This is a genomic window from Streptococcus sanguinis (assembly GCF_050220005.1).
GTDB lineage: Bacteria > Bacillota > Bacilli > Lactobacillales > Streptococcaceae > Streptococcus > Streptococcus sanguinis_Z.
This window is the reverse complement of sequence record NZ_CP071413.1, coordinates 1,669,976-2,131,348: the sequence shown is the minus strand read 5'-3', so window position 1 is coordinate 2,131,348 and position 461,373 is coordinate 1,669,976. Positions and strand designations below refer to the sequence as shown.

Below are 461,373 nucleotides of genomic sequence, written 5' to 3'. Positions count from 1 at the left end.
CCTTCGGACCGAGCCGCGACTGGCTCAATATTGTCAAGACCAGCAAGGCCAGAAATAAAATCCGCCAGTTCTTTAAAAATCAAGACAAGGAGCTGTCTATCTCCAAAGGGCGGGAGCTCTTGCAGGCTCAATTCCAGGAGCATGGCTATGTAGCCAATAAGTACATGGACAAGAAGCACATGGAAGAAGTGCTGCAGAAGACCAGTTATAAGACTGAAGAGGCGCTTTTTGCGGCGATTGGCTTCGGTGAGATTGGTGCCATTAGTATTTTCAATCGTCTGACAGAAAAAGAGCGCCGTGAGGAAGAGCGGGCCAAGGCCAGAGCAGAAGCGGAGGAATTGGTCAAGGGCGGCGAAGTCAAGGTCGAAAACAAAAAAGACACCCTCAAGGTTAAGCACGAAGGCGGTGTGGTTATTCAGGGGGCGTCTGGTCTCCTCATCCGGATTGCCAAATGCTGTAATCCTGTACCAGGTGATGATATTGTCGGCTATATTACCAAAGGACGCGGTGTAGCCATTCACCGGCAGGACTGCATGAATCTCAAGGCCCAGGAAAATTACGAGCAGCGGCTGATTGATGTGGAATGGGAAGACAACAATACGACCAAAGAGTACACGGCACACATTGATATTTACGGTCTCAACCGCTCTGGTCTCCTCAACGATGTGTTGCAGGTTCTGTCTAATACCACCAAAAACATTTCAACAGTTAATGCTCAGCCGACCAAGGATATGAAATTTGCCAATATCCACGTTTCTTTTGGTATTGCTAATCTGTCCATGCTGACGACGGTGGTAGATAAGATAAAGAGCGTGCCGGAGGTCTACTCGGTCAAGCGGACCAATGGTTGATCCATTTCGGAAATCATTATCTAGCTGTAAGTTACCCTTGGTGATTTGCTTAAATCAAAGGAAAAGATATGAAAATAGTGATTCAGCGCGTGAAACGTGCTCAGGTCAGCATTGACCAGCAGCTGCACAACAGTATTGGACAAGGTCTCCTGCTCCTAGTAGGCGTAGGGCCTGACGATAGTCAAGAGGATATGGATTATGCAGTCAGGAAGATTGTCAATATGCGGATTTTTTCTGATGCTGAGGGCAAGATGAACCTATCTATCAAGGACATTGCTGGAGAGATTTTGTCAATTTCCCAGTTCACCCTGCATGCAGATACCAAAAAGGGTAATCGGCCAGCCTTTGTCAAGGCTGCTCCGCCAGAGATGGCTAGCAATTTTTATGATGCCTTCAATTTTGCCTTGCAGCAGGAAGTGCCGACTCAGACGGGGATTTTTGGAGCAGACATGCGGGTAGAGCTAATCAATGATGGTCCAGTGACCATTATCTTGGATACGAAGAATCGCTGATAAGAAGCATGAAAAGGAGTTTGAACACTAGTGTTCAAACTCCTAATTTTTTTGCTTCTGTAGCAATGAATAGATAGTTTCCGACAACATTACTAAAAATCGCCAATAATTTCTTGAGGAATGATTTCTTTGATGGTCGTCACTAGCTGATTGATAAGCTTTATGGCTTCAGCGGGCTCAGTGTAGAGTTTTTGAAAATAGGTCTGTATATTTTCTTCGAAATGCTGAGGCAATAGCGAGCAGTTTGTTTTTGCAAACTCCAGCATTCTCTTTTCTCCAGGGTGCGTCTGTTCGTTTAGAGCGAAGAGCAAGTCAAAATAGGAAGCAAAAAATTCACTGCTGCGGTGATTGATGCTGAGCAAGTCCTGACGCTTGAGCGCTTTTTCTATTTGTTTGGAGAAAGCTGGCATGGCTTGATCGAGTAAGAGGAGCTGCTTCTTAATAATATTCTTTTTCAGCTCAGCTGGATAAGGTAGTCTGTACTTGTTCTGAAGTGTCTCGTAGCGACCATTTCGGTCGTAGATGATTTTGCTGTGAAGCAGATTGTGCCACATACAGGTAGTATAGGCATTCTGAGCTTGGTGATCTAGGACGACAGTCTGCAGATCTTTATCAAAGCTATCCAGTGTACGGTAAATGAGCTCAATTTCGATCTTGTTCTTTAACACACAGTCATCCTCTAGTTCCCAAAACTGATTGCCAATTTCCATGTAGGAGCAGTACTTGCTGAGGATATCGCGTCGAGTCGTGGGAGCAATGGAACCTGTCAAGTAGATATAAACATCATAGTCTGAGTCTTTGTCAAAATGCTGTCCAGTACGAGAGCCACCGAGAACAATAGCTTCCACTTGATCTAGCTGGGCAAATTCTTTAAAAAGTTCTTGTGGCATAATTTTTCCTTACTGATTTTTGACATCATTTTAGCAAAATGTAAGCGTGTTGGCAAGAAGGGAAAAACAGCTTTTGGCATGGTACTGAGCTTGAAAAATTGAGACTCCGAGGGGGATGAAGTGGATAAGCAGGAGCTGGGAGTATTTGACTAAAAAGAAAATCATCTAGGATAGATAGGCTGAAAATTTGACTTTGTGTGATAAAATTTTAGGACTTTTTTCTTTCTTTAATGCATTGTCAGTTTTCTATTTTTTAAACTCAACGCCTTATTTTTATCTGCAACTTTTCTTAGATTTTTGAGATAGATCTTTAAAGAGTTTTTGAGCATCATTTAGTCCAAAAATGATGAGCATAGCAAACAAGTGGAAGTGGCGATAATCCTTGATTGTTTATGTTTATGATTTCTTTCATTCTTTAGAAATATTTTAGAATTACTTTATAAATTCTTGAAGTTTGTCTTGTATAATCATATTAAAGAAAAGAAAGGAGTCTCTTATCATGGAAAATCTAGTTCAACAGATGCTGAATGCTCTGATTCAAATTGCTTTGTTTGCTTTTCTTCCTTTTGTTTGGTGGTTGATAAGTGCTAGAAGAAAAAGTCCATTTTTAGAATGGCTTGGCTTAAAACCACTAAAAGATGCTGGCAGCCGAAAGATCTGGCTGTGGATTTTGTTGGGTTCGCTATCTTTCTTGCTTCTTTCGTTTTTGCTAGTATATCCTGCTGTAAAAAATCTAGATACAGCGACTTCGAATTTCTCAGGCCTCGGCTTCCAAGCCTTGCCAGCTGTTCTGATTTATGGTATTTTTCAAACTTCTCTGTCGGAAGAACTGTTATTCAGAGGTTTTCTTTTAAAGAGATTGGCTAGCCGCTTATCCTTTGTAGTGGCCAACACCATACAAGCTGCTCTTTTTGGTCTGCTCCATGGCTTGATGTTTATAACAGTGCTCTCTTGGCAGCAAACCCTGCTCATCATTTTGTGTACGGGTGGTATCGCGGCCTATATGGGCTTTGTCAATGAAAAGAAATCTGATGGCTCCATTTTAGCCAGCTGGATCATACATGCTTTAGTAAATGTGATTACGGGTAGTTTATCAGCTTTTATGCTGATTTAATAAATCGATAATTTCACTTAAAATCAAAAAGTTCCGATTTTCCTTGAGAATCGGAACTTTAGATTTAATGACAGGTGAGCAAGGTTTAGGTGTAAGTCAAACGAAGCTGCTTTTACTGATTTGCAGGGCTGTCCAGTTTCATTTGCTCAAAAACATAAAGGAAGAAGTCTTTCGAAACTTCGAAATGTCCATATCTTATCTGAGAAGCATATTGGCGCCACTGAGGATGTTGTCGGACTTGGTCAATGGGGCAGTCTTTGACAGGCTGGTAGTAGCTGACATCTCGCCGAAATGGGACGAAGCCTTCAAACATCTTTACTTGGTAAGCTGTGTCATCTAGAATCTTGCCAACTGCTGTAAAGGCCTGCAGTTTTTCCTGACTATTCAGCTGATACTTGGGGCTGTAGTACAGAAGATAGTCCCCCTTTTTCATTCGGTTCAGCGGTGCTTTCTTACCATGGCAGACTTGGCAAAATCCACCTTCTACACCTCTTAGTACATGTTCTTTTGATACGACACCAATCCAAAATCTAGTCATTTTCTGCCTCCAGTTTGATTAAGAGTTGGTTTAATGTTTCTGTATTATTTCCTAATTTTCCAAAGAACGCCTGATCAATACCTTCTACCAGAGGAAGGGCTTGGTTAACCTTTTGCAGCCCCGTATCCGTTAGGAGTATGATGTTGGCACGGCTGTCCTTGGGATGGACTTCCCGCATGATCAAACCTTTCTTGACCAAGAGGCGGATGATTTGGGATACGGTCATAACATCCATGTCAGAAAATTGGGCAATATCGGTCTGACTAACCCATTCTTGCTGACACAGGAGTGCAGCAAGAGTGGTCAGAACGACAAACTGGGGATGGGTCAAATCAATCGTTCTCAGTTTGTTTTTTATCAGCCCATGCCACTTATGGTAGGCGCGGATAAAGAGCAGACCGGTTGATTTTTTGTATTCATCCTTGTAGATGGAGTTAAACTGCGATTTTTCCATTAGCTTTCCCTCTAGATTTTTATAAGTATACTTATTATATTCCGACATCTTATTTTTGTCAATAAAAACCCAGTTTAGACTAAAAAGTCCGAACTGGGTTCTGTTTATAGTTTTTCCACATAAATCTGCTGGGCAATCATAGGATTGATTTGGATTTCTTGAGTTTCTGTCTTAAGAAGATAGGCCTGAGCGAAAGAATCGTATTGGATGAAAGTGATGGTTTGGCCGATTTGCAGGTTGTATTTTTCCAAGTATTTGAGCAAGTCAAAGTCGTCATGCACCCGTTTGATGATATAGTCGCCAGGGGCAGAGGCCTCTTCCAGAGTCAGTTGGTTTTCTTCGTCCAGAAGCTCACCCTTGGCTGGGATAGTGCCTCCGTGAGGACAGGTCTTGGGGTACTGGAGCATGGCATCTAGACGCTCAACGAAGCGCTCAGAAACAGTATGCTCTAGGACTTCGGCTTCCTCATGGATTTCATCAGTCGAGTAGCCGAGATGGTTGACCAGAAAGACTTCAATCAGCCGGTGCTTGCGGTAGAGGTCAGAAACTAGCCTTAGCCCCAAATCAGTCAGCAGGTAGCCGGCTTTTTTATCCTTGACCAGAAGTTCTTCCGCCAGCATTTTTTTCATCATTTCCGTCACAGCTGGAGGTGAAACCTGCATGAGCTGGGCGATTTCTTTATTGGTGATTTTTTTGTGGCGGCTGCCAATCTCATAGATACACTTGAGATAGTCTTCTTTATTTGGGGTCATCTTGCATCCTCGCTGAACTTTCTATCATTAGTATAACAAAAATCGCTGCAAGAATACAGTGTCTAAGCCTTTCTTTGATGTTTAGATTTTCTTCATTGTGATGGTCGCTGGGGTGGCAGGAAGTATGGTCCTTACAGCGTGGATGCGACAGGATGCGTGCCGACAACGCTAGCCATGGTTATTTCTGGGATTACTGGGACAGAAGTGCTTCCGACAACTGTTGCGGATTACCTATATAACCATACCAATGAATTTAATAAAGGTGGATTTGGTACTAGCAGCCGTGGTATTGTCCGAGCTGCCCAGCACTGGGATTTGACGACTGAGACCCTGTTTACAGCTTCCGCAGTCAAAGAAGTGCTTTCGCAGGGGCATCATGTCCTAGGTGCCGTTGGTACTAGCATCTTTGCCCATTATCCAGTAACTCATGAGCTGGTTCTTAAAGGCTATGACAATGGAAAAACCTATGTCCGTGACCCTTATAATGCAGCTAATAATGGCTGGTATCCAGTAGACTATCTCTTTGGAGTCAAGAGCGTAGATCCGACGGATAATACAGAAGGATCCCCCTTTATTGCCATCGAAGGATAAGAAATTCGAGAATAAGAAGACCGCTCGTTGCTTGACGGGCGGTTTTCTGCATTCTATGACTAATATGTTTGTAATCTGTTAAGACTTTATCCTTGGCAAGGTCAGTAAGCGTAAAATTCATTATACAATTATAGCTAGACACACAGTTTTTTTGGAAGCGATTGAGACGAGATTCTATTTTTGGACATATTTGCGATAAAAGTTCTCAAAAAAACATGTAAATAGTTTGACAAACAAAGCTTTTCTCATTATACTATTAACATATCAGGAGGAAAACCATGAAAAAAATCCCAAAACATGTCATTCTAGGTGCAGCAGTTCTTGCTAGTACTGGCATTGCTCACACTGTAGCTGCAGATACAACTCCAGTGGATGCAAATGCCCCTGCAAACCAAGATAAGGCTCTATCTGCAAGCCCAGAAGCTCTTAAACAGCAAACTGAGCAGGTTAATCAAGCCCAAGCGGCTGTTGACCAAGCCAAAGAACAGGTTGCGGCAGCTGAGACTAAGGTTGAAACAGCTAAGAAAGATAATGCTGATACAAGTGCACAAAAAATTGCCGAAGCTCAAGCAGCTGTGACAGAAGCTGAGAAGAAAGTTGCTCCAGCAGAAAACGCGGCCAAGCAAGCCCAAGCAGCTCTTGATACAGCTAAAAAAGTAGAAAACACACAGGCAGCTGTAGCTCAGGATGCTCAAGCTCAAGCAGCTAAGGCACAAAACGAGACTCAAGCTGCTCAGGATGCTGTGAATGCAGCCCAAAAAGCTGTGGATAGCAAACTGGTGAGTGAAAAGGTAACGAAGGCAAAGGATGAGCTTGACAAGGCTAAAAACCACTTAGCTTCTTACGAAGATCAGTTGAAGACAGCTGAAGCTGAAGATGCGAAACGCCAAGCAGTGATTGATCAAGCCCAGGCAGATATCAAAGCAGCTCAAGCAGAAATCAAGGAAAAAGAAGCGAAACTTTCTTCCCAGGACCAAGTACACAATACCTTTACCCTATCGCAAGATTACATCAGGGCAGCAAGAACTATTGATAAAAAAGGATCGGGCCAGTTAACTCCTGAAGCGAAAGAAATGCTTGCAAAAGAAGCAGCGATTCTAAAATCAAGTAATAACTTCATTAGCAGTCAAAAGGATGCTCAACGTATAGTAGATATTAATGATATTCCTAAAGAGATCCTTTTGGAAATTAACTACTATGCTCAAGATTTAATCAACCAAATCCGTAAGCAAGTAGGCAATGCTCCTGTAACATTAACGCAAAATAGTATGGATTATGCGGCGGCCCTAAGCCAAGCAGCCCGTGAGCAAAAATATAGAGCCCAAGCAAAAGATCCTATAACTTCACAAGTGAATGTTCCAAAAGATGTGGTTGCTAAATTTGGGCTTGATCAGTTTGGATATAGAGTTACTGGTTTAAATGAGCTTGGTTTTTATCCTACGTTGGCCAGTCAAGAAAAAGTGTCCGTTGATTATTTGAAGAAGACTATCTATGACAATATTAAATTCCAATTATTTGACCTTGGAGATAGCTTTAGAGACCCCATTAGAACAACAATCTATGCTCAAAAAATAGTTGGCAGCCTAGATAGGCAGAAAAAGGGAGATTATGTAGCTGTTAACTTTAGCAACAACGGCATTATTAACCGAATTAACTTCCTTCTCTTCGCGAATAATGACGGTGATATTCAGGACCCTTCCAAAATAACACCAGCCTTAATCAATCCAAATGCCAATAATCAAGAGGCAGACGCTGCTCGTAAAGATTTGGCGGCTTCGCAAGCTAAGTTGGACGCTGCTCAACGTACGCTAACAAATGCTCAGAACAAGCAGGAGAAAGCCCCATTACTGCGTGAGGTTGTGAAAACTGCTAAGGACAAGTTGGCCAAGGCGGAACGTACTTACCAAGCTGAACTCGAAAATAGCAAGAATTCGGCTTCTGAAGAAACCAAGGCTAAACTTGCGGTTTTAGATAAAGCTCAAGCAAGCTTGAAAGAAAAAGAAGCAGCCCAAGCAAGTGCGCAAAAAACAGCTGAGGGAGCTAATGCCAAGCTTGCCGAATTGAAAGCAGCTACAGCGACCGCTCAAGAAAAGGCAACTGCTGCGGCTACAGCTCTGGAAGAGGCTCAACGTGCTGTTCAAGCTGCTAAAGACTATGTTACTCGCTTGCAAAACGCCCCTGCTCTTCTAAAAGAAGCAGAAGCGTCTCTCAATGATGCTAAAGCAAACTTGGCAAGTAAGGAAGAAACCTATAGAGTCGAAAATGCCAAACTTGAAGCTTTGAAAGCAGCTCTTGCAGCCCTTGAGACAGACGACCCAACCAACCTCGTTTCTAAGAATGAGCGAAAGGTTCTGAAAGTCACTACAACAGGAGTGAAGAACGGAAAGAAACCAGTTCAGACCTATCAGGCTCCAGCAGCTCTTCCAAAAACAGGATCTGCTGAATCTTCTCTAGCGCTTGCAGGATTGGGATTGCTCTCTATGCTGGGACTGGCTTTTGCAAAACGTCGTAAAGCTTAAGAGCATTTATTGATAAAATCGAATTCTAGATGAATTGTAGCAAAATCAAAGTTGGAACAGCTCATTTAAACAAAACTCATACTGAGAGAGGACCAGTTTGGTCTTCTCTTTATTTATTGAGTGATTTGTTAAGAACATCTTTATTGTTAATAGTCCAAGGATTCATATTTTGTTCTTTGCTATCATGTGAGTTTGTGATAAAATCTAATTGTTCTATGTGGATTAGATTTTTTATTATAACCTCTACAGTTTTGAACTACTAGAGCTAAAAGAAAGGAGGGGAGTCATGTATCCGAAAGAAGAAAAAGAGCAGCTTTTTCAGCAATTGCAATCAATCGGTTGGTCTCAGTCAGCGTTGGAACGAGTTTTTGCAGGGTTAAATAACGAGCAAGGAAAAACAGTGTCAGAAGAAGGAGATTACCTGCAGGAGGCTCAGCTTTTTGGCAGTCCCTTCTTTCAAGAGCTCTGGCAGGCTGAGGCGGCTCAGAACAGCAGGTTAGTAGCTCAGGAGCTGCTGGTTCTGGCTATGAGTCTTGTTAATATGCCTGAGGAGTTGAGCGGAGATAAGAGAGAGACAAATCTTCTACTAGCTCGAATTGCTCCTGACCTTGCCCCTCATGACCGCTTTTGGAAGATTTTTTCAAGCACCTTACGACAGGCTTTTCCGGCAGATGATTTCAGCCAAAAGGATGGTAATCAAAAGCTCAAAAGGCAGCTGCATCAGTTTCGCTATGTCATTTCTTGTCAGCAGGCTCAGTGGGTTCGGGACCATTTCAGAGAGGTGGGGATGACGGATGCGGAGGCCTTGGCAGCTTATTTCAAGGCCGACCCCGGACTTCCCTACAGTTTCAAGGAATCCTCTCGCTTGCATAATAAAGCCTATATTGATAAGAGGTCAGAGCAAGCTATCTATCCGGATGGTCAAGTTAGTCAGGCCAATATAAAAATCCTGATTGATTTTCATACAGAGTTTATTCTGGATCAGAGAGGTCGCTTTCTCAATATTATCGATCCAGAGGGTGCTAGTCAAAATGGTATTGTGAATAGCGCCAGCTTTAACTACGGTGAACGCAATCGTCCGGTCAATCAGGCTTCTCATACCCGCTATGACGTCAAAACACCTGCAGTCTGGGATCCTCGCTTTCGCAGGCTTGCCATTGAAAATAGCGACCGCAAGTTCAAGTCACCTCAGAATAATCGTGGTCCGCTGGGCTATCGTTCGGCTAAGAGCCCTTATGCTCGAAAGGGGCGGAGTGCTTATAAACAGGCAAAGGCAGAGATTGCTCAATTCAAGAAATTGCTGAATCGACCATCCTTTCTCTTGCGTTCCTGGGCTTGCTTCCGTCAGTTTTGGCAGAAGTTTTTCGCACAAAAAAATACGGACTAGCAAATCCGTATTTTTATCTTTTACAAACTCTTAACTGCAGCAATCGCTGCTTCAAAGTCTGGCTCGGTATTGATATTGTCTACATACTCAGCGTAGGTCACAGTGTTGTTTTCGTCCAAAACTAGAACTGCGCGAGCCAAAAGGTGCCATTCATTGATAAGGACAGCATAGTCGCGACCGAAAGAATGATCGAAGTAGTCAGAGAGCATGACAGCATTCTCAATGCCTTCAGCAGCACACCACTTGCCTTGAGCAAAAGGCAAATCAACTGAAACCGTGATAACAACGGTATTGTCCAAGTCAGAGAGCTCTTGGTTGAAACGGCGAGTCTGAGTCGAGCAGACACCAGTATCGATAGATGGGATGATGCTCAGGACTTTCTTTTTGCCAGCAAAGTCAGCCAGAGTTTTCTTTGAAAGATCAGTAGCTGTCAGGCTAAAATCGTGGGCGGTGTCGCCGACTTGCAGTTGTTTTCCAGTAAAGGTTACAGGATTTCCGAGAAAAGTTGTCATAGGAAGTCTCCATTCATGTTTGATAGCTTCATTGTACAGCGAATAGTGATTTTTTTCGAATAATTTGACCGGAAATTTGAGATCGACTCCATGTGAAGTTCGTTCTCCATAAATAAAGAGGTTAGGATTTTGTCTTCCTAACCTTTTATCGTTATTTTGCCAATCCTTCAGAAATTTTATCCAGATTGTATTTCATCATGCTGTAGTAGCTGTCACCCTCTTCCCCTTCATCAGCGATTGAGTCAGTGAAGATTTTAGCGTGGATTGGGATGTTTGTGTCTTTAGAAACAGTCTTCATCGGACGGTCGTCCACACTTGATTCGACAAAGAGAGATGGCACTTTGGTCTCGCGTAGTTTTTCAACTAAGCTCTTGATTTGGTCTGGAGTTCCTTCTTCTTCGGTGTTGATTTCCCAGATGTAGGCTGATGGCACATTGTAGGCCTTAGAGAAGTACTTGAAGCAGCCTTCACTGGTCACAATCATTTTCTTTTCCTCTGGAATATTGTTGAATTTCTCCTTGGCTTCCTTGTCCAAAGCAGTCAATTTTTCCACATAAGCTTTGAGATTTTTCTCGTAAGTGGCCTTATTGTCAGGGTCTTTTTCGATCAAACGCTTGGCAATATTTTGCGCATAGATGATACCGTTTTCCAAATTGAGCCAAGCATGAGGGTCTTCCTTACCCTTTTCACTTTGACCTTCAAGGTAAATGACGTCAACGCCATCGCTTACAGCATAGTAGTCCTTGTTTTCTTCCTTATTGGCATTTTTGACCAACTTGGTAAACCAAGCATTACCGCCAGTTTCCAGATTGATACCGTTGTAGAAGATGAGATCCGCTTGAGAAGTCTTTTTGACATCTTCAGGCAGGGGCTCATATTCATGGGGATCTTTGCCGACTGGTACAATGCTGTGCAGATCAATCTTATCGCCAGCTATATTTTTGGTAATATCAGCGATAATTGAGTTGGTCGCAACAACCTTGAGCTTGGACGAGTCACTGGACGCGTTCTTCTGATCGGAGCAGGCAAAGAGAGTGCAGACTGCTAGCAAAAGCAGGGATAAAAAACCTAATTTTTTCATGGGATTCCTCCATTAAATTTTATTTTAGTTTAGGTTGGTTTTTAAGTTTTAAATAGCGTTGCTTAGGGGCAATAAAGAAAGAGATGAGAAAGATGAGGGCCGAGGTCAGGACAATGCTGGATCCTGCAGCGACATTAAAGCTATAGCCGATAAAGAGTCCCAGCACAGAAGCCAGAGCTCCCAAACCCGAGGACAGCAGAATCATAGTTTTCAGACTGTTGGCATAGAGGTAGGCTGTTGCTGCTGGCGTTATCAAGAGAGCTACAATCAGAATGGTTCCCACGCTCTGCATAGCTGTCACAGAGACCAAGGTCAAGAGAATCATCAGCAGATAGTGGTAGAAGCTAACCGGCATGCCCATGGCTTGAGCTAGCAAGGGGTCAAAGGAAGTAATCAATAGCTGTTTGAAAAAGAGGGTGATGATTAAGAGCACAGCTATTCCGACTCCAATACTAATCCACATATCAATATCCTGAACAGCCAAAATATTCCCAAAGAGAATATGAAAGAGATCAGTGGAGCTATTGGCTACGCCAATCAGGATCACACCCAGAGCCAGGAAGGAAGAAAAGGTAATCCCAATGGCCGTATCGCTTTTGATAATGGAATTGCCCTTGATGTAGGTGATAATAATCGAGGCCAAAAGTCCGAAGGTGATTGCTCCGATAAAGAAATTAACCCCTAAAATATAGGAGAGAGCCACACCGGGCAGAACCGCATGAGAGATAGCGTCCCCCATGAGCGACATGCCGCGCAGAATGATAAAGCAGCCGACAGCCCCAGCAACAATCCCAATGACGATTGCTGTGATGAGGGCATTTTGCAGGAAGTGAAAGTTCCGCAGCCCTTGGAAAAATTCTAAAATCATTCTAGTCACCTCCATTCATAAAGAGCTGGGAGCCGTAAGTCTTTTTCATATTGTCCTTGTTAAAGCTGGTCTCGGTAGGACCAAAGGCAATCAGCTTACGATTGAGCAGGATAACTTGGTCGAAATAATCAACAACCTTGCTCAAGTCATGATGGACAATCAGGATAATCTTGCCTGCGGCTTTGAGACTGCGCAGGGTAGACATAATAATCTCTTCGCTGACAGAGTCAATCCCGACGAAGGGCTCGTCCAAAAAGATACAATCCGCTTCTTGAACCAAGCAGCGAGCAATCAAGACTCGCTGGAATTGACCGCCAGATAGCTGGCTAATCTGGCGCTCAGCCAAGTCTTCTAAACCGACAATTTTCAATGCCTCAGCTACCTTGTCCCAATGGGAATTCTTCAGCCCTTGAAAGAGCTTGAGCTGCGGGTAAAGTCCCAAAGAGACACACTCTTTGACTTTGATAGGAAAATGATAATCAATATTAATCTTTTGCTCTACATAGGCGACGCGCTGGAGAGAGTTCTGCAGCGGTTTTTGATCCAGCAGAGTCTGGCCTTGGTGGTCAATAATCCCTAGCATGCCCTTGAGCAGGGTGGATTTTCCGGCTCCGTTAGGACCGATAATCCCAGTAATGGTTGGCTCCTTAATGGTTAATGAAAGGGGCTCAAGAGCCAGCGTATCCTGATAGCTGACAGTCAAATCTTTAATCGTAATCATCTCATACACCTCCATGAGATTAATATACATTAAAATAAAAATTAAGTCAAGTTAATTTTTAATAAATCTCTAAAATTAATATAAGAAACGTTTGAAAAAATAAGTAGATTTTGATAAGGTTATATCAAAAGCATGAAAGAGAGAAGAAGATGACACGACTACAAGATGATTTCTACGATGCGATTAATGGTGAGTGGGCCAAGACGGCGGTCATTCCTGATGATAAGCCAGTGACGGGCGGCTTCATGGATTTGGCAGATGAGATTGAAGATCTTATGCTCGCCACGACTGACAAATGGTTGGCTGGCGATGGAGTGCCAGAAAATGCAATTCTGCAGAACTTTATTGCTTACCATCGCCTAGCAGCGGATTATGACAAGCGGGAAGCGGCAGGGATTGAGCCTGCGCGTGCTTACATTGATGAGATTCGCAACCTAGCGTCTTTTGAAGAATATGCTTCTAAGATTGCTGATTTTGAACTGGCTGGCAAGCCGACTTATTTCCCCTTTGGTGTGGCACCTGACTTTATGGACGCTCGTATCAATGTCCTCTGGGCAGACGGACCGGGAACAATTTTGCCAGATACGACCTACTATGCGGAGGACCATCCGCAGAAGGCGGATCTTCTTGCAAAATGGCGCAAGGCTCAGGAAGATTTGCTAGCAAAATTTGACTTTGCTGAAGAGGAAATCAAGGATCTTTTGGATAAGGTATTGGAGCTGGATTCTGTTTTTGCTCAGTATGTTCTGTCTAGTGAAGAAAGCTCTGAGTATGCTAAGCTCTATCATCCTTATAAGTGGGACGATTTCAAAGCCTTGGTACCAGAGTTGCCTCTGGCGGATATTTTCACCAAGTTAATCGGTCAAGAACCCGACCAAGTCATTGTGCCGGAAGAGCGTTTTTGGCAGGCAGCTAAGGATATCTATACAGCCGCTAACTGGGATAAACTCCATGCTCTGCTGATTCTCTCTGCAGTTCGTAATACAACCCCTTATCTAACAGATGACATCCGTGTCTTAGCAGGTGCTTATCATCGTGCTCTATCGGGAACTCCTCAGGCTCAGGATAAGAAAAAAGCAGCCTTTTATCTGGCCCAAGGTCCCTTTAATCAAGCTGTTGGTCTCTGGTATGCCGGTCAGAAGTTCTCACCAGAAGCCAAGGCTGATGTGGAGCAGAAAGTGGCAACGATGATTGAAGTTTACAAAAACCGCCTGGCCCAGAATGACTGGCTGACACCAGAAACTCGGGACAAGGCTATTGTCAAACTCAATGTCATCAAGCCTTATATTGGCTATCCTGACGAGCTGCCTGAGCGTTATTCTCGAAAGGTCGTCGATGAAAAGCTGACTCTCTTTGAAAATGCTCAGAAGCTGAGCCAGATTGATATTGCTTACAGCTGGAGCAAGTGGAATCAACCAGTAGATTACAAGGAATGGGGAATGCCAGCCCACATGGTCAATGCCTACTATAATCCGCAGAAAAACCTGATTGTCTTTCCAGCGGCTATCCTGCAGGCTCCTTTCTATGACTTGCACCAGTCCTCGTCAGCTAATTACGGTGGTATCGGAGCGGTCATTGCCCATGAGATTTCTCATGCTTTTGATACCAATGGCGCTTCCTTTGATGAAAATGGCAGCCTCAACAATTGGTGGACGGAGCACGACTATCAAGCCTTTACCGAGCGGACTCAAAAGGTCATTGACCAGTTCGAAGGACAGGATTCCTATGGTGCTAAGGTCAATGGCAAGCTGACCGTTTCAGAAAACGTGGCTGATCTTGGCGGCATTGCAGCAGCCCTAGAAGCAGCCAAGAAAGAAGCGGATTTCTCTGCTGAGGAATTCTTTACTAACTTTGCCCGCATCTGGCGGATGAAGGGACGCGAAGAGTATATGAAGCTTCTGGCAAGCGTTGATGTCCATGCGCCAGCCAAACTTCGGACCAATGTGCAGTTGCCTAACTTTGACGACTTCTTTACAACCTTTGATGTGAAAGAGGGAGATGGCATGTGGCGGAGCCCAGAAGAGCGGGTGGTCATCTGGTGATGCGGAGATAAGAGTACTTATCGAATCCTGCTCAAATCAAAAATAATCGAGTTCGTTTCAATAGTCTGCTTTTGTTTGTGAAAGCAGGCTATTTTGTCAAAGAAAATATAAAGCGTTTACATTTATCTAACCTTGTGCTATACTGTAGTTGATAACAAAAAACAAACAAAATATCCAAATAGAATAGATTTCAAAGTGTTTATTAATGAATAATAAAGAAAAGAGATGTTCTTATGGTAAAACGATTCATTAGTTCAAATGCTTCAGAAATTTTAAATATGACTGCGCCGGAGCTGAAACAGAGCATCAAGGCCAGTGAGGGCCGCGTTATCCTGTCTGAAAACGTAGCTTTTAAAGAATCTTATATCGGTGATGTGACCAATGCAGAGATTGCTCGGTCTTTTGGTGCTGACTTGATTCTGTTGAATGGGATTGATATATTCCAGCCTTTTGTAGCTGGTCTGGATGCCAAGGAAGATTTTGTTGAGGAGCTGCACCGCTTGGTGGGCCGTCCTATCGGTATCAATCTAGAGCCGGTGGACAGTCAGGCCCAGATGGCAGGAGAACGCCTAATCATCAATGAGGGGCGTCAGGCTAGTCTAGCGACCATTCAGCGAGCAGAAGAGTTGGGCGTTGACTTTATCTGCCTGACGGGTAATCCGGGAACTGGTGTCACCAATCAAGCCATTATTGACACCATTCGAGTGGTCAAGGAGAATTTTTCAGGCCTGTTGATTGCAGGTAAAATGCATGCTTCGGGTGTGGATGAGCCGGTAGCAGACCTAGAAGCAATCGCTCAATTTATCGAAGCTGGTGTTGATATTGTCCTAGCACCGGCAGTCGGCAGTGTGCCTGGCTTTGATGAGCAGGACTTGAAGCAGATTGTCCGCCTGGCCCATCAAAAGGGGGCTCTGGTTATGAGTGCGATTGGTACCAGTCAGGAGAGTGCTGATGAGGATATTGTCAAGCAAATGGCCATCCGCAACAAAATCTGCGGTGTAGATATCCAGCATATCGGAGATTCAGGCTACGGCTGTCTGGCTCCGGTTGAAAATATCTTTGCCATGAGTAAGGCTCTCAGAGGACAGCGCCACACCATTTCCATGATTTCACGTTCGATTAATAGATAGTAAAATGAGACAGACTTTTAGGGGTAAGCTCCTAGAAAGCCTGTCTCTATTTTTTATAAAAAAGACCGAGATTCTTGTCTCGGCTTTTATAGGTTTCCTTTTTTATCTAAAAATTCATGATAGACACAGAGGCTGACTGCAGAGCGGGCAATACTGTATTTAGAGTAGGGGATAATAACAATCTCCGCTTGTTTTTGCTTTGGAAAGAGAGGTACTTCCTGCTCTAACTGAGCCAGGACCTGCTCGGCAATCACCGGATAGGAAAAGAGCTGGCCGTCCAGATAAATCCTTTCGCTATCAATAAGCTGGCAGAGGTTGGAAATGGAAATGGCCAGGTAGCGACAGGCAGTATGAATCAACTCAATGCTGCCTAAGTCTCCTAAGCGATAGGCAGTCATCAAACTTGTCAAATCAATGTCATTCACGTCCTCTACAAGGGTCTTTAAGAGCGAGGTCTGGGAAGCCCGATACAGGATAGCTGCTTTATCAATCAGAGCACTCTCGCTGGCATAAACCTGCAGGCAGCCGTGCTTGCCGCAAGGACAGCGCTCGCCTTCAGGATTGATGACGGTATGCCCCACCTCCCCGATAAGATAATTCTCCTGACTGTAAATACTGCCCTTGTACATGTAGGAGCAATGAATACCTCTAGCGACATGATAGACGATAAAATTACTGTCTGTAGGATGATAGCTAAAGAGGCGTTCAGCCATTGTCAAACAGTGGGACTTATTGGCAAAGTAGACAGGAAGGTCAAAGGCTTCTTGAATAGTCTGCAGGTTAATCTGTCCCCAGTGGGGATTTTTAGAAATGATAAAATCACTTTCAGAGAGATTCACATGTCCCGGCAGCCCGAGGGCAATCGCTGAGATGGAGTGTTTGCTATTCTTTTTCAGAAAATCTTGAATCAGCCGGATAATTTCCTGGTCAGACGGGCCACCTGTCACCTCGACCTGATAAGTCCGAATATTGCTTTCTACAATCTCACCGGTATTATCAGCGATGACCATAGCCAGCTGTTTTTCAGAAATCTCAAAGCCCAGATAGTAGCGGCTATGAGGCGCAATATCCAGTAGAGTTTTTTTGCGGCCTACACTCTCATCATTGAGCTCGCCCAGCTCCAGTACCAAGCCTTCCTTGATCAGTTCATTGATGATACTGCCAGTCGTGGCTGGTGTAATCTGAGTTTCTTTTGAAATATCAATCCGAGAAATCGGTCGTTTGGCATAGAGCTGATCCAGGACAGTTGCCCTTAGCTCGTTTTGTTTTCTAGTTCGTGTCATCTTGTTTCCTCTGCTGCTATACTATCAAAAAAAGCTATAAATCTCAAATGTAAGCGTTGACATAGTACAAAAAAATAGTTATAATGTTTATAGAATATTAATAACATAGTGAAAAATATTCTGTTTTCGGATTTTTGTTTATATATTGAAAATAAATAGCAAGCGTCGTTGCAGGCTAGGTCAGATTCATAAAGGAGGATGCTGATGGAAACAAAACAAATTATGTTAGTCTGTGCGGCTGGGATGAGCACCAGTCTCATGGTCAATAAAATGCAGAAAGCTGCAGAGGAGCGCGGCTTGGCTGCGACGATATTTGCGGTGCCAGTATCAGAAGCAGAAGACTATCTAAACGAGAAAAAGGTTGATGTCCTTTTGCTGGGGCCTCAGGTCCGCTATCTGTTGGAGGATTTGCAGGAAAAATTAGCTTCAAAAGGTATTCCGGTCGATGTTATCCCTATGACGGACTACGGAATGATGAAGGGGGATAAGGTCCTGGATCTGGCAGAGTCGCTCATGAAGTAGGTACTTTTATGGAAAATAAAGATTCCTTAGAGGTCGCTATGACCCTCATTATGTATGGCGGAGAGGCCAAGTCTTGTGCTATTGAAGCCATTGCAGCAGCTAAAAAGCAGGACTTTGACCGGGCTCAGGAGAGGCTGAGTCAGGCTCAGAAGGCCCTGCTGCAAGCCCATCACGCTCAGGCTGAAATGCTGACCAAGGAGGCACAAGGAGAGAAGACAGAACTTAGTTTATTTATGGTGCATGGGCAGGATCATCTCATGACCAGTATCGCCTTTGTTGATTTGGCAAAGGAGATTGTTGATTTGCATAAAAAATTTGATGAATAGGAGAAATGCAGATGAGTAGTTTGGTTGATAAATGGCAAGCGCGTCTCATGCCTATTGCCAATAAAATCGGCAACCAAAAATTTCTGGTTGCCCTGCGGGATTCCTTTATTGGAACCATGCCTGTGATTATGACGGGCTCTTTCGCCCTCATGGTAAATGCCTTTCTATCTGACTTGCCAGGACAGTTCGGCTGGACCTGGATTTCATCTACCTTCCAGTGGCTGATTGATATTAACTGGCTGGTATTTAAGGGCAGTATTCCTATCGTTACCCTCTTGTTCCTTTTTACCTTCGGGGTCAATATCGCTAAGATTTACAATACTGATAAGGTGTCTGCTGGTCTGGTAGCTGTGGCTTCCTATATCATTACCATTGGTGGATCAGTTACTAAAACCTTTGAGTTGGCTGGCAAAACACCAGGGCTGAGCAAGGCGATTTCAAAACTCCCAGAGCTAAAACTTGACGGCAGTAATCTGTCTGTGACGATTAACAGTGTTATTCCAGGTGACCAGATTAGTGCGCGTGGCTACTTTACTGCTATTCTGATTGGTTTTGTATCTGTTATCATCTTTTGTAAGGTCATGAATCGTAACTGGACTATCAAACTTCCAGATTCTGTTCCGCCAGCTATCATGAAGCCATTCCTGTCTATCATTCCGGCTGCGATTGCTATGTATGTCGTGGGAATTGCGACCTATCTCTTTAATCTGGTGACAGGCGAGCTGTTGATTGACTGGATTTACAAGATTTTGCAGGCACCGCTTCTCAGCTTGTCTCAAAGCTTCTGGGCTGTGCTACTCATTGTCTTTCTCAATAAGATTTTCTGGTTCTTCGGACTGCACGGTGGTAATGTGCTGGCGCCGGTTATGGCCAGTCTCTTTGGTGTGACCATGCTGGCTAATCTGGAAGCTTATCAGGCTGGGCATGCGATTCCTTACATGTGGACGGATAATTCTTTCGGTGCTTTTGTCTGGTTTGATGCGATTGGAGTTGCCATTGCCATTCTCTGGCAATCTCGGAACAAGCACTATCGCGAAGTGGCTAAGTTGGGAATTTTCCCAATGGTCTTCAACATCGGTGAGCCGGTCATGTACGGTCTGCCAATCGTTTTGAATCCAATTATGTTTATTCCATACGTCCTGACGCCAATGGTCATGGTAACAGTAGCCTACTTTGCAACCTCTATGGGCTTGGTTGCGCCGGTTACTCAAAACGTCACCTGGGTCATGCCGCCGATTCTCTACGGTTTCTTTGCGACAGCCTTCGACTGGCGGGCAATTATTCTTTCGCTGGTTAATATCGCTATTTCAACCGCTATATATCTGCCCTTTGTCAAGATGGCAGATAAACAGGAGGAGCTTGGATAAATGGCAAAATTTGAAATTAAAGAAGAATTTTACTTGGATGGCAAGCCTTTTAAGATTTTATCGGGAGCTATTCAGTATTTCCGGCTTCATCCAGACCAGTGGCGAGATACCCTATACAATCTCAAAGCTCTGGGCTTTAATACGGTAGAAACTTATATTCCTTGGGCATTGCATGAGCCTCAGGAAGGACAGTTTCAGGCAGAGGGCATGCTGGATTTTGAAGCATACTTCAAGTTGGTTGAGGAGATGGGGCTTTATCTCATTGTCCGTCCGACGCCTTATATCTGTGCAGAGTTTGACTTTGGCGGTCTGCCGGCCTGGCTCTTGAGATATCCTTCGATGCGCCTGCGGGTCAATCATCCGCTGTTTCTGGAAAAGGTCAGTCATTTTTATGACTGGCTCTTTCCCAAGCTTCTGCCCTATCAAAGTGATCAGGGCGGCCCTATCCTCATGATGCAGGTGGAAAATGAATACGGTTCTTACGCCGAGGACAAGGCCTACATGCGCAGCATTGCGCAGATGATGAAGGTACGTGGCGTTACGGTTCCCCTCTTTACCTCTGACGGGACATGGATAGAGGCTTTGGAGTCTGGAACCTTGATTGAGGATGATATTTTTGTGACGGGGAATTTTGGTTCCCAACCTAAGGAAAATACAGATAATCTGCGAGCTTTCATGGAGCGCTATGGCAAGAAATGGCCACTTATGTGTACCGAGTTTTGGGATGGTTGGTTCAGCCGCTGGAGCGAGGAAATCGTTCGGCGAGAAGCCGAAGATTTGGCCCAGGATGTCAAAAAAATGCTGCAGCTGGGCAGTATGAACCTCTTTCTACTGAGAGGTGGGACCAATTTTGGTTTTATCAGCGGCTGTTCAGCCCGCAAGACAAAGGATTTGCCGCAGATTACCTCCTATGATTTTGACGCACCTATTACTGAGTGGGGGCAGCCGACTGAGAAATACTACGCTGTTCAGCGGGTGACCCATGAGGTCTTTACAGAGCTTGAGCAGATGGAGCCTATTAGCCGACAGGCCAAGGCCTATGGCAGTTTTCCGCTGCTTGGGACTGCAAATCTGCTGGATGTTGCAGCGGACATCACAGAGGAAATTCTGCTGGATTATCCGCAGCCTATGGAGCAGATTGGGCAGAATCATGGCTATATCCTCTACCGTTCCGATATCAAAAATCAATACCATGAGGAAAGGCTCAAGGCATTGGAGACTCATGACCGCTGCCATTTCTATGTCAATCAGGAGCACCTAGCTACCCAGTATCGGGAAGAAATCGGTGATGAGATGCTCTTCTCAGCTGATACTGAGCGGATTCAGATTGATGTGCTGGTGGAAAATATGGGGCGGGTCAACTATGGTTACAAGTTGGGCGCACCTAGTCAATCCAAGGGAATCAAGGGTGGTATCATGATTAACCACCAGTTCCGAAAGGGCTGGAAGCATTATGCGCTCAAGTTTGACAAGGAAATGTTGGCCAAGTTAGACTGCTACTCAGCTCCACCGGAAAGAGTCAAAGCACCGACCTTCTATCGCTTTGAAGCGGAGTTGGATGATATCGCTGATACCTTCATCGATTGCTCTAAGTATGGGAAGGGCTGTATTTCGGTTAACGGCTTCAACCTAGGCCGCTACTGGAATGAAGGGCCGATTCACTATCTCTATGTGCCATCTGGCTTGCTCAAGGATAAGAATGAGTTTATCGTCTTTGAAACAGAAAATGTCAAGATTGAAGAGTTGACCTTGCTTGACCATCCAGTCTATAAGAAATGAGGTGTTGCGATGAAATATATGACAGTCGGAAATGAACTGGAAGGAGCTAGTCAGCTGGTTTTGGGCTGCATGCGTCTGGCAGAGCATGCTCCTGAAGAGGTCGTTTCCGTTCTTGAAACGGCATTAGAAGTGGGAATTAATTTCTTTGACCACTCAGATGTTTATGCTGGTGGCCAGTCTGAAGCCAAGTTTGCGCAGGCTCTTCGCTCGGCTAAGATTCCCCGGGACCGAGTTCTCATCCAGTCCAAGTGCGGACTGCGGGATGTTCACACCAACTACCATTTTGACTTTGCTAAGGATTATATCATCAGCTCGGTTGAAGGCAGCTTGGAGCGTTTGCAGACAGACTATCTGGATGTGCTCCTCCTGCACCGGCCAGATGCTCTTGTAGAGCCGGAAGAGGTGGCTGAAGCTTTCTCACAGCTGCACCAAGCCGGGAAGGTTCGCTATTTCGGAGTCAGCAATCAAAACCCTTATCAAATGGAGCTGCTGCAAAAGAGTGTGGAGCAGCCCTTGATTGCCAACCAACTACAGTTTGGTCCAGCCCATACTCCGATGCTGGACGCTGGGCTCAATGCCAATATGCTCAATCCTTTGGCAATCGTTCGGGATGGTAGTGTACTGGACTATTGTCGATTGCATCATATCACGATTCAGCCTTGGTCACCATTTCAGGTCGACTTGAACCAGGGACTTTTTATGGAGCATCCTAAATATGCTCAGCTTACAGAAACTCTGCATGCCTTTGCATCAGACTATCAAGTTTCTTTTGAAGCCTTAGTTCTCGCTTGGATTTTGCGTCATCCGGCACAAATGCAGCCGATTGTTGGCTCCATGAATCCGCAGCGAATTCGCTCAATGGTGGCTGCTTTTGATATTGAGCTCTCTCGGGCTGACTGGTATAAGATATACAAGAGCGCGGGGAATCCTCTGCCCTAAACTTGTTTTTGCAGGGAGATTATTTGTTATTCAGAATCAATGAAGCCTAAGAGCAGCGAATCGGTCTGCATATTTCATTGATTAAGCTCGACTCTGCACCTTATGAAAGGAGAATGATATGAATAATAAGTTTTCTTGGCAAGGCCTAGCAAAATCTGCTTCTGCTGCCAAGTATGGAAGTGGCTTGCTGCTATGTGTTTCCCTCTTGTCCTTAGCAGCTTTGACAGCTGTATCAAGAGTTGAAGCAGAAGATGTTGTGCCTGCCCCTGCCGCAGTAGCTGAAATGTCGGCTTCTCCAGCAGCGCAAGCAAGTCCCGAGGCTGAAAATCCAGCTGTAGCTGAACCCCAAGCAGCTCCTGCAAATCAGGCTGAATCAGCTGCAGCCGCTAGCGAGCTGCCAGCCAGTCAGGTCATGTCCGATGAGCAGAAGCAGCGCGCCATTGCTCAGATGGGAGCCAATCAAGGGGATGTCTGGGTTTGGTCGGAGGAAAATGTCGTTGAAGAAAATGGGGAGCGTCAAAAACGCGGTCCTAATGGCGGCCCTGGCCAATTTAATGGCGGAGCTGTCGTGTTAGGCGGCCGTCCGACATATGACCCAGCGGCGGATTGGTACTACCTTGCTTATAAAGGCGAAGGGATGACCGACGAAGAAGCGAAGGCTGTCTTTGACAAGGAACGCGGAAAATGGATGAATGAATTTGATCCTTGGGGCGTTGTGATGGAAATGACGGACAATAAGGCCAACAATGCTTGGGCGGATATTCGTAACATGCAGGCTTTCGTGCTCCGGAAGGACTCCAATGTCTGGGAGAAAATTGTGGATCACCCTCAAGGGGTTCAATGGGTTGCTCAATTCAAGGGCAATATGTCCAGCTACGTAGGAGATGCACGGCAGGAAGCCTTGGCTGGTGGGGGAACAGCTATTGAGGTATTACCTAAGCAGGATCGGGTTGCCCACTGGGGTTCTGATCAGGCCCGTGATATTCCAAATCCTCAAACCATTCGGGCTGTTTTAGTTTCCGTAGAAGCTCGTATTTCTGAAAAATCTGACCCGGATGCCAAGCTTGGTATTCAAGTTGGCGGTGACTGGAAGTTTGCTGAAGAAGTGAGTAAGCCGCTCTGGTATCCAGGAGCTGGTCTAGCTGGTATTCAGCGACTGACCAAGGATTGGGCTCGTTACTATTTTGTCAGCCTCACTGGTATTCAAGATGCAGTTGAAGAAAGGGCCATTTCACAAGATGAGTTTATGAAGAGCGTCGTGCCGTTGGCCGATATGGAGCAAGCCTCTCAAAATCAAGCCCAGCAGGCAACCCCTGCAAGGCCTGCTCCAATGGGTAGCCAGGTAGAAAATCTGACCTACAAAGCAAGCGGCCAGACGGATCCTCAAGCAGCGTCTCAAGAGCCAACTCTTCAACAAGCTTCTTCCAAACAACTACCTAAGACCGGCAGCCAAAGCAGTCTATTGACCAATCTGCTGGGATTCGGGCTCTTAGGACTGGCAGCTGGTTTCCTTGGCTTGAAGAAAAAATCTTAGTTTTGCAAGCTAGAGGAAAAATAATCTACAAAAAAGCAACAGCAGGTTCTAGCTGTTGCTTTGTGTTTGATTTAGGTTTTGTATGATAGGCTGTCCGAGATTAGATGCTTGCGTAGCGGGCGGACTGCAGACAGGCTCTTGGTATTTTTGAGTAAAGCGGCATCTGGGGAAATTGGAGCAGCCCCAAAATTTCTGACCGGCATTAGATCCTTTGGCTGCTGTACGGAGCACCAATCCATGCTGGCAGCGAGGGCAGATCTTTTCTGCTTCTCTACGCTGCTTATTCTGAGCAATGTGGTTAATATGGCGCTCTTTGACGACCTGCTTTCGCTTGGTCAAGGGCAGCAGCATACGATAGAGGTCGTCAATCTGCTCGGGCGACAGGTAGGCTTGACTTTGGCAGGCCTGCCTGTCAATTGCCCCTATCACTTGCCAGGTCTGAATAACTTTATGCCTATCACTGTTTAGATGGATTTTCTTAAGCTGACAGTCATTGCCAAAGACGATATAGGAATATAGATTTGGCGTGTATTGGTTGAGATAGTAGCTGAGCCATTTGAGATGGACTTTATTTTGAATAATGGGATTGAAAAAAGAATGCTTGTAAGATTTTCCGCGGCCTCCGGAAAGAACCTGAGTCCAGTATTGCTGATTTTCTGAGCCGAAGATCCAGCCCTTGTAGTTTTTGGACTCAAAAATGTAAATTCCAGATGGATGAATCAGCAAGGCATCAATCTCAGTGGTAGTGCTATCTTCTTTGAAGATATAGAGATTGTACAAGATCTTTTTATAGCCATAGAGCTGGTTCAAGACCTGACCAAGCTGGTACTCTCCCTGTTTTCCCTTGTTATATTTGAGTTCCCAAGAGGCAGTCTGGGTTTGCTGGAAATAGTCAGGCTCTGGGCTTTGGCTGGACGACCAATCCGAGTCCCTATCTTCCCTGTCTTCAAGTAGCTTATAACTGATAAAAAAGACGATGCCAAAGACAGCCACAAATGCAACGAAAAAGAATCCAAACATTTCCTAATCTCCCTTAAAATCCCTAATTCGAGTATAGCACAAAATAAAGGACGGAAGATTTTTATAAGTGTAAAAACAAGATAATTAAACAATGGTTATAAATGTGTCTAAAAAACGGAAACTACCCTTTAAAAACTTATTTTCCAAAAACACCTCACAAACCTAAAAAATCATGTATAATAAAAAGACAGGAAAAGAATAGGAGTTATCATGTCTCAGGAATTAATCAGTGTTATCATCCCTGTTTACAATGTTGAGCAGTATTTAGCAGAATGTGTGAACAGCGTCTGTCGTCAGACCTATAAAAATCTGGAAATTATTCTAGTCAATGATGGTTCAACAGATGCTTCTGGTCAGATTTGCCAAGAGCTAGCTGATCAGGATGCGAGGATTCGTCTCATTTATCAGGACAATCAAGGTTTGTCCGGTGCCCGCAACACAGGGATTGAGCACTCTAGTGCAGACTATTTGATTTTTGTGGATTCGGATGACTGGCTGCCTGAGCAGCATGTTGCCCGCCTCTATGAAAAGCTCAAGGAGTATGATGCGGACATTGCCATTGGTCACCACTGTAGTTTCCGTGCTGAGGATTCAGCCTTCCTCTACTATTCGACAGAGCATTTTGAAACCCTCTATACGCGAGAAGAGATAATCGAGGAGTACCCTAGACGGCGCATGCTAGACGGTGTCTTTCTCTGTGCCTGGGCCAAGCTCTATAAACGTAAGCTCTTTGATACAGTGCGCTATCCAGTCGGCCGAGTGGCTGAAGATGCCTTCACGACTTATAAGCTTTACCTTCAGTCAGAGAAGATTATCTACCTCAATGAACCGCTCTATTACTATCGCTTGCGTCCAAATAGCATCTCCATGACTTGGAATGAGCAGTGGTTCCGAGACCTGATTGTAGGTTTTGAGGAGCAGCTAGCTATTCTAGGTAAGCTAGGCTATGACCTGAGCTTCTACTACAAATACTACACCTTCCTGCTCCAGTATTGTCGCGACAGCGCTGCAGCAGTCGGTATGCAGTCTAGTCTGGTCTATCAGGAAATTGAAAGTAAACTCAAACTATTTGGAGAATAAATAAAACAAGCCACCTTTCAACAATAGGGCTGAAAGCGTAGCTTGTTTTTTAGTGTTTGAAAATTAAAGACTAAAAATAACAATTAATGTCATGCTTCAAAAAGACATCTTGGTATTCAAATAAGTCTTCAGGGTGCAAGGCCTTGACATCTTCCATGGCATACTTTCGGCCAAGTAATTTGTATTTATTTTCGCCAAATTGATGGAAAGGCAACAGCTGGACTTGATTGATGGATAGTTCATTAAACAAAGTCGCAAACCGCTCTGCATCTTCTAAGGAGTCGTTAAAATCTGGAATGACTGGAATGCGCAGAACAATCGTCTTTTGATGAGTAAAGGCGTAGTGGATATTCTGAACAATTAATTCGTTTTTTACTCCAGTCACCTTGCGGTGGTTGACAGAGTTATAATGTTTCAGATCGGTATAGATGAAATCAACGTACTGGATGAGATCCACGAATTTTTCATGTTCTACAAAGGCAGTTGTTTCAATAGCGGTATGAATCCCTTTTTCCTTAGCCGCTTTGAGAATGGCCTTGGCAAATTCAAACTGGGCGAAAATCTCTCCGCCAGATAAGGTTAGGCCACCGCCAGATTCTTCATAAAAATCTCTGTCTTTTAGGACTTCGTTGATAATCTCCTCGACACTTCTTTCCTCCCCCATAGTGATGCTTTTTTTGGTAGTAGCATCCAGCATAGGCTCGGGTCTGAATTGCTGTGATTCTGGATTGGAGCACCAAGGGCAGCGTAGAGGACAGCCCTTGAGGAAAACCGTTGTACGAATCCCTGGTCCATCATGAATACTGAAATGTTGGATGTTGAAAATAATTCCTTTTGTTGTTTCCATACTCAGGCCTCCTTTGGATACAATCATTATAACTTATTTTAGAAAGAAAAACAATTACGAATGAAAGTTATTTTTATTTTATTTTTAAGACGTCTTTTGTTACAATAATAGCAGAGGTGATAGAATGGAACGTTTAGATGAAATTGTTAAATTAGTATCTGAATTTGAACGAATCGATGTCAATACTTTGTCTGACCGCTTAAAAGTGTCCAAAGTAACGATTCGCAAGGACTTGGATAAGCTGGAAACCAAAGGTCTACTGCGCAGAGAGCATGGCTATGCTGTTTTAAATAGCGGCGATGATCTGAATGTCAGACTTTCCTTTCATTATGATACCAAGCGCCGAATTGCCCAGGAAGCAGCAAAAATCGTTCAGGATAATGAAACCATTATGATCGAATCAGGTTCGACCTGTGCCTTGCTAGCTGAGGAAATCTGCCGGACGAAGAAGAATGTCAAGATTATTACCAATTCTTATTTTATTGCGGATTATATAAAACAAACTGATTCTTGTAAAATTATCTTACTGGGCGGAGAATTTCAGAAAGATTCTCAAGTGACAGTAGGGCCTCTTCTCAAGGAAATGATCCGCTTTTTCCACGTAGAACATGCTTTTGTCGGAACAGATGGCTATGATGAAAATCTAGGCTTTACAGGCAAGGATCTGATGCGGAGTGAGGTTGTGCAGTATATGTCAGAGGCATCTGACCGGATGATTGTTTTGACGGACTCAAGCAAGTTTACCAGAAAAGGTACGGTTAAGAGATTTGGCTTCAAGCAGATTGCTCAAGTGGTGACTGACAAGGCGATTCCGAAAGAGGCTGTTGAGCGCTTGAAAGCTGCCGATATCAAGCTGACTCTGATCTAGCAGAGAAGGAGATAAGATGAAAAATGAAAGAAAAAAACTATTGGCAAAAATTGCTTATCTCTACTATATCGAAGAAAGAAGCCAGTCTGACATTGCGGCTGAGACAGGGATTTATCGCACCACCATTAGCCGAATGCTGGCAGAAGCTAAAAAAGAGGGCATTGTAAAGATTGAGATTGAAGACTTTGATACCCGCTTGTTCCATTTGGAAAACTATGTAAAAGAAAAATATGGGCTCAAGGGAATCGAAATTGTCAGTAATTTAGTGGATGAATCTCCAGCAGACCTGGAAGAGAGGTTGGCTCAAGCTGCTGCAGGTATGCTGCGCAGCCTGATTAAAGACAATGATAAAGTAGGATTTTCTTGGGGCAAGAGCTTGAGCCTTTTAGTAGAGCACTCCAGCAACAAGCATTTGACAAATGTTCATTTCTTTCCTTTGGCAGGTGGTCCCAGTCATATCCATGCTCGCTATCATGTGAATACCCTCATCTATAGCATGGCTGGAAAATACCATGGGGACTGCCGTTTTATGAATTCCACGATTATTCAGGAGAATGAGCAACTGACAAATGGAATATTGGCTTCTAAATATTTTGAAGATCTAAAAAGCAGCTGGCAGGAGCTGGATGTGGCTGTGGTTGGTATTGGCGGGCAGGTTGACACGGGAAATCGTCAATGGCTGGACATGCTGACCCCAGAGGATTTTCTTGCTCTAGAGAGTCAGGATGCTGTCGGAGAAATCTGCTGTCGCTTCTTTAATAAAAAAGGGGAGATGGTCTACCAGCATTTGCAAAATCGAACGATTGCCATCTCTTTGGAAAATTTGAAAAAGGTGCCGCTTAGTCTAGCCTTTGCTTATGGCAGTCAAAAATCTGCTGCTATCTTAGCGGTGTTGCGAGCTGGCTATGTCAATCACTTGGTCACAGATGAAGCGACGATTTTAAAAATGCTAGAACTAGATGGAGATAGGAGTTTCCTCACTTCTTGATGGCAGTAGAATCTCAGGTGAAATAAGATTTCCAAAACTAAATTCAGGAATCCTATTTTTTAATAGTGGATTAGCGGCTATGTATGGAGGTGGATTGTTGATTTGAAAAAGCCGATGAAACAAAAATTGACTAGTTTAGCCACAGGGGAGCTAGTCGCTGTGCTAGTATTTTGGATAAATTTTTTCCTGCTAAAAAAATGGTTTTTTACTACTGGAGCTTTGATTTCTATTTCTTTCTCCTTGTTTGTACTGAGTTTTATTCTGATACAGGGCTCTGTTTTCTGGTGGATTTTGATAAAAAGGATTTCCAATCCAAGATTTGCTGAAATATATGCAGGCAAAATTTACAGGATACTAAAGAGCTTAGACCTTATTTTACTGGGTGTGGGAGCACCGATAATTATGTTAAATTACAGTGAATTTCCCACATTCATAATCTCTTTTGCAATTTGGTTTTTTGCTGTCATCGAGTGGATGAATTATTTTAAATTGCAATTATCCTACAGTCTGAATCCTGTTGTTTTATTGAAGTATATCCTCCAGAGGAAATTGCGGAAAAGTAAAATAGCAAAGGAAATTGAGAAAGCCGCATAAAAAAATAAGTTCCGGTTTCTTAACATAACACAATATGAGGAAGAAGAAGCGAATAGCTGCTGCTTCTTTTTTTGTGCCGAATCTGCTTATCGTTCTTATCTAATAGAGTGCCTTTGATTCGCAGTTGCATAAAGCTGTACAGAATTGTCCTTTATGGGGGAGTTTTTATTTTTTGCACAAATGTGCGAAAAAATTTAAATAAGCTAATTTGTTCTATAATATATTGACGGACTGAGATAAAGGTGATACATTCTAGTTACAAACAAAAATAAATCACTTTCAAACAAAAGAACAGGTTTTTGTTAATTATAAAGATAGGAGCGGTTGTAACATATGGAAATGATTGTAGCAGATCAAATTATCATGGGCCTTATCCTAGATGCCGGTGATGCCAAGCAGCATATTTATCAAGCTTTATCACTAGCTAAAGATGGTAAGTTTTCAGAATGCGATGAGCAGATTGAGCTTGCAGATAAGGCGCTGTTAGAGGCCCATAACTTGCAGACCAAGTTCCTAGCTCAGGAAGCTGGAGGAACGAAAACAGAGATTACAGCGCTGTTTGTCCATTCTCAAGATCATTTGATGACCAGCATTACAGAGATTAATCTCATCAAGGAAATCATCGACTTGAGAAGAGAATTACAAGGGAAAAAATGAATCATAAGGAGGGTGAAAAGATGCTTAAAATTGGTTTGTTTTGCGCGGCAGGTTTTTCAACAGGAATGTTGGTCAACAATATGAAGATAGCTGCAGCTGAAAAAGGGCTGGAAGCTGAGATCGAAGCCTACTCTCAGGCTAAGCTGGCTGATTATGCAGCGGATCTGGATGTCGCTTTATTGGGTCCGCAGGTAGCCTATACACTAGACAAATCTACAGCTATTTGCGACAGCTGCCATACTCCGATTGCAGTTATTCCGATGGCTGATTACGGTATGCTAGATGGTAAAAAAGTGCTAAACCTCGCTTTGAGTTTGTTGGATAAACATTAAAATCAAGGAGCTTCGTCATGTCTAAAGTGGATACTCAAAAAATCATTGCGCCGATTATGAAGTTTGTCAATATGCGCGGGATTATCGCCTTAAAAGATGGTATGTTGGCAATTTTGCCTCTTACAGTTGTGGGAAGTCTATTCTTGATTGTAGGGCAATTACCGTTTGAAGGTCTAAATCAAGCCATTGCTGGTGTGTTTGGGGCTGACTGGACAGAACCGTTTATGCAGGTTTATTCAGGGACCTTTGCCATTATGGGGCTGATTTCTTGTTTTTCAATTGGTTATTCTTATGCCAAGAACAGCGGTGTAGAGCCTCTGCCGGCAGGAGTGCTGTCTCTTTCTTCCTTCTTTATCCTTTTGAAATCCTCCTACATACCAGAAAAGGGTGAGGCGATTGCAGATGCGATTGCCAAGGTCTGGTTTGGCGGACAAGGAATCATTGGGGCCATTCTCATTGGTCTGGCAGTTGGCAGTATCTATACGATTTTCATTCAAAAGCATATTGTCATCAAAATGCCAGAGCAGGTTCCGCAAGCGATTGCCAAGCAGTTTGAAGCCATGATTCCGGCTTTCGTTATTTTCTTGCTGTCGATGCTTGTTTACATTATTGCCAAGATAGCGACTGGTGGTGGTACATTTATTGAGATGATTTACGATGTCATTCAGGTGCCTTTGCAAGGTCTGACGGGCTCTCTGTATGGAGCTATCGGTATTGCTTTCTTCATTTCTTTCTTATGGTGGTTTGGCGTTCATGGGCAGTCCGTTGTCAATGGTGTCGTAACAGCCTTGCTGTTATCAAATCTGGATGCTAATAAGGCCCTGCTTGCTGCAGATAAGCTGTCTGTCAGTCAAGGCGCTCATATTGTGACCCAACAGTTCTTGGATAGTTTTCTTATCTTATCGGGATCCGGTATCACTTTTGGAGTGGTCGTGGCCATGCTCTTTGCTGCCAAGTCCAAACAGTATAAGGCTCTGGGGAAAGTTGCTGCTTTCCCGGCAATCTTCAATGTCAATGAACCAGTTGTCTTCGGTTTTCCGATTGTGATGAATCCAGTCATGTTCCTGCCCTTCGTTTTGGTTCCGGTTCTGGCTGCTTTGATTGTCTACATGGCGATTGCGGTTGGCTTTATGCAGCCATTCGCAGGTGTGACTTTGCCTTGGAGTACACCGGCTATCATTTCTGGCTTTATGGTCGCTGGCTGGCAAGGGGCAGTCATTCAAATTGTCATCCTAGCTATGTCCGCCTTTGTCTATTTCCCATTTGTGAAGTTTCAGGATAAGATTGCCTATAATAACGAATTGGAAAATGAAGAATAATCTGACTTTGATGAATAAAAACACAAAAGTTTCTTGGCTCAGATGGCACAAATGTGCAAAAAATCTTTAATTCAGTAATCGCCTATAAATGATTGAATTCTAGAATTTTGCATGTTACAATAGTTACGAAAGAAATAAATTAAATTTCATAAGAAAGGTTGTGGCCAAATGATCCAAGTAAAAGAAGTAGAAAAAACAACAATAAAAACAGACTATTTTGGCAGCTTAACAGAGCGGATGAATAAATATCGGGAAGATGTGTTAAATAAAAAACCCTATATTGACGCAGAGCGTGCTGTCCTAGCTACCAAGGCTTATGATAAGCATAAGGAAAAGCCAAATGTGTTGAAGCGTGCTTACATGCTCAAAGAGATTTTGGAAAATATGACGCTTTATATCGAAGATGAAACGATGATCGTCGGTAATCAGGCTTCATCTAATAAAGACGCGCCTATTTTCCCAGAGTATACTTTAGAGTTTGTACTCAATGAACTAGATCTTTTTGAGAAGCGGGACGGAGACGTCTTCTACATCACAGAGGAAACCAAAGAGCAGCTCCGCAGTATTGCTCCTTTCTGGGAAAACAATAACCTCCGTGCGAGAGCTGGAGCTTTACTTCCAGAAGAAGTTCAGGTTTATATGGAAACAGGTTTCTTTGGCATGGAAGGAAAGATGAACTCTGGGGATGCCCACTTGGCGGTCAACTATCAAAAACTCTTGGCCTATGGACTGAAAGGTTTTGAAGAAAAAGCTCGCGCAGCTAAGGAAGCCTTGGATTTGACCGATCCGGCTAGTATTGACAAATACCACTTCTATGATTCCATTTTCATCGTAGTAGATGCTGTGAAAGCTTATGCGGAGCGTTTTGTGGCCTTGGCCAATCAGCTTGCTGAAAAAGCAGAGCCTAAGCGCCGTCAAGAGCTCTTAGAAATCGCTAGAATCTGTTCTAAAGTGCCGTACGAGCCAGCATCAACCTTTGCTGAAGCTGTTCAGTCTGTTTGGTTTATCCAGTGTATCCTTCAGATTGAGTCCAACGGACATTCACTCTCTTATGGACGCTTTGACCAGTACATGTATCCTTATGTCAAGGCAGATTTGGAAGCTGGACGTGAGACAGAGGCTAGTATTGTGGAACGCTTAACCAATCTTTGGATTAAGACGATTACCATTAATAAAGTGCGCAGCCAGGCCCACACATTCTCATCTGCGGGCAGTCCCCTTTATCAAAATGTGACAATCGGTGGCCAAACGAGAGATAAGAGAGATGCAGTCAACCAACTTTCCTACCTTGTGTTGAAATCTGTAGCTCAAACTCATCTTCCTCAGCCGAATCTGACCGTTCGTTATCATACAGGCTTGGATGCTCGCTTTATGAATGAGTGTATCGAAGTCATGAAGCTTGGCTTCGGTATGCCGGCCTTCAATAATGATGAAATCATCATTCCGTCCTTTATTGCTAAAGGAGTTTTGGAAGAAGACGCATACGACTACAGTGCTATCGGCTGTGTGGAAACTGCTGTGCCTGGTAAATGGGGCTACCGTTGTACAGGTATGAGCTACATGAACTTCCCTAAGGTACTCCTGATTACTATGAACGATGGGATAGATCCAGCATCTGGCAAGCGCTTTGCACCAAGCTTCGGTCACTTTAAAGATATGAAGAGCTTTGCTGAGCTGCAAACGGCTTGGGACAAGACCTTGCGTCATTTGACCCGCATGAGTGTCATCGTGGAAAATTCTATCGACCTGTCTCTTGAAAGAGAAGTGCCGGATATCCTCTGCTCAGCTTTGACAGATGACTGTATCGGACGCGGCAAGCATTTGAAAGAGGGTGGAGCTGTCTATGACTATATTTCCGGTCTTCAAGTCGGTATTGCCAATCTATCAGACTCACTGGCGGCTATCAAAAAGCTGGTCTTTGAGGAAGGCAGGCTGACTCCGGCTGAACTCTGGCATGCACTTAAAACGGATTATGCAGGTGAGCGTGGTAAAGAAATTCAAGAGATGCTGATTCATGATGCACCAAAATATGGTAATGACGATGATTACGCAGATAAGCTAGTGACAGATGCTTATGATATTTATGTGGATGAAATCGCTAAATATCCAAATACCCGTTATGGCCGCGGTCCAATTGGCGGTATCCGCTACTCAGGAACCTCTTCTATTTCAGCCAATGTAGGTCAAGGTCGCGGTACCTTGGCGACACCAGATGGCCGCAATGCCGGGACACCACTCGCTGAAGGATGCTCTCCATCCCACAATATGGACAAGAACGGTCCGACCTCCGTATTGAAATCTGTTTCTAAATTGCCGACAGATGAAATCGTAGGAGGCGTTCTGCTCAATCAAAAAGTCAATCCTCAGACCCTGTCTAAGGAAGAAGATAAAGTGAAACTTATTGCCTTGCTTCGTACATTCTTTAACCGTCTGCATGGCTATCATATCCAATACAATGTCGTTTCTCGGGAAACCTTGATTGATGCTCAGAAGCATCCTGAAAAACACCGCGATTTGATTGTTCGCGTTGCAGGCTACTCTGCTTTCTTCAATGTGCTTTCCAAGGCGACACAAGATGATATTATCGGGCGTACGGAGCACACATTGTAAAAGAGGTCCAATTTATGGAATTCATGCTTGATACCTTAAATTTAGAGGAGATAAAAAAATGGTCGGAAGTCCTCCCCTTGGCGGGAGTGACTTCTAATCCGACCATCGCAAAAAAAGAAGGGAAAATAGATTTCTTCGAACGGATTCGCGCTGTTCGGGAAATCATAGGAGAAGGTCCATCTATCCATGTGCAGGTTGTTGCCAAGGATTATGAGGGAATCTTGAAAGATGCTGCTGAAATTCGAAAAAAATGCGACGATGCTGTCTACATTAAAGTTCCGGTCACACCGGCTGGGCTGGCAGCTATCAAAACTCTCAAAGCAGAGGGCTACAAGATTACAGCGACAGCCATTTATACAACCTTTCAAGGGCTATTAGCCATTGAAGCGGGGGCTGACTATCTTGCTCCTTACTATAACCGCATGGAAAATCTCAATATTGATTCAGATGCTGTAATTAGCCAGCTGGCTCAAGCGATTGAGCGGGAACATTCCGCCAGCAAAATATTGGCAGCGTCCTTTAAGAATGTTAGCCAAATTAATCGTGCTTTTGCTGATGGGGCCCAAGCCATTACAGCAGGACCAGATATCTTTGCAGCAGCCTTTGCCATGCCGTCTATCTCTAAGGCAGTGGATGACTTTGCTGCTGACTGGTCAGCAATTCACAATCAGGAATACATTTAAACATATATAATGCTCTATCTATAAAAAAGAAAGAGGTGTTCTATGAGAATTTTTGCAAGCCCGTCTCGTTATATTCAGGGAGAAAATGCCCTGTTTGAAAATGCAAAACAGATTCTTCAATTAGGAAGCCATCCAGTCTTGCTTTGTGATGATGTAGTTTACCAGATTGTTGGGGAAAAATTCAATGACTACCTTACTCGTTATGGTTTTCATGTGCTGCATGTCGCTTTTAACGGAGAAGCTTCAGATGCTGAAATTGATCGGGTCGTTGCTCTGGCTGAAAAAGACGGAGCAGACTTGGTTATTGGTCTAGGCGGTGGGAAAACGATTGACAGTGCGAAGGCGATTGCAGACATACTAGGTCGTCCTGTGGTCATTGCGCCAACCATTGCCTCTACGGATGCCCCAACTTCAGCACTTTCTGTTATCTATACAGAAGATGGAGCCTTTGAAAAGTATATTTTCTATAGTAAAAACCCTGAACTCGTCTTGGTGGATACGAAAGTGATTGCTGGGGCGCCAAAACGGCTTTTGGCTTCTGGGATTGCAGATGGTTTAGCGACTTGGGTAGAAGCTCGTGCTGTCCAGCAGAAAAATGGCACTACCATGTTGGGACAAAGACAGAGTCTAGCTGGTGTGGCAATTGCGAAGAAGTGTGAAGAAACACTGTTTTCAGATGGCCTGCAGGCTATTGCAGCCTGTGAAGCGAAAGTCGTGACTCCAGCTCTGGAAAATATCATTGAAGCCAATACCCTTCTCAGCGGCGTCGGCTTTGAGAGCGGAGGTTTAGCAGCAGCCCATGCTATCCACAACGGCTTTACAGCTCTCACAGGCGATATTCACCACCTGACCCACGGCGAAAAAGTTGCCTATGGGACCTTGACCCAGCTCTTCTTAGAAAACAGACCTAAAGAAGAATTGGAAAAATATATTCGCTTCTATCAAAAGATTGGTATGCCGACAACTCTGAAAGAAATGCATTTAGAAAATGCTAGCTATGAAGATTTGCTCAAAGTTGGTCAACAAGCGACGATTGAGGGTGAAACCATCCATCAGATGCCATTTGAGATTTCAGCTTCTGACATTGCAGGTGCCATTCTAGCAGTCGACCAATATGTCAAGGATTTGGATAAATAAAAGCAAAATACAAAACAAGCCACCTTTCAACCGCAGGGTTGATAGCGTGGCTTATTTTTTGGTGGAGAGCTCCCTTGTCTGATGTGTCTGGCAGTCATGAAATTCCGTCTTTCAAAATCCCTTGAAAATGGTATAATAGAAACAGTACAAAAAATGGAGAAAAGAATGGCTTATTATAATCACAAAGAAATCGAGCCCAAGTGGCAGAAATATTGGGCAGAGCACCATACATTTAAGACAGGTACGGACAAGGACAAGCCTAACTTTTATGCGCTGGACATGTTTCCTTACCCATCAGGAGCAGGGCTCCATGTAGGGCATCCGGAGGGCTACACGGCGACAGATATCCTCAGCCGCTACAAGCGCGCGCAAGGCTACAATGTCCTCCACCCTATGGGCTGGGACGCCTTTGGTCTTCCGGCTGAGCAATACGCCATGGATACAGGCAATGACCCAGCTGACTTTACAGCGGAAAACATTGCCAACTTTAAGCGTCAAATCAACGCTCTTGGCTTCTCCTATGACTGGGACCGAGAAATCAATACAACTGACCCCAACTACTACAAATGGACCCAGTGGATTTTCACCAAGCTTTACGAAAAAGGCCTGGCTTATGAAGCTGAAGTGCCAGTAAACTGGGTTGAAGAGCTGGGAACGGCTATCGCCAATGAGGAAGTTCTTCCAGACGGAACATCTGAGCGTGGTGGTTATCCAGTTGTCCGAAAACCCATGCGTCAGTGGATGCTGAAAATCACAGCCTATGCAGAACGTTTGCTTAATGACTTGGAGGAACTGGACTGGCCAGAGTCTATCAAGGATATGCAGCGCAACTGGATCGGTAAATCAACCGGTGCTAATGTAACCTTCAAGATTAAGGACACAGACAAGGACTTCACCGTCTTTACGACTCGTCCGGACACCCTTTTTGGTGCGACCTATGCTGTTTTGGCTCCAGAGCATGCTCTCGTTGATGCCATTACAAGTGCAGAACAAGCTCAAGCAGTAGCAGACTACAAACATGCAGCTAGCCTCAAATCCGACCTAGCTCGGACTGATTTAGCTAAGGAGAAGACTGGTGTCTGGACAGGAGCTTATGCCATCAATCCTGTCAATGGCAAGGAAATCCCAATCTGGATTGCCGACTATGTGCTTGCAAGCTACGGAACAGGAGCTATCATGGCTGTTCCTGCGCATGACGAGCGCGACTGGGAGTTTGCTAAGCAGTTCGATTTAGAGATTATTCCGGTTCTAGAGGGTGGCAATGTTGCTGAAGCTGCTTACACAGAAGACGGTCCGCATATTAACTCTGGCTTCCTAGATGGCTTAGACAAGGCTGCCGCGATTGACAAGATGGTTTCTTGGCTGGAAGCAGAAGGTGTCGGAAACGAAAAAGTCACCTATCGCCTGCGCGACTGGCTCTTTAGCCGTCAGCGCTACTGGGGTGAGCCAATTCCAATTATTCATTGGGAAGATGGCACCTCAACGGCTGTTCCTGAAAATGAACTTCCGCTTGTCTTGCCTGTAACCAAGGATATCCGTCCGTCAGGTACCGGTGAAAGTCCATTGGCTAATCTGACTGACTGGCTGGAAGTGACTCGGGAAGATGGTGTCAAAGGACGCCGCGAAACCAACACCATGCCTCAATGGGCTGGTTCTAGCTGGTATTACCTGCGTTACATTGACCCACACAACAATGAGAAATTAGCAGACGAAGAGCTGCTCAAGACTTGGCTGCCAGTTGACATTTATATCGGTGGCGCAGAGCACGCTGTGCTCCATCTCCTCTATGCTCGCTTCTGGCACAAATTCCTCTATGATATCGGAGTGGTTCCGACCAAAGAGCCTTTCCAAAAACTCTTTAACCAAGGAATGATTCTGGGGACTAGCTACCGTGACAGCCGTGGTGCTCTTGTGGCGACAGATAAAGTAGAGAAACGCGACGGTTCTTTCTTCAACATCGAAACGGGAGAAGAACTGGAGCAAGCACCAGCCAAGATGTCTAAATCTCTGAAGAATGTGGTCAACCCTGACGATGTAGTAGAGCAGTATGGTGCCGAGACGCTTCGTGTCTATGAAATGTTTATGGGACCGCTGGATGCTTCCATCGCATGGAGCGAGGAAGGTCTGGAAGGTAGCCGTAAGTTCCTGGATCGGGTCTATCGTCTCCTTAACTCTAAGGAGCTGGTCTCTGAAAATAGCGGAGCTTTGGACAAGGTCTACCATGAAACAGTCAAGTCTGTCACAGAGCAGATTGAGGAGCTCAAGTTTAATACAGCCATTGCCCAGCTCATGATTTTTGTCAATGCAGCCAACAAGGAAGAAAAACTCTATGTCGAATATGCTAAAGGTTTCATTCAATTGCTTGCGCCTTTTGCACCGCACTTGGCTGAAGAACTCTGGCAGGCAGTAGCTCAAACTGGTAAGAGCATTTCCTACGTAGCTTGGCCAACTTATGACGAAAGCAAGCTGGTTGAGGCAGAGGTCGAAATCGTAGTGCAAATCAAGGGTAAAGTCCGTGCTAAGCTAGTTGTAGCTAAGGACTTGAGCCGTGAGGAATTGCAGGAAATCGCTCTGGCAGATGAGAAAATCAAGTCAGAAATTGCCGGCAAAGAAGTTGTTAAAGTGATTAGCGTTCCAAATAAACTAGTTAATATTGTGGTGAAATAATTAGTTTGTTACAGCATTATAGTGATTATAAAGAAAGGAGTCGTTTAAAACGGCTCTTTTTTCAATGCCTTTCTTCTCTTAAATAGTAGAACTTTTCTCATTTTTCGGTTTTCTCTTGTATTAGCTCTGGATTTTATTTATAATCATTATAAATAAAAAGAAAGAGAAAATTTAAATAGTGGAAGAACATAAAATTGATACGAACTTTAGTGGTCGGCTGAATATATTGAGGGCAGGGGTTTTAGGAGCTAATGACGGCATTATTTCCATAGCAGGTGTGGTTATTGGGGTGGCTAGTGCGACGGACGATGTCTGGATTATCTTTCTGTCTGGTTTAGCGGCAGTCTTTGCAGGTGCCTTTTCTATGGCTGGTGGAGAGTATGTTTCTGTTTCTACTCAAAAGGATACAGAAGAAGCTGCTGTTGCCAGAGAGCGGGAGCTTTTAGAGAAAAATCCAGATATTGCTAGGCAGTCTCTCTATGCTGCCTATGTTCAAAATGGCGAGTGTGAGACTTCTGCCCAGCTCATGACCAATCGGGCTTTTCTCCAAGATCCGTTGGAGGCTTTGGTGCAGGAAAAATATGGAATCGAGATTGAGGAGTTCACTAATCCCTGGCATGCTGCCGTATCAAGCTTTTTAGCCTTTGCTGTTGGTGCGCTTTTTCCTATGATTACCATTATCCTGCTTCCAGCCACTATCCGTATCTGGGCAACCGTTCTGATTGTGGCCTTGGCTCTTTTGGGAACGGGCTACACCAGCGCTAGATTAGGCAAAGCACCGCTCAAAAATGCCATGATTCGGAACCTCGTTATCGGTCTTTTAACCATGGCGGTCACCTATGCAGTAGGACAGGTATTTGCAATTTAACAATGGGAAGCATTGAAGTCAGTAATTTTACTGGCTTTTTGAGTTGTCAAATCTAGAGAAAAATCCAGCTTTAACTATTGTCTGAATGAGTTCAGAGCCCTTCTTCCCATTCTCTAATTTCAAAGTTCGGGAGAAAGAAGTGCGTGGCCTTTCTTTTTTGTGAAAATTTTCTTTATATCAAGAAAACTTTTGGAAAATATGATATAATAGTTGCGTATAAAATATGAAAAGGAGTTTTTGTAACATGGCAAAACTTACTGTTAAAGACGTTGATTTGAAAGGTAAAAAAGTCCTCGTTCGTGTAGACTTTAACGTACCATTGAAAGACGGAGTGATTACGAATGACAACCGTATCACTGCTGCTCTTCCAACTATTAAATACATCATCGAGCAAGGCGGTCGCGCAATTCTCTTCTCTCACCTTGGACGTGTAAAAGAAGAAGCAGACAAAGAAGGTAAATCACTTGCACCAGTAGCTGCAGACTTGGCTGCTAAATTGGATCAAGACGTTGTTTTCCCAGGTGTCACTCGTGGTGCTGAATTGGAAGCAGCTATCAATGCTCTTGAAGATGGGCAAGTTCTTTTGGTCGAAAACACTCGTTTTGAAGATGTTGACGGCAAGAAAGAATCTAAAAACGATCCTGAACTTGGTAAATACTGGGCATCTCTTGGAGATGGTATCTTCGTAAACGATGCATTTGGTACAGCTCACCGTGCACACGCATCAAACGTTGGTATCTCTGCAAACGTTGAAAAAGCTGTTGCTGGCTTCCTTCTTGAAAATGAAATTGCCTACATCCAAGAAGCAGTTGAAACTCCAGAACGTCCATTCGTAGCTATTCTTGGTGGTTCAAAAGTATCTGACAAGATTGGTGTTATCGAAAACTTGCTTGAAAAAGCTGATAAAGTTCTTATCGGTGGTGGTATGACTTACACATTCTACAAAGCGCAAGGTATCGAAATCGGTAACTCACTTGTAGAAGAAGATAAATTGGATGTTGCGAAAGCTCTTCTTGAAAAAGCAAACGGCAAATTGATCTTGCCAGTTGACTCTAAAGAAGCAAACGCATTTGCGGACTACACTGAAGTGAAAGATACTGAAGGTGAAGCAGTGGATCCAGGCTTCCTTGGTTTGGATATCGGTCCTAAATCTATCGCTAAATTTGATGAAGCGTTGACTGGTGCGAAAACTGTTGTCTGGAATGGCCCTATGGGTGTATTTGAAAACCCAGACTTCCAAGCTGGTACAATCGGTGTTATGGACGCTATCGTGAAACAACCAGGTGTGAAATCAATCATCGGTGGTGGTGACTCAGCTGCTGCAGCCATCAACCTTGGCCGTGCAGACAAGTTCTCATGGATTTCTACTGGTGGTGGAGCATCAATGGAACTCCTTGAAGGTAAAGTATTGCCAGGACTTGCAGCACTGACTGAGAAATAAGCAGTAAGCTTAGAAACTTTGATTTTGTAGATAACAAGTACAAAACTGTAATAAGGAAAGACTAGTGAAAGCTGGTCTTTTTCTTGTATTCTTATTGTTCATTTAAAGAAAGATAGAGCAAAAAAAGATAAAAATAGGCAATATATGGGTAAATGTCCAAATTTATTCTAAGGTAAATAAAAGGAGCAAAAAATGCTTGCAAAACGAGGGAAAACTTGATAGCATTAAGATACATATTTATTCTGATGTTTAAAGAGAGTCAAAATGAGAAAGAAACTTCCTATTGGTGGTTCCCATTACTTTTTGATTTTCTGAAGGCATGGGAAAACTGCTGACTGTAGAAGTTAGCAGAGGGAGGAGAAAAATGAAGAAAAAAGAAGTTTTTGGTTTTCGGAAAAATAAGGCTGTTAAAACTTTATGCGGTGCTGTTCTGGGTGCGGCTTTTTTAACGTCAACGATGCAAGCAAGAGCAGATGAAGTAGTATCGGATACCAATAGTCCTATCAATACTGAAATAGCGAGCCCTGGAAATGCAGCGACCAATCTGCCTCAAGCCCAAGGACTAGCTAGTCAGGTATCTAAAGAGAGTCAGGCGCGAGCAAGTCAGGCAGATGGCGGTGTGACAGTGACTATTTCAACAGCTGATTTAGATGAAAGCGTCAAAAAAGCTCAAGAAGCTGGGCTGACAGTGGTCAAAGACCCAACTGTTGACAAAGGAGTAGCTCAGACTGCTCAAGAAACAGCAGACAAAAAAGCGGAGATTGCAGTAGATTATCAAGCGCAGGTAACCGAGATTGATACCAAGGTCAAGGAGTACAAAGAAAAAGTATCAGCCTACGAGGCGGAAGTAGCTCGGATTACAGCAGAAAACAAGGCGATAGCGGAGCAATATGCTAAAGATTTGTCTGCTCATCAAGCAGAAGTAGCTCGGATCACAGCAGAAAATGCTCAGCTGAAAGCAGATTATGAAGCTGCCCTTAGTAAATACAAAACAGATTTAGCAGCGGTTCAAAAGACCAATGCTGATAATGCGGCGGCTTACCAAGCGGCAAAAGCGGCCTATGATGCAGAATTAGCTCGTGTTCAAAAACTGAATGCGGAAACAAAGGCTAATTATGATGCGGCCCTGGCGGCTTATGCAAGTGAGCTTGATCGTGTTCAAAAAGCGAATGCGGCAGCTAAGGCCCGGTATGAAAAAGCTTTGGCTGACACTCAAGCTGCCAATGCTAAGATTGCTACTGATAATGAAGCTATTAAACAGAGGAATGCGGCTGCAAAAGCGGCCTACGAGGCAGCACTTGCCCAATATCAAACAGATTTAGCTACTGTCCGAAAGACCAATGCTGATAATGAAGCGGCATATCAAGCGGCTCAGGCGAATTATCAGGCAGAATTGGCCCGTATCCAAAAGGAAAATCAAGATAAAAAAGCTCAATATGAAGCAGATTTAGCAGCTTATGAAGCTAAAAAGGCTCAAGTTGAAGCTGAAAATGCGGCAGCTAAAAAAGAATATGAGCAAAAGCTAGCAGAGAATCAAGCTAAGAATGCCACTATAGCAGCTGAAAATGAAGAAATCAAGAAGCGTAATGCTCAATCCCAAGCAAATTATCAAGCTCAGTTGGCCCAGTATAATGCAGATTTGGCTGTCTATAACACAAAATTAGCCAAGTATCAGCAAGATAAGGCTAAATATGATGCTGAACAGGCCAAGATTAAGGCTGGACTGGCTATCGCAGAAACAAAGAAGACTGAAGACGGTCATTTGAGCCGTCCAATTGCGCAAAGCCTGGTTTTCAAATCAGAACCTAATGCTGATCTGTCACTGACTACAACTGGCGAGTTCGTCAGCTATGCTGGCATGGAAGCCGCTGTGAAGAATACTGCAGAGTTTTCTAAGAAACTCTTCCAGTTGGACAACTTCAAAGTAACGGATATTCAAAATGCTAACTATCAGACCAACCAGCAGGAAAGTTTTGGTACAGTTGGTAAGTATGCAGACTATAGTTCTAACGTAACAAGTGGTAAAGGGCCGACTGAATGGTCTTCTGTTTTGCTCAGCCGTGGTCAGTCTGCAACTGCAACCTATACAAATCTTCAGGGAACTTATTATCGAGGGAAAAAAGTTTCTAAAATCGTTTATACTTATACCCTTGATCCAAGCTCTCAATTCCGCAATGATAAGGCCTGGTTAGGTATTTTTAAAGACCCGACAATGGGAGTTTTTGCTTCAGCTTATACAGGAAATTTTGAAGATGCAACCTCTCTCTTTGTGAAGACGGAATTTGTCTTTTATGATGATAAAGGCCAACCGATTAATTTTGATCAGGCCTTGATGTCCGTGGCTTCCCTCAACCGTGAAGCTAATTCTATCGAAATGGCCAAAGATTATACCGGAACTTTCAACAAGATTTCAGGTTCATCTATTGGTGAAAAGAACGGCCAAATTTATGCGACTGAGTCTGAAAACTTCAAAAAAGGAGTTGGCGGATCTCGCTTTACCATGTATAAGAATGCTCAGCCGGACTCAGGCTGGGACACTACAGATGCTCCTAACTCATGGTATGGAGCAGGAGCGGTAGAAATTTCTGGCACAACCAACAGTATGACGATTGGAACAATTTCCTCTTCTGAAGTGTTAGGCCAGCCAGAGGCTACTGATCCACGTAGGGCTGACAAACTAGCTCCTAAGAAGCCAAATATTTGGTTTGCGATTAATGGTGATGTTCGAGCGAATGATCTGCCAATCATCACAGTAGAAGAACCGGAAGCGCCAGTAGCTCCTACAGCTCCTGCAGTGCCAAGCGAAGAAGCGCTTAAGCCTTTGGATCCAGCTCCAACTACACCAACACCGAAGGCTCTTCCAACACCTCCGGCAGCACCGACTTATGAAAAAGATCCGACGCCACCGACGCGTACACCGGAAACACCAGAGCCTAGTAAGCCATCTGAGCCAAGCTATGAAGTAGAAAAAGCTGTCCGGCCAGCAGTGGTAGAACCGACCTATGAAAAGGAGCCAACACCTCCGGCAGCACCGACTTATGAGAAGGAGCCGGCAGCGCCAACTCCTACACAAGATACACCGGAGCCTAATAAGCCGGTAGAACCAACTTATAGCCCGCTGCCAACCTTACCAGCAGAGCCTGTTTATCAAAAAGAGCCAGCAGCGCCCGTAGCTCCGACTGTGCATTATCATTATCATCTCTTGCAATCTCAACCGCAGATTAACAAAGAGATTCACAATGAGCAAGGCATCAATATTGATAAGACCTTGGTGGCTAAGCAGTCCGTCGTTCAGTTTGCCTTAAAGACAGAAGCTCTTCCAGCTGGACGCAGTGAGACGACTTCTTTTGTCATTGCTGATCCGTTGCCAAGTGGTTATGAAGTTGACTTAGAAGCAACAAAAGCTGTTAGCGGAGGTTTTGACGTCAGCTATGACAAGGCTAGTCACACAGTGACATTCAAGGCAACTGCAGCAACGCTAGCTACTTATAACGCTGATAGGACCAAAGAAGCTGCTACGCTCTTTCCAACGGTAGTCGGCCGAGTTCTCAATGATGGTGCAACCTATACTAATAATTTCACCCTGACAGTCAATGATGCCTATGGTGTCCGCTCAAACGTAGTACGCGTGACCACGCCAGGCAAGCCTAATGATTCAGACAATCCTAGCAATAATTACATCAAGCCAACCAAGGTCAATAAAAACAAGGCAGGATTGGTGATTGATGGCAAGGAAATCTTGGCTGGTTCGACCAATTACTACGAGCTGACTTGGGATTTGGATCAGTATAAGGGTGACAAGTCATCTAAGAGCACGATTCAAAAAGGTTTCTACTATGTAGATGACTATCCGGAAGAAGCACTTGAACTTCGTCCGGAATTAGTCAAGCTAGTAGATGCAGATGGCAAGGCTGTGGCAGGTGTGACAGTGACCCACTACGAGAGCCTTGAAACAGCCCCTGCAGCAGTTCGAGAGCTCCTTCAAAAGGCGAATATCACTGTCAAAGGTTCTTTCCAACTCTTTGCAGCAGACGATGCCCAAGCCTTTTATGACCAATATGTCATGGCAGGTAAGTCTTTGACGATAACAAGCCCTATGGCAGTCAAAGAAGGAATGGGCCGCACAGGTGGTAAATTCGAGAACCGGGCTTATCAAATTGACTTTGGAAATGGTTATGCGACAGACGTAGTCGTCAACAATGTTCCTAAAATCAGTCCTGAAAAAGATATTACTCTGAGCCTTGATCCAGCAAGTGCAGAGAACTTGGATGGCAAGGAACTGACTTTGGGACGGCACTTTAGCTACCGTCTCATCGGCGGCTTAATCCCTGCTAACCACTCTGAAGAGTTGACAGACTATAGCTTTGTGGATGATTATGATCAACGAGGTGATGAGTACACGGGTGCTTACAAAACCTTTGCCAAAGTAGACATCACGCTCAAAGATGGTAAGGTGATAAAGGCTGGTACAGACTTGACTGAGTATACAGCCGCGAATCTTGATCTTGAGAAAGGCTTGATTTCTATTCGTTTCAAGGAAGAATTCTTAGAGACTATTTCTCTGGATTCAGCTTTTCAGGCTGAAACCTATCTACAGATGAAGCGGATTGCTGCGGGTACTTTTGAAAATACCTACATCAATACGGTCAACCATGTAGTCTATGCTTCAAATACAGTTACAACAGTCACTCCTAAGGCACAGCATCTGCTTGTTTCAGATATAAACGATCCAAGAAGAGCTAATCCAACTGCAGTGGCTAAAAAGATTCCTGTTTCTCTTCTTCCAGAAACGGGAGCCAAAGATACAGTCTATCTGCCATATCTAGGTTTAGCAGCCATTATTGGTGCTTTAGGTCTAGGAAAATTGAAAGGTAAAGAAGACTGATAATAGATGAGGCTAGGAAATCCCTAGCCTTTTTATCTTTAAAAATACTGCAAAATCTCATGTAGCAAAAGTCTAAATTATTTGTAACAGGACAAAAACATAACTCTAAAAAAACTGACATGTAAATATTGTATGATTTTTTTATCATCAAATTATACGGAGAAAAACATTTATGAAAAAAGCATTTGCTAAAGCAACTCTTGGTTTAACTTCTACAGCTTTTCTGGCGACAATCGGCGCTCAAGCTGTTCATGCAGATTCTTATGTTGTCCAGCAAGGGGACTCTTTTTTTGCCATTGCTAGCGCCAATGGAATGAATCCTTACGAACTTGCTGCCAATAATGGAAAGACAATTTTTGATACGATTAACCCAGGAGATGTGTTGCAAGTAAATGGCACTGCTGTGGCTCAGACATACAATCCTTACAGCGCTCCAGCTTATGAAGCGACAAGTGATGCTGCTTTGGTATCTGATACTGAAGATGTTGTCTTAAATACGCCAACTGACTATGGCAATTCTTACCCAATCGGCCAATGTACATGGGGTGTGAAAGAAATGGCGCCTTGGGCAAGTAACTGGTGGGGCAATGCTAATACTTGGGCAATTAATGCTGGTGCTCAGGGTTATGCAACAGGAAATGTTCCAGTACCAGGTGCTATTGCAGTTTGGGATGGCGGTGAATATGGACATGTTGCTTATGTGACAGATGTTCAAAGTGATAGCTCTATCCAAGTCTTGGAAGCGAACTACAATCGCCAAAAGCAAATTAACAACTATCGTGGCTACTTTAACCCGAATGAATTTATGGGTGGAGTTACCTACATTTATCCAAACTAAAGATAATAAAAACGTGGCTGGGACAGATAATGTTTCAGCTTTTAAATAGTCGATAGCTCTTGATGCGCTAGCTGATAGAGCTTTTTCTTTGTGCGAGAAAAGTCCTGAGCAGAAAGAGTTTTTTTGAGACGAAATATGTTAAAATGAAGAGAGGGAGGATTTTCTGGAAGGAGACTAATGAGTTATTTCAATAAATACAAGTTTGATAAATCGAAATTTCGTCTGGGCATGCGTACCTTTAAAACCGGTCTGGCTGTTTTCATCATTCTACTGCTCTTTGGCCTTTTTGGTTGGAAAGGCCTGCAAATCGGTGCTTTGACGGCAGTCTTTAGTCTTCGTGAGGATTTTGATAAGAGTGTCCACTTCGGGACATCGCGAATCTTAGGAAACAGCATCGGTGGTTTTTACGCTCTGCTCTTTTTCATTGCCAATAGTGTCTTTAAGGAGCAGTATTGGGTCACCCTCCTTTTGGTACCGGTCTGTACTATGCTGACAATCATGACCAATGTCGCTATGAACAACAAGGCGGGAGTCATTGGCGGAGTATCTGCCATGCTGATTATTACCCTGTCCATTCGGCCGGAAGATACCATCTTGTATGTCTTTGCCAGAATCTTTGAAACCTTTATGGGAGTCTTTGTTGCAATTCTGGTAAATTCTGATATAGAGCGGCTGCGAACCATCTTTGAAAAGAAAAAATAAAATCTGTGTAAGAAAATCTAACATTATTTCTTGACATAAGATTTATTTCGTCCTATAATAGTGCGTAGAGAGGAATTTGAATGAAGGAAAAAGAGTTTCGCCGAAACATGGCAGTCTTTCCCATCGGCAGTGTTATGAAACTGACGGACCTATCTGCCCGTCAGATCCGTTATTATGAAGACCAGAATCTGATTACCCCTGCTCGGAATGAGGGCAATCGTCGGATGTATTCTTTGAATGATATGGACCGTCTTTTAGAAATTAAGGATTATATTTCGGAAGGTTATAATATCGCTGCAATTAAGAGGAAATATGCTGAGCGTGAAGCCAAGTCCCACAAGACCATTAGTGAAAAAGATGTCCGCCGTGCTCTGCATCATGACATCTTGCAGCAAGGCCGTTTTGCTTCTTCTCTACCAACTTTTGGTCAGATGCGTCGACCATAGCTATTTTGTTTGAATTACAAGGAGAAATTTAATGTCTATTACAGCAGCTGATATCCGTCGCGAAGTAAAAGAGAAAAATGTTACCTTTATTCGTCTTATGTTTTCTGATATTTTAGGGACTATGAAGAATGTGGAAATTCCTGCCACGGATGAACAGCTTGACAAGGTCTTATCCAATAAAGCCATGTTTGATGGTTCTTCCATTGAAGGTTTTGTCCGTATCAATGAATCAGATATGTATCTTTATCCTGATTTGGATACTTGGACAGTCTTTCCTTGGGGAGATGAAAACGGCAGTGTAGCGGGCCTGATTTGTGATGTTTATACGACGGATCATGTACCGTTTCTAGGGGATCCTCGCAGCAACCTCAAACGCGCTCTCAAGCATATGGAAGAACTGGGATTCAAGTCCTTTAACCTCGGACCAGAGCCAGAATTTTTCCTCTTTAAGCTAGATGAAAATGGCGATCCGACGCTGGAAGTAAATGATAAGGGTGGCTATTTTGACTTAGCGCCGACAGATTTGGCAGACAATACTCGCCGGGAAATCGTCAATGTCTTGACTAAGATGGGCTTTGAAGTAGAAGCTAGCCACCATGAGGTCGCAGTCGGCCAGCACGAGATTGACTTTAAGTATGACGAAGTGCTCCGTGCTTGTGATAAAATTCAGATTTTTAAGCTGGTTGTGAAAACTATTGCTCGTAAGCACGGCCTTTATGCGACCTTTATGGCTAAGCCGAAGTTTGGTATTGCGGGATCTGGTATGCACTGTAACATGTCCCTCTTTGATCAAGACGGAAATAATGCCTTCTTCGATCCAGAAGATCCAAAAGGTATGCAGCTGTCAGAAACAGCCTACCATTTCTTGGGTGGTTTGATTAACCATGCCTATAACTACACAGCTATCATGAATCCAACGGTTAACTCATACAAACGTCTGGTTCCTGGCTATGAAGCGCCAGTTTATATCGCTTGGGCAGGACGCAATCGTTCACCGTTGGTGCGCGTGCCGGCTTCTCGTGGTATGGGTACTCGCTTGGAGTTGCGCTCCGTTGATCCGATGGCCAATCCATATATTGCTATGGCTGTTCTCTTGGAAGTTGGACTGCACGGTGTCGAAAATAAAATCGAAGCTCCAGCACCAATCGAAGAGAATATCTACATCATGACTCCAGAGGAGCGAAAAGAAGCTGGAATTACAGACTTGCCATCAACTCTTCACAATGCCTTGAAGGCCTTGACAGAAGACGAAGTTGTGAAAGCAGCACTTGGCGAGCATATCTATACTAGCTTCTTAGAAGCTAAGCGTATCGAGTGGGCTAGCTATGCAACCTTTGTCTCCCAATGGGAAGTGGATAATTATTTAGATTTATACTAAACTTAGAGCAGGAGGATTGGCATATCCCCTGCTTTTTCATGGAGGAGGAGAAAGATGGAAGAATTTCATGATTTTATTAAGCGGGTTTTTGATGAGCAATATGAGGCTTGTTTTGGTTCAGGTATGCTTGAAAAACTTGAACCTCAAGATTATTATCTAAGGCAGGAGGAAGATGGCCAGTTAATTGCCTTGCTCCATGCCCAACAGGTGTTGGCAAACATTCATATCAAGGCTTTGGTGGTGGATAAAGAACATCAGAAAAAAGGTTTGGGAGCCAGTCTGCTGGCAGAATTAGAAGAAAAGGCTGCAGAAGTTGGAGCTACTAGTATAACCTTGTCCACTAAATCTTATCAGGCCAAGGATTTTTACATCAAGCAAGGCTATGAAATCTACGCCAGTCTATCAGATGTCCCACAAAAGGGCATTACCAAGTATCATTTTATCAAGCGATTGAGCTGAGCTAGTCTCAATAGATGGAAGTCAATTTGGCTTCTGTTTTTTAATATTCATTTGCATACATTCAGTATGTATGTTAAAATAAAGTTTAAGAAAAGGAGAACAAATGATTACCAGTTTATACCCCGTTTTAATGAGCGAAGATGTCCATCAAGCTGCACAATTTTTCATTGACTATTTCCAATTTCAGGAAACCTTCCGTTCAGATTGGTATATTAGTTTAAAGAATATCGAGAGTGGTTTTGAGCTTGCTTTTATTGATAGCAAGCATGGGACAGTGCCACAAGCCTACCAGTCTAAGGCGAGTGGTCTAATCATCAATATCGAAGTTGACAATGTGGATTTTCTTTATGAAGAATTGCGTCAGCAAGAAGAAATGGAGTTCCTTCTTCCTATTAAGAGTGAAGATTTTGGTCAGCGCCATTTCATTGTGGAAGCGCCGGGTTCTGTTTTGGTTGATGTGATTCAAGTAATTCCACCTAGCGCTGAGTTTGCGGCAAATTATTTGGAGAGTGAAGATGAATAAAAAACAGCAGGCTTCTCTAGAGACAAGCAAGAAAATATTAGCTATCGCCCGGAAACATTTTTCTTTAAAGGGTTATGCAGAAACTTCCTTGGAAGAAATTGTAGATGAATTGGGAATGACAAGAGGCGCACTTTATCATCATTTCGGGAATAAGAAAACTTTATTTACCGCCGTACTGGCACAAATTCAGTCCGAACTGGGATTTTATGTAGAAAAAAATGCCCTGGAAGCACACGATTCTTGGGAGCAGTTGGTGGAAGGCTGTGTTGCTTTTGTTCGTTTTGCGACCTTGACCGAAAATAGACGTATTCTCCTGCTCGATGGTCCCAATGTCGTTGAGTGGAAAGAGTGGCGTCGTCAGGACGAGGCTAATTCTTTCTTTCATTTGAGAGAACAATTAGACATTTTATCTAAAGAAAGAAGACTTATCTCTATTGATTTGGATATGGCAGCTCATATGATTTCAGGCGCCTTGAACGAGTTGTCTCTTTTTCTGGCTGAGAAAGAGGAAGAAGCAGAAGTCAGAGGAGCAGTGAGAAGTCTGTTAAGGGGATTTAGAAATTATGGCGAAAAAGGTTAAAGATTATTATGATTTGGTTTATGCGGAGGATTTGAGCCGTCGCTTGCAAGAAGTTACAGATAAGTTTGATGCTCAGTATTTTATGTCTCTAGTTGAAAGCGACTTAGAGGCTTTGGAATTTACTCAGCGTCAAGAGCTGCTTGCAAAGAGTATCAAAGAATGCTTGCCGCTTTCTTATGCTGATTCTCTGAAGATTTTTGAGCAGATACTTGGGCCAGAGTTAGAGGGTGGCCTAGGGATGTTCTCAGAAGGATACTGGTTGTGGCCGATTGGCAAATACGTAGAACTTTACGGAAGTCAGGAATTTGAGCTGAGTGCAGCCTTCAGCAAGGAATTAACCAAGCGATTTACTGGAGAATTTTCCATGCGGCCCTTGCTGGCTAATTATCCTAAAGCTACCATGGATTTACTGCTAGAGTGGAGCCAAGATGAGAATATGCGCGTCCGCAGATTAGCCAGTGAGTGTATGCGTATCCGACTGCCTTGGGCTAAGAAGCAGACTGTGGTCTTAGATTATTTTGATAAGTTTACTGCTATTTTAAGGAATCTAAAGGATGATGCGGATAAATCAATCCAAAAAAGTGTCGCTAATAATCTGAATGATTTATATAAAGAAGATCCTGAAAAATTTGAGAGTGTGATTGGAGCTTGGCAAGAGGAAGAATTGAGTCCGAGTTGCGCTTGGATTATTAAGCATGCTTCGCGAACAAAAAATAAAGCAGAAAAACAAGCTTTGCTGATCTAGCAAAGCTTGTTTTTAGTTATCTTCGTCTGGTGTAAGCACCATCGGAATAATAATAGGTTCGCGCTCGGTGCTTTCGTAGAGGAAAGGACGCAAGGCGTTGACGATAGCGCCGCTGACAGATTGGACGCTGGCGTCTTTATTCTTGAGTGCAATGCGAATGGCATTGAAGAGGATGCGCTGGCTTTGGCGAATGAGGTCACCTGATTCGCGCATGTAGATAAAGCCACGGCTGAGAATATCTGGACCAGCTAAAATCATCTTGGACTCAAAGTCAACCGTTGCGACAGCCAGGACAACGCCGTCCTCTGATAGGTCTTTACGGTCGCGCAGGACAGCAGCTCCGATTTCACCAATGCGGTTCCCATCAACATAAATATCCTGAGCGTTGAAGCTGCCGGCAATACGAGCTGAGTCAGCTGTCAGAGCCAACACATCACCATTACTCATGATGAAGATATTGTCTTTTGGTACTCCAGTATCAACTGCTAGACCTGCATGGACTTTCTGCATACGGTATTCACCATGGACTGGCATGAAATATTTAGGCTTGATCAAGCGGAGCATGAGTTTCTGCTCTTGTTGGCCACCGTGTCCAGAGGTGTGGATGTTGTTAATCTTGCCGTGAATCACTTCTACACCGGCTTCGGAAATAATGTTAATCAGCTTGTTAACGCTGGTCGTATTACCAGGGATAGGGCTGGATGAGAAGATGACTGTATCTCCTGGTTGCAGTTGAACCTGACGGTGGGTACCATTGGCAATCCGAGACAGGGCTGCCATCGGCTCACCCTGACTTCCGGTACACATAATCAGCACTTCGCCAGCTGGGTAGTCCTTGAGTTCATTTGGCTCGATGAAGGTATCTTTAGGAACCTTGATATAGCCCAACTCAATCCCGTTGACAATAGCCTTTTCCATGGAGCGGCCAAAGACTGCAATCTTACGGCCGGTCTTGACAGCAGCATCTGCTGCCTGCTGGAGCCGGAAGATGTTTGAGGCAAAGGAGGCGAAAATAATCCGTCCATGTATGCCTTCGATAATCTTCATGATAGATTGCCCGACCACTTTTTCGGAATTGGTAAAGGTCGGAACTTCAGCATTGGTCGAGTCAGATAGGAGGCAGAGAACGCCTTCCTCGCCCAGAGCAGCCATGCGGTGCAGGTCGGCCGGCTCACCGACTGGTGTAAAGTCAAACTTGAAGTCACCGGTACAGACAATCTTACCCTGCGGCGTATGGATGACAATTCCCAAAGGCTCTGGAATAGAGTGGGTTGTCCGGAAGAAAGTAGCTTTCAGATGCTTGAACTGCAGTTCTGTGTTTTGATTGATTTCATAGAGCTTGGCATCACGCAAAAGTCCATGCTCTTCTAACTTGCCGCGAATGAGGGCCAGGGCCAAAGGACCAGCATAGATAGGAACATTGGCTTGCTTGAGCAGGAAAGGAATACCGCCGATATGGTCCTCGTGCCCGTGGGTGATGAGGACAGCTTTTACGCGGTCAATATTTTCCACGATATAAGAGTAGTCGGGAATGACATAGTCAATTCCTAGTAGGTCGTCTTCTGGGAACTTGATACCGGCATCCACGATGATGATTTCATTTTGGTATTCAATCCCGTAGGTGTTTTTACCGATTTCGCCTAACCCACCAATCGCAAAAACGCCAACTTCTTTGGGTTTTAAGGTATATGCCATGGGTTAGAACTCCGTCAATTCAAAAGTGCCTGACTCTTTTTCGTATTCGAGGTGTTTGTCAGACAAGAGCTCGATAAATTCAATATTGTAAGGGGTATTTTCTTCGACTAACTTACGAGCCTGAATACGGCCTTCCAATTGATTAGCTGCTTCAATCTCTAAATAAAGGGCACGTGTCTTTTCACGGCGCGGACTGCGCTCTTTTGTTTCCTGATAAAAAACTTTGTAAATCATAAGATTCCTTTCTGTGATAAGGTCTAAAAAATAAAAGAAGGCAGGCGTTAGCGCATTTCTTCACATGATAAATTAAAAATGATAAATGGAAAGTGAGCGATTGCTGTGACTTCTGATAGGGCTTACTCAAATGAAGAGGCTAAAATGCTGTTTTAGCCTTGTATCTTATGGAAAAGTAAGAGTAATGAAATTGACCTGATGTTTAATTATTATTGTAATTATACCATAGAATGAGCTTAGGAAGCAAGTCGGGACGGTGAATTTCAGAGACGGTTTTTCAGCCAAAGCGGCTTGACAAAAAGAAAAATCAAGCGATGAACATTTGGTCACTTGATTTTGAGGGCTGCTTATTTGGCGAAATAGCCGTGCTTGCGGTACCAATCTACCACGTCAGCTAAGCTTTCTTCGAGAGGGCGATGCTGTCCGCCTAGCTCGCTCTCGGTTTTGGCAAAGCTAAAATTACTTTTGAGATATTCTTCGGCCATGAGATGAGCGAGCTCATTGGTAACCAAAATTGGTCTTTTGGTGAGCCGGTGGTAGAGCTCACTTGCTTGGGCATAGATTTTTACGAAAAGAGGGGAGATCTTGCGCTTGGGGGCGGGAACGCCAGTGATTTTTTCCAGTATTTGGTACAATTCTGTCATGGTCACTTGCCGTCCAACTGCCAGATAGCGCTCCTTTGAGCGTCCGTATTTCATGGCGCGGAGATGAATATCTGCTACATCTCTAGCATCCACCATATTATAGCTAGCCTTTAAGATACCTGGAAGTTTTTGCTCTACAAAATTGATAATCAGCTGCCCACTGGAGGTCGGACCAAGGTCTCTAGGACCCAACATTACACTCGGCAAGATAAAGCAACCGAAAACATCTGAATGCTTGTCCAAGAAATCACGAACGGCCTCTTCACTCAAAATCTTGCTGCGATAGTAATCAAAAGGAGTATCTTTTGAGCGAGACATGCTTTCATCGATTAGCTGATTGGCCTCACCTTCCAGTACGACACAGGAGGAAGTATGGACAAATTGGCGGATACCAGCCTCGTAAGCAGCTTCTAGGAGGTTATTTGTGCCTATAATATTAGTGTCGTAGAGCTCCTGCCAGTGCTTGCCGCCTTTATAATTATCGCGGAAAAAAGCAGCGGTATGAAAGAGGCTGTCGCAGCCTGCTAGATAGTCACGATAGCTTTCGGGCTCTAAAATATCCCCCTTGACAATCTGGATAGGCAGGTCGGCAAATTGTTTGCGCGCTTTTTCCTCGGAGCGAACGAGAGCGGTCACTTGAATGTTTTCTTTTAGCAGAGCACGCACGAGATTATTTCCTAAAAGACCGGTCGCACCAGTCACAAAAGCGTGGGTCATTGTTCTAGCTGGTTTTTGATTTGTAGGGTTTGGGGTCATCCGTTTTTCCTCCTTTTGCAAATAGATGATATATCATCTATTTAAGATTTTATATTTTTTAACTAAAATTGTCAACAATTTACCTAATCTAGTGTAAAATAGTATAGAAGTGATTTTTGAAAGGAGAGCAGCGTGGTAGCAGAAGGAATTCGATTTGGCTATTTGTTTAGAAGTGCAGAGAGCTTAGCGACGAGAGAATATGGGAAGTTGCTAGAGCCTTTGGGAATTACGCCCAATCAAAGCGAGGTCTTGCTCGTTTTGGGCGAACATGCTCCGCTGTCTCTCAAGGGCTTGGGGGAATCCCTGATTTGTGAGGAAAAAAGCCCTAGTCGCTTGGTGCAGGCTTTGATTAAAAAAGGCTTGGTCAAGAAGGAAATTTCTAGCAAGGACAAGCGCAGTTCTCGCTTGAGCTTGACTGCTGCTGGAGCGGATTTGCTGCCCAAGATTGCTGAGCAAGAAGCGATTTTTGGAAAACACTTGGCGCAGCAAGTGCCTAATTTGGAGGCTTTTAGCCAGATTTTAGAGGAATTTTTGGTAGATAGTTTCTACGAAGACAAATTAAAACGCCGCTCACTTTGGCGGCAAGAGGAAAAATAGAGGATAAGCATGAAGATTGCAGCTTTTGATACGTCAAGTAAGGCGCTGACGCTCGCGATTTTAGAGGACGAGACCTTGCTGGCGCAGATGACTTTAAATATAAAGAAAAACCACAGCATTACCCTGATGCCGGCTATTGATTTTCTGATGAATAGTCTGGACATGAAGCCGACGGATTTGGATCGTATCGTAGTTGCTCAGGGTCCGGGCAGCTACACAGGTCTGCGAATGGCGGTGGCGACAGCCAAGACTCTGGCTCATACCCTCAAGATTGAGCTGGTCGGTGTGTCTAGTTTGCTGGCTTTAGTCCCAGAGCAGGTGGAAGGTTTGGTCATTCCTGTCATGGATGCCCGCCGCAATAATGTCTATGCTGGCTTTTACCAGTCTGGTCAGGCTGTACGGCCGGAAGCCCATCTACCTTTGGAAGAGGTTTTGGAAATAGCTAGCGCTGCTAACCAATCAGTCACCTTTGTCGGAGAAACGACAGCTTTTACGGAGCAGATTGAAGCGGCTCTTCCTCAGGCTGCCATTCAGCCGACTTTACCTGAGGCAGCAACTATTGGTCGTCTTGGTTTAGAACTGCCAGCTCAGTCTATTCATGATTTTGTTCCTAATTATCTCAAGAGGGTAGAGGCCGAGGAAAATTGGCTCAAGACCCACCAGGAATCCAGTAATTCTTACATTCAGCGCCTATGATTAAGTTGAGAAAATGGAGCGACAGCTCGGATGTGGACGTGGCAGTTCTAGCAGAAGAGCTGGAACAGCTCTTACTTGCAGTCTATGAGGTCAGCCCTTGGACTGTGGGTCAATTGGAAGAGGTCCTGCTCTCGAATGTGAATAGATGTGCGCTAGCAGAAGATGGGAGTCAGCTTGTCGGCTTTTTAGTCTGGCAGGATACAGACTTTGAAGCAGAAGTTCTGCAGATTGCTGTATTGCCTAACTATCAGGGACAGAAAATCGCGACAGCCTTGTTTGACTTTTTGCCAGCAGACAAAGAAATTTTCCTCGAAGTGAGGGAGTCCAACAAGCCAGCTCTGCTATTTTACAAAAAAGAAAAATTTGAAGAAATCGCGCGGCGGAAGGCCTACTACCATGCGCCGGTGGAAGATGCGATTGTCATGAAAAGAGAGATCCATGAAAGATAGATATATTTTAGCTTTTGAGACTTCCTGTGATGAGACCAGTGTGGCGGTTCTGAAGAATGAGACTGAGCTTTTGAGCAATGTCATTGCCAGCCAGATTGAGAGTCACAAGCGTTTTGGCGGAGTGGTACCGGAAGTGGCCAGCCGTCACCATGTGGAGGTCATTACGGTTTGCATTGAGGAGGCCTTGGCAGAAGCAGGGATTAGCGAGGAGCAAGTCACAGCGGTGGCCGTTACCTACGGTCCTGGTCTGGTTGGGGCGCTTCTGGTCGGCTTGGCGGCGGCCAAGTCTTTTGCTTGGGCTCATGATATTCCCTTGATTCCGGTCAATCACATGGCTGGACACCTGATGGCAGCTCAGAGCGTGGAGCCCTTGGAATTTCCCTTGCTGGCTCTCTTGGTCAGTGGCGGCCATACTGAGCTGGTCTATGTTAGTCAGGCTGGTGACTATAAGATTGTGGGGGAAACTCGCGATGATGCGGTCGGTGAAGCCTATGATAAGGTCGGTCGAGTCATGGGGCTGACCTATCCAGCAGGCCGGGAGATTGATCAGCTGGCTCATGAGGGACAGGATATTTATGATTTTCCGCGGGCCATGATTAAGGAAGACAATCTGGAATTTTCTTTTTCCGGCCTCAAGTCAGCCTTTATCAACCTGCACCACAATGCCCAGCAAAAAGGAGAGACTTTGTCTAATCAAGACTTGTCAGCAAGCTTTCAGGCAGCGGTCATGGATATTCTCATGGCCAAGACTAAGAAAGCACTGGAAAAATATCCAGTTAAGACTCTGGTCGTGGCGGGCGGTGTTGCGGCCAATCAAGCCCTGAGAGAACGCTTGGCAGCTGAGATTAAGGATGTTAAGGTGATTATTCCGCCTCTTCGCCTCTGCGGTGACAATGCTGGTATGATTGCTTATGCTAGTGTCAGTGAGTGGAATAAGAAGAGTTTTGCCAGTTTGGATCTGAATGCTAAGCCGAGTTTGGCTTTTGAAACGATGGAGTAAAGGAGAAGAATGCGTGGACAGACATTTAAACAAGGGGCACAAGCGGCAGTGCCAACGGCTCTGGGCTATATTGGGATTGGTCTAGCCTGCGGCATCATGGCGGCGCCTCATATGAATCCCTTGGAGATGGGGCTGATGAGTATTCTGGTTTATGCTGGCAGTGCCCAGTTTGCCATGATTGGTTTATTTGCCCGGCAGGCGCCGGTTTTGGCCATCGCACTGACTGTTTTTCTCATCAATATCCGGCATCTTCTGCTCTGTCTGCATGCATCGACCCTTTTTCGTAAGGCTAGCTTGATGCAGAATATTGTCATTGGATCTTTTTTGACGGACGAATCTTATGGGGTCTTGATGGGAGAGCAGGTGCATACAGAAGAGATTGCGGCTAGCTGGATGATGGGTAACAATTTCATGAGTTATACTTCTTGGATTTTGGGTACTATTTTAGGAACTGCCCTCGGCGCCCTTCTGCCCAATCCTGAGAGCTTTGGCCTAGACTTTGCCCTAGTTGCCATGTTTATTGGCATTTTCTCTTCTCAGTTTACAATCATGCTGCGACGGGTCAAGATAAAGAAGCTCTTTTTCGTCTTGGGCGTGGTGGGAATTGCCTACTTGGTCCTAACTATGCTGCTTCAAAATTCGCTGGCGGTGCTTTTTGCAACCTTGCTAGGCTGTACAGTGGGGGTGCTTTTGGATGATAAGTAAATATATTTTGCTGGCTATTCTTTTGTCAGCCCTGGTCACTTGGATTCCGCGGATTTTGCCCTTTATCCTAGTCAAGTACAAGGGTCTTCCGCCTATGGCAGAGCGTTTCCTCAAATATTTGCCAGTTTCCATTATCTTTGCCCTTATCCTGTCCAGTGTCACCAATGCTAAAACAGGTCAGCTGCCGAGTTTTAAATGGCTGGATTTAATAGTCGTTTTTCCGACTAGCTATGTAGCTTTTAAGTATAAAAACTTGATTGCAACTGTTGTGTTTGGTGTAGTCTTAGTAGCCTTGCTGCGCTATCTGACTGGATTTCTTGGGCTGTAAAGAGATACAAGACAGATTGAATCGGTCGATTCGGTCTGTTTTTTTTGTTAAATTCTAAGAATTATCTGAAAATATAATATTTTATGCTATAATGGAAGCAATCAAAATTATGGAGGTTCGGAAATGGCAGAAGCAGGTCATAAATTTTTAGCAAAATTAGGAAAGAAACGTCTTCGTCCTGGCGGTAAGCTGGCAACGGACTGGCTGATTGAGCAGGGGCAGTTTTCCAGTGAAAAGAAGGTTCTAGAAGTTGCCTGCAATATGGGGACCACAACAATCGAGCTTGCTAAAACATATGGCTGCCAGATTACTTCTGTTGATTTGGATAAGGCTGCGCTGGCTCAGGCTAAGCTTAATGGAGACAAAGCTGGTGTTAGTGAACTCGTCACATTTGAGCAGGCTAATGCCATGAAGCTGCCTTATGATGACAATTCTTTTGATATCGTTATTAATGAAGCCATGCTGACCATGCAAACGGATAAGGGGAAGGCCAAATGTATGGATGAGTACTACCGGGTGCTGAAGCCAGACGGAGTGCTCCTCACCCACGACGTCATGCTCAAACAAAGAGATGAGAATGTCCGAGAAGAGCTGTCACGTGCGATTAATGTCAATGTGGGGCCTCTAACCGAGGGATCTTGGATTCAGCTAGCACGTTCTCACGCTTTTGACCGTGTGGACACCTTTGTTGGCGAAATGACCTTGATGAGTCTTCGAGGTATGATTTATGACGAAGGACTGGGTGGCACACTGAAAATCTGCTTCAATGCCCTCAAGAAAGAAAACTATAGTCAATTTATGAAGATGTTTAAGATGTTCCAAAAAAATCAAGAAAAACTGGGCTTCATAGCCATGGTTTCTCGTAAATAAATGCTAGCTACTTTAGAAAATTTAAAGTGACTTTAAAAATTTCATAAAAGGCTTGACTCTACCCTTAGGTCAGGGTTTATACTATAGTGGTAAGGAGGTCTATCATGTACCATATCAAAGAAGCGGCGCAGCTGTCAGGTGTCTCTGTAAAAACCCTGCATCATTATGATAAAATCGGACTGTTAGTCCCAGCCAAATCAGAAAATGGCTATCGGACATACAGTCAAGCTGATTTAGAGCGGTTGCAGGTCATCCTTTACTATAAGTATCTGGGTTTTTCTTTGGAGAAAATAGCAGAGCTGCTGAGTCAGGATGAACAGGCTTTATTGCCGCATCTGGTTAGGCAGTTAGAGTATTTGCAGCAGGAAAGAGACCGCTTGGATACCTTGATTTCCACCTTACAAAAAACCATCCAAGACGAAAAGGGAGAAAGAAAGATGACAATGAAAGAAAAATTTGCAGGCTTTGCCTACGAAGACAATCACAAATATCATCAAGAAGCTGTCGAAGAATACGGTCAAGAAGTCATGGCAGAAGCATTGGCTCGTCAAAATGGACGGGAAGAAGAATCTGCCGCAGCCTTCAATCAAGTTTTTCAAAGTCTAGCAGAGAATATGCAGCAAGGCTTGTCGGTTGACGCAGCAGAAAATCAAGAGCAGGCAGCGTGTCTCTTACAAGCCATTCGCACTTATGGTTTTGACTGCTCTATTGAAGTATTCGGTCATATCGGTAAAGGCTATGTCTATAACCCAGAGTTTAAAGAAAACATCGATAAATTTGGAGTTGGCACAGCTCAGTACACAGCAGATGTGATTACAGCTTATGTTCGGACAAATGCGAAATAAATAGGCTAGGAATTTCCTAGCCTATTTATTTCTACTTCAAGTCATAAAGCCAGTCGTCACCGTCTTTATAGTAAAAGAATTCACTTAAATCGTCTTCTAAAAAAACACGCAGCATATCAGACATGTCACTTGTTGCTAGCTTTAAATGGGACAAATTTTTAAAATCTTCCCACCAGACCTTTCCTTCATCTGAGGATTGCAGCACACCGGAATAGTGCTTTGTCTTGTAGAGCAGGACGACATAACGAAAATCTTTATCATCATACCAATTCTTTATGCCACAAAGTTGAGGATTGAATATGGTTAATCCAGTTTCTTCTTTGATTTCTCTGATAACTGCATCGGTAAAAGATTCTCCGCGCTCTACATGCCCGCCAGGAAAAGTGATGCCGGGCCAGTCAGACTTGACTCGTTCTTGTACGAGAACTTTTTCTCCGTCATAAATCATGCACATGTTGACGAATTCTACATTTTCTAGTCGATTCATTTGCTTATTCCTTTTGTTTGACCTGAATGGATAAATATGAGCCATCACTCATAATGCAAGCTTCCTGCCACCCAGCCGGTACAGAGGGCAGATGTGATGTTGAAGCCACCTGTGTGGGCATTGATGTCTAGGACCTCTCCAGCAAAGTGGAGACCGGGAACGAGCTTGCTTTCCAGAGTTTTGGGATTAATTTCTTTGAGGCTGACTCCGCCCTTGGTTACAAAGGACTTGGCCAGGGACATTTTGCCAGTGACAGGGATGGGCAGTTCTTTGATTTGTTTGATGAGAGCCTCTTTTTCACTGAGATTGAGTTGTTTGACTTTCTCGGGAAAGGGTTGGGCAAAAAAGTCTGCCATTCGCTCGGGCAGGAGAATTTTCAGGCAGTTCTTCAGGGATTTTTCCCGATGTTCTTCTAAAAAATCCGTCAGAGCCTGCTGACTCATCTGTGGCAAAAGGTCCAGATAGATGGTTTCACCGCCCTTGACAAAGCTAGACAAGCGCAGAGCTGCCGGACCTGATAGGCCAAAGTGGGTAAAGAGCAAGTCGTGGGTGATGACATGCTTGCCATAGCTGAGGGTCACATCGTCCAGCGAAATCCCCTGAAGCGCTTTGTGAGGAAAGTCAGTCAGAAGAGGACTTTCAGCAGCTTCTAGGTCAGTCACTGTGTGCTTGAAGTGTCGGGCAATATCATGACCGAAGCCTGTCGAGCCTGTTGAAGGGTAGGACTTGCCGCCAGTCGTCACAATCAATTTCTGGCAGGTCCAAGTCTGGTCGCTGGATCTGACAGTGAAAAGCTCATCAGATTTTTTGACGGAGACAATTTCGGTATTGGTGATGACAGTACCGCCCAGCTCTGCAATTTTCTTTTCCAAAGCTTCGATAATGGTGCGGGACTTGTCTGTCGCTGGGAAAACACGGCCGTGGTCTTCAACCTTGAGTTTGACACCGTTCTCTGTAAAGAAGTTGATGATATCATGGTTGTCAAACTGGGAAAAAACGCTGTAAAGAAAGCGTCCGTTGCCCGGAATACCAGCCATGAGGTCATCTAGGTTTCCGTTATTGGTCACATTGCAGCGGCCACCACCCGTTCCGGCTAGTTTTTTGCCCAATCGTTTATTTTTCTCGATAAGCAGGGTCTTCTGTCCGTAGAAAGAACTGGAAATGGCAGCCATCATGCCAGCCGGTCCTCCTCCGATGATGATTGTGTCGAAATACTTCATTGGAATTTCCTTTCGTGGAGAGTGGTTTTTATCTGTTGGTTAGAAGTCTGGTATATCCTTACGGATGCCTTTTTGCTGTCTTGTGGTTCCTCTTGGAGGACTATACCTAGGAATATCTAGGCTTCTAAATTCATTAGATTTTTTCATTTCTTTTATTAGACTAATCTGTCTCATTGTATCACAAAAAGGGGTTGAAAAGATAGGAGTCAGGCTCAAAAAATATTGTGAAATTTGACAGTTAAGGCTTGATATGATAAGATTTAGGTATCTATAAACTAGAAAAAGTTTTTGAGGAAATTATGGCAATTGAAAAGACAGTCAGCGAGTTAGCCGAGATTCTTGGAGTTAGCCGCCAGGCGATTAACAATCGTGTCAAGGCACTGCCGCCAGAAGATACGGAAAAGAATGAAAAAGGAGTCACAGTGGTGACTCGTAGCGGCTTGATTAAGCTGGAAGAGATTTATAAGAAAACTATTTTTGAAGATGAACCTGTTAGCGAAGATGTGAAGCAACGCGAGCTGATGGAAATCTTGGTGGACGAAAAAAATGCTGAGATTGTGCGTCTCTATGAGCAGCTTAAGGCCAAGGACAGCCAGTTGGCTAAGAAAGATGAGCAGTTGCGCATCAAGGATGTCCAGATTGCTGAAAAGGACAAGCAGCTGGATCAGCAGCAGCAGCTAACAGCTAAGGCTATGAATGAGCGTGAGACCTTGCTGTTGGAGTTGGATGAAGCCAAGGAAAAGGTGCAGGAGCAGGAAAGCAAGGGCTTCTGGGCACGTTTATTTGGAAAATAAAAATAAGGTTGGGACATCTGTCTCAACCTTGTTTTAAATAAGAATCGCTTTTTAGCAAGTTTTGTATTATTCACAACATAAAGGAAGAAAATGAAATCACAAAGACTGGGACTTTTACGTCTCTATCGTAATCTTGATAAAATTCTGTTGCTCTTTTTCACAGTCTTTATGCTCATGGAGCTGGCCTGGGTGCCTTTCAACTCCTTTGCAGCAGAGACTCTGCTCAAGCAGACAGGCTACCTCTTCTTATCTTATACGAATGCCCTGAAGGTTCTGACTTCAAATGTCTGGGTTGGCTTAGCCTTTCTAGCGCTTTTTGCGGCCAATCTCTTTGTCGCTTATTTTCAGATTGGACTGATATTTATGGGGCTCCGCAATCTTCTGGACGAGGAAGAACGAAGCGCCTTTCAGTTCATTAAGAAAAGTTTCAAAGACAGCGGCTCGCTAATTCGCTACGCCCGGCCCAGTAAGATCCTCTTTATTGCACTGTATATGGGCTTTATCTTTCCCTTTCTGAGGCAAATTCTCAAAATCTACTATTTGAATAAAATTTTGATTCCAGAATTTATCGTGACCTATCTCAAGACAGCCTTATGGATGAAATTATCAATCTATGCTTTAGGTTTTCTGCTTTTTTTGATAGCTGTCCGTCTGATGTTTGCCCTGCCCAAGCTCTTTTTTGAGCATTTCCGCCTACGAGACGCGATTAGGTATAGTTTGGAGAAGACCAAGGGGCACTTGATTCGCTATACTTGGCAGCTCTTTTGGATACTGGCCAAGAGCTTTCTCTTCTTTCTTTTAAGCAGCATTCCGATTTTAGTGTTGCAGCAGTATGCGGATGGCCAGTCCAATCAGATAGCCTTGACAGCAGCGGTTGTCAATTACTGCCTCATAAAGCTGGCTTATTACTTCATGGTAGCCTATTTTCTGATTAAGTTCGTGGCTTTTCTGACAGACAGCAAGCTGTCTGAGTACCGATACAGGAAAGGCCTGCCACTCATGCGCTGGTTTATCCTTTTGGTCACTAGCTCTGTCTTTGCCCTTGAAGGCTTTGCCTATCTCAATCTACCCTTGGAAAACGTCCCTCTGACTATCTCGCATCGTGGAGTTTCACAGGGAAATGGTGTCCAGAATACAGTTGAGTCGCTAGAGAAAACTGCCCTGCTCAAGCCGGATTATATCGAAATGGATGTTCAGGAGACCAAGGATGGCCAGTTTGTCATGATGCACGATGCCAATCTAAAAGCCTTGGCCGGCGTCGATTCCAGACCGCAAGAGCTGACTCTGCAAGAGCTGACGGCTTTAGATATTTCAGAAAATGGACACACTGCCAAAATTTCCAGCTTTGATGCTTATCTCAAACGAGCCAATCAGATGGGGCAGCGACTCTTGATAGAAATCAAGACCAGCAGCTTGGACTCAGATGATATGATGGACCGTTTCCTGAGCCAATATGGAGCCAATATCAAGGTTTATGGCCATCAGATTCAGTCTTTGGACTATCAGGTTATTGACAAGACAGTCCAGTATGATGAGAGCATACCGACCTTCTTTATCCTGCCCTACAATACTATTTTCCCACGGACACAGGCTTCCGGCTATACGATGGAGTATTCGACCCTCGATGAAAACTTTGTTGATAAGCTATGGATGACGGATAAGCAGCTTTATGACTGGACCATTAATGATGCAGACAGTATCGGTAAATCCTTCCGCTTGGGCGTTGATGGCATGATTACCGACGATTTGGAGCTGGTGCAGAGCTCTATCAAGGAGCTGCAAAACAAACCTGACTATGCCCTGCTTTTGATGAGTAAGGCAGCGGATTTGCTTAATTTTGTGTAGTGGACTGGTGAGGGAACGACTATAAATCAAAAAAGACTGAGATTCTTCAGTCTTTTTTGCTGGTTCGAGTATTGCTTGACTTATGTTTAGTCAAGTTGGAAGGTTATTTATCTTGCTTAAAATGGCAATTTGCCTGCGAAAGCGCCCATTTTCTTCTGAGTAGCATCATCAATCTGAGCCAGCGCGTGATTGAGGGCCTGCGCAGTCATCTCTGACAGAGTTTCCAAATCTTCAGGATCCACAACTGCTGGATTGAAGTCAATGCTGACTACCTTTTTATCGCCAGTCAGTTTAGCAACGACTAAGTCTTGAGCTGATTTGCCGGTAAATTCTGTTGCAGCTAGTTCTGCCTGTCCTTTTTCCATTTGTTTTTGAAGCTTTTGTGCTTGCTTCATCATGCTTTGCATGTTCATCATAAGATTTTCTTTCCTTTCTCTCACAAGGGCTAAGCCCTTGGTAATCTTCACTCTTCAAATTATATCATTTTTTGGAAAAGTGGCAAGAAGAAGATTTCTAAGAGGTTTGACAAAAATTTAGCCTTTATAGTAGAATGGTCATGAATCTATATACCAAGGAGAAGACAACTTGAAAAACAAGAAGATAAAAGCTTTGCTGTTGGTAGTGCTCTCATCCCTTTTTATCCTAATTGGCTGCAGTGGCAGTCCCAAAATTCAGGGAAAATGGAATGTACAGGATGCTAGCGGTGAACAAAAGACCATTGAAATAAAAGACAAGACCATTATTGTCAACGAAGAAGAGTATGAGTATACTCAAAATGCAGTTGGTTTTAAGAATGGAGTGAGTTATTACGGCCTGACTCGGAAAGATAATGGCGGAACATTTTCTATCATCTTTCCTGAGAAAGATAAAAACATTGCTATTATGCTAATTCCTGACTCAGACGATGACTATCTCACAGGCAGTATGCTCTTTGCTATGAACCGCAAGGAAAAGCCAGATTATAAAAAATATGCAGAGGAATATCTCAATCTACAATAAAAGAAAAGCCCTTAGAAACTTCTGTTCTTAGGACTTTGTCTTCAATCTGAAGCGCTGAATTTCAGCGTCTTTTTCTTTTATTAATGTGATGTCATTGTTGGCAAATCCAAACTAGATTGCTCCAAATCTACCGTCAGCTCATAGTCAGTCTTATCACGAACGGTATGCTCAAAGTCTGTAGTGTAGAGGACGAGGCGCAGTTGGTCGCCTTTTTTCATCTTATAGATGGTTGGTTGCAGTTCAAAGGAAAATTCTAGCCATTGGTCAGGAGTGACTTCTTCGACAGTCAGTAGATTTGTCCGGTTTTGCAGGTTGATGAAGCCTTTGGTGATGACGCGATGAGGCGTTTCAGTATGGGGGAGTTCAACCAGATTGTCCAGCATATAGTAGCGGCCGTTGTCCATGACTCTAAGCTCAATAGGCGTAGGAATCGGTGTGAGGCGTTTAGCTGGTCCGAAGTCCAGCAATTGAGCAGAAATCAATCCCTTATCGGTGCTGGATTTGAGGTGAAGAGTGAGCTGGCTCGCTCCGTTGAGAAAGAGGTCCTTTTCCAAGGTCCAGTCCAGAGTAATCTGGTTGACCTTACCGTCAAAGAGCTCAGTCTTGAAGCTTTGGTAATTTTTAGCAAAACGATTATAGTCTTCTTCTGGATATTGATTTTGGATAGATTGGCAGTCTTGGCCTAGTTGGAGCTGAAGTTTCTGCTCTTGTCCGCCGAAGTCTTCCAAGGTCAGCCAACTTTGAGCTTGACTGTTATCCTGCCAAATGATTGCTGGCAGTTCGAAGTCTGATTCACATCCCAGCAGTTTTTTGCTCAGCAGAGCATTGATAGACTCACGGAAGTCAATGGACTGCCAGTTGTTCATGTAAACATGGGCACCGTTATGGAAGAAGAGATGCTTTTTTATGCGGGATGGTAAGGCTCGAAACATATTATAGACATGGAGAGGCTTAACGTTCCAGTCTTGAGAGCCATGGGTGAAGACGACTTCGGCCTTGACCTTATCTGCATGGAGCAAGTAGTTGCGATCATGCCAAAATTGACTGTAATCTCCGGTTTTCCGATCTAGGTCTTTGCGCTGTTGCTCTAAGCTTTGTTGATAAGCGTCGTTGTTGCGCAGGTAGTCACCAGCCCTCAGGTTGCGGGAGTAGGTCAGTTCGGTCAGGGATTCAAAATCCTCTCCTGGATAGCCGCCAGGACTTGTGACAAGGCCGTTTTCGCGGTAGTAGTTGTACCAAGAAGAAATCCCAGCTTCGGCGATGATGACCTCCAGTCCATCTACGCCAGTCGTTGCCAGACCGTTGGACATGGTGCCCAGATAGGAGATACCGGTCGTAGCCACTTTTCCGTTGGACCAAGTGGCCTTGATTTCCCGTTGGCGAGTGTGGTCGGTGAAGGCTCGGCAGCGGCCGTTGAGCCAATCAATAACGTTCTTATAGGCTTCGATCTGCTGATAGTCGCCGCTGGTCATCAGTCCTTCAGAGTCTTTAGTTCCCACGCCAGACACATAGAGATTGGCAAAGCCGCGGGACAGCAAGTAGTCATTGAGTGTGTAGGTGCCGATATGGCCTAATTTTTCCTCGGCTTCAGAGACTTCTTGGACAGGAGCTGGCGAATCCAGCTGGAGCAATTTGAGCTTAGGATCTTCTACTGTGATTTGATGAGGCTCTTTTTTTACTAAGTCCACATTCATATCATGGAGAGCCTTGTCGCTTGCGGGGTCATTGGTTCCTTGATGATAAGGAGAAGCAGTCATGACGGCCGGAATTTTCCCTTGGTAACGAGGACGGATAATGCTGACCTTGATGAGGTCCGGACGACCATCTTGATCAGTATCCACGCGTGATTCTACGTAAACCACCTCTCGGATGGCGTCGTGGCTGGAAAAGGTTGCCAGACTCTTGCCGTTGAAGTAGTGGTGGGTATTGTCCTCAGGAATTAACCCCTCGCTGACTAGCTTATCAACTAAGAGGTTACCATTTTTTGTCCGAGTGTTGAGCAGCTGGTAGAGATTTTCTAACAAGTCTCCAAATGTAATGGGAAAGCCCGTTTCTTTGCGAAAGGCCTCAACATCTGTAAAATCAATAAAGGGCGAGAACTCAAGCAGCTGAAAGGCCACAGTATAAAAGACAGACGCCGTCAGTTCTCTGTCAGACTGGAAAAAGCTCAGCAGGTCTGTTTGGCTGTCAGCAGCCCAGGATTTCAATGGATGATCTGTATTTTTATAAGTGAAAAAGCTGGTGCGGAGAAAATCTTCAAGATTTTCCTTATCAGAGCGATTGCTGTCATAAAAAAAGCCTAGTTCAGCTAATTCTGTCAACATATTTTCCCTTTTCGTTCTTGCATAACTATACTGATTAAAACGCATATTCTTCCCTCTTTTTCTTATTTTTATTAAAAATGACCTTTACATTATCCATTATACTTGATAAAATAGACTTTGTCTAAAAAATATTTAAGGAGTATCACTAAATGGATTTCGAATGGGTCGTTAAATACGCCACAGAATTTTTAGGAACAGCTATCCTCATTGTCTTGGGGAACGGAGCTGTTGCCAACGTTGAATTAAAAGGAACTAAGGGACATCAGAGCGGTTGGTTGGTCATCGCTGTCGGATACGGTATGGGGGTTATGATTCCAGCTTTGATGTTTGGTAATGTGTCCGGTAACCATATCAACCCTGCCTTTACTTTGGGACTTGCTGTCAGCGGGTATTTCCCTTGGGCACAGGTTGCGCCATACATTGCAGCACAGATTTTGGGAGCTATCTTCGGACAGGCCTTGGTCGTTGCGACCCACCGTCCTTACTATCTGAAAACAGAAAATCCTAACAATATCTTAGGTACTTTCTCTACTATCTCTAGCCTAGATCATGGCACACCTGAATCACGTAAAGCTGCCTTGTTCAATGGTTTTATCAATGAATTTGTTGGTTCTTTTGTTCTTTTCTTTGCTGCTCTAGGCTTGACTAAGAACTTCTTTGGGGCAGAAGCGTTACAATATTTGAAACCATTTATTGAGCAATCTGGTCAGCAGTTGACTGATGCAGCAGTGAAAGCACAAGTGGCTCCGCATACTGCTGCTGGTCTTTCAGTCGCTCACTTGGCACTTGGTTTCTTAGTAATGGCTTTGGTAACCTCTCTGGGAGGCCCTACTGGACCTGGGCTGAACCCAGCTCGTGACCTTGGACCTCGTATCCTCCACTTCATCCTGCCAGAATCTGTTTTGGGCAAACACAAGGGTGATTCAAAATGGTGGTATTCTTGGGTTCCAGTTGTGGCACCGATTCTTGCAGGTATCACAGCAGTCCTCTTGTTTAAAACAATCTACGGATAAGCACATAAGATCAGAGTTGGGGGATTTCCTCAACTCTTTTTTCGAACGAAAGAGAAGGTAAAGATGGAGATGCAAGTATCAAAATATCATAAGATCAGTGGCCGCAGAACCTTACTCTTTGGTTTTTTAGCCCTTGTTTTTGGCCTGATTATCATTGTCAATGGCTTCAGATTTACCCAGCTGGCCTTCGATTTTATTTCGCTTTATCTGACAGTTGTTGGCTTGGTAAATATTGTTCTTCATGTTTTTACGCGCAAGAAAGAAGGGGCTGTCTGGCATAGTCTGCTTCAGATTGCAGTCGCTATGGGTATCAGCTGGCTTAACCGAATCAGTGATGTGCCTGTCAATATTGTGATTATCAGTTTGGGTAGCTACCAGATTTTGACGGCCGGTATTTACGGAGTGACCTATCTGCTTTATCGGCAAAATCATGTCAAGGGCGGCTTGCGCTATCTATTTGATACCGTTCTCTATGGTGGGATTGGACTGACCAGTATTCTTTCGCCTGCGACTGACGGACACTTGCAGTTTTTGATTTTGGGAATCTATTTGATGATGCTGGGAATGTCCAATATCCGGGATGGCCTCTTTTTCGACAATGACCGTGAAAAACATCGGCTGCGTAGGCAAATTCGTATTAACCTACCTATTATTTTTGCAGCCTTTATTCCGGTAGAAAATCTGGAACGCTTTAATCGACTGATTCAGGGAGATGCAGCTTCTGATCGTAAAAATGTTTATAGTCTTGTTAAGAATAGAGAAAAAAAGGCGGACTTGGAGGTCTTGGTCCATACTTCAAAGACAAGTTTATTAGGGGGCATTGGTCATGTAGATATTTGTTATCAGGGACAAGTGATTTCTTATGGCAGCTATGATGTTTTTTCTGAGCGATGCAAGGGCATGATTGGAGACGGTGTTCTCTTCAAGGTTCCTAAAGACGCCTATATTGAGCTTTGCAAAAAAGAAAGCAAGAAAACGCTCTTTGGTTATTCTCTGGCTTTGACAGATAAGGAGAAGGAAGCGGTTGAGAAGCGCCTGGCTGAAATTGATCAGCTGTTAGTAGAATGGGAGCCGCCAGCAGAACTGAAAAATGGCCAGCCAACATACTCCTACAAGTTGAAGCATGAACTAGGAGCGCAGCTGTATAAGTTTAAAACCAGTCGTTTCAAGACGTATTTTGTCCTGTCGACCAACTGTTGCCTGCTAGCAGATTCGATTATTGGGCAGACTGGGACAGATATTCTGGATATTCGTGGTATTATCGCGCCCGGTACCTAGCAGTCCTATCTGCAGTACGAGTTTGAGTCCGCTAGGGGTTTGGTCATTGCTCAGACCGTTTACCAATAAATCCAAGGTCTTCTTGTTTTAAAAATTGTTTATTTGCGCATAATTTCTTGTCAAAAAGATGAAAATCCATTACAATAAAATGGTTTGGAGGAATTATGAGCGCGAATCATATTATTAGAATTATCCCTGTATTAAAGATCAATAATCGTCATTTAAATCAAGAATTTTTTGTCAATCAGCTGGGCATGAAGGCCCTTTTAGAGGAAGCTGCTTTTCTGTCTTTAGGAGATCAGACTAAGACTGAGAAACTGCAGTTGGAAGAATCACCCAGTATGCGGTCGCGGCGAGTAAAAGGTCCTAAAAAATTAGCCAGAATCGTTGTCAAGGTTGCAGATGCTAAAGAAATCGAGTCTCTATTGGCCCAAAAGCCTGCTTGGACTAAGCTGTATCAAGGAGAGAAAGGCTATGCTTTTGAAGCTCTGTCACCAGAGGGTGACCTAGTTCTCCTGCATGCTGAAGATAATAGAGCAAATCTGCAAGAGGTCACGGCGGCGCCTGAATTTGAAAAGCAAGAGGACTTCATCGGCCTTAGCCAATTTGAGATAGAAACAGTAGAAATTCGTGTACCTAATGCCAATGAAGCTCAAGAATTTTATAGCAAGATTGAAAATGCGCTGGATTTCCTGACCTTTACAGAAGCAGAGGGACAAGACTTGCAGGCAGACAATGCCCTAACTTGGGACTTGACTATGCTCAAAGCTCAGGTCAATCGTTTAGAAACCGCTGCGCTGCGTCCTATCTTTGAAGGACACGAGGTTTTTGTACCCAAGTCAGATAAGTTCCTGTTGAGTCAGGATTCTAGCAAGATTGAATTGTGGTTTGAAGCATGACTCTAGAAAACATCATCAGTAAAATCAAAGAACAGCTAAAAGATGGTATCTATCCCGGTGCTAGTCTGGCCTTGTACCAAGCTGGCCGGTGGCAGGAATTCTACTTTGGTCTAGCTGATCCGCAAGAAGGAAAGGCTACTCAAGCGGGGTTGGTCTATGACTTGGCTAGCGTCAGCAAGGTGGTCGGAGTTGGTACTCTGGCAGCCTTTTTGTATGAGCAGGGCAAGCTGGAGCTGGATTTGCCCTTGCAGCACTATTATCCGGCCTTTCATCAAGAAGATGTGACCTTGCGTCAGCTCTTGACCCACACATCAGGACTGGATCCCTTTATTCCTAATCGTGATCAGCTGACAGCTCCCGAGTTGAAAGCAGCACTCAATCATTTGACAGTGCTTGAAGATAAGACCTTTCGCTATACGGATGTGAATTTTCTGCTCTTGGGCTTTATGTTGGAAGAAATCTACGGTCAGGCCTTGGATCAGATTTTTCAAAGTCAGATTTTCCAGCCTTGGAGTTTGGCTGAGACTAGTTTTGGACCAGTTCTAGGAGCTGTGCCGACCGTTCGCGGTGTCCAGGATGGTCAGGTTCATGATCCCAAGGCGCGTGTGCTGGGTGTCCATGCTGGCAGTGCTGGCTTATTTTCAACTATCAAGGATTTGGAAATATTTCTGGAACATTATCTGCAGGATGATTTTGCGGCCAATCTGACCCAGAATTTTTCCAAGGAGCCAGGCAAAAGACGCAGTCTAGCCTGGAATCTAGAGGGGCGCTGGCTGGATCACACTGGCTACACGGGAACCTTTATCATGTATAATCGCAAGGAGCAAAAGGCGGCTATTTTCCTGTCCAACCGGACCTATGAAAAAGACGAGCGGGCTCAATGGATCTTAGATCGTAACCAGCTGATGGACCTGATAAGAAGAGAACTTTAAAAGACTCCGGCTGCAAGCCCCGGAGTTTTATCGTGTCTGCCTATATAAATATCGGTCTCTAGCCCCAGTGATTTTCTCTTAATAAAAATCGCTTTTTTTGCCAAAGTATATTAAAATAAGATAGAGAGAATCTACAGACAAGAGAAGAATATGACAAAAGAAATTGGTGTCGGCAAGGCACATAGTAAAATTATTTTAATGGGAGAGCATTCGGTGGTCTACGGCTATCCGGCCATTTCCCTGCCCCTTAATCGTATTGAAGTGACCTGTCAGGTCTTTCCGTCTGAGCGGGCCTGGACCCTCTACGCCGAGGATACGCTGTCTATGGCTGTTTTTGCCTGTCTAGAACATCTCGGTCGGCAAGGGGCTAAGATTCGCTGTCAGGTGGAGTCCATGGTCCCTGAGAAGAGGGGAATGGGGTCTTCAGCCGCGGTTAGTATTGCAGCTATTCGGGCGGTCTTTGACTACTTTGAGGAAGAACTGGATGACCAAACACTGGAGATTCTAGCCAATCGGGCAGAGATGATTGCCCATATGAATCCCAGTGGCCTTGATGCCAAGACCTGCCTTAGCGATGTGGCTATCAAATTCATCCGCAATTTTGGTTTCAGTGAAATAGAGCTGGATCTGGATGCCTTTTTAGTGATTGCAGATACGGGCATTCACGGTCATACCCGCGAAGCTATTCGAGCTGTAGAAAGTCAGGGTCAAAAGGCTCTGCCCTTGCTTCAGGAATTGGGGAATTTAACAAAAATCCTTGAGAAAGCCATTTCTATCAAGGACCTGATGACAATGGGACAAGCTATGACCAAGGCTCATGAGAAGTTAGCCAAGCTAGGAGTGTCTTGCCAGAAAGCAGATGAGCTAGTAGCGGCAGCTCTTGAAAACGGAGCTTTGGGAGCTAAAATGAGCGGCGGTGGTCTGGGTGGCTGTGTCATTGCTCTTGTAGGAGAAAGAAATCAGGCGGAGGCCTTAGCCGCATTATTGAGAGAGAAAGGGGCCATTAACACATGGATCGAAAGCCTGTAAGTGTCAAATCCTATGCCAATATTGCAATTGTCAAATATTGGGGGAAGAAAGATGCAGAAAAGATGATTCCGTCTACCAGCAGTATCTCGCTGACACTGGAAAATATGTATACCGAGACGCAGCTGAGTCCTTTGCCGGATTCAGCGACTGGAGATGAGTTTTATATTGACGGTCAGCTGCAAAGCCCGGCAGAACATGCCAAAATCAGTAAGATTATTGACCGTTTCCGCTCTCCAGAAGATGGTTTTGTCCGCGTTGATACCAGCAATAATATGCCAACTGCAGCAGGGCTGTCTTCCAGCTCCAGCGGTCTATCAGCCCTAGTCAAGGCCTGCAATGCTTATTTTCAGACGGGCTATCAGACGCAAGAGCTGGCCCAGCTGGCTAAGTTTGCTTCAGGATCATCTGCTCGGTCTTTCTTTGGTCCGCTAGCGGCCTGGGATAAGGACAGTGGGGCCATTTATCCAGTCAAGACGGATTTGAAACTAGCCATGATTATGCTGGTTCTGCACGATGAGAAAAAGCCCATTTCCAGCCGTGACGGTATGGAGCTCTGTGCTAAAACTTCCACCATTTTCCCAGATTGGATTGACCAGTCTGCTTTGGATTATCAGGCTATGCTAGGCTATTTGCAGGACAATGATTTTGCTAAGGTAGGTCAGCTGACAGAAGAAAATGCTCTTCGAATGCATGCCACGACAGAAAAAGCTTATCCGCCGTTTTCTTATCTGACAGAGGAGTCTTACCAGGCTATGGATGCTGTCAGAAAGCTGCGGGACCAGGGCGAGCGTTGCTACTTTACCATGGACGCAGGGCCAAATGTCAAGGTCCTCTGCTTGGAGGAAGACCTAGACCATCTGGTTGCTATATTTGAGAAGGATTATCGGCTTATCGTCTCCAAAACAAAGGACTTGTCAGATGAAGACTAGTGCAAGAGTCCAAACATGCGGCAAGCTTTATCTGGCAGGTGAATATGCAGTGCTGACGGCCGGTCAGCCAGCCATTATCAAGGCCATTCCTATCTATATGACGGCGGAAATCCAGACAGCGCCTGACTATCACTTGACATCAGATATGTTTGAACACAGCTCTAACCTAGAGCCAGACCTTGATTATGTCTTGATTCAGGAGACGGTAGGGGCTATGAACACTTATCTGCTAGCCTTAGGCTACCAACTTCAGCCCTTTTCTCTAAAGATTAGTGGCAAAATGGAAAGGGACGGTAAGAAGTTCGGGATTGGCTCCAGCGGTAGTGTGGTTATTCTGACTCTCAAGGCCATGGCAGGACTTTATGAGCTGGACTTAGAGCCAGAGCTGCTCTTCAAACTGGCTTCCTACGTCCTCCTAAAGCGAGGGGACAATGGCTCTATGGGAGATCTAGCCTGCATTGCTTATGAAGACCTGATTTACTACCGATCTTTTGATAGAGAGCTGGTCCGCAAGTGTATGGACAAAGTTGATTTACAGCAATTACTAGCAGAGGATTGGGGTTTTGAAATTCGCAGTATTAAGCCTTGCTTAGCCATGGATTTTCTAGTTGGCTGGACCAAGCAGCCGGCGATTTCTAAGGACTTGGTCAATCAGGTCAAGTCAGCTATTTCAGACTCCTTTTTGACAGGAAGCAGGACGCAGGTTGATGCTTTGGAGAGAGCTTTATTAGTAGGAGAGAAGTTCGCTATTCAGTCCAGTTTGGAAAAGGCTAGTCAGCTCTTAGAAACACTCAGCCCAGCTATTTATACAGACAGGCTGAAAGTCTTAAAAGAAGCGGCAGAGGGACTGAACTGTGTGGCTAAGAGCAGTGGTGCCGGCGGTGGCGACTGTGGGATTGCTCTCAGCTTTGATGCCGCATCTAGCAACCAATTGATTCAAGCTTGGCAAGAAGCTGGCATTGAGTTATTATACAGAGAAAGGATGGACCATGATGAGCCAGAATCGTAAGGATGACCATATCAAATACGCTTTAGAGCAGAGTCTGGGTTACAACAGTTTTGATGAAATGGAACTGGTTCACCGTTCTTTGCCCAAGTACGATTTGGCAGAGATTGACCTATCTACTCACTTTGCTGGTCGTGATTGGGCGTTTCCTTTTTACATCAATGCCATGACTGGCGGCAGCAAAAAAGGCGGTCAAGTCAATGAAAAGCTGGCTCAAGTAGCTGAAAGTTGCGGCCTTCTTTTTGTAACTGGCTCTTACAGCGCAGCCTTGAAAAATCCTTCTGATTCTTCCTATCGGGTGGCGACTGGTCGGCCTAATTTATTGCTGGCTACCAATATCGGCTTGGACAAGCCTTTTCAAGCCGCCCAGCAGGCAGTAGCTGATTTGCATCCCCTCTTTTTGCAGGTCCATGTCAATCTCATGCAGGAATTGCTGATGCCAGAGGGCGAGCGGGAATTTCGCTCTTGGCGCCAGCACTTGACTGATTATGGTCAGTGGCTGGATCTTCCTCTAATTCTTAAAGAAGTTGGCTTTGGCATGGATCGCTCTACTGTCGAAGAAGCGCGCTCCTTGGGGATTCAGACTTTTGATATTTCCGGCCGGGGTGGCACTAGCTTTGCCTATATTGAGAATCAGCGTGGTGGCAATCGTGATTACCTTAATGATTGGGGGCAATCTACTCTGCAGAGCCTGCTAGCTCTTCAGCCACTTTGCGATGAGGTCGAACTCTTGGCTAGTGGAGGTGTCCGTCATCCTTTGGATATGATCAAAGCCCTTGTCTTAGGAGCCAAGTCGGTTGGCCTTTCTCGCGCCATATTGGACTTGGTGGAAAATCACTCAGTGGAAGAGGTTATTGATATTGTAGAAGGCTGGAAATCGGATTTGCGCCTCATCATGTGTGCCCTGTCCTGCCGAAACTTGCAAGAATTAAAGAGTGTACCTTATCTACTCTACGGTCGGCTAAAAGAAGCTCATGAACAGATTCAATAAATAGCATAAAGTCATACAAAAAAGGCCATCAATGGCCTTTTTACTTGTCCTGTTTTCGTAAGTCAGCTAGGATTTCTTGAGCAGTAGCGAGGTTGAAAGTCTTCTTGGCTGTTAAGCGATTGGCTACAGCAGCAATTTCTTCGCCTTGGGCTCCAGCTTGTAATGCTAAAGATTTGGCTTGCAATTTCATGTGTCCGGCTTGGATGCCAGTACTGACCAGGGCTTTGAGGGCAGCGAAGTTTTGTGCCAATCCGACCGATACGATGAGGGAAGCCAAGTCCTTGGCCTGAGGCTGCCCTAGCAAGTCAAAGCTGGCTGCCACTGCGGGATTGAGGCCGATGGAGCCTCCCTTAGTTGCAATGGGCATGGGCAGTGTCATCTGACCATGAAGCTGTCGGTTGTCTGAATCCGCATTCCAAGTAGAGAGTCCGCTGTAGCTTCCTTCTCGGCTGGCATAGGCATGAGCGCCAGCTTCTATAGCCCTCCAGTCATTTCCAGTAGCCAGCACCAAAGCATCAATACCATTAAAGATACCTTTATTGTGGGTAGCTGCTCGGTAAGGGTCGACCTTTGCTAATTTACTGGCTAGTTGCATTTTATTCGCAAGAAGTTCCGCCTCGGCCTTATCCCGACTGAGAAAACGATAGTCGATGACACAGCGAGCTGTTACTAGGCTATCTGTTGCATAGTTTGATAGGATAGCCATCAGACTTTTACCGCCAGTCAGCTCTTCCAGAGAAAGGGTGAGGGCCTCCAGCATGGTGTTGAGCATATTGGCACCCATGGCTTCCTGTGTATCCACAGAAAGATAAAAAATGAGGAAGTCATCCTTTGGCTCCAGCCAGAGATCTCTAGCACCTCCACCACGAGCAACAATCGATGGATAGGCTTGGTTGGCCTGTTCCAGCAACTCTTTCTTTTTCCTGAGAACATCTTTGATGGCTTGGTCTGCCTTATCAACCTGATAGAGGGCAATTTGCCCAATCATCTGGCGTTTGTGAACCTCGGTTTCAAATCCGCCTGAACGTTTGATAATTTTAGCCGCAAAGCTAGCCGCTGCTACCACAGATGGCTCTTCTGTCACAAATGGAACTTGATAGCTTTTGCCATCCACCAGAAAGTCTGGCACCAGAGAGTAGGGCAGGGCTAGAGTGGCCAGCACATTTTCACTCATCTGGTTGGCCGTTTCCAGAGGCAAAGTCTGCTGACTGTCTAGCAGCTGCCAATGTTCATCTTGTAAAAGTCCCTTTTCTTTCAGCATCTGCAGCCGTTCAGCAGGAGTTTTTTTGGAAAATCCAGTCCAGTTTACTTTCATGATGATTTCTCAACTTTGATGTACTTGCGCTGGTGCTCTGCAATTTCTGCCAGAGCAAAGCTTTGGTTTTCATAGTCAGAGAAGCGGGCATTGCCTTCCGCATCCAGCTCAGCTTCTTCGAAAAAGATGCGCTCGTAGTCTGCGATGGAAAGAGCTTGACGCTGGTTTAATTCCTCTAGGCGTGTTTGAGATAGATGCTTTTCATAGCCCTCTACCAAATTGGCACTGAAGATTTCAGAGACAGCCCCGCTGCCATAGCCGAAAAGAGCAATCCGATCGCCGGCCTTGAGGTTGTCAGAGTTTTCTAAAAGAGACAGGAGGCCTAGGAAGAGGGAGCCTGTATAGATATTTCCAACTTTTTGGCTGTAGAGAATAGAGGCTTCAAAGTTCTTTCTGAGCTGGTCTTGCTGCTCTTGGGGCAGGCTTTTATCCATGATTTTATTGAGGCCTTTAAGGGCCAATTTTGGATAGGGCAAGTGGAAGCAGTAGGCCGCAAAATCTTTGAGAGCTAGCTTGTGGCGCTTCTGGTACTCCATCCAAGTTGTCTTTAAGCTATCCAGATACTGCTGGGTTGAATAGAGACCGTTGACATAAGGGGTTGTCGAGTAATTTGGGCGCCAAAAATCCATGACATCACGTGTCTGAGCTACATTGTCATCATTGAAAGCGAGGATACGGGGATTGCTGCTAATCAGCATAGAAATAGCACCTGCTCCCTGCGTTGGCTCGCCAGGTGTATGAATGCCATACTTGGCAATGTCGCTAGCTAACACCAAAACTTTGCTGTCTGGATGTTTTTCGATATGGAGCTTGGCATAGTCCAGTGCAGCAGTAGCTCCATAGCAGGCTTCCTTAATTTCAAAGCTGCGGGCAAAAGGCTGGATACCCAAAAGGCCATGGACAAAAACGGCTGCCGCTTTGCTTTGGTCAATCCCTGACTCAGTAGCCACGATGACCATATCAATCTTTTCTTTGTCTTCTGTTGTCAGGATGGGCTCTGCTGCCGCCGCACCCAAGGTAACAATATCCTCAGTCAGAGGAGCAATGCTAAGTTCCTTGAGTAAGAGCCCCTTGCTAAGCTTGTCTGGGTCAGTCCCACGGGCTGCAGCTAAATCATTTAATTTTAAAACATAATTACTGGTCGCAAAACCGATTTTGTCGATTCCGATTGTCATTATAAGACCTCTTTAAATCCTTTTATTCTAGTATATTCCGAAAACTATTTTACCATACTTAGGAATAAAACTCTTACAAAAAACATCTAATCTCAGCTAAATCAGGCTTAAGATGTATTTTCCAAAATAAAAACAGCAGATGGCTCTACTGTTTATTTGCTGTGAGTTTGGTTTGGCGCTTTTTTAAATAGTGATAGAGCTTGAGTACGACAGTGCCACTGGCCATGCCAATCGAGATGACCAAGGCTAGAATGACCACCAGAGTGGCGTGAATCATGGCCTGGCTATAGTCACCAGTGACAAAGAAGGCAGTCGTCCGATAGGAAATGTAGCCTGGGACCAAGGGGGCTAGAATAGCCAAAATAAAAACAACAGCGGGCGTTTTGTAGATGATGCTGAGAATTTGGCTGACGCAGGAACCAATGATAGCAGCCACAAAGGTTGCTATAATGACATTGGTCGGTCCTTTGAGCAGGAGATAGAGTAGCCAAATAGCCATGCCCAGCACTCCGCCGGGAATCAGCATACTACGCTGGACGTTTAGAACGATTAAAAAGGTAATGATGGCCAGCAGGCTGGCAACGGCTTGCAGTAAGAAAGTCAAGATTGTCATAGGCTTATTTCATAATAAGGAGGGCGACAGAAGTACCTGCACCAAGAGCAAGGGTAATGAGGAGCGATTCAAAGAGCTTGCTCATCCCAGAGTTGATATGGTTGGTCATGATGTCACGCACAGAGTTGGTCAGAGCAATGCCGGGCACAAAAGGCATGACAGAACCTGCAATAATTAAATCATCTGTGGAGTTAAAACCGGAATAACGTGTCCAGATATGAGCCAGCAGTCCGAAGACAAAGGCTCCAGCAAAAGCAGTCACAAAAGGAATGCGGATATACTTGTCCACATACAAAGAGAAGGCAAAGCCAAAGAAGGTAGCAATGGCCGCGCCTAAAGCATCGTAGAAGTTTCCGCCAAACATGATGGAGAAGAAGGGAGCGCTGAGCGTTGCGGCAGCGATCAGCTGCTTCTTGTTATAGGGCAGCTCCTTCACTTTGAGACGATTCAGCTCATCAAAAGCTTCCTGAAGACTGATTTCTCCTGTTACCAACTGACGGGAGACCTGATTCACGTCACAGACCTTCTCGATATTGTAGTTTGTCTTGAGATTACGCTTCATCCGTGAGACATTTGTATTTTCAATCGAAAAGAAAATAGCCACTGGCATTGCTAAGGCATTGCAATCGATGATCCCTTGCGAATGAGCGATACGAATCATGGTGTCTTCCACCCGATAAGTCTCGGATCCGCTCTGTAGCAGCAGTGTCCCAGCCAGCATGATGACATCTACCGCCAGATTGAAATCTTTAGCTTCTTCCCTGATACCTTTCTCTGTCATTTCCCCAGTCCTTTTCCTAGTATAGCAATAGAACCATTATACCATAAAGCCTCTGAAAAATATCATCAAGTTGGCAGTCACTCGAAGTCTGAAATACAAAAAAGAAGATTGGAGATTTCCAATCTTCTTTCAAATGGTTTGTAAGTCCTTAGTCGTTTATTAGCTCAAAGCATCGTCCATAGAGAGTACTTCGTGGAAGACACGTTGAGTCAATTCAGTCTTTTGCTCTGGAGTCAAGTACTTAGTATTTACACAGTAACCTGAGATACGAACGATAACATCTTCACCAGACATAATCTTGTCGTAAACATCCTTCAAGTCCATAACGTTCAAGTTAACGTGCTGACCACCGTTTTCGAAGTAGCCATCCAGGATAGTAACCAAGTTGTCTACTTGTTCGTCGTGTGTCTTACCAAGCGCACGAGGTGAAACTTGAGTTGTCAATGAGATACCGTCAGCTGCGTAACTGAAGTCCAAGCTAGCAAGTGAGTTAAGGTTTTGCAACCAGCCACCTTTTGCCTTGTTAGATGGGTTAGCACCTGGTGAGAAGAATTCCAATTTAGACAAGTTCACGCTACCATCTTCGTTGAGGTAAACTCCTTTGTGGACTGGTGAGTTACCAGTTTGTTTAGAGTAAGCAACGTTAGATGTGATAGTCAAGAGTGATACTGTTGCTTCAGCGTTCTTGTAAAGTTTGTGGCTGCGCAGACGAGTTGTGTAAGCTTCAACCAACCATTCAGCCAGTTCGTTTGAGCGAGGATCATCTTCACCCCAACGTGGGTATTCTCCGATTGTTTCATAGTCGTAGATATAGCCGTTTTCGTCGCGGATTGGCTTAACAGTAGCGTACTTGATAGCAGACAAGGTATCAACAGTGTTGGCAAATCCACAGATACCGAATCCCATGTTAGCGCGTTGGTAAGTTGGCAAGAAGGCCATTTGAACAGCTTCGTAGTTGTACTTGTCAGTCATGTAGTGGATGATGTTCAAGGCATCTACGTAAGTGTCAGTCAACCAGTCGAGTGATTTTTCAAAGTTCGCTTTAACTGATTCGAATTCAAGAACTTCGTCACGGATAGGCTCGATGTCAAATACCTTGTAGTCTTTATGAACGTCGTCGTAACCGCCATTGAGACCTGTCAGAAGGGCTTTCAGCACGTTTACACGAGCACCAAAGTATTGGATATTGTGGCGTTGTTCTTCATTTTCAGGGTCAAGTGGAGACACACAGCAAGAGATACAGCTCATTTCACCGTAACCATCTTTAGCCATAGTTGTCACACCTTCATATTGGATAGAAGAGTGCTTGTGGCTCATGTGCATACAGTAGCGACGGAATGAGTATGGAAGTTTGTCAGTCCAGAGAACGGTCAAGTTTGGCTCTGGAGAGTTACCAATGTTGTCAAGTGTGTTAAGGAAACGGTAGTCCATCTTTGTAACACGGTGACGGCCGTCGTTTCCCATACCTGCCATAGAAGTAGTGATGAAGGTTGGGTCACCAGAGTAAAGTTGGTCGTAAGCTTTCGTACGAGCAAACTTCACTGTACGAAGTTTCATAACGAAATCATCAACAAATTCTTGGATTTCTGATTCAGTGTAAGTACCGCGAGCCAAGTCACGTTCTGCGTAGATGTCAAGAACGATAGGCACACGTCCGAGAGAAGTAGCAGCACCGTTGATGACACGGCAGACAGCCATGAAGGCGATGTTAGTCCATTGGATAGCTTCTTTAACGTCGAAAGCAGGACGGCGAACGTCAACTCCGTAAAGGTCACCAAGTTTTACAACTTCACCAAGTGCTTGGTATTGCAGGTTGATTTCTTCGCGCAGACGGATTGTTTCTTCGTCAATATCAGTCAAACCATTCCAGTCGCGAACTTTTTCAGCCATGAGGTAGTCAGCTCCATAAAGAGCAAGACGTGCGTAAACCCCGATGATACGTCCGCGTGAGTAAGCATCTGGAAGACCAGTTACAGTGTGGGCGTGACGAGCACGGCGGATGTTAGAAGTGTAAGCACGGAAGATACCGTCATTTACTGTAGTAACATATTTAGTAAAGATTTCATGAACAGCAGGGTCTGGTTCGTATCCATTTTCTTTCAAAGTAGTTTCAGCCATGCGGATACCGCCTTTTGGCATGAAGTTCAATTTGAAGAGTTCGTCGTTTTGGATACCGTAAATCAGTTCGTTGTCCTTGTCAATGTAACCAGCGTCAATATCAGCGATAGATGCTGGACGAGTGTCCATTGGGAAACGAGTTTCTTCGTAGTGAGCTTTTGTTTCTTCTACGATTTTCTTGATGTGGAGTGAGCGCTCAGTAGGACCTGCCAAGAAACTTTCATCTCCATCATAAGGTGTGTAGTTAGCTTGAACGAAGCGAGAAACACTTGCTTTCTCTTTCCAGTCTTCACCTTTGAAGCCTTCCCAAGCTTTGTCAAAAATATCTTGAGCTTCAACAACTGTTTTTACAACCATTTGATTTTCCTCTTTATTCTAGCAACATAAACTGTTACATTTATAAGTAAAGTATATCATACGGTAATCGGTTTCACAAACCATTTTCGGCAGAAAGAAAGACTTTCTTTTATAATACAGAAAGTAAAAAGTCGCGGATGTGTACTATAGATTTGAAAAACATAACTCTTTTCAAATATTTTGGAAAAATGGGTAAAAAAGTTATAATAAAAGTAATTAAAATGTCATACAAAAATTACTGACGAAGAATCTTACGTTTAAAATACTTTTTACAAGAACGAAAAACTGTTTCAGATTTATTTGAGCAAAAAAGGGCCGACTTTGTGAAAGCCTGTAAGCTGAGATTGATTGTAGGAGAAAGGAGGAGGGCATGCTGATTTTTCCACTGATTAACGATACATCTCGGAAGATTATCCACATTGATATGGACGCTTTTTTCGCTTCGGTGGAAGAGAGGGATAATCCTAAGTTAAAGGGGCATCCGGTCATTATCGGCAGCGACCCACGCTTGACTGGCGGTCGTGGTGTCGTCTCCACCTGCAATTATGAGGCCAGAAAGTTCGGAGTTCATTCGGCTATGAGCTCCAAGGAAGCCTATGAGCGTTGTCCTCAGGGGATTTTTATCTCGGGGAATTACGAAAAATATCAGGCGGTCGGATTGCAGATCCGAGAAATTTTCAAACGTTATACGGACTTGATTGAGCCAATGAGCATCGACGAGGCTTATCTGGATGTAACGGAAAACAAGCTTGGGATTAAATCCGCAGTCAAAATAGCCAAGCTGATTCAGCACGATATCTGGAATGAACTCCATCTGACGGCTTCAGCGGGCGTTTCTTATAATAAGTTTCTAGCCAAGATTGCCAGTGACTATGAGAAGCCTCATGGTCTGACTGTTATTTTACCCGAAGAGGCTGAGGCCTTTCTGGCGCCTATGGATATTGCCAAGTTTCATGGAGTTGGTAAGAAGAGTGTTGAAAAACTGCATGAAATGGGAGTTTATACTGGTGCAGATCTGCTCAAGATACCGGAAATGACTTTAATTGATAAGTTTGGTCGCTTTGGTTTTGATCTCTATCGTAAAGCGCGTGGCATCAGTAATAGTCCAGTCAAATCCAATCGTATTCGTAAGTCGATCGGGAAGGAGCGGACCTATGCCAAACTACTCTATAGTGAGGAGGATATCAAGAAAGAGCTGACCCTGCTGGCACAGAAGGTAGAAAATAGCCTGACTAAGCATGATAAGAAAGGACGAACCATCGTTCTGAAAATTCGTTATGCCGATTTCTCCACCTTGACTAAAAGGAAAAGTTTGAATCTAGCCACTCAAGACAAGGAGCAAATCGAGCGAACGGCTCATGAGATTTACGATAGCTTGGAAGAGCAACCACGAGGTATCCGGTTGCTAGGACTGACAGTGACGGGGTTTGAATAAAGATAAAGGCTTGGTTCATTACCAGGCTTTTTTAGATATAGTTTTTAGAATGAGAGAGTTGCTTGTGACGAGTTTCTAAGTTGGCTGATAATTTTCATTAACTAAAAATAATCTTTTTTGAAAAAATACTGGACAAAGTTTTCTGTGTCTGTTATACTGAGTTTATAAAATAAAAAACCGTCTGGTCGGTTTTTAAAAAGAAAGGAACAGAAATGAAGAAATCTGTAGTAGAAAAAACAAGCGAGCACATCCTCAAGTTCAATCAGGAGCTAGATCGGCAGCGGGAAGGTCAGAAAGAGTTTTTGCAGCAGCAGGCAGAAAAACGTAAGGTGTGGCTAGAAAAGATAACACAGGGTGAGAATGGCATACGCTATTCTAAGTGGGGAGTCAAAGCTGGATATGCTGTCCTTGCTGGTGGCTTGCTGACTTCTGTCTTTAGCCCTTGGCGAGGACTGGGTATTATGGCAGTAGGGGGTCTGAGCCTTGCCTCCAATCTCTGGCATATCCGGCGATCGCAAAATCAAGAAAGGAGCAAGTAGCAGAGAAATGGCCTGTCTTAAGCATCAGAGTCAGGACAACTTAGAAACTAAAAGCAGCAGGCAGTATCTAGACGATGCTGACGTATATTTTAGCACCAATTAGTCCATCTTTGCTTTTTAGTTTAGGCAAGGACTAAAAGACTACGTTTTCTATTTGGCGCAGGTCTTTATTTTTTATAATAAAACAAACCGAATGGTCGGATTTTAAAAATCTGCTTTTCAAAACAGGCAATCATCTGAAAGACTGAAAGTAAAGGATGCCTTTGTCCAGTTTTCGGATGACTTTTCACTATTCTACATTCGATAAGGAGTTATCGTATGAACACACAAACACATGTAGAGCCAGAGGCAAGGCATATCCTGCCCTTTCTGGCCTGGACTTTTGGCATTACCTGGGGAGCCTGGCTGCTTCAGTATATTTTAACCGCCCTGAAGCTGACCAACGGGGCTGAGCCTTTGGGCTTTGCTCTCAATTTCATCGGGGGCTTCGGACCGACTTTGGGAACTTTTATCAGCCTCAAAATTTCTCATCCCAAGAAGATGCTGGACTTTATCTTTTCTCATGCTAAGGGCTGGTGGATTTATATGCTAGCCTTCTGTCTGGTTCGGATTTTGACCCTTTTTATCGCCAATCCAGCCCTGCCGCCTCTGAATGCCGTTCTGATGTTTCCTCTGGGCTGGACCTTTATCACCTTTGCTGGCGGCGGCAATGAAGAGTTGGGCTGGCGGGGAGTGCTGCAGCCGGCTCTGGAGAAAAAATTCTCCTTCCCTCTGGCAACTGTCATCACGGCTCTGGTCTGGGTGGTCTGGCATCTGCCCCTCTGGCTGATTCCGGGAACGAGTCAAAGTCAGGTTTCTTTGCCTTTCTATATTTTCTTTTGTATCCTGCTCAGTTTCTGTCTGGCGGTTCTCTACAAGCAGACGGCCTCTGTCTTTGCCTGCATGGTCTTTCACGGCTGCATTAACTTTGCTCAGGCGACGATTGTCGGCAGTGCTACAAATGGCGGAAGGTATCTCAGCTTCCAGGCTGCTAATCTGATCATGACCGCTCTGCTGGTCGGCTGGTGGTACTGGAAGGGCAATCGGAAAGGAGCTGAGAAAGATGCAGGCTAAAAATCTTGGCAATCGCTCTTCTGTCAAAGAAAAAGGAGTAATCATATGAACACACAAACACATGTAGGGCCAGAACCCAAGCATATTTGGCCTTTCTTAGCTTGGACCTTTGGTATCAGCTGGGGATCCTGGCTGATTCTCTATATTTTATCTGCGCTGCAGATCACCAATGGCGCAGAAACTCTGGGAACTGTCTTTATCTTGATAGGGGCTTTTGGCCCAGCTCTAGGGAGCTTTATCAGCCTTAACATTTCTAAACCGAAGCAGATGCTGTCCTTTATCTTTTCTCATGCTAAGGGCTGGTGGCTGTATATGCTAGTCTTCTGCCTGATTCGGATTTTGACTCTCTTTATTGCCAATCCTGTATTACCGCCGCTCAATGCCATACTCATGTTTCCTTTGGGCTGGACCTTTATCACCTTTGCTGGTGGCGGGAATGAAGAGCTGGGCTGGCGGGGAGTGCTGCAGCCAGCTTTGGAGAAGAAGTTTTCTTTTCCGATTGCTACGGTCATCACAGGTCTCATCTGGGTTGCCTGGCATCTGCCACTCTGGCTGATTCCGGGAACAGGTCAAAGCCAGCTTTCCCTGCCTTTTTATATTCTATTTTGTGTCATGGCTAGCTTTTGTCTGGCTGTTCTATATAAGCAGACAGCGTCTGTTTTTGCCTGCATGGTCTTTCATGGCTGCATTAACTTTGCCCAGACAGTTATCGTAGGAGCAGCTACCAAGGGCGGAACGTCTCTTAGTTTTCATGCTGCGAATGCCGTGATGACAATTTTGCTGCTGGGCTGGTGGTACTGGAAGGGCAATCGGAAAGGAGCTGAGAAAGATGCAAGCTAGAAACTATAAAGATTCCTCATCTGTCAAGCAAATTCTAATTTTTCTGCTTTGGACTTTTGGTATCACTTGGTCTGCGTGGATTCTCTCGGCTGTGCTGAAAGGGCGAGTGCCGTTGCTTCCTCCGCTGCTCACGATAGTGGGAACATTTGGTCCTGCTATAAGTGCCAAGCTTGTCTTAGGTAAGTCTTTGAAAGAAATGCTGACTTTTATCAAGTTTGCCAGGAAAGGAAGCTGGCCTTATCTGTTGATTTTTGTGGGTCTCTTCACGATTTCCATTGTCTTTGTGACCAAGCCGCTGCCAAATTTGAATCTTTTGAATGTCTTGGTTCTGGCTCTGGTAACCACTCTCTTGACAGGTGGTAATGAAGAAATTGGCTGGCAGGGCTTCCTGCAGCCAAGTCTGGAGAAGATCCTGCCCTTCCCTTTGGCAACTGTAGCAACTGGGTTAATCTGGGCTGTCTGGCATCTGCCCCTCTTCTTTACCCCCGGCAGCAGTCAGGCAGGGACCTCTCTTCTGGTCTTTACAGCATTTTGCCTGCTCGGCCGTTTCTGGCTGGCAGCCCTTTACAAGACCAGTCAGTCTGTCCTCTATTGTGTCCTCTTTCATGGGCTCATTAATACAATTGGCGAAGGCATCTTTGTAGGCAAGGGGACGGAAAATCCGCTCTTTTTCCTAGGCTATATCTTGATGGCGGCTTACAGTATCTATCTTTGGTATCAAAGGGAACAGCAAGACAAGGCTTAAAGATATTTTTATGATTTTGTATTTCTCCGGCTTTTTTGGTAGAATAAAGCTACATTAGAAACAAAGGGGAACAGAATGGCGCAGCGAAAAGACAAATCCCAGGCCATGAGAGAAAAAATTTTAAATACAGCAACCCAGCTCTTTATCCAAAAGGGGTCCGAAAAGACCAGTATGCAGGATATTGCTCAGACGGCGGGCATCTCCAAGGGGGCTATCTACCATCATTTCAAGTCAAAAGATGAGATTGTCCTTGCGGTGTTGAGGAGCCGGCAGGAGCTGATGGAAGAAGAGATGAAGCAGTGGCTCAAGGCTACGGAAAATCTGACTGGCAGGGAGCAGCTGCAGACCATCCTCAAGTCTAATCTGGGAAGTCAGACAGCCCGGGCTACGGACGGCATTGTAGGTGAGTATGAGAAGGACGCGGGCTTTATTTTGACCATGATGCGGGACAATCTGCGGATAGGCGCCCCTGTGGTCAGTGACATTATCAAAAAAGGGATGGCAGATGGCTCCCTTCAGACCGAGTATCCGGAAGAGGCTGCAGAAGTTTTTCTGCTGCTGGTGAACTTCTGGATGCATGGGACCGCTTTTGAAAGTGAGCCCGAAAAACTGCCAGAACGTTTCCATTTTCTGCAGTTTATGATGACCTCGGTCGGTCTGGATATCTTTACTGACGAGCTCCTGCAGCTCTTTAGCCAGAAAAATAAGGCATAAAAAAAGGCGATAGGACAGAACTAAAAAATTTAATTCTGTTCCAGCCTTTTTATTTATGTGCTGAATATACTGTGGATATCTTCCTCGGTCAGGCCGATTAGGGGGTCGATTTTCAGGAAATTTTCCTCAGTCAGGACATAGTTTTCCACAGGTGGTTTCATTTTATCCACAGTATTGTGGATATTACTCTCAGCTTGCGGAAAGTCGCCAAAGCGCTCGATGAGATAGGTTTTGCGGGCAGTGCCAGTGTTTTTTGCAGCATAGTCAAAGGCTGCTTTTTCCCCAAGTAAGATCAACTTGCTCTTGGCGCGGGTGATAGCAGTGTAGATGAGGTTGCGCTGCAGCATCCGGTGACTGCTCTTGGTGATGGGCAAGATGACCACGGGAAATTCACTGCCCTGAGACTTGTGGATGCTCATAGCGTAGGCCAGGCGAATCTTATACCACTCGCTACGCTGATAAACAAGTTCATTGCCATCAAAGGCAATGGTCAGCTCGTCCTGCTTGGAGTCGCTGTACTTAGCAGGCAGAAGGTCACTGATATAGCCTAAGTCACCGTTGAAGACATTGCTTTCGGCATCATTGACCAAGTGGATAACCCTGTCTCCTTGGCGATACTGACAGTCGGGAGCTTCAAAGGTCAGTTCCTCTTTCTCTATAGGATTGATGAGATTTTGCATAAGATTGTTAATCTGGTCAATGCCGGCTGGCCCCCGATACATAGGTGCCAATACCTGAACATCTTGAGCTGGGATACCGCTGCGAATGGCTGCGCTAGCGATTTTCTCAATCATAGGCGGGATATGCTCATTTCTAGCTTCAAAATAAGAGCGATCCGCTTTTTTCTCTGTGAAGTCTGCTGGTAAAATGCCCTTCTGAATCTGGCTAGCCAGTGTGACAATTGTAGACTCCTCGCTCTGCCGATAGATGGTTTCCAGCTTAGTCTGTGGAATAGTTGGTATCTGCAGCAAGTCCGCCAGTACCTGACCTGGACTGACAGAGGGCAGCTGGTCCGCATCTCCGACAATCAAGAGCTTGGTCTGAGATGAGATATTGCTGAGCAGCTGATTAGCCAGCCAAGTGTCCACCATGGAAAATTCATCCACAATGATAAAATCAGCATCCAGATAATCATCCAAATGACTGGTATCGTCATCTCCGGTCATCCCCAAATGGCGGTGGATAGTAGCGCTAGGAAGACCGGTCAATTCGTTCATGCGCCGAGCAGCACGACCGGTAGGAGCTGCAAGCAGAATCGGCAGATCATTGACCTTTCGCAGATCCAAACCGCGAAGCTGGGCGTAGACTGCGATGATACAGTTGATAACGGTAGTTTTTCCAGTACCCGGTCCGCCGGTTAGGATAAAGACCTTTTGATTGATAGCCTGACGGATGGCTTCTTTTTGGATACTGTCATAGGAGATGCCGGAGCTTTCCTCCACTTGCTGGATAGCTGTAGTAATCTTATCTGGATCGAAAGAATCTTGCTCTCCTTTTTCCAGCAGACGGACCAGATTACTTTTTATTCCTTCTTCAGCAAAAAATAGGCTGTTTTCAAAAATCTTGGTTTCTACATTCTGGATCTTATCTTCCTCAATCAGATGAGCCAGCTCATCAGCGACTAGACTAGGGTCCAGCTCCACTTGGCGTGAGCTTTCTAAGAGCTCGATGGTATGTTCTAGTAAATCACGAGCTTCGACATAGGTATCTCCCCGCTCCATGGACTGGGTCAGCAAGGTGTGGACAAGACCAGCCCGAAAACGCTCAGGGGCATCACTTTGGATACCCAGCTCTTCTGCCAGATGGTCAGCGATTTTAAAGCCAATCCCCTGAATATCCTCTACCAGCTGATAGGGATATTTTTCGACAATATCCAGCGTTTCTTCCTTGTAGGTATCCTGGATTTGAAAAGCCAGCTTATTGGGAATGCCGTAGGCTGCCAGCTTGGCTAGTACCATCTCAGTTCCGTAGTTGAGTCTGAGCTTGGCAACAAAGGCCTCGCGGTTCTTAGCTGCTAAGCCGTTTATCTGGATCAGCTTTTCCGGCTCCGCTAAAATCTTGTCAATGGTGTCCTCGGTATCTTCTCCGTAGAGTTGGACGATTTTTTGAGCAGTCTTGACCCCGATTCCCTTGAAATGGTCACTGGAGAAGTATTTTACTAGGCCTTTACTGCTGGGTTTTGCTCGCTCATAGCGGGAAATTTTCAGCTGCTGGCCATATTTGGGGTGCTGGACAAGACTGCCCCAGAAGCTGTAGTCTTCGCCTTCCATGACATCTGCCATGGAGCCGGTGACAATGATTTCAAAATCTTCAAAATCCTCGGCATCTGTATCCTCAATATCTAAAAGCAGGATGCGGAAAAAGTTGCTGGGATTTTCAAAAATAATCCGTTCAATCGTTCCTGAAAAGTAAAATTCCATAGTTTATAGGTTCTTCTTTTAAAACGAACCCAGTTGACGTTCAACTGAGTTCGATATGCTTAATAGGTCTTAAAAGGCAGCAGCGGCCAGAAGCGAAACTTGGCTTCGCCCTGGATTTGTTCTGCTTTGAAGGCACCAACCTGTCGGCTGTCCTTGGAAACAATCCGGTCGTCACCCAGAAGCAGGTATTCATCATCCAGAAGCTTGATGGTGAAGACAGGACTACCATCTTTGTCAACAGTGAAGGCTTGAGCCTGAGCAGCGAGTTTTCTGAAAAACTCGCCATTATCATCATAATCGTCCCCAGTATAAGTGGATTGGAGCTTGTCTTCTTTGAATTTCTTGATGTAGTCCGTCAGGTAAGGCTCGTCTGTTTTTTTGCCGTTGATGTAAAGGGTATCATTTTCATACTGAATAGTGTCGCCCGGCATACCGATGACCCGCTTGACAATCTCCTTGGTTGTACCGTTATCATCTGTCTCAGTGGCGACAACGATATCAAATCGGTCAATAGACTGATGTTTGAGGACAAGCAGGTATTCCCCATTAGCCAGCGTAGGGTCCATAGAGTGGCCATCTACCTTTACAGGGGACCAGAGAAAGAGCCGTGACAGGATAATGACAGAGATGAAGAAGAGAAAGAGGCCCCATTCTTTGAGAAATGAGAGGACAGGATTTGATTTTTTCATAGGTTACCTTTCTAAAAGTTTTTGTGCTTTTTCAGTATTTTTAAAGTGGAGTTTAGCAGAATGCTGCAGACCGGCCATTCCATAGGCTAGAAGAATCTGGCTGGCAACATGATCGCTCTTGCTTCCGGCTCCGCTAGGCAGGGTATAGCCTAACTCTTGGCTGAGGTTTTCTAGATTTTCCAGAAAGAGGTCACGAGCGATAATAGAGCTGACCGCAACAGCTAGGAACTTTCCTTCAGCCTTTTCAATCAGACTTATCGGATTTGGAAAATGATTTTTTTCCTGCTTTAGGTATTTGTTGTAGTTTTGCTGGTTGGTAAAGGCATCGATGACGATTTTTTCGGGATTGATGCCTTTCTGCAGCAGTAGGTAGATAGCTTGATTGTGCAGAGCTACCTTGACAGAGACAGCGTTGTAGCCAGAAGCGATGATTTCATTGTACTTCTCTGGCGATAAGAGCAGAGCTTGATGGGCAATCTTTTCTTTCAAGACAGGAGCTAGTTGGCGAATCTTGCTATCGTTCAAGGTTTTAGAATCACCAACGCCCAGTTTTCTCAGAAAGTCGTGCTGGTCTGGAGTGACGAAAGAAGCTACGACGGCTAGACCTCCAAAGTAGGAGCCGTTTCCGACCTCATCTGTCCCAATGAGGGCAAAATTCTGAGAAGCAGGACTAGAACTGGATTTGCCTGCTTGATGGCCAAAAAAGCCAGCGTAGTGAGCAGCTTTTGCTCCTTGAAAAAGAACTTTTCCGGAGCTAAAGACACTGACCGTCGCCTGATCCAGCCGGAAGAAATGTTGAATATGTGAGTTCTTGTTAGGAGCCAGCTGGCTTTGATATTTCTCAACAAAAGCCTGAATTTCTTGCTGTTTAGGACTGAGGGTGATAGTTTCCATACCCCCTATTGTACCATAAAATGGAAAAGTCTAAAGTCATAAGATTGAAAATCCTACAAAAATTTTGTAGGAGCGCATCGCTGTTTGCTATGTCAAAAAAGATGAAAAAGAAAGTCCCAGTCTTGTTCCAAGTGTTTTAATAACTGACAAAGGGCTTCTTTTTTGATATAATACAATGAGGTGATTTTATGGCAAATTTGAATCGATATAAATTTACATTTGGAAACAAGACCTTAACTCTAACAACAGAACACGATAATCTCTTTATGGAAGAAGTAGAACGGGTAGCAAAGGAAAAATACAAGGCTATCAAAGAGCAGATGCCTGCGGCAGATGATGAAGTCCTGGCGATTTTGCTGGCGGTCAATAGTCTATCTACTCAGCTTAGCCGCGAGATTGAGTTTGACGACAAGGAAAAAGAACTAGAAGATTTTCGTCACAAAATGCTCAGTGATTTGAGAGAAAAGTCGGGTAAATAGAGGAGAAATAATGTTTTCTATTATTATTTTACTAATATTGGCCTGGAGCTTTTATATCGGCTACTCGCGTGGTATTGTGCTGCAGGGCTATTATGCTGCTGCAACCATGATTTCTATGCTGGTGGCTGGAGCTTTTTATAAGAGCTTGGCTAAATTTATCAGCCTTTGGGTGCCTTATGCCAGTGCGACTCAGGGCTCTTCGACCTACTTTTTCCCTAGCTCCCAACTTTTTCATTTAGATCAGGTTTTTTATGCTGGTTTGGCCTATCTTATTATTTTTACAGCTGTCTACATCCTTGGGCGCTTTTTCGGGATTTTTGCGAACCTGATTCCCTACCCCAATAAGCTAGACACCAAATGGTACAATGTGACCAGCGGAGCCATCGCTGTTTGCATCTCTATTTTTGTTTTGGGAATGTGCCTGACTATTTTAGCGACGGTGCCGATGGAGATGGTTCAGGAGCGACTCAACAGCAGCTTCATGATTCGCTTTATTGTCAAGTATACCCCTATCACATCCAATATCCTCAAAGATCTCTGGGTGAATCAAGTTATCGGATAAAAGACGACTCAGTTGGCCTGCTAGCTGGGTTCTTTTTTACTAGAAAAGAAAATTATGAACACAAAAATTTTAGAAACCTTAGAATTTAAAAAGATTAAAGAACTTTTTGCTCCCTATCTTTTGACCGAGCAGGGGCAGCTGGAGCTGGGCCTGCTTTTGCCGACCAGTAAGAAGGAGACGGTGGCCTCGGCTTTTCTGGAAATGACAGATATGCAGCAGATTTTTGTGCAGCATCCGCACTTTAGTCTGGCCGCTACTCAGGATATTACTGCCTTGACCAAGCGCTTGGAGCTGGAAAGCGACTTGAATATTGAGGAGTTTTTGGCTCTCAAGCGCGTCTTAGCTGTGACTCAGGAACTCAAGTCCTTTTATGATGACTTGGAAAATGTGCACTTGGAAAAGCTGGACCGTCTGTTTGAGAATCTAGCTGTGTTCCCTAAGCTGCAAGGAAGTCTGCAGGCTGTGAATGATGGTGGCTTTATCGAAAGCTTTGCCAGCGAAAGTTTGAGCCGTATCCGCCGAAAAATTCAAGAAAATGAAAACCAGGTGCGGGAAATTTTGCAAGAGATTCTCAAAAACAAGGGCGAGATGCTGGCGGATCAGGTAGTGGCCAGCCGGAATGGACGCAATGTGCTGCCCGTGAAAAATACCTACCGCAACCGCATTTCTGGTGTGGTTCACGATATTTCTGCCAGCGGCAATACCGTCTATATCGAGCCTAGAGCAGTTGTCAATCTCAACGAAGAAATTGCCAGCAGTCGGGCGGACGAACGATATGAAATTCAGCGAATTTTGCAGGAATTATCTGACCTCTTCCGTCCCCATGCAGCTGAAATTGCCAACAATGCTTGGATTATCGGACATTTGGACCTAGTGCGTGCCAAGATCCGCTTCATGCAGGAGACGGGATCGGTGGTGCCTGACCTGTCGGAAGAGCAGGATATCCAACTGCTTAGTGTCCGCCATCCCCTGATTGAAAATGCGGTATCTAATGACCTACATTTCGGGCCAGATTTGACAGAGATTGTCATTACAGGGCCTAATACGGGTGGTAAGACCATTATGTTGAAGACCTTGGGCTTAGCTCAGATCATGGCTCAGTCAGGTCTGCCGATTCTGGCGGACAAGGGGAGCCGCGTCGGGATTTTCAGTCAGATTTTTGCAGACATTGGTGATGAGCAGTCCATTGAGCAGAGTTTGTCGACTTTCTCCAGTCACATGACTAATATCGTCTCTATTTTAGAGCAGGTTGATAGCGAGAGTCTGGTTCTGCTGGATGAGCTGGGAGCTGGAACTGACCCGCAGGAGGGAGCAGCTCTGGCTATTGCTATCTTGGAAGACTTGCGGCTAAGACAGATTAAAACCATGGCGACGACCCATTATCCTGAGCTCAAAGCCTATGGGATTGAGACGGATTGGGTGGAAAATGCCAGCATGGAGTTTGATACAGATAGTTTAAGGCCGACCTATCGCTTTATGCAGGGAGTGCCTGGCCGCTCCAATGCTTTTGAAATCGCTCGGCGTTTGGGCTTGTCGGAAGTTATCGTTGGTCATGCCCAAGAGCAGACCAACACAGACAGCGATGTTAATCGAATCATTGAGCGCCTTGAGGAGCAGACGCTGGAAAGCCGCAAGCGCTTGGATAATATCCGCGAGGTGGAGCAGGAAAATCTCAAATTTAACCGAGCCCTCAAAAAACTTTATAATGAGTTTAACAGAGAAAAGGAAACCGAGCTCAATAAGGCACGCTTGGAAGCCCAGGAAATCGTTGATTTGGCTTTGTCAGAGAGTGAGAGCATTCTCAAAAATCTCCATGATAAGTCCAGTCTCAAACCGCATGAGATTATTGAAGCCAAGGCTCAGCTTAAAAAGTTGGCACCAGAAACGGTTGATTTATCAAAGAATAAGGTGCTCAAGCAGGCTAAGAAAAATCGGGCGCCCAAGGTGGGAGATGATATCCTAGTCACCAGCTATGGTCAGCGGGGAACCTTGGTCAAGCAGCTCAAGGACGGCCGTTGGGAAGCTCAGGTTGGTCTTATCAAGATGACTCTAGAAGAGCAGGAGTTTAACTTACTCAAGGCTGAAAAGGAGCAGCAACCTAAGCGCAAGCAGGTCAATGTGGTCAAGCGGGCCAATACTGCTGGACCGAAAGCCAGACTAGATCTGCGCGGCAAACGCTATGAAGAGGCCATGGAAGAGCTGGATGCCTTTATCGATCAGGCCCTCCTCAATAATATGGCCCAGGTGGATATTATCCACGGTATTGGGACCGGGGTCATCCGTGAAGGGGTGACTAAATACCTCCGCCGCAACAAGCACGTCAAGTCCTTCGGCTATGCTCCGCAAAATGCCGGTGGCAGTGGCGCAACGATTGTGATCTTTAAGTAAGAGGCCAGAAATGAAAATACAAATCTATGATTCGACTTATGAGAAAAGTTGGATTTATACAAAGGCTTTGAGTTATCTCTTTTCGCCTTTCTTTGATGATATGAGCTGCAGCAAGGATGAGTTTACCGAAGAACCTTACCAAGATTCGATTGAGCTCATAGCAGTGGAAGATGATCAGGTTGTGGGGCTTCTAGATATTGGGATTTACACCGAAGAAGCAAGTCATTCTTATGCATATTATCCGGGAGAAAAGATAGCTTACTTCGCTAATCTGGCTGTCCATCCTGATTTTCAGAATCAAGGGATAGCCAGTCAACTCTTTCAAGCTGCTTGGGAGCAGCTGCATGAAAAGAAAGTTGAGGCCTTGATCATCTTCACCAGAGACGGAGAACAAGCAAATCATCTCTATCAGAAGTGGGGCGGCAAGCTGATTTGTCAAGATTATTTAGTTGTCGGGCGACCCAAAGGTCAAATACCGTTTTCTTTCAGCGTTGATACTAAGCAGCAGACAATCTGTCTGACAGATAAGTCAGGAAATTCCTTAGGCTATTATCAAAGAGAAGGGCATTATATTGTCTCAAGGAAAGAAGATTTAGAGCATTTTGATATTGATGAGCTTTACAAAGAGCATACCTATGTCTTGAAAATTGAATAGGGCATTGGAAGTTTCAGCGAAGAGATAGCAGCAGGTTCTTTTATGAGAGCCTGCTTTTTGCTATAATGTAAGCAGCATAAAGAGTACCGGAGGGAAAATAATGAGATTAAAACACGCATCAGATTCCTGCACGACTATTTTGGTGGGCAAGAAGGCCAGTTACGACGGTTCAACCATTGTGGCTCGTACAGAGGATTCACAAAATGGGGTTTTTACGCCCAAGAAATTTGTTGTAGTGGAGCCACAAGACCAGCCCCGCCATTATCAGTCAGTTTTGACATCCTTTGAGATGGATCTGCCGGACAATCCAGTCCGCTATACGGCAGTGCCAGATGCGGTTCCCAAGGATGGTATTTGGGGAGCTGCTGGGATTAACAGCTATAATGTTGCTGTTAGCGCGACGGAAACGATTACGACCAACAGCCGCGTGCTGGGGGCTGACCCTCTAGTAGAATCAGGTATCAGTGAGGAAGATATCCTCACACTGGTCCTGCCCTATATCAAGACAGCTCGCGAAGGGGTTCTACGCTTAGGAAAAATCCTGGAGGAGTACGGCACTTATGAGTCCAATGGGATTGCTATTTCAGATATTAATGAAATCTGGTGGCTGGAAACCATTGGCGGCCACCATTGGATGGCGCGACGCGTACCAGACGATGCCTATGTGACCAATCCCAATCAGCTGGGCAGCGATTATTTTGAATTTGACAATCCAGAGCATTTCCTCTGTCATCCAAATCTCAAAAACTTTATCGAGGAAAACTATCTCAATCTGAATTACTCGGACGAGGGCTTCAATCCACGCTATGCTTTTGGCAGCCAGAAGGATAAGGACCGTCATTACAATACACCGCGTGCTTGGGACATCCAGCGTTTTCTCAATCCAGAAGTAGAGCAAGATCCAAGGAGTTTCTTCATTCCATGGTGCCGCAAGCCATACCGCAAGATCACGATCGAAGATGTCAAGTATGTCCTGAGCAGTCACTATCAGGATTCGCCTTATGATCCTTATGGAGCAGAGGGAGACCACCATAGCAGACGGGCCTTTAGGACTATCGGGATCAATCGGACCAGTCAGACAGCCATCTTGCAGCTGCGCCCTAATCAACCGCAGGAAACAACGGGCATCCAGTGGCTATCCTACGGCTCCATGCCTTACAATACAGCAGTTCCTTTCTTTACTCAAGTCTCGACAACGCCAGATTACTTTGCCAACACGACAGACAAGGTTTCGACGGATTCTTTCTACTGGGCTAATCGACTCATTGCTGGGTTGGCTGATGCTCATTTTAGCAGTCATGTTGGAGACTTGGATGATTATCAGGAAAAGACTATGGCCTGGGGTCATGAAATGATCGGTCGGGTGGACCGAGCTTTGGCCAAGGGCGAGGCTATTAACTTTGAAGCTGAAAATCAAGCTATGAGCGACAAGGTGCAAGAAGCGACAGACCAGCTCTTGGAGAAAGTTCTCTTGGATGCCAGCAATCTCATGATTAACCATTTCTCACTGAGCGACTAAGGTCTACCCGTAGCAAATATTTTTCTTTCTCTAGCTTTTGGTGTAAAATGTTATCAAAAGTAAGCTATTTAAAGGAGAAGATTTATGGTAGCAGCAGTTACAGATGCAACATTCGCAGAAGAAACAAAAGAGGGATTGGTTCTGATTGACTTTTGGGCAACTTGGTGCGGTCCGTGCCGTATGCAGGCACCTATCTTGGAGCAGTTGGCAGGGGAAGTCCATGAGGACGAATTGAAAATCCTCAAAATGGATGTGGATGAAAATCCAAATACTGCCCGTGAATTTGGAATTATGTCCATTCCGACTCTTCTGTTCAAGAAAGACGGTCAAGTCGTGAAGCAAGTCGCAGGTGTTCACACCAAAGACCAGCTCAAGGCTATTATCGCTGAATTGAGCTAAGCAAGAAGCCTGAGGGCTTCTTTTTTGTATCAAAAAACGTTTACATACTCAAAAATTTTCATAAAATATTGACAAAAGGCGAATGTTCTTTTAGAATAATAGAAAATTAATAATCAACACCGAACGAAGTTTTTCAGAAAGAGGCAGGCACCTCTGACTGTGAAATGGACGGAACTCTGGAGAGACCATGAATGGCACCGAAGGGGCAAGGCGGTTTAGAACCGCTCAAACTCTCAGGTAAAAGGACAGAGCGAAGAGGCAGGGATTTCCCTACTCCAGCACATCCAGAGTACATGTTATGCATGTGCTCTTTCTTTTTCTCGGTGTGAAAAGGAGCTTATATCATGTTGGAAATTTTGAATCGTCTAGATTCTTTGGTTTGGGGTCCGCCTCTGCTCATTTTGCTGGTTGGTACCGGTATCTATCTCAGTCTGCGTCTGGGCCTGCTGCAGATTTTTCGTCTTCCGCGTGCCTTTCGGCTAATCTTTGTATCAGACGAGGAGCATCAGGGCGATGTATCCAGCTTTGCGGCTCTTTGTACGGCTCTAGCCGCGACGGTGGGAACGGGCAATATCATCGGAGTGGCAACAGCCATTAAAACTGGTGGACCGGGTGCCCTCTTCTGGATGTGGGTAGCTGCTTTCTTTGGGATGGCGACCAAGTATGCTGAGGGTCTCTTGGCTATCAAGTACCGGCGCAAGGATGCTCATGGAGCCATGGCAGGCGGTCCTATGCACTATATCTTACTAGGGATGGGCGAGAAGTGGCGCCCGCTGGCCATCTTTTTCGCGATAGCTGGTATCTTGGTGGCTCTCTTGGGGATTGGTACCTTTACGCAGGTTAATTCCATCACAGAGGCCATGCAGAATACCATTCAGCTGCCTCCAGCTGTGACAGCTTCTATCTTGGCTATTTTAGTAGCTTTGGTTATTTTCAGCGGCATCCAGTCTATTGCTCGAGTATCGACCAAGGTTGTTCCCTTTATGGCAGCTATTTATATCTTGGGCACTGTGACTGTCTTAGTGGTCAATCTAGATCGATTACTGCCGACTCTCCATCTGGTCTTTAGTTCAGCTTTTAGCCAGACGGCTGCTGTCGGTGGCTTTGCCGGTGCGACCATCCAGATGGCCATTCAAAACGGGGTCGCGCGTGGAGTTTTCTCCAATGAATCTGGTTTGGGATCAGCCCCCATTGCAGCGGCGGCAGCCCGGACCAAGGAACCGGTAGAACAGGGCTTGATTTCTATGACCGGAACCTTCATCGACACCTTGATTATCTGTAGTCTGACAGGCTTGACGATTTTAATCACAGGAGTCTGGGATGGCAACCTCAACGGTGTGTCCCTGACTCAGGCAGCCTTTGCGAGTGTTTTTGCTAATTTTGGTCCGGTCCTGCTTTCGGTCTTTCTAGTTCTCTTTGCCTTTACGACTATCTTGGGCTGGAACTACTATGGTGAGCGCTGTTTTGAATTTCTCTTTGGGGTGCGCTATATCCGCGTTTATCGTCTGCTCTTTGTCCTTATGATTGTTCTCGGTGGCTTTGTGGGTCTGGAGGCGGTCTGGATTCTTGCAGATATTGTCAACGCCCTCATGGCCTTGCCAAACTTAATCGCTCTTCTAGCACTTTCTCCTATTATCATCAGTGAGACAAAGAAATACTTTGACAGGCGTCGAAAGAACTAATTTTCGCACGTAAAAAAGCCTCTAGCTTTCCGTAATGATGGAAGTCTAGAGGTTTTTTGTCGAAATTAATAGCGTTTTTCTTTTGGCCAGCTGCTCATCTCGGCCGCAGCTGTAAAGAGAACGTCTGTAGAAGAGTTGAGGGCTGTCTCGCAGGAGTCCTGAATGACACCAATAACGAAACCGACGCTGACTACCTGCATGGCCAAATCATTGGAAATCCCAAAGAGGCTGCAGGCGACTGGAATGAGTAGAAGAGAACCGCCAGCTACGCCGGAAGCCCCGCAGGCAGAAATTGCCGCTACAATACTGAGAACTAGAGCCGTGCCAAAGTCAACTCTGATACCCAGCGTGTTGACAGCAGCTAAGGTCAGGGTATTGATAGTAATAGCAGCCCCTGCCATGTTGATAGTGGCTCCCAGAGGAATAGAGACAGAGTAGGTCTCTGGATTGAGCCCCAGATCTCAACAGAGTTTCATGTTAACGGGGATGTTTGCCGCAGAGCTGCGCGTGAAAAAGGCAGTCACGCCACTGACCCGCAAACAGTGCCAGACCAAGGGATAGGGATTTTTCCGCAGCATAATAAAGGTAATCAAAGGATTGATAATCAGAGCGACAATCAGCATGCTGGCTATCAAGGCCAGCAGCAGGATACCATAGCTTTTTAGAGCCTGGAAACCTTTGCCGGAAATGGTCGTGTAGACCAGACCTAAAATACCCAGAGGGGCTAGATTGATAATCCACTCGACAATCTTAGAAGTGATATCTGCCAAGGTCTGCAACAGTTCCTTGCTGTGGTGGCTGGCTTCCCGCATGGCAATTCCAAAGATGACAGCCCAGGACAGGATACCAATGTAGTTAGCGGTGATGAGGGCGTTGACGGGATTGTCCACCAGCTGAAGCAGAAGATTGCTGAGAACTTGTCCGATTCCATCTGGCGGAGAAACCTTTTGGGAGGACGAAGCCAACTCTATACTAATGGGAAAGAAGAAGTTGACTAGGACTGCGACCAGGGCCGCCGCAAAGGTTCCCAGAAGGTAGAGCAAGATGACTGTCTTCATATTGCTCTTTTGTCCTTTTTGCTGTTGAGATAAGGCATTTGCCACCAGAGCGAAGACTAGGAGCGGAGCGATGGCCTTGAGGCCGCCAACGAAGATTTGGCCCAGAAGTCCGATGGCTTGTGCTTGGGGGAAGATGACAACCAGTAGGACACCAATGCCAATACCGATGGAAATCCGCTTGATTAGATTGGTTTTATTCTAAATTGTGATGAAGCGATGGAGCATGTCAGTTCCTTTCTTGTCTTAGATACTTATTTTATTATACGATAGAAAGGGAGTGAAAACAATGCTAGGTCGGACTAACCATTCTATGTCCGCGTTGATTGGTCTTTGTGGTATAATGGTAGTAATCTTTTTGGAGGTAGCCTATGTCTAAGACCGGAAATGTCTTTTCCCGCTATATCCAGCAGTTTGACTGGAGCAAGATTGCAGATGACCTTTTTTCCAAGCTGGTCTCTTTACTTCTGCTTTTTATCTTATTTTACATCGTTAAGAAAATCCTGCATTTGTCAGTGACCAAAATCATTGCCCCTTCTCTCAAACTATCCAAGCAGGATGTAGCCAGACAGAAAACCATTACTCGTTTGATTGAAAATCTGCTTAATTATGTCTTGTATTTTCTCTTGATTTACTGGGTTTTATCTATCTTGGGACTGCCGGTTTCCAGCCTTTTAGCTGGTGCCGGAATTGCCGGGGTGGCCATCGGAATGGGAGCCCAGGGCTTCCTGTCGGATCTGGTCAATGGCTTCTTTATCCTTCTCGAGAGACAGTTAGATGTCGGTGACAATGTCCGCCTGACTAACGGTCCTATCAACATCGCTGGAACAGTAATCAGTGTCGGGATTCGGACGACGCAGGTACGGGACGCGGACGGAACGCTTCATTTTGTGCCCAACCGCAATATTATGGTTGTCAGCAATCTTTCCCGTGGAGATATGCGTGTTCTAATTGACATTCCCATTTATGCCCAGACGGATTTGGACGAGATTTACCGCATCATTTCTAAGGTCAATGAAGAAGCTGTGCCAGAACATCCAGAGATTCTTAAAGAGCCGAATATCTTGGGGCCGCAGATGGCTTCAAATGGCCAGTTTAACTTCCGTATCAGCATGATAGTGCAGGGAGGCATGCAGATTTCTATTTACCATATTTTCTACCGTCTTTACCATGAGGCGCTTTTGCGAGAGGGGATTGAGCTTCCGACGCTTGGACCTCTTTCAAAAGGAAAGTAATTATTGATTAGAAAGGTCAATATGAATCAGCGAATTCAGCAGGAGATTGTCAGTGAGGACAATCTTGTTTACCGTTTAAAACGTCCTCTCCACAAGCAGGGTCTCTTTTGGGCAGCTCTGGTGTCTGGTATTATCATTTTTCTTCTGGCCTTGCTCAGCATTCTCCTCGTCATCACCACGATTGGCCTTATGGAGGAAAATAACCATCTCAAGTCTCTCACGGGCTACCATAACTCACCTCTTGATTCCTATTCCAGTCATGCTTTTGAGAAAACAGTTGAATTTTCCAGTGGACTCAAGGTGACAGTTCATTCGGCAGTGGAAGACAGCAAGAGAGTCATGAGCGATGAGTCAACAGGAGTAGCTGTCGTTGCGACTATCACGGTTGAAAACACTTCTAAAAAGCCCATTCTGGTCAGTCCTTATGACTTTGGACTCTATGACAAGAAGGAAAATGTCTATATTTTGGATGGCTCAACCTTTGACAATACACAAATCGGCACCAATTTGGCGCCAGGCAAGTCCATCCGCTTTGACCTAATCTTTGATGGGGAAGGCGGCGATGAGGATACCTATACCGTGACCTACGAAAATGCTAAGTGGCAAAAGGAGAAAAACAAGACAAAGCAAGAGAAAAAGAAGGAGCAATAGGGAATATTATCCCATCACTTTAACGCCTTTGCTATTTTCCGCACTAGATTTGAAAGTGGAGGCAGCAAACTGTATAGATAAAAGAAGATTTGAGACGAAAATTTCAAATCTTTTTCTTGACTCTGACCTTAGAGGAGGGTGTATACTGGTGGAAATTAGAAAAGGAGATTACCATGAAAATCAATATGATTCGTTCAGATAAAGTTTATCAAGAGATGCTCGAGCTGCCTTTAGAAAAGAGAGAAGGTTATTTTCGAGCTAAGATTTTAGCACCTTTTGCAACAAAATATCAAACACAACACATTCCTCTGAAAGCGAAGTATCCCGGAGGATTTGATGCCTTGTTCCTACTTGGCTTTATGAATCAGCTACCCGGAACTCTATCAGAAAAGGATAGACCGTCTATTGATGCTCTGAGCTCTGATCAACTCTGGCAAAATTGTCAAGATACCATCAAGAGGAGTATCGGTCTTTTTGAGCAAGCTGGCTATGATTTAGAGGTTGAGGATTACTATTTTACTATTTTGTTAGGCAATCCAGAAAAACCTATGCTACAGCTCAATAAGGGTTACAGCGGAGATGGAGGAATTCCAGGCTACCTCATGCTTAGTCTACTACCAAATGACTATACTTTGCCACGTGTGCAGGCGGCGCTGGCCCATGAGTGCAACCATAATGTCCGCTTCCAATTTATCAAATGGAACCAGCAGACGACCTTAGCAGACTGGGTAGTCAGTGAGGGGTTGGCAGAGTCTTTTGCTGCTGAACTCTATGGCAAAGATCTCATTGGGCCTTGGGTTACTTCAACCAGTCCAGAGCAGTTAGAGGAGATTAAGCCCATCATCTCAAGTCAGCTTCAGCTAACTGGGATGGCGGAAATGGCTCCTTATCTCTACGGTGATGAAATTGCAGAAATACAAGGTCAAATACCGGTTGGTATGCCTTATGCTGCGGGCTATGCTTATGGCTATCATCTGATACAAGCTTATCTGAAAAAGACTGGCAAGAGCATTACTGAGGCTACGGTGTCACCGACAGAAGAAATTTTAGAGGCGACTAAAGACTTTTGGAAATGACACTTTTGCTTGAAAATCTGTCAAAACTTGATATAATGTAGGTGATTTCTGGAGGTATCAGTATGCATTATAAAAGAATTGAATTAAAAGTCACAAATCAAGGTATCCATGAGCGTAAGATTTTTCAAGGTGTCAAGATTTTCAATCGTAGCAAGCTGTCCAAAGATCAGAAAAGCATTCTGACGCAGAAGCTTTACCTGACACCGAAGCAAAACATCGTTTACTATCAGCGAACAGATGTCAATTATGACCAGAACTGGCATCATAAGAAGGATTATTACGAACTAGCTTATGACCAGTTGGACAGAGAAACTGTCTTTAAGGTTTGTCAAGATTTTGACGAACTAAGTCCTTTTCTGGAGAATGAGCTGCTGGAGAAGCTAAAAGAAAAGCAGTCATCAGGCAAGTTTTTTGAAAAATTAGATATATAAAAATCCGACCGCTTTTATAAGCAGTCGGATTTCTTTGAGTTCTAGTTAAATAGTACTTAAACAGGACCTTGGGCAATCATAGCGTTGGCTACGTTTTAGAAAGCAGCAATGTTAGCGCCAGCCAGATAGTCTTTGCCAAGTCCGTAAGTTTCAGCGGTAGTTTTAGCTGTGTTGAGGATATTTGTCATGATGTTCTTGAGACAGCCAGAGTATACCGACATCTATTCATCTGATAAGAGGGATTTTATCATCCAGATATTCATAGCTGGGTGGCCGGCAGCGTTAGAAAGTGGTTGTTGCAGTGATGTAAAACCATAGTGTTGATAGACGGCCACGGCCGTAGCCAGTTCAGTAGTGGTTTCTAGATAAAGCTGTTCATAACCTGCTAGGCGGGCTTCTTGGAATATCTGCTTTATCAGCCGACTGGAATAACCTTTGCCACGACTGTTTTTAGTGACATACAGTTTTTGTAATTCAGCAATTTTATCAGACACAGGTGCAAAGCCACCGCAGCCAACGAGATGACCTTCGTCTTCCAGAACAAAGTAAGCTGCCCTCTCTTGATGTTGATAATAGTCGGCCAAATGATCTAGATGAGAATCAAAGTAGACAGTTCCTGGTTTGTCAAGCCCGAATTCTTCTAGGCTGGCTCGAATGAGCTGCGCTACAGCTGGATTGTCTCTCACTTCCATTGGCCGTAAGTTCATGATTTGTCCTCCGATAGGATGTATCGACTAGTTAAACAATACCTTGGGCAATCATAGCGTTGGCTACGTTTTCGAAAGCAGCAATGTTAGCACCAGCTAGGTAGTCTTTGCCAAGTCCGTAAGTTTCAGCGGTAGTCTTAGCTGTGTTGAAGATGTTTGTCATGATGTCCTTGAGGCGGCCGTCAACTTCTTCGCGAGTCCATGACAGACGAAGGCTGTTTTGGCTCATTTCCAATGCGGATACAGCTACACCACCAGCGTTGGCAGCTTTGGCAGGTCCGTAGAAGATACCATTTTCTTTGTAAACAGCGATAGCATCCAGGTCGCTAGGCATGTTGGCACCTTCAGATACACAGATAACACCTTGAGCAACCAAGCGTTTAGCGGCTTCGCCATTGATTTCATTTTGAGTCGCACATGGCAGAGCAATATCATAGTTACCAGCGTAAGACCATACAGAACCTTCATGGTATGTAGCAGTTGGTTTCTCAGCTGCATATTCAGTCAAACGAGCACGGCGTTTTTCTTTAACATCAACCAAAAGATCAAAGTCAATACCATTTTCATCGATGACATAACCGTTTGAGTCAGAAACAGAGATAACAGTTGCTCCCAGCTCAGTTGCTTTTTGAAGAGCGTATTGGGCTACGTTACCAGAACCGGAAATAACCACCTTCTTGCCAGCAAAGCTTTGGCCGTTAGCCTTGAGCATTTCTTCTGTGTAGTAAACCAAGCCATAGCCTGTTGCTTCTGGACGGATCAAGCTGCCGCCAAATCCAAGAGGTTTACCAGTCAAGACACCAGCGTCGAATTGGTTAAGACGTTTGTATTGGCCATAGAGGTAGCCGATTTCACGTCCGCCGACACCGATATCACCAGCTGGAACGTCAAGAGATGGGCCGATGTGTTTTTGCAATTCTGTCATAAAGCTTTGGCAGAAGCGCATCACTTCAGCATCAGTCTTACCTTTGGGATCAAAGTCGGAACCACCCTTACCGCCGCCGATTGGCAGGCCGGTCAAGACATTTTTGAAGATTTGCTCAAAGCCGAGGAATTTCAAGATGCCTTGGTTTACAGTTGGGTGGAAACGAAGGCCGCCTTTATAAGGACCAACTGCTGAGTTAAATTGTACGCGGTAACCACGGTTGACTTGTACGTTACCTTCGCGGTCAACCCAAGGAACACGGAAGCTGATTACACGCTCAGGCTCAGTAATACGCGCTAGGATGTTTTCTTCGATGTATTCTGGATGTTTTTCAAAAACGGGCTCCAGAGTATTGAGAAACTCTTCAACAGCTTGGAGGAATTCTGCCTCGTGTCCGTTGCGGGCTTTTACGGTCTCGAAAGTGCTTTGGATATATTCTTTAGCAGTTGTCATCTGTCATTCTCCTTTAAATAAAATAGTAAACCATCCTGTCAAAAGCTACTTGTAGCTTGTGTGACGAGGATGTGTTTAAATTTTTAAAACAGGCATCTTTTAGATGTCATATTTTATTACATGGAACATTATAGCAGACTTTTTTTCTCTTGTAAAGAAAAAAGTTGAATTTTCTAAAAATTTCCACAATTTATTTTCTGAAATATTCCAGAAAATAGCTGAGCGAACTGGATGTTTTCCGAACGTTAGTCAGGAATTGCTGGTTTAAAAAACGAAAAAGCGGGTTTTGGTGATATAATAGAGGAAATGAGCTAAAGGCACTCGCCTTCAGAAAAAAGGAGCGTTTAATATGGTTTCGATATCTACACAGATTGCTGGTTTTGCATTTGACAACTGCCTAATGAATGCAGCTGGGGTTGCCTGCATGACAAAAGAGGAACTGGCAGAAGTCAAAGATTCTGCTGCGGGAACATTTGTGACCAAGACAGCGACGCTGGAATTTCGTCAGGGAAACCCAGAACCGCGCTATCAGGATGTTCCGCTGGGGTCTATCAACTCCATGGGCCTGCCCAACAATGGTTTGGACTACTATCTTGACTACCTGCTGGAACTCCAGAAAAGCGAACCAAATCGAACTTTCTTCCTCTCTTTGGTCGGTATGTCACCAGAAGAAACCCACACCATTCTTCAGAAAGTGCAGGCAAGTGACTTTAAAGGCATTACTGAGCTCAATCTCTCCTGCCCCAATGTCCCTGGCAAGCCGCAGATTGCCTATGACTTTGAAACGACGGAAAAGATTTTGTCAGAGGTTTTTGCTTATTTTACCAAGCCGTTGGGTATTAAGCTGCCTCCTTATTTTGATATCGTGCATTTTGATCAGGCTGCTGCGATTTTTAACAAATATCCGCTCAAGTTTGTCAATTGTGTAAACTCTATCGGAAACGGCCTTTATATAGAAGATGAGTCAGTGGTCATTCGTCCGAAAAATGGTTTTGGAGGTATCGGAGGTCAGTACATCAAGCCGACCGCTCTGGCCAATGTCCATGCTTTTTACCAACGCCTGAAACCAGAAATCCAAATCATCGGAACTGGAGGTGTCCTGACTGGCCGCGATGCCTTTGAGCATATCCTCTGTGGAGCTAGTATGGTGCAGGTAGGAACAACCCTTCATAAAGAAGGAGTGGCAGCCTTCAAGCGCATCGCTGCAGAACTCAAGGCTATTATGGAAGAAAAAGGCTATGAGAGCTTAGAAGATTTTCGAGGAAAATTGAAGTATATTGAGGAGTAATCTTCTATAAAAAGATTTAATGTAAGTGTTGTTGTGATTTGAAATGAAGAACATGGCTGGGTTGATTGTCATTAAGACCCAGCTTTTTCATATCAATTTGAAGAAAGTTCTAATCAAATTGCTATAATTTCAACTTCTTTTATGAGAAAATAGACGCAAAGAAATGAGGTGATTTTATGGCAGAAATTTATTTAGCAGGCGGATGCTTCTGGGGCTTGGAAGAGTACTTCTCCCGCATTGAGGGTGTAGAGGAAACGACAGTGGGATACGCTAATGGACAGGTGGAATCAACTAACTACCAGCTGATTCACCAGACGGACCATGCAGAAACGGTTCATCTAATCTATGACGAAAAGCGAGTCAGCCTGCGGGAAATCCTGCTCTATTATTTCCGAGTTATTGATCCTCTGTCGGTCAATAAGCAGGGAAATGATGTGGGTCGTCAGTATCGGACGGGCGTTTACTATACCAATCAAGCCGATAAGAACGTCATTGAGCAGGTCTTTGCTGAACAGGAAAAGCAGCTGGGACAAAAGATTGCTGTTGAGCTAGAGCATTTGCGCCACTATGTCCTAGCTGAAGACTATCATCAGGATTATCTCAAGAAAAATCCTGGTGGCTACTGCCACATCAATGTCAATGACGCCTATCAGCCCTTGGTCGATCCTGGTCAGTACGAGAAGCCTACTGATGAGGAACTGAAAGAGCAGCTGACGGAAGAGCAGTACCAGGTGACACAGCTTAGTGCAACAGAGCGTCCTTTCCATAATGCCTACAATGCCACTTTTGAAGAAGGAATTTATGTAGATGTGACGACTGGTGAGCCCCTCTTTTTTGCTGGTGACAAGTTTGAGTCTGGCTGCGGCTGGCCTAGCTTTAGCCGGCCTATTGCCAGAGAAGTTCTGCGATATTATGAAGACAAGAGTCATGGCATGGAGCGGATCGAAGTGCGCAGTCGTTCTGGAAATGCTCATCTAGGCCATGTCTTCACAGACGGTCCAGAAGCAGCAGGCGGCTTGCGCTACTGCATCAACTCAGCGGCTCTGCGATTTATTCCAAAAGAAAAAATGGAAGCAGAAGGATACGGCTATCTGCTAACCTTCATGCAATAAAAGGGCATAAAATCAACGCAAATGCTTCAATCCGTTATATAAATTTTTTATCACGGCGATAAATTATTTATATAAGCCAAGTCTTCTTTAACATGGTAAAATGAGAAGTAATCTTATAAAATAGAAGATTTAGAATTTTATCCATCAAAGGAGAATAAATGATGAATTTGAAAAAAATCTTTTCAGTAGGCTTAGTCGGCCTTGTAGCCTTGGGTTTGGCAGCTTGCGGAGGTTCTTCTAGTAAGGAGAGCAAATCAGCAGGCGGACCTGTAACCATCAAGGTTGGGGTAATGAGCCTGAGTGATACAGAAGAAGCGCGCTGGAACAAGGTTCAAGAGATTCTTGACAAAGAAAATGCAGGCGTTAAATTAGAGTATACGCAGTTTACCGACTACTCTCAGCCTAACCAAGCTCTGCTTGACGGTGATGTGGATATCAACGCTTTCCAACATTACAACTTCCTTGAAAACTGGAATAAAGAGAAGGGAGCAGACCTTGTGTCTGTTGCGGATACTTATATCGCACCTATTCGTCTCTACTCTGGTACAAAGGACGGCAAAAATAAATATACAGATGTGAAAGACATCCCAGAAAATGGTACAATTGCCGTTCCAAATGATGCGACAAATGAGAGCCGTGCTCTTTATCTTCTTGAATCAGCTGGCTTGATCAAGCTTGATGTTAAAGGTAAGGAACTTGCGACTGTTGCCAACATCAAAGAAAACAAGAAGAATCTGACAATTTCTGAGTTGGATGCTTCTCAAACACCAGCTTCTCTGACTTCAGCAGATGCTGCAGTTGTCAATAATACTTTCGTCCGCGAAGCAGGTATTGACTACAAGAAGGCCCTCTTCAAAGAAGAAGCCAATGAAAACTCAAAACAATGGTATAATCTGATCGCAGCGAAAGCAGATTGGAAGAAATCAGACAAGGCTGACGCAATTGAAAAAATTATCAAGGCTTACCACACTGATGAAGTAAAAAAAGTTATCGAAGAATCATCAGATGGTATGGATCAGCCAGTGTGGTAATTTTTAACTTGCAGAAGGTCATTGTATTGAATAAATGAAATGATTAAGAAGGGCGGAGATTAGCTTCTCCAGCCCTTTATCTGCTATTATGGTCATTTAGTTTGATCATTATCTAGCTTTGAGCTAGGTTGGTACAGATTGCAGCACGCAACTTATCACTGTCTTTGGTCAAGTGACAGGCGGAAATCAAACTAAAAGGCTACAGAGGATAAATCACATATTGGACAAATCAAGGAGTGAATCGGAAATTATGGGCAAAGAAATTATCAAATTAGATCACATTGATGTCGTTTTTAATCAAAAAAAGCAAGACATTAAGGCCGTAGAAGATGTGACCATTCATATTAATCAGGGAGATATATATGGAATTGTAGGCTATTCTGGTGCCGGGAAATCTACTCTGGTTCGTGTCATTAACTTGCTGCAGGTGCCGTCTGCCGGTAAGATTACGGTGGATGATACGGTTTTCTATGATCATCATCAGGTTCAGCTTACTGCGGCTCAGCTACGTCAAAAGCGTAAGGATATTGGGATGATTTTCCAGCATTTTAACCTCATGGCACAGATGACAGCCAAGGAAAATGTTGCCTTTGCGCTCAAGCATTCTCCTTTATCAGCTGCTGAAAAAGAGAAAAAAGTTCATACTCTTTTGGATTTGGTAGGCTTAGCGGATCGTGCAGATAATTATCCTGCTCAGTTGTCTGGCGGTCAGAAGCAGCGGGTGGCCATTGCACGGGCCTTGGCCAATGATCCCAAAATCCTAATCTCGGATGAGTCTACATCTGCTCTGGATCCTAAGACCACCAAGCAGATTTTGGCTCTATTGCAGGATTTGAATCAAAAATTGGGTCTGACTATTGTCCTCATTACCCACGAAATGCAGATTGTCAAGGACATTGCTAACCGGGTAGCAGTCATGCAGAATGGTCAGCTGATTGAGGAAGGATCAGTTCTGAATATTTTCTCTAATCCCAAGAATGAGCTGACTCAAGACTTCATTACGACCGCAACGGGTATCAATGAGGCCATGATCAAAATCAACCAGCAAAAGATTGTGCAAAACCTGCCGGAAAATTCCATTCTGGCCCACCTGAAATACTCAGGTGTGGTAACGGACACAGCCATTATAAACGACATTTACAAGCAGTATCACATATCTGCCAATATTCTTCACGCCAATATTGAGATTTTAGATCATGTACCGGTCGGAGAAATGGTCGTTATCTTATCTGGAGAGACCAAGCAACTGGCGGCGGTGCAGGAAAGTCTGCGCGAAGCAGGAGTAGAGCTGCATGTTCTGAAAGAAGGGAGTAACTAATGCTACAGCTGATTCAACAATTTATGCCCAATGTTTATAGAATGGGCTGGTCTGGGCAGGCTGGCTGGGGAACAGCTATTTACCTGACTCTGTATATGACTATCATTCCTTTCTTTATCGGAGGGATTCTAGGCTTTATCGCAGGTCTCTTGCTTGTCTTGACAGGGCCGAGAGGTATTTTGGAAAATAGACTTGTCTTTTTCGTCTTGGACAAAGTTACCTCTATCTTCCGGGCGATTCCTTTCATCATTCTCCTAGCCCTCATCAATCCTTTTACTCGGATTATTGTGGGAACTGGGATTGGACCGACTGCGGCCTTGGTGCCTCTTTCTCTGGCTGTTTTTCCTTTCTTTGCCCGTCAGGTTCAGGTGGTCCTATCCGAACTAGACCGAGGAGTCATTGAGGCGGCGCAGGCTAGTGGAGCAACTTTCTGGGACATTGTCGGTGTTTACCTGCGGGAAGGTCTGCCGGACTTGATTCGGGTGACGACTGTTACGCTGATCTCTCTGGTTGGTGAGACCGCTATGGCAGGGGCGATTGGTGCCGGTGGACTGGGAAATGTTGCCCTGACTTATGGTTATCAGCGTTTCAACCATGATGTGACCATTCTTGCGACCATTCTTATTTTGCTGCTCATCTTCTTTATTCAGTTTGTTGGGGATTTCCTGACACGGAAGATTAGTCATAGATAATGATTGACAACTAGGGCCTCAGCTGGGGCTCTTTTTAATGCCATAATTTTATAAAAAAACTTGCGCAATTAGATTAGGCTTGTTATAATAGCTAAAATCTCTTGAAGCCAAGTATTGGGAAAGTGAGGATATGGCGGATGAAAGCTTATACAAATGTCAATCTGGTGACCTGTGACAGCCAATTTCATGTTTACCGGGAAGGGCTATTGGTGGTTGAGGACGACCGCATTGCCTACTGTGGTCCCTATGATGAAAGCTGGCTAGGGAAATGTAGTGAAACAGTGGATTATGAAGGTACTTGGATCATGCCAGGGCTGGTCAACTGTCATACTCACTCGGCCATGACCTTGCTGCGCGGGATTCGTGATGACAGCAATCTTCATGAATGGCTGGAGGACTATATCTGGCCAGCAGAAAGTCGATTCACAGCAGATTTAACGACCCAGGCTGTCCAGCTGGCTCTGGCTGAAATGCTGCTGTCAGGAACAACAACTTTTAACGACATGTATAATCCTCAGGGAGTGGATATTGACCGGATTTATCAGGCTGTGCGGCAGTCCAGTATGCGATGCTATTTCTCACCGACACTCTTTAGCTCAGAGGTAGAAACGGCAGAAGAGACTCTGGCTCGTACTCGGGCCATTATTGAGAAAATCCTTTCCTATAATGATGAAGATTTTCAGGTCATGGTGGCGCCTCATTCGCCTTATGCCTGTGACGAAGAACTGCTCAAGGGCAGTCTTGAGCTAGCGCGTGAACTGGATTTGAAGCTTCATATCCATGTAGCGGAGACACAGGATGAAAATAAAATCATACTGGAGCGCTATGGCAAACGGCCTCTGGCTTTCTTGAAAGGCCTAGGCTACTTGGAGCAGTCAGGTATTTTTGCTCATGGGGTTGAGCTGAATACGTCAGAGATTGCGGATTTGGCGGCTTCACCAGTCAGCATCGCCCACAATCCTATCAGCAACCTCAAGCTGGCTTCCGGGGTAGCTCCGGTGACGGATTTATTAGCCGCTGGGGTGACCGTTGGCTTAGCGACAGACTCTGTCGCTTCCAATAATAATCTGGATATGTTTGAAGAAGGTCGGACAGCTGCTCTCCTTCAGAAGATGCGGGCAGGAGATGCGACCCAGTTTACGATTGATCAGTCCTTGAAAGCTTTGACTATTGAAGGAGCCAAGGCGTTGGGATTGGATAACAAAATCGGTAGTCTGGAAGCGGGCAAGCAAGCCGATTTCATTGTCATTCAACCTAAGGGAAGACTTCATCTCTATCCTTTTGGAAATATGCTGTCGCACCTAGTGTACGCAGTCAAAGGCAGTGATGTTCAGGATGTCTACATTGCTGGGCAGCAGGTCGTCCGAGACGGCCAAGTGCTGACCGTTGATGTAGGGAGTTTTGTGTAAGAATGAAAGCTGAGTTTCAGCTCGGCAATCAGCTATTAGAATTGAAAAAATAGATAATGAAGCAGGAGAATGGTGGAAGCATGCCGCAATTTGGAGATTGTAGCACGCTTCTCCCCGCTCCTGTTTTTTGCTTTTCTTTTCTTTTGGCGGTAAAAATAGTACAATATAGTAAATGTTGATGCACTATTATCAAGTAAGAAAAAGCGGAGAGATGTGATGGATAAAAAATTTCTTTGGGAGAAGATTCAGACTTTTTTTCAGAAACTTTGGAAAAAGATATCTGATTTTGCTGCGGAGCATACTCTCCTGACAGATGCTTACCATGCTTGGCGGGATTGGTTTAAGGAACTTCCATTTCCTCGTCCCAAAATCTTTCAAAAACAGCTTAGTAATCGCCAGTTTGTCGGAGTGCTTTTGACCGTAGTAGGGCTGTCAGCCAGCTTAATCCTCTTGTCAGAACATTTGCAGGATTTTACCTTACTGTCTCCTAGTAAGAAAGAGCAGCAGTCAGGTTCTTCTCAGAATCAGACGGTTCGTATCATGGCGACTGGGGATTTGCTTTATCACGATGGCCTTTATCTGAGTGCTCAGAAAGAAGATGGAACTTATGATTTTTCTGAGAATTTCCAATATGCTAAGGAATGGCTTCGGCAGGGAGATTTGGTCTTAGGGGACTTTGAGGGCACGATTCGGCCAGACTATCCCTTGAATGGCTATCCGCTTTTTAATGCTCCAGAAGCCGTAGTTCCAGCAATCAAGGATGCTGGCTATCAGGTGATGGACCTGGCCCATAACCATATTTTAGACTCTGGCTTGGAGGGAGTTTTCACTACAGCTCAGGCTTTTGAAAAAGAGGGAATCACTCCCATTGGTGTTTATCCGCATGAAAGCCGCAGTCAGGCACCGCTCTTGATAAAGGAAGTCAAAGGCATTAAGATTGCACTGCTGGCTTACTCCTATGGTTATAATGGCATGGAAGGGCTGCTCAGTCAGGAAGACTATGACAATCGTCTGTCCGATCTGGATGAAGAAAAGATGCGAGCCGAGATTGAGCGGGCAGAAAAGGAAGCGGACATCACGGTTGTTATGCCTCAGATGGGGGTAGAGTACCAGCTGGAGCCGACAGAAGAGCAGATGACCCTCTACCATAAAATGGTTGACTGGGGAGCAGATATCGTCTTTGGAGGGCATCCGCATGTGGTTCAGCCGGCGGAGATTGTAGAGAAAGATGGTCAGAAGAAGCTGATTATGTATTCTATGGGGAATTTCATTTCCAATCAGCGCATCGAAACCATGGAGGAGATTGAAAATGCTCATTGGACCGAGCGCGGAGTGCTGATGGATGTTACCATTGAAAAGACAACAAAGGGCACACAGATAAAAAGTGCCCAGGCTCATCCGAGCTGGGTCAGCCGAGTGGAAAAAGGCACTACTTCGGCAGACGGTCTACCTTTATACACTTACCAGACCTGGATTTTGGACGACTTTGTCGAAGGTGGCAAGTATCGAGACAAACTGGATCAAGAAACCAGAGCACGGATTGATACCGCCTATCAGGAAATGAATTCTCATGTTGGACTGAATTGGCCGGGGCAATAAATTGCTTGAATATGATTTTAGCCAGATTGGATTTACCAATCTGGTTTTTGCTGTTTTGAAATTTAAGATTTTGTTATAATTAAAAAGGATTATAGAACTGTTAATGAATGGAACTGACCGTTTTCGAGCTTGTCTATTATTTTGACTTATTTGATTGGAAAGAAAATGAAATGCATTTTGGTTTGTGGCTACTTTTGTATCTTATACCTATGTTTATCTTGTTTTTGTTGCTGGTGTGCTCCTTGGTCTTGTTGATTTTCTGCCTGTTTCTGAGAAGAAATCTCTTCAAGGAAAAGCAGGGGCGCAATTTGCTGCTAGCTATCTTTTGGCTGGGGCTCTTCAATCTTCTGCTGAACTTGCTAGTATAGAAATGATGAGTTCGTAAGGAGAACGATTGAAACACTGACGTCTTAGCTGACTTATATGTAAAAACATACTATTATTTCTGTCTTTCTTGTGAAATTAGCATAAAAAAACGAATACCCTCCAGCTTATTTTGATTAACAGGTATTCGTTTTTTATTTTCTATTTAGAGCTTCATTTCTTCCGATACTGGCTTGGTGTCATTTGGTAGTATTTTTTAAACTGGCGGTTAAAGTTGGACAGGTTATTAAAGCCTGCTTGGCTGGAGATTTCCAGTACAGAAAGGTTGGAGTGTTGCAGTAGTTCGGCTGCTTTGCGTAGGCGGAATTGGATCAAGTACTCAATGCAGGAAACGCCCAGATGCTTCTTGAAGAAGTTCATGAAATGGGTGGAACTGTAGCCGCAAATGCCGGCCAATTGGTCAATATTCAGGTCTTCTTGGTAATGGGCATTGATGTAGTCAATGATGGAGCGAATCTTTTCTTCCTTGCGATAGCCTTCTGGTGACAGGTCTTTGGAAATGACATAGCCGTTCTCAAAGAGCAGGTAGAAGAGCTGGTTGAGCTGGGCTTTGAGCTGAAATTCGTAGTGAGATTTGCGGAAATAGCCTGTTTCCATAGCTGCTAAGAGGCACTGGCGAATCTCGGCATAGGCTGTATCCGTAGGCTTGATAACATGAGTCAAGTCCAACTGGCCATTGTAGAGGGGCTGCAGATAGTTGATGCTGGCCTGATCCATGGCAGAATAGCCCATCAGATCCAGATGGAAATTAATAGCGTCCATATAATGGCGCTCGTCGTTGATGGGGTGGATGGAGTGCAGGGCATTGGGGCGAATCAGGATAATATCACCTTTTTCGCTGTTAAAGTAGTCGTCGTCAATATGAAATTGTGCTTTTCCTTCGTGGACATAAATCATTTCAACATCGGTATGCCAGTGGAAAAGAATATCTGGATGACCATTCTCAGTGATGGTGCGGGTCAGAGAATAAGGGGTTCCTTGGTTTTTAAAAACGGTATTTTTATGTAGTTGGCCTAAATCAATCATGGGGACACTCTTTCATAGAATAGTACAATTTATTAAGATAATTGTGTTAGAAAATATGTTTGACAACTATTATAATATAAATACAAAAAAAACGAAAGTGAGAAAATGCAAATGGGTAAATTTCCGCAGAATTTCCTCTGGGGCGGTGCAACTGCAGCCAACCAGTATGAAGGTGCCTATAATCTAGATGGAAAAGGCCTGTCTGTTCAGGATGTGACTCCAAAAGGCGGAGTGCCAGCCAAGCCAGGTGACCGCAATCCTTTGATTACCGAGGGACCGACAGCAGATAATCTCAAGCTGGAAGGGATTGATTTCTACCATCGTTACAAGGAGGACATCGCCCTCTTTGCAGAGATGGGCTTCAAGGTCTACCGAACTTCCATTGCCTGGTCTCGGATTTTCCCAAATGGAGACGAGCAGGAGCCCAATGAAGCTGGTCTGCAATTCTATGACAATCTTTTTGATGAACTGGCCAAATATGGCATTGAGCCGCTGATTACCCTGTCTCACTATGAAACGCCCCTTCATTTAGCGCGTCAGTACAATGGCTGGGCCAACCGCAATTTGATTGGCTTCTACGAGCGCTATGTTCGCACGGTTTTTATCCGCTATAAGGACAAGGTCAAGTATTGGCTGACCTTTAATGAAATCAACTCTGTTCTCCATGCGCCCTTTATGAGTGGGGGCATTGCCACGCCAGCTGAAGAGTTGTCCAAACAAGACCTCTATCAAGCGGTCCATCATGAGCTGGTAGCTTCTGCTTTGGCAACGAAGATTGGTCATGAGATTAATCCTGATTTTAAGATTGGCTGTATGGTTCTCACCATGCCGGCCTATCCCATGACACCTAAACCTGAAGATGTGCTGGCAGCACGAGAATTTGAAAATCAAAACTATCTCTTCTCTGATATCCATGCGCGTGGAAAATATCCAGCCTATATCAATCGTTTCTTCAAGGAGAATGGGATTGAGATTCAGTTTGCGCCGGGAGACAAAGAGCTTTTGGCTGAAAATACTGTAGACTTTATTTCCTTCTCCTACTATATGAGTGTAGTTGCGGCCCATGATCCGGAAAATTATTCTTCCGGCCGAGGCAATCTTTTAGGTGGTATTATGAATCCTCATCTGGCTAGTTCAGAATGGGGCTGGCAGATTGACCCAGTTGGCCTGCGTTTGGTATTGAATAGCTTTTATGACCGCTATCAGCTGCCTCTCTTCATCGTGGAAAATGGTCTCGGTGCCAAGGATGTCTTGGTGGATGGTCCAAATGGCCCAACGGTTGAAGATGACTACCGCATTGATTATCTCAAACAGCATTTGCAGCAGGTAGGAGAAGCGCTGGAAGATGGCGTAGAATTGCTAGGTTACACGACTTGGGGCTGTATTGATCTAGTCTCAGCCAGCACGGCAGAACTTAGCAAACGTTATGGCTTTATCTACGTTGACCGCAACGATGACGGTAGCGGAACTCTAGCCCGCTACAAGAAAAAATCTTTTGATTGGTACAAAGAAGTCATTGCGACGAATGGAGACAGTCTCTATCAGGATTGAATGACTTAAACAAAATGGCTCCTTATAAAAAAAGGATGAATCAAAAGATTCATCCTTTTTTATATACTTTTATTTCTTCCAGCTTTCGACTTCTTTCTGGTGGTTTTTGATCCACTCTTTGGCTGCAGCTTCTGGTGAGCTGCCTTCGTTAATCTTAAGCATGACTTCTTCCATGTCCTTTTGAGTCCAGTTGAAGTTGTCTAGGACCTTATTGACTTCTGGTAAGTCCTTTTCTAGATTTTTCCGAGTCATAGTGTGGATAGCTTCCTTACCGCCCATGGTTCCCTTAGGATCCTTGAGGTATTTGAGGTCGTATTTGGAGAACATCCAGTGTGGTGACCAGCCGGTTACGATAATATCTTCTTTATTCTTAATAGCCTGATCCAGAGCAGTGGTCATGGCTCCAGTTGAGGAAGAAGAAAGATTCCAGCCACTGAGATTGCTGTATTCTTGCATAGTCTTCTCAGTCGCGGTCATGATACCAGCACCGGGCTCAATACCTGTGATGGTTTTCTTGGCTTGGTCTGACAGGTCTTCGATAGAGTCGGCATCCATATAACTTGGTACGACTAGCCCTGTCTTAACGCCCTCAAGGTTTGGCCCCAAGTCCACTAGCTTATCCTTGTACTCCTCATAGAGAGCAGCGTGGGTGGTCGGCAACCAGGCAGAAACCATGGCATCGGCTTCGCCATTAGAAACGGACTTCCACATAACGGCATTGTCCAGCGGTGTGATGGTGACATCGTAGCCCATTTCCTTGAGAGCTTCCGCTACGACATTGGTTGAGGCAACTTCGGAGTCCCATTCAACATAGGCAAGGTTGACCTTTTCTTTTTTGTTTTGCTGGAGCTTGGTTACTTGATTTCCGACAAAGGCTGTCAGGATAACAGCAGCCAGAGCAGACCAGAGCATAATCTTGTTGCGTTTTTCCTTAGTAGTGACCGGTGATTTTTTAGCCAGAGGTTGGTTGAGCTTCTGGGTCAGGCGGTCAATGATAATGGCCAGGATAACCAGAGACACCCCATTGACAAATCCGGAACCGATGTCGGCATGCTGCAAGGCAGAGAGAACGCCGCGGCCCAGTCCTGGCGCCCCAATCATAGAGGCAGTAACGACCATAGACAGAGCTAACATGATGGTCTGATTGACCCCAGCTAGGATGGTATTTTTAGCCAGAGGCAGCTCAACTTTGAAGAGCTTCTGCTTGCCAGTGCCCCCGAAGGAGTCTGACGCTTCAATCAGCTCGGTCGGAATCTGACGAATGGCTAGATTGGTAAAGCGGACAGTCGGTGGCAGGGCAAAGATGACAGAGGCAAAGACCCCAGGCACCATACCGATACCGAAGAAGGCCACGGCCGGTATCAGGTAGACAAAGGCCGGCATGGTCTGCATAAAGTCTAGCAAGGGCTTGATAACGGCTTCGACACGGTTGCTCTTAGCCATCCAAATCCCCAGTGGAATACCGATGATAATGGAAATGGCACTGGAGACGATGACCAAGGTCACAGTGTTCATGAGATTTTCCCAGAGGCCTTGGTTGTAAACAAAGAGCAGGCCTAGGAAGGTGAGCAGGGGCAGCCCCAGCTTACGCTTGGAAATCAAATAGGTAAAGATAGTGATGACTGCGATAAAGAGCAGGGGCGGAATGAAGAGCAGGGTGTCTGTCATCCCATTCATGATGGCATTTCCGATAGCCTGAAGGACCGAGAAAAGCCCGGAGAAGGTATCAGTTACCCAGTTAGTAAAGGCCTCAACCCATTGAGAAACGGGGATTGGCTGTTGTAAAATATTCAAAATGCGAACCTCCCTTATTCTTCAGATTCAGTAGTATTGGCCAAGGCTTCGATGACTCGACCTTTAATAATAACGCCGACTAACTTGTCCTTATCATCTACAACGGCCAGAGGCGCTGGTGAATCGTAAATCAGCGGGAAAATATCAGTAATCAGGGTTTCCTGAGTGACCTTGCGGACGTTCTTATCAATCACTTCAGCCAGTGCTTGATGTTGCTTACGGGCATCTCGGGCGGCTTCGGCAGTTAGACTACCCTTGAGATGCCGCTTCCTATCCACAGCCAGCAGCATACTGACCTCTTCTTTTTTCATCCGATTAAGAGCCACGGTTGGTCCGTCAATATCAATGTTAGTAGTCAGTGGCGTTGTCATGATATTCTGGGCAGTCAAGACCTTGGAGCGGTCCACATCTTCAACGAACTCTCGAACGAAGTCGTTGGCTGGATTGGTCAGGATTTCCTCACCGGTGCCAATCTGCATAATCTGACCGTCAGCCATAATAGCAATACGGTCACCGATACGCAGGGCCTCATTGAGATCGTGGGTGATAAAGATAATGGTACGCTCATGCTCTGCCTGCAGATCCAGCAGCTCATCCTGCATTTCGCGGCGGATAAGGGGATCTAGAGCTGAGAAGGCCTCGTCCATGAGCAGAATATCAGGATTATTGGCCAAAGCTCGAGCTAGGCCGACCCGCTGCTGCATCCCACCGGAGAGCTGATCGGGGTATTGGTCCTTGAAGGACAGGAGACCGGCATTGTCCAGAGCTTGTTCAGCTAGGCGCGTGCGCTCTTCCTTATCAACACCTCGAACTTCCAGACCGAACTCAGTATTTTCCAAAATGGTCCGATGCGGGAAGAGTCCAAAGTTTTGGAAGACCATATTGAGCTTGTGGCGGCGAACGTCACGCAGCTCCTCTTCGTTCATCTTGGCCACATCTTGGCCGTCGATGTAAATGTCGCCTGATGTTGGGTCAATCAATCGGTTGAGCAGGCGGATAAGGGTAGACTTCCCACTACCGGACAGTCCCATGATGACAAAAATTTCTCCGATCTGAACCTCAAAGTTTACATCGTAAACTCCGACAGTAGCACCAGTTTTTTCTAAAATTTCCGTTTTGCTTTTGGCTTGCTGCACCATTTCCAGTGCCTGCTTTTGCCTTTTGCCGAAAATTTTAGTCAAATGTTTTACTTCTAGTTTATTCAACGTATTTCTCCTTTTGCACAAGTGACTACATGTTTATTTTGATAAGTTGTCACTTAAAAGACCATCACAGTATAACATCGTGTGGTCACTTTGTCAAACCCAAAAGACCGTCAGACCGGTATTTTTCGGATATTATAAAAAAGGGGAGTGATTTTTTGAAATATTTTTGAAAGTCGTAAAAAGCTTGTCAGACAGCGGATTTGCCTGTCTATTCTGTTTTTTTGACAAAGAAAAAACAAGTGCTGTTTCACTTGTTTGTTTCAATTTCATTAAAAAATAAATTATGCATCAAACCGACTGATAATTCGTTGCCAACAAAGTAGATGGTATTGCCGGCTTCCAGCTTGGTATAAGGACCAGGCGAGATTAGGAGTTGGTCTCCCTGCTGGACTGCGACAATGGTAGCGCCAGTCGAGTGCCAGATATTGAGCTCATTGATAGATTTTCCTAGGTTGATGGCGTCTGTTGAGAGCTGGAGCTCGTAGGGATTGAAAGGGAAGCGCTGCTGAACATCTTTGGTCCGACTGAGAAGCTGGTTAAGCAGCTGGGAAAAGTTGGCAAATTCTTCCTCTTGGCGCTGGATGCTCTGGTGGAGCTTGCTTTTGAGGTCCTGCAGAGAGTTGACATCTTTATAGGTCTCGAGAAACTGCTGAGCTTTTTCCTTGGAGGAAATGAATGCCCCGCTGCCATGGCGGACTTCCATGATTTCCAGATCTACCAGCACATTGATAGCCTTGCGGGCTGTCTCAGGAGAGACATTGAAGTTGCTGGCTAGGGTAGAGCGGGCATAGATTTTGCTGCCGATGGGATATTTGCCGTCAACGATTCGCTCAGCAATAGCGACGGCAATCTGCTGGTAGCGTGGGAATGCGACTTCTTTTTTGCTCATGAGGACCTCCAATTTACAACAGAAATATAGCTATGATTATAATATAAAACTGGAAGATTGAAAAGTGCTCTTTGTAAAATCGACCGTCTTATCCGCCTCTTCTTGCCTTTCTTTTTACTTTTTTAAGTAGTATAATATGTCTAAAAGTTAGAGCTTTTCTGGAAAAGGAACAGTAAAAACCAGATGATAGAGATAAGAATGGATAAAAAGATGACTGTAAAGATGATAGCGGCAGACATGGATGGAACCTTGCTGGACGGACAGGGACAGCTGGATTTGCCGCGTCTGGCTACTATTTTAGATGAGCTGGAGAAGAGAGACATTCGCTTTGTGGTGGCTACTGGTAATGAAATTCCACGGATGCGTCTGCTATTGGGAGATTTGGTAGAACGAATGACTTTGGTAGTCGCCAACGGAGCTAGGATTTTTGAAAAGAATCAGCTAAGCATGAGCAGTTTCTGGGAACCTGGATTGATTAGGGATGCGTTGGCTTATTTTTCCGGTCATGAAAGGGAACTTCAGCTGGTTGTGACCTCCGAAAGAGGCGGCTTTGTCCAGGAAGGGACAAAGTTTCCCTTGATTGAAAAGGTTATGACTAAGGAAATGGCCCAGCTTTTCCACAAACGGATGAATTTTGTGCCTAGCCTTCAGGATTATCCTTTTGACAAGGTCTTGAAAATGAGTATGATGGTCGAAGAGTCTGCAGCAGCAGAGCATGCTCGTCTGCTCAATCAGCATTTTGCAGGCCGATTAAGCGCTGTTGCCAGTGGTTACGGAGCCATTGACATCCTCCAAGATGGAATGCACAAGGCTTGGGGCTTGCAGCAGCTGATGGCTAAGTGGCAGATTCAAAGCTCGGAAATCATGGCTTTTGGCGATAGTGAAAATGATGTAGAAATGCTTGAATTAGCTGGTATTTCTTACGCTATGGAAAATGGCGATGAGCGGGTCAAAGGGGTGGCAGATTACCTAGCACCAGCCAATACAGAATCCGGTGTTCTACAGGTGATTGAGCAATACTTAGAAGAGGAAAAAGGATAATGGCAGTACAATTATTAGAAGAATGGCTTCTCAAGGAGCAGGCAAAATTGCAGCAAAACTACAGAGAGCTCAATCGACTCTCCGTCAAGGAGCCAGACATCATCTTTATCGGAGATTCCATTGTAGAATACTATCCGCTCCAGGAGCTCCTGCAGACGGATAAAAGACTGGTCAACCGCGGCATTCGGGGCTATAAGACTGATTTGCTTTTAGAAAACCTAGATGCCCATCTCTTTGGGCAGGCTTTGGATAAGGTCTTTATCCTGATAGGTACCAATGATATTGGCAAGGAGATGCCTCAGACAGAAACGCTGGCTAATTTGGAAGCCGTTATTCAGGAGATTTCTCGCGACTATCCGCTGGCTCAGATCCAGTTGCTGTCGGTCCTGCCGGTCAATGAAGCTCCAGCCTACAAGAGTACGGTCTATGTCCGTAGCAATGAAAAGATTCAGGCCCTCAATCAGGCCTATCGCCAGCTGGCCAGCGCCTACATGAATGTCCAGTTTATTGATCTATACGATGCTTTTCTGAACGAGGAAGGCCAGCTGCGCCCAGACTACACAAGGGACGGCCTCCATCTGACCATTGCTGGCTATGCAGCCCTGTCCAAGGCTTTGCAGGAGACGTTATAGAGATAAAAATAGGGAGCGAAAAAAGCCCAACCAGACAAATCTTCAAAGGAAGATTTTTTTTAAAAACTTTTGGTTGACAAATGTAAATCTTAGAGGTAAAATAGGATTATAAGATTTACAAATGTAGATTTAGAAAGGAGAGGTCATGCAAATTTCCAATGCGGAATGGCGCATCATGAAGATTATCTGGATGGAAGGCAAGCAGACCAGCACGGATTTGATCGCCGTCTTGTCCGAGCGCTTTGACTGGTCGAAGTCGACGGTCAAGACTCTCTTGACCCGCTTGATGGAGAAAGGATGTTTGACTAGAGAAAAATCAGGCAAAGCCTTTGTTTACTCGGCTTTGTTGAAGCAGGACCAGAGTTTAGACTTGGTCGTTGAGGATGTGAAAGACAAGGTTTGCTCCAAAAGGATTGTCCAGGTGCTTGAAAACTTGATTCAGGCGAGTGACTTTACGCTTGCAGATCTTAATCAGCTGCAGCAGGTCCTGGAAGAAAAGAAAGCAGAGGCTGTCGAAACAGTCCCTTGCAATTGTATGTAATAGAAAGAAGGAAATTCCATGTTTGGATTGTTGATTAGTATTGTTTGTTTACTTGTGGTTGCTTTTATTGCTTGGTGGTTCTTTGCAGAGCATGAAAAGGTAAGCGACCACGCTCGTCAGAAATCAGGTTATCAAGAAATTGAAGTCGAAGTCATGGGGGGCTATTCGCCTGAAACCATTGTCCTGAAAAAGAATGTTCCAGCCCGGATCATCTTTAATCGCAAGGATCCATCTTCATGTCTGGCTCAAGTGATCTTTCCAGATTTTGGCGTTCATGAAGATTTGCCTTTAGGTGAAAAACATGTCATTGAAATTACGCCAGAAAAAGCGGGCGAATATGGGTATTCATGTGGAATGAACATGATGCATGGTCACATGATTGTGGAATAAAGGAGTAGGTATGGTAGAAAAACAAAAAGCAGTTGTGGAAAACGGAGTGCAAAAGATCCGTATTACAGCAGAAAAAGGCTATAGTCCAAAGGAATTTCAACTTCAAAAAGGGATCCCTGCTGAAATCACCTTCCATCGGGTCAATCCTTCCGGCTGTTACAAGGAAATTTGGTTTGAAGATCAGGGGATTTTAGAGCCTTTGGAAGTCGGTGTGGATAAGGTGATATCCTTTACTCCGACAGAAACAGGGGACTTCGAGTTTTCATGTGGAATGAAGATGCAAAAGGGTTCCTACACGGTTGTGGAAAAACGCCGTCGTCTCTTAAGTTTACGGGGTCGCTTTTGGATTACTAGTATCTTTACTCTTCCCTTATTGATCTTGATGATCGGGATGATGGCAGGATTTGTATCCCATCCAGTCAGTCGCTGGGGGACTTTTCTAGCGACAACGCCGATCATGTTGGTAGCAGGAGTTCCTTTTATTAAGAGTGCCTGGGCCTCATTTAAGAAGCATCATTCCAATATGGATACCTTGGTAGCTCTTGGAACCCTGGTAGCCTATGTCTATAGTGTATTTGCCCTTTTTACTGGTCAGCCAGTATACTTTGAGGCTGCGGGTTTTATCATCTTCTTTGTCCTCTTAGGGCAAATCTTTGAAGAACGGATGCGTAACAATGCCTCCGAGGCTGTGGAAAAGTTGTTGGATTTGCAGGCAAAAACGGCTCAAGTTCTCCGTGATGGGAACTATGTCGAGGTTGCGGCAGAAGATATCCAAATTGATGACTTGATTCGGGTCCGTCCTGGGGAAAAGATCGCGGTTGATGGGACGATTGTAGAAGGAAGTACGACCATTGATGAGTCGATGGTGACAGGTGAAAGCTTGCCTGTGGAAAAATCAGTTGGTGATGCAGTTATCGGCTCCACTATCAACAGCAATGGGACCATTCTCTTTAAGGCTGAAAAAGTCGGTAGTGAGACCCTCCTATCTCAAATTGTGGACTTTGTCAAAATGGCCCAATCCAGTCGTGCTCCTATTCAAGATTTGACGGATAAGATTTCAGGTATCTTTGTTCCAGTGGTGACGATTTTGGCCATTGCGACTTTCTGGGTTTGGTCCGTGCTTTTGGGCGCGTCGCTTCAAGAGGCCATGCTCTATGCAGTCTCTGTCCTCATTATTGCCTGTCCTTGTGCCCTTGGTTTAGCAACCCCAACAGCCCTGATGGTCGGAACCGGCCGTAGTGCCAAGATGGGCGTTCTGATTAAAAATGGAACAGTTCTTCAAGAAGTGCAAAAGATTCAAACCGTTGTGTTTGATAAGACAGGGACTATTACCATTGGCCAACCACTTGTAACCGATGTTGTAGGAGATAAAGCGCGTGTCTTGACACTGGCTGCTAGTCTTGAAACTTTTTCAGAACATCCACTAGCCCAAGCGGTGTTATCCCAAGCAGAAGAAAAAGGTTTGGTGTTATCCCCTGTGGAAAACTTCCAAGCGATTGAAGGAAAAGGGGTCCAAGGTCAGATCGACCAGCAGTTGGTGACCTTGGGAAATGGCAAACTTCATGACGGGACAGCGATGGATCCGGAGCTTGAAAAACGGATGGTAGAGTTGCAAGAGCAGGCCAAAACAGTGATCAGTTTGTCTGTGGATGGGCAAGTGATTGGCTTGATTGCCATTCAAGATGCTCCGAAGGCCAGCTCAAAAGAAGCGATCAAAAAGCTCAAAGAACGGGGCTTGAAAACGGTCATGTTAACGGGGGATAATGAACGGGTGGCCCAAGCTATTGCTAAGCAAGTGGGAATTGACACCGTCATTGCTGATGTCCTTCCTCAAGAAAAAGCTAGCGCCATCCAAAAACTGCAAGAAGCTAGCAAGGTCGCCTTTGTTGGAGATGGGATCAATGATGCTCCAGCTCTCTCGATCGCGGATGTGGGGATCGCTATGGGATCTGGAACGGATATTGCGATCGAGTCCGGTGGCATCGTGCTCACGCAAAATGATTTACTTGGCGTTGTGCGCGCCTTTGACATGAGTCAAAAGACCTTCCGCAGGATCTTACTCAATCTCTTCTGGGCCTCTATCTACAATATCCTTGGGATTCCAATTGCTGCTGGAGTCTTTGCAGGACTGGGATTGACCCTCAATCCAGAACTAGCAGGTCTTGCCATGGCCTTAAGTTCTGTGTCTGTTTTGACTAGCTCGCTGCTTCTCAATGTTGCGAAAATTGATTAAATGAAATAAAAAGAGAGTGGGGCAGAAATCGGTAATTCGTTAGAATTCGATTTCGTCGTCTCACCTCCGCACAGTTGAGTAGGGCTGTAAAAGCTAATGAAATCAATGTAGTAGAGCCCACTCAACCACTGCGTCTTGCTCGACAATCCAAAAACAATTAAGAGGCTAGGACTTTTGTCCCAGTCTCTTTTTGTTCGATTTCCTACAGCTACAAGTCTTAGAGGTGCATGCAAATTATAATAAAATATCCTATTCTACTATAAGTTTGTGAAATTTTCTCAAAAAGAACATCTGTCATGTAATAGGGATTGAGCATCTCTGAGCATATTCTTATACAAGTAAGAAAAAACATGGTAAATTGATATAGTAAAGTTTCTTGAAGCGTTTTCATTCACAAATGGAAATGTTTTCAATAACTGAAAATTTATTTTATTGAAGGAGAGTTATTCTTATGACTCAAGGAAAAATTACTGCATCTGCAGCAATGCTCAACGTATTGAAAACATGGGGCGTAGATACCATCTACGGTATCCCATCAGGAACACTCAGCTCACTTATGGATGCTTTGGCTGAAGACAAAGATATCCGTTTCTTGCAAGTTCGCCACGAAGAAACTGGTGCTCTTGCAGCGGTCATGCAAGCTAAATTTGGCGGCTCAATCGGGGTTGCAGTTGGTTCAGGTGGTCCAGGTGCGACTCACTTGATTAACGGTGTTTACGATGCAGCTATGGATAATACTCCATTCCTTGCTATTCTTGGATCACGTCCAGTCAACGAACTCAACATGGATGCCTTCCAAGAATTGAACCAAAACCCAATGTATAACGGTATTGCTGTTTACAACAAACGTGTCGCTTACGCTGAGCAATTGCCAAAAGTGATTGACGAAGCTTGCCGTGCTGCCGTTTCTAAAAAAGGTCCAGCTGTTGTTGAAATCCCAGTAAACTTCGGTTTCCAAGAAATCGACGAAAACTCATATTACGGATCAGGTTCTTACGAGCGTTCATTCATCGCTCCTGCTTTGAACGAAGTTGAAATCGACAAAGCAGTTGAAATCTTGAACAAGGCTGAGCGTCCAGTTATCTACGCTGGATTTGGTGGTGTTAAAGCTGGTGAAGTGATTACGGAATTGTCACGTAAAATCAAAGCACCAATCATCACAACTGGTAAAAACTTTGAAGCTTTCGAATGGAACTACGAAGGTTTGACAGGTTCTGCTTACCGTGTTGGTTGGAAACCAGCCAACGAAGTGGTCTTTGAAGCAGACACCGTTCTTTTCCTTGGGTCAAACTTCCCATTTGCTGAAGTTTACGAAGCTTTCAAGAACACTGAAAAATTCATCCAAGTCGATATTGACCCTTACAAACTTGGTAAACGCCATGCCCTTGACGCTTCAATCCTTGGTGATGCAGGTCAAGCAGCGAAAGCGATCCTTGACAAAGTAAACCCAGTAGAATCTACTCCATGGTGGCGTGCAAACGTGAAGAACAACCAAAACTGGCGTGATTACATGAACAAACTCGAAGGTAAAACTGAGGGTGAATTGCAATTGTACCAAGTTTACAATGCAATCAACAAACATGCTGATCAAGACGCTATCTACTCAATCGACGTAGGTGACACTACTCAAACATCTACTCGTCACCTTCACATGACACCTAAGAACATGTGGCGTACATCTCCACTCTTTGCGACAATGGGTATTGCCCTTCCTGGTGGTATTGCTGCTAAGAAAGACAATCCAGATCGCCAAGTATGGAACATCATGGGTGACGGTGCATTCAACATGTGCTACCCAGACGTTATCACAAACGTTCAATACGACCTTCCAGTTATCAACGTTGTCTTCTCAAATGGTAAATATGCCTTCATCAAGGACAAATACGAAGACACAAACAAACACTTGTTTGGTTGTGACTTCCCTAATGCTGACTATGCGAAAATCGCTGAAGCTCAAGGTGCTGTTGGATTTACAGTTGACCGTATCGAAGATATTGATGCAGTCGTTGCAGAAGCTGTAAAACTCAACAAAGCAGGCAAGACAGTTGTCATCGATGCCCGCATCACGCAACACCGTCCACTTCCAGTAGAAGTACTTGAACTCGATCCAAAACTTCACTCAGAAGAGGCTATTAAAGACTTTAAGGAAAAATACGAAGCAGAAGAACTCGTACCATTCCGTCTCTTCTTAGAAGAAGAAGGGTTGCAATCACGCGCAATCAAATAATTCCTCTCGTCGAAAATCAAGTGTAAGCTTTGTAGCCTTTATTCTTTGATTTTCCTAGAGTCGAACTTGAAAAGATCGGAGCAATCCGGTCTTTTTATGGAGAATAACAAATGAATTTAAATCAATTAGATATTATCGTTTCAAATGTTCCCCAAGTCTGTGCTGACTTGGAGCGTATTTTGGATAAAAAGGCCGATTATGTTGATGATGGTTTTGCTCAGTTCACGATTGGCAGTCATTGTCTCATGTTGTCCCAAAATCATTTGATTCCTTTGGAAAATTTCCAATCAGGCATCATTCTTCACATCGAGGTTGAGGATGTAAACCAGAATTACAAACGGCTGAAAGAGCTTGGTGCTGAGATTTTACACGGCCCAGCTGTAACTGATTGGGGAACGGAGTCCCTGCTAGTGAAAGGCCCATCTGGTCTAGTGATTGATTTTTATCGAATGAAATAGGTCTGTTTAAATAGAAAAAACGGATAAAATCAACTGATTACAAAAGTGTTGATTTTATCCGTTTTTATGTGAACTAATATTATATTTCGGCTAGAAATTAAGTTTTTGTCCAACTTCTTGCTCTATATCAGCAGGTTTATTTAACTTCTCCGCCTTCAACAACTAGGTCGTCAGCCTTAGCAGCTTCGCCGTATGTTGGATGGAGGGTTTCTTCATAGGCCTTGTGGAAGAAGTTTTCTTTGCCGAGTTTCTTGATTTCGTCGTTGATGTAGTTGAGCAGCTCGGTATTGCCTTTCTGCACAGCTGGGGCAATGGTATCTGGATCACCTAGCGAAGTGATGCCGACTTCAAAGCCTTTGTTTTCCAGAGCCCAGGCTAGGACTTCAGTATTGTCTGTAGAAAAGGCATCGCCGCGGCCGTCCAGCAGGGCTTGGTAAGCATCGCTGTATTGATCATACTTTTGCAGCCTGATATTCGGGTAGTTCTTTTCAAAGTAGGTTTCAGCCGTGGTTCCCTTGGTGATGATCAGGGTCTTGCCTTCCAATTGCTCAGGTTTGGTGATAACTGAGCCCTTTGGTGATACGACTCCGAGAGATACCTTCATATAGGGCAGGGCGAAGTCAACTTGTTTTTTCCGCTCGTCTGTGACAGTGAAGTTGGCTAGGGTGATATCGACCTTGTTGGAGATTAAGTATTCAGCCCGATTGGCAGCATCTACAGGCACGTACTCTGGCTTAACACCCAAATCTTTGGCTAGCTGGTCGCCCAGATAAATGTCATAGCCTTGATATTTGCCGTTGTTATCTACATAGCCGAACGGTTTCTTGTCGCTGAAAACCGCAATACGGAGCTTACCGCTCTTTTTAATTTCCTCAAGACTGCGGGCCTTGACCGTTTTGCTGGAAGCTGCGTCTTTGTTACCAGCATCTTTCTTGCTGGAACTGCCGCAAGCGACAAGGAAGAAAGCCAGAGTAAGGGTTGTTAAAGTAAAGATTATTTTAGATAATTTCATAAGAGACTCCTTTATAAGATATGAGAATGTGAAGAAAATACAGAGATACCAAAAAGTAGCCACATCAGTGGTGGGTGAGGCATAACTGTCAGCCTAGATGACTGAAGTCAAAGACATTGAGAAATTCCTGGGCTCGCTGGGTTTTTGGTTGGCTGAAGAACTGTTGGGCGGTATTTTCCTCAAGGATACCACCTTGGTCCATGAAGATAATCCGATCGGCAATGGCGCGGGCGAACTGCATTTCGTGGGTCACAATCAGCATGGTCCGGCCTTCCTCGGCTAGGTCATTAATAAGCTCTAGCACTTCACGGACCATCTCGGGATCCAGCGAAGCAGTCACCTCATCAAAAAGGATGATTTCCGGGTGCATGAGAAGCGAACGGACGATTGCCACCCGTTGCTTTTGGCCGCCAGACAGTTGGCGAGCAAAGCTGTGCTTTTTATCAGCCAGGCCGACCCGCTCCAGCAGACTTTCAGCTTCCTTGATGACCTCGTCCTTCTTGCGCCCCTGAGCCTTTATTGGAGCAAGAATCAGATTTTGAAGAACATCCAAATGGGGGAAGAGTTCATAGCTTTGAAAGACCATGCCAATCTTCTGACGAACGAGATGGAAGTCCTTTTTCTGGCTGAGGATGGACTGGCCGTCCAGTAAAATATCGCCAGATTGGATGCTTTCAAGGCCGTTGATGCAGCGAAGTAGGGTTGACTTGCCACAGCCAGATGATCCTAGGATGACCACGACCTCTCCTTTTTGGACAGAGAGAGACAGGCCTTTAAGGATGGCATTGCTGCCGAAAGACTTGCGAATGTCCCTTAATTCTAAAATGATTTCTGACATGATGTCCGTTACTCCTTCCAGATGGTTTCCAAATAAGAGGACAGCTTAGAAATAGGGAAGCAGACTGCGAAGTAAAGCAGCAGAATGCAGCCATAAATCCAAAAAGCAGCAGAAGGGATAGACAGACGATTACTGTCAATGATCTGCTGGCCGACCTTGACGACCTCGATGACTCCGATAAGGACGATGAGTGAGGTTGTCTTAATCATCCGCGTGATTAGATTAATCGCCTGTGGCAAAAGCCGTCGCAGTACCTGTGGGATGATAATGTAGACATAGAGTTGGCGCTGAGATAGTCCCAGTGCCTGACCACTCTCAAACTGATGCTTGGGTAGGGAAGTGATGGCACCCCGTACCAAGTCACCCATCTCCGCCGTTCCCCAAAGAGAGAAGACGATAATGGCTGAAAGCTCACCGGAGATATTGATGTCGAAATTTCTGGCTAAGCCAAAGTAAACCAGAAAGAGCAGAACCAGCTGAGGCATGACGCGGATAAACTCTAGATAGGCTCTGGACAGAAAGCGCACGATCTTTGAGTGCGAGGTCATAATGATGCCCAAAATAGTCCCCAAGATGAGGGAGATGATGACCGAGAGGATGGAAATACCAATGGTGACACCTAGCCCTTGTAAGATACGTAAAAAATTATTCCCCTGAAAGAGAACTTGAATGCCCGAATCCTGCACGCCGCAGCCTCCTTTCTATCCAGCTAAAGCCAAGTGAGATTGGCAGCAAAATAATCAGATAAGCGATGACCAACATGAGCAGAGCCGTATCTGTCTCGTAGTAAAGACCAATCAAGTCCTTAGCTACAAACATTAGGTCTGCCAAGGCAACAGCTGAAAATACTGAGGTTTCCTTGATTAAAAAGATGACATTGGCACTAAAGGAAGGCAGGGCAATAGCTGCAGCCTGAGGCAGGATGACATAGTAGAAGACTTGTACTGGTCGTAGGCCGATAGAGAGTCCGACCTCCCTCTGCGTTTGGCTGACTGCTTCAAGGCCGCTTCGGAAAGACTCAGCCATGTAGGAACCGCCCAGAAAGATTAGCCCAATCGTTGCACAAGCCTCAGAGGATAGAACGAGTCCAACACGAGGCAGGCCGAAGAAAAGAAAGAAAAGTTGCAGCAACAGCGGCGTATTGCGGGAAAACTCGATATAGGCGGTTGCTAGCGGCTTCAAAATTGGAACCTTGTAAAAGCGAATCAGACTGACTAAGAATCCGACGGCAATTGACCCCAAAATCCCCCAAAAGGCGATAAACATGGTTAAAAGAAAGGCCTCTTGATAGAGGGGATAGTAATCACTGACGACGTCCCAGTTCACGGCTCTCACTCCTTAAACACTTGATGTTCCTAGTGTAGCATAGATAACAGACCTTTAGTAATATGTATTTTTTATCGCACTGATAAGGAAAATCTATCACTGGTCTGAAGAAAAATGCCAGATTGGGGGGGTGTTATTTCAGCTGTGAGCTCGATTAAACCAAGGTGGTTATAAAACATTTCGCTTTGATTTTGGATGAGTATAAAAAGGCTAAAAATCCCTGACCTATGGTATAATAGGATGATATGACAAAAGACAATACTAGTTCAAACAAATTATACAAACTATTCTTTGCTTTATTCAGCTGTATCGTGGGGCTGTCGTTTCTGTTCATGATGCTGAAAGATGTCTCGTCCACTAATTGGTATAAGAGTCGATTTCAGGGGTGGAAGACCATAACGGCTGAGGTGAGCGATTTTACGACCAGTCCGGAAAATCGCTCTACGCCCGCTTACTACCCTATTTATCACTACATTGTTGATGGCCAAACCTACCAGGGGATTTCAGACATCTATCAATATGAAGTGCCTAAGTCTGGGGAAACCATTAGCATTCTCTACAATCCCAAGTCGCCTGAGCAGAGCCAATATAAGAATGACATCCCAATCCCTATCCTTGTACTCATGCCATTGCTGGGATTCTTATTATTTATGGCATTTGCTGCCGGCTCCCTCTATCAGGCCTTTAATCCTCTACAGGAGCCAAAGTCGCAACCTAAGGCTGCAAAAAGGATCAGTATTGTTGAGGGAACAGTTCGTAAAGAGAATCCCATTGTATCTTTAGTCTACCTAAGCCTGATTATGATAGCCCTCACTTATATCTGTATCACTGCAACAGGGCAATTCAAAGCCGTATTTTATGGTTGGAAAACTACATCCGCTCAAGTCATTGACTATGATGTGTATGAAACCGGAGGAAGTAGAGGAGGAAGAGGACTAAGTCTTTATAATAGCATCTACCAATATCAAGTAGACGGCGTGGCTTATGAAGGCTATTCTGTTCTCGGTAGATTTACAAAACCCAAAATTCAAAGTCAAATCCCTATTGCCTATAATCCTGAGTATCCCTATCAGAGTGCTTCTAGTGAAAACCGTCATTTCTTTTATATAGTCTTCTTGCCTGGCTTTAGTCTATTGCTAGTCGGCAAGATTCTCTCTCTAATGATTGCTGCTTGGATAAAGAAGGCTAGCCTCGCTCAAGCCAGAAGACTAGGACATGTCTATGACGGCTATATTATCGATGTTATCCCCGCTGAACAGTTTAGAGAGTATAATCCGTTGCATGAGATTTGGCTTGAATTTGATATTAACCAAGTGCCCTATCAAACCAGCATTTGCCTTCCCTTAAGAGAACATCATTTTATCTCTTACAGCCAGAATCCTAGACCTATCCCAGTCTATGTGGATCCTCATGATGATAGCCAGTTCCTGATAGATGACAATGATATCTATGCTATTACAAATCAAATACAGATTAGTTGATCCCCCTCCTAATGCCACCTCTCTCATCATTGACCAGCAACTAGACGTTCTACCGTCTTGACCTCCTTTGAGGTGGATCCACATGAGTTGAAGAATATTGGGAATGCCGAACCTCACAGACACCATAGAACTTGGAATAGTATCAATTTTCCGTAGGATGTTAGAAGTTTATTTGCTGATTGTTTATTATAATATAAGAAAAACGTTTAATTGATAAGGAGGCAAAAAGATGACTGAAAAACTGACTTTTCCTGATGGTTTTTTGTGGGGCGGAGCGACAGCTGCCAACCAGTGCGAGGGCGCTTATGATGCGGATGGTCGCGGGCTGGCCAATGTAGATGTGGTGCCGATTGGTGAGGATCGTCTGGCCATCATCACGGGTAAGAAAAAGATGTTTGACTTTGAGGAAGGCTATTTCTACCCAGCCAAGGAAGCTATTGACATGTACCATCGCTTTAAGGAGGACATTGCCCTCTTTGGCGAGATGGGCTTTAAGACCTATCGTCTGTCCATTGCTTGGAGCAGGATTTTCCCTAAGGGGGATGAGCTGGAGCCCAATGAAGCTGGCCTGAAATTTTACGAAGACCTCTTTAAGGAATGCCACAAGTACGGCATTGAGCCATTGGTGACCATTACTCACTTTGACTGTCCCATGCACCATTTATGGGAGCGGGGCTCTGCTTTGAAGAAGGCGAAAATGAGGAGCAGGTCAAGTATCAAGCAGCCCATCATGAGCTAGTCGCGTCAGCCATTGCCACCAAGCTGGCTCATGAGATTGATCCGGAAAATAAGGTCGGCTGTATGTTAGCGGCGGGTCAAAATTATCCTAACACCTGTCATCCACGCGATGTATGGGCTGGTATGGAGGAAGACAGGAAAAACTATTTCTTCATTGATGTGCAGGCGCGTGGCGAATATCCCAACTATGCCCAGAAAGCTTGGGAGCGCGAGGGTATCACTGTCGAAATGACAGAAGAAGACCTGCAGCTGCTCAAGGAGCATACGGTGGACTTCATTTCCTTCTCATATTACTCTAGCCGGGTGGCTTCGGGAGATCCTAAGGTTAATGAGCTGACGGAGGGCAATATCTTTGCTTCTCTCAAGAACCCTTATTTGGAAAGCTCTGAGTGGGGCTGGCAGATTGATCCTCTGGGCTTGCGCATTACGCTAAATGCCATCTGGGATCGTTATCAAAAGCCCATGTTTATCGTGGAAAATGGTCTGGGTGCAGTGGATACTCCGGATGAAAATGGCTATGTGGCTGATGACTACCGGATTGACTACTTGGCGGCCCATGTAAAGGCTATGCGGGAAGCCATCAATGAGGACGGTGTGGTGCTGTGGGGCTACACGACCTGGGGCTGTATCGACCTAGTATCAGCCGGTACTGGAGAGATGAAGAAGCGCTACGGCTTTATCTACGTGGATCGGGACAATGAAGGCAAGGGAACACTCAAACGTTCCAAGAAAAAATCTTTTGATTGGTACAAGGAAGTCATCGCGACTAACGGAGCATCTGTGAAATAAGAAAAAGGCTGAGATATGAATGTCTCAGCATTTTTCCTTAGCCCTCAAGGGCGAAAGTAATACTTCTAAAAACGATTTTGCAAAAAATTTTAAACATTCTGAGCCTCCTTTTTATAGCACATACATTTCTTATTTCTTTCTATTTTAAAGTTCGATTCTCAAATATCCTTCAAGTAATTCTAAAATATTTCTAAAGTTTTTCGAATAGTCCATCTTTTATTGACTTAGCCTCTTATCCTTGCTACACTAGTGATAGGAAATTTCTGGAGGCGAGTGTTTATGGCTCATATTTTACTCATCGAAGACAACAGTGATATTCATGAAATTCTAAAAGATCTTTTTCAGAAGGAACACACGGTTTATTCCGCCTATTCGGGGACGGAGGGCATTTCGCTGTTTGAGCGGGAGGAGATTGATTTGGTCCTTTTGGATATCATGCTGCCGGGGAAGAATGGCGATGAAGTGTTGAGGGAAATTCGCAGCAGCAATGCTACGGTGCCAGTGGTCATGCTGACGGCCCTTGGTGAGAAAGCGCTGGTTAGCCAGTATCTGCTGAATGGTGCTAATGATTATATCGTCAAACCCTTCAATCTGGATGAAGTTTTTGCCCGTATCACCGTGCAGCTGCGCAGCCAGCAGGCTTTGACTGGCGAGGAAGAAGGCCAGTCCTTTAAAAATATCCGTCTGCTCAAGGCTACTTTTGAGGCGGTCTGTGGAGAGAAAAGCGTCCGTCTGAGCAAGAAAGAATATCATATCCTCCAGCTCTTGCTCCGTCATCCCAAGAAGATCTACACCAAGGAAGAGCTCTTTGAGCAGGTCTGGGAAGAGAGCTATCTGCCTGGGGATAATACCCTGAATACTCACCTCAGCAATCTACGTAAGAAACTGGCTCAGTTGGATCCAACAGAGGAATACATAGAGACTGTTTGGGGACTGGGTGTCCGGCTCAAGGAGGACTGATATGTTGGTGTTAGTCATTTTATTTGCCCTTATCAGTCTGTTTCTGGCCATTGGTTTCATACGCTATCATCTGGCGGTCAAGGATGTGGCACAGCAGATTCGTCTGAAGCGGCAGACAGGGAGCCAGAATCGTCTGGCTCCTGCTGCCCATGCCCCCAGTATTTTGGAATTGACAGAGGAAGCAGAGTTGCTCTTTCGGGAGCTAGATAAGACGACCTTTGTTGTCCAGCAGGAAAAGAAGACGCTGGATATGGCTATCAGTAATATTGCCCATGATATCCGCACCCCTCTGACCATTGCCAGTGGCTACACCCAGCAGCTACTGAAGGATGATAGTCAGGAAAGTCAGCAGCTAATCAAAATTGCAGATAGTCTGGGAATGGTGTCCAAACGGCTGGAAGCCTTGATGGAGTATCGCCGGCTAATGGAGGGAGCCATACGAGCTAATGTCCAGCCGACAGACATATCCCAGCTGGTAACCCAGCAGCTTTTTACCTATTATGACGCCTTTCAGAAAGCCCAGATTGACCTGCAGGTAGAGCTGGCTGAAGGTCTAGAGCTAGAGACAGACCCAGAAATTTTAGAGCGCATTGTCCAAAATATGATAAGCAATGTCCTCAAACACGGCCGTAAGGCCGCCAGCATTTCTCTGAAAAAAGAGGGCGAGCATTGTATCTTTACCGTCAAAAATATCGTTCAGCAGCCTATCCAATATCTGGATAAGCTGACCAATCGCTTTTACTCAGAAAACCTATCCAGCAGCGAGGAGTCTTCAGGGCTGGGGCTCTACATCACCCAGCAGTTAGTCGAAATCCTAGGCGGGGACTTGACAATGAAAGCTGAGGACGACTGGTTTGAACTAGTTGTGACTTTGTAAAAAAGACTTGAAAAAGCAAAATAAGGAAGGCTCAGCTCTATCAGCTAGCCTCAAAATCCGCTCAAAAAACCTCAGCTAATTTTTGAATTGGCGGAGGTTTATTTTTAGATTAAGTCGAAGAAAGGCATGATAAAGATGCCTTTTTGTTTTGTGATTTGAAAAGCAAGTCATATCAGCGAGGTCATTTTAACAGTCAAAGTGAAAAATCAGCCAACTGCTCTAAACCCTTGATATAACTGACTTGCAACTGACAGTTGACAATGATTCCAAGTTCAATCACTCAAAAAGCAACTAGATTTTTTCTTTATTCCAAGTCCAGTCGCTAGAAAGGCAACTGGCTTTTTTGTTAATCTGAAAGCAGAAGCCGAGTTTTTGATTTCGGAATGAACGAGTCGCTGTCTTTGAAGATTTGGATCAAAAACTTGAGTTTAATTATATTATAAGGAGGTATTCTCATGAATACAGAAACAACTATCAAACCACAACCAAAACTAATTTTGCCGTTTCTGGCTTGGAACTTCGGCTGGACATGGGGATTCTGGCTATTGGACATTATCCTCAAAAACCTTTGGCCAGACAGCCCACCTACAGCCTATCTTGCTCTTGAAGCTATTCTAAATGGTATTGCTATGTTTGGGCCTATGCTGGCCAGCCTGATAGTACTGAAAAAGAAAGGCTTCAAGGCCATTTGCTCCTATCTTTTTTCAGGCAAGAAAGAGACTTGGCTCTACTTGCTAATCTATGGTGGCGGTCTGACCGCCTTCTATGCCCTAGCTTCTGGCGGCAAGCTGGTAGACGGCGCTTTAGTAAGCTTTCCTTGGTTTTTTATCTATTGTATTGTCCTATCGGGCGGGATTGAAGAATTCGGCTGGCGCGGCTTCCTACAGCCGGCCTTAGAGAAAAAGTTTTCTTTCTTTGTCTCTACTTTGATGACCGGTATCATTTGGGCCATCTGGCATATTCCTCTCTGGTTTTACGATCGCTTTTATGATCGAAGCCAGGATCTTTTCTCAGTTTTTATCATTTTCAGTATCTTTCTCTCTTTCTGGCTTGCTGCACTTTATAAGAAGACCCAGTCTGCCCTTGCTTGTAACATCTTTCATGCGCTCTCCAACACCCTCATCCCGACTTTTGTTGGCATAGCTCAAGCTAACAATCAATTGGATTTCTCTCAAGTCAATCCCTTCTTTTACTTTGGAGGTGTGATTCTCCTGACACTTTATAGTATCTATCTCTGGTATCGGATGGATAGGGAGGAAAAAGCTCTTCCATCTAAAGAAGAAGTCTAGCATTTTATGAAGAGATGACAATCAGACTTTGCAGTCTCTCCGCCTTGTGCTATAATAAGTTTCAATGAAAGAAAGTATAAAAAATAAGAAAGAGTAGGTAAAACAATCCATGAATCTATCAGACAGAATCCAGTACCTGCGAAAAGTGCGGGGCATTTCTCAGGAGGGGCTAGCCGAAAAACTCGGTGTGTCTAGACAGGCCGTTTCCAAGTGGGAGAGCGAGCAGAGTATGCCTGATTTGGATAAGATCATTTCCATGAGTGACTATTTTGAGGTGACCACAGACTATCTGCTCAAGGGAATTGAGCCTGTAGTACAGAAAGAGGAAGAGCAGTCAATCAAGCACAGGAGAATAGCCAGCAATATTTGCTATCAGCTCTCTCTTGGCTTTGTCGGTCTGGGCATCATCCTCTCCATTATCCTAGCTGATTTTCTCAAAATCAGTGTCTTGCTAACGCCGGTGCTGATCGTTCAGGGAGTAGGGCTGCTGGTGTGGGGAACAGGCCGCAATCTATCCGAGATAAGACCTTCTTTTCAGGTTAAGCTAGCCTTGATTTTATTCTTGCTTTTTGTTCCCCTCGGATTTCTATCTAATGTTCTTTTTCCTCTGGGCAAGATCTTTCCATATCCGACCAGTCTGGCAGCTAGTCTTGCCTTTGTCACTTTCTACCTTATCCTAGGAGTCTGCATCAGTTTGTTCTTTAAAAAGCAAGATTGGAAGCAGTGAAAGAAAGCCGATAAAGCCGGCTAGACCAGAAAGGGTGAAATCCGCTCATCATCCAATTAAAATCCGCTCAAAAAAACTCAGCTAATTTAGTGATTAGCTGAGTTTTTATTTTACAAATCTCTCTTTTTCAGTGTAGCCAGTCCTGCTATTGTAAAGACCGTGATCAGACTGAGAGCAAAGATAGCTGTTTTGATGATGACACCTGGTATTGAAGCGTCTCCGTAGACGAACTCCATCTTGATAGCCTTGAACCATTCATTATTGGCATCAACCATTTGACTAGGGAGGCCGAGTAAGATGTAGGTCATGATATAGGTGATAAAGACGACACTATAGTTTCGAGTCAAGTAGAGGACAAAGCTGGTAATGCAGTACCAAGCATAGGTACAGATGGCCTGCATGACAAAGAGTATTGCGAATTGTCCCCAGAAATTAGCTGGCAGGGTTCCCATATTACCACCGGTTCGGACAAATTCGATGACAATACCAAAAATGTAGAGTAGTATGAACTGCATAGGAAGTAAGCTACCGATAGTCAGTGATTTAGAGAAGTAATACTGGGTCCGAGTCTTGCCTGTAGTCAGGTTATTGTGATAAAGTTTGTCATTGAGATCAACACCGAGAAGCAAGCTAGTCATGACATTGCAGGCAATAAAGAGCATGCCGCTGTTGTAGGAGACGACATCTATGGCAAAAAAGATACCGTTGTCGGAACTGACAACTTTGGAAGTGAAAATGCCGAGGAGAATTCCAAAGATGCAGAAAGCCTGCACTCCCCAGAATCCTACGGAGCGGAAGAGACGGTAGTAATCCGCCTTGATACTATTAAACATGAGTGTTTCCTCCTTGTTGGTTGATTAAGTCTGTAAAGTATTTTTCTAAGTCTTTGTGGGCGTAGTAGATTTCCCCGATTGGGATGTCGGCTAGGACTAGTTCCTTGGCAATCTTGCGAATTTCTTGTACCTTACCGGAAATATGTAGCTCATCTTCCTTGTTGGTTGGTCTGAGATGGTAGCCGAGCTTGTCTTGCACTAAATGAGCAGCTTGCTTGATATTATCCGTTTTTAGGATGATATAGTCGCCGCTTTCTCGGTTAAATTCTTCCTTAGACAGCTCCTTGATGAAATGCCCTTGATTGATAAAGCCAAAGCGAGTTGCGACTAGATAAAGCTCGGACAGGATATGGCTGGAAATGATGATGGTGATGCCTAATTCTTGATTGAGGCGCTTGACCATTTCTCTAAATTCCTGAATCCCAACTGGATCTAAACCATTGATGGGCTCGTCCAGAATGAGCAAGTCGGGACGCCCCAAAATGGCAATGGCAATGCCCAACCGCTGTTTCATCCCTAGAGAGAAATTGCGGAATTTTTTCTTTCCAGTATCGGTCAGGCCGACATATTGCAGGGTTTCTTTGATGACTTTGTCAGCATTTGGAATGCCCCGGTCGGTACAGTAGTAGCGCAGATTTTCATAGGCCGACATGTGGGCATGAGCTACAGGGGTCTCGATAACAGATCCAGTATGGCTGAGGGCCTTGGTCCATTCTTGTTGGTTCTGAGAGCCCAGGACAGACACGGACCCTCCGCTAGGATAGATGACTTGCGTGATGATTTTGATCAGTGTGGTCTTACCAGCACCGTTTTTTCCGATGAGACCGTAGATCTCTCCTTTCTTGATGGAAAGACTGACGTCTTTCAGAGCATATTGATCACCGTATTTTTTAGTGAGTCCTTTCACTTCTAAAACATTTTGCATGATGTTTCTCCTTTAATTACTTTGTTTATACTTTTATTATACAAACTAATTATCAAATATTTCTCAAGAAATTCTAAAATATTTCTCAAGAAATTTAAAATTGAAAAAATTAAAATGAGCCAGTCAAGAACTGGCTCATTCTCTACTATAAATCCTTTTTGTGGAAAGTATAAAGGCTTGCTGCAGTGAAGACTGTTCCTAAAAACAAGGCGATTAGAACAATTCTTAAGGTTACACCGTTGCTTTGAAGCGTCTCAAAATCAAAGCTCATGGTGAAATGCTGCAGCCATAAAGATTTGGGATAAAGTTGCGCAAGAGCTCCGGTTAAGGATGCGCAGAAAAGGTAACCTCCCAGGGCAGCAATCATAGATTTACTCAGATAAAGAATAAAGGAAATAACGGCTGTCCAAGCAATAACAGTCAGGCACTGCACAAAGAATAGAAGAATAAACTGAAGCAGGAAGGTGGCGGATAAATCACCAATACCGTTTAGAATGGCCGCTAGGATAAAGTTGATGCTATAATAGAGAGCCAACTGCAGGAACGTTACGCAGACCATGACTAGGGCTTTAGAGACGAAGAAACTGGTACGGGAAACGCCGCTGGTTAAAGTATTCTTGTAAAGCTGCTTGTTCAGATCTGTCCCGATGACGACCATAGAGAGGATAATGATGATAAATGTATTGTTACCGATAGCGTTGGACACCGCTTGTATAAGCTGGACGGCATTTAATTTGCCAAAGACTGCGCTCAAGGTCGTCAGTAGAAAGATGAATTCGGTAATCCAAACAGCCTTGGAACGAAAGAAACGGTAAAAATCTGCTTGAAAAGTATGTAACATGTTTTTTTCTCCTTACTGGACTAAATCTGTAAAGTATTTTTCTAAATCTTTGTGAGCTGCATAGATACCATTGACATGAATGTTGGATAGGACCAACTCCCTATTGATGTCATTTAGTTCCTGCTCTTGGGCGACAATGTGCAGTTCGTCAGATTTATCAGCGTCCTTGAGCTGATAGTGGAGCTTACCTTGGATGAGGTTGGCGGCCTGGTCTCTATCGCTGGTTTTGAGGACGATATAATCTTCGCTGGCTCGGTCAAAGTCGTCCTTGGTGAATTCTGCGACAAGCCGTCCTTGGTCAATCACGCCAAACTTGGTGGCTACCAGATAAAGCTCAGACAAGATGTGGCTGGAAATGATAAAAGTGATTCCCAACTCTTGATTGAGTCGCTGAATCATCAGTCGAAATTCCTTGATGCCAAGCGGATCTAGGCCGTTGATAGGTTCGTCTAAAATCATGAGTTCAGGCTTACTGATAAGTGCAATAGCGATTCCTAGACGCTGCTTCATTCCTAGCGAAAAGTTGCGGAATTTCTTTTTACCAGTATTGCTCAATCCGACATAGGCCAGGGTTTCCTTGATGAGCTGGTCGGGCTGGGCAATCTGGTGGACCTTGCAGTAGTAGTTGAGGTTTTGATAAGCAGTCATCTGATTGTAAGCGACTGGTGTTTCGATGACAGTTCCTATCTTACGCAGGGCTTCATTCCATTCCTTAGAGTTCTGCGAACCAAAGACAGACACGGTTCCGCTGTTGGCATGAATGAGCCGGCTAATGGTCTTGAGAAGAGTGGTTTTGCCAGCTCCGTTCTTGCCAATCAGTCCATAAATATCGCCTTTCTGGATCGAAAGGCTCACATGATCAAGGGCATATTGCTGGCCATATTGTTTGGTAACTTGCTTTACTTCTAAAACAGTTTGCATGGTATATTCTCGCTTTCTTAGGTTTGATTTTAGTATACAAGCTAGATTTCAAATATTTCTCAAGAAATTCTAAAATATTTCTAAAGAAATGCAGAACCAATCCAAAAGCAATAAAAAAGCAGCCAAAGGGCTGACTGCTTAAATTTATAAGTCCCTGTGCTGGAAGGCTTGGTAACCACCTAAGAGAGAACCAGCTAGGATTAAGAGTAAAAATAGTTCAGAATTTATCTGAGGGAAAACGATGATGAGGCTAGACTGAAGCATAATCAGGGCGAAAAAGCCGAGATAGCTGGCTAGGGTGGAGCGGGTCAGGTAGAGGAGACAGGTAACTACGGAACTGCAGGTCATAATAAAGAGAAAGGAGCGAAAGAAAGACAAGGAAAAGCTCCAGAAAAAGTTCTTTGGCATAGTCCCAAGTCCATGGAAGAGGCTTCCAAAGATAAAGGCTGCTGCGAAGGCTGTTATTAGTTGAAAGATGATAATTATGACAAGAACAGCTATTTTGGATAGGTAAAACTCTTTCCGAGAAACCCCGCTAGCTAATATATTGTTGTATAGTTTTCTAGTCAGGTCGCGACCTAACAGAAAGATGATAAGCACAAGGACAGTAATCATGACAAAGGGCAGGAAGTCTTTAGCAAGCTGCCCGAGAGCTTCAAATCCTGTCCAACCTTGGATGACTATATCTTCTGGATCAGAAGATGTAGAGATATAAAAATTAAAGTTTCTTTCACCAAGAGAGCTGATGAAAATGAGAAAAAAGAGCAGCCCTTCTATTAGCCAAAAAAGCTTAGAGCGGACAAGCTGGTAGAGCTCCGCCTGGATAGTATGTAACATGAAATCTCCTCTGAATGTTTAAGATTGTTCCTGCTTTTTATAAATTTTTCTTTTTAAAAACCATCAGCCCGCTAATCAGAAAGACTAGGGTGACCGTTACCACTGTCAGGATAGCCTTGATAACAGCTCCGCCATCTGCTGCCATATTTGTGTTAAATCGCAGGGTCAGACAGATTAGCCATTCATTATCCGGATAAAAGATGAGGGGAATAGTCAGTAAAGTACCGCCAAGGAAATAGGTCAGAAAGCTAGATATAATCGAGTGGCTGGCATAGAGCACAAAAGAAATGATGGCAATCCATGTAATCGTGCTGAGAAATTGAACGAAGAGAGCAGCTCCTAGCTGAGGCAAAAAAGAGCTGGGGGCACTTCCAATTCCGTTGGACAGACTAGCAGTCACAAAGGAGATAGATAAAATCAGCAGGAAGTGAAATGCTGCGATGCTAACACAAACAAAGAACTTAGAAAAATAATAGCTGAGCTTAGAGATGCCGTAGCTCAGACAGTTTTTATACAGTTTCCGAGACAGGTCCACTCCTAGGACCATACTGATACCAATGATAGTGAAAAAGAGCAGACTGTCTGTTTTGCCTGCAAAATAGTCCAGAGCTTGAAGGCCGGTTAGTTTTCCTAGAGCTTGACTAGCAGCCTCATTTCTGGAGATATTTGCTCCAAAATGAATATTTGCCTGGAAGAAGGTTGCTGATAAAATCACACAGAAAAACTCAGTAATCCAAAAGCCTTTTGAGCGCATGAGCCGGTAAAAATCAGCTCGAATGAAATCCATCATGATAAGCCTCCCTTTTTCATTTGACCAAGTCTGTAAAGAAGTTTTCTAGGTTTTGTCGTGCATAGTAAATCTCCTGCACTGGTATATCTGCAACCGCAAGTTCCTTGACAATCTTGCTAATCTCATGCGAATGGGTAAAGATATGAATCTCGTCAGAAGCATTGACGACCTTGATGCGATGCATGAGCTGGTCGTGAATCAGCCGGCTGGCTTCTTCTAACCGTGACGTTTTAAGCACGATATAGTCTTCACTCTGTTCTTCAAACTCCGCCTTTGAAATCTCGCGAATCAGCCGTCCTTCTTCGATAATGCCGAACCGGTTACCCACCAAGTAGAGTTCAGACAGGATATGGCTGGAGATGATAAAGGTCATGCCCAACTCTTCGTTTAGCCGCTGTACCAGCTGGCGGAATTCCTTGATGCCGACTGGATCCAGGCCATTGATAGGCTCGTCCAGTATCATCAGGTCAGGTCTGGTAAGAAGCGCGATAGCTAGACCCAGCCGCTGTTTCATCCCGAGTGAGAAGTCGCGAAATTTCTTCTTGCCGGTATCTGTCAAGTCCACGTATTCCAAGGTTTCACGGATGACTTTGTCTGCATGGGGAATATGGCGGAGCTTGCAGTAGTAGCTGAGATTTTCATAGGCTGTCAGGTGGTTGTGAGCGACCGGTGTTTCGATGACCGAACCGACCCGTTTGAGGCTCTGCGTCCATTCTTGATAGTTCTGAGAGCCAAAGAGGGAGACATTACCATTGCTTGCTTCCAAAAGCTGGGTGATGACCTTGATCAGAGTGGTCTTTCCGGCCCCGTTCTTGCCAATTAAACCGTAAATATCTCCTTTTTTTATCGTCAGACTCACATCGGTCAGAGCGTACTGCCGGCCGAATTTCTTGCTGACTTGCTGTAAAACCAAAACATTTTCCATGATCAAGTCTCCTTTTCATGATGTTAGGAGAGAAAACTCCTCTTCTTATTAATTAGTATAGCACCAAACTTTCAAATATTTATAAAGAATTTCTCAAATATTTCTAAAGTTTTTGATGAGGATTAAAAGCAAGTGGCAAATTGTGGAACTCTTCATCCTCAATCTCCAGCTCGTACAGTCCTCTGACTGCATTGCAGGCGTAGATTTTCTCTACTTGAGCCAGATCAGCTAGCGTTAAAACTTTCTCAGTAGCCTGTCCATTATCCAGTAGCTGCTGACGGTAGATGCCCTTGAGTAGGCCTAGTTCAGCTGGAGGCGTATAGAGCTTGCCGTCTAGCTCCAGCAGCAGATTGCCGATAGAAGTTTCCAGTAGTTGGCCTTGGGCATTGTAGTAAATCTGTTCTTGCTGCTCCAAGGTCAGATGAGGACGATGACTGGTTTTGAAATAGGTGAAAGGCTGGGCTAGATTGGCGGTTTGCTCGACCAGTTTTGCCTTTCTGAAAGTCTTTGTTAGCGGTAGTAGAGGAGCCGTTTCTAGCCCAATACTGCCGTCTTTTTTAAGAGCTATACGCAGCCTGTAATCTTTTTCTTTGTCTAGCTGAGTGCAGGTTTCTTCTAGCTCTTGCTTCAGTTTGTCTTGGTCAAAAGGATAGGCGAAGTAGCCGGCTGCTTCTGTCAGTCTTTGCAGGTGCTGCTCTTGCCAGGTTAACTTTCTATTTGTCACTTTTCCTGTAGAAATCAGGTCGAATCGCGGATTCTTTCGATAGAGGACGGCAGATTTTTGCTGGGTTTCGATGTATTCAGATTTCCAGGTGCTGTCCCAAGTGATGCCGCCGCCAACGCCATAGATGGCTTTCCTTCCCTCCAGCTGAATGGTGCGGATGGCGACGTTGAAAATCCGTCTCTGGTCTGGCAGGCAGATGCCGACTGTACCGCAGTAGACCCCGCGGGCGGCTTTTTCTGTTGCCTTGATGATAGCCATGGTCGAAATCTTAGGAGCGCCTGTGATGGATCCGCAAGGAAAGAGCGCCTTGAAAATCTCTGCCAGCCCGACTCTCTCCTGCAGCTGGCTTTTGATGGTAGAGGTCATCTGCCATACTGTAGAGTATTGCTCGACGCTGCAGAGATGCTCAACCCGCTCGCTGCCTGTTTGAGAAATACGGTTCATGTCATTGCGAAGCAGATCGACAATCATCATATTTTCAGCTCGGTTTTTGGCATCCTGGGCCAGCCATGCAGCCTGCTCTCTATCTTGCTCTAAAGTCAGTCCCCGATTGGTAGTTCCTTTCATCGGACGAGTGGTCAGTTGACCTCGGTGCTCCTCGAAAAAGAGCTCAGGGCTGATGGACAAGATGGAGGTCTCATCATGCTCTACATAGGCATTGTAGGCCGCATTTTGCTCAACGACTAGCCTGTTGTAAATAGCCAAGCTATCCTCAGGATTGAGCTCCGTGCACAGTTGCACCGTGTAGTTGACTTGATAGGTATCGCCCTGGCGGATATGATGATGAATGATCTCGATAGCCTTCTGGTACTCTTGCTCAGAAGTCAGCCCCTGCCAAGCTGCTGGCATTTCCACTTCCTCATAGGTCAAGGGAATGGCAGCCTCCTCAGCCTTATCGTGGATAGTAAAGTAGAGGAGGTATTCCTTCTGGAGCGGGGCCGCATGAACTTGGAACTTTTCCTCAAAGGCTGGCGCTGCTTCATAGCTGACATAGCCGACAGCATAGTATCCTTTCTCCTGCCAGCCCTCAATCTCTGCCAAAAGTTCCTCCACTTGGTCAAGACGGCGAGTCTTTAGCTCCTTGATGGGATTCGTAAAAATCAGGCGTTGCCCCAATTGCTTAAAATCAATAATCGTTTTCTTGTGCATAAAGTTATTTTATCATAAGATAATTTGAATGAAAACGGATTTATCGGATGTGACAATCATTCTTTTATAATGGTTGACAGATTAGAAAGTGGCTAGGTATACTATGTTTAAAAAAGAAAGAATGGGATTTATATGAAGTCGAATAAATTGTTATTGGTAAATGGGGTTGCGAGTATTATAGCGGGAATTCTTATCATGTATTTTTCTTTACAAAGATCGAGTTTTGAGTTTGTTGATTTGATTGGTAGCTTCATTGAAAATTACATATGGGCACTTCTGATTCTGCTAATTAATGTTTTCTTGTTGATACTTTCCTTAGCTGGTATGTCTCATTATAGTGGGGACTCTAGGGTCAATAAGATGAATCATCAGATGCTGCTTTTTGCATCTATCATGGGATTTATTCCTTTTCTAGCTATCTTTGCAGGCCTTTTGTCTATAGGAGCTGGGGTCCTCTATCTTCAAGATTTTCAAAAAATAAAAAGTGAAGACAAAGCTGACTAATCGATGCTTTCTCCTGCTCGAAAGCCCTCGAAAATTATGATAAAATAAGGAAATGATAAAACCTTAAAAGGAAGCCTTATGAAAAAAATAAATGAATCTTATAAACTAATCGTATTTGCGGCGCTTGCTCTGGCTCTGGTTCTCTATATCGGGAATATCTGGTCTGGCCTGCAGAGTCTAACTTCGGTTTTTTCACCCATTATACTGGGCGGAGTCCTCGCCTTTATCTTTAATGTCCCGATGAAAAAACTGGAAGACTTCTTGGACAAATGTAGAGTCCCTCAGAAGTTGCAGCGCGGTTTGGCCTTGGTTTTAGAGGTGCTGATTTTAGCTCTTATTATGACGGGGATTGTCTCCATCGTAGTGCCGACTTTGACCACAGCGGTCAATCAGCTAAGCACGACAATCGGCAAGGTAGCGCCTCAGGTAGCCAAGTGGCTGCAGCAGTCTGGTTTGCTTTCCTCTAGCCAGCTGAAAGATTTGACCAAGCAACTGCAAAATAGCGACATTGTCAACCGAGCCATTTCTCTTCTAGGCAGTCTGACAGGCAATATCTCTGCCATCTTTGGCAATTTCTTCTCTGTCATCATGTCTATCTTTCTCATGTTTGCCTTCTTGAGCAGCAAGGAGCATTTACAGACAATTACTAGCCGTCTCTTGCAAGTCCTGCTTCCTGAGAAGGCTGTGAAACGCCTATCCTATGTCGGTTCTGTCATTGTTGAGACCTATGATAAGTTTCTGATGGGGCAGATGATAGAGGCCGTCATTGTTGGGATTTTAGTCTTTATCGCCTACTCTCTGACAGGCCTGCCTTATGCTGCCCTGACTGGGGTTTTAGCTGGAGTGCTCTCTTTCATTCCCTACATCGGGCCTTTCTCAGCTTGTGCTCTGGGAGCTATCTTTATCTTTACCGACAGCCCTTGGAAAGCCCTCCTTTCTATCGCAGTCTTTCAAGGAGTGCAGCTGATTGAGGGGAATGTCATCTATCCGCGCGTGGTCGGCCAGTCCGTTGGTCTCCCAACTCTCTTTACCCTAGCCGCCGCCCTGATTGGAGGTAATCTCTTTGGCTTGGTCGGCATGATTTTCTTCACGCCTATTTTTGCAGTTATCTACCGCTTGGTTAGAGAGTTTGTTGTGGAGAAGGAGGAGAGGAAAGCACTAGTAAAAGAATGAAAAGAAACCAGCGAGAATAAAAATCGCTGGTTTTTCTTTTTCTAAGGTCATAACTTCTACCTATAGCAAACAATAATTTCAGTCAATAGTGTTGTTAAAATAGGGATTTTGGATTGGTTGATGAGGGTGGTTATAGTTTTAGGCTATATCAAACTCTGGGAAATTCCAATTATACAGAGGGGCGATTTTCTGATAAGATAAAATCAAGAAAAATTTTGGAGGACATTTATGTCAACGACTATCATTGGTTTCCCACGTTTGGGCGAATTCCGCGAATTAAAATTTACAACTGAAAAATACTTTAGACATGAAATCTCAGCAGAAGAGCTTCTGGCTGCAGCTAAGGAGCTGCGCGCTAAGCACTGGAATATTGTTAAGGAAAAAGGAATTTCAGAGATTCCGTCAAATGACTTTTCTCACTACGACAATGTATTGGATGCAGCCTTTCTCTTTAACGTGGTGCCGTCATCTGTGCAAGGCTTGGAGCTGACTGACTTGGAGCGTTATTTTGCCTTGGCTCGTGGTTATCAGGGCGAAAAAGGGGATGTCCGTGCCCTTCCGATGAAGAAATGGTTCAACACCAACTACCACTATATCGTTCCTAAATTTGAAAAAGAAACCCAAGTCAAGCTGGCTGGGCATAAGATTTTTGATGAATTTGCAGAAGCAAAAGAGTTGGGCTTGGTAACCCGTCCTGTTGTGGTCGGCCCATTCACCCTTCTGCAAGTATCTGACTTTGAAGACGGTGTAGCGCCGGCTGACTTTGTAGATGCCCTGGCTGCAGCCTATCAAGAAGTTTTTGCCAAATTAGCAGAGCTAGGTGCAGAGCGTATCCAGCTGGATGAGCCAAGTCTGGTTAAAGACCTGTCAGCAGAAGAAAAAGCTCTCTTCTTGGACCTTTATAAGAAGCTTTTGGCAGACAAGAAAGGCTTGGAAGTCTTAGTTCAAACCTACTTTGGTGACGTTCGTGACATCTATGCAGACCTTGTAGAGTTGCCAGTAGATGCGATTGGTCTGGACTTTGTCGAAGGCAAGAAAACTCTTGACCTTGTAAAAGGTGGCTTCCCAGCTGATAAGACTCTTTATGCAGGGATTGTCAACGGTAAGAACATCTGGCGCAACAACTATGAAAAGAGCTTGGCAGTGCTTGAGCAAATTCCAGCTGAAAATCTTGTTTTGACAAGCTCATGCTCACTTCTCCATGTGCCATTTACGACTGCTAATGAAGAATTTGAACCAGCAATCTTGAACCACTTTGCCTTTGCGGTGGAAAAATTGGATGAAATCCGTGACTTGGATGCTATCCGCAATGGCGGTGGTGCTGAAGCACTTGCAGCTAACAAAGCTCTCTTTGCAGCAGAGCGTGTTGGGCAAAATGCAGAGCTGGCTGCTCGGATCGCTGGCTTGACAGATGCTGACTACACTCGCCTGCCGGTCTTTGCAGAGCGTGAGGAAATCCAGCACAAGGCGCTCAATCTGCCACCGTTGCCAACTACGACAATTGGCTCCTTCCCTCAAACTAAGGAAGTCCGTGCCAAACGCTTGGCTTTCCGCAAGGGCGAGCTGTCAGCAGAAGACTATGACAAGTTCTTGGCTGAGCAAATCGATGATTGGATCAAGTGGCAGGAAGAAGTCGGCTTTGACGTGCTAGTACACGGTGAGTTCGAGCGTAATGACATGGTTGAGTACTTCGGTCAAAACCTGTCAGGTTACCTCTTCTCTAAGAATGGTTGGGTACAATCATACGGTATGCGTGGGGTGAAACCACCAATCATCTGGGGTGATGTGACTCGTCTCAACCCAATCACTGTTAAATGGTCTAGCTACGCACAAAGCCGTACAGACAAACCTGTTAAGGGTATGTTGACTGGACCTGTAACCATCCTCAACTGGTCTTTCCCACGTGAAGACATCTCTATCAAGGATTCTACCCTTCAAATCGCTCTTGCAATCAAAGATGAAGTACTTGACCTTGAAGCTGCTGGTGTTAAGATTATCCAAATCGACGAGGCTGCTCTTCGTGAGAAATTACCACTCCGCCGCAGTGACTGGTATGAAGATTATCTTGACTGGGCAATTCCAGCCTTCCGCTTGGTACACTCTACAGTAGCTCCCGATACGCAAATCCACACTCACATGTGTTACTCAGAATTTACAGATATCATCCCTGCGATCGACAACATGGATGCGGACGTGATTTCCTTTGAAGCTAGCCGCTCTAACTTGGAAATCCTGGATGAGCTCAAGGCTAAGAACTTCCAGACAGAAGTGGGGCCTGGAGTTTACGACATCCACTCACCACGCGTGCCAAATGAAGGGGAAATCGACCATACGATTGAAGCTATCTTGGCTAAGGTGCCAAGCAGTAAGGTCTGGATCAACCCTGACTGTGGTCTTAAAACTCGTGGTATCCCAGAAACCAAGGCTAGCTTGGTGCGCTTAGTAGAAGCAGCCAAAGCAGCTAGACAACATTTGCAATAATCCTCCTGGAACCTCAAAAGTTGATCTTGATGGAGGATACCCCAAAAATTGAAGCAGAGCTGACAATCCTGCAGAAGTTGTTCTTCTAGGGTTGCCCTCGGCTATCACTACCATCATTGAAAGGAACTTTTTGTTATATGGTTCGTCGTCACACACCCAGTCTCTCATTTGAAGTATTTCCTCCCAATCCGGCAGTAGGCAATGATAAGATTTTTCAGGCATTGAGAGAGATGCAAGATCTGGCTCCGCACTTTATCAGTGTGACTGCCAGCAATAATAAGTTTGACATTGAGGAGACGACGGTTCGTTTGACCGAGTTCATCGCCAATGATCTCCAGATTCCGACGATTGCTCACTTACCTGCGGTCTATCTGACCAAGGACATGGTGTCCAATATCTTGCAGTCTTTGGATCGGGTTGGTGTCCATCAGATTTTGGCTTTGCGAGGGGATATTTTTCCAGATGTAGCGCCTAAGGATGATTTTACCTATGCGACTGATTTGATTGAATACATTAAGACAGAAGCACCGCACTTTGACATCATTGGAGCCTGCTATCCGGAGGGCCATCCAGATTCTCCAAATCAGATTTCGGATATTCAAAATCTCAAGAAAAAGGTGGATGCTGGCTGTTCTAGTCTGGTGACTCAGCTTTTCTTTGACAATGAGCGTTTTTATGATTTTCAGGACAAGTGTATTTTAGCCGGTATTGAAGTGCCAATCCATGCTGGGATTATGCCGATTCTCAATCGCAATCAGGCTCTGCGCCTGCTCAAGACCTGTGAGAATATCAAGCTGCCAAGAAAATTCCGGGCTATTCTGGATAAATACGAACATGACCCAGAGTCTCTGAGAGCAGCTGGTCTGGCTTATGCTGTGGACCAAATTGTTGACTTGGTGACCCAAGATGTAGCGGGCATACACCTTTACACTATGAATAATGCTGCAACAGCCTACCATATCTATAAGGCTACCCATGCTCTCTTTAATCATAACCCATCCGTCCAATCTTTCTAAGATGAATGAAGAAACCACTAATCAGCTTCATTTGCTGTTTAGTGGTTTTTGTTTTATAATAAGGATAAAAAAATTATCCAAATCTAAGGAGGAGCTGATGGAGCATTCGCTGACCTTGGTTAAGTCTATGCAGTTTGGCCAAGAAGATTGTTTTTTTGCCTTCTGTGGTTATTCAAAAACGGAAGCCCACCATAGCTTTGGGCCGGCTGTTCGGGATGTTTATGTCATTCACATCGTACTGGAGGGACGGGGGACTTACTCCGTGGGCAATCAGCGCTATGATTTGCAGGAAGGGCAGGGCTTTGTGGTGCCACCAGATCAGTCGGTTTTTTATCAGGCTGATGGAGAAGAGCCTTGGTCTTATGTCTGGATGGGACTGGGTGGGCTCCTCTTGCCTCATTATCTGCAGGCTCTGGGACTGCAGTCTGGCCAATGGTCTTTTGCGCTGACTTCTTTGCAGGAATTTAAGGCCTTGGTCTTTGAAAGTCTGGCTTATGAGGGCAGCGGAATAACAGCTGAACTAGCTCTGCAAAGGCAAGTTTATCGCTTCTTGGAGCTCTTGTCCCAGCGTCTCAAGCAGACCTCTTTAATCACGGAAAGCCGTCGGGTCAATCCTTATGTCCAGCAGGTCTTGGAACTGCTGAGCAGTCATCTGCCAGAAAATTTATCTGTGCAGGAGTTGGCGCAGAAATTGGCGCTGCATCCTTCCTACCTATCTCGGCTTTTCAAGGATGAAGTAGGCAAGGGAATCAAGGAGTACAGCAATGATTTGCGACTCAATATGGCAGCTGATTTGCTGACGAGCAGCCAGCTTTCGGTGGAAGAGATTGCCAATAAGACGGGCTTTGCCGGAACACAGAGCTTTTCAAAAGCCTTCAAGAAGGCACGTGGCCAGTCGCCCTTGAACTTTCGCAAGGCTAGCTCTCATCTGGGGCAGGAGCTGTAAAAAGTCACATTTGGATAAATAATACTAGAAAGAAAGGCTTACCAAAAGGGGTGGCCTTTTTTATAATGAAAGTGGAAGTTTGATTGCAGACTGTGAAAGGAGAAGACCATGAATAAGGCGAGTATTTTGTTTAAGGAAGAGTGCAGGCAATTTCATCTGACTAATGGTGATGTTTCTTATATCTTCCAGATTTCGGGGGATGGTAAACTCTTGCAGCTTTACTACGGAGCGGCGGTACCGGAGCGAGATTATTCTTATCTGGTGGAGCTGCAGCATCGGCCCATGACGACCTATCGGAAAGAAGGAGATTTACGCTATTCTTTGGAGCATGTGCGTCAGGAATTTCCAGAATACGGCACGACAGATTTTCGTCATCCCGCTATCTGTCTGCGGCAGGAAAATGGCTCGCGTATTACTGATTTTGTCTATGTCAGTCATCAGATAGTAGATGGTAAGCCTGCTTTAGAGGGGCTGCCCGCTACTTATACAGAGACTCAAACGGAGGCTAAGACTCTTATTCTAACCCTACGAGATGAGGTGACAGAAGTAGAAGTTCAGCTGTTTTATACGATTTTTGCTGATTGGCCGGTTATCACTCGCTCCAGCAAAGTGATTAATCAAGGCAGGGAAACTTGCTACTTGGAATCCCTAGCTAGTCTGTCGCTTGATCTGCCAGATGCTGATTATGACTGGCTGCAGTTATCAGGGGCATGGGCTCGGGAACGCCATATCAAGGAGCGCCCGCTTCAGCAGGGGATTCAGTCTATTGAGTCAACCCGCGGCATTTCCAGTCCCCACCACAATCCTTTTGTGGCTCTTAAGCGACCGGAAACGACTGAATTTTCAGGTCCAGTACTAGGAACGGCCTTGGTGTATTCAGGTAATTTTCTCATTCAGGCTGAGGTGGATACCTATGATGTGACCCGGTTGCAGCTAGCCATCAATCCTTTTGGTTTTGAGTGGAAGCTGGCTGCAGGCCAGTCCTTTACCAGTCCAGAAGCTCTGCTAGTATATTCTGAGCGGGGCCTCAACGGCATGAGTCAAGTCTTTCATCAGCTATTTCGTCGACGCCTAGCTAGGGGCTACTGGCGCGAGCGAGCGCGTCCTGTTCTCATCAATAACTGGGAAGCTACCTATTTTGACTTTAGTGAGAATCAGCTGCTGGAGCTTGCTGAAAAGGCTCAAGATGTAGGAGTGGAGCTCTTTGTGCTAGATGACGGATGGTTTGGCCAGCGGACTAACGATCGCGCTGGGCTGGGGGATTGGTTTGTCAATCCAGAAAGGCTGCCGAAGGGGCTGGGCTCGCTAGCAGAGCGTATTCACGGTTTGGGCATGCAGTTTGGTCTTTGGTTTGAGCCGGAAATGGTCAATAAGGACAGCCAACTCTACCGAACTCATCCTGACTGGCTGCTGGCAGTGCCAGATAGACAGCCCCACCATGGTCGGAACCAGTTTGTTTTGGACTATTCTCGGCCGGAAGTAGTGGATGAGATTTTTGAGCGTCTATCGGCGGTTATCGAAGAAGCGCAGCTGGATTATATCAAATGGGATATGAATCGCCCTCTGACGGATGTCTTCTCAGCTGCCTGGCCAGCCGATCAGCAAGGGGAGATTTTTCACCGCTATGTCTTGGGTGTTTATGACTTGTATGAGCGTTTAATCAGTCGCTATCCGAGACTGTTATTTGAATCCTGCTCTTCAGGTGGAGGCCGCTTTGATCCAGGTATGCTCTACTATGCTCCTCAAGCTTGGACCAGCGATGATTCGGATGCGATTGAGCGCTTGAAGATCCAGTACGGGACTAGCCTTCTCTATCCGCTTTCATCCATGGGAGCCCATGTCTCCATCGTGCCCAATCACCAGACCAACCGTCTGACTCCGTTGAAGACGCGGGGCAATGTCGCCTTTTTCGGTTCCTTTGGCTATGAGCTGGATCTTAATCAGCTAAGCCCAGGAGAATTGGCTGAAGTCAGGGAACAGATAGCTTTTTACAAGCGCCATCGAGAACTGATTCATAATGGAACTTTTTATCGGCTGCAGTCGCCATTTAAGGGAGATGGGCAGACAGCTTGGATGCTTGTCAGTCAGGATCAGAACACTGCGCTTTTAGGCACTTTCAAGGTCCTCAATCAAGTCAATCGCTCTCATCAGCGTTTGCAACTGAAAGGGCTGGCTGCGGATACGGTCTATCGGCTAGAGGGGCGTACCTATACTGGAGCTGAGCTTATGCGAGTTGGGCTGGTCACAACGGACGCTTCCAGCGGTCAGCTTCTGGAGGATTCTGAGCAAAAGCCGAGCTATGACTTTGATTCTAAACTCTGGCTATTTGAAGCAGAAGATGAGTAGATAAGATGGGGAATAAAAAGAGCAGAAGGAACAAGTTGACTAAAAGCTGTCCTTCTTGCTTTTTTTCTCTGAAAAAAGGATAGTACCATTATCTCTGATAATTCTATAGGAAAAGGCTTTCAAAAAGGTATATAATAGGATGAAGCTTTTATAAAATAGAGCTGGGTCAGAATGAGAGAATTTGTAAACATTGAAGAAAACGTTTGCTAGCTTGGATTATTAGTAGAAAGCATTCGGCAAATGCGAGGAAGAGGAAGTTTTATGACGAGAAAAATCATCTTTCTGGATGTGGACGGTACCATCATCGACTATGATAATCATATACCGGAGTCGGCTATACTTGCCATTCGCAAGGCACGGGAAAAGGGCCATCTGGTCTATGTCTGCACAGGTCGTAGCAAGGCTGAGATGCCGCCGGAAATTTGGGATATTGGCTTTGATGGCATGATTGGTGGCAACGGCTCTTACGTGGAGCATAAGGGTCAGGTTATTCTGCACCAGCTGATTCCGCGAGATGTCGCTAAAAGGCTAGTCGACTGGCTTCAGGAGCGGAGGCTAGAGTTTTACCTAGAGAGTAATAACGGTCTCTTTGCAAGCAGGGGCTTTCGCGAAGCAGCGCGACCAGTGCTTCGGACCTATGTACTTGGAAAAGGAGCCAATCCAGAAGAAGTCGTAAATATGGAGGCAGAAGAAGCCCTTCATGGTTTGGTTTATGGTGGAGAGCTCTATCGGGACGACTTGAACAAAGTCAGCTTTATCCTCAAGAGCTACCAAGACCATCTGGATTCCAAGGCTGCTTTTCCTGAGCTTAAGGCAGGTACTTGGGGTGGCAAGGGCGAGCATGCTCTCTTTGGTGACTTAGGAGTCAAAGATATTACCAAGGCACATGCTATTGAGGTTCTCTTGAAGCATCTGGATGCTGACAGGACGGATACTCTGGCTTTTGGCGATGCCAAGGTTGATATTCCTATGCTGGACTATTGTCAGGTCGGGGTCGCTATGGGAAATGGCGGAGCGGAAATCAAGGCCATGGCCAATCTGGTGACAGACTCGGTCAGTCAAGACGGTCTCTACAAGGCCTTTGAAAAGTTAGGACTCATCTAAAGGAGATATGAATGATGGCAAAAACTCTTTATCTGATGCGGCATGGCCAAACGCTTTTTAATCTGCGCCATAAGGTGCAGGGCTGGTGCGATGCTCCTCTGACCGATTTTGGCGTCTATCAGGCCAAGGTGGCAGGGCAATATTTTAAGGATGCCGGTATTACTTTTGACGATGCTTATAGCTCTACTCAAGAGCGGGCCTGTGATACCTTGGAATTGGTAACGGACGGTAAGCTTCCCTATAAGCGTGTCAAGGGGCTCAAGGAGTGGAACTTTGGCACCTTTGAAGGGGAAAGCGAAGACCTCAATCCACCCCTACCTTATGGAGATTTCTTTGTGACCTATGGCGGTGAATCACAGGAACAGGTACAAGCGCGTATGGCAGCGACCATTCTTCAGCTCATGCAAGAGACGGATGGTCAGTCTGTGCTCATGGTCTCCCATGGCGGAGCTATGGCCAATTTTGCCAGAGCTTGGCAAAAAAACTGGCGTCTGGATGACCTAGGTCACATGACCAACTGTGGGATTTTGAAGTTTACTTTTGAACATGACCAATTCTATCTAGAAGAGGCCATCGGTCATGATTTTAGCAATTGGGAGGGAAAATGAAAGATTTATATTTGATGCGGCATGGTCAGACTTTTTTCAATCAAGAGGGCTTGGTACAGGGAGCTTGCGATTCTCCTTTGACAGAACTGGGGCAGGATCAAGCCCGGCAAGCAGGAGCTTATTTGCAAGAGCGAGGCATTCGTTTTGGTCAGCTCTACTCGTCCACCCAGGAGCGAGCTTCTGATACCTTAGAACTCGTCTCCGGCCGGACCGATTATACTCGTCTCAAGGGCATTAAAGAATGGAACTTTGGTCTCTTTGAAGCCCAGCCTGAACGCCTGCAGCCGAAATTTCGACCAGGAGCCACCTCATTTGAAGACCTATTCGTTCCCTATGGAGGAGAAGGTGTGGACCAAGTCGGTGAGCGCATGCTAGTCACTCTGACTGAGGTCATGGAGCGGGCGGATGCAGAGCCAGTCTTAGCTGTTAGCCACGGCGGTGCCATGTGGGCCTTCTATCTCAAGATTGCGGCCCAAGCTCTGGATCCCAAGGTGCGCTTTGGCAACTGCGCCATCTGCCATTACCATTATGAGCAGGGACACTTTAAGCTGGCAGAAGTCATTGATCCGCTAACGGGTAGTGTGTATGAATGTGAATGAAGACTCAGAATGATTATCACTAGAATAAAAACCTCAGATTTTTCTGAGGTTTTTTGGTTTATACTTGGCTGTAGGTTTCACGACGACTTAGTTTTGTATCTTCTTTTTTGCTGGGTATTGGCTGTGCCTGGATTTCTTTATTCCACTCACTTCGAGTAAAGACCATGGAGAGTAGTGCCAGAGCCGCAAAGGCTGCTCCTACGTACCAGTAGGGCATATCCAGCGTTGTGGAGCGGCCAGATAGGTTGACGATGCCACGAAAGAGCATACCGGCTGTCATAATGGCTACAGCTGAGTTCCAGAGGTTGAGGCTGAGCCGAGAGAGGTTAGGGATGACCTTCATAAAGAGTAGAAGGAAAATGCCGCCCGCTAGAGGAATGACAAAGAGATAATGCATGTGGCTAGATGTTTCGCCGAAGCTGAAAGATTCATAGATTCTGCTGAAAGCAAAGAAGAAAATAGTTAATAGTGCATAGATAAGGGCTGTTTTTCTAAAACGTTTTTTACTGGGATTAGTAACCGATGTAGACAATATCACTCACCGACCTTTCTGAGATAGTGTTTCCGTTGGTTGTAGGTTTGTTAATGACCTGACCGTTAAAGTAAAGTGTAGAGGAACCCCCGCCGTCGAGGTTGTAGGCGGTCTTAACACCATAAGATTTCATGATTTCTGCCATCTGGTAGAGGGAAAGCCCTTCGCTTTCTGAGGTGCGTCCGTCTGAAACGATGATGATGTAGTGGTTTTCATCAATGATACCGATAGCAGTCCGAGGATTGGAAGACATAGACTGGCCGACTTCGGAGTTGGTATCAACGACAATCTCACCATTTTCTACAAGAGATGGGCCGAAGGCCAAGAGATTGACCACGCCGTCTTTGACCAGTTGATCGGCAGAGACTTGGTCTTCATAGATAATCTTGAAGGAGCCGTCTTTGTAAATAGCCAAATCACCATTGCTGGAGTCTTCTCGGACGGTATCGCGGTAGACGACGCCGTTGCGGATGACATAGCCAGTCGTGTTGGCTCCGTAGTAGTCGCCGTTAACCGCTAGGATAGCATTGTTGTTGGCAGCTGTTTCCGAGGTTTTGGCGGTGACATTGTTTCCGTAAGTGTTTTGGGCAAAGGCTGTTTTCAGGTATTCTGATGAGCTGACGGTCACATCAGCGATGTAGACCTGGGTGTTGCTGACGGTCTTTTCAGTCAACGTGACCGAGATATTATCGTCTGAATAGCTGGTATCCGTCACAGTTGCTGTTTCCGCAGCCTTGCTGGCAGCCTCGGCATTGGACGACGAACTCGTACTTGAAACCGTGGAAATGGTCTCTGCGATGACAAAGGTTTTCAGCATGGAGTAGCTGAAGGAAGCTGTCAGAAGCAGCCCGAAAATGGAGGCGTAGGCATAGCGTTTCTTTAAAAATTTCATGATGCGGTGTGTGTCCTTTCCTTAAAAATAAATCTCTTTTGTACCATCCAAGAAACGGTGAAGAGTAAAATACCGACGATAATTTTGACAATCAGAAGATTGAGACCAAAGACAGCGTAGAAGAGGCGGATCAGCAGTGTGTCTAAGATAAAGAGTACTACAGCTAGGCTGAAATAGCCAGTTCCTGTCTTGAGTATACTGTCGTCGTTCTTAAAGACCAGCCTTTTATTGGTCGAATAGTTAAAGATTGAGCTGGTCACTCGAGCAATCCCATTTGCGAGAAGAATTCTCAAGCTGGTCGGCACAGCGGCTAAAAACAAGAGAGCCAGGGCGTAGACGATGTAGTCGACGACGAAGCTGCTGAGAGAAGTCAGGGCAAATTTGAAAATATTTTTATAAATCATGAGGCCATCCCGAATTGGTCGGAAGTGCGAGCCTTGATTGTCATTGATATAGACCGTCTCAATGGGCACTTCCAAAATGGGATATTCCTTGCTGGCTTCTAGGAGCATGTTCATTTCATACTCATAGCGCTGACCCTCTGCCTTTAGCATAAAGGGAATCATGTTGGTTGTAAAGGCTCGCAAGCCTGTCTGAGTATCGGAGACGCTCACGCCAGTCTGAGCTTTAAACAGAGCCCGAGTCAGACTATTGCCGAAGCGGCTGCGCAGAGGCACCTTGCCAGTAAAGGCGCGTGCTCCCAGAATCAGCTGATTGGGATTTTCAGAAGCCTTGCTCGCTACACGGAAAATATCCCAGACCTTGTGCTGGCCATCCGCATCTGCTGTTACAACCGTTCCATAGATCTTTAGTGCTTGGATAAAGGTGAAAGCAGTTTTCAGCGCTTGCCCTTTGCCTTGATTGACCTGATGACGGAGCACGGTCGCGTACTGCTCTGCCTGCTCAAAGACTATCTGGCATTTGGAAGAGCTGCCGTCATCGATAACAATGATATGAAAATCACCTTTATGGTGAATTTTTTTTATCAGCTTAATAAGATTATAATCAGGCTCATAGGCCGGAATCACTAGATAATCCATATCCATACCTCTTTCTTAGATGATTTGTAGAAAGTATACAGACTGCGGCTTAAAAATTCCTAATATAAGTTAGTTTTAAGAAAATGTTAACATTTCTTTAAGGAAAGAGCATGGGGAAAATAGGATAGAAATGCCGTTGGGGAGAGGATTAGAGATAATTTTGCGAAATGAATGCTAGAGTATGACAAAGGGATTATGTAGATATCTCTAAAAATAGGTCATTCCGATTTTTGCAATTGCTTGGTATGTCTTAAATGTAGAATGTTAAAAAATATTCCTGAATACCCAAAAAAAAACGACCATAACGGTCGTTTTTTTGCATTACTCCACTTCCAATTCTTCTTGGTCGATTTTATGGGCTGTTCGGTAGGCTTGGTAAAAGATAAAGACAGCCACAGCGGTCATAGCCGGTACGATGATTGGGATATCTGTTTCGATAGCAGTCAGCGGTGAGTTCCAGAAGAAGTGGAGAACGAAGGCTGCTAGGAAGTAGAAGAGCCCCACTCGGAAATAATTTTTCTGAGTTTTGGCATAGCGTAGCATGAGAGCCAGACCGAGAGTGGTTAGGGCGGTGTAGAGCCAGTGAGAGGCAATGCCGCCAGTGATACGTCCTAGAATCCCAGAGATGGTGAAAGAGAAGCCTTCGGGCAGGTCAGAGAGGATATAAGAGAAATCTTCGCTAATCTGAAAGCCCATGCCGGCCGTTATACCCAGCATCAAGAAGGATTTGAGCTTTTTGACTGGGACTAGATAGACAGCGAAGGCAACTGCCAACAGCTTGAGCGGTTCTTCAACCAGCGGAGCTGCGATAGCATTTTCTAGGTCACTGAGCAAAGTGTTTGGGAAGCTCCTGCTGACCCACTCGTGGATATAGGTGTTGGCCAAGCCAGAGGTCCAGCCTGAAATGAAAAGGCCACCTAGCAGAGCCACCCCAAGGCTAAGTGCAGGAGTCTGCCATTTTTTGCCCAGTTGGCGAATCAAGAGCAGGGCAGGGACGATATAGAGCAGGGCCAAGAGGGCTGACAGTCCGACAATCCCGTAGGAAGTACCTGACATACTGCCAGTAGTATAGGCTTGTGTCTCGTATTCTAAGCCAATCGCGCTCAGAAGGAGAAAAATGAAAAGAACAAAATTTTTCTTCATAAGTAACTTTCTAAAATTTTATTTTCATCCTAGTATAACAAAAAAATCCTAAATAAAACCAATTTAAAAACTGGAAATTAAGGGCTAGTATAATACTTTACTTGCCAAACTGTCTCTTTTTGTTTATATTAGTTCTATAAGGTTTCTTGGAGGCGTTTGCATGTCGAAAAATCTGTTGAGGTTGAAATTGCTGGGAAGTCCGAGTGTCTTTCTCAATCAGGAGGAAGTCTTTTTTCCTTTTGCTAAAATCAATGCTCTGCTTTACTATCTCCACATCAATGGAGCAGTCAATCGGGAGGAGATTGCAGGAATCCTCTGGGAAAACAAGGATAATCAGACCGCCAAAAAGAATTTGCGCAACACCATTTATCAAGCTAACAAGCTACTAGGTGGAGAATGGATTGTCGCTCCCAACCGGACTGTGCTGTCGCTTAATCCCGAGTGTGCGATTGAAAGTGATGTGGAACGTTTCACGGACCATCCTGCAAAGCATCTGTCGCTCTATCAAGGGGATTTTCTGCAGGGCTTCTATCTCAAGGACAGCGAGGCCTTTGATTATTGGGTTTCCAAGATGCGGACGCGATATGAGCAACTTTATATCCAAGCCTGCTACCAACAGCTGGAAACAGAAAAAGACCAGCTGGATTTGGAAGAGGCCGAGCGGAATTTGCGCCGCTTGATTAGCATTGATGAGTTTGATGAGAAGAACTATCATTTGCTCATGAAGCTTTATCAGGATCATGATCGGCCTGGCAAGGTGATAGAGACTTATTATAAATTGGTCAATATTTTGGATAAGGAACTGGGCATTAGTCCTACGGAACCTATTCAGCAACTATATCATGAGGTGCTTGCCAAGGACCGTAGCGAGCGTAAGACCAAGCAGTTTCTGCGCAATACGGATCACTTTTTCGGGCGGGTCGATGAAATCAAGCGTTTGGAATCTTACTTTTCTAAGGTGATAGAGACTCAGGAGGCGCGTGCTCTGGTCCTAGTCGGTGGTACTGGTATCGGAAAGCGGACAGTGACTCGTCAAGTACTGGCCAATCAGACCAAGTATTTCCAGATTGTCATGGCTGAGTGCTTCAAGGAAGAGATGAAGGCAGAGTTCCAGCCTTGGCGTGGTTTGCTGGACGGCCTGGGGGACTTGGTTATTCAGCACCAGATTCTCTCTATCAGCCAGTGGCAGGTCATTTTGGAGAGTTATTTTCCTATTTTGACAAGCGGCACTTCTGGTCTTCAGTTGGATGCGGACAAGCTGGCTCAGTTTGTAGTGGATATTCTGCAGAAGATTTCTAAGAAAAAGGCTTTGATTGTCTTGATTGAGGACTGTCACTGGATGGATAAGGCCAGTGTTGCTGTCTTGGAGCAGGTCATGAATCATTTGACTGGTTATCCTGTGGCCTTTGTGCTGACCAAGCATCTGAGCACCCCTTCTTATTTGGAACATTTTTTCAATCACCTGCTGGTTCGCAATAAGCTAGGCTTTATTGAGCTGCAGCCGCTGAATTTTAAGGATAGTGTGGCTTACTTGCAAGCCCAGACAGGTCAGCTAGCCATGTCTGAAGCACGCCTTGAGGATATTTATCGGGTCAGTCAAGGCATCCCTTTCTTCCTATCGGAGTATGCTGAGCAGCTCCTGCGAGGAGAGAAGTTTCATCCGCTGACTCCGGCCATCAAGGCCAAGCTGTCTCTGAAGTTGGATTATCTGAGCAGCCAAGAGGAGGAGTTGGTGGACTATCTGGCTTGCTTTAGGGCTCCTGCGTCGGTTTCGCTCTTAGCTAGGCTACTAGGTTTGCCGATGGAAGAAGTGGTCGAAATCACTGAGGAGTTTGAGCAGAAGCAGCTCTTGATGGAAGAGGAGCAGGGCGAGGAATTGGTAGTGTGGTTCAGCCAGGAGCTTCTGAGAATCTACGCCTATGAGCGTTTGTCGCTTGCCAAGAAGCGAATGCTGCATCACCAGATTGCCCAAGGCATGGAAGACCAGCTGGGAGACTCTCTCTATCATGCTCAGCTGCTCAATGAAATCGCCTATCACTACAAGATGTCCAAGCAGCCGATTAAGTCTCTGGAGTACGAATTGCATTATCTTGAGGCCACCTTGCAGTTTCATCACGAGCTCTTTCCGATTTATTCGCGGGAGTTTGGCTTTATTGAAAAGACGGATGATAGCAATCAGTCAGCGGTTTTAGACCAGTTTGACCGTATCTGTCGGGAAATAGAGGGCTTAGAGAGAAAACATCAGAATCACAAGGATTTTCAGCTTTTGGTTCTCCGTTTCCTCTATCTAGAAGGGCGCTATGCTATCCGGACTGGGAATTACCAGCAGGGGATGGACAATATCCAACAGGTGATTGCTTCTGCCAAGGAGCTGCAGCAGATGGAGTTTCTCTTAGAAGGCTATCGGCAGATGATTTATTACTGCATCCAGACAGAGAATATCCCTGAGATGCGCTACTATACGGAATTGGCTCTGGATGCTTCGGTCCAGGCCAACAATCACGAAGCCATTGCCATCAATCTCCGGCTCAAGGGGCTCTATCATCTCATGATTGGGGATGAGGAGCAGTCGCTCCACCACCTCTACCAGTCTATCGACTGTTTCAGCTTGACGGCTTCGCTGCGTTCCAAGTACTCGATTCAGATTGCGGCGGCTCTAGACTATTTGGCAGAGATTGAGCAGATTCGCGGGAATTTTACGACTGCGCTGGCCCATCAGAAGGAGGCCATTAAGTTGACGGAAAATAAAACAGCAGAGCCTTCGATTTTTGCTTTCTACATCGGCTTGGGTATGACCTATTATCAGCTGAAAGATTATGAGCAGGCGGAGCGGATTTTCCTCAAAGCCAAAACAGCCTTGAAATCTCTCAGCTTCCCTTGGAAAGAGACCCAGTTGGAAGTTTATCTGGCCTTGATTGGCTGCGTGAAGGGAGATTACCAGTCGGTGCTTGATCTGCTGCGGAAAAAGGATAGTCTCATTAGCCGCTATGGCAATCCGCGGGACAAAGGGCTGATCTACTATCTGATGGCTGTGATTAAGTATCGCCTGCTGACTGGCAGCTTGCAGGAAGCAGGCTTTGAAGACTTGCTGGATCAGGACTTTGAGACCTACTATGAAACGGCCAAAAGCCAGCTCAATCCCTACAGAGATCGGCACCAGCTAAAGGAATTAGAAAACTTACGCCAGAGTTTGTCTCAGGCATTAAACACACAATAAAAGAGGATGAAAGCAATGTTCATCCTCTTTTGATGTTTGTAATGAAGTTTTTAAATGCCTATCAGTCATGTGCTTGCGCCCAGACCTGGGTCAGGTAAAAGATAAAGCTGGCAGCCAGATTAGCCGTATGGTTGTCTATATCGTGAGGTGGAGAGACTTCGACGATGTCAAAGCCGATCAGTTTGCCTGAGGCAGCGATGTGCTGGAAGACCAGAACCGCTAGATTGGGATCCACACCGAGCGACTGAATGGCACTGACACCAGGAGCGGCGCCAGCTGCAAAGCAGTCAATGTCAATGGTCAAATAGACCTGCTCCTTGCCGGCCAAAAAGGTATCGACCACCTTACAGACTTCCTTGTAACCCATTTGGTACATATCCATTCCAGTCAGAAACTGGATGGCCTTGGATTTTGCCACAAAGTCAAAGAGAAAGAGATTGTTATTATGCTCCTGAATCCCCAGGATGAGGTAGTTAAAGGCCTGCTTCTGAGCCAGAGTGTCATCGAACATCTGGCGAAAACCAGTACCAGAGTTAGGACCAGTCTGGTCATAGGGACGCAAATCAAAATGGGCATCCATATTGATAACAGCCAAGTCTTGGTCGGGTGCTAGTGACGACTTGAGTCCCAGATAGTGGCCGTAGGCTGTTTCGTGGCCGCCCCCTAGGACAATAGGCCGGAGATTGAGCTCTCGCAGACGTTTGACTGCTCGAGCCAAGCTTTGCTGCAGCTGCTCCAGAGAGCGGTTAGGACCGTCAATATCGCCAGCATCAAAGACGCGGACGTTTCTGCCAAGATGCCAAGGAAGCTTGGCCAGCTGAGTTCGGATAGCTTGTGGTCCTTCGACAGCCCCCACTCGGCCGTGGTTGATATAAACCCCTTTGTCACTCTTGAAGCCAATCAAGGCAAAGTTGACGCCGTCAAAGGGTCTTAAGTTAGGGTCGTTTAAGTCCAAAAACTCAATAACCATACCCCATTTGGCAGCATATAAATCATCATCCAGTCTCTTATGATAGTAGCTGTTATCTAGCTGATAGTAATCTTCTAACATGATTTTGTCCTTTTCCATAACGATACTTGCGACTTTATTATAAGAGTTTCCACCAAGCCTGTCAATGACTTTTGGCGGGAAAAGAAGCCCAGCTGAACGAGAGCGGGCTTCTTAGGTTAGCTTTTTTACAGAGTCATCAGCTTTAGAACTGAATGCTCAAGTCTACAGCCTTTTCAACGGCTGCTAGGAATTCTTCGTTTTCAATCAGCTCAGAAGCTTTGTTGAGCTCTTCATAGATTTCGATGTCCTTGTCAAACTCGATAAAGCGGACATGCCGACGGAAGAGGTCGTAGGCTGGCTTGGTTCCTTTACCAAGTTCATGGTTTTCTGGTTTCAGATCCAGAGCTTGGCAGGCTGCCATGATTTCTGTTGCCACGATGCGGCGAGAATTCTTGAGAATTTCAGCTGCCTTACGTGCTGCAGTAGTTCCCATGCTGACAAAGTCTTCTTGGTTTTCACAAGATGGGATAGAGTCTACGCTGGCTGGATGAGACAAGACCTTGTTCTCAGAAGCAAGCGAAGCACAAGCGTACTGGGTAATCATAAAGCCAGAGTTGAGTCCTGGGTGTTTGACCAAGAATGATGGAAGCTTGCTCAGTTGGCTGTTGACCAGACGTTCTACACGACGCTCGGATACATTTCCGATTTCAGAAATAGCGATGCCTAGGAAGTCGAATGGCTGTGCCATTGGTTCTCCATGGAAGTTACCGCCTGAGATGACATGACCTTCTTTGGTAATGATAGGGTTGTCTGTAACAGAGTTGATTTCAATCTCAACCTTGGTCTTGACATAAGCGATAGAGTCCTTGCTGGCACCATGAATCTGCGGAATACAACGCAGGGTATATGGGTCTTGGACCCGCTGTTGAGTGGCTACGGTTGTGTTGCCACTGCCTTCTAGAAGGTTGCGGATATTGCGGGCTGTAGCCAGCTGTCCGCTTTGAGGTCGAATGGTATGCAGGTCTTCTTCGAAAGGACTGGTAATACCATTGTGGACTTCCATGGAAAGAGCGCCAGCGACATCTGACAGTTTAAGCAGCTGGATGGCATCGTAGGTAGCCAGAGCTCCGATACCTGTCAGGACAGTCGTTCCGTTAATCAGCGCCAGCCCTTCCTTGGCTGCTAGAGCAATTTTCTCGATACCAGCCTTGTCCAAAGCTTCTTGTCCAGAGAGTAATTGGCCTTGATAGTAAGCGCGGCCTAGTCCTAACATAGGCAGAACCATGTGAGCCAGCGGGGCCAAGTCACCAGAAGCTCCCAAAGAGCCTTTTTCTGGAATGTAAGGGACAACGCCTTTATTGAGCAATTCCAGGAGCTTTTCGACAGTAGAGAGACGGATACCAGAATAGCCCTTGACCAAGGAATTAATCCGGATTAGCATAATTGCACGGACTGCATCTTCAGGCAGGGGATCGCCGTAGCCTGAAGAGTGCGTACGGATTAGGTTTTCTTGCAGTTGAGTCGTATCTTCTGGTGAGATGCTGACATTGCAGAGAGATCCGAATCCGGTTGTAACACCGTAGACTACCCGCTTTTCGCGGACGATGTCATCCACGATTTTGCGGGAAGCTTCTACAGCTTTCTTAGCTTCTTGGTCAATTTCGCAGGTGGCTCCATTACGGGCTACTGCGATGACGTCTTCTAAAGTAAGGTGTTCGCCATCCAAATTGATTACATGTGTCATAAGATTCATTCTCCTTCTTGTTCAAGAACTTTATTTTTACAAATCAGTACTATATAGATAAAGTATACTGCACTGGCGATAAGGACACCGATGAGGCCGTAGACATAGTTCATTGGGTTTTCACCCCAAATCATGACGAGGCTGACTAGAACCGCCAAAATTGGAATTACTGGACCAAATGGAACGCGGAAAACTACTTTCTTGTCTGGATATTTCTTTCTTAATACTAGTACAGCTAGAGCAGTTGGGATGTATTGGAAGAAGCGGAAGACCACGCTGAGAGCTGCTAATTCTTCAAATTTACCAGAGAAGAGCAGGGCGATGGCCAGGATTCCTGAAATAATAATGGCAACTATAGGGGCATTTTTAGAGTTGGTTTCTGCAATTTTCTTAGGAAGCAGACCTTCATTTGCGATAGCTGCACCATAACGCGGAACCATGACGGACTCTCCGATATTAAGACCAGTGATAGAGATGAGTGCTCCAATGGAAATAATCCAAGCACCAGCAGGGCCAATCATCTCAACAAAGGCGTCTTGTACAGAAGCATCTGTTTGCAAGATACGGCTGCCCAGCATGGCAATGGTTCCAGCGATAATCAACATATAGAGAACTGATACAATACTGATAGAGCCTAAGATAGCCCGAGGTACATTCTTTTCTGGGTTGCGCATTTCACCAGCAACGATAGACATGGTTTCAAATCCGATAAATCCGTAGAAGATATAAATGGCTGTACTTGAGATAGCTTTCATGATATCTACTTTAGGATCTAGTTGTAGAAACGGAGTGAAGTTACCTTTATCAATTCCCGATTTAATAAAGAAAATTGCGCATAAACTAAAGGCAACGATTGGAATGAGTTTAGCTACAGTAGCGGTCAAGGTAAATATTTTTGAAGTCTTAAGACCAGATATATTCATCAAGCTGAGCAAAATAATCAGGCTCACACTGAGCAAAAGTTCATAAGGTTCAAAGGCTTTAAAAGTGATGACAAAAAGTCTTGCAAATGCTGCTGCCATAGCGGCCCAAGCGATAATGGTTACGACCCATCCCAGAAAACCGACATTAAAGCCTACAAAGTTTCCGAAGGCCGCTTTGGAATATTGGAAAGCTCCGCCGTTTTTATTAAAATAACCTGCAGTTTCTGCCAAGCAGACGGCTAGGAGAATAACGAGGAGGGCAGTTCCAAGCATGACAGCTAGAGAGGCAGGACCAAGTCCTTTATAAATCTTTTGCGGTAGGAGGAAAATCCCTGATCCGATAACGGCATTGATACCGTAGAGAGTTGCACCGGAAAAGCTGAATTTCGCTTTTTCCTGTTCTTGTTCTTGTGCAGTGAGTTTAGTTGCATCCATAATAATGTTTCTCCTTTAGAGATATGGGATCCTTTCCAAGTAAAGATAGAATGGTGACAAGGCATCATGGTATCTTTACTTAGTAGGGATGTGGGTCAAACCAGCCCATATAGCAAGGGGAGCACCCTTTGGCTGGTTACTCGAAAACATTATATGCAGCTCAGTTTCCTGAGTCTCTTTTTCCACTATCAGAAGCTGCTCTGCCTCTAGGTTAAGTGATGGCAGGTTGGTTCCCGTCACCGTCAGGTCCTCTAAGGCATAGATAAATTGAATTTCTTCATCTCGGCTAAGCTCTTGCCCATTTGAGATGGCAATCATCTGTCCCTGATAATGGTCGCTGTAGATTAAGTTAAAGTCGGTACAAGTCCCCCGACTTGTGATAGAATCACTCCCTTCAAAGACATAGGGAGTAAAGGGAGCTAGAGCCGTTTCCTCCTGCCGACTGGCATTGTGGAGATGAAGTGTGTGGTCCAGGCTCATGAGAATGCGGTGAAAGCCGCTGAGGTCAGAAAACTGACTTTCAGCCAACTCCACAGTTGCTGTCGAGAGCCGATAGTCAAATTCTCGCTTACCATAGTGGCCAGTTGGCGGGGAAAGATAAAGTTGTTTTGTCTTTCCCCCCGACCAATCGGAAACTTGAAAATCATTTACTCTTAGAAGGGTTACATTTGTCATTTTTGGTATTTATTAGAACAAACCGCTGATATTGCCGTCTTTGTCAACATCAATCTTTTCGCTGGCTGGTACTTTAGGCAGTCCTGGCATGGTCATGATTGCACCAGTCAGAGCAACGATGAAGCCTGCACCAGCAGAAACTTTGAGCTGGCTGATAGTCACGACAAAGTCTTTAGGTGCGCCCAGTTTCTTAACATCGTCTGAGAAAGAGTACTGAGTCTTAGCCATACAGATAGGATAGTTGGAGAAGCCTAGCTCTTCCAGTTGTTTGAGCTCGCGTTTAGCAGCAGGAGTCAGGCGAACGCCCTTGCCTCCATAGACCTTGGTAACAATTTTGTTTAGCTTGGTCTCAATGGAGTCCTCTTCATTATATACAAATTGGAAGTGATTGTCTCCTTCGGCCAGTTCCACGACTTTTTCAGCCAATTCTTTACCGCCAGCTCCGCCATTTGCCCAGACGTCGGAAATCACTACGTCAACGCCGCGTTTTTGACAGGCATCATAAACTGCTTGCAACTCTGCTTCGGTATCCAGCGGGAATTTATTGATGGCAACGACTGCTGGCAGGCCATAAACATCTTGAATGTTTTCCAGATGTTTTTCTAAGTTTGGCAGACCATCTACAACGGCTTGGACATTTTCTTCAGCCAAATCACTCTTAGCCACACCACCATGCATCTTGAGAGCGCGGATGGTAGCAACTAGAACTACAGCTGCTGGGCGAAGTCCAGATGTACGACACTTGATATCAATGAATTTTTCAGCACCTAGGTCAGCACCGAAACCAGCTTCTGTGACTGCATAGTCGGCATATTTGAGAGCCAGCTTGGTAGCTAGGACACTGTTACAGCCATGGGCAATGTTGGCAAAAGGTCCACCGTGAATCAAGGCTGGTGTGTGTTCCAGAGTTTGAACCAAGTTTGGATGGATGGCGTCTTTGAGGACAGCAGCCATAGCGCCACCAGCTTTCAGATCCTTAGCAGTTATTGGCTTGCCGTCAAAGCTGTAGCCAATGATGATTTTTTCCAAGCGGTTCTTAAGGTCAGTGATATTTTCTGACAGACAGAGAATAGCCATAACCTCAGAAGCAACTGTAATGTCAAAACCATCTTCACGCGGAACACCGTTGACTTTACCTTGCAAACCGTCCACGATGTGGCGCAGTTGCCGGTCATTCATATCCACTGCCCGCTTCCAAGTGATGCGGCGAGAGTCGATACCTAAGGCATTGCCATGATGAATGTGGTTATCAATGAGGGCCGCTAGTAGGTTGTTGGCAACACCGATGGCATGAAAGTCACCAGTGAAATGGAGATTGATATCCTCCATCGGCACCACCTGAGCGTGTCCACCACCAGCAGCTCCGCCCTTGATACCAAAGACAGGTCCGAGAGAAGGCTCCCGCAGAGCGATAACGGCTTTTTTACCGATAGCAGCCAAAGCATCGACCAATCCGACAGAAGTTGTGGTCTTGCCTTCTCCAGCTGGTGTCGGAGAAATAGCGGTCACGAGAATCAGTTTGCCGTCTGGCTTGTCTTTTAAGGCTTCTAGTTGGCCGGCACTGATTTTTGCCTTGTGATTTCCATAAAGAGACAAGGCATCTTCAGCAATTCCTAGCTTTTCTGCCACCTCTTTGATAGGCTTCATTTGAACCGAATTCGCAATTTCAATATCTGATAAAACCATATTGTTACCTCTTGAGAAGAGGAAGTCCATTCACAGGAAAGAGTGGACTTCTCTTCCGCTTATCTATTAGACAACTTTCAAAATTTCTTGATAAATTTCATCGGCTAGGGCGCAGCCTTTTTGCAGGAGGTCCTCACCCTTGCTCCGGTAGTCTGTGACGAATGCTTCATCCTTGACACCTGACAGATTGATGAGGACATTGAGCCAAGCACCTTGCAGGCCAGCCTTAAGGTTGAGAGCTGCTACCCCCAGGTCGCTGGCAGCATTGGTATTGGACTTGCCAACAGCTTTTTGAGTTGTTTGCAGGGCAGCCAAGATGTCTTCCATCATGCCATAAGGCGACTTGGTCGCTTCCTTGAGGGCTTGCTGCATAGCTTCCCGTCGGGCAGCCTTGTCTTCCTCTGTTTCCTTAGGCATATCAAAGACAGCGGAGACTAGATTGAAGGCTTCAGTGTCCTTGTCGATAGCTGCGAGCAGGCTTTCTTGCAAGCGGGCACTTTCTGCGTGCACTTGAGCAATTTCTGCTTCAAATTCTGCGTATTTTTTCTTGCCAAAGGTTAATTCGCAGACCATCTTAGTTAGGGAAATACCGTTCGCTGCTGAAAGAGCAGCGGCAGAGCCACCTCCTGGTGCAGGAGCATCTGAGCCTAGGACTTGGGCAAATTCTGTCAAACTTAAATCTACTAATTTCATAGGTTTCTGTCCTCCTAGCCCAGCAAATGGTTTTCCAGAACTTGCTTGCCGTAGTCAAAGTCTTCGATTTGCAGATAGTATTCTGCTGCATCAATCAAAGCCTTAGCTGGCGCCAAACCGATGACTTCTGAGCCGAGGATTCCAACTCCGTAGCGTTTGGCTTCAAAGCGAACAGTTTCAAAGACGCGATAGAGTGGGAATTTTTCCAGATTGACCATGTTGATAGAAACCTGAGCAATGTTGCGGTCTTCCAACATCACACCGATCGCTTTACAGTACTTGTAGCCACCGCTTGATCCACGGATGATTTTGGCAATATTGTTGGCAATTTCTAGATTGTCTGTATCCAAGTTGATGTTGTAGGCGATGAGCGGCATTCTAGCACCAACAGCAGTAACACCAGCAGTTGGGTGAATCTTTCTTTCACCGTAGTCAGGTGCCCAGTCAGCTTCCAAGAGTTTTTCAGGCATGCCTTCAAATTGTCCTTTGCGAACTTTAGCCAAGTTCTTACGCTCTGGACGAGTCGCTGCATCTTCATAGAGGAAGATAGGAATACCGAGCTCACGATTGATTCGCTCAGATACAGTCTTCGCAATTTCTACGCATTCCTCACTTGTGATGTCCTTGATAGGTACAAAAGGCAGAACATCAGTTGCGCCCATACGAGGGTGTTCGCCTTGGTGCTTGGTCAAGTCAATGTTTTCAGAAGCATATTTAACCAAACGAAAGGCAACTTCCTGAATGTTTTGGTCATCACCGACCAAGGTAAAGACGCTGCGGTTGTGGCTGGCGTCAGAAGAGTGGTCCAAAAGTGTTACGCCTGGCACGCTCTTAGCTGTTTCCACTAGACCGTCAATGACCGCTTGGTTGCGGCCTTCAGAAAAGTTAGGAATACATTCAACAATTTTTGCCATAAGATATTACCTCGTGATATCAATAATTTTAATTTATAATATGAACTTAATAAAGCAGAACCTCCTCCTGAGCCAGGTTAATACCTAGCTCAGGTTGGAAGTTGGGGGACAAGTTTTTTCTATTCGAACAACTTCTTAACAGATTCTTTGACCAAATCTTCGTCAGTTAAGTACGGAATGGTGATGTGGTCTGTTCCTTCATGGAGACGGTTGTACTCGATAGCTGTTTCGATAGCATGCTCATTGCGAGCCCAGTTCCGACGTGCAACTCCGCCGATGGTATCCCAAGCGATAGCAGATTTGATGATTTCATCAATGCGTTCGCTGCCGTCCAGTACCAAGCCAAAGCCACCGTTGATAGACTTACCGATACCAGTTCCGCCACCGTTGTGGAGAGCTACCAGACTCATACCACGAGCTGCATTACCAGCGTAACATTGCACAGCCATGTCGCAGGTTACATTAGAACCGTCCTTGATATTAGAAGTTTCACGGAATGGAGAGTCAGTACCAGATACGTCGTGGTGGTCACGGCCGATCATGACAGGACCAATCTTGCCTTCGCGGACTAATTCATTGAACTTGAGAGCAATATTGACACGGCCCATACAGTCTTGGTAGAGAATCCGCGCTTGAGTTCCAACAACTAGCTGGTTCTTTTCTGCATCGCGAATCCAGTTGTAGTTGTCGCGGTCTTGGTAGCGCCGGTTAGGGTCAATCACTTCCATAGCTGCGTGGTCAGTAGCGACTAGGTCTTCATGCTTACCGCTCAGACATACCCAACGGAAAGGACCATAACCATAGTCAAAGAGCATTGGACCCATGATATCTTCTACATAAGATGGCCAGATGAAGCCGTCTTTGTCATCAAAGCCATTCTTAGAAATTTCCTTGATGCCAGAGTCATAAACTGCCTTCATAAAGGCATTACCATAGTCAAAGAAGTAGGTGCCATTGTTAGTCAAGGTCTTGATAGCCTTGAAGTGACGTTCCAAGGTTTCGTCAACCAACTTAGCAAAGGTTTCCTTGTCTTCAGCCAGGAGGCGTGTCCGCTCTTCAAAGCTGATACCAGCCGGACAGTAGCCGCCGTCGTAAACATTGTGGCAAGAAGTTTGGTCAGAAAGCAGATCTACATGGATATTGTGCTCGTTGACATATTCCAAGAGGTCTACGATGTTACCATGATAGGCGATAGAAGTGGATTCGCCAGCTTCCAGAGCTTTTTGAGCCAAGTCAATTGCTTCTTTTGGACTTTCAGCTAATTGGCTAATCCATCCTTGGGAGTGACGAGTTTCAATCCGAGAATAGTCTACTTCTGCCACGATTGCCACAGCTTTAGCAATTTCGGCCGCTTTCCCTTGAGCTCCACTCATGCCGCCCAGACCAGAAGAGATGAAGAGTTTGCCAGTCAGGTCGCCATCATCAGCTACACCCAGTTTCAAGCGCCCAGCATTGAGGAGGGTGTTGAAAGTACCATGGACGATACCTTGAGGGCCGATGTACATCCAGCCGCCAGCTGTCATTTGACCATAGTTGGTCACGCCCATTTCTTCCGCAATTTCCCAGTCCTTCATATTGTCATATTCACCGACCAAGAGGCCGTTGGTGATGATAACACGTGGAGCTTCTGGTTTGGATTTGAAGAGACCAAGAGGATGGCCAGATTCCACGACCAAGGTTTGATGGTCGGTCATGATTTCCAAGTATTTCTTGATCAGGTTGTACTGCATCCAGTTAGCGCAGACAGATCCAGTTTCTCCGTAGGTAACTAATTCATAAGGATAAAGGGCGATTTCAAAGCTCAGGTTGTTGTCAATCATGACCTGCATAGCTTTGGCTGCGGTACAGTTTCCTTTATATTCATCAATTGGTTTACCATAGATGCGTTCTTTTGGACGCCAGCGGTAGCCATAAATCCGTCCGCGAGTCTTCAGTTCTTCTAAGAATTCTGGAATTACTTCCTCATGGAATCTCTTTGGAATATAGCGAAGGGCATTTTTTAAAGCAATTTCGGTTTGAGCTTGAGTCAAACGGAAGCCCCGGTCAGGTGCTCGACGGATGCCTTCTTGGAAAACTGTTTTTTCAGGCAGTACATCGTCTAATTTGACGGTCATTGCTGCTGCAATTTCATTTTCGCTAAAGTATGACATGAAAAATCCTCCTTTTAGTCAAGTGTAAAATATCTTTCTCCTACATTCTATAAGACTCCCGTCCATAAAGAGTCAAGAAAATGACAAAAGCAGTAAAAAAAGTGGGGCTCCTATCTTTTACAAGCTTTTGACTATAATTTGACGATAGTGTATTATGATGAAAAGCAAATATGTCGGAAAATGAAATGGAGGAACAAGCATGACTGCTGATTTACTATTAACTCACTTTAATCAAGTCTTCTGTCCCAAGGACCTCGGACATCCCCTTTTTGGCGAGGAGATGAAGGAAGCTCAGGTTTTGGAAGACGGCTACATTGCAGTCAAAGACGGCAAAATCCTAGCAGTTGGCAGCGGAGAGCCGGATGCCAGTCTGGTTGGACCTGATACTAAGATTCAGTTTTATGAGGGCAAGATTGCTACACCTGGCTTGATCGACTGTCACACTCACTTGGTCTACGGCGGTAGCCGGGAGCATGAATTTGCCAAGAAATTAGCCGGGGTCCCTTATCTGGAAATTCTTGCCCAAGGCGGCGGTATTCTCAGTACAGTCCGGGCGACGCGAGAAGCTTCTTTTGATACTCTCTACAATAAGTCCAAGAGGCTGCTGGACTATATGCTGCTGCATGGGGTGACGACTGTCGAGGCCAAGAGTGGCTATGGTCTGGACTGGGAAACAGAGAAGCGCCAGCTGGATGTTGTTGGAGCTCTGGACCGTGACCACGATATTGATTTGGTTTCGACCTTCATGGCTGCCCACGCCGTTCCACCAGAATACAAGGGACGCTCTCAGGAATATCTGGAGCTTATCGTCGAGGAAATGCTGCCTCGGGTAAAAGCAGAAAATCTAGCTGAGTTTTGTGATATTTTCTGTGAAAAAGGCGTCTTTACAGCTGACGAGTCACGCTACTTGCTTTCTAAGGCTAAGGAAATGGGCTTCAAGCTTCGTATCCATGCTGATGAAATCGAATCTATCGGCGGGGTGGATGTAGCGGCTGAACTGGGAGCAACGAGTGCAGAGCACTTGATGGTAGCGACCGATGAGGGCATTCGCAAGATGGCAGAAGCCAAGGTTATCGGTAATCTCCTGCCAGCAACTACCTTCAGTCTGATGGAAGATACCTATGCACCAGCCCGCAAGATGCTGGAAGCTGGTATGGCTATTACCCTGACCACCGACAGCAATCCAGGCTCTTGTCCAACAGCTAACCTGCAGTTCGTCATGCAGTTGGGCTGCTTTATGATGCGCCTGACACCAGTAGAAGTCCTTAACGCTGTAACCATCAATGCGGCCTATTCAGTTAACCGTCAAGATAAGATTGGCAGCTTTGATACTGGTAAGCAGGCGGACATTACCATCCTAGACGCTAAGAACATTGACTATCCACTTTATTTCTTTGCGACCAATCTGACCCATCAGGTCTACAAGGCTGGAAAACTGGTCGTCGATCAAGGTAGAATTGTCTAGCCTCTCTAAAAAAGAATCGTATTTTTCGGACTCTCTCTGGTGACAGGGAGAGTTTTCTTTATATCAAAACTTTCCCTTGCCATTCTGCCGCAAGTCTGCTATAATAGTTATTTGTGAGCAAACCTCACTTACCCCTTGCAAAGTCTTGGGGTCATTAGACCAAAAGGAGGAAAAATCAATGGCTAAATACGAAATTCTTTATATTATTCGTCCAAACATTGAAGAAGAAGCTAAAAACGCTTTGGTAGCACGCTTTGACTCTATCTTGACTGACAATGGTGCAACTGTTGTTGAATCAAAAGACTGGGAAAAACGTCGTCTTGCATACGAAATCCAAGATTTCCGTGAAGGACTTTACCACATCGTTAACGTTGAAGCAAACGACGATGCAGCTCTTAAAGAGTTTGACCGTCTTTCAAAAATCAACGCTGACATTCTTCGTCACATGATCGTCAAACTTGACGCTTAAGAAGGTAGACTATGATTAATAACGTTGTACTGGTGGGTCGCATGACCCGTGATGCTGAGCTTCGCTATACTCCGCAGAACCAAGCGGTCGCAACATTTACTCTGGCTGTCAATCGCAACTTTAAAAATCAAAGTGGCGAGCGAGAAGCGGACTTTATCAATGTTGTCATCTGGCGTCAGCAGGCAGAAAATCTTGCAAACTGGGCTAAAAAAGGAGCCCTAATCGGAATTACAGGTCGTATTCAAACGCGTAACTACGAGAATCAGCAAGGCCAGCGTGTCTATGTCACAGAAGTTGTTGCGGACACTTTCCAACTCTTGGAAAGTCGCTCTAACCGTGAAGGTCAGTCATCTGGCGGTTACGGTGGGAACAGCTTCGGCGGCAGCTCTGCTCCAAGTTATGGCAGTGCAGACTCATCTAACCAAGTACCGAACTTTTCTCGTGATGAGAGCCCATTTGGCAATTCTAACCCGATGGATATCTCAGACGACGATCTACCTTTCTAAGGATTGAATCTAACTATAATATAAAGGAGAAAACACATGGCTCAACAACGTCGTGGCGGATTCAAACGCCGTAAAAAAGTTGATTACATCGCAGCGAACAAAATTGAATATGTTGATTACAAAGATACTGAGCTTCTTAGCCGTTTCGTTTCAGAACGTGGGAAAATCCTTCCTCGTCGTGTAACAGGAACTTCAGCTAAAAACCAACGTAAAGTAACAACAGCTATCAAACGCGCTCGCGTAATGGCTTTGATGCCTTTCGTAAATGAAGACTAATTAGATTCCCTGCCTCGGCAGGGATTTTTTAGATAATAGAAGAATTGTATAATAAAAAGACAGTTTGATTTGAACTGTCTTTTTAAGTATTATTTGATTTAAAGATTTCTTATCTCGTCGGTCCCATAGTCGCGCTCTTGATGTTGAAGCGTTTTTTGAGATAGAAACGAAGGGCTAGGGTAATAGCACCGACAATAGCAACTACGACATTGGACAGGCGGGGATTGAGGAATTCGGGCAGGAGGCTGGTCAATACGATGGACATGCTCCAGAGGAGAATAGCCGCTGCCATGGTCAGGATGGACTTGAGTAGCTTAGGACGCTGGCTGCGGTCCTTGTCTGGTCCGTAGAAACGGTAGATAAAGTGGTAGAGGGCATAGAAAGAAAGGCCACCGACGATGCTTCCAAGAACGAGAGTCGTCAGTCCATAGACAGATAGTTGAGAGGAAGCTAGATTGACGATTGAGGTCAGGAGGGTAAAGAAACCAAAGATGAAGAGAACAGAGTCCAGCATCATCCATTTAGGATCGTCATTTTCTTTTGGATGTTCGGCATCATAGCGCTCTTTTGCAGTCAGAGAAGCTGCCCAAGTAGTTGGGGCTCCGTAGAGGCCGCGGGCAGTGATTCCCTTGGCTTGATTTTCCAGAATTTCCGGCAGAATGCCTTCTAAGATAGTCTGGATTTCCTGATCGGATTTGCCGTCTTGTAGGAGCTGGTTAGTCGCGATATGGATAAATTCTTTGTTTTTTTTGCTGAGTTTGTCGAGGGATACTTGTGACATAGGCGTTCTTTCTAAAGGCTAAAATAGTTTTTTGTGCATGAGGTAGGCCATGACCGAAGCACTCATGGCAAAGGCGATGAACATGATAATCCAGAAGGCATGTGGCTCACCGTTGAGAGGCAATTCGTTATTTTTGAAGTTCATCCCATAGGCCGAGAAAATCATGGTAGGGATGGACATGACGATGGTCACCAGAGCCAAGGCTTTCATGATATTGTTCTGGTTATTAGAAATGATAGAGGCAAAGGTCTCTGTCATACTGTGGAGGATGTTGCCGTAGATATCAGCCATCTCAATGGCCTGCTGGGTTTCAATCAGTGTATCTTCCAGTAAGTCCTCATCTTCCAGGTATTTCTTGATATTGCTAGTGGAGCTGGTCAGCTTCTTAATCACGCGCTCATTTGTCTTAAGGGAGGCTTTGAAATAGACGATGGTCTTTTCCAACTCCATAAGCTCAATCAGTTCTTCATTTCGCGTGGACTTGTGCAGTTGACTTTCAATCTGCTCACTCTTGCGGTCAATGGAGCGCAGGGCTGTCAGATACAGCTCGGCATTGTGGTAGAGAATCTGAAAGATGAAACGTGACTTCATAAAAGTATAGAAGTTGCGCAGGCGCCTGTGAATGAAGATGTCCAGCAGAGGTAATTTTTCCAAACAAGTGGTAATAATAGCCTCTTCCGTGATGATAATACCAAGGGGGATCGTGACATAGTAAGTCTGGTTATTCCGCTCCTCAGTGATGGGCACGTCAACGATGATCAGTGTATACTCATCCTCGATCGTAAGTCGGGACATTTCTTCTGCATCGAGCGGTGCTCGCAGGTCGGCGATGTCAATACCAAAGGCGTTGGCGATTTCAATTGATTCGCTCTGGGAAGGGTTGACAAGATTGATCCAGGTGCCTGATTCGAGCGAATCAATCTCTTTGAATTCTGTCGTAGTTGATAAAAAGACTTGCTTCATAATCATTTTCCTTTCCAGAGTGTTTTTTGCATACCGTACTATTATACTACAAATTCGGGTTTTTGGGGCAAAAGTTTGCAGAAAAATTTGTTATAATGGAGAAGGTTTATAAGTGAAACGAGGTCAAAATGCAAGATAAAATTGTGATTCATGGAGCGCGAGCTCATAATTTAAAAAATATTGATGTAGAAATTCCGCGGGACAAGCTAGTCGTGGTGACGGGGCTGTCCGGTTCGGGCAAGTCCAGTCTGGCTTTTGATACCCTCTATGCTGAGGGGCAGCGCCGCTATGTGGAGAGTCTGTCGGCCTATGCTCGGCAGTTTTTGGGCAATATGGAAAAGCCGGATGTGGACTCGATTGATGGTCTCAGCCCGGCTATTTCCATCGACCAGAAGACGACCAGTAAAAATCCTCGCTCAACAGTGGGAACTGCAACCGAAATCAATGACTACTTGCGTCTGCTCTATGCTCGTGTTGGGACGCCATACTGTATCAACGGTCATGGGGCTATTACGGCTTCATCTGTCGAGCAGATTGTTGACAAGGTCTTGGAATTGCCAGAGCGTCAGCGGTTGCAGATTTTAGCGCCGGTCATCCGCAAGAAAAAGGGCCAGCATAAGACCGTTTTTGATAAGATTCAGAAAGACGGTTATGTCCGTGTGCGCGTGGATGGCGATATTTACGATGTGACGGAAGTACCAGAGCTGTCCAAGAGCAAGCAACATGATATTGAGGTCGTAGTAGACAGAATTGTCATTAAGGAAGGGGTGCGCAGTCGCCTCTTTGACTCGGTCGAAGCTGCTCTGCGGATTGCTGAGGGGTATGTGGTGATTGACACCATGGACGGCGAGGAGTTGCTCTTTTCGGAGCATTATGCCTGTCCAGTCTGCGGCTTTACAGTCCCAGAGCTAGAACCACGACTCTTCTCTTTCAATGCGCCTTTTGGCTCCTGTCCGGACTGTGATGGTCTGGGGGTTAAGCTGGAGGTGGATCTAGATGTGGTTGTGCCAGAAGCTAGCAAGACCTTACGCGAAGGAGCGCTAGCACCTTGGAATCCCATCTCTTCCAACTACTATCCGCAGATGCTGGAGCAGGCCATGACGGCTTTTGGCATTGATATGGATAAGCCTTTTGAGGAGCTGACTGAGGAAGAAAAACAGCTGATTTTCTTTGGCTCAGATGGGCGGGAGTTTCATTTCCACTATGAAAATGAATTTGGGGGTGTGCGCGATATTGACATTCCTTTTGAGGGGGTTGTCACCAATATCAACCGCCGCTACCATGAGACCAATAGTGATTTTACTCGGACGCAGATGCGGGCTTATATGAATGAGCTGACTTGTGCAGCTTGTCATGGTTATCGACTCAGTCCCCAGGCCTTGTCTGTCAAGGTTGGCGGCGAAGATGGCTTGCACATCGGTGAGATTTCAGACTTGTCCATTGCAGATCATTTGGAACAGTTGGAGAAGTTAAGTCTGACTGACAATGAAGCTACTATTGCGCGGCCTATTCTCAAAGAAATTCATGACCGGCTGACCTTCCTCAATAACGTTGGTCTTAATTACCTGACTTTGTCTCGCTCGGCTGGGACTCTATCAGGAGGAGAAAGCCAGCGGATTCGCTTGGCGACCCAGATTGGTTCTAACCTAAGCGGCGTCCTTTATATTCTGGACGAGCCCTCCATTGGCTTGCACCAGCGTGACAATGACCGCCTGATTGCCAGCCTCAAGAAGATGCGCGACCTGGGCAATACCCTCATCGTAGTTGAGCATGATGAGGATACCATGCGGGAGGCTGACTGGCTGATTGATGTGGGACCAGGAGCTGGTGTTTTCGGCGGTGAAATCGTCGCAGCAGGCACTCCTGCGCAAGTGGCTAAGAGCAAAAAATCCATCACTGGCCAATACCTGTCAGGTAAGCGCGAGATTCCAGTACCATTGGAACGCCGTGTAGGCAATGGCCGCTTTATTGAAGTGAAAGGGGCTCAGGAAAATAATCTGCAGAATATCACGGCCAGATTCCCCTTGGGCAAATTTATCGCTGTGACAGGAGTTTCTGGGTCTGGTAAGTCAACGCTGGTCAACTCTATCCTTAAAAAGGCCATCGCCCAAAAACTCAACCGCAATTCTGCCAAGCCAGGTAAGTTCAAGAAAATCAGCGGCATTGAGCATGTGGATCGATTGATTGATATTGACCAAAGTCCGATTGGTCGGACACCGCGCTCTAATCCGGCTACCTATACTGGAGTCTTTGACGATATTCGCGATCTGTTTGCCAAGACCAACGAAGCCAAGATTCGCGGCTACAAGAAGGGACGTTTCAGCTTTAATGTCAAGGGCGGCCGCTGTGAGGCCTGCTCGGGTGATGGGATTATCAAGATTGAAATGCACTTCCTGCCTGACGTCTATGTAGCCTGTGAGGTCTGCCACGGTACCCGCTATAATAGCGAGACTCTAGAAGTCCACTACAAGGAGAAGAATATCGCTCAGGTTCTGGACATGACGGTCAATGATGCGGTAGAATTCTTCCAGCACATTCCCAAGATTGCCCGCAAACTCCAGACCATCAAGGATGTGGGACTAGGCTATGTGACTCTGGGGCAGCCAGCCACCACTTTGTCAGGTGGTGAAGCCCAGCGGATGAAGCTAGCCAGCGAGCTTCACAAGCGCTCTACTGGTAAGTCCTTCTATATCTTGGATGAGCCGACCACGGGTCTGCATTCTGAAGACATTGCCAAGCTCCTTCATGTGTTATCACGCTTTGTGGACGATGGAAATACAGTCCTCGTTATCGAGCACAATCTGGATGTCATCAAGACAGCTGACCATATCATCGATTTAGGACCGGAAGGCGGTGTCGGTGGCGGTACGATTATTGCGACGGGTACACCGGAAGAAGTTGCTGCTAATCCAGCCAGCTATACCGGCCAGTACTTGAAAGGCAAGCTGCACGTAAAATAATTCATCAAATTCCTGTTTTTTTAGAAAAGAACAGGGATTTTTCGTGTTGGAGAATGCTCGTTGGATCTAAGTCCTAGATACGGTTTGTCAAAAAAATGTCCTATTTGACTGGTTTTTTGATATAATAAGCTTAGTTATTTCATGGAGGTGGCTCATGTTATCAAGAGTTGAGAAGTTTGAAGCAGCATTGGCTCAGACAGAATGTGACGCTGTTTTAGTAACCAATCTGAAAAATATTTACTATTTGACTGGCTTCAGTGGGACAGAAGCGACAGTTTTTATCAGCAAGAATCGTCGGATTTTCCTGACGGATGCGCGCTATACGCTGATTGCCAAGGGAGTTGTCCAAGGTTTTGATATTGTCGAAACGCGCGATGCGATTGGGGAGATTGTCAAGATTATTGCGGACGACAAGTTGCAAAAAATCGGCTTTGAGGACGAGATTTCCTATGCCTACTTCAAAATGCTGGAAAGTGTCTTCTCAGCCTACGAGCCGGTTCCCATGACAGGCTTTATTGAAAATCTGCGCATGATTAAAGATGAGCAAGAAATCGCGACCATTCGCAAGGCCTGTCAGATTTCGGATCAAGCTTTCCTAGACGTGCTGGATTTTATCAGGCCTGGTGAGACGACAGAACTGGCTGTTATGAACTTTTTAGATACCCGTATGCGGCAGCTAGGTGCTTCAGGCGCCTCTTTTGACTTCATCATCGCTTCGGGTTACCGCTCTGCTATGCCGCATGGCGTGGCTAGTGACAAGGTCATTCAAAAAGGGGAAACCCTGACCATGGACTTTGGCTGCTACTACAATCACTATGTCAGTGATATGACGCGGACTGTTCATGTGGGGCAGGTGACGGATGAGGAGCGGGAGATTTATGATATTGTCCTGCGCAGCAATCAAGCCCTGATAAAAGCAGCCAAGGCTGGGCTTAGCCGAATTGATTTTGACCGGATTCCGCGCCAGATTATTAACGATGCTGGTTACGGTCCTTACTTTAGCCACGGGATTGGCCATGGTATCGGTCTGGATATCCATGAAATTCCTTACTTTGGCAAGTCAGAAGAGCCGATTGAGGCCGGCATGGTCCTGACTGATGAGCCGGGTATCTATCTGGACGGCAAATACGGTGTCCGCATCGAAGACGATCTCCTCATCACAGAAACAGGCTGCGAAGTCCTAACTCTTGCGCCGAAAGAGTTGATTGTTATTTGAGAATTATCAGGCTTTATGATAGAATAAGTAGAAATATAATTTTAAAAAGAGGTAATATAGAATGATTGAAGCAAGTAAGCTGAAAGCTGGAATGACCTTCGAAACAGCTGATGGAAAACTCATCCGTGTTTTGGAAGCGAGCCACCACAAGCCAGGTAAGGGAAATACGATTATGCGGATGAAACTGCGCGATGTTCGTACTGGCTCTACCTTCGATACCAGCTACCGTCCAGAAGAAAAATTTGAACAAGCCATTATTGAAACTGTTCCAGCTCAATACTTGTACAAAATGGATGACACTGCTTATTTCATGAATACTGAGACTTATGATCAATATGAAATTCCAGTAGTCAATGTAGAAGAAGAATTGAAATTCATCCTTGAAAACTCTGATGTGAAAATCCAGTTCTACGGAACAGAAGTGATTGGTGTGACAGTACCAACAACAGTTGAATTGGTCGTAACAGATACTCAGCCGTCTATCAAGGGAGCTACTGTTACCGGATCTGGTAAGCCAGCTACACTTGAGACAGGTCTTGTTGTCAACGTACCAGACTTCATCGAAGTTGGACAAAAATTAATCATCAACACTGCAGAAGGAACTTACGTTTCTCGCGCATAATATAGAAGAGGTAATAACTATGGCAGCTGAACAATTAGGTGAAATCGTCATTGCGCCACGTGTTTTGGAAAAAATCATTGCCATTGCAACGGCAAAGGTAGAAGGTGTTTATTCCTTCGCAAATAAGAGTATGTCAGACAGTCTTTCCATGCGCTCCCTCGGTCGCGGAGTATCGCTTCATACCGATGAGACAGGTGATGTGACTGTAGATATCTACCTGTATTTGGAATACGGTGTCAGCGTTCCGACTGTTGCAGTAGCAATCCAGAAAGCTGTAAAAAGCGCTGTTTTTGATATGGCTGAGGTAGAGCTGTCTGCGGTCAATATCCATGTGGCAGGCATTGTTCCAGAAAAGGCACCGAAGCCAGACTTGAAAGATCTATTTGATGAGGACTTCCTCAATGACTGATATACTGTTGGAATCCAGAAGAGGTCTGCGCCAGCGGGCTTTTCAGGCCCTGATGAGCCTAGAGTATGAAGGGGATCTTGTAGAAGCTTGTCGCTTTGCCTATTCTTATGATAAGGACGAAGGGGCTGACAAAGCAACGGAAGCTGATATTCCAGCCTTCTTGCTCAATCTGGTCTCCGGTGTGGTCCAGTCCAAGGACGACTTGGATAAGAAAATTGCCCAGCACCTCAAAAAGGGCTGGACTGTGGATCGTTTGACGCTGGTCGAAAAAAATATCCTGCGTCTGGGTATCTTTGAGATTACAGAGTTTGACACGCCACAGTTGGTAGCAGTCAACGAAGCCATTGAGCTTTCCAAGCAATTCTCTGACGAAAAGTCCAGTAAGTTCATCAATGGGATTTTGAGTCAATTTATCGTTGAATAAAATGAAGGTCGAGACAAGTGTCTTGGCTTTTTTTGATTTGTGACATTCAGTTTGTCTCACTTCGTTAGGTGCAAGACAAATAAATCACCCACTATGCGATTGCGTATCAAGGATTATATCAAAAAACTCCAGACACGATACAATAAAGGTGTTCAAGCCAATTGTAAAGTGAAAGGAGGAAAAATCACAAAAAGTACATAGTTTATCACATATAAAGTGGATGTGTTCTATCACATTATGTTTACACTTAAATATATATGAAAAGTGATCTATAATCAATATCGAAGTGGTTTAGGTAGAATATTCCACCTATTATGTGTTTATAAAGATGTTGAAATTATAGAAGGGTACTTTATTCCGGATTATGTATATATGTTAATGAGTATCCCATCAAAAATAGGTGTTTTAAATTTTATGGGTTACTTGAAAAGTAAAAGTGCTCTTGTGATGTTTTATAAACATGTCAATCCTAAGTATAAATTTGAGAAAAGGTATTTTTGAGCAGAAAGCTATTACATGAGTACAGTTGAACTCAACGAAGCCACAATCAAGAAAGATATACAAGAGCAGGAAAAGCACAATATAGCAATGGATAGATTAAGTTTGAAAGAAGGTAAATATCTAAGTAGGGGTAGCGGTAAGTAATGCAAACGCCTCTTTGAGAGGCTTGTGACGAGTTAAGAGAAATGAAGCTTGAACAAAGTAAAAGCCAGCATCTTTTGGTGCTGGCTTTTGATATGAGCTAGGCTTATATCCCTGGTACAAACTATCTGTTAGATGAGGTGAATTATTTTGGCGCGATGACTTCTAATCCACCCATGTATGGACGCAGGACTTCTGGGATAGTCACAGAGCCATCTTCGTTTTGGTAATTTTCTAAGATAGCTGCTACTGTGCGTCCGACAGCCAGTCCAGAACCGTTGAGAGTATGAAGGAGTTTGACCTTACCATCTGCTTCGTCACGGTAGCGGATTTGTGCTCGACGAGCTTGGAAATCTTCTGTGTTAGAGCAACTAGAGATTTCACGGTAGGTGTTCTGAGCCGGAATCCAAACCTCCAAGTCGTAGGTCTTAGCGGCCGAGAATCCCATATCTCCAGTACAGAGTGCTACAACGCGGTAAGGCAGATTCAGCTTTTGCAGGATGTTTTCAGCGTTGGCAGTCATCTTTTCTAGCTCTTCATATGATTCTTCTGGCTTGGCAAATTTCACCATTTCAACCTTGTGGAATTGGTGCAAACGAATGAGACCGCGCGTGTCACGACCAGCAGAGCCCGCTTCAGAGCGGAATGATGGGCTCATAGCGGTGAAGTAGATTGGCAATTCTTTTCCGTCGAGAATTTCGTCTCGATAATAGTTGGTCAGTGGAACTTCAGCAGTCGGAATCAGAACGAAGTTGGTATCGCTTAGCTCAAAGGTATCTTCTTTGAACTTAGGATATTGCCCAGTCCCAAACATAGAATCGTGGTTGACCATGTAAGGAGTGATAACTTCGGTATAGCCTTCTTTGCCATGCTCGTCCAGCATGAAGTTGTAGATGGCACGCTCTAATCGAGCTCCTAAGCCCTTATAGAAGAGGAAGCGAGCACCAGTAACTTTTGCCCCACGTTCCCAGTCTAAGATGTCCAAATCCTCACCTAAATCCCAGTGAGCTTTAGCTTCAAAGTCAAATTGGCGTGGTGTACCCCAGCGACGAACTTCAACGTTTTCGTCCTCATCTACTCCGATAGGAACACTATCATGTGGAATATTAGGCAACGTGGTGGTGAACTCGGTCAACTTAGCGTCCAGCTCAGTCAAAGTTGCGTCTAGGGTTTTGACTTCAGCAGAGAGTTTTTGCATAGCAGCAATCTTGTCATCTGTATTTTCTTTGTTGCGTTTAGCTTGGGCAATTTCAGCAGAAACAGTATTGCGCTCAGCCTTGAGTTCTTCCACCTTAACTAACAAATCCCGACGTTCTTTGTCAATGGTTTTCATTTGGTTAAGGGTAGCGGTGTCAACACCTCGCGTAGCTAATTTTTCAGCGACAGAATCAAAATCTGTACGGATGCGTTTTAAATCTAACATAGGTACCTCCAAAAATAAAAAGCACTTTATGAAACTGTTGGAGCGGCAGAGCCGCGGTTCCATCCAACTTCACAAAAGTGCACTTGCTTAATTATTCATTTTTAAAACTAACGGTAGAATTTCCTATTTTCTCCCTATCTGCTCACAGCCGCCGCAGACTTTCTGAAAAGTGCCCAATAGTACTTATCCGTTTCGACTATTATACAGGATTTTCCGGAAAATGTAAATCCTAGGATAGGAAAAATCTTGACAGAAAAAGATAACTATGTTATCTTTAGATAAAGGTAACATAGTTATCTAAAGGAGTTCTTATGGTAAAACAAACAACGCGCGACCGTATGATTGAGAAAGCAAGCCAGCTTATTAGAGAGTATGGCTATCAGAATATTCCCTTGAGGAAACTGGCATCTTTGCTGGGAGTTACAACCGGTGCTTTTTACAAGGCTTTTGAGAACAAGGAGGAACTTTACTATCAGGTCTGTTTTTTGGAAAACCAGAAGCAGCTTAAGAGTTTAGAGGAGCAGTATCTAGATGGAGTCTCTGATCCTTTGGATTGCATTTGGCAGATAGGGCTCTTTCTTTTATCGGAATATAAGACTAACAGTCAGATGATGGATTTTCTCTTTTTCAGCCCTGTGGCGACAGAGGCTTATCGGAAAGGTGAGCTTCTGGAAATCGGGAACAAGACAGTGGATTATCTGGATCAGCTGCCTATTGAGAGTCAGAAAGAGAAAAAGATTCTTTTGCTCAAGCTGGACACCTTCATCACAGGCTATGGGCATTTTATTGCCAAAGGTTTGGAGCCTTTTGATGAGGAAGTCTATCGCTCAATGTTCAATGATTTACTAGGAGGTTACAAATATGAGTAAAAATCTCATTGTTTATGCACATCCCTATGATAAAAGCTTTAACCATGCCATTTTAGAGCAGGTTCAGGACTTGTTGGAGAAGAAAGGTCAGACCTATGAACTGATCGATCTCTATGTGGATGGTTTTAATCCTGTCTATACCAAGGAAGAGCTAGCGCTTTTTAATAAAGGTCAGGCACTAGACCCGCTGGTTTTAAAATATCAGGAAGCTCTTGCGTCCTGTGACCGCCTTATCATGATTTTTCCTATCTGGTGGGCGGATATGCCAGCTATTGTCAAGGGCTTTGAAGATAAGGTCTTTTTGAAAAATAAGATTTACGAGGAGACGAAAACTCGCCAGTTAGTTGGTCGTTTGACCAATATTAAAGAGGTATTGGCTATTACTACTTCAGCAGCACCGACTTTCTATCTTAAGTATTTCTGTGGTGATGTCGTCAAGAAAGCCATGTTGGGCCATACCTTTAAGTCTATCGGTGCTAGACAGCGCCGTTGGTTGAATTTCGGGAATATTTCTCAGTCTACAGCTGAAAAACGGCAGGCTTTTTTAGAAAAATTAGCAGAAAAGATTTGAAGAGGTAGTTATCATGATTCGTTTTAGAAGAGCAGATGAAAGGGATCTTGCTGCTGCAGTCTCAGTTTTAACTGCTGCTTTTGCTGAGCATGAGGTCTATAGAGAAAAATTCCGCCCTCTCTTTGGCAGCAGCCAGTCTTATATTGATTTTCTAAATAGATTGCATGCAGTTATGGTTAAGGCAGCGATGCGTCATCATATTTGCCTACTTGCTGAAGTGGACGGGTGTCTTATGGCGGTCGCTACTATTCATAAGCTCGGTAGCCATCCTGTCGGTATACTTTCCTTTTTGCGGGCAGGAGCATGGAGGATGTGGCAATATATTCCCCAGCTTTTAGCCTTTCAAAAAGTCTTTGGGGAGGGCAGTAAAGAAGCTAAAAAAAGGGGTATTTCAACTCTTTATCTTGAATTGCTGGGTGTGCTGCCTGATTATCAAGGACAGGGAGTTGGCGGTCTTTTTATATCAAAGGGACTTGAATTGCTTGCAAAAGAAGAAAAATGCCAGCGGATTACTTTAATTACTCATACAGAAAGCAACTGTCGTTTTTACAAAAAGAACGGATTTAAGCAGCTAGATGTCCGTGATGTTGAAGGTGTCAAGACATGGACTTTCGAGAAAAATTTAGCTGATGTTTATCCTTTTTGAAAATCTAATGATGCGGTCTTGCATTGATAATATCAGCTTACTTCATCCCATTATTTCAAGGGGGCTGAAATAGTGCATTCTCAGACTGATTCACTTTCCAATTTTTTGTGCTAGCTCCATTTTGGTCGTACAAGCAGCTTTTGTCGTAGTCGAAATATAAAAAAATAAGGTTGAAACTTTTCAACCCTATTTTTTCTTCTTAAAGATTCCAGCAATTTTTTGTAACAGAGTCGGCAATCTAACGACTTTGTCGTTGCCGATATGCTCTCGTGCAATTTTGAGTATCTTACCAGAGTCTTTGGAGGCAAAGAGAAACTTTCCTTTGTCAGTCCAGATTTCAAAATGGCGGCTGACTTTTTTACCAGAAACATTAGCACCGATAGTAGTGATGCTAGTCCAAGGCAGCTGAATATAATCTTCTACGTTGGCATCAGCATAAAACTCCAGAGCTGTCTCGCCGATTAAAAATTTCCCAACCTTTCCGCCTAATCCAAGATAGGAAACGCCAGTGGTATTAAACTCAACTGTTTTGTTTTGTGACTGTGCCATAGAGTAACTCCCTTTTAAATAATATAGCTATTATACCACAATAAAAAGAAGGCCGAAACCTTCTTTTTGATTACATCAAACCAGCAACGTGAGCTAGTACACCAACTACGAAGAGGGCGATGATGATCGTGATAGGGGACACTTTCTTCTTAAGCAACCACATACAAGCGAAAGTTAGAAGCAGTCCCATCAAACCAGGAATCAAGGAATCCAAGTTTTGTTGGAAAGTTGTAACTTTTTCAGGGGTTTGAGATAGTCCTTGACCTACTTGAGCAAAGGCTTCTTGGATACCCTTATAGCCACTAGACAATTTGTCCCAATGGATATATGCTTTATCATCTAGCTTAACAGATGATACGTTAAAGACAAACTTAATAGATACCCAGCGCTCAACCAGAACAGCCAAGATAAACATACCTAGGATTGAAGCACCTTTGGTAATGTCTTGGAGGATACCACCAGACATGTCTTTAGTGATTTCAGAACCAGCCTTGTAGCCCAATTCTTGTGTGTACCAGAGGAAAGCCATCCGGATAGCATTCCAAGCTAAGAAGAAGATAAGTGGCCCAATGATATTTCCAGTCAAAGCAAGAGATGCACCAAGTGCTCCAAGGATAGGACGAACTGTGAACCAGAAGACAGGGTCTCCGATACCAGCCAGAGGTCCCATCATACCGATTTTAACCCCTTGAATAGCCGCATCGTCAATTGCTGCACCATTTGCTTTCTCTTCTTCAAGCGCAAGTGTAACTCCGATGATTGGAGCTGCTACATATGGGTGAGTGTTGAAGAATTCCAAGTGACGCTCAAGAGCAGCAGCTTGATCTTCTTTTTTAGTATAAAGCTTCTTAATAGCTGGAATCAGTGAATAAGCCCAGCCCAAGTTTTGCATACGTTCGTAGTTCCAAGAGCCTTGCAAGAAAGTAGAACGCCACCAAACTTTTTGACGGTCAGCCTTTGAAAGAGTCAATTTTCCTGACTCATCAGGTTTTACAGTATTTAATTCTGTCATGATAGTGTGTCTCCTTTCTTAGTAGTCTTCCAGGATGTCGCCGATTGGATCGTTAGATGAAGCTGTTGCTCCGCCACCGCCATTTCCGCCTTTTTTAGACAGAGCGAGGTAGATGAGGGCAATAGCGACACCAATTGCACCGAGGGCAATCAGAGTGAGTTCGCTGACAGCAGCCAAAGCGAAACCAATAGCGAAGAATGGCCATACTTCACGAGTTGCCATCATGTTGATAACCATGGCATAACCAACGGCTACGACCATACCACCACCGATTTGCATACCTTCTGATAGCCAAGCTGGCATAGCTTCAAGAGCAGATTTAACAGACTCAGCAGGAATCATCAAAAGAAGTGCTGCAGGGATAGCAATACGTGCTCCTTGCATGAAAAGAGCGATAAAGTGAGCGCGTTCAACTCCTTTAATGTCTCCTTTTTTCGCAGCAGCATCTGCACCGTGAACCAAACCGACTGACAAAGTACGGACAATCATAGTCAAGAAGAGACCAGCAACAGCAAGTGGAATAGCAACACCTTGTGCTACAGCGATTCCTTTGCTTGAGAAGTCTCCGCCCAGTACCATGATGATGGCAGCGGCAACAGAAGCGAGGGCGGCATCAGGTGCTACAGCAGCTCCGATATTAGCCCAGCCAAGAGCGATCAGCTGGAGAGAGCCACCCAGCATAACACCGGCAGCCAAATTACCAGTTACCAGTCCAATCAAGGTACAAGCAACCAGCGGTTGGTGGAATTGGAATTGGTCCAAGATACCTTCTAGACCAGCTAAGAAGGCAACAAAGACTACTAAAACCATAGAAATAATAGACATGTTCTAAATCCTTTCGTAAATTAATAAAAGCAAAACGTTTGATTCTACTGCACGTTGGCTTTCTTAATCAAATCAAACAAATCTTTTTTAGAGTCATTTGGTACTTTACGTACGTCGAATTCAACGCCAAGGTCGCGCAGTTTTTCATAAGTGGCAACGTCTTCCTTGTCCATTGACAGTACGTTGTTGACCATCGTTTTACCAGTTGAGTGAGCCATAGAACCAACGTTAAGGGTCTTGATTGGCACACCGCCTTCAACAGCACGAAGGGCGTCTTGAGGAGTTTCAAACAGAATCAAGGCATGAGTGTTGCCAAAGCGAGGGTCTTTTGAAACAGCAATCAATTTGTCGATTGGGACAACATTGGCTTTGACATTACCTGGTGCAGCTTGCTTAATCAACTCTTTACGAAGTTCGTCTTGAGCTACTGAATCAGAAGCAACGATAATACGATCTGCTTTTGAATCTGGCGTCCAAGCTGTTGCTACCTGACCGTGCAGCAAACGTGTGTCGATCCGGGCAAGGTTGATTTTGAGCTTGCCATCACCGATTACAGTCCCTTCAGGGATCGCTGCTTGGGCAACTGGAGCAGCTGCGGCAGGAGCATTTGCTTCTTCAGCAGCAGGATTCAGCTCTTCAGGCAGAGCTTTGACTCCTTCCTTGGCTTCTTTGATGATATTAGCAACAACAGCTTCAACGCCGGCGTTGGCATCCATCATCCTTTCTGTATAAGCTTGAATCAGCATAGGCAGGTTCAAGCCTGTAATGATAGCGAACTTGCGGTCTGGATTTTCACCCATGACACGGCTAGCTTGGTTGAATGGAGAGCCACTCCAAAGGTCAGCCAAGACCAACACTTCATCGTCCGCATCAAACGAAGCCACAGCGTCATTGAACTTTGCATAGAGATCATCTGGTCCTTCGTTGGGCATGAAAGTTACAACTTGTACTTTTTCCTGCTCACCGAAAATCATAGAACCTGATTGATGAATACCAGCAGCAAATTCACCGTGGCTAGCAATAATGATTCCGATACTCATTATTGACATTCCTCCTTATAAAATGTTTGACTTAAGTTTTAAGAAAACTTTAAGGCAAGTTTATTATAAAACGTTTTCATGAAAAATGCAAGCGTTTGTTCCTAAAAACGACTTTTTCTTTCAAAAATGTCAGTATTCACTGAATGCCTGATAAATATAGGTATAAGCAAACCATAGCTATAGAAATGTTTTAATAAATTAGGAAAACGGAAAATACAACAGATTAACATATGAAAAAAGTGTGAAATAATATGAAAGAGACTTTTGAAATGAAAGAAAAGAATCGTGTTTGAGAAAGTGTTTATTTTTCAAAAAAGAAAGAGGAGGACCAAAGACAAAAAATCGCATCTAATGTCTTTAGTCTCCCTCTATAATGGCAAAAGTTTCTAAATAATATCAAGTCTGTCCATCATACGTTTCCAAGAGCTTGGTAAATGTTGGGATTGACATGTTTTAAAGTATTAGTGTGTGAAGTCAAGTACCATACGTCCCTGAATGGTACCCGCTTCCATTTCGTCAAAGACATCCACTGCATCTGAAACAGGGCGCTTTTGAACGACAGGAACCACTAATCCTTCAGCACCAAACTGGAAGGCTTCTTCCAAGTCCTTGCGTGTACCAACGAGGGAACCAATGACTTGGATACCATCTAAAACAGTTTTGACAATGCTGAGGTCCATCATTTCAGATGGCAATCCAACGGCAACTACCCGACCGCCAGCACGAACAGAGTCAACAGCTTGGTTGAAGGCAACTTTAGAAACGGCTGTTACTACGGCAGAATGTGCACCGCCAGTTTTTTCTTGGATAAGAGCAGTGACATCTTCAACTTCATGACCGTTGATGACGATGTCAGCACCAACTTCTTTGGCCAGAGCGAGTTTGTCATTGTTGATATCAACAGCAACAACATGGGCATTAAAGACTTTCTTGGCATATTGAACCGCTAGGTTACCCAATCCACCTGCTCCAAAGATAACTGTCCATTGGCCTGGCTGCAACTGAGCTTCTTTGATAGCCTTGTAGGTAGTTACACCGGCACAAGTGATAGAAGAAGCTTGGGCAGGATCCAGTCCTTCAGGAACTTTGACAGCATAATCGGCTGTTACGATACATTGCTCTGCCATCCCACCGTCAACAGAATAACCAGCATTTTTTACAGTACGGCAAAGGGTTTCGCGGCCAGTTGTACAGTATTCACAAGCGCCACAGCCTTCAAAGAACCAAGCGACACTGACGCGGTCTCCGACTTTGAGGCTTTTTACATCTGGAGCGATTTCTTTGACAATGCCGATACCTTCATGGCCAAGAACGCGGCCCGGTACCTTGCCAAAGTCGCCGTGCGCGACGTGCAAATCCGTATGGCAGACACCACAGTATTCGATATCAACGAGAGCTTCCCCTGTTTCAAGAGGACGCATTTCTTTATTTTCGATGAGTTGGACATTAGTTCCCTCTGGATTTACAACAACTGCTTTCATAAGTAGTTTCCTCCTGTTATTTAGTTTTTGATTATGTTAATTATATCACAAACTCAAACAAATAGCGAACGCTTACAATTTCAAGCAGAAGTAACCTTTAAAACTATGGTACTGCGGATAAGCTTCTATTTTTAAAGCTTTTGAGCATGATTGAGGTCGAGAGAAGACACAAAAGAAAAGACAAACTCTCAAACAGAGTTTGCCAAATTGTCTACTTTTATAAAAATAGTTTGTTGAGTTCGTGGGCGACACCATCTTGGTCGTTAGTCAGAGATAATTGCTGGTCGGCGTAGGGCAGCAGGTCAGTATTGGCATTTTTCATGGCATAGCCAGTGCCAGCAAAGGACAGCATCTCAGTATCATTTTGCTCATCACCAAAGGCAATCAGATTTTTACGATCCACATTGAGAACATTAAGCAGGTACTGAAGGGCGAAGGCCTTATTGACCCCTTTTGGAGCACACTCGAGAATGTTGAGCGGCCCGCCCCAAGAGTTGATAGCAAGTTCATGCTGGTAAAAAGCATTCATTTCCTCTGCCAGAGCATATTTATCAGCTGCTCGCGTCTGCAGGAGAATGGCGTTAGGATTCTCCGTTACCAAGTTGGCTTGAAACTGATTTTCAGGCTTAAAAGCATCGATGCCAAATAGCTTAGGATCAGCAATTTCTTCATTGGGATTGGTGATGTAGAACTTATTGCGGTATTCGCCAGCAATGAAATCTGCTTCAATCTCATCCTTGCGCTTAACCATATCCAGCAGAAAGGACTTATCCAGCGTCAGCGATTTTTCAAAGTCCCATTTCTTTTCTGGGATGTGAGTCAAAGAGCCGTTGAAGTTGATCATGGGCGTTTTGAGCTCTAATTCTTTATAATATTTCAAAGCCATGCGATAGGGCCGGCCTGTTGTGATAATGACCTTGTGGCCCTTTTGGGAAATTTTTTTGATAGTTTCTTTGGTGAAGTCAGACAGATTGCTGTTAGAATCCAGCAAGGTTCCGTCCAAGTCCACAGCGATTACTTTTTTTGTCATGTGAGTCTCTTTTCAGTGATAATACAGACTATTATAACAGAATTCAGTGTAAATAACACGACTTATGTTATAATGGTGCTCTAATCAGTCACAATTATGACACACCGAGGAGGAGCTTTTCGTATGCGTAAACCGATCATGATTCATGCTCTTTTTCTGATGATTGCCTTTTTTATCTATATACAATCTCTAAATGGCGGTCCTACCTATCTCATCTGGAATATGACCTTGGCCTTAATCAGCTATGATGCTGCTGTATTGACGCTTTTATTCAAGAAACAGAAGTGGATCTATCCTCTTCTTTTCCTGTTGTGGTTGCTTTTCTTCCCCAACACTTTCTATATGATTACTGATTTGATTCATATGACTTGGGTAGCAGATGTTCTGAGTAAGCCAAGTGTTTTTCTGCTCTTTTTAGCTTTTGTTTCCAGTATTTTATTCGGGATTTTCTGTGGTATGGAGAGCTGGTATGTCATCAAGGAGCGTTGGAAGCTTAACTGGTATTTGGATCTATTGCTGACGGCAGCTCTGTCGGCTGTGTCCAGTCTGGCTATCTACATAGGACGTTATGATCGCCTCAATAGCTGGGATTTATTACTTCATCCACAGCTGGTTCTACAGAAACTCTTGCAAACTTTGCAGCCTGATCGACTGCCTTTCATTCTTGGTTTTACCTTTTTACAGTTTATGAGTTTGGTATTTCTGATGAAAGATAATAAAAAATAAGAACAGCGAGACATTCACCTTGAAAAAGTGAATGTTTTTTATTATAATTTAAACTATCGTTCGCGAATAAATGAAATTCGATCTGTTTTTCTTTGTTTTTGAACTAGATATTAGAAATTTTACTCAAAAGGAGATTTATTGAAAAATGGATAAATTTTTCAAACTGACCGAAAAAGGGACAGATGTCCGGACAGAGGTTTTGGCAGGTCTGACGACTTTCTTTGCCATGTCCTACATTTTATTCGTCAATCCGGCCATGCTGGCTCAGACAGGTATGCCCAAGCAGGGTGTTTTCCTAGCTACGATTATCGGGGCTGTTGCCGGAACCTTGATGATGGCCTTCTTTGCCAATTTGCCTTATGCGCAGGCACCGGGTATGGGGCTGAATGCCTTTTTCACTTTTACGGTCGTCTTTGCCTTGGGCTATACTTGGCAGGAAGCCTTGGCCATGGTCTTTATCTGCGGGATTATTTCACTCATTATCACTTTGACCAAGGTGCGTAAGATGATCATTGAGTCAATTCCAGGCTCCTTGCGAGCAGCTATTTCAGCTGGGATCGGAGTCTTTCTGGCCTATGTAGGTATTAAAAATGCTGGCTTGCTCAAGTTTTCAATCGATCCGGGCAATTATACAGTAGCTGGCAAAGGTGCAGATAAGGCTGCAGCGGCTATTACAGCTAATTCAGCAGCAACTCCAGGTCTGGTAGACTTTAACAATCCAGCGGTCCTAGTAGCCCTGGTCGGTTTGGCCATCACAATCTTCTTTATCGTGAAAAATATCAAGGGTGGGGTTATCCTATCCATCCTAGTAACGACAGTGGTAGCTATTCTGGTTGGCTTGGTTGATTTGTCAGCTATTGACTTTGGGCAGAATAACATTGGTACTGCTGTTAATGAACTGGGACAGATTTTTGGGGTGGCAGTAGGCCCGAAAGGTCTGGGTGCCCTTTTGGCAGATTCAGCTCGCTGGCCCCAGACCTGTATGGCCATTCTGGCTTTCTCCTTGACAGATATTTTTGATACTATTGGTACTTTGATTGGGACTGGTGAAAAGGTCGGGATTGTGGCGACTTCTGGGGAAAACCATGAATCAGAAGGTTTGGATAAGGCGCTTTACTCGGACCTCATCGGAACCTCTATTGGAGCCATTGCTGGAACCTCTAACGTGACGACTTATGTGGAGTCTGCAGCTGGTATCGGAGCTGGAGGCCGAACAGGTCTGACCGCCTTGGTCGTAGCCATCTGCTTTACGGTGTCAAGCTTCTTTAGTCCGCTTTTAGCCATTGTTCCTAACGCTGCAACTGCACCGATTCTGATTATTGTGGGGATTATGATGCTAGCTAGTCTGAAAAATATCCATTGGGATGATATGGCAGAAGCCATTCCAGCTTTCTTTACTTCTATTTTTATGGGATTTGCCTACTCTATCACTCACGGGATAGCAGCTGGATTTATTACCTACACTTTGGTCAAAATCTTCAAAGGTCAAGCTAAGGATGTGCATTCTATGATTTGGATTTTGGATCTTCTCTTTATTTTGAATTTCGTAAATCTGGCTTTAAATTAGGTCTAAACATTGCTGGATTTCCTTGTGTCTAGTGAAGTTTGGATAGCTTATATTTTCAGTATAAAAAATCAGCTTTTTGCGGCTGATTTTTCTTTTGCAAAATTAAGCAGAAAAAATTTTTTTCTGGTATAATAAGAGAATGTTTAGTCATAATGAGGAAGAATTAATTCAGTGGGGTCAACGTCTGGGCAAATTGCTTCAGGCAGGGGACGTACTGGTTTTAACGGGAGATTTAGGAGCAGGGAAGACAACCTTTACTAAGGGTCTGGCTCTAGGTTTGGGCATCAGTCAGATGATTAAAAGTCCAACCTATACCATTGTTCGGGAATACGAGGGGCGCTTGCCGCTCTATCATCTGGATGTCTACCGCGTCGGAGACGATCCAGATTCCATTGATTTGGATGACTTTCTCTTCGGGGAGGGTGTGACGGTCATTGAATGGGGGGAGCTGCTGGGAGAAAATCTGCCTGATAACTATTTAAAATTAAGCCTCTTGAAAAAGGAAGATGGACGTGAATTGGTTTTTGAAGCCCAAGGAAAGCGAGCCCAAGAGCTGCTTGAGGGACTGCAGAATGACTGAATATGAATTGTGCTTGCGAGAAGCGGAAAAAACAGATGCAGCTGAGCTGATTGCCTTCCTCAATCAGGTCGGGTCTGAGTCAGATTATATGACGCTGGATGAAGCTGGAATTTTGATGAATCAAGAGGAGATGGCTTCATTCATTGAGCATCAGGCTGCTTCCAGTAATCAGCTTTACTTGTTGGCTCTTTTAAATGGTGAGATTGCCGGTCTTGTCAGCATCACAGCTGATTTCCATGAGCGAATTCGCCATATTGGTCAAGTCTTTGTCGCGGTGAAGAAAGCTTTCTGGAACCAAGGACTGGGACGCATATTGCTAGAAGAGGCACTGGCTTGGGCAGAAGATTCTCAGGATATTAGACGTTTGGAATTGAGCGTTCAGGTTAGAAATGAACGAGCGGTTCACCTCTATAAAGATTTAGGATTTGAAATTGAAGGCTTACAAAAAAGAGGAGCCTATTTAAAAGAAGGGATATTTCTTGATGTTTACCTGATGGGTAAACTGATAGACTAAAAAAGATATGTTTAAAAAGATTATAATGATGTTTCTCAGCCTCCTTGTCGTAACGACAGCTGGTATTGGTACTTATGCATGGACGATTTATGGTCAGTCAACAGATGAACTGTCCAAGACTTATAAGGGCTTGGGAAATGAGACGGATGTCATTTCTGCGACTAAGCCCATGACCATCTTGCTGATGGGAGTGGATACAGGGAGCGGCTCCCGCGAGGATACTTGGGTTGGGAACAGCGATACCATGATTCTCCTGAGTGTCAATCCAAAGACCAAGAAAACAGTCATGATGAGTTTGGAACGTGATATTTTGACTCAGATTGATGAGAACGGTCAGACAGTTGAAGCCAAACTGAATGCTGCCTATGCGAATGGCGGAGCAGAGTTAGCCATTTCGACTATTGAGAGCCTGATGAATATCCACATTGACCGCTATGTGATGATTAATATGCAGGGCTTGGTTCAGTTAGTAGACGCAGTAGGTGGTATTGAGGTTAATAATACCTTTGACTTCCCAATTTCTATTGAGGATAATGAGCCTGAGTATACTGCCAAGGTTGAGCCAGGCAAGCAAACCATCAATGGTGATCAGGCGCTTGTCTATGCTCGCATGCGCTATCAGGATCCAGAGGGTGACTATGGCCGCCAAAAGCGTCAACGTGAAGTAATTAAGAAAGTGGTTGAAAAAGTTCTCAGTCTCAACAGTGTCAGCCATTATCAGGCTATTTTAAAAGCTGTCAGCAGCAACATGCAGACCAATATCGCGCTTGATTCAAAAAGCATTCCACAACTGCTAGGCTATCAGGATGCCTTTAAAAACATCAAGTCTGAACAGCTGCGTGGAGAAGATGCGACCTTGCCTGACGGTGGAAGCTATCAGCTAGTGACGTCGGAGCATTTGTTGAGCATGCAGAATCTAATCCGCAAGTCTCTGGGCTTGGATACAGTTAAGAGTCTGAAGACCAATGCTGTTCTCTATGAAGATATTATGGGCGGCAACAGTCTAAGAAGCAGCAATAGCAGCAGTACATCTAGTAGCACAGAAAGCTATAGCAGTTACCAGAATTCTTATAGTCAGCCTACTTATAATAATGGTTATGAGAATTATTCTTATCCAACGACAGATACAACAGTTGGAACGACGAATACAACTCCAGTTGCTCCAGCGGCTTCCTCTGCCCCAGCGGCAGATGTCAGTGTCAGCACCCCGCAAAGTCAGCCAGTAGTCAATACGACTACAGAGTAAAAAAGTTAAATATAAAAAGAGGCCAGCTCTTTGTAAATTGTAGTTGGTGACAAAAAGTAACATCAAGTGAAGTTGTTATTGATTCTCTCTTTTTAAAACATTTGTCAATTATATCAAACTTCTCTTGTTATTATTGAATTGAATCTAGCAAGTGATGCACTACAAGCATATGAAGAAATAATGTTTTCTGACAGTAGTTTTTTCCTATAATATTATTTTAAAGTTTCATAGTATAATCAAACCGAAATAGTAAAAATGAACAAGTTTGAATGTAAAAACAAAAATATCTTGAAAAATGTATGTAGCTAGAAAAAGTTGCATACATTTTTTCGTGCCTGTGTTGTATGACTAGCAGATTTTTCTTAAAAAAATAGAATATTTCCTGTATAATGGGAATATGTATAAAAATTTGGAGTTAGAAGAAGTATGATTGTAGGTATTGATTTAGGAACAACAAATTCTTTGGTTGGAGTTTATCAAGACGGTCAGGTTAAGCTGATCCCAAATGCTTTTGGAGAGTTTTTGACTCCTTCTGTTGTGGCCTTAGACGATAATGACGAAATCATAGTTGGGAAAATCGCTAAGGAGCGCTTGGTCACTCATTCTGACAAGACTGTTTCTCAATTTAAACGCTTTATGGGAACTAAGCACGACTTAAGACTAGGACATAGAACTTATAAGGCTGAAGAATTAAGCTCTTTTGTGATTCGAAAGTTGGTAGATGATGCAGAAACTTATCTTGGAGAGAAAGTTGATGAAGTTATCGTTAGTGTACCAGCCTATTTCAATGATGCTCAGCGCTATGCGACAAAAATAGCAGGAAAATTTGCAGGGGTTAAGATTGATCGTATTATCAATGAACCTTCTGCAGCTGCCCTTGCTAAAAGATCCGTGAGTCATCAAGAGGATCAATCTTTCATTGTAGTCGATTTTGGTGGAGGTACTCTGGATATCTCCGTTGTAGAGTTGTTTGATAATATTGTTGAGATTGTGTCTATAGCAGGTGACAATCGTTTGGGAGGAGAGGATTTCACTGCAGCTATTGCTGAGGAATTTTTAGTCTTCAATCAATTGACCAAGGACTCCATTTCGCGCGAATTCTATAGCAAAATTTTGGTGCAAGCTGAGAAAACTAAGTTGGACTTGAATGACAAAGAAGAAGTGAAAATGTCAGTACTTGACCAGGAACAGAGATATTCTTTAAATTTGACCTACCAGCGTTTTTATGAGCTTTGTCAACCTCTGTTAGCCCGTGTTAAGTCAGTTTTAGACCGCGCTTTGATGGATGCACGTTTTAGCTATGTAAGCTCTGATAATTTTGTCCTAGTTGGGGGAACTTCAAAATTGAGATTGGTTCAGGATTTTCTATCTTACTGTATTGATCAAAAGGTGCAAGTATCTGATAATCCCGATCTGATGATTGCAAGAGGATGTGCGCTCCTTGCAGGAATCAAGCAACGTCAAGGAGAGATACGAGACCTGTTGCTTTCTGATATCTGCCCGTTCACACTCGGTATTAAGGTAGTCGGTGATCATTTTTCACCAATAATAGAGCGAAATTCCACCCTCCCTGCTTCGCGGTTGGAGCATTACTATACTGCTGAAGTGGGACAGAGCCAGGTGAAGATAAAGGTCTACCAAGGCGAGATGATGAAGGCGACCCAAAACTTATTCTTAGGAGAACTGGAAGTTCCAGTTCCTGTAAATTATCGAGCTAATGAAGGTTTTACAGTCCGATTCACCTATGATCTTAATGGAATATTGGATGTGGAAGTGAAAATTGACTCGACTCAAGAAATCTTTAGCCATGTCATCTTGCAAGATAGTATTACGCTGACAGAAAAGGAAATCAAGGTCAAACAATCTGAATTATCTCGCTATAAGATTAATGCACAGGAGACAGAGGTCTACCGCTTCTTGATTGAGAAGGCCAATCGCGTCTATAGTATGCTACTCGGCAGGAGAAGAGATAATCTGATGGAGGAAACAAAGAGATTTGAGGAAGAGGTCAAACAGGCGTCTGTCTATCAATTACCTAAGGTTTACCAGTCATTTTCTCGTTACTTAGATTATCTAGAACGAGGGTTGTAAGAGAGGAGAAAATATGAGTATATGGGAAACTTTAGGTATTGAGCCAACTCATGATGTCAAAGCAATTCGGAGACGTTATGCTGAGCTGGTTCGACATTATCATCCTGAAGACCAACCAGAAATCTATCAGCAAATTGTTGAAGCCTATCAAGTAGCCTTAGATTATGCAAGATCAATCAATGCTAGCTCAGAGACTGGTCTAAGAAAACCGATTTCCCATCAGCAAGAAAGTCAGACAGGTGAGGAAACCCAAGACTCTGCTTCAAGTTCCCTTGATTTTGATACTTTACATATAGAAGAGGAGCAGTCGCAAGAGGAAGGTGCAAAGTCTCTACTTGACTTTAGTGACTATAAAAGCTCAACTGCTTCAATCGGAAACTATGAAGAACCAGAGACTTCTCTAAACTTTGAAACGTTGAAGGTGGAGGAAGCGCAGTTACAAGAAGAAACCGCAAAGTCTACCCTGGATTTTAGCGGCTATAATGAAACTTCGTATATAATTCGGAATTCGATTGAAAACATAATCGGCAATGCTGATTATAGCTTTGAAGAGCAAGAAAATCTTTGGAGCCAGTTCTTTAGTCAGTATAGATATGACATGAGTGCTGTTCAAACTGTCCTAGAGGAAATGGATGTTTATATTTTTAACAAGTCTGAACAATTCTCTATCATCATACCTTTACTGAAGGACTATGTCCCTGATTTTCGCAACTGGAGTTACTATTACAAACTGAATCATTGGGAAATCAAAAGGGCAGAGGCAGTAGAACAACAGAAATCTATTGCAAGTGCAAAAGAAGAGACTGAGCAATTTTACGCTTCATATCTTTTATGCCAAGAAATTCTCAAAGATTCTAAAAAAGCAAATCAACTAACATCTTGGATAGATTTTTTTAAGCACCCGCATCTTGCTTTTGTCGTGCTGTTTCAAGTGAGTCAGAAGCGTCACATAATTAAGAGTGTCCCTACTTTAACTTATATCCTTGAAAAGGTGCGACAAGTAATGTTTGAAGAGGATCGTGAACAGTTTGATGACCTAGCTGAGTACTTAAAGAAATTAAAGGTAAAACTTGGTGAAAATGTTGACTTTAATCAATACTCTTTAGATAACCCTGATGAGGTTGAGGTAGTTTTTTATGAACTGCTAAACGCTCATTATGAAGACGACTATAGTCTATTGCGTGATTGGCAATTTCTTTTTGAAAGGGTTAAGGATCAATCACTTTTACTATCTTTGTTAGAAAAAGTGGATGTCTATCCTTTAAAGAATAAAAAGGTTTTAACCCTGATACTCCAATTTGTAGAGCGTTCAAGTAACGAGGAGTCAAATCCCTATCTGAAAAAGCTACAATTCTGGAATATTGTTCAGTCCTATCCTTCTGTTGTAAAAGAGTTTGAACTAGATAATAAGGAGAATTTTGAATATTGGTATTACGAAGGCTATCTTTATGTTGAAAAACTAACGAAAAGTGATGAACTCATCAATGATTGGGATGAGTGGAAGCAATATTTTAAAGAAAAGCCTCGTATTCTAACTGTCTTGTTTGAACAGATATACAAGGAGTATCGACGCTTCACAGATGGAGAAGTCTTGAGATTTGTTCTTGGAAGATTTACTACTTCTAAAATTGCTCCACATATGATGACAGAGGAGACGGACAAGAAACTTGAAGAGATGACAGCCTATGCCTATGAGCTCAGTTATCCGAAGTCGAAACTATCCTATTCATCTTGGAAAAAAAGACAGATATTCACCAATAAATTTCTGCAGTTTGTATTTGCTGTTTTGACTGTATTTAGCCTCATACAAAGTATCCAAGAGCAACGTCTTGGATTAAATTCTTGGGTTTATGTAGGAATGGTATCTCTTTTTTACTATTATATATTGAGAATGCGACAAACACCCATGGAAGAAGGGGATTTTGCTCGAGGTATGAAGCCCAAACTTTACTACAATCTCAATATGTGGGTTATGGGAATTTTATTCCTTTTCTTAGCCATTCCGTTTTTACCTCTTGGACTTATCGTTGGACTCTCTTTTATAACATTTTTCTGCTTTATTGATGGATTTAAGGTTAATAAGGGTCCAAAATGGAATTATTCACTAGATTGGCTTACTCCTGTTGGTATTTTTCTTTCTGCTGGTTTTCTTTCTGCTTTGGCAAAAAGAAGTCAATTGGTTTCAGGTGTTGTCATATTCTATAGCATTATTCTGATTATCCTGCTCATTATTTTGTCCTTTACGAGATTGAGTCTAGACTTTCCGCCTTCGCTTAAGAAAATTTTCTTTCCAAGTTTAATAGGGATTCTTCTTTTTCAATTTTCTCCTCTCATTCACTTTAGACTTAGTTACTTTGATCCTATGATTCTTCGGCAAGACACCCTTAGCCTAACAGTCATGCTGCTATTAAATGCTGTTGCTATGTCTTATTTTACAAAAGAACAAAGTTTAATAATTGGAGTTAAAAAGGTCTTCATAATTTATAGTTTGCAGCTGTTTATCTTTCTTCGACGATTTCTTAGGATTCTATTTTTCAATATAGCAGGGTTACGCCGATATAATATTGAAGTTGACTCCCTTATAATGAATAGTGAGGTTGCTTTCTTCTTTCTAGAAGGACTATTTGTCCTTATGCTAATCCTCCTTTTTCGAAATATCCGTAAAGGAAAATAATCTCTGTTTTATTAGGAATAATAAGTTGCGATAAATAGATGTAGAAAAAATTTTCAGAGAACCACTTCGTATTTCAAAAACAGCACCTTTTGATAGAGAAAAACTCCAGTTTTTAGCTGGAGTTTTTCTCTATCACGACTCGTACTTTTCCCAGATGTCTTTGACTTGCTGGATCTGCACTTGAGCTTGGTTTTCAAGGACTTTATATTTATAAGTAAGATCTTGAGCGATGTCTTTGACTTGCTCTTTTTGCTCTTGAATGATGGCAATATTTCGTTGGATATTGGCTAGACTGTCCTTTACTTTGTCTAGACTATCTGTTGTTTCAATGATTTCTTCTTGAATTTTTTGTCGGTTTTCAACCAGCTTGTAGCTGGCTGCTGCAGCACCGATAAATAGGAAAATATTTGACAGTTTCATAGTCTCTCCTTAAGCTTGTGTAATCTTCTCAGCTAATTCGGCTAGAGCTGGGAAGTCTGGTTCGTGGGCTGCGAAAGTAATCTTGAGGTCATCTGCATCACTGTAGCGCGGTGCCAAATGCACATGGGTATGAAAGACAGTCTGTCCAGCGATTTCTTCGTTGTTGTTGATGATATTCATACCAGCTGCACCTGTGGCTTTCATCACCTTACGGGCAATGTCAGGTAAGCGAGCAAAGAGCTGACTGGTGCTGTCGGCATCCATATCCAGCACATTTCGGAAATGCTCTTTAGGGACAACCAAGGTATGACCTGGTGTTACCTGAGAAATATCCAGAAAAGCAAGGACTTTCTCGTCTTCATAGACTTTAGAAGAAGGGATTTCTCCGGCAATAATTTTACAAAAAATACAATCAGCCATAAATGGTACCTCTATTCGCTAGATTTTGTTATAATATAAGAACCATTATACCAGAATTCGGAGAAAATATGTTAGAAATCAAAGAGCTTACGGGCGGCTATGTTAATATCCCGGTTTTAAAGGATGTCAGCTTTGAAGTGGGAAATGGCCAGCTGGTTGGTCTGATTGGTCTCAACGGTGCGGGCAAGTCCACGACTATCAATGAGATTATCGGTCTTTTGACGCCTTATAAGGGGCAGATTCAAATTGATGGGCTGGAGCTGCGGACTAATCCTAGTGATTACCGCAAGAAAATCGGTTTTATTCCTGAAACGCCCAGTCTCTACGAAGAATTAACCCTGCGCGAGCACATTGAAACGGTAGCTATGGCATACGACATTGAGCAGGAAACAGCTTTTAAGCGCGTGGATAAGTTATTGGAAATGTTCCGACTCAAGGAAAAACTGGATTGGTTCCCTGTTCACTTTTCAAAAGGGATGAAGCAAAAAGTGATGATTATCTGTGCTTTTGTAGTTGATCCCAGCCTTTTTATCGTAGATGAGCCTTTTCTGGGACTGGATCCGGTAGCTATTGCAGACCTTATCCAGCTCTTGGATGAGGAAAAGAAGAAGGGCAAGTCGATTCTGATGAGCACCCATGTTCTGGACTCTGCCGAGAAGATGTGCGATAGTTTTGTAATCTTGCACAAGGGTCAAGTACGGGCCAAGGGCAGCTTGACTGAGTTGCGGGCCCAATTTCAAATGCCGGATGCTAGTCTGAATGACATCTATCTAGCCCTGACAGAAGAGGCGGCGCTATGAAAGAATTATTTGCCAAACGAAAGCAGGATTTTCGTCAGCAGTGTCTGAAATACCTGCGCTATGTTTTTAATGATCATTTCGTGCTCTTTCTTCTGATTTTTATGGGATTTTTAGGTGTTCAGTACAGTCAGCTTTTGCGGCATTTCCCGACCAATCACCTCCCGATTATTGCCAGTCTAGTTATTCTATCGCTCTTTATCCTGCCTTTTGGACGGATTGCGACCTATCTGGAAAAGCCGGATGCTCTCTTTCTCTTGGTCAGAGAAGCAGAAGTCAGGGCTTTTATCAAGGCTCAGATTCTGCGTTCCTATCTCTTGTACGCAGTCTTACAGACAGGGCTATTGCTACTGTTAGCTCCGCTTTTTCTGGCTCTGGGATTGCCTGTTTGGGGCTTCGGGCTTTACTGCCTCCTTATGCTAGTCTTAAAATGGTTTTTGTTTCAGGCTAAGGCTAAGAAGTTCTTTACTGAAAATGGTTTAGATTGGCAGGTTCTGGTCGCTTATGAAGCAGCCCGAAAGCAGACGATTCTCCGTTTCTTTGCTCTCTTTACCAATGTTAAAGGCATTTCAAATAGTGTCAAGCGCCGGGCCTATCTGGATGGTTTGACGAGACTTGTGGGCAAGCAGCATAGCAAGACCTGGCAGAATCTCTTTTTGCGCTCTTACTTGCGAAATGGAGACTTTTTTGCTCTGACCTTAAGACTGCTCTTTCTAGCTCTTTTGGCCTTGATTTTTGTCAGTCAAGCTTGGATTGCTGCAGCTTTTGCGGTCTTGTTCAATTACCTCTTGCTCTTCCAGCTGACGGCCTTGTATGAAACTTTTGACTATCAGTTTTTGACCCAGCTTTTTCCGATAGAAAGAGGGGAAAAGCTGAAGGGAGCAAGACAAATTATCACATCTATTGGCAGCAGCGTTCTCTTGGCTGAAGTGCTGACTGCACTGCTATTTCTCCAAGACAAGACAGCAGTGCTGGCCATGATGGGAGCGACTGCCCTACTCTATCTGTTCTATCTGCCGTTTAAGTTACGGAGATTGGTTGACTAAAAGAGGTAAAATTAGTAAAATGATAAAGAAACTTTTTACGGAGGGGAAATATGGACTTGGTTGATAACGAGCTGACCCTGACACCGATAGCTGGTAAGAGCGGAAAGGCCTATATGGGGACTTATCCGGACGGGGGGCGCGTTTTCGTCAAGATGAATACAACCCCTATCTTAGCAGGCTTAGCTCGAGAACAAATCGCACCGCAGCTTTTGTGGAGCCGCCGGATGCCGGACGGCAACGTAATGAGCGGGCAGGAGTGGCTTTCAGGCACTATTCTGACCCCAAATGATATGTCCAAAAAGCAAGTAATCAATATTTTGACTCGGCTGCATCGCTCGCGCCCATTGATGACTCAGCTGACCAAGCTGGGCTATACATTGGAAACGCCAACTGATTTACTGAATGCTTGGCTCAATCAAGTGCCGCTTGCTTTGAGGAATAATCAATATCTGCAATCAGTCATCCGCGACCTACGCCAGACAGTGCCGGCCTTTCGTGAGGATTATGCGACCATCGTTCACGGAGATGTGCGCCACAGCAACTGGGTAGAGACCGACAGCGGGCTTATTTACTTGGTGGATTGGGATTCTGTGCGCCTGACAGACAGGATGATGGATGTAGCTCATATTTTGAGCCATTATGTGCCTGATTCAGGCTGGCAAGAGTGGCTGAGCGCTTATGGCTATAAGTATAATCAGACTGTTTTCAATAAGCTATACTGGTTTGGTCAGTATTCTTATCTGATGCAGATTGCCAAATACTATGAAAACAATGATTTAGAAAATGTGAACCGGGAGATTTACGCATTACGAAACTTCCGTTCCAAATACGGAAGAGGACAATGAGAGTAAGGAATCGAAAGGGAGCGACGGAACTGCTAGAGGCGCATCCCCAGTATGTGATTTTGAATCCGGCAGACGCCAAGGGCAGATGGCGGGAGATTTTTGGCAATGACCATCCCATTCATGTAGAGGTTGGCAGCGGTAAAGGAGCCTTTGTATCTGGCATGGCCAAGGCCAATCCTGAGATCAACTATATCGGGATTGATATCCAGAAATCGGTCCTCAGCTATGCCTTGGACAAGGTGCTAGCAACGGATGTGCCCAATATCAAGCTTCTCTGGGTGGACGGTTCGGATCTGACTGATTATTTTGAAGATGGCGAGATTGACCGCCTCTATCTGAACTTTTCAGATCCTTGGCCCAAGAAACGTCATGAAAAGCGCCGTCTGACCTATCAGTCCTTTCTGGCGACCTATCAGCAGATTTTGCCGGAAAATGGAGAAATCCACTTCAAAACGGACAACCGCGGTCTTTTTGAGTATAGCCTAGTAAGCTTTTCTCAGTATGGTATGAAGTTAAAGGGCGTGTGGTTAGATTTGCATGCCAGCGACTTTGAGGACAATGTCCTGACTGAGTATGAGCAGAAATTTGCTAACAAGGGACAAGTCATCTACCGGGTGGAAGCAGCATTTGAATAAGAAAGAGTCTTTGAGGAAATACTCCTTGAAGACTTTATTATTGGGAAAGAATGTTGCTTAAAAATAAGAGCGTTTTAAGTGGCATTCTGTCTTTAAAAGCTTGTACGGCACATTTCCCTTGCATTCTGGGACTTGTCGTGCTATAATACTAGTAATGAATAAGGAAAGAGAGGCGAGGAAGTATCTTCGCCTCTTATCTGTGAGGAGGTGTCGTCATATCGCAACGATTGTTGAATTGGTGAGGGAGGTTATTGAACCAGCCATTTTGGCCCCCTATGAATTAGTCGATATTGAGTACGGAAAGATGGGCGGGGACTACGTTCTCAGTGTTTTTGTAGATAAGCCTGAGGGCATTACGGTCAATGATACAGCGGATTTGACGGATATTATCAGTCCGCTCTTGGATCAAATCAAACCAGATCCCTTCCCAGAACAGTATTTTCTGGAAGTGACCAGTCCGGGCTTGGAGCGTCCGCTCAAGACCAAGGAACAGCTATCCGATGCAGTCGGCAGTTATATCCATGTCAGTCTCTATAAGGCTGTTGACAAGCAGAAAGTCTTTGAAGGCACCTTGCTGAGCTTTGAAGAGGATGTTCTGCACATGGAATATCTGGACAAGACTCGCAGAAAAGAAGTCGAAATTCCCTACAGTCTGGTTTCCAAAGCCAGATTAGCCGTTAAGTTTTAGCCGCAGAAGCAATATAGAAAAGAAAGGAACACTTTTGTTTCGGCAAAAGTCACATGAAAATGAGTAAAGAAATGCTAGAGGCCTTCCGCATTTTGGAAGAAGACAAAGGAATCAAGAAAGAAGATATCATTGACGCAGTGACTGAGTCACTCCGCTCAGCCTATCGTCGTCGCTATGGTCAGGCAGACAGCGCAGCCATTGAGTTTGACGAAAAGTCAGGAGATTTCCGTGTCTATACTGTTCGCGAAGTCGTGGACGAGGTCTTTGACAGCCGTTTGGAAATCAGTCTCAAAGATGCCTTGGCTATCAGTTCAGCCTATGAATTGGGAGATAAGATCAAGTTTGAAGAAGCGCCAGCTGAATTTGGCCGTGTCGCTGCTCAGTCAGCCAAGCAAACCATCATGGAAAAGATGCGCAAGCAGACCCGAGCAATCACCTACAATACCTATAAAGAGCATGAAAATGAAATCATGTCAGGAACTGTGGAGCGCTTTGACAATCGCTTTATCTATGTCAATCTTGGTAGCATCGAAGCGCAACTATCGAAGCAAGACCAGATTCCTGGTGAGGTCTTTGCCTCTCATGACCGCATCGAAGTCTTTGTCTACAAGGTAGAAGATAACCCTCGCGGTGTCAATGTCTTTGTCAGTCGCAGCCATCCAGAAATGATCAAGCGCTTGATGGAGCAAGAAATCCCAGAAGTTTATGACGGAACTGTGGAAATCATGAGCGTATCGCGGGAAGCTGGCGATCGGACCAAGGTAGCGGTTCGCAGCCACAACCCTAATGTGGATGCCATCGGAACAATCGTCGGACGCGGTGGAGCTAATATCAAGAAAATTACGAGCAAGTTCCATCCTGCCAAATACGATCCGAAGAGCGGGCGTATGGTGCCGACTGAAGAAAATATCGATGTCATCGAGTGGGTAGCAGATCCAGCTGAATTTATCTACAACGCTATTGCTCCTGCAGAGGTTGACCAAGTTATCTTTAACCAAGAAGATAACAAGCGGGCCTTGGTTGTCGTACCGGACAACAAGCTTTCTCTGGCTATCGGCCGTCGCGGACAGAATGTACGCTTGGCAGCTCATTTGACAGGCTTTAGAATCGATATCAAGTCTGCCACAGAGTTTGAAGAAATGGAAGCAGCCAATGAACTGGGCGGATTTGCTCAGGAAGCTGAAGAAATTCTTGCGGAAGCAGCTGTTTTGGAGACAGAAGTTTCAGCAGCAGAAGCAACAGACTTTGACGCAGTTGCAGAGGAAACTGTACTAGAAACAGCTGCTTTAGAAAGCGAAGCTGAAGAACTAGACTAAGGGGGCTGGAATGGCAAAAACAAGAAAAATCCCTTTAAGAAAATCAGTGGTGTCCAACGAAGTGATTGACAAGCGTGATTTGCTGCGGATTGTCAAGAACAAGGAAGGTCAAGTCTTTATCGATCCGACAGGAAAGGCCAACGGCCGTGGAGCTTATATCAAGCTGGACAATCAAGAAGCTCTTCAAGCTAAGAAGAAGCGGGTCTTTAACCGCAGCTTCAGTATGGAAGTGGATGAGGCTTTTTATGATGAGTTAATCGCTTATGTCGATCATAAGGTCAAAAGAAGAGAGTTAGGTCTTGAATAAAGAGAAACTTGCAAATTTGCTGGGACTGGCTCAGCGGGCTGGCCGCATCATTTCTGGTGAGGAGCTGACCGTCAAAGCTATCCAGGAGGGAAAAGCACATCTGGTCTTTTTGGCCCAGGATGCAGCTCCTAATCTCAGCAAGAAAATCACTGATAAAAGTCGTTACTACCAAGTAGAAGTATCAACCGTGTTTTCAACACTGGAATTAAGCTCTGCCATTGGCAAGGCCAGAAAAGTGCTTGCCGTGACAGATGCTGGTTTTACAAAGAAAATGAGGTCTCTTATGTAATAGAAGAGGAGGACAAGATTTGTCTAAAGTAAGATTGTATGAAATCGCCAAAGAACTGGGAAAAGAAAGCAAGGAGGTAGTGGCTCGTGCCAAGGAGCTGGGTCTGGATGTCAAAAGTCATTCGTCCAGCGTAGAAGCTGACGCTGGTGAGCGAATCAAATCCAGCTTTACAAAAGCAGCCGCACCTCAAGCTACTGCAGAAAAGCCTGCAGCAGCTCAGCCATCACCGCAAAAAACTCCTGCCAAAGAGGCAGCGCCAGTCAAGGCAGAACAGACAGAGGCAAAAGTAACTGCTAAGCCAGAAGCGAAAGTAGAAACAGCTGCGCCTGTCAAGCGCCCGCAAAGCCGGAACTTTAAGGCAGAACGTGAAGCGAGAGCCAAGGAAGAGGCAGAGCGTCGGAAGCAGCAAGGCAACCGCAAACCACAAAACAAAGAGCAAGGCAAACGTGAGGACCGTGATAATCGAAATAAGAATCGCGGAAACCGCAACGACCGAGATAGGGGCAATCGTCCAAATGACCGTCGCGATAATCGTGGTCAAGATGGCCGCCGAAATGGTCAGAATCATCAAGGATTTAACGGTCAAAACCGCCAACAGCCTCAAGGACCGAAGATTGACTTTAAGGCCCGAGCAGCAGCTTTGAAAGCAGAGCAGAATGCTGAATACGCTCGCTCCAGCGAGGAACGCTTTAAGCAAGCTCAGGAAGCAAAAGAAGTTATGGAACGGCAAAACCGCCGCAAGGAGCAGCCTAAGGCAGAAGCAAGTGCACCAGTTCAGCCTGCACCAGCTCCATCTGCTCCAGCGGCGAATCCAAGTCCAGCGCCAGCCGCTGTGGATACGCGTCGTAAGAAGCAAGCTCGACCAGATAAGAAGCGCGATGATTTTGATCGCGAAGAAGAAGGTCCAAGAAAACAACAAAAGAATCGAAGCAGTCAAAATCAAGTGAGAAATCAAAGAAATAGTAATTGGAATAAAAACAAGAAAAATAAAAAAGGAAAGGGCAACAATAATCAGGCACCAAAACCTGTTACAGAACGTAAGTTCCATGAGTTGCCAACTGAATTTGAATATACAGACGGAATGACCGTTGCAGAAATTGCAAAACGGATCAAGCGCGAGCCAGCTGAAATTGTCAAGAAACTCTTTATGATGGGCGTGATGGCAACGCAAAACCAATCTCTTGACGGCGATACTATTGAGCTCCTCATGGTGGACTACGGTATCGAAGCTAAGAAGAAGGTGGAAGTTGACACAGCTGACATTGAGCGCTTCTTCGTGGAAGAAGGTTATATCAACCAAGATGCCTTGGTAGAGCGTCCGCCAGTTGTAACCATCATGGGACACGTTGACCATGGTAAAACAACCCTCTTGGATACCTTGCGTAACTCTCGCGTAGCTACAGGTGAAGCAGGTGGTATTACTCAGCACATCGGTGCTTACCAGATCGAGGAAAGCGGCAAGAAGATTACTTTCTTGGATACGCCTGGACACGCGGCCTTTACTTCTATGCGGGCCCGCGGTGCCTCTGTTACGGATATCACTATACTGGTTGTTGCGGCTGATGACGGTGTTATGCCGCAAACGATTGAAGCTATCAACCACTCCAAGGCGGCTGATGTCCCAATCATCGTAGCCATCAACAAGATCGATAAGCCAGGAGCGAACCCTGAGCGCGTGATTGGTGAATTGGCTGAGCATGGTGTCATGTCAACAGCTTGGGGCGGAGATTCTGAATTTGTTGAAATCTCAGCGAAATTCAATCAAAATATCGACAGCTTGCTGGAAACAGTCCTCTTGGTGGCTGAAATCCAAGAACTCAAGGCAGATCCGACTGTTCGAGCGATTGGTACAGTTATCGAGGCCCGTCTGGATAAAGGAAAAGGTGCTGTCGCAACCCTTCTGGTTCAGCAGGGAACTCTGAATGTGCAGGATCCAATCGTTGTTGGAAATACCTTCGGTCGGGTTCGGGCTATGACCAATGACCTGGGCCGTCGTGTTAAGGTGGCAGGACCATCTACACCGGTTTCTATCACTGGTCTCAATGAAACTCCGATGGCTGGTGACCACTTTGCGGTCTATGAAGATGAAAAAGCTGCGCGTGCAGCCGGTGAAGAACGTGCCAAACGTGCCCTTCTTAAGCAGCGTCAAGCTACTCATCGTGTCAGTCTGGAAAATCTCTTTGATACCCTCAAAGCTGGTGAAGTTAAGTCTGTCAATGTTATCATCAAGGCTGATGTGCAAGGTTCTGTAGAAGCCCTGTCTGCTTCCCTGCAGAAGATTGAAGTGGAAGGCGTTAAGATTACTATCGTCCACTCAGCAGTTGGTGCTATCAATGAATCTGATGTGACACTGGCAGAAGCTTCAAATGCCTTCATCATCGGATTTAACGTGCGTCCTACATCTCAAGCTCGCCAGCAGGCAGAAGCTGATGATGTTGAAATCCGTCTCCACAGCATTATCTACAAGGTTATCGAAGAAATGGAAGATGCAATGAAGGGAATGCTGGATCCAGAATACGAAGAAAAGATCATCGGGGAAGCTCTTATCCGCGAAACCTTCAAGGTTTCCAAGGTTGGTACTATCGGTGGATTTATGGTTATCAACGGTAAAGTTACCCGTGATTCCAAGGTTCGTGTTATCCGTGACGGCGTCGTGATTTACGATGGGGAGCTTGCCAGCCTCAAGCACTTCAAAGATGATGTTAAGGAAATTACTAACGGCCGTGAAGGTGGACTCATGATTGATGGCTATAATGACATCCAAGTAGATGACACGATTGAAGCCTACATCATGGAAGAAATTAAGAAATAAGATAAGAAGTCCGTTAAAAACTCGCAGTGAAATTATTTTTGGTGGAAGTCTATACTTCTAGTCCCACGTTTTTTCACCAAGAGTTTAAAACGAATCTTAATCAACCAAAACAAAACATATAAGCTAGGCCTAGCCTAGCTTATATTGCAGAAAAGAAAAATTAGAAAGGAAATCTCATGGCAAATAATTTTCGTACAGACCGTGTGGGTATGGAAATCAAGCGAGAAGTCAATGAAATCTTGCAGAAGAAAGTTCGTGACCCGAGGGTGCAGGGAGTGACCATTACCGATGTCCAAATGCTGGGCGACCTATCCATGGCCAAGGTCTACTACACGATTATGAGTAATCTGGCCTCTGATAATCAAAAAGCTCAAACCGGTCTGGAAAAAGCGACTGGTACCATTAAGCGTGAGCTGGGTCACAATCTGAAAATGTACAAGATTCCAGATTTGACCTTTGTCAAGGACGAATCCATTGAGTATGGCAATAAAATCGACCAGATGCTGCGTGATTTAGAGAAAAAATAAAGCAGAAACTCAGCTGTCATGGCTGGGTTTTCTTATTTTTAAATTTAATATAACAATTTTTTGCAAAAATAGGTATATACCATTTACAAATAAAAAAGAAAGAGTTATAATATAGTCAAGAAAACTCAGAGATTCAAAAGCGGGAGTTAGAAAGCAGCTATAGAAAGATGCTAGCTCTATCACAGACTTCCACTTTGAATGGCCGAGAATACAGCATTCAAGAACAAGGGAGGCAGTCTTATGCCTACATATATCAAAGCAGATCAATTTTTCTATCCTCAGGGAATCCGTCAGGGCGGTTATTTAGAGCTGATTGACGGTAAGTTTGGCAAGCTGGTGCAGTCTGTTCCGCAGGATGCAGAAGTCATAGACTACAGCGGCTACTCAATTGCGCCGGGTCTGGTGGATACTCATATTCACGGCTTCGGCGGTGTTGATGTAATGGACAATAACATTGAAGGAACTCTTCATACCATGAGTGAGGGGCTCTTGACTACCGGTGTGACCAGCTTTTTACCAACAACCCTGACCTCATCCTATGAGCGACTCTTAGCAGTAACTGAAAATATCGGTGCCCGCTATCAAGAAGCCAGCGGGGCCAAGATTCGCGGTCTCTATTTTGAAGGGCCTTACTTCACTGAGAAGTATAAGGGTGCCCAAAATCCGGCCTATATGAAAGATCCTAGCATGGATGAGTTTCGTGCTTGGCAGAAGGCTGCAAATGGCTTGCTTAATAAGATTGCTCTCGCACCAGAGCGTGATGGCGTAGAGGAATTTGTCCGTACGCTGACTAATGAAGGCGTGACTGTTGCTCTGGGGCATTCTAACGCAACCTTTGATGAAGCCAAAACTGCGGTCGAAGCAGGTGCCAGTGTCTGGGTGCATGCTTACAATGGTATGCGGGGCTTGACTCATCGGGAGCTAGGCATGGTTGGTGCCATGTATGAGTTGCCCCACACCTATGCAGAACTGATTTGTGACGGCCACCATGTGGACCCTAAGGCTTGTGACATCTTGCTCAAACAGAAGGGACATGAAAATATTGCTCTCATTACTGACTGTATGACCGCAGGAGGCCTTGAAGATGGTGACTACATGTTGGGAGAATTTCCAGTGGTTGTGGCGGAAGGAACCGCTCGGCTCAAGTCAACGGGCAATCTAGCTGGCTCTATCCTCAAACTCAAGGACGGATTGAAAAATGTGGTCAAATGGGGCATTGCCAATCCTCATCAGGCGGTCATGATGGCTAGCCTGGTTCCGGCAAAATCAGTCCATATTGATGATGTCTGCGGACAGATCAAGGAAGGCTACGATGCTGACTTTATCGTTTTAGATAAAGATTTAGAGCTGGTAGCTACTTATCTTGATGGTCAAGAACGATTCCATGTATGAGAACCGCAGGTATTTAAATTAGTCTCCTTATATTTTTCAGAAAGAGCAGGGCAACCTGTTCTTTTTGTTTGACAGACGACTTGATAGCCTTCTCCTAGATTTGAATTGCTTTCTTAGGCGTGTTATAATGAGACTATAATGTAAACAGGAGTGGGCTATGAAACGAATTGATGCGAAATTTTTGATAATGGGACTTGTTTTGCTGCTGGCGGGACTGATCTTTGGTCGAATCTTGATCCTTGTTGCAGGAGTTGCTTTCATTATCTATAGCTTTTTCAGTAAAGGCATGGAGCCAACCAAGGAAAATATCTTTAAACCCAAACCAATACTGAAGAAAAAGGAAAAGAAGTGAGCAGTTCTGCTCTTGTGAACACTATAGCAGCTGCCTTGCTAAAGGCAGTAGATGGAACTTGTAAAGGAGACATGAGATGAGAGAATATCTTTTGAACAATGGTGTTGGCATTCCGGTACTGGGCTTCGGTACTTGGAAGGCTCAGGATGGCGAAGAAGCCTATCAAGCAACATTAGCCGCTCTCAAGGCAGGCTATCGGCACATTGATACGGCAGCCATCTATAAGAACGAAGAGAGTGTCGGACGGGCAATCAAGGACAGCGGCATTCCGCGGGAGGAGCTCTTCATCACGACCAAGCTTTGGAATGACATTCATACTTATGAGGAGGCTCAAGAGGCCTTTGCTGCCTCAATGGAGCGGTTGGGACTGGACTATCTGGACCTCTACCTCATCCACTGGCCGAATCCCAAACCCCTGAGGGAAAACGATGCTTGGAAAAAGCGCAATGCCGAAGTCTGGCGGGCTATGGAAGATCTTTATAATCTCGGCAAGATTCGAGCGATTGGCGTCAGCAATTTCCTGCCTCATCACTTAGAAGCCTTGCTTGAAACAGCTCGCATGACTCCAGCTGTCAATCAAATCCGCCTGGCTCCAGGTGTCTATCAGACAGAGGCAGTCAACTTCTGCCGTGAGCATGAGATTTTACTGGAAGCTTGGGGACCATTTGGCCAAGGGGAGCTCTTCCAAAATCCAGCCGTGCAGGCTGTGGCAGACAAGTATGGCAAGACCATTGCCCAAGTCGCGCTAGCTTGGAGCTTGCAGGAAGGCTTCCTGCCCCTGCCTAAGTCGGTCACTCCGAGCCGGATTGCCAGCAATCTAGACTGCTTTGGCATCGAGCTAGATGATGCGGACTTGGAAGTGCTTAAAAATATCAGCGGTTTGGCCGGTGGCGCACCAAATCCGGATGGGATGGATTTTTAGGTGAAAATCCGATTCTATCGAAGTTCAGATAGAGAAGCCTTGCAGTCTTACCATTTAACCGACTTGAGATTTACCAGCCATCCCAGTCAGGCTGTCGCTGACTTAGAAAATCGCTATGCTATCTTAGGTCTTGAAGAAGATCAAATTGTAACCTTTCTGATCTTGGATGCTGGAGAAAAGAAGTTTACTTATGGAGGTCAGCCAGAGAGCCTACTCCTGCGTAGCTTTTCAACGGATGAAGGCTTTCGGATGCGAGGATACGGTAGTCAGACGCTGAAGCTCTTGCCTGATTTCATAAGAGAGCATTTGCCTATGTATAAAAGCATCATACTAGGCGTCAATGAGAGAAATCAAGTCGCTTCCTATCTCTACCGAGAGACCGGCTTTAGCAAATAGCCCCAACGCATATTAGGACCAGCCGGCTGGCAGGAAGTGTATGAATTAAAAATATAAAGCTATCCCCGGTTTGAAAAGAGCTGGGGATTTTTATCTCTAACATTGGAAGAAACTATAAAAGAAGATGTTTCAGAGCAATAATGAAAGGTGTAAAATACGACTGATATCCAACGAAACACTAAGATAGGGGAGTTAGATGAAGAAGACCCAAGAATTGGAAATTACCCCCAACTGATTGAGGAGGTCATCGAGCCCTTGAGAGCGGGAAGGTAAAAAGCACTATTTTTAAAAAATAGTGCTTTTTATTGTATTTAATGTTATTGAATGATATAATTAGAGTACAGATAGGAGGGTAGAAATGGATAAAATAATGCTATAAAGAAAGGTGTGGCGGATTGAAAAGTTTTTCTGAGGATGAAATTAATGAGTTATTGAAGGAAATGAGAGAGCTTGTTTTAAGAGATTCTTTCATCATTTCTTCTGGTAAGGAGAGAAAAGCCAATGATTCCTTTATGTTCGAATATAATTTAAACAAAGAAGAAGTTGGTACGTTATTATTGAAAATTAGATATAAAGATTTTTGTGAATGTCTTCAGAGAAATGATATTACTCAAAATCACAAAGATTACTTTCTATTTGCCCCAGTTTACAAACTAAAGGATCTATTCGGTGACGAATGCGATGTGACTGTCTATGTGAAATTCATTATAGAAGACGATGCGAACCATCGTGCTTTGCTAGCGGTTATATCGTTTCATGAACCCGATCCTAACAAACCACTTTCTTACTATTTTCAGTAAGAATAAAGCGGATACTATGTTAAGAGAATAGTTTCTCTTAGAAGGAGTTCATTATGGCAAATCAATCTATTTTTTGTGAATATTGTTTAAAACCTGTTTCTTATAAGGTAATAGATGAAAAACTGACCCGAACTTTAAAAGGTCAGGATTATACATTTATGGGAAAGACTGCTTTGTGTCAAGAGTGCAGTCATCCTATCTATGTAGATGAGATTAATGAGTTAAATAAACAGGCACTTTACAAAGAGTTTAAAAAAGTAAACAAGATTATATCAAACGATGATATTTATCTTATTTTAGAAAAGTATTGCATCGGCGCTAAACCCTTAGCTCAGTTATTGGGGTGGGGCATTAATACAATTCAAAGATATCTTAATGGAGATATACCAAAACCAACTTACTCTGATCAATTAAAAATGATACTAAAAGAACCAAAGGTATATTATTCAATTCTTGAAAAAAATAAGGAACAACTGACGACTGTTGCCTATCAAAAGACCTTAGAGAAAGTAAAGGAATGCCTTGATAGTGAAGAAATGAAAAAAGAAGACTTGGTTATTCGCTACCTTCTTTCTAAGAATAGTGAAATTACGCCTTTAGCTTTACAAAAGTTGCTTTATTATGTTCAAGGGTTTTACTTTGCTTTTAAAGGTACTTTCCTTTTTGATAGTGATTGTGAAAGCTGGGTTCATGGACCTGTCTATCGAGATATTTATTTTAAATTTCAAGAATTTGGACGTAATCCTATTGCTATTGAGGATAAGATAGATGTCAAGAATCGACTAACTATTTTTGAAATTAGTTTATTGGATAGTATTGTAAAAAATTTAAGTGTTTATAATGGAAAAGTTTTGGAACAATTTACTCACGATGAAGCTCCGTGGCTAGACGCTAGAGGAGACTTGAAAGAAGATGAACCGTCCAATCAAATTATTTCAAAAGAAACAATCGGAGATTTTTTTACAAAGATAAAAGAAAAATACCAAATGTTGAGCGTGGAAGAAATAGCCCAATATAGCAAGGATAAATTTAAAAATGTTAGCCTTTGAGGAATTTTTAATAGTCTTTTAGTAAAAAAGAGTTGGGAGAAGGTATGGATTGGATAAAATGGCTTGGAGCTGTTGTAACGGTATTTACATTTTTTGATAAAGTTTCCTCTATTTTTTTCAAAGGAAGATCTGCAAATGCAGACTTTATTAAAAGATTAAAAGAATCACTTATAAAGACTGCTATATTAGGAAGTTTATTTTATATAAGTATAAGCATTTTTATATTTATTATGATTAAAGAAATCCCTGAATGGGATTCAATGGCCTGTATATTAATCTTTTGTTTCGTACTTCCTATGTCGTTCCTTATTTTTAAATTTCCAACATTTAAAAATGATATGGGCGAGCTTATCAAGATTGATGGTAAATATTATGTAGAGAATAGAGAAAAATATAAATTCCGTTATAAAGTTACTGAAAGTTATACAATAACTGATAGATTCAAAACTATACGAGTAAGAATAAAGCCTTATTTATATACAATAGTTACACTATTGCTTATTCTGATGTACTCACTTATGGGAGCCTTGTTTTTCACGTCATTTATTCACCCTTACTATGATGAAAATTTCCCATTTGTAACAAATGAAAAGTTCTACATTTCTTCTAATGAAGATATAAAAAATCAAGTTGTTAATGATTTAGGGCAATCTTTCATCTTACCTAAAGGTATTGTATTTTCTATCCCGAAAGGAACGAACTTTAGTGTTAAGAGTACTGTATCAGAGAAAAATGCTAAGAAGCAGAAAGTTGAGAATCATAAAGAAATTATTTTAGGGATAGAAACTAATCAAACGATAATTTTAAAAAAAGGTAGTCAGTTGTTATTTGAACAAGAGTACTATAAAAATCTCAATGGCCCCAACGCTAAAGATTCTTTTGTTGCAAAGACTATTCCAGGGAAAACATCAATGTTTTTATCTCGTACATCGACATTTAAAGTTTATAAACAAGCTAGTCTAGATAACAGTCATTATGAATTTGTTGTTGGAAAGTATGAACGAGAACGAGTGTTATCAGATTATATACTCTATTCTTTAATTATAGTATTTATTTTATGGTTTCTAGTTGGTATAATTTATTGTATTTATCATATGAATTATCTTTTACGTGCGGTTGGAATATTACTATTTTCTGTAATTTTAACTATAGTGACACATGTAAAAGTATTTTCCGATAATAGTTTGCAATATTTATTTATTGGAAGTATGTGGATTTTACATATCATAGTCGGAGTTGGTTTTTTGAAAATGTTTGATGATTATTGGGATAGCTATATATTCATTAAACAATCCGGTGAAGAAAAAAGTATAAGTGTGAAACTTTTGAAAGATAAGAAGGAGTTTGAACTGTATTTTGACAATCAAAAAAAGAACATGGATTTTGTAATTGCAAATATTAAGGAAGCTAAAAATATCTTGAAGGTATATGATAAAAAAGATGAGGAGAAGGGAGAAGTTCAAATCTTTTGGTACAGAAATAGATGGCAAATCTTCTCTGAATTCTTTAAAGAATTAAAGCAAAAAACAGTTATATTTTTCAGAAAGTTTCGTCGCTCATAATATAACACAATGAGAATTGGACATTTATAAACAAGCGATATTAATGTTGATCAATTTATTACTAAAAAACTTCATGTGATAATTAGTATAAAAGATTTTTAACAGAGTTAAATAGCGTCCAATTAAAAAAGAAAACAAAAAAGTCTCCACCCGACTGATTGAGGAGGTCATCGAGCCCTTGATAGTGGGGAGATATGAGAGAAAGGTAATCATTAAAAACTCGAAGAGTAATCTCTGGCCAAATATCTAATCAATCTAAAAGTTGAACACGAGTATTTACTAAATTATTTAGATAATCTAGGCTTCGAATAGTCCTGTTTGTGAAAAAATCCGTGCTTTCTATCTGTCAGATGATGTGGCTTGCTATAATTTACAGGTTTTCTAAAGTTTGAATACCAGCGTTTGTTAAAATTTTAAAGTATTCTAAGCGTGAAATGCTTTAATAATTCATTTTTAAAGAGAAATAATCCCTATCTGAAGTTGAAGAAATCATCGTGTGGGGATATTTTATGTCTTTGATTTTGAAAAAGTGTTGTTTCAGGGATAAAAAATGACATTTCAGGGCAGCCTTGCAAAAGATTTATTGTCACGTGCTATACTTAGTTCATCAAATTATTGGAGAGGTTTTATTATGACTACTAACTACACCATTCGTCCCCTAACCTATAGCAACTTTACTCACCGTGAGTTTGAAAGTTTGATGACGGATTCTCGTCAAATCATCGCGGACTTTGTCAAGGCAAATAAGAACGAAGATATGTATGGTACGCACTTGGAGCCCTTTGCGAGCAAGCTAGAAGAGTTCCAGAAACAGCTAGCCAGCGTGGAAAAGAAACAGACTACAAGTCTGGCAGAGGTAGATAAGGAGCGGGACAGCGCTCTGGTCGGACTCTTTACCCTGCATAGGGGATTTGCCAAGATAAAGGAAGCTAAGTTCAAGGAATCGCATGAGACACTGGCTCCAGTCCTGACTAAGTACAAGGACATCACCAAGCATAATAACGATGTCGCCACTGCTGAGATCAAGAGCCTCCTCAAAACTCTCAAGGAAGAGCCCTACAATGCGGCAGTAACTACTCTGGGACTCTCACCAGTGATTAGCGCAGTGACGACTGCTCAGGAAGACTATGATAAGGCCGAAGCCCTAGCGCGGGCAGCCAAGTCCAGCAAGGAAGTCGGTAAGACCAAGCAGCTGCGCACGGAAATCTCCCGAACTTATGACCTCTTTATGCGCTATACCGCTGCCTCCGCAGAAGCCTACCCAGAGAAAGCCCACTTTGCCAAACTCCTCAAGGATCTCAACACCATCCGAGACAGCAAGCGCCGCATGGCCAGTCCAAATAAGAAAACCAAACCGGAACAAGCACCGGAAGTAACAGGATAAAGAATAATCCCTTAGAATTGAAAATTCTAGGGGATTTTTGGTGTTTTCGTGGTATAATTTTACCAGAATAGAAAACAAGATATAGAGGGGATTTTATAGTTATAAAAACAGATAATGGCATTTTAAAAATTGAGGAATGAAAGGAATTATTGATATGGAGAATTTAGAATTTAAAGCGGAACAATTTAGAAAAAAATAATGTTATTAATCAAATTTAATATAATAGGGGAGGTTAAGAATGGCTGACAATATTTTAATACTAGGTAACGGCTTTGATATAGCGATGGGGAGGAAGACACGATATGAGGATTTTATTACTTTTACAAAATATATATACAATGAACAAGATGAACAACTTCAAAGCTTCTTAGCAGAAAAAAGTATTAAGTTTGAAAAATACAAAGAGACTGTATATCTGAAGTTTATTAATGATAATAAGGAGCAGCTAGGAGAAAACTGGTCTAATATTGAAATAATGATTTCAAATATTGCAGAAGCAGTTTTATTTATTAGTGATAATAATCAAGAGTATTTCAATACATTATTTTATAAAGAGACCCCTATACAAGAACAATATATATTGAAACATGAAAATAATGCTCTTGCTATAATTTTTGTAATAAGAGCTTTTAAAAAGTGGTATGTAGAAAAGGGCTGGGGAAGGTTACAAAAAGAATTATCGATAAAATGTTTAAATGATGAGTTTATTATCCATTTAGAAGAACTCACAGAGTTTCTGGAAATTTATTTATCATATCAAAATTATCTAGATTTTGAAATTAATAAATTAGAAAGGAAAGAAACAGCTTTAGATGCAATATCTAATATATCAGAAGCTAATGTTATTAATTTCAATTATACTAATACGGCGGAGAAACTATTTGAGATTTCAGAAAAACAGACGCATTTTATTCATGGACGAGTTGATATAGAAAGGCAATATTCTAATATAAATACGATGGTTTTTGGAATTGAAGATAAGGAAGATAATATAAATACAGGATTAATTCCATATCAAAAATACTACCAAAGAGTTGTGAAAGAAACGGGAAGCTTATTTGAAGAATTTTTTTCACCGAATATTGAATTTTCTGAAGATGATAAACTAAGTTTTCATTCTCATCCTAAAAATATAATTGTTTTTGGGCATTCAATTGATCCATTGGATAAAGAAATCTTTCAAAAGTGTTTTGATTTAGCTGAAAGAGGAAATTATGAAAGCAGGTTTATTTTTACTTACTATGATGAAAATACAAAACGATCTTTAATTAGAAATTTAGCGATTATCTTAGGAAAAGATAAGTTGGTTGGATTAACCGGTGAGCAAAAAGTTATATTTGTTCAAAGTGAAGATCCTGATAAAATGAGAAGAATGTTGTTATTGTAAATAATTTTAGAAAGAAGATATATGAAACATAATTATGGTAAAAAGTAAAATTATAAAGGATATTGTTCAAGATGAAATAAGTTTGGATGGAGCTCTAAATAGGCTAATGATAATTACAAATTCATTAGAAAATGAGGAATTGAATGACTGGATTGAAGGAGAATTAAATGGTTATTCAAATAGTGATGATATTCCTGATTATAGAAAAAATATACGTTATATTATTAGGTACAGTGGAATCAATGGGAGTTTTCAAGTAAACAATAATGTTTTGCCAGAATCACTCTTTACTAAAGAAATCAAGGAGGCTCTTCGAAGCAGGGTGATAACTTCTGGGATTAAAACTATTGAGAAGGCTGTGTCAGGAGAATTCAATGTAAGTTTTGATTTAATTGAATTAGCTCCAATTGTTTATAAAAAAAGTGATTATATGATAACTTGTATGAAGTTGGAACAAGTTATTGATAAAACTAGCTTTTTAGAAATATTAAGTAATGTAAAAACAAAACTGATTTCCATTCTTTTAAGATTAGAAAAAGAATTTGGAAATTTAGATAATCTGGATATTGATGTTGGGTTAAAAAATGATATTGAGTTGGAGAATTTGAATGATTCTATTTCTAAAACTTTGTATCATGATGGGATTTTATAGAAAGTTAAATGAGGATGGAAATATTTAAAGATAAAGATACTCTATTAGTGATATTAGGAGCAAGTATTTCTCTTATATCTAGTTTGCTTATTTTATTAATTCAGGTTTTAATAGAAAGGATTCTGTCAAATAGGGGAAAAGTTAGAATCTATATTAAGTCTGTTTATAGTAAAGGAACTCAAAAACCATGGGGATTTTATAGTCTGGATGGAAAGAAACTGTTTATTGTCCCCTTGTGGATTGAAATTCATAATACAAAGTCTGTAAGGCAGATAGTTAGAAATATAAATTTAGTTTTATACAATAATAAGAAGAAAGTTGCTAAGATGACACAGCTAAGTCATTTTGAAAAATCAAAAGAACTAATTAGCTATGGTGAAAATGGTGCTTACTCTTTTTTGCTTGAAGCTAATGAAATAAAGAGATTTGATTTAGAATTTACTATTTTTCAAAAAGAATTTAATACTAATTTTAATGAGGTAAAGATTTCATATTTTGATTCAAAAGATAAATATCATGAGTTTAAAATTTTTGATATTGATGAACCTTGGACTGTATCAAATAATAAAATTGATGATGATTGGCGATCCATAAATTAGCTCTGTCATTAGCCAAACTTAACAATTAGTAAGAAATCTATGACACAAGAAACAATTCAAATATCCCAGATGTTTTATCAGCCTCTCTGGAACTCGGCGGATGTGCTCCACTAACAGAGAGTGTCGCCAATATTAATCGCACCAACAGAGAGATTGATAACAAAACAGCTGAACTTGTAGACATGGTGGAGCAGCTCAGAGGCACAACGCCTGAAGCTCAGGAAGAACTAGAGAAGTTTTTGGCTGAGTTTGAGAAATAATATTTCATAAACATCCCCCATAACAAACCAATCAAACTGGTCCATTCCGCGCTAGTTCTGATTGGTTTTTCTTATTTCCGGATTTTAAACTGTATTTGTTCTGTATTTCAAATAAATAGATGATTGAAACTTTATTATATATACGTTCTTGACTATAACGTTCGGTATTGTTACGTTTTTGTTACATTTGTTAGGAGTGTATGAATTGTCAGAAAATTTTTATTATAATATGGTTTATAAATAAAGTAAGGAGACTTCTATGCAAAGACAACGTTTTTCACTCCGTAAATACAAGTTCGGTTTGGCTTCTGTTCTGCTGGGAACTGCTCTGGTTTTTGGTGCGGGACAGGCTCGGGCGGATGAGCAGGCAACAGCTAGTTCGTCAGGGCAAGGTCAGCCATCTACCACTGTGGTATCAACGACTGAGTCTGCTTCTCAAGCAGCTAGACCTGAGAGTCAGCCGGCAAGTTCAGCCCCTGTGGAGAAAGCAGCACCAGCTTCTTCTGAATCGGCTGCTTCAAGTACAGATCAGGCTAGTCAGCCTTCTACGGCAGAGGCTAAGGAAGCATCTGCAGCTCCTGTAGAAAAAGGAGCGACTTCTTCATCAGAAGAGGCTTCTTCAAGTTCTGAGAAGGTAACTCAGCCAACTGCCACAGAGACCAAGCCAACAGCTCCAGCTAGTCCGACAGTAGAGTCTCCGGCAGCCGCAAACTCAGACAAGCCTGCTGCTAATCCTGATGCAGTAGCAGAGCCTGCCGCTTCTCAGGATGCTAAACCAAGCAGTATCAGCACCAATGAGATTATCAAGGTTCCTCAGACATGGTCTCAAGGCTATAAAGGTCAAGGCCGTGTGGTAGCCATTATCGATTCAGGTCTGGATGTCCATCACGAGGTTCTGAAGATTTCTGACCCGTCAAAGGCCAAGTATCAGACAGAGGCGGCTTTGGAAGAGGCTAAGAAAAAGGCCGGTATTGACTATGGGAAGTGGTACAACAACAAGGTTGTCTATGCCTATAACTATATCGATGGTGATGACAATATCAAGGAAAAGAATAGTTACTCGCATGGTATGCACGTCACAGGGATTACAGCGGGAAATCCCAACAAGAAAGCTCCTAATGATGAGTATGTCTATGGTGTTGCGCCAGAAGCTCAAGTTATGTTTATGAGGGTCTTCTCAGATCGTCAACGCACAACTAGCGACGCTATCTATATCAAAGCCATTGATGATGCAGTAGCTCTGGGAGCTGATACCATCAATATGAGTCTAGGCTCAGCAACAGGTTCGACGGTTGATGTCAGCCCTAGTTTGCAGGCGGCTATTGAGCGTGCTCGGGCTAAGGGAGTGAGTGTGATCATTGCGGCGGGTAATGACAATACCTTCGGAAGTGAATACTCTAAACCGCTGGTTGAAAATCCAGACTATGGTCTAGTTGGCAGTCCTTCAACAGCAGAAAGCACTATCTCAGTCGCTTCTGTCAATAATACTGTTCTGACAGAGGAAGTCATGGAAGTTCGTGGTCTGGAAAAGAACGATAAGCTTTTGAACGGTCATTTCAGCTACTCCATGGGTGAGACAAATTCAACCTTTGAAAAGGGCAAAGAATATGAATATGTCCATGTTGGTCTTGGCCGTGAAGAGGACTTTGCTGGTAAGGATCTGACAGGGAAGCTGGCTCTTATCCAGCGTGGTTCCTTTACCTTTGCTGAAAAGATTAGAAATGCCATCAGCCATGGTGCTGTTGGTGCTCTGATCTACAATAATGTCGACGGAGCTAACCTTACTATGAGCCTGGACAGTGAATCTAAAAAGGTTCCGTCAGCCTTTATCAGTAAGGAATATGGAGAGGCTTTGGCAGCTGGTAACTACAAGGTGGTCTTTAATGGTCTTAAGGTCAATCGGCCGCATCCAGGAGCAGGTAGTCTGTCTGACTTCTCTAGTTGGGGTGTAACGACAGATGGTTTGCTCAAGCCAGATGTGACCGCACCAGGTGGAGATATCTACTCATCGCTTAATGACAATACCTATGGCTCTATGAAGGGAACCAGTATGGCTACGCCTCATGTGGCTGGTGTGGCGGCTCTGGTCAAGGAATATCTCCTTCAGCACTATCCAGACTTGACACCTGCCCAGAATGCTGACTTAGTCAAAGCCCTCATCATGTCCACAGCTAAGCTGCACGTCAATAAGGAAACTGGTGTCTACACCTCTCCGCGTCAGCAGGGAGCTGGTATCGTAGATACGGCAGCGGCTATTTCTACCGGCCTCTATGTGACAGGGGATAACCAATATCCTAGCGTTTCCTTGGGTAATGTCCAAGACAGCTTCACTTTTGATGTTACGGTTCATAATATCACGGATAAGGACCGGACGCTGAAGATGATTGTCAATACCAATACGGATGCGGTTAAGGATGGCTACTTTACCCTGACACCTCGCAAATTAACTGAAACAGTCTGGCCAGAAGTTACTGTCAAGGCTCACAGCAGCCAGAAAGTGACGGTCAAGGTAAATACTGCTAAGTTTGCGGAAGAGTTGATCAAGCAGATGCCGAATGGCTATTTCCTAGAAGGCTTTGTCCGCTTTGTCGATCCAGCGGATGATGGCGATGTGGTTAGTCTGCCATTTATGGGCTTCCGTGGGCAATTCCAAGATCTTCCAGCTGTAGAAAGACCAATCTATAATCTGGTCCAAGAAGGTAAGTCAGGCTTCTATTACCCAGTGCCAAAGGACAAGAGTATCCTGTCTGATGACAATGTCTCTTCCCTTGTGACAGAGTCAAATGATACACTCTACTCTACCGGTCGAACAGCTGCTCGCAGCTCAATTGTACTGGGAACTGCAGAAAATGCAGATGGTAAGCATGTGCTGCAGCTAGGAGCGGATGGCAAGATTCGCCTGGCCTTTTCACCTAATGGAGATGGTAATCAAGACAGCATCCAGTATCGGACAGTTCTCTATCGCAATATCAATAATCTGACAGCTAGTGTCTATACGGCAGATGATACGGACTATCGCTTCCCAATCTGGCAGAGCAGCACGATTAGAGAAGGCCGCAAGAACTATTATAGTGGTCAGTCAGACAATCCTAAGTCCTACCTACTGGAAGATACATATTGGGATGGTCGTGATAGCAAGGGTGAGAAGTTGGAAGATGGCCTCTATACCTATGTGGTTCGCTATACTCCAGATGTACCAGGTGCTAAAGAGCAGCAGATTAGCTTTAAGCTGCAGATTGATACTCAGAAACCTCTGATTAGCTCAGGCTATATCAGTACCAAGGATGGTGTGGAAACCTTTACGGCTCGCAAGCCAAAAGATGTCGGCAACGGCGGTATTTTGAGAGAACAGGTCTTCTATCTGCAGGCAGATGAAAAAGGGAAAGAGACCTATAAAGCCGTGGATGATTTTGGCATTGAGCGTGATTACGAGCGTCGGGTTTACATCTCAGCCAATGCGGATGGCAGCTACAGCTTGCCAAAAGGAGTGGACAAGTCTAAGATTTTCTATGTGGTAGAGGACTATGCGGGCAACCGTGATGCCCTAGCTCTGTCAGAGCTGGTCAGTGCTGAAAATGATGGTCGTATCCGTGTCGCTCTGGTAGATGCTAATACCCATCAAGATGTATCGTCGACCTTTGTCTATCGAATCAAGGATAGCAAGGGCAAGTATGTCGAACTGGACAAGGGCAAGCAAATCAACGCTCTGCCATTTGGCCGCTATACAGCAGAGATCTTTACTTATGATAAGGATGGGCTTCGTTTCTACAGCGATCTGACTCAGGAGTTTGAGCTGACAGCCCAAGATAGCTTTAAGACGATTGAGTTTCTAGTCAAGAAGCTAGTCTTTGAACCGGTCAGCGTTGCCTTTGATCAAGCTGTTCCGAAGAATACCCAAGTGGTTCTCAAGAATAATAATGGCGATGCCTATACGCTTCCAGCAGAACTGTTTGGCAAGCATGCCTTCGGAAGATCCGTAGCGGCTGGATTCTACTCAGTCTTTGTTAACCTGCCGACTGGCTATGAGCTCTGGGAAAACGAGCCGACTGTCGAGGTCAAAGAAGGTAAGAATAACCTGCTGAAGCTGGGGGTTATCGTCAAGTCAGGCTTGCTGGCAGCTGTCAATCAGCAGTCTAGTCTGGTCGGCACTGCTCAGTATTACAATGCTTCTGCAGCGAAGCGAACAGCCTACGACCAAGCCTATCAGGCAGCCAAGGAAGCTTTGACAAGCAAACTGACCCAAACGCAAGTCGATGCCGTAAGAGCAAAACTAGAAACAGCATCTGCTAATCTAGATGGCAAGGACTCTGATATTGCTGCGGTTAAGGCGGCTGTAGAAGCTTATGCAGCTACCACTAAGACAGGTGCTTATGCCAATGCTAAGGATAGAACTCGCCGTGCTTATGATAAGGCCTTCCAAGCAGTGGCTCTGCTCTTGGTGCAGGACAAGGTGACCCAGGAGCAAATCGATACAGCCCTAGCTCAGCTGACTACAGCAGAGAAGAAGTTGGATGGCAAGGCGACTAACTTTACTAATCTCAAGAAGCTAGTCGATGATGAGGTACATTACCAAGCCATCAGCAATAAGTTTATCTATGCGACTGACGCAGTTAAGGCGGCTTATCTAGAAGCTTATGCACAGGCTAAGGAAGTTTTGGCTAATCCAGGTGCTAGTCAGGAAGATGTCAAAGAAGCTATCGCCAATCTTAGAGCAGCCAAGAGAAAGCTTGATGGCAGAAAGCCAAGAGTAGTAAAACCGAAAAAACCTAAACAAGTCTAATTGGTGTTGAAATCCCTTAAGTTTAAACTTGGGGGATTTTTCGATAAGTATTTTACATTGGCCCTATTTTCTGCTATAATCTTTTTTAGAAAGAATTCTCATTGTCTACTTTTTAGCGAGTTCGGGATAGTGTGAGCCGGATAGGGAAGCAGTGCAGATGGCGCTTTCGGTTATAATTTCAAAAGTAATGAAGTAATAAATTAGGGTGGAACCGCGTCTTGACGCCCCTAGGTGAATAACCTAGGAGTGTCGGATGTGGTTCTTTTGCGTACTGAGTCTATTGTTCGAAAGAAAGGAGATTCGTGGAGAACCTTTACCTTGTAAAAGACGAGAACCAATTCGCAGCTTTTCGAGATTTCGTCGCAAAGAATTCCGCAAAGTTGCAGGCTTATCTAACATTTTTAAAAGACGAGTTTGCGGTTTATGACTTGCCGCAAGCCATCATTTGGTCCGATTTTGATTCTGCTACGCAGATCATTCGTGAAATTCCTGTGCCGGCCTATACAAATGATAGGCGGATGGTTATGACTCCAGAATTGACGATTTGGAAAGATTTGTATCTCCTTCAGTTAGAGAATTACGAGACCTCTCACCAAACTCAAGCAATAGCAAACCACTATCAGTCTTTGTCTGAAAATTCTCTCTTGCAGATTGTTGGACATGAGTTGGCTCATTGGTCGGAGCATTTTTTAGATGACTTTGATGGATACGGTGCCTATATCTGGTTTGAAGAAGGGATGGTTGAGTATATTAGCCGCAAGTATTTCTTTACAGATGAGGAATTTCGAGTGGAAAAAGCTTGTAATCAGTCTCTTGTTGAGCTCTTTCAGAAAAAGCACAGTTGGCACTCATTGAATGATTTCGGTACTTCGACTTATCAAGGGAATTATGCTAGTATTTTTTATGAATACTGGCGCAGTTTTTTGACAGTTGACAAGCTAGTAGAAAATCTAGGCAGCGTGCAAGCGGTCTTTGATTCTTATCATCGGTGGGCAAACACAGATAAAACACTTCCCTTGTTGGATTGGCTCATACAGCAGAAAATAATAGACAAAGAGATATAAACAAACTAAAGGAGTAACAAATGTCTAAGAAATTAACCTTTCACCTCGCCAAAGTCAATTGCGAACCTAAAGGTTCGATTGACTGACGACAACCGCTATGGGGCGGTTTGTCTAGGCTATGTACTAGTTTTTCAAAAGGGAAATAATCGTTCCTTTTTGAACGCTTCGCAAGAATCTCAAGAAACTAAAGGAGTAAAAAATGCCTAAAAAATTAACATTTCAAGAAATAATTTTGACTTTACAGCAGTTCTGGAATGATCAGGGCTGTATGCTTATGCAGGCTTATGATAATGAGAAGGGGGCGGGAACGATGAGTCCCTATACTTTCCTGCGGGCAATTGGGCCTGAGCCTTGGAATGCGGCCTATGTAGAGCCATCTCGTCGGCCAGCAGATGGGCGTTATGGAGAAAATCCGAACCGTCTTTATCAGCACCATCAATTTCAGGTGGTCATGAAGCCATCTCCAAGCAATATCCAAGAACTTTACTTGCAGTCTTTGGAGCTCTTGGGCATCAATCCGCTGGAGCACGACATCCGCTTCGTTGAGGATAACTGGGAAAACCCGTCAACTGGCTCGGCTGGGCTGGGCTGGGAAGTTTGGCTGGATGGTATGGAAATCACGCAGTTCACTTACTTCCAGCAGGTCGGAGGTCTGCCAACTCAGCCAGTAACTGCTGAGGTGACTTATGGTCTGGAACGTCTGGCTTCTTATATCCAAGAAGTGGACTCTGTCTATGACATTGAGTGGGCTGATGGTGTTAAGTACGGTGAAATTTTCACTCATCCTGAGTATGAGCATTCTAAGTACAGTTTTGAGGTCAGCGACCAAGACTTGCTTTTGGGGAATTTTGAGAAGTTTGAAGCAGAAGCTAAGCGCTGTCTGGACGAGCATCTGGTGCACCCAGCCTATGACTATGTTCTCAAATGCTCGCATACTTTTAACCTATTGGATGCGCGTGGAGCTGTATCCGTGACAGAGCGGGCTGGCTATATCGCCCGTATTCGCAATCTGGCGCGTGTTGTGGCTAAGACCTTTGTGGCTGAGCGCAAGCGTCTGGGCTACCCACTTTTGGATGCTGAGACTCGCGAGAAACTCTTGGCAGAGGAGGGAGAATAATCATGGTAAAAAATTTATTAGTTGAATTAGGCTTGGAGGAAATGCCAGCCTATGTCGTGACACCGAGCATGAAGCAGCTGCGCGACAAGATGGGAGCCTTTCTGACAGACCATCGTCTGACCTTTGAGAAAATTGAAATGTTCTCCACACCTCGTCGTCTGGCGGTGCGCGTGGTTGGCTTGGCGGACCAGCAGTCTGATTTGACCGAAGATTTCAAAGGCCCTTCTAAGAAAATTGCTCTGGACGCAGATGGGAACTTCACCAAGGCTGCAGAAGGCTTTGTTCGTGGCAAGGGCTTGACGGTTGAGGATATTACTTTCCGCGAAATCAAGGGGGAAGAATACGTCTATGTGACCAAGGAAGAGGTCGGCCGCCCGGTAGAGGAAATCATCCCAGCAGTGACAGAAGTTCTGCAAGCTCTGACCTTCCCTGTCAGCATGCACTGGGCCAACAATACCTTTGAATACATCCGCCCAGTCCACACCTTGACTGTGCTCCTAGATGAGCAGGCCTTTGATTTGGATTTCTTGGATATCAAGAGCGGCCGTACGAGCCGAGGACACCGTTTCTTGGGGCAAGAAACGGAGATTGCTTCAGCAGATTCCTATGAAGATGACCTACGGGCTCAGTCTGTCATTGCCAGTCCTCTTGAGCGGGGTGATATGATTGTTGAGCAGATTCGAGCACTGGAAGAGGAGCACGGTGTTTCTATCGAAATTGACGAAGACCTGCTCAATGAAGTGTTGAATCTGGTAGAATATCCAACTGCTTTCCTAGGTAATTTTGATGCTAAATACTTAGAGGTGCCAGAGGAAGTGCTGGTAACTTCCATGAAAGAGCACCAGCGTTACTTTGTTGTGCGCGATGCTGAAGGCAAGCTTTTGCCGCACTTCATCTCTGTTCGCAACGGAAATGCAGAGCACTTAGAAAATGTCATCAAAGGAAATGAAAAAGTCTTGGTGGCTCGTCTGGAAGATGGGGAATTCTTCTGGCGGGAAGACCAAAAACTAGCTATTGCCGACTTGGTTGAAAAGCTGAGCAATGTGACCTTCCATGAAAAGATTGGCTCTCTGGCAGAGCACATGGAGCGGACTGGTAAGATTGCTGCTCTCTTGGCTCAAGAAGCAGGATTGGATGCTGATGAGACGGCCGACTTGGCTCGTGCAGCGGCTATTTATAAGTTTGACTTGCTGACTGGCATGGTTGGTGAGTTTGATGAGTTGCAAGGTATCATGGGTGAGAAGTATGCTCTTCTGGCTGGTGAGAATGCTGCGGTGGCAGCTGCTATTCGGGAGCACTATATGCCGACTTCAGCCGATGGCGAATTGCCTGATACTAAGGTCGGAGCAGTCTTGGCTCTGGCTGATAAGCTGGATACCATTTTGTCCTTCTTCTCAGTTGGCTTGATTCCGAGCGGTTCCAATGACCCTTATGCGCTGCGCCGTGCAACTCAGGGTGTTGTGCGTATCTTGGATAAGTTTGGCTGGAACATTGACTTGGCTCAGCTTCTTGGTCGACTTTACGAACTCAAGTTTGATAGTCTAAGTTATGACAATCAAGAGGCAGTACTAGACTTCTTCCATGCCCGCGTTGAGAAAATGATGGATCGCAGCATTCCGAAAGACATCGTGACAGCTGTTCTTCAAAGCACTAACTTTGTCGTACGTGATTTGGTAGAAACTGCTGCGCTTTTAGCAGAAAAAGCTCAGGAAGACAACTTCAAGTCAGCAGTGGAAAGCCTGTCTCGGGTCTTTAATCTAGCTGAGAAAGCCCAAGGGCAGACAGCTATCAATCCAGCTCTCTTTGAAAATCAAGAGGAAAAAGACTTGGCTGCGGCTATTGAATCAGTGGAGCTGACATCTGACTTAGCTGCCAATCTGGACCAACTCTTTGCTCTCAGTCCAGTTATTGATGCTTTCTTTGACCATACCATGGTCATGGCAGAAGATGAAGCTGTGCGTAACAATCGCCTGGCTCTCCTGGCGTCTTTGACGGCTAAAGTAGGGCAGTTGGCGAAATTTAATCAGATTAATACCAAATAAAAGGTAAGGGAGGTGGAATCATGGATCCTAAAAAAATTGCCCGTATTAATGAACTGGCTAAAAAGAAAAAAACGGAAGGTTTAACTGCTGAGGAAAAAGTGGAACAAGCCAAGCTTCGTGAAGAGTATATCGAAGGCTACCGTCGCTCTGTTCGTCACCACATCGAAGGTATCAAGATTGTTGACGAGGCTGGCAATGATATCACTCCTGAAAAATTGCGTCAAGTTCAGCGCGAGAAAGGTCTTCATGGTCGTAGTCTAGATGACCCAGAGTCTTAAGTAAATATAAAAAAATCCCTCGCTAGGAAGCTAGAAAGTTCCTGTCGAGGGGTTCTTTTATTCTTGTTTACGTTTTTTCAAAATACGGAGAGCTACATAGATGCAGCTAGCGATGATTGCTACATCCAGCCAGAAAATCCAAGGCTCCGTGATACGGAAAAAGAAATAAGCAGCGATGGCAATAATGAGGGACAGAATGCCTAGATCCATTTTTTCTTTGAGATTGAGTCTCATAGGTCTTCTTCCTCCTTTTTTTGTGCTTGGCGAATCTTTCCTTTGGAAATAAAATGCATAATCAGTCCAAATCCAAGACCAGCAGCTAAACCAGTTATAATAAGTTTTGGCTGAAGCAAAACTTGTAGGATATCTTTCTTTTCCATGACAGCTATCATGATGCCGAAGAGAGGGTAAAAGAGCAGCCAATAAGAGAAGCCTGCTTTGAGGCCAGCATGTTTCATAGCTTTTTCTTCTTTTTCATCCTGAAGTCCTAGCTCTAGATCATCAATTCCTTTACGCCGTGCTTGGATGATTATATAGACACAGAAGCCGAGGATAAGGATTTCCAGCAGGATAGGATAGGCAACAGCGATAATTTTGGGCCAGCGAAAGGCTAGGGGAAAGGCGATGGCATTGCCAAAAATCAGAATAAAGAAAAGCCAGATAAAGCCTATATTTCCTAGATGCTCAGCCTGTTGGCGCTTTTGCTCGTCCAAAGGTCCAGTAATGCCGTAAAATCGTTTAATCATCTTGTCTGAGAATGTTTCTTTTTTCATGTTTGTGTCCTTTCTTTAGGTATGAAATTTGCTACAGGGAAGAATTCTTAGTCCTCAGAATCTTCATCTGTCAGCTGGGGCTCCCAAAAGAGGGCGTTGAGGTCAGTATCCAGCGCTCTAGCCAGATTGATACAGAGCTCGAGGGTGGGGTTGTATTTGTTATTTTCAATCATATTGATAGTTTGCCGCGATACCCCGATAGACTTGGCCAACTCTAGCTGAGACATCTTTTTTTCTTTTCGAAATTCTTTGACACGATTCATTACACCCTTCCTTTCTAATACTATAACTGATAACTTTCAACAAGTTTGTCAGTTATATTTGACTTTTATTTTATGCTAGTATAATACTTTTTGGAAAAAGTGTCAAGTATATCTGACAAAAAATTTAAAAAAGGATTTCATCCGCTTACTTTTTCTTTTAAATTTTTTTTTGCTTTTGAATGTGATATAATAAGTAAGATATGACAAACGAATTTCATCACATTACGGTTCTTCTTCATGAAACGGTTGACCAGTTGGCGGTTAAGCCTGACGGCATCTATATCGATGCGACCCTTGGCGGTGCTGGTCACAGCGAATATCTTTTGAGCCAGCTCGGAGATGAGGGGCATCTCTATGCCTTTGATCAGGACCAGACGGCTATTGACAATGCTAAAAAGCGTTTGGCTCCTTATGTAGAGCGGGGGATGGTGACCTTTATCAAGGACAATTTCCGCCACCTCAAGAGCCGTTTGCAAGAAGCCGGTGTGGAAGAAATTGATGGGATTTGTTATGATTTAGGCGTTTCCAGCCCTCAGCTGGATCAGCGTGAGCGTGGTTTTTCCTATAAACAGGATGCGCCTTTGGATATGCGCATGAACCGCGAGGCAGCCTTGACAGCTTTTGAGGTTGTCAATCATTATAGCTATCAGGATTTGGTACGAATCTTTTTTAAATACGGCGAAGATAAGTTTTCTAAGCAGATTGCTCGCAAGATTGAGCAGGCTAGAAGTATCAAGCCTATTGAAACAACGACAGAATTGGCTGAAATTATCAAGTCAGCTAAGCCAGCTAAGGAGCTGAAGAAGAAAGGCCACCCGGCCAAGCAGATTTTTCAAGCTATTCGGATTGAAGTCAATGATGAATTGGGCGCAGCGGATGAGTCTATTCAGCAGGCCATTGATCTGCTAGCGGTGGACGGCCGGATTGCGGTCATTACTTTTCATTCGCTGGAAGATCGTCTGACCAAGCAGCTTTTCAAGGAGGCGTCAACAGTAGATGTTCCTAAGGGCTTGCCCTTTATACCTGATGAACTGCAGCCTAAGCTGGAGCTGGTCAGCCGCAAACCAATTTTACCAAGCAAAGAAGAATTAGAAAGCAATAATCGGGCTCATTCCGCCAAGCTGCGCGTGGCCCGTAAGATACACAAGTGAGGAAGAAATGTCAGAAAAAAGACCAAACCCGCTTCAAGATCAGATGAGAAAATTTTCCCGAGTTGAGAAGGCCTTTTACGGATCTATCGTTTTGACTGCCATTATTTTAGCGGTCAGCATCGTCTTTATGCAGACCAAGCTATTGCAGGTGGACCGGGATTTGACAGAAGTTAATACCCAGATTGAAGCGGAGCAGACAGAGCTAGCCGACATCAAGCAGGAAGTCAATGAACTGACCCGCTATGAAAGGCTGTCCCAGCTGGCCAGCTCTCAGGATATGAAACTCCAGAAGGGAAATCGTAAAACAGTGAGTTCAACGGATGAAGAATAGAATTTTTGAAAGAATTAAAAAATACGCCCTGAAAAATAGGCAAACCCCTGAATACAATCGGCGGCAAGTGGGAAAGAGCATGAGCATCTTAGCTATCTTTCTCTTTTTCGTTTTCTTGATTAATTTTGCCATTATTATCGGGACAGACCAGAAGTTCGGTGTTAATCTGTCAAAGGGAGCAGAAGTGGTCCATCAAAAGACGGTCACAGTCGCTGCCCGGCGTGGAACGATTTATGACCGAAATGGTGTTCCCATTGCAGAGGATGCCACGACTTATAATGTCTATGCCATTATTGACAAGAGCTACAAGTCAGCTACCGGCAAGATTCTCTATGTAGAAGAATCCCAGTACGATAAGGTGGCAGAGATTTTCAATCAATACCTAGAATTGGATAAGGACTACGTCAAAACCCAGCTGTCGCAGAAAAATCTCAAGCAGGTTTCCTTCGGGGCACAGGGCAATGGCATTACCTACAGTAATATGAACGCTATGCGGGAAGCCTTTGAAGCTGCTGGTATTGAAGGGATTGACTTTACTACCAGTCCCAACCGCAGTTATAGTAACGGTGTCTTTGCCTCCCAGTTTATCGGTCTTGCCCAGCTGCAGGAGGATAAGGAAGGCAATAAGACGCTGAAAGGGACTTCTGGCATGGAGCAGGCTCTGGATAGGATTCTTGCTGGTCAGAATGGGATTGTGACCTACGAAAAAGACCGGAATGGCAATGTTGTGCCTGGGTCAGAAAAGGTCTCTGTACAAGCAGAGGACGGCAAGGACGTCTATACAACGCTGTCGGCTGATTTGCAAACCTACCTAGAAACGCGGATGAACGCTTTCCAGGAAAAAGTCAAAGGTAAGTTTGTCAATGCAACCTTGGTCAGTGCCAAGACCGGCGAAATCCTAGCTACCTCTCAACGGCCGACCTATAATGCCGATACCAAGGAAGGCTTGAATGAGAAAAATCTGGGCAATTGGAATACCATGCTCTATCAAGGTCAGTATGAGCCTGGATCTACCATGAAGGTCATGACTCTAGCTTCAGCTATTGATAATGGCAGCTTTAATCCTAACGATACCTATGACAGTAGAGAATACAAGGTTATGGATGCGACCATTCGGGACTGGAACGTCAACATGGGGATTTCAGAAGGGGAAACCCTGACCTTTGCCCAAGGATTTACCTATTCCAGTAACGTTGGTATGACTATTTTGGAGCAGAAGATGGGCAATGACAAGTGGCTGGACTACTTGAGTAAGTTTAAGTTTGGTCTGCCGACCCGCTTTGGGATGGGGAATGAAACTTATGGCTCCTTGCCAGGTGATAACTATGTTACGATTGCCATGAGTTCTTTTGGTCAAGGGATTGGTGTGACCCAGGTGCAGATGTTGCGTGCCTTCTCGTCCGTTGCCAATGACGGCGTCATGGTGGAGCCTAAGTTTATCAATGCCATCCATGATCCAAAAACCAATACAGCTCGTAAGACAGCGACAGAAATTATCGGAAATCCTGTCTCAGAAAAAGCAGCTCAAACCACTCGGGATTATATGGTTCAGGTCGGAACAGACCCCTACAAAGGAACCCTGAATGTCGGTGGAGAACCCGTCATTCAAGTGGCCGGTCAGAATGTCGCTGTCAAGTCAGGGACCGCTCAGATCGCTTCTGAAAATGGTTATCTAGAGGGTGAGAACGACTACATCTACTCAGTTGTTGCCATGACGCCGGCAGAAAATCCTGAATTTATCATGTATGTGACAGTTCAGCAGCCCGAGGAAAAATTCCAGCCTATATTTTGGCAGGAAGTGGTCAATCCGGTCTTGGAAGAAGCTGTCGCTCTCAAAGACAGTCTTAATCTGACGACAGAGACGACTCCAGCTCTTGAAACAGTCACTGAAGAAACTAGCTATAAAATGCCATCGCTGGAAGAACTGACCAAGCAACTAGGTCTGAAACATCAAGTCAGTCCTGGCGGTCTGGCAGATGAATTGCGCCGCAACCTCGTCCAACCAATTGTGCTGGGAACAGGTGGCAAGATTAAAAAAGTATCTGTCAAAGAAGGTAAAAATCTCAAGGCTAATCAACAGGTTTTGATCTTGTCAGATGATTTAGAAAGTCTGCCTGATATGTACGGTTGGACCAAGGCCAATGTCGAACGTTTTGCGAAGTGGCAGGACATTGAAGTCACTTTCAAAGGAGAGGGCTCCAAAGTCGTCAAGCAGAGCGAAAAGACCAATACTTCGCTGAAAAATCTCAAGAAAATAACAATTACAATGGGAGACTAATATGCTTATTGCTCTTATTGCAGGAATCGTAACTTTTATCCTAACTATCATCGGCATTCCTGCCTTTATTCGTTTTTACCATAAGGCTCGTATCACAGGCCAACAGATGCACGAAGATGTCAAGCAGCATCAGGCCAAGGCCGGAACACCAACCATGGGTGGTACTGTCTTTCTCTTGACATCCGTTCTGGCCAGCTTTGTTATCGGTCTGTTTTCGCATCAGTTGTCCAACGGCCTCATCATGATTCTTTTTATCTTGGTCCTGTATGGCGTTGTCGGCTTTTTGGACGACTTCCTCAAGGTGTTTCGTAAGATCAACGAGGGTCTAAATCCCAAGCAGAAACTGTTTTTGCAGCTGGTCGGCGGAGTTGTCTTTTACTTCTTTTATAATCAGCACGGTGCAGGTGACCAGCTGAATGTCTTCACCGTTCCTGTCCAGATAGGCTTCCTCTATGTCTTTTTCGTCCTTTTTTGGCTGATTGGCTTCTCCAATGCTGTCAATCTGACGGATGGAATTGATGGTTTGGCCAGCATTTCTGTGGTCATTAGCTTGGTGGCCTATGCTGTGATTGCTGTTGAGCAGAAGCGTTTTGATATTTTGATTGTCATCATCAGTATGATTGGTGGCTTGCTAGGCTTCTTTGTCTTCAACCACAAGCCCGCTAAAATCTTCATGGGAGATGTGGGAAGCCTGGCTTTGGGCGGTATGCTGGCTGCTATCTCCATTTCCCTTCACCAAGAGTGGACCCTGCTCTTGATTGGGATCGTCTATGTGTTTGAAACGACCTCTGTCATGATGCAGGTGACCTACTTCAAGCTGACCGGCGGCAAGCGGATTTTCCGGATGACCCCGGTTCATCACCACTTTGAGCTTGGTGGCCTAACTGGCCACGGCAAGGAGTGGAGCGAGTGGAAAGTCGATTTCTTCTTCTGGGGAATCGGTATCGTGGGTAGTCTCCTGACCCTAGCTATCCTATATCTATAGCAAGAAGCGAGTCTCTGGCTCGCTTTTCTGCTTCTTAGATTTAAGGATAAGCAGGATGGTTATTTTTTTGGTATAATAGTTAGGATAATAGAATAGAGGACAAGATGAAATTTACAGAATTTAAGTTTAAAGATTATATTCAGGAAGCGCTCAGGGATTTGAACTTCCTCGAAGCGACTCCAGTCCAAGAGAAGCTGATTCCTGTGGTATTATCAGGTCGGGATTTGGTTGGCGAGTCCAAGACAGGCTCTGGGAAGACCCACACTTTTTTGCTGCCGATCTTTCAAATGCTGGATGAGGAGGCAGACAGTGTGCAGGCTGTCATTACAGCCCCAAGTCGAGAGCTGGCAGCACAGATTTATCAGGCGGCTCGGCAGTTGGCTAGCTTTTCTGAAAGAGAGATTCGGGTGGCCAACTATGTCGGTGGGACAGACAAGGCTCGCCAAATTGGCAAGTTAGAATCCAGTCAGCCCCATATTGTCATCGGAACGCCTGGGCGGATTTATGACTTGGTAGAGTCTGGCGACTTGGCCATTCACAAGGCCAAGACCTTTGTCGTTGACGAGGCAGATATGACACTGGACATGGGCTTTTTGGCGACGGTTGATAAGATTGCAGGCCGGCTGCCAAAGGACCTGCAGTTTCTTGTTTTTTCAGCGACCATTCCGCAGAAGCTCCAGCCTTTTTTGAAAAAATACCTGTCTAATCCAGTTATTGAGCAGATTAAGACCAAGACTGTCATTGCGGACACCATTGAAAACTGGCTCTTGTCAACCAAGGGACGAGATAAAAATGCCCAGATTTATCAAATCAGTCAGCTCCTGCAGCCTTATCTGGCTATGATTTTCGTTAATACCAAGACGAGGGCAGACGAGCTGCACAGCTATCTGACAGCTCAAGGGCTCAAAGTTGCTAAGATTCATGGGGATATCGCTCCTCGGGAGCGCAAGCGTATCATGAATCAGGTCAAGAATCTGGATTTTGAGTACATTGTCGCTACTGACTTGGCCGCGAGGGGGATTGATATCGAAGGTGTCAGTCATGTTATCAACGATGCCATTCCTCAGGACTTGTCTTTCTTTGTCCATCGGGTAGGCCGGACCGGCCGCAATGGTCTTCCCGGCACAGCCATTACCCTCTACCAGCCGAGTGATGACTCAGATATTCGGGAGTTGGAAAAGATGGGGATTAAATTCACTCCCAAGATGATAAAAGATGACGAGTTCCAGGATACCTACGACCGAGACCGTCGAGCCAATCGGGAAAAGAGCCGGGAGAAGCTGGATACAGAAATGCTGGGGCTGGTCAAGAAGAAAAAGAAAAAAATCAAACCAGGCTACAAGAAAAAAATCCAGTGGGCAGTGAACGAAAAGCGCCGCAAGACTAAGCGAGCAGAGAATCGTGCACGTGGTCGAGCAGAGCGTAAGGCTAAGCGCCAAACCTTTTAGTGATATACTTTTCTTATAGCTGTGATAAGAAAAATATATTAGTCTTTGTGAGATAGATATGATAGACTAGTGAAACTAGTCTATTTTTATATTGGGCTTAGTGTGGTCTGTTTGGTATTTGGATACATAATATTTGCACAGACTGCTCATATTTTAATTGGCAAAAAGGCCGTAGCTTGCTAGTCCAAGCGGAGCAAATTCTTTGTTTTGTTTCAGAATTATGTTAAAATATTTCATTATCAAGAAAAGGAAGTAATAATGGTGGTTACAACTTATCTTCTGACAACTGGTTGGTATGAGGAGTTCCTCAAGTTCATTCCAGATGGTAAATTATTTAGTTTAAGGGCTGTTTTTGAGGCCATTCCGGGCATTTTGCAAAATCTGCCGATCACCCTCCTCTTGACAGTGGGTGGTGCAGTTTTTGGTATTATGCTTGCCATGGTTTTTGCTATCGTCAAGATTAATCGGGTTAAAGTCCTGTATCCGATTCAGGCTTTCTTTGTCAGCTTTCTGAGAGGAACACCTCTGCTGGTCCAGCTCATGCTGACCTATTTTGGGATTCCTTTATTGCTGAAGGCCATCAATCAGCAGTATGGCACAAGTTTTAATATTAATGATATTCCAGCGTCTGTCTTTGCGATTGTTGCCTTTGCTTTCAACGAAGCGGCTTATGCCAGTGAGACCATCCGAGCTGCAATCTTGTCCGTGGATCCGGGAGAAATCGAGGCTGCTCGCAGCTTAGGGATGACCAACAAGCAGGTTTATATGCGTGTCATTATCCCCAATGCAGCAGTAGTGGCGACGCCTAGTCTTATTAATTCCCTGATTGGCTTGACAAAGGGTACTTCTCTGGCCTTTAGTGCTGGTGTAGTGGAAATTTTTGCCAAGGCACAGGCTATCGCGGGGGCGGACTACCGTTACTTTGAGCGTTTTATTTCGGTTTCGCTGATTTATTGGGCAGTCAATATTCTCATTGAGCAACTTGGCCGCTGGATCGAAAAGATGATGGATATCAAGCAGCCGGATAAATTTGAATCGCTTCAGCAAGCAGAAGGAGAAGGAATCTGATGATTAATATTTCACATTTAAGTAAGACTTTTTCAGGTCAAAAGGTTCTGGATGATCTCAGTTTGGACATTCAAAAAGGCGAAGTGGTAGCTTTGATTGGCTCTTCGGGTGCTGGGAAGTCAACCTTCCTCCGCAGTCTCAACTATCTGGAACAGCCAGATAGCGGAAAGATTGCTATCGACGGCTTCAAAGTGGATTTTTCAAGGATTTCCAAAGATGAGATCTTGCTGCTGCGCCGCAAGCTAGCCATGGTCTTTCAGCAGTTCAACCTCTTTTCTCGTCGGACGGCTCTGGAAAATGTTAAGGAAGGTCTACTGGTAGTTAAGAAATTGTCAGACCAAGAAGCGACTAAGCTAGCCAAGGAAGAGTTAGCAAAGGTTGGCTTGTCAGACCGAGAAAATCACTATCCTAGACATCTGTCAGGCGGTCAGAAGCAGCGGGTGGCTTTGGCAAGGGCTTTAGCTATGAAGCCAGATGTTCTTTTGCTAGACGAGCCGACCTCAGCCTTGGATCCCGAGTTAGTTGGAGAAGTAGAGAAATCAATCGCTGATGCAGCCAAGTCTGGCCAGACCATGATCCTGGTCAGTCATGATATGTCCTTTGTCGCTCAGGTGGCCGACAGGGTACTCTTTTTGGACAGGGGGAAAATCATAGAGTCTGGGACACCAGATGAGATCATCCATCATCCAAAGGAAGAAAGAACCAAGGAATTTTTTGCTAGTTACAAACGGACCTATATTTGATATAATAGAGACAGTGAAGGCTCAGTTGGCTAGACCAGCTGAGTTTGTTTTCAGTCTTAGCATACTGTGGAGCAGGCTTTCTTGTCTAGTGGGTGTTTTTGCTGACAGCTAGATTTGGAGTTGTTCCCTTTCTTTGCACTATGAGGCTGATTGACCTTTGAGGAGTTGACATGTTAGATCAAATATTTGCACTTTATATCGAGAGCCTGCTTTATACAGCAGTCGGTGTAGGGATCATTGCGGGTTTATGGATTGGACTTCGGATGATTCGCCGCAAGGACAAGACAGCCAAGGAGCGTCAGAGCCATCTGTACGATGTCCTTCTGATTGTCATTATGACGATTCCAGTCCTGTCTTTTGCGACGTTGGGCCTGCTCATTGTCCTAAAAGCTTAAATGCTTGTAAAACTGTAGAAAAGTTGTTAGAATAATTCTAGTTACAACAAGGAGAAAGAAGAGTTATGTACGATACAATTATTATTGGAGCTGGGCCTGCCGGCATGACAGCTGCCCTCTATGCAGCCCGCAGTAACCTAAAAGTTGCCCTGCTGGAGCGTGGTATTCCTGGTGGTCAGATGAACAATACTGCTGACATTGAAAACTATCCAGGCTATGCCAATATCAGTGGTCCTGAGCTAGCAGAGAAAATGTTTGAACCTCTGGAGAACCTGGGTGTTGAACATCTATTTGGCCTAGTAGAGAAAATTGAAGACCGAGGTGATTTCAAGGAAATCATCACAGAGGATGAGCGTTTTGAAGCTAAAACAGTCATCATTGCTTCTGGTGCCAATCATCGTCATCTGGGGGTTCCTGGTGAGGAAGACTACAACAGCCGCGGCGTTTCCTACTGTGCGGTCTGTGATGGTGCCTTCTTCCGCGATGAAGACCTGCTGGTTGTCGGTGGAGGCGACTCAGCGGTAGAGGAAGCTATTTTCCTGACGCGCTTTGCAAAAAGTGTGACCATTGTTCACCGTCGCGATGAGCTGCGTGCACAAAAAGTGCTGCAGGATCGCGCCTTTACCAACGAAAAGATTCGCTTTGTCTGGGATTCTGTAGTGGAAAGTATCCATGGTGATGAACGTAAGGTGACTGGTGTAACTTTCAAGAATGTCAAGACAGGTGAGGTTAGTCAGGCAGAGTTTGGCGGTATCTTTATCTATGTTGGCTTAGATCCAGTTAGCGAATTTGCTGCGGACTTGGGCATCACTGATGAGGCTGGCTGGATTCTGACGGATCATCAAATGAAAACGTCAGTAGCAGGCATTTACGCTGTTGGTGATGTTCGCCAGAAAGACCTGCGCCAGATTACGACGGCTGTTGGCGATGGTGCCATTGCCAGTCAGGAAGCCTACAAATATCTTACAGAGCAAGCATAAAAATATAAGCTAAGCAAGTGTGTCTATTCAAGTGAGTTGACAGGATTTGCTTAGCTTTTTTGGAATTATGATATAATATAAGGTATCTAGCATAAAGGAGCAAGAAGATGTACCCAGATGATAGTTTAACTCTGCACACTGATTTGTACCAAATCAACATGATGCAGGTTTATTTCAAGCAAAATATTCACAACAAGCGTGCAGTTTTTGAAGTTTTTTTCCGTAAAAATCCTTTCAATAACGGCTACGCGGTTTTTGCGGGCTTGGAAAGAATTATTTCCTATCTCAATAATCTGACATTCAGCCAGAGCGATTTAGATTATTTGCAATCCTTGGGCTATCACGGAGAGTTTCTGGATTATTTGCGAAATCTCAAGATGAGCCTGACCGTAAGGTCTGTTCAGGAAGGTGATTTGGTTTTTGCCAATGAGCCAATCGTGCAGGTGGAAGGTCCACTGGCTCAGTGTCAGCTGGTTGAGACTGCCCTGCTCAATATCGTTAATTTTCAGACCCTGATTGCCACTAAGGCAGCCCGTATCCGCTCTATTATCGAAGATGAGCCACTGATGGAGTTTGGTACGCGCCGAGCACAGGAAATGGATGCTGCTATTTGGGGGACCAGGGCTGCGGTGATTGGCGGAGCGAACGGTACCAGCAATGTTCGGGCTGGCAAGCTCTTTGATATTCCAGTCTTGGGAACGCATGCCCATGCTCTCGTTCAAGTCTATGGAAATGATTATGAAGCCTTTAAAGCTTACGCTGAGACTCATCATAACTGTGTTTTCCTAGTAGATACTTACGATACATTGCGTCTAGGTGTTCCGGCAGCCATTCGGGTGGCGCGTGAGCTGGGAGACAAGATTAAGTTTCTGGGAGTCCGCATTGATTCGGGAGACCTTGCCTATATTTCTAAGAAGGTTCGGCAGCAATTAGATGAAGCTGGCTTCCCTGATGCTAAGATTTATGCGTCCAATGATCTGGATGAAAATACCATTCTCAATTTGAAAATGCAAAAAGCTAAGATTGATGTCTGGGGTGTGGGAACCAAGCTCATTACGGCCTACGACCAGCCGGCTTTAGGAGCAGTTTATAAGATTGTTGCTATTGAAGATGAGAATGGAGAATTGCGCAATACCATCAAGCTGTCCAATAATGCCGAAAAAGTTTCTACACCAGGTAAGAAGCAGGTTTGGCGTATTACCAGCCGCGAAAAAGAGAAGTCCGAGGGAGACTACATTACCTATGATGGCATTGATGTCAATAGCTTGGAAGAGCTGGAAATGTTCCATCCTACCTATACCTACATCAATAAAAGGGTCAAAAATTTTGATGCCGTACCGCTTTTGGTGGATATTTTCCAAGAAGGAAATTTGGTCTATTCTCAGCCGAGCCTGACCGAGATTCAAGCCTATGCCCGTAAGGAATTTGATAAACTTTGGGACGAGTACAAACGAGTTCTCAATCCACAGGATTATCCAGTTGACCTGGCTAGAGATATTTGGCAGGATAAGATGGCCTTGATTGACCAGATGCGCAAGAAAGCCTACCAGACAGGAGCAGAAAAATGAGCCTACAAGAAGAAATTATCGCTCAACTGGGCGTCAAACCAGTGATTGACCCGGAGGAAGAAATCCGCAAGTCAGTGGACTTTCTCAAGGCCTATCTGAGAAAACATCTTTTTTTGAAAAGCTATGTTTTGGGAATTTCTGGCGGTCAGGACTCAACCTTGGCTGGCCGCTTAGCTCAGCTGGCTGTAGAGGAAATGCGGGCTGAGACTGGGGATGATAGCTATTGCTTTATCGCAGTTCGTTTGCCTTACGGTATCCAAGCAGATGAAGATGATGCGCAAAAAGCTCTGGCTTTTATCCAGCCTGATGTCAGTCTGACAGTCAATATCAAGGAATCTGCTGATGCCATGACAAGGGCTGTGGAGGCAACGGGGACCAAAGTCTCTGATTTTAACAAGGGCAATATCAAGGCTCGCAGCCGTATGATTGCCCAGTATGCTTTGGCCGGTTCATACAGTGGAGCTGTCATTGGAACCGATCATGCAGCAGAAAATGTCACCGCCTTTTTCACCAAGTTTGGGGATGGCGGAGCAGATATCTTACCACTTTACCGTCTCAATAAGCGTCAAGGCAAGCAGCTTTTGGCCGCCTTGGGAGCGGATCCGGCTCTCTATGAAAAGGTGCCGACGGCTGATTTGGAAGAAGAAAAGCCTGGGATTGCGGATGAAGTCGCTCTGGGAGTGACCTATAATGAAATTGACGATTATCTCGAAGGCAAGTCCGTTTCAGCCAAAGCCCAAGAAACTATCGAATCTTGGTGGCATAAAGGCCAGCACAAACGCCATTTGCCGATTACGATTTTTGATGAATTTTGGAAGTGAAAATCTCTATTGAAACTTTTTAGTTTGAGCTAAGAAACGAGGAAGCTATGAAAAAGATTGGTACACAGTCCATTGAAACCAAACGTCTTTTACTAAGACCTTTTCTGGAATCGGATGCTCAAGCTATGTATGACAACTGGGCTTCTCGTCCGGATAATTTGCTGCATGTGACCTGGTATGCTCACGAGAGTCCTGAAGTCACTCAACAGTCTATTGCTCGCTGGGTTGAGAATTATCAAAACATGGATTTTTATAAGTGGGCCATCTGCCTGAAGGAAAACCCTGAACAAGTGCTTGGTGATATCAGTGTGGTTGATAGAGATGAAACAGTCAATTCTTGCGAGGTCGGTTATATTTTAAGTAAAGACTACTGGGGGCAGGGGCTGATGACAGAAGCTTTGAAAGCTGTTTTAATCTATCTCTTGCAAGACGCAGGATTCAATCGTGTCACAGCAAGATTTGTAACAGCCAATCCAGCTTCTGGGCGTGTTATGGCTAAAGCTGGCATGAGCTACGAAGGCACTTTCCGTCAGGTTGTATTTCATAAAGGACAAGTCAAAGATTTTTCCGTCTATGGAATCCTAAGATCCGATTTAGAAAAAGGCTAGGACTCTTTTGTCCAGCCTTTTTACTTGCGCTCCTTTTTTAAAGTTCTATAATAGATGTATAATGACAAGGAGGATTCTATGCATTCGTTAGAACAAGATTTTACAGATAAGCTGTATGCTGCTTATGAGGCCAATCCCAAGTTTGCAGCGATGGAAAATGCCATCAGTCACAATGGCCTTTTGGCTTCCTTAGAGAAGCGAAGCGCCGCTGTGGAAAACACACCTGTCTTTTCGCTGGATCTTACTAAGGACAAGGTTAGCGACCAGAAAGCTTCAGGGCGCTGTTGGATGTTTGCAGCTCTTAATACCTTCCGCCACAAGATGATTGCTGGTTTCCAACTGGAGGATTTTGAGCTATCTCAGGCCCATACCTTCTTTTGGGATAAATATGAAAAATCCAACTGGTTCTTGGAGCAGGTGATTGCGACAGCTGACCAAGAATTGACCAGCCGTAAGGTCAAGTTTCTCTTAGATACGCCACAGCAGGATGGCGGTCAGTGGGATATGGTTGTTTCCCTCTTTAAAAAATATGGTGTCGTGCCCAAGTCAGTCTACCCGGAGTCTATCTCATCCAGCAATAGCCGTGAACTCAATCAGATTCTCAATAAACTCTTGCGTCAGGATGCGCAGATTTTGCGAGAATTAAGAGCGGAAGGGGCAGAATCGTCAGAACTTCAGACCAAGAAAGAAGAACTCCTACAAGAAGTCTTTAACTTCTTAGCTATGAATTTAGGCTTGCCACCTCGCCAGTTTGACTTTTCTTATCGCGATAAAGACAATCATTTCCATAGCGAGAGCGGATTGACACCTCTAACTTTCTATCAAAAATATGTCGATCTAAAGCTAGATGACTATGTCTCTATCATCAATGCGCCAACTGCAGACAAGCCTTATGGACGGTCCTATACAGTTGAGATGTTGGGAAATGTCGTTGGCAGTAAGCCGGTTCGCTATTTGAATGTTGAAATGAACCGACTAAAAGAGCTGGCTATTGCTCAAATGCAGGCTGGCGAGACCGTTTGGTTTGGCTCAGATGTTGCTCAGTCTAGCAATCGTAAGGCCGGTGTTATGGCTGAGGGGATGCACGATTTCACTGCTAGCATGGATATTCGACTAACTCAGGATAAGGCTGGCCGCTTGGACTATAGCGAAAGCCTCATGACCCACGCCATGGTCTTGACAGGAGTGGACTTGGATGAAAATGGCAAGGCTAAGAAATGGAAGGTCGAAAACTCCTGGGGCGAAAAGGTTGGTAACAAGGGCTATTTCGTAGCCTCTGACGCTTGGATGGACGAGTATACCTATCAAATCGTGGTACGAAAGGAGTTTCTGACAGCCACAGAATTAGCTGCTTATAAAGCAGAGCCTCTTGTCCTAGCTCCGTGGGATCCCATGGGTGCTTTGGCAAAGTAAGCTTTGATGAGAGAATAAGAAAAGAGTAAGAATTTTTCATTCTTACTCTTTTAGTTTGTATTTTAATCTTCGTCACTCTAGTCATCTCCACCGTTACCGGAAGATGAGTCGTTGTGGTTAGAAGAGTTATTGTTTGAATCACCAGAATGCTCACTAGAAGCTGATGTGTCAGAGCTAGCTTCTGTACTGTAACTGCTATAGCTAGAATAGTTATAGTACTGCTGGTTATTGTAGTAACGGTTATAGCCAGTACCACTGTTGAGGTAGACATAAGAGCCACTGCGGTAGAGACCATCTGGCATTTCCCAATCTTCTGAAGCAGAGCCATCTTGAGCTAGGTAAAGCATCATTTCGCGGTAGACATCTGTTGCAACCTTAACCCCGTCATCAAGGATTGGTGTCAAGCGGTTAGAGTAGCCGGTCCAAACAGCCATGGAATACTTAGGCGTGTAACCAACGAAGAGCTCGTCAGGTGTGACAATGCTAGAATAGTAGTAAGGCTTGGTCAGTTTGGCTAATTCATCGTCAGCATAGTTGGAGGTTCCAGTCTTACCAGCCTGATAAACCCCAGAAATAGCAGCGTTTGTACCTGTACCAGACTGCAAGACTGTTTTCATCATATCGGTCATCATGTAGGCTGTCGTTTCCTTCATAGCCTTGGAACCATTGTTGGAGAAGGTCTTCTCCGTTCCGTCACTGAAGACGACGCGATTGACATACTGAGGCTTGTAGTAAGTACCACCATTGGCAAAGGCTGCATAGGCAGCAGCCATTTTTTCACTGCTGGCTCCGTATTCGTTGCCGGATTTGCTGGTATTACTTGAAAAGGCATTAACATAGAACATTTCAGGATAGTTAATCCCAATACGATTTAGGAACTTGAGGGACTCATCCAGACCAACGGCTTCCAGCGTTTTCACGGCAGGAACGTTCCGGGATTCCTGAATAGCGTATTGAATCGTCATCCCGCCATAGTATTTCTTATCCCAGTTGTAGACGGGTGTGCTGGAATACGGGAAGTTATATGGAGCATCCGTGATAGGAGCAGCTGTCGAAGTATAGACTTCATTTTCCAGAGCTGGAGCATAATCGGTGATTGGCTTCATTGTTGAACCGAAGTCGCGGTTGGTTTCAACAGCTTGGTTGGTACCAAAGGATACGTTGGTAGATTGGTTACGAGAACCGAGCTGGGCAATGACTTTACCAGTTTGCACATCCATAACGGTGGACGCAACCTGCATTTCGTCATCTGGATAAGCTACATAGTCTCCTGTGTTGTAAATATCCCAGAGTTTCTTTTGGGCATCAGTGTTGACATTTGTATAGACTTCCATACCAGTTGTCAGGACATTGTAGCCAGTCTCTTCTTCTACTTGTTCAATTACTTCCTTAAGATAATTGTCCATGTAAGCAGGATAGCTAGTGGAAGCTTTCAAACTTTGAAGTCCGTCGGTTACAGGGGTATTCTTGGCTTGCTCATACTGTTCATCTGTGATGTACTTGAGATCATGCATCTCACGAAGTACCAGATTACGGCGGTTGGTCGCAGCCTCTGGATGGGTGTAAGGGTCGTATTGGTTAGGTGCCTGAGGCATACCTGCCAGCAGAGCCGTTTGGTGTAAGCTCAAGTCTTTTAGATCCTTGCCATAGTAGCTTCGGGCTGCTGTTTGCATACCGTAGTTACTGTTAGACATGTATACTTTATTGACATAATAGGTCAAGATTTGCTGCTTGGTCGCTTTACGCTCAAGTTGAGCGGCCAGCCAAGCTTCTTGGATTTTACGTGAAAGGGTCGCGTCCGAAGAAGAGGTTGAGAAATAGGACAGCTTAATCAATTGCTGGGTCAGAGTTGATCCCCCTTGGCGACCTCCGCGGATGTTGCTAACAAGGGCACCTGCAATCCGAATAAAGTCTACCCCGCGGTGGTTGAAGAAGCGATGGTCTTCAATGGCGACAATGGCGTTGACCAAATCCGTAGGTATTTCACTAGTTTCAGCATTGACCCGCTTTTCAGCGCCTAGGTCAGCAATCAAATTGTTATTGCTGTCAAAAATCTTACTGGATGTGGTCGCGATCAGGTCTTTTTCAGAAAGCTTAGGAGCCTTGACCGCATAGTAGGTAAATACCAAACAGCCAATCACGAATCCAATCATAAGCAGGGTTATAAGTGCACTTGCAAGATATTTCAAAGCCTGCATAAGAGTTTGTTTATTCATTTATAATACCACCTAGTAGTTTTTGTTCGATAATTTCAAGATAAGGGATGCTGGGAAGCTGTTGCATTTCAATCGGATAACCATGCTCTTGGATGTAAGTTAGAGGCATGGACTTCCCTCCCTTGTCGATCTTGTAAAACTCAATTAAATAAGAAGCGGGAAGTAGGTAAGTCTCCCTTAAGCTGGAAAAATGCAGTAAGACAAAGCAGATGCCCTTTTGCTCGAGGACAGCCTCCATGTGCTCAATCTGATGCGAATGAAAATTTTTCATGGGCATTGATTTTTTCTGTCGGGTTTCCTTGGCTTCAAAGTCAATATAATGGCCCTTGTAGACTCCAGAATAGTCTGTTGTGGAAGCTTGCCGAAAGTAAGCCTCTACAATCTTGGCTCGGCTACGGTGCGGATAATCAACCTTGACAATCTGAATGGGGGTGGGCTTTTTATGGATGACAGCGAGTCCTCTGCTTAGATAGTAGCTGTTGGATTCGTTAATCATCTTTTCAAAAGACATCCCACGGTTGGCAAAGTTAATCATGCCGGAAACTGGCCTATTGATACTGCTTTTTGCCTTTAGCTTATGCGGATAGTTGACCATAAAACTCCTTATTGGTACAATAGCATCACTCTATTATACCACAAAAAACTTTTTTAAGGGAGAATAAATGACCAGTCTACTAATAACAGGCTACAAAGCCTTTGAAATCGGCATTTCGACGGAAAAAGATATGAGAATAAAAATTATAAAAGAAGCCGCTAAGAGGGACTTAATCCGTTTTTTGGAAGATGGAGTAGATTGGCTGGTTTTTATGGGCAATCTGGGCTTCGAGTCTTGGGTTTTGGATTTAGCCAATGAATTGAAAAAAGACTATGAATTTCAGACGGCAACCATCTTTCTCTTTGAGAATCAAGGTGAAAATTGGAACGAAGCCAATCAGGCAAAATTAGCTGCTTTTAAGCAAACGGATTTCGTCAAGTATGCTTATCCGACCTACCAAAATCCTAGTCAGTTTCGTGATTACAATCAATTCATCATTCAAAATACAGATGGAGCCTACCTGTTTTATGATGAAGAACAGGAGACAAAACTGAAATATCTTTACCAAGAAATGAAAAAACAAGAACAATATTTTATCAAAAAATTAACATTTGATGACCTGAATGAAGTGGCCGAAAATTTTTCGGGAAATTAGATGATAAATCTTGATTTTTATTAGGCATTTTGTTTATAATTGAATATGACAAACTAGATTGGAGAGAGAAGATGGCAAGTATTATTTTTACAGCAAAAGATATTTTTGATCAGGATTTTAAACGCGAAGTACGTGGCTATAGTAAGTCCGAAGTGGATGAGTTTTTGGACGATATTATCAAGGATTATGAGACTTATGCAGCCTTGGTAAAGGAGCTGCGTGAGGAAAATCGCCGTCTCAAGGAAGAGTTAGCTGCGAAGCCAGTTGAAAAAGCACCAGTTCAGCCGGCTCAGCCTGTCCAATCAACACAAGCGACTCAGTCAACTGCAGAAAGCTTCCCTCAGATGACTTCTGCGACTAATTTTGATATCTTGAAGCGCTTGAACCGTCTTGAAAAGGAAGTATTCGGAAAACAAATTCTGGATCGTGAATAATGGTTCTTTTTAGAACAGTGCAATTTTTGGATAATCGCGTGGAAATTTTAGATTTTCATGAGGAAAGTCCATGCTAGCACTGGCTGTGATGCCGGTAGTGTTTGTGCTAGGCGAAGAAATAAGCCTAGGGACGGATTTTTCCGTTACGGCGACTGAAAAGGCTAAGTCTTTTGATATGTCTGATTAGGTCTGAAAGTGCCACAGTGACGTAGTTCTTTTGGAAACAGAAGAAGTGGAACGCGGTAAACCCCTCAAGCTAGCAACCCAAACTTTGGTCGGGGCATGGAGTGCGTGGAAGCGAACATAGCACTCTGACTGGAAACAGTAGACAGATGATTATCGAAGGAAATGGTACCTAGTCATTTCCGGAACAAAACATGGCTTACAGAAAATTGCATATAGGCTGAGGCTGGGACGTCAAGTCCTGTCCTCTTTAAATTTTATAATAGAATAGCAAGAGAGTGGCTGAGCGCTCTATTCTCTGCCAAGTTCAACTAGCTGTTGCTTCATCTGCCTGATGGGCATTTCAAGTAATGAGTTAATTGACAAATGGCAGTGAAACCTTCTCAGCCCAAAATCTAAAAAGGGAGAGTGAGGAAAATCGATGTGACGAAATCACGATTTTTGTCTCACCCCCTTTGTTTGTATAGATTGGAATCCATTTTAAAGCCAAGATGAAAGAAAAATTTAATTTAATTGCGACCGCAGCGGCAGGGCTAGAAGCTGTCGTCGGCCGTGAAATCAGAGAGTTGGGACTTGATTGTCAGGTCGAAAATGGTCGGGTTCGCTTCGAGGGTGATGTCAGTACCATTATTCAAACCAATCTCTGGCTGCGCGCGGCCGATCGGATTAAGATTGTAGTTGGCAGTTTTCCAGCTAAGACTTTTGAAGAGCTCTTTCAGGGAGTTTTTGCTCTGGATTGGGAGAATTATATACCGCTAGGAGCTAAATTTCCTATTGCCAAGGCTAAATGCGTCAAGTCAAAACTTCACAATGAGCCTAGTGTTCAGGCTATTTCTAAAAAGGCAGTTGTCAAGAAGCTGCAGAAGCATTATGCACGTCCGGAAGGGGTGCCCCTGCAGGAAAATGGAGCTGAGTTTAGGATAGAGGTTTCTATCTTAAAAGATGTTGTGACAGTCATGATTGATACGACAGGATCTAGCCTCTTCAAACGTGGCTATCGGGCAGATAAGGGCGGTGCACCGATTAAGGAAAATATGGCAGCAGCTATTTTACTTCTATCAAATTGGTATCCAGATAAGCCTTTGATAGACCCGACTTGCGGCTCTGGTACTTTTTGTATCGAGGCAGCCATGATTGGGATGAAGATAGCGCCGGGACTCCATCGTTCCTTTGCCTTTGAAGACTGGAATTGGGTGGATAAAGACCTGGTAGCCCAGGCTCGCTCGACTGCACTCAGTCAGATTGATCAGACCATCCAGCTGGATATTTCTGGATCGGATATCGATGGCCGTATGGTAGAACTAGCTCGAAAAAACGCTGAGCAAGCAGGAGTTGCAGAGCAGATTCACTTCAAGCAGATGCGTCTGCAGGATTTGCATACAGATAAGATTAATGGTGTGATTATCTCTAATCCGCCGTATGGGGAGCGCCTCCTAGATGATGAGACTGTGACTCGTCTTTATCAGGAAATGGGAGAAACCTTTGCTCCGCTCAAAACCTGGAGCAAGTTTATCCTGACTAGCGATGAAGCGCTTGAAAGCAAATACGGCAGTCAGGCCGATAAAAAACGCAAACTTTATAATGGTACTTTAAAAGTTGATTTATATCAGTATTTTGGCCAGCGGGTCAAACGTCAGTTAGATTAGAAAGGATTTGCCGTGACGAAAGAAGAAAACTACTCACCAGAAGAAGAAAAGAAAGAGTCGGTCCTTGATTTTGAAGAGGCCAAGGAAATGACAGTCGGTCAAGCTACTCGTAAAAAAGAGGAGCTGGAAGCCGGTGTGAATGAAAGCGACAATGTGCTGGATAAGTACATCAAGCAGCACCGTCAGGAAATCGAAGCTGGAAAATTTGAAACCCAGAAAATCAGAAAGCTGCAGGAGCAGGAAGCGGCTCAAGCTGAGCAAGCCACTTCTGATTTGACCGAATTCATCAAAGAAAGACGGCAAGAGGTTGAAAGTGAACAGGAGACTCCAGCAGCTCAGTCGGCAGCCACTGAGACAGCAAGTGAGCCAGAAGCAGCTCCAAATCCCTTAGGTTCTCGCAGTCAACGCTCAGAGCAAGCTGATGCGATTCCTGCTGCTCCCGTTCAAAAGACATCTTACGGTCCTATTCCAGAACCGCTTGATGAGAAGGAATTACAGGTTCCTAAGACGCCTTTCTACAAGAAAAAAGCTTTCCTTTATCCAGTCTTAGGACTTTTAGGGATTGCTGTAGCGGGCACAGGGCTTTACTTTGCTCTGGGGCATAATTGGGGCCACAAGACCGTTACAAGCTCAAGCTCTTCAACATCGCAGTCCAGCAAAAAGAGCTCGTCTTCGTCTAGCTCTGATAATACTGCCAAGGATCTGAAGTCCTTTAATGATGAGTATGCTGCATTTTTCACAGATAGCAATCAGACAGCTGTCAAAAACAGTAAATTCGGCGACTTGGAAAAATTAAAAACCTTACTTGAAAAGCTAAAAGGCAGCAAAGACTATGATGCCGCTAAGAGCAAGTATGATTCCTTGGTCAAGCAGATTTCGGCTATCCAAAGTGTCAATTCACAGTTTGATGGCGGAGCAATCACTGACGGCGTCTTGAACAAGGAAGCCAAGGCCAATACCAATGCGACCTTCTCAGATGTATCAAGTGGCAATGCTAAATTAGATGAAGTTCTAAAAGCAGCGATTGCCCAAGGACGCGGCCAACAGATTCCAACACTGGCTCCTGCTACTGATCAGGGAGGCTCTAGTGCGGGTACAAGTGGCGGTTCAAGTGCATCTGGTTCAGGGGCTTCCAGCTCTTACTCTGGCTATGGTCTTCCTAGCAACGGAGTAAATCTGCAGAGAGACCTCAGTCGTGTCCCTTATAACCAAGCAGCTATTGATGACGTCAACAATCCAGCTTGGACATTCAATCCTGGTGTTCTGGAGAAGATTTTGCAAACTTCTCGTGAGCGCGGCTATATTTCTGGTGATAACTATATCCTAGAACGTGTTAATATTATCAAAGGAAACGGCTACTACAACCTCTTCAAACCAGACGGCACCTATCTCTTCAGTATCAACTGTAAGACTGGATACTTCGTCGGAAATGGACCAGGTCATGCTGACTCACTTGATTTCTAGTTTGTTGATGAATTTCATTATATATGCACAAAAAAAGTTCTCGATTTCGAGAACTTTTTATTGTTTTAAATCACATGGCGTTCAAAGGCATCATCTGAGATTCCTTGGCTAAGAATAAGTTTAGCCCATTCTTTGGCTGAGAAGAGACTGTGATCCTTGTAGTTTCCGCAGGATTCAATGGTTGTTCCAGGGACATCTTCCCAGCTAGTTGACTCAGCGATTTCTTCCAGACAGGATTTGATGACCTGAGCAATCTGGCTGGAGCTGTGTTGGCCCCACATAATCATATGAAAACCGGTGCGACAGCCAAAAGGTGAGCAGTCAATCATACCATCAATGCGCTTGCGAATCAACATAGCCAGCAAATGCTCGATGGTATGCAGGCCGGCAGTTGGAATGGAATCTTCATTAGGCTGAACCAGACGGATATCAAAATTGGAAATGATGTCTCCTTTGGGACCAGTTTCTTCTCCGATAAGGCGGACATAAGGCGCTTTGACGATGGTGTGATCCAGCTCAAAGCTTTCAACGATAACTTCTTTAGACATGGTTTCTCCTTTACAATGTAGCGAGTGCGAGAAGGTTTTTCTAGTGATATCAAGCCATAGGTTTGTCTTGTTAGTTAAGAAAAAGCCTGTCTCATATGCATCTTTTCTTCTCTGATTATAGCATAAAAATTTTTTATTTGGGAATAAAGTTTAGGTCTTAGGGGAATGAAAAGTTTGAATAATCTTGTTTATGGTTTGAAAAAGATTTGGTGCTCAGCCTTCTACAAACTTTGAAGATTTAGTCGGTAAAAATTGGACAAAAGCTTTCTTGTTTTTCAAAAAATAGGTTTGTGAATTTTTTAGATTTGTGATAGAATAGTATGGAATTTTGAATTCAACAATTAAATAGATTTGGAGTAAAAACATGGACCTATTTCCTATAATTATGTCTGTTTTTGCTGCCATCATTGGTTTAGTGATTGGATATGTAAGTGTCTCGGCTAAGATGAAATCATCTAAAGAAGCTGCAGAGCTTACTCTTTTAAATGCTGAACAAGAAGCAACCAATTTACGCGGACAGGCTGAACGCGAAGCTGATTTGATTATCAAAGAAGCCAAGCGAGAAACAAGTTCGCTTAAAAAAGAAGCACTTTTGGAGGCAAAAGAAGAAGCCAGAAAATATCGTGAACAAGTTGATGCAGAATTTAAGTCTGAACGTCAAGAGTTGAAACAAATCGAAAGCCGCTTAACAGAGCGTGCTTCGACCCTTGACCGCAAAGACGATAATTTAAGCAACAAAGAAAAGGCTTTGGAGCAAAAAGAACAAAGTCTCTCAGATAAATCTAAACACATTGATGCGCGTGAAGAACAAGTAGCGGAACTTGAAAAGCAGAAGGCAGCAGAGCTGGAGCGAGTTGCTTCGCTATCGCAGACAGAAGCGCGTGATATTATTTTGACGCAGACCGAGGACAAGCTTTCTAAAGAGATTGCGACTAGGATTCGGGATGCGGAGCAAGATATCAAAGAGCGGTCTGACAAGGTTGCGAAGAATATCTTGGTCCAAGCCATGCAGCGTATTGCCGGTGATTATGTCGCTGAGCAAACCAACTCAACGGTGCATCTGCCAGATGACAGTATGAAGGGTCGGATTATTGGCCGTGAAGGTCGCAATATCCGAACTTTTGAAAGTCTGACTGGTATTGATGTCATCATTGATGATACGCCTGAAGTGGTTACTCTCTCAGGTTTTGATCCGATTCGACGTGAGATTGCTCGTATGACCATGGAAGCACTCTTGAAAGATGGTCGCATTCATCCAGCCCGCATCGAGGAGTTGGTTGAGAAGAATCGTCTGGAAATTGACAATCGCATCCGTGAGTACGGGGAAGCAGCAGCTTATGAAATCGGAGCTCCTAACCTGCATCCTGATTTGATGAAAATCATGGGTCGCTTGCAGTTCCGTACTTCTTATGGTCAGAACGTCCTGAGGCATTCTATTGAGGTTGCCAAGCTTTCCGGTATCATCGCTGCTGAGCTAGGTGAAAATGCTAATTTAGCCCGCCGTGCTGGATTCCTCCATGATATTGGCAAGTCTATCGACCGTGAGGTTGAAGGCAGCCACGTGGAAATCGGGACAGAACTGGCTCGTAAGTACAAGGAGCATCCAGTTGTTGTTAATACCATTGCCAGCCACCACGGAGATGTGGAAGCAGAAAGTGTCATTGCCGTTATCGTAGCTGCAGCAGACGCTCTCAGTGCTGCTCGGCCAGGTGCCCGCAGTGAATCTCTGGAAAGCTATATCAAGCGTCTCCAAGATTTGGAAGAAATCGCTAATAGTTTCAAGGGTGTCAAGAACAGCTTTGCTTTACAAGCCGGCCGGGAAATCCGGATTATGGTTCAGCCGGACAAGATTAAGGATGACAAGATTACGATTTTGGCTCACGATGTTCGTGAAAAGATCGAAAACAACTTGGAATATCCGGGCAATATCAAGGTAACGGTTATCCGTGAGATGCGGGCCGTTGACTACGCAAAATAAAGAAAAAATGCAGTCTGTTAACAGATTGCTTTTTTCTTGAATTATCTGCCGGTCTATTTGGTTTTCCGTATGATTGCTTGCTTATTTTTCTATTTTCTCAAAACTCTAGACACATACATTTCTTCCTATCCTCTTGAAATATCAGTCTAATTTTGTTACACTAGATAGAAAGACTGTGAAGGAGACATGATGACGGAACGAGGCTTACTAATCGTCTTTTCTGGTCCCTCTGGTGTAGGAAAAGGGACTGTTAGACGAGAAATTTTTGAAAGCACTGATAACCAATTCCAGTACTCGGTATCCATGACGACTCGTCCTCAGCGCTCAGGCGAAGTGGATGGAGTTGACTATTTCTTCCGAACTCGCGAGGAGTTTGAAGAGCTGATTCGTCAGGGCCAGATGCTGGAGTACGCAGAGTATGTAGGAAACTACTACGGGACGCCTCTGACTTATGTCAATGAAACGCTGGATAAAGGTATTGATGTCTTCCTAGAGATTGAGGTTCAGGGAGCTTTGCAAGTCAAGAAAAAAGTTCCAGATGCCGTCTTTATTTTTTTGACTCCTCCAGACTTAGAAGAACTTAAAGACCGCTTGGTCGGCCGTGGAACAGACAGTGCGGAGATTATCGCCCAACGCATTGAAAAGGCCAAAGAAGAAATTGCCCTCATGCGCGAGTATGATTATGCCATTGTCAATGATCAGGTGCCGCTAGCTGCCGACCGTGTCAAGCGCGTGATTGAAGCAGAGCATTTCCGAGTAGACCGTGTTATCGGCCGTTATCAGGACATGCTTCCAAAAAATGAAACGATTATTCGATAGAAAGTTAGAAATTAGGTAGAAAATTATGATGTTAAAACCGTCTATTGACACTTTGCTGGACAAGGTTCCGTCAAAATATTCCTTGGTTATTTTAGAAGCTAAGCGCGCTCATGAGCTTGAAGCTGGAGCTCCCGCTACGCAGGAATTCAAGTCTGTCAAATCCACTCTTCGTGCTTTGGAAGAAATTGAATCCGGTAATGTTGTTATCCATCCAGATCCAGAAGGCAAGCGCGAGGCTGTTCGCCGTCGGGCAGAAGAAGAGCGCCTTCGTAAAGAAGAAGAAGAACGCAAGATTAAAGAGCAAATCGCTAAAGAAAAAGAAGAAGGTGAGAAGATTTAAGGTTGGGGATGCTCAATCTTATTTTTTCTGTAATGATGTTGAGGAAAGTGGGGTGAGAATTTGAAGGTAGCAAAGATTATTGTGGATGTTCCTCTGATGCAGACGGACAAGCCCTATAGTTATGCTATTCCAGAAGAGTTTGCAGGGATGCTGGAGGCTGGCATGCGGGTCCATGTCCCTTTTGGGCAGGGAAATCGCCTGATTCAGGGGATTGTGGTCGGCTTTGATGAGATGGGAGACCGAGAAGAGCTAAAGGAGATTGCGGAAGTCCTTGATTTCAGTCCCGTGCTGAATCAGGAACAGCTCTGGCTGGCGGACGAGCTGCGCAAGTCAGTCTTTTCCTATAAGATTAGCCTTTTAAAGGCCATGCTGCCTAGTCTTCTCAACTCCAGCTATGATAAACTACTCTATCCGACGGAGCTGCTGAATGATGAGGAACGTTCAGCTATCTTTGGACAGGAGGACAGCCTTCGCTTTTCTGATTTGGACAAGAAAAGCCAGGCCAAGCTGATGCGACTGACTCAGACTGGCCGTATTCGGCTGGAGTATCAGGCGACGGACAAGAAGCATATTAAGACTGAGAAATGGTATCAGGTCAATCATATCGCTCTGCAAAATCATGATCTTCCTCGACAAGCCAAGAAAAAACAAGCATTAAAAGAAGTCTTGCTGGAGCATCAGGACAGCCGGCTCTTGGCTGATTTGCGAGAAAACTTTTCGCGTGATGTTATTAATTACTTTATCAAAGAAAACCTAATTAGCATTGAAGATAGAGAAATCAGCCGTTCTGCTGCTTATTTCCAAAAGGAGCGGCAGCAGCAAAGTCTGACCTTAAATGATGAACAAGCCGTAGCGGTTGCAGCAATCACTCAGAAAATTGGTCAGAGTCATTCTCAGCCAGTCCTCTTAGAAGGGGTCACGGGCAGTGGAAAGACCGAAGTTTACCTACAGGTCATCGCAGAGGCACTGGCCCAAGGCAAGACCGCTATCATGCTTGTTCCAGAGATCTCTCTGACTCCGCAGGTTACTGACCGCTTTATTTCTAGATTTGGCGACCAAGTTGCTATTTTGCATTCAGGCCTGTCTGACGGTGAGAAATATGATGAGTGGCGCAAGGTGGAGCGAGGAGCTGCCCAGGTTGTTGTTGGTGCGCGTTCAGCTATTTTTGCTCCGCTGACAAATATTGGAGCCATTATCATTGATGAAGAGCATGAGTCCTCCTACAAGCAGGATTCTAATCCTCGCTATCATGCTAGAGAGGTGGCTCTTCTGCGAGCTCAGTATAATCAAGCTGTCTTAGTGTTAGGTTCGGCAACTCCGAGCTTGGAGAGCCGTGCCCGAGCAAGCCGTGGAGTCTATGATTTTCAGCTGCTCAGAAAGCGTGCAAATCCGCTGGCGCAGATTCCTCAAGTGGAAGTGGTGGATTTTCGGGATTATATCGGGCAGCATGAGGCCAGTAATTTCACCCCAGTCCTGCTAGAGGCTATTCAAGATCGTCTGGATAAGGGAGAGCAGACGGTTCTCATGCTCAACAGGCGGGGGTATTCCAGCTTTGTTATGTGTCGGGAATGTGGGACCGTTGACAGCTGTCCCAACTGTGATATTTCTCTGACCCTGCATATGGACACTAAGACCATGAACTGCCACTACTGTGGTTTTACTAAGAATATTCCTCAGAGTTGTCCTAACTGTGCCAGCCGCAGCATTCGCTATTATGGTACTGGGACGCAGAAAGCTTATGATGAGTTGGTTCAGCTCTTTCCACAGGCTCGCATTTTGCGGATGGATGTAGATACGACCCGTAAGAAAGGCAGTCATGAAGCCATTTTAGAAAGCTTTGGTCAGGGGCAGGCAGATATTCTCTTAGGCACCCAGATGATTGCCAAGGGATTGGATTTTCCAAACGTGACGCTAGTTGGTGTTCTCAATGCAGATACTGCTCTTAATCTACCGGACTTTCGCTCTTCAGAACGAACCTTCCAGCTGCTGACTCAGGTGGCGGGCCGGGCTGGTCGGGCTGAAAAGGCTGGTCAGGTCTTTATCCAGTCCTATAATCCTCATCATTATGCCATTGAGTTTGCTAAGCAGCAGGATTACGAGGGCTTTTATGCTTATGAAATGGGAATCCGCCGGCAGCTAGGCTATCCGCCATATTACTTTACAGTCGGTCTAACCCTGTCGCACAAGGATGAAGAGACAGCAGTGCGAAAAGCTTATGAAGTTATGGATATTCTGCGAAGCGGTCTGTCAGAAAAAGTGCAAATCCTGGGTCCAACGCCGAAGCCGATTGCCCGCACCCACAATCTCTATCATTATCAGATTTTGCTCAAATATCGCTTTGAGGACAAGCTGCAGGCGACGCTAAATCAAGTCTTGGACTGGACACAAAATCGGGACAATAAAGATTTACGCCTGACAATTGATAATGAGCCACAAAATTTTATGTGAAGCATTTTAGCCGAGATTAAGGTTGTTGTAGGCGACTTCTGATATAATAAGGGAAGGAACAAAGAAGGAATCAATAGTTTAAAATGATGAAAATAATATTTATGGGAACACCGGACTTCTCAGCGACTGTCCTAAAAGGGTTGCTGGATAGCGGTCAATACGAAGTGTTAGCAGTGGTAACGCAGCCGGACCGTGCCGTCGGCCGTAAAAGAGAGATCCGCATGACTCCGGTAAAAGAGCTGGCCTTGGAATACAAGCTACCGGTTTATCAACCGGAAAAACTGGCTCAAAGCTCGGATTTAGAGGAGCTGATGAACTTAGAAGCAGATGGTATTGTCACAGCTGCTTTTGGACAGTTTTTGCCTAGCCGCTTGCTGGACAGTGTTGATTTTGCGGTGAATGTTCATGCCTCTTTGCTGCCTAAATACCGAGGTGGTGCGCCCATTCACTATGCTCTGATCAACGGCGATGAGCAAGCGGGTGTTACGATTATGGAAATGGTCAAGGAGATGGATGCTGGAGACATGATAGCCAGCAAGGCGACGCCGATTGAAGAGACTGACAATGTTGGAACTCTCTTTGAAAAATTGGCGCTTATCGGTCGAGAACTGTTATTAGATGTGCTGCCAGCTTATAGGGCAGGGCAGATTATCCCTCAGCCGCAGGATCCAAGCCAGGTCACTTTCTCTCCAAATATCAGCCCAGAAGAAGAGCGGATAGACTGGAGCAAAACAAACCGCCAAATTTTCAATCAAATTCGTGGCATGTATCCTTGGCCGGTAGCTCATACCTTGCTGCAAGGGCAACGTTTTAAGATTTACGAAGCAGATATGGCAGCTGGCAGCGGTCAGCCGGGACAGATATTGTCTATTAGTAAAAAAGAGCTAGTGGTCGCAGCTGGACAGGGAGCTCTCTCGCTGAAGACAGTTCAGCCTGCTGGTAAGCCCAAGATGGCTATCGTTGATTTTTTGAATGGACTGGGCCGCAGCCTATCCGTAGGAGATACTTTTGGAAAGTAAGCAAAAAACGGCCCGTTGGCAGGCCTTAGAAGTTTTGGAAGAAGTTTTTGAAGAAGGAGCCTATTCCAATATCGCCTTAAACCGGGCTCTGAGTCAAAGCTCGCTGAGTCAAGCAGATAAAGGTCTGGTAACAGAGCTAGTTTACGGCACAGTTGCTCGGAAAATCACTCTGGAATGGTATCTGTCCCATCTGATTGAGGATAGGGACAAATTGGATAACTGGCTCTACATTCTGCTTATGCTCAGTCTGTACCAGATGCTCTATCTGGATAAAATCCCTCAGCATGCAGTTGTTCATGAGGCTGTTGAAATTGCGAAAATACGTAAACGAGGCAGCGAAAAATTTGCCAATGCCTTGTTACGTAGGATTGAGCGTGAGGGTGTAGCTGATTTTGAAACAATCAAGCGCAAAAACAAGCGCTATTCGATTCAGTATTCTCTGCCGGTCTGGCTGGTCAAAGACCTGATAGAAGAGTATGGCGAAGAAAGAGCTTTAGCTATCTTTGCCAGTCTCTTTGTTCGTAGTAAGGCCAGCATTCGAGTGACGGATATGTCGCGAAAGGCAGAGCTTCGCCAGCTTTTAGGGGCTGAGGACTCGCTCTTATCTCTGTCAGCCTTGGTTAAGAAACAGGGGCATTTTGCTGGGCACCAGCTCTTTGAAAGCGGAGCGATTACGATTCAGGATGAGTCTAGTCAGCTGGTGGCTCCTACTCTGGACATCGAAGGAGAGGAGCAGATTCTGGATGCCTGCAGTGCACCGGGCGGCAAGACTGTCCACATGGCTTCCTATCTGACGAACGGTCACATTACAGCCTTAGATCTCTACGATCATAAGTTAGAGCTCGTAGAAGAAAATGCAGAAAGACTGGGCTTGGCTGATAAAATCACTACGAAAAAGCTAGACGCGACCAAGGTGTTTGAGACATTTGGCCCAGATGCTTTCGATAAAATCCTGGTGGACGCTCCTTGCTCTGGTATTGGCTTAATTCGCCGCAAACCGGATATAAAATATAATAAAGAAAATGCAGATTTTGAGAATTTACAAAAAATTCAGCTGGATATACTAGACAGCGTTTGTCAAAGTCTACGTAAAGGTGGTATAATAGCTTATAGTACTTGCACGATTATGGCCAAAGAGAATTTTGAGGTTGTCGAGAAATTTCTGGCCAGTCATCCGAACTTTGAGCAAGTCTTATTAGACCATGAAAGAAAAGATATCGTCAAAGACGGCTGTATCTTGATTACGCCGGAATTATATGAAAGCGACGGATTTTTTATCAGTCAATTTAGGAAGATATCGGAATAAGAGGAGGAAACTGACAGTATGGAAATTTCATTATTAACAGATGTTGGTCAAAAGCGTACAAATAACCAAGATTATGCTAATCTTTTTGTGAATCGGGCGGGCAAGACCCTGATCATCTTGGCAGATGGTATGGGCGGTCACAGAGCTGGAAACATTGCCAGTGAAATGGCTGTGACAGACTTAGGAGCTGCCTGGGTTGATACACAGATTGATTCGGTGAATCAGGTGCGTGAATGGTTTGCGGAGCACTTGGAAGAGGAAAATCAGCGCATTCATCAATTTGGTCAAGATGAAGAATACAAGGGCATGGGCACGACTTTGGAAGCCTTGGCTATCATTGATAATCAAGCCATCTATGCCCATATCGGTGATTCTCGCATCGGCTTGATTCGCGGTGATGAATACCGCCAGCTGACTAATGATCACTCACTTGTTAATGCTTTGTTGAAAGCTGGACAGATCACTCCAGAAGAAGCAGAGCGTCATCCGCAGAAGAATATCATTACCCAGTCTATTGGTCAAAAAGATGAAGTGCAGCCTGACTATGGCATGATTACCTTGGAAGATGGTGACTATCTTCTGCTCAACAGTGACGGTCTGACCAATATGATTTCAGACAGTGAAATTTGTGACATTGTCACCAGCGACATCAGCCTGTCTGAAAAAACAGAAACCTTAATTCGCTTTGCCAACAATGCTGGAGGGCTGGATAACATCACAGTTGCTCTGGTTCGCTTTGACAAGGAGGATAAGGCATGATTCAAATCGGCAAAATCTTTGCCGGGCGATATAAAATCATCAAGCAGATTGGCCGCGGAGGCATGGCAGATGTCTATCTGGCCAAGGACTTGATTTTGGATGGTGAGGAAGTTGCGGTAAAGGTTCTTAGGACCAATTACCAGACAGATCCTATCGCTGTCGCGCGTTTCCAGCGGGAAGCTAAGGCGATGGCTGACTTGGACCATCCGCACATCGTTCGGATTACTGATATTGGGGAAGAAGATGGCCAGCAGTATCTGGCTATGGAATACGTGGCAGGTCTTGACCTCAAGCGCTATATCAAAGAGAATTCTCCGATTTCAAATGAAGAAGCAGTCAGAATCATGGGACAAATCTTGCTGGCGATGCGCTTGGCGCATACACGTGGCATTGTCCATCGTGACCTGAAACCACAAAATGTCCTCTTAACCCCAGATGGCAATGCCAAGGTAACAGACTTTGGGATTGCGGTTGCCTTTGCAGAGACTAGTCTGACTCAGACTAACTCTATGCTGGGCTCGGTTCATTATCTATCGCCTGAGCAGGCACGTGGCTCTAAAGCAACTGTTCAGAGTGATATTTATGCGATGGGGATTATTTTTTATGAGATGCTGACTGGTCATATCCCTTATGATGGGGATAGTGCCGTTACGATTGCTCTTCAGCATTTCCAAAAGCCGCTGCCATCCATCATTTCTGAAAATCCTAATGTGCCTCAGGCCTTGGAAAATGTGGTCATTAAGGCAACAGCCAAAAAACTGACGGATCGCTATCAGTCAGTTGCTGAGATGTATGTTGACTTGTCCAGCAGCTTATCCTATGAGCGCCGCAATGAAAAGAAATTAGTCTTTGATGATGTAGCGAAAGCAGACACCAAGACCTTGCCAAAAATCTCACCTGTACCGCAGCCAGCAGTTCCACCTGTTAAGCCAACTCCGCCTAAAGCGGAAGCGACTGAAGTTAAGGAAGAGATAGCTGATGCGGTTAAGAAAGTTCCAAAGAAACGTCGCTTGAGAACGCGTTATAAAGTACTTTTCTTTGCAGTCCTATTGGTTTTGGCGGCTTTTGTTGTCCTTCTTTATAATAGCCCATCCAATACCAGCGTACCAGATGTTTCTGGCCAGACTGTAGCAGAGGCTCGCTCCGCTATTGAAGCTAAGAAGCTGGTTGTCGGAGACGAAAAGGAAGAATACAGCGACAATGTCGAATCTGGCAAAGTCATTAAAACCGATCCACAGGCCAACAGTCAGCGCCGCGAAGGCAGCAAGATTGACCTGATTATCTCCAAGGGCCCCAAGACCTTTGTAATGGAAGATTATGTCGGTCAAGCAAAATCAGCCGCAGTTGAAAATCTGAAAACAAACTATAATGTTTCTGAGAAATTGATTGAGATTGTTGAGGAAGAATCGGACGAGTACGAGCCAGGTCAGGTGATTCGTCAGTCTCCGGCAGCTGGTTCGACCTATGATTTGACTTCTAATCATAAGATTAAGCTGACAGTGGCGAAAGAAGTGACTAGTGTGTCCATGCCTGACTTTGGCAGCATGCAGTACACCTACGCCAATGCACGATCTTACTTGATCCAAATGGGAATTTCTTCTTCCCGAATTGAGCGAGTTGTTGACCGTTCGGTCACTTCGACTCAGGCAGACTTGGTAACTTCCCAGTCACCAGCAGCAGGTCAGACAATCGATCTCAAGTCTAATGAAAAAATCACTCTTTACGTGACAGAAGCAACAACACCATCGTCATCTAGTTCGTCATCATCATCGTCTAGTAGCAGCTCAAAGAGCAGCTCATCGTCTGAAGATAGTGGACATGGAACAAGTTCTAGCTCATCTGATAGTTGATTAATAAACCGTCCATTTTAAGTTTTTTAGCTTAAAACGGATGGTTTTTCTTTTTTGCTGGACAAATTTCCCCATTTCATGCCTTGGACGGAGGATTTTTGGCCTAATTTTGTTAAAATAGGAAGGTAGAGAAAGGAAACGGCTATGTGGAAGGTTCAATTATTTGTCTTTGTTGAAACAGTCTTATTATCCATGGCATTGGTTACCATGCTGGCAGCTGATTTTTCACGTGTTGTCATTATCTTGGTCCTTTTTTTGCTGCTGCTCTATTATTACTTCGGAAAGCAAAAAGGGAATTTTCTGCTGGTTGCTTCCATGATTATGCTGTTTTTCATTATCATGCTCAATCCCTACGTCATTGCTGCCCTTTTATTCGCGCTGGTTTATGGAATGATTGTGGCCTACCCTTATATCTATAAGGAAAATCAAGAAACCCATCTCGTTTACGAAGAAGATGTAGAAATTCAGAGTGAGAAGAATCGCTGGCTGGGGGACCTGCAGCATTTTTCTAAGGACAGCTGTCAATTTCACGACATCAATCTCTTGCGCATTGTTGGGAAAGACACCATTCATTTGGAAGACGTGATTTTGGTCAACCATGATAATGTTATTGTCATTCGAAAGGGTTTTGGCGATACCAAGATCATTGTGCCGCTGGATGTGGAAATTCAGCTGCAAATCAATACTCTTTACGGGGAGCTGAACTTTCTACATCATCCATCTCGCAAACTGCGCAATGAAACCATTTCGCTGACGACACCAGACTACAAGCGGGCCAATAAGACAGTGAAGATTGTTCTCGTCAGCTTCTTAGGAAATGTGGAGGTTGTCAGAAAGTGAAGAAATCAAATTATTTTCTTATTCTCCTCTATACTTTCTTTGTCTTATTTATCATCTTCCATTATATTTTCAATATTTTTGATTTCACTTGGCAGGAGCTCTTTAATGATTTGGAGCTGTTGCAGTCTTTTGTTTTCTTCGTTGTGATTATCGGTTTATCACTGACCATTCTGATTGTTATAGCAGCCCGCTTGATTCAATATCTATCGGTAGCCCATGTGCAAAAAAATCTTCGGCATTTGCTGGATGGACGGAGGCTGGAGCCGACAGACCAGCCCGAGCTGGATCGCTCTCTGCATCAGCTTGAGAGGAGGCTGCACCGTCTGACAGAGAATCTCCAAAAGTCTGAAAACCAAACCCTGCAGACGGAAGAGAAAATTATCGAAAAAGAACGGCGGCGGATTGCGCGTGACTTGCACGATACTGTCAGTCAGGAATTATTTGCAGCCAATATGATTCTTTCAGGAGTGGCTGGAAATGTAGAACGGCTTGATGGAGAAAAACTGCAAAAACAGCTCAAGGGGATTGCCGATATTCTGGACACAGCCCAGAAGGATTTACGGATTCTCCTGCTTCACCTGCGGCCTACAGAGTTGGAAAATAAGACTCTGGTCGAAGGTATGGATGTGATTATCAAGGAGCTAACTGATAAAAGCGACATTGATGTTCACTTCAATCATCAGGTTGGGCATCTACCCAAACAGATGGAGGAGCATGTCTTCAGAATCATGCAGGAAATTATCAACAACACACTGCGGCATGCCCAAGCCAGTCGGCTGGATATTTACCTCTATCAGGCACCTAATGAGCTTAAAATCAAGGTATCTGATAATGGCGTCGGTTTTGATCCGTTGGCTCAGGATGAACTCAGCTACGGCTTGAAAAATATGGAAGACCGTGTACGGGATATGGCGGGGACTTTTAAGCTTTTGACAGCCCCCAGAAAAGGCCTTTCTATTGAAATCACGATACCTTTACTAGAAGGAGAAGATCATGAAGATATTGTTAGTGGATGACCACCAGATGGTCAGATTGGGATTGAAAAGTTACCTGGAACTGCAAGATGATATAGCAGAAGTATCCGAAGCAGTCAATGGCAAAGAAGGAGTTGAGCAAGCTTTGGCAGATCGTCCAGATGTGATTATCATGGATATCGTCATGCCTGAGATGAATGGTATCGAAGCGACACTAGCTATTTTAAAAGAGTGGCCAGAAGCAAAGATTCTGATTTTGACTTCTTATCTGGATAATGAAAAAATTTATCCTGTTCTGGATGCAGGCGCTCATGGATACATGCTTAAGACTTCCAGCGCTGAAGAAATTCTCCGTGCCGTCAAAAAAGTGGCCAAGGGAGAATTTGCCATTGAAACAGAAGTCAGCAAGAAAGTGGAATATCATCGTAACCATATTGAGCTCCATGAGGATTTGACAGCTCGCGAGCGTGATATTTTGGGGCTTTTAGCCAAGGGTTATGAAAATCAACGGATTGCGGATGAGCTCTTTATTTCCCTCAAAACGGTCAAGACTCATGTCTCCAATATCCTGTCCAAATTGGAGGTGAGCGATCGTACTCAGGCAGTTGTTTATGCTTTTCAGCACCATCTTGTCCCACAAGAAGACTTTTAATGGTATAATAGAAAAGATTAAGATTGGACTAGGGGCGATATGGACGCAAAATTAAAGTATAAGGCTAAAAAGATAAAAATTGTCTTTTTTGATATAGATGATACCTTGCGAGTCAAGGATACAGGTTTTATCCCAGATTCTATCCAGACAGTTTTCAAGCAGTTGAAAGACAAAGGAATTTTGACGGGTATTGCGTCTGGTCGAGGAATGTTTGGTGTCGTGCCGGAGCTGAGAGCTTTGCAACCAGACTTTTTCGTTACCTTGAATGGAGCCTATGTCGAAGACAGCAAAGGGAAGGTGATTTCTCAGACGGTTATCCTGTCCGATAGAGTGACATCCTATATTGCTTGGGCTCAGGAGGAAGGGATTGACTATGGTCTGGTCGGCAGCCATGGAGCAGCCTTGTCCAATCGAAATTCTCTGATTTCAGAGGCCATTGATGTGGTTTATCCAGATTTGCCTGTAAATCCAGACTTTCATTTAGACAAGGATATTTATCAGCTTTGGACTTTTGAGGATAGAGGAGATGGCCTGCAGTTGCCAGAGGCGTTAGCGGAGCATCTGCGTTTGGTTCGCTGGCATCCTCATTCGTCAGATGTCGTGCCGACAGAAGGTTCCAAGGCAGCCGGAGTTTCCAAGGTTGTCGAGCATCTGGGCTTGAAACCTGAAAATGTCATGGTTTTTGGCGACGGACTCAATGATCTGGAATTGTTTGACTATGCCGGAATTGGCATTGCCATGGGCGTTTCCCATGAAGAACTGCGAAAAAGAGCAGATTATATTACAAAAACAGTAGAAGAAGACGGTATTTTTGCCGCCTTAGAGGAGTTAGGTATGGTAGAAAAAGAATTACATTTTCCACAAGTAGAACTTGCAGCAACAGAAGGTCCAAAAGCGACTATCAAGACTAATCACGGTGACATGAAAGTTCAGCTGTTTCCAGAACAGGCACCAAAAACAGTAGCCAACTTTATTGCCCTTGCTAAAGATGGTTATTATGACGGTGTGATTTTCCACCGCATTATTCAGGACTTTATGATTCAGGGTGGCGATCCTACTGGTACCGGTATGGGCGGTCAGTCTATCTATGGTGAGAAATTTGAAGATGAGTTTTCACCTGAACTGTACAATATTCGTGGAGCTCTTTCCATGGCAAATGCTGGACCGAATACTAACGGCAGCCAATTTTTCATTGTTCAAAATAAAAATCTTCCTTATTCAGCTAAGGAATTGAGCCGCGGCGGCTGGCCTGAAGCTATCGCTGAAGTCTATGCCAGTCAGGGAGGAACACCGCATTTGGATCGGCGCCACACTGTCTTTGGTCAGCTGGCTGATGAAGCGTCCTACCAAGTTTTGGACAAGATTGCAGCTGTTGAGACGGGGGCTATGGACAAGCCTGTGGAAGATGTTGTGATTGAGACGATTGAGGTTGAAGACTGATGAAAATCGGTGATAAATTAAAAGGCAAAATCACAGGGATTCAGCCTTATGGAGCTTTTGTTGAACTGGAAAACGGAACGATTGGCTTGATTCATATCTCAGAAATTCGTCCAGGCTATATTGAAAATATCCATGATAGTGTAAAGATCGGCCAGCAAGTCTTGGTACAGGTTGTGGACTATGATGAATTTTCTGGGAAGTCCAGTCTGTCCATGCGGACCCTAGAAGAAGAAAAGCACCGTCTTCCTAGACGCCATCGCTTTTCAAATGACCGCTGTAAAATTGGTTTTGAGCCTTTAGGCAGACAGCTGCCTATCTGGATCAAAGAGGCAAAAAAATTCTTAAAAGAAGAAAAAGTTTAAAAAATATCCTGTTCTCTTATGGAACAGGATATTTTGTTATTGACTTTCAGTCTGTCTCGCTCCGTAAGGTGCGAGACAAATAAACCACCCGCTATGCGGGTGCGCATCGAAGGTTATACCAAAAAAACTCCAAACGCGATACAATAAAGGTGTTCAACCCCATTGTGAAGCGAAAGGAGAAAAATATGGCGCAAAAGGCACATAGTTTATCACACACAAAGTGGATGTGTAAATATCACATTGTGTTTACACCTAAGTATAGACGAAAAGTTATCTATAATCAATATCGAAACAGTTTGGGTGAAATATTTCACCGATTATGTAGTTATAAAGGTGTTGAAATTATCGAAGGTCACTTGATGCCGGATCATGTACATATGTTAGTAAGCATTCCACCAAGGATAAGTGTTTCTAGTTTCATGGGGTATTTAAAAGGGAAAAGTGCACTCATGATGTTTGACAAACACGCTAATCTCAAGTATAAGTTTGGGAACCGACATTTCTGGGCGGAAGGTTATTACGTGAGTACAGTAGGACTTAATGAAGCCACCATCAAGAAATATATCCAAGAGCAGGAAAAGCATGATATAGCGTTGGATAAATTGAGTGTAAAAGAATATGAGGATCCCTTTAGGGATAGTGGTAAGTAATGCAAACACCTCTTTGAGAGGATTGTGACGAGTCAAGAGCAATGAGGCTTGAACAAAGTGAAAGCCAGCGTCTTTAGGCGCTGGCTGGTGATGTGGGCTTATAGCTCTGGTGCAAACCACCCGTTAGAAGGGTGGTTATGATTTAGATAGAATTGCCATTCAAATCATATCCGACTGCTAAGTTGAAATGGACATATTTTTTAAAAAGACTAAGCATCAAATTCATAGAGAGCAGTAGATAGGTAGCGTTCGCCGTTATCAGGTGCCAGAGCAAGGACTTTTTTGCCAGCTCCTAGTTTTTTTGCTACTTCAATAGCTGCGAAAATAGCAGCAGCAGATGAAATTCCCACTAAGAAGCCTTCCTGACCGCCAATATAACGTCCGAATTCCAGTGCTTGATCAGAAGTTACGCGGACAATACCGTTGTAGGCTGCTGTATCCAAGGTCTCTGGAATGAATCCAGCTGAAAGTCCTTGGATTTTGTGAGGACCTGGCTTCTCACCAGAAAGGATAGCAGATTCGTCTGCTTCAACTGCGTAGATTTGGATGTCCGGATTAACTTTTTTGAGAGCATGAGACACACCTGAAATAGTTCCGCCAGTTCCGACACCGCCTACAAAAGCATCCAGTCCAGTTTCACCGAAAGCAGCAATAATTTCTGCTCCTGTTGTTCGTTCGTGAACCTCTGGATTGGCCGGATTATTAAACTGCAGCGGCAACCAACCATTTCGTTCTTGGGCGATTTCTTGTGCTTTTGCAATAGCCCCTTTCATTCCTTCGCTGCCCGGAGTCAAGACTAACTCAGCACCATAAGCTTGGATAATTTTGCGGCGCTCCACACTCATGGTCTCTGGCATAACAATGACAACCTTGTAGCCTTTGGCTGCTCCAACCCATGAAAGGCCAATGCCAGTATTTCCGCTGGTTGCTTCAACGATAGTATCGCCAGGCTGGATAAGGCCATCGCGTTCAGCCGCCTCAATCATGCTGAGAGCAATCCGGTCTTTAACAGAAGATCCAGGATTGAAAGCCTCTAACTTCACATAAACCTCAGCAGCTCCTTTTGGAACCAAGTTGTTCAATTTGACGATGGGAGTTTGCCCAATTAGTTCTGTAATGTTTTGATAAATACGTGACATAGAATACATACCTCAATATAATTTAATAGAATTAGTATAAAATGAAATAAGAGCTTTGTAAAATATAAAAATCCTATCAAAGTGATAGGATTTTTTTATATTAGATTAAACCATTAATTTTCAAACGATTATTATAGGCTAATTCAAATAGATATTTATATAAGGGAGCAATATCTGCTTTTTTAGGAAATTCGAACTTATGTTTCTTAGGGAACTCGTTGTGGGCTTTTAAAAAGGCATTGTCTAAATAAGTGATTGTAATTTCACTATCATCAATACCAGCTCCAGCAGTTTCCATATCAACGTCCACAATATTCATCAGAAAAATTGATTTCACAGACATCTTCCGGCCGGTTGCTCCTTGCTTGTCAGTAAAAATAATACGAATATTTGTAAATAAGATAGAGTCACGAATCAGAGTATAGCCGCTCTGGATAACTTCACCTTCAAGTAAATATTGTCCGTATTCTTTTGAAAGTTGATCAACATTTTGTTCGCTGAAATTTCCAGCTAATCCTTGCATTAATTTTCCAAATGCCATAATTTTCTCCTTTAATTTTCTTCATCTAGTATAGCATGCACCTCAACTTCTCGCAAGCCTAAGTCAGTTAGTTCTATTTTTCCGTTGAAAAATTCTGTTAAATTTCTCTTAGTGGTTTCTTTGATATTTTTGTCAATATAAATGGTTGTATCAACTAATTCTGTAAAGATAGTATCGGTTTCTTCTAAGTTTTGGACCTTCAAAAAATTCGCAAAATCCTGATATTGGCTGTAAGACAGTTTTAAGCGCAGGCCAGCTTGTTCTTTTATCTCAACCAGTCCAATCTCCTTAATAGCCAGAGCAACACTGCCGGCATAAGCTCGAATCAGGCCGCCGGCTCCTAGTTTAATACCGCCAAAATAGCGAGTAACCACAACGCAAAGATTGGTCAAATTGTGTTTTTCTAGGACTCCCAGCATAGGAACTCCGGCTGTTCCGCTGGGCTCACCATCATCGCTAGTTCGCTTTATATCACTCTTTTCCCCAATGATAAAAGCAGAGCAGTTATGAGTGGCCTTGTAATGTTCTTTTTTTATAGCAGCTATAAAAGCGCGAGCCTCTTCCTCAGAGTAAATTCTTTTTACATGGCAGATAAAGCGGGATTTTTTAATTTCCTCTTGAACCATACCATCTTCTTTAATTGTCTTAAATTCCATAACTATATTTTACAAAAAAAAGACGAATTTTGCCAAAAAATTACGAATAAATAAGTATGTTAGAGTTGCAAGATTGTTTAGGACGTATATTTACAGAGAGTCAGTTAGAGTCTAGCTTGCGAGCACAAGCAAAAGAAATTCCCAGTATCCGAGAAGAAAAAGGCAAGCTCCACTGTGGACGCTGCAACAGCTTGATTGAACGAGAAAATCAGCTACCTGTTGGAGGTTATTATTGTAGAGAATGCTTAATATTGGGCCGGGTACGGAGTGACCAAAAACTTTACTATTTTCCTCAAGAGGATTTTCCTAAAAAACAGGTGCTTAAATGGCAGGGGCAACTGACAGAGTTTCAAGGAAAGGTTTCCAAAGGATTACTTGATGCGCTAGAGAAAAGGCAGAATACGTTAGTGCATGCTGTTACTGGCGCCGGAAAAACAGAAATGATTTACCAAGTGCTTGCAAGAGTTATTGATAGAGGAGGTTCTGTCTGTCTGGCTAGCCCGCGGATTGATGTTTGTTTAGAGCTTTATCGGCGCCTTAAAGAAGATTTTTCTTGTGAAATAGCCCTTCTGCATGGGGAGTCAGAAGCTTATTTTCGCAGCCCCTTGGTGATTGCGACTACCCATCAGCTCTTAAAATTTTATCAAGCATTTGATTTACTGATTGTTGACGAGGTAGATGCTTTTCCTTATGTGGATAATCCCATGCTGTATCACGCAGTAGAGCGTTCTGTGAAAGAGGATGCTACAACTATTTTTCTGACAGCCACTTCCACGGATGAACTGGATAAAAGAGTTCAAAAAGGTCAGCTGAAGCGCCTGAGTCTTCCCAGAAGATTTCATGGAAATCCCTTGACCATCCCTCAGAAAATTTGGTTATCTGATTTTCAAAAACATCTTCAGAAGAAGAAAATAACACCTAAGCTTTTAAAATATATACAAAAACAGAGGGAGACTCAATTTCCTCTCTTGATATTTGCTGCAGAAATTCAAAGAGGAGAGGATTTTGCTCAGGCTTTGCAGATTGCTCTGCCGGATGAAAAGCTGGCTTTTGTCGCCTCCACTACAGAAAATCGTCTGGAGATTGTCGAGCAGTTTCGTCGCAAGGAGATCACTATTTTGGTGACAACGACTATCTTAGAGCGTGGGGTAACCTTTCCTGGCGTGGATGTTTTTGTCTTGGAAGCCAATCATCGCCTGTTCAGTCGTAGTGCTCTGGTTCAGATTTCAGGCCGAGTTGGCCGTAGTATGGATAGACCGACTGGACAGTTGCTATTTTTTCATGATGGGACTACCCTTGCTATGGAAAAGGCGATTCGAGAAATGAGGGATATGAATAAGGAGGCGGGATTATGACAGAGTGTCTTTTATGTAAGGAGCAAATTAAGGAGAAAGGCAGTTTTTTACGGCTTTTTCTATTAAAAAAAGAAGGACCAAGCTGCTGCTCTACTTGTTATCAAAATTTTGAACACATATCTGAAGAGCATTGCCCTCGTTGCTTTCGCAATGGAAAATCAGATTTATGTACAGATTGCCAAAAATGGGAGGAAGAGGGGAATCAAGTCCAGCATCAGTCACTATTTACCTATAATGAAGCAATGAAGGAATATTTCAGTCAATACAAGTTTCAGGGAGACTATGTATTGCGTTTTGTATTTGCAAAAGCAGCTAAAAAAGCAGTCAAAATGTTTAGAGAGCATATCATTGTTCCGATTCCAGTCAGTATCGAAAAATTTCAAGTAAGAGGATTTAATCAAGTGCAGGGGATTTTAGATGCTGCAAACTTGTCATATAGAAATATCTTGGAGAAAAAAGACACCCTGGCACAGTCGAGTAAGACACGTGAGGAGCGTCTGCAGACGCAGCAGGCTTTTAAAATTAAGAATGGAGTTGATTTGCCGGATAAAATTTTGCTGGTTGATGATATCTATACGACTGGAAAAACCTTGCAATTAGCCAAGCAAATCTTGCTGGAAGCAGGAGTGAAAGAAATTTTGACATTTTCAATCGCAAGATAAGAAAAAATTTGCAAAAAAGGAATGAAAGCGTTATAATGATATTATAAATAAAACATTTATGTTTAGAAAGAAGGTACTTATATGCTTAAATATAGTATCCGTGGTGAAAACCTAGAAGTAACAGATGCTCTCCGTGACTACGTAGTTTCTAAACTTGAGAAGATTGAGAAGTATTTCCAAGCAGAGCAAGAACTTGATGCGCGTGTGAACCTCAAGGTTTACCGTGAAAAGACTGCGAAAGTGGAAGTAACAATTCCGCTAGGCTCCATCACTCTTCGTGCAGAAGATATCTCTCAGGACATGTATGGATCAATTGATTTGGTCACAGATAAGATTGAGCGCCAAATCCGCAAAAACAAGACTAAGATTGAAAGAAAGAATCGCAATAAGGTTGCTACAAGTCAGCTTTTCACAGATTCCTTTGCTGAGGAAGCAGAAGAAGTTCCGTCAAAAGTTGTCCGTTCAAAACACATAGATTTGAAGCCGATGGACTTGGAAGAAGCGATTCTGCAAATGGATTTATTGGGACATGATTTCTTTATCTATTCCGATGCAGAGGACAGCAGCACGAATGTAATATATCGTCGTGAGGATGGAGATATTGGTCTTTTAGAGGTTAAATAAAGTAAGAAAAGAGGGTTGAGAGCAGTTTTCTCAACCTTTTTAGATTATAGAAAGTCATACACTCAGGTGACATAAACCAGCTTTCTGCTCACAAAGAAATTAACTTTATACTTAGAACTGAAAAATAAACTTTTAAAAAAATAAAAAAAGATTAAAAAAGGTATTGACAGGTAGTAGGTATAGGTGATATACTAATATAGTTGTCGCGAAAGACAAAGCCCTTTGAAAACTGAACAAGACGAACCAAGTGCAGGGTGACATAGAGATATGTAACCTGTCAAAAAAACGAGAAAATAAATCTGTCAGTGGACAGTAATGAGTGCGAACTCAAACTTTTTAATGAGAGTTTGATCCTGGCTCAGGACGAACGCTGGCGGCGTGCCTAATACATGCAAGTAGAACGCTGAAGAGAGGAGCTTGCTCTTCTTGGATGAGTTGCGAACGGGTGAGTAACGCGTAGGTAACCTGCCTGGTAGCGGGGGATAACTATTGGAAACGATAGCTAATACCGCATAAAATTGATTATTGCATGATAATTAATTGAAAGATGCAATTGCATCACTACCAGATGGACCTGCGTTGTATTAGCTAGTTGGTGAGGTAACGGCTCACCAAGGCGACGATACATAGCCGACCTGAGAGGGTGATCGGCCACACTGGGACTGAGACACGGCCCAGACTCCTACGGGAGGCAGCAGTAGGGAATCTTCGGCAATGGGGGGAACCCTGACCGAGCAACGCCGCGTGAGTGAAGAAGGTTTTCGGATCGTAAAGCTCTGTTGTAAGAGAAGAACGGGTGTGAGAGTGGAAAGTTCACACTGTGACGGTATCTTACCAGAAAGGGACGGCTAACTACGTGCCAGCAGCCGCGGTAATACGTAGGTCCCGAGCGTTGTCCGGATTTATTGGGCGTAAAGCGAGCGCAGGCGGTTAGATAAGTCTGAAGTTAAAGGCTGTGGCTTAACCATAGTATGCTTTGGAAACTGTTTAACTTGAGTGCAGAAGGGGAGAGTGGAATTCCATGTGTAGCGGTGAAATGCGTAGATATATGGAGGAACACCGGTGGCGAAAGCGGCTCTCTGGTCTGTAACTGACGCTGAGGCTCGAAAGCGTGGGGAGCAAACAGGATTAGATACCCTGGTAGTCCACGCCGTAAACGATGAGTGCTAGGTGTTAGGCCCTTTCCGGGGCTTAGTGCCGCAGCTAACGCATTAAGCACTCCGCCTGGGGAGTACGACCGCAAGGTTGAAACTCAAAGGAATTGACGGGGGCCCGCACAAGCGGTGGAGCATGTGGTTTAATTCGAAGCAACGCGAAGAACCTTACCAGGTCTTGACATCCCTCTGACCGCTCTAGAGATAGAGTTTTCCTTCGGGACAGAGGTGACAGGTGGTGCATGGTTGTCGTCAGCTCGTGTCGTGAGATGTTGGGTTAAGTCCCGCAACGAGCGCAACCCCTATTGTTAGTTGCCATCATTGAGTTGGGCACTCTAGCGAGACTGCCGGTAATAAACCGGAGGAAGGTGGGGATGACGTCAAATCATCATGCCCCTTATGACCTGGGCTACACACGTGCTACAATGGCTGGTACAACGAGTCGCAAGCCGGTGACGGCAAGCTAATCTCTGAAAGCCAGTCTCAGTTCGGATTGTAGGCTGCAACTCGCCTACATGAAGTCGGAATCGCTAGTAATCGCGGATCAGCACGCCGCGGTGAATACGTTCCCGGGCCTTGTACACACCGCCCGTCACACCACGAGAGTTTGTAACACCCGAAGTCGGTGAGGTAACCGTAAGGAGCCAGCCGCCTAAGGTGGGATAGATGATTGGGGTGAAGTCGTAACAAGGTAGCCGTATCGGAAGGTGCGGCTGGATCACCTCCTTTCTAAGGAGTCCGTAAGGACACACGGAATGCACTTGAGTCTTGTTTAGTTTTGAGAGGGCTATGTGGGGCCTTAGCTCAGCTGGGAGAGCGCCTGCTTTGCACGCAGGAGGTCAGCGGTTCGATCCCGCTAGGCTCCATTATCTAGTTTGACTAGATAAAGAACTTGTCCATTGAAAATTGAATACCGATATCAAATAGTAACAAGAAAATAAACCGAAAACGCTGTAAAAATTAATGAGTTTAAGACTGAAAGGTCAAAAATAAGGTTAAGTTAGTAAGGGCGCACGGTGGATGCCTTGGCACTAGGAGCCGATGAAGGACGTGACAAACGACGAAATGCCTCGGGGAGCTGTAAGTAAGCACTTGATCCGGGGGTGTCCGAATGGGGGAACCCAACAGGTTGATGCCTGTTACCCATTTCTGTTAAGGGAATGAGGAGGAAGACGCAGTGAACTGAAACATCTAAGTAGCTGCAGGAAGAGAAAGCAAAAGCGATTGCCTTAGTAGCGGCGAGCGAAGAGGCAGGAGGGCAAACCGAAGAGTTTACTCTTCGGGGTTGTAGGACTGCAATGTGGACTCAGAATTTATAGAAGAATGACTTGGGAAAGTCAGCCAAAGAGAGTAAGAGCCTCGTATTTTAAATAGATTCTGTACCTAGCAGTATCCTGAGTACGGCGGGACACGTGAAATCCCGTCGGAATCTGGGAGGACCATCTCCCAACCCTAAATACTCCCTAGTGACCGATAGTGAACCAGTACCGTGAGGGAAAGGTGAAAAGCACCCCGGGAGGGGAGTGAAATAGAACCTGAAACCGTGTGCCTACAACAAGTTCGAGCCCGTTAATGGGTGAGAGCGTGCCTTTTGTAGAATGAACCGGCGAGTTACGTTATGATGCGAGGTTAAGTTGAAGAGACGGAGCCGTAGGGAAACCGAGTCTGAATAGGGCGCTTTAGTATCATGATGTAGACCCGAAACCATGTGACCTACCCATGAGCAGGTTGAAGGTGCGGTAAAACGCACTGGAGGACCGAACCAGGGCACGTTGAAAAGTGCTTGGATGACTTGTGGGTAGCGGAGAAATTCCAAACGAACTTGGAGATAGCTGGTTCTCTCCGAAATAGCTTTAGGGCTAGCGTCGACATAAAGATTCTTGGAGGTAGAGCACTGTTTGGGTGAGGGGTCCATCCCGGATTACCAATCTCAGATAAACTCCGAATGCCAATGAATTATGGTCGGCAGTCAGACTGCGAGTGCTAAGATCCGTAGTCGAAAGGGAAACAGCCCAGACCACCAGCTAAGGTCCCAAAATAATTGTTAAGTGGAAAAGGATGTGGGGTTGCACAGACAACTAGGATGTTAGCTTAGAAGCAGCTATTCATTCAAAGAGTGCGTAATAGCTCACTAGTCGAGTGACCCTGCGCCGAAAATGTACCGGGGCTAAAACAATTTACCGAAGCTGTGGATACCTTTTATAGGTATGGTAGGAGAGCGTTCTATGTGTGGAGAAGGTGTACCGTGAGGAGTGCTGGAACGCATAGAAGTGAGAATGCCGGTATGAGTAGCGCAAGACAGGTGAGAATCCTGTCCACCGTAAGACTAAGGTTTCCAGGGGAAGGCTCGTCCGCCCTGGGTTAGTCGGGACCTAAGGAGAGACCGAAAGGTGTATCCGATGGCCAACAGGTTGAGATTCCTGTACTAGAGTATGAAGTGATGGAGGGACGCAGTAGGCTAACTCGTGCGTACGAATGGATGTACGTCTAAGCAGTGAGGCGTGGTATGAGTCAAATGCTTATACCTCTAACGTTGAGCTGTGATGGGGAGCGAAGTTTAGTAGCGAGTGAGTGATGTCACACTGCCAAGAAAAGCTTCTAGCGTTGTATCATACTCTACCCGTACCGCAAACCGACACAGGTAGTCGAGGCGAGTAGCCTCAGGTGAGCGAGAGAACTCTCGTTAAGGAACTCGGCAAAATGACCCCGTAACTTCGGGAGAAGGGGTGCTGACTTTTGTCAGCCGCAGTGAATAGGCCCAAGCAACTGTTTATCAAAAACACAGCTCTCTGCTAAATCGTAAGATGATGTATAGGGGGTGACGCCTGCCCGGTGCTGGAAGGTTAAGAGGAGTGCTTAGCGGTAACGCGAAGGTATGAATTGAAGCCCCAGTAAACGGCGGCCGTAACTATAACGGTCCTAAGGTAGCGAAATTCCTTGTCGGGTAAGTTCCGACCCGCACGAAAGGCGTAATGATTTGGGCACTGTCTCAACGAGAGACTCGGTGAAATTTTAGTACCTGTGAAGATGCAGGTTACCCGCGACAGGACGGAAAGACCCCATGGAGCTTTACTGCAGTTTGATATTGAGTGTCTGTGCCACATGTACAGGATAGGTAGGAGCCTATGAAATCGGGACGCCAGTTTCGATGGAGGCGTTGTTGGGATACTACCCTTGTGTTATGGCCACTCTAACCCGGTAGGTTTATCATCTACGGAGACAGTGTCTGACGGGCAGTTTGACTGGGGCGGTCGCCTCCTAAAAGGTAACGGAGGCGCCCAAAGGTTCCCTCAGACTGGTTGGAAATCAGTCGCAGAGTGTAAAGGTATAAGGGAGCTTGACTGCGAGAGCTACAACTCGAGCAGGGACGAAAGTCGGGCTTAGTGATCCGGTGGTTCCGCATGGAAGGGCCATCGCTCAACGGATAAAAGCTACCCTGGGGATAACAGGCTTATCTCCCCCAAGAGTTCACATCGACGGGGAGGTTTGGCACCTCGATGTCGGCTCGTCGCATCCTGGGGCTGTAGTCGGTCCCAAGGGTTGGGCTGTTCGCCCATTAAAGCGGCACGCGAGCTGGGTTCAGAACGTCGTGAGACAGTTCGGTCCCTATCCGTCGCGGGCGTAGGAAATTTGAGAGGATCTGCTCCTAGTACGAGAGGACCAGAGTGGACTTACCGCTGGTGTACCAGTTGTTCTGCCAAGAGCATCGCTGGGTAGCTATGTAGGGAAGGGATAAACGCTGAAAGCATCTAAGTGTGAAACCCACCTCAAGATGAGATTTCCCATAACGCAAGTTAGTAAGAGCCCTGAGAGAAGATCAGGTTGATAGGTTAGGAGTGGAAGTGTGGTGACACATGGAGCGGACTAATACTAATCGCTCGAGGACTTATCCTAGAATAAGTGATTCATCAGAGTGCAGCGGATGGTTTAGAGGAATGTTAGATTTGATATTGTATTCAATTTTGAGTTGACAAGACTTGTCTGAGAGGACAGGACAGTTAATTCAATAGTTAAGTGACGATAGCCTAGGAGATACACCTGTACCCATGCCGAACACAGCAGTTAAGCCCTAGAACGCCGGAAGTAGTTGGGGGTTGCCCCCTGTGAGATATGGTAGTCGCTTAGCGAAGGGAGTTTAGCTCAGCTGGGAGAGCATCTGCCTTACAAGCAGAGGGTCAGCGGTTCGATCCCGTTAACTCCCATATTCTGAAAAGAATAGGTCCCGTAGTGTAGCGGTTATCACGTCGCCCTGTCACGGCGAAGATCGCGGGTTCGATTCCCGTCGGGACCGTTGAAGTCGAGACGATTTCAAAAGTAAGAGACTCGTTAGCTCAGTTGGTAGAGCATTTGACTTTTAATCAAAGGGTCACTGGTTCGAGCCCAGTACGGGTCATAAGAGCGGGTTTGGCGGAATTGGCAGACGCACCAGATTTAGGATCTGGCGCTTTAGGGCGTGGGGGTTCAAGTCCCTTAACCCGCATATAAGATAATAATGAGCCGGCTTAGCTCAGTTGGTAGAGCATCTGATTTGTAATCAGAGGGTCGCGTGTTCAAGTCATGTAGCCGGCATTTTTGAATAGGATGCGAACGTAGTTCAGTGGTAGAACATCACCTTGCCAAGGTGGGGGTCGCGGGTTCGAATCCCGTCGTTCGCTTGAGGCGGCCGGGGTGGCGGAACTGGCAGACGCACAGGACTTAAAATCCTGCGATTGGTAACGATCGTACCGGTTCGATTCCGGTCCTCGGCATAGACTTGTAAGAGGCAGTAGAAGAAGATGAGCACCCTTAGCTCAACTGGATAGAGTACCTGACTACGAATCAGGCGGTTAGAGGTTCGACTCCTCTAGGGTGCATTAAATTATTTAATTTTTTCTTAAGTTTTGCTATACTGAATTTAGTATGAATACTGAGCACCCTTAGCTCAACTGGATAGAGTACCTGACTACGAATCAGGCGGTTAGAGGTTCGACTCCTCTAGGGTGCATTTGGAAGCGAAGTCTTAGGGCTCCGTTTTTAGATTGTTTAAACATCGGGAAGTAGCTCAGCTTGGTAGAGTACTTGGTTTGGGACCAAGGTGTCGCAGGTTCGAATCCTGTCTTCCCGACTAGATAACATAGATGATAGATGTACTAATCTATCTTTTTTGTTTTTAAGAAAACTGTATTTACAGTATTTATGACTTAGCTTACATAGGATTTAATTAGCGATAGAATCTTTTAGAACTTCTGGTTTTGTCTCTTTATATAATCCTATTTGAAAGCAAGGGATTTGATTATTCAACTAGGTTTAGTTTGATTTTAAAGTCTAGTGTTCCAGAAGTTTAGTTTGTATCAAGCTGCTGAAATGTACTTTTCATTTGATATTAGTGATATTAAAGATAAAAACCTCTGATAGCAGTATTTGTTGCTTTCAGAGGTTTTTATATGTGCTGAGTTTGATTTACTACATCAAAGAGTATTCGTCAGATAGCATAATGGTTTCTTTGCCCTTGTTATCAACGATGTAGACTTTTCTGGGAAAGAAAGGGTCAAATTGATAGTTTAAGTCAAATGAAATAATAGTGTTGAAATTTTTTTGTGAGAATCGTAGGGATACCCTTCCTTGTCGGTTGATGATTTCGAACTTGAGGACTGGGCGAAGTTCAAAGACCCCTTTGAGATTGTTATCAATGATGTACCAGAATGAATCGACAATTTCTTCAGGGAGGCTCGTCATGATGCCAAAGCTAGCATATCGGCCGAGAGTATTTGTAAATGCCATGGGAGACTCCTTTCTTACGGTCTGGATTTTCTTATATGATACCCGAAAATGCTTGAGATTGCAAGAATTTGACCTTTGGTGAGACCGAATTAGATAAAAGAAAAAGAGCTTACGCTCTTTGACAACTTTATCGATTCTTTAGTTCAACATAACGTTTGTACCAAATATTGACATAAGCATCTGAAAATGGACCTCTTCCGTTGTTAATCCAATCAACTAGGATTTTGACATTTTCTTTGAGAATGAAATCCAAATCATCAGAATAGTGCATCTGCTTTTTGTGGCGTTCATATTCTTCTACATCCAACAGGCGTTTTTCACCATCAGCAAAGACTTTGACGTCTAAATCATAGTCAATGTATTTTAGTGCTTCATTATCCAGATAGTAAGGACTGGCTAGGTTGCAGTAGTATGAAGTTCCATTGTCGCGAATCATGGCAATGATATTAAACCAGTATTTTTTATGAAAATAGACAATGGCTGGTTCACGTGTTACCCAACGTCGGCCATCACTTTCTGTTACCAGTGTGTGGTCATTAACGCCAATAATGGCGTTTTCTGTTGTCTTTAGTACCATGGTATCTCGCCAGGTGCGGTGAAGATTCCCATCATGCTTATAACTTTGAATTGTAATAAAGTCGCCTTCTTTTGGAAGTTTCATAACTTACCAACTTTCTACAATTTATAAGTTTATCTTCTTTATTGTAACATATTTTCATAGAAATGCATAAGTTTTCATAGAAAATCTTAAAGATATTCTCTCAGAGCGCTAGCGATGTCGGAGAAATTATAGCCTTTGCGAGCTAGAGCTTGGGTCAGACGCTGTTTTAAGTCATAGCCGTCGTACTTTTTTGAGTACTTGCGGTATTGCTTGTCTAGCTCTTTATAGAGCAACTCTTGTTGGTTTTCTTGGTCCTCTTCGATTTTCAAATGTTGATAGGCGGTTTTTGCTTGGCTATAGGAAAAACCTTTGTTTATCAAGGATTGAAGAATTTTATCTTGTAAGGCCTTGCTGGGCATTTTCCCTTGGTGTTTTTTGAGCAGCTTTTCGGCAACCTTGTCTGTTAGTTCAGCGAAATCAAACTGGCTCAATTCTTCCTCTATGATAGTGCTAGAAATCCCTTTTTGACTGAGTTTTTGCTTTAGAACAAAAGCGCCTTTATCACCAGTGAGAAGGTTGGATTGGATAAAAGAATGAGCATACTTTCTATCATTAATCCAACTATCCTTTTTTAGATTGTCCAGGACCTGGCTGATGATTTCTGGTTGGATGTCGTGCTGTGTTAAGTAGTCTTTAACTTCCTTAGTAGTTCTTTGCTTGAAGGAGAGATGGTAGAGAGCTAGATTTTTTCCGTAAGAAAATTGGGCATAGTCTTGAATTTCTGATAGCTCCTGCTCTGTGATTTCCATTCCTTTAGACAGCATGAAGCGGACGATGGTGTCTTCTGTAATATAGAGCTTTTCACTGCCGTCCAACTCCAAGAGGTAGAGTCTTTTTTTCTTTTCGATTTTTGTGATTTTCATAAGAGATTTTGGTAGAATCCTTTCTTTTAGCCAAATGCTTCAAAGGCAGCTATCAAGCGCAGTTTGTCTGTATCAACATCCTTCCTGCCATAGTAGTCAAGAAAGAGCTCTGCGTATCTAGGATCAGATAAATTATAAGTAAGAGACCAGATGGCCCAGTAAAGGTCAATGTGGCGATCACTAAGGCCAGCGAGGCCAACGTCAATAAAGCAGGAGAAGGTTGTTGCGTCTTTCAGAATGAAATTAGGCAAGCAGGCATCTCCATGGATCAAGGCATCCACCGTCAGTAAGTGTCCCTGCTCTTGGATAAGCTGGTATGCTTCCTCACGACTTGAGATGTGAAATTGAGGCAGCAAGGCTTTTTGATAAAAGCAACCTTTCCGATAATTTTCCGTTGCTTGCTCTTTATAGTGTTGGAGGCGATGCTGGATTGGGAAATGCTGGGGTTGGATGCTGTGAAGTCTTTTGAGTGCTGCAGCCATCGTTTGGCAAAGTTCTTCTGGCTGTTGGAGAAAGGCTAGGGCGTCCTTGCCCTCGGCTTCTTTAGTCAGCAGGTAGTCTTTATCTGCTGTCAGGTAGTGGATGACAGGTACACCGAGTCCTTGCTTCTCAAACCATTTGGCAAGTGTAGCTTCTTGGGCTAACTGGTCTTTTTGGTCGATTTTCAAATAATAGCCCGTATCGGTATAGAAAACACTGGCTGCAGAATGTGAGGAGCTGTCGTAAAAATTGGCTCCCTCTAGATAAGTTCGTATTTGCTCAGGGAAATGGGCTAGTGGAAGGGATATTTTTTCTGCTTTCATACTTTTATTGTAACATATTCTCAACTAATGCGAGGCAGCGTGGTATAATAGAAGCATGAATGTGAAAGTGAAACAAAGAATCCCTTTGAAAATTAAGAAAATGGGGATTAATGGTGAAGGGATTGGATTTTATAAGAAAACGCTGGTCTTTGTACCAGGGGCTTTGAAAGGTGAGGAAGTTTACTGTCAGGTGACCAGGGTTCAGCGTAATTTCATCGAGGCCAAGCTCTTGACCATCAACAAGCGGTCGAAATTTCGGGTGGAAGCGCCTTGTGAGATTTATGATAGCTGCGGGGGCTGTCAAATCATGCACCTCCACTATGACAAGCAGTTAGAGTTTAAGGAAGATTTGCTGCGTCAGGCCTTGAAAAAATTTGCGCCAGCTGGCTATGAGAACTATGAGATTCGTCCGACCATTGGTATGCAGGAGCCGCTCTATTATCGGGCTAAGCTGCAGTTTCAGACTCGGAAGTTCAAGGATGAGGTCAAGGCTGGGCTCTATGCCCAGAATTCCCACTATCTGGTCTCGCTGAAAAACTGTCTGGTTCAGGACAAGGTGACGCAACAGATCATAAATAAGGTGGCTCGGCTTTTAGGCAAGTATAGGCTGCCCATCTATGATGAGAGAAAGACTGCTGGAGTGCGCACCGTTATGATTCGCAGGGCCAGAAAGACAGGTCAGGTGCAGATGATTTTTGTGACGGGGCGTAAGCTGGACTTTTCTCCAGTCGTTCGAGATCTAGTGACTGAATTTCCTGAGTTGGAAACAGTGGCGGTCAATTATCATACGAGCAAGTCCAGTGAGATTTATGGGGATAAGACAGAGCTTATCTGGGGCGAGAAGGCCATCCAAGAAGGAGTGCTGGACTATGAGTTCTCCCTGTCGCCTCGGGCTTTCTATCAGCTCAATCCTGAGCAGACAGAGGTGCTCTACGGGGAGGCGGTTGAGGCACTAGATGTGACGAAAGAAGACCATTTGATTGACGCCTACTGCGGGGTAGGGACCATCGGTTTTGCCTTTGCTAAAAGGGTTAAGTCTCTGCGTGGCATGGACATCATCCCTGAGGCCATTGAAGACGCCAAGCGCAATGCGAAACGGATGGGTTTTACCAATACGCTCTACGAGACTGGGACGGCAGAGGAGATTATTCCTCGCTGGTATGCTGAGGGCTATCGGGCGAATGCCTTGATTGTCGATCCGCCGAGAACAGGTCTGGATGATAAGCTACTGGAGACAATTGTCCGCTATGCACCTGAAAAGATGGTCTACGTTTCCTGCAATGTCTCAACTCTGGCTCGGGATTTAGTCAAGCTCTGTCAGGTCTACGATGTCCACTACATCCAGTCGGTTGATATGTTTCCGCATACCGCTCGGACCGAGGCAGTGGTGAAATTGTCTAAGAGAAATAGCTCTCGTTTGAGTTAATCGGAAACAGCTCGCTAGAGTTGACAAAATCATTATAAAAAGGCCTTAGTTTTCTCTAATACAGAACTAAGTCTTTTCTTTTGTAAAGATTGCAATGGATTTATAGGAAGATTAGTTAAAAAAAGAGAACACTCGTCAAGTGTTCTCTAATGGTAATCGATTATATTAGAATAAACCAAAGACTAGGACTGCAAGGACGGCACCAATGATTGGTCCGACAACCGGAATCCAAGCGTAAGACCAGTCGCCATTTCCTTTATTAGGAATTGGAAGAAGACTGTGCATGATGCGAGGTCCTAAGTCACGAGCTGGGTTGAGGGCATAGCCAGTTGTTCCACCAAGTGAAAGACCAATCCCGACAATCAATGTTCCGACTGCAAAGGTGCCAATGCCTGCTTGTAGCTTATAAAGTCCAAGAGCGAAGATAGTCAGCACTAGAACAAAAGTTCCAAGAATTTCACTAATCAGGTTAGAGAAGGTATCTTTGATGGCTGGGCCTGTGCTGAATGTACCCAGGACGTTAGCCGGATTTTCTTCAGCTAAATAGTGAGGTTTGAACTGTAGGAAAACGAGGAACTGTCCAACCATAGCACCTGCAAATTGAGCTAGGATGTAAGGAAAAACAGATGCCCATGGCAAATCACCTTTCAGAGCGACTCCGATAGTTAGGGCAGGGTTCAGATGGGCTGGGCCAAGGTTGCCAGATACAAAAGCAGCAATGGCAACGGCAATCCCCCATCCCATGGTAATCACAATCCAGCCTGAATTATGACTCTTAGTTTTGGGAAGAACCACACCTGCAACTACACCATTACCCAAAAGGAGCAAGAGCAGTGTTCCTAAAAATTCGCCAAATATTTCTTTCATCATCTATGTTACTCCATTTAAAAGAAGGGGTGGTAGACAGTTCTTGGTCTACCGCCTCTTCTCGTATTTTCTATTTTTTTAATTCTTCTAAATCGTTATTTGCAAGGGCAGCTTGAACATCATTGCGATAAGCTGCTTTTTCTTCTTCTGTCCAGTCGTAGAATCGTCCCATTTCATCCAGAACAGGCTCTACAATAGCATCTAAGCTATCCCGCATAAAGAGCATGTGATTTGTCCGGCGAAGCAGGAAGTCAACTGGGCTGAGTGCTAATTCATTACGCATAGCATAGTGCAGTGACAAGGTATCTGCCAGGCTGAGACCTGGTGCTTGTTCAATGCTGTGTGCGAGGGCAAAGACTTTAGGAGCATTTGATCCGTAAAGGTTTGCAAGATAGAAGGCTTCTTTGCTGTCTAAGCCGCGTGAGACACCAAGTTGAGCAAAGGCTTCGATTTCGGAATCCACATTTGCTGGATTGAGCTCTCCACCTGAAACAGGGTAAGTCTTAGAGTTGATGAGCTTGAAGTTGCGGTCAAATTCTGCTCTGAGGATGTCAACGACACGCTCCATAGCGCCTTCCGCCATCTTACGATAGTCTGTGATCTTACCGCCAGCAAGGGTCAAGAGGCCATTGTTATCACGTTCCAGGCTGGAACCGCGAGATACAGCAGATGGATCTAAGTGTTTTTCAGACGTGCTGCTTTCGAGTTGCGTAACAGCCGCCTCGACATCCTCACGGGATTTTTCTTTAGCCAGATAGCTCTCAACAGTCGCAATCAGTTCATTGAAGCTTTCATCACTGATAGTACCGTTGTTTCCGCCGTTGTAGTCAGAAGCACTGTTTCCTGCGATTAGAGGACGCAGGCCAGCCCAGCTACTTTCGATGTCGTCAATCGTGATGTTTGCTTCTGGGAAGCGATTATTGACAATTCCCAAGAGGTAATCCACATCTTCGTGTGTTACTTTTGGATGCTCTAAGTCGCCAGTATAGTCAGTGTCAGTCGTACCAAAGTAGGTTTTGTTTTCACGTGGAAGGACAAAGACCATCCGGCCGTCTCCCAAGCCTGTGTCAAAGTAAACTGGCTGAGAAACCTTGATCTTGCTAGAGTCAACAACCAAGTGAACACCCTTAGTTGGACGCATTTGTGAGTATTGCTCACCGTCATTTGACAGATTGCGTACCTTGTCGCTCCAAGGTCCAGTTGTGTTGATAACTAGGCGAGCCTTGATTTCAAAGGCTTCATCTGTCAAGAGATCACGCGCAACAACGCCTGTAATCTTTCCAGCTTTATCAAAGAGGAAACCTTCTGCCTTGACATGGTTGGCAATCAGAGCGCCGTCTTGGTTGGCACGTTTGATATTTTCAATCACGAGGCGAGCGTCGTTGTTGCGGAAGTCAAGATAGACACCACCGCCGACTAAGCCTTCCTTCTTAAGTTCAGGTTCCCGTTCTAAGACTTCTTCCTTACTCAAGACCTTGTTGGCAGCAGGAGTGTTGTTGACACCGGCCAAGAGGTCGTAGAGGTCCATAGCCACTTTGAGACGGAAGAGGCTGAAGGTAGCGCCCTCTTCTTCATAAACAGGAAGCAACATAGGATCTGGTTTTGGAATATGAGGGGCAATTTGCTGAACGACAGCACGCTCTGAAACTGTATCTGAGACCACCTCTACGTCGAATTGCTTGAGGTAACGAAGGCCACCATGGACCAGTTTGGTAGAACGGCTAGAAGTCCCTTCAGCAAAGTCCTGCATTTCAATCAGACCAGTCTCCAGGCCGCTTGCAGCTGCTTGCAAGGCTACACCAGCACCCGTAATCCCGCCGCCAATAATCAGGAGGTCCAAGGTGCGTTCCTGCATTTTTTTTATCGATAATTCACGTGTTTTCTTTGAAAATTCCATAATTACACACTTTCTAACTTAGTCGTTTCATACTTCTACTGACTTGATTATCAAAATCAGTCGTCGATTTCTGCAAAGACTTGAGTTGCCTTAACGGCTTTTTTCCATCCTTTGTAGAGTTGTTCCTTACGGGATTCATTCATAGACGGCTCAAAGAGTTCTCCTGTTTCATTGAGAGTGCGGAGTTCGTCTAAGTCTTTCCAGTAGCCTACTGACAGTCCTGCCAAGAAGGCTGCACCGAGAGCAGTTGTTTCTAAGTTTTTAGCACGGGCAATATCGATTCCCAAAATGTCAGCTTGGAACTGCATGAGGAAGTTGTTCATAGCAGCACCGCCATCGACTTTGAGGACTTGAATAGCAGTCTTGGCATCCACCTGCATGGTATCAATGATGTCGCGTACTTGGTAAGCGATGGATTGCAGAGTAGCCTTGATAAAGTCTTCCTTGCTGGTTCCGCGTGTCAAGCCAAAGACAGATCCGCGGGCATTTTGATCCCAATACGGAGCGCCCAGACCTGTGAAGGCAGGTACGACATAGACTTCGTCATTGTTGTGAGAATTGAGAGCATATTTTTCAGATTCTGGTGAATTTTCAACCATCCGAAGACCGTCGCGCAGCCATTGAATAGCACTTCCGGCAATGAAGATAGAACCTTCTAAGGCATAGTAAACTTTGCCGTTGATACCGTAGCCAATAGTTGTCAAGAGGTTGTTTTCAGACAGCTGCATCTCTTCACCAGTGTTCATGATGATGAAAGAACCAGTTCCATAAGTATTCTTGACCATGCCAGGCTCAAAAGCTAACTGTCCAAAGAGAGCCGCCTGCTGGTCACCAGCCATACCAGAGATTGGAACTTCTCCACCGTAGAAATGGAATGGAGCAGTCTTACCATAGATTTCTGAGTTAGAACGAACTTCAGGAAGCATAGCCTTTGGAATGTTAAGGATTTCCAAAATCTCGTCGTCCCATTTGAGTTCCTTGATATTATAGAGCATGGTACGGGCTGCATTTGAGTAGTCAGTCACGTGAGCCGCGCCGTCAGTTAATTTCCAAACCAGCCAGGTATCGATAGTACCAAAGAGCAATTCACCCTTTTCAGCTCTTTCTTGCGCTCCCTCTACATGATCTAAAATCCAGCGAACCTTGGTAGCAGAGAAGTAAGCGTCAATAATCAAACCAGTCTTTTCGTGGAATTTTTCCACATAGCCTTGGCTTTTCAGCTGTTCAGCCAGAGGAGCAGTCTGGCGAGATTGCCAAACGATAGCATTGTAGATAGGAAGACCAGTATTCTTATCCCAGACGACAGTTGTTTCACGCTGGTTGGTAATTCCGATGGCTTCGATTTGGTTAGGTTTGACTCCACTTTCGATGAAGGCGCCGGCGATAACGGACTGCACAGAGTTCCAAATTTCATTGGCATTGTGCTCAACCCATCCAGCTTGAGGGAAAATCTGAGTAAATTCTTTTTGACTGGAGCTAACTTTTTCTCCTTTTTTGTTAAAGATGATGGCGCGGGAACTAGTTGTTCCTTGGTCAATGGCCATGATGTATTTTTCTTGTGACATGAACTGTCCTCCTGGTAAAAATCTTGAGGATGTTTCCTCTACAGTAACTAGTATATAAAATAAAACGCTTTCTTTTTTATCAACTTTTTTTAAATTTTAAAAAAATCTGAGGAGATTGTGCGAAAATCACAAAGAAACCTGGATTTCTCCAAGTTTCTTAATGAAATATCATGTGACGGATTTGAGCCAAATCTTCCAAATCCAAGTCATTTTTTAAAAAATAGATAGGAACTTGCTGGGCCTGATGAATAGGATTGTTGGTGATGATGAGGTCATAATTTCTGGTAAGGTCGTAGGATTCAATCGTAATAAAGCGATTGTACTCTAAGTATCGCCTTAAAATGGCTGTCATTCTGGAAACAACGATAAAGCTATCTGTCAAGTCCATGCCTATCTTGATGACTTGACCGTCATTTTCAGCAATGTACTCCATCAGCTGGAGCCATTCCCACAACACCTTTTTATCCAGAGAAGTTCCCTGCTGGAAAATAGGAAGTTTGCAAAAAATAGTGTCTGCCACTTGTCGATAATCGTATTCGCTCCATAAGTATGGGTGGCGCAGTTCCGAGTCATGCTTGTATTTATCTTGCAAGAGATAGCCTCGAAAAAGAAAGACGCGGGCGCAGAGCTGGCTGAGTTCGTAGGTCACTTGGTCTTCGATGTAGTCACCTAGCAAGTCCTGAGACTTCATCTCTTGAATCAGTTGCGTAATCAGACTGGCAATTTCACCGCCAAAGCCTAGAATATACTCCATGGTGTGCAGGGGTAAAATCCGATGGGAAAGCAGAAATGAAAAGAAAATCATCATTTCCCCGTCTTCCTGACTCAGGGTGATGTGCTGCCCGGCAAAGAAGTCATTTGTTAGGCGATGCAAGCGTTGATAGAAGATATTTTCAAAATAGCCCCGCATTTTCTGCTCAATGTTTTGGAATTGACAGGCATTGACTCTTAGGCGCTGTTGGGTGATATGTGCCCAAAGGGCCAAGTCCAATCGCTGCCCTTGAGAGAGTTGGGCTCCGCAGAGTTCTTCTAAGACGGCAACTTCCTGCCTTCTTTCTGGTTTTTGAAGTTCTTTTTCCCAATCTTGGCTGGACCAGACCTTGCGAAAGAGGCAGAAATAAAAATAGCGGATTTGGTGCTCAGGGCCTTTCAAGCGGCCATTTTGGATAGATAGCTCAAACTCTGATAAAATCTGATTTAGACCGGATATATGGCGGCCGATTGTTGCTTCACTGATCATGAGCTCCTGAGCTAACTGATGGGCTAAAAACTGCTGATGGTAGAGCAGGTAGTTTAAAATCTGGTATTTGACTGCATTGTCCAAAAAGAGCCTGCGAATATCCCGTCCCTTGGTATCAGATGCGATGGACAGAATGAGCGTTTCGTCCTGAAGCTGGATGGATAAGGCTGTATGATGGTCCATAGCCTTATCGTTAATCAGGCTAATGTACTTGGTCAAGGTTGCTTTCGAGAAGCCTGTTTCAGACATAACGTCCTTCAAACTGGATGTAGAATGCTGCTGTAAATAAGACAGGACAATAAACTGCCCCGCTTCACTCTTTTCCATTAAGTCTGCAAGATACATACGAAAACCCTCTCAATTCACTAATCTTAGCTTATCACAAAAGGGAAAAAAGACGAAGCAATGTGCTTTATATTTTCTTATTGTTGTATAAGTAAATAATAAACTGAAACAATCTGTCATCATGTCTATCTTAATTCGCTATTCCATTTCTTTTGAATAAGCATAAGAGGAGCAGAACCCAATTCTTCTTTGCTTTGGGTTTGATAGCTTTTTTATGGTATAATTGTAGAAAAATGACGATGAAGGAGCAGCTATGGATAATGTGATTGATTTGTCTATCCCAGTGGCAGAAGTGATTGAGAAGCAGCCAGAAGTTTTGGATGTTCTGGTCGAGTTGGGCTTTACGCCTCTGGCCAATCCTGTTATGCGAAATACTGTCGGGCGCGTGGTTTCTATCAAAAAAGGCGCTGGTATGAACGGCATTGACCTGAATAAAATCAAGCAAACTCTGGAATTAAACGGCTATGAAGTGGTGGGGATTTAGGAATGGCTACTGAACGCATTGAGGTCCTCAAGTCTATCTTGCTGGACCTACATAACGGTGCTTCTGCTGAGTCGGTTCAGGAGCTTTTTAATGAGCATTTTGCAGGTGTGTCTGCTATCGAGATCAGCTTGATGGAGCATGAGCTGATGAACTCGGATACGGGAGTGACTTTCGAAGATGTCATGTCCCTCTGCAATGTCCATGCCAACCTCTTTAAAGGTGCCATTCAGGATGTAGAGGTGGCTGATACCGACCATCCAGGCCATCCTGTTCAGGTCTTTAAGCAGGAAAATCTAGCCTTGCGGGCTGCTCTTATGCGGGTTCGCAGGCTCCTATCCACCTATGAAAGCACAGAAGATGAGGACCTTCTTCCAGAAATCCGCAAGGGACTCCAGCGCCAGCTGGGTTTGGTGGGGCAGTTTGATATCCACTATCAGCGCAAGGAAGAGCTCATGTTTCCCATCATGGAGAGCTACGGCCACGATTCGCCGCCCAAGGTTATGTGGGGGGTAGATGACCAGATTCGCGATCTTTTCCAAGAGGCTAAGTCTGCTGCAGAGCAGCTGCCAGATACTTCGATTGAGGAAGTCAAGGACAAGTTTGAGGCTTTTGCGGCTGAGTTTGAAGCTATGATTTTCAAGGAAGAGTCTATCCTTCTCATGATTCTCCTCGAGTCCTTCCATCAGGATGACTGGCTCAAGATTGCTGAGGAGAGCGATGCTTATGGCTATGCCATTATCAAGCCGACAGAGAAATGGATTCCTGCGCGGCACTCATTCTCGGAGGAGGAAGCTGGGGCTGCTGATGATGAAGGAAGCGAAGCGCCAGCCAGCACAGAGCAGACTAGTGATGGTAGGTTTCAGCAGGTCATTGATACGCCGGATGGTCAGGTCACCATTTCCTTTAAGCCTAAGGAAAAGAAGGAGCAAGCCTTTAATCGGGACTCCCAGCAGCCTTTTGGTCATGGCTATCTGTCGGTGGTGGAGGCCAATCTGATTTTGGACCATCTGCCCATGGAGATTACCTTTGTCAATAAGGACGATATTTTCCAGTATTATAATGACAGTGTGCCGGCGGACGAGATGATTTTCAAGCGGACGCCGTCCCAGATAGGACGCAATGTCGAGCTCTGCCACCCACCCAAGTTTTTGGACAAGGTGCGGCGGATTTTCAAGGCTCTGCGCGAGGGAGAGCGGGACAAGTTTGAGATGTGGTTCAAGTCGGAATCGCGGGGCAAGTTTGTCCATGTGACCTATGCGGCAGTGCGAGATGAGGCTGGTGAATTTCAGGGGGTGCTGGAATATGTGCAGGACATTCAGCCCTTCCGTGATATTGACAGTGATTTTTACCGAGATTTGGACTAGGCATTTGCAGTTAGAAAGTGAGAAAAATGAGTTACGAACAGGAATTTTTACAGGAGTTTGAAGCTTGGGTCAAGACCCAGGTCATGATTAACGAGATGGCCCTCAAGGAGAGTCAGGCGGTCTACGAGGCGGACCAGGACGAGCGGGCTAAGGAAGCAGTCATTCGCTATGAAAGTCGTCTCGATGCCTACCAGTTCCTTTTAGGGAAATTCGCCAACTATCAGGCGGGCAAAGGCTTCCACGACCTGCCAGACGGACTTTTGGATGAGAGAAATTATTGATTTTTCGCTGGAAAGGTGATAGAATAGGTTCATCAGAGGTGTTTTGAGTCAAGCATTTTACAGAAAGTGGCGGTGCTGAGAAGTCCACAAGTGTGTCAAAACTGGTTGCTGATGAGATGAAAAATTGAAATAAAAGTGTCTTTTTATTTCCTTTTAGGACTAGGCAGCGAGTTGCAGGCTATACTAGCGTATGACAAAGCGACTTAACGACGTTATAAAAGAGAAAGAAGAAGAGAAAAGTTGCGGGCCAGGCCCGAAATTGGGTGGTACCGCGGATAAACACATTCGTCCCTGTCATGTAGATGACAGGGGCGATTTTTTGTAGAAAGTGAGGGAGAAGGATGACAAGAGCTGAGTTACCAGAACGATTAGAAACAGAACGGCTAGTCTTACGAGTCCGTACAGTGGCAGATGCTGAGGATATCTTTGACTATGCCAGTCGGCCAGAAGTCTCCTATCCAGCAGGCTTTCCGCCCGTCAAGACCTTGGAAGATGAGATTTATTATCTGGAGCATATTCTGCCTGAGCGCAATCAAAAGGAAAATCTTCCAGCGGGCTACGGGATTGTCGTCAAAGGAACGGATAAAATCGTTGGCTCTGTCGATTTCAACCATCGCCATGAAGATGATGTGATGGAAATCGGCTATATCTTGCATCCAAACTATTGGGGACGTGGTCATGTGCCAGAAGCAGCGCATGCTTTGATTGACCTGGCTTTTAGAGAACTGGGTCTTCACAAAATTGAGCTGACCTGCTTTGGCTACAATGTCCAAAGTCAACGAGTAGCGGAAAAATTAGGCTTTACCCTCGAAGCTCGCATTCGAGACCGCAAAGATGCCCAAGGCAATCGCTGTGACGATTTGAGATATGGCTTGCTGAGGAGTGAGTGGGAGGTGGAGACACGATGAAATTGAACAAGTACAAAATTTACACGAGTTGAGATTCATTGATTTGTAGATAAATCCTATACTTCCAACTGTTTGGAATTTCTGAATGGTTAATGTTCGCTAATTGGATTAGGAGATGTAATTTTTGAAAAGAGAGTATAAAATAATCAAGACTGGCAAAAAGGATATATTTGATTTTTTAAATGATATTGGAATCAAACCGTTATTGTCCCTCATAATACTTGTGATAATAGTTATGATGGATAAGACTAAATTAGTAAAGAGCATAAAATTGCTAAGTTTAAATATTTATGCTTGGATTTTTGCAATAATATTATTATTTTACCTTGTTTGTTATAGACCAAGAGATAAAAGAATAAATTATTTGCCTAAAAGTAGTTTATATAAACAATATGTTTCTTTTTTCAGAGAAATATTTTTCTCAATTAGTTTAATCATGTTTTGTTTGTTGTTACTAAGCCTATTTTCTAATAATAAACCAAATAGAGAAATTATTAGTATAATTATAACGTTAGGGTTATTACGCTTAATGATTTCTACAATGATGATTCTTACTGAGCTAAGTCTTATATCACTAACGTTATTATCTGTTACAATTTATGTGAGTTTATTTATTGTTGGGATTTTTGACATTAAATGGTGGGCGTTAGCTACAAGTCTTTTAGTATTATGGAACTACATAAATTCTAGGGAATTTCTTATATTCTTGAATAAGGGGGATACAAAGATAGATATTCCTGCTAAGTTAGAATATAGATGGCAAGTAAATAAAATAATTTCTTATATCGCAACTTTTATCCTATATTTGTCACTTCTTTTTTCTAGTGTTTTAATTGAAAAATCTAACTCAACTTTTTTTGAAAGAGGAACGATGAGGTTTTATACATTTTTCGGTACAACTGTTGTAATTATTTTAATATATGCCTTTTCTAGATTTTACTTTTCAAGAAATAATTCTTTAAGTCACAATTTGATAGGAAAGTTATTTATCAAAATTGGAGATTTCCTCTTTCTATATAAACTTGACAATTTTGTTGATTTATATAATGAGACTTTAACTAAACATCAAAAAAAGGAAACTAGAAGATTAGTATATAAGAAATTTAAAAAAAGAAATTAAGGAGAACACTCATGTCTAAAGAACTTTCACCTAAATACAATCCAGCCGAGGTTGAGGCTGGTCGTTATCAAAAATGGCTTGATGCTGATATTTTTAAGCCTTCAGGCGATCAAAAGGCTAAGCCTTATTCGATTGTAATTCCACCACCAAACGTAACTGGGAAACTCCACCTCGGTCACGCTTGGGATACAACTTTGCAGGATATCATCATCCGTCAGAAGCGCATGCAAGGCTTTGATACGCTTTGGCTGCCAGGGATGGACCACGCGGGGATTGCGACTCAGGCTAAGGTCGAGGAGCGCTTGCGGGAGCAAGGCATTTCCCGCTATGACCTCGGTCGTGAAAAATTCCTAGATAAGGTCTGGGAATGGAAAGACGAATATGCGACGACCATCAAGGAACAATGGGGCAAGATGGGGATCTCTGTAGACTACTCTCGTGAGCGTTTCACCCTTGATGAAGGTCTGTCAAAAGCTGTCCGCAAGGTCTTTGTCGAGCTTTACAAGAAAGGCTGGATCTATCGTGGTGAGTTTATCATCAACTGGGACCCAGCAGCTCGCACAGCCCTGTCTGATATCGAGGTCATCCATAAGGACGTGGAAGGTGCTTTCTACCACATGAACTACATGCTGGAGGATGGCTCACGCGCCCTTGAAGTGGCTACCACTCGTCCTGAGACTATGTTTGGGGATGTGGCCGTTGCGGTCAATCCAGAAGATCCACGCTACAAGGACTTGATTGGTAAAAATGTTATCCTTCCAATTGCTAATAAACTAATTCCAATCGTTGCTGATGAACACGCTGATCCTGAGTTTGGTACGGGTGTCGTGAAAATCACGCCTGCTCACGATCCAAATGACTTCTTGGTTGGTCAACGCCATAACTTACCACAAGTTAACGTGATGAACGACGACGGAACCATGAACGACTTGGCCTTCGAATTTGCAGGCATGGATCGATTTGAAGCTCGTAAGGCAGTCGTTGCTAAGTTGGAAGAAATCGGTGCCCTCGTTAAAATCGAAAAACGTGTCCACAGTGTTGGTCACTCAGAGCGGACTGGCGTTATGGTTGAGCCGCGTCTGTCAACCCAATGGTTCGTCAAGATGGATCAATTGGCTAAAAATGCCATTGCCAACCAAGCCACAGACGACAAGGTAGAATTTTACCCACCACGCTTCAACGATACCTTCCTGCAATGGATGGAAAACGTCCACGACTGGGTTATTTCCCGTCAGCTCTGGTGGGGTCACCAAATCCCTGCTTGGTACAATGCTGACGGCGAAATCTATGTAGGCGAAGAAGCACCGGAAGGTGACGGATGGACTCAGGACGAAGACGTCTTGGATACTTGGTTCAGCTCAGCCCTTTGGCCATTCTCAACCATGGGCTGGCCTGATGTCGACTCAGAAGACTTCAAGCGTTATTATCCAACATCGACCTTGGTGACTGGTTATGATATTATCCCATTCTGGGTATCTCGGATGATTTTCCAAGGTTTGGAATTTACTGGCAAGTCGCCCTTCAAAAATGCCTTGATTCATGGTCTCATTCGTGATGAGGAAGGGCGTAAGATGTCCAAGTCACTGGGCAATGGGATTGACCCGATGGATGTTATTGATAAGTACGGAACAGATAGCCTGCGTTGGTTCCTGTCAAACGGCTCTGCCCCTGGACAAGATGTCCGCTTCTCTTACGAGAAAATGGATGCTTCTTGGAACTTCATTAACAAAATCTGGAACATTTCCCGCTATATCCTTATGAATAATGAAGGCTTGACGCTGGATGCAGCGCGTGAGAATGTCGCTCAGGTGGCGGCTGGTCAGGCAGGCAATGTCACCGATCGCTGGATTCTCCACAACCTCAATGAAACCATTGGCAAGGTCACTGAGAACTTCGATAAGTTTGAGTTTGGTGTGGCTGGTCATATCCTCTACAACTTTATCTGGGATGAATTTGCCGACTGGTATGTGGAGCTGACCAAGGAAGTGCTTTATAGCGACAATGACGACGAGAAAGTCATCACTCGCTCTGTCCTCCTTTACACGCTGGACCAAATCCTGCGCCTGCTTCACCCAATCATGCCTTTCGTGACCGAGGAAATCTTTGGTCAAATCTCAGAAGGCACCATTGTGACAGCGGCTTATCCAGTGGTTCGTCCAGAGTTTGAAAATGTCGAGGCAGCAGCTGGCGTGGAAGCCCTCAAGGATCTGATTCGTTCGGTGCGCAATAGCAGAGCTGAGGTCAATGTGGCGCCAAGTAAGCCGATTACCATCTTGATTAAGACGACAGATAGCGCGCTGGAAACCTTCTTCAAGGATAATATCAACTATATCAAGCGTTTCACCAATCCTGAGCATTTGGAAATCGCAGCAGACCTTGCTGTACCAGAGCTGGTCATGTCTAGCATCATCACAGGAGCAGAAATCTATCTGCCGCTGGCGGACCTCCTCAATATCGAGGAAGAACTGGCTCGTCTCGAAAAAGAACTAGCCAAGTGGCAGAAAGAACTGGATATGGTCGGTAAGAAACTCTCTAACGAGCGCTTCGTAGCCAATGCCAAACCAGAAGTCGTCCAAAAAGAACGCGACAAACAAGCCGACTACCAAGCTAAGTACGACGCGACAGTGGCACGTATTGATGAGATGAAGAAGTTGGTCTAAAATCTTAAATTTATTATATGAATATAACGAAAACACGGTACAAAAACTGTGTTTTTTTGGTATAATTAATCTTATACTTAATGATTAAGGAGAAGATAATGAATATAATTACTATGGAATTTAATTTTCTAGAAGTTAGTGAAACAGATTTGAAGCTATTTAATTTTATTAGAGATACTGATGAGATTGGTGTATCTATAAAAGTTGATCTATCTAAAAAATATTTTTTAAATCACAAGAAATTTTTAAAACAATTTAAAGAATATTTTGGTAGTGTCAGATTAGAAGAATTTTTGAATAAATTATCTTTGATTGAAGAAATAAAATTTTCGCATGAGGATAAATTAAATCATCAACAATTGGCTAGTGAAGCTATAAAAAGCCAAAAAATTAAAGAGCTTGCTGATAGAGTTTATGGTGAGTATCATTATAATTTGCTAATTAAACTTGTTTCTTTATCAACTGCTATTTGGCTTTTGAAAGATTCTTGTGTACAATCGAATTTAGCTTATACGATTATTGAGAATGGGTATTATTCTGCTTCAAATTCTGATATGAATTATACAATGGCAAATGGGAGCCATCAACTGGTTTCAGTTGATGGCAGAGAAATTAAAAGTATAAAAAAATATTATGAATTAGTATTTCCGATTTTAAATTCTCGTATAGGAACCAAAGAAATTGAGAGCAATCATATTACCGATCATTATACTTCGTTTGAAAACGATAAAATAGATAGAAGTAAATTTGCAAGTTATTCTAGAGCGCTTGTCTATTTACAAGAAGCACGTAATAGTGGTTTACTTGCTTCTAAAATTGATAAATATATGCAAGTTCTACAGTGTTTATATGCCTTTGAAGACGGTACGCGTAGAATGGGAAGAAAGCTAAAGTATATAACAGCTAATTTATTGTCAGAGGAATCAACAGAAAAGCAAAAAATTGTTGATAATATTGCCATTGCATATAAGATTAGGTCGCAGCATACTCATGGAAATAGAATAAAATTTGACCAAAATGAGATTGAGCGCATTTCAATAGCTCTTGATGATTATGTTAGGGAGGTTCTAAAAAAGTTATTACCAAATAAAGAATTAGAATATTCAGATGAAAAGACAAGACTTTTTGTTGAAGAACAAATGCGAGGATTTAATGAAGGCAAATTTTTGAATTTCTTTAAAAAAATTTTAAAGATAAAATAAAATTAACTTCTGAAAAAAATATATCAAAATTAGGATATTCAAGCCGTTCAGCTAGAGAACATTCTAATTATGCATTTGGAGATTATTATGAAAGTCTCTACTTTACCTTAAACCCCCACAACCAAGTTCAGTTACACTGAGCTTGGTTTTTCTATCCATCCCCCCTCTTCATCCCTCTCCGACTTAATACTTTCTTTTAAGCCTTAAAAATGATAAAATAAGACAAACAAACTATAGGAGAACATAATGACTAAAGCAAATTTTGGTGTTGTTGGTATGGCTGTTATGGGCCGTAACCTTGCCCTAAATATCGAATCTCGTGGCTATACTGTTGCCATCTATAACCGCTCAGCAAACAAGACAGAGGACGTCGTTGCTTCTCATCCTGAGAAAAACTTTGTGCCAAGCTATGATGTGGAGTCTTTTGTGAACTCTATCGAAAAACCACGTCGGATTATGCTGATGGTGCAAGCTGGTCCTGGTACAGATGCGACTATTCAGGCGCTGCTCCCTCACTTGGACAAGGGCGATATCCTGATTGATGGTGGGAATACTTTCTACAAGGATACTATTCGCCGTAATGAAGAGTTGGCTAACTCTGGTATCAACTTCATCGGTACAGGTGTTTCCGGTGGTGAAAAGGGCGCATTAGAAGGACCATCTATTATGCCAGGTGGTCAAAAAGAGGCTTATGAGTTGGTAGCGGATGTCTTGGAAGAAATCTCTGCTAAAGCTCCTGAAGACGGCGCACCATGTGTGACTTATATCGGTCCTGATGGCGCTGGTCACTATGTAAAAATGGTCCATAACGGGATTGAATATGGAGATATGCAGCTTATCGCTGAGAGTTATGACCTGATGCAGCACTTGCTGGGACTTTCGGCTAGTGAAATGGCAGACATCTTTACGGAGTGGAACAAAGGCGAGCTGGACAGTTATCTGATTGAGATTACAGCGGATATCTTGACCCGTAAGGACGATGAAGGTCAAGCTGGCCCAATCGTTGACTATATTCTGGATGCGGCTGGCAATAAGGGAACTGGTAAGTGGACCAGTCAATCTTCTTTGGATCTAGGTGTGCCGCTGCCATTGATTACAGAGTCAGTCTTTGCGCGTTATATTTCTACCTACAAAGATGAGCGTGTGGCTGCTAGCAAGGTATTGCCAAAACCAGCTGCATTCACCTTTGAGGGAGACAAGGCAGAGTTGATTGAAAAGATCCGCCAGGCTCTTTACTTCTCAAAAATTATGTCTTATGCTCAAGGATTTGCTCAATTGCGTGTGGCTTCTAAGGAAAACAACTGGAATCTGCCGTTTGGTGAGATTGCTTCTATCTGGCGTGCTGGCTGTATCATCCGTGCCCGCTTCCTTCAGAAAATTACAGACGCTTACGGCCGTGATGCTGACCTTGCAAACCTGCTCTTAGATGAATACTTCATGGATATTACAGCTAAGTACCAACAGGCAGTCCGTGATGTTGTCAGCTTGGCTGTGCAAGCAGGTGTACCAGTACCAACCTTCTCCAGTGCCATTGCTTACTTTGATAGCTACCGTGCGGAAAATCTGCCAGCTAATCTGATTCAGGCACAGCGTGATTACTTTGGTGCTCATACATACAACCGTAAAGACAAAGAAGGTACCTACCACTATTCTTGGTACGACGAAAAATAGGATAGGCCTATGGCAAAGCGAATTTTACTAGTAGAAAATGAAAAAAATCTTGCCCGATTTGTGAGTTTGGAACTGCAAAAGGAAGGCTTTCTTGTAGATTTAGCTGAGACTGGTCAAGATGGACTGGCTCTGGCTAAGGATGTGGATTATGACTTGCTCTTGCTCAACTATGATCTTCAAGATATGACTGCCAGCGATTTTGCTCAGCAGCTGAGCTTGATTAAGCCAGCGTCCGTCATTATCGTTTTGGCTAGTCGCGAAGAGATTGCAGAGCAGCGGGAAGCAATCCAGCATTTTGCTGTTTCCTACGTAGTCAAGCCCTTCATTATCAGTGATTTAGTGGAGCGTGTCTCTATCATTTTCCGCGGTCGTGACTTTATCGACCAGCACTGCAGCCTCTTAAAAATTCCGACCTCTTACAGGAATCTGCGAGTGGATATTAAAAATCACACAGTTTACCGTGGCGAGGAAGTTATTGCGCTGACGCGGCGGGAGTACGATCTGCTGGTAACCCTGATGGGCAGCAATAAGGTCCTGAGCCGTGAGCAGCTGCTGGAGCGTGTCTGGAAGTACGAGAGTGCAACGGAGACCAACGTTGTAGATGTTTATATTCGTTATCTGCGCAGTAAAATTGATGTGGAAGGGCAGCCAAGCTATATCAAAACTGTTCGCGGTGTTGGTTATGCCATGCAAGAATAAAAAATTCAAAACTCTGTTCTCCTTAGGAGACGGAGTTTTTTTGCTTTTGTTATAGTATAGATAGGAGAACTAATGGGATTTTTCTAACTATTTTATGCAATCGTTTTCGTTGGAATATAGCAAAAATGTAACTCTTGAAGAGAAAATGCAGTATTTTAGGTGCAAAAAAAAGAGAAAATTTTTTTATAAAAGCCTTTACAAAATAAAAAATCGTGCTATAATAGATGTATCGATATGCAAACGATTTCACAAAAACGGACTTGTTTGCAAAAAATATAAGGAGGTCTGAATGATGAAAGATTCATTCAAGAACATTTTTAGCTTTGAATTTTGGCAAAAATTCGGTAAAGCTTTGATGGTGGTCGTTGCTGTTATGCCGGCAGCAGGACTGATGATTAGTATCGGTAAATCGATTCCGATGATTAATCCAAATCTAGGTGTTTTAGTCACTACTGGCGGTGTTTTAGAGCAGATTGGTTGGGGGGTTATCGGTAACCTGCATATCCTCTTTGCTTTGGCTATTGGTGGAAGCTGGGCAAAAGAACGCGCAGGCGGTGCCTTCGCAGCAGGTCTGTCCTTTATCCTGATTAACCGTATCACTGGTGTTATGTTTGGTGTTACCAGCGATATGCTCTCAGATAAGGCTGCTGTAGTTAAAACAATGTTTGGCGCATCAATTAAGGTTTCTGATTATTTCATCAGCGTTCTGGAGTCACCAGCTCTGAATATGGGTGTTTTTGTCGGAATTATTGCTGGTTTTGTTGGAGCGACAGCTTATAACAAATACTATAATTTCCGTAAATTACCAGATGCCTTGTCATTCTTCAATGGTAAGCGTTTTGTACCTTTCGTTGTTATCTTGCGCTCAGTAATCGTAGCAATTGTTTTGTCATTCGTATGGCCAGTTGTTCAATCAGGTATCAACAGCTTTGGTATTTGGATTGCTAACTCACAAGATACTGCACCAGTTTTGGCACCATTCATCTATGGTACTTTGGAACGTCTCTTGCTTCCATTTGGTTTGCACCACATGTTGACCATCCCAATGAACTACACAGAACTAGGTGGTGTTTATCACGTTATTACTGGTTCTGGTGCGGGAACAACTGTAGCTGGTCAAGATCCACTGTGGTTGGCTTGGGTAACTGACTTGGTTGGTACGAAATCAGCTGATCCTTCTACTTACCAACACTTGCTTGATACAGTTCATCCAGCTCGCTTTAAAGTTGGTCAGATGATTGGTTCATTCGGTATCCTTATGGGGGTAGCGGCGGCTATCTATCACAATGTGGATACTGACAAGAAGCACAAATACAAAGGTATGATGATTGCGACTGCTTTGGCAACCTTCTTGACAGGGGTTACTGAACCAATCGAGTACATGTTCATGTTCGTTGCAACACCACTGTATATCATTTATGCATTTGTACAAGGTGCTGCGTTTGCAATGGCTGACATCGTTAACCTTCGTGTGCACTCATTCGGTTCTATCGAATTCTTGACCCGTACTCCTATGGCCATCAATGCTGGCTTGGGAATGGATATCATCAACTTCATCTGGGTAACTATCCTCTTTGGTGTTGTGATGTACCTCATTTCTAACTTCATGATCAAGAAGTTCAACTATGCAACTCCAGGACGTAACGGTAACTATGAAACAGCAGATGGTTCAGATGAAGCTTCTTCATCAGAGTCAACTGGTGGTAAAGTTGCTGAAGCATCTCAAGCAGTAAATGTTATCAACCTTCTGGGCGGTCGCGCTAATATCGTAGATGTAGATGCATGTATGACTCGTCTGCGTGTGACTGTCAAAGATGCTGAAAAAGTTGGAACAGAAGAGCAGTGGAAAGCTGAAGGCGCTATGGGCTTGGTTATGAAAGGCCAAGGTGTTCAAGCTATCTACGGACCAAAAGCTGACGTTCTCAAATCTGATATTCAAGACTTGTTGGATTCTGGTGAAGTGATTCCTGAAACACTTCCGAGCCAAAAAGCAGAATCAGCAGCTGCCGAAGTTACTTACAAAGGTGTGACTGAGGAGGTTGAAACTGTTGCGGACGGTCAAGTCATTGACTTGGCAGATGTTAAAGATCCAGTCTTCTCACAAAAAATGATGGGTGATGGATTTGCAGTTGAGCCAGAAAATGGTAAGATTTATTCACCAGTTGCTGGTACAGTAACTAGCGTCTTCCCTAGCAAGCACGCTATCGGTCTTGTGACAGATAACGGCTTAGAAGTCTTGGTACATATTGGTTTGGAAACTGTTAGCCTTGAAGGTAAACCATTCGAAGTTCATGTTTCAGAAGGTCAGAAAGTTGCAGCTGGAGATCTTCTTGTAACGGCTGACTTGGAAGCAATCAAGGAAGCAGGACGTGAAACTTCAACAATCGTAGTCTTCACAAATGCAGCAGCTATCAAGTCTGTGACAGTAGAAAAACTTGGTCAATCATCTGCTAAGACAGTTGTTGCTAAGGTTGAATTGTAATATAGAAAAGAGAAATCATGGCAAAATTCCTGACATTAAATACTCATAGTTGGATGGAAGAAGGGCAAGAAACTAAGCTTAATCAGCTTGCAGAACGCATTCTTCAAGAAAAATATGATGTCATTTGCCTGCAGGAAGTCAATCAATTAACGGAGTCTGAACAGGTTGTTCAGGCTCCTTTCTATCAGGCGGTTGAGGGCGCAATTGAGATTCATCAAGACCACTTTGCCCTTTGTTTGGTAGAAAAATTGGCTGATGCAGGACTGGACTATCATTGGTCCTGGGCCTATAATCATATTGGGTTTGATATTTATAACGAAGGAGTGGCAATTCTGTCCAGAAAGCCGCTGACTCCTAGAGAAGTTCTGGTATCAGAGGTTAATGATCCTAGGGATTACCATACCCGCAAGGTCTTGCTAGCCGAGACTGAGGTGGAAGGTCAATTGCTAACAATTGCCTCCTGCCATCTGTCTTGGTGGGACAAAGGCTTCCAGGGGGAATGGGCTAAGCTTGAAGCAGAGCTTCTCAAGGTTAAAACTCCTCTGGTCCTCATGGGCGATTTCAACAATCCAGTCGGCCAGCAAGGCTACCAGACTATCTTAGCCAGTCCGCTGAAGCTGCAGGATAGTCATGCCGTTGCGAGAGAAGCTATCGGAGAGGCGACAGTAGAAGGTACTATTGCAGGCTGGGATGATAATAAGCATGCTCTGAAGATAGACTATGTTTTCACTAGTCAAGGGATGGATGTTGAGCGCTCCGCTGTTGTTTTTGACGGGAAAGAAACCCCTGTTGTCAGTGACCACTTTGGTTTAGAAGTGCAAGTGGCATTATAATAGTAAAAAGATGAGGCAAGACTGAGAATGAGACAGTTTTGCCTCTCTTTTTCTTTTTGATAAACATATATTTAGGAGAAATTGGCGAAATTTTACACCCCAAACGGCTGTCTTTTGTTATTCTTGAAAACGTGTTATAATGAAGTATTAGGATTCTAGGAGGAAATGGTATGCGTTGTCCGAAATGTGGTGGGAATAAATCAAGTGTAGTTGATAGCAGACAGGCAGAAGATGGAAATACAATCCGTCGCCGCCGTGAGTGTGAGGAATGTCAGCACCGCTTTACGACCTACGAGCGCGTCGAAGAGAGAACTCTAGTGGTTGTCAAAAAGGACGGCACACGCGAGCAATTTTCTCGGGATAAGATTTTTAACGGTATTATTCGTTCGGCTCAAAAGCGGCCAGTATCTAGTGACGAAATAGAGGAGATTGTCAACCGAATCGAGCAAAAAGTCCGCAGTCAGAGCGACAATGAAATCAATAGTGAGTATATTGGATCCTTAGTCATGGATGAACTGGCAGAGCTGGATGAAATCACCTACGTTCGTTTCGCCAGTGTTTACCGGAGTTTCAAGGATGTGGGCGAGCTGGAAAGCCTGCTCAAGCAGATTACCAAGGGGTCCAAGAAGAAAAAGGACAAATAAATGAAACCAAACCATCAGTTTTCTTTCTTGCGCAATAATGCAGTCAGCCCAGATATTGCTGTCTTGACCAAGCTCTATTTGCCGATTTTAGGGAGAGAAGCGATAGCACTTTATCTTTATCTGCTGTCTTTTGGGGATAATGGGCAAAAGCAGCACCTCTTCAGTCAGATTCTTAATCATTTAGATTTTGGACTTAATATTTTAGAAGAAAGTTTTGAGCGTTTAGCGGCGATTAAGCTAGTGAACCTTTATCAAACAGATGACCATTATCTGGTTCAACTCCACCCGACCTTAACGGTGGAGGAATTTTTCAGCCATAATGTGTACAGCCGGCTCTTGGAAAAGAAAATCGGCGAAGCTGCTGCAGAAGCCCTGCGGCCAGAAAATCCTAGCGGAGAGAAATTGGTCAAGCCTTTTATGCAGGTGTTTGGTATGGAAGCTGAGCAAGCAAGGGCAGTGCGAAAAGCCAATGATTTTGACTTGGAGTATTTCAAGCAACGGATGGCTCAGGACAATCTTCGTTTTGCCAATGAAAAGGAAGATGTGCTAGAATTGTTTGCAATTGCTGAGCAGAAAAAGTGGACTTGGTATGAGACCTACGTTTTGGCTAGAGAAACTGCTGTTTCTCAGGTCATTTCTACCAAGCGGATGAAGCAAAAGCTAGCTCAGAAGCCAGCAGAAGGTCAGTTTTCTAAGCAGGAGCAATCTATTATCCAAGAAGCGAAGCGAACATCACCAATGGTATTCCTGGCAGAAATTAAGAAAACTCGTCAGGCTGCTATTACGCGGACGGAGAGAAAGCTTTTGCTGGATTTAGCTGAATTAGGCCTTTTGGACGAGGTTATCAACGTAATCTTGCTCTTGACCTTTAATAAGGTGGATTCAGCCAATCTCAATGAAAAGTATGCCCTCAAGGTAGCTAATGATTTTTCTTATCAAAAGGTGACGACAGCTGAGGAAGCAGTCTTGAAAATCCGTGAGCGCAACCAGCAGCCCCAGAACCGTCCAGCTAAATCTGGACAAGGCTCTACCAAAAGCAACGTACCTGACTGGAGTCAGCCGGATTATAAAAACGAAACGAGTGCAGAGAAGCAGGCCGAGCTAGAAGAGCAGAAACGTCGGCTCTTAGCCAAACTTGAAGGAGGAGGCGAATAAATGGAGAAAATAGGACAGAATATGCCTCATATGAATAGGGTGCGGCAGTTTGACTATCAGGAGCTGGTCAAGCAGATTATGGCCGATCCAGATGTGGCAGCCTTTATCCAGCAGGAAAAGCTGACCCAAGCTGAGATTCAGCGCAGTGTCTCCAAGTTTAACCAGTATATTACGGAGCGCAACCGCTTTTTGCTGGGGGACGAGACCTATATTGCTAAGGGCTATAAGCCAATCTTGGTGAAAAATGAAGGCTATGCGGATGTTGCCTATGAAGAGACGCCTGAGTTGATTGAGCAGGAGAGGCAGGAGGCCATTAGAAGCCGTCTCAATCTTATCAGCTTACCAGCCAGTCTCAAGGAAGCAAGCCTAGCTCAGGTGGATCTGGATGATGTTGGCCGCTACAAGGCTTTTGAACTGTTGACCAACTTTGTTGCGGAGTTTCCGAATTATCAGAAGGCTGTTTATCTTTACGGTGATTTTGGGGTCGGAAAAAGCTACATGATGGCTGCTCTGGCGCATGATTTGTCAGAAAAACGCAGTGTTTCAACGACACTGCTCCACTATCCGAGCTTTGTTTTAGATGTTAAGAATGCGATCAGCTCTGGCTTGGTCAAGGAGAAGATTGATCAGGTCAAGACAGCTCAAGTGCTGATTTTGGATGATATCGGTGCAGAGCAGTCGAGCCCTTGGATGCGCGATGAGATTTTGCAGGTCATTCTCCAACACCGTATGCAGGAAAATCTGCCAACTTTCTTTACTTCTAACTTTAAGTTTGCAGATTTGGAGCGTCACTTTGCCAGCTCTAAGAATGGCGATGAGACTTGGCAGGCCAAGCGGGTTATGGAGCGGATTAAGTTTCTGGCTCAGGAGGTGCGCCTAAAAGGAGAGAACCGCCGATGAATGAAACGATTAACTTGATGAATGCTCACACGTCTGTTCGCCGCTTTACGGAGGAGCAGATTTCGGATAAGGAACTCCGTGTCATCATTGATGCTGGGCGGGCTGCGTCCAGCTGGAAGAATTTCCAGTCCTATTCTATCATTGTGGTGCGAAGCAAAGAGAAAAAAGAAGCCCTCTTTGACTTGGTGCCCCAAGAAGCCATTCGGCAGTCTTCGGCCTTCCTGCTTTTTGTCGGTGACCTCAATCGAGCTCAAAAGGGCGTTCACATGCATACGGAAGACTTTTATCCTGAGGGGTCGGAGAATCTCCTGATCAGCTCAGTAGATGCTGCTTTAGCTGGACAAAATACCCTGTTAGCAGCTGAAAGTTTGGGTTATGGTGGAGTAATCATTGGACTGGTTCGTTATGCTGCCAGTCAAATAGCAGAGCTTTTCAAGCTACCAGACTACACTTATCCGGTCTTTGGGATTGCTCTGGGAATTCCCAACCAGAACCATGCAGTCAAGCCACGTCTGCCTTATGAAGCAGTGGTCTTTGAGGAAGAATATCGTGAACAGGATCGTTCAATTATCCAAGCCTATGACCGCGTACAGACTGAATATGCCGGCGAGCGAGCTAAGGAAACCTGGAGTCAGCGCCTAGCTGCCCAATTTGGTCAGGAGCCAAATCAAGCTATCAACCAACTGTTCAAAGAAAAGAAATTAGAAAAATAGGGCGGAGTTTGGCTCTGTCCTAAAGAATGAAAGAGGAAAAACATGGCCTTACCAACTATTGCCATTGTCGGCCGGCCCAATGTCGGCAAGTCAACGCTCTTTAATCGGATTGCCGGTGAGCGGATTTCCATTGTGGAAGATGTTGAAGGGGTGACCCGCGACCGAATCTATGCGATAGCAAGCTGGCTCAACCGTAAGTTTAGTATTATTGATACGGGCGGAATTGACGATGTTGACGTGCCTTTTATGGAGCAAATCAAACACCAGGCTGAGATTGCCATGGACGAAGCAGATGTCATCGTTTTTGTCGTGTCTGGCAAGGAAGGGATTACAGATGCGGACGAGTATGTGGCTCGCATGCTCTACAAGACCCATAAGCCGATTATTTTAGCGGTCAATAAGGTGGACAACCCCGAAATGCGCAATGAGATTTTTGATTTCTATGCGCTGGGCTTGGGCGATCCATTCCCGGTTTCTTCAGTCCACGGGATTGGTACTGGAGATGTTCTTGATGCCATCGTTGAAAATCTGCCAAATGAAGAAGTGGCAGAAAATCCTGATATGATTAAGTTTAGTCTGATTGGCCGTCCTAATGTTGGCAAGTCTAGCTTGATTAATGCCATCCTGGGTGAGGAGCGGGTTATTGCTAGTCCTGTTGCTGGTACAACGCGTGACGCCATTGATACGGTCTTTACGGACAGTGAAGGTCAGGAATTTACCATGATCGACACGGCTGGTATGCGCAAGTCAGGCAAGGTCTATGAAAATACAGAGAAATACTCTGTCATGCGGGCCATGCGGGCCATTGACCGCTCAGATGTCGTTCTGATGGTGCTTAATGCCGAAGAAGGAATTCGTGAGTACGACAAGCGAATCGCTGGCTTTGCCCATGAAGCAGGAAAAGGTATTGTTATCGTTGTTAATAAGTGGGATACGCTGGAAAAAGACAACCATACCATGAAAGACTGGGAAGAGGATATCCGAGACCAGTTCCAGTATCTGTCTTATGCACCGATTATCTTTGTCTCTGCCCTGACCAAGCAGCGTCTCCATAAGCTGCCGGACATGATTAAGAAAATCAGTCAGAGTCAGAATACTCGTATTCCCTCTGCGGTCCTCAATGATGTTATCATGGATGCCATCGCCATTAATCCGACACCGACTGACAAGGGCAAGCGTCTCAAGATTTTTTATGCGACTCAGGTAGCGACCAAACCGCCAACTTTTGTCATCTTTGTCAACGAAGAAGAACTCATGCACTTCTCTTATCTGCGTTTCTTGGAAAATCAAATCCGCAAGGCTTTTGTCTTTGAAGGGACCCCAATTCACTTGATTGCAAGGAAGCGGAAGTAGAGTTTGAAAACAGCAATTTGACAAACATACGTTTATATGTAAAAATGAAAGTAAGCATAAGAGCTTGCTTTTCTTTTTTTATGTCGAAAGTATGGTATAATGGTGAGATAAATGTAAGGTGGTAATTATGGCAAAATTAATTCCTGGTAAGATTCGGACAGAAGGAATTGCCCTGGTTGAAAACAATAAGGTAGTAATCCTTGAGGTCAGTGATTCTCTTTTATATGCTCGTGTGGACGAGTGTAATCTGCGCTATAGCTTGGATGATGATGTCATCTTTTGTTATTGCGACTTTTTCCAGAATAAAAAATACTGTGCTCATCTGGCAGCCTTGGAGTATTATCTGAAAAATGCCCCATCTGGAAAAGATGTGCTAAAGAGTATGGAAGAAGAGGAGATGACCAGTCAGGAGACCCAAGAGCTGGTTTCTTTCGGAAGCTTGTTCTTGGATAAGCTCTTGCCGGATAAATCCAATCAACAGGTTCGTTATGAGCTTTCGGCTACTGGTCAGGAGGATTCTTATACAGGGCAGTTTCTCTGGAGTCTCCGGATCAGTCGCTTGCCGGACGAGCGCTCCTATGTTGTCCGAGACGTTCTTTCCTTCCTTCGGACCTTGGAAAAGGGCGGACATTATCAGATTGGTAAGAGTTACTATGAGGCTATTCATTTGGAGGATTTTGATGAAGCCAGTCAAGATTTGCTCGTTTTTCTGCAAGGACTAGTGTCTGACTATCAGGGGCAAGATTCTTCTTTGATTTTCCCAAATGCTGGGCGCAATCTTTTCTTCCCGGCTAGTATCTTTGAAGAGGGAGTTATCTTCCTGATGAATCTGTCTTCTTTCCGCTTAGAGTACAGCCTTTATGACTACAGTGAAGTCTTTTTCCAAGATTTACATGAAGAGGCAGAAGTTTATACTTTCCAAGTGGAAGAGTATGAAGAGCATTTTGAGCTAGTCATTGCTGAGAAGAATTATAAGATGCTTTATGATGGCCAGTTTATTTTTTATGGAGATACCTTCTACCAGCTAAATCCTCAGCAGATAAGACTAATTAAGGCTTTACGGGAGTTGCCTATAGAGCATGATCGGTTGAAGCGCCTGCAATTCGACTTGTCAGAGAGAACGAAGCTGGCTTCCAGTTTGTCTGAGTTTAAAAAGGTTGGTCGGGTAGAAGCACCTGAAAGTATGATGATTCATGACTTTACAGCCAAGTTTGACTTTGACATCGGTCCTGACAAGCGTCTGATTTTGGACACTGTCTTTGACTATGGAGACAGGAAAGTGACGACTCGCAAAGATTTGGAACGTCTGCCTTTTGCAGGTAATTTTGAGCATGAGCAGCAGGTATTTAAGCAAATGCTGCAGGCAGGTTTTGTGGCAGATTTTTACAGTCAGCGACCGCCTCTGAAGCCGGAAGAAATTTATCATTTCTTCTCAGAAGTCATTCCCAATTTTGAGGCTTTGGGCCGTGTTAGCATGACAGAAGAGTTAGAGGCACTGGCACAGACAGAAAGTCCAAGGATCTCTGTCAAGATGAAGGGCGGCCTCTTAGATGTTGGTTTCGATTTTGCTGGCATTGCGCAGTCAGAGATTGACGCAGTTCTTGATTCGCTCTTTAAGGAGCAGGACTTCTTTATCAGTAAGTCTGGGCAAGTCTTGATTTTCGATGAAGAGACCAAGGAGATGAGTCGGACTTTGCAGCAGCTGCGGAGTAAGCGGACTAAAAATGGCTTCATTCAGACCAGCAGTCTGGCAGCTTATCAACTGGCAGAGTTTTTTAAGGGCAAGGATAGGGTACAGTTTTCAAAAGATGTACAGCAGCTGGCCTTTGACCTGACTCACCCTGAGGAATTCCCTCTTCCCCAGCTGCAAGTCAAGGCTGACCTTCGGGATTACCAAGAGACGGGTGTCAAGTGGCTATCCATGCTTGATAAGTATGGCTTCGGTGGCATCTTGGCTGACGATATGGGGCTAGGAAAGACCCTGCAGACGATTTCTTTTCTGAGTTCGCGTATAGATGATTCTAAGAAAGTCTTAATCTTGGCGCCATCCAGCCTGATTTACAACTGGAGCGATGAGTTTGCTAAATTTGCTCCGCATTTGGATGTGGCGGTGGTGTATGGTCTAAAAAATGTTCGTGATGAGCTGATTGCGGAGAAGCATCAGATTACCATTACCAGCTATGCTTCCTTCAGGCAGGATGTGGAAGAATACAAGGATAACCACTTCCAGTATCTGATTTTGGATGAGGCTCAGGTGATGAAGAATGACCAGACCAAGATTGCCCAGTATTTGCGGGATTTTGAAGTGGAGCATACTTTTGCTCTTTCTGGGACGCCGATTGAGAATAATCTGGGAGAACTTTGGTCTATTTTCCAGATTGTCATGCCAGGACTTTTGCCAAACAAAAAGGAATTTTTAAAACTGCCGGCTGAGAAAGTCGCTCGCTATATCAAACCATTTGTCATGCGGCGCAAGAAAGAAGATGTGCTGCAGGAATTGCCTGATTTGATTGAAGTTGCCTATCGCAATGAATTAGCAGATAGCCAGAAGACTATTTATCTGGCTCTGCTCAAGCAGATGCAGGACAGAATTATCCATGCGACAGAAGATGAAATCAACCGCAGCAAGATAGAGATTCTGTCAGGTCTTATGCGCCTCCGCCAGATTTGTGACACTCCGAAGCTGTTTATGGAAGATTACGAGGGCGAGAGCGGTAAGCTGGAAAGTTTGCGGGAATTACTTGAACAGATACAAGATGGTAATCGTCGTGTCCTCATATTTTCACAATTTCGTGGTATGCTGGATATTATCGAGAGTGAACTGGACAAGATGGGCATGGAGTCCTTTAAGATTACAGGCTCTACTCCAGCCAAGGAGCGTCAGGACATGACAACAGCCTTCAATGACGGTCAGCGTTCAGCCTTTCTGATCTCCCTTAAGGCTGGAGGTGTCGGTCTCAATCTGACTGGTGCTGACACAGTTATCTTGGTTGACCTCTGGTGGAATCCAGCGGTTGAGGCCCAGGCCATCGGTCGTGCCCACCGTATCGGTCAGGAGCGCAATGTCGAAGTCTATCGGATGATTACTCGGGGTACAATTGAGGAGAAGATACAGGAGTTGCAGGAGAGCAAGCGCAATCTGGTTTCGACTATTCTGGACGGAGCAGAAGCCAAATCCAGTCTCTCTGTGGAGGAAATTCGAGAAATTCTGGGAATTTCGGCAGAATAGCTTGAAAAATAGCCTGAATAGTTTATAATAATGAAGGGTTGAAAGGAAAAAGATATGACTGATAAACAATTTCCTCTGGTGTCAGATGATGAAATCATGCTGACGGAAATGCCGCATATGAATCTTTATGATGAACTGGATCTCATTAGCAACATTACCGGAGACTATATTGACCGTAATTATTTGGAATGGATGCCGATTGTGGACTCCAACAGGCATGCTCCCATCGCTGCCAGTCAGGCTATCAGAAGACCGCTGCAAAAGCAGTCTGCTTTCAAGGATTTTAAAAAGCCGATTGATAAGAAAGATCCGGCCATTCGTTATGCTGAGCAGGCACGCGAGGAAGCTCGGGCAGATTTGAAAAAGAAGCGTTCAGCACCTTATCTGACCAGCGATCTTCCGACTAAGGTCCGCAACAGAAAGCTTCCGATAGCTTCTAATGCGGAAAGACCTAAGCCAACAGCCCCTTTTCAAAAGAATACATCGGGCGAATTTACGAAGTTTGGCGACAGGCTTCAGCAGGAAAACTATATTTTGGCGGATATTCAGCCTGAGTATAGCCCTCAGCCGCAGGAGTCGGAAGAAAAGCCTAAGAAGAACAATTATGATTTTTTAAAAACCAGTCAGATCTATAATCAGGATAGGGCTAAGGAGGAGCAGTTGAAGCATTCCAAGGCTCAAGAGCTGAATTTGACAGGCTTGGACAGCGAATAAAGCTGGCTTGCTCGAGTCTTTTCTGCCTGCAATTTTCTGGTGTATAAAGGAAATTGCTGTTTGATTATGTAAATGTAAAATCTATCTGCATATAACATCCATCATCGGTTGAAAAAGACCGATGCTAGAAGCTAGGACTTACTGATTGGTCCGGCTTCTTTGGTGTTTTGGTGGTGCCTAAAAGCTTGTAAAGAAAGAAAATCCCTGCGGGCTGATGAGGGTCTGCGGAGATTTTCCTATTTGGATTTGCTTTTATGGCCTTGTATCTTAAGGAGTAATCATGACGAAAACCTATCATTTTATCGGGATTAAGGGCTCTGGTATGAGCGCTTTGGCTTTGATGCTGCACCAGATGGGCCATAAGGTTCAGGGCAGTGATGTTGATAAATATTATTTCACTCAGCGCGGTCTGGAGCAGGCTGGCATTTCCATCCTGCCTTTTGATGAAAAGAATATCCAACCAGATTTCGAAATCATTGCCGGCAATGCCTTTCGTCCAGATAACAATGTAGAAATTGCCTATGCAGACGCAAACGGTATCAGCTATAAACGCTACCATGAGTTTTTAGGTGGCTTTATGCGTGACTTTGTCAGCTTGGGAGTGGCTGGTGCCCACGGGAAGACCTCTACAACGGGTATTCTCTCCCATGTTCTCTCCAATATCACGGATACTAGCTATCTAATTGGTGACGGTACAGGCCGTGGTTCTGCCAATGCCAAGTACTTCGTCTTTGAGTCAGACGAGTACGAGCGTCATTTCATGCCCTATCATCCGGAATATTCGATCATTACCAATATCGACTTTGACCATCCGGATTATTTCACGAGCCTGGAAGATGTCTTTAATGCTTTCAATGACTATGCCAAGCAGATTACCAAAGGACTCTTCATTTATGGAGAAGATGAGCAGCTGCGCCGGATTACGTCCAAGGCTCCGATTTACTACTATGGCTTCAAGGAAGAGGGCAATGACTTTGTTGCTCACGACCTCTTGCGTTCTACCAGCGGTTCAGGCTTTAAAGTTTCTTTCCGCGGGCAAGAGCTGGGTGAGTTCCAGATTCCAAGCTTTGGCCGTCACAACATTATGAATGCGACAGCAGTAATTGGCCTCTTGTACACTGCAGGTCTTGATTTGAATCTAGTACGTGAGCACCTCAAGACCTTTGGTGGAGTTAAACGCCGCTTTACAGAGAAAATTGTCAACGAAACAGTTATCATTGATGACTTTGCTCACCATCCAACGGAAATTATCGCGACTCTGGATGCAGCTCGTCAGAAGTATCCAAGCAAGGAAATCGTGGCGATCTTCCAGCCGCATACCTTCACTCGGACCATTGCTCTCTTGGACGAATTTGCGGAAGCCCTCAATCAGGCTGACTCAGTCTACCTAGCTCAGATTTACGGATCTGCGCGTGAGGTGGACAATGGCGATGTCAAGGTCGAAGATCTGGCTGAAAAGATTGTGAAGCGGGCCAAGGTTATTGACGTGGATAATGTTTCTCCGCTTCTTGACCACGATAATGCCGTTTATGTCTTTATGGGAGCTGGTGACATCCAGACCTATGAATATTCCTTTGAACGTCTCCTGTCCAATCTGACTAGCAACGTTCAGTAGGAGGAGACTTGATGGAAGCACCGATTCGAATCAGACAGGCCGACTTGAGCGACTGGGAAGAAATTCTTGCAATTGAGCAGCTGAATTTTCCAGCAGCAGAAGCGGCCGGTGCAGAAGTTCTCAAAGAGCGGATTGAGCAGATTGCTGATACTTTTTTGCTAGCAGAAGAGCTGCATGGTCAGCTGGCGGGCTATATTGTTGGACCAGCTGTTCAGGCGCGATATTTGACAGATGACCTCTTTAGCAAGGTGGGTGCTAATTCTCCAGAAGGTGGCTTCATTGCCGTCCAAAGTCTGTCCGTCCATCCGGATTTTCAGAAGCAGGGAGTCGGAACCTTGTTGCTTGCAGCTTTCAAGGAGACAGCTGTTCAGCAAAATCGACAGGGCATTAGCCTAACTTGTCATGATGAGCTGATACCTTATTATGAGATGAATGGTTTCGTCCATGAAGGGATTTCTGACTCAACTCATGGTGGGGCTGTTTGGTCTGATATGGTGTGGGAAAATCCCAATTTTAAGGAGAAGTGATGATTATCCGTCAAGCTCAAATGGCTGACTTAGATGCCATTTATGCTATCGAATTGGAAAATTTCAGTCCAGAAGAGGCTGTTAGCCGAGAAAGTCTAGCAGCTCATATCCAAACCCTATCTTCGACTTTTTTGGTGGCGGAAAAGGATGGTAAGATTCTAGGCTATCTGGAAGGCCCTGTCCGTCCAGAACGTTATTTAAATGATATTTCCTTTACAGAGGAGATTGAAGATTATGGTCATCTGGAGGGTGGCTTTATCTCTCTGACCAGCCTTTCTATCTCGAAGGATGCTCAGGGGATGGGGGTTGGTCGCAAGCTATTGGAAGCTATGAAAGAGATTGCTATAGCAGATGAACGCCACGGCATCAATCTGACCTGCCACGACTACCTCACCGCTTACTACGAGAAGCATGCCTTTGTCAATGAAGGTTTGTCACAATCAACTTATGCAGGCGCTACTTGGTTTGATATGGTCTGGGAAAATCCTAGTCTCAAACTGCAAAAAAACCAATAATAAGCTAGAAAATCCTACTCTTATTGCATTTATCTGACTTTTAAGATATAATGTTAGGGATTATGATGAAGGAGGTCAAATTTTTGACTGAAAAATCACAAGACAAAGAGAAGAATCTGAGCTTTAAAGAGCAGATTTTGAAAGACTTAGCTGGAGAAAAGGAAGAACAAACTCCCTCTTCAACTAGCCAATCAGAAGCGGACGCTGCTTCTGCAAAAGAAACAGCAGCTGCGGAGGACTTTGAAGCTAGACCGGCTTCGGTAGATGTTTCCTACAAGGTTGCAGAGAATGAAAAGGCTCACCCTCAGGTCTATGGCCGAGTGGATGAGGAAGATAAGAAGCCCAATGAGGTCCTATCTCGGGCTAATCGGGCCAACAACACGGTCAAGAAAAAACGTCAAAACACATTAGCCCGCAGGATTATGACAACGGTTCTGCTGATTGTCCTACTGGGACTTGTGGTTACAGGAGTTGTCGGCTATACTTATGTATCTTCAGCTCTTAAACCTGTTGATGCAAACGCAACAGAATATGTGACGGTTGAAGTACCAGAAGGTTCAAGCTCTAAGCAGATTGGAGAAATCCTTGAGAAAAAGGGGCTGATTAAAAATGCCCAAGTTTTTAGTCTGTATTCCAAGATTAAAAGCTTTAACAATTACCAGTCCGGCTATTACAATCTCCAGAAGAGCATGGACTTAGATACCATTGCTCGTCAGCTTCAGGAAGGTGGAACGGATACGCCGCAACCACCAGTTGTTGGTAAGGTTACTATTCCTGAAGGATATACACTGGAGCAGATTGCAGAGGCTGTGACGGTTAATGCAGCTGCAACTTCTAAGAAGACTAGTAAGACACCTTTTAGTAAGGACGATTTCCTAGCTAAGGTGCAGGATGAAGCTTTCATTTCCAAGATGGCGGCTAAATATCCACAGCTGCTGGGCACATTGCCAAGCAAGGACAGTGGAGTCAAGTACCGCTTAGAAGGTTACCTCTTCCCTGCCACTTATAGCTATGGTGAGGATGCGGATCTGGAAAGCTTGATTGACCAAATGTTGGGCGCAATGAATACCAATCTGTCTTCTTATTACTCTACTATCGAAGCGAAGAACCTAACGGTTAATGAAGTTCTGACTCTTGCTTCTCTAGTGGAAAAAGAAGGTTCGACAGATCAGGATCGCAAAGATATTGCCAGCGTCTTTTACAATCGTCTCAATCAAGCGATGCCGCTTCAGAGTAATATCGCTATCCTTTATGCTCAAGGCAAGCTAGGAAAGAAAACGACTCTGAAAGAGGACGCTGAGATTGATACCAATATTGACTCGCCTTTCAATGTCTATAAAAAAGAAGGGCTTATGCCTGGGCCAGTTGATAGTCCGAGCCTTTCAGCTCTAGAAGCTACCATTAACCCAAGTAAAACGGACTACCTCTACTTTGTGGCAAATGTTGAAACAGGTGCTGTTTACTTCGCCAATACTTATGAGGAACACGCTAAAAATGTTGAGGAGCATGTCAATAGCAAGCTCACTCAATCCAGCAGCAGTTCTAATTAGACTGCTATCATTGCAGATAAGAGAAAGCTAGTGCATTTAGTTCTAGCTTTCTCAGTCCTGCTATATAAAAAAGGGACTGATACAGACTTGTCTCAGCCTCTTGTTTTAGTTTTAAAATAAAAGAAAATAAAAGAAAAGAGAAAAAATGGCTGAAAAAACTTATCCTATGACCCTAGAGGAAAAGGAAAAACTAGAAAAAGAATTAGAAGAATTGAAATTGGTGCGTCGTCCAGAAGTGGTAGAACGTATCAAGATTGCCCGCTCATACGGCGACTTGTCAGAAAACAGTGAATACGAAGCTGCAAAGGACGAACAGGCTTTTGTGGAAGGTCAGATTTCCAGTCTGGAAACCAAGATCCGCTACGCTGAGATTGTAAACAGTGACGCTGTAGCCAAGGACGAGGTAGCTATTGGCAAAACAGTTACCATCCAAGAAGTAGGCGAAAGTGAAGAGGAAGTTTACATTATCGTTGGTTCTGCTGGTGCAGATGCTTTCGCAGGCAAGGTATCCAATGAAAGCCCGATTGGTCAAGCTTTGATTGGCAAAAAGACAGGTGATACTGCAACAGTCGAAACACCGGTTGGCAGCTACGACGTTAAAATTATCAAGGTTGAAAAAACCGTTTAATAAATACCAAAAGGAACTGGCTAGAAGACTGGTTCTTTTTTCGTTTCTTTTAAGACAGAGAGTGTAGGCTAGATAAGAAGAGCAGGGAAAAATAGAGAAAAGACAGATGATTATGCTATAATGAGAATAAGCTAGAAAAGTAGGAGAACTGTATGCAAGAGCAAGATATTTATGGGAAATACGGGGTATACCTGCCCAAGATTTTAGAGGATCTTAGCCAGCGTATTCAAGAGGCTAATGATCGAGTCAAGCAGGAAACAGGGCAGAAGCTTTTTGAGCATTTTAATGCACGGATCAAGCAGGCAGCCAGTATGGAAGAGAAATGTCAACGCAAGAATCTGCCTAGGGTGCCAGAGTCTGCCCTGAAAGAAATTCGTGATGCGATTGGGATTCGGATTGTTTGCGGTTTTATTGAGGACATCTATCAGACTATTGAGGTGCTTCGTCAGCTGGAGGGCTGTGAGATTGTTCTGGAAAAGGACTATATCCGAGCTGCCAAGCCTAATGGGTATCGCTCCTACCACTTGATATTAGAGGTGGAGACTCCTTATGAGGACTGTCATGGTCAAAACCCCGGCCGCTATTTTGTAGAAATCCAGCTTCGAACCATTGCTATGGATTCTTGGGCCAGCTTAGAGCATCAGATGAAGTACAAGCATGAGATTAAAGACAGCAAGCGGATTGCCCGCGAGCTGAAACGCTGTGCAGATGAGCTGGCTTCCTGTGATGTGACCATGCAGACCATCCGCAATTTGATTCGAGAAAGTGAGTGAGATGATGAAGATTTTATTAGCTGAAGATGAGCAGCAGCTGTCCCGTGTCTTGGAAACGGCGATGACCCATGAAGGCTATCAGGTTGATACAGCCTTTGATGGGCAAGAAGCTGTGGACTTGGCCAAGGAAAATGCTTATGATTTGATGATTCTGGATATCATGATGCCTGTCAAGACAGGCATTGAAGCGCTGAAAGAAATTCGCCAAACCGGCAATACGACCCATGTCATCATGCTGACAGCTATGTCAGAGGTGGATGATAAGGTCACAGGGCTGGATGCCGGTGCAGATGACTATCTGACCAAGCCCTTCTCTCTGAAAGAGCTTCTGGCTCGTTTACGCTCCATGTCTAGACGAGTAGCGACTTTTACTCCCAATTTGCTGCAGATTGGCCAAACGAGCCTTAATGTCGGAGAGCATGAACTCATTAGCTCCAACTCTATTCGCTTAGCTGGTAAGGAATCTAAAATGATGGAATTTCTCATGCTTAATGCCCAGAAGAGTCTTTCTACTCAGGAAATCTTCCGTCATGTTTGGGCTAATGACGAGGATGAGGATTTGGACGAAGGCTTCGTCTGGATTTATATTTCCTATTTGCGTCAGAAGCTGAAGGCTATTCATGCTGATCTTGCTATCTTGGGTGAGGAAGGCGGTAGTTTCACTCTGGTGCCGCTGGAAGGAGATAGCTATGTTTCGGAAGCTTAAAATTCGGTTCATTCTGCTGGCTTCGGCGGCTATTGTCTGTATTTTGCTGACCATGATTGCTGTCTTAAACTCCGTTCGCTTTCTGCAGACCAACGGAGAAATCCAAGCCGTTCTCAATATTCTATCTGCCAATAATGGAGATTTTCCCAGCGTAGAAGAAACAGCAGAGAGCTTGCAAAACGACCGTATCACCATTGATACCATCTACCAATACCGCTATTTCAGTGTGGTCTATAAGGAAGACAAAACACTTTACTCCACCAACTTAGACCATCTTTCCAATCTATCTAAGGAGCAGGCGCTTAGCTACGCTAACAAAGTGATTAAGGACAGTCGTAGCAGTGGAGTTTTTAAGGTAGGCAGTCAATTTTATTCCTACCAGATAACGCAGGATTCCAAGACCAAGCGCTATTTACTGGTGGTCTTAGATTCGACCAATTATCTCGAAAGCCGCAATGACTTTTTCTGGTTGTCTATCCAGTTGTGCTTCTATAGCTTTATTTTCTTTGTCTTGGTCGTGTCTGGATTTTCCAACTTTGCCATCCGCCCCTATATCAAAAACTATGAAAATCAGAAGCGTTTTATCACTAATGCTGGACATGAACTGAAGACGCCATTGGCAATCATTTCAGCCAATACGGAGCTGCAAGAGCTGATGACTGGCGAAAATGAATGGACAGAAAGCACCAAGGACCAGATCAAGCGCCTCAGTAATCTAATCAATCAAATGGTCGTTCTGGCCCGTCTGGAAGAGCAGCCAGATGTTACCTTGGTGGATGTGAATTTCTCAGAAGTTGTCAAAAAAGTGGCTGGAAACTTCAAGTCTGTCATTGAGAAGGCAGGCAAGAAGTACGAGATCAAGCTGCAGGAAGACATCCATGTCAAGGCAACTGAAGATGAACTTTATGAATTGGTTAGTATCTTGATTGACAATGCCTGCAAGTATTGTGACGAAGATGGACAAATTTTTGTCACCCTGACCAAGGCCAAGCATGGGAAACGAGCTCGTTTGACGGTAGCCAATAGTTACGCGGACGGTAAAAATGTTGATTACAGTCGATTCTTTGACCGTTTTTATCGCGAAGACGAATCGCACAATCAGAAGCAGCCTGGCTACGGGATTGGCCTATCCATGGCAGAAAGTCTGGTTCGGATTTTTAAGGGCAGGATTTGGGTTTCTTACAAGAAGGGCTTGATTGGCTTTACCGTTTTACTGTGATAGAGTCACCTCGTTCATCAGTTATTGCTTTGTTCGCTGAGCTTTTTGTATCGGTTACGCTGATTCTTACTCGAGATTAAAAAAAATCTTCTAGTGTTAGCTAGAAGATTTTTTCTTTATCTTGACCGTTGCTTACCAGCATTGCGGTTCTTTTTCTTTTTGTTCTTTTGCTCAATAGCCTGCTGAGCTTTTGGAGTGACATCTTTAGCTCGGCTCGCTTTTTTTAAACCTTTAGGAGGATTTTTTTCAAATTCCTCTGCTACCTGTTTTCTCAAGCGAGGTCGAATGATGTAGTTGATGATAAATTGCTGGATGATTTGGATAAATCCACCGACTACCCAGTAGAGAGTGACTGCGGCAGGAGAGAGGAATGAGAAACCAACAATCATGATAGGGCTCATATAAGAAGCCTGTTTCATGCTGTTTCTTTGAGTTTCATCTTCAATACCATGCAGAGAGAGCACTGACTGGATATAGTAGAGGATACCGACAATGGCGGTCAAAGCCCAGTCGCTTTTAGCCAGGTCTTTAATCCAGAGGAAGGAACTGCCTGCAACTCCTTGAGTATACTGAGCTGCAAAAAAGAGGGCTGAGAAGAAAGGCATTTGGATAAGCAGAGGCAGACAGCCTATACCGCCAAACATGCTGAGTCCATTTTCTTTTTGAGCAGCCATCAGTTCTTGCTGAGCCTGCATTTTCTCTTCCTGAGTTTCGGCATTTTTGATTCGCTCTTGGATTGGGGCAAAAATCGGCTTAAAGTAGTTCATCTTTTCAGACTGAAGCGTTGCCTTCCAAGACTGATAGATTCCCAGCGGCAGAATGATAATCCGCACGATGAGCGTAACGATAATAATCGCCAGACCATAACCCAGACCTGAATTCTTGGCAAAGAATTGGATACCATCCGCCATAGGCTGACCAATCACATCCCAGATCAGACCAGAAGGATTACCGGCCTTGTCGCGGCCCACACAGCCAGACAGGAAAAGAAGCGCAGCCAGTCCCATACCGGAGAATAAAAAGCGTTTGAAATGTTTCACGAGTTCATATCCTTTGTTTCTAAAAAATAATACCTATCTATTCTACTGTTTTTTTGTAAAATATACAATAGTTCTGCAGACCTAATTTGAAATTTTAAAGTCAGGATAGGAGTCGAAATTAGCCATGGTCACATCTAAATAACTGACCTTAGAAAAAGGGGTCGGTCCCTTGCGGATTTCTTGGATAAATTTGGCCATCAGAGCTGGGTCATCAGCCTGAGCCAGAATGCCAACAGTACCGTCATCATTGTTCCAGACCCGGCCGGTAATACCTCCGATTTCCAGCGCTAGAGAATAAACTCCCCAGCGGAATCCGACCCCTTGTACTCGTCCTTGGGCTATCATTTTTACTTTCTGCATGGCGTCCTCCTTTAGTGAGCGGACCGAGGGGATTTAAGCCCTCAGTATGAGTGCAAGTCTGCTAAATTGTGGTATAATGTTCTTATGAATATTATAACCTCAAAAGCCAATAATGTGGTAAAAAAAGCTAAAAAACTTCATCACAAAAAATACCGCAAGGATTCTTATTTGATCGAGGGCTGGCATTTATTTGAGGAAGCTGTCAGTAGCGGGGCAAAGCTGATTCGGATTTTTGCTTTAGCGGAATACGCAGAGCGATTAGCCGATTTTTCTCAGGTAATCTTTGTCAGTCCGGAGATTTTAGCAGATTTAGCTGATAGTAAGACGCCACAGGGGATTGTCGCGGAAGTGGCTTTTGAAAGGAAAGAAATACCATCGGAGTTAAGTGGGCGCTATCTTTTCTTGGAGAACGTTCAGGATCCAGGTAATGTCGGCACCATCATTCGAACCGCGGATGCAGCTGGTTTTGATGGAGTCTTCATCTCTCGTTTGTCGGCAGATATCTATAACCTAAAAACGCTGCGCTCTATGCAGGGGAGCCATTTTCATCTGCCAGTTTATCGGATGGATACAGCTGATTTTATTAGGCTGGCTCAGTCTTCCCGTCTGCCAATTCTAGCGTCGACCTTGTCGTCAATATCTATCGATTACAGAAAGGTGGACAGCAAAGAGAGCTTTGCCCTAATCATGGGCAATGAAGGGCAGGGTATTAGTCCAGAAATGACGGCAGCAGCTGATGTTCTGGTCCATATTTCCATGAAGGGGCAGGCAGAAAGTCTCAATGTTGCTGTCGCTGCTGGTATTTTAATCTTTCATTTAAGCTAAAAATCAGAAAAAGAGATATAATAGTTGGCAAGGGAGGTGATTCTATGCCTTACAAAAAGGACGAGGAATTTATGGCCTATGTTGGGCACTTGATTGAAAAGCCTAGTGTGCAGCGTCTGAAAGAAATTCCTCATCATATTCATTCCAATAGACTTGAACATTCCATCAATGTGAGTTATACTAGTTACAGAATTGCCAAAAAATTTGGCTGGAATGCGCGCAGTACGGCACGCGGTGCCCTGCTTCATGACTTATTCTACTATGATTGGCGTGTGACCAAGTTTAAGAAGAGTCATGCTTGGGTTCATCCGAGGCTGGCAGTTCGCAATGCTCGCAAGATTACTAAGCTCAATAAGGTCGAAGAGGACATTATCGTCAAGCATATGTGGGGCCTGACCTTGGCACCGCCTCGCTACAAAGAATCATTCGTTGTGACGATGGTGGACAAGTATTGGGCCGTCAAAGAAGCGACGGCACCTTGGAGACGCAAAGGCAGTAATCGCAAGCTCTTTCATCGAAAGATGCTGAAACCGTAAATGTTTTATTATAAAAGGAGTAACTATGAATCATTCTATTATTCAAGATCAATCAGATATTAATTCTTTCTATGCCAAGATTTATTCTATCGTTGGTGTCGGTATCGGAATCTCAGCAATCGTATCCCTCTTGATGCTGAACTTCTTTCAGGACATTATTATCTCTGTTCTGACAGGCTCCACTTGGATTTTCTATGCGGCTATTGCAGTTGAGTTTATCCTTGTGTTGGTAGCATCTGGAACTGCTCGGAGCAATAGTCCGGCGGCGTTGCCTATGTTTTTAGCTTATTCAGCCATCAATGGTTTTACCTTAAGTATTATCATGGCGCTGTATCTTCAGTCAACTGTTCTCTTAGCCTTTCTGACAACGACTGTTATGTTCTTTGCTATGGGCTTCATCGGCAAGGTGACCAAGAAGGATCTTTCTGGAATGGGCAGAGCTTGTATGGCCGGTTTGATTGGTATTATCGCTGCTAGCTTCCTTAATATCTTCTTGAGAAGCAGTGGCTTGGACTTTATCATCAGTATCGTTGGTGTCCTTATTTTCTCAGGACTCATCGCTTGGGACAATCAGAAGATCCGCTATGTTTATGAGCAGACCAATGGCAATCCAGGGAATGGCTGGGCAATTTCGCTGGCTCTGCACCTATATCTGGACTTCATTAATCTCTTCCTCAGCTTGCTGCGTATTTTTGGAAGGAACAAATAACTCAGCTAAATAAGGCTCAAGCATTGGACGTTTGCTCCAGTGCTTTTTGTTTCTCCTATGGATTTATGGTATAATAAATCCAGCAAATAGAAAGCGAGAACAGTATGAAAACTCCTTTTGTCAGTCGTGAAAAGTTAGCTGAGATTACGGCGCAGTTTCCAACACCTTTTCATCTTTATGATGAGAAGGGAATTCGGGAAAGAGCGCGTGCCCTGCATGAGGCCTTTTCTTGGAATCCAGGTTTTAAAGAGTATTTTGCCGTCAAGGCTACTCCCAATCCTGCTATTTTAAAAATCCTCAAAGAAGAAGGCTGTGGGGTGGACTGTGCCAGCTATGTTGAGCTGCTCATGAGCCAAAAGCTGGGCTTTGCTGGACGGGACATCATGTTTTCGTCCAATAACACACCAGCTGAGGAATTTCAGTTTGCGCGTGACCTTGGAGCGACTATCAATCTGGATGCTTATGAAGATGTGGTTTTTCTAAAGGAAGCCGCTGGTATTCCCAAGGTCATTTCCTGCCGTTACAACCCTGGCGGTGTCTTTGAGCTGGGAACCAGCATTATGGATAATCCAGAAGAAGCCAAGTTTGGTATGACTAAGGACCAGCTGATTCAAGCTTTCAAAGAGCTCAAGGACTTGGGAGCTGAGAAGTTTGGGATTCATGCCCTCTTGGCCTCAAATACTGTCAGCAATGACTACTATCCTGAACTGGCCCGTCAGCTTTTTGAACTGGCTGTAGAAGTAGTGGCTGAGACAGGAGTTGAGCTGGACTTTATCAATCTATCTGGCGGTGTCGGCATTAATTATCAGCCTGAAGGTGAGGAAAATGACATTGCGGTCATTGGTCAAGGAGTTCGTCAGGCATATGAAGCTATTCTGACACCGGCTGGTCTAGGACAGGTCAAGATTTATACGGAGCTGGGTCGCTTTATGCTGGCGCCTTATGGCCTGCTGGTCACCAAGGTTACCCATAAGAAGCAGACCTACCGAACCTATCTGGGAGTGGACGCCTCTGCGGTCAATCTGCTGCGTCCTGCCATGTACGGTTCTTATCACCACATTACCAATATGGATCGACCTGAGGGTGAGACAGAAATTGTGGATGTTGTCGGTAGCCTCTGTGAGAATAACGATAAATTCGCCATAAATCGCCCGCTGCCCGTCAGCCAAATTGGCGATACACTGGTGATTCACGATACGGGTGCTCATGGTTTCTCTATGGGGTATCAATACAATGCCAAGCTCCGCTCCAGCGAAATTCTCTTGGAGCAAGATGGCAATGTTCGCATGATTCGTCGGGCAGAAAAACCAGAAGATTATTTTGCGACACTGTATGGCTTTGATTTTGAAAAATAGAGAAAATTTGATATAATGAAGAGCAATGTAAAAATGGAAATAGAGGAGTTCTCGATATGAATTTAGTTTTAGCAATTTTCTTGATTATGGCAGCATTTGCTGGAGGCGTGATTTTGGGTATGTATCTGCTTCGTCGTCAAGTGGAGAAGGAATTTGCAGAAAATCCGCGTTTGAATGTAGAAGCAGTTCGGACCTTGCTTAGCGCTAGCGGTCAACGGCCAAATGAAGCGAAAGTACAGCAAGTTTATCGTCAAATTATCAGCCAGCAGAAAGCTGCGCTTGCTAAGAGCAAAAAGAAAAAATAATTTTCTAGAGGCTGGCTTTTAATACCAGTAGAGAAAATCTATAAAAAAATGGGGATTTGGAATCGGCTTCCAGTCCCTTGTTTTAGAAAGAAGACCTTATGGATAATCGACCAATCGGTTTTTTAGACTCAGGAGTGGGCGGTTTGACTGTAGTCCGTGAGCTCATGCGGCAGCTCCCCCACGAAGAGGTCATTTATATCGGAGATTCAGCGCGGGCTCCTTACGGTCCTAGGCCTGCTGAGCAGATTCGCGCTTATACCTGGCAATTGGTCAACTTCCTCCTGACCAAGGATGTTAAGATGATTGTCATTGCCTGCAATACAGCGACTGCTGTTGTCTGGGAAGAAGTGAAGGAAAAGCTGGATATTCCAGTACTGGGCGTGATTCTGCCGGGGGCTAGTGCAGCTATTAAGTCAACTGTCAGCGGCCGCATCGGTGTTATTGGAACGCCAATGACTGTTTCCTCTGATATCTATAGGCAGAAGATTGAAGCGCTTTCGCCGGAGATGCAGGTGGAAAGTTTGGCCTGCCCTAAGTTTGTACCTTTGGTAGAGTCCAATGAACTTCATTCCAGCCTTACCAAAAAAGTGGTCTATGAAACCCTGCAGCCTTTGGCTGGTCGGGTAGATACCCTTGTCTTGGGCTGTACCCACTATCCCTTGCTCCGGCCTATTATTCAAAATAGGATGGGACCAAATGTGAAGCTGATTGATAGCGGGGCAGAGTGCGTACGGGATATTTCTGTCCTGCTCAATTACTTTGAAATCAACCGCAGCCGGGAAAAACAGGAGCTCAATCACCAATTTTACACAACTGCCAATGCCAATAGCTTTTCGGAAATTGCAGAAAGCTGGCTGGGCTTGAAAGTGAATGTGGAGCATGTAAGCTTATGACAAATAAAATTTATGAATACATTGACGAGAACAATTGGTATATCGGAGAATGGACCCGCTTTCGCAAGGCTGGCTATCATTTCAACGACATCCCATACAGGCTCTTGGAGCATATTGATGCAGAGTTGAGCGAGCTGATTGAGCGGGATTTGGATGAAGAGTACAACGCTTTTACCACAGTTGTAGTCAAATACGGCTCGCCCATGTCCTATATCCAGTTTGTCCTCAATATGATTAACGACCGTCAGGAGCGAGAGTTTAAGGCGACCAGTCATAAGGGGGCTATTCTGATTACAGAAAGGGACTTGCTGCGCAAGGTTTTCTTCCTGTCTAAAGATGGAGTTAAGATGACCGACTTTTTTGGTCAGGGGCAGGAGTCAGAGATGGCTGTCGGAGATACCATCTTGATTGCGACTCGCAACGAAGGAAAGACAGCAGAGTTTCGCAAACTCTTTGATAAGCTGGGCTACAAGGTTGAAAATCTTAATGATTATCCTGATTTGCCAGAAGTGGAAGAGACAGGAACTACCTTTGAGGAAAATGCGCGGCTCAAGGCGGAGACAATTAGTAAGCTGACTGGTAAAATGGTGCTAGCTGACGACTCAGGTCTGCAGGTCGATGTTTTAGGCGGCTTGCCTGGAGTCTGGTCGGCTCGCTTTGCTGGAGTAGGCGCGACAGACGATGAAAACAACATCAAGCTCCTGCATGAGTTGGCTATGGTTTTTGAAATCAAGGACCGCTCGGCCCATTTTCATACGACCCTAGTGGTGGCTAGTCCTGACAGGGAGTCTCTGGTAGTTGAAGCGGATTGGCCGGGCTACATTGCCCATGAGCCAAAAGGGGAAAATGGCTTTGGCTATGATCCCTTGTTCTTAGTGGGAGAAACAGGAAAAACGTCTGCTGAGCTGACGATGGAAGAAAAAAATGCGCAATCCCATCGGGCTCAGGCAGTTAAGAAATTAGTGGAGGTATTTCCAGCATGGCAAAGCAAACCATTATAGTCATGAGTGATTCTCATGGCGACCGTGCTATTGTAGAAGAAATTAGGAATCATTATATTGGAAAGGTAGATGCGATTTTTCATAACGGAGACTCTGAGCTTCCTTTTGATGATGAGGTCTGGCAAGGGATTCAGGTTGTGGCAGGCAATATGGACTTTTACGACGGCTATCCAGAACGCTTGGTGACGGATTTGGCGGGAACCATTATTGCCCAGACCCACGGACATCTCTTCCATATCAACTTTTCTTTTCAAAAGCTGGATTTGTGGGCGCAAGAGGTTAATGCAGACATCTGCCTCTATGGTCACCTGCATATCCCAGATGCTCGAATGGAAGGCAAAACGCTCTTTCTAAATCCGGGCTCCATCAGCCAGCCACGTGGCCTGATCAACGAACGCCTCTACGCTAAGATAGAGATTGATGATGACCGCTTTAAAGTTGATTACTATACACGAAATCATGAACTTTATCCAAGCTTGTCCAAGGAGTTTAGCCGATGATTGCTAAGGAATTTGAAGACTATCTGCTGGAACATGAAGAAACTTTTTTGACGCCTGGGGAAAATCTGGCGGTGATGATTGACACCCACAATGTGGATCATGCTATCCTATTGCTGAGCCAGATGACATACTCACGTGTACCAGTCGTGACGGCAGATAAAAAGTTTGTTGGCACGATTTCCCTGACAGACATCATGTCCTATCGTATGCGTCATGATTTGCCAGAAGAGGAATTCATGATGACAGACATCGTCCACATGACCAAAATGGACGACTTGACAGTTGGGCCAGATTATACTGTATCAGATGTGCTTCATAAGCTGGTCGACGAGTCTTTCCTGCCGGTTGTAGGCGAGGATCAGCATTTTTACGGAATTATTACTAGAAAGTCTATTTTGAAAGCTGTCAATTCTTTATTGCACGGCTTTAGCAAGCAGTACGAAATTCGCAAAAAATGAAAGAATACATTAGACCGTTTTTAAATCAAAAAAACATCTCAGAAAATTCTAAAATTGCCTATTCTTATGATTTAGAGCAGTTTATCGAGGAAGTGCATGGCCGGATTACCGAGACCAATCTGCGGATTTATCAGGCCTCTATCAAGGATTTTAAGGCAGCTGTTCAGAAGCGGAAGCTCTCAGCAGTCAATCAATTTCTCTACTTTCTTTATCAGCAGCAGCTTATTGAGGAGTTTCACCGCTTGGTCCTGCCCAAGGTATCCGTATCGAAGGAGCAGGAAAATGAACTGCTGGACCTGTCTGCTTTTTGGCAGGAATCAAGCGTTCCCAGGGGGCGGCTGATGGCTCTTCTTATCTTGGAAATGGGCTTGTTGCCCAGCGAGATTTTGCAGGTCAGAGTGGCAGATGTCAATCTTGACTTTCAGGTTTTGAAGATTGAAAAGGCCGGTCAGAAGCGGGTCATCAAGATTCCTGAGAGCTTGACGAGTGAGCTGGAAGACTATCTGACGGGAACATATTTATTTGAGAAAAACGGCAAATCCTATTCTCGTCAATGGGGCTTCCGTCAGCTAGAGGCCTTCTTGATTGAGCAGGGACAAGCCAGTCTATCTGCCCAAAGCCTGCGTGAGCAGTTTATTTTGCGCCAGCGGGAGAAGGGGATTGGTCTCTATGATATTGCCCAGGATTTGGGCTTGAAAACCATGATTACACTAGAAAAATACAGATAAAAATGGATATCAAACTAAAAGATTTTGAAGGCCCGTTGGACCTGCTGCTCCACCTTGTATCTAAGTACCAGGTGGATATTTATGATGTGCCCATTACGGAGGTCATAGAGCAGTATCTGGCTTATGTGGCTACTTTGCAGGCCATGAAGCTGGAAGTGACGGGTGAGTACATGGTCATGGCCAGCCAGCTTATGCTGATTAAGAGCCGCAAGCTTTTGCCTAAGGTAGCGGATAATGCTGAGCTGGAAGATGATTTGGAGCAAGACCTCTTGAGTCAGATTGAGGAATACCGTAAGTTCAAGCTCTTGGGTGAGAAAATGTCGCTCCAGCATGATGACCGGGCACTTTATTATTCTAAGCCTAAGCTGGAGCTGGTTTATGAAGACGCTGAGCTCCTGCATGACAAGTCAACGATTGATCTTTTCTTGGCTTTTTCCAAGGTTATCGCCAAGAAGCAAGAGGAGTTTTCTAAGAGCCATACAACCATTGTGCGAGACGAGTACAAGATCGAGGACATGATGGAAGTGGTGCGTCAGCGCTGTGCTGGTAAGAGCCGTCTGGCTTTGCAGGAGATTTTTGCAGAGACCAAGGACATGAATGAAGTTATTACTCTCTTTCTGGCGACATTGGAATTGGTCAAGGTGCAGGAAGTGCAAGTCATTCAGGAAGAAAATTTTGGAAATATTTATTTAGTAGGAAGAGGAAATGAGTAAGTTAGCAGAGATTGAAGCCCTGCTTTTTGTGGCGGGAGAAGATGGACTCAAGGTTCATCAATTGGCAGAAATCCTTTCTTTGCCGCCGACCGGGGTTATTCAGAGTTTGGAGAAGTTGGCTGAGCAATATGAAGCCAATCCAGACTCTAGCCTGACCCTGCTGGAAACCTCAAAGACATACAAGCTGGTCACAAAGCCAGAGTTTGCTGAGATTCTGCGGGCCTATTCAAGGGCGCCAATCAATCAAAGTCTGTCGCGGGCAGCACTGGAGACCTTGTCTATCATTGCCTATAAGCAGCCGATTACAAGGGTTGAAATAGATGACATCCGCGGGGTTAATTCCAGCGGTGCTTTGGCTAAGCTCTTGGCTTTTGAACTGGTTCGAGAGGATGGTAAAAAGGAAGTCATTGGCCGGCCAAATCTCTATGTGACAACGGATTATTTCTTAGACTATATGGGGATCAATCACCTAGATGAGCTGCCGATTGTCGAAGAAACAGAGCTAGTTGCTGAAGAAAGCCAGCTCTTTATTGAAAGGACAGATATCGATGAGAATCAATAAATACATCGCTCATGCTGGGATAGCCAGCCGCCGTAAAGCAGAAGAGCTAATCAAGCAGGGGAAGGTCAGTATAAACGGCCAAGTGGTGCGCGAGCTAGCGACAAACGTCAAGTCTAGTGATCGTGTGGAAGTAGAAGGCCAACCTATCTACAATGAGGAGAAGGTTTATTATCTCCTCAATAAGCCGCGCGGGGTTATCTCCTCTGTCAGTGATGACAAGGGACGTAAGACGGTCGTGGATCTTTTGCCTCAGGTCAAGGAGCGAATTTATCCGGTCGGTCGTTTGGACTGGGATACTTCTGGCATCCTCATTCTGACCAATGACGGGGACTTTACGGACGAGATGATTCATCCCCGCAATGAGATTGACAAGGTCTATGTGGCGCGTGTCAAAGGATTGGCCAATAAAGAAGTTCTTCGTCCTCTGACTCGCGGTATTGAAATCGAGGGGCGCAAAACCAAGCCAGCAGTTTATGAGATTATTAAGGTTGATCCGGCGAAAAATCGCTCGGTCGTTCAGCTGACCATCCACGAAGGGCGTAACCATCAGGTCAAGAAGATGTTCCAAGCTGTCGGACTGCAAGTGGATAAGCTGTCACGGACTCGCTTTGGTCATTTGGACCTAACTGGCCTTAAGCCTGGTGAGTATCGTAAGCTCAGTAAAAAAGAAGTCAGTCAGCTGCATACACTGGCTGTAACCAAGACCAAGAAATGATAAAGAAACTGCTTATTGCTCCTGTCCGCTTTTATCAACGCTTCATATCGCCTGCTTTCCCTCCATCTTGCCGCTTTCGGCCCACCTGCTCTAACTATATGATAGAGGCTATCCAGAAGTATGGTGCTAAAGGAGTTTTGATGGGCTTGGCGCGCATTCTCCGCTGTCATCCCTGGTCTCAGCCAGGAGAAGATCCTGTACCAGACCATTTCAGTTTGAGAAGAAATAATTCAAGAAAAAAGTCACACTAGATATTTATCTAGTGTGACTTTTATATATACCTATATTCTCTGAATATTTCCTATCTTCTAGACCAAGTCTTAGGCAGGAAGAGCAGGAGAATCGGGTAGATTTCCAAGCGACCGCCAATCATGGCAAAGGCCAGCAGCAGTTTGGAAAAAGGACTAAAGATAGAAAAATTATCTGTCGTCCCAATCATGGGACCGATATTGTTGAAGCAAGAGACAACCCCGCTGACAACTGTCATAAAGTTATTATTATCCAAGCTGACAATGAAAATGAGAGCTAGAATAATCAAGATATAAACGGCTAAGTATTTCAGTACCTTATGCTGAGTATCCTTGTCAATGACCGCACCATTGATATGCAAGGTCAGGACACGATTAGGTGATAAGGTAGATAGAATCTGATTTTTAGCAATGCGGGAAATGATAATCCCCCGAATGACCTTGAATCCCCCAGCTGTTGATCCAGCTGATCCCCCGATACACATGAGCAGGAGCAGGATAACCTGAGAAAAGAGCGGCCATTTGACTGTATCGCCATAGCCAAATCCAGTTGTTGTGATGACATTGGCTACCTGGAAGAAGGAAATCTCCATGCTCTTGGCAAAGCCTTGATAGAGGTGGAAGACATTAAAGGCAATCAAGGCTGTGGAAAGAAAGACAATCCAGAGATAGCCCTTGAGCTCCTCATCTTCAAAGCAAGCTTTAAACTTACGAATCAGCAAGTAATAGTAGAGATTGAAGTTGACCCCGAAAGCTAAAACTCCAAAGCTGACCAGATAAGTAATCAGCGAGCTGTTATAGTGGGCGATACCGTCATTGTATACGGTGAATCCTCCCGTACCAGCTGTTCCCATGGCAATGACCAGACTGTCAAAGAGTGGCATACCCGCCAGGAAATAAAGCAGAGCAAAGATAGCAAAGAGAGCCAGATAAATGATATAAAGGATCTGGGCCGTACTCTTGAGCTTGGACACAACCTTGCCAAAGACTGGTCCCGGAACTTCCGCTTTCATGACCTCCAAGTGACCATTTTTGGCATTGTCCATAATAGCTAGGGCAAAGACCAGCACCCCCATCCCTCCAATCAAGTGGGTAAAGCTGCGCCAGAAGAGCAGTGAGTGGGAGAGAACGCCGACATCATTGAGGATAGTCGCTCCCGTGGTTGTAAAGCCGGAGCTGACCTCAAAGAAGGCATCGATGATGTCCGGTATCTGACCAGAGAAGACAAAGGGCAGGGCTCCGAAGAAGGACCAAAGAATCCAGCACAGAGCTACAATCAGGACACCTTCCTTGGCGTAGATATGCAGGTCCTTGGGCTTGAAATAAGAGCCTATTCCACCTAAAACGAGCAGGATGGCCATGGTCGCTCCGATAGAGAGAAAGATTTTTAAGGGCTCACCGTAGATTAGAGCTACGATAATGGGCACAATCAGCAGTGCCGCCTCAATCAGCAGTAATTTTGCCAGCAGGTAGCGAATCATAGATCTATTCATGGGCCTACCTCGCTAACAGATCGTAAATCTGCGTGATATTTTGGAGCAGAGTGGTCACGACAATTTTATCTCCAACTTGCAGATTGTCATCGCCTGTAGGAAAGATAGCTTTACCTTGGCGGATAATGGCCGCAATCAGGACATCTTTCTTCAGATGAAGCTGAGATAGAGGAATACCAGTCATCTTGTTTTCTTCCTTGATTTGGAACTGCAGGGTCTCGATTTGGCCGTTGGCTACGTGGTGCAGAGCTTCTAGGTTAGAGAACTGAGCATTGTAGCGACCACGGATAAAGTGCATAACCGTATCAACGGCGATACCTTTAGGAGTCACGATGCTGGCAAAGTCTTGGTTATCAATGATTTCCAACAAACTAGTACGGTTGACCTTAGTGATGTTTTTCTGTACACCCAGATTATTAAGGAACATAGAAGTAATGATATTTTCTTCATCTACACCAGTCAGGGTAGCGATGGCATCAAAGTTATTGGCGCGTTCCTCCAGCAGGATATCCTTGGCAGTACCGTCTCCATGGACGACATATAAATCAGGAAATTCCTGACTGAAAAAGTTTGCCCGCTCGCGGTTGGATTCAATGATTTTGAGCTCGATTTTACTATTCTTGAGAATATTGAGCAGGTAGTAGGCAATCTTTCCTGCTCCGATAATCATCAGGCTCTTAACAACTCTAGGACGCACCATATTGTGGAATTGAACGATGTCCAGGCGGTTACCTGTGACATAGATCTTGTCGCCGGCATCCAGAGTGAAATCACCGTCAGGGATTTCTAAGTGCCCTTTTCTCTCAATAGCGCAGACAATGATATTTCCAAATTTCTTACGGAATTGGGAAATACTCATCTGGCAGAGATTGCTGTCTTCCTTGAGTTTGAACTCCATCAGTGCCACCCGGCCATTGGCAAAGTGCTCTACTGACAGGGCGTTAGGGAAGTCAATGATATTAGCGATGTAGCGAGCAGTTAGGAGCTCAGGATTGACCACCAGCGAGAAGCCTAGGATGTTCTTCTCCTTAAAGTAAGGGTTGGAGTATTCAGGATTACGCACCCGAACGACGGTTTCCTTAGCGCCCATCCGTTTGGCCAGAACAGCTGAAACCATGTTGACCTCATCATGCTCGGTCATAGAGATGAAGATGTCACAGTGACTAACATCCGCTTGTTCTAAGATTTTGAAGTTAGCTCCATTGCCAGCAATACCGATAATGTCATAGCGCTTGGTAATCTGGTTGAGAACAGCTTCATCCTGCTCAATCAGGATAACATCATGTTTTTCAGCCACTAAGGAGCGACAGAGGGCCGTTCCGACCTTCCCGCCGCCAACAACGATAATTTTCATAAGTTTAGATTCCTCCAAAGTATGTATCTATCATACTCTTTTTTCATTTAAATTTCATCTATGAAATACAGAATAGCTTGCTTATTTATAGAATTCCGAATATTTTTTTACCAAAATGGTATCTTCCTGTGATATTTTTAAAAAAAGTACAATTTTTTGAGCATTTTTTATTGACTTGTAGGCTGAAAGTGTTATACTAAATGAGTACCTTCATTGGTTTACCTCAAACCTGTTGTGATGTAAGTTAATGAAGCCTTAACCACGCTGTTTGCTGAGCTTGACTCCGGGCAGTGTGGCTATTTTTTTATCTAAAGAAAAATACTAGGAAAAATATTCTTATTATGAAAAATCATATCGTTCTTTTTGAGCCTCAGATTCCGCAGAATACCGGCAATATTGCCCGTACTTGCGCCGCGACTAATTCACCGCTTCACATCATCAAGCCCATGGGTTTTCCCATTGATGATCGCAAGATGAAGCGGGCTGGGCTGGACTATTGGGATAAGCTGGACATCACCTATTATGAGAGTTTAGACGATTTTATGGAGCAGATGGATGGCCGTCTTTATCTGATTTCTAAGTTTGCAGAGAAGGTCTATTCTGAGGAAAACTTTGCAGCAGAAGGTTCGCACTATTTTATGTTTGGTCGTGAGGACAAGGGATTGCCAGAGGAATTTATGCGTCGTCATCCAGAGAAGGCACTGCGTATTCCCATGAATGATCAGCATGTTCGCAGCCTCAATGTTTCAAACACAGTCTGTATGATTGTTTATGAAGCCCTGCGCCAGCAGAATTTTGCTGGCTTAGATTTGGTACACGAGTATGAAGCGGACAAGCTGAAGTAGCGGAATGAATGTATCTAAGCAGTTAATTTTCCTGATTGATAGAACACTAATGTTGAAACATTTTTGATTACATCAATCAAATTGCTTGCTCTGGCAGGCTTTTTTTGTTATGATAATGATGTCTTCAGGGCAGGGTGAGATTCCCGACCGGCGGTAATTTTTGGATTGGAAATTTTTTCTCAATGCCAATTAAGTCCGCGAGCGCAAGCTGATGTGGTGAGATTCCACAACCGACAGTATAGTCTGGATGGGAGAAGACGAGAGGCAGTGAAGCATACTTGCCGTTTAATCTTTATTTAAGGGCTGAGCCTTATACTAAATAATCATTAGCTGACAAGCTTTTTTCAGTGGCCTTTCCGGCTTCTCTAATTTTTATAAATTGGAGGAACCTGTGATGACAAATACTCGTAAGTTGGCGATTGTAGCAGTTTTATCTGCACTTTCATTTCTACTCATGCTTTATGAGATTCCCTTGATAACTGAGTTTCTAAAGTTGGATTTTTCAATTATTCCGATTTTACTGGCTTTGGTAGTCTTGGATCTAAAAAGCTCTCTAGCAGTGCTCTTGATTCGCTCTGTCTTAAAGCTAGCTTTGAATAATAATGGCGTAGGCACTCTAATCGGTCTACCCATGAATATACTAGCGGTAGCTGTCTTTGTTTGTGCTTTTTCCCTCTTGTGGAAAAAAAGAAAGAGCTTATCTAGCTATGTGAAGGCTTCCTTAGCAGCAACACTTGGTCTAACGATTACTATGATCATTCTAAATGTCATTTATGCTGTGCCTCTCTTTGCAAGGTTTGCTGGTTTTGATATTTATAAAACATACGGTCTTTCCAAGTATCTGCTGACTATGATTGTCCCTTTTAACCTATTAGAAGGAGTAATCTGGGCTGCTGTCTTTTGGCTAATTTACAAACTCATACAGCCCGTTCTAAAACGCTATGAAAAATAAACAATCTTATCTAACAAAGGGCTCTTTTGCCCTTTTACTTTTCGTTATGCTAGGCTACATGGTCAAATTTTATCCTGAGCAGCTGACCAGCTTTGACACCCCGATTCAGACCTGGTTGCGGGGAGACTTGCCTGCAGCTTTGACGACTTTTTTCAAACTAGTGACCAGTGTGATTGATCCGATGGGGATTATCATCTGGGTTTCGGCTCTTGTCCTGTTTTTCCTTTATAAAAAATGGAAGCTGGAAGCTGCCTTGCTAGCGGGAAATCTGGTCTTACATGGGATTTTGATTAAGCTGATTAAACTCCTTTACCAAAGAAGCCGGCCCAGTCTTTCGCATTTGGTCAAAGAGGGTGGTTACTCTTTTCCGAGCGGGCATGCCATGGCGACAGCCGTTGTTGTTGGGACCTTGATTATCATTGCCCAGCAACGAATTCAAAACCAAAAAATCAAGCGCTTAGTACAAGGTTTGCTCCTGGTCTATATCTTCACTGTTATGGCATCCAGAGTCTATCTGGGCGTGCACTACCCGACAGATGTGATCGGAGGAGCCTTGATGGGCTTTGCAATTCTCAATATCGAATTTCCCTTTTATGATAAATTACGCTTTCAATGGCGTTTCAAGGGAAAGCAGAAATAAATAGAGATGAGAAAGGCTGGCTTTGCCAGCCTTTTTGTCTTGACAAAGAAAATCCCTTTCTTTAAGATAGGAGCAAACAAGATTAGGAGCTTAGTATGTCCAATTCAAATCAAGAACTCATCGATGCTGTTTTGGCATTAGTAGATAGCATTCCCTCTGGGCGCGTGGCGACTTATGGCCAGATTGCCCGTTTGATTGGTCGGCCTAAAAACGCCCGCTTGGTGGGAAAGATTCTCAGTCAGTCGGAGCTTTATGGCGGCAAGCATCCTTGCCATCGGGTAGTCAATGCGGCAGGACGCCTCGCACCAGGCTGGGAAGACCAGAAACACTTGCTTTGGGCAGAGGGAGTAGACTTGAAGGCCAATGGCTGTGTGGATTTGAAAGTCTATTTGTGGAATCGGTGATTTCCTTCTTTCTTTGTGAAAGAGGGAATTTTTGTTTCTAAACTCTTTTTTGTGGTAGAATGAAAGGTATGAAATCTTACAATTCTTTGAATGATTATTATCGAAAACTTTTTGGAGAGAAGACTTTTAAGGTGCCCATTGATGCGGGCTTTGACTGTCCCAATCGGGATGGTACGGTAGCGCATGGAGGCTGTACGTTCTGTACCGTTTCGGGTTCAGGTGATGCCATTGTGGCGCCGGATGAGCCCATTCGCGAGCAGTTTTACAAGGAAATTGACTTCATGCACCGCAAGTGGCCTGATGTTCGCAAGTATCTGGTCTATTTCCAGAACTTCACCAATACCCATGAGAAGCTTGAAGTCATCCGTGAACGCTATGAGCAGGCCATTAACGAGCCTGGCGTCGTTGGTCTCAATATCGGGACTCGGCCTGACTGCTTGCCTGACGAGACCATCGCCTACTTGGCTGATCTGTCTGAGCGTATGCATGTGACTGTGGAACTGGGGCTTCAGACTACCTATGAGGAGACTTCGGACCTCATCAATCGTGCCCATTCCTATGAGCTTTATGTGGAGACGGTCCAGCGAGTTCGTAAGCTGGCTCCCAAGGCGGAGATTGTCTCTCACTTGATTAACGGCCTGCCGGGTGAGACTCATGAGATGATGCTAGAGAATGTCCGTCGTTGTGTGACAGACAATGACATTCAGGGAATTAAACTTCACTTGCTTCATTTAATGACCAATACCCGCATGCAGCGGGATTATCATGAGGGGCGACTGCAGCTGCTCAGTCAGGAGGAGTATGTCTCCATCATCTGCGACCAACTGGAGATTATCCCCGAGCATATCGTCATCCACCGTATCACTGGCGACGCCCCGCGAGATATGTTGATTGGCCCCATGTGGAGCCTCAATAAATGGGAAGTTCTCAATGCCATTGAGGCAGAAATGCGTCGTCGTGGCAGCAAGCAAGGCTGTAAAGCAAAGGAGCAGAGATTCGTATGTTAAGACCCTTACAGATGGCCCATGCCTTTTTGGCAGAAGTCGTGACCAAGGAAGATATCGTGGTGGATGCTACTATGGGCAACGGACATGACACCCTCTTTCTGGCTCAGTTGGCCAAGCAGGTCTATGCTTTTGACATTCAGGAGCAGGCTGTGGAAAAGACCCGCCAGCGCTTGGCAGAAGCTGGCTTGGACAATGCTCAGCTAATCTTGGCTGGCCATGAGACTCTGGACCAATACACAGACCATTTCAAGGCAGCTATTTTTAATCTTGGCTACTTGCCTTCGGCGGACAAGTCTGTCATTACCCGACCCGCTACGACGTTGGAAGCTCTGGGAAAGGTCTGTCAAGGCTTAGCAAATGGCGGCCGTGCAGCTATCATGATTTACTATGGGCATGATGGTGGAGAGGTTGAGAAAGATGCGGTGCTAGACTTCGTCAGTCAGCTGCCCCAGCAGGACTTCACCGTTGCCCTCTACAAGACCATCAATCAGATTAACAATCCACCTTTCTTGGTCATGATTGAGAAATTGAGAGAAGGAACTTGAGATACAATAAGGATACAGAGAGAAAAGCCAGACAATAGGAGCTTTCAATACTGTATCCTTATTTTTTAAATTGTGACACTCAAATAAATAGGTCTAAAAGAAGAGAATTATGATGTGTGTAAATTTAAAGTCTTATATTTTCCTACAAAGAAGATATAAGACTTTTGACATTTTTCAGTTTATATGATAAGCTATGACTGTAAAATCAAAAAACGTCACAGAGTTTTCAGGAGGAAGTTATGGCTACTGCTTTTACTACTGAAGAAAAGGAAGTAATTAGAAAGAAATTACATAAAGTTGCAAAGGAATGCCTTCAAAGATATGGGGTTAAGAAAACCACAGTTGACCAAATGGCAGCAATGGTAGATATTTCCAAAGGTTCTTTTTATAATTTTTATTCCTCAAAAGAAATGTTATTTTTTACGGTCTTAGAAGAATATCAAATAGATGTTATGAATCGCCTGACAGAACAATTAGGTATGGAAACCAAGATAGATACAAATCGTCTTGTACAGTTACTTTATGATTTTTATCAAGATTTTCGCTATTCATTTATGTATACCATATTTAAAAATCATGAAATGGAATTACTCATAAGAAAATTGCCAAAAGAGGCGATAACAAATCACCATCTGATAGATGATAGGATGGTTAAAGAAATTGTATCTCGAATCAACATTAGAGAGAATGTATCGGTAGAAATCGTCTCTGCTTTATTTAGAACGATTGCTATGACTATATTACACATCGAGGAAATCGGTGAAGAACAATTTGATACTACATTGAAGTTAGTCATACAAGGAGTTGTGGAACAAATTACTAAGGAGGATAGGTAATGGTGAAAGAAGCAATTAGAACCGCAAACCTTTCTAAAAGATATGGAACAAAAAATGTTGTCAACAACTTGAATCTATCAATAAAACCTGGTGAAATAGTAGGGTTTTTAGGACTGAATGGTGCAGGGAAAACAACGACGATGAGAATGATGCTAGGATTGATAAAATCTACATCAGGAGAATGCTATATTCAAGGAAAAAAGTTAGATCTGAATAATTTAGAACTTCGAAACGAAATAGGTTATATTATTGAGACGCCTTATTCTTATCCGGATTTAACGGTGAGAGAAAATTTAGAAATCGTTGGTAAATTAAGAGGGGTTAATAAAGATAATATTGACTGGGTAATTGAAAAATTAAAACTAAAGCAATATGAACATAAACAGGAGAAGCATCTTTCTTTAGGAAATGTTGCGCGTTTAGGAATTGCAAAAGCGATTATTCATAAACCTAAAATTCTAATTCTTGATGAGCCGACAAATGGATTAGATCCTTTTGGAGTTATTGAAGTGAGAGAACTGTTAAAGGAATTGGCGAATCATCTAGGTACAACTGTTCTTATTTCAAGTCATAATCTAGAGGAAATATCTAAAATTGCTACTAGGATAGTCATTATACATGAGGGCAGACTTATAAGAGAAGTTGAAAGCAATGAATTAGAGCAGTACTTAGAAAAGAAGTTACTAGTAAGTGGTTCTAATAATAAGGCTATGAAAGAAGTATTATCTAACCAGGGCTATCATGTAAACATTCAATCAGACACAGAAAATAATATCAATTTCTTAGAACTAATTGATACAAAATCTGTGGAATGCCCGGAAGATGTTGCTACATTGCTAGTCAATGCAGGTTATCCACCCAAATCGCTGGCTGTTGAAAAAGAAGATTTAGAGCATTATTTCTTAAGAATACTGAATGACTATCACGGAGGTATTTCGAATGAAAAAGCTTAGTTCCTGTATTTTAATTGAATGGAGAAAGTTAATAAAATCAAAACTTTCCATCGTAACTGCTTGTTCTATCTGTTTAGTTCCTTTTATTGTTGGCTTGTTTGCAACTATGATGAAATATCCAGAGAATTTCAAAAATCTTGGTTTGATTTCTGCAAAAATGGAAATGATGAGGATAACAGACTGGTCGTCATACTTAATGACCATATCACAAGTCATTTCTGTTGGGGGATTGCTCATTTTTGGATTTACAGCATCTTGGGTTTTTGGTAGAGAATATTCTGATAAAACGATGATAGACCTATTAGCGCTCCCGATGAAAAGAGATACAATCGTATTATCCAAGTTTATCGTTATCGCTCTATGGAGCTATATTCTATCAATTTTTGCTCTTTTATTAGGATTATTAGCTGGCAATCTGATTGGACTTGAGGGTGGGAGCTTAATGGTGATTTTCAAAGGTATACTTACTTTTGTTTTTTGTACTACTCTTACGATCATACTCTCTACTCCAGTGGCTTTTTTTGCTTGTTTAGGCCGGGGATATTTGTCTCCATTGGCATTCATTATTTTTACAATTATTTTTTCTCAGCTTGGTTCTGCTCTTAACTTTGGGAAATACATTCCATGGGCGATTCCTGCACTCGCAAGTGGTATTGCAGGAAAAGCACTATTGAATTTTGGGAGCATTGTCAGTTTATTTGGGGTAAGTATTCTAGGTCTTATCGCAACAATAGCTTGGTGGAGGTATGCTGATTACGATTAAAATGAAGTGATGAAAATGCTAATAACACAAAACTAAGTCTTATTCATTTCCATTCAAAACAACCCCTCCTGTTCAGATTGAAAAACAAGAGGGGTTATATTATGACAATCGAAAGTTTTGGGGGAGAGGGGACTATGTGAGTATCGTTGGCCTAAACGAAAAGATAGTTTCTAATATACGTGATTGGGAAAAAATGACCTTGTCTTTGATAAGTTAAGTGTCAAACCGTTCTCAGATGGCAGTTTTAGAATAAGATAAAAGCCTGTTTTTACGGGCATTAGTCAAACGAACATAGCATTGCCCCGAACAATGTTCAGCGAACTTCTTTAGATGTCGCTGGAGGGAAATTGCATATAGCCGGTGTACAAGTTACCTGTTTTCACAGGTGGTTAAGACTTCTCAAAATGAGCAAAAAAACAGTAAACCTTTGTGATTTACTGTTTTAAAAATTCTTTTATTCAATTAGACAAACTGGGATTTTTAGATTTTAACCCTTAAGGAAAATAAAATGGGCTATTCTCCTGAAGTATGTTCTATAACATTATAGTTTAATGCAAAGTGTAGCTATATAGTCATTTCCATAACGTGATAATCTATTTCTTTTATCACATGATTCATAAAAATCTATCATAGCGAGACCATTTTTAAGTTGTCCTCTAATCTGAGTTTCTAAGGTATGGCTAAATTCATATCCATATTCTGGATTTATGGATATCTTGCCTTCCTCTTCAAGCTCTTTTGAATTAAAAGGTATTGAAAACTTTAAAAATAATTCCTCATCAGGTTTGTCCCATACAATGTCAGCATCATACATGTATATCCATGGATTCATGAATCCGACCATTAACAGTCCACCCTTTTTCAATACTCGAGAGGCTTCTTTATACATGTTTTCTAAATCTTCTATATATGCATTTGAAACCGGATTAAAAATAATATCAAAAGTTTCATTTTCAAATGGAAATGGTTTTGTCATATCGCCTTGAACTGTATTGATTTTTAAGCCTTCTCTTTTAGCAACCAACTCATCTCTTTGTAATTGTGATTTAGAAAAATCCATTATGGTTACATCATAACCCTTTATAGCAAAAACTGGTCCCTGCTGTCCACCACCACAAGCTAAACCTAATATCTTTTTTCCGTTTGCTTTTTCAAACCATTCTTTTGGAACTTTTTTCCCGACAGTTAATGCAACAGAAATTGGATGTTTTCTAACTTCTTCTAATTCTTCATGTGTCAATGGCTCAGTATAGTCATTTTTTACATTATTCCATCTATCTTCATTTAATTTTATATAATTGTTCATCTTATAATCTCCTCATAATTTTATATTATTTCGATTTAAGTTGAATATGTTGCCATTACATTTTTCTCACCTCTACAAATTCCAATTTGGCGCACTGTAGATGATCTTCATTTCATATACTACATCTGAAATGCTGTTATCCAAAAACATATTCCGGCTATAAGTGAAATCGGAGTCATAACATATTTTTCTTTCTTACTTTTTGAAATCATGTTCATAATCGTATTCAAGGATAGGTAAGCGGCAAAGAAGAAACAAATATATTTAGTAACCTTGAAAGACAGCCACAGGGGAATAAAACCTCCGGCTTGCAAAATAATGATCATGGCAAAAATTTGAATAGCTATCGAAATGACTGCCGCAAGTCTAAATTTCTTAGGTAAGATTTTATGTTGTCCACCCATTGTATATTCGCCCAAAGGCAGACCGCAAGCAACAAGAACTGTCATAATTGCTATAATTCCAAATAATACTGCACCTAATATTGAAAACATAAATCACTATTCTCCCTTCGCAGAATACAAAAAATTTTAATTACAAATTCAACTTTGTTTCACTTAATGTTCCTATAAAATTATAAGGAATTCTTGTCAAATGTTCAAGTTTTATAGGTCTTTCTCAAGCTGGTCTGTTGATTTCCCTTTTCCTTTGTTCTTCCACCAATCGCTCAGGTCGACTATGGATTGAGCGGCGGAAGGGATGAGAAGGAGGACATAGATATAGACATACTGGCTCTTGGTTTCCCAGAAGAAGTGGAAGAGGCCGCCCCCCAAGAGAAAGATGAAGGGATAGAGGTCAAAAGGCGTCAGCTTTTCCTCGGCGACGAAAAATTTATGCAGGATAAAGAAACAGGAGAGCAGATAGATACTAGCTAGCAGGGTCAAGAGCAGGAAATTAACAATCTGATAACCTTTTCTTTCCTCATAAATGCTGCGCAGGACAGCTGGTTTCATATATTGCTGGCGCTCAATCTGAGGTCCAGTCCAAATAGACTGAAAAGTTGGCTCAGTCCAGGTCGACTTGACCTTTTCGTAGAAGAATTTGAGCGCATAAGCCGGATGCTTACTGAAGTGAATCAAAATGTCCTTCAAATCCCGAGTAGCCATTTCTGTAGCCAATTTTTCATCGTATTTGTTGCGCTTGAGAATCTTGGTATTGTAGGCATCGTACCAGCCTCCCAAGGTCTGCCGATTGGGATCATCCCGCAGGCCCATAGTGATGTAGGCGATTTTTGGGGTACCGACACCAATCTTGCCCCCAATCAGCTGCTCATAGTAGGCCGTCAGACCCTTGTTTGAAAGGACGATACCGGCTAAAATCAGGATGATAGCTAAGGGTTTCTTCCAAGACCATTTATAAAAGATGGACAGGAAGCAGACTCCAATCAGCATGATGGCAAAGATGATGTAGTTGTTGCGCAGGAGGCAGGCCAGACTGATACTGGCCGCTCCCAGCAAGGCATAGAGCAGGTTTCCTTTCTGATCCAGCTTGATAAAAGCATAGAGACTGAGCAGACAGAAGAAGAGCCCGGGAATGGTACCGTAGACAAAGAGGATGAAAAAGAGCTGTGGTAAAAAGAGAAAGGTCAGTAGAATCGTGTATTTCTGAATCATTTCTCTGGCATTGAGGAGAGCTGTGATTTTGTAAATTAAGAAATGACTGAGTAAAGTCCAGACGACATTCATGCTAAAAACAAACTGAGTCGTCGGAGAAATAAAAGCATAAAGTCGCTCCAGAGTCATCAGTCCTAGCTGATGGGGATTGCGATACATGTAGCTTCCGACGGTTGTCAGCGAGCTGTAATCTCCTCGGTTGAAGGCCAGCGCTGCATTGAAAACGTGCTTGGCGTCAGCTCGGATGCGGCCATCGTAGGCCGTTATCAGAAAAATCGCTGCTGCTATAAAGAGGAAGGACAAAAACCAAAAAAGATGCTTGGTCTGAACCTTTTCCAACAGGGGCCGGATTAAAAAGAGGCTGAGGAGAAAAAGTAAGAGTATAGGGTAGAAATACCAAGGATTACTGACGAATTGGACCCCTTCAGCAATCCTTAAAGGGATGTAAGTATGGGACAGCAGAATCTGTCCAGACAGGAAAAGTAAGGCAATCGCAGTCATGGTCAGAATCAGGAAGTAGCCTAGGTTGAAGATGGTATTAGAAAATTGCTTCATGAGGACCTGCCCTCCACCTTGACGAAATAGCGGTCTTCTCCCAGCTCAATCAGCTCGACTGGCTGGGGATAAAATTGATTCATGACCTCTTTTTGAAGAATGTCTTCTTTAGGACCTTGGGCTATGATTTCTCCTTCTTTTAGGAGCAGGACATGATCCATAGCAGCAGTGATTTCCTCTACATGGTGGGTGACATAGAGGATGGTTGGAGCTTGGTCCATCTGTGTAATCTTACCAATCTGATCCAGCAGGCGCTCGCGGGCAAAGAGATCCAGACCGCTGGTCGCTTCGTCTAGGATAAGTAGTTCTGGCTTTTCCATGAGACTGCGTGCAATCAGCAGGAGCTGCTTTTCCCCTTGAGACAGACTGATGTAGCTTCGGCCAATCAATTCTTGCCCGCCAATGGAAGCCAGCATTTCCCTAGCTTGGTCCAGCTCCTCTTGCCCGTAAGGAGCGTAGAGAATACTGCTTTTATACTTGCCTGTCAGGACGATTTCTTCAGCTGTGAGACGGCTGGGCAGGCGTTCAGCAATGAAGGAGCCAACTACTCCAATCTTAGTTCGCAGTTGAGGAATGTCGCCGGCGCCAAATTCTGTACCGAGAACCGTCACCTTGCCCTTAGTCTTCCAATGCTCAGCCATGAGCAAGCGCAGGAGAGTAGACTTTCCAGAACCGTTGAGACCGAGAATAGCCCAATGCTCCCCCTTTTTCACCTGCCAGTTGAGATCTTTTAAGATGGTTCGGCCTTGTTTAGCCAAGCTCACATTTTCCAGTTTGATAATCTTTTCCATTTTTACTCTTTCTTTCGTTAAATCTCCTTTATTATAACAAAATTTATGGTAAAATAACTGATAGGAGGAGTCAAATGTTTCATAAAAGTAAGCTGATGTTTTGGACCAGTGAGGTCCTTTTGCTAACGATTATCTTCTTTATCTGGCGCCAAATGGGGGATATGATAACCCCGATTGTTAGCGTTGTGAATACCATCTTGATTCCCTTTCTTGTGGGAGGATTTCTTTATTATATTACGAATCCGCTGGTGAAATTTCTCCAGGACAAGCTCAAAATCAACCGAATGATTGGGATTCTGATCACGCTCAGCCTTTTGTTTGGCTTAATTGCTTTGGGCGTTATTTACCTCTTGCCGATTTTGATTAATCAGCTGAGCAGTTTGATTAATTCAACGCAAGGACTTTATTGGGAAATTCAAAGTTTTGTTAATCAATTATCTAAAAATCCGCTCTTTCGAAATCTGAATATCCAGTCCACCATCCAGCAGCTCAATCTGTCTTATGTGGATATTCTGCAGAATATTCTCAACAGTGTGACCAACAGTCTGGGTAGTGTTCTGTCAGCAGTCGTCAATACGCTGATGATTTTGATTATGACACCGATTTTCTTGGTTTACTTCCTCATGGACGGCCATAAGCTTTTGCCCATGCTGGAGCGGACAGTCCTCAAGCGCGATAAGCTCAATATCTCTAGTTTGCTGACTAATCTCAATGCTACTGTTGCCCGCTATATCAGCGGAATTTCAATCGATGCCCTGATTATCGGTGCTCTGGCCTATATTGGCTATAGCGTGATTGGGCTCAAGTACGCTTTGGTCTTTGCTATTTTCTCCAGTCTGGCTAATCTGATTCCTTATGTAGGACCGAGTATCGGCTTGATTCCCATGGTCATTACGTATGCTTTTACCGATCCTCAGAAGATGGTGGCGGCCTTGATTTACATGTTGATTATCCAGCAGGTCGATGGTAATATCCTCTACCCCCGTATCGTTGGCGGTGTGATGAAGGTCCATCCTATTACCATCATGGTGCTCTTGCTCTTATCCAGCAATATCTATGGTGTGCTGGGGATGATTGTGGCAATCCCGACCTATTCTATCCTCAAGGAAATCGCCAAGTTCTTGGCTAACCTCTATGATAATCACAAGGAAGCCCAGCAGCAGAAGAAGAACGAAGAGTTTGGGATTATTAATAAATAAGGATGAGTTTGGAAATCGATTGATTCCAGAGTCTCGATACCAGAAAATAAGACGGAAGGAAGGCCTTCCGTCTTATTTTCATTTCCTGTGCACTAAATTTAAAAATATGATATAATCAGATTTACCTATACTTTTCGAGGAGAAAGAATCAATGGAAGACCCTGGCAGTCAGAATATTTTATGGCAAGCCTTACTACTGTTTATATTGACTTTGTTAAATGCCTTTTTCTCAGCAGCTGAGATGGCAATGGTATCGCTCAATCGAGCGCGTGTGGAGCAAAAGGCTGAAGAGGGGGACCTCAAGTATATCCGTCTCTTGGCAGTCTTAGAAAGCCCCAATAACTTCTTATCAACTATTCAGGTTGGGATTACAGTTATCAATATCCTGTCTGGGGCCAGCTTTGCGGATAATCTGGGAAAACTGTTCTCTTCTTGGATGGGAAATTCCGAAACAGCACGTGCTATCGGAACTTTCTTGGCTTTGGTCTTGTTGACATATATTTCTATTGTTTTGGGCGAGCTTTATCCGAAGCGCATTGCCATGAACCTGAAAGACAATCTAGCTGTGCGGGCTGCACCAGTTATTATTTTTCTTGGCAAGATTGTCAGTCCCTTCGTTTGGTTGCTGTCAGCGTCGACTAATCTACTGAGCCGGATAACCCCGATGAAGTTTGATGATGCAGACGAAAAGATGACACGGGATGAGATTGAGTATATGCTAACCAATAGTGAGGAGACCTTGGATGCAGATGAGATTGAGATGCTGCAGGGGATTTTCTCTCTGGATGAGCTGATGGCGCGTGAACTGATGGTGCCGCGGACGGATGCCTTTATGGTGGACATTCAGGATGACACCAAAGAAATTATCGAAAGCATTCTCAAACAGAGTTTTTCGCGGATTCCCGTCTATGATGGGGATAAGGACAATGTCATCGGTCTGATTCATACCAAGCGATTGCTTAATGAAGGATTCATCAATGGTTTTGACAATATCGTTCTGCGTAAGATTTTGCAGGAGCCGCTCTTTGTACCGGAAACCATGTTTGTCGATGATTTGCTTAAGGAGCTGCGCAATACGCAAAATCAAATGGCGATTCTCTTGGATGAGTATGGCGGAATGGCTGGTCTGGTCACACTGGAAGATCTCTTGGAGGAGATTGTCGGTGAGATTGATGATGAGACTGACAAGGCTGAAATCGAAGTCCATGAAATCGGTGAGAATACCTACATCGTATTAGGAACCATGACTCTCAATGACTTTAATGAATATTTTGAAGTCGAAATCGAAAGCGATGATGTGGATACGATAGCTGGTTATTACTTGACTTGTGTAGGGACTATTCCAGATCCGAAAGAACGCATTAGCTACGAAGTCGAAAGTCAAAATAAGCTACTCATTTTGACCAATGACAAGGTTAAAAATGGCCGTGTTACGAAGGTTAAGGTTGAAATTTCTGACATTATTGAAGAAGCAGAAAAGGCTGAGAAATAAACTCAGCCTTTTAAGTTTCTTTCAAGTTTTTTATAAGTCTGTCTTAAGTTTCTGGGATTATACTAATAGCATCAAAATAGAAATGAGGACAGTCCAATGACATCTAAAGTTACCCTATATGATAAGCAAGTATTGACATTCCCCTCAGGCGCAAAAGCAGGAAAGGAAGTAATAAGAATCAGTAACGTTTAAAAAGCAGCAGAAGCCCTTAACTAATTTTTTCATATAAATCTCCTAAAACAAGTAAAAAGAATTTTGAGGCTCTTTGTCGCTCCAAAACAAAGCAGCCTTAGACTACTCATAAAAGAAACCACCTCTGCCAGCTGGAAGGCAGGGGTAGTTTTGTGGTCTGGATGGGGAACTCAAGGTTATTCTTTCTGGCGCTTAGCAAAATCCACAAAGCGAAATTTGTCCAGCTTGTGACGGCTCTCGGTATATTGAAACTGGCGGCCGTCTGCCAGATAGACCTGGGATTTGACAGAGACGACTTGCTGGTCCTTGCCGAGGTCCATGAGAATCTTGTCTCGGTCATTGGCGTGGTCAATGGTAAATTCTTTCTTGGCATAGGCGATGTTGAGCTTTAAGTCATTTTCCAAATAGGCATAAATGGACTGCTCAGCGATTTCCCTTGTCAGGTCAGGGACGATGCCCTTGTCTAAATAGTCAATATCTAATACAGAGGCGACTTGGTCTACAACTCGCTGACGGACGATTCGCCAAACCAGTCGGTAGGGAGGGAAGCCAGTGATGTCGGACAGTTTCTGATCTACGGTAATCTTTTCTAAGCTGACAACATTGGTTTTGGACTGCATATTATTCTGCTTGACTACTTCTTGATAGCTGGTCAGCTTAGACACTGGAAAGTCGAACTGTTCCTGCTTGATGATTTTGGAACCCTGTCCGCGGACCTTTTCAATCAATCCTTCTTCCTGCAACAGAGCCAGAGCCTTGCGCACAGTGTCGCGGCTGACCTGGTAGTCTTCTGTCAGCTGATGCTCGCTGGGTAAGAAGTCTCCGACAGCATAACGCTCGTCTAAAATATCTTTCTCAATCTGTTTGAACAATTGTTTGTATTTCTTCATCATAAACTTCACTTGTTTTCTTTTTTGCATACAACATAGAAAATTTTATCAAAAATGAGGGATATTTTCAACAAACAACTTGCATACATCTTTGAAATCGATTACAATAATTTGTAGAGATGTGTTGAAAAACTAACTCGTAAAAAATATAAGGAGAGTGCTGGATTCTCATTCAGCCAGTAGTCAAATGGGAAAATTTGAGAAGGAAGCCAAGGATCTGCTAGATGCAATCGGCGGCAAAGAGAATGTCACAGCAGTTAGTCACTGCGCAACGCGGATGCGCTTTGTACTTGGAGATGATAAAAAGGCCAATGTCAAGGCTATTGAGGCAATTCCAGTGGTCAAGGGAACTTTCACAAATGCTGGGCAATTCCAAGTCATCATTGGAAATGATGTGCCAATCTTTTATAATGACTTCACTGCTGTATCAGGTATTGAAGGAGTATCAAAAGAAGCAGCCAAGTCTGCTGCCAAGAGCAAGCAAAATCCCCTTCAGCGGGTTATGGCCACTCTGGCGGAAATTTTCACCCCGATCATTCCAGCTTTGATTGTCGGAGGGTTAATCCTTGGCTTCCGCAATGTTCTTGAGGGCGTGCATTGGTCTATGTTGGATGGGAAAACAATCACAGAGGTATCCAAATTCTGGTCTGGAATTAACCATTTTTTGTGGCTTCCTGGTGAAGCAATTTTCCAATTCCTGCCAGTTGGAATCACTTGGTCTGTTTCTCGTAAAATGGGAACTAGCCAAATTCTTGGGATTGTCTTGGGAATCTGTTTGGTGTCACCACAATTGCTCAATGCTTATTCAGTAGCATCGACACCAGCAGCTGAAATCGCTAAGGACTGGGTTTGGGATTTCGGTTTCTTCACTGTCAATCGTGTTGGTTACCAAGCTCAGGTTATTCCAGCCCTTTTAGCAGGTTTATCTCTATCTTATCTGGAAATCTTTTGGCGTAAACATATTCCCGAAGTAGTGTCTATGATTTTTGTGCCATTCTTATCATTGATTCCAGCTCTAATTTTGGCTCATACTGTCTTGGGTCCTATCGGTTGGACAATCGGTCAGGGGCTTTCATCAGTTGTTCTTGCAGGTTTAACCGGTCCAGTTAAATGGCTCTTTGGCGCAGTATTTGGTGCTCTTTATGCACCATTTGTTATCACAGGTCTTCACCATATGACCAATGCGATTGATACTCAGTTGGTAGCTGATGCCGGTGGTACTGGTCTTTGGCCAATGATTGCTCTGTCCAATATCGCTCAAGGCTCAGCTGTATTTGCTTATTACCTTATGAAACGCCATGATGAGCGGGAAGCGCAAATTTCCCTGCCTGCAACCATTTCAGCTTACCTTGGTGTTACTGAGCCTGCTCTCTTCGGGGTCAATGTTAAATACGTTTATCCATTTGTTGCGGGAATGATTGGTTCGTCTATTGCGGGTCTGCTTTCTGTAACCTTTAATATAACGGCAAATGCTATTGGTATTGGTGGTTTACCAGGTATCCTTTCTATCCAAGCAAAATATATGATTCCATTTGCAGGAGTTATGCTTGTAGCAATCCTTGTACCAATGTTCCTGACTTTCTTCTTCCACAAGACAGGCTTCTTGACGAAGACAGAGGAAGATCCAGAATTGCAAGCAGAATTTGCAGCTCAGGAAGAGGCAGAATTTGCCGGGGCATCCAAAGCCGAGTCATCTCCAGAGGTGCAAGCAGCTGATTCATCAGCTCCTGTAACGATTACTAGTCCGCTGGCAGGAGAAGTCAAAGAATTGAGTCAGGCAACAGATCCTGTCTTTGCACAAGGTTTGATGGGGCGTGGAGTTGTCATTGTTCCTAGCAAAGGTGAGTTGGTTTCACCAGTTAATGGTAGAGTAACAGTCTTCTTCCCAACCAAGCATGCCATCGGCATCTTGTCAGATGAAGGTGTTGAAATCCTGATGCATATCGGAATGGACACTGTCAATCTGGAGGGCAAAGGCTTTGAAGGTTATGTATCTCAAGGAGATAAGGTCAAGGTTGGCGACAAACTCATTTCCTTTGATATAGACATGATCAAGAAAGCAGGCTATATAACAGAAACACCAGTCATCATTACGAACTCAGACAAGTACGAGGTGGAGGTGCTTGAACAACTTCCTCAGGCAGTTGAGCGAGGAAGTCAGTTGATGGCAGCTAATCCACTTTAAAGAAAAATGAAATGACTTATAGAAAGGGACGGTGCTTTAAAATCTGTCCCTTTTCTCAAAAAAGGAGAAAATATGACACTTGATAAAACAAAGGTTGTCTACCAAATTTATCCAAAATCTTTTAAAGACACAACTGGCAACGGTTTGGGAGATTTTCGCGGGATTATTGAAAAACTTCCTTACCTGAAAGAGCTGGGAGTGGATATGATCTGGCTCAATCCTTTCTATCCGAGTCCGCAACGGGACAATGGTTATGATATTTCTGACTATACTGCGGTTGATCCTATCTTTGGAGATATGGCGGATTTTGAAGAGATGGTCAAGGTCGGCCAGCAGCATGGTATTGACTTTATGCTGGATATGGTTCTCAATCATTGCTCGATTGAGCATGATTGGTTCCAAAAGGCACTGGCTGGGGATTCCTACTATCAGGACTTCTTTATCCTGCGAGATGAGCCAACGGACTGGCTGTCTAAGTTTGGCGGCAGTGCCTGGGCGCCATTTGGCGATACGGGCAAATATTATCTGCATCTCTATGATGTGACTCAAGCTGATCTTAACTGGCGCAATCCCAATGTTCGTGAAGAGCTCTTTAAAGTGGTGAATTTTTGGCGGGACAAAGGAGTCAAGGGCTTCCGCTTTGATGTCATAAATGTCATTGGAAAAGATGAGGTGCTGACGGACTGTCCAGAGCAGGAGGGCAAGCCAGCCTATACTGATAAGTCAATTGTGCATGACTATCTGCGTATGATGAACGAAGCAACTTTTGGTCAGGACGATTCCGTTATGACGGTTGGCGAAATGAGCGCTACGACGATTGAAAATTGCATCCTTTACACTGCACCAGATCGTCAGGAGCTGTCCATGGCTTTTAATTTCCATCATCTCAAGGTGGACTATGAAGCTGGACAGAAGTGGACTCTTAAGGCTTTTGATTTTGAAGAGTTAAAACGCCTCTTCCATACTTGGGGCAAGGAAATGAGCAATCATGATGGTTGGTCAGCACTCTTTTGGAACAACCATGATCAGCCGCGAGCTCTCAACCGCTTTGTTGATGTAGAGAATTTCCGTAATGAAGGAGCGACCATGTTGGCAGCCAGTATTCATCTGTCGCGCGGGACGCCTTATATCTACATGGGTGAGGAGATTGGCATGGTGGATCCTGACTATGACTCCATGGAAGATTATGTGGATGTTGAGTCTCTCAATGCTTACCAGAGTTTGCTTGCTGAAGGTCAATCGCTAGAAGCAGCCTTCAGGATTATTATGGTTAAATCTCGTGATAATTCTCGGACGCCTATGCAGTGGGATAATTCGGTCAATGCAGGTTTTACAACAGGAACTCCATGGCTGAAGGCGGGCAAATCCTATCCTCTCATCAATGTGGAAAATGAAATCAAGGGCCCGATTTTTACCTTTTATCAGAAATTGATTGCCCTGCGTAAGGAACTGCCAATCATTGCAGAAGGTAGCTATCAGCCAGCCTATGAGGACAGTCCTCAGGTCTATGCCTTTGAGAGGGAGTGGCAAGGACAAAAACTTTTAGTACTTAACAACTTCTATGCTGATCCGATTACGGTGGACATCCTGCCGGATTATCAAAATGGTCAGGTTCTCCTATCCAATTACGGCAAGACTCAGATTGATCATGTGATGACCCTGCAGCCATACGAAACCTTGGCAATCTTAGTAGGGGAAAACTAAAGTCTCGAATGAATCTGGAAATGTTTCCAGATTCTTTTTTCTGTGTTTGGCCAGCCTAGACAAGTATTTTTCTCAAGAGAGATAAACTAATACAGAATTTTAAGAAAGCCTTTGCAAAATTTGATTCTTTTCTTTATAATAAAAATTAAATAGGATAATATACATTTATACAGAAAAGGAGAAGTTCATGAAAAAACAAGTTTCTTACAGGCAGCTCTTTCCCACAGTGGTCCTGCTAGCTGCTTTTCTGTCTCTGCTTTTTTCTGTCCAACCGGTCGGAGCAGAAGAAGCGGTAAGTTCGTCGACTTCTGAGGCGGCTGCTCTTACAGAGAATCCGGCTGTAAGTGATGCGTCGGTTGCCAGTCAAGCAGAAAGCTCTCCTGCAGAATCGGGAGAGTCAAGGGCAACTTCTGAAGAGACAGTGGAAAAGGCAGACCAAGCCTCTGCTGCAGCACAAGCTGCGGCTAGCGGACCAGAAGTTGTGCCCAATGTGGGAACTATTCAGGGAGAATCACAAGCCTCTCCCTATGAGGACAAGGAAGTTCAAGTTTCCAATGTAGTTGTGACGAAAACAGACCGCTATGGTTTTTATGTTCAAGATGTGACTCCTGATGGAAATAGCAGGACTTCTGATGCTCTTTATGTTGTTTCTAAAGAAAAAGTCGATGTCGGAGACAAACTTAGTCTTGAAGGACGCGTCAAAGAAGGCTACATGGAAGAGCTCAGCGTTCGTCAGGGGCAGACTTTCAACAAGCCAAGCGATAGCTTGACTATCACCATGCTTATCGCTTCCAAGGTGACCAAGGAAGGCAAGGCTGACTTGCCTGCTCCAGTAGACATCGTAGCCAATATGCCTCAGGATACGGTCGATAAGGATATTAATAACTATCAACCTCAAAGTGAAGCGTTGGACTACTGGGAAAGTTTAGAAGGAATGTTGACGACGGTGAAGAGGCCCCGCGTTTTAGGCCCGCAGTACCGTGGAGATATTTATCTCTTACCTGAAGGCTACCAAGCCCAACCATTAAACAATATCGGAGGTCTCAATCTTCGTCCAAACGCCCAAAATACCGCAACCATTCCAGTCTATGTTGGCAATAAATTCATTGCCAAGGCCAAGGATTATTTCAATGGCGATGTGGTCGGAGTCGTGACCTATAGTGGGAAGATTTACAAGTTGGAGCCGACTCAGCTGCCTGATTTGGTGGACGGGGGCTTGCAGAGACAGGTCTCTCCTATCTATCCAAGCGAAGACAAGCTGACTATTGCTTCCTACAATATCGAGAATTTTTCTGCTAATGCTAAAAAAGGTGAAACGCCTGAGGAAAAAGTGACTAGAATCGCTAATTCCTTCATCAATGAAATCCATAGTCCAGATATCATCACGCTCATCGAGGTTCAAGATGAGAATGGCAGTGTCAATGACGGAACGACCAGTGGTGTCAAAAGCGGTGAGAAACTAGCGAGCCGCATCAAAGAATTGGGCGGAAAAACTTATAAGTACACCGAAGTTGCCCCACTTGACGGTCAAGATGGCGGCAAGCCCGGCTCTAATATCCGTGTGGCCTTTCTCTACGATCCAAATCGGGTGAAGTTAGTCGAAAAAGAAGCCGGTACGAGTGACGAAGCGGCTAGCTTCTCCGGTGGTCATCTGGTTAAGAATCCTGCCCGGATTGCTCCAACAAATCCAGCCTTTACAAAGGTTCGTAAATCCTTGGCAGCTGAGTTTGAATTCAAGGGACAGCATATCGTCGTTATCGCCAATCATTTGAAGTCCAAGATTGGGGATGATGCTGTTTATGGCTCCGCTCAGCCAGCAGTTCAGCATACGCAGGCAGCCCGAATTGAGCAGGCTAAAATTTTAAATAGCTTTATTCAAGAAGGGCTGAGACAAAATCCTAACCTTAAGTTTGTGCTGACTGGTGATTTCAATGATTTTGAATTTTCCGAAACGGCTAAAGCACTGGCGGGTAATGAACTCATTAATCTTATGCAGGAACATGATGCGGCTGACCGTTATTCCTATTTCTACCGCGGCAGCAACCAAAGCTTGGATAACATTTTCATTTCGAAGAACCTAGCAGGCAAGGCAGTCTTTGCGCCTGTCCATATCAATGCCTCTTTCATGGAGGAACATGGCAGAGCTTCAGACCATGATCCAGTAGTGGTGCAGCTGGACTTTTCTAAGGATGTTGCAGCTTCAACATCTGACAGCTCCCAGCCGTCTCAATCAACTGGACAATCTTCTGTAGCAGCAGAACAAGGAGCTCCGTCTCAGACCAATCCTTCGTCGTCTAAACAAGCTGGACAAGGACAGACTGCTGGCAGCAAGAAGAAGGGACTCCCGCTGACCGGTCAAAATAACAATGGCTGGGCAGTCTTGGGATTGACCTTGCTGATGTTTGCTTTTACTCTCAAAAAGAGAAGTCGAAATTAACTAAAATCAGTTTAAAAGTGAGATCAGGGTGGAATAGAGAATCTTCCCTGATTTTTTATTTGCCAGCTTCTAAGAGCAAGTCTTAATCAGCTTTCTCCCTAAAATTTCATCTGTTGTAAAACACTGAAAATGAAACTGAAAAACAGTTTGTTTTCTAAAAAATAGGCAAATTAAGTCTATTTTTGCTTTAATCATGTTATAATGTAGTTAGTTATAAAACGTTTTCAGAGTTAAGAGGTTGCGCGATGGTTGAAGAGAAAATTGAAGAAGCAGTTGATTATGGAAAGGTAACGGGCATGGTCCACTCCACCGAAAGTTTTGGAGCTGTTGATGGACCGGGTATCCGTTTTATTGTTTTTTTGCAGGGCTGCCACATGCGTTGCCAGTATTGCCATAATCCGGACACGTGGGAAATGGAGACCAACAAATCTCAGTTGCGGACAGTGGATGATGTCTTGCAAGAAGCTCTTCGTTATAAGGGCTTCTGGGGCAATAAAGGCGGCATCACCGTCAGCGGAGGAGAAGCCTTGCTGCAGATTGATTTTCTGATTGCCTTCTTTACCAAGGCTAAGGAGCTGGGCATCCACTGTACATTGGATACCTGTGCCCTGCCTTTCAGAAATACGCCTCGTTATCTGAAAAAATTTGACAAGCTTATGGCAGTTACCGACTTAGTCCTGCTTGATATCAAGGAGATTGATGAAGAACAGCACAAAATTGTGACCAGCCAGACCAACAAGAATATCTTGGCTTGTGCCAAGTACTTGTCTGACATTGGAAAGCCAGTCTGGATTCGTCACGTCTTGGTGCCAGGATTGACCGACCGTGATGATGACCTGATTGAGCTAGGTAAGTTTGTAAAGACGCTGAAGAATGTTGATAAGTTTGAAATTCTACCTTACCATACCATGGGTGAATTCAAATGGCGGGAGCTGGGCATCCCTTACAAGCTGGAAGGGGTTAAGCCTCCGACAGCTGATCGGGTCAAGAATGCTAAGGAACTCATGCAGACTGAATCCTATACAGAGTATATGAATCGGGTACATAATAGCTAATCTATTTTGAGTATGAATAAATGGGCTGGTGGGTTGACCAGTCCATTTTTCTTTAGAAAATGCCCTTCTGCTTTTGTGAAATGCCTGTAATTGTGGTAAAATAAATGCAATAAGTTTATATAAAAGAAGAGGTTTATCATGTCTAAAATTTTAGTTTTCGGTCACCAAAATCCTGATTCAGATGCCATTGGTTCATCTTACGCTTTTGCTTATTTGGCTCGTGAAGCTTATGACTTGGATACAGAAGCTGTTGCTCTGGGTGAGCCTAATGAAGAAACAGCCTTTGTTTTAGATTACTTTGGCGTGGCTGCACCGCGCGTGATTACATCTGCCAAGGCAGAAGGGGCTGAACAAGTCATCTTGACAGACCACAATGAATTCCAGCAGTCTGTGGCAGATATTGCTGAAGTTGAAGTTTATGGCGTGGTGGACCACCACCGTGTTGCTAACTTTGAAACAGCTAGTCCACTTTACATGCGCTTGGAGCCAGTTGGTTCAGCTTCATCTATTGTTTATCGTATGTTCAAAGAGCACGGCGTAGAAGTTCCAAAAGAAATTGCAGGATTGATGCTGTCTGGTTTGATCTCTGATACTCTCTTGCTCAAGTCACCAACAACTCATCTGACTGACAAGGCCATTGCACTAGAATTGGCTGAGCTGGCTGGTGTCAACTTGGAAGAGTATGGTTTGGCAATGCTTAAGGCAGGTACAAACTTGGCTAGCAAGTCTGCTGAAGAATTGATTGACATCGATGCGAAAACCTTTGAGCTGAATGGAAATAATGTCCGTGTGGCACAGGTCAACACAGTTGATATTGCTGAAGTTTTGGAGCGTCAAGCAGAAATCGAAGCGGCTATTGAAAAAGCAATCGCTGATAATGGCTACTCTGACTTTGTCTTGATGATTACAGATATTATTAACTCAAACTCAGAAATTTTGGCTATCGGAAGCAATATGGACAAGGTCGAAGCAGCCTTCAACTTTGTTCTTGAAAACAACCATGCTTTCCTTGCAGGCGCTGTTTCTCGTAAGAAGCAAGTGGTGCCTCAACTGACAGAAAGTTTTAATGCTTAAAGAGCTCAAATGACGAAATAAGTTACTAGATGAGGGCTATTCCCCTCATACTTAAAAAGGAGTCTCGGCTCCTTTTTTGATAGGCGAGAGAAATGAAGATTCAAGATTTACAAGATGGAGATTTGATTTTTACAGTCGGATCTTCAGAAATTGCTGCAGCCATCCGAGCAGCAACTGGCTCATACAGCCACGTGGCCATCTTTTTTAATGGTGAGATTTATCATGCAACCCATGAGAAGGGGGTTGTCAATCAAGATTTGTCTGATTTTTGGCAGGATGAGGATGTTTATGACGTATATCGCTATCCAGCTATTGAAGCAGATGCTGTCTTTAAAAGGGCCAAATTGCATCTAGGAAAGCCTTACAATTTCGGCTTTTATCCGCAGTCCGATTGTTTTTACTGTTCGGAGTATATTGCGGACATTTTGCCGATTTTTGATACGATTTCCATGCAGTTTGGCGATGAGGAAAATCAGATTTCTGATTTTTGGCAGGAGTATTATCGTGACTTGGGCTTAGCGGTTCCCATAGGTCAGCCTGGGACGAATCCTAGCCAGTTGGCTCAGTCAAGAAAACTCATCTACAAAGGAGAACTTCATGATTAAAATCATCAATCCCAGCCGTTTGACGAGCCAGCCTTTTTTCCAGGAGCTGATTGATTATTTGGATCAGCATGAGGCAGTGATTCTGCGGGAGATTAAGAGAGAGTTTGAGGGCGTGGCTAGTATTGACCGCTCGATAGAGGAGTTTATCAAGGCTGGCTACATCAAGCGGGAGAACAAGCGATATTACCTGACACTACCTCTTTTGGAAAGTTTGGATGATTTGCGTTTGGATCAGGAAATCTTTATCCGTGATGATAGTCCGCTCTATCAGGAATTGTTGGAGCTACGCTTTGAGACTCAGCTTTCCAATCAGACCAATGCGGCTGTTTTGCTGGAAGAGACAGATTTTCTGCGGGATAAGCTGACCTTGGCAAATTATTTTTACAAGATGCAGCGCCAGTATTCCCTGTCTGAGGCACAAAAGCCCCTCTATGCTGTCTTGGGCGATGTCAATCCAGAGTATGCACTCAAGTATATGACGACCTTTCTTCTCAAGTATGTCCGCAAGGATGAGCTCATGCAGAAGCGGCGGGACATTTTTGTTGATAGCCTAGTGATTTTGGGCTATATTCGGCAAAACGAAGCAGGTAAGTATGAGTTGAAGGCCAGCTTTGATAAGGAGAGATTGACTTTCCAGCTGGACTGATGTTCCTGTAGAATGAGCAGAATATTTGACCTTTGAAAAGAAAAAACTTATACTACTGTAAACGGTATCAGATACTGTAAAAAAGAACGGAGGCAATCATATGTCACTAGAAAATAAATTCGATCAAGCTAAGGGCGCTGTTAAAGAAGGCCTAGGAAAAGTTACCGGCGATAACAAGACAAAAGCAGAAGGCGTTGTTGAAAAAACAGTTGCTAAAGCAAAAGAAGTTGCTGAAGATGCTAAAGAAGCTGTAGAAGGTGCTGTAGAAGGAATCAAAAACAGCTTGGATAAATAAAAAACAATCAGTCGATTATTCGGCTGATTATTTTTTTTGCTGATACATAAGGTAGAGGAAGTAGGGGGCTCCAATAATGGAAATCAAAATGCCTGTCGGGACGGAGCTTCCGATGAGGAAGGTTCTTGTGATCGTATCTGCCCCTGTCATGATAAAGGCACCTAGCAGCATGGCGACTGGAAAGAGTAAGCGATGATCGCTCGGTAGGAAGCGTTTGCTGATATGGCTAGCCAACATACCGATAAAGACAATATTTCCAGCTAGGGATAGGCTAAAGGCGACGAGAGCACTGGCTAATAACAGGGTTATCTGCCGCTCTCTTTTTAGATGAAGCCCCAGACCAAGAGCTGTTTCATCATTTAGGCTGAGGATATTGAGCTTATGGGAGCGCAGATAGGTCAGCAACCAGAATAAAAGCAGGAAGGGGCCAGCAATAGCTAGACTTTCCCAGTTATTACCCGTAATCTTACCAGCTAGCCAGCTAACTACATAGGTCAGTTTGTTCTGATTGACACGGCCGGTGATGGCAATCATACTAGAAGACAGAATGGTTGACAAGGTCACACCAGCGATAATGAGCTTGACGGGGCTGATAGCTTGGCCTTTTTGATGTGAGATCAGGTAAATAAGGGCTACAGTCATCATACCGCCAAAGGTCGCGATGAAGGGAAGATAGCGGATATAGAAAGGATCGGTCACTTCTAGCTTGCTGATAGCAAGAGTAATGATAACACCAGCTCCTGCATTGATTCCCAAGGTTCCTGAATCGGCAAGTGGGTTTCGAGTAAAGATCTGCAGTAGTACACCGCTCATCCCTAGAGAAGCTCCTGCTAGAAGGCAGACCAGAATTCGAGGCAGGCGGATCTGCTCCATGATAAAGGCGCTGCCATCATCTCCCTGCCCCAGCAGATATCGAAAAGCTTCACCGATATTAAATTCCTGATCGCCTGATGATAGAGACAGTAGGAAAATTAGGAAAGTCAGGAGGCTGAGGCTTACTAGAACCAAAAGAATCCGTTTTTTATCTCTCATAGAAGGCCCCTTTCTCATCAGCCACAGGAAGACTGGCAGCGTAACGAGACTGATAATAGAGCTAAGAGGCAGACCGACCATATGACTTGCAGCAAAATCACAGATCAGTAGAAAAAGCGCTCCTGTTAGCATCGTCAGTGGTAAGATTTTTTGGTAATTCTTTCCGCTGATGGTTTTGACAAAGTGTGGAATAATCAGTCCGACGAGGGCAAGGCTTCCTACTAGGGCAACGGCTGCCGCTGATAACAGTAGAACAATACTCAGAAAGAACAGGGTTATCTGAGTCGTTCGCTGGCCTAAGCCCTTGGCTACTGTTTCATTGAGGCTGAGAATGGTTAGTTGATGAGAAAATAGCTGAGCCAGTAAGAGGCCTAATAGGATAAAAGGAGCAATGATTTGCAGCATTTTCCAATTGGTTCCTAGAAGCCCTCCAGCCTGCCAACCGATGACAGCATTAGTCAGATTGAGGTAAATGGTCAAGCCTTGTCCGATGGCAGTCAGGAGTGTTGTTACCATGGCACCGGATAAGACGAGACGTAGTTGCTCAAAACCTTTTCTAGGATGGTAGGAGAGGCTAAAAACCAGAATACTGGCTAGACAGGCTCCTGCAAGTGAGAGCAGAAGGATGCTACTGTAGTGTATACTCTTAGAAAAGGCATAACCGCAGATGAGCGCTAGGCCAGCTCCTGAGTTGATACCCAGAAGTCCTGGGTCAGCAATGGCATTGCGGGTAATCCCCTGCATGATGGCTCCTGAAACGGCCAAGCTAGCTCCGACTAGCAGAGCTGCAATTCCTCTAGGTAAGCGCAGATCTATGATGATGTTCTGGGCTGGACTTCCCTTGAAAGGATGGCTCAGCGTTTCTATCAATTGCCGATGGGAGTAGCTGGGAATGCCAAAGCGCAGGTAGAGATAGAGTCCGCTAATCAGCAGGAGAATGAGGGCGAAAAAAACAAGCCAAAAGATGTTTGGCCTATTTTTTTGAGTGAAGAGTGTATGAAGCGTCATCTGGTATCCTTTATATAGTCGAAAATCAAATAGCTGTCTTGATATATATCGCTTACTAGCAATGTTTTTTACTAGTCTGAGTTTCTGCAAGGAATGGCCTAGTTCATTTTTTCAAGGCCATCTTGAATGGTTTTGAGTTCGTATTCAAGTGTCAATGGATCGTTGAAATAAAAGGCGTTGGCATCCACTTTTAAGATATGATTCTGTTGGACAGCGGGAATGGATTTCCAAACATCGCTTTCGTAAAGAGAACTTCCTGTTTTATCATCTTCAGCTGCAACCAGGACATAATCACCAATGTACTCACTCACCGTTTCTTGGCTGACTTGCAAGTAGCCACTTGGGAATACTTCATCCTTCACCTTTTGCGGGGCATCAAATCCCAGTGACTTGTAGATAACTTCTCCGCCTCGTCCCCAGTTGTTACCGAAGAGGTAGATTTCCTTTTCATATAGTCCGACAACGGTGAAAGTGACATTTTGTCCCAGCTTTTCTTTTAACTGCTTGCCAATATCAGCTGTTTTGCTCTTCCAATCAGCAATCCATTGATCAGCTTCTTTTTCCTTACCGAAGATTTGGCCAAAGCGATTCAGGATTTCTAAATAGTCATTTTTTCCATAATCAATGGCAATAGTTGGAGCGATTTTCTTTAGTTCATCGATATTTTTGTCACTGGCATCTACTACGATAAGGTCTGGCTTTTGCTTGGCGATAGACTCTAAATCTTCTGGCATCAGGACCTTGGCATTTTTGACTTTTTCCTTGAGGACAGGGTTTTTAGCATCATAGGATGTTACAGTGACAGGGTAGAAACCTAGTTGCAGCAAATAGCCTGTATAGGTTGAGGAGAGGCTAGCGATTCGTTTTGGATTTTTAGGAATATCGCCGTAGTAGTGGAATCCGTCAATTTTGGGCTTGCTGGATAGCTCGACCTTATCTGAAGAGGCAGAGTTTTCAGATTTAGATGAGCTGCCGCAAGCAACTAAAAGGAAGATGGTGACAGTAAGGGTGGCAAATGATAAAAACTTTTTCATTTTTTCCTCCAATTCTATAAAAAGTTTAGAAGCTGTATCCATGAAGAAGATATGGGAAACTTATCTATGAATACATGACTTATTTAACGAGCTGATAGCTGAGGCAGAGCGGCTTATCCTGAATAGGATCTCGAATAATTTGGGCTTCAATCTGAAAAATGTCTCTCAGAATATCCGAAGTCATGATCTGCTCAACACTTCCTTGATATCGGATATGCCCATTTTTCATAGCAATCAACTGATGGGAAAAGCGGGCAGCTAGGTTGATGTCATGCAGAACCATGATAATGGTTTTTCCACTGAGTTGGTTGAGGTCATTCAGCAACTCCAAGATTTCCAACTGGTGATTCATATCCAGATAGGTGGTCGGCTCGTCCAGAAAAATAGTCTCTGTATCTTGAGCTAAAGCCATAGCAATCCAGACGCGCTGGCGCTGACCTCCAGACAAATCATCCACCTGCCAGTCCGAAAATTCGCTGACCTGAGTTGCTTCCATGGCCCAGCAGATTTTTTCCCGGTCTTCTGTACTGAGTCGGCCCAAGCCAGTTTGATGCGGAAAGCGGCCGTAAGAGACCAGATCATAGACAGTGATGCCATCGGTCGCCTCCATGGTTTGGGGCAGCAAGGCAATCTTTTGCGCCACCTCCTTGGTCGGCAGTAGGGAGATGGACTGTCCATCCAGGGTTATGCTGCCAGCTTTTGTCGGCAAAATACGAGTAAAAGCCTTGAGAAGAGTGGATTTACCGCAGCCATTGCTACCGATAATAGTTGTAATCTTTCCCTCGGCGAGTTGGCAGTCCAGTCCGTCAATAATAAGCTTTTGATCGTAGGCGACCTGGATACTTGCTGCAGAGATAGTGGACATAGACTTCCTTTCTGGCTGATTCTTCTATCAGAATTACACCTTTTATTATACCATAAAATTTTTCTAAAAAAAGAGTTTTCTGATAATTTAATAAAAATAAAATAAAAAAGTTTTATAAATTTGTAAATAATAAAAATTTAAGCTTTTCATGCTAAGATAGAAATATTAAAAAGGACCTGCAATGATGATATGAATTTACAGGTGGTGAAAGGAAAAATGATGAAACGATTGACAAACCTACGCCCCTCTAAGCCTTTGAAAGAGCTGAGGTGGTTTGATATTGCAGTGATTACTCTGCTCATGTTTGGGCAGTTTATTTATCGCTCAACGGAGCTTTATTTAGCTAGCTTTGCGCCAGCTTCCAGCACAGGAGCGACTGAAACGGTGACCAATACAGCCACTGAAGGAGCGGCTTTTTCTAGTAATTTCAATTTTCAGCTGCTGATGCTGGTCTTGACCATTCTTTACCTATTGTTTCGGCGCTTTGACTTTAAGCAGCTTCCTATTCGTATGAGCTGGTCGGTTCTCCTTTGGACTCCTCTTATTTTTGTAGTGGTAGGGTTCTTTGGTGACATTGTAACGACACTGAGCGGCGAGTATAATTACTTTGATCCAACCCTCTGGTCCTATGTGGACCTGCTAGAAATTTTCCGGAAATTTGCTGAACTGACACCTATGGCCATCCTCTACGGACTTCTCAATGGCTTCTATGAGGAATTCTTCTTTCTGGGGCTTATGACCTCTGTTAAGGATAAGTATAAGTGGTGGGCGCTGGCCTACTCTACTATCATTCGGATTTCTTTCCACACCTATCAGGGCATGCTGTGGGCCTTGGTTATCGGAGTGGTGTACGGTCTCTTTTACTATTTCCTTTACAAGTATAAGGTCAAGAACCTCCTGCCTTTCTTTCTCATGCACGCCTTGGCGGATATGTTTGGCTCCAGCTTGATGTATGTACTGATTAAATGGCGGTAATTTTTACAAAACGACAATAAAAAGGCGATATGCTCGCCTTTTTTCTTATAAATACTTTTCTGCAAGAGCATAGTCTCCTGGATAGTTTACTTTTTCTCCCTCTACGATTTGGTAAGCATCTGCTCCTTTGCCAGCTAGAATGACGGCATCTCCCTCTCGGTCTGTCAGACTGAGAGCTTTTTTGATGGCTTCTTCTCGGTCGGCTATTTTGTCCACTGGATAGGAGATGTAGGATGCGATTTCCTCCGCAATGGCTAGAGGATCTTCATAGTTGGGGTCATCCGCAGTTAAAATGACATTTAGCTCAGGATGCTGATTAAGTAGGAGACCGAAGTCTTTGCGGCGGCTTTCACCCTTGTTGCCGGTAGCACCCAAGAGGAGAATAATCTTGCCCTTTTGGTGTTCCTCTACCACAGACAGCAGGTTGCTTAGGCTAACACCATTGTGAGCGTAGTCAACGAAGATCTTGGCGCCGTTTTTCTGAGTCAGAACTTCCATGCGGCCTGGGACTCGGGTTGCGGCAATCCCTTTTTTGATGTCTTCGAGGCTAGCACCTAGACGCAGACAGGCAAGACCAGCCGCTACTGCATTTTCTTGATTGAAGTGGCCAATGAGCTGGATATCATAGTGGCCAGCTAATTTACCAGCAGCTTCAAAGCTGAAAGCCTGAGAATCTATGATGGTATTGCTTGAGTCTGCTCCATAGAAATCGTGTTCCATAGAAGCGACTTGCTCTTTCACGATTTGGAAATGGTCCATGTCGCTATTCACGATAACTGCTCGGCTATGGTCCATCAAGAGCCGCTTATTGTAGAAGTAATCTTCAAAGGTCGGATGCTCAATCGGGCCGATATGGTCGGGGCTGATATTGAGAAAGACACCGACATCAAAGGTTAGGCCATAGACCCGTTTCTTGAGATACGCCTGACTGGAAACTTCCATGATGAGATGAGTCCGACCATTAGCAAGGGCTTGGGCCATCATTTTGATGAGATCCAGACTCTCTGGTGTTGTCAGAGTTGACTTGAAGAAAGTCTCGCCATCCAAAGTGGTATTCATAGTCGAGAGTAGGGCAGGACGATGATTTTGGGAAAGGATCTGATAGGCAAAATAAGCTGTAGTTGTCTTGCCCTTGGTGCCAGTAAAGGCCAGTAGTTTGAGCTTTTTCTCAGGATGACCGTAAAATTCCATGGCTAAGAGACTCATGGCCTGCTTGACATCGTTGACCAAGAGGACCGGAATCCCCACTTGAAAGTCTGTCTCGCTGATATAAAAGCGTAGGCCAGCTGTGACGGCTTTTTCTAGAAATTCTTTCTTAAAAGCCTCACCCTTGACAAAAAAGAGGGTAGAGGCATCTGCTTCCCTGCTGTCATAGCTGATACTATCGAAAGTCAAGCCGCTATAGGAGAAAAAGTATTCTCCGTCTTTAACAATATCACGAAAATTATGGTCTTCTTTTAAAATAGCTAATACGGTTTCAATTTTAATCATAAATCTATTGTAAACCTTATGGCTGGGTTTTACAAGAGGCAAGGAAAAGTTTATAATAAAAGAAGAATAAATAGAAGAGGTTTTCTATGAGCCAAGAAACAACAAGCCAGCAGCAGCAGATGCTGCGGGGAACCGCCTGGCTAACTGCCAGCAATTTTATCAGCCGTCTTCTGGGGGCCATCTATATCATTCCTTGGTATATCTGGATGGGCAAGCACGGCGCTGAGGCCAACGGCCTTTTTACTATGGGCTACAATATTTATGCCTGGTTTTTACTGATTTCGACAGCCGGTGTGCCAGTGGCAGTGGCCAAGCAGGTGGCTAAGTACAATACCATTGACAAGGAAGAGCACAGCTTTACTTTGATTCGCGAGTTTCTCAAGTTTATGCTACTTTTGGGAGCTGTCTTTGCAGTGATTATGTACCTGCTCTCACCAGTTTTCGCTTCTATGTCTGGCGGTGGTTCAGACTTGGTGCCAGTCATGCAGAGTCTGTCTTTGGCTGTTTTGATATTCCCATCGATGAGCGTTATCCGAGGTTTTTTCCAAGGTTTTAACAATCTCAAGCCTTATGCCATCAGTCAGATTGCGGAGCAGGTCATTCGGGTTATCTGGATGCTGCTGACAGCCTTTTTCATCATGAAAATCGGTTCTGGCAACTATGTAGAAGCGGTTACCCAGTCAACATTTGCAGCATTTATCGGTATGCTGGCTAGCATGGCTGTCTTAGCCTTCTATCTCTGGAAGACAGGGATGCTGACCTCCATCCTTCATAAGCCTGCCAATGCTGGGGAAATCAATGGCCGCGCCCTCCTTTGGGATACCATCCGAGAAGCCATTCCTTTCATTATCACAGGATCTGCCATTCAGCTTTTTCAGATTATTGACCAAGCTACCTTTATCCATGTCATGGGCTGGATTAGCAAGTACAGCAAATCCGAGCTGCTGGTTCAGTTTGCCTACTTCTCAGCAAATCCTAATAAAATTACCATGATTTTAATTGCAGTGGCTACTTCTATCGGTGGTGTTGGGATTCCGCTCTTGACCGAGAACTATGTCAAAGGTGATTTCCGCTCGGCTGCTCGCTTGGTGCAGGACAATCTCAGCATGCTAATTTTCTTTATCTTACCGGCAACCGTTGGTGCTGTTTTGGTTGCGGAGCCTCTGTATACTGTTTTCTATGGCAAGCCAGACGGCTTAGCACTGGGACTTTTCATCTTTGCTATGCTGCAGACCATTATCCTCAGTCTATATACGGTGTTGGCTCCGATGATTCAAGCCCTCTTCCAAAATCGAAAAGCTATTATTTACTTCCTCTATGGAGTAGGAGTCAAGCTGGTGCTGCAAGTACCCTTGATTTATATTTTCAAAGCTTATGGACCTCTTCTTGCGACGACAGTTGGCTTGATTATCCCAATCCTGCTCATGTATCGGGAAATCCGTCAGGTAACTGGTCTGAATCCTAAGAACCTCTTTAAACGGAGTCTCCTGTCAGTGATTCTGACGGTTCTGATGACTATCTTTGTCTTGGTAGCAGAGCTTCTTATCGGTCTCTTCCTTCATCCTAGCAGCCGAGTTTCCAGCTTTGTCTATATAGCTCTGATTGGCGGTATCGGTCTTGCTGTCTATGGCGGTCTGGCGCTCAAAGTTCGCCTTATGGATCGCTTTATCGGTTCAAAAGCGGCTAGTCTGCGCCGACGCTTTCATATCTATTAAAAAGCCGCAGGGCTTTTTAATTTTTATCTTTATTATGTCTAAAACATCAACATTATAGTTTCAAACTATAGCTAGCTCTTGGAAAGAAAAAAGATAAATGTTTTCAAAAGATGTTACAATAGAGGGTGAAATATTAGCGAAGGATTGGAAGGTTAATATGAGTAAGGACGTAAAATTAAATACACTACTGGCTCAGGCTGGGGTTAAAAAAGATGAAACAACTGGTGCCTTAACAACGCCTCTGCATTTTTCAACGACCTACCAACACCCTGAGTTTGGCCAGTCAACAGGCTATGACTATACTCGAACCAAGAATCCAACGCGGGTTAGCTTGGAAGAGACTCTGGCTGCTATCGAAAGTGCAGATTATGCTCTGGCAACTAGCTCTGGAATGTCGGCTATTGTGCTTGCCTTTAGTGCCTTTCCGGTCGGCAGTGAGGTTTTGGCTGTTCGGGATCTCTATGGCGGCTCTTTCCGCTGGTTTGCTCAGGCTGAAGCGGAAGGACGCTTTGCCTTTACCTATGCCAATACAGAAGAAGAACTACTGAATAATCTGACAGAGGATATAGATATTGTCTATATCGAGACACCGACCAATCCTCTTATGGTAGAGTTTGACATTGCCCGCATTGCCCAAGCGGCTCACGAGCGAGGAGCAGCTGTCATTGTGGACAATACTTTCTACAGTCCCATTTATCAAAAACCGCTGGAGGATGGAGCTGATATTGTTCTGCACTCTGCGACCAAGTATCTAGGCGGGCACAATGATGTCTTGGCTGGAGCTATCATGACCAATGACGCTGCTATCTATGACAAGCTATTCTATAATCTCAATACAACTGGGCCAGTCCTGTCTCCTTTTGACAGCTATCTGCTTCTGCGTGGTCTCAAGACATTGGCTCTCCGTATGGAGCGTTCTACTCAGAATGCACAAGAAGTAGTCGCTTTTCTGAAGAAATCTCCTGCGGTAAAAGAGGTTCTCTATCCAGGTAAGGGTGGTATGATTTCCTTTAAAGTTGTGGACGAAGGGAAGATTCCTCATCTCCTAAATAGCCTGAAAGTCTTTACCTTTGCGGAAAGTTTAGGAGGAGTGGAGAGTTTGATTACCTATCCAACAACCCAGACTCACGCTGACATTCCAGTTGAAGTGCGTCATTCTTATGGCTTGACAGATGATTTGCTGCGCCTGTCAATTGGAATAGAGGATAGTCGAGATTTGGTAGACGATTTACGTGCAGCCTTGGAGAATGAATAATATGGGAAGATATAATTTTGAAAAAGCCCCCTGTCGTGTAGGGCATCATACTTATAAATGGAAAGAAGCGGAGAAGGACAAAGAAGTTCTGCCAGCCTGGATTGCAGACATGGATTTTGAAGTCCTGCCTGAAATCCAGCAAACCGTTCATGACTACGCTAATCAGTTGGTCTATGGCTATACCTATGCCAGTGAAGAGCTAATCAATGCTGTTCTTGATTGGGAGCGGGATGAGCACGACTATACCTTTGACCGGGAAGCCTTGGTATTTATTGAGGGGGTTGTCCCTGCTATTTCGACAGCTATCCAAGCCTTTACCAAGGAAGGTGATGCCGTTCTAATCAACACTCCTGTTTACCCACCTTTTGCCCGCAGTGTCAAGCTCAACAATCGTCAGCTTATTACCAATTTTCTGATAGAGCAGGACGGTCTCTTTCAGATTGACTTTGAGCAGCTAGAGCGGGACATTGCAGATAATGAAGTCAAGATTTATGTTCTGTGCAATCCGCATAATCCTGGAGGTCGAGTTTGGGAACGGGAAGTGTTAGAGAAAATTGGCCGCCTCTGCCAAAAGTACGGCGTCCTCCTGGTCTCAGACGAAATCCACCAAGACTTGACGTTGTTTGGCCATGAACATCAGTCTTTCAATACTGTCTCGCCTGACTTTAAGGATTTTAGCTTGATTTTAGCCAGTGCAACTAAGACTTTTAATATTGCTGGAACTAAAAATTCCTATGCTGTGATTGAGAATCCTAGCTTGCGGCATCAGTTTAAAAAACGCCAGCTGGCCAACAACCAGCATGAAATTCCTGGCCTTGGTTTTTTAGCGACAGAAGCAGCCTATCGTTACGGTTGGTCTTGGTTGATGGAACTAAAGGAAGTTCTTGAGAAGAATGTAAATTTTGTGGTTGATTATTTTGCCAAGGAAGCACCGCGCCTGCGGGTCATGAAGCCTCAAGGGACTTATCTGATTTGGCTGGACTTTTCAGATTATGGCCTGACAGATGACCAGCTCTTTCAGCTGCTACGAGAAGAGGCAAAGGTCGTCCTGAATAGAGGAAGTGATTTTGGTCAAGAAGGCAAAGGTCATGCCCGCTTAAATGTTGCTGCTCCAGAGACGATGGTTGAAGAAATCTGCTCCCGTATTGCAGAGGTATTGCCAAAATAAATCAAAATATTTTTGAAATTTATCTCAAGCGAGAAAAGATGATTGACAATCCTTTGAAAGAGGAGTATAGTAATAGTGGAAAATCGGTAGGTGAGGCTACCATAAGGATACGGATGACTACCGCAAAGCAGTGGAGACACTACTCGTTGGTCAACAGTCCTGATCGCCAAGGTCAAGACTAAGCTCATTTCATCGCCTTATGGAGTTAAAGCTTGAACGGTAAATGCTTGCTTTATCTGTACTTGAAACAATGAAGCGAATAACCTGACATGCAAACAACCCTGCCAAGAAATTGGCAGGGTATTCTTTTTTGTTGAAAATATTTCAAGAGAGTAAATAGTTGATTGGCCTGCCTCTTAAGAAAAAAAGAAGGAGGAATAGTGATGAAATTTTGGTATTCTAGTACCAGTCCTTTTGCGCGTAAAGTATATGTTACAATTTTACACCATCATTTAGAGGAGCAAGTGGATATTCAGAAAGTTCAGGTGGCTTTTGATAGAAATTCACCGCACAATCAAGATAATCCTTTAGGTAGAATTCCTGCTTTTCAAGCTTACAGTGGAGAATGGTTATATGGTAGTGATTTAATTTCTCAATATTTAGACGAACTTGGTCAGGAAGTCTCACTTTTCCCCAATGGAATGGAGAAATGGCATGTTTTAAATATACTGTCCGTTGCTGAAGGAATTTTGGAAAATACAATTCCGATTGTTGCGGAAAAATTTTTCCATGAAAAAGAACATTGGTGGAAAGACAGACATCAGCAAATTGAAGAGAGAAATATACGGAGTTTGTCTTTGTTAGAGAAACTGGCTACTGAGCAAGAGCTCTCTTTAAATATTGCAACAATCCAAGTAGTTGCTCTTGTAGATTGGTGGAATTTACGTGAAGAAGTTATTGGATTTTCTTTAAAAGAAAATTTTCCAGAATTGCAAGATTGGACACAGAAGATGAATGCCACTTTTGACGTCTTGCAGGCATCTTGGGACTTTTAATTGTTTTTATAAATTAAGAAAGGAGACACGCGATGCAAATTGACGATTATCCGGAACCGCACATACACAGCCAATCGCTGATTTGTGTCGTTCTGTCCTTATAAAGTGATTGGTTCCTGTGTATGAAATTTATCAATCATACATCAAGGAGAAACCAATGAAAACAGTAAAAGAAAGATTAGTTGCTGCTCTGCAGCTTCCTGTAACAGAAACTCTGGCATTTTACAAGAGTTCCTTTCGCGGCCTGACAGAAGAGCAGGTCGAAGAAAATCGTGACCTTTATGGTGAGAATATCATCACAAAGGGTCAGGAAGACTCTATTCTAAAGAAAATTTACGAGTCTATCATTAACCCCTTTACAGTCATCCTATTGGTGATTGCCCTAGTGTCCTTAGTAACAAATGTCTGGCTGGCTAAGCCTGGTGAGGAAGATCCGACAACTTCCATCATTATTGTCGTTTTGGTGCTGATTTCTGGAGGCATTCGTTTTGTTCAGGAATTGCGGAGCGACCGCGCTGCTAGCAATCTGTCTCGGCTGATTGTCAACACAGCTACGGTTATCCGTGAAGGAGCAGAGCAGGAACTGCCGATTGATGAGCTTGTTGTAGGAGACATCATCAAACTTAGTGCTGGAGACATGATTCCTGCAGATGTACTGCTGCTGGATTCGCGTGATTTCTTTGTTCAGCAGTCCGGCCTGACAGGCGAAAGCGATGCAGTAGAAAAGGTCTGTCTGGCCAAGTCGGATGGGCAAAATCTAGATAGCCTTTTAGAAACAGAGTCGCTGGCCTTTATGGGAACCAACGTTATTTCCGGAAGAGCTACAGCTCTGGTGCTGGTGGTTGGCGATGAGACCATGATGGGAGCCATTGAGCAGACGCTTAACACCTATGATGAGCCGACCTCTTTTGAGCGCGAGATGAATAGCATTTCCTGGCTCTTGATTCGTCTGATGCTCGTCATGGTTCCAGTCGTGTTCTTCATAAACGGTCTGACAGACGGCGACTGGCTGGAAGCAGGTGTCTTTGCCCTCAGCGTTGGGGTCGGCCTGACTCCAGAAATGCTGCCTATGATTATCACAGCGAGCCTGGCTAAAGGTTCTATTATCATGGCTCAGGAAAAGGTCGTGATTAAGAAGCTGAATGCCATCCAAGACCTAGGAGCTATTGATATCCTTTGTACGGATAAGACGGGCACACTGACCCAAGACGAGATTGTGTTAGAATACCCGCTGGATATTCATGGAGATTTGGACTTAGCAGTGCTCCGTCGTGCCTTTCTCAATTCCTACTATCAAACTGGTCTCAAAAATCTTATGGACCGGGCTATTATCAATCGGACGGAGAAAGAAGCAGAAAAGCATGAGATTGTCCGTAATCTAGACCAAACCTTTAAGAAAATTGATGAACTGCCCTTTGATTTCGAGCGTCGTCGTATGAGTGTCATCGTCAAGGATGATGAGGATGTTATCAGCATGGTGACCAAGGGGGCCTTGGAGGAAATGCTGGCTATCTCTAGCCATGTAGAATACAAGAAACGCATTACGGAACTGACTGAGGAGATTCGTCAGGAAATCCTTGCGGAAGTGGCTCAACTCAATGAGCAAGGGCTGCGTGTGCTTGGTGTTAGCTACAAGTCAGACTTAGAAGAAGATTACGACTATGAAGTCAAGGATGAGTCCGACATGATTTTGACGGGCTATCTGGCCTTTCTAGATCCACCTAAGTCATCTGCGGCTCCAGCTATTGAAATCTTGGCTGAGTACGGCGTTGCTACTAAGATTTTGACCGGTGATAATGATAAGGTGACCCAGGCAGTTTGTGAAAAGGTTGGGTTAGATGTAGATAATATCTTACTAGGCGTAGAGGTAGATGCTTTATCAGATGAGGAATTGAGCCAAGCAGTAGAGCATACAACGGTTTTTGCCAAGCTCTCACCTGACCAAAAAGCTCGGATCATTCTCCAACTCAAGGCCAATGGTCACAAGGTTGGCTACATGGGTGATGGTATCAATGATGCACCTTCTATGAAGGTAGCAGATGTGGGTATTTCTGTTGATACAGCTGTCGATATTGCCAAGGAAACGGCAGATGTCATTCTGCTGGACAAGGACCTCATGGTTCTGGAGAAGGGGTTGGTAGAGGGACGCAAGGTCTATGCCAACATGACCAAGTATATCAAGATGACGGTCAGTTCCAATTTTGGGAATATCTTTTCTCTCCTCTTTGCCAGTATCTTTTTGCCATTTCTTCCTATGGCACCAGTTCATCTGATTGTCCTTAATCTGGTTTATGATCTGTCCTGTATCGCTCTGCCCTTTGATAACGTTGACAGTGAATTTCTCAAGAAACCACGGATTTGGTCTGCTAACTCTATTACCCGCTTTATGGCTTGGATTGGGCCTATCTCATCCATTTTTGATGTTTTGACATACTTAGCCCTCTACTTTATCATTGTTCCTATGATAACAGGAAGCAGTTATCAAGCTGGCACTGAACAGGCAGAGACCTTTATCACTCTTTTTCAAACAGGCTGGTTCATTGAGTCTATGTGGACCCAGACCATGGTCATCTACATGCTGCGCTCACCTAAGCTGCCATTTGTGCAGAGCCGTCCTGCTTTATCCGTTATTGTGACGACCATAGCAGCAGCTCTCTTTGTTACTTCCTTGCCATACAGCCTCTTTGCGTCAGTTCTGAAGACAGCTCCGCTGAATGGCACTTATTTCCTTTTCCTCTTCTTGATTATTGCGCTTTATATGGTTAGTGTAACCCTTGTTAAACACCTTTATATCAAGCGCTATAGAGAATGGCTGTAAGGTGTAGAAAATCTTTGAAAAGGCTTGCTTATGGCAAGCCTTTTCACTCTTTTTTTGATATAATAAGAAGAATAAATTGAAAGAAGGAAATCCAATCATGGGAAAACTTGAAGTTATCGCTCATCCACTAATTCAGCATAAATTGTCTATCTTGCGTCGTACAGATACCTCTACCAAGGCTTTTCGTGAATTAGTTGATGAAATCGCAATGCTCATGGGATATGAAGTTTTGCGCGATTTACCACTTGAAGATGTAGAAATTGAAACACCGATTACGAAAACAGTTCAAAAGCAGATTGCAGGGAAAAAATTGGCTATTGTACCAATCCTGCGGGCTGGTATTGGCATGGTGGATGGACTTCTGAGCTTGGTTCCAGCAGCTAAAGTTGGGCATATCGGAATGTACCGTGATGAAGAAACCCTGAAGCCGGTTGAATATTTGGTTAAGCTACCAGAAGATATTGACCAACGTCAGATTTTTGTTGTAGATCCAATGTTGGCTACGGGTGGTTCTGCAATCTTGGCTGTGGATTCTCTCAAGAAACGTGGTGCAAGCCACATTACATTTGTGTGTTTGGTTTCAGCGCCTGAAGGAGTAAAAGCCTTGCAGGAAGCTCATCCAGATGTTGATATTTTCACAGCTGCTCTGGATGATCATCTCAATGATCATGGTTATATCGTACCAGGACTAGGAGATGCAGGAGATCGTCTTTTCGGGACCAAGTAAAAGTTTCTATTTGACCTTTTTTGACCAAAAGGATATAATAGTCTCGTAATTTGAAATTCTATTCCCCTAGTTTGATAGAAAAATTTAAAAAGAGAAAGAGAGAAAACTATGATTCCTGTAGTTATTGAACAAACCAGCCGAGGAGAACGCTCCTATGATATTTACTCCCGGCTATTAAAAGACCGCATTATCATGCTGACTGGCCCAGTAGAGGATAATATGGCTAATTCAGTCATTGCCCAGCTCCTTTTCTTGGATGCACAGGACAATACTAAAGATATTTATCTCTATGTAAATACGCCGGGGGGATCCGTTTCAGCAGGTCTGGCTATTGTGGATACTATGAACTTCATCAAGTCTGATGTTCAGACCATTGTTATGGGTGTAGCTGCCAGCATGGGAACAATCATTGCTTCCAGTGGTGCTAAGGGCAAACGCTTCATGCTTCCAAATGCAGAATATCTGATTCACCAGCCGATGGGCGGAGCTGGAAGCGGCACTCAGCAAACGGATATGGCCATTGTAGCTGAACACTTGCTTAGAACTCGTAATACCTTGGAAAAAATCTTAGCTGAAAACTCTGGCAAGTCCGTTGAGCAAATCCACAAAGATGCAGAACGCGATTACTGGATGAGCGCTCAAGAAACCTTGGAATACGGCTTTATTGACGAAATCATGGAAAATAGCAACTTGAACTAACATAGGAGGAGCCAAAACCGGCTCCTTTTTTGCTGTTTTGAATCTGACAAGCTAGCAAGTTTAGGTGTTTTAAGCTAATCATAAAGCTTTTGAGGGCTAGTTTTTTTGATATATCTTTGCTATAATCATCTAAGAACTACATGGACCGGAAAGGAGTTTTATGATAGAAAGAGAAGAAAGAGTGGGCTTGATTGTCTATCTTTACTATAATCGAGATGCCAAAAAGCTGGCTAACTTCGGTGATATCATTTATCATTCTAAGAAGCATCGTTATCTGCATCTCTATGTCAATCAAGAGGACGCCCAGAACTTACAGGAGAATCTGCCCAAGGAACGCTATGTTAAGCAAGTTCGGATATCTCACATAAAAGAACTAGATCAAAACTTTGTTGGAAGCCTGTATAGAGAGCAAGAAAACGTTATCATCTGATAAAATTTCTATAAAGGGTTGACAATTGTCAGATAATTCGATATATTCTTACTATATCATCAAATAAATCACTTAAGGAGATTTCCGAATGAAGAAAAAATTTGCACTATCCCTAGTAGCTTTTGCTAGTGCAGCCCTTCTCGCAGCTTGTGGAGAAGTATCTAACCACAACTCAACAGCAACTGGTACAGAAATTGGCGATACGATTAAATTTGGTTTTAACTTTGAAGAATCAGGTGAAGTAGCAGCCTACGGTACAGCTGAACAACATGGTGCTCAGTTGGCAGTTGATGAAATCAACGCTGCTGGCGGTGTTGATGGCAAGAAGATTGAAGTTACTGATAAGGATAACAAATCAGAAACAGCTGAAGCATCTACCATCACTACTAGCTTGGTTACCCAAAGCAAGGTAAATGCAATCATTGGTCCTGCGACTTCTGGAGCTACTGCTTCAGCTACTGCAAATGCTGCTAAAGCAGGTGTACCAATCATTACACCAAGTGCGACACAGGATGACCTGACCAACAAGCAAGATTATCTTTACCGTGCAACCTTCATTGATAGCTACCAAGGTAAAATCATTTCTAAGTATGTTACTGACAACTTGAAAGCTAAGAAAGTCGTTCTTTACTACGACCAATCTAGTGACTACGCTAAAGGAATGGCGGATGCCTTCAAGAAGGAATTCAAGGGTGAGATTGTAGCAACAGAAACTTTCCAATCCAAGGATACAGACTTCCAAGCTGCTTTGACAAAGATTAAGGGCAAAGAATTTGACGCTCTGGTTGTTCCAGGTTACTATACAGAAGCTGGTAAAATTGTCAATCAAGCGCGTGGTTTGGGTATTGACCAAACAATCGTTGGTCCTGATGGGTTTGGTGATGCTAAGTTCGTTGAGCAAGCAACTCCTGCTGCAGCTACAAATGTTTACTATGTATCTGGCTTTACAACTTCTGGTGAAATGTCAGAAAAAGCTAAGAAGTTTATTGAAGCATACAAAGCTAAGTACAAAGAAGAACCATCTATGTTTGCAGCTCTGGCATATGACTCTGTTTATATGGCAGCAGAAGCAGCCAAAGGTGCTAAAACTTCTGTAGATATCAAAGACAACTTGGCTAAGCTTAAAGATTTCGATGGAGTGACCGGTTCAATCACTATTGATAAAGATCACAATCCAGTGAAAACAGCTCTGATGATTGGCTTGAAAGACGGTCAAGTAGATACTGTAGAAACAGTTAAAGCGGAATAATAGTTACGAGGCTGGGGCTATCCCAGTCTTTGACTTGTTTTCTATTTCTAGTTGCTTGAGCAAGTTAGTAGATGATTTCTTTATAAATCTACGGATTTGAAAGAGTATTGTTTTATAATCTATTCTTCTTCGTTTCTCAATCAACTATTATTCGTATTTTGGGAGTGGGATGATAAAATCACGACCTAGTCTGCTGATTTTTGTCCCATTCCTTATTTTATTATAGAAAGAGTGGTGTCTAATGCTCCAACAATTAGTCAACGGTCTAATCCTGGGTAGTGTTTATGCGCTTCTGGCTTTGGGTTATACCATGGTTTATGGGATTATTAAGCTGATTAACTTTGCCCACGGCGATATCTATATGATTGGTGCCTTTATGGGTTATTACTTGATTAATATCCTGAAGTTTAATTTCTTCCTTTCTCTCATTTTAGCGATGATTGGGACAGCGATTCTTGGTGTGGTTATTGAATTTTTAGCCTATCGTCCTCTGCGAAATTCGACTCGGATTGCGGCTTTGATTACAGCCATTGGGGTCTCTTTTCTTCTTGAGTATGGCATGATTTTCTTTGTCGGTGCCAATACCCGTTCCTTCCCGCAGGTTATTAAAACAGTACGCTTTAACTTAGGACCGATTTCTATCTCAAATATTCAGTTGCTGATTTTGGGAATTTCGATTTTCCTCATGGTGGCTTTGCAGTTCATCGTGCAGAAGACAAAGATGGGTAAGGCTATGCGAGCTGTATCTGTAGATAGTGATGCTGCTCAGCTCATGGGAATCAATGTCAATCGGACAATCAGCTTCACCTTTGCTCTGGGATCAGCTCTTGCAGGAGCTGCTGGCGTCCTGATTGCCCTTTACTATAATTCATTGGAGCCTCTGATGGGAATGACTCCAGGTATTAAATCCTTTGTAGCAGCCGTTCTCGGTGGTATTGGAATCATTCCTGGTGCCGCGCTTGGTGGCTTTGTTATCGGTCTTTTGGAAACTTTTGCGACAGCGCTTGGACTATCTGATTTCCGTGATGCCATTGTCTATGCGATTTTGATTGTCATTCTTCTAATCCGTCCAGCTGGTATCCTCGGTAAAAATGTGAAAGAGAAGGTGTAAGGTATGAAAAAGAATTTAAAGGTAAATATTTTCTGGCTTGGCCTTGTCTTAATCGGCTACTTGCTGATGACAGTATTGGTTAGTGCCGGTGTTCTTAATGCTTTTTACATTCAAATCTTAGAACAGATTGGGATTAATATTATTCTGGCGGTCGGGCTCAATCTCATTGTCGGATTCTCAGGTCAATTCTCTCTTGGCCATGCTGGTTTTATGGCAATCGGTGCCTACGCAGTAGCCATTATTGGCTCTAAATCGCCAACTTATGGAGCTTTCTTTATTGCTATGTTGGCTGGAGCTATCATTGCTGGTATTGTGGCTTTGGCAGTCGGTTTGCCAACGCTTCGTCTTAAAGGAGACTATCTCGCGATTGCGACTCTTGGTGTCTCAGAGATTATCCGGATTCTGATTATTAATGGCGGTACTTTGACGAATGGCGCAGCTGGTATCCTATCCATTCCGCCCTTTACCTCTTGGCAGATGGTCTATGTCTTTGTTGTTATCACAACTATTTTAACCTTGAATTTCCTGCGCAGTCCTATCGGTCGCAGCACTCTGTCTGTTCGTGAGGATGAAATTGCTGCTGAGTCTGTCGGGGTTAATACTACTAGAATCAAAGTGACAGCCTTTGTCTTGGGAGCAATCACGGCTTCTATTGCTGGCTCCCTTCAAGCTGGCTTTGTTGGATCAGTCGTTCCTAAGGACTATTCCTTTACCAACACTATCAATATCTTGATTATTGTCGTTTTTGGTGGCCTAGGCTCTATGACTGGAACCATTGTAGCTGCAGTGGTATTGGGAGTTCTCAATATGTTGCTGCAGGATGTATCCAGCATTCGGATGATTGTCTATTCTTTGGCTTTAATCTTGGTCATGATTTTCCGTCCAGGCGGACTCTTAGGAACTTGGGAGCTGAGCTTGTCTAAGCTCTTCAAAAAGAATAAGGAGGTCAAAGAATAATGGCACTTCTTGATGTGAAAAATCTAACTAAAAACTTTGGTGGTCTGACTGCTGTCAGCGATGTGACCTTGGAACTCAACGAGGGTGAGCTGGTTGGTCTAATCGGTCCTAATGGTGCTGGAAAAACGACTCTTTTCAACCTTTTAACTGGTGTTTATGAGCCTAGTGAAGGGACAGTGACACTAGATGGTCATTTGCTCAATGGTAAGGTACCTTACAAGATTGCTTCTTTAGGGCTAGGGCGGACCTTCCAGAACATCCGGCTCTTTAAGGACCTTAGTGTTTTGGATAATGTTCTGATCGCCTTTGGTAATCATCATAAGGCTCATGTGTTGGCTTCTTTCCTCCGCCTGCCAGCTTACTACAAAAACGAAGAAGAACTCAAAGCTAAGGCTTTGGAGTTGCTGAAAATTTTTGACTTGGACAAGGAAGCAGAAACCTTGGCTAAGAACTTAGCTTATGGTCAGCAGCGCCGCTTGGAAATTGTTCGGGCATTGGCAACGGAGCCAAAGATCCTCTTCTTGGATGAGCCGGCTGCAGGGATGAACCCTCAGGAGACAGCAGAGCTGACTGCATTGATTCGACGGATTAAAAACGAATTTAACATTACCATCATGCTGATTGAGCATGACATGAGTCTGGTAATGGAAGTCACTGAGCGCATCTATGTGTTGGAGTACGGCCGCTTGATTGCGCACGGAACACCTGATGAAATCAAGAATGACAAACGTGTTATTGAAGCATATCTAGGAGGTGAAGCCTAATGTCCATGCTTAAAGTTGAGAATCTCTCTGTCCATTATGGCATGATTCAGGCTGTCCGTGATGTCAGCTTTGAAGTAAATGAAGGAGAGGTTGTTTCCCTGATTGGTGCCAATGGCGCTGGGAAAACGACCATTCTCCGCACGATTTCAGGCTTGGTTCGTCCAAGTGCTGGTAAAATTGAATTTGTCGGCAATGAAATTCAAAAAGTTCCTGCTCAAAAAATCGTAGCAGCTGGACTTTCGCAAGTACCAGAAGGCCGTCATGTCTTTCCAGGTTTGACCGTTTTGGAGAATTTGGAAATGGGTGCCTTTCTCAAAACAAACCGCGAAGAAAATCAAGCCAATCTCAAAAAGGTCTTCTCTCGTTTCCCACGCTTGGAAGAGCGTAAAAACCAAGATGCTGCAACCCTTTCAGGTGGTGAGCAGCAGATGCTGGCTATGGGACGGGCTCTGATGTCTACACCTAAGCTTTTGCTCTTGGATGAGCCTTCTATGGGCTTGGCGCCAATCTTTATCCAGGAAATCTTCGATATTATCCAAGATATCCAGCGGCAAGGGACAACAGTTCTTTTGATTGAGCAAAATGCAAACAAGGCTCTCTCTATCGCTGACCGAGGTTATGTCCTTGAAACAGGTAAAATTGTTCTGTCCGGAACAGGCCAAGAGCTCCTCGCTTCTGACGAAGTCCGCAAAGCATATCTAGGTGGCTGAAACAATCCGGTGGATTGTTTCAGGTTGCAAATAGGAACTCGCGGTAGCGAGTTTTCTTTAAAATGTCTGGGAGACATTTTTAGGTTGTTGATAGAAAGTTGCGATAGTAACTTAACATTTAGAAAAGGTCCAATGGACCTTTTTTCTTCTCCTAGATGCTTAAGATAGTATAGCTAGCCATTTCCTATCTTCAAATTTTTCCAATCGCGGGATTTTTCTAAATTTTGAAAACTTAGGCAAAGACCTTGGAAGCGTTTGAAATCAGCTGCAAAATAAAGTATAATAAGTATAAGAATTATGGATAGGAAGTAGAGGGAACTTTTATGGCAGTTAAAGATTTTATGACGCGTAAGGTGGTCTATATCAGCCCCAATACAACAATTGCTCATGCAGCAGATATGATGCGTGAGCAGAAACTCCACCGTCTGCCGGTGATTGAGAATGACCAACTAGTGGGACTGGTGACAGAAGGAACGATTGCAGAAGCTAGTCCATCTAAGGCAACGAGTCTGTCTATTTATGAGATGAACTATCTTCTCAACAAAACAAAAGTTGGTGATGTTATGATTCGTGATGTTGTCACGATTTCTCAGTTTGCCAGTCTGGAAGATGCGACCTATCTGATGCTGAAAAATAAGATTGGTATCCTGCCTGTCGTGGACAATGAGCAACTTTACGGGGTTATTACTGACCGTGATATTTTCAAGGCTTTCTTAGAAGTATCTGGCTATGGTGAAGAGGGAGTCCGTCTGCGCTTTGTCACTGAGAATAAGGTGGGGGTTCTTGAGCAGATTATCCGTCTTCTAGTGGAAGAAAATCTCAACATCTCCAATACCGTCAATATCCCACGCAAGGATGGCAAAGTCGTCATTGAAGTACAGTTAGCTGGTAATATAGATACGGCGCTTCTCAGGAAAAAATTTGAAGAGCATGCGATTGAGCTGGCTGAAATTACACATACTGCTGCAAAAGCCTTATAAGCGATAAAAAAGCCTCATCATGGATGAGGTTTTTAACGTACAATAGGTTGTTTGTTGGCATCTAAAGTGAAGCCTTCACCCAAAATCTCATGGGCTTCGGTAATAGTTGTAAAGGCAAATGGATCGACTTGGTTAATTAGTTTCTTCATTTGCTGCATTTCGTTACGGGAAACAACACAGTAGACAATCTGGAGATCCTGCTTGCTATAGAAGCCTTGGCCCTTGAGGAAGGTCACTCCACGATCCAGCTTGTTATTGATAGCTTCAGCAAGTTCTGCCGGTTTGCTGGTAACGATAAGGAATCCTTTGCCGGCAAAACCTCCTTCTGCAATCAAGTCAATGACGCGCGAGGTGATAAAGACAAACATCAGGGTATAAGACACCATGCGTAGGTCTTTGAAAACAAGGAGAACCAAGGTGATGACCACAAAATCAACAGTCAGCATGAGTTTGCCCATGGAAATGCTAGTGTATTTATTAAAGATACGGGCTACAATATCAGTACCGCCAGTTGTTCCGCCAGCATTGAAGATGATACCTAGTCCAATCCCCATAACAATCCCTGTTCCGAGACAGGCTAGTAAAACGTCCCCGTCCAGAGCTGAGAGAAAATAGTTTTGCAAGTGTTTGGAGGCAGGTAGGATTTCAAAAATCTTGAGCCAAGCAGACACGGAGAAGGTTCCCAGAATGCTGAGGTAGAGGGTTCGCGAGCCCAGTAGCTTCCAAGCAATAATAAAGAGAGGAATGTTAATAATCAGGTTGGTCGTCGAGACAGGGATTTTAAACAGATAGTAGGCAATCAAGGTCAAACCCGTCGCGCCACCTTCATATAAATGAAAAGGAATGACCAAATAATGAATCCCAAAAGAAAAAATTCCAGCCCCAAAAATGATGGCCAGTACGTTTTTTAATTTAAACATAACATCCTCCTAAATCTATTTCCAGAAATTTATTCTGAATATATTTTACCAAAAATTTAGCCTTTGTGAAACACTTTGAAAAAATTTTTAAAGTCTTTTCTTATGATGGGCTTTTAGCTTTTTTTTTGGTAAAATAAACAATAGATAAAAAAGAGTGGGATGAAAATAATGAGTTGACGGAATCGGCTCTTATCAGCCTGCACAGTAATGTGGACGGACTCTGCAAAGTAGATTATATCAAGCTTTAGGGCAAGTCTTATCTGCATTTTCTTATAAAGAACAAAAAATAGAAGTTAGAGATTCAAGGTAAAGATGAAAAATGGTATTTTGATTTCGCTGGAAGGTCCAGAAGGGGCTGGAAAGTCGAGTGTTTTGGAAGCCTTGCTTCCTTTTTTGCAAAGTTATGGCACTGGCCTGATTACGACGCGGGAGCCGGGCGGCGTCCAGATTGCGGAGGCTATCCGCGAAGTGATTTTGGAACCTAGTCATACAGCTATGGATGCCAAGACTGAGCTTCTGCTGTACATTGCCAGCCGCCGTCAGCACTTGGCTGAGCGGGTTTTGCCAGCTTTGGAGCAAGGAAAGCTTGTCTTGATGGACCGTTTTATCGATAGTTCAGTGGCCTATCAGGGCTACGGACGGGGTCTGGATGTGGCAGATATTGAATGGCTCAATCAGTTTGCGACAGATGGACTCAAGCCTGATTTGACCCTCTATTTTGATATTGATGTGGAAGAAGGGCTGGCGCGGATTGCTGAGAGCGAAAGCCGAGAGGTGAATCGGCTTGATCTGGAAGGTCTGGACTTGCATCAGCGGGTTCGACAGGGCTATTTGGCGATTCTTGATAAGGAGCCCGAGCGCTTTGTCAAGGTGGATGCCAGTCAACCTTTGGATAAGGTGGTGGCTGATAGTTTGGCCATCATTCAGGAACGATTTGGGAATCCGTCATGAAGATAAAAGATTTACAGCAAAGCCAGCCCAGCTTGTTTGAGCAGTTTCAGCATATTCTTGAACAGGGGCGGCTTAGTCACGCCTACTTGTTTACCGGAGCTTTTGGCAGTTTTGAAATGGCCCAAATTCTGTCCCAGAGTCTCTTTTGCGAGAATAAGCAGGGCGTCTGGCCTTGTCAGTCCTGTCGTTCTTGTCGTTTGATTGCAGAAGAAGATTTTTCTGATGTAACGGTGGTGCGACCGGTTAATAACATTATCAAAACAGACCGAGTTCGGGAGCTGGTCCGAAACTTCTCTCAGAGTGGTTTGGAAGGAAGTCGGCAGGTTTTCATTATCTGCGATGCGGATCGGATGCACGTAAATGCAGCCAATTCCTTGCTCAAAGTCATTGAGGAGCCGCAGAGCGAGATTTATATCTTTCTCCTGACTGCTGATGAACAGCTGATTTTGCCGACGATTCGGAGTCGAACTCAGGTTTATCATTTCTTGAAAAATATAGCTACTTTGCAGCACAGTTTGGAACAGGCTGGCTTGATTAAAAGTCGAGCGGAGCTGCTAGCTGCTTATAGTCAGACTCAGTCAGAAGCGGAAAGCTTGGCTCATAATAGTGCCTTTTTTGAATTAGTCAGCGAATGCGAGCGCTTTGTCAAGGATTTTCAGACTCGCTCCAGTCAGGCATTTCTGCAGGTTTCGCGTCTGACAAAGTTGGCTGATGATAAGGAGAAGCAGGAACAGGTCTTCAAGCTCTTGGAAGTGTTATTTTATAAAGAGATAGCAACAGAAAGCGGTCGACAGGCCTTGGAGCAGCTTTTACTGGCTCGGAAGATGTGGCGAGCTAATGTATCTTTTCAAAACGCTTTAGAATATATGACTTTGAAGGGAAAGTAAAAAGAGGCAGCACAGGAGTATAAAATGGATAAAAAAGACTTATTTGACGCCTTGGATGATTTTTCACAGACGCTTTTAGTTACCCTTGCTGAGGTGGAGGCTGTCAAGAAAAATCTCAAGAGTGTGGTAGAGGAAAATATTGCTCTGCATCTGGAAAATGACAAGCTGAGGGAGCGCTTGGGAGAAGTGGAGAAGGAAGCTCCGACCAAGACCAAGAAAAACCGGGATAATCTGCGTAAGCTTTACTATGACGGCTTTCATGTATGTACGGATTTCTACGGTCAGCGCCGGGAGAATGATGCAGAGTGCATGTTCTGCGATGAATTGTTATTTAGGGAGTAGTGATGCAGGTTCAAAAAAGTTTTAAGGGCGAAACTGCCTACGGCAAGCTTTATCTGGTCGCGACTCCTATCGGCAATCTGGATGATATGAGCATCCGTATGGTCAATACCCTGAAAGAGGTCGACAGGATTGCGGCTGAAGATACGAGAAATACGGGCCTGCTGCTTAAGCATTTTGGGATTGAGACTAAGCAGATCAGTTTTCACGAGCACAACGCCAAGGAGAAAATTCCAGTTCTCTTGGACATGCTTCAAAGTGGAAATGATATAGCTCAGGTTTCAGATGCTGGTCTGCCCAGTATTTCTGATCCTGGACATGATTTAGTTCAGGCAGCGCTAGAAGCTGGAATTACTGTAGTGCCAATTCCTGGTCCTAGTGCTGGAATAACAGCCTTGATTGCCAGCGGCTTGGCTCCCCAACCGCATATTTTCTATGGTTTCCTACCTAGAAAGGCTGGCCAGCAGAAGGAATTTTTTACTAGCAAAAAATCCTATCCTGAGACTCAGATTTTCTACGAATCCCCTCATCGGGTTCGGGCTACGTTGGAAAATATGCTGGCAGTTTATGGTGATCGCCAAGTCGTTTTGGTGCGTGAGTTGACTAAGATTCATGAAGAGTATCAGCGAGGGCTGATTTCAGAGCTGTTGGCCTATACGGCTGAACATCCGCCTAAAGGAGAGTGTCTCTTGATTGTAGCTGGGGCGGAAGAAGATGCTCCACAAGAAATATCTCAAGAGCAGATCCTAGCTGAAATTGATCTTTTAGTTGAAGCCGGCAGCAAAAAAAATCAGGCCATCAAGGAAGTGGCCAAGAAATACGGTAAGAACAAGAGCGAGCTCTATGCGGTTTATCATGAACTAAGAGGAAGTTGAAATCTTATTTCAACTTTTCTTTTTAGCGGCTTCTTTGTTTGGTATGTGTTATAATAATTTCATTACACTTAAAAGGAATAATCATGTCTTTAGACACTAATGTAAAATTAAAATATTATAATCTCCAACCGTTTACCAAGTGGACTGGGGGAAAGCGCCAACTTTTAGGAGAGTTAAGGAGCTATATGCCGGAGACTTATGGTCGCTATTTTGAGCCATTTGTTGGCGGTGGAGCTTTATTTTTTGATTTGTCTCCAGAAAAAGCGGTCATTAATGACTTTAACGAGGAACTGATAAATGCCTATCGCCAGATAAAAAATAATCCAGCTGAATTGATTAATTTACTGATAAAGCATAAAGAGAATAATAGCAAAGATTATTATTTAGAATTGCGTTCGGCAGATCGCGATGGCCGAATTAGTAGGATGACTGGGGTAGAGAGAGCGGCGCGAATTCTCTACATGCTTCGGGTTGATTTCAATGGATTGTATCGAGTCAATTCTAAAAATCAGTTTAATGTTCCTTACGGCCGCTATAAAAATCCAAAAATAGTGGATGTAGATTTACTTTATCAAATCAGTGAATATCTAAATGAGAATGATATAGAAATTTTGCAAACGGATTTTGCGGAGGCAGTTAAGGATGCTCAAACAGACGATTTTGTATATTTTGATCCGCCCTATATTCCGTTAAACGAAACTAGCTCATTTACCTCTTATACCCACGAGGGCTTTTCCTATGAGGAACAGGTTCGGTTACGCAATACTTTTAAGGAATTGACGGAGCGAGGAGTCTATGCTATGCTGTCAAATTCCTCGAGTCCTTTGGTAGAAGAATTATACAAGGATTTTAATATTTATTTTGTGGAAGCTCAGCGAACTAATGGTGCTAAGAGCTCAAGTCGTGGAAAAATTTCAGAAATTATAGTAACAAATTATGACTAATTACGAATATAAGTATGGGGGTGTTTTAATGACAAAACCATACTATAATAAGGAAAGGGCTATTCTGGTTCATGCAGATACCTTTGACTTCTTATCACAAATGAAGCCAGAAAGTATGGATATGATCTTTGCTGATCCACCATACTTTTTGAGTAACGGTGGTTTTTCAAATTCTGGCGGTAACATTGTCTCTGTTGATAAAGGTGATTGGGATAAGGTTTCTGGCCTTGAGGAGAAACATGACTTTAATCGACGGTGGTTACGATTAGTCAGACCTATTTTAAAGCCTAATGGTACTATCTGGATTTCAGGCAGCTTACATAATATTTACTCTGTGGGTATGGCCTTGGAACAAGAAGGTTTTAAAATTTTAAATAATATTACTTGGCAAAAGAGCAACCCAGCTCCGAATCTATCTTGCCGCTATTTTACTCATTCCACGGAAACGATTTTGTGGGCTCGTAAAGATGATAAAAAAGCTAAGCATTACTATAATTATGATTTGATGAAAGATATTAATGGCGGTAAACAGATGAAGGATGTGTGGGTAGGGCCGCTAACTAAAAAGGCAGAGAAGTGGGCCGGGAAACATCCAACACAAAAGCCAGAATATTTATTAGAACGAATCATTTTAGCCAGCACTAAAGAAAATGATTATATACTTGATCCCTTTGTTGGCAGTGGAACAACAGGAGTTGTAGCTAAGCGGTTAGGTCGTAAATTCATTGGTATTGATGCGGAGAAAGATTATTTAGAAATAGCCAAAAGAAGATTGGAGGAAGAGAGATGAAAAAAGGTGGCGTAGGTGGTGCAAATACGAAAACAGGGCTAGCTTTTGAATTGAAGACAGACTTACCAAATTTTATTTCAAAACAAAGTGGATATGAAGTTGTGGAAAATGATTTTGATATTAAACTTGTGAAACGAACAGGCGAGGTAAGAAAAATAAAAAGGAGCTCCACAGCACGGTGGATAGTAAATTTTGAAGGGGAAAAAGTAGCAGAAATTTTTCAAAAACATGGTTTATATCGTTATTTTGATGAAGTAGACCTGAACTATAAAGCGATTATTTCCAAAAAATTGTTACCAGATGATTCCATTTTTGTAATGGATAATAATACAGTTTTTATCATTGAAAAGAAAACGCAAAAAACTCAAGGAAGTGTTGATGAAAAATTACAAACATGTGATTTTAAGTTGAAGCAATATAAAAAGTTATTTTCACCTTTAAATAAAGAAGTTAAATATTATTATTTACTTGATGAATGGTTTTTAAATTCAAATTATAAAGATGTCTTAGATTATATTATAAGTGTAGGATGTTACTATCGCTTTAATTATATTCCTTTAAAGGAGTTTGGTTTACCTATACCAAAGGAGGAAATATGAAATTAGAGAATTATATTCAACTATCATCAGACGAAAGATTACAATATTTCCTCTCAACTCTTTCAGTTACCAACCGTACACCAGAGTACTATGTAAATTGGACTAAGGTTAGACGGGAGACAAAAGAGTTTGAACTTGAATTAAACACTCTAAATTATTTAATTGGTAAAGATAATATTTATGAAGAGGCCTTTAATTTATTTTCAAAACAGCCTGATTTACTGAGGGCTGTTCCTAGCTTGATTGCCAGCCGTGATAAAGTTTTAGATATTCTTTCCTTGGATGAAGATGATAATATGAGTTTTCATCAATTAGATTTTAAGAAGATTGACAAAAGTGATATAAAAGTTTATATAGATTTTATTGACCAAGCCGGTTTGTTGTACTTTTTACAAAAGGAAGCTAGCCGATCACTTGTCGATTATGTCTATGGTGTAGAAGCGGGATTAGATAGTAATGCTCGTAAAAATCGAAGTGGAACGACTATGGAAGGCATCCTTGAACGAAGTGTTGCTAAAGTTTGTCAGCAGCATGATTTAGAGTTTAAATCCCAAGCCACGCCATCTTTCATAAAAGAAAAGTGGAATATAGAAGTACCAGTTGATAAATCACAACGCCGTTTTGATGTAGCTGTTTATTCAAAGGAAAAACATAAAATTTGGTTGATTGAAACAAACTACTATGGCGGAGGCGGCAGCAAACTGAAGGCTGTTGCTGGAGAGTTTACTGAACTGAGCCAGTTCGTCGTCAATTCACCAGATGATGTTGAGTTTGTTTGGGTAACAGATGGATTGGGCTGGAAAACAGCTCGTTTGCCATTAGCAGAGGCATTTGCTCATATTCCATATGTGTTTAATTTGGATATGCTTAAACATGGTTATTTGTATGATTTATTGATGCCAAAAAAATTGATTAGAAACTAAACATTTATCAGCGGTAGTTTTGTATTGATATAGTTGCTTTATTTAAAACTAGATCTAAAATGATTAGAAGCTTTCATAGCTTCTTTTATTATTTTTCTTTATTTTGTTCGTGTTTTCTTAAAAAATTTCCTTCTTTTTAAGAAAAAATAGATATTTTCTAAACTTTGTGATATGATATACAAAATAAATTTTGGAGGTAGGATATGACGATTTACAATTTTTCTGCTGGACCGGCAGTATTGCCCAAGGAAGTCTTGAAAAAAGCTCAGGCTGAGTTTTTAGACTATGCCCAAAGTGGCATGAGTGTGATGGAGCTGTCCCACCGATCCAAGGAATTTGACGATATTATCAAAGAAGCTGAGAGCTTGCTGCGTGAGCTCATGGATATTCCGGACAATTACCGCGTGCTATTTCTGCAGGGTGGGGCTTCTACCCAGTTTAGCATGATTCCCCTTAATCTAGCCCAAGGCGGCAAGGCCTACTACCTAGTAGCTGGATCTTGGGGAAAGAAAGCTTACACTGAAGCAGTCAAGCTGTCTAAGTTCATTCCGTTTGAGCCTATTCTTTTGGCTTCGTCAGAGGATTTAAATTACACGGAAATTCCTTCTTTTGATGAAAAGGAGATTGATCCGCAGGCGGCTTATGTGCATCTGACAACCAATAATACTATTGAAGGAACGGCTATTTATGATCTGCCAGCGACCAATGGCGTGCCGATTGTGGCGGACATGTCTTCTAATATCCTGGCTGCTCAATACCGAGTAGAGGATTTCGGTTTGATTTATGCTGGGGCTCAGAAGAATATCGGACCTGCCGGCGTGACAGTTGTCATCATCAGAGAAGACTTGCTGGATGACGAACCAGTTCTATCTAGCATGTTGGATTACCGCATTCAGGCGGACAATTGCTCTCTTTACAATACACCACCGACTTTTGCCATCTATATGGCCAAACTGGTCTTTGAGTGGGTCAAGGAGCTAGGTGGCGTAGCAGAAATGGAAAAGCGCAATCGTGAAAAATCTGGCCTTTTGTACGACTTCATTGAGCAGTCTGACTTTTATCGCAGTCCAGTCCGTTACAAGGAGCAGCGCTCAGTAGCCAATATTCCCTTTGTGTCTCCTAGTCCAGAGCTGGACGCCAAATTTAACAAAGAGGCTACAGCAGCGGGATTCAAGAATATCAAGGGGCACCGCAGCGTAGGCGGCATGAGAGCTAGTCTCTACAATGCTTTTCCGCTTCAAGGTGTCAAGGACTTGATTGCCTTTATGCAGAAATTTGAAGAAGAAAATTCTTAAGAGAGGGAAATTATGGTCTTTAGTGTCAAAACCTTTAACAATATCAATCAAATCGGGCTTAAGGAGCTGGGCAATGCTTTTCAGATTGACGGAGACAAGTCTGACAATCCGGATGCTTATATCCTGCGCAGTCAAAACCTGCATGGACAGGAATTTCCAAGCAATCTCAAAGCCATTGCGCGGGCAGGTGCAGGAACCAATAATATTCCTGTCAACCAGGCAACAGCTCAGGGAATAGTGGTCTTCAACACACCTGGAGCTAATGCCAATGCGGTGAAAGAGGCGGTCTTGGCTTCCATTCTCCTGTCTGCCCGTGACTATATCGCAGCTAACAGCTGGGCTAATGGTCTTTCTGGTGATGATGTTCCCAAGCAAGTGGAAGCTGGTAAGAAGCAGTTTGCTGGGGCAGAGATTTCAGAGAAGACTTTGGGAGTCATTGGGCTGGGAGCTATCGGCGGCCGTATTGCCAACGATGCCTATCGTCTGGGGATGAACGTTCTTGGCTATGATCCTTATGTATCCATTGAAACGGCTTGGAATATCTCTAGCCATGTCAAGCGGGTAGCGGATATTAAGGAAATCTTTGAGAAGAGTGATTATATCACTATTCACGTCCCTCTGACTGAGGATACACGCGCTACTTTTGATCGGGCTGCTTTTGGTCTCATGCAAAAAGGAACAACCCTTATCAACTTTGCCCGTGGCGAGCTGGTGGACAACGCTGCCCTCTTTGAAGCCTTGGAAGCAGGTGTTATCAAGCGCTATATCACAGACTTTGGTGTAGATGAGCTGCTCCGTCATCCGCAGATTACAGTCTTTCCGCATCTGGGCGGATCGACCGAAGAAGCTGAGCTCAACTGTGCCATTATGGCTGGGAAAACCATTCGCCGCTTCATGGAAACGGGGGAGATTATCAACTCTGTGAATTTCCCTAATGTCCGTCAGGCTCTCTCAGCACCTTATCGGATTACCCTGATTAACAAAAATGTACCAAATATTGTGGCTCGGATTTCAACAGCGGTCAGTGATTTGAATATCAATATTGATAATATCATCAATCGTTCCAAGGGTGATTATGCTTATACCTTGCTGGATCTGGATGAGTCGGACGAAAGCAAGATTCAGGAGCTGGTTGATAAATTTGAGAATAGCGACAATATTGTGCGCGTGCGTTTGATTAAAAAATAACCGAAAATAGAGGTGTTTCTTCATGGAATGCGCCTATACCAGCCGATGAGCCTTTCTCTTGTCGGCTTTTTCTAATGAGTCTCGGCTTGACAAGAAGGAGCTAGCTGGGCTATTATAGGGACGGAGGAAAAACAATGTTACAATTTATCGAATACCCCAAATGCTCTACCTGCCGCAAGGCCAAGGCTGAGCTCAATCAATTAGGAGTGGATTTTGAAGCGGTGGATATTGTCCAAAATACACCTAGCCGGGATCAGCTCCTAGACTGGATTCAGAATTCTGATTTTGAGATCAAGGCCTTTTTCAATACCAGCGGCCTCAAATACCGTGAGCTAGGTCTCAAAGAAAAAGTTCCGCATTTGACAGCTCAGGAAGCTGCTGATTTATTATCGACAGACGGCATGTTGATTAAACGGCCGCTCTTGGTTCGAGATAACCAAATCTTGCAGATTGGCTACCGAAAGGCGTATGAAGAGTTAGGTTTGTAAAGTATTAATAACAGCTGCATTCTCAATCATGTTTTTTGGATGCTTCTTCCTTTCATGATATAATAAATCTATCTCAATCTTAGAAAGAAGAATCATGGTTTTATCAAAAAAACGGGCTCGTCATGTGATTGAAGAGATTATTGCTCTTTTCCCTGACGCCAAGCCCAGTCTGGATTTTCGCAATCACTTTGAGCTTTTGGTAGCGGTCATGCTGTCGGCTCAGACGACGGATGCCGCGGTCAATAAGGCGACGCCAGCTCTGTTTGAAGCCTATCCGAGTCCGCAGGATATGGCTATGGCTGGTGAAGCAGACATTGCTAAATACATCTCCCGCCTAGGTCTTTATCGCAACAAGGCCAAGTTTTTGAAGAAATGTGCCCAGCAGCTTTTAGACGACTTTGATGGCCAAGTACCACAAACGCGGGCGGAATTAGAAAGTCTAGCTGGTGTTGGTCGCAAGACGACCAATGTGGTCATGAGTGTGGGCTTTGGTATTCCAGCCTTTGCTGTTGATACCCATGTGGAGCGCATCTGCAAGCACCATGATATCGTAAAAAAATCGGCAACGCCACTGGAAGTAGAAAAGCGAGTTATGGATGTCCTTCCACCGGAACGTTGGTTGCCTGCCCATCAGGCCATGATTTACTTTGGACGGGCTATCTGCCATCCTAAAAATCCCGAGTGCGATCACTATCCGCAACTCTATAACTTTAAAGACATTTAAAAAGCGAGGTCTAATGACTTCGCTTTCTTATTCACTAAATCTTAAAAAATAACCATCTGGATCCAAAATCGCAAATTCATGGGGATAAATAAAGCTATCTCCCACTCGAAATTCCCTTTTTGTCAAGGGCCGATGGATGGGATAGCCAGCTTCCAGCAGTTTTTGGTGGAGCTGAGGGACATCTTCAATGCCGAAGGAAATATTGACACCGCGCCCGAAAGGATAGGTCAGCTGAGCTAATTCTTCTGCGCTGCCTTCTTCTAGCATAAGTTGGCAGTCTTCAAGCGAGAGGAAGAGAAATTTCTCCTCTGGACGCTCGTATTCGACAGAGAATCCTAGCAGGTCGCAGTAGAAGTGGCGTGATTTTTCGATGTCAGATACTACAAATTCAGGAATGACAGCTTGATAGTCCATTCGTTTTCTCCTTAGAGTTCAATCTCCATGACAATGGGTGTGTGGTCTTGGCGCGCACCGGAGTCAATCATATCAGACTTAGTCACCTTGTCAGCCACTCGGTTGCTGGTCAGCCAGTAGTCGATTCTCCAGCCTGTATTGTTGATTTTAGAAGTCTTGCTGCGCTGCGCCCACCAAGTGTATTGGTTGGGGATATCGCCGTGTAAGTGGCGGAAGGTGTCGGTGAAGCCTTTAACCAGCAGGTTGGTGAAGCCAGCGCGCTCTTCGTCAGTAAAGCCTGGTGAACGGCGGTTGCTGGCTGGATTGGCCAAATCGATTTCCTTGTGGGCCACATTGTAGTCGCCAGTAGCGAGGACTGGTTTTTGTCCATCTAGTGTTGCCAAGTATTCAGCGTATTTGGCATCCCAGACTTGACGGTCATCCAAGCGTTTGAGTCCATCACCAGCATTAGGCGTATAAACTTGAGTGACAAAGAAACCGTCAAATTCCAGCGTAATGATGCGACCTTCAACATCCATGGTTGACGGAGCGCCGATTTCTGGGAAGGTTACGGTTGGCGTCAGTTCTTTTTTGTAGAGGAACATGGTTCCAGCATAGCCCTTGCGGGCCGGCTCTTGGGAGGAGCGCCAAGTGTTTTCATAGTCTGGGAAAAGATTTGTCAAGATTTCCAAGTGCTTTTTAGTCGGGCCTGTCGCAGACAGTTTTGTTTCCTGAATGGCGATAATATCTGCATTTTCTGCTTGCAAGGTTTGAAGGACAGCCTGAGAGAGCTTAGCTCGGGCAGAATCACTGGTCAATGCAGCGTTGAGAGAGTCAATGTTCCAAGAGATGAGTTTCATAAAATTTCCTTTTCTAGTAAAATTTACTGAGTTTATTATAACAAAATTTAGAACTGATTTATAGCAAAGTGATTGTAAGAGACTTGAAAAAGTAGGAAAGATTTTCTATAATAGAGCGAGAAAAAATAGGGGGAAGCCATGAAATTCTATTCTTATGATTATGTTTTGAGTCAGATTAGCCAGCAAAACTGGGTGACAGTTGCACTTTCTGTCTTGCTGCTGCTTGTGACAGGATTTTTTGCTTTTAAGGCCTATCGCAATAAGCGTGATTCAAAATTTCGAGAACTAGCCATCATCTCTGTTTTGGCCTTGGTGGCCATGGTCTTGATTGGCATCAGCAATTTTCAGACTGACCAAGCCTCTAATAACCAGTTTCAAACCTCTCTGCATTTTATTGAGGTTATTTCAGAAGACTTGGGCGTCGATAAGTCGGAGGTCTATGTCAATACTTCAGCCGCAACTGATGGAGCGATTTTGAAGGTCGGAAAGAATTTTTATCGGGCTATGAGTGGCAGTGAGCCGGATAAATATCTCCTTGAAAAAATTGACTTGCATAAGACGACAGATATCGAAATAGTGGAGGTTGAAAAATGACATTGAATTTTCTTGAAATCCTAATTAAACTAGCACTAGGGCTTTTCTCACTCGTTTTTGTCATCAATGTGACGGGAAAAGGCAATCTGGCGCCAAATTCAGCGATCGATCAAATTCAAAACTATGTCCTTGGTGGTATTATTGGTGGGGTGATTTATAATAGCTCCATTAACATTCTTCAGTATGCCGTCATTCTCATCATGTGGACTATCTTGGTCCTGACCCTAAAGTGGCTTAATAACAATGTCCGTGCGGTCAAGCATTTGATTGATGGCAAGCCGACAACGTTGATTCAGCATGGAAAATTAAGTCCCGAAGCCTGCCGTTCTGTTGGTCTTTCAGCAGCAGATGTAGCTTTAAAGCTGCGTAGCCAAGGTATTTTCCAGCTCAAGCAGGTCAAACGGGCAGTTATAGAGCAAAACGGCCAGCTGATTATTGTACAGGCTGGTGAAGAGAATCCTAAATATCCACTTATTACAGATGGTGTTGTCCAAATTGATATTCTAGAGTCAATTGATAAAACAGAAGAGTGGCTGGTGGAGAGATTAGCTAAAGACGGTTACACTGATATTTCGAATATCTTCATCGCTGAGTATGAAAGCGGCAACTTGAATGTTGTGACCTATTAAACCCAGAATATTTTCTAGGTTTTTATTTATGTTTACTATAGGTGACTATCTTTTCGCAAACCCTGTAAAATATGGTATAATGAGATGTTATCAAAAAAGGTTTCATTAGCCTTGAAAGGATTAAAAAATGACTGAAAAACAACCGTTTTATATTACGACTCCCATTTATTACCCATCTGGTAAGCTCCACATCGGGTCAGCCTACACAACGATTGCTTGTGATGTTCTGGCTCGCTACAAGCGTCTCATGGGCTACGATGTTTTCTATTTGACCGGTCTTGATGAGCATGGACAAAAGATTCAGGCTAAAGCTGAAGAAGCTGGTATCAGTCCTCAAGCTTATGTAAATGGTATGGCGGTTGGGGTCAAGGAACTCTGGAAACTGCTGGACATTTCTTATGATAAATTTATCCGGACAACTGATGATTACCATGAAAAGGTTGTAGCTGATGTCTTTGAAAGACTCTTAGCCCAAGATGATATCTACTTGGGTGAATATTCAGGCTGGTATTCTGTATCAGATGAGGAATTCTTTACTGAAAGCCAGCTAGCTGAAGTCTTTCGTGATGAAAATGAAAAAGTAACCGGCGGAATTGCTCCGTCTGGCCATGAAGTGGAATGGGTATCGGAAGAGTCTTACTTCCTTCGCCTCAGCAAGTACCAAGACCGCTTGGTAGAATTTTTCAAATCTCATCCTGACTTTATCACGCCGGACGGTCGTCTCAATGAAATGCTTAAAAACTTCATTGAGCCAGGTCTGGAAGACTTGGCTGTATCTCGGACGACCTTTACTTGGGGCGTGCCAGTGCCATCTAATCCTAAACACGTAATTTATGTCTGGATTGATGCCTTGCTTAACTATGCGACTGCTCTTGGCTACGGTCAGGATGATCACGCTAACTACGATAAATTCTGGAATGGAACAGTCTTCCACATGGTGGGCAAGGACATTCTGCGTTTCCACTCTATCTACTGGCCAATCCTGCTCATGATGCTGGATATTAAGCTGCCCGACCGATTGATTGCTCACGGCTGGTTTGTCATGAAAGATGGCAAGATGTCCAAGTCTAAGGGCAATGTAGTCTATCCGGAAATGCTGGTAGAGCGTTATGGTTTGGATGCTTTGCGTTATTATCTCATGCGCAGTCTTCCGGTGGGATCTGATGGAACATTCACACCTGAGGACTATGTAGGTCGTATCAACTATGAGTTAGCCAATGACCTTGGGAACCTCCTCAACCGTACGGTTTCCATGATTAATAAGTATTTTGATGGTCAAGTGCCAGCCTATGAAGAAAATGTAACAGACTTTGACGGAGCTCTGGCTCAGGTGGCAGCTCAATCTATCGCTGACTACTACAAACACATGGATGCGGTGGACTATCCACGCGCCCTGGAAGCAGTCTGGACGCTCATCTCCCGCACTAATAAATATATCGATGAAACTGCTCCTTGGGTTCTGGCTAAGGATGATTCCAAGGTCAAAGAACTGGCAGCAGTCATGAGCCACTTGGCAGCGAGCCTTCGTGTTGTGGCACACATGATTGAGCCTTTCATGATGGAAACCAGCAAGTCTGTCCTCAGCCAACTTGGCTTGCCTCAAGCAGCTTCGCTGGAAAACCTAGCAATTGACCAGCTCCCAGCAGGCCTGACAGTTGTAGAAAAAGGAACACCAATCTTCCCACGTCTGGATATGGAAGAAGAAATTGCCTATATCAAGGGACAAATGGAAGGCAACAAACCTGAGGTTGAAAAAGAATGGAATCCAGAAGAAGTCGAGCTCAAACTTAACCGCAAGGAAATCAAGTTTGACGACTTTGATAAGGTAGAAATCCGTGTTGCAGAAGTCAAAGAGGTTTCTAAAGTTGAAGGTTCTGACAAGCTTCTTCAGTTCCGCTTGGATGCTGGTGACGGTGAAGACCGCCAAATCCTCTCTGGTATTGCTAAATACTATCCAAACGAGCAAGAACTGGTCGGTAAGAAAGTCCAAATCGTAGCCAACCTCAAACCGCGCAAAATGATGGGCCGCATCAGCCAAGGTATGATTCTATCAGCCGAGCACGGCGACCAACTGACTCTCCTTACAGTGGATGAGAAAGTCCCAAATGGAAGTTTGATTGGATAACAATCTTTGATTTAATGACAATCCCCCAGCAGGAGGCTGCTGGGGGATTTTTGGTGTAATAATCTCTTTGAAACCGCTTGACAAAAGGTATATATATTTGTATAATTTTTATTGAAAAAGTTTTAGGAGTTATATTATGAAAATAGTAAAAATTGCATCACTTGTTTTGTTGTTGCTTTTAATTGTCATTCTCTTTCCGCTGAATCCTTATTTGGCAGCTTTTCTGGCTATCATCAGTCTTGGAGCAGCATTTTTGATTCGGAGGAAGTAATATAATGAAAATAGTTAAGGATTTCATAAAAAAAGTTTTGGGGGCTAAGGTTTACATATGGATTGTGGTAGCCGTTCTTGCTATCTTTTTTGTTGTTGCGAAAACTTATAATATCATTGGATTTTTCCAAGGTAAAAATGCTTCAGATGAGCGAAGCCAAATCTATACTCAAATCACTCGCTTAGAGAAAGTCAACGAAAGTGTTTTTTTGGATATAGGGATTCAAAAGGTTGAAACGATTGAGAAAGATAAAAAGATTCCTGGTACCAATATCAGTATTCCACTGTCTGTTAAGAAAGCTATTATTATTCTTAATTATACGGCTAAATTTGGAATTAAAGAAGGAATTAAGATTAAGAAAATTGCTGAACATGAGTACGAGCTAACTATACCTAAATATGAAGTCATAGGTGTAGAGGTCTCAGATAATCCCAAAGATCGATATAAACTCTATGATATGAGTGGACAGCTGTTGAGCGGTTCAACAGAAAATATTGATACTGGAGAGCATGTTGCTAAATCTCTTAGCAATAAAGAACAAGAAGGGTATATTAAACAGTATAAAAATCTTATTACGGAATCGGCAGAACACTATTATACAAATATCGTGACTAGTATTGACCCAGATGCTAAAGTGACCTTTAAAAATGTAAACCAATAGGAAACAAAATTTCTTTATAGTGATACAGTTTGGCATATAGTGAAATATATCGTTCTATCAACTGGAGAAAGCATCTTGCACATCATTGCAAGGTGCTTTTTTATGTCCCATACCATATCGCAAACCCTCAATTTTGTTTAAAACAAACAAATAATATGGAAAAAAACAGAAAAATGAGTTATAATAAACAAAACTAGAGTGTAGAGAGGCTAAAGTATGGGTAAAAATCAGAGACAGGACGAAATAGTTAAGCTGGTGGATCGAGCTGGGACAGTGACGGTTGCTGAGATTGTCGAGACTATGAAGGTCTCAGACATGACGGTTCGGCGGGACTTGATTGAGCTGGAAAGTAAAGGGCTGCTGACTCGTGTTCACGGTGGGGCTAAAAGTAATCAGCACCTCAAGTATAGAGAAATCCCTCATGAAGAGAAGCTTTATCAGAATATTGAGGCCAAGCGGACTGTGGCCAAGAAGGCTGTGGAGCTGATTGAAGATGGCGATACTATTTTTCTTGGGCCGGGGACTTCTGTGGAAGTGCTGGCTGAGGAAATCACCAATAAACATCTGCGCGTGATTACCAATTGTCTGCCGATTTTTCGCGATCTTTTGAAGAAGAAGTCGGATACCTTCAAAGTTTTTCTCCTGGGTGGGGAGATGCGGGAAGCGACTCAAGCCTTTGTCGGCGAGATGACCAATGCCATCATGGATAAGATGTACTTTACTAAGATGTTTTTCAGTGGCAATGGAATCAAAAACGGACAGATTATGACCTCTTCTTTTGAAGAAGCCTACACCCAGAAGCTAGCTTTGGAGCGCTCGACAGAGACCTACCTACTGATTGATTCTTCTAAGATTGGCAAGGAAGATTTCACTTCTATCTGCCCTTTGGCTGATATTACAGCTGTTATCACAGACCAGATGTCTGAAAATGCTCAAGAAGAACTGGAGGTTTATACCAAGATTATTTCCTAGTTTATTTTAAATGGATGAAAAAATTATCAGAAAGCTCTTTTTAGGGCTTTTTTGTTTATTTTAATCATCTTCAAAAATATTTTGATTAAAATAAACAAAAAACTGTTGACAAATAACTTTTAAAGGAGTATAGTATGCTTATAGGAAACAGAAAGTGTTTTTTATAAACAATATTCTGTGCAAAAAAATCAAACAAAGGAGAATGCTCATGGCAATTATTATTGGAGCAGATGCTGCTGGAAGCAAGCTGAAAGATGTGGTCAAGGATTTTCTCGTCGGAGAAAACTTTGAAGTGGTGGATGTGACGAAAGAAGGTCAGGATTTTGTTGATGTGACCCTTGCAGTTGCGGCTGAGGTGAATAAACAAGAGGAAAATCTTGGTATTGTCATTGACGCTTATGGTGCTGGTCCATTTATGGTAGCGACCAAAATCAAAGGGATGGTAGCGGCGGAAGTCTCAGATGAACGCTCCGCCTACATGACTCGCGGCCATAACAACTCTCGCATGATTACGATGGGAGCTGAAATCGTTGGTGAAGGGCTGGCTAAGAACATTGCCAAAGGCTTTGTCAATGGGAAATACGACGGCGGCCGTCACCAAATCCGGGTCGACATGCTCAACAAGATGTGCTAAGAAAAGGAGAAATCAAATGAAAATTGCAATTGGATGTGACCATATCGTTACCAATGAAAAAATGGCAGTCTCAGATTTTCTAAAATCAAAAGGTTATGAAGTTCTTGATTTTGGTACTTATGACCATACTCGTACTCACTACCCAATCTTTGGTAAAAAAGTAGGGGAGGCAGTCGTTAGTGGACAAGCTGATCTTGGTGTTTGTATCTGTGGTACAGGTGTCGGTATCAACAACGCTGTAAATAAAGTTCCTGGTGTTCGTTCAGCTTTGGTACGTGACATGACTTCAGCTCTCTATGCTAAGGAAGAACTCAACGCCAATGTTATCGGTTTTGGCGGAAAAATCACTGGTGAGCTCCTTATGTGTGACATCATCGAAGCTTTCATTCATGCGGAGTACAAGCCAACTGAAGAAAATAAAAAATTGATCGCAAAAATTGAGCACGTTGAGACTCACAATGCTCATCAAACAGATGCCAACTTCTTTACAGAATTTCTTGAAAAATGGGATCGTGGAGAGTACCACGACTAGTGAGGTAGCTAGATGATTCTTACAGTGACCATGAATCCTTCTATCGATATTTCCTATCCCTTAGAAGAATTGAAAATAGATACTGTTAATCGTGTTTCAGAAGTCAGTAAAACAGCGGGGGGCAAGGGTCTCAACGTAACCAGAGTCTTAGCGGAAATTGGAGACAATGTTGCTGCGACGGGACTGATTGGTGGGACTAATGGAGAGTTCTTATTACAAAACCTTCATCCTAATGTTAGACAATGCTTTTATAACATTTCGGGAGATACGAGAAACTGTATTGCTATCTTACACGAAGGCAAGCAAACAGAAATACTGGAAGCCGGTCCGACTATTACAGCAGATGAGGCGAGGGATTTCCAAGAACACTTCCGGTCTTTGATGGCTGAAGCAGATGTTGTCAGTATCTCGGGCAGTCTGCCAGCGGGCCTGCCGACAGAATACTATGTCCAGCTGATTGAAATGGCTAATCAAGCTGGCAATAAGGTGGTGCTGGATTGCTCTGGAGTAGCTCTGGAAGCTGTGCTCAAATCAGATGTCAAGCCAACTGCTATCAAGCCTAATAACGAAGAACTTTCTCAGTTATTGGGTCGCGAAGTTTCCAAAGATTTGGATGAGTTAAAAGCTGTTCTTTCAGAACCGCTCTTTGATGGAATCGAGTGGATCATCGTATCACTCGGTGCAGATGGTGCTTTTGCCAAACACTGGGACACTTTCTATAAAGTAGATATTCCTAAAATCCAAGTGGTCAATCCAGTTGGCTCTGGCGACTCAACTGTTGCAGGGATTTCGTCAGCCTTGAGCCATCGAGAAGACGATGCCTCTCTGCTCAAAAAGGCAAATGTTCTCGGCATGCTCAATGCCCAAGAAAAAATGACTGGACATGTCAATGTCTACAATTATGATAATTTATATAATCAAATCACAGTAAAAGAGGTATAAAGAATGGTATTAACAGAACAAAAACGCAAGTACATGGAAAAACTTTCTGACGAGAATGGCATCATTTCTGCCTTGGCATTTGACCAACGCGGTGCTTTGAAACGCCTCATGGCTCAACACCAGGAAGCAGAACCAACAGTAGCTCAAATGGAAGAACTGAAAGTTTTGGTCGCAGAAGAGTTAACTCCTTATGCTTCGTCTATGCTGCTGGATCCTGAGTACGGACTGCCTGCTACTAAGGCTTTGGACAAGAATGCTGGCTTGCTATTGGCCTATGAAAAGACAGGCTACGATACTTCTAGCACCAAGCGCCTGCCAGACTGTCTGGATGTTTGGTCAGCAAAACGCATCAAAGAACAAGGCGCGGATGCAGTGAAATTCCTCCTTTACTATGATGTAGACAGCTCTGAAGAACTCAACCAGCAAAAGCAGGCTTATATCGAGCGTGTAGGTTCTGAGTGTGTGGCAGAAGATATTCCTTTCTTCCTTGAAATCTTGGCTTACGATGAAAAGATTGCGGATGCTTCCAGCGCTGAGTACGCTAAAGTGAAACCACACAAGGTTATCGGTGCCATGAAGGTCTTCTCAGATCCACGTTTCAACATTGATGTCTTGAAAGTGGAAGTTCCAGTCAATGTTAAATACGTTGAAGGCTTTGGCGATGGTGAAGTGGTTCATACTAAAGAACAAGCTGCTGCCTTCTTCAAGGAACAGGATGAAGCAACTAACCTGCCATACATCTATTTGAGTGCTGGTGTATCTGCAAAACTCTTCCAAGAAACACTCGTGTTTGCTCATGAGTCAGGTGCTAACTTCAACGGCGTTCTTTGTGGACGTGCGACTTGGGCTGGTAGTGTCAAGGACTACATTGAGCAAGGTGAAGAAGCAGCTCGCAAGTGGCTTCGTACAACAGGGTTTGAAAATATTGATGAGCTCAACAAGGTTCTTCAAAAAACAGCTACCTCTTGGAAAGAAAGAGTCTAAAATTTATTGAAAAATAAATAAAGTAAGGGTTTACATTCTGATACTGATATGCTATAATGAAATCAGAAATTGAATAGGGTGAGCGTTACTAAGTTGGATTAGGCGTGACCGCAAATAAATTGAGGGAAGATATAGCCTCGGTTTGTTTGTGGTCTTTTTGTTTTGCCAGAACCCTAGAAAATGAAGAGGAGGAGATATGTATCGAATCATACATCCTATGAACAACAATGTTGCTCTAGCTAAACATGAAAATGGTGAAGAGGTTGTTCTGATTGGGAGTGGCATAGCTTTTAATAAAAAGAAGGGTGATATCGTTCTGGAAAGTAAGATTGAGAAAATCTTTCGCCTAAGAACGGAAGAGTCTAAAGAAAACTTTGTGGCCTTGCTCAAAGATGTTCCACTGGACTTTATCACAGTGACCTATGATGTGATTGACACCCTTTCTAAGAAGTATGATTACCCTGTCCAGGAGTATATCTATGTCACGCTGACGGATCACATCTACTGTTCTTATCAGGCTGTGCAGCAGGGGCGGTACAAGGAGAGTGGCCTGCCAGATGCTTCGGACAAATACCCTGTCCCTTATCAGATTGCCCAGGAAGCGGTAGCCATATACCGCGAGCGGTTGTTGGATAATTTCCCTGGCGACGAGGTCAATCGCATTGCCTATCACTTTATCAATGCCGAAGGGGAGACCAATCCTGAGGGACAAAGCCATTTGGGCAGGCGAAAAGATATTCTGGCTGCAGTTGAGGCAGAGCTGAAGAAAAATGGCATTAAAAGAAGTGCAGAAAACAGCAACTTTTATGACCGTTTTATGATTCACCTGAACTACTTTTTGGACTATCTGGACAGAAGCCGTGATGACAATGTTTCCCTGCTGGAAATGGAAAGTCAGATCCAGATGACCTACCCTCAAGCCTATCAGGTCGGAAGTGATATTTACTACATCATTGCCCAGAAGACGGGAATTGATCTTTACCGCAGCGAACGGGTCTACCTGGTGCTGCATATTCAACGCCTTTTATAATAGCAAATAATAATAAAATTTTACATAAGAATACAAGGAGGATCTCTCATGAATAGAGAAGAAGTAACATTGCTCGGTTTTGAAATTGTGGCCTACGCTGGTGACGCTCGCTCCAAGCTCTTAGAAGCTTTGAAAGCAGCAGAAGCTGGGGATTTTGCTAAGGCAGATGCCTTGGTGGAAGAAGCCAATAGCTGCATCGCTGAAGCTCATCATGCTCAGACAAGTCTCTTGACAAAAGAAGCGGCTGGCGAGGACTTGGCTTACAGTGTGACCATGATGCACGGCCAGGATCACTTAATGACTACTATCTTGCTAAAAGACATGATGCACCATTTGATTGAACTATACAAAAGAGGAGTAAAATAATGAACAAACTCATCGGACTTATTGAGAAAGGGAAGCCTTTCTTTGAGAAGATTTCTCGGAATATCTATCTCCGTGCTATTCGGGATGGCTTTATCGCTGGTATGCCAGTCATCCTCTTCTCATCTATCTTTATCTTGATTGCCTATGTTCCAAATGCTTGGGGCTTCCATTGGTCTAAGGACATTGAAACTTTCCTAATGACCCCTTATAGCTATTCGATGGGGATTCTGGCTTTCTTTGTGGGTGGGACCACTGCCAAGGCTTTGACAGACTCTGTCAACCGCGACCTGCCTGCGACAAACCAGATTAACTTCTTGTCTACTATGCTGGCTTCTATGGTCGGCTTCCTCCTCATGGCGGCTGAACCTGCCAAGGAAGGTGGCTTCCTAACTGCCTTCATGGGAACCAAAGGTCTTTTGACAGCTTTCATCGCAGCCTTTGTTACGGTTAATGTCTACAAGGTTTGTGTAAAAAATAATGTCACCATTCGCATGCCAGAAGAAGTTCCACCAAATATTTCGCAAGTATTTAAAGACTTGATTCCATTCACTGTTTCAGTCGTTCTACTCTACGGTTTGGAACTGCTTGTTAAAGCAAGTCTAGGAGTAACCGTTGCTGAATCCATCGGAACACTTCTTGCTCCACTCTTCTCAGCGGCAGATGGCTATCTGGGAATCACGCTTATCTTTGGTGCTTATGCTTTCTTCTGGTTCGTGGGAATTCACGGTCCGTCCATCGTTGAGCCTGCCATTGCTGCCATTACTTATGCCAATATCGATGCCAACTTGGCTCTGGTACAAGCTGGTCAGCATGCGGATAAGGTCATCACTTCTGGTACTCAAATGTTCATCGTTACCATGGGTGGTACTGGTGCGACCTTGATTGTTCCATTCCTTTTCATGTGGATCTGTAAGTCCGAGCGTAACCGTGCAATTGGACGGGCATCTGTTGTCCCAACTTTCTTTGGTGTTAATGAGCCCATTCTCTTTGGTGCTCCAATCGTACTGAATCCAATTTTCTTCATTCCATTTATCTTTGCACCTATCGCAAACGTATGGATTTTCAAATTCTTTGTTGATACGTTAAACATGAACTCCTTCTCAGCCAACCTTCCTTGGGTGACACCTGGACCTCTGGGAATTGTGCTGGGTACCAACTTCCAGCTTCTGTCATTTGTTCTTGCAGCCCTTCTGGTAGTGGTGGATGTGATTATTTACTATCCATTTGTCAAGGTTTATGACGAACAAATCCTAGAAGAAGAACGGTCTGGAAAAGCTAACGATGCCCTCAAAGAAAAAGTAGCAGCCAACTTTAACACTGCTAAAGCAGATGCTATCCTTGAAAAAGCAGGTGTGGATGAAGAAGCTCCAGAGCAAAACAATATTAGCGAAGAAACCAATGTTCTGGTGCTCTGTGCAGGCGGTGGTACTAGCGGATTGCTGGCCAACGCTTTGAATAAAGCAGCGGCTGAATACAATGTTCCTGTCAAAGCAGCAGCGGGCGGCTACGGTGCTCACCGTGAAATGCTGCCTGAGTTTGACCTGGTTATCCTGGCTCCTCAAGTTGCCTCCAACTTTGAAGACATGAAGGCAGAAACTGATAAATTGGGTATCAGGCTAGCTAAGACTGAAGGCGGCCAATACATCAAACTCACCCGTGATGGCAAAGGAGCGCTAGCCTTCGTTCAGGAGCAATTCAACAACTAAATCTGTTTATGTGAGATGAAGCAACTTGATAAGAATATCATCAAGCTTGCCTTCATCTCAAATGCTATTGAAAGGAAAATAAGATGACAAAAACCTTACCTAAAGATTTTATTTTCGGTGGTGCCACAGCAGCCTATCAAGCTGAGGGAGCAACCCACACAGATGGAAAAGGACCTGTTGCCTGGGATAAATACCTAGAGGATAACTACTGGTACACGGCAGAACCTGCCAGCGACTTTTACCACAAATACCCTGTGGATCTGAAATTGGCTGAAGAGTATGGTGTTAATGGCATTCGAATCTCCATTGCCTGGTCACGGATTTTCCCGACAGGCTATGGCGAGGTCAATCCAAAAGGTGTGGAATTTTACCATAATCTTTTCGCAGAATGCCACAAGCGTCATGTAGAACCTTTTGTGACCCTTCACCACTTTGATACACCAGAGGCTCTCCATTCAAATGGCGATTTCCTCAATCGGGAAAATATTGAGCACTTTGTGGACTATGCGGCTTTCTGTTTTGAAGAATTTCCAGAAGTTCGCTATTGGACAACTTTCAATGAAATTGGTCCCATTGGTGATGGTCAGTACTTAGTTGGAAAATTCCCTCCGGGTATCCAGTATGACTTGGCCAAGGTTTTCCAATCCCATCACAACATGATGGTCTCTCATGCCCGTGCCGTTAAGCTCTATAAGGACAAGGGATACAAGGGTGAAATCGGTGTCGTTCATGCACTTCCGACAAAATATCCTTACGATCCAGAAAATCCAGCAGATGTCAGAGCGGCAGAGTTGGAAGATATTATTCATAACAAATTTATCCTAGATGCGACTTATCTGGGACACTATTCAGATGTAACTTTGGCAGGAGTGAATCATATCCTTAAGGTCAATGGTGGTCAGCTGGATCTACGAGATGAAGACTTTGCAGCTCTAGAAGCAGCTAAAGACCTCAATGACTTCCTTGGCATCAACTACTATATGAGTGACTGGATGCGCGACTTTGACGGTGAAACAGAAATTATCCATAACGGAAAAGGCGAAAAGGGAAGCTCCAAGTACCAGATTAAGGGAGTAGGGCGCAGAGAATCTCCAACCCATATTCCGAAAACTGATTGGGATTGGATTATCTATCCGAAAGGTCTCTATGACCAAATCATGCGGATTAAGAAAGATTATCCCAACTACAAGAAGATTTATATCACAGAAAATGGTCTGGGTTATAAGGATGAATTTGTGGACAATACAGTTTACGACGATGCTCGCATTGATTACGTCAAGCAGCATCTGGAAGTTTTATCCGATGCGATTGCGGACGGGGCTAATGTCAAGGGCTACTTTATCTGGTCTCTGATGGATGTCTTTTCTTGGTCTAACGGTTATGAAAAACGCTACGGCTTATTCTACGTAGACTTTGAAACCCAGGAACGCTATCCGAAGAAATCCGCTCACTGGTATAAGAAACTAGCTGAAACACAAATGATTGAATAGAAAAGCAAAACTCCCATCCTTAGCTAAATGAAATCGGCTAGGATGGGAGTTTTTTTATTCTTCATCATCTGTAAATTCTAGGATGTCTCCAGGCTGGCAATCAAGGGCCTGACAGATAGCATTGAGGGTGCTAAATCGGATAGCCTTGGCCTTGCCCGTTTTGAGGATGGAAAGGTTGGCGTTGGTGATACCGATGATATCGGCCAGTTCACCCAGTTTCATCTTTTTCTTGGCCAGCTGGACATCAAGATTAACGATAATCATGATAGCAGCCTCCTAGATGGTAAATTCATTCTCTTCAGCTATATCAATCCCCTTTTCCAGAATTTTCATCATCAGCCAAATAATCAGAGCACCCAAGAGAGGTGTAAAGCTCATACTGGCGTTAAAAGAGAAGGGGAGGGCGATGGGATTGCCTGATGCAGCAACCTTAACGGAAAGAAAGGTCAGAGCCAGAAAGACTTTCCATGCCTTACCAGCTAGTTGCGTGTTTGATGAATCAAAAATCTTTCCACCAATCAAATTTTTGATGAAATTACGAGCAAGATAGATGAGATAAATAGTCAAAGAAGCTGTGAGAAGATTTATAACAAAGGCTAGAATACTCCACAAATTTGAAAAATCAACTGAGGGCAGAAATTGAACATTGAGCTTTATTCCCAACCTGTCGGAAAGACCGGTGTAAGAAATCACACTTAGGATAGTAAGAAACACCAGAATAGCAGCATAACCCACTATGATAAGATTCAGAAGAGTAACGATATCTTTGAGCAAAGAATTATTTTTTAATTCAATCTTTTTCATGATGCTTACCTCTATCGAAAATCAGCCGGCAGTAGATTTTCTTTTCCTTTTATTCTTATTATAATCTATTTTTTATTGTATTTCAAGAAAAATATATCGAAAAACGATAATTTTTTTGAGACCAAAAGGATATCTTATAGAGGATTTGGTATCGATGAAAATTCTGATACAATATATACTGAATATCAAAGCAACGTAAGATATAACAGTTCCATCTATAGTCGCCATGGTGAGCAACCTCAGGTAGCCTTGCCTCTTGTAGAATATACTGTCCGTGGAAAACAATATCGAAAAAGACTTGAGTATAAACATTTTATCCCTGTCTCTTCAGGAAAAATCCAAAAAGATATCTTTTCAAGTGATTATGTTTACGGCTCGGATAGGAGTCTAGACTTGAAAAAAATATTTCCCGTCGGCTCAGGTATGACGGTCTACTATAATCCTAAGAATCCAGAAGAGGCATATGTTGAGCGCTGCATCAGCAATGAAAAGTATTTTAAATATTTGTTTATCGGATTATCTATTTTCTTTCTCATTCTGATTGGAATTAATCTTTTCCGTATATTTTTGTAGTTTGAAAAGTCTATTTTTGGATATTGAGTGATAGAAATTTTATCTTTTTCAAAATCAGTTGAATTCAAATAGAGTAAAAAAGAGGATTGAACTCCTCTTTTTGCTTTCTTTATTTAAATTTAAAGCCTTCATAGACCAGATCTGCTTTAGGATTGGTCTTTTTAAATTCGTTGGCTAGTTTATCCATCATCTTGACAGGTCCGCACATGAAGACCGTAGTTTTGTCGTCCAAAGGATAATTCTTGAAGTCTAAATAGCCGGAGACCTTGCTATCGACCAAATGAAGGTCAAACTGCGGATTCTTGGCCACATAGTCCTTGAGTAGGTCTAGGTAAACAGCATTTTCTGCTCCAGTATAAGCGTAGTAGAAGCTGACTGGACGATCCAGATTAGGATTTTCACGGATATAGGAAATGAAGGGTGTAATGCCAATCCCACCAGCAATCCAAATCTGCTTTTCCTGCCCCTGATCAAGAATCATGTGGCCATAAGCTCGGTCAATAGTGACCTTGGTTCCCTCTTGGATCTTGTCATACAGTTTCTTAGTGTGGTCACCAGAGTTCTTGATGGTAAAGTAGACGATATTGTCGTGGCCGCCAGAGATAGAGAAAGGGTGCGGTGCTTTTTCAAATCCTTCTTGGAAAATCTTGACAAAGGCAAACTGCCCATACTGGTAGTCTAGCTTTTGACTAAGCTGGATCTTCAACTCCACGGTATCGTGGTTCAGTCGCTTGACCCGCATGATTTTTCCCAGATGGCGAAAGGCCAAACTTTGATAGAGGAAGATGATGTAAAAGCCAGAAGCTAAACCGATGATAGCGTAGAATCCGACTACGAAGCCTAGCAAGGTCGGTGTCAGGAGTCGACCGCCCATCAGCATATAAGCGTGAAAGAGGCCAAAGATATAGGCCAGATACACAAAGCGGTGAATCCAGCGCCAAGCCTCATATTTGATGTGCTTGCCGAGATAGGCCACCAGAACAATGCTGACAAAGAGATAGATGCCGACATTCCCAAGCTGGGCTGCCAGATGAGATCCCCATAGACTGCCGCCCATGGCAACATTGTGGAGAGCGAGCAGGACGACGGAAAAGATAGCTGTAAACTTATGATAGGCGTACATCTTTTCGATGCCATGGAACCATTTTTCCAATAGAGCGTTCCGAGTCGCAAGTAAAAAGGTCAGCGAAAGGGTAGTTAAGGCCAGACCGGGTACGATAAAGTTGGTCATCCCAGCTGAAGCCCAAGCATAGATGGTCAGGAATATGCTGACAGCGATAAGGGCGATTCCTTTGATAGATTTCATGATGGTTTCCTTTCTGGTTTTTATCACTACTTAGTTGTAAATGAATTTGTTACATTCTAACAAAGAAAAAACAAGCTGTCAAGATAAGAGCTTGTTTTGTTTTTGGTATGGATAGGTCAATTCTTCCGTTAGCCAAGCTATAGAAGAGATTTGTGATTTTACTCGTGAACTTCTGTAGCAGTCTCTTCCACTTTATCAGTCTCAGACTGGCCGAAAGGCAACTGCTTGCTCCAACGCGATAGGTTTTCTCGGATATCTTTGCCAATTTCAGAAAGATTAGGTATGCTAATGTCATCCTTCCAGCTTTGAACACGCATATTCAGCAGGAGCTTGGACAAGCGCAGCAGCATGTCACGTTCTTGGTCTGTTAGAGACTTAGCATTTTTCAGGATATCGAGGACTTTGTTAAAGTTTTCAACATTGGACAGTTCGTCGACAGACTGGATACCAGCATCCAAAATCAGTCCGAAAAAGAGGTCAAAAAAGTCTTTAAGTTCTTCATCTGAAACGGTGCTCACCCAATTTTTAAACGTTTTGTCTATCTGCAGGCTCTCTGCATCTAGTGTATCCAGCAATAGGAAAGAGTCTCCCTTGGTTTTCCACGAAAAGGTATCGTGCTGGGCAAAGCCGCCGATGGCACTGCTTTTGACAATCCTTGCTTCCTTAGGTGTTTCCAGCATCATGCCGACGATGGAGTTCTGAGGCAGGTAGCGTTTCATCCTTTCAACCAAAGCCTGATAGCCATCGCTTTCGATGACAGAGTGATTGAGACCGGGAGAGTCATAGCTGTAGATGGCTTCAATACGGTCTTGGAGCGACGCAACCATCTGACTGGCTGCATAAGAAGCCAGGTTTCCTCCTTTGGAATGGCCGGTTAGGATAAAATTGCCGGGCAGATTTTCTAAGGCTTTCTGCAGATAGCGGGCGGCCATTTTCTGAGCAGGGATCTGATCCATATAGGTCATGTGGAAGTCTTCCTTCCAGCCGACAATGGAGTCGTCCGTACCGCGAAAGACCAGAACATAGGTATCAGGCTTGATTTTGAAAATCAAGGCAGCGAATTGCTTCTGGATATCTTGGTCAACGTCATTGACATAGCCCATCAGTTTTAGATTTTTAAAACGGGTAGAGGCTGCGGCCGAATCCAATAGTTTCAGACGATTTTTGCTGACCATCATGGAGAGGTCGCGCGGTACTTGGTCGGCCAAATCCAGCAGTCGGCAGTCGCAGTAGGGGGACATGTCTTCATGCACTAGTTTGTCAAAAGGCAAGTAGGTTAGTTCTGTCAGAATTAGCAGATCCAGTTCATTGAAAGGTTTATCATAAATGCTGTCATGCTGGACTTCTTCAAGGTAAGTAAGAATATTGCTCATGTTTTATCTCCAATTTCTACTAGTTAGTATAGCATATTTTTCTGATAGAATTTCTCTTTTCCAGAAAAATCCTACCTTAGACTGAGGATGATAAACAAGCAAGCGCATTTTTTGGTATAATGTTACTAGCAAGCAATCGGGAGGGAAAGATGCACAAGATTTTACTAGTAGAAGATGATCCAGTCATTCGTCAGATGATTAAGAAAATGCTGGAACAGTGGGGCTTTCAGGTAGTGGCAGTCGAGGACTTTATGGATGTGCTGACTGTCTTTGTCCGAGAGGAGCCGCATTTGGTACTGATGGATATCGGCCTGCCCTTGTTTAACGGCTATCACTGGTGTCAGGAAATCCGCAAGATTTCAACGGTGCCTATCATGTTTCTGTCTTCCCGTGATCAGTCCATGGACATTGTCATGGCTATCAATATGGGGGCAGATGACTATGTGACCAAGCCTTTTGACAACAATGTCTTTCTGGCTAAAGTTCAGGGCTTGCTGCGCCGTTCCTATGAGTTTGGAAACGACCAGAGTCTCCTGGAGCATCAAGGTGTCATTCTCAATCTCAAGTCGACAGATTTGGTCTTTGATGGGAAAGTGGTGACCTTGACCAAGAACGAATTTCAGATTTTGCGGGTCCTTTTCGAGCATTCGGATGGTATCGTGGCGCGTGATGACCTGATGAAGGAACTCTGGAACAGCGACTTTTTCATCGATGACAATACCCTATCGGTCAATGTGGCTCGCCTGCGTAAGAAGCTTGAAGAGCACGGGCTGAAAAACTTCATCGAAACCAAAAAAGGAATAGGATACGGTCTCATCAATGGACACACAGGATAAATTTTTCTTTCTTAAATCTTACCTTTATTCACGGCGATTTTTTCTAGCTCTGCTGATTCTGCTGCTAGGCTTTATTCTGCTATTTGCCTTTGTCTTTGATACTTACCGCAGTCTGCTGGAATATGTCGCGCTCTTGCTGGCTTTTCTGTCTTTCTTGTTTATCGGAGCAGATGCTTGGACGGCCTTTAAGAGCTATCGCAGCCAGAAGCTACAGGTCTCCGCTCAGGCTCAGACTCCTCTAGAAAAGCTTTTGCAGGAACGAGTGGAGGAGCTGGAGTACGAGCAGAAGAATCAGCTCTTGGTTGAGCAGGAAAAATACAATGATTTGTTGGACTACTATACTCTTTGGGTTCATCAAGTAAAGACTCCTATTGCTGCCAGTTCGCTCTTGATTGGAGATTTGAAGGATAAGGAAGCCAAGTCTCAGCTAGAGCAGGAGCTCTTTAAAATCGAGTCCTACGTTCATCTGGTGCTCCAGTACCTCCGTCTGGAAAGCTTCCATGACGATCTAGTGCTGAAGCAGGAAAATTTGGCTGATTTGGTCAGAGAAGTAGTCAAGAAATACGCTCTTTTCTTTATTCAGCAAGGACTCAGCCTCAATCTTCATGACCTAGACCACACGATTGTCACTGATAAAAAGTGGTTTGTAGTGATTTTGGAGCAGGTTTTGTCCAATAGTCTTAAATACACCAAAGAAGGCAGTATAGAGATTTATTTTCACGAGGGCAGCCTCTACATCAAGGACACAGGTTTGGGGATTCAAAATGCTGATTTGCTGCGGGTTTTTGAGCGCGGTTTCTCAGGCTACAATGGTCGTCTGACCCAGCAGTCGTCAGGCTTAGGTCTTTATCTGTCCAAGAAAATTGCTGACCAGCTGGGACACAAGATTGCTATAGACTCTCAAGTTGGTCAGGGAACGACGGTTTCCATCGCCTTTCCTGAGAAGAAATTGATCTTTGAATAGGAGGAAGAAAATTGCTAGTAGTGGTTTATGATAGTCTGACTGGTTTGGGCAAGAAGTTTGCTAAAAGTCTGGGACTGCCTAGCCAGTCAGTCTGGAAAAAGCTGGAGGGACCCTGTATTTTAGTCAGCAGAAATAGCGGTGCTGGGCAGATTCCGTGGACGACCAAGCGCTTCATCAGAAAGTACAGACATCTAATCAAAGGCTTTGTCATCAATGGCAATCAGAAGCGTTATCCGCGGACCTTTTGCGGGGCAACGGATAAGATAGTGGAGCAGTATGGTCTTTGCCATATTCGTAACATAGAGGGCTCTGGAACAGAAGCAGACCGACAAGCTGTCAAAGGCTTTCTAGAACAGTTGCGGACGGAAGAAAGTTTTCATAAAAGCCACTAGGTTTTGTGCTATTTTAGGTAGATGCTTTGCATGATTTTTAAAAGTGACAAAATTGTAAGAATAAAACTAGCAAATGAAAGGTTAGGTTATGGTACTGACCTTTCTTTTTTATTATCATAGAGGCAAGAAATAAGAAGGAGACAGAAAAATGAAATCAAAAGGTTTGAATGCTTTTCAGTTGAAACTCTTCATGGCATTTCTTATGGTTTTTGACCATATCAGCCAGATACCGGGACTGGTGCCGGACGGCTGGGATGGCGTTTTGCATGCCCTAACCCGCTGTGTCGGAGCAGCATTTGCCTTCATGGCAGTGGAAGGCTTTCTCCACACTCGCAACCGTCTGGCTTACAATATGCGGCTCTTCTTTTGGGCAGCCCTGATGCAGACAGGAAACTGTATCCTGACGCTCCTCTTTCAGGAGAAGGGCATCTACCTCACTCACAATATCTTCCTGACCTTGGCCTGCGGGGTTCTCATGCTGAGTCTTTTCTTTGGTTTTTCTGAAAATGGCGGAGCTGCTAAGGATAGGAAGCATGGTTTGCGGATAGCGGCAGGAGTATTAGTCTTGCTGGCTGGGCTTGTCTTTAGCGAAGGCGGCATGGCTCTGCTTCCTTTCATGCTCTTGACCTACCTTTTTAGAAATCAAGTCTTTTTCAGAAACTTGTCCTATGTAGTTTGGGCGGGAGTTCTCTTTGCCATGAGTATTCAAATTTATCCAACCTTACAGGACACTCTGTCTATGTTGCTCTATAATTCAGACTGGCTCTTTATCAGTGTTCTTCCTCTCTTGCACTTCTATAATGGTGAGCGAGGATCCAGCAGCAAGTGGAGCAAATATTTCTTCTATATTTTCTATCCAGCCCACCTTTGGCTAATTGCTTTGATTGCCTTTTGGGTAAAATAAACTCCATCTCATCTTACAAAAGTGTAAGATTGCACTTTAAAATGTAAGCTTAGGTTATGGCTGGGCGTTTGGTATTGAGATAAAATAGACTTATCAATTAGGAGGCAGTTTATAAAAACTGCTAAAAGCAGGGCTTTGATAGGTTCCTGCTAAACAGAAAGGAAGCAAGATGACATTATTAGACGTACAACACGTGAAAAAGATTTATAAAACCCGCTTTCAGGGCAGCCAAGTAGAGGCCTTGAAGGACATTCACTTTACGGTAGAAAAAGGTGAATATGTCGCCATCATGGGGGAGTCAGGCTCCGGGAAATCCACCCTGCTCAACATCCTAGCCATGTTGGACAAGCCGACTGAGGGCCGCGTCTTTCTCAACGGAACTGACACGGCAACCATCAAAAATAGTCAGGCTTCCAGCTTCCGCCGGGAGAAATTAGGCTTTGTCTTTCAGGATTTCAATCTGCTGGACACCCTGTCGGTCAAGGATAATATCCTCCTACCTCTGGTGCTCTCCCGCCGTCCCATTACCGAGATGATGCAAAAGCTGGTTACGACCTGTAATGAGCTGGGGATTAACAAGCTGCAAGAGAAGTTTCCTTATGAGATTTCTGGAGGCCAGAAGCAGCGGGTCGCAGTAGCTCGGGCCATTATCACTGATCCTGAGATTCTGCTGGCGGACGAGCCGACGGGAGCCTTGGATTCCAAGTCTTCGGCAGCCCTGTTAGATGTCTTTGACGATATCAATGCCCGCGGTCAAACCATTCTCATGGTGACCCACTCAACAGCAGCGGCTAGCCGGGCAAAGCGGGTGCTCTTTATCAAGGATGGGATTCTTTATAATCAAATCTTCCGCGGTGACAAGACCGAGCGGCAGATGTTCCAAGAGATTTCTGACACTCTGACAGTTATGGCAAGTGAGGTGGGCAATCATGTTCAAACTAACGAGTAAACTGGCTTTGTCCAATCTGGTTAAAAATCGCAGTTTGTATTATCCATTTGCTTTGGCGACGGTACTGGCAACAGCAATTTTGTATAGTTTTGTCTCACTAGCTTATAGCCCGAATATGGAGACCTCTTATGGCGGTTCGGCAGCTCGCATGACCTTGCAGTTTGGCATCCATGTCATTCAGATTGCCGTCCTTATCCTCATTACCTATGCCAATAGCTTCGTGATGAAAAACCGCTCCCGAGAGTTGGGAGTCTATAGTCTGCTGGGCATGGAGAAAAAGCATCTGCTAGTCATGACCTTCTTTGAGCTCTGTGTTTTTTATCTAGCTACAGTTGGTCTGGGTATCTTGTCTGGTCTAGCTTTAGATAAGATGCTCTACGCAGTCCTTTTGAAATTGATGGGAATGCCGGCAGTTCTTGCCTCGACCTTTCAATGGCAGAATGTCTGGATGACTCTAGTCAGTCTGGGTGTCGCTTTTGCAGTGATTTTGTTGCTCAACTCTACGCGTCTTCTACGCTATAGCTCTCTGCATCTTGTAAAAGAAAAGAAAGCAGGCGAGAAGAAGGGACGCTTCCTTTTTCTGCAAACCTTGCTGGGGCTCCTGCTCATGGGTGTGGCTTATTATATGGCTTTGACCGTTACCAAGCCTGTCGCTGCTATCGGCAATTTCTTTATAGCTGTGGTCATGGTTATCATCGCAACCTATCTGCTTTTTAATGCAGGTTCGATTACACTATTACAATTTCTCAAAAAGCGCAAAGGCTACTACTATAAAACGCAGAATTTCATTTCTGTTTCCAATCTTATCTCGCGGATGCGTAAAAATGCAGCAGGATTGGCAACTATCTCCATTCTATCTACCATGCTCTTAGTGACTCTGGTCGGTACAATCAATATCTATGTTGGAGGTCAGGATTATATTACTACCTTGCATCCGAAGGATTATAATGTCAGTATCGTCTTGCCGAAATCGACCGATCAGAAGGAGGATCTGTTGGACAAGGTCCAGCAAGTCGCTCAGGACACAGATCTGAAGAAGCCAAGCTATACTACCTATCTCTACCAATCAGCCTTCATTACGAAACTGGCTGGTAATGATGTGACAGTTCCAATGCAAAGAGAGCTGGAGTCAGATACAAGTATCTTGACCAAGTCTGCAGGCACGATTACAGTCATCAATCGCCAGGATTATGAAAAAATGACAGGGGAAAAGATAGACTTAGCAGACGATGAAACCCTAGTTTACGGGAAAAATATTTCCTTAAATAAGGACAAGCCTCTCCGAGTGAATGGCAAGGACTGGAAGATTAAGCAGCTTTTATCGTCGAATTTCACGCATGGGGAAATCCCTAATCCAAACGATGTGACCATGGAGCAGGGGCTCTATATGGTGGTCAATGATAGCAAAGAGGTTAATCTCGATGTGGATCATTACTACTACATTGGAGTTGCTTCAGAGACTAAGGGCAGTAAAGAGTTCGTCGAGCAAGTCCAACTGGGGTTGAGGGACACTTTGGATCAGGAACAAGCTCAAGATAGTAGCTTCGCAATGGCTAGTGACCGTTATAGTGCAGAAAAGAGCTATCAAGAACTTACTGGAACCTTGCTCTTCATCGGTGTCTTCCTCTCCGTTATCTTCCTTCTAGGAGCCGTTCTCGTGATTTACTATAAGCAAATCTCTGAAGGCTATGAAGACCGAGATGGCTTTATCATCTTGCAAAAGGTTGGTTTAGATGAAAAGCAGACTAGAAGTACCATTCGCAAGCAGATTTTGACTGTTTTCTTCTTACCTCTCATCTTTGCTTTTCTACATGTAGCAGCGGTCTTTCACATGTTGCGCTTGATAGTTGCCCTACTGGGTGTGACGAATCTTCCTCTTTTGATTCAGACAACACTTGCAACTTGCGGAGTCTTCCTCCTGACCTATATTTTAGTTTTCTTACTGACTTCACGCAGTTACCGCAAGATTGTCGCCCGTTAAGAGCAAATCCCTGACCTCTGGTCGGGGATTTTTTGACGTCTGGATTTTCACCTCTCATCTCCCTCATTTTACCGCTTGTCCAAAAAGCCGAGATTTTTCAAAAACAACTTGCTATCATAGTCTCAGAAGTAAAGAAAAGGAGAAAAGATCATGTTAGTAGAAACGAAAAATCTTAGCAAGGTTTATGGCGATAAGGTGGCAGTTAATGATCTGAATATTCAGATTGAGAGAGGCAGTTTCACAGCTATTTTAGGACCAAATGGCGCAGGAAAATCCACGACCATTCAGATGCTGATAGGTCTCTTGCGGCCGACATCCGGGCAGATTTGCTATGCTGAAAAGCTTAAGTTGGGGATGGTTTTCCAAAACAGTGTATTGGACGCCCGGCTGACAGTTTTGGAAAATCTGACCATCAGAGCCAAGCAGTACAAGGAGATGCCGGCAGGTAGAATTGAGCGCTTGGTCTCTCAGCTAGGTTTATCAGCCTTTGCCAAGCAGCCTTATGGAACGCTGTCTGGTGGCCAAAAGCGTCGGGTGGACATTGCACGAGCCCTGCTCAATAGTCCCGACCTGCTCTTTCTGGATGAGCCGACGACAGGCTTGGACATTCAGACTCGGGAGAGTATTTGGAGCCTGCTCAAGCAAATTCAGAAAGAAGAGCAGATGACCATTGTCTTGACAACCCACTATCTCAATGAAGCAGATGATGCTGACAAGATCTATATCGTAGATCATGGTCAGGTCATTGCCAAAGGCTCTGCAGACCAGATTAAGCGGGACTATGCCCGCAATGTCTTACGGATTTTGAGTCAAGATTCAGCAAGTTTAGAGAAAAGCTTGCCAAGAGGCTACGCTTGGGAGCAAGTCAAGGAAGGGGAATTTATCCTCCACCCTAAAACGACTCAAGAAGCTCTGACCTTATTGGCTCAGGCTGGTCCCTATATCGAACAATTTGAATTCCAACCCGGAACCATGGACGATGCCTTTATGGCACTGACAGGAAGAGAGGTACGCTAATATGCTCGCTTTGATAAAACGTAATTTTTTACTTTATTTCCGCAACCGCAGTGGGGTAATTTTGTCCCTCTTCGGAGCCATTATTCCCTTTGTGCTTTATATCGTTTTTTTGAAAAATAATTACAAAGGCCATTCCAGCCAGCTGATGGACTTGTGGCTGATTGGCGGCGTATTGGCAGTTACAGGATTAACGACCACCTTGGCAGCTTTCTCTCGGCAGGTCGAAGACCGGGAGCGGAAGGTGACAGACGACCTCTTTATCACAGACTTGGGACCATGGGGCTTACATCTTAGTTATCTTGTCAGCTCTGTTATTATCGGCTTTTTGATGCAGGTCATTATGTTTGCCTTTATGCTCAGCTATTTTACGTTGGCGGATAACATTTCCTTTGAGTGGGTAATACTTCCTTACCTGGTTCTTCTGATGCTCTTAAACAGCCTCTTGGCCACACTGATAAATGCTCTGATTGTTCAATGCTTCAAATCAGTGGATAGTCTGGGAAAATTGGCGACAGTAGTCGGAGCAACTTCTGGTTTTCTAGTGGGTACCTATATCCCCATTGGAAGCTTGCCGAATATGGCGCAAAACCTGATGAAGCTTACGCCTTCTAACTACATGGCCTCTCTTTTCAGACAGGTTCTCATGAAAGAAAGTCTAGCAGATACTTTTGCTAATAGCAGCCAGTCAGAAGCAGCTTTTGAAAAAACAATGGGAATTCGCATTGAATGGCAGGAGCTCTTGACAAGGACAGAAACTTTCTATATAGTTGGAATAGTTTTAGTTGCAATAGCGCTTATTTGGATAGTGCAAAATATGATTGCCATCCGCCGGCTGAAACTACAATAGAATGTGAATAGGGAGCTTCCTCTTGCAAGCAAAATTTGAAACAGATCCAACCATTTCATCCAAGGATCCGCTGGTTGTGGTCAAGGCAGACCAGCTAGGGGCAGAAGCTAAGGCCATCTTAGATTATATAGAGCAGTACAAGGCTGGGCCTAGTGGCGTCCTGCCTATCAAGTCGGACGATAAACTGGTCATGCTGAAGACTGAAGATATTATCCTAGCAGACATCAACCAGACAACTCTAATGATTTACAGCAGAGAAGGCATCTACCAGACAACAGAGACCTTGACTCGCTTTCAGCAGCGGATTAGCAGCTCGAACTTTATCCAGGTTTCTCGGCATGCTGTCATCAATATTGACCATTTGGAGTCCTTGTCTGACAGCTTTTCTGGCAATATGACGGCCAAGCTGACCAATCAAATCAAGACCGAAGTCAGCCGTCGCTATGTCAAACTCTTAATGGAATATTTGGGAATCTAGGAGGTAAGTGATGAGTATAAAAAAATGTCTACACGCTATATTAATGGGCATCCAGACAGGGAGTGCAGTCTATCTGATTGTCCTTGCTCTCTCTATTCAAAAACATCCGCCCACAACAAGTAATATCATCAGTGTCATGGTGATGAGCGGTTTGATCGGACTCATCAGTTCAATGTTAAAAACTCTTGAAGACCGATTCCCTTTTTCAGTCTCGGTTTTGCTTCACTTTGTTGCGGTCGCAGTCTTGGTATGCTGCTTCATGGTTTACAATAACTGGGGATTTTTAATTGCCAACTGGCATTTCTGGCTGGATTTTATTCTGATTTATCTCTTTTTATGGCTCTTTCATTACTTGGATACAAATCTTAAGACCAAGAAGATTAACAGCGCCTTGGCTAAGCGCAGAAAGGAAAAAGAAGGCAAGTAACTTGCTGAAAAACGTTCTGACAAGCATATCATAAAAATAAATGGAGCTGGATCGTATCCTGCTCCTGTCTTTTTGTATCTAAAAAACTCAAGCTAGATTTTCTAGTTTGAGTTTTATGTGCTATTACACTCCCAATCTGATATGAGGGAAGTGGTTGTAGAGATAGTCAAAGGTTGACTGGAGTTTGGTGTCGGTTGTTTTACCAATGTTCTTAATAGGCATTTGGTATTTCTTTTGATTGTTTCGAATAGCAACTAAGGTTGAGTTTCTGTTTGAAGCAACGAAGCCGCGCTGCATGGTGAGAATGTGGTGGTAGAGATGGACGACCTGTTTGAGATCAATCGCCTTGAAACCTCGATAGTAGGTAATGAGATGGTCTTTATAAACAGCAATTTTCAGCACATCGTCGTGGAAAGAAGCTTGCTCAAGCAGGATATTGAGATTGTTCTTGGCCTCTGGATAGGCTGCATAGATTTCTTCGTAGGCAGCGATATTTTTCTTGCGGCCGATAATTCCCATAACGACAAAGAAAACACTGAGTCCAATCAAAAACAGAATGTAGAACATGAATGCAAGATTGTCAGATTCAAATTCAGTGATAGAAATATAGGAGCTGCTTGACATTACTGTGATGACTTCGGGATTGTCTGCTAGGAGACCGCGAACGAGGCTGCCATAATTAGAGATATATCCCTGATTTTTTTTAGGGGAGTTAGCATTAACATAGGAGCCAACGATTCGGACAGGATTTTTTTCCAGTTCGCCCTTTTTCTCTTTTTCCAAGAGTTGGGCAATCTGTTTGTCTCCCTTTTTAGCCTGCAGACCAACATATCCGTCTTGGTAAGCAACCAGCCAAACTTGAGTATTATCTTCTACTTCAATCAGAGCCTCTGGAAAAATATATGACACTTCAGCATAGACTGCTGAATCTGCTCCAGACTCGCTATTTCGGTCATAGGCAGTCTTGGTGTTGACTTTTTGGTATTGGATAAAGCCCATCACTGCAGCAACAACTAGAAAAATAAGAGAAATTACCAAAAAGGCGATGGTACCTTGGTTACGTCTTTCCTTGAGCATAGCTCAACCTCCAAAATATAATATAAAAAAGTAATTTGATTAGCAAACTATCTTTTTTGTATAGTATAACATAAATGCTTGACAAGTGGCAAAATTGTGTTAAAATATGAATGAACACAAAATAAAATTCATTCATAAAAGAGGCATGGAAATGGATAAAAAAAATGAGCTCCTGGCTGCGGCTAGGGAAGTCTTTGCGGAAAAAGGCTATAAAGCAGCTGGAATTTCTGATATTGCCAAGAGAAGCCATATGGCTGTCGGATCCTTTTATAAGTATTATGAGTCCAAGGAAGCTATCTTCTTGGAGGTTTATGTAGCTGAAAATAGCCGTATACGTGAGGAAATCATGCAACGCGTAGACTGGCAAGGCGAGCCCGAGGCAATCGTTGAACAGCTTTTTGCTGTCACTTTTGAATTGATTTCACCCAATAAAATTCTGGCTGAGTGGAACAAGCCAGGCATTTCTCAGCTTCTGCACAATTACTATAATCAGGATTCCGGACGAGCGTCCAATGCCTTTCATCAGTTTCTGATTCAGACCTTCAGCCAGCGCTTGCAGGAAGAGGGTTTTTCGAAGGAGAAAATAGCTGAGATCATGAAGGTTTATGACTTGATTTACTACATAGACATGCATGTCACAGAGCAGGAATTTTCAGGCTACTTCGATAGTCTTGAGACTTTAGTGAAATATTTTGTTAAGGGAATTTTTTCCAAATAGAGGAAATTCCTTTTCTTAGAACTAGTTATGAATGAATTTAAAAGAATATTCATTCATAAACAAAGGAGGTGATGTCTTATGTAGTGCGAATAGGAAAGGGAAGAAATGTGATTGCATAAGTATAAAGTTAATCATTTTTCGTCAAGATATGAATGAATAATTTTAATAGTTCATTCAAAAGTAGAAAGTGAGGAAATAGAATGAACAAGCAAGGAGGATTTGCTATGAGTGGAATGGCTATTTTGGGTATCTGTCTGGTCGCGATTGGTCTTTTGACCATTGGCTACGGCGGTGTGACAGTTGGTTTTAGTTTAAGTGTGGATTTTCAGTCATTTTTAGTCGGAGGTCTCATCATTGTCCTAATCGGAGCAGCTTTGATTCCGGGCTTGCCGGCAGTTGCTAAGCTGACGGCACTGGCTTTGACAACTTTGTCATTGCTGATTTACATTCACATGATGCCAGATTTAGAGTTCATGCTTATGCTCATCTCTGATGTTGTGGTTTTAGGCTTTGCGACTTGGTTTGCTATTCTTTTTTTAAGAAAGTAGGTGATGAAGATGATTGTAGTTTATGATTCAAATACTGGTATTGGAAAACGATTTGCAGAATCACTGGGCTATCCGATCCAGAGCATCAAGGAGAAACTGGAAGAGCCCTGTATTCTCATTACTCGAAATGCTGGTGCTGGGAAAATTCCGTGGTCTACCAAACGCTTTATCAAGAAACATCCTGGGCTGATTAAAGGTTTTGTTAACAATGGTGACTCTGTTAAACACGGCCGGACCTTCTGCGGAGCGACTGCCTTGATTATTGAAAAGTATGGGCTACAGCATATCTGCGATATTGACCAAGGCGGTAGTCCAGAAGATGTTAAGACTGTGCAGGCATTTTTGGCGGAGTGCTAGTCTCATCAAGTTTCGCATAAAGGGAGGACTCGTATGTCTGGGTTCAAGAAAATTGGGAGCTTGTTTCTGGCTCTGATTTCTGTCTTTATCCTAACGGCCTGCGGGCATGTACAGAAAGATCCTGACACTTCAGATAAGACGGAAAGAAATTCTTCCAAACAAGAAGAAGCAGATCAGAATCAGGTAGACGCAACTTCCAGTGCGTCACAGAAAGATTGACTTTTTTGTCAAAATAGAAGATCTTAATTTGTTCAATGATTTTTAGGTCATCTTTTGACCTGTTTTGTGTATCAATAGGAGAGAGAAGGCTTAGCATCTTCTTTCTCCTTTTTATGATCAAACCCTGTGAGCATTCCTATAGTTTTTTAATAGTCAATATGGTACAATGAATTAGTATTGTCTTTCCAGTGTTTGTCAAAAAGGCAGAAGAACATGAAAAGGGCGTGTTCGACTGGCTTGCCAATACGCTGTACTTTTAAACAAATTTTACTTGTGAGAAAGGAAGATTGCATGAATAAAAAACTAAGAGTATGGTTTCAGCTCATCATTCTCTGTCTAGGCGTGTTCCTGCCTTTCTTAGCTGGAACCCTTAAGGCTCATGCGGCGGAACTTAATGATGTCATCACTGAAATGCATCTCACCACTAACTCTGGTGAGCAGCTGACCAATGGTGTGGATATCTGGCAGACCTTCCGTGTCTATGCTAAGTTTGCCCTGCCGGACAACCAGGCTCATGCGGGTGATACGACAGTGATCCGCTTGCCGAATGAATTTACTTTTGGGAATTCCTCAGCTATTGAGCTTAAGGATGAAAACGGAGCCCTGGTGGCTAATGGAGTCCTGGATAGCGATGCCAAGACCATCACACTGACGTACACAGACTATGTAGAGCAGAAGTCTGGTGTCAGAGGCGAGTTTTTCTTCTATTCGCGGATTGACCACGAGGTTGTCACAGAGGAAAGGGATATTCCAGCTACTTTTACTGTAGGCAATAATAGGATTCCAGCCGGCAGCATTCACTATAATGGACCGCCGAAAAAGTATGAGTCTCTGCTAGAAAAGAGTGCTTTTCAATGGGATGCCGATGCTAAGAATGAAATCCGCTACAATGTGGCCATTAACCGTAACATGGGGAACTACAAAAATGTCTCTGTGACGGACAAGCTGGGTGATACAAACGCTAAGATTGTTCAAGACTCTGTACGGGTTTATAAGGTTTCTTGGCGCTGGAATAATGGTGATTGGGCGCGTGATTCGACTGAAGATGTAACAGCAGACTTCCAGTCTAAGATGACCTTTGGCGCTGAAGGTGATAGCTTGACAATCAACTTCGGTGATGTAGAAGGCTTCGGTTACCTAGTTGAGTACAAGACACTAGCTGACTACGATTTGGCTGATGGAGAGGTTGTAGGAAATAAGGCTACTATGAACTACAACAATACCGAGACCGTGTCTGTCACCAATGAATACTCTTATCAGATTGCTGGCGGAACATCCGAGGGTTATAACTTCAAGGTTAAGGTTCACAAGACAGATGAGTCTAATGCCTCTCTGAGCGGTGCAGTCTTTGAAGTGGTGCGGAAAGCGACTAATAAGGTTGTTGGCTCCATCACAACTGACGCGAATGGGAATGCGGAAGTTGGTAATCTTCTGCGCGACACTTATATCCTGCGTGAAACGACTGCTCCAGCTGGTTATGAACGCCTGACAGAGGATATTACTATCAGTCCGACGGATTTTGGTAAGACTTTGAACGTAGGCAGTCCAGCATCTGGAGATTCTGGAGACAGCAGATTGGTTGCAGTAAATGTCGTTAACAAGCAAACGCAAACTCCTGGAGACAAAAAGGTAACCTTCAGTAAGGTCAACCTAGCTGGTGAGGAAATTGCCGGTGCTCAGATTCAGATTTTCAAGGGACGGGAAAGCAAGGGCAGCCCTGTCGCATCTTGGACTTCAGAAGCTGACCAATCTAAGGAAATTAACCTAGAGCCGGGTGTTTACACCTTCCATGAAGAAGCGGCTCCGACAGGTTATCTGGCTGTGACAGATATTATCTTCCAAGTTAATGACGATGGCACAGTAACAGTGCTGGATGCTAATAGCAATGCTGTAGAATATATAGATGGTAAGCTATTTATCACTGACCAAGTGGCACCAGCTGAACCTGGTACGCCTGATAAAGCAGTTCAAGGCGGTATTAAACCAAATCAATCATCTGATTCTGATAAAGCAGCAGACGGTCAAGGAAAATCTAAAAAAGTTCTTCCTGCGACTGGCTCTGCTGAAAGCCTTGGACTAGTTCTTGCTGGTCTGGTAGTCCTGTCTCTTTTAGGACTTTACCGTAAGACTCGACTGAGCAAATAAACAAAGAGAGGGTAAGGCAGAATGCTTTATCTTCTTTTGTTTGCACATTTTTTGTCTAGTTTTTTTGCAGCTTACTAAGCAATTTCTTCCAGTTACTCATGCTGGGCAGCCACTTACGGAAAAACTCTTGTTTTTGTCTCAGAATCCTCTATAATAAATGGCAAATAGAAAAAGGAGACAGAAGATATGACAGATACAAAAATACAAGAGAAGCTGAAGCCAGGTTTGAAGTTAGCGGATTTTCAAAAAGATGGAGACATCTATCTGGCGCTGAATCCGGACTATGTCTCAGGGGACAATGCCAAGTATATGACCATGTACAATCGCTTTGCTCGCTGGTATGATTTGAGTGAGAAATGGCTGGGCGGTCTTCTCTATGGCAAGACAGTCGACAAGCTAAGAAGGGATCTGATGGCAGAAATAGAATGGAAGGATCATCTATCCGTCCTTTATGTCTCTATCGGGACTGGCCACGACCTGCGCTACATTCCTGAGAATATTGACCTGAAAAGCCTAGACTTTGTCGGGGCAGATATTTCCATAGGCATGCTAAAAAAATGCCAGAAATCCTGCGCCAAGAAGACCAATCTGCAGCTCTTTCATGCTTGTGCGGAGGACCTGCCCTTTGCGGATAATAGCTTTGACATCGTCTATCATATCGGCGGAATTAATTTCTTTAGCGATAAGGCCAAGGCTATGCAGGAAATGCTGCGGGTGGCTAAGCCAGGGACTAAGATTATGATTTCAGATGAGACAGCAGACTATGTGGACCAGCAATATAAGAAGAACCACTTCAGCAAGGACTATTTTAAGGACGCTACCGTTGATTTAGGAGAAATTGAGGCCGCTATACCGGCCGGTGTCAAGGAGAAGGAGTTGAAACTCCTCTGGGATGGGAAATTTTATGCCCTGACCTTTAGGAAATAAATGATTAGAACCGGACTTTGTTTCCGGTTTTTCTATGTTATTGAGGCTATTGATTGTCAGGCGCAATTGCTCCTAGCAATAGTGGTCTGATTTGCAAATGAACCATATAAATCGTCCACCTTTTCTAAATGACAAAAAGGTAAACAAATGTTAAAAAAATCTCCTTTTGTGTATAGCCATTTTTCTTATAGTATGATAAAATGTAGATGTAATGTATCTATAAAAGTTCGCTTTTTAGAAAGTGGGCACTGACAAGATGGGGAAGCTCAGTTAGTATACAATTACATTGTACATTTAAAACTGAATATTGTGAGAAAGGAAAATTGCATGAACAAAAGGATTAGAGCATTGCTCCACCTTATTATTCTTTTTTTAGGAGTAATTCTGCCATCTTTGGCTCCACTGACTCAGGTGCAAGCAGCTGAGATTGGTAATGCTATCACGGAGATGAGTATAAAGAATTCTTCTGGTGGAGAATTAACGCAGGGGGTTGATATTTGGGAAACTTTTCGAGTTTACGCAAAGTTTGTCTTGCCGGATAATCAAGTACATCAAGGGGACACGACAACAATCACCTTGCCTTCTGAGTATGCTTTTGGGAACTCTTCAGCTATTGAACTTAAGGACAGCTCGGATAACGTAGTGGCAAATGGATTTTTGGATTCAACCAACAAGACCATTACTTTGACCTATACAAATTATGTTGAGCAAAAGTCTGGTGTCCAAGGAGAATTCTTCTTCTATGCACGAGTTGACCATGATGTTGTGAGACAAGAAGGTGACTTGAATGGTGGATTTACCGTAGGAGGTCGGATGTTGTATCCGGGAATCGTCCATTATAATGGACCACCCAAAAGATATGACTCAAAAATTGAGAAGAGCTCTTATCAGGCAGCGGAAGACGGTAAGAATGAAGTTCATTACAATATTGCGATTAACCGCAATATGGAGCATTATACCGATGTAACGATTACTGACAAGATTACCTCGCCTAATTTTAAAATCATGAGAGACTCAATTCGGGTCTATAAAATTGCTTGGCGCTGGAATAATGGAGATTGGGTGCGGGATTCAACAGAAGACGTGACAGCTAATTTCCAATCAAAAATCACGGAAAATGCTGCTGGTGATGGATTCACGATCGACCTTGGCGACATGGATGGTTTCGGGTATTTGCTGGACTATAAGACAAAAGCAGATTACGATCTTGTTGATGGTGAGCGTGTTTCCAATAGTGCTACCATGACCTATAATGGTGGTCAAACAACGACATCAGCTGAAAATCGCTCTTATCAGATTGCCGGCGGTGTTGGAGAAGGCTATGTTTTCACTATTAAGCTCCATAAGGTCAATGAAAATGGTGAGAACCTGCAAGGTGCAGAATTTGAAGTTGTTCGTGATCGGAGCGGTGCAGTTGTCGGAAAATTAACCACAGATTCTAACGGGAATGCCAACTTGGGTGACTTGTTGCGTGATGATTATACCATCCGTGAAGTGACTCCTCCTACAGGATATGATAAATTAACTGAGGAAATTAAGATTGGTTCCCAGGATTTTGGGTCAGACAAATCTGTATCGCGTGAAATCGTCAATAAGAAGACGGTAACCGAGCAGGATATAACCTTCAAAAAGGTAGATCCAAACGGAAAATTAATTCCTGGTGCGGAACTAAAAATCTATAAAGGTGATCATGTTGAACAGGAAGAAGCTCCTGTTGCAGACTGGACTTCAGAAGAAAATACTTCTAAAGTAATAAAACTGTCTCCAGGAACCTATACGCTGACTGAAGCTAATGCTCCTGCTGGTTATCAATATGTAGAAGATATCACATTTACTGTCGGCGCTAATGGTACTGTTGCTCTTGTGAAAAAAGGAGCAGAAGATACCGTTCAAGCAGCGGGTTCAATTCTGACGATTACTGACAAGGAGGACAATAGTCCTAAACCCATTACCTTCAGTAAGGTCAACCTAGGCGGTACTGAGATTGCTGGTGCTCAAATTAAGATTTTCAAAGGCAACAAAGCGCAGGGTCAAGCTGTTGAAAGCTGGACTTCTGAAGCTAATCAGTCTAAAGAAATCAATTTGGAGCCTGGTATTTACACCTTCCATGAGGAAGCAGCTCCAACTGGTTACCTGAAAGTAACCGACATCACTTTCCAAGTCAAACATGACGGCACAGTGGAAGTGACCAATGTCGGCGAGAAAGACTCCAAAGGAGAAAACAATAAGGTTGTGACTGACGGAGCAATCTTGAAGGTAACAGACAAGGATGACGACTCAGAACGAGATGTGACGATCAAGAAAGTAGATCCAAACGGGAAGGAAATTCCTGGTGCGAAATTGAAACTCTACAAAGGCAGTCAGATTCGTCCTGAAGCTAAGCCTCTTGCAGAGTGGACATCCGAAGCCAACGCATCTAAGGTAGTAAAATTAGCTCCAGGAACTTATTCTCTGAAAGAGAGCCTTGCTCCTGCTGGATTTGTAGCTGTAGAAGATATTAAATTCACAGTTCATTCTGATGGCACCATTACAGTTGATGCTAAAGGAGCAACAGATTCTGTTGAAGCAAATGGCTTGGTTCTTACTGTAACCGATAAAGAGGACAATAGTCTTAAAGCCATTACTTTCAGTAAGGTCAACCTCGGCGGTACAGAAATTGCTGGTGCTGAGATTAAGATCTACAAGGGCGAGAAAGCTGAAGGTACAGCAGTAGAAAGCTGGACTTCTGAAGCTAATCAGTCTAAGGACATCAATTTGGCACCTGGTACTTATACTTTTCATGAGGAAGCAGCACCAACAGGCTACCTCAAAGTAACCGACATCACTTTCCAAGTAAAAACTGACGGAACAGTAGAAGTGACCAATGTCGGAGAGAAAGACTCTAAGGGTGAAGACAACAAGGTCGTAACCAACGGCTCAACTGTTACAGTGACTGACAAGGATGATGATCTCCCACGTAAGGTGACCTTCAGCAAGGTCAACCTCGGCGGTACTGAAATCGCTGGTGCTGAAATCAAGATTTATAAGGGCGAAAAAGCTGAAGGCCAAGCAGTCGAAAGCTGGACTTCTGAAGCTGGTAAGTCTAAAGAATTAAACTTGACTCCAGGTACTTATACTTTCCATGAGGAAGCAGCCCCAACCGGCTACCTCAAAGTAACAGACATTACTTTCCAAGTAAAAACTGACGGAACAGTAGAAGTGACAAACGTTGGCGAGAAAGACGCTAAGGGCGAAGAGAACAAGGTCGTAACAAACGGTTCAACTGTTACAGTGACCGATAAGGATGATGATCTCCCACGTAAGGTGACTTTCAGCAAGGTCAACCTTGGTGGAACAGAAATCGCTGGTGCAGAGATCAAGATATACAAGGGCAACAAGGCTGAAGGCACAGCAGTCGAAAGCTGGACTTCTGAAGCTGGTAAGTCTAAGGATATCAACTTGGCGCCTGGCACTTACTCCTTCCATGAGGAAGCAGCACCGACCGGCTACCTCAAAGTGACCGACATCGCTTTCCAAGTCAACCATGATGGTACAGTGGAAGTGACTAGCGTAGGAGAAAAAGACGCTAAGGGTGAAGAGAACAAGGTTGTAACCGATGGTTCCAAAGTGACTGTAACCGATAAGGACGATGATCTTCCGCGTAAGATTACCTTCAGTAAAGTAAACCTTGGTGGAACAGAAATCGCTGGTGCACAAATCAAGATCTTCAAAGGCGACAAGGCCGAGGGTGACGCAGTCGAAAGCTGGACATCTGAAGCAAATAAGTCTAAGGACATCAACTTAGCCCCAGGAACCTACACCTTCCATGAGGAAGCCGCTCCAACCGGTTACCTCAAAGTAACCGACATCACATTCCAAGTGAAAACTGACGGCACAGTAGAAGTGACAAATGTTGGTGAGAAGGACTCTAAAGGTGAAGAGAACAAGGTCGTAACAAACGGCTCAACTGTTACAGTGACCGATAAGGATGATGATCTTCCACGTAAGGTAACTTTCAGTAAGGTCAACCTTGGAGGTACAGAAATCGCCGGTGCTCAGATCAAGATCTACAAGGGCGATAAAGCTGAAGGTACAGCCGTTGAAAGCTGGACATCTGAAGCTGGTAAGTCTAAAGAATTGAACTTGACTCCAGGTACTTATACCTTCCATGAGGAAGCCGCTCCAACCGGTTACCTCAAAGTGACCGACATCACCTTCCAAGTCAAACAAGACGGCACAGTGGAAGTGACAAACGTTGGCGAGAAAGACTCTAAGGGTGAATCAAACACCGTTGCGACCAATGGTTCAACTCTGACCGTAACGGATAAAGACGATGACCTACCGCGTAAGGTGACTTTCAGTAAAGTTAACCTTGGTGGAACTGAAATCGCAGGAGCTCAAATCAAGATCTACAAGGGCGACAAGGCAGAAGGCAATCCAGTAGAAAGCTGGACATCTGAAGCTGGTAAGTCTAAAGAATTGAACTTGACTCCTAGTACTTATACTTTCCATGAGGAAGCAGCACCAACAGGCTACCTCAAAGTGACAGACATTACTTTCCAAGTAAAAACTGACGGAACAGTAGAAGTAAACAATGTCGGAGAGAAAGACTCTAAGGGTGAAGAGAACAAGGTCGTAACCAACGGCTCAACTGTTACAGTAACGGATAAGGACGATGATCTTCCACGTAAGGTAACCTTCAGTAAGGTCAACCTCGGCGGTACAGAAATTGCTGGTGCAGAGATTCAAATTTTCCAAGGCAAAGAGGCAACTGGTAATCCTGTAGCGAAATGGACTTCAGAAGCAAATACATCGCATGAGCTTGGATTAGCTCCTGGAGTATATATCTTCCATGAAGCTGCAGCCCCAACCGGTTACCTAGCTGTTACCGACATCGTGTTCCAAGTGAATCTCGATGGCACAGTAACGGTTGTAAATGCTGATGGAAATACAGTAGAATACAAGGATGGGACGTTAGTCGTAACTGACCAAACGAAACCGACTGGCCCAGACAAGGATCCGTCTAAAAAAACAGATGAACCAGATCCGAAAAAATCAAATCAAGATAAACCAATAGAAAAAGACCAAGATAAACCTGGAGATAAGGGGAAGACGAAGAAAGTTCTGCCTTTCACAGGTACAGAAATCAGCTTTACGCTACTTGCTTTCGGTCTGATTCTGATAGTTGGTTGTGGGGTTTATTTCGGAATTCGTTTCAAAAAATAAAACAGAAAACAAGTGTCAATGAACATTGACGCTTGTTTTTTTATGCAACTGACCATCCTTTTCTTACCGGATACCTGATGGTTAATACCACTTACTGAAAAGCCCTTGTTTTTGCCTCTGAATCTTCTATAATAGTTGTCAAAGAAGAAAGGAGATTTTTACTATGTCTAAACAAATTGTAGACCCGATTCAATTGCGTCACGGTGCCAAATTAACCAACCGTTTGGTGCTTTCCCCTATGTATACTTTCAGTGGCTTAGAAGGAGGATTTGTGTCTGATGATACTTTGCAATACTACGGAGCACGCTCTCAGACAGCAGGACTTTTGATTACTGAATTTCATTATGTTAGTCCATCAGGAGGGCCTTGTTACCAGACTGGCTATCCGGTTCAATTAGGTATTTACTCTGATGCCCATATCAAAGGGGAGAGAAAATTAGCAGCTGCCCTTCAGAAGTATGGCAATAAAGCGATTTTGCAGCTTCATCATGGTGGGATAGCAGCTTCTGGCCGTGCTATGAAGGGTGAGGAAGTATTAGCTCCAAGTGCCTTAGATTTTTCTTTCCTGCCATATCCGGTGAGAGAATTGACCGATGAAGAAATCCTTGAAATTATCAAGGATTTTGGCCGAGCAGTCAAACGTGCAGTTCAAGCTGGTTTTTCAGGAGTGGAAATCCATGGTGCCAACCACTATCTGCTGCAGCAATTCTTTTCTAGCACTTCCAATGTTCGTCAGGACAGATGGGGCGGAACTTTGGAAAAACGTATGGCCTTTCCTTTGGCGGTAGTCGAGGAAGTGGAGCGTGCTGCGGCCATGTATGCGCCAGAAGATTTTATTATTGGCTATCGGATTAGCCCAGATGAAATCCATGAAGATCAAGTAGGCTATACTTATGAAGAAGCCAAACTTTTGGTCAAGGAGATAGTCAAGCACGAACTAGACTACATCCATTTGTCGCTTTTGGGCGGCTATGCTTCAAAAGCTGCAGGATCAGACAAGAGCTATGCAGATCATTTTAAGGAGGTGATGGATGAGCAAACCAAACTGATTACAATCGGTGGTGTCTTTAGTCAGGAAGATGCAGAAGCTGCTATTGAGGATACGGCTGCGGATTTGGTTGCAATCGGCCGTGGTACCTTGATTGACCCGCTGTTTGGCTATAAAATACAGACGGGACAAGGAGCAGAAATTGTCCATGAGATTAGCCCTGAGCAGTTGAAAAATTCTCAATTGACACCGGGCTTGCTTGAAGTGTTCAGCCGTAAGGACTCTGGTGGGCTGCCTCCTCTACCTGGTCATGACAGTATTACCCACCTTCATACTGGTAAATTTGGGGATGAGGGGCAGTAAGAATAGCCTATTCAAGATAATATTGACAGAAATTTGAAAACCCTCTGGTAAGAAAACTTCTATATCTAGAACTTTAGGAAATATATCATGAAAACCGGAAACAAATTCCGGTTTTTTTAATTCGCTTGATGAAAGAAGCCGATAGGTATCGGTGAATTTAGGCCTATTGACGCAGTTTAAGGGAAATCGAAAACTATTTTTCTAAGTGACAAAAATGTAAGTTTAAAGGCTAAAATGAAAGGTTATCTTATGGCAGCTAGTCTGGGAATTCGGTATCCTATAAGTGTAAAGAAAAAGAAGATAAACGTCTTCCAAACTAATAATCAGATTTCAAGAAGGAGGCTTGCTATGAAAATCAATCTTTTTAACCATCGTCAAAGTAAACCTAAAGCTCAAAAGATTTCCAAGGAAGAAATCGAGAAGACTCGCCTAGGCTGTGCTTCCAGTCAATATTATTTCTGGCTGCAGTACAGTCACTGAGAGATTCTAGTATTCAAGGATAAGAGAAAGGTCAGTTGACTTTTCTCTTTATCCGACTTGGAGCACAAGATGACAAAAATGTAAGATTGGCAGGCAAAATGAAAGATTAGGTTATGGAAACTTGTCTGTCTTTCCGGTATGATAGTAGTATCAAGTTAAATAAAGAAGAGGTTCGAGTATGACATTATTAGACGTACAGCACGTGAAAAAGATTTATAAAACCCGCTTTCAGGGCAGCCAAGTAGAGGCCTTGAAGGACATTCACTTTCCGGTAGAAAAAGGCGAATATGTCGCCATCATGGGGGAGTCAGGCTCTGGGAAATCCACCCTGCTCAACATCCTAGCCATGCTGGACAAGCCAACAGAGGGCCGCGTCTTTCTCAACGGAACTGACACGGCAACCATCAAAAACAGCCAGGCTTCCAGCTTCCGTCGGGAGAAATTAGGCTTTGTCTTTCAGGACTTTAATCTGTTGGATACCCTATCAGTTAAGGATAATATTCTCCTGCCACTGGTCCTATCTCGCCGTCCCATTACCGAGATGATGCAAAAGCTGGTTACGACCTGCAATGAGCTGGGGATTAACAAGTTGCAAGAGAAGTTTCCTTATGAGATTTCCGGTGGCCAGAAGCAGCGGGTTGCAGTGGCTCGGGCCATCATCACAGACCCTGAGATTCTGCTGGCGGACGAGCCGACGGGAGCCTTGGATTCCAAGTCTTCAGCAGCCCTGCTAGATGTTTTTGACGACATCAATGCCCGCGGTCAAACCATTCTCATGGTAACCCACTCAACGGCAGCAGCTAGCCGCGCCAAGCGGGTGCTCTTTATCAAGGATGGGATTCTTTATAATCAAATCTTCCGAGGAGACAAGACCGAGCGGCAGATGTTCCAAGAGATTTCCGATACTCTGACAGTTATGGCAAGTGAGGTGAAAGACTAGTGTTTCGATTAGCAGCAAAATTGGCGGTATCCAATCTGATTAAGAACCGCCGTCTCTATTATCCTTTTGCACTGGCTACCTGTGTGGCTGTAGCCATTTCTTATATTTTCAACTCCTTGGCTTTTAATCCCAATCTATCCAAAATGACAGGTGCCAGCTCTGTTATCCTCGTTTTGGTTCTAGGGGTTGTTATTGTGAACATCACAGCTGGAATTATTGTCTTTTATGCCAATCAATTTGTTATGAAGAATCGCTCCAAGGAGTTGGGACTTTATGGTATGCTAGGTCTCAATAAACGCCATCTCTTTGTTATGACTTTTATTGAGCTTCTGATTTTCGGGCTAATGGCTGTAAGCTTGGGGCTGACTATTGGTGTTCTCTTTGACCAGCTGATTTATGCCTTTTTGCTCAAGCTCATGGGTACCAAGGTGGTTTTGGTTTCAACTTTCCAGCTACCGGTCTTGATTCTTGTTTTTATTTTCTATGGCTTTATTTTTGCAGGCTTGGTCTTTGTTAATGGTTGGCGAATTCTGCGTTTTGATTCTCTGAAGATGGCTAAGGAAAAGGCTAGCGGAGAGAAGAAGAGCCGTTTTTTACTGCCACAGACCTTTATTGGTCTGGCAGCTCTGCTCTACGGCTACTATCTGGCTCAGACTGTGCGTAATCCTATGGAAGCAATCTTCATCTTTTTTGGAGCAGTCCTCTTGGTTATTTTAGGAACCTACCTGCTCTTTAACGCTGGTATTACAGTATTTCTGCAGCTTCTGCAAAAGAACAAAAAGTATTACTACCAGCCCAATAATATGATTTCCGTCTCAAATCTTATTTACCGGATGAAGAAAAATGCAGTGGGGTTGGCTACTATTTCCATCCTATCGACAATGGTTCTAGTGACCTTTTCTGCCGGCATGAACATCTATTCTGGCGCGGAATTTATGCAGAAACTTATGTTTCCGCATGATTTCTCTATCAATGGCGGTGTGAATGCAAAAAAAGAACAGCTGGATCAGGTCTTGACAGAGTTTGTAGCAGAGAATCAGCTGAAGGTCAAGCAACAGGAGACCTATCAGTTTTATTCAATGGGTGTCAAGAAAAAAGAGGGTAACAGCCTAGATATTTATCCTAAGGGACAATGGACTGTGTCACCCAATACCTATATCTTGATGTTTTCCAGCGAGGATTACGAAAAGCTGACAGGAAAGGATCTGTCTTTGCAGGAAAATGAGATTGCTGTTTTTAACAAGGGAGTGGAGCTGGATTATAAGCAGCCTCTGCAGCTGGCTGGCCAAAACTTGACAATCAAGACAGTCCTGTCTGAAGATTTTATCTTTCACAAGATTCCAGATGAGTATAATATCATCATTCCTAAAGGTCTGTATCTGGTAGCCAAGGATCCTAGTCAACTCTTAGCTCCGCAGATGGAGCAGCAAGCTATTAATCCTGTACTCTATGGTAGTCTGGATATTGAAGCATCAGAAGATGAAAAGGCTAAGCTGGATACAATCTATCAAAAGAAAATGGCGGACTACAACCAGTCCCTACCAGAAGGTGCTGGAGGTGTCCACGGTCAGACTGGTGTGATTGGCATACTTGAGATTAAGGGTATGCTGGGTGGTGTCTTCTTTATAGGGATTTTCCTCTCTATTGTCTTCATGATGGGAACAGTGCTGGTTATCTACTACAAGCAAATTTCCGAAGGTTACGAAGACCGTGATCGCTTCATCATCCTGCAGAAAGTCGGCTTAGACGAGCAGCAGACTAGAAAGACCATTCGTAAACAGGTACAGACTGTCTTCTTCCTGCCCCTAATCTTTGCCTTCCTTCATTTGGCTTTTGCCTATCACATGCTCAGTCTCATTTTACAGATGTTGGGCGTGCTCAACGCAAGTCTTATGTTAGTGGTGACTCTGGGGGTTTGCGCTCTGTTTATTGCAGTATATGTCGGTGTCTTTCTCATTACTTCTCGCAGCTATCGTAAAATTGTGGCTATGTGATAGCAGAGACAGGCTTCATATACCTTTCATCTATGTTAAAAACCTAGGCTGAGATTTCTCTCAGCCTTTCTTTTCGGTATTTTTCTGAGAAAGATTCCTAAAAGCGTGGAAATATGATAAAATAGGACGTTAATGCAATTAGGAGAATAAAAATAGATGAATATATTTAGAAAAAAAGATGCCAGTAAGGATAGAACGGGCATGCGCCGTCATTTAAAAATTCCAGATCTGATTTTGCTTGGTATTGGTGCCATGGTAGGAACTGGGATTTTCACCATCACAGGGACTGGGGCAGCCAAATATGCTGGGCCAGCTCTGACCGTTTCGATTGTCATTTCAGCGCTTTGTGTGAGTATTTCGGCCCTTTTTTACGCTGAGTTTGCTTCACGGATCCCGGCCAATGGCGGAGCCTATAGTTATATTTATGCGGTTCTGGGAGAATTTCCTGCTTGGCTGGCTGGCTGGCTGACCATCATGGAGTTCATGACCGCTATTTCAGGTGTTGCCTCTGGCTGGGGTTCTTATCTGAAGGGCTTGCTGAGCGGCTTTGGCATCCAACTGCCGGCAGCTCTGAATGGCACCTTCAATCCAAAAGCAGGTACTTATGTGGACTTGCTGCCTATTCTGGTCTTGGCCTTTGTTACGGGAGTTGTCCTTCTGAACTCCAAGGCAGCCCTGCGCTTCAACTCAGCCTTGGTGGTCTTGAAATTCTCAGCCTTGGCACTTTTTATCATTGCAGGATTTTTCTTCATCAAACCAGAAAATTGGTCTAACTTTGCACCTTTTGGCTTTGGAGAAATTTATGGCGGCAAGATCGGCATCATGGCTGGGGCTTCACTCATGTTCTTTGCTTTTCTGGGCTTTGAGTCCATTTCCATGGCGGTCGATGAAATCAAAGAGCCTCAAAAGAATGTTCCGCGTGGGATTGTCTTATCCTTGAGCATCGTGACCATTCTCTATATTTTGGTGACCTTGGTCTTGACTGGGGTTGTCCACTATAGCAAGCTGGATGTCTCAGATGCGGTGGCCTTTGCCTTGCGCAGCATCGGACTTGGCTGGGCAGCCAACTATATCTCTGTCGTCGCTATTTTGACTCTGATTACGGTCTGTATCTCCATGACCTATGCTCTGTCGCGGATGATTTACAGTATTGCGCGTGATGGTCTCTTGCCCCGCTCTTTCAAAAAATTGACAGAGAACAGTCGGGTTCCAAAGAATGCAACGATTTTAGTAGGGATTGCCTCAGCTGTCTGTGCGGGTATCTTTCCCTTGGCTAGCATTGCCTCTTTCCTAAATATCTGTACCTTGGCCTATCTGATTTTATTGGCACTGGCTGTCTTGAAATTGCGGAAAGATCAAGGAATGCCAAAAGCTGGAGAATTCAAAACGCCTTTAGTACCTCTGACACCAATTTTATCCATTATCATCTGCCTGTCCTTCATGACCCAGTATACCAAGGAAACCTGGCAGGCCTTTGGAATTACCCTAGCGCTGGGAAGTCTCATCTATGCCTTCTATGGCTATCGAAACTCTGAAATCGCTGTAAAAGAGAAGTAGGATGAGGTATTGCTATTAAGCAGAAAGTAGAAGGAGAAAAGAATGAAGAACCTTAACCTAACCCAAAAGAAGAAAATCTGGCTCTTTGCCCTTGCTTTTATCGCTTTGATCTTACTAGCGATTGTAATCAATATTCAGCTGAACCAGCCTGAAGATATGCATGCTGATTATGTCGGGCTTTGGAAGTCAAGGTGGCATGAAGAAAATAAAGACTGGCTCTATCCACTGAAAAATATCTGTCTCCTTATTCTGGCAGTTCTAGCTGGGTCTGGTTTGATGATTGCATTTTCCAAGAGTGAGAGATGGAAATAAGCTTTTGAAGATTTAAACGAAATAATCTTACAAAAATGTAAGATTGACGATGATAAATGTAAGGTAGAGACATGGAAAACGTGTCTCTATTTTGCTATAATCAGCTCAGGAATCCTCACAAGAAAGGTTGTGCAATTATGAAAAAAGTCCTTTTAGGTTGCTTGGGAACAGTACTGGTTTTGCTTGCTCTTTTAATAGGTTTTCTGGCCTACTTTGGTCCAGACTATGGAATTTTTCTTTTCCCACCTAGCCCGCAGGACTACGCCCGCTCGGTCGTGAAAAAGCTTGATTTTGGTCTTTATACGGACAAAGATTGGGAAAATGAGAAAAACAAAGCCTTAGAGAAGCTTGAATCTGCCAAGACTTATCAAGACACCTATCCTGTCTTGGAAGAATTAACAAAAGAGGCTGGCGGGAAGCATTCTTATTTTTTAAGTCCACAGGATAATCCCGAAAATAGTCCAGAAAGCAAAAATCAGCCTGAAGTGCAGAATCGGGAGGGTGTTCTCTATTTAAAAGTTCCTGCTTTCACTGGTGATGCACAGGCAGCGGAGGCTTATGCTAAGAAACTTTCAGCAGCTCTTAAAAAGGATGACTATCAGGCGGTTCTTGTGGATTTGAGAGGCAATACCGGTGGGAATATGTATCCGATGATTGCTGGACTGTCCTCTCTCTTGCCTGATGAAGATCTCTTCCAATTCGTTGAAAAAAATGGAAGCAAGAGCGCGGTTTCTCGATTAGATATTCTGAATCAGCTTGGTCTGGAGCAGACTGATGAAAAAGCAAAGAAAGCGCCCATAGCTGTCCTTATCAATGGGAAGACAGGCAGCTCAGGAGAAATGACTGTTTTAGCTTTTAAGGGATTGGAAAACGTTAAAATATTTGGTCAGCCAACGGCAAGCTATACTACGGGAAATAATTATTATCAACTGTATGATGGAGCGGTTTTGCTCTTGACTACCTCGAGTATCCTAGATCGCACGGGCAAGCTTTATGAGAATGAGGCAATTCAGCCCGATGTCCTAACAGACCAGCCTTTAGAAGAGGCGGAGTCTTGGTTGAAGGGACAGATAGGAGAATAGTTCATTGAAAGCAGTCAAAGAGACTGCTTTTCTGCTATAATAAAGGGAAGAACGGGGTGACAGATGATTCGTAAAATAAAACTAAGTGACGCCGCAGCCATTCAGCGACTCAATGCTGAGTGTCTGGGCTACGATTTCGATAGGGAAGCGGCGGAAGCGCAACTGAAGAGGCTGCTAGAGAATGATCAGCATTTGATTTTGGTAGCTGAAGAAGGCGGACAGGTCATAGGTTACGCTCATGCGGCTAGCTACGACTGTCTCTATTTCCCGTCCTTGCTCAATCTCTTGGCTTTGGCTGTCGCTCAGGATTTTCAAGGGCAAGGACATGGCAGAGCGCTGATGCAGGCCTTGCGTGAAGAGGGAAAAGCAGCAGGCTACACAGGAATTCGGATTAATTCAGGCATTTCCCGCTCATCAGCCCATGAATTTTATCGCAGCCTCGGCTGCAGCGAAAAAGCAGACCAAAAACGATTTTATTGGGAGTTTTAGAGAAAGGAGGAGTAGATGATGATTGAACCGCTAACCCAGCAGCATGCTTTGGAAATTGCTAACGACTGGCATTACGAGGTGCCTTATGATTTTTATGATATGAAAAATGACCTGGAGGATTATGAAGAAATGGTTTCCCCTGAAATGCGTGGGGATCGTTATTTTCAAGTCCTGAGAGAAGGGGAACTCTATGGATTTTTCTGCTTAGAGCAGAAAGGAGAGCGAATTTTGGAGCTTGGTTTGGGGACGAAGCCGGAGCATTGCGGAAAAGGTCAGGGTGCTACATTCTTGCAGGAAATTCTGGACTTTATCATAGAAAATTTTGCACCCCAAGTCATCAGGTTATACGTGGCTGACTTCAATCACCGAGCCCAGCAGCTTTATCTCAACATGGGCTTTGAAGTGGTGAGGCGCATTCCGCAGGAAAGCAATGGCGATATTCATCTCTTTGTGGATATGGTGAAGAAGGTCTAATTTTAGACTTTGTTGCAAAGTAGCAGATAAACCTGTTGACAGTCAAGCAAAAGTCGTCCAATATACTTATGACTGCTGAAGGCTAGCAGGGAATTTATAAATGAATATCAATAAACAAAAGGAGAAAACCATGACATTTGAAGAAATTTTACCAGGCCTTAAGGCCAAGAAAAAATATGTACGTACAGGCTGGAGTGGAGCGGAAAACTACGTCCAGCTCTTTGATACGATTGAGCAGAATGGGGTGGCTCTTGAGGTGACACCTTATTTCCTCATCAATGTTTCAGGTGAAGGGGAGGGTTTCTCCATGTGGAGTCCGACTCCTTGTGATGTCCTCGCGACAGATTGGGTGGAAGTAGATGACTAAGACGGTACTGGTGACGGGAGCTAGCTCTGGCATCGGCCGAGCTCAGGCTCTGACCTTTTTGGAAAATGGCTACCGGGTTTATGGGGTGGACAAGGATGAAACCCCTGGCTTTCTCAATGAGCTTCGTTTTGTCAAGATGGATTTAACAGGGGATTTGACACCGCTCTTCACCAGCTTGCCCGAGGTGGATATTCTCTGCAATACAGCAGGTATTTTGGACGATTATCGTCCCCTGCACGAGACCAGTGACGAGGACTGGGAGCAGATTTTTGCGCTCAATCTGACCGCTACCATGAAAATCACCCGCTTTTACCTGCAGAAAATGCTGGAGAAAAAGTCTGGTATCATCATTAATATGTGCTCGATTGCTAGCTTTCTGGCTGGCGGCGGCGGTGCTGCCTATACAGCTTCTAAGCATGCTCTGGCTGGCCTGACCAAGCAGATAGCTCTAGACTATGCGGATAAAAATATCCAAGTGTTTGGCTTGGCGCCAGGCGCTGTCAAGACAGCTATGACTGCTGCAGATTTTGAGCCAGGCGGACTGGAAGACTGGGTTGCTGAGGAAACGCCAATCAAGCGCTGGCTGGATCCTCAGGAAGTGGCAGACGTCAGCCTCTTTCTAGCCAGTGGTAAGGCAGCTGCTATGCAGGGTGAAATTATCAAAATTGACGGCGGCTGGAGTTTGAAGTAAGGAAATAAAATGTTTAAATGGGAAAAACACAGGAAGATTTATCTGTATTGTTTAGCCCTACTATTTCTTATCTGGTTAAACAATACAAGCCTCTTTTCTAATAAAGATGGGAAGGAATATAAAATCCTAGCCCATCGAGGACTCGCACAGACCTTCGATGAATCTAAAGCGGACTGGGATAGCAATACGGCAGCCATGATTGACCCGCCTACGCATCCCTATCTTGAGAACACTATTTCTTCAATGCAGGCGGCCTTTGACCTAGGAGCGGATGCAGTGGAGTTTGATGTGAAATTGTCCAAAGACAAGCAACTAGCAGTTTTTCATGATGCAACTCTGGAATTCAAAACTGGCATTAAGGGTGAAATCCAGGACTACACGATGGCTGAGCTCAAAAAGATGGATATCGGTTACGGTTATACGGCTGATGGCGGAAAAACCTATCCTTTTAGAGGAAAAGGAGTCGGCCAGATGCCCACAATAGATGAGGTTTTTGAGGCCTTTCCAGACAAGGAGTTTGTGATTGAGGTCAAAGACGGGAAATTAGAAACCTATAAAGTCTTGTGGGAAAAGCTAAAAACGCTCTCGCCCAAAAGGTTAAACAAACTCAGTGTTTGTGGGGCAAGCGAGGAAGGCGTTCATTGGTTGCGCAGTCAGAGCAGCAGTCTCAAGCTCTTGTCCAAAAATCGCATGCTTAATGCTCTTATCCAATATGAATTATTGGGCTTTACGGGCTATATCCCTGAGGAAATGAAAAATGCTGAGCTGCGCATTCCTTTGAAATATGCCAGATTCTTATGGGGTTGGCCAAATAAATTTATGGAAAGAATGGAAGCAGTCAATACACGGGTTGAGCTAACAGCTGGCGGTAGCGATTTATCAGAAGGTTTCGATCATATCCATAGTCTAAAAGATATTCCCGAAGGCTTTGACGGCTATATCTGGACGAATAAAATCAATGAACTGCATCTGAAAGAAGGTAAAGAATGAAGGCAAAGGATACTTTTTTCCAATCCTGGACCAAAAATATGGTACTTTACGGTTTGGATGCTGGCCTAGGGCAGTTCTTCATGAATGCGCCTGAGACATCCTGCCTTTACCAACTAGGAAATTTCATCTTTCCTGCTGGTCAGGTGGATTGTTATTTTTGGCAGGATTTTAGCAAAAAATATAGTTTAGCTGACAAGGTCATTATCTCCGAGGAGCGCAGTTGGCAAGAGTTTCTGGATAGTCAGAGTGAGTTGCAGCAGTTCACTCGCTATGCTTTTGTGGACAGGGCTGACTTTGACGCAGAGGTTTTGGAGAAATGGCAGCGCAGGTTACCTGCAAACTACCAACTTTGTCCGATTGTTGAGGAGAGTTATGAGCGTTTGGCTGAGGAAGTCTGGTCTCAGGATTTGCAGGGTGACTTTTCCGATTTTGACCATTTTCAAGCGGCGGGCGGCTTTGGCTTTTTAGTCTATTCAGGAGAGGAAATCATCGCTGCTGTATCAACGGGATTGGTCTATCATGGAGCTTTTGAGATTGAAATTGCTACCAAGCCAGCCTACCAAAGGCAGGGCTTGGCCAAAATCTTGGGTGCCCAGATGATTTTAGAAGCCCAAAAACACTCACTCTTTCCTCTCTGGGATGCGCACAATGAAGCTTCCAAGAAGGTTGCAGAAAGCTTGGGCTATCAGTGTCTAGGCGCTTATCCGGCCTATGAATGGAAAGGAACTTTTGACCAATGAAGAAAAACCAAACCTATGACTTAAAAGACATCATGGAGGCTGTAAAATCGGAAGAGCTAGATGATGATTTCTGTTTGTATGCTAAGGAAAATGGAGAACTGAATTTTCAGGATAGCTACTTGCTTGCTGATTATCCTCAAGTGGTGGATAATAGGGATGTTTATCCTAGACAGGTAAAGGAGCAAGATCTGGAGCTGATTTATTACGGTGAAGATTTTGCGGATGTTCTCTTGTCAGTCATGGAGCAGAAAGCAGAAGTGACTGATCAAGAGTGTTTACAGGCTCTGCTTTACTATTATGAGCATGATGACTTTATGGATTTTGATAAAGATACAGTTTTGTAGGAAGATTTTTTATAAACAATAATTATCATTTTAGAAAGACAGGAGAAGTGATGACCCCAAAAGAAATGTGGCAGGCATACAAGAAAATCAATCCAAAGATTGGCGACGATATTGACGCCTGGGCCTTCGGTGACTTGGCAGATGAGCTTGCTGACTTAGTGCTGCGTGGTGAAAAGACAGCGACGGCTTCTGCCTATGAGCTCTATAAGCTTGAAAATGAGCCCTTGCCGCAGGCAGGAAGCTTTGATGTCATTTTAGACAGTCAGGATAGGGCAGTCTGTATTGTTGAAATCACCAAAGTCTCTGTACTGCCTTTTAATGAGGTTTCAGCCGAACACGCCTTTAAGGAAGGAGAAGGAGATAAATCCTTGGCCTACTGGCAGCAAGTCCATCAGGCATTTTTCACAGAGTGTCTGGCGGAAGCCGGTTTGGAATTTTCCCAAGAAACGGGTGTCGTCTTAGAAGAATTTCGCAAGGTCTATCCGCTGGATCAAGCTTAAGTCTATTTTTGAATAGGCTTTTTGTTTGCCCTTGATAAATCGAAACAAAAGTGTTACTATTAGGTATATAAAGAAATCGTGATATGGAGGAGAAATGGACAAATTAATTTTAGGCTTACTCATGATAAAGCATTTTACAGTTTATGAAATTCGTCAGGTGATGCGGCAAAATTTCAGCTCTATGTGCAGCGACAGTCTAGGCAGTATCCAAGCAGCCTTAAAAAAACTTTCCCAGCAAGGAGCAGTGACTTATTCGGAGTACGTAGAAAAAGGAAAAATGAAGAAGGAATATGCGATTACCGCTTCGGGACGATTCTTGTTTTTAGAGTGGCTTAAAACGCCTATCGACATGAGCAAGAACAAGAATATGGACTTGGGAAAATTCCTCTTTATGGGTTACCTGCCCAAGAAAGAGCAGCTTCAGATGCTGGATTTGACCATTGAGGGACTGGAAGTTGAAGTCCAAGAGTTTGAAGCTGTCAAAGACGCGATTCGTTTTACGGAGGAACAAGAAAAGGTAAAAGCCTATCTAGAGCAGAACAGCCACCTGGCTACAGAGCTGATAGAGACCAGTCAGGCGGCTGATTTAGCTGAAAGTATTTCCCAGATTGGCTATTTTGAAATGAAAACGCTAGAATTTGGGCTTGATTCTGCTCGCTTTCAGTTGGACTGGTTTACCAAGCTTCGCCAGCAGTTGGCTGAAAATGAGAAAGAGGGCTGAGATACTAAGTATTCAAAAAGCAGTGGATACTTGCCTTGTAGATACATTTGGCAATGACTTTGAGAGTTTGAAAAACCAATTAGCATTTCTTCCGCTACAGTCTTCAAAGACCGTTTCTGAAAAAGATTGAAAATAGGTCCAAAAAAGCTTATAATAAAAGCTATAAAACGACAGAAAGCTTCTAGGAGGATTGATTTTGAAGAAGGTTCATTTTTTTATCATTTACGGCTGTGTCTGCTTTGTACTGATTGGCGGAACCTTTCTCTATACTTACTTTAAGCCTGGAGGAATCGCAGAAGCTCTTGAATCCCGCTTTAAGCTATCGGCTGTAGTGGATGCATCTTTGAAAAAATTCGATCATGATAGTTTCTACATGGATCGGCTGTCTGAGTCGACTTATCTAGAAGGCAACAAAAAAAGAAAAGCCAAGACGGTTAAACAGCTGACTGTCTCAGATTCACCTTATTTAGCTAAGCTTTACGAAACCTATGATGATCAAGAACTGACCCATTATTTCAGCGAAGATCGGATGTACTTGGAAGAAAAGGATGGATTTGAGACCATTGATGACACTGAGTCACGGAAACATATTGATGGCTATTCGGGCATGTCCTCTTTTAAGGCTTTGCTGCAGGTCATGGTAGATAATGAGTCAGAACTAACTAAGAAAAAAGTGGAGGGCGGCTATGAGTTTTCGGTGACAGCAGAAGGTGATTTGGCCTATGACCTTATCGATGCCTTCTACTATGCTTATAATGATGAACATTATGATACAACCATCGATATTGAGAAGTGTAAGGTTGCCTTTGTGGTTGACCCTAAGACTCGGACCATCCGCTCTATTGATATGACCATGGATTTGGACGAAGATACAGCTTTAGATGGAGAATTGATTTACTTCAAGCAGCGGGCTGTCTTCAAGGACTATGGCAAGGCAAAAGTCCATCTTCCAAAGAAAATCAAAGAAAAAGAAGCAAAATCAGCTGTTTAAAGGCTGATTTTTTTGTGCAAAAGTTTTTTTGTTGCAGATTTTTATGGGGATGGCTTGATTTTAAATTTTTAAAAATTACCTTTTAGTGATATAATAAAGGTGATATCCTACAGAAAAGAGATAATTGATGACAAATTACGCGATTATTTTGGCTGCGGGTAAGGGTACTCGCATGAAGTCAGATTTACCAAAAGTGCTGCATAAGGTTGCAGGAATTTCCATGCTGGAACATGTTTTTCGTAGTGTTAGTGCCATCGTTCCGGAAAAGACCGTGACAGTTGTTGGCCATAAGGCAGAGCTAGTCGAGCAAGTCTTGGCAGGTCAGACAGACTTTGTACGTCAGACTGAGCAGCTGGGAACAGGGCATGCCGTTATGATGGCAGAGCCTGTTTTGGAAAATCTGACTGGTCAGACGCTGGTTATTGCTGGCGACACTCCCCTGATTACAGGAGAAAGTCTGAAAAACCTGATTGACTTCCATGTCAACCACAAGAACGTTGCGACTATCCTGACAGCAGAAGCAGATAATCCTTTCGGGTACGGCCGTATCGTACGAAATCAGCACGACGAAGTCTTGAAAATTGTTGAGCAGAAGGATGCTTCAGACTTTGAGCAGCAAATCAAGGAAATCAATACAGGGACTTACGTCTTTGACAATGCTCGCCTCTTTGAAGCTCTCAAAAATATCAATACTAATAATGCTCAAGGTGAATACTATATCACAGATGTGATTGGTATTTTCCGCGAAAATGGTGAAAAAGTCGGCGCTTATACGCTGAAAGACTTTGATGAAAGTTTGGGTGTTAATGACCGCGTAGCTTTGGCTACAGCTGAGAGTGTTATGCGCCGCCGGATTAACCAGCAGCATATGGTCAACGGTGTCAGCTTTGTCAATCCTCATGCGACCTATATTGATGTAGATGTGGAAATTGCGCCTGAAGTTCAAGTTGAAGCAAATGTGACCCTGAAAGGTCAGACCAAGATTGGGGCAGAGACTATCCTGACCAATGGTACCTACATCGTAGACTCTGTCATTGGAGAGCGGACTGTGATCACCAACTCCATGATTGAAGAGTCTAGTGTAGCAGATGGAGTGACGGTCGGACCTTACGCTCACATTCGTCCAGGTTCTAGTCTGGCTAAGGATGTCCATGTCGGCAACTTTGTAGAAGTTAAAGGATCGTCAATTGGAGAAAATACCAAGGCTGGTCATTTGACCTACATTGGCAACTCTGAAGTCGGTGCTAATGTCAACTTTGGTGCGGGTACGATTACGGTTAATTATGATGGCCAGAAGAAGTACAAGACTATCATTGGCGACAATGTCTTTGTTGGTTCCAACTCGACTATTATTGCTCCAGTTGAACTGGGTGACAATTCACTAGTCGGTGCAGGTTCTACCATTACGAAGGACGTACCAGCGGATGCTATTGCTTTGGGACGTGGTCGTCAGATTAACAAGGAAGATTACGCTAAGCGACTTCCTCATCATCCTCAAAATAAGTAGGTTCAGTCATGGAATTTGAAGAAAAAACCGTCCAACGGACAGAGATTTATCAGGGACCGATTTTTAAAGTGGTTCAGGACCGGGTAGAGCTGCCAGATGGCAAAGGCCAAGCTCAACGGGATTTGATTTTTCATAATGGGGCGGTGGCTGTGATTGCTATCACTCCAGAAAATAAGATGATTTTAGTCAAGCAGTACCGCAAGGCGATTGAAGCGACTTCTTACGAGATTCCAGCTGGCAAGCTTGAGCTAGGAGAGAATGCAGATCCCCAAGCGGCTGCCCTCCGAGAATTAGAAGAAGAGACCGGCTACACAGGACAGCTGGAGTTGGTCTATGATTTCTACTCTGCCATCGGTTTTTGCAATGAGAAAATCAAGCTCTACAGCGCCAGTCATTTGGCAAAGGTCGAAAACCCTCGTCCCCAAGACGAGGATGAAACATTGGAACTTTTTGAAGTCAGTCTGGAGGAGGCGCATCAGTTGCTGCAAAACGGTGACATCTGCGATGCCAAGACCATCATGGCCCTTCAGTACTGGCAACAAAAAAATCTGAATAAATAGGAACGTAGATCAATGGGAAAAGCTTTATTAACAGATGAAATCATTGAGCGGGCCAACCGCGGTGAGGATATTTCGGGGCCGCCTCTCATGGATGACGAGGAAACCAAGATTCTTTCAACTGGCGGAAGCTCCTTTAGCTCGCAGCAGTCTAGACGACAGGATACTCAGTTTGGTTATCAAAGCCCTCAAAACCGCTTTGGTTATGAAGAAGCTCGGTCTCAACAGAATCAGAGTCGTTTTGGATATCAGACTGCTCAAAACCAAGAGGAGTTTACGGATGAGACTCTCCACATTGAGGTAGATCCGACCGTGACTAAGAGCCGTCGGATTGAAAACCAAAAGCGGAGCCTCTTTCAAGCCAAACTCAATAAGATTCTCCTTTGGGTAGTTATCCTGCTGATTGGTTTGATTGCTGCTATTATTTGGTGGCCTTAAAAACCTGCTCTATTGCACTTAAAAGGAAGCCTAGCCTGTCTAAGCTTCTTTTTCATCAGATGATTTGAGGTATTATATGAAAATTGGAATTATCGCAGCAATGCCCGAAGAGTTGAAGATTCTGCTGGAGCATTTAGAAAACCCGCAGAAGCACCTACGTTTGGGCCATGTCTATCATACGGGCTCCATCGGCTACCATGAAGTGGTGTTAGTCGAAAGCGGGATTGGCAAGGTTATGTCCGCTATGAGTGTGACTGTTCTGGTCAATGATTTCAAGGTTACAGCTGTGATTAATACAGGCTCAGCTGGAGCAGTGGCAGAAGGTTTGGCTATCGGCGATGTGGTGGTCGCAGATCGTCTGGTCTACCATGATGTGGACGTAACAGCCTTTGGCTATGAATACGGTCAGATGGCACGACAGCCACTCTATTTTGAAGCGAGTCGCTATCTGGTTGCTGAAATGAAGAAAATTTTAGACAAGACTCATCAGAAGGCTAGAGTAGGTTTGATTGCGACAGGTGACAGCTTTGTTGCTGGTCAAGACAAGATTGACCGCATCAAGGAGCATTTTCCAGATGTCTTGGCTGTTGAGATGGAAGGGGCAGCTATTGCCCAGGCTACTCACTCGATTGGCCTGCCTTTTATGGTTATTCGCGCCATGAGCGACACAGCTAGCCATGATGCCAATGTCACTTTTGATGAATTCATTCTTGAAGCTGGTAAACGCTCTGCAGAAACCCTGATTCAATTTCTGAAAGAGTTGGTTTAAAGGGGGAGATAGTATGTATAAAGAGTCTTATTTTGATGGTGGTCTCTTTTCTTACATCGGTCATGTGATTTTAGCTACCTTGATTACAGTATTTACGCTAGGAATTTGTGCACCTTGGGGCATGTGTATTCTGTATAATTGGAAGATAAAACATACAGTTATTAACGGGCACCGTCTTTATTTTGATGGTACTGCCATGCAGCTTTTTGGGAATTGGATCAAGTGGTGGCTCCTGACCATTGTTACCTTTGGTATTTATGGCTTTTGGCTGAAAATCAAACTGACCCAGTGGATTACCAAGCATACGCATCATGTGAATTGAAAACAAGCAAACGAGACTTAAGTGGCTCGCTTTTCCTTTTCTTCTGTCTTGCCAAAAAATCCCTTTTGATGGTATAATCAAGGAACTGCAATCAATGATAGAGGAGAAAAAATGAGTATCTTAGAAGTAAAAAATCTCAGCCACGGTTTCGGAGACCGGGCTATTTTTGAGGATGTATCCTTCCGCCTGCTCAAGGGTGAGCATATCGGCCTGGTCGGTGCCAATGGTGAGGGGAAATCAACCTTTATGAGCATTGTGACGGGTAAAATGCTGCCAGACGAAGGTAAGGTCGAGTGGTCCAAGTATGTGACGGCTGGCTATCTGGACCAGCATGCTGTTTTGGAGCAAGGCCAGTCTGTCCGCGATGTTTTGCGTACGGCCTTTGACGAGCTTTTCAAGACCGAGGCTCGTATCAATGAAATCTATATGAGCATGGCTGAGGAAGGAGCGGACGTTGATGCTCTGATGGAAGAAGTGGGAGAACTGCAGGACCGCTTGGAGAGCCGGGATTTCTATACGCTAGATGCCAAAATTGACGAGGTCGCACGGGCACTAGGTGTTATGGACTACGGTATGGAGAGTGATGTGACAGAGCTGTCTGGTGGGCAGCGGACCAAGGTTCTCTTGGCTAAGCTGCTTCTGGAAAAACCGGATATCCTGCTTTTGGACGAGCCAACCAACTATCTGGATGCTGAGCACATTGACTGGCTCAAGCGTTATCTACAGAACTATGAAAATGCCTTTGTTCTGATCTCGCATGATATTCCTTTCCTGAATGACGTCATCAATATCGTCTACCATGTAGAAAATCAGCACTTGACCCGATATTCTGGGGATTATTATCAATTCTTAGAAGTCTATGAGATGAAAAAATCTCAACTTGAAGCGGCTTACGAGCGCCAGCAGAAGGAAATTGCGGACCTCAAGGACTTTGTGGCTCGCAACAAAGCCCGCGTGGCGACCCGTAATATGGCTATGTCACGTCAGAAAAAGCTGGATAAGATGGACATTATTGAGCTGCAGAGTGAGAAGCCTAAGCCTTCATTTGACTTCAAGCCTGCCCGAACACCTGGCCGCTTTATCTTCCAAGCCAAGGATTTGCAGATTGGCTACGACCGACCGCTAACCCAGCCCCTTAACCTGACCTTTGAGCGCAATCAGAAGGTGGCTATCATCGGGGCAAATGGAATTGGAAAAACAACCCTGCTCAAGAGTTTGCTGGGGATTATCCCGGCTATCGCAGGTCAGGTCGAGCGTGGGGACTACCTAGAGCTGGGCTATTTCGAGCAGGAAGTAGAGGGCGGCAATCGTCAGACACCGCTGGAAGCAGTATGGAATGCCTTTCCGGCTCTTAATCAGGCAGAAGTCCGAGCAGCTCTGGCCAGATGTGGCCTGACTTCCAAGCACATTGAGAGCCAGATACAGGTCCTTTCGGGTGGAGAGCAGGCCAAGGTTCGACTTTGTCTCCTCATGAACCGAGAAAATAATGTTCTAGTGCTGGACGAGCCGACCAACCACCTGGATGTCGATGCCAAGGAGGAGCTTAAACGAGCTCTGAAAGAATACAAGGGCAGCATTCTCATGGTCTGCCACGAGCCTGATTTCTATGAAGGCTGGATGGACCAGATCTGGGATTTTAACCAGTTGACTTAAGAGCATTGTTTTTAATCAAATTGAAAGTTGACAATCAAGAGAAATTTCAAGTCTAAAAGGTGCTCAATTTTATTTAGACACCTTGACAAATATGTAAAGAACTGCTAGTATATCCATAAGCAGTTCTTTTTTTGAAGACTAAATGGAAATTATTATGAAATACCTTATGAAAAAATATGTTAAGTCATTTCTTTTTGGGTTGACTTTTATTTTTGTGCTCTTTTCTTCAGCAGTCTATGCTGTTACGGAGCTTACTGAAAGCACGAATCTATCAACGCTTGATATTTATCAGTTTACCCTGACTCAGGATAATATGGAGGTCCTAAGTCAAGGCGCCTCGGTTGAAAGGGATTTTATCCCAGCTAATGGAAATTGGAAAGAAAGTACGGTCTTCTCGCTAAGAGTAGATAAAAACCAAACTCAGCAAACCTTTAATAGCCCCATTCAATTGCGGTTTAACAATGCAGGTATTGTTAATGGCAAGGCTGTTGATGTTTATGTGACCTTTCACAGTATAGACACTTATCTGGTTCAGAGAAATACAGATTACCAGGATCCAAACAAGACGCTTGTTCCCTTTCTGACAGTGGATGAAAACTGGGGAAGCAAATCCATCCAGATTATGGACTATATTTGGCCACCGCATCCAACTCTTACTCATGATATGCATGGAAGCTTTGCTCTGGATACGAATGTCACTGCAGAATTGAGATATCAGGACGGAACGCCCACAGATCTAAAAATGGTCATGTTGCCGTCTGATATTGATGTGGTCTACAATGCACTCGGTCGAGAAGAAAACTTTTCAATATATGATAAAGATATAGCTTTAAATAAAATCGTAAAAAACACTTCCTATGCCCTTAATGAAACTCTAGTAGACAATAAAACGACATGGCGCCCTACAAGGAGTACGCAGGGAGATAGTGATGAACACAATGTTTCAGGATTTGCGGTTCGTTCTGAAACTAACGCCGTTCGATTTGAATTTACAACGACGGCAGGTAGTGGCGGTTTGTTTGGCTTTTATACAGAGGCTCCAAAGGCACCAGTGAAGCAGGCTTCAAAGGATAAGCTTCCTGCCCTTGCCGGAGAATCTCTCAATTATACAGCCAAATTTACTATGCCAACCCCTGGTAAGGACGTCATTGGATCTCTATCTTCAATGCAGATGATTGAAACTTTGGACAATCGTTTGGATTTTCAGAGCTTGACCCTTCAATTGGACGGTCGAACGTTGACCCAAGGTGCTGACTATACACTGGCCAGAGATGGACAAAAGGTAACGGTGGCAATCAATGCCAAGCACCTGACCAGTAGCAATGCTGGAAAAGAATTTACTCTTATATACAAGACAAAAACAAACGATAATATTTTACAAAATAGAGCGCCTATTGAAAATAGGGTCACACAAGAAATTGATAATATCCCTGTTTCATCAGAAATCGTTACAACTAATGTTCTCTACAAGAAAAGTTACCAATTTGAAAGTGGAACGCAAGATAAATCTCTTCCTCAAGAAGTTTTGAATGTGCTACCGCAAGATCAACATGACCTAGAAAATGGTTCGACGGTTACACCGGATTCCCCCAAAGGGAATAAAAGACTAGTCAGTACTTCAGAAGGAAATTGGGTTTTCCAAAACTATGATAAAGAATCTGACACTATTCAAAATCAAGATGTACTTTTCACTGGAATATGGAATTTTCAAGAATACGAAAAGCCAAGAAAAGAAGTCTTCAATAAAAATAATGAAAATATTGATAACCAAGAAGTCAAGGCCAATGATGTTCTAACCTATAAAATCATCTACAAGAATACCAGTGACAGGGAGTTGGATGTCACTATTGCAGATGAACTCCCTAAACACACGGACTATGTCAATGGTTCAACCGTATATGATGACTTTTCTAATAGAAGATTAACTTGGAGAAGAAGGGTGGCACCAGAGGAGACAGTAGAAGTGTCCTTCAAAGTCCGAGTGAATCAGGATGTAGATGGGCAAATTCTTCAAAGCTCAGCTCAAGTATCGACAGATCTGTTTACATTAGAAACAAATAGGACGAGCAATCCGACAGCTATAAAAAAATATGTCCTTCCAGAAACAGGTGGGAATGGAACCATCTTATACCTCTGGGGTGGCTCTGTCATTACATTGGGCTCAGCTCTTTGGCTGATTGTCCGAAATGAACGATATAGAAAATTTCAATAAAGAAAAAGATAGGAAATCACGAAAGCTTTGAAGAGGAATGGGATACCTCGAAGATCAAGCTTGAGTGAAGAAAAAATTAGGAGATTATAATGAAAAAGATAAAACAGCTGGTCATGGCGGTCTTGGTCTTTGTCTTGGCTTTTTCCAGCCTTCCGGTCGTATCAGCAGACACGACCTATACCATTCAGCTGACTGGTACATCAACAGGCCATACTTACGAAGCTCATCCGATTTTTCTTGGAGACCTCGACCCAGCCACGAATACTCTTACCAATATTAGATGGGCTCCGGGAATTTGGGATTCAGGTAAAAGAAGATTTGGAGACGCGGCTGATAAAGCAGCCTCTTTAAGTGCTAAAGGGGATGATTCGCAAGAAGCAAGAGAATTTGCTCAGGAAATTTCAAAATACTTATCTGGCGGTGGACGAAAAACAGTATCAGGCCAAAATGGGACAACGACTATTTCTGGCTTGGCTCCAGGCTACTATTTGATTAAGGAAGTAAATAATACTTTATACAAAAAAAATGAGACATACACTCGTTTTATGCTGCAGGTGGCAAGAGATACGACAGTAGCAATCAAGTCTGATGTTCCTAGTCTTACTAAGGTCACCAAGTCAAGTACGACGGGAGAGGAAACGACTATAACGGATTATTCCATCGGTGACATGGTTCCATTCCAACTGACAGCGACACTTCCAAGGAACTTGGATGATTATTCTGAGTATGAGCTATCTTTTAATGATAGTTTAATGCCTGGTTTGACTTATAATAATGATGTGCAAGTTTATCTAAAACGCGGTGATGAAGAAAGCTTGATAACTGACCATTTTAATATTTCTGTAGAATCGTCTCGTAATTTAACCATAGCAATTAATAATTTGAGACAGGTGCCAAATGTAGATGCTTCTAGTAAGATTGTGGTTCGCTACACTGCTCAACTTAATCAATACGCAACAACACATGCCAGTGCCAATACTAATATGAATGTGGCTAGTCTAAGCTTTTCTAATAACCCCAATACAGCTTTAGCAAAATCAATCGGGACAACGCCCCAAAGCAAAGTTCAGATCCATACCTACCAACTTAATGTCTATAAGGTGGATGAAAGGGGAGGAGCTCTTCCAGGAGCAGAGTTTACTCTTTATAAAAAAGTAAACGATCAGTATGTAAAGGTTGGATCTACACAAGAATACAAAAGAAGTAATTTCTCAGGATTTAAAGGACTGGGATCTGGAGATTATAAACTAGTAGAAACAATCACTCCAAAAGGCTACAACACCATGAAGGATATTGAGTTTAGGCTACGAGCAACCTACGATCCGACATTGCCAATTACTCGAACTGCTATTCAAGCAACTTCGGACAGAGCAACTTTTACTTATGAATTGACAAATGGAATTTTTACTACGAAAATTGTCAATAAAAAAGGAGCTCTTCTGCCAAACACAGGTGGAATCGGAACGACTATCCTTTACCTGAGTGGTACAGGGCTTGTGCTAGGTGCAGGAATCTTATGGATGTTAAAGAAAAGAGTGAATAAAAAATAGGATAAAATCAGAAGAACTGAACGGGAAATCAGTCTCTTCCTTAAAAGGAGATTATAATGAAAAAATTAAAACAACTATTGATGACCATACTGGTCTTTTTCCTGACTTTTGCAGGTCTGCCGGCCGCATCAGCTGATACAACGACCTACACTATCCAACTGACTGGAACGACAGCTGGTCATACTTACGATGTTTATCAGATTTTTTCAGGGTCTTTAGATGCTAGTAACACCTTAACCAATATCGAGTGGGGCTCAGCAGTTAATCAGGCGAATATTGAATTCTACATGGGGACAGCAAGTGCGAAAGCTGCCAGTCTCAGTGGTAAAGCTAATGACTCTGAAGAAGCAAAGACCTTTGCAAAAGACATCATTCAATACTTAACGTACGGACCTACTAAGGTAGTTTCTAGTGAAGACGGAACAACAACTATTTCTGGCTTAGAGCCGGGTTACTACTTGATTAGAGACAGATATAATTCGTTGGCTGGTAAAGAAGGAGAAAGCTATACTCGTTTTATGCTACTCGTTTCAAAGGATACTAATGTAGCAATAAAATCAAGTTCACCAACCATTACTAAAAAGGTTAAGGCAAGTGACTCCAATACATACTCTTCAGCGGCAGACTATGCGATTGGTGACAAGGTTTACTTTGAGCTAACAGCAACTCTTCCGAGCAACTATGCTGACTATTCTTCCTATCAATTGGTCATCGATGATATCATGCCGCCAGGGTTGACTTATAATTACGATGCTCAGGTTATTCTAAAAAACGGTAATATAGAGACGGATGTTACAAGTAAATTTAACACTTACATCTATCAGGCAGGTGAAGGCATTAGATTAAATATTGTTAATTACTATCTAGAACGATTGAGCGATGTAACAATAACAGCTTCAAGTAAGTTTATCATTCGTTACAGTACGACGCTTGGAGATAAAGCTATCACTGGGGTAGCTGGTAATGAAAACACAGTGAGCTTGACTTACTTAAACGAGCCAAACGAAAAAAATTCTAATTCTACAGCAAAAACACCTGATAGTAAAGCCAAGGTTTACACTTACCAGCTAAAAGTAAATAAGGTCAAAGAAAATCAAGACCCTCTAGCTGGTGCAGGATTTACTCTTTATAAGAAAGTCAATAATCAATACACTGAAATCAAGAAGTTTGAAGCTGGCTCTGAGACCACTTTTGATTTTAAGGGGCTTGATTCTGGTGACTACAAGCTGGTTGAAAGTACAGTTCCTGCAGGATACAATGCTATGAAAGATATCGAGTTTACTATTTCAGGAACAATCGACTCCACAGGAGCTTTGACAAACCTGACAGCAACTTCAGCAAACGCGACATTTGAGACCGATGTCAATACTGGTATTATCACCCTGAAAGTGGTCAATAAGCAAGGAGCCCTTCTGCCAAACACAGGTGGAATTGGAACAACCATTCTTTACCTAGTCGGCACAAGTCTTGTGCTTGGAGCAGGCGTGCTCTTTGTAGTCAAAAAACGTGTTTCAACAAAATAAAAGGAGAACTAGAGGAAGTGATGAACGTTTAATTCATCTCCCTCCTCAAAGGAGATTAAAATGAAAAAAATAAAACAACTATTGATGACCGTCTTGGTCTTTATCCTGACTTTTGCAGGGCTACCGGTCGTATCAGCTGATACAACTTACACTATCCAGTTAAGTGGAACTTCAGAGGGACATTACTATGAAGTCTACTATATCTTTTCAGGGACTTTAGATACTAGCAACACCTTAACCAATATCGAGTGGGCTCCTGGGGTTACAGAAGCAGGTAGAACTCATTTTGGAAATGCTTCTGATAAAGCAGCTTCTTTAAGTGGTAAGCAAAATGACTCTGCGGAGGTCAAAGCTTTTGCCCAAGAATTGAATCAATATTTATCAAGTGCAGGTGTAACAACCGTTCAATCCCAACAAGGTACGACAACCATTTCAGGGCTAAAACCTGGTTACTATCTTATTAAGGACAGTAGGGGATCATTAGATAATAAAAAAGGCCATGCCTATACTAGCTTTATGCTGCAAGTGGCCAAGGATACAACTGTAGCCGTGAAAGCAGATGTTCCAACTCTTACAAAACAAGTTCGAGCTAATGGCTCTCAAAATTATACTGCAGCGACTGACTATAGAATCGGACAAAACATTCTTTTCCAAATCACCGCAACTCTTCCAAGTAACTATGCTGATTTTACGCGATATGAATTTACAATCAAGGATACAATTCCTGCTGGAATGACTTATAATAATGATGCTCAAGTTTATCTGCAAGAAGGGGGAACGGAAAAAGACATTTCAACATTTTTCCCAATTTCCTATACAGGCAATGTCATTACGATAACTCCAGGTGATCTTAAATATGTTCAAGACGTAAAAGTTTCTAGTAAGATTGTCATTCGCTACACTGCAAGATTAAACGATGATGCTGTTATGGGTGGTCTAGGAAATCCTAATATAGCTAGACTTACTTATTCAAATGATCCTAATGGTTTTACATCAACAACTGCTGAAACTCCTGATACCAAGGCAAATGTCTATACATACCAGCTGAAAGTAAATAAGGTCAAAGAAAATCAACAAGCCTTAGCTGGTGCGGGTTTCACCCTTTATAAGAAAGTCAATAACCAATACACTGAGATTAAAAAGTTTGAAGCTGACTCAAACAGCACTTTTGATTTTAAGGGGCTGGATTCGGGTGACTACAAGCTTGTAGAAAGTACAGTTCCATCAGGCTACAATGCTATGAAAGATATCGAGTTTACCATTTCAGGAACAATCGACTCCACAGGAGACTTGACAAATCTGACAGCAACTTCAGCAAACGCGACATTTGAGACCGATGTCAATACTGGTATTATCACCCTGAAAGTGGTCAATAAGCAAGGTGCTCTTCTGCCAAACACAGGTGGAATCGGAACAACCATTCTTTACCTAATCGGAACAAGTCTAGTTCTTGGTGCTGGAGTTCTATTTATTATCAAGAAACGCGCTGACTCTAGGTAATCTTAGGGAGAAAGAGGTAGATGAAGTATACTATCTCTTTTCCTTTCTTATGCGACTGAATAAATATTATGAAAAAACACCTTATTAATTTTTTGCTAATTTTATTTTTAGTTAGTGGGATAGGATTGTTACTCTACCCTACTGTAAGTGAACTTTGGAACTCTTATCATCAGTCGCAAGCTATTTCAAATTATGAGAATAAAGTAGAAAAGCTAGACACGAGTAAAGCAGATGAGATGAGAGCGGCTGCAGAGGTCTATAATCAAACCCTTGAAAAAGGAGTTGTTCCTAACTATCGTCTGTCAGAGGAAGAAAAAAGGACCTACAATAGCCTATTAGATGTTACAGGGACTGGCATTATGGCTTATGTGGAAATTCCTAAACTAGGAACCAACCTGCCCATTTACCATGGGACAGATGATGCTATTTTGCAAGTAGCAATTGGGCATATTCCAGGAAGTTCACTGCCAGTTGGCGGTCAAGGGACCCACTCAGTCATATCAGGTCACCGAGGTTTGCCTTCAGCCAAACTGTTTACAGATATTGACAAATTAAAAAATGGAGATCGGTTTATGATCCATGTCCTGGGAAAGACTATCACCTATCAAGTGGATCAGACCTTGACAGTTGAGCCTGAAGATATTTCTTCTTTGGCCATTGACCCAGATCAGGATTATTGCACACTGGTTACCTGTACCCCTTATGGGATAAATAGTCACCGCTTGTTAGTTAGAGGTCACCGAGTTCCAAATGAGAAGAACATTTCTAAATCAAGTAAGAAGAGGACAGATGTGATTCCTTGGATTTGTATAGCTATTATTCTTCTTGTGCTGATCTTTATTTTGCTTCTTCTTTATGTCAGAAGAAAGAAAAAAAGAGCTGAGCTACGTCGTAAAACAGGTTTGCGCTCAGCCGTTTATCGCAAACAGAACAAAAGGGGGCGTCATGCTAAATGATTTATGGAAATAGGAACAGTTATGTGAGAATTAATGAAGAAGGCAATTCCTTTTTTATCGAGGTGACAGTGTTTTATTCTTAAAAATCCTCACACGATAAGATAACTAGTCTTCATAGTTTACTCTTACAAAAAACGACTGATACAAGATTTGTCTCAGTCGCTTTTTAATACTAATAATTCAAAAACTGCTCGATTTCCTGCTTTTCAATCTGCTTGCCGTGCTGGCAGACTGGGCAGGTGAGGTAATGTTTTCTACCGTAAGGAAAGGTTGGAATCCAATAGAGTGTAAACTTTCGACCGGTTTCAATAATGTCCCAAGGTGCAACATTGTGGCAGTTGGCACACTCGATATTGCTTTGGGTCTGTCCTACGTTTTTCTGATAACCTTTATATCCCCAGATAATCATATTGATTTCCCTCCTTTATTGGTTGGGCGGTCAGCTTATTTGCTGAAGTCATAGTCCTTGATAATCTCGATTTTTTCAATCTTGATATCTTTTTTAGGCTTGTCGTTGTCGTCTGTTTCTGCAGCAGCGATTTTGTCCACCACATCCATCCCTTCCAGCACTTGGCCGAATACGGTATAAGCTCCGCCATCTAAAGTAGGATTTCCACCGTTTTTATAGGCTTCGATGATCTTAGCTGGGAAAGAATCCGTAGACATTTGGCTAGACAAGTCTTTCTTGCTTTGATTAATGAAGAACTGACTGCCATTGGTACCAGGGCCTGCATTAGCCATGGATAGGGCACCACGAA

At 44.0% G+C, this 461,373-nt stretch carries 434 protein-coding genes, 11 tRNA genes, 3 rRNA genes, 1 other RNA gene, 7 pseudogenes and 3 riboswitches (2 of these 459 only partly in view); of the genes and pseudogenes, 346 read left to right on the top strand and 110 right to left on the bottom strand.

Annotation, left to right across the window (positions count from 1 at the left end; translation table 11 throughout):
- Together J1C86_RS10400 and dtd are read left to right on the top strand one after the other, a co-directional pair.
- Positions 1-851, top strand: the 3' end of a protein-coding gene (locus J1C86_RS10400; protein WP_125406331.1) for a RelA/SpoT family protein. Its footprint begins 1,369 nt before the window's first position; the window shows 851 of its 2,220 coding nt (coding positions 1,370-2,220); its start codon lies off the left edge, out of view; the stop codon is at positions 849-851.
- Between the two features lie 68 nt (positions 852-919).
- On the top strand, positions 920-1,363 hold the full coding sequence (dtd, locus tag J1C86_RS10395) for a D-aminoacyl-tRNA deacylase (protein WP_125406329.1): 444 nt from the start codon (positions 920-922) through the stop codon (positions 1,361-1,363).
- Between the two features lie 92 nt (positions 1,364-1,455).
- On the opposite strand, the gene J1C86_RS10390 is transcribed toward dtd, so the two are convergent.
- Positions 1,456-2,253 carry a DUF4037 domain-containing protein gene (locus J1C86_RS10390; protein WP_125409653.1) on the bottom strand — a complete coding sequence of 266 codons (798 nt, stop codon included), beginning with the start codon at positions 2,251-2,253 and terminating at the stop codon, positions 1,456-1,458.
- Between the two features lie 499 nt (positions 2,254-2,752).
- Between J1C86_RS10390 and J1C86_RS10385 the strand changes: the two genes are divergently transcribed.
- Complete coding sequence (locus tag J1C86_RS10385) at positions 2,753-3,367, top strand: CPBP family intramembrane glutamic endopeptidase (RefSeq protein WP_125382134.1); 615 nt, start codon at positions 2,753-2,755, stop codon at positions 3,365-3,367.
- 112 nt (positions 3,368-3,479) lie between these two features.
- On the opposite strand, the gene J1C86_RS10380 is transcribed toward J1C86_RS10385, so the two are convergent.
- The 3 genes from J1C86_RS10380 to J1C86_RS10370 form a co-directional block, all read right to left on the bottom strand.
- Positions 3,480-3,905 (bottom strand): EVE domain-containing protein, encoded by a 426-nt coding sequence (locus tag J1C86_RS10380; protein ID WP_125408753.1) that lies wholly within the window; start codon positions 3,903-3,905, stop codon positions 3,480-3,482.
- Complete coding sequence (locus J1C86_RS10375) at positions 3,898-4,359, bottom strand: MarR family winged helix-turn-helix transcriptional regulator (RefSeq protein ID WP_125382131.1); 462 nt, start codon at positions 4,357-4,359, stop codon at positions 3,898-3,900. Before J1C86_RS10375 ends, J1C86_RS10380 begins: the two co-directional genes overlap by 8 nt.
- A gap of 104 nt (positions 4,360-4,463) precedes the next feature.
- Entirely contained in the window at positions 4,464-5,111 is a 648-nt protein-coding gene (locus tag J1C86_RS10370; protein WP_002896686.1) for a metal-dependent transcriptional regulator, read from the bottom strand.
- 138 nt (positions 5,112-5,249) lie between these two features.
- Between J1C86_RS10370 and J1C86_RS10365 the strand changes: the two genes are divergently transcribed.
- From J1C86_RS10365 to J1C86_RS10355, 3 genes are all read left to right on the top strand, one after another.
- The gene (locus J1C86_RS10365) at positions 5,250-5,702 is read left to right on the top strand and encodes a C39 family peptidase (RefSeq protein ID WP_032912548.1); all 453 of its coding nucleotides are present in this window, start codon (positions 5,250-5,252) and stop codon (positions 5,700-5,702) included.
- Between the two features lie 278 nt (positions 5,703-5,980).
- Complete coding sequence (locus J1C86_RS10360; protein ID WP_002910778.1) at positions 5,981-8,221, top strand: SEC10/PgrA surface exclusion domain-containing protein; 2,241 nt, start codon at positions 5,981-5,983, stop codon at positions 8,219-8,221.
- Positions 8,222-8,507: 286 nt separating this feature from the next.
- On the top strand, positions 8,508-9,608 hold the full coding sequence (locus J1C86_RS10355) for a DUF3114 domain-containing protein (RefSeq protein WP_125408754.1): 1,101 nt from the start codon (positions 8,508-8,510) through the stop codon (positions 9,606-9,608).
- Between the two features lie 20 nt (positions 9,609-9,628).
- On the opposite strand, the gene tpx is transcribed toward J1C86_RS10355, so the two are convergent.
- The 4 genes from tpx to J1C86_RS10335 form a co-directional block, all read right to left on the bottom strand.
- Positions 9,629-10,120, bottom strand: coding sequence for a thiol peroxidase (gene tpx, locus J1C86_RS10350; protein WP_002896683.1), 492 nt, complete (start codon positions 10,118-10,120; stop codon positions 9,629-9,631).
- Between the two features lie 151 nt (positions 10,121-10,271).
- On the bottom strand, positions 10,272-11,201 hold the full coding sequence (ssaB, locus tag J1C86_RS10345) for a metal ABC transporter substrate-binding lipoprotein/adhesin SsaB (RefSeq protein WP_125408755.1): 930 nt from the start codon (positions 11,199-11,201) through the stop codon (positions 10,272-10,274).
- Positions 11,202-11,220: 19 nt separating this feature from the next.
- On the bottom strand, positions 11,221-12,069 hold the full coding sequence (locus J1C86_RS10340; protein ID WP_312022651.1) for a metal ABC transporter permease: 849 nt from the start codon (positions 12,067-12,069) through the stop codon (positions 11,221-11,223).
- A 1-nt stretch (position 12,070) separates the two neighbouring features.
- Entirely contained in the window at positions 12,071-12,790 is a 720-nt protein-coding gene (locus J1C86_RS10335) for a metal ABC transporter ATP-binding protein (protein WP_023916769.1), read from the bottom strand.
- A gap of 149 nt (positions 12,791-12,939) precedes the next feature.
- On the opposite strand from J1C86_RS10335, the gene J1C86_RS10330 reads away from it, so the two are divergent.
- Together J1C86_RS10330 and J1C86_RS10325 are read left to right on the top strand one after the other, a co-directional pair.
- Entirely contained in the window at positions 12,940-14,832 is a 1,893-nt protein-coding gene (locus J1C86_RS10330; RefSeq protein WP_125408757.1) for a M13 family metallopeptidase, read from the top strand.
- A gap of 233 nt (positions 14,833-15,065) precedes the next feature.
- Entirely contained in the window at positions 15,066-15,962 is an 897-nt protein-coding gene (locus tag J1C86_RS10325) for a haloacid dehalogenase-like hydrolase (protein WP_124764418.1), read from the top strand.
- Between the two features lie 86 nt (positions 15,963-16,048).
- Here J1C86_RS10325 and J1C86_RS10320 read toward each other — a convergent pair whose 3' ends face one another.
- A complete protein-coding gene (locus J1C86_RS10320) occupies positions 16,049-17,245 on the bottom strand; it encodes an ROK family protein (protein ID WP_125408758.1) in 1,197 nt (398 codons plus the stop codon).
- Between the two features lie 204 nt (positions 17,246-17,449).
- On the opposite strand from J1C86_RS10320, the gene J1C86_RS10315 reads away from it, so the two are divergent.
- The 6 genes from J1C86_RS10315 to J1C86_RS10290 all read left to right on the top strand — a co-directional run bounded on the left by J1C86_RS10315 (position 17,450) and on the right by J1C86_RS10290 (position 23,712).
- Positions 17,450-17,767, top strand: a complete 318-nt coding sequence (locus J1C86_RS10315; RefSeq protein ID WP_081107570.1) for a PTS sugar transporter subunit IIB — start codon at positions 17,450-17,452, stop codon at positions 17,765-17,767.
- Positions 17,768-17,775: 8 nt separating this feature from the next.
- On the top strand, positions 17,776-18,093 hold the full coding sequence (locus J1C86_RS10310) for a PTS lactose/cellobiose transporter subunit IIA (RefSeq protein ID WP_002914454.1): 318 nt from the start codon (positions 17,776-17,778) through the stop codon (positions 18,091-18,093).
- Between the two features lie 5 nt (positions 18,094-18,098).
- The gene (locus tag J1C86_RS10305) at positions 18,099-19,460 is read left to right on the top strand and encodes a PTS sugar transporter subunit IIC (RefSeq protein WP_002896670.1); all 1,362 of its coding nucleotides are present in this window, start codon (positions 18,099-18,101) and stop codon (positions 19,458-19,460) included.
- Positions 19,461-21,239, top strand: a complete 1,779-nt coding sequence (locus J1C86_RS10300; protein WP_048772084.1) for a glycoside hydrolase family 35 protein — start codon at positions 19,461-19,463, stop codon at positions 21,237-21,239.
- Between the two features lie 9 nt (positions 21,240-21,248).
- Positions 21,249-22,178: an aldo/keto reductase gene (locus J1C86_RS10295; RefSeq protein ID WP_048772087.1), complete on the top strand. Its 930-nt coding sequence runs from the start codon at positions 21,249-21,251 to the stop codon at positions 22,176-22,178.
- Positions 22,179-22,296: 118 nt separating this feature from the next.
- Positions 22,297-23,712: an LPXTG cell wall anchor domain-containing protein gene (locus J1C86_RS10290; RefSeq protein ID WP_048772090.1), complete on the top strand. Its 1,416-nt coding sequence runs from the start codon at positions 22,297-22,299 to the stop codon at positions 23,710-23,712.
- Positions 23,713-23,760: 48 nt separating this feature from the next.
- On the opposite strand, the gene J1C86_RS10285 is transcribed toward J1C86_RS10290, so the two are convergent.
- Positions 23,761-24,732 carry a nuclease-related domain-containing protein gene (locus J1C86_RS10285; protein ID WP_048772093.1) on the bottom strand — a complete coding sequence of 324 codons (972 nt, stop codon included), beginning with the start codon at positions 24,730-24,732 and terminating at the stop codon, positions 23,761-23,763.
- Positions 24,733-24,942: 210 nt separating this feature from the next.
- Between J1C86_RS10285 and J1C86_RS10280 the strand changes: the two genes are divergently transcribed.
- On the top strand, positions 24,943-25,812 hold the full coding sequence (locus J1C86_RS10280) for a glycosyltransferase family 2 protein (RefSeq protein ID WP_125408759.1): 870 nt from the start codon (positions 24,943-24,945) through the stop codon (positions 25,810-25,812).
- 70 nt (positions 25,813-25,882) lie between these two features.
- Here the strand turns inward: J1C86_RS10280 and J1C86_RS10275 are convergent, their stop codons facing one another.
- Positions 25,883-26,659: a glycyl-radical enzyme activating protein gene (locus tag J1C86_RS10275; RefSeq protein ID WP_032913016.1), complete on the bottom strand. Its 777-nt coding sequence runs from the start codon at positions 26,657-26,659 to the stop codon at positions 25,883-25,885.
- 124 nt (positions 26,660-26,783) lie between these two features.
- Between J1C86_RS10275 and J1C86_RS10270 the strand changes: the two genes are divergently transcribed.
- From J1C86_RS10270 to J1C86_RS10170, 21 genes are all read left to right on the top strand, one after another.
- Positions 26,784-27,527 (top strand): DeoR/GlpR family DNA-binding transcription regulator, encoded by a 744-nt coding sequence (locus J1C86_RS10270; protein WP_002907363.1) that lies wholly within the window; start codon positions 26,784-26,786, stop codon positions 27,525-27,527.
- A 16-nt stretch (positions 27,528-27,543) separates the two neighbouring features.
- Positions 27,544-28,515 carry a sugar-binding transcriptional regulator gene (locus J1C86_RS10265; RefSeq protein WP_002907362.1) on the top strand — a complete coding sequence of 324 codons (972 nt, stop codon included), beginning with the start codon at positions 27,544-27,546 and terminating at the stop codon, positions 28,513-28,515.
- Positions 28,516-28,617: 102 nt separating this feature from the next.
- On the top strand, positions 28,618-29,109 hold the full coding sequence (locus tag J1C86_RS10260; protein ID WP_002907361.1) for a hypothetical protein: 492 nt from the start codon (positions 28,618-28,620) through the stop codon (positions 29,107-29,109).
- 333 nt (positions 29,110-29,442) lie between these two features.
- Positions 29,443-29,766 carry a PTS lactose/cellobiose transporter subunit IIA gene (locus tag J1C86_RS10255; protein WP_002907360.1) on the top strand — a complete coding sequence of 108 codons (324 nt, stop codon included), beginning with the start codon at positions 29,443-29,445 and terminating at the stop codon, positions 29,764-29,766.
- 20 nt (positions 29,767-29,786) lie between these two features.
- Positions 29,787-30,098 (top strand): PTS sugar transporter subunit IIB, encoded by a 312-nt coding sequence (locus tag J1C86_RS10250; RefSeq protein ID WP_032916294.1) that lies wholly within the window; start codon positions 29,787-29,789, stop codon positions 30,096-30,098.
- A 17-nt stretch (positions 30,099-30,115) separates the two neighbouring features.
- The gene (locus J1C86_RS10245) at positions 30,116-31,417 is read left to right on the top strand and encodes a PTS sugar transporter subunit IIC (protein WP_002907358.1); all 1,302 of its coding nucleotides are present in this window, start codon (positions 30,116-30,118) and stop codon (positions 31,415-31,417) included.
- Positions 31,418-31,585: 168 nt separating this feature from the next.
- A complete protein-coding gene (locus J1C86_RS10240; protein WP_125408760.1) occupies positions 31,586-34,027 on the top strand; it encodes a glycyl radical protein in 2,442 nt (813 codons plus the stop codon).
- Positions 34,028-34,041: 14 nt separating this feature from the next.
- A complete protein-coding gene (locus J1C86_RS10235) occupies positions 34,042-34,710 on the top strand; it encodes a fructose-6-phosphate aldolase (protein ID WP_061592283.1) in 669 nt (222 codons plus the stop codon).
- 42 nt (positions 34,711-34,752) lie between these two features.
- A complete protein-coding gene (locus tag J1C86_RS10230) occupies positions 34,753-35,847 on the top strand; it encodes a glycerol dehydrogenase (RefSeq protein ID WP_125408761.1) in 1,095 nt (364 codons plus the stop codon).
- A 165-nt stretch (positions 35,848-36,012) separates the two neighbouring features.
- The gene (leuS, locus tag J1C86_RS10225; protein ID WP_142998648.1) at positions 36,013-38,514 is read left to right on the top strand and encodes a leucine--tRNA ligase; all 2,502 of its coding nucleotides are present in this window, start codon (positions 36,013-36,015) and stop codon (positions 38,512-38,514) included.
- Between the two features lie 178 nt (positions 38,515-38,692).
- Positions 38,693-39,382 carry a VIT1/CCC1 transporter family protein gene (locus J1C86_RS10220; protein WP_049553234.1) on the top strand — a complete coding sequence of 230 codons (690 nt, stop codon included), beginning with the start codon at positions 38,693-38,695 and terminating at the stop codon, positions 39,380-39,382.
- A 244-nt stretch (positions 39,383-39,626) separates the two neighbouring features.
- Positions 39,627-40,823: a phosphoglycerate kinase gene (locus J1C86_RS10215; protein ID WP_002907352.1), complete on the top strand. Its 1,197-nt coding sequence runs from the start codon at positions 39,627-39,629 to the stop codon at positions 40,821-40,823.
- A gap of 319 nt (positions 40,824-41,142) precedes the next feature.
- On the top strand, positions 41,143-45,708 hold the full coding sequence (locus J1C86_RS10210; RefSeq protein WP_312022606.1) for an antigen I/II family LPXTG-anchored adhesin: 4,566 nt from the start codon (positions 41,143-41,145) through the stop codon (positions 45,706-45,708).
- Positions 45,709-45,880: 172 nt separating this feature from the next.
- Complete coding sequence (locus J1C86_RS10205) at positions 45,881-46,546, top strand: COG3942 and LysM peptidoglycan-binding domain-containing protein (RefSeq protein WP_125406271.1); 666 nt, start codon at positions 45,881-45,883, stop codon at positions 46,544-46,546.
- Between the two features lie 177 nt (positions 46,547-46,723).
- On the top strand, positions 46,724-47,248 hold the full coding sequence (locus J1C86_RS10200; RefSeq protein ID WP_125406269.1) for an FUSC family protein: 525 nt from the start codon (positions 46,724-46,726) through the stop codon (positions 47,246-47,248).
- 80 nt (positions 47,249-47,328) lie between these two features.
- Positions 47,329-47,694: a MerR family transcriptional regulator gene (locus J1C86_RS10195; protein ID WP_002898467.1), complete on the top strand. Its 366-nt coding sequence runs from the start codon at positions 47,329-47,331 to the stop codon at positions 47,692-47,694.
- Between the two features lie 31 nt (positions 47,695-47,725).
- Positions 47,726-49,072 carry a type I glutamate--ammonia ligase gene (gene glnA, locus J1C86_RS10190; RefSeq protein WP_002896640.1) on the top strand — a complete coding sequence of 449 codons (1,347 nt, stop codon included), beginning with the start codon at positions 47,726-47,728 and terminating at the stop codon, positions 49,070-49,072.
- A gap of 54 nt (positions 49,073-49,126) precedes the next feature.
- Positions 49,127-49,531, top strand: coding sequence for a GNAT family N-acetyltransferase (locus J1C86_RS10185; protein WP_125406266.1), 405 nt, complete (start codon positions 49,127-49,129; stop codon positions 49,529-49,531).
- 103 nt (positions 49,532-49,634) lie between these two features.
- Complete coding sequence (locus J1C86_RS10180; protein WP_002907345.1) at positions 49,635-50,054, top strand: VOC family protein; 420 nt, start codon at positions 49,635-49,637, stop codon at positions 50,052-50,054.
- The gene (locus J1C86_RS10175; protein ID WP_002907344.1) at positions 50,047-50,634 is read left to right on the top strand and encodes a TetR/AcrR family transcriptional regulator; all 588 of its coding nucleotides are present in this window, start codon (positions 50,047-50,049) and stop codon (positions 50,632-50,634) included. The genes J1C86_RS10180 and J1C86_RS10175 overlap by 8 nt, the downstream gene beginning before the upstream one ends.
- The gene (locus J1C86_RS10170) at positions 50,618-51,379 is read left to right on the top strand and encodes a DNA alkylation repair protein (RefSeq protein WP_125406260.1); all 762 of its coding nucleotides are present in this window, start codon (positions 50,618-50,620) and stop codon (positions 51,377-51,379) included. The genes J1C86_RS10175 and J1C86_RS10170 overlap by 17 nt, the downstream gene beginning before the upstream one ends.
- A 12-nt stretch (positions 51,380-51,391) precedes the next feature.
- Here J1C86_RS10170 and rnjA read toward each other — a convergent pair whose 3' ends face one another.
- From rnjA to J1C86_RS10155, 3 genes are all read right to left on the bottom strand, one after another.
- Positions 51,392-53,074: a ribonuclease J1 gene (rnjA, locus tag J1C86_RS10165; RefSeq protein ID WP_002898451.1), complete on the bottom strand. Its 1,683-nt coding sequence runs from the start codon at positions 53,072-53,074 to the stop codon at positions 51,392-51,394.
- Positions 53,075-53,077: 3 nt separating this feature from the next.
- Entirely contained in the window at positions 53,078-53,308 is a 231-nt protein-coding gene (locus J1C86_RS10160) for a DNA-dependent RNA polymerase subunit epsilon (protein ID WP_002907342.1), read from the bottom strand.
- Between the two features lie 347 nt (positions 53,309-53,655).
- Complete coding sequence (locus J1C86_RS10155; RefSeq protein WP_125406257.1) at positions 53,656-54,708, bottom strand: SDR family oxidoreductase; 1,053 nt, start codon at positions 54,706-54,708, stop codon at positions 53,656-53,658.
- Positions 54,709-54,840: 132 nt separating this feature from the next.
- On the opposite strand from J1C86_RS10155, the gene J1C86_RS10150 reads away from it, so the two are divergent.
- The 8 genes from J1C86_RS10150 (at position 54,841) to J1C86_RS10115 (ending at position 60,198) form a co-directional block, all read left to right on the top strand.
- Positions 54,841-55,305 carry a MarR family winged helix-turn-helix transcriptional regulator gene (locus J1C86_RS10150; protein WP_000225125.1) on the top strand — a complete coding sequence of 155 codons (465 nt, stop codon included), beginning with the start codon at positions 54,841-54,843 and terminating at the stop codon, positions 55,303-55,305.
- A gap of 9 nt (positions 55,306-55,314) precedes the next feature.
- Positions 55,315-56,001, top strand: a complete 687-nt coding sequence (tsaB, locus tag J1C86_RS10145; protein WP_125406255.1) for a tRNA (adenosine(37)-N6)-threonylcarbamoyltransferase complex dimerization subunit type 1 TsaB — start codon at positions 55,315-55,317, stop codon at positions 55,999-56,001.
- Positions 55,998-56,450, top strand: coding sequence for a ribosomal protein S18-alanine N-acetyltransferase (gene rimI, locus J1C86_RS10140; protein ID WP_125406189.1), 453 nt, complete (start codon positions 55,998-56,000; stop codon positions 56,448-56,450). Before tsaB ends, rimI begins: the two co-directional genes overlap by 4 nt.
- A complete protein-coding gene (tsaD, locus tag J1C86_RS10135) occupies positions 56,440-57,450 on the top strand; it encodes a tRNA (adenosine(37)-N6)-threonylcarbamoyltransferase complex transferase subunit TsaD (RefSeq protein ID WP_125406186.1) in 1,011 nt (336 codons plus the stop codon). Before rimI ends, tsaD begins: the two co-directional genes overlap by 11 nt.
- Positions 57,451-57,459: 9 nt before the next feature.
- Positions 57,460-58,155, top strand: coding sequence for an AzlC family ABC transporter permease (locus tag J1C86_RS10130; RefSeq protein ID WP_125406184.1), 696 nt, complete (start codon positions 57,460-57,462; stop codon positions 58,153-58,155).
- The gene (locus tag J1C86_RS10125; RefSeq protein ID WP_011836431.1) at positions 58,145-58,483 is read left to right on the top strand and encodes an AzlD domain-containing protein; all 339 of its coding nucleotides are present in this window, start codon (positions 58,145-58,147) and stop codon (positions 58,481-58,483) included. The genes J1C86_RS10130 and J1C86_RS10125 overlap by 11 nt, the downstream gene beginning before the upstream one ends.
- Positions 58,484-58,606: 123 nt before the next feature.
- Positions 58,607-59,353 carry a class I SAM-dependent methyltransferase gene (locus J1C86_RS10120; protein ID WP_125406181.1) on the top strand — a complete coding sequence of 249 codons (747 nt, stop codon included), beginning with the start codon at positions 58,607-58,609 and terminating at the stop codon, positions 59,351-59,353.
- Positions 59,354-59,457: 104 nt separating this feature from the next.
- On the top strand, positions 59,458-60,198 hold the full coding sequence (locus J1C86_RS10115; RefSeq protein WP_125406178.1) for a MerR family transcriptional regulator: 741 nt from the start codon (positions 59,458-59,460) through the stop codon (positions 60,196-60,198).
- A gap of 31 nt (positions 60,199-60,229) precedes the next feature.
- Here the strand turns inward: J1C86_RS10115 and J1C86_RS10110 are convergent, their stop codons facing one another.
- Both J1C86_RS10110 and J1C86_RS10105 read right to left on the bottom strand, forming a co-directional pair.
- Positions 60,230-60,685 (bottom strand): 8-oxo-dGTP diphosphatase, encoded by a 456-nt coding sequence (locus tag J1C86_RS10110; RefSeq protein WP_032909604.1) that lies wholly within the window; start codon positions 60,683-60,685, stop codon positions 60,230-60,232.
- 44 nt (positions 60,686-60,729) lie between these two features.
- Positions 60,730-61,905 carry an NAD(P)/FAD-dependent oxidoreductase gene (locus J1C86_RS10105; RefSeq protein WP_125406175.1) on the bottom strand — a complete coding sequence of 392 codons (1,176 nt, stop codon included), beginning with the start codon at positions 61,903-61,905 and terminating at the stop codon, positions 60,730-60,732.
- Between the two features lie 299 nt (positions 61,906-62,204).
- Between J1C86_RS10105 and J1C86_RS10100 the strand changes: the two genes are divergently transcribed.
- Positions 62,205-62,699, top strand: coding sequence for a DUF536 domain-containing protein (locus J1C86_RS10100; RefSeq protein WP_002896624.1), 495 nt, complete (start codon positions 62,205-62,207; stop codon positions 62,697-62,699).
- Positions 62,700-62,789: 90 nt separating this feature from the next.
- A complete protein-coding gene (locus J1C86_RS10095; RefSeq protein WP_125406172.1) occupies positions 62,790-64,544 on the top strand; it encodes a glycerophosphoryl diester phosphodiesterase membrane domain-containing protein in 1,755 nt (584 codons plus the stop codon).
- 116 nt (positions 64,545-64,660) lie between these two features.
- Here J1C86_RS10095 and J1C86_RS10090 read toward each other — a convergent pair whose 3' ends face one another.
- The gene (locus tag J1C86_RS10090; protein ID WP_002919734.1) at positions 64,661-64,960 is read right to left on the bottom strand and encodes a YbaB/EbfC family nucleoid-associated protein; all 300 of its coding nucleotides are present in this window, start codon (positions 64,958-64,960) and stop codon (positions 64,661-64,663) included.
- Positions 64,961-65,129: 169 nt separating this feature from the next.
- Between J1C86_RS10090 and J1C86_RS10085 the strand changes: the two genes are divergently transcribed.
- A complete protein-coding gene (locus J1C86_RS10085; RefSeq protein ID WP_185755745.1) occupies positions 65,130-65,543 on the top strand; it encodes a glycosyltransferase in 414 nt (137 codons plus the stop codon).
- A gap of 80 nt (positions 65,544-65,623) precedes the next feature.
- Here J1C86_RS10085 and J1C86_RS10080 read toward each other — a convergent pair whose 3' ends face one another.
- Positions 65,624-67,912, bottom strand: a complete 2,289-nt coding sequence (locus tag J1C86_RS10080; RefSeq protein WP_125408763.1) for a Xaa-Pro dipeptidyl-peptidase — start codon at positions 67,910-67,912, stop codon at positions 65,624-65,626.
- Positions 67,913-68,016: 104 nt separating this feature from the next.
- Here J1C86_RS10080 and gla point away from each other — a divergent pair, with 104 nt between their 5' ends.
- The 8 genes and pseudogenes from gla to fni all read left to right on the top strand — a co-directional run bounded on the left by gla (position 68,017) and on the right by fni (position 75,944).
- A complete protein-coding gene (gene gla, locus J1C86_RS10075) occupies positions 68,017-68,880 on the top strand; it encodes an aquaglyceroporin Gla (RefSeq protein ID WP_002914417.1) in 864 nt (287 codons plus the stop codon).
- A gap of 63 nt (positions 68,881-68,943) precedes the next feature.
- A pseudogene (locus J1C86_RS10070) lies at positions 68,944-70,227 on the top strand (DUF308 domain-containing protein).
- Between the two features lie 95 nt (positions 70,228-70,322).
- A complete protein-coding gene (locus J1C86_RS10065) occupies positions 70,323-71,057 on the top strand; it encodes a CppA N-terminal domain-containing protein (protein WP_125408764.1) in 735 nt (244 codons plus the stop codon).
- Positions 71,054-71,989: a serine hydrolase domain-containing protein gene (locus J1C86_RS10060; protein WP_125408765.1), complete on the top strand. Its 936-nt coding sequence runs from the start codon at positions 71,054-71,056 to the stop codon at positions 71,987-71,989. Before J1C86_RS10065 ends, J1C86_RS10060 begins: the two co-directional genes overlap by 4 nt.
- Before the next feature lie 150 nt (positions 71,990-72,139).
- Positions 72,140-73,018, top strand: coding sequence for a mevalonate kinase (mvk, locus tag J1C86_RS10055; RefSeq protein WP_125382087.1), 879 nt, complete (start codon positions 72,140-72,142; stop codon positions 73,016-73,018).
- Positions 73,000-73,947, top strand: a complete 948-nt coding sequence (gene mvaD, locus J1C86_RS10050; RefSeq protein WP_125408766.1) for a diphosphomevalonate decarboxylase — start codon at positions 73,000-73,002, stop codon at positions 73,945-73,947. The genes mvk and mvaD overlap by 19 nt, the downstream gene beginning before the upstream one ends.
- A complete protein-coding gene (locus J1C86_RS10045; RefSeq protein WP_125408767.1) occupies positions 73,937-74,956 on the top strand; it encodes a phosphomevalonate kinase in 1,020 nt (339 codons plus the stop codon). The genes mvaD and J1C86_RS10045 overlap by 11 nt, the downstream gene beginning before the upstream one ends.
- The gene (fni, locus tag J1C86_RS10040) at positions 74,937-75,944 is read left to right on the top strand and encodes a type 2 isopentenyl-diphosphate Delta-isomerase (protein WP_125408781.1); all 1,008 of its coding nucleotides are present in this window, start codon (positions 74,937-74,939) and stop codon (positions 75,942-75,944) included. The genes J1C86_RS10045 and fni overlap by 20 nt, the downstream gene beginning before the upstream one ends.
- Before the next feature lie 40 nt (positions 75,945-75,984).
- Here the strand turns inward: fni and J1C86_RS10035 are convergent, their stop codons facing one another.
- From J1C86_RS10035 to pflB, 5 genes are all read right to left on the bottom strand, one after another.
- The gene (locus tag J1C86_RS10035; protein WP_125408768.1) at positions 75,985-77,259 is read right to left on the bottom strand and encodes a hydroxymethylglutaryl-CoA reductase, degradative; all 1,275 of its coding nucleotides are present in this window, start codon (positions 77,257-77,259) and stop codon (positions 75,985-75,987) included.
- Complete coding sequence (locus J1C86_RS10030) at positions 77,256-78,434, bottom strand: hydroxymethylglutaryl-CoA synthase (RefSeq protein ID WP_125408769.1); 1,179 nt, start codon at positions 78,432-78,434, stop codon at positions 77,256-77,258. The genes J1C86_RS10035 and J1C86_RS10030 overlap by 4 nt, the downstream gene beginning before the upstream one ends.
- Before the next feature lie 145 nt (positions 78,435-78,579).
- Complete coding sequence (locus tag J1C86_RS10025) at positions 78,580-79,047, bottom strand: threonine/serine exporter family protein (protein ID WP_002903393.1); 468 nt, start codon at positions 79,045-79,047, stop codon at positions 78,580-78,582.
- Between the two features lie 4 nt (positions 79,048-79,051).
- Positions 79,052-79,828 carry a threonine/serine exporter family protein gene (locus J1C86_RS10020; RefSeq protein ID WP_125408770.1) on the bottom strand — a complete coding sequence of 259 codons (777 nt, stop codon included), beginning with the start codon at positions 79,826-79,828 and terminating at the stop codon, positions 79,052-79,054.
- 159 nt (positions 79,829-79,987) lie between these two features.
- Complete coding sequence (gene pflB, locus J1C86_RS10015) at positions 79,988-82,303, bottom strand: formate C-acetyltransferase (RefSeq protein ID WP_002896602.1); 2,316 nt, start codon at positions 82,301-82,303, stop codon at positions 79,988-79,990.
- Positions 82,304-82,673: 370 nt separating this feature from the next.
- Between pflB and dinB the strand changes: the two genes are divergently transcribed.
- The 6 genes from dinB to J1C86_RS09985 all read left to right on the top strand — a co-directional run bounded on the left by dinB (position 82,674) and on the right by J1C86_RS09985 (position 87,689).
- Positions 82,674-83,738: a DNA polymerase IV gene (gene dinB, locus J1C86_RS10010; protein WP_125406144.1), complete on the top strand. Its 1,065-nt coding sequence runs from the start codon at positions 82,674-82,676 to the stop codon at positions 83,736-83,738.
- 212 nt (positions 83,739-83,950) lie between these two features.
- Complete coding sequence (locus J1C86_RS10005; protein ID WP_125406141.1) at positions 83,951-84,277, top strand: hypothetical protein; 327 nt, start codon at positions 83,951-83,953, stop codon at positions 84,275-84,277.
- A 318-nt stretch (positions 84,278-84,595) separates the two neighbouring features.
- Positions 84,596-85,390: a CPBP family intramembrane glutamic endopeptidase gene (locus J1C86_RS10000; RefSeq protein WP_125406138.1), complete on the top strand. Its 795-nt coding sequence runs from the start codon at positions 84,596-84,598 to the stop codon at positions 85,388-85,390.
- Positions 85,391-85,435: 45 nt separating this feature from the next.
- Positions 85,436-86,230, top strand: coding sequence for a CPBP family intramembrane glutamic endopeptidase (locus tag J1C86_RS09995; RefSeq protein WP_061592257.1), 795 nt, complete (start codon positions 85,436-85,438; stop codon positions 86,228-86,230).
- Entirely contained in the window at positions 86,220-86,975 is a 756-nt protein-coding gene (locus tag J1C86_RS09990) for a CPBP family intramembrane glutamic endopeptidase (RefSeq protein ID WP_125406135.1), read from the top strand. The genes J1C86_RS09995 and J1C86_RS09990 overlap by 11 nt, the downstream gene beginning before the upstream one ends.
- Before the next feature lie 75 nt (positions 86,976-87,050).
- Complete coding sequence (locus J1C86_RS09985; RefSeq protein ID WP_125406132.1) at positions 87,051-87,689, top strand: TetR/AcrR family transcriptional regulator; 639 nt, start codon at positions 87,051-87,053, stop codon at positions 87,687-87,689.
- A 53-nt stretch (positions 87,690-87,742) separates the two neighbouring features.
- Here J1C86_RS09985 and recD2 read toward each other — a convergent pair whose 3' ends face one another.
- Genes recD2 through rnhC form a run of 3 tightly spaced genes read right to left on the bottom strand, consistent with a single transcriptional unit; the run spans position 87,743 to position 91,692 of the window.
- Complete coding sequence (gene recD2 / locus J1C86_RS09980) at positions 87,743-90,109, bottom strand: SF1B family DNA helicase RecD2 (RefSeq protein ID WP_125406129.1); 2,367 nt, start codon at positions 90,107-90,109, stop codon at positions 87,743-87,745.
- Between the two features lie 59 nt (positions 90,110-90,168).
- Complete coding sequence (gene lepB, locus J1C86_RS09975; protein WP_125406126.1) at positions 90,169-90,798, bottom strand: signal peptidase I; 630 nt, start codon at positions 90,796-90,798, stop codon at positions 90,169-90,171.
- A gap of 3 nt (positions 90,799-90,801) precedes the next feature.
- Positions 90,802-91,692 carry a ribonuclease HIII gene (gene rnhC / locus J1C86_RS09970; protein WP_125406123.1) on the bottom strand — a complete coding sequence of 297 codons (891 nt, stop codon included), beginning with the start codon at positions 91,690-91,692 and terminating at the stop codon, positions 90,802-90,804.
- Between the two features lie 188 nt (positions 91,693-91,880).
- On the opposite strand from rnhC, the gene J1C86_RS09965 reads away from it, so the two are divergent.
- From J1C86_RS09965 to J1C86_RS09935, 7 genes are all read left to right on the top strand, one after another.
- A complete protein-coding gene (locus J1C86_RS09965) occupies positions 91,881-92,171 on the top strand; it encodes a hypothetical protein (RefSeq protein ID WP_002896593.1) in 291 nt (96 codons plus the stop codon).
- Positions 92,172-92,181: 10 nt separating this feature from the next.
- A complete protein-coding gene (locus J1C86_RS09960; RefSeq protein ID WP_125406121.1) occupies positions 92,182-92,733 on the top strand; it encodes a CvpA family protein in 552 nt (183 codons plus the stop codon).
- 54 nt (positions 92,734-92,787) lie between these two features.
- Positions 92,788-95,121: an endonuclease MutS2 gene (locus J1C86_RS09955; RefSeq protein ID WP_125406119.1), complete on the top strand. Its 2,334-nt coding sequence runs from the start codon at positions 92,788-92,790 to the stop codon at positions 95,119-95,121.
- 10 nt (positions 95,122-95,131) lie between these two features.
- Positions 95,132-95,776: a GNAT family N-acetyltransferase gene (locus J1C86_RS09950; protein WP_125406116.1), complete on the top strand. Its 645-nt coding sequence runs from the start codon at positions 95,132-95,134 to the stop codon at positions 95,774-95,776.
- Between the two features lie 100 nt (positions 95,777-95,876).
- Positions 95,877-97,295 (top strand): C69 family dipeptidase, encoded by a 1,419-nt coding sequence (locus J1C86_RS09945; protein ID WP_427150802.1) that lies wholly within the window; start codon positions 95,877-95,879, stop codon positions 97,293-97,295.
- A gap of 84 nt (positions 97,296-97,379) precedes the next feature.
- The gene (gene trxA, locus J1C86_RS09940; RefSeq protein WP_002929164.1) at positions 97,380-97,694 is read left to right on the top strand and encodes a thioredoxin; all 315 of its coding nucleotides are present in this window, start codon (positions 97,380-97,382) and stop codon (positions 97,692-97,694) included.
- Positions 97,695-97,860: 166 nt separating this feature from the next.
- A riboswitch (glycine riboswitch) is annotated at positions 97,861-97,953 on the top strand.
- 85 nt (positions 97,954-98,038) lie between these two features.
- Positions 98,039-99,376 carry an alanine/glycine:cation symporter family protein gene (locus J1C86_RS09935; RefSeq protein ID WP_125406111.1) on the top strand — a complete coding sequence of 446 codons (1,338 nt, stop codon included), beginning with the start codon at positions 98,039-98,041 and terminating at the stop codon, positions 99,374-99,376.
- 65 nt (positions 99,377-99,441) lie between these two features.
- On the opposite strand, the pseudogene sstT reads toward J1C86_RS09935, so the two are convergent.
- A pseudogene (gene sstT / locus J1C86_RS09930) lies at positions 99,442-100,617 on the bottom strand (serine/threonine transporter SstT).
- 185 nt (positions 100,618-100,802) lie between these two features.
- On the opposite strand from sstT, the gene J1C86_RS09925 reads away from it, so the two are divergent.
- The 4 genes from J1C86_RS09925 to J1C86_RS09910 all read left to right on the top strand — a co-directional run bounded on the left by J1C86_RS09925 (position 100,803) and on the right by J1C86_RS09910 (position 103,824).
- Positions 100,803-101,666, top strand: a complete 864-nt coding sequence (locus J1C86_RS09925) for a mechanosensitive ion channel family protein (RefSeq protein ID WP_002907299.1) — start codon at positions 100,803-100,805, stop codon at positions 101,664-101,666.
- A gap of 21 nt (positions 101,667-101,687) precedes the next feature.
- Entirely contained in the window at positions 101,688-102,317 is a 630-nt protein-coding gene (locus J1C86_RS09920; RefSeq protein ID WP_125406108.1) for a DUF4352 domain-containing protein, read from the top strand.
- Between the two features lie 173 nt (positions 102,318-102,490).
- On the top strand, positions 102,491-103,393 hold the full coding sequence (locus J1C86_RS09915) for a DUF2268 domain-containing protein (protein ID WP_125408771.1): 903 nt from the start codon (positions 102,491-102,493) through the stop codon (positions 103,391-103,393).
- 62 nt (positions 103,394-103,455) lie between these two features.
- Positions 103,456-103,824, top strand: coding sequence for an EXLDI protein (locus J1C86_RS09910; RefSeq protein ID WP_125408772.1), 369 nt, complete (start codon positions 103,456-103,458; stop codon positions 103,822-103,824).
- Positions 103,825-103,919: 95 nt separating this feature from the next.
- Here the strand turns inward: J1C86_RS09910 and J1C86_RS09905 are convergent.
- The 3 genes and pseudogenes from J1C86_RS09905 to gdhA all read right to left on the bottom strand — a co-directional run.
- Positions 103,920-104,030, bottom strand: a pseudogene (locus tag J1C86_RS09905) (NADP oxidoreductase); the annotation flags it as partial.
- 15 nt (positions 104,031-104,045) lie between these two features.
- On the bottom strand, positions 104,046-104,531 hold the full coding sequence (locus J1C86_RS09900; RefSeq protein ID WP_125408774.1) for a GNAT family N-acetyltransferase: 486 nt from the start codon (positions 104,529-104,531) through the stop codon (positions 104,046-104,048).
- A 31-nt stretch (positions 104,532-104,562) separates the two neighbouring features.
- Complete coding sequence (gene gdhA / locus J1C86_RS09895; protein WP_125408775.1) at positions 104,563-105,909, bottom strand: NADP-specific glutamate dehydrogenase; 1,347 nt, start codon at positions 105,907-105,909, stop codon at positions 104,563-104,565.
- 349 nt (positions 105,910-106,258) lie between these two features.
- Between gdhA and J1C86_RS09890 the strand changes: the two genes are divergently transcribed.
- The 8 genes from J1C86_RS09890 to J1C86_RS09855 all read left to right on the top strand — a co-directional run bounded on the left by J1C86_RS09890 (position 106,259) and on the right by J1C86_RS09855 (position 114,743).
- Positions 106,259-107,197 (top strand): dihydroorotate oxidase, encoded by a 939-nt coding sequence (locus J1C86_RS09890; RefSeq protein WP_125408776.1) that lies wholly within the window; start codon positions 106,259-106,261, stop codon positions 107,195-107,197.
- A 176-nt stretch (positions 107,198-107,373) separates the two neighbouring features.
- Positions 107,374-108,309, top strand: a complete 936-nt coding sequence (gene msrB, locus J1C86_RS09885; RefSeq protein WP_125406085.1) for a peptide-methionine (R)-S-oxide reductase MsrB — start codon at positions 107,374-107,376, stop codon at positions 108,307-108,309.
- A gap of 158 nt (positions 108,310-108,467) precedes the next feature.
- On the top strand, positions 108,468-109,340 hold the full coding sequence (locus J1C86_RS09880) for a MetQ/NlpA family ABC transporter substrate-binding protein (RefSeq protein WP_125406082.1): 873 nt from the start codon (positions 108,468-108,470) through the stop codon (positions 109,338-109,340).
- Positions 109,341-109,590: 250 nt separating this feature from the next.
- The gene (locus tag J1C86_RS09875) at positions 109,591-110,658 is read left to right on the top strand and encodes a methionine ABC transporter ATP-binding protein (protein ID WP_125406079.1); all 1,068 of its coding nucleotides are present in this window, start codon (positions 109,591-109,593) and stop codon (positions 110,656-110,658) included.
- Positions 110,658-111,350, top strand: coding sequence for a methionine ABC transporter permease (locus tag J1C86_RS09870; RefSeq protein WP_002898357.1), 693 nt, complete (start codon positions 110,658-110,660; stop codon positions 111,348-111,350). The genes J1C86_RS09875 and J1C86_RS09870 overlap by 1 nt, the downstream gene beginning before the upstream one ends.
- Before the next feature lie 137 nt (positions 111,351-111,487).
- Complete coding sequence (locus J1C86_RS09865) at positions 111,488-112,759, top strand: TRZ/ATZ family protein (RefSeq protein ID WP_125408777.1); 1,272 nt, start codon at positions 111,488-111,490, stop codon at positions 112,757-112,759.
- Between the two features lie 216 nt (positions 112,760-112,975).
- Positions 112,976-114,358: a CapA family protein gene (locus J1C86_RS09860; RefSeq protein ID WP_004188757.1), complete on the top strand. Its 1,383-nt coding sequence runs from the start codon at positions 112,976-112,978 to the stop codon at positions 114,356-114,358.
- Positions 114,359-114,542: 184 nt separating this feature from the next.
- Positions 114,543-114,743 carry a RhtB family transporter gene (locus tag J1C86_RS09855; RefSeq protein WP_125336376.1) on the top strand — a complete coding sequence of 67 codons (201 nt, stop codon included), beginning with the start codon at positions 114,543-114,545 and terminating at the stop codon, positions 114,741-114,743.
- Between the two features lie 152 nt (positions 114,744-114,895).
- Here J1C86_RS09855 and J1C86_RS09850 read toward each other — a convergent pair whose 3' ends face one another.
- Complete coding sequence (locus J1C86_RS09850; RefSeq protein WP_002896563.1) at positions 114,896-115,768, bottom strand: AraC family transcriptional regulator; 873 nt, start codon at positions 115,766-115,768, stop codon at positions 114,896-114,898.
- Between the two features lie 105 nt (positions 115,769-115,873).
- Between J1C86_RS09850 and J1C86_RS09845 the strand changes: the two genes are divergently transcribed.
- A complete protein-coding gene (locus tag J1C86_RS09845) occupies positions 115,874-117,319 on the top strand; it encodes a glycoside hydrolase family 1 protein (RefSeq protein WP_312022652.1) in 1,446 nt (481 codons plus the stop codon).
- Positions 117,320-117,388: 69 nt separating this feature from the next.
- Here J1C86_RS09845 and J1C86_RS09840 read toward each other — a convergent pair whose 3' ends face one another.
- The 3 genes from J1C86_RS09840 to J1C86_RS09830 all read right to left on the bottom strand — a co-directional run bounded on the left by J1C86_RS09840 (position 117,389) and on the right by J1C86_RS09830 (position 121,207).
- On the bottom strand, positions 117,389-119,113 hold the full coding sequence (locus J1C86_RS09840) for an ABC transporter permease/substrate binding protein (RefSeq protein WP_002907277.1): 1,725 nt from the start codon (positions 119,111-119,113) through the stop codon (positions 117,389-117,391).
- Positions 119,114-119,127: 14 nt separating this feature from the next.
- Positions 119,128-120,318: a quaternary amine ABC transporter ATP-binding protein gene (locus tag J1C86_RS09835; RefSeq protein WP_004189995.1), complete on the bottom strand. Its 1,191-nt coding sequence runs from the start codon at positions 120,316-120,318 to the stop codon at positions 119,128-119,130.
- A 247-nt stretch (positions 120,319-120,565) separates the two neighbouring features.
- Complete coding sequence (locus J1C86_RS09830; protein WP_125352301.1) at positions 120,566-121,207, bottom strand: GntR family transcriptional regulator; 642 nt, start codon at positions 121,205-121,207, stop codon at positions 120,566-120,568.
- Between the two features lie 183 nt (positions 121,208-121,390).
- Here J1C86_RS09830 and J1C86_RS09825 point away from each other — a divergent pair, with 183 nt between their 5' ends.
- The 7 genes from J1C86_RS09825 (at position 121,391) to J1C86_RS09795 (ending at position 128,729) form a co-directional block, all read left to right on the top strand.
- On the top strand, positions 121,391-122,248 hold the full coding sequence (locus tag J1C86_RS09825) for a Cof-type HAD-IIB family hydrolase (protein WP_185755744.1): 858 nt from the start codon (positions 121,391-121,393) through the stop codon (positions 122,246-122,248).
- Entirely contained in the window at positions 122,248-122,880 is a 633-nt protein-coding gene (locus tag J1C86_RS09820; RefSeq protein WP_125406064.1) for an SGNH/GDSL hydrolase family protein, read from the top strand. The genes J1C86_RS09825 and J1C86_RS09820 overlap by 1 nt, the downstream gene beginning before the upstream one ends.
- 145 nt (positions 122,881-123,025) lie before the next feature.
- Positions 123,026-123,421 (top strand): CopY/TcrY family copper transport repressor, encoded by a 396-nt coding sequence (locus J1C86_RS09815; RefSeq protein WP_002898344.1) that lies wholly within the window; start codon positions 123,026-123,028, stop codon positions 123,419-123,421.
- Between the two features lie 18 nt (positions 123,422-123,439).
- Positions 123,440-123,811 (top strand): cupredoxin domain-containing protein, encoded by a 372-nt coding sequence (locus J1C86_RS09810; RefSeq protein WP_002898343.1) that lies wholly within the window; start codon positions 123,440-123,442, stop codon positions 123,809-123,811.
- Between the two features lie 10 nt (positions 123,812-123,821).
- On the top strand, positions 123,822-126,044 hold the full coding sequence (locus J1C86_RS09805) for a heavy metal translocating P-type ATPase (protein WP_125408778.1): 2,223 nt from the start codon (positions 123,822-123,824) through the stop codon (positions 126,042-126,044).
- 451 nt (positions 126,045-126,495) lie between these two features.
- Positions 126,496-128,271: a pyruvate oxidase gene (spxB, locus tag J1C86_RS09800; protein WP_125406058.1), complete on the top strand. Its 1,776-nt coding sequence runs from the start codon at positions 126,496-126,498 to the stop codon at positions 128,269-128,271.
- 110 nt (positions 128,272-128,381) lie between these two features.
- Positions 128,382-128,729 carry a VOC family protein gene (locus J1C86_RS09795; protein ID WP_125406055.1) on the top strand — a complete coding sequence of 116 codons (348 nt, stop codon included), beginning with the start codon at positions 128,382-128,384 and terminating at the stop codon, positions 128,727-128,729.
- A 136-nt stretch (positions 128,730-128,865) separates the two neighbouring features.
- On the opposite strand, the gene J1C86_RS09790 is transcribed toward J1C86_RS09795, so the two are convergent.
- From J1C86_RS09790 to J1C86_RS09775, 4 genes are all read right to left on the bottom strand, one after another.
- Positions 128,866-129,741: a cysteine ABC transporter substrate-binding protein gene (locus J1C86_RS09790; RefSeq protein WP_125406052.1), complete on the bottom strand. Its 876-nt coding sequence runs from the start codon at positions 129,739-129,741 to the stop codon at positions 128,866-128,868.
- Between the two features lie 88 nt (positions 129,742-129,829).
- Positions 129,830-130,579 (bottom strand): amino acid ABC transporter ATP-binding protein, encoded by a 750-nt coding sequence (locus J1C86_RS09785; protein WP_125406049.1) that lies wholly within the window; start codon positions 130,577-130,579, stop codon positions 129,830-129,832.
- An 8-nt stretch (positions 130,580-130,587) separates the two neighbouring features.
- Positions 130,588-131,265, bottom strand: a complete 678-nt coding sequence (locus J1C86_RS09780; protein ID WP_125406046.1) for an amino acid ABC transporter permease — start codon at positions 131,263-131,265, stop codon at positions 130,588-130,590.
- Entirely contained in the window at positions 131,225-131,905 is a 681-nt protein-coding gene (locus J1C86_RS09775) for an amino acid ABC transporter permease (protein WP_125406043.1), read from the bottom strand. The genes J1C86_RS09780 and J1C86_RS09775 overlap by 41 nt, the downstream gene beginning before the upstream one ends.
- Positions 131,906-132,237: 332 nt before the next feature.
- Between J1C86_RS09775 and J1C86_RS09770 the strand changes: the two genes are divergently transcribed.
- The 6 genes and pseudogenes from J1C86_RS09770 (at position 132,238) to J1C86_RS09745 (ending at position 138,766) form a co-directional block, all read left to right on the top strand.
- Entirely contained in the window at positions 132,238-133,386 is a 1,149-nt protein-coding gene (locus J1C86_RS09770; protein WP_427150801.1) for a DUF3592 domain-containing protein, read from the top strand.
- 229 nt (positions 133,387-133,615) lie between these two features.
- Positions 133,616-134,913 (top strand): annotated as a pseudogene (locus J1C86_RS09765) (family 1 glycosylhydrolase).
- Between the two features lie 279 nt (positions 134,914-135,192).
- The gene (locus J1C86_RS09760) at positions 135,193-135,873 is read left to right on the top strand and encodes a response regulator transcription factor (protein WP_002907256.1); all 681 of its coding nucleotides are present in this window, start codon (positions 135,193-135,195) and stop codon (positions 135,871-135,873) included.
- 1 nt (position 135,874) lies between these two features.
- The gene (locus J1C86_RS09755) at positions 135,875-136,750 is read left to right on the top strand and encodes a sensor histidine kinase (protein WP_125406034.1); all 876 of its coding nucleotides are present in this window, start codon (positions 135,875-135,877) and stop codon (positions 136,748-136,750) included.
- 455 nt (positions 136,751-137,205) lie between these two features.
- Positions 137,206-138,039: a CPBP family intramembrane glutamic endopeptidase gene (locus J1C86_RS09750; protein WP_125406031.1), complete on the top strand. Its 834-nt coding sequence runs from the start codon at positions 137,206-137,208 to the stop codon at positions 138,037-138,039.
- 109 nt (positions 138,040-138,148) lie between these two features.
- Positions 138,149-138,766, top strand: a complete 618-nt coding sequence (locus J1C86_RS09745; RefSeq protein WP_125406028.1) for a helix-turn-helix domain-containing protein — start codon at positions 138,149-138,151, stop codon at positions 138,764-138,766.
- 110 nt (positions 138,767-138,876) lie between these two features.
- Here the strand turns inward: J1C86_RS09745 and J1C86_RS09740 are convergent, their stop codons facing one another.
- The 8 genes from J1C86_RS09740 to pabB form a co-directional block, all read right to left on the bottom strand.
- Positions 138,877-139,599, bottom strand: a complete 723-nt coding sequence (locus J1C86_RS09740; RefSeq protein ID WP_125406025.1) for a lantibiotic ABC transporter permease — start codon at positions 139,597-139,599, stop codon at positions 138,877-138,879.
- The gene (locus J1C86_RS09735) at positions 139,592-140,524 is read right to left on the bottom strand and encodes an ABC transporter ATP-binding protein (RefSeq protein WP_125406023.1); all 933 of its coding nucleotides are present in this window, start codon (positions 140,522-140,524) and stop codon (positions 139,592-139,594) included. The genes J1C86_RS09740 and J1C86_RS09735 overlap by 8 nt, the downstream gene beginning before the upstream one ends.
- Before the next feature lie 145 nt (positions 140,525-140,669).
- Entirely contained in the window at positions 140,670-141,365 is a 696-nt protein-coding gene (locus tag J1C86_RS09730; RefSeq protein WP_061592216.1) for an ABC transporter permease, read from the bottom strand.
- A gap of 12 nt (positions 141,366-141,377) precedes the next feature.
- Positions 141,378-142,286, bottom strand: a complete 909-nt coding sequence (locus J1C86_RS09725; RefSeq protein WP_125406020.1) for an ATP-binding cassette domain-containing protein — start codon at positions 142,284-142,286, stop codon at positions 141,378-141,380.
- A 144-nt stretch (positions 142,287-142,430) separates the two neighbouring features.
- Positions 142,431-143,123 (bottom strand): ABC transporter permease, encoded by a 693-nt coding sequence (locus J1C86_RS09720; protein WP_125406018.1) that lies wholly within the window; start codon positions 143,121-143,123, stop codon positions 142,431-142,433.
- Between the two features lie 37 nt (positions 143,124-143,160).
- The gene (locus tag J1C86_RS09715) at positions 143,161-143,913 is read right to left on the bottom strand and encodes an ABC transporter permease (protein ID WP_125406015.1); all 753 of its coding nucleotides are present in this window, start codon (positions 143,911-143,913) and stop codon (positions 143,161-143,163) included.
- A 16-nt stretch (positions 143,914-143,929) separates the two neighbouring features.
- Entirely contained in the window at positions 143,930-144,838 is a 909-nt protein-coding gene (locus J1C86_RS09710; protein WP_125406012.1) for an ABC transporter ATP-binding protein, read from the bottom strand.
- A 103-nt stretch (positions 144,839-144,941) separates the two neighbouring features.
- Positions 144,942-146,711 (bottom strand): aminodeoxychorismate synthase component I, encoded by a 1,770-nt coding sequence (gene pabB / locus J1C86_RS09705; RefSeq protein ID WP_125406009.1) that lies wholly within the window; start codon positions 146,709-146,711, stop codon positions 144,942-144,944.
- Between the two features lie 132 nt (positions 146,712-146,843).
- Between pabB and J1C86_RS09700 the strand changes: the two genes are divergently transcribed.
- The 9 genes from J1C86_RS09700 to J1C86_RS09660 all read left to right on the top strand — a co-directional run bounded on the left by J1C86_RS09700 (position 146,844) and on the right by J1C86_RS09660 (position 157,488).
- Positions 146,844-147,215, top strand: coding sequence for a hypothetical protein (locus J1C86_RS09700; RefSeq protein ID WP_002910615.1), 372 nt, complete (start codon positions 146,844-146,846; stop codon positions 147,213-147,215).
- A gap of 78 nt (positions 147,216-147,293) precedes the next feature.
- Positions 147,294-148,388 carry an AI-2E family transporter gene (locus J1C86_RS09695; RefSeq protein ID WP_125406007.1) on the top strand — a complete coding sequence of 365 codons (1,095 nt, stop codon included), beginning with the start codon at positions 147,294-147,296 and terminating at the stop codon, positions 148,386-148,388.
- Positions 148,389-148,616: 228 nt separating this feature from the next.
- Complete coding sequence (metE, locus tag J1C86_RS09690) at positions 148,617-150,869, top strand: 5-methyltetrahydropteroyltriglutamate--homocysteine S-methyltransferase (protein ID WP_002910612.1); 2,253 nt, start codon at positions 148,617-148,619, stop codon at positions 150,867-150,869.
- 137 nt (positions 150,870-151,006) lie between these two features.
- Positions 151,007-151,885 carry a methylenetetrahydrofolate reductase [NAD(P)H] gene (gene metF / locus J1C86_RS09685; RefSeq protein WP_002910611.1) on the top strand — a complete coding sequence of 293 codons (879 nt, stop codon included), beginning with the start codon at positions 151,007-151,009 and terminating at the stop codon, positions 151,883-151,885.
- Between the two features lies 1 nt (position 151,886).
- Positions 151,887-152,831 carry an AraC family transcriptional regulator gene (locus tag J1C86_RS09680; RefSeq protein WP_185755750.1) on the top strand — a complete coding sequence of 315 codons (945 nt, stop codon included), beginning with the start codon at positions 151,887-151,889 and terminating at the stop codon, positions 152,829-152,831.
- A gap of 108 nt (positions 152,832-152,939) precedes the next feature.
- The gene (locus tag J1C86_RS09675) at positions 152,940-155,177 is read left to right on the top strand and encodes an alpha-galactosidase (protein ID WP_125406000.1); all 2,238 of its coding nucleotides are present in this window, start codon (positions 152,940-152,942) and stop codon (positions 155,175-155,177) included.
- 261 nt (positions 155,178-155,438) lie between these two features.
- A complete protein-coding gene (locus J1C86_RS09670; protein ID WP_185755742.1) occupies positions 155,439-156,281 on the top strand; it encodes an HAD family hydrolase in 843 nt (280 codons plus the stop codon).
- An 11-nt stretch (positions 156,282-156,292) separates the two neighbouring features.
- A complete protein-coding gene (locus tag J1C86_RS09665) occupies positions 156,293-156,889 on the top strand; it encodes a histidine phosphatase family protein (RefSeq protein ID WP_125405995.1) in 597 nt (198 codons plus the stop codon).
- A complete protein-coding gene (locus J1C86_RS09660) occupies positions 156,886-157,488 on the top strand; it encodes a histidine phosphatase family protein (protein ID WP_125405992.1) in 603 nt (200 codons plus the stop codon). Before J1C86_RS09665 ends, J1C86_RS09660 begins: the two co-directional genes overlap by 4 nt.
- A gap of 58 nt (positions 157,489-157,546) precedes the next feature.
- Here the strand turns inward: J1C86_RS09660 and J1C86_RS09655 are convergent, their stop codons facing one another.
- The 4 genes from J1C86_RS09655 to J1C86_RS09640 form a co-directional block, all read right to left on the bottom strand.
- Positions 157,547-158,020 carry a hypothetical protein gene (locus J1C86_RS09655; RefSeq protein WP_185755741.1) on the bottom strand — a complete coding sequence of 158 codons (474 nt, stop codon included), beginning with the start codon at positions 158,018-158,020 and terminating at the stop codon, positions 157,547-157,549.
- A complete protein-coding gene (locus J1C86_RS09650; RefSeq protein ID WP_125405987.1) occupies positions 158,001-158,912 on the bottom strand; it encodes a phosphodiester glycosidase family protein in 912 nt (303 codons plus the stop codon). The genes J1C86_RS09655 and J1C86_RS09650 overlap by 20 nt, the downstream gene beginning before the upstream one ends.
- On the bottom strand, positions 158,909-159,958 hold the full coding sequence (locus tag J1C86_RS09645) for a bifunctional glycosyltransferase family 2/GtrA family protein (protein WP_125405985.1): 1,050 nt from the start codon (positions 159,956-159,958) through the stop codon (positions 158,909-158,911). Before J1C86_RS09645 ends, J1C86_RS09650 begins: the two co-directional genes overlap by 4 nt.
- A gap of 315 nt (positions 159,959-160,273) precedes the next feature.
- Complete coding sequence (locus tag J1C86_RS09640) at positions 160,274-161,095, bottom strand: PrsW family intramembrane metalloprotease (RefSeq protein WP_125405982.1); 822 nt, start codon at positions 161,093-161,095, stop codon at positions 160,274-160,276.
- A gap of 160 nt (positions 161,096-161,255) precedes the next feature.
- On the opposite strand from J1C86_RS09640, the gene J1C86_RS09635 reads away from it, so the two are divergent.
- Positions 161,256-164,312 (top strand): AAA family ATPase, encoded by a 3,057-nt coding sequence (locus J1C86_RS09635; RefSeq protein ID WP_125405979.1) that lies wholly within the window; start codon positions 161,256-161,258, stop codon positions 164,310-164,312.
- 61 nt (positions 164,313-164,373) lie between these two features.
- Here the strand turns inward: J1C86_RS09635 and hutG are convergent, their stop codons facing one another.
- The 8 genes from hutG to J1C86_RS09595 form a co-directional block, all read right to left on the bottom strand.
- Entirely contained in the window at positions 164,374-165,363 is a 990-nt protein-coding gene (gene hutG, locus J1C86_RS09630; protein ID WP_125405977.1) for a formimidoylglutamase, read from the bottom strand.
- Between the two features lie 142 nt (positions 165,364-165,505).
- A complete protein-coding gene (hutH, locus tag J1C86_RS09625) occupies positions 165,506-167,047 on the bottom strand; it encodes a histidine ammonia-lyase (RefSeq protein WP_185755739.1) in 1,542 nt (513 codons plus the stop codon).
- A 5-nt stretch (positions 167,048-167,052) separates the two neighbouring features.
- Complete coding sequence (locus J1C86_RS09620; RefSeq protein ID WP_002907227.1) at positions 167,053-168,405, bottom strand: APC family permease; 1,353 nt, start codon at positions 168,403-168,405, stop codon at positions 167,053-167,055.
- A 75-nt stretch (positions 168,406-168,480) separates the two neighbouring features.
- Positions 168,481-169,080, bottom strand: a complete 600-nt coding sequence (locus J1C86_RS09615) for a HutD/Ves family protein (protein ID WP_125405971.1) — start codon at positions 169,078-169,080, stop codon at positions 168,481-168,483.
- 12 nt (positions 169,081-169,092) lie between these two features.
- Positions 169,093-170,766 carry a formate--tetrahydrofolate ligase gene (locus tag J1C86_RS09610; protein WP_125405968.1) on the bottom strand — a complete coding sequence of 558 codons (1,674 nt, stop codon included), beginning with the start codon at positions 170,764-170,766 and terminating at the stop codon, positions 169,093-169,095.
- A 66-nt stretch (positions 170,767-170,832) separates the two neighbouring features.
- A complete protein-coding gene (locus tag J1C86_RS09605) occupies positions 170,833-171,459 on the bottom strand; it encodes a cyclodeaminase/cyclohydrolase family protein (protein ID WP_125405965.1) in 627 nt (208 codons plus the stop codon).
- A gap of 14 nt (positions 171,460-171,473) precedes the next feature.
- A complete protein-coding gene (gene ftcD / locus J1C86_RS09600; protein WP_101771756.1) occupies positions 171,474-172,373 on the bottom strand; it encodes a glutamate formimidoyltransferase in 900 nt (299 codons plus the stop codon).
- A 119-nt stretch (positions 172,374-172,492) separates the two neighbouring features.
- Positions 172,493-174,523, bottom strand: coding sequence for a urocanate hydratase (locus tag J1C86_RS09595; protein ID WP_125405962.1), 2,031 nt, complete (start codon positions 174,521-174,523; stop codon positions 172,493-172,495).
- A 199-nt stretch (positions 174,524-174,722) separates the two neighbouring features.
- Here J1C86_RS09595 and hutI point away from each other — a divergent pair, with 199 nt between their 5' ends.
- The 4 genes from hutI (at position 174,723) to rpsR (ending at position 177,239) form a co-directional block, all read left to right on the top strand.
- Positions 174,723-175,988: an imidazolonepropionase gene (gene hutI, locus J1C86_RS09590; protein WP_125405959.1), complete on the top strand. Its 1,266-nt coding sequence runs from the start codon at positions 174,723-174,725 to the stop codon at positions 175,986-175,988.
- Between the two features lie 178 nt (positions 175,989-176,166).
- The gene (rpsF, locus tag J1C86_RS09585) at positions 176,167-176,457 is read left to right on the top strand and encodes a 30S ribosomal protein S6 (protein ID WP_002896497.1); all 291 of its coding nucleotides are present in this window, start codon (positions 176,167-176,169) and stop codon (positions 176,455-176,457) included.
- A gap of 11 nt (positions 176,458-176,468) precedes the next feature.
- Complete coding sequence (locus J1C86_RS09580) at positions 176,469-176,963, top strand: single-stranded DNA-binding protein (protein ID WP_002919624.1); 495 nt, start codon at positions 176,469-176,471, stop codon at positions 176,961-176,963.
- 36 nt (positions 176,964-176,999) lie between these two features.
- Entirely contained in the window at positions 177,000-177,239 is a 240-nt protein-coding gene (gene rpsR / locus J1C86_RS09575; RefSeq protein WP_000068664.1) for a 30S ribosomal protein S18, read from the top strand.
- 109 nt (positions 177,240-177,348) lie between these two features.
- On the opposite strand, the gene J1C86_RS09570 is transcribed toward rpsR, so the two are convergent.
- Together J1C86_RS09570 and J1C86_RS09565 are read right to left on the bottom strand one after the other, a co-directional pair.
- Entirely contained in the window at positions 177,349-178,020 is a 672-nt protein-coding gene (locus tag J1C86_RS09570; protein WP_125405956.1) for a DUF1129 domain-containing protein, read from the bottom strand.
- An 18-nt stretch (positions 178,021-178,038) separates the two neighbouring features.
- On the bottom strand, positions 178,039-178,983 hold the full coding sequence (locus J1C86_RS09565) for a magnesium transporter CorA family protein (protein WP_032912532.1): 945 nt from the start codon (positions 178,981-178,983) through the stop codon (positions 178,039-178,041).
- Between the two features lie 128 nt (positions 178,984-179,111).
- Between J1C86_RS09565 and uvrA the strand changes: the two genes are divergently transcribed.
- The 6 genes and pseudogenes from uvrA to tnpA (J1C86_RS09535) all read left to right on the top strand — a co-directional run bounded on the left by uvrA (position 179,112) and on the right by tnpA (J1C86_RS09535) (position 185,259).
- Positions 179,112-181,943 (top strand): excinuclease ABC subunit UvrA, encoded by a 2,832-nt coding sequence (gene uvrA, locus J1C86_RS09560; RefSeq protein WP_125405953.1) that lies wholly within the window; start codon positions 179,112-179,114, stop codon positions 181,941-181,943.
- A 154-nt stretch (positions 181,944-182,097) separates the two neighbouring features.
- On the top strand, positions 182,098-183,159 hold the full coding sequence (locus J1C86_RS09555; protein ID WP_125405950.1) for a M24 family metallopeptidase: 1,062 nt from the start codon (positions 182,098-182,100) through the stop codon (positions 183,157-183,159).
- Between the two features lie 61 nt (positions 183,160-183,220).
- The gene (efp, locus tag J1C86_RS09550) at positions 183,221-183,781 is read left to right on the top strand and encodes an elongation factor P (RefSeq protein ID WP_002910568.1); all 561 of its coding nucleotides are present in this window, start codon (positions 183,221-183,223) and stop codon (positions 183,779-183,781) included.
- A gap of 19 nt (positions 183,782-183,800) precedes the next feature.
- The gene (locus tag J1C86_RS09545) at positions 183,801-184,190 is read left to right on the top strand and encodes an Asp23/Gls24 family envelope stress response protein (RefSeq protein WP_002896484.1); all 390 of its coding nucleotides are present in this window, start codon (positions 183,801-183,803) and stop codon (positions 184,188-184,190) included.
- Positions 184,183-184,614, top strand: coding sequence for a transcription antitermination factor NusB (nusB, locus tag J1C86_RS09540; RefSeq protein WP_004188227.1), 432 nt, complete (start codon positions 184,183-184,185; stop codon positions 184,612-184,614). The genes J1C86_RS09545 and nusB overlap by 8 nt, the downstream gene beginning before the upstream one ends.
- Positions 184,615-184,834: 220 nt before the next feature.
- A pseudogene (gene tnpA / locus J1C86_RS09535) lies at positions 184,835-185,259 on the top strand (IS200/IS605 family transposase).
- A 142-nt stretch (positions 185,260-185,401) separates the two neighbouring features.
- Here tnpA (J1C86_RS09535) and serS read toward each other — a convergent pair.
- On the bottom strand, positions 185,402-186,679 hold the full coding sequence (serS, locus tag J1C86_RS09530) for a serine--tRNA ligase (protein ID WP_125408780.1): 1,278 nt from the start codon (positions 186,677-186,679) through the stop codon (positions 185,402-185,404).
- A gap of 311 nt (positions 186,680-186,990) precedes the next feature.
- On the opposite strand from serS, the gene J1C86_RS09525 reads away from it, so the two are divergent.
- The 3 genes from J1C86_RS09525 to J1C86_RS09515 are packed head-to-tail and all read left to right on the top strand — an operon-like array spanning position 186,991 to position 188,765.
- Positions 186,991-187,548 (top strand): TetR/AcrR family transcriptional regulator, encoded by a 558-nt coding sequence (locus J1C86_RS09525; RefSeq protein ID WP_125405944.1) that lies wholly within the window; start codon positions 186,991-186,993, stop codon positions 187,546-187,548.
- On the top strand, positions 187,541-188,119 hold the full coding sequence (locus tag J1C86_RS09520) for an NAD(P)H-dependent oxidoreductase (protein WP_125405941.1): 579 nt from the start codon (positions 187,541-187,543) through the stop codon (positions 188,117-188,119). Before J1C86_RS09525 ends, J1C86_RS09520 begins: the two co-directional genes overlap by 8 nt.
- 13 nt (positions 188,120-188,132) lie before the next feature.
- Positions 188,133-188,765 carry a GNAT family N-acetyltransferase gene (locus J1C86_RS09515; RefSeq protein ID WP_125405938.1) on the top strand — a complete coding sequence of 211 codons (633 nt, stop codon included), beginning with the start codon at positions 188,133-188,135 and terminating at the stop codon, positions 188,763-188,765.
- A 186-nt stretch (positions 188,766-188,951) separates the two neighbouring features.
- Here the strand turns inward: J1C86_RS09515 and J1C86_RS09510 are convergent, their stop codons facing one another.
- From J1C86_RS09510 to J1C86_RS09485, 6 genes are all read right to left on the bottom strand, one after another.
- Entirely contained in the window at positions 188,952-189,314 is a 363-nt protein-coding gene (locus tag J1C86_RS09510; protein ID WP_002920098.1) for a DUF956 family protein, read from the bottom strand.
- 70 nt (positions 189,315-189,384) lie between these two features.
- Entirely contained in the window at positions 189,385-190,326 is a 942-nt protein-coding gene (locus J1C86_RS09505) for a PTS system mannose/fructose/sorbose family transporter subunit IID (protein ID WP_002893579.1), read from the bottom strand.
- A gap of 18 nt (positions 190,327-190,344) precedes the next feature.
- Entirely contained in the window at positions 190,345-191,151 is an 807-nt protein-coding gene (locus tag J1C86_RS09500) for a PTS mannose/fructose/sorbose transporter subunit IIC (protein ID WP_002893578.1), read from the bottom strand.
- A gap of 44 nt (positions 191,152-191,195) precedes the next feature.
- Positions 191,196-192,191: a PTS sugar transporter subunit IIB gene (locus tag J1C86_RS09495; RefSeq protein WP_002893577.1), complete on the bottom strand. Its 996-nt coding sequence runs from the start codon at positions 192,189-192,191 to the stop codon at positions 191,196-191,198.
- A gap of 461 nt (positions 192,192-192,652) precedes the next feature.
- Entirely contained in the window at positions 192,653-193,672 is a 1,020-nt protein-coding gene (adhP, locus tag J1C86_RS09490) for an alcohol dehydrogenase AdhP (RefSeq protein WP_125405936.1), read from the bottom strand.
- Positions 193,673-193,889: 217 nt separating this feature from the next.
- Positions 193,890-194,702 (bottom strand): Cof-type HAD-IIB family hydrolase, encoded by an 813-nt coding sequence (locus tag J1C86_RS09485; protein ID WP_125405933.1) that lies wholly within the window; start codon positions 194,700-194,702, stop codon positions 193,890-193,892.
- A 96-nt stretch (positions 194,703-194,798) separates the two neighbouring features.
- Here J1C86_RS09485 and J1C86_RS09480 point away from each other — a divergent pair, with 96 nt between their 5' ends.
- From J1C86_RS09480 to J1C86_RS09450, 7 genes are all read left to right on the top strand, one after another.
- Positions 194,799-195,428 (top strand): DUF1361 domain-containing protein, encoded by a 630-nt coding sequence (locus J1C86_RS09480; RefSeq protein WP_125409662.1) that lies wholly within the window; start codon positions 194,799-194,801, stop codon positions 195,426-195,428.
- A 145-nt stretch (positions 195,429-195,573) separates the two neighbouring features.
- Complete coding sequence (locus J1C86_RS09475) at positions 195,574-196,995, top strand: NCS2 family permease (RefSeq protein ID WP_125409664.1); 1,422 nt, start codon at positions 195,574-195,576, stop codon at positions 196,993-196,995.
- 139 nt (positions 196,996-197,134) lie between these two features.
- Positions 197,135-197,575, top strand: coding sequence for a tRNA (adenosine(37)-N6)-threonylcarbamoyltransferase complex ATPase subunit type 1 TsaE (tsaE, locus tag J1C86_RS09470; protein ID WP_002908115.1), 441 nt, complete (start codon positions 197,135-197,137; stop codon positions 197,573-197,575).
- Complete coding sequence (locus tag J1C86_RS09465) at positions 197,568-198,089, top strand: GNAT family N-acetyltransferase (protein WP_125409666.1); 522 nt, start codon at positions 197,568-197,570, stop codon at positions 198,087-198,089. The genes tsaE and J1C86_RS09465 overlap by 8 nt, the downstream gene beginning before the upstream one ends.
- 7 nt (positions 198,090-198,096) lie before the next feature.
- Positions 198,097-199,335, top strand: coding sequence for a biofilm formation/cell division transcriptional regulator BrpA (gene brpA / locus J1C86_RS09460; RefSeq protein WP_002908116.1), 1,239 nt, complete (start codon positions 198,097-198,099; stop codon positions 199,333-199,335).
- A gap of 426 nt (positions 199,336-199,761) precedes the next feature.
- Positions 199,762-201,426 (top strand): molecular chaperone HscC, encoded by a 1,665-nt coding sequence (locus tag J1C86_RS09455; protein ID WP_125405924.1) that lies wholly within the window; start codon positions 199,762-199,764, stop codon positions 201,424-201,426.
- A gap of 13 nt (positions 201,427-201,439) precedes the next feature.
- Positions 201,440-204,100 (top strand): J domain-containing protein, encoded by a 2,661-nt coding sequence (locus J1C86_RS09450; protein WP_125405922.1) that lies wholly within the window; start codon positions 201,440-201,442, stop codon positions 204,098-204,100.
- Between the two features lie 132 nt (positions 204,101-204,232).
- Here J1C86_RS09450 and J1C86_RS09445 read toward each other — a convergent pair whose 3' ends face one another.
- Together J1C86_RS09445 and J1C86_RS09440 are read right to left on the bottom strand one after the other, a co-directional pair.
- On the bottom strand, positions 204,233-204,520 hold the full coding sequence (locus tag J1C86_RS09445; protein ID WP_002896907.1) for a hypothetical protein: 288 nt from the start codon (positions 204,518-204,520) through the stop codon (positions 204,233-204,235).
- 9 nt (positions 204,521-204,529) lie between these two features.
- Positions 204,530-204,940, bottom strand: a complete 411-nt coding sequence (locus tag J1C86_RS09440) for an HIT family protein (protein ID WP_125405919.1) — start codon at positions 204,938-204,940, stop codon at positions 204,530-204,532.
- A gap of 68 nt (positions 204,941-205,008) precedes the next feature.
- Between J1C86_RS09440 and J1C86_RS09435 the strand changes: the two genes are divergently transcribed.
- The 26 genes from J1C86_RS09435 to J1C86_RS09310 all read left to right on the top strand — a co-directional run bounded on the left by J1C86_RS09435 (position 205,009) and on the right by J1C86_RS09310 (position 234,238).
- Positions 205,009-205,740 (top strand): ABC transporter ATP-binding protein, encoded by a 732-nt coding sequence (locus J1C86_RS09435; protein ID WP_032911853.1) that lies wholly within the window; start codon positions 205,009-205,011, stop codon positions 205,738-205,740.
- Positions 205,737-206,783: an ABC transporter permease gene (locus J1C86_RS09430; RefSeq protein ID WP_125405916.1), complete on the top strand. Its 1,047-nt coding sequence runs from the start codon at positions 205,737-205,739 to the stop codon at positions 206,781-206,783. Before J1C86_RS09435 ends, J1C86_RS09430 begins: the two co-directional genes overlap by 4 nt.
- Before the next feature lie 50 nt (positions 206,784-206,833).
- Positions 206,834-207,628 (top strand): cell cycle regulator CcrZ, encoded by a 795-nt coding sequence (gene ccrZ, locus J1C86_RS09425; protein WP_002893562.1) that lies wholly within the window; start codon positions 206,834-206,836, stop codon positions 207,626-207,628.
- A complete protein-coding gene (gene trmB / locus J1C86_RS09420) occupies positions 207,625-208,263 on the top strand; it encodes a tRNA (guanosine(46)-N7)-methyltransferase TrmB (RefSeq protein WP_125405913.1) in 639 nt (212 codons plus the stop codon). The genes ccrZ and trmB overlap by 4 nt, the downstream gene beginning before the upstream one ends.
- A 199-nt stretch (positions 208,264-208,462) precedes the next feature.
- The gene (gene rimP, locus J1C86_RS09415) at positions 208,463-208,951 is read left to right on the top strand and encodes a ribosome maturation factor RimP (protein ID WP_032912391.1); all 489 of its coding nucleotides are present in this window, start codon (positions 208,463-208,465) and stop codon (positions 208,949-208,951) included.
- Between the two features lie 59 nt (positions 208,952-209,010).
- Complete coding sequence (gene nusA / locus J1C86_RS09410) at positions 209,011-210,267, top strand: transcription termination factor NusA (RefSeq protein ID WP_185755749.1); 1,257 nt, start codon at positions 209,011-209,013, stop codon at positions 210,265-210,267.
- 10 nt (positions 210,268-210,277) lie between these two features.
- Positions 210,278-210,574 (top strand): RNase P modulator RnpM, encoded by a 297-nt coding sequence (gene rnpM / locus J1C86_RS09405; protein ID WP_002893558.1) that lies wholly within the window; start codon positions 210,278-210,280, stop codon positions 210,572-210,574.
- The gene (locus J1C86_RS09400) at positions 210,567-210,863 is read left to right on the top strand and encodes a YlxQ-related RNA-binding protein (RefSeq protein ID WP_002893557.1); all 297 of its coding nucleotides are present in this window, start codon (positions 210,567-210,569) and stop codon (positions 210,861-210,863) included. Before rnpM ends, J1C86_RS09400 begins: the two co-directional genes overlap by 8 nt.
- A gap of 19 nt (positions 210,864-210,882) precedes the next feature.
- Positions 210,883-213,675, top strand: a complete 2,793-nt coding sequence (gene infB / locus J1C86_RS09395; RefSeq protein ID WP_125409554.1) for a translation initiation factor IF-2 — start codon at positions 210,883-210,885, stop codon at positions 213,673-213,675.
- Between the two features lie 176 nt (positions 213,676-213,851).
- Positions 213,852-214,202, top strand: coding sequence for a 30S ribosome-binding factor RbfA (gene rbfA, locus J1C86_RS09390; protein ID WP_002893555.1), 351 nt, complete (start codon positions 213,852-213,854; stop codon positions 214,200-214,202).
- Between the two features lie 240 nt (positions 214,203-214,442).
- Positions 214,443-215,594, top strand: coding sequence for an N-acetylglucosamine-6-phosphate deacetylase (nagA, locus tag J1C86_RS09385; protein WP_125409552.1), 1,152 nt, complete (start codon positions 214,443-214,445; stop codon positions 215,592-215,594).
- 157 nt (positions 215,595-215,751) lie between these two features.
- Entirely contained in the window at positions 215,752-215,946 is a 195-nt protein-coding gene (locus tag J1C86_RS09380; RefSeq protein ID WP_002903311.1) for a hypothetical protein, read from the top strand.
- 76 nt (positions 215,947-216,022) lie between these two features.
- Complete coding sequence (locus J1C86_RS09375) at positions 216,023-216,868, top strand: aldo/keto reductase (protein WP_125409551.1); 846 nt, start codon at positions 216,023-216,025, stop codon at positions 216,866-216,868.
- Positions 216,869-217,264 carry a GNAT family N-acetyltransferase gene (locus J1C86_RS09370; RefSeq protein ID WP_125409549.1) on the top strand — a complete coding sequence of 132 codons (396 nt, stop codon included), beginning with the start codon at positions 216,869-216,871 and terminating at the stop codon, positions 217,262-217,264.
- 395 nt (positions 217,265-217,659) lie between these two features.
- The gene (locus J1C86_RS09365; RefSeq protein WP_125405907.1) at positions 217,660-218,064 is read left to right on the top strand and encodes a hypothetical protein; all 405 of its coding nucleotides are present in this window, start codon (positions 217,660-217,662) and stop codon (positions 218,062-218,064) included.
- A gap of 53 nt (positions 218,065-218,117) precedes the next feature.
- A complete protein-coding gene (locus tag J1C86_RS09360; RefSeq protein WP_125405904.1) occupies positions 218,118-219,113 on the top strand; it encodes a type II toxin-antitoxin system antitoxin SocA domain-containing protein in 996 nt (331 codons plus the stop codon).
- Between the two features lie 44 nt (positions 219,114-219,157).
- Positions 219,158-220,675: a hypothetical protein gene (locus J1C86_RS09355; RefSeq protein ID WP_427150800.1), complete on the top strand. Its 1,518-nt coding sequence runs from the start codon at positions 219,158-219,160 to the stop codon at positions 220,673-220,675.
- Positions 220,676-221,306: 631 nt separating this feature from the next.
- On the top strand, positions 221,307-222,059 hold the full coding sequence (locus J1C86_RS09350) for a DUF6261 family protein (RefSeq protein WP_185755738.1): 753 nt from the start codon (positions 221,307-221,309) through the stop codon (positions 222,057-222,059).
- Between the two features lie 238 nt (positions 222,060-222,297).
- Entirely contained in the window at positions 222,298-223,446 is a 1,149-nt protein-coding gene (locus tag J1C86_RS09345) for an AbiH family protein (protein ID WP_427150799.1), read from the top strand.
- A 34-nt stretch (positions 223,447-223,480) separates the two neighbouring features.
- On the top strand, positions 223,481-224,098 hold the full coding sequence (locus J1C86_RS09340) for a hypothetical protein (RefSeq protein ID WP_427150798.1): 618 nt from the start codon (positions 223,481-223,483) through the stop codon (positions 224,096-224,098).
- Between the two features lie 14 nt (positions 224,099-224,112).
- A complete protein-coding gene (locus tag J1C86_RS09335; protein ID WP_427150797.1) occupies positions 224,113-224,697 on the top strand; it encodes a hypothetical protein in 585 nt (194 codons plus the stop codon).
- Positions 224,698-225,216: 519 nt separating this feature from the next.
- Positions 225,217-229,737 carry a S8 family serine peptidase gene (locus J1C86_RS09330; protein ID WP_125409254.1) on the top strand — a complete coding sequence of 1,507 codons (4,521 nt, stop codon included), beginning with the start codon at positions 225,217-225,219 and terminating at the stop codon, positions 229,735-229,737.
- A gap of 302 nt (positions 229,738-230,039) precedes the next feature.
- Entirely contained in the window at positions 230,040-230,801 is a 762-nt protein-coding gene (locus J1C86_RS09325; protein WP_125408125.1) for an elongation factor Tu, read from the top strand.
- 199 nt (positions 230,802-231,000) lie between these two features.
- A complete protein-coding gene (gene glyQ, locus J1C86_RS09320; protein WP_125408127.1) occupies positions 231,001-231,918 on the top strand; it encodes a glycine--tRNA ligase subunit alpha in 918 nt (305 codons plus the stop codon).
- A 2-nt stretch (positions 231,919-231,920) separates the two neighbouring features.
- Positions 231,921-233,960: a glycine--tRNA ligase subunit beta gene (gene glyS / locus J1C86_RS09315; protein WP_125408129.1), complete on the top strand. Its 2,040-nt coding sequence runs from the start codon at positions 231,921-231,923 to the stop codon at positions 233,958-233,960.
- A gap of 20 nt (positions 233,961-233,980) precedes the next feature.
- Entirely contained in the window at positions 233,981-234,238 is a 258-nt protein-coding gene (locus J1C86_RS09310) for a DUF896 family protein (RefSeq protein ID WP_002914290.1), read from the top strand.
- A gap of 57 nt (positions 234,239-234,295) precedes the next feature.
- On the opposite strand, the gene J1C86_RS09305 is transcribed toward J1C86_RS09310, so the two are convergent.
- Genes J1C86_RS09305 through J1C86_RS09295 form a run of 3 tightly spaced genes read right to left on the bottom strand, consistent with a single transcriptional unit; the run spans position 234,296 to position 235,274 of the window.
- Positions 234,296-234,472 (bottom strand): hypothetical protein, encoded by a 177-nt coding sequence (locus tag J1C86_RS09305; RefSeq protein ID WP_002914288.1) that lies wholly within the window; start codon positions 234,470-234,472, stop codon positions 234,296-234,298.
- Entirely contained in the window at positions 234,469-235,011 is a 543-nt protein-coding gene (locus J1C86_RS09300; protein ID WP_125408131.1) for a DUF3278 domain-containing protein, read from the bottom strand. Before J1C86_RS09300 ends, J1C86_RS09305 begins: the two co-directional genes overlap by 4 nt.
- 47 nt (positions 235,012-235,058) lie before the next feature.
- Positions 235,059-235,274 carry a helix-turn-helix transcriptional regulator gene (locus tag J1C86_RS09295; RefSeq protein ID WP_002896937.1) on the bottom strand — a complete coding sequence of 72 codons (216 nt, stop codon included), beginning with the start codon at positions 235,272-235,274 and terminating at the stop codon, positions 235,059-235,061.
- A gap of 200 nt (positions 235,275-235,474) precedes the next feature.
- On the opposite strand from J1C86_RS09295, the gene rsmH reads away from it, so the two are divergent.
- The 13 genes from rsmH to pepC all read left to right on the top strand — a co-directional run bounded on the left by rsmH (position 235,475) and on the right by pepC (position 249,063).
- The gene (gene rsmH, locus J1C86_RS09290) at positions 235,475-236,425 is read left to right on the top strand and encodes a 16S rRNA (cytosine(1402)-N(4))-methyltransferase RsmH (RefSeq protein WP_002914283.1); all 951 of its coding nucleotides are present in this window, start codon (positions 235,475-235,477) and stop codon (positions 236,423-236,425) included.
- A gap of 7 nt (positions 236,426-236,432) precedes the next feature.
- The gene (gene ftsL / locus J1C86_RS09285; protein WP_002893529.1) at positions 236,433-236,756 is read left to right on the top strand and encodes a cell division protein FtsL; all 324 of its coding nucleotides are present in this window, start codon (positions 236,433-236,435) and stop codon (positions 236,754-236,756) included.
- Positions 236,746-239,034: a penicillin-binding protein PBP2X gene (gene pbp2X / locus J1C86_RS09280; protein ID WP_125409252.1), complete on the top strand. Its 2,289-nt coding sequence runs from the start codon at positions 236,746-236,748 to the stop codon at positions 239,032-239,034. Before ftsL ends, pbp2X begins: the two co-directional genes overlap by 11 nt.
- A gap of 1 nt (position 239,035) precedes the next feature.
- Positions 239,036-240,019 carry a phospho-N-acetylmuramoyl-pentapeptide-transferase gene (gene mraY / locus J1C86_RS09275; RefSeq protein ID WP_002893527.1) on the top strand — a complete coding sequence of 328 codons (984 nt, stop codon included), beginning with the start codon at positions 239,036-239,038 and terminating at the stop codon, positions 240,017-240,019.
- Between the two features lie 104 nt (positions 240,020-240,123).
- The gene (locus tag J1C86_RS09270; protein ID WP_125409250.1) at positions 240,124-241,467 is read left to right on the top strand and encodes a DEAD/DEAH box helicase; all 1,344 of its coding nucleotides are present in this window, start codon (positions 240,124-240,126) and stop codon (positions 241,465-241,467) included.
- Between the two features lie 258 nt (positions 241,468-241,725).
- Complete coding sequence (locus J1C86_RS09265) at positions 241,726-242,535, top strand: amino acid ABC transporter permease (protein ID WP_185757514.1); 810 nt, start codon at positions 241,726-241,728, stop codon at positions 242,533-242,535.
- Entirely contained in the window at positions 242,535-243,278 is a 744-nt protein-coding gene (locus tag J1C86_RS09260) for an amino acid ABC transporter ATP-binding protein (RefSeq protein WP_125409248.1), read from the top strand. Before J1C86_RS09265 ends, J1C86_RS09260 begins: the two co-directional genes overlap by 1 nt.
- 170 nt (positions 243,279-243,448) lie before the next feature.
- A complete protein-coding gene (locus J1C86_RS09255) occupies positions 243,449-243,673 on the top strand; it encodes a DUF4059 family protein (protein ID WP_002893522.1) in 225 nt (74 codons plus the stop codon).
- Between the two features lie 65 nt (positions 243,674-243,738).
- The gene (trxB, locus tag J1C86_RS09250) at positions 243,739-244,653 is read left to right on the top strand and encodes a thioredoxin-disulfide reductase (RefSeq protein ID WP_125409246.1); all 915 of its coding nucleotides are present in this window, start codon (positions 243,739-243,741) and stop codon (positions 244,651-244,653) included.
- Positions 244,654-244,760: 107 nt separating this feature from the next.
- Complete coding sequence (locus J1C86_RS09245) at positions 244,761-246,221, top strand: nicotinate phosphoribosyltransferase (protein WP_125409244.1); 1,461 nt, start codon at positions 244,761-244,763, stop codon at positions 246,219-246,221.
- Positions 246,218-247,042: an ammonia-dependent NAD(+) synthetase gene (gene nadE, locus J1C86_RS09240; RefSeq protein WP_125409242.1), complete on the top strand. Its 825-nt coding sequence runs from the start codon at positions 246,218-246,220 to the stop codon at positions 247,040-247,042. The genes J1C86_RS09245 and nadE overlap by 4 nt, the downstream gene beginning before the upstream one ends.
- Positions 247,043-247,089: 47 nt before the next feature.
- Positions 247,090-247,650 (top strand): GNAT family N-acetyltransferase, encoded by a 561-nt coding sequence (locus tag J1C86_RS09235; RefSeq protein ID WP_125409240.1) that lies wholly within the window; start codon positions 247,090-247,092, stop codon positions 247,648-247,650.
- A 78-nt stretch (positions 247,651-247,728) separates the two neighbouring features.
- Positions 247,729-249,063 carry an aminopeptidase C gene (gene pepC, locus J1C86_RS09230; RefSeq protein WP_125409238.1) on the top strand — a complete coding sequence of 445 codons (1,335 nt, stop codon included), beginning with the start codon at positions 247,729-247,731 and terminating at the stop codon, positions 249,061-249,063.
- 77 nt (positions 249,064-249,140) lie between these two features.
- On the opposite strand, the gene pbp1a is transcribed toward pepC, so the two are convergent.
- Both pbp1a and recU read right to left on the bottom strand, forming a co-directional pair.
- On the bottom strand, positions 249,141-251,279 hold the full coding sequence (pbp1a, locus tag J1C86_RS09225; RefSeq protein WP_049540684.1) for a penicillin-binding protein PBP1A: 2,139 nt from the start codon (positions 251,277-251,279) through the stop codon (positions 249,141-249,143).
- Positions 251,272-251,874: a Holliday junction resolvase RecU gene (recU, locus tag J1C86_RS09220; RefSeq protein ID WP_125408149.1), complete on the bottom strand. Its 603-nt coding sequence runs from the start codon at positions 251,872-251,874 to the stop codon at positions 251,272-251,274. The genes pbp1a and recU overlap by 8 nt, the downstream gene beginning before the upstream one ends.
- A 67-nt stretch (positions 251,875-251,941) precedes the next feature.
- Here recU and J1C86_RS09215 point away from each other — a divergent pair, with 67 nt between their 5' ends.
- From J1C86_RS09215 to J1C86_RS09195, 5 genes are all read left to right on the top strand, one after another.
- A complete protein-coding gene (locus tag J1C86_RS09215; protein ID WP_002893513.1) occupies positions 251,942-252,469 on the top strand; it encodes a DUF1273 domain-containing protein in 528 nt (175 codons plus the stop codon).
- A 71-nt stretch (positions 252,470-252,540) separates the two neighbouring features.
- Positions 252,541-252,903 carry a cell division regulator GpsB gene (gene gpsB / locus J1C86_RS09210; protein WP_050540595.1) on the top strand — a complete coding sequence of 121 codons (363 nt, stop codon included), beginning with the start codon at positions 252,541-252,543 and terminating at the stop codon, positions 252,901-252,903.
- Between the two features lie 22 nt (positions 252,904-252,925).
- Positions 252,926-253,293: RNase P RNA component class B (gene rnpB / locus J1C86_RS09205), an RNA gene on the top strand.
- Between the two features lie 284 nt (positions 253,294-253,577).
- Positions 253,578-254,732 carry a THUMP domain-containing class I SAM-dependent RNA methyltransferase gene (locus J1C86_RS09200; RefSeq protein WP_125408151.1) on the top strand — a complete coding sequence of 385 codons (1,155 nt, stop codon included), beginning with the start codon at positions 253,578-253,580 and terminating at the stop codon, positions 254,730-254,732.
- Between the two features lie 12 nt (positions 254,733-254,744).
- The gene (locus J1C86_RS09195) at positions 254,745-256,196 is read left to right on the top strand and encodes a cell division site-positioning protein MapZ family protein (protein ID WP_125408153.1); all 1,452 of its coding nucleotides are present in this window, start codon (positions 254,745-254,747) and stop codon (positions 256,194-256,196) included.
- Positions 256,197-256,261: 65 nt separating this feature from the next.
- Here the strand turns inward: J1C86_RS09195 and J1C86_RS09190 are convergent, their stop codons facing one another.
- Positions 256,262-256,744 carry an S-ribosylhomocysteine lyase gene (locus J1C86_RS09190; protein ID WP_002893508.1) on the bottom strand — a complete coding sequence of 161 codons (483 nt, stop codon included), beginning with the start codon at positions 256,742-256,744 and terminating at the stop codon, positions 256,262-256,264.
- Positions 256,745-257,108: 364 nt separating this feature from the next.
- Between J1C86_RS09190 and J1C86_RS09185 the strand changes: the two genes are divergently transcribed.
- The 14 genes from J1C86_RS09185 to tnpA (J1C86_RS09120) all read left to right on the top strand — a co-directional run bounded on the left by J1C86_RS09185 (position 257,109) and on the right by tnpA (J1C86_RS09120) (position 272,181).
- A complete protein-coding gene (locus J1C86_RS09185; RefSeq protein ID WP_004185631.1) occupies positions 257,109-258,722 on the top strand; it encodes a ribonuclease Y in 1,614 nt (537 codons plus the stop codon).
- A 186-nt stretch (positions 258,723-258,908) separates the two neighbouring features.
- Complete coding sequence (gene gmk, locus J1C86_RS09180) at positions 258,909-259,541, top strand: guanylate kinase (RefSeq protein WP_002918032.1); 633 nt, start codon at positions 258,909-258,911, stop codon at positions 259,539-259,541.
- A 25-nt stretch (positions 259,542-259,566) separates the two neighbouring features.
- The gene (gene rpoZ, locus J1C86_RS09175; RefSeq protein ID WP_002893503.1) at positions 259,567-259,881 is read left to right on the top strand and encodes a DNA-directed RNA polymerase subunit omega; all 315 of its coding nucleotides are present in this window, start codon (positions 259,567-259,569) and stop codon (positions 259,879-259,881) included.
- A gap of 60 nt (positions 259,882-259,941) precedes the next feature.
- On the top strand, positions 259,942-262,329 hold the full coding sequence (locus J1C86_RS09170; RefSeq protein ID WP_125409528.1) for a primosomal protein N': 2,388 nt from the start codon (positions 259,942-259,944) through the stop codon (positions 262,327-262,329).
- A gap of 83 nt (positions 262,330-262,412) precedes the next feature.
- Entirely contained in the window at positions 262,413-263,348 is a 936-nt protein-coding gene (gene fmt / locus J1C86_RS09165) for a methionyl-tRNA formyltransferase (protein WP_125408157.1), read from the top strand.
- Positions 263,338-264,654 (top strand): 16S rRNA (cytosine(967)-C(5))-methyltransferase RsmB, encoded by a 1,317-nt coding sequence (rsmB, locus tag J1C86_RS09160; protein ID WP_125408159.1) that lies wholly within the window; start codon positions 263,338-263,340, stop codon positions 264,652-264,654. Before fmt ends, rsmB begins: the two co-directional genes overlap by 11 nt.
- Before the next feature lie 18 nt (positions 264,655-264,672).
- The gene (locus J1C86_RS09155) at positions 264,673-265,413 is read left to right on the top strand and encodes a Stp1/IreP family PP2C-type Ser/Thr phosphatase (RefSeq protein ID WP_002893499.1); all 741 of its coding nucleotides are present in this window, start codon (positions 264,673-264,675) and stop codon (positions 265,411-265,413) included.
- Positions 265,410-267,263 (top strand): Stk1 family PASTA domain-containing Ser/Thr kinase, encoded by a 1,854-nt coding sequence (pknB, locus tag J1C86_RS09150; protein WP_125408161.1) that lies wholly within the window; start codon positions 265,410-265,412, stop codon positions 267,261-267,263. Before J1C86_RS09155 ends, pknB begins: the two co-directional genes overlap by 4 nt.
- Positions 267,264-267,407: 144 nt before the next feature.
- A complete protein-coding gene (liaF, locus tag J1C86_RS09145; RefSeq protein WP_002893496.1) occupies positions 267,408-268,103 on the top strand; it encodes a cell wall-active antibiotics response protein LiaF in 696 nt (231 codons plus the stop codon).
- The gene (locus J1C86_RS09140) at positions 268,100-269,119 is read left to right on the top strand and encodes a sensor histidine kinase (protein WP_125408163.1); all 1,020 of its coding nucleotides are present in this window, start codon (positions 268,100-268,102) and stop codon (positions 269,117-269,119) included. Before liaF ends, J1C86_RS09140 begins: the two co-directional genes overlap by 4 nt.
- The gene (locus J1C86_RS09135) at positions 269,097-269,729 is read left to right on the top strand and encodes a response regulator transcription factor (RefSeq protein ID WP_061592662.1); all 633 of its coding nucleotides are present in this window, start codon (positions 269,097-269,099) and stop codon (positions 269,727-269,729) included. Before J1C86_RS09140 ends, J1C86_RS09135 begins: the two co-directional genes overlap by 23 nt.
- Positions 269,730-269,768: 39 nt before the next feature.
- On the top strand, positions 269,769-271,169 hold the full coding sequence (locus J1C86_RS09130; protein ID WP_125409530.1) for a bifunctional Cof-type HAD-IIB family hydrolase/peptidylprolyl isomerase: 1,401 nt from the start codon (positions 269,769-269,771) through the stop codon (positions 271,167-271,169).
- Positions 271,169-271,531 (top strand): S1 RNA-binding domain-containing protein, encoded by a 363-nt coding sequence (locus J1C86_RS09125; protein WP_002901252.1) that lies wholly within the window; start codon positions 271,169-271,171, stop codon positions 271,529-271,531. The genes J1C86_RS09130 and J1C86_RS09125 overlap by 1 nt, the downstream gene beginning before the upstream one ends.
- 185 nt (positions 271,532-271,716) lie before the next feature.
- Positions 271,717-272,181, top strand: a complete 465-nt coding sequence (gene tnpA / locus J1C86_RS09120) for an IS200/IS605 family transposase (RefSeq protein ID WP_125408167.1) — start codon at positions 271,717-271,719, stop codon at positions 272,179-272,181.
- A gap of 209 nt (positions 272,182-272,390) precedes the next feature.
- Here the strand turns inward: tnpA (J1C86_RS09120) and cysK are convergent, their stop codons facing one another.
- From cysK to J1C86_RS09105, 3 genes are all read right to left on the bottom strand, one after another.
- A complete protein-coding gene (cysK, locus tag J1C86_RS09115; RefSeq protein WP_125408169.1) occupies positions 272,391-273,320 on the bottom strand; it encodes a cysteine synthase A in 930 nt (309 codons plus the stop codon).
- Between the two features lie 100 nt (positions 273,321-273,420).
- Positions 273,421-273,861 carry a PH domain-containing protein gene (locus J1C86_RS09110; RefSeq protein ID WP_002911311.1) on the bottom strand — a complete coding sequence of 147 codons (441 nt, stop codon included), beginning with the start codon at positions 273,859-273,861 and terminating at the stop codon, positions 273,421-273,423.
- Positions 273,862-273,872: 11 nt separating this feature from the next.
- The gene (locus J1C86_RS09105) at positions 273,873-274,517 is read right to left on the bottom strand and encodes a YigZ family protein (protein WP_125408171.1); all 645 of its coding nucleotides are present in this window, start codon (positions 274,515-274,517) and stop codon (positions 273,873-273,875) included.
- 56 nt (positions 274,518-274,573) lie between these two features.
- Between J1C86_RS09105 and J1C86_RS09100 the strand changes: the two genes are divergently transcribed.
- From J1C86_RS09100 to J1C86_RS09020, 17 genes are all read left to right on the top strand, one after another.
- The gene (locus tag J1C86_RS09100) at positions 274,574-275,872 is read left to right on the top strand and encodes a DEAD/DEAH box helicase (RefSeq protein WP_125408173.1); all 1,299 of its coding nucleotides are present in this window, start codon (positions 274,574-274,576) and stop codon (positions 275,870-275,872) included.
- Positions 275,869-276,534, top strand: a complete 666-nt coding sequence (locus tag J1C86_RS09095; RefSeq protein WP_125408175.1) for a ComF family protein — start codon at positions 275,869-275,871, stop codon at positions 276,532-276,534. The genes J1C86_RS09100 and J1C86_RS09095 overlap by 4 nt, the downstream gene beginning before the upstream one ends.
- 81 nt (positions 276,535-276,615) lie before the next feature.
- Positions 276,616-277,158: a ribosome hibernation-promoting factor, HPF/YfiA family gene (hpf, locus tag J1C86_RS09090; protein ID WP_002903257.1), complete on the top strand. Its 543-nt coding sequence runs from the start codon at positions 276,616-276,618 to the stop codon at positions 277,156-277,158.
- A gap of 335 nt (positions 277,159-277,493) precedes the next feature.
- Positions 277,494-279,041: ribosomal RNA gene (locus tag J1C86_RS09085) — 16S ribosomal RNA — on the top strand.
- A gap of 64 nt (positions 279,042-279,105) precedes the next feature.
- Positions 279,106-279,178 (top strand) — tRNA-Ala (locus J1C86_RS09080).
- A gap of 127 nt (positions 279,179-279,305) precedes the next feature.
- Positions 279,306-282,206 (top strand): 23S ribosomal RNA (locus J1C86_RS09075).
- A 116-nt stretch (positions 282,207-282,322) separates the two neighbouring features.
- Positions 282,323-282,438: ribosomal RNA gene (gene rrf / locus J1C86_RS09070) — 5S ribosomal RNA — on the top strand.
- The 16S, 23S and 5S rRNA genes sit together here with 11 tRNA genes alongside, the layout of an rRNA operon.
- A 3-nt stretch (positions 282,439-282,441) precedes the next feature.
- Positions 282,442-282,514, top strand: a tRNA-Val gene (locus J1C86_RS09065).
- 16 nt (positions 282,515-282,530) lie between these two features.
- A tRNA-Asp gene (locus J1C86_RS09060) sits at positions 282,531-282,603 on the top strand.
- Between the two features lie 29 nt (positions 282,604-282,632).
- Positions 282,633-282,705, top strand: a tRNA-Lys gene (locus J1C86_RS09055).
- 5 nt (positions 282,706-282,710) lie between these two features.
- A tRNA-Leu gene (locus J1C86_RS09050) sits at positions 282,711-282,792 on the top strand.
- Between the two features lie 16 nt (positions 282,793-282,808).
- Positions 282,809-282,881, top strand: a tRNA-Thr gene (locus J1C86_RS09045).
- Positions 282,882-282,895: 14 nt separating this feature from the next.
- Positions 282,896-282,967 (top strand) — tRNA-Gly (locus J1C86_RS09040).
- A gap of 7 nt (positions 282,968-282,974) precedes the next feature.
- Positions 282,975-283,060: transfer RNA gene (locus J1C86_RS09035), tRNA-Leu, on the top strand.
- Positions 283,061-283,091: 31 nt separating this feature from the next.
- Positions 283,092-283,165, top strand: a tRNA-Arg gene (locus J1C86_RS09030).
- A gap of 57 nt (positions 283,166-283,222) precedes the next feature.
- Positions 283,223-283,296 (top strand) — tRNA-Arg (locus J1C86_RS09025).
- 46 nt (positions 283,297-283,342) lie between these two features.
- Positions 283,343-283,416 (top strand) — tRNA-Pro (locus J1C86_RS09020).
- Between the two features lie 338 nt (positions 283,417-283,754).
- Here the strand turns inward: J1C86_RS09020 and J1C86_RS09015 are convergent.
- The 4 genes from J1C86_RS09015 to J1C86_RS09000 form a co-directional block, all read right to left on the bottom strand.
- Positions 283,755-284,072: a DUF960 domain-containing protein gene (locus J1C86_RS09015; protein ID WP_002899683.1), complete on the bottom strand. Its 318-nt coding sequence runs from the start codon at positions 284,070-284,072 to the stop codon at positions 283,755-283,757.
- Positions 284,073-284,199: 127 nt separating this feature from the next.
- Positions 284,200-284,733, bottom strand: coding sequence for a nucleoside tri-diphosphate phosphatase (gene ntdP / locus J1C86_RS09010; protein ID WP_002896978.1), 534 nt, complete (start codon positions 284,731-284,733; stop codon positions 284,200-284,202).
- Positions 284,734-284,819: 86 nt separating this feature from the next.
- Entirely contained in the window at positions 284,820-285,596 is a 777-nt protein-coding gene (gene recX, locus J1C86_RS09005) for a recombination regulator RecX (protein WP_125407922.1), read from the bottom strand.
- A 26-nt stretch (positions 285,597-285,622) separates the two neighbouring features.
- A complete protein-coding gene (locus tag J1C86_RS09000; protein ID WP_125407924.1) occupies positions 285,623-286,399 on the bottom strand; it encodes an aminoglycoside 3'-phosphotransferase in 777 nt (258 codons plus the stop codon).
- Between the two features lie 55 nt (positions 286,400-286,454).
- Between J1C86_RS09000 and rlmD the strand changes: the two genes are divergently transcribed.
- Positions 286,455-287,825 carry a 23S rRNA (uracil(1939)-C(5))-methyltransferase RlmD gene (gene rlmD, locus J1C86_RS08995; protein ID WP_125409608.1) on the top strand — a complete coding sequence of 457 codons (1,371 nt, stop codon included), beginning with the start codon at positions 286,455-286,457 and terminating at the stop codon, positions 287,823-287,825.
- 165 nt (positions 287,826-287,990) lie between these two features.
- Here rlmD and J1C86_RS08990 read toward each other — a convergent pair whose 3' ends face one another.
- The 4 genes from J1C86_RS08990 to J1C86_RS08975 all read right to left on the bottom strand — a co-directional run bounded on the left by J1C86_RS08990 (position 287,991) and on the right by J1C86_RS08975 (position 293,739).
- Positions 287,991-288,695, bottom strand: coding sequence for an MIP/aquaporin family protein (locus tag J1C86_RS08990; RefSeq protein WP_125409610.1), 705 nt, complete (start codon positions 288,693-288,695; stop codon positions 287,991-287,993).
- Between the two features lie 67 nt (positions 288,696-288,762).
- On the bottom strand, positions 288,763-290,589 hold the full coding sequence (gene glpO / locus J1C86_RS08985; protein ID WP_125409612.1) for a type 1 glycerol-3-phosphate oxidase: 1,827 nt from the start codon (positions 290,587-290,589) through the stop codon (positions 288,763-288,765).
- Positions 290,590-290,645: 56 nt separating this feature from the next.
- Positions 290,646-292,154: a glycerol kinase GlpK gene (gene glpK / locus J1C86_RS08980; protein WP_002905838.1), complete on the bottom strand. Its 1,509-nt coding sequence runs from the start codon at positions 292,152-292,154 to the stop codon at positions 290,646-290,648.
- 157 nt (positions 292,155-292,311) lie between these two features.
- Entirely contained in the window at positions 292,312-293,739 is a 1,428-nt protein-coding gene (locus J1C86_RS08975) for a helix-turn-helix domain-containing protein (RefSeq protein ID WP_125407932.1), read from the bottom strand.
- A gap of 253 nt (positions 293,740-293,992) precedes the next feature.
- Here J1C86_RS08975 and J1C86_RS08970 point away from each other — a divergent pair, with 253 nt between their 5' ends.
- The 26 genes from J1C86_RS08970 (at position 293,993) to J1C86_RS08845 (ending at position 323,684) form a co-directional block, all read left to right on the top strand.
- Positions 293,993-294,223, top strand: a complete 231-nt coding sequence (locus J1C86_RS08970) for a DUF1858 domain-containing protein (protein WP_002894544.1) — start codon at positions 293,993-293,995, stop codon at positions 294,221-294,223.
- A 2-nt stretch (positions 294,224-294,225) separates the two neighbouring features.
- On the top strand, positions 294,226-295,587 hold the full coding sequence (locus tag J1C86_RS08965) for a DUF438 domain-containing protein (protein ID WP_125409616.1): 1,362 nt from the start codon (positions 294,226-294,228) through the stop codon (positions 295,585-295,587).
- Between the two features lie 26 nt (positions 295,588-295,613).
- A complete protein-coding gene (locus J1C86_RS08960; protein WP_125409617.1) occupies positions 295,614-295,868 on the top strand; it encodes a DUF1912 family protein in 255 nt (84 codons plus the stop codon).
- A 341-nt stretch (positions 295,869-296,209) separates the two neighbouring features.
- Positions 296,210-296,776 (top strand): GNAT family N-acetyltransferase, encoded by a 567-nt coding sequence (locus J1C86_RS08955; RefSeq protein WP_125409619.1) that lies wholly within the window; start codon positions 296,210-296,212, stop codon positions 296,774-296,776.
- Between the two features lie 124 nt (positions 296,777-296,900).
- A complete protein-coding gene (locus J1C86_RS08950; protein WP_125407938.1) occupies positions 296,901-297,896 on the top strand; it encodes a lantibiotic ABC transporter permease in 996 nt (331 codons plus the stop codon).
- A gap of 11 nt (positions 297,897-297,907) precedes the next feature.
- Positions 297,908-300,556, top strand: coding sequence for a valine--tRNA ligase (locus tag J1C86_RS08945; protein WP_125407940.1), 2,649 nt, complete (start codon positions 297,908-297,910; stop codon positions 300,554-300,556).
- A 98-nt stretch (positions 300,557-300,654) separates the two neighbouring features.
- On the top strand, positions 300,655-301,758 hold the full coding sequence (locus J1C86_RS08940; protein WP_125407942.1) for a hypothetical protein: 1,104 nt from the start codon (positions 300,655-300,657) through the stop codon (positions 301,756-301,758).
- A gap of 246 nt (positions 301,759-302,004) precedes the next feature.
- Positions 302,005-303,429 (top strand): NADP-dependent phosphogluconate dehydrogenase, encoded by a 1,425-nt coding sequence (gene gndA, locus J1C86_RS08935; protein WP_002905853.1) that lies wholly within the window; start codon positions 302,005-302,007, stop codon positions 303,427-303,429.
- 9 nt (positions 303,430-303,438) lie between these two features.
- A complete protein-coding gene (locus J1C86_RS08930) occupies positions 303,439-304,128 on the top strand; it encodes a response regulator transcription factor (RefSeq protein WP_125409132.1) in 690 nt (229 codons plus the stop codon).
- Positions 304,129-304,417: 289 nt separating this feature from the next.
- Entirely contained in the window at positions 304,418-306,610 is a 2,193-nt protein-coding gene (locus tag J1C86_RS08925) for a PTS transporter subunit IIBC (RefSeq protein ID WP_002914520.1), read from the top strand.
- A gap of 17 nt (positions 306,611-306,627) precedes the next feature.
- Positions 306,628-307,443: an endonuclease/exonuclease/phosphatase family protein gene (locus tag J1C86_RS08920; RefSeq protein ID WP_125409134.1), complete on the top strand. Its 816-nt coding sequence runs from the start codon at positions 306,628-306,630 to the stop codon at positions 307,441-307,443.
- A 170-nt stretch (positions 307,444-307,613) separates the two neighbouring features.
- Positions 307,614-308,087: a transcriptional regulator NrdR gene (nrdR, locus tag J1C86_RS08915; protein WP_002894570.1), complete on the top strand. Its 474-nt coding sequence runs from the start codon at positions 307,614-307,616 to the stop codon at positions 308,085-308,087.
- Positions 308,088-309,242 carry a DnaD domain protein gene (locus J1C86_RS08910; RefSeq protein ID WP_125409136.1) on the top strand — a complete coding sequence of 385 codons (1,155 nt, stop codon included), beginning with the start codon at positions 308,088-308,090 and terminating at the stop codon, positions 309,240-309,242.
- Positions 309,243-310,142 (top strand): primosomal protein DnaI, encoded by a 900-nt coding sequence (gene dnaI, locus J1C86_RS08905; RefSeq protein ID WP_125409138.1) that lies wholly within the window; start codon positions 309,243-309,245, stop codon positions 310,140-310,142. It begins immediately after the preceding gene.
- Positions 310,139-310,855 carry a nitroreductase family protein gene (locus tag J1C86_RS08900; protein ID WP_125409140.1) on the top strand — a complete coding sequence of 239 codons (717 nt, stop codon included), beginning with the start codon at positions 310,139-310,141 and terminating at the stop codon, positions 310,853-310,855. The genes dnaI and J1C86_RS08900 overlap by 4 nt, the downstream gene beginning before the upstream one ends.
- Before the next feature lie 42 nt (positions 310,856-310,897).
- Positions 310,898-312,208: a ribosome biogenesis GTPase Der gene (gene der / locus J1C86_RS08895; RefSeq protein WP_125409142.1), complete on the top strand. Its 1,311-nt coding sequence runs from the start codon at positions 310,898-310,900 to the stop codon at positions 312,206-312,208.
- Between the two features lie 127 nt (positions 312,209-312,335).
- Positions 312,336-315,437: a DEAD/DEAH box helicase gene (locus tag J1C86_RS08890; RefSeq protein WP_125407948.1), complete on the top strand. Its 3,102-nt coding sequence runs from the start codon at positions 312,336-312,338 to the stop codon at positions 315,435-315,437.
- A 54-nt stretch (positions 315,438-315,491) separates the two neighbouring features.
- Complete coding sequence (locus tag J1C86_RS08885; RefSeq protein WP_125409144.1) at positions 315,492-316,151, top strand: cystathionine gamma-synthase; 660 nt, start codon at positions 315,492-315,494, stop codon at positions 316,149-316,151.
- Positions 316,152-316,431: 280 nt separating this feature from the next.
- Entirely contained in the window at positions 316,432-317,766 is a 1,335-nt protein-coding gene (murC, locus tag J1C86_RS08880) for a UDP-N-acetylmuramate--L-alanine ligase (RefSeq protein ID WP_002905154.1), read from the top strand.
- Between the two features lie 11 nt (positions 317,767-317,777).
- Positions 317,778-318,293 carry a GNAT family N-acetyltransferase gene (locus tag J1C86_RS08875; RefSeq protein ID WP_125407954.1) on the top strand — a complete coding sequence of 172 codons (516 nt, stop codon included), beginning with the start codon at positions 317,778-317,780 and terminating at the stop codon, positions 318,291-318,293.
- A complete protein-coding gene (locus tag J1C86_RS08870; protein WP_125407956.1) occupies positions 318,293-318,808 on the top strand; it encodes a GNAT family N-acetyltransferase in 516 nt (171 codons plus the stop codon). Before J1C86_RS08875 ends, J1C86_RS08870 begins: the two co-directional genes overlap by 1 nt.
- 50 nt (positions 318,809-318,858) lie before the next feature.
- Positions 318,859-320,358, top strand: coding sequence for an endolytic transglycosylase MltG (mltG, locus tag J1C86_RS08865; RefSeq protein ID WP_125407958.1), 1,500 nt, complete (start codon positions 318,859-318,861; stop codon positions 320,356-320,358).
- Between the two features lie 145 nt (positions 320,359-320,503).
- Positions 320,504-320,986, top strand: a complete 483-nt coding sequence (gene greA / locus J1C86_RS08860; protein ID WP_002918441.1) for a transcription elongation factor GreA — start codon at positions 320,504-320,506, stop codon at positions 320,984-320,986.
- A 152-nt stretch (positions 320,987-321,138) separates the two neighbouring features.
- Positions 321,139-321,759: a GTP pyrophosphokinase gene (locus J1C86_RS08855; protein WP_125407960.1), complete on the top strand. Its 621-nt coding sequence runs from the start codon at positions 321,139-321,141 to the stop codon at positions 321,757-321,759.
- A 4-nt stretch (positions 321,760-321,763) separates the two neighbouring features.
- On the top strand, positions 321,764-322,465 hold the full coding sequence (locus tag J1C86_RS08850) for a response regulator transcription factor (RefSeq protein WP_032913455.1): 702 nt from the start codon (positions 321,764-321,766) through the stop codon (positions 322,463-322,465).
- Positions 322,449-323,684, top strand: coding sequence for a sensor histidine kinase (locus tag J1C86_RS08845; protein ID WP_125407962.1), 1,236 nt, complete (start codon positions 322,449-322,451; stop codon positions 323,682-323,684). Before J1C86_RS08850 ends, J1C86_RS08845 begins: the two co-directional genes overlap by 17 nt.
- A gap of 116 nt (positions 323,685-323,800) precedes the next feature.
- Here the strand turns inward: J1C86_RS08845 and yidC are convergent, their stop codons facing one another.
- Positions 323,801-324,724 (bottom strand): membrane protein insertase YidC, encoded by a 924-nt coding sequence (gene yidC / locus J1C86_RS08840; RefSeq protein ID WP_125407964.1) that lies wholly within the window; start codon positions 324,722-324,724, stop codon positions 323,801-323,803.
- A gap of 81 nt (positions 324,725-324,805) precedes the next feature.
- Positions 324,806-325,084 (bottom strand): acylphosphatase, encoded by a 279-nt coding sequence (locus tag J1C86_RS08835; protein WP_002897016.1) that lies wholly within the window; start codon positions 325,082-325,084, stop codon positions 324,806-324,808.
- Between the two features lie 84 nt (positions 325,085-325,168).
- On the opposite strand from J1C86_RS08835, the gene J1C86_RS08830 reads away from it, so the two are divergent.
- The 14 genes from J1C86_RS08830 to yidD all read left to right on the top strand — a co-directional run bounded on the left by J1C86_RS08830 (position 325,169) and on the right by yidD (position 334,635).
- Entirely contained in the window at positions 325,169-325,909 is a 741-nt protein-coding gene (locus tag J1C86_RS08830) for a TrmH family RNA methyltransferase (protein WP_125407966.1), read from the top strand.
- A gap of 44 nt (positions 325,910-325,953) precedes the next feature.
- Entirely contained in the window at positions 325,954-326,445 is a 492-nt protein-coding gene (locus tag J1C86_RS08825; RefSeq protein WP_002899728.1) for an HD domain-containing protein, read from the top strand.
- A 25-nt stretch (positions 326,446-326,470) separates the two neighbouring features.
- Positions 326,471-327,154, top strand: a complete 684-nt coding sequence (locus J1C86_RS08820; RefSeq protein WP_002913238.1) for a Bax inhibitor-1/YccA family protein — start codon at positions 326,471-326,473, stop codon at positions 327,152-327,154.
- 104 nt (positions 327,155-327,258) lie between these two features.
- The gene (locus tag J1C86_RS08815; RefSeq protein WP_125407968.1) at positions 327,259-328,509 is read left to right on the top strand and encodes a diaminopimelate decarboxylase; all 1,251 of its coding nucleotides are present in this window, start codon (positions 327,259-327,261) and stop codon (positions 328,507-328,509) included.
- 56 nt (positions 328,510-328,565) lie between these two features.
- Positions 328,566-328,814: a YneF family protein gene (locus J1C86_RS08810; RefSeq protein ID WP_002894600.1), complete on the top strand. Its 249-nt coding sequence runs from the start codon at positions 328,566-328,568 to the stop codon at positions 328,812-328,814.
- Between the two features lie 98 nt (positions 328,815-328,912).
- Entirely contained in the window at positions 328,913-329,707 is a 795-nt protein-coding gene (racE, locus tag J1C86_RS08805; RefSeq protein ID WP_125407970.1) for a glutamate racemase, read from the top strand.
- Positions 329,704-330,708 (top strand): nucleoside-triphosphate diphosphatase, encoded by a 1,005-nt coding sequence (locus J1C86_RS08800; RefSeq protein WP_125407972.1) that lies wholly within the window; start codon positions 329,704-329,706, stop codon positions 330,706-330,708. Before racE ends, J1C86_RS08800 begins: the two co-directional genes overlap by 4 nt.
- A complete protein-coding gene (locus J1C86_RS08795; RefSeq protein WP_125409146.1) occupies positions 330,687-331,208 on the top strand; it encodes a metallophosphoesterase in 522 nt (173 codons plus the stop codon). The genes J1C86_RS08800 and J1C86_RS08795 overlap by 22 nt, the downstream gene beginning before the upstream one ends.
- Positions 331,205-331,666 carry a cyclic-di-AMP-binding protein CbpB gene (gene cbpB / locus J1C86_RS08790; RefSeq protein ID WP_002905145.1) on the top strand — a complete coding sequence of 154 codons (462 nt, stop codon included), beginning with the start codon at positions 331,205-331,207 and terminating at the stop codon, positions 331,664-331,666. The genes J1C86_RS08795 and cbpB overlap by 4 nt, the downstream gene beginning before the upstream one ends.
- Complete coding sequence (xerD, locus tag J1C86_RS08785) at positions 331,663-332,394, top strand: site-specific tyrosine recombinase XerD (RefSeq protein WP_125341037.1); 732 nt, start codon at positions 331,663-331,665, stop codon at positions 332,392-332,394. The genes cbpB and xerD overlap by 4 nt, the downstream gene beginning before the upstream one ends.
- A gap of 2 nt (positions 332,395-332,396) precedes the next feature.
- Positions 332,397-333,107, top strand: coding sequence for a segregation/condensation protein A (locus J1C86_RS08780; RefSeq protein ID WP_125409148.1), 711 nt, complete (start codon positions 332,397-332,399; stop codon positions 333,105-333,107).
- Positions 333,100-333,669: an SMC-Scp complex subunit ScpB gene (gene scpB / locus J1C86_RS08775; protein WP_002894610.1), complete on the top strand. Its 570-nt coding sequence runs from the start codon at positions 333,100-333,102 to the stop codon at positions 333,667-333,669. The genes J1C86_RS08780 and scpB overlap by 8 nt, the downstream gene beginning before the upstream one ends.
- Positions 333,656-334,384: a pseudouridine synthase gene (locus J1C86_RS08770; RefSeq protein WP_125409150.1), complete on the top strand. Its 729-nt coding sequence runs from the start codon at positions 333,656-333,658 to the stop codon at positions 334,382-334,384. Before scpB ends, J1C86_RS08770 begins: the two co-directional genes overlap by 14 nt.
- The gene (gene yidD / locus J1C86_RS08765) at positions 334,381-334,635 is read left to right on the top strand and encodes a membrane protein insertion efficiency factor YidD (protein WP_125355815.1); all 255 of its coding nucleotides are present in this window, start codon (positions 334,381-334,383) and stop codon (positions 334,633-334,635) included. Before J1C86_RS08770 ends, yidD begins: the two co-directional genes overlap by 4 nt.
- Positions 334,636-334,685: 50 nt before the next feature.
- Here yidD and J1C86_RS08760 read toward each other — a convergent pair whose 3' ends face one another.
- Both J1C86_RS08760 and trkA read right to left on the bottom strand, forming a co-directional pair.
- Positions 334,686-336,125 carry a TrkH family potassium uptake protein gene (locus J1C86_RS08760; protein ID WP_125409152.1) on the bottom strand — a complete coding sequence of 480 codons (1,440 nt, stop codon included), beginning with the start codon at positions 336,123-336,125 and terminating at the stop codon, positions 334,686-334,688.
- A gap of 4 nt (positions 336,126-336,129) precedes the next feature.
- Positions 336,130-337,479: a Trk system potassium transporter TrkA gene (trkA, locus tag J1C86_RS08755; protein WP_002916919.1), complete on the bottom strand. Its 1,350-nt coding sequence runs from the start codon at positions 337,477-337,479 to the stop codon at positions 336,130-336,132.
- Between the two features lie 341 nt (positions 337,480-337,820).
- On the opposite strand from trkA, the gene J1C86_RS08750 reads away from it, so the two are divergent.
- From J1C86_RS08750 to J1C86_RS08710, 9 genes are all read left to right on the top strand, one after another.
- Positions 337,821-338,324: a tRNA (cytidine(34)-2'-O)-methyltransferase gene (locus J1C86_RS08750; RefSeq protein ID WP_009659168.1), complete on the top strand. Its 504-nt coding sequence runs from the start codon at positions 337,821-337,823 to the stop codon at positions 338,322-338,324.
- A gap of 116 nt (positions 338,325-338,440) precedes the next feature.
- Positions 338,441-338,587, top strand: a riboswitch (FMN riboswitch).
- 131 nt (positions 338,588-338,718) lie between these two features.
- Positions 338,719-339,276, top strand: a complete 558-nt coding sequence (locus tag J1C86_RS08745; protein WP_125409158.1) for an ECF transporter S component — start codon at positions 338,719-338,721, stop codon at positions 339,274-339,276.
- Entirely contained in the window at positions 339,266-339,916 is a 651-nt protein-coding gene (locus tag J1C86_RS08740) for a phosphatase PAP2 family protein (protein ID WP_049548008.1), read from the top strand. The genes J1C86_RS08745 and J1C86_RS08740 overlap by 11 nt, the downstream gene beginning before the upstream one ends.
- Positions 339,917-340,011: 95 nt before the next feature.
- The gene (locus J1C86_RS08735) at positions 340,012-340,320 is read left to right on the top strand and encodes an MGMT family protein (RefSeq protein ID WP_125409154.1); all 309 of its coding nucleotides are present in this window, start codon (positions 340,012-340,014) and stop codon (positions 340,318-340,320) included.
- Between the two features lie 59 nt (positions 340,321-340,379).
- A complete protein-coding gene (locus J1C86_RS08730; RefSeq protein WP_125409156.1) occupies positions 340,380-341,327 on the top strand; it encodes a TIGR01212 family radical SAM protein in 948 nt (315 codons plus the stop codon).
- Positions 341,321-341,872: a tRNA (mnm(5)s(2)U34)-methyltransferase gene (locus J1C86_RS08725; protein ID WP_125351247.1), complete on the top strand. Its 552-nt coding sequence runs from the start codon at positions 341,321-341,323 to the stop codon at positions 341,870-341,872. The genes J1C86_RS08730 and J1C86_RS08725 overlap by 7 nt, the downstream gene beginning before the upstream one ends.
- A gap of 239 nt (positions 341,873-342,111) precedes the next feature.
- Entirely contained in the window at positions 342,112-342,708 is a 597-nt protein-coding gene (locus J1C86_RS08720; RefSeq protein WP_427150796.1) for a TetR/AcrR family transcriptional regulator, read from the top strand.
- On the top strand, positions 342,708-343,661 hold the full coding sequence (locus J1C86_RS08715; RefSeq protein ID WP_002913248.1) for an ABC transporter ATP-binding protein: 954 nt from the start codon (positions 342,708-342,710) through the stop codon (positions 343,659-343,661). Before J1C86_RS08720 ends, J1C86_RS08715 begins: the two co-directional genes overlap by 1 nt.
- A complete protein-coding gene (locus tag J1C86_RS08710; RefSeq protein WP_125408936.1) occupies positions 343,648-344,424 on the top strand; it encodes an ABC transporter permease in 777 nt (258 codons plus the stop codon). Before J1C86_RS08715 ends, J1C86_RS08710 begins: the two co-directional genes overlap by 14 nt.
- A gap of 541 nt (positions 344,425-344,965) precedes the next feature.
- Here the strand turns inward: J1C86_RS08710 and J1C86_RS08705 are convergent.
- The 4 genes from J1C86_RS08705 to J1C86_RS08690 form a co-directional block, all read right to left on the bottom strand.
- Positions 344,966-345,730 (bottom strand): class I SAM-dependent methyltransferase, encoded by a 765-nt coding sequence (locus J1C86_RS08705; RefSeq protein ID WP_002913250.1) that lies wholly within the window; start codon positions 345,728-345,730, stop codon positions 344,966-344,968.
- A gap of 119 nt (positions 345,731-345,849) precedes the next feature.
- Positions 345,850-346,224, bottom strand: coding sequence for a hypothetical protein (locus tag J1C86_RS08700; RefSeq protein ID WP_002905901.1), 375 nt, complete (start codon positions 346,222-346,224; stop codon positions 345,850-345,852).
- A gap of 111 nt (positions 346,225-346,335) precedes the next feature.
- A complete protein-coding gene (locus J1C86_RS08695; protein ID WP_002905902.1) occupies positions 346,336-347,898 on the bottom strand; it encodes a hypothetical protein in 1,563 nt (520 codons plus the stop codon).
- Entirely contained in the window at positions 347,895-348,689 is a 795-nt protein-coding gene (locus J1C86_RS08690) for an ABC transporter ATP-binding protein (RefSeq protein WP_002913252.1), read from the bottom strand. The genes J1C86_RS08695 and J1C86_RS08690 overlap by 4 nt, the downstream gene beginning before the upstream one ends.
- A 74-nt stretch (positions 348,690-348,763) precedes the next feature.
- Here J1C86_RS08690 and J1C86_RS08685 point away from each other — a divergent pair, with 74 nt between their 5' ends.
- On the top strand, positions 348,764-349,888 hold the full coding sequence (locus tag J1C86_RS08685; protein WP_002894636.1) for an AI-2E family transporter: 1,125 nt from the start codon (positions 348,764-348,766) through the stop codon (positions 349,886-349,888).
- Between the two features lie 151 nt (positions 349,889-350,039).
- Entirely contained in the window at positions 350,040-351,380 is a 1,341-nt protein-coding gene (locus tag J1C86_RS08680) for a hemolysin family protein (RefSeq protein WP_002899773.1), read from the top strand.
- Positions 351,381-351,748: 368 nt separating this feature from the next.
- Here J1C86_RS08680 and treR read toward each other — a convergent pair whose 3' ends face one another.
- Complete coding sequence (treR, locus tag J1C86_RS08675) at positions 351,749-352,462, bottom strand: trehalose operon repressor (protein ID WP_032909640.1); 714 nt, start codon at positions 352,460-352,462, stop codon at positions 351,749-351,751.
- Positions 352,463-352,649: 187 nt separating this feature from the next.
- On the opposite strand from treR, the gene treP reads away from it, so the two are divergent.
- The 8 genes from treP to J1C86_RS08635 all read left to right on the top strand — a co-directional run bounded on the left by treP (position 352,650) and on the right by J1C86_RS08635 (position 362,463).
- A complete protein-coding gene (treP, locus tag J1C86_RS08670) occupies positions 352,650-354,647 on the top strand; it encodes a PTS system trehalose-specific EIIBC component (RefSeq protein WP_125408938.1) in 1,998 nt (665 codons plus the stop codon).
- Positions 354,648-354,719: 72 nt separating this feature from the next.
- The gene (treC, locus tag J1C86_RS08665) at positions 354,720-356,351 is read left to right on the top strand and encodes an alpha,alpha-phosphotrehalase (RefSeq protein WP_125408940.1); all 1,632 of its coding nucleotides are present in this window, start codon (positions 354,720-354,722) and stop codon (positions 356,349-356,351) included.
- A 187-nt stretch (positions 356,352-356,538) separates the two neighbouring features.
- A complete protein-coding gene (locus J1C86_RS08660) occupies positions 356,539-358,788 on the top strand; it encodes an endonuclease/exonuclease/phosphatase family protein (RefSeq protein ID WP_125408942.1) in 2,250 nt (749 codons plus the stop codon).
- A 245-nt stretch (positions 358,789-359,033) separates the two neighbouring features.
- Positions 359,034-359,843: a pyruvate formate-lyase-activating protein gene (pflA, locus tag J1C86_RS08655; RefSeq protein WP_125380328.1), complete on the top strand. Its 810-nt coding sequence runs from the start codon at positions 359,034-359,036 to the stop codon at positions 359,841-359,843.
- Between the two features lie 138 nt (positions 359,844-359,981).
- Positions 359,982-360,917: a manganese-dependent inorganic pyrophosphatase gene (locus tag J1C86_RS08650; RefSeq protein WP_125408944.1), complete on the top strand. Its 936-nt coding sequence runs from the start codon at positions 359,982-359,984 to the stop codon at positions 360,915-360,917.
- 92 nt (positions 360,918-361,009) lie between these two features.
- Entirely contained in the window at positions 361,010-361,522 is a 513-nt protein-coding gene (locus J1C86_RS08645; protein ID WP_125408946.1) for a YiiX/YebB-like N1pC/P60 family cysteine hydrolase, read from the top strand.
- The gene (locus J1C86_RS08640; RefSeq protein ID WP_125408948.1) at positions 361,515-362,168 is read left to right on the top strand and encodes a DUF1803 domain-containing protein; all 654 of its coding nucleotides are present in this window, start codon (positions 361,515-361,517) and stop codon (positions 362,166-362,168) included. Before J1C86_RS08645 ends, J1C86_RS08640 begins: the two co-directional genes overlap by 8 nt.
- A gap of 100 nt (positions 362,169-362,268) precedes the next feature.
- Positions 362,269-362,463 (top strand): CsbD family protein, encoded by a 195-nt coding sequence (locus J1C86_RS08635; protein ID WP_002909139.1) that lies wholly within the window; start codon positions 362,269-362,271, stop codon positions 362,461-362,463.
- 27 nt (positions 362,464-362,490) lie between these two features.
- Here the strand turns inward: J1C86_RS08635 and J1C86_RS08630 are convergent, their stop codons facing one another.
- The 4 genes and pseudogenes from J1C86_RS08630 to J1C86_RS08615 form a co-directional block, all read right to left on the bottom strand.
- Complete coding sequence (locus J1C86_RS08630) at positions 362,491-363,495, bottom strand: FecCD family ABC transporter permease (protein ID WP_185757500.1); 1,005 nt, start codon at positions 363,493-363,495, stop codon at positions 362,491-362,493.
- Positions 363,493-364,503: pseudogene (locus J1C86_RS08625) on the bottom strand (FecCD family ABC transporter permease); the annotation flags it as partial. The gene J1C86_RS08630 and the pseudogene J1C86_RS08625, both read right to left, overlap by 3 nt.
- A 98-nt stretch (positions 364,504-364,601) precedes the next feature.
- On the bottom strand, positions 364,602-365,537 hold the full coding sequence (locus J1C86_RS08620; protein WP_125408951.1) for an iron-hydroxamate ABC transporter substrate-binding protein: 936 nt from the start codon (positions 365,535-365,537) through the stop codon (positions 364,602-364,604).
- Between the two features lie 79 nt (positions 365,538-365,616).
- Entirely contained in the window at positions 365,617-366,402 is a 786-nt protein-coding gene (locus J1C86_RS08615) for an ABC transporter ATP-binding protein (protein WP_125408953.1), read from the bottom strand.
- A 216-nt stretch (positions 366,403-366,618) separates the two neighbouring features.
- Here J1C86_RS08615 and J1C86_RS08610 point away from each other — a divergent pair, with 216 nt between their 5' ends.
- Positions 366,619-367,377 (top strand): CPBP family intramembrane glutamic endopeptidase, encoded by a 759-nt coding sequence (locus tag J1C86_RS08610; RefSeq protein ID WP_221761853.1) that lies wholly within the window; start codon positions 366,619-366,621, stop codon positions 367,375-367,377.
- A 45-nt stretch (positions 367,378-367,422) separates the two neighbouring features.
- Here the strand turns inward: J1C86_RS08610 and J1C86_RS08605 are convergent, their stop codons facing one another.
- A complete protein-coding gene (locus tag J1C86_RS08605) occupies positions 367,423-368,868 on the bottom strand; it encodes a UDP-N-acetylmuramoyl-L-alanyl-D-glutamate--L-lysine ligase (RefSeq protein ID WP_125408957.1) in 1,446 nt (481 codons plus the stop codon).
- Positions 368,869-368,954: 86 nt separating this feature from the next.
- Between J1C86_RS08605 and J1C86_RS08600 the strand changes: the two genes are divergently transcribed.
- The 14 genes and pseudogenes from J1C86_RS08600 (at position 368,955) to J1C86_RS08535 (ending at position 384,446) form a co-directional block, all read left to right on the top strand.
- Complete coding sequence (locus tag J1C86_RS08600) at positions 368,955-370,583, top strand: putative polysaccharide biosynthesis protein (RefSeq protein WP_125408959.1); 1,629 nt, start codon at positions 368,955-368,957, stop codon at positions 370,581-370,583.
- A 97-nt stretch (positions 370,584-370,680) separates the two neighbouring features.
- Entirely contained in the window at positions 370,681-371,838 is a 1,158-nt protein-coding gene (locus tag J1C86_RS08595) for a cystathionine gamma-synthase (RefSeq protein ID WP_125408961.1), read from the top strand.
- A complete protein-coding gene (locus J1C86_RS08590) occupies positions 371,831-373,006 on the top strand; it encodes a MalY/PatB family protein (protein WP_185757499.1) in 1,176 nt (391 codons plus the stop codon). Before J1C86_RS08595 ends, J1C86_RS08590 begins: the two co-directional genes overlap by 8 nt.
- A 75-nt stretch (positions 373,007-373,081) precedes the next feature.
- Positions 373,082-373,238, top strand: a riboswitch (M-box (ykoK) riboswitch).
- Positions 373,239-373,389: 151 nt separating this feature from the next.
- Complete coding sequence (locus J1C86_RS08585; protein ID WP_125408964.1) at positions 373,390-374,001, top strand: glutathione S-transferase family protein; 612 nt, start codon at positions 373,390-373,392, stop codon at positions 373,999-374,001.
- Positions 374,002-374,158: 157 nt separating this feature from the next.
- Positions 374,159-376,819 carry a magnesium-translocating P-type ATPase gene (gene mgtA, locus J1C86_RS08580; RefSeq protein ID WP_125408966.1) on the top strand — a complete coding sequence of 887 codons (2,661 nt, stop codon included), beginning with the start codon at positions 374,159-374,161 and terminating at the stop codon, positions 376,817-376,819.
- Between the two features lie 97 nt (positions 376,820-376,916).
- Positions 376,917-377,546 carry a uracil phosphoribosyltransferase gene (gene upp / locus J1C86_RS08575; RefSeq protein ID WP_002894672.1) on the top strand — a complete coding sequence of 210 codons (630 nt, stop codon included), beginning with the start codon at positions 376,917-376,919 and terminating at the stop codon, positions 377,544-377,546.
- Positions 377,547-377,645: 99 nt separating this feature from the next.
- Positions 377,646-378,245 (top strand): annotated as a pseudogene (locus J1C86_RS08570) (ATP-dependent Clp protease proteolytic subunit); the annotation flags it as partial.
- A gap of 160 nt (positions 378,246-378,405) precedes the next feature.
- Positions 378,406-378,675: a YlbG family protein gene (locus J1C86_RS08565; protein WP_002894676.1), complete on the top strand. Its 270-nt coding sequence runs from the start codon at positions 378,406-378,408 to the stop codon at positions 378,673-378,675.
- Positions 378,676-378,763: 88 nt separating this feature from the next.
- Positions 378,764-379,924 (top strand): ABC transporter substrate-binding protein, encoded by a 1,161-nt coding sequence (locus J1C86_RS08560; RefSeq protein WP_125405428.1) that lies wholly within the window; start codon positions 378,764-378,766, stop codon positions 379,922-379,924.
- Between the two features lie 241 nt (positions 379,925-380,165).
- Positions 380,166-381,035: a branched-chain amino acid ABC transporter permease gene (locus J1C86_RS08555; protein WP_002897070.1), complete on the top strand. Its 870-nt coding sequence runs from the start codon at positions 380,166-380,168 to the stop codon at positions 381,033-381,035.
- 3 nt (positions 381,036-381,038) lie between these two features.
- A complete protein-coding gene (locus tag J1C86_RS08550) occupies positions 381,039-381,992 on the top strand; it encodes a branched-chain amino acid ABC transporter permease (RefSeq protein WP_002913099.1) in 954 nt (317 codons plus the stop codon).
- On the top strand, positions 381,992-382,756 hold the full coding sequence (locus J1C86_RS08545; RefSeq protein ID WP_002913262.1) for an ABC transporter ATP-binding protein: 765 nt from the start codon (positions 381,992-381,994) through the stop codon (positions 382,754-382,756). Before J1C86_RS08550 ends, J1C86_RS08545 begins: the two co-directional genes overlap by 1 nt.
- Positions 382,756-383,466, top strand: coding sequence for an ABC transporter ATP-binding protein (locus J1C86_RS08540; RefSeq protein WP_002894681.1), 711 nt, complete (start codon positions 382,756-382,758; stop codon positions 383,464-383,466). Before J1C86_RS08545 ends, J1C86_RS08540 begins: the two co-directional genes overlap by 1 nt.
- A gap of 323 nt (positions 383,467-383,789) precedes the next feature.
- Positions 383,790-384,446 carry a CBS domain-containing protein gene (locus J1C86_RS08535; RefSeq protein ID WP_125405425.1) on the top strand — a complete coding sequence of 219 codons (657 nt, stop codon included), beginning with the start codon at positions 383,790-383,792 and terminating at the stop codon, positions 384,444-384,446.
- Positions 384,447-384,478: 32 nt separating this feature from the next.
- Here the strand turns inward: J1C86_RS08535 and J1C86_RS08530 are convergent, their stop codons facing one another.
- Positions 384,479-385,366 carry a YitT family protein gene (locus tag J1C86_RS08530; protein ID WP_125405422.1) on the bottom strand — a complete coding sequence of 296 codons (888 nt, stop codon included), beginning with the start codon at positions 385,364-385,366 and terminating at the stop codon, positions 384,479-384,481.
- A 312-nt stretch (positions 385,367-385,678) separates the two neighbouring features.
- On the opposite strand from J1C86_RS08530, the gene tmk reads away from it, so the two are divergent.
- The 12 genes from tmk to nth all read left to right on the top strand — a co-directional run bounded on the left by tmk (position 385,679) and on the right by nth (position 395,369).
- Positions 385,679-386,317, top strand: a complete 639-nt coding sequence (gene tmk, locus J1C86_RS08525; protein WP_125405419.1) for a dTMP kinase — start codon at positions 385,679-385,681, stop codon at positions 386,315-386,317.
- Positions 386,314-387,204: a DNA polymerase III subunit delta' gene (locus J1C86_RS08520; RefSeq protein ID WP_125405416.1), complete on the top strand. Its 891-nt coding sequence runs from the start codon at positions 386,314-386,316 to the stop codon at positions 387,202-387,204. Before tmk ends, J1C86_RS08520 begins: the two co-directional genes overlap by 4 nt.
- Positions 387,205-387,228: 24 nt before the next feature.
- Complete coding sequence (gene yabA, locus J1C86_RS08515; protein ID WP_002894690.1) at positions 387,229-387,546, top strand: DNA replication initiation control protein YabA; 318 nt, start codon at positions 387,229-387,231, stop codon at positions 387,544-387,546.
- Between the two features lie 2 nt (positions 387,547-387,548).
- Positions 387,549-388,418: a 16S rRNA (cytidine(1402)-2'-O)-methyltransferase gene (rsmI, locus tag J1C86_RS08510; RefSeq protein WP_125405413.1), complete on the top strand. Its 870-nt coding sequence runs from the start codon at positions 387,549-387,551 to the stop codon at positions 388,416-388,418.
- Positions 388,419-388,501: 83 nt separating this feature from the next.
- A complete protein-coding gene (locus tag J1C86_RS08505; protein WP_125405410.1) occupies positions 388,502-389,362 on the top strand; it encodes a DNA adenine methylase in 861 nt (286 codons plus the stop codon).
- A complete protein-coding gene (locus tag J1C86_RS08500) occupies positions 389,355-390,152 on the top strand; it encodes a DNA-methyltransferase (RefSeq protein ID WP_125355897.1) in 798 nt (265 codons plus the stop codon). Before J1C86_RS08505 ends, J1C86_RS08500 begins: the two co-directional genes overlap by 8 nt.
- Positions 390,149-390,751 carry a PD-(D/E)XK nuclease superfamily protein gene (locus J1C86_RS08495; RefSeq protein ID WP_101771663.1) on the top strand — a complete coding sequence of 201 codons (603 nt, stop codon included), beginning with the start codon at positions 390,149-390,151 and terminating at the stop codon, positions 390,749-390,751. Before J1C86_RS08500 ends, J1C86_RS08495 begins: the two co-directional genes overlap by 4 nt.
- On the top strand, positions 390,748-391,674 hold the full coding sequence (locus J1C86_RS08490) for a type II restriction endonuclease (RefSeq protein ID WP_125409731.1): 927 nt from the start codon (positions 390,748-390,750) through the stop codon (positions 391,672-391,674). The genes J1C86_RS08495 and J1C86_RS08490 overlap by 4 nt, the downstream gene beginning before the upstream one ends.
- Before the next feature lie 203 nt (positions 391,675-391,877).
- On the top strand, positions 391,878-392,969 hold the full coding sequence (serC, locus tag J1C86_RS08485; protein WP_125405404.1) for a 3-phosphoserine/phosphohydroxythreonine transaminase: 1,092 nt from the start codon (positions 391,878-391,880) through the stop codon (positions 392,967-392,969).
- A gap of 12 nt (positions 392,970-392,981) precedes the next feature.
- Positions 392,982-394,157: a 3-phosphoglycerate dehydrogenase family protein gene (locus J1C86_RS08480; protein WP_125405401.1), complete on the top strand. Its 1,176-nt coding sequence runs from the start codon at positions 392,982-392,984 to the stop codon at positions 394,155-394,157.
- Between the two features lie 134 nt (positions 394,158-394,291).
- Positions 394,292-394,645, top strand: coding sequence for an arsenate reductase family protein (locus tag J1C86_RS08475; protein ID WP_002913274.1), 354 nt, complete (start codon positions 394,292-394,294; stop codon positions 394,643-394,645).
- A 94-nt stretch (positions 394,646-394,739) separates the two neighbouring features.
- Complete coding sequence (gene nth, locus J1C86_RS08470; RefSeq protein WP_125405398.1) at positions 394,740-395,369, top strand: endonuclease III; 630 nt, start codon at positions 394,740-394,742, stop codon at positions 395,367-395,369.
- A 27-nt stretch (positions 395,370-395,396) separates the two neighbouring features.
- On the opposite strand, the gene J1C86_RS08465 is transcribed toward nth, so the two are convergent.
- Positions 395,397-395,783 (bottom strand): bleomycin resistance protein, encoded by a 387-nt coding sequence (locus J1C86_RS08465; protein ID WP_125405396.1) that lies wholly within the window; start codon positions 395,781-395,783, stop codon positions 395,397-395,399.
- An 11-nt stretch (positions 395,784-395,794) separates the two neighbouring features.
- Positions 395,795-396,622 (bottom strand): exodeoxyribonuclease III, encoded by an 828-nt coding sequence (locus J1C86_RS08460; RefSeq protein WP_125405393.1) that lies wholly within the window; start codon positions 396,620-396,622, stop codon positions 395,795-395,797.
- A gap of 138 nt (positions 396,623-396,760) precedes the next feature.
- On the opposite strand from J1C86_RS08460, the gene J1C86_RS08455 reads away from it, so the two are divergent.
- The 14 genes from J1C86_RS08455 (at position 396,761) to lacG (ending at position 409,558) form a co-directional block, all read left to right on the top strand.
- On the top strand, positions 396,761-397,216 hold the full coding sequence (locus J1C86_RS08455; protein WP_002903222.1) for a DUF3290 family protein: 456 nt from the start codon (positions 396,761-396,763) through the stop codon (positions 397,214-397,216).
- Entirely contained in the window at positions 397,213-397,845 is a 633-nt protein-coding gene (locus tag J1C86_RS08450) for a DUF421 domain-containing protein (RefSeq protein WP_002909170.1), read from the top strand. The genes J1C86_RS08455 and J1C86_RS08450 overlap by 4 nt, the downstream gene beginning before the upstream one ends.
- 127 nt (positions 397,846-397,972) lie before the next feature.
- Positions 397,973-399,970: a methionine--tRNA ligase gene (gene metG, locus J1C86_RS08445; RefSeq protein WP_125405390.1), complete on the top strand. Its 1,998-nt coding sequence runs from the start codon at positions 397,973-397,975 to the stop codon at positions 399,968-399,970.
- 136 nt (positions 399,971-400,106) lie between these two features.
- Entirely contained in the window at positions 400,107-400,241 is a 135-nt protein-coding gene (locus J1C86_RS08440) for a hypothetical protein (protein WP_002899817.1), read from the top strand.
- Positions 400,242-400,245: 4 nt separating this feature from the next.
- On the top strand, positions 400,246-400,902 hold the full coding sequence (locus J1C86_RS08435; RefSeq protein WP_125405387.1) for a DUF4230 domain-containing protein: 657 nt from the start codon (positions 400,246-400,248) through the stop codon (positions 400,900-400,902).
- Between the two features lie 216 nt (positions 400,903-401,118).
- Positions 401,119-401,874 carry a DeoR/GlpR family DNA-binding transcription regulator gene (locus J1C86_RS08430; RefSeq protein WP_125409279.1) on the top strand — a complete coding sequence of 252 codons (756 nt, stop codon included), beginning with the start codon at positions 401,119-401,121 and terminating at the stop codon, positions 401,872-401,874.
- Between the two features lie 208 nt (positions 401,875-402,082).
- Positions 402,083-402,508 carry a galactose-6-phosphate isomerase subunit LacA gene (gene lacA / locus J1C86_RS08425; RefSeq protein WP_009659075.1) on the top strand — a complete coding sequence of 142 codons (426 nt, stop codon included), beginning with the start codon at positions 402,083-402,085 and terminating at the stop codon, positions 402,506-402,508.
- A gap of 16 nt (positions 402,509-402,524) precedes the next feature.
- The gene (gene lacB / locus J1C86_RS08420; RefSeq protein WP_002894723.1) at positions 402,525-403,040 is read left to right on the top strand and encodes a galactose-6-phosphate isomerase subunit LacB; all 516 of its coding nucleotides are present in this window, start codon (positions 402,525-402,527) and stop codon (positions 403,038-403,040) included.
- Between the two features lie 12 nt (positions 403,041-403,052).
- Positions 403,053-403,982 (top strand): tagatose-6-phosphate kinase, encoded by a 930-nt coding sequence (locus J1C86_RS08415; RefSeq protein ID WP_125409281.1) that lies wholly within the window; start codon positions 403,053-403,055, stop codon positions 403,980-403,982.
- 3 nt (positions 403,983-403,985) lie between these two features.
- Positions 403,986-404,966, top strand: a complete 981-nt coding sequence (lacD, locus tag J1C86_RS08410; RefSeq protein WP_002905075.1) for a tagatose-bisphosphate aldolase — start codon at positions 403,986-403,988, stop codon at positions 404,964-404,966.
- A 196-nt stretch (positions 404,967-405,162) separates the two neighbouring features.
- A complete protein-coding gene (locus tag J1C86_RS08405; RefSeq protein WP_125409283.1) occupies positions 405,163-405,996 on the top strand; it encodes a PRD domain-containing protein in 834 nt (277 codons plus the stop codon).
- Between the two features lie 48 nt (positions 405,997-406,044).
- A complete protein-coding gene (locus J1C86_RS08400) occupies positions 406,045-406,362 on the top strand; it encodes a PTS lactose/cellobiose transporter subunit IIA (protein WP_009754858.1) in 318 nt (105 codons plus the stop codon).
- The gene (locus J1C86_RS08395) at positions 406,362-408,068 is read left to right on the top strand and encodes a lactose-specific PTS transporter subunit EIIC (RefSeq protein ID WP_125409285.1); all 1,707 of its coding nucleotides are present in this window, start codon (positions 406,362-406,364) and stop codon (positions 408,066-408,068) included. The genes J1C86_RS08400 and J1C86_RS08395 overlap by 1 nt, the downstream gene beginning before the upstream one ends.
- Before the next feature lie 83 nt (positions 408,069-408,151).
- A complete protein-coding gene (gene lacG, locus J1C86_RS08390; protein WP_125405372.1) occupies positions 408,152-409,558 on the top strand; it encodes a 6-phospho-beta-galactosidase in 1,407 nt (468 codons plus the stop codon).
- A 54-nt stretch (positions 409,559-409,612) separates the two neighbouring features.
- Here lacG and J1C86_RS08385 read toward each other — a convergent pair whose 3' ends face one another.
- Both J1C86_RS08385 and J1C86_RS08380 read right to left on the bottom strand, forming a co-directional pair.
- Positions 409,613-409,822: a helix-turn-helix domain-containing protein gene (locus tag J1C86_RS08385; protein ID WP_002894739.1), complete on the bottom strand. Its 210-nt coding sequence runs from the start codon at positions 409,820-409,822 to the stop codon at positions 409,613-409,615.
- A gap of 12 nt (positions 409,823-409,834) precedes the next feature.
- A complete protein-coding gene (locus tag J1C86_RS08380; RefSeq protein ID WP_125338415.1) occupies positions 409,835-410,362 on the bottom strand; it encodes a DUF2975 domain-containing protein in 528 nt (175 codons plus the stop codon).
- Between the two features lie 75 nt (positions 410,363-410,437).
- Here J1C86_RS08380 and J1C86_RS08375 point away from each other — a divergent pair, with 75 nt between their 5' ends.
- Positions 410,438-410,935: a DUF3592 domain-containing protein gene (locus J1C86_RS08375; RefSeq protein ID WP_312022601.1), complete on the top strand. Its 498-nt coding sequence runs from the start codon at positions 410,438-410,440 to the stop codon at positions 410,933-410,935.
- A 109-nt stretch (positions 410,936-411,044) separates the two neighbouring features.
- Here J1C86_RS08375 and J1C86_RS08370 read toward each other — a convergent pair whose 3' ends face one another.
- Positions 411,045-412,241 carry a ferredoxin reductase family protein gene (locus J1C86_RS08370; protein ID WP_125405369.1) on the bottom strand — a complete coding sequence of 399 codons (1,197 nt, stop codon included), beginning with the start codon at positions 412,239-412,241 and terminating at the stop codon, positions 411,045-411,047.
- A 158-nt stretch (positions 412,242-412,399) separates the two neighbouring features.
- A complete protein-coding gene (locus J1C86_RS08365) occupies positions 412,400-413,614 on the bottom strand; it encodes a DUF2974 domain-containing protein (RefSeq protein ID WP_125405366.1) in 1,215 nt (404 codons plus the stop codon).
- Positions 413,615-413,763: 149 nt separating this feature from the next.
- On the opposite strand from J1C86_RS08365, the gene J1C86_RS08360 reads away from it, so the two are divergent.
- The 10 genes from J1C86_RS08360 to J1C86_RS08315 all read left to right on the top strand — a co-directional run bounded on the left by J1C86_RS08360 (position 413,764) and on the right by J1C86_RS08315 (position 422,409).
- A complete protein-coding gene (locus J1C86_RS08360; RefSeq protein ID WP_009659088.1) occupies positions 413,764-414,450 on the top strand; it encodes a response regulator transcription factor in 687 nt (228 codons plus the stop codon).
- Complete coding sequence (locus tag J1C86_RS08355; protein ID WP_125405363.1) at positions 414,434-415,414, top strand: sensor histidine kinase; 981 nt, start codon at positions 414,434-414,436, stop codon at positions 415,412-415,414. Before J1C86_RS08360 ends, J1C86_RS08355 begins: the two co-directional genes overlap by 17 nt.
- A gap of 11 nt (positions 415,415-415,425) precedes the next feature.
- On the top strand, positions 415,426-415,806 hold the full coding sequence (locus J1C86_RS08350) for a class Ib ribonucleoside-diphosphate reductase assembly flavoprotein NrdI (protein ID WP_185755725.1): 381 nt from the start codon (positions 415,426-415,428) through the stop codon (positions 415,804-415,806).
- A gap of 148 nt (positions 415,807-415,954) precedes the next feature.
- Positions 415,955-416,710 (top strand): TraX family protein, encoded by a 756-nt coding sequence (locus tag J1C86_RS08345; protein WP_125351208.1) that lies wholly within the window; start codon positions 415,955-415,957, stop codon positions 416,708-416,710.
- A gap of 169 nt (positions 416,711-416,879) precedes the next feature.
- The gene (locus J1C86_RS08340) at positions 416,880-417,659 is read left to right on the top strand and encodes an ABC transporter ATP-binding protein (RefSeq protein ID WP_002909199.1); all 780 of its coding nucleotides are present in this window, start codon (positions 416,880-416,882) and stop codon (positions 417,657-417,659) included.
- Positions 417,640-419,640 carry an ABC transporter permease gene (locus J1C86_RS08335; RefSeq protein WP_125405360.1) on the top strand — a complete coding sequence of 667 codons (2,001 nt, stop codon included), beginning with the start codon at positions 417,640-417,642 and terminating at the stop codon, positions 419,638-419,640. The genes J1C86_RS08340 and J1C86_RS08335 overlap by 20 nt, the downstream gene beginning before the upstream one ends.
- Before the next feature lie 150 nt (positions 419,641-419,790).
- Entirely contained in the window at positions 419,791-420,657 is an 867-nt protein-coding gene (locus tag J1C86_RS08330) for an ABC transporter ATP-binding protein (protein ID WP_125405357.1), read from the top strand.
- A 1-nt stretch (position 420,658) separates the two neighbouring features.
- On the top strand, positions 420,659-421,504 hold the full coding sequence (locus J1C86_RS08325; protein WP_125405354.1) for an ABC transporter permease: 846 nt from the start codon (positions 420,659-420,661) through the stop codon (positions 421,502-421,504).
- 22 nt (positions 421,505-421,526) lie between these two features.
- Positions 421,527-421,982, top strand: coding sequence for a LytTR family DNA-binding domain-containing protein (locus tag J1C86_RS08320; RefSeq protein WP_125405352.1), 456 nt, complete (start codon positions 421,527-421,529; stop codon positions 421,980-421,982).
- 10 nt (positions 421,983-421,992) lie between these two features.
- Entirely contained in the window at positions 421,993-422,409 is a 417-nt protein-coding gene (locus J1C86_RS08315) for a DUF3021 domain-containing protein (protein WP_125405349.1), read from the top strand.
- Positions 422,410-422,532: 123 nt separating this feature from the next.
- Here J1C86_RS08315 and J1C86_RS08310 read toward each other — a convergent pair whose 3' ends face one another.
- The gene (locus J1C86_RS08310) at positions 422,533-423,486 is read right to left on the bottom strand and encodes a hypothetical protein (protein ID WP_125405347.1); all 954 of its coding nucleotides are present in this window, start codon (positions 423,484-423,486) and stop codon (positions 422,533-422,535) included.
- A 106-nt stretch (positions 423,487-423,592) separates the two neighbouring features.
- Between J1C86_RS08310 and J1C86_RS08305 the strand changes: the two genes are divergently transcribed.
- From J1C86_RS08305 to J1C86_RS08135, 35 genes are all read left to right on the top strand, one after another.
- On the top strand, positions 423,593-424,204 hold the full coding sequence (locus J1C86_RS08305) for a TetR/AcrR family transcriptional regulator (protein WP_427150795.1): 612 nt from the start codon (positions 423,593-423,595) through the stop codon (positions 424,202-424,204).
- Between the two features lie 200 nt (positions 424,205-424,404).
- Positions 424,405-424,752, top strand: coding sequence for a hypothetical protein (locus tag J1C86_RS08300; protein WP_125408878.1), 348 nt, complete (start codon positions 424,405-424,407; stop codon positions 424,750-424,752).
- The gene (locus J1C86_RS08295) at positions 424,753-425,109 is read left to right on the top strand and encodes a class Ib ribonucleoside-diphosphate reductase assembly flavoprotein NrdI (protein WP_185757498.1); all 357 of its coding nucleotides are present in this window, start codon (positions 424,753-424,755) and stop codon (positions 425,107-425,109) included. It abuts the gene before it with no gap.
- A 33-nt stretch (positions 425,110-425,142) separates the two neighbouring features.
- Entirely contained in the window at positions 425,143-425,328 is a 186-nt protein-coding gene (locus J1C86_RS08290; RefSeq protein WP_002931245.1) for a hypothetical protein, read from the top strand.
- Positions 425,329-425,619: 291 nt separating this feature from the next.
- Positions 425,620-427,473, top strand: a complete 1,854-nt coding sequence (locus J1C86_RS08285) for a SpaA isopeptide-forming pilin-related protein (protein WP_185757497.1) — start codon at positions 425,620-425,622, stop codon at positions 427,471-427,473.
- 186 nt (positions 427,474-427,659) lie between these two features.
- Positions 427,660-428,400, top strand: coding sequence for a class I SAM-dependent methyltransferase (locus J1C86_RS08280; protein ID WP_125408873.1), 741 nt, complete (start codon positions 427,660-427,662; stop codon positions 428,398-428,400).
- Positions 428,401-428,727: 327 nt separating this feature from the next.
- Entirely contained in the window at positions 428,728-433,605 is a 4,878-nt protein-coding gene (locus J1C86_RS08275; protein ID WP_125408872.1) for a SpaA isopeptide-forming pilin-related protein, read from the top strand.
- A gap of 163 nt (positions 433,606-433,768) precedes the next feature.
- Complete coding sequence (locus J1C86_RS08270) at positions 433,769-434,956, top strand: NADH-dependent oxidoreductase (RefSeq protein WP_125405337.1); 1,188 nt, start codon at positions 433,769-433,771, stop codon at positions 434,954-434,956.
- A 348-nt stretch (positions 434,957-435,304) separates the two neighbouring features.
- Positions 435,305-435,436 carry a hypothetical protein gene (locus J1C86_RS08265; protein WP_009659231.1) on the top strand — a complete coding sequence of 44 codons (132 nt, stop codon included), beginning with the start codon at positions 435,305-435,307 and terminating at the stop codon, positions 435,434-435,436.
- A gap of 178 nt (positions 435,437-435,614) precedes the next feature.
- The gene (locus J1C86_RS08260) at positions 435,615-436,376 is read left to right on the top strand and encodes an ABC transporter ATP-binding protein (RefSeq protein ID WP_125405334.1); all 762 of its coding nucleotides are present in this window, start codon (positions 435,615-435,617) and stop codon (positions 436,374-436,376) included.
- A complete protein-coding gene (locus J1C86_RS08255; RefSeq protein WP_125408871.1) occupies positions 436,376-438,370 on the top strand; it encodes an ABC transporter permease in 1,995 nt (664 codons plus the stop codon). The genes J1C86_RS08260 and J1C86_RS08255 overlap by 1 nt, the downstream gene beginning before the upstream one ends.
- 156 nt (positions 438,371-438,526) lie before the next feature.
- Positions 438,527-439,927 (top strand): amino acid permease, encoded by a 1,401-nt coding sequence (locus J1C86_RS08250; protein WP_125408870.1) that lies wholly within the window; start codon positions 438,527-438,529, stop codon positions 439,925-439,927.
- 42 nt (positions 439,928-439,969) lie between these two features.
- A complete protein-coding gene (locus J1C86_RS08245; RefSeq protein WP_125408869.1) occupies positions 439,970-440,239 on the top strand; it encodes a hypothetical protein in 270 nt (89 codons plus the stop codon).
- Between the two features lie 71 nt (positions 440,240-440,310).
- A complete protein-coding gene (locus tag J1C86_RS08240) occupies positions 440,311-441,321 on the top strand; it encodes a S41 family peptidase (protein WP_125408868.1) in 1,011 nt (336 codons plus the stop codon).
- 63 nt (positions 441,322-441,384) lie between these two features.
- Positions 441,385-441,810 (top strand): GNAT family N-acetyltransferase, encoded by a 426-nt coding sequence (locus tag J1C86_RS08235; RefSeq protein WP_125405326.1) that lies wholly within the window; start codon positions 441,385-441,387, stop codon positions 441,808-441,810.
- 15 nt (positions 441,811-441,825) lie between these two features.
- Positions 441,826-442,284: a GNAT family N-acetyltransferase gene (locus J1C86_RS08230; RefSeq protein ID WP_009659264.1), complete on the top strand. Its 459-nt coding sequence runs from the start codon at positions 441,826-441,828 to the stop codon at positions 442,282-442,284.
- Between the two features lie 130 nt (positions 442,285-442,414).
- Entirely contained in the window at positions 442,415-442,651 is a 237-nt protein-coding gene (locus tag J1C86_RS08225) for a DUF2829 domain-containing protein (protein ID WP_185755723.1), read from the top strand.
- Positions 442,644-443,342 (top strand): 3-oxoacyl-ACP reductase, encoded by a 699-nt coding sequence (locus J1C86_RS08220; RefSeq protein ID WP_125405321.1) that lies wholly within the window; start codon positions 442,644-442,646, stop codon positions 443,340-443,342. Before J1C86_RS08225 ends, J1C86_RS08220 begins: the two co-directional genes overlap by 8 nt.
- Positions 443,343-443,351: 9 nt before the next feature.
- Positions 443,352-444,332: a glycerophosphodiester phosphodiesterase family protein gene (locus J1C86_RS08215; protein WP_125405318.1), complete on the top strand. Its 981-nt coding sequence runs from the start codon at positions 443,352-443,354 to the stop codon at positions 444,330-444,332.
- Complete coding sequence (locus J1C86_RS08210) at positions 444,329-445,072, top strand: GNAT family N-acetyltransferase (protein WP_125405315.1); 744 nt, start codon at positions 444,329-444,331, stop codon at positions 445,070-445,072. Before J1C86_RS08215 ends, J1C86_RS08210 begins: the two co-directional genes overlap by 4 nt.
- Positions 445,069-445,416 carry a DUF7716 domain-containing protein gene (locus tag J1C86_RS08205; RefSeq protein ID WP_002903177.1) on the top strand — a complete coding sequence of 116 codons (348 nt, stop codon included), beginning with the start codon at positions 445,069-445,071 and terminating at the stop codon, positions 445,414-445,416. The genes J1C86_RS08210 and J1C86_RS08205 overlap by 4 nt, the downstream gene beginning before the upstream one ends.
- A 50-nt stretch (positions 445,417-445,466) precedes the next feature.
- Positions 445,467-445,916 (top strand): ASCH domain-containing protein, encoded by a 450-nt coding sequence (locus J1C86_RS08200; protein WP_002903176.1) that lies wholly within the window; start codon positions 445,467-445,469, stop codon positions 445,914-445,916.
- A gap of 94 nt (positions 445,917-446,010) precedes the next feature.
- Positions 446,011-446,637, top strand: a complete 627-nt coding sequence (locus J1C86_RS08195; protein WP_002903175.1) for a PadR family transcriptional regulator — start codon at positions 446,011-446,013, stop codon at positions 446,635-446,637.
- 196 nt (positions 446,638-446,833) lie between these two features.
- Positions 446,834-447,628 (top strand): hypothetical protein, encoded by a 795-nt coding sequence (locus J1C86_RS08190; protein ID WP_125405307.1) that lies wholly within the window; start codon positions 446,834-446,836, stop codon positions 447,626-447,628.
- Positions 447,629-447,755: 127 nt separating this feature from the next.
- The gene (gene glmU, locus J1C86_RS08185) at positions 447,756-449,135 is read left to right on the top strand and encodes a bifunctional UDP-N-acetylglucosamine diphosphorylase/glucosamine-1-phosphate N-acetyltransferase GlmU (protein WP_125405304.1); all 1,380 of its coding nucleotides are present in this window, start codon (positions 447,756-447,758) and stop codon (positions 449,133-449,135) included.
- Between the two features lie 8 nt (positions 449,136-449,143).
- On the top strand, positions 449,144-449,695 hold the full coding sequence (locus J1C86_RS08180) for an NUDIX hydrolase (protein WP_125405301.1): 552 nt from the start codon (positions 449,144-449,146) through the stop codon (positions 449,693-449,695).
- Between the two features lie 12 nt (positions 449,696-449,707).
- Positions 449,708-450,130 carry a cell wall synthase accessory phosphoprotein MacP gene (macP, locus tag J1C86_RS08175; protein ID WP_002897134.1) on the top strand — a complete coding sequence of 141 codons (423 nt, stop codon included), beginning with the start codon at positions 449,708-449,710 and terminating at the stop codon, positions 450,128-450,130.
- Between the two features lie 76 nt (positions 450,131-450,206).
- Positions 450,207-450,899 (top strand): 5'-methylthioadenosine/adenosylhomocysteine nucleosidase, encoded by a 693-nt coding sequence (locus J1C86_RS08170; RefSeq protein ID WP_125405298.1) that lies wholly within the window; start codon positions 450,207-450,209, stop codon positions 450,897-450,899.
- A 13-nt stretch (positions 450,900-450,912) separates the two neighbouring features.
- Positions 450,913-451,221 (top strand): DUF898 family protein, encoded by a 309-nt coding sequence (locus J1C86_RS08165; protein WP_002906005.1) that lies wholly within the window; start codon positions 450,913-450,915, stop codon positions 451,219-451,221.
- Positions 451,222-451,332: 111 nt separating this feature from the next.
- Positions 451,333-452,874 carry an ABC-F family ATP-binding cassette domain-containing protein gene (locus J1C86_RS08160; RefSeq protein WP_125405295.1) on the top strand — a complete coding sequence of 514 codons (1,542 nt, stop codon included), beginning with the start codon at positions 451,333-451,335 and terminating at the stop codon, positions 452,872-452,874.
- A 166-nt stretch (positions 452,875-453,040) separates the two neighbouring features.
- Positions 453,041-455,086 carry an Sgo0707 family adhesin gene (locus tag J1C86_RS08155; protein WP_260468036.1) on the top strand — a complete coding sequence of 682 codons (2,046 nt, stop codon included), beginning with the start codon at positions 453,041-453,043 and terminating at the stop codon, positions 455,084-455,086.
- Positions 455,087-455,175: 89 nt separating this feature from the next.
- The gene (locus J1C86_RS08150) at positions 455,176-456,636 is read left to right on the top strand and encodes an isopeptide-forming domain-containing fimbrial protein (RefSeq protein WP_125405289.1); all 1,461 of its coding nucleotides are present in this window, start codon (positions 455,176-455,178) and stop codon (positions 456,634-456,636) included.
- A gap of 56 nt (positions 456,637-456,692) precedes the next feature.
- Positions 456,693-458,159 (top strand): isopeptide-forming domain-containing fimbrial protein, encoded by a 1,467-nt coding sequence (locus J1C86_RS08145; protein WP_125408867.1) that lies wholly within the window; start codon positions 456,693-456,695, stop codon positions 458,157-458,159.
- A 60-nt stretch (positions 458,160-458,219) separates the two neighbouring features.
- Positions 458,220-459,659 (top strand): isopeptide-forming domain-containing fimbrial protein, encoded by a 1,440-nt coding sequence (locus J1C86_RS08140; protein ID WP_125408866.1) that lies wholly within the window; start codon positions 458,220-458,222, stop codon positions 459,657-459,659.
- Positions 459,660-459,727: 68 nt separating this feature from the next.
- A complete protein-coding gene (locus J1C86_RS08135; protein WP_125405280.1) occupies positions 459,728-460,615 on the top strand; it encodes a class C sortase in 888 nt (295 codons plus the stop codon).
- Between the two features lie 172 nt (positions 460,616-460,787).
- Here the strand turns inward: J1C86_RS08135 and J1C86_RS08130 are convergent, their stop codons facing one another.
- Together J1C86_RS08130 and J1C86_RS08125 are read right to left on the bottom strand one after the other, a co-directional pair.
- A complete protein-coding gene (locus J1C86_RS08130; RefSeq protein WP_002897142.1) occupies positions 460,788-461,024 on the bottom strand; it encodes a zinc-ribbon domain-containing protein in 237 nt (78 codons plus the stop codon).
- Positions 461,025-461,059: 35 nt separating this feature from the next.
- Positions 461,060-461,373: the 3' portion of a peptidylprolyl isomerase gene (locus J1C86_RS08125; RefSeq protein WP_125405277.1), read on the bottom strand. 505 nt of this gene lie beyond the right edge of the window; only the last 314 of its 819 coding nucleotides appear in the window; the start codon falls outside the window, past its right edge; its stop codon occupies positions 461,060-461,062.

What these genes read in the sequence shown, in the direction of transcription:
- dtd (WP_125406329.1), top strand. Translation starts at nt 920, where the DNA reads ATGAAAATAGTGATTCAGCGCGTGAAACGTGCTCAGGTCAGCATTGAC.
- J1C86_RS10390 (WP_125409653.1), bottom strand. Translation starts at nt 2,253, where the DNA reads ATGCCACAAGAACTTTTTAAAGAATTTGCCCAGCTAGATCAAGTGGAA.
- J1C86_RS10385 (WP_125382134.1), top strand. Translation starts at nt 2,753, where the DNA reads ATGGAAAATCTAGTTCAACAGATGCTGAATGCTCTGATTCAAATTGCT.
- J1C86_RS10380 (WP_125408753.1), bottom strand. Translation starts at nt 3,905, where the DNA reads ATGACTAGATTTTGGATTGGTGTCGTATCAAAAGAACATGTACTAAGA.
- J1C86_RS10375 (WP_125382131.1), bottom strand. Translation starts at nt 4,359, where the DNA reads ATGGAAAAATCGCAGTTTAACTCCATCTACAAGGATGAATACAAAAAA.
- J1C86_RS10370 (WP_002896686.1), bottom strand. Translation starts at nt 5,111, where the DNA reads ATGACCCCAAATAAAGAAGACTATCTCAAGTGTATCTATGAGATTGGC.
- J1C86_RS10360 (WP_002910778.1), top strand. Translation starts at nt 5,981, where the DNA reads ATGAAAAAAATCCCAAAACATGTCATTCTAGGTGCAGCAGTTCTTGCT.
- J1C86_RS10355 (WP_125408754.1), top strand. Translation starts at nt 8,508, where the DNA reads ATGTATCCGAAAGAAGAAAAAGAGCAGCTTTTTCAGCAATTGCAATCA.
- tpx (WP_002896683.1), bottom strand. Translation starts at nt 10,120, where the DNA reads ATGACAACTTTTCTCGGAAATCCTGTAACCTTTACTGGAAAACAACTG.
- ssaB (WP_125408755.1), bottom strand. Translation starts at nt 11,201, where the DNA reads ATGAAAAAATTAGGTTTTTTATCCCTGCTTTTGCTAGCAGTCTGCACT.
- J1C86_RS10340 (WP_312022651.1), bottom strand. Translation starts at nt 12,069, where the DNA reads ATGATTTTAGAATTTTTCCAAGGGCTGCGGAACTTTCACTTCCTGCAA.
- J1C86_RS10335 (WP_023916769.1), bottom strand. Translation starts at nt 12,790, where the DNA reads ATGATTACGATTAAAGATTTGACTGTCAGCTATCAGGATACGCTGGCT.
- J1C86_RS10330 (WP_125408757.1), top strand. Translation starts at nt 12,940, where the DNA reads ATGACACGACTACAAGATGATTTCTACGATGCGATTAATGGTGAGTGG.
- J1C86_RS10325 (WP_124764418.1), top strand. Translation starts at nt 15,066, where the DNA reads ATGGTAAAACGATTCATTAGTTCAAATGCTTCAGAAATTTTAAATATG.
- J1C86_RS10320 (WP_125408758.1), bottom strand. Translation starts at nt 17,245, where the DNA reads ATGACACGAACTAGAAAACAAAACGAGCTAAGGGCAACTGTCCTGGAT.
- J1C86_RS10315 (WP_081107570.1), top strand. Translation starts at nt 17,450, where the DNA reads ATGGAAACAAAACAAATTATGTTAGTCTGTGCGGCTGGGATGAGCACC.
- J1C86_RS10310 (WP_002914454.1), top strand. Translation starts at nt 17,776, where the DNA reads ATGGAAAATAAAGATTCCTTAGAGGTCGCTATGACCCTCATTATGTAT.
- J1C86_RS10305 (WP_002896670.1), top strand. Translation starts at nt 18,099, where the DNA reads ATGCAGATGAGTAGTTTGGTTGATAAATGGCAAGCGCGTCTCATGCCT.
- J1C86_RS10300 (WP_048772084.1), top strand. Translation starts at nt 19,461, where the DNA reads ATGGCAAAATTTGAAATTAAAGAAGAATTTTACTTGGATGGCAAGCCT.
- J1C86_RS10295 (WP_048772087.1), top strand. Translation starts at nt 21,249, where the DNA reads ATGAAATATATGACAGTCGGAAATGAACTGGAAGGAGCTAGTCAGCTG.
- J1C86_RS10290 (WP_048772090.1), top strand. Translation starts at nt 22,297, where the DNA reads ATGAATAATAAGTTTTCTTGGCAAGGCCTAGCAAAATCTGCTTCTGCT.
- J1C86_RS10285 (WP_048772093.1), bottom strand. Translation starts at nt 24,732, where the DNA reads ATGTTTGGATTCTTTTTCGTTGCATTTGTGGCTGTCTTTGGCATCGTC.
- J1C86_RS10280 (WP_125408759.1), top strand. Translation starts at nt 24,943, where the DNA reads ATGTCTCAGGAATTAATCAGTGTTATCATCCCTGTTTACAATGTTGAG.
- J1C86_RS10275 (WP_032913016.1), bottom strand. Translation starts at nt 26,659, where the DNA reads ATGGAAACAACAAAAGGAATTATTTTCAACATCCAACATTTCAGTATT.
- J1C86_RS10270 (WP_002907363.1), top strand. Translation starts at nt 26,784, where the DNA reads ATGGAACGTTTAGATGAAATTGTTAAATTAGTATCTGAATTTGAACGA.
- J1C86_RS10265 (WP_002907362.1), top strand. Translation starts at nt 27,544, where the DNA reads ATGAAAAATGAAAGAAAAAAACTATTGGCAAAAATTGCTTATCTCTAC.
- J1C86_RS10255 (WP_002907360.1), top strand. Translation starts at nt 29,443, where the DNA reads ATGGAAATGATTGTAGCAGATCAAATTATCATGGGCCTTATCCTAGAT.
- J1C86_RS10250 (WP_032916294.1), top strand. Translation starts at nt 29,787, where the DNA reads ATGCTTAAAATTGGTTTGTTTTGCGCGGCAGGTTTTTCAACAGGAATG.
- J1C86_RS10245 (WP_002907358.1), top strand. Translation starts at nt 30,116, where the DNA reads ATGTCTAAAGTGGATACTCAAAAAATCATTGCGCCGATTATGAAGTTT.
- J1C86_RS10240 (WP_125408760.1), top strand. Translation starts at nt 31,586, where the DNA reads ATGATCCAAGTAAAAGAAGTAGAAAAAACAACAATAAAAACAGACTAT.
- J1C86_RS10235 (WP_061592283.1), top strand. Translation starts at nt 34,042, where the DNA reads ATGGAATTCATGCTTGATACCTTAAATTTAGAGGAGATAAAAAAATGG.
- J1C86_RS10230 (WP_125408761.1), top strand. Translation starts at nt 34,753, where the DNA reads ATGAGAATTTTTGCAAGCCCGTCTCGTTATATTCAGGGAGAAAATGCC.
- leuS (WP_142998648.1), top strand. Translation starts at nt 36,013, where the DNA reads ATGGCTTATTATAATCACAAAGAAATCGAGCCCAAGTGGCAGAAATAT.
- J1C86_RS10215 (WP_002907352.1), top strand. Translation starts at nt 39,627, where the DNA reads ATGGCAAAACTTACTGTTAAAGACGTTGATTTGAAAGGTAAAAAAGTC.
- J1C86_RS10210 (WP_312022606.1), top strand. Translation starts at nt 41,143, where the DNA reads ATGGGAAAACTGCTGACTGTAGAAGTTAGCAGAGGGAGGAGAAAAATG.
- J1C86_RS10205 (WP_125406271.1), top strand. Translation starts at nt 45,881, where the DNA reads ATGAAAAAAGCATTTGCTAAAGCAACTCTTGGTTTAACTTCTACAGCT.
- J1C86_RS10200 (WP_125406269.1), top strand. Translation starts at nt 46,724, where the DNA reads ATGAGTTATTTCAATAAATACAAGTTTGATAAATCGAAATTTCGTCTG.
- J1C86_RS10195 (WP_002898467.1), top strand. Translation starts at nt 47,329, where the DNA reads ATGAAGGAAAAAGAGTTTCGCCGAAACATGGCAGTCTTTCCCATCGGC.
- glnA (WP_002896640.1), top strand. Translation starts at nt 47,726, where the DNA reads ATGTCTATTACAGCAGCTGATATCCGTCGCGAAGTAAAAGAGAAAAAT.
- J1C86_RS10185 (WP_125406266.1), top strand. Translation starts at nt 49,127, where the DNA reads ATGGAAGAATTTCATGATTTTATTAAGCGGGTTTTTGATGAGCAATAT.
- J1C86_RS10180 (WP_002907345.1), top strand. Translation starts at nt 49,635, where the DNA reads ATGATTACCAGTTTATACCCCGTTTTAATGAGCGAAGATGTCCATCAA.
- J1C86_RS10175 (WP_002907344.1), top strand. Translation starts at nt 50,047, where the DNA reads ATGAATAAAAAACAGCAGGCTTCTCTAGAGACAAGCAAGAAAATATTA.
- J1C86_RS10170 (WP_125406260.1), top strand. Translation starts at nt 50,618, where the DNA reads ATGGCGAAAAAGGTTAAAGATTATTATGATTTGGTTTATGCGGAGGAT.
- rnjA (WP_002898451.1), bottom strand. Translation starts at nt 53,074, where the DNA reads ATGGCATATACCTTAAAACCCAAAGAAGTTGGCGTTTTTGCGATTGGT.
- J1C86_RS10160 (WP_002907342.1), bottom strand. Translation starts at nt 53,308, where the DNA reads ATGATTTACAAAGTTTTTTATCAGGAAACAAAAGAGCGCAGTCCGCGC.
- J1C86_RS10155 (WP_125406257.1), bottom strand. Translation starts at nt 54,708, where the DNA reads ATGACCCCAAACCCTACAAATCAAAAACCAGCTAGAACAATGACCCAC.
- tsaB (WP_125406255.1), top strand. Translation starts at nt 55,315, where the DNA reads ATGAAGATTGCAGCTTTTGATACGTCAAGTAAGGCGCTGACGCTCGCG.
- rimI (WP_125406189.1), top strand. Translation starts at nt 55,998, where the DNA reads ATGATTAAGTTGAGAAAATGGAGCGACAGCTCGGATGTGGACGTGGCA.
- tsaD (WP_125406186.1), top strand. Translation starts at nt 56,440, where the DNA reads ATGAAAGATAGATATATTTTAGCTTTTGAGACTTCCTGTGATGAGACC.
- J1C86_RS10130 (WP_125406184.1), top strand. Translation starts at nt 57,460, where the DNA reads ATGCGTGGACAGACATTTAAACAAGGGGCACAAGCGGCAGTGCCAACG.
- J1C86_RS10125 (WP_011836431.1), top strand. Translation starts at nt 58,145, where the DNA reads ATGATAAGTAAATATATTTTGCTGGCTATTCTTTTGTCAGCCCTGGTC.
- J1C86_RS10120 (WP_125406181.1), top strand. Translation starts at nt 58,607, where the DNA reads ATGGCAGAAGCAGGTCATAAATTTTTAGCAAAATTAGGAAAGAAACGT.
- J1C86_RS10115 (WP_125406178.1), top strand. Translation starts at nt 59,458, where the DNA reads ATGTACCATATCAAAGAAGCGGCGCAGCTGTCAGGTGTCTCTGTAAAA.
- J1C86_RS10110 (WP_032909604.1), bottom strand. Translation starts at nt 60,685, where the DNA reads ATGAATCGACTAGAAAATGTAGAATTCGTCAACATGTGCATGATTTAT.
- J1C86_RS10105 (WP_125406175.1), bottom strand. Translation starts at nt 61,905, where the DNA reads ATGAAGTATTTCGACACAATCATCATCGGAGGAGGACCGGCTGGCATG.
- J1C86_RS10100 (WP_002896624.1), top strand. Translation starts at nt 62,205, where the DNA reads ATGGCAATTGAAAAGACAGTCAGCGAGTTAGCCGAGATTCTTGGAGTT.
- J1C86_RS10095 (WP_125406172.1), top strand. Translation starts at nt 62,790, where the DNA reads ATGAAATCACAAAGACTGGGACTTTTACGTCTCTATCGTAATCTTGAT.
- J1C86_RS10090 (WP_002919734.1), bottom strand. Translation starts at nt 64,960, where the DNA reads ATGATGAACATGCAAAGCATGATGAAGCAAGCACAAAAGCTTCAAAAA.
- J1C86_RS10080 (WP_125408763.1), bottom strand. Translation starts at nt 67,912, where the DNA reads ATGCGTTTTAATCAGTATAGTTATGCAAGAACGAAAAGGGAAAATATG.
- gla (WP_002914417.1), top strand. Translation starts at nt 68,017, where the DNA reads ATGGATTTCGAATGGGTCGTTAAATACGCCACAGAATTTTTAGGAACA.
- J1C86_RS10065 (WP_125408764.1), top strand. Translation starts at nt 70,323, where the DNA reads ATGAGCGCGAATCATATTATTAGAATTATCCCTGTATTAAAGATCAAT.
- J1C86_RS10060 (WP_125408765.1), top strand. Translation starts at nt 71,054, where the DNA reads ATGACTCTAGAAAACATCATCAGTAAAATCAAAGAACAGCTAAAAGAT.
- mvk (WP_125382087.1), top strand. Translation starts at nt 72,140, where the DNA reads ATGACAAAAGAAATTGGTGTCGGCAAGGCACATAGTAAAATTATTTTA.
- mvaD (WP_125408766.1), top strand. Translation starts at nt 73,000, where the DNA reads ATGGATCGAAAGCCTGTAAGTGTCAAATCCTATGCCAATATTGCAATT.
- J1C86_RS10045 (WP_125408767.1), top strand. Translation starts at nt 73,937, where the DNA reads ATGAAGACTAGTGCAAGAGTCCAAACATGCGGCAAGCTTTATCTGGCA.
- fni (WP_125408781.1), top strand. Translation starts at nt 74,937, where the DNA reads ATGATGAGCCAGAATCGTAAGGATGACCATATCAAATACGCTTTAGAG.
- J1C86_RS10035 (WP_125408768.1), bottom strand. Translation starts at nt 77,259, where the DNA reads ATGAAAGTAAACTGGACTGGATTTTCCAAAAAAACTCCTGCTGAACGG.
- J1C86_RS10030 (WP_125408769.1), bottom strand. Translation starts at nt 78,434, where the DNA reads ATGACAATCGGAATCGACAAAATCGGTTTTGCGACCAGTAATTATGTT.
- J1C86_RS10025 (WP_002903393.1), bottom strand. Translation starts at nt 79,047, where the DNA reads ATGACAATCTTGACTTTCTTACTGCAAGCCGTTGCCAGCCTGCTGGCC.
- J1C86_RS10020 (WP_125408770.1), bottom strand. Translation starts at nt 79,828, where the DNA reads ATGACAGAGAAAGGTATCAGGGAAGAAGCTAAAGATTTCAATCTGGCG.
- pflB (WP_002896602.1), bottom strand. Translation starts at nt 82,303, where the DNA reads ATGGTTGTAAAAACAGTTGTTGAAGCTCAAGATATTTTTGACAAAGCT.
- dinB (WP_125406144.1), top strand. Translation starts at nt 82,674, where the DNA reads ATGCTGATTTTTCCACTGATTAACGATACATCTCGGAAGATTATCCAC.
- J1C86_RS10005 (WP_125406141.1), top strand. Translation starts at nt 83,951, where the DNA reads ATGAAGAAATCTGTAGTAGAAAAAACAAGCGAGCACATCCTCAAGTTC.
- J1C86_RS10000 (WP_125406138.1), top strand. Translation starts at nt 84,596, where the DNA reads ATGAACACACAAACACATGTAGAGCCAGAGGCAAGGCATATCCTGCCC.
- J1C86_RS09995 (WP_061592257.1), top strand. Translation starts at nt 85,436, where the DNA reads ATGAACACACAAACACATGTAGGGCCAGAACCCAAGCATATTTGGCCT.
- J1C86_RS09990 (WP_125406135.1), top strand. Translation starts at nt 86,220, where the DNA reads ATGCAAGCTAGAAACTATAAAGATTCCTCATCTGTCAAGCAAATTCTA.
- J1C86_RS09985 (WP_125406132.1), top strand. Translation starts at nt 87,051, where the DNA reads ATGGCGCAGCGAAAAGACAAATCCCAGGCCATGAGAGAAAAAATTTTA.
- recD2 (WP_125406129.1), bottom strand. Translation starts at nt 90,109, where the DNA reads ATGGAATTTTACTTTTCAGGAACGATTGAACGGATTATTTTTGAAAAT.
- lepB (WP_125406126.1), bottom strand. Translation starts at nt 90,798, where the DNA reads ATGAAAAAATCAAATCCTGTCCTCTCATTTCTCAAAGAATGGGGCCTC.
- rnhC (WP_125406123.1), bottom strand. Translation starts at nt 91,692, where the DNA reads ATGGAAACTATCACCCTCAGTCCTAAACAGCAAGAAATTCAGGCTTTT.
- J1C86_RS09965 (WP_002896593.1), top strand. Translation starts at nt 91,881, where the DNA reads ATGGCAAATTTGAATCGATATAAATTTACATTTGGAAACAAGACCTTA.
- J1C86_RS09960 (WP_125406121.1), top strand. Translation starts at nt 92,182, where the DNA reads ATGTTTTCTATTATTATTTTACTAATATTGGCCTGGAGCTTTTATATC.
- J1C86_RS09955 (WP_125406119.1), top strand. Translation starts at nt 92,788, where the DNA reads ATGAACACAAAAATTTTAGAAACCTTAGAATTTAAAAAGATTAAAGAA.
- J1C86_RS09950 (WP_125406116.1), top strand. Translation starts at nt 95,132, where the DNA reads ATGAAAATACAAATCTATGATTCGACTTATGAGAAAAGTTGGATTTAT.
- J1C86_RS09945 (WP_427150802.1), top strand. Translation starts at nt 95,877, where the DNA reads ATGAGATTAAAACACGCATCAGATTCCTGCACGACTATTTTGGTGGGC.
- trxA (WP_002929164.1), top strand. Translation starts at nt 97,380, where the DNA reads ATGGTAGCAGCAGTTACAGATGCAACATTCGCAGAAGAAACAAAAGAG.
- J1C86_RS09935 (WP_125406111.1), top strand. Translation starts at nt 98,039, where the DNA reads ATGTTGGAAATTTTGAATCGTCTAGATTCTTTGGTTTGGGGTCCGCCT.
- J1C86_RS09925 (WP_002907299.1), top strand. Translation starts at nt 100,803, where the DNA reads ATGTCTAAGACCGGAAATGTCTTTTCCCGCTATATCCAGCAGTTTGAC.
- J1C86_RS09920 (WP_125406108.1), top strand. Translation starts at nt 101,688, where the DNA reads ATGAATCAGCGAATTCAGCAGGAGATTGTCAGTGAGGACAATCTTGTT.
- J1C86_RS09915 (WP_125408771.1), top strand. Translation starts at nt 102,491, where the DNA reads ATGAAAATCAATATGATTCGTTCAGATAAAGTTTATCAAGAGATGCTC.
- J1C86_RS09910 (WP_125408772.1), top strand. Translation starts at nt 103,456, where the DNA reads ATGCATTATAAAAGAATTGAATTAAAAGTCACAAATCAAGGTATCCAT.
- J1C86_RS09900 (WP_125408774.1), bottom strand. Translation starts at nt 104,531, where the DNA reads ATGAACTTACGGCCAATGGAAGTGAGAGACAATCCAGCTGTAGCGCAG.
- gdhA (WP_125408775.1), bottom strand. Translation starts at nt 105,909, where the DNA reads ATGACAACTGCTAAAGAATATATCCAAAGCACTTTCGAGACCGTAAAA.
- J1C86_RS09890 (WP_125408776.1), top strand. Translation starts at nt 106,259, where the DNA reads ATGGTTTCGATATCTACACAGATTGCTGGTTTTGCATTTGACAACTGC.
- msrB (WP_125406085.1), top strand. Translation starts at nt 107,374, where the DNA reads ATGGCAGAAATTTATTTAGCAGGCGGATGCTTCTGGGGCTTGGAAGAG.
- J1C86_RS09880 (WP_125406082.1), top strand. Translation starts at nt 108,468, where the DNA reads ATGATGAATTTGAAAAAAATCTTTTCAGTAGGCTTAGTCGGCCTTGTA.
- J1C86_RS09875 (WP_125406079.1), top strand. Translation starts at nt 109,591, where the DNA reads ATGGGCAAAGAAATTATCAAATTAGATCACATTGATGTCGTTTTTAAT.
- J1C86_RS09870 (WP_002898357.1), top strand. Translation starts at nt 110,658, where the DNA reads ATGCTACAGCTGATTCAACAATTTATGCCCAATGTTTATAGAATGGGC.
- J1C86_RS09865 (WP_125408777.1), top strand. Translation starts at nt 111,488, where the DNA reads ATGAAAGCTTATACAAATGTCAATCTGGTGACCTGTGACAGCCAATTT.
- J1C86_RS09860 (WP_004188757.1), top strand. Translation starts at nt 112,976, where the DNA reads ATGGATAAAAAATTTCTTTGGGAGAAGATTCAGACTTTTTTTCAGAAA.
- J1C86_RS09850 (WP_002896563.1), bottom strand. Translation starts at nt 115,768, where the DNA reads ATGATTGATTTAGGCCAACTACATAAAAATACCGTTTTTAAAAACCAA.
- J1C86_RS09845 (WP_312022652.1), top strand. Translation starts at nt 115,874, where the DNA reads ATGCAAATGGGTAAATTTCCGCAGAATTTCCTCTGGGGCGGTGCAACT.
- J1C86_RS09830 (WP_125352301.1), bottom strand. Translation starts at nt 121,207, where the DNA reads ATGAGCAAAAAAGAAGTCGCATTCCCACGCTACCAGCAGATTGCCGTC.
- J1C86_RS09825 (WP_185755744.1), top strand. Translation starts at nt 121,391, where the DNA reads ATGATAGAGATAAGAATGGATAAAAAGATGACTGTAAAGATGATAGCG.
- J1C86_RS09820 (WP_125406064.1), top strand. Translation starts at nt 122,248, where the DNA reads ATGGCAGTACAATTATTAGAAGAATGGCTTCTCAAGGAGCAGGCAAAA.
- J1C86_RS09815 (WP_002898344.1), top strand. Translation starts at nt 123,026, where the DNA reads ATGCAAATTTCCAATGCGGAATGGCGCATCATGAAGATTATCTGGATG.
- J1C86_RS09810 (WP_002898343.1), top strand. Translation starts at nt 123,440, where the DNA reads ATGTTTGGATTGTTGATTAGTATTGTTTGTTTACTTGTGGTTGCTTTT.
- J1C86_RS09805 (WP_125408778.1), top strand. Translation starts at nt 123,822, where the DNA reads ATGGTAGAAAAACAAAAAGCAGTTGTGGAAAACGGAGTGCAAAAGATC.
- spxB (WP_125406058.1), top strand. Translation starts at nt 126,496, where the DNA reads ATGACTCAAGGAAAAATTACTGCATCTGCAGCAATGCTCAACGTATTG.
- J1C86_RS09795 (WP_125406055.1), top strand. Translation starts at nt 128,382, where the DNA reads ATGAATTTAAATCAATTAGATATTATCGTTTCAAATGTTCCCCAAGTC.
- J1C86_RS09790 (WP_125406052.1), bottom strand. Translation starts at nt 129,741, where the DNA reads ATGAAATTATCTAAAATAATCTTTACTTTAACAACCCTTACTCTGGCT.
- J1C86_RS09785 (WP_125406049.1), bottom strand. Translation starts at nt 130,579, where the DNA reads ATGTCAGAAATCATTTTAGAATTAAGGGACATTCGCAAGTCTTTCGGC.
- J1C86_RS09770 (WP_427150801.1), top strand. Translation starts at nt 132,238, where the DNA reads ATGATGCTGAAAGATGTCTCGTCCACTAATTGGTATAAGAGTCGATTT.
- J1C86_RS09760 (WP_002907256.1), top strand. Translation starts at nt 135,193, where the DNA reads ATGGCTCATATTTTACTCATCGAAGACAACAGTGATATTCATGAAATT.
- J1C86_RS09755 (WP_125406034.1), top strand. Translation starts at nt 135,875, where the DNA reads ATGTTGGTGTTAGTCATTTTATTTGCCCTTATCAGTCTGTTTCTGGCC.
- J1C86_RS09750 (WP_125406031.1), top strand. Translation starts at nt 137,206, where the DNA reads ATGAATACAGAAACAACTATCAAACCACAACCAAAACTAATTTTGCCG.
- J1C86_RS09745 (WP_125406028.1), top strand. Translation starts at nt 138,149, where the DNA reads ATGAATCTATCAGACAGAATCCAGTACCTGCGAAAAGTGCGGGGCATT.
- J1C86_RS09740 (WP_125406025.1), bottom strand. Translation starts at nt 139,599, where the DNA reads ATGTTTAATAGTATCAAGGCGGATTACTACCGTCTCTTCCGCTCCGTA.
- J1C86_RS09735 (WP_125406023.1), bottom strand. Translation starts at nt 140,524, where the DNA reads ATGCAAAATGTTTTAGAAGTGAAAGGACTCACTAAAAAATACGGTGAT.
- J1C86_RS09730 (WP_061592216.1), bottom strand. Translation starts at nt 141,365, where the DNA reads ATGTTACATACTTTTCAAGCAGATTTTTACCGTTTCTTTCGTTCCAAG.
- J1C86_RS09725 (WP_125406020.1), bottom strand. Translation starts at nt 142,286, where the DNA reads ATGCAAACTGTTTTAGAAGTAAAGCAAGTTACCAAACAATATGGCCAG.
- J1C86_RS09720 (WP_125406018.1), bottom strand. Translation starts at nt 143,123, where the DNA reads ATGTTACATACTATCCAGGCGGAGCTCTACCAGCTTGTCCGCTCTAAG.
- J1C86_RS09715 (WP_125406015.1), bottom strand. Translation starts at nt 143,913, where the DNA reads ATGATGGATTTCATTCGAGCTGATTTTTACCGGCTCATGCGCTCAAAA.
- J1C86_RS09710 (WP_125406012.1), bottom strand. Translation starts at nt 144,838, where the DNA reads ATGGAAAATGTTTTGGTTTTACAGCAAGTCAGCAAGAAATTCGGCCGG.
- pabB (WP_125406009.1), bottom strand. Translation starts at nt 146,711, where the DNA reads ATGCACAAGAAAACGATTATTGATTTTAAGCAATTGGGGCAACGCCTG.
- J1C86_RS09700 (WP_002910615.1), top strand. Translation starts at nt 146,844, where the DNA reads ATGAAGTCGAATAAATTGTTATTGGTAAATGGGGTTGCGAGTATTATA.
- J1C86_RS09695 (WP_125406007.1), top strand. Translation starts at nt 147,294, where the DNA reads ATGAAAAAAATAAATGAATCTTATAAACTAATCGTATTTGCGGCGCTT.
- metE (WP_002910612.1), top strand. Translation starts at nt 148,617, where the DNA reads ATGTCAACGACTATCATTGGTTTCCCACGTTTGGGCGAATTCCGCGAA.
- metF (WP_002910611.1), top strand. Translation starts at nt 151,007, where the DNA reads ATGGTTCGTCGTCACACACCCAGTCTCTCATTTGAAGTATTTCCTCCC.
- J1C86_RS09680 (WP_185755750.1), top strand. Translation starts at nt 151,887, where the DNA reads ATGAATGAAGAAACCACTAATCAGCTTCATTTGCTGTTTAGTGGTTTT.
- J1C86_RS09675 (WP_125406000.1), top strand. Translation starts at nt 152,940, where the DNA reads ATGAATAAGGCGAGTATTTTGTTTAAGGAAGAGTGCAGGCAATTTCAT.
- J1C86_RS09670 (WP_185755742.1), top strand. Translation starts at nt 155,439, where the DNA reads ATGACGAGAAAAATCATCTTTCTGGATGTGGACGGTACCATCATCGAC.
- J1C86_RS09665 (WP_125405995.1), top strand. Translation starts at nt 156,293, where the DNA reads ATGATGGCAAAAACTCTTTATCTGATGCGGCATGGCCAAACGCTTTTT.
- J1C86_RS09660 (WP_125405992.1), top strand. Translation starts at nt 156,886, where the DNA reads ATGAAAGATTTATATTTGATGCGGCATGGTCAGACTTTTTTCAATCAA.
- J1C86_RS09650 (WP_125405987.1), bottom strand. Translation starts at nt 158,912, where the DNA reads ATGAAATTTTTAAAGAAACGCTATGCCTACGCCTCCATTTTCGGGCTG.
- J1C86_RS09645 (WP_125405985.1), bottom strand. Translation starts at nt 159,958, where the DNA reads ATGGATATGGATTATCTAGTGATTCCGGCCTATGAGCCTGATTATAAT.
- J1C86_RS09640 (WP_125405982.1), bottom strand. Translation starts at nt 161,095, where the DNA reads ATGAAGAAAAATTTTGTTCTTTTCATTTTTCTCCTTCTGAGCGCGATT.
- J1C86_RS09635 (WP_125405979.1), top strand. Translation starts at nt 161,256, where the DNA reads ATGTCGAAAAATCTGTTGAGGTTGAAATTGCTGGGAAGTCCGAGTGTC.
- hutG (WP_125405977.1), bottom strand. Translation starts at nt 165,363, where the DNA reads ATGTTAGAAGATTACTATCAGCTAGATAACAGCTACTATCATAAGAGA.
- hutH (WP_185755739.1), bottom strand. Translation starts at nt 167,047, where the DNA reads ATGACACATGTAATCAATTTGGATGGCGAACACCTTACTTTAGAAGAC.
- J1C86_RS09620 (WP_002907227.1), bottom strand. Translation starts at nt 168,405, where the DNA reads ATGGATGCAACTAAACTCACTGCACAAGAACAAGAACAGGAAAAAGCG.
- J1C86_RS09615 (WP_125405971.1), bottom strand. Translation starts at nt 169,080, where the DNA reads ATGACAAATGTAACCCTTCTAAGAGTAAATGATTTTCAAGTTTCCGAT.
- J1C86_RS09610 (WP_125405968.1), bottom strand. Translation starts at nt 170,766, where the DNA reads ATGGTTTTATCAGATATTGAAATTGCGAATTCGGTTCAAATGAAGCCT.
- J1C86_RS09605 (WP_125405965.1), bottom strand. Translation starts at nt 171,459, where the DNA reads ATGAAATTAGTAGATTTAAGTTTGACAGAATTTGCCCAAGTCCTAGGC.
- ftcD (WP_101771756.1), bottom strand. Translation starts at nt 172,373, where the DNA reads ATGGCAAAAATTGTTGAATGTATTCCTAACTTTTCTGAAGGCCGCAAC.
- J1C86_RS09595 (WP_125405962.1), bottom strand. Translation starts at nt 174,523, where the DNA reads ATGTCATACTTTAGCGAAAATGAAATTGCAGCAGCAATGACCGTCAAA.
- hutI (WP_125405959.1), top strand. Translation starts at nt 174,723, where the DNA reads ATGACTGCTGATTTACTATTAACTCACTTTAATCAAGTCTTCTGTCCC.
- rpsF (WP_002896497.1), top strand. Translation starts at nt 176,167, where the DNA reads ATGGCTAAATACGAAATTCTTTATATTATTCGTCCAAACATTGAAGAA.
- J1C86_RS09580 (WP_002919624.1), top strand. Translation starts at nt 176,469, where the DNA reads ATGATTAATAACGTTGTACTGGTGGGTCGCATGACCCGTGATGCTGAG.
- rpsR (WP_000068664.1), top strand. Translation starts at nt 177,000, where the DNA reads ATGGCTCAACAACGTCGTGGCGGATTCAAACGCCGTAAAAAAGTTGAT.
- J1C86_RS09570 (WP_125405956.1), bottom strand. Translation starts at nt 178,020, where the DNA reads ATGTCACAAGTATCCCTCGACAAACTCAGCAAAAAAAACAAAGAATTT.
- J1C86_RS09565 (WP_032912532.1), bottom strand. Translation starts at nt 178,983, where the DNA reads ATGAAGCAAGTCTTTTTATCAACTACGACAGAATTCAAAGAGATTGAT.
- uvrA (WP_125405953.1), top strand. Translation starts at nt 179,112, where the DNA reads ATGCAAGATAAAATTGTGATTCATGGAGCGCGAGCTCATAATTTAAAA.
- J1C86_RS09555 (WP_125405950.1), top strand. Translation starts at nt 182,098, where the DNA reads ATGTTATCAAGAGTTGAGAAGTTTGAAGCAGCATTGGCTCAGACAGAA.
- efp (WP_002910568.1), top strand. Translation starts at nt 183,221, where the DNA reads ATGATTGAAGCAAGTAAGCTGAAAGCTGGAATGACCTTCGAAACAGCT.
- J1C86_RS09545 (WP_002896484.1), top strand. Translation starts at nt 183,801, where the DNA reads ATGGCAGCTGAACAATTAGGTGAAATCGTCATTGCGCCACGTGTTTTG.
- nusB (WP_004188227.1), top strand. Translation starts at nt 184,183, where the DNA reads ATGACTGATATACTGTTGGAATCCAGAAGAGGTCTGCGCCAGCGGGCT.
- serS (WP_125408780.1), bottom strand. Translation starts at nt 186,679, where the DNA reads ATGTTAGATTTAAAACGCATCCGTACAGATTTTGATTCTGTCGCTGAA.
- J1C86_RS09525 (WP_125405944.1), top strand. Translation starts at nt 186,991, where the DNA reads ATGGTAAAACAAACAACGCGCGACCGTATGATTGAGAAAGCAAGCCAG.
- J1C86_RS09520 (WP_125405941.1), top strand. Translation starts at nt 187,541, where the DNA reads ATGAGTAAAAATCTCATTGTTTATGCACATCCCTATGATAAAAGCTTT.
- J1C86_RS09515 (WP_125405938.1), top strand. Translation starts at nt 188,133, where the DNA reads ATGATTCGTTTTAGAAGAGCAGATGAAAGGGATCTTGCTGCTGCAGTC.
- J1C86_RS09510 (WP_002920098.1), bottom strand. Translation starts at nt 189,314, where the DNA reads ATGGCACAGTCACAAAACAAAACAGTTGAGTTTAATACCACTGGCGTT.
- J1C86_RS09505 (WP_002893579.1), bottom strand. Translation starts at nt 190,326, where the DNA reads ATGACAGAATTAAATACTGTAAAACCTGATGAGTCAGGAAAATTGACT.
- J1C86_RS09500 (WP_002893578.1), bottom strand. Translation starts at nt 191,151, where the DNA reads ATGTCTATTATTTCTATGGTTTTAGTAGTCTTTGTTGCCTTCTTAGCT.
- J1C86_RS09495 (WP_002893577.1), bottom strand. Translation starts at nt 192,191, where the DNA reads ATGAGTATCGGAATCATTATTGCTAGCCACGGTGAATTTGCTGCTGGT.
- adhP (WP_125405936.1), bottom strand. Translation starts at nt 193,672, where the DNA reads ATGAAAGCAGTTGTTGTAAATCCAGAGGGAACTAATGTCCAACTCATC.
- J1C86_RS09485 (WP_125405933.1), bottom strand. Translation starts at nt 194,702, where the DNA reads ATGACAAAAAAAGTAATCGCTGTGGACTTGGACGGAACCTTGCTGGAT.
- J1C86_RS09480 (WP_125409662.1), top strand. Translation starts at nt 194,799, where the DNA reads ATGACACACCGAGGAGGAGCTTTTCGTATGCGTAAACCGATCATGATT.
- J1C86_RS09475 (WP_125409664.1), top strand. Translation starts at nt 195,574, where the DNA reads ATGGATAAATTTTTCAAACTGACCGAAAAAGGGACAGATGTCCGGACA.
- tsaE (WP_002908115.1), top strand. Translation starts at nt 197,135, where the DNA reads ATGTTTAGTCATAATGAGGAAGAATTAATTCAGTGGGGTCAACGTCTG.
- J1C86_RS09465 (WP_125409666.1), top strand. Translation starts at nt 197,568, where the DNA reads ATGACTGAATATGAATTGTGCTTGCGAGAAGCGGAAAAAACAGATGCA.
- brpA (WP_002908116.1), top strand. Translation starts at nt 198,097, where the DNA reads ATGTTTAAAAAGATTATAATGATGTTTCTCAGCCTCCTTGTCGTAACG.
- J1C86_RS09455 (WP_125405924.1), top strand. Translation starts at nt 199,762, where the DNA reads ATGATTGTAGGTATTGATTTAGGAACAACAAATTCTTTGGTTGGAGTT.
- J1C86_RS09450 (WP_125405922.1), top strand. Translation starts at nt 201,440, where the DNA reads ATGAGTATATGGGAAACTTTAGGTATTGAGCCAACTCATGATGTCAAA.
- J1C86_RS09445 (WP_002896907.1), bottom strand. Translation starts at nt 204,520, where the DNA reads ATGAAACTGTCAAATATTTTCCTATTTATCGGTGCTGCAGCAGCCAGC.
- J1C86_RS09440 (WP_125405919.1), bottom strand. Translation starts at nt 204,940, where the DNA reads ATGGCTGATTGTATTTTTTGTAAAATTATTGCCGGAGAAATCCCTTCT.
- J1C86_RS09435 (WP_032911853.1), top strand. Translation starts at nt 205,009, where the DNA reads ATGTTAGAAATCAAAGAGCTTACGGGCGGCTATGTTAATATCCCGGTT.
- J1C86_RS09430 (WP_125405916.1), top strand. Translation starts at nt 205,737, where the DNA reads ATGAAAGAATTATTTGCCAAACGAAAGCAGGATTTTCGTCAGCAGTGT.
- ccrZ (WP_002893562.1), top strand. Translation starts at nt 206,834, where the DNA reads ATGGACTTGGTTGATAACGAGCTGACCCTGACACCGATAGCTGGTAAG.
- trmB (WP_125405913.1), top strand. Translation starts at nt 207,625, where the DNA reads ATGAGAGTAAGGAATCGAAAGGGAGCGACGGAACTGCTAGAGGCGCAT.
- nusA (WP_185755749.1), top strand. Translation starts at nt 209,011, where the DNA reads ATGAGTAAAGAAATGCTAGAGGCCTTCCGCATTTTGGAAGAAGACAAA.
- rnpM (WP_002893558.1), top strand. Translation starts at nt 210,278, where the DNA reads ATGGCAAAAACAAGAAAAATCCCTTTAAGAAAATCAGTGGTGTCCAAC.
- rbfA (WP_002893555.1), top strand. Translation starts at nt 213,852, where the DNA reads ATGGCAAATAATTTTCGTACAGACCGTGTGGGTATGGAAATCAAGCGA.
- nagA (WP_125409552.1), top strand. Translation starts at nt 214,443, where the DNA reads ATGCCTACATATATCAAAGCAGATCAATTTTTCTATCCTCAGGGAATC.
- J1C86_RS09380 (WP_002903311.1), top strand. Translation starts at nt 215,752, where the DNA reads ATGAAACGAATTGATGCGAAATTTTTGATAATGGGACTTGTTTTGCTG.
- J1C86_RS09375 (WP_125409551.1), top strand. Translation starts at nt 216,023, where the DNA reads ATGAGAGAATATCTTTTGAACAATGGTGTTGGCATTCCGGTACTGGGC.
- J1C86_RS09360 (WP_125405904.1), top strand. Translation starts at nt 218,118, where the DNA reads ATGGCAAATCAATCTATTTTTTGTGAATATTGTTTAAAACCTGTTTCT.
- J1C86_RS09355 (WP_427150800.1), top strand. Translation starts at nt 219,158, where the DNA reads ATGGATTGGATAAAATGGCTTGGAGCTGTTGTAACGGTATTTACATTT.
- J1C86_RS09350 (WP_185755738.1), top strand. Translation starts at nt 221,307, where the DNA reads ATGACTACTAACTACACCATTCGTCCCCTAACCTATAGCAACTTTACT.
- J1C86_RS09345 (WP_427150799.1), top strand. Translation starts at nt 222,298, where the DNA reads ATGGCTGACAATATTTTAATACTAGGTAACGGCTTTGATATAGCGATG.
- J1C86_RS09340 (WP_427150798.1), top strand. Translation starts at nt 223,481, where the DNA reads ATGGTAAAAAGTAAAATTATAAAGGATATTGTTCAAGATGAAATAAGT.
- J1C86_RS09335 (WP_427150797.1), top strand. Translation starts at nt 224,113, where the DNA reads ATGGAAATATTTAAAGATAAAGATACTCTATTAGTGATATTAGGAGCA.
- J1C86_RS09330 (WP_125409254.1), top strand. Translation starts at nt 225,217, where the DNA reads ATGCAAAGACAACGTTTTTCACTCCGTAAATACAAGTTCGGTTTGGCT.
- glyQ (WP_125408127.1), top strand. Translation starts at nt 231,001, where the DNA reads ATGCCTAAAAAATTAACATTTCAAGAAATAATTTTGACTTTACAGCAG.
- glyS (WP_125408129.1), top strand. Translation starts at nt 231,921, where the DNA reads ATGGTAAAAAATTTATTAGTTGAATTAGGCTTGGAGGAAATGCCAGCC.
- J1C86_RS09310 (WP_002914290.1), top strand. Translation starts at nt 233,981, where the DNA reads ATGGATCCTAAAAAAATTGCCCGTATTAATGAACTGGCTAAAAAGAAA.
- J1C86_RS09305 (WP_002914288.1), bottom strand. Translation starts at nt 234,472, where the DNA reads ATGAGACTCAATCTCAAAGAAAAAATGGATCTAGGCATTCTGTCCCTC.
- J1C86_RS09300 (WP_125408131.1), bottom strand. Translation starts at nt 235,011, where the DNA reads ATGAAAAAAGAAACATTCTCAGACAAGATGATTAAACGATTTTACGGC.
- J1C86_RS09295 (WP_002896937.1), bottom strand. Translation starts at nt 235,274, where the DNA reads ATGAATCGTGTCAAAGAATTTCGAAAAGAAAAAAAGATGTCTCAGCTA.
- rsmH (WP_002914283.1), top strand. Translation starts at nt 235,475, where the DNA reads ATGACAAACGAATTTCATCACATTACGGTTCTTCTTCATGAAACGGTT.
- ftsL (WP_002893529.1), top strand. Translation starts at nt 236,433, where the DNA reads ATGTCAGAAAAAAGACCAAACCCGCTTCAAGATCAGATGAGAAAATTT.
- pbp2X (WP_125409252.1), top strand. Translation starts at nt 236,746, where the DNA reads ATGAAGAATAGAATTTTTGAAAGAATTAAAAAATACGCCCTGAAAAAT.
- mraY (WP_002893527.1), top strand. Translation starts at nt 239,036, where the DNA reads ATGCTTATTGCTCTTATTGCAGGAATCGTAACTTTTATCCTAACTATC.
- J1C86_RS09270 (WP_125409250.1), top strand. Translation starts at nt 240,124, where the DNA reads ATGAAATTTACAGAATTTAAGTTTAAAGATTATATTCAGGAAGCGCTC.
- J1C86_RS09265 (WP_185757514.1), top strand. Translation starts at nt 241,726, where the DNA reads ATGGTGGTTACAACTTATCTTCTGACAACTGGTTGGTATGAGGAGTTC.
- J1C86_RS09260 (WP_125409248.1), top strand. Translation starts at nt 242,535, where the DNA reads ATGATTAATATTTCACATTTAAGTAAGACTTTTTCAGGTCAAAAGGTT.
- J1C86_RS09255 (WP_002893522.1), top strand. Translation starts at nt 243,449, where the DNA reads ATGTTAGATCAAATATTTGCACTTTATATCGAGAGCCTGCTTTATACA.
- trxB (WP_125409246.1), top strand. Translation starts at nt 243,739, where the DNA reads ATGTACGATACAATTATTATTGGAGCTGGGCCTGCCGGCATGACAGCT.
- J1C86_RS09245 (WP_125409244.1), top strand. Translation starts at nt 244,761, where the DNA reads ATGTACCCAGATGATAGTTTAACTCTGCACACTGATTTGTACCAAATC.
- nadE (WP_125409242.1), top strand. Translation starts at nt 246,218, where the DNA reads ATGAGCCTACAAGAAGAAATTATCGCTCAACTGGGCGTCAAACCAGTG.
- J1C86_RS09235 (WP_125409240.1), top strand. Translation starts at nt 247,090, where the DNA reads ATGAAAAAGATTGGTACACAGTCCATTGAAACCAAACGTCTTTTACTA.
- pepC (WP_125409238.1), top strand. Translation starts at nt 247,729, where the DNA reads ATGCATTCGTTAGAACAAGATTTTACAGATAAGCTGTATGCTGCTTAT.
- pbp1a (WP_049540684.1), bottom strand. Translation starts at nt 251,279, where the DNA reads ATGAATAAACAAACTCTTATGCAGGCTTTGAAATATCTTGCAAGTGCA.
- recU (WP_125408149.1), bottom strand. Translation starts at nt 251,874, where the DNA reads ATGGTCAACTATCCGCATAAGCTAAAGGCAAAAAGCAGTATCAATAGG.
- J1C86_RS09215 (WP_002893513.1), top strand. Translation starts at nt 251,942, where the DNA reads ATGACCAGTCTACTAATAACAGGCTACAAAGCCTTTGAAATCGGCATT.
- gpsB (WP_050540595.1), top strand. Translation starts at nt 252,541, where the DNA reads ATGGCAAGTATTATTTTTACAGCAAAAGATATTTTTGATCAGGATTTT.
- J1C86_RS09200 (WP_125408151.1), top strand. Translation starts at nt 253,578, where the DNA reads ATGAAAGAAAAATTTAATTTAATTGCGACCGCAGCGGCAGGGCTAGAA.
- J1C86_RS09190 (WP_002893508.1), bottom strand. Translation starts at nt 256,744, where the DNA reads ATGTCTAAAGAAGTTATCGTTGAAAGCTTTGAGCTGGATCACACCATC.
- J1C86_RS09185 (WP_004185631.1), top strand. Translation starts at nt 257,109, where the DNA reads ATGGACCTATTTCCTATAATTATGTCTGTTTTTGCTGCCATCATTGGT.
- gmk (WP_002918032.1), top strand. Translation starts at nt 258,909, where the DNA reads ATGATGACGGAACGAGGCTTACTAATCGTCTTTTCTGGTCCCTCTGGT.
- rpoZ (WP_002893503.1), top strand. Translation starts at nt 259,567, where the DNA reads ATGATGTTAAAACCGTCTATTGACACTTTGCTGGACAAGGTTCCGTCA.
- fmt (WP_125408157.1), top strand. Translation starts at nt 262,413, where the DNA reads ATGATGAAAATAATATTTATGGGAACACCGGACTTCTCAGCGACTGTC.
- J1C86_RS09155 (WP_002893499.1), top strand. Translation starts at nt 264,673, where the DNA reads ATGGAAATTTCATTATTAACAGATGTTGGTCAAAAGCGTACAAATAAC.
- pknB (WP_125408161.1), top strand. Translation starts at nt 265,410, where the DNA reads ATGATTCAAATCGGCAAAATCTTTGCCGGGCGATATAAAATCATCAAG.
- liaF (WP_002893496.1), top strand. Translation starts at nt 267,408, where the DNA reads ATGTGGAAGGTTCAATTATTTGTCTTTGTTGAAACAGTCTTATTATCC.
- J1C86_RS09135 (WP_061592662.1), top strand. Translation starts at nt 269,097, where the DNA reads ATGAAGATATTGTTAGTGGATGACCACCAGATGGTCAGATTGGGATTG.
- J1C86_RS09130 (WP_125409530.1), top strand. Translation starts at nt 269,769, where the DNA reads ATGGACGCAAAATTAAAGTATAAGGCTAAAAAGATAAAAATTGTCTTT.
- J1C86_RS09125 (WP_002901252.1), top strand. Translation starts at nt 271,169, where the DNA reads ATGAAAATCGGTGATAAATTAAAAGGCAAAATCACAGGGATTCAGCCT.
- tnpA (WP_125408167.1), top strand. Translation starts at nt 271,717, where the DNA reads ATGGCGCAAAAGGCACATAGTTTATCACACACAAAGTGGATGTGTAAA.
- cysK (WP_125408169.1), bottom strand. Translation starts at nt 273,320, where the DNA reads ATGTCACGTATTTATCAAAACATTACAGAACTAATTGGGCAAACTCCC.
- J1C86_RS09110 (WP_002911311.1), bottom strand. Translation starts at nt 273,861, where the DNA reads ATGGCATTTGGAAAATTAATGCAAGGATTAGCTGGAAATTTCAGCGAA.
- J1C86_RS09105 (WP_125408171.1), bottom strand. Translation starts at nt 274,517, where the DNA reads ATGGAATTTAAGACAATTAAAGAAGATGGTATGGTTCAAGAGGAAATT.
- J1C86_RS09100 (WP_125408173.1), top strand. Translation starts at nt 274,574, where the DNA reads ATGTTAGAGTTGCAAGATTGTTTAGGACGTATATTTACAGAGAGTCAG.
- J1C86_RS09095 (WP_125408175.1), top strand. Translation starts at nt 275,869, where the DNA reads ATGACAGAGTGTCTTTTATGTAAGGAGCAAATTAAGGAGAAAGGCAGT.
- hpf (WP_002903257.1), top strand. Translation starts at nt 276,616, where the DNA reads ATGCTTAAATATAGTATCCGTGGTGAAAACCTAGAAGTAACAGATGCT.
- J1C86_RS09015 (WP_002899683.1), bottom strand. Translation starts at nt 284,072, where the DNA reads ATGGCATTTACAAATACTCTCGGCCGATATGCTAGCTTTGGCATCATG.
- ntdP (WP_002896978.1), bottom strand. Translation starts at nt 284,733, where the DNA reads ATGAAACTTCCAAAAGAAGGCGACTTTATTACAATTCAAAGTTATAAG.
- recX (WP_125407922.1), bottom strand. Translation starts at nt 285,596, where the DNA reads ATGAAAATCACAAAAATCGAAAAGAAAAAAAGACTCTACCTCTTGGAG.
- J1C86_RS09000 (WP_125407924.1), bottom strand. Translation starts at nt 286,399, where the DNA reads ATGAAAGCAGAAAAAATATCCCTTCCACTAGCCCATTTCCCTGAGCAA.
- rlmD (WP_125409608.1), top strand. Translation starts at nt 286,455, where the DNA reads ATGAATGTGAAAGTGAAACAAAGAATCCCTTTGAAAATTAAGAAAATG.
- J1C86_RS08990 (WP_125409610.1), bottom strand. Translation starts at nt 288,695, where the DNA reads ATGATGAAAGAAATATTTGGCGAATTTTTAGGAACACTGCTCTTGCTC.
- glpO (WP_125409612.1), bottom strand. Translation starts at nt 290,589, where the DNA reads ATGGAATTTTCAAAGAAAACACGTGAATTATCGATAAAAAAAATGCAG.
- glpK (WP_002905838.1), bottom strand. Translation starts at nt 292,154, where the DNA reads ATGTCACAAGAAAAATACATCATGGCCATTGACCAAGGAACAACTAGT.
- J1C86_RS08975 (WP_125407932.1), bottom strand. Translation starts at nt 293,739, where the DNA reads ATGTATCTTGCAGACTTAATGGAAAAGAGTGAAGCGGGGCAGTTTATT.
- J1C86_RS08970 (WP_002894544.1), top strand. Translation starts at nt 293,993, where the DNA reads ATGGATAATGTGATTGATTTGTCTATCCCAGTGGCAGAAGTGATTGAG.
- J1C86_RS08965 (WP_125409616.1), top strand. Translation starts at nt 294,226, where the DNA reads ATGGCTACTGAACGCATTGAGGTCCTCAAGTCTATCTTGCTGGACCTA.
- J1C86_RS08960 (WP_125409617.1), top strand. Translation starts at nt 295,614, where the DNA reads ATGAGTTACGAACAGGAATTTTTACAGGAGTTTGAAGCTTGGGTCAAG.
- J1C86_RS08955 (WP_125409619.1), top strand. Translation starts at nt 296,210, where the DNA reads ATGACAAGAGCTGAGTTACCAGAACGATTAGAAACAGAACGGCTAGTC.
- J1C86_RS08945 (WP_125407940.1), top strand. Translation starts at nt 297,908, where the DNA reads ATGTCTAAAGAACTTTCACCTAAATACAATCCAGCCGAGGTTGAGGCT.
- J1C86_RS08940 (WP_125407942.1), top strand. Translation starts at nt 300,655, where the DNA reads ATGAATATAATTACTATGGAATTTAATTTTCTAGAAGTTAGTGAAACA.
- gndA (WP_002905853.1), top strand. Translation starts at nt 302,005, where the DNA reads ATGACTAAAGCAAATTTTGGTGTTGTTGGTATGGCTGTTATGGGCCGT.
- J1C86_RS08930 (WP_125409132.1), top strand. Translation starts at nt 303,439, where the DNA reads ATGGCAAAGCGAATTTTACTAGTAGAAAATGAAAAAAATCTTGCCCGA.
- J1C86_RS08925 (WP_002914520.1), top strand. Translation starts at nt 304,418, where the DNA reads ATGATGAAAGATTCATTCAAGAACATTTTTAGCTTTGAATTTTGGCAA.
- J1C86_RS08920 (WP_125409134.1), top strand. Translation starts at nt 306,628, where the DNA reads ATGGCAAAATTCCTGACATTAAATACTCATAGTTGGATGGAAGAAGGG.
- nrdR (WP_002894570.1), top strand. Translation starts at nt 307,614, where the DNA reads ATGCGTTGTCCGAAATGTGGTGGGAATAAATCAAGTGTAGTTGATAGC.
- J1C86_RS08910 (WP_125409136.1), top strand. Translation starts at nt 308,088, where the DNA reads ATGAAACCAAACCATCAGTTTTCTTTCTTGCGCAATAATGCAGTCAGC.
- dnaI (WP_125409138.1), top strand. Translation starts at nt 309,243, where the DNA reads ATGGAGAAAATAGGACAGAATATGCCTCATATGAATAGGGTGCGGCAG.
- J1C86_RS08900 (WP_125409140.1), top strand. Translation starts at nt 310,139, where the DNA reads ATGAATGAAACGATTAACTTGATGAATGCTCACACGTCTGTTCGCCGC.
- der (WP_125409142.1), top strand. Translation starts at nt 310,898, where the DNA reads ATGGCCTTACCAACTATTGCCATTGTCGGCCGGCCCAATGTCGGCAAG.
- J1C86_RS08890 (WP_125407948.1), top strand. Translation starts at nt 312,336, where the DNA reads ATGGCAAAATTAATTCCTGGTAAGATTCGGACAGAAGGAATTGCCCTG.
- J1C86_RS08885 (WP_125409144.1), top strand. Translation starts at nt 315,492, where the DNA reads ATGACTGATAAACAATTTCCTCTGGTGTCAGATGATGAAATCATGCTG.
- murC (WP_002905154.1), top strand. Translation starts at nt 316,432, where the DNA reads ATGACGAAAACCTATCATTTTATCGGGATTAAGGGCTCTGGTATGAGC.
- J1C86_RS08875 (WP_125407954.1), top strand. Translation starts at nt 317,778, where the DNA reads ATGGAAGCACCGATTCGAATCAGACAGGCCGACTTGAGCGACTGGGAA.
- J1C86_RS08870 (WP_125407956.1), top strand. Translation starts at nt 318,293, where the DNA reads ATGATTATCCGTCAAGCTCAAATGGCTGACTTAGATGCCATTTATGCT.
- mltG (WP_125407958.1), top strand. Translation starts at nt 318,859, where the DNA reads ATGTTAGGGATTATGATGAAGGAGGTCAAATTTTTGACTGAAAAATCA.
- greA (WP_002918441.1), top strand. Translation starts at nt 320,504, where the DNA reads ATGGCTGAAAAAACTTATCCTATGACCCTAGAGGAAAAGGAAAAACTA.
- J1C86_RS08855 (WP_125407960.1), top strand. Translation starts at nt 321,139, where the DNA reads ATGCAAGAGCAAGATATTTATGGGAAATACGGGGTATACCTGCCCAAG.
- J1C86_RS08850 (WP_032913455.1), top strand. Translation starts at nt 321,764, where the DNA reads ATGAAGATTTTATTAGCTGAAGATGAGCAGCAGCTGTCCCGTGTCTTG.
- J1C86_RS08845 (WP_125407962.1), top strand. Translation starts at nt 322,449, where the DNA reads ATGTTTCGGAAGCTTAAAATTCGGTTCATTCTGCTGGCTTCGGCGGCT.
- J1C86_RS08835 (WP_002897016.1), bottom strand. Translation starts at nt 325,084, where the DNA reads ATGCAGAAAGTAAAAATGATAGCCCAAGGACGAGTACAAGGGGTCGGA.
- J1C86_RS08830 (WP_125407966.1), top strand. Translation starts at nt 325,169, where the DNA reads ATGAATATTATAACCTCAAAAGCCAATAATGTGGTAAAAAAAGCTAAA.
- J1C86_RS08825 (WP_002899728.1), top strand. Translation starts at nt 325,954, where the DNA reads ATGCCTTACAAAAAGGACGAGGAATTTATGGCCTATGTTGGGCACTTG.
- J1C86_RS08820 (WP_002913238.1), top strand. Translation starts at nt 326,471, where the DNA reads ATGAATCATTCTATTATTCAAGATCAATCAGATATTAATTCTTTCTAT.
- J1C86_RS08815 (WP_125407968.1), top strand. Translation starts at nt 327,259, where the DNA reads ATGAAAACTCCTTTTGTCAGTCGTGAAAAGTTAGCTGAGATTACGGCG.
- J1C86_RS08810 (WP_002894600.1), top strand. Translation starts at nt 328,566, where the DNA reads ATGAATTTAGTTTTAGCAATTTTCTTGATTATGGCAGCATTTGCTGGA.
- racE (WP_125407970.1), top strand. Translation starts at nt 328,913, where the DNA reads ATGGATAATCGACCAATCGGTTTTTTAGACTCAGGAGTGGGCGGTTTG.
- J1C86_RS08800 (WP_125407972.1), top strand. Translation starts at nt 329,704, where the DNA reads ATGACAAATAAAATTTATGAATACATTGACGAGAACAATTGGTATATC.
- J1C86_RS08795 (WP_125409146.1), top strand. Translation starts at nt 330,687, where the DNA reads ATGGCAAAGCAAACCATTATAGTCATGAGTGATTCTCATGGCGACCGT.
- cbpB (WP_002905145.1), top strand. Translation starts at nt 331,205, where the DNA reads ATGATTGCTAAGGAATTTGAAGACTATCTGCTGGAACATGAAGAAACT.
- xerD (WP_125341037.1), top strand. Translation starts at nt 331,663, where the DNA reads ATGAAAGAATACATTAGACCGTTTTTAAATCAAAAAAACATCTCAGAA.
- J1C86_RS08780 (WP_125409148.1), top strand. Translation starts at nt 332,397, where the DNA reads ATGGATATCAAACTAAAAGATTTTGAAGGCCCGTTGGACCTGCTGCTC.
- scpB (WP_002894610.1), top strand. Translation starts at nt 333,100, where the DNA reads ATGAGTAAGTTAGCAGAGATTGAAGCCCTGCTTTTTGTGGCGGGAGAA.
- J1C86_RS08770 (WP_125409150.1), top strand. Translation starts at nt 333,656, where the DNA reads ATGAGAATCAATAAATACATCGCTCATGCTGGGATAGCCAGCCGCCGT.
- yidD (WP_125355815.1), top strand. Translation starts at nt 334,381, where the DNA reads ATGATAAAGAAACTGCTTATTGCTCCTGTCCGCTTTTATCAACGCTTC.
- J1C86_RS08760 (WP_125409152.1), bottom strand. Translation starts at nt 336,125, where the DNA reads ATGAATAGATCTATGATTCGCTACCTGCTGGCAAAATTACTGCTGATT.
- trkA (WP_002916919.1), bottom strand. Translation starts at nt 337,479, where the DNA reads ATGAAAATTATCGTTGTTGGCGGCGGGAAGGTCGGAACGGCCCTCTGT.
- J1C86_RS08750 (WP_009659168.1), top strand. Translation starts at nt 337,821, where the DNA reads ATGAAAAATCATATCGTTCTTTTTGAGCCTCAGATTCCGCAGAATACC.
- J1C86_RS08745 (WP_125409158.1), top strand. Translation starts at nt 338,719, where the DNA reads ATGACAAATACTCGTAAGTTGGCGATTGTAGCAGTTTTATCTGCACTT.
- J1C86_RS08740 (WP_049548008.1), top strand. Translation starts at nt 339,266, where the DNA reads ATGAAAAATAAACAATCTTATCTAACAAAGGGCTCTTTTGCCCTTTTA.
- J1C86_RS08735 (WP_125409154.1), top strand. Translation starts at nt 340,012, where the DNA reads ATGTCCAATTCAAATCAAGAACTCATCGATGCTGTTTTGGCATTAGTA.
- J1C86_RS08730 (WP_125409156.1), top strand. Translation starts at nt 340,380, where the DNA reads ATGAAAGGTATGAAATCTTACAATTCTTTGAATGATTATTATCGAAAA.
- J1C86_RS08725 (WP_125351247.1), top strand. Translation starts at nt 341,321, where the DNA reads ATGTTAAGACCCTTACAGATGGCCCATGCCTTTTTGGCAGAAGTCGTG.
- J1C86_RS08720 (WP_427150796.1), top strand. Translation starts at nt 342,112, where the DNA reads ATGGCTACTGCTTTTACTACTGAAGAAAAGGAAGTAATTAGAAAGAAA.
- J1C86_RS08715 (WP_002913248.1), top strand. Translation starts at nt 342,708, where the DNA reads ATGGTGAAAGAAGCAATTAGAACCGCAAACCTTTCTAAAAGATATGGA.
- J1C86_RS08710 (WP_125408936.1), top strand. Translation starts at nt 343,648, where the DNA reads ATGAAAAAGCTTAGTTCCTGTATTTTAATTGAATGGAGAAAGTTAATA.
- J1C86_RS08705 (WP_002913250.1), bottom strand. Translation starts at nt 345,730, where the DNA reads ATGAACAATTATATAAAATTAAATGAAGATAGATGGAATAATGTAAAA.
- J1C86_RS08700 (WP_002905901.1), bottom strand. Translation starts at nt 346,224, where the DNA reads ATGTTTTCAATATTAGGTGCAGTATTATTTGGAATTATAGCAATTATG.
- J1C86_RS08695 (WP_002905902.1), bottom strand. Translation starts at nt 347,898, where the DNA reads ATGAAGCAATTTTCTAATACCATCTTCAACCTAGGCTACTTCCTGATT.
- J1C86_RS08690 (WP_002913252.1), bottom strand. Translation starts at nt 348,689, where the DNA reads ATGGAAAAGATTATCAAACTGGAAAATGTGAGCTTGGCTAAACAAGGC.
- J1C86_RS08685 (WP_002894636.1), top strand. Translation starts at nt 348,764, where the DNA reads ATGTTTCATAAAAGTAAGCTGATGTTTTGGACCAGTGAGGTCCTTTTG.
- J1C86_RS08680 (WP_002899773.1), top strand. Translation starts at nt 350,040, where the DNA reads ATGGAAGACCCTGGCAGTCAGAATATTTTATGGCAAGCCTTACTACTG.
- treR (WP_032909640.1), bottom strand. Translation starts at nt 352,462, where the DNA reads ATGAAGAAATACAAACAATTGTTCAAACAGATTGAGAAAGATATTTTA.
- treP (WP_125408938.1), top strand. Translation starts at nt 352,650, where the DNA reads ATGGGAAAATTTGAGAAGGAAGCCAAGGATCTGCTAGATGCAATCGGC.
- treC (WP_125408940.1), top strand. Translation starts at nt 354,720, where the DNA reads ATGACACTTGATAAAACAAAGGTTGTCTACCAAATTTATCCAAAATCT.
- J1C86_RS08660 (WP_125408942.1), top strand. Translation starts at nt 356,539, where the DNA reads ATGAAAAAACAAGTTTCTTACAGGCAGCTCTTTCCCACAGTGGTCCTG.
- pflA (WP_125380328.1), top strand. Translation starts at nt 359,034, where the DNA reads ATGGTTGAAGAGAAAATTGAAGAAGCAGTTGATTATGGAAAGGTAACG.
- J1C86_RS08650 (WP_125408944.1), top strand. Translation starts at nt 359,982, where the DNA reads ATGTCTAAAATTTTAGTTTTCGGTCACCAAAATCCTGATTCAGATGCC.
- J1C86_RS08645 (WP_125408946.1), top strand. Translation starts at nt 361,010, where the DNA reads ATGAAGATTCAAGATTTACAAGATGGAGATTTGATTTTTACAGTCGGA.
- J1C86_RS08640 (WP_125408948.1), top strand. Translation starts at nt 361,515, where the DNA reads ATGATTAAAATCATCAATCCCAGCCGTTTGACGAGCCAGCCTTTTTTC.
- J1C86_RS08635 (WP_002909139.1), top strand. Translation starts at nt 362,269, where the DNA reads ATGTCACTAGAAAATAAATTCGATCAAGCTAAGGGCGCTGTTAAAGAA.
- J1C86_RS08630 (WP_185757500.1), bottom strand. Translation starts at nt 363,495, where the DNA reads ATGAGAGATAAAAAACGGATTCTTTTGGTTCTAGTAAGCCTCAGCCTC.
- J1C86_RS08620 (WP_125408951.1), bottom strand. Translation starts at nt 365,537, where the DNA reads ATGAAAAAGTTTTTATCATTTGCCACCCTTACTGTCACCATCTTCCTT.
- J1C86_RS08615 (WP_125408953.1), bottom strand. Translation starts at nt 366,402, where the DNA reads ATGTCCACTATCTCTGCAGCAAGTATCCAGGTCGCCTACGATCAAAAG.
- J1C86_RS08610 (WP_221761853.1), top strand. Translation starts at nt 366,619, where the DNA reads ATGATGAAACGATTGACAAACCTACGCCCCTCTAAGCCTTTGAAAGAG.
- J1C86_RS08605 (WP_125408957.1), bottom strand. Translation starts at nt 368,868, where the DNA reads ATGATTAAAATTGAAACCGTATTAGCTATTTTAAAAGAAGACCATAAT.
- J1C86_RS08600 (WP_125408959.1), top strand. Translation starts at nt 368,955, where the DNA reads ATGAGCCAAGAAACAACAAGCCAGCAGCAGCAGATGCTGCGGGGAACC.
- J1C86_RS08595 (WP_125408961.1), top strand. Translation starts at nt 370,681, where the DNA reads ATGTTTTCAAAAGATGTTACAATAGAGGGTGAAATATTAGCGAAGGAT.
- J1C86_RS08590 (WP_185757499.1), top strand. Translation starts at nt 371,831, where the DNA reads ATGAATAATATGGGAAGATATAATTTTGAAAAAGCCCCCTGTCGTGTA.
- J1C86_RS08585 (WP_125408964.1), top strand. Translation starts at nt 373,390, where the DNA reads ATGAAATTTTGGTATTCTAGTACCAGTCCTTTTGCGCGTAAAGTATAT.
- mgtA (WP_125408966.1), top strand. Translation starts at nt 374,159, where the DNA reads ATGAAAACAGTAAAAGAAAGATTAGTTGCTGCTCTGCAGCTTCCTGTA.
- upp (WP_002894672.1), top strand. Translation starts at nt 376,917, where the DNA reads ATGGGAAAACTTGAAGTTATCGCTCATCCACTAATTCAGCATAAATTG.
- J1C86_RS08565 (WP_002894676.1), top strand. Translation starts at nt 378,406, where the DNA reads ATGATAGAAAGAGAAGAAAGAGTGGGCTTGATTGTCTATCTTTACTAT.
- J1C86_RS08560 (WP_125405428.1), top strand. Translation starts at nt 378,764, where the DNA reads ATGAAGAAAAAATTTGCACTATCCCTAGTAGCTTTTGCTAGTGCAGCC.
- J1C86_RS08555 (WP_002897070.1), top strand. Translation starts at nt 380,166, where the DNA reads ATGCTCCAACAATTAGTCAACGGTCTAATCCTGGGTAGTGTTTATGCG.
- J1C86_RS08550 (WP_002913099.1), top strand. Translation starts at nt 381,039, where the DNA reads ATGAAAAAGAATTTAAAGGTAAATATTTTCTGGCTTGGCCTTGTCTTA.
- J1C86_RS08545 (WP_002913262.1), top strand. Translation starts at nt 381,992, where the DNA reads ATGGCACTTCTTGATGTGAAAAATCTAACTAAAAACTTTGGTGGTCTG.
- J1C86_RS08540 (WP_002894681.1), top strand. Translation starts at nt 382,756, where the DNA reads ATGTCCATGCTTAAAGTTGAGAATCTCTCTGTCCATTATGGCATGATT.
- J1C86_RS08535 (WP_125405425.1), top strand. Translation starts at nt 383,790, where the DNA reads ATGGCAGTTAAAGATTTTATGACGCGTAAGGTGGTCTATATCAGCCCC.
- J1C86_RS08530 (WP_125405422.1), bottom strand. Translation starts at nt 385,366, where the DNA reads ATGTTTAAATTAAAAAACGTACTGGCCATCATTTTTGGGGCTGGAATT.
- tmk (WP_125405419.1), top strand. Translation starts at nt 385,679, where the DNA reads ATGAAAAATGGTATTTTGATTTCGCTGGAAGGTCCAGAAGGGGCTGGA.
- J1C86_RS08520 (WP_125405416.1), top strand. Translation starts at nt 386,314, where the DNA reads ATGAAGATAAAAGATTTACAGCAAAGCCAGCCCAGCTTGTTTGAGCAG.
- yabA (WP_002894690.1), top strand. Translation starts at nt 387,229, where the DNA reads ATGGATAAAAAAGACTTATTTGACGCCTTGGATGATTTTTCACAGACG.
- rsmI (WP_125405413.1), top strand. Translation starts at nt 387,549, where the DNA reads ATGCAGGTTCAAAAAAGTTTTAAGGGCGAAACTGCCTACGGCAAGCTT.
- J1C86_RS08505 (WP_125405410.1), top strand. Translation starts at nt 388,502, where the DNA reads ATGTCTTTAGACACTAATGTAAAATTAAAATATTATAATCTCCAACCG.
- J1C86_RS08500 (WP_125355897.1), top strand. Translation starts at nt 389,355, where the DNA reads ATGACTAATTACGAATATAAGTATGGGGGTGTTTTAATGACAAAACCA.
- J1C86_RS08495 (WP_101771663.1), top strand. Translation starts at nt 390,149, where the DNA reads ATGAAAAAAGGTGGCGTAGGTGGTGCAAATACGAAAACAGGGCTAGCT.
- J1C86_RS08490 (WP_125409731.1), top strand. Translation starts at nt 390,748, where the DNA reads ATGAAATTAGAGAATTATATTCAACTATCATCAGACGAAAGATTACAA.
- serC (WP_125405404.1), top strand. Translation starts at nt 391,878, where the DNA reads ATGACGATTTACAATTTTTCTGCTGGACCGGCAGTATTGCCCAAGGAA.
- J1C86_RS08480 (WP_125405401.1), top strand. Translation starts at nt 392,982, where the DNA reads ATGGTCTTTAGTGTCAAAACCTTTAACAATATCAATCAAATCGGGCTT.
- J1C86_RS08475 (WP_002913274.1), top strand. Translation starts at nt 394,292, where the DNA reads ATGTTACAATTTATCGAATACCCCAAATGCTCTACCTGCCGCAAGGCC.
- nth (WP_125405398.1), top strand. Translation starts at nt 394,740, where the DNA reads ATGGTTTTATCAAAAAAACGGGCTCGTCATGTGATTGAAGAGATTATT.
- J1C86_RS08465 (WP_125405396.1), bottom strand. Translation starts at nt 395,783, where the DNA reads ATGGACTATCAAGCTGTCATTCCTGAATTTGTAGTATCTGACATCGAA.
- J1C86_RS08460 (WP_125405393.1), bottom strand. Translation starts at nt 396,622, where the DNA reads ATGAAACTCATCTCTTGGAACATTGACTCTCTCAACGCTGCATTGACC.
- J1C86_RS08455 (WP_002903222.1), top strand. Translation starts at nt 396,761, where the DNA reads ATGAAATTCTATTCTTATGATTATGTTTTGAGTCAGATTAGCCAGCAA.
- J1C86_RS08450 (WP_002909170.1), top strand. Translation starts at nt 397,213, where the DNA reads ATGACATTGAATTTTCTTGAAATCCTAATTAAACTAGCACTAGGGCTT.
- metG (WP_125405390.1), top strand. Translation starts at nt 397,973, where the DNA reads ATGACTGAAAAACAACCGTTTTATATTACGACTCCCATTTATTACCCA.
- J1C86_RS08440 (WP_002899817.1), top strand. Translation starts at nt 400,107, where the DNA reads ATGAAAATAGTAAAAATTGCATCACTTGTTTTGTTGTTGCTTTTAATT.
- J1C86_RS08435 (WP_125405387.1), top strand. Translation starts at nt 400,246, where the DNA reads ATGAAAATAGTTAAGGATTTCATAAAAAAAGTTTTGGGGGCTAAGGTT.
- J1C86_RS08430 (WP_125409279.1), top strand. Translation starts at nt 401,119, where the DNA reads ATGGGTAAAAATCAGAGACAGGACGAAATAGTTAAGCTGGTGGATCGA.
- lacA (WP_009659075.1), top strand. Translation starts at nt 402,083, where the DNA reads ATGGCAATTATTATTGGAGCAGATGCTGCTGGAAGCAAGCTGAAAGAT.
- lacB (WP_002894723.1), top strand. Translation starts at nt 402,525, where the DNA reads ATGAAAATTGCAATTGGATGTGACCATATCGTTACCAATGAAAAAATG.
- J1C86_RS08415 (WP_125409281.1), top strand. Translation starts at nt 403,053, where the DNA reads ATGATTCTTACAGTGACCATGAATCCTTCTATCGATATTTCCTATCCC.
- lacD (WP_002905075.1), top strand. Translation starts at nt 403,986, where the DNA reads ATGGTATTAACAGAACAAAAACGCAAGTACATGGAAAAACTTTCTGAC.
- J1C86_RS08405 (WP_125409283.1), top strand. Translation starts at nt 405,163, where the DNA reads ATGTATCGAATCATACATCCTATGAACAACAATGTTGCTCTAGCTAAA.
- J1C86_RS08400 (WP_009754858.1), top strand. Translation starts at nt 406,045, where the DNA reads ATGAATAGAGAAGAAGTAACATTGCTCGGTTTTGAAATTGTGGCCTAC.
- J1C86_RS08395 (WP_125409285.1), top strand. Translation starts at nt 406,362, where the DNA reads ATGAACAAACTCATCGGACTTATTGAGAAAGGGAAGCCTTTCTTTGAG.
- lacG (WP_125405372.1), top strand. Translation starts at nt 408,152, where the DNA reads ATGACAAAAACCTTACCTAAAGATTTTATTTTCGGTGGTGCCACAGCA.
- J1C86_RS08385 (WP_002894739.1), bottom strand. Translation starts at nt 409,822, where the DNA reads ATGATTATCGTTAATCTTGATGTCCAGCTGGCCAAGAAAAAGATGAAA.
- J1C86_RS08380 (WP_125338415.1), bottom strand. Translation starts at nt 410,362, where the DNA reads ATGAAAAAGATTGAATTAAAAAATAATTCTTTGCTCAAAGATATCGTT.
- J1C86_RS08370 (WP_125405369.1), bottom strand. Translation starts at nt 412,241, where the DNA reads ATGAAATCTATCAAAGGAATCGCCCTTATCGCTGTCAGCATATTCCTG.
- J1C86_RS08365 (WP_125405366.1), bottom strand. Translation starts at nt 413,614, where the DNA reads ATGAGCAATATTCTTACTTACCTTGAAGAAGTCCAGCATGACAGCATT.
- J1C86_RS08360 (WP_009659088.1), top strand. Translation starts at nt 413,764, where the DNA reads ATGCACAAGATTTTACTAGTAGAAGATGATCCAGTCATTCGTCAGATG.
- J1C86_RS08355 (WP_125405363.1), top strand. Translation starts at nt 414,434, where the DNA reads ATGGACACACAGGATAAATTTTTCTTTCTTAAATCTTACCTTTATTCA.
- J1C86_RS08345 (WP_125351208.1), top strand. Translation starts at nt 415,955, where the DNA reads ATGAAATCAAAAGGTTTGAATGCTTTTCAGTTGAAACTCTTCATGGCA.
- J1C86_RS08340 (WP_002909199.1), top strand. Translation starts at nt 416,880, where the DNA reads ATGACATTATTAGACGTACAACACGTGAAAAAGATTTATAAAACCCGC.
- J1C86_RS08335 (WP_125405360.1), top strand. Translation starts at nt 417,640, where the DNA reads ATGTTCAAACTAACGAGTAAACTGGCTTTGTCCAATCTGGTTAAAAAT.
- J1C86_RS08330 (WP_125405357.1), top strand. Translation starts at nt 419,791, where the DNA reads ATGTTAGTAGAAACGAAAAATCTTAGCAAGGTTTATGGCGATAAGGTG.
- J1C86_RS08325 (WP_125405354.1), top strand. Translation starts at nt 420,659, where the DNA reads ATGCTCGCTTTGATAAAACGTAATTTTTTACTTTATTTCCGCAACCGC.
- J1C86_RS08315 (WP_125405349.1), top strand. Translation starts at nt 421,993, where the DNA reads ATGAGTATAAAAAAATGTCTACACGCTATATTAATGGGCATCCAGACA.
- J1C86_RS08310 (WP_125405347.1), bottom strand. Translation starts at nt 423,486, where the DNA reads ATGCTCAAGGAAAGACGTAACCAAGGTACCATCGCCTTTTTGGTAATT.
- J1C86_RS08305 (WP_427150795.1), top strand. Translation starts at nt 423,593, where the DNA reads ATGAATGAACACAAAATAAAATTCATTCATAAAAGAGGCATGGAAATG.
- J1C86_RS08300 (WP_125408878.1), top strand. Translation starts at nt 424,405, where the DNA reads ATGAACAAGCAAGGAGGATTTGCTATGAGTGGAATGGCTATTTTGGGT.
- J1C86_RS08290 (WP_002931245.1), top strand. Translation starts at nt 425,143, where the DNA reads ATGTCTGGGTTCAAGAAAATTGGGAGCTTGTTTCTGGCTCTGATTTCT.
- J1C86_RS08285 (WP_185757497.1), top strand. Translation starts at nt 425,620, where the DNA reads ATGAATAAAAAACTAAGAGTATGGTTTCAGCTCATCATTCTCTGTCTA.
- J1C86_RS08280 (WP_125408873.1), top strand. Translation starts at nt 427,660, where the DNA reads ATGACAGATACAAAAATACAAGAGAAGCTGAAGCCAGGTTTGAAGTTA.
- J1C86_RS08275 (WP_125408872.1), top strand. Translation starts at nt 428,728, where the DNA reads ATGAACAAAAGGATTAGAGCATTGCTCCACCTTATTATTCTTTTTTTA.
- J1C86_RS08270 (WP_125405337.1), top strand. Translation starts at nt 433,769, where the DNA reads ATGTCTAAACAAATTGTAGACCCGATTCAATTGCGTCACGGTGCCAAA.
- J1C86_RS08265 (WP_009659231.1), top strand. Translation starts at nt 435,305, where the DNA reads ATGAAAATCAATCTTTTTAACCATCGTCAAAGTAAACCTAAAGCTCAA.
- J1C86_RS08260 (WP_125405334.1), top strand. Translation starts at nt 435,615, where the DNA reads ATGACATTATTAGACGTACAGCACGTGAAAAAGATTTATAAAACCCGC.
- J1C86_RS08250 (WP_125408870.1), top strand. Translation starts at nt 438,527, where the DNA reads ATGAATATATTTAGAAAAAAAGATGCCAGTAAGGATAGAACGGGCATG.
- J1C86_RS08245 (WP_125408869.1), top strand. Translation starts at nt 439,970, where the DNA reads ATGAAGAACCTTAACCTAACCCAAAAGAAGAAAATCTGGCTCTTTGCC.
- J1C86_RS08240 (WP_125408868.1), top strand. Translation starts at nt 440,311, where the DNA reads ATGGAAAACGTGTCTCTATTTTGCTATAATCAGCTCAGGAATCCTCAC.
- J1C86_RS08235 (WP_125405326.1), top strand. Translation starts at nt 441,385, where the DNA reads ATGATTCGTAAAATAAAACTAAGTGACGCCGCAGCCATTCAGCGACTC.
- J1C86_RS08230 (WP_009659264.1), top strand. Translation starts at nt 441,826, where the DNA reads ATGATGATTGAACCGCTAACCCAGCAGCATGCTTTGGAAATTGCTAAC.
- J1C86_RS08225 (WP_185755723.1), top strand. Translation starts at nt 442,415, where the DNA reads ATGACATTTGAAGAAATTTTACCAGGCCTTAAGGCCAAGAAAAAATAT.
- J1C86_RS08220 (WP_125405321.1), top strand. Translation starts at nt 442,644, where the DNA reads ATGACTAAGACGGTACTGGTGACGGGAGCTAGCTCTGGCATCGGCCGA.
- J1C86_RS08215 (WP_125405318.1), top strand. Translation starts at nt 443,352, where the DNA reads ATGTTTAAATGGGAAAAACACAGGAAGATTTATCTGTATTGTTTAGCC.
- J1C86_RS08210 (WP_125405315.1), top strand. Translation starts at nt 444,329, where the DNA reads ATGAAGGCAAAGGATACTTTTTTCCAATCCTGGACCAAAAATATGGTA.
- J1C86_RS08205 (WP_002903177.1), top strand. Translation starts at nt 445,069, where the DNA reads ATGAAGAAAAACCAAACCTATGACTTAAAAGACATCATGGAGGCTGTA.
- J1C86_RS08200 (WP_002903176.1), top strand. Translation starts at nt 445,467, where the DNA reads ATGACCCCAAAAGAAATGTGGCAGGCATACAAGAAAATCAATCCAAAG.
- J1C86_RS08195 (WP_002903175.1), top strand. Translation starts at nt 446,011, where the DNA reads ATGGACAAATTAATTTTAGGCTTACTCATGATAAAGCATTTTACAGTT.
- glmU (WP_125405304.1), top strand. Translation starts at nt 447,756, where the DNA reads ATGACAAATTACGCGATTATTTTGGCTGCGGGTAAGGGTACTCGCATG.
- J1C86_RS08180 (WP_125405301.1), top strand. Translation starts at nt 449,144, where the DNA reads ATGGAATTTGAAGAAAAAACCGTCCAACGGACAGAGATTTATCAGGGA.
- macP (WP_002897134.1), top strand. Translation starts at nt 449,708, where the DNA reads ATGGGAAAAGCTTTATTAACAGATGAAATCATTGAGCGGGCCAACCGC.
- J1C86_RS08170 (WP_125405298.1), top strand. Translation starts at nt 450,207, where the DNA reads ATGAAAATTGGAATTATCGCAGCAATGCCCGAAGAGTTGAAGATTCTG.
- J1C86_RS08165 (WP_002906005.1), top strand. Translation starts at nt 450,913, where the DNA reads ATGTATAAAGAGTCTTATTTTGATGGTGGTCTCTTTTCTTACATCGGT.
- J1C86_RS08160 (WP_125405295.1), top strand. Translation starts at nt 451,333, where the DNA reads ATGAGTATCTTAGAAGTAAAAAATCTCAGCCACGGTTTCGGAGACCGG.
- J1C86_RS08155 (WP_260468036.1), top strand. Translation starts at nt 453,041, where the DNA reads ATGAAAAAATATGTTAAGTCATTTCTTTTTGGGTTGACTTTTATTTTT.
- J1C86_RS08150 (WP_125405289.1), top strand. Translation starts at nt 455,176, where the DNA reads ATGAAAAAGATAAAACAGCTGGTCATGGCGGTCTTGGTCTTTGTCTTG.
- J1C86_RS08145 (WP_125408867.1), top strand. Translation starts at nt 456,693, where the DNA reads ATGAAAAAATTAAAACAACTATTGATGACCATACTGGTCTTTTTCCTG.
- J1C86_RS08140 (WP_125408866.1), top strand. Translation starts at nt 458,220, where the DNA reads ATGAAAAAAATAAAACAACTATTGATGACCGTCTTGGTCTTTATCCTG.
- J1C86_RS08135 (WP_125405280.1), top strand. Translation starts at nt 459,728, where the DNA reads ATGAAAAAACACCTTATTAATTTTTTGCTAATTTTATTTTTAGTTAGT.
- J1C86_RS08130 (WP_002897142.1), bottom strand. Translation starts at nt 461,024, where the DNA reads ATGATTATCTGGGGATATAAAGGTTATCAGAAAAACGTAGGACAGACC.